464 protein-coding genes, 9 tRNA genes and 9 pseudogenes (2 of these 482 cut by a window edge) are annotated in these 447572 nt (G+C 59.6%); 231 read left to right on the top strand and 251 right to left on the bottom strand.

Going from position 1 to position 447572, the window contains the following annotated elements:
• The 5 genes from LIX15_RS13880 to LIX15_RS13900 form a co-directional block, all read left to right on the top strand.
• Positions 1–588, top strand: the 3' portion of a protein-coding gene (locus LIX15_RS13880) for a DUF2103 domain-containing protein (RefSeq protein ID WP_227773769.1). It extends 129 nt beyond the left edge of the window; 588 of the gene's 717 nt are visible here — the last part of the coding sequence; the start codon falls outside the window, past its left edge; the stop codon is at positions 586–588.
• 84 nt (positions 589–672) lie between these two features.
• The gene (locus LIX15_RS13885; RefSeq protein WP_227773770.1) at positions 673–828 is read left to right on the top strand and encodes a DUF8015 family protein; all 156 of its coding nucleotides are present in this window, start codon (positions 673–675) and stop codon (positions 826–828) included.
• Between the two features lie 42 nt (positions 829–870).
• Positions 871–1149 carry a 50S ribosomal protein L37ae gene (locus LIX15_RS13890; RefSeq protein WP_227773771.1) on the top strand — a complete coding sequence of 93 codons (279 nt, stop codon included), beginning with the start codon at positions 871–873 and terminating at the stop codon, positions 1147–1149.
• Positions 1149–1283, top strand: a complete 135-nt coding sequence (locus LIX15_RS13895) for a DNA-directed RNA polymerase subunit P (RefSeq protein WP_076427131.1) — start codon at positions 1149–1151, stop codon at positions 1281–1283. The genes LIX15_RS13890 and LIX15_RS13895 overlap by 1 nt, the downstream gene beginning before the upstream one ends.
• A gap of 5 nt (positions 1284–1288) precedes the next feature.
• Complete coding sequence (locus tag LIX15_RS13900; protein ID WP_227773772.1) at positions 1289–1558, top strand: KEOPS complex subunit Pcc1; 270 nt, start codon at positions 1289–1291, stop codon at positions 1556–1558.
• A gap of 35 nt (positions 1559–1593) precedes the next feature.
• On the opposite strand, the gene LIX15_RS13905 is transcribed toward LIX15_RS13900, so the two are convergent.
• On the bottom strand, positions 1594–2580 hold the full coding sequence (locus tag LIX15_RS13905) for an NAD-dependent epimerase/dehydratase family protein (protein ID WP_227773773.1): 987 nt from the start codon (positions 2578–2580) through the stop codon (positions 1594–1596).
• 221 nt (positions 2581–2801) lie between these two features.
• Here LIX15_RS13905 and LIX15_RS13910 point away from each other — a divergent pair, with 221 nt between their 5' ends.
• From LIX15_RS13910 to LIX15_RS13920, 3 genes are all read left to right on the top strand, one after another.
• Positions 2802–3311: a helix-turn-helix domain-containing protein gene (locus LIX15_RS13910; RefSeq protein ID WP_438267224.1), complete on the top strand. Its 510-nt coding sequence runs from the start codon at positions 2802–2804 to the stop codon at positions 3309–3311.
• Between the two features lie 78 nt (positions 3312–3389).
• Positions 3390–3782, top strand: coding sequence for a prefoldin subunit beta (locus tag LIX15_RS13915; RefSeq protein ID WP_227773775.1), 393 nt, complete (start codon positions 3390–3392; stop codon positions 3780–3782).
• Between the two features lie 3 nt (positions 3783–3785).
• Positions 3786–4031: a DUF3194 domain-containing protein gene (locus tag LIX15_RS13920; RefSeq protein ID WP_227773776.1), complete on the top strand. Its 246-nt coding sequence runs from the start codon at positions 3786–3788 to the stop codon at positions 4029–4031.
• Between the two features lie 590 nt (positions 4032–4621).
• Here LIX15_RS13920 and LIX15_RS13925 read toward each other — a convergent pair.
• The 5 genes from LIX15_RS13925 to LIX15_RS13945 form a co-directional block, all read right to left on the bottom strand.
• Positions 4622–6016, bottom strand: a complete 1395-nt coding sequence (locus LIX15_RS13925) for an FAD-binding oxidoreductase (protein ID WP_227773777.1) — start codon at positions 6014–6016, stop codon at positions 4622–4624.
• 66 nt (positions 6017–6082) lie between these two features.
• On the bottom strand, positions 6083–7936 hold the full coding sequence (locus tag LIX15_RS13930) for a DUF2070 family protein (RefSeq protein ID WP_227773778.1): 1854 nt from the start codon (positions 7934–7936) through the stop codon (positions 6083–6085).
• 36 nt (positions 7937–7972) lie between these two features.
• A complete protein-coding gene (locus LIX15_RS13935) occupies positions 7973–8521 on the bottom strand; it encodes a GMP synthase subunit A (protein ID WP_227773779.1) in 549 nt (182 codons plus the stop codon).
• A gap of 117 nt (positions 8522–8638) precedes the next feature.
• Positions 8639–9820 carry a PKD domain-containing protein gene (locus LIX15_RS13940; protein WP_227773780.1) on the bottom strand — a complete coding sequence of 394 codons (1182 nt, stop codon included), beginning with the start codon at positions 9818–9820 and terminating at the stop codon, positions 8639–8641.
• A gap of 355 nt (positions 9821–10175) precedes the next feature.
• Positions 10176–11048 carry a TIGR01548 family HAD-type hydrolase gene (locus LIX15_RS13945; protein ID WP_227773781.1) on the bottom strand — a complete coding sequence of 291 codons (873 nt, stop codon included), beginning with the start codon at positions 11046–11048 and terminating at the stop codon, positions 10176–10178.
• 71 nt (positions 11049–11119) lie between these two features.
• On the opposite strand from LIX15_RS13945, the gene LIX15_RS13950 reads away from it, so the two are divergent.
• Both LIX15_RS13950 and LIX15_RS13955 read left to right on the top strand, forming a co-directional pair.
• Entirely contained in the window at positions 11120–11731 is a 612-nt protein-coding gene (locus LIX15_RS13950; RefSeq protein ID WP_227773782.1) for a methyltransferase domain-containing protein, read from the top strand.
• Between the two features lie 166 nt (positions 11732–11897).
• Complete coding sequence (locus LIX15_RS13955; RefSeq protein WP_227773783.1) at positions 11898–12215, top strand: heavy-metal-associated domain-containing protein; 318 nt, start codon at positions 11898–11900, stop codon at positions 12213–12215.
• Between the two features lie 72 nt (positions 12216–12287).
• On the opposite strand, the gene LIX15_RS13960 is transcribed toward LIX15_RS13955, so the two are convergent.
• Positions 12288–12677 carry a UPF0146 family protein gene (locus LIX15_RS13960; RefSeq protein WP_227773784.1) on the bottom strand — a complete coding sequence of 130 codons (390 nt, stop codon included), beginning with the start codon at positions 12675–12677 and terminating at the stop codon, positions 12288–12290.
• A gap of 39 nt (positions 12678–12716) precedes the next feature.
• Between LIX15_RS13960 and LIX15_RS13965 the strand changes: the two genes are divergently transcribed.
• The gene (locus LIX15_RS13965) at positions 12717–13253 is read left to right on the top strand and encodes an archaemetzincin family Zn-dependent metalloprotease (protein ID WP_227773785.1); all 537 of its coding nucleotides are present in this window, start codon (positions 12717–12719) and stop codon (positions 13251–13253) included.
• Here LIX15_RS13965 and LIX15_RS13970 read toward each other — a convergent pair.
• On the bottom strand, positions 13241–13900 hold the full coding sequence (locus LIX15_RS13970; RefSeq protein WP_227773786.1) for a helix-turn-helix domain-containing protein: 660 nt from the start codon (positions 13898–13900) through the stop codon (positions 13241–13243). The two genes, LIX15_RS13965 and LIX15_RS13970, sit on opposite strands and share 13 nt — an antisense overlap.
• Before the next feature lie 81 nt (positions 13901–13981).
• Here LIX15_RS13970 and LIX15_RS13975 point away from each other — a divergent pair, with 81 nt between their 5' ends.
• Positions 13982–15340: a cytochrome P450 gene (locus tag LIX15_RS13975; RefSeq protein ID WP_227773787.1), complete on the top strand. Its 1359-nt coding sequence runs from the start codon at positions 13982–13984 to the stop codon at positions 15338–15340.
• On the opposite strand, the gene LIX15_RS13980 is transcribed toward LIX15_RS13975, so the two are convergent.
• The 5 genes from LIX15_RS13980 to LIX15_RS14000 all read right to left on the bottom strand — a co-directional run bounded on the left by LIX15_RS13980 (position 15337) and on the right by LIX15_RS14000 (position 21697).
• Entirely contained in the window at positions 15337–16608 is a 1272-nt protein-coding gene (locus LIX15_RS13980) for an NHL repeat-containing protein (protein ID WP_227773788.1), read from the bottom strand. The genes LIX15_RS13975 and LIX15_RS13980 overlap by 4 nt on opposite strands.
• A 119-nt stretch (positions 16609–16727) precedes the next feature.
• Positions 16728–18539 (bottom strand): ribosome biogenesis/translation initiation ATPase RLI, encoded by a 1812-nt coding sequence (locus LIX15_RS13985; protein WP_227773789.1) that lies wholly within the window; start codon positions 18537–18539, stop codon positions 16728–16730.
• 3 nt (positions 18540–18542) lie between these two features.
• Positions 18543–18854: an EMC6-like membrane protein gene (locus LIX15_RS13990; RefSeq protein ID WP_227773790.1), complete on the bottom strand. Its 312-nt coding sequence runs from the start codon at positions 18852–18854 to the stop codon at positions 18543–18545.
• 273 nt (positions 18855–19127) lie between these two features.
• The gene (locus LIX15_RS13995; protein WP_227773791.1) at positions 19128–20645 is read right to left on the bottom strand and encodes an LVIVD repeat-containing protein; all 1518 of its coding nucleotides are present in this window, start codon (positions 20643–20645) and stop codon (positions 19128–19130) included.
• Positions 20646–20719: 74 nt separating this feature from the next.
• Entirely contained in the window at positions 20720–21697 is a 978-nt protein-coding gene (locus tag LIX15_RS14000; protein ID WP_227773792.1) for an ROK family protein, read from the bottom strand.
• A 107-nt stretch (positions 21698–21804) separates the two neighbouring features.
• On the opposite strand from LIX15_RS14000, the gene LIX15_RS14005 reads away from it, so the two are divergent.
• On the top strand, positions 21805–22197 hold the full coding sequence (locus tag LIX15_RS14005; protein WP_227773793.1) for a hypothetical protein: 393 nt from the start codon (positions 21805–21807) through the stop codon (positions 22195–22197).
• Positions 22198–22217: 20 nt separating this feature from the next.
• Here LIX15_RS14005 and LIX15_RS14010 read toward each other — a convergent pair whose 3' ends face one another.
• Positions 22218–22667 (bottom strand): universal stress protein, encoded by a 450-nt coding sequence (locus tag LIX15_RS14010; RefSeq protein ID WP_227773794.1) that lies wholly within the window; start codon positions 22665–22667, stop codon positions 22218–22220.
• Between the two features lie 103 nt (positions 22668–22770).
• Here LIX15_RS14010 and LIX15_RS14015 point away from each other — a divergent pair, with 103 nt between their 5' ends.
• Positions 22771–23508 (top strand): SDR family NAD(P)-dependent oxidoreductase, encoded by a 738-nt coding sequence (locus LIX15_RS14015; RefSeq protein ID WP_227773795.1) that lies wholly within the window; start codon positions 22771–22773, stop codon positions 23506–23508.
• A 15-nt stretch (positions 23509–23523) separates the two neighbouring features.
• Here LIX15_RS14015 and LIX15_RS14020 read toward each other — a convergent pair whose 3' ends face one another.
• Positions 23524–24105, bottom strand: a complete 582-nt coding sequence (locus LIX15_RS14020; protein WP_227773796.1) for an LURP-one-related/scramblase family protein — start codon at positions 24103–24105, stop codon at positions 23524–23526.
• Between the two features lie 64 nt (positions 24106–24169).
• Entirely contained in the window at positions 24170–26071 is a 1902-nt protein-coding gene (locus LIX15_RS14025; protein ID WP_227773797.1) for an ABC transporter ATP-binding protein, read from the bottom strand.
• Positions 26072–26225: 154 nt separating this feature from the next.
• On the opposite strand from LIX15_RS14025, the gene LIX15_RS14030 reads away from it, so the two are divergent.
• The gene (locus tag LIX15_RS14030) at positions 26226–26375 is read left to right on the top strand and encodes a hypothetical protein (protein WP_227773798.1); all 150 of its coding nucleotides are present in this window, start codon (positions 26226–26228) and stop codon (positions 26373–26375) included.
• 240 nt (positions 26376–26615) lie between these two features.
• Here the strand turns inward: LIX15_RS14030 and LIX15_RS14035 are convergent, their stop codons facing one another.
• The gene (locus tag LIX15_RS14035) at positions 26616–26873 is read right to left on the bottom strand and encodes a hypothetical protein (protein WP_227773799.1); all 258 of its coding nucleotides are present in this window, start codon (positions 26871–26873) and stop codon (positions 26616–26618) included.
• A gap of 120 nt (positions 26874–26993) precedes the next feature.
• Complete coding sequence (locus LIX15_RS14040) at positions 26994–27761, bottom strand: hypothetical protein (protein WP_227773800.1); 768 nt, start codon at positions 27759–27761, stop codon at positions 26994–26996.
• 420 nt (positions 27762–28181) lie between these two features.
• Between LIX15_RS14040 and uvrA the strand changes: the two genes are divergently transcribed.
• The 3 genes from uvrA (at position 28182) to LIX15_RS14055 (ending at position 33055) form a co-directional block, all read left to right on the top strand.
• The gene (gene uvrA, locus LIX15_RS14045) at positions 28182–31124 is read left to right on the top strand and encodes an excinuclease ABC subunit UvrA (RefSeq protein WP_227773801.1); all 2943 of its coding nucleotides are present in this window, start codon (positions 28182–28184) and stop codon (positions 31122–31124) included.
• A gap of 205 nt (positions 31125–31329) precedes the next feature.
• The gene (locus tag LIX15_RS14050; protein WP_227773802.1) at positions 31330–31875 is read left to right on the top strand and encodes a DUF7344 domain-containing protein; all 546 of its coding nucleotides are present in this window, start codon (positions 31330–31332) and stop codon (positions 31873–31875) included.
• Between the two features lie 88 nt (positions 31876–31963).
• Entirely contained in the window at positions 31964–33055 is a 1092-nt protein-coding gene (locus LIX15_RS14055) for a geranylgeranyl reductase family protein (protein WP_227773803.1), read from the top strand.
• A gap of 21 nt (positions 33056–33076) precedes the next feature.
• Here LIX15_RS14055 and LIX15_RS14060 read toward each other — a convergent pair whose 3' ends face one another.
• From LIX15_RS14060 to LIX15_RS14080, 5 genes are all read right to left on the bottom strand, one after another.
• Complete coding sequence (locus tag LIX15_RS14060; protein ID WP_227773804.1) at positions 33077–34243, bottom strand: glycoside hydrolase family 18 protein; 1167 nt, start codon at positions 34241–34243, stop codon at positions 33077–33079.
• A gap of 152 nt (positions 34244–34395) precedes the next feature.
• Positions 34396–35907, bottom strand: coding sequence for a carboxypeptidase M32 (locus LIX15_RS14065; protein WP_227776893.1), 1512 nt, complete (start codon positions 35905–35907; stop codon positions 34396–34398).
• 54 nt (positions 35908–35961) lie between these two features.
• Positions 35962–37041: a M20 family metallopeptidase gene (locus LIX15_RS14070; RefSeq protein ID WP_227773805.1), complete on the bottom strand. Its 1080-nt coding sequence runs from the start codon at positions 37039–37041 to the stop codon at positions 35962–35964.
• A 68-nt stretch (positions 37042–37109) separates the two neighbouring features.
• Entirely contained in the window at positions 37110–37412 is a 303-nt protein-coding gene (locus tag LIX15_RS14075; protein WP_227773806.1) for a hypothetical protein, read from the bottom strand.
• 57 nt (positions 37413–37469) lie between these two features.
• Positions 37470–37631 (bottom strand): hypothetical protein, encoded by a 162-nt coding sequence (locus LIX15_RS14080; RefSeq protein WP_227773807.1) that lies wholly within the window; start codon positions 37629–37631, stop codon positions 37470–37472.
• A gap of 82 nt (positions 37632–37713) precedes the next feature.
• Between LIX15_RS14080 and LIX15_RS14085 the strand changes: the two genes are divergently transcribed.
• Positions 37714–39552, top strand: a complete 1839-nt coding sequence (locus LIX15_RS14085) for a PINc/VapC family ATPase (protein ID WP_227773808.1) — start codon at positions 37714–37716, stop codon at positions 39550–39552.
• 49 nt (positions 39553–39601) lie between these two features.
• Here the strand turns inward: LIX15_RS14085 and LIX15_RS14090 are convergent, their stop codons facing one another.
• On the bottom strand, positions 39602–39880 hold the full coding sequence (locus tag LIX15_RS14090; protein WP_227776894.1) for a MarR family transcriptional regulator: 279 nt from the start codon (positions 39878–39880) through the stop codon (positions 39602–39604).
• Positions 39881–40429: 549 nt separating this feature from the next.
• Here LIX15_RS14090 and LIX15_RS14095 point away from each other — a divergent pair.
• On the top strand, positions 40430–40810 hold the full coding sequence (locus tag LIX15_RS14095; RefSeq protein WP_227773809.1) for a NifU family protein: 381 nt from the start codon (positions 40430–40432) through the stop codon (positions 40808–40810).
• A 141-nt stretch (positions 40811–40951) separates the two neighbouring features.
• Here the strand turns inward: LIX15_RS14095 and LIX15_RS14100 are convergent, their stop codons facing one another.
• Genes LIX15_RS14100 through LIX15_RS14110 form a run of 3 tightly spaced genes read right to left on the bottom strand, consistent with a single transcriptional unit; the run spans position 40952 to position 42774 of the window.
• Positions 40952–42382: a ribonuclease FAU-1 family protein gene (locus tag LIX15_RS14100; protein ID WP_227773810.1), complete on the bottom strand. Its 1431-nt coding sequence runs from the start codon at positions 42380–42382 to the stop codon at positions 40952–40954.
• Complete coding sequence (locus LIX15_RS14105; RefSeq protein ID WP_227773811.1) at positions 42379–42594, bottom strand: hypothetical protein; 216 nt, start codon at positions 42592–42594, stop codon at positions 42379–42381. Before LIX15_RS14105 ends, LIX15_RS14100 begins: the two co-directional genes overlap by 4 nt.
• 24 nt (positions 42595–42618) lie before the next feature.
• Positions 42619–42774, bottom strand: a complete 156-nt coding sequence (locus tag LIX15_RS14110) for a hypothetical protein (RefSeq protein WP_227773812.1) — start codon at positions 42772–42774, stop codon at positions 42619–42621.
• 162 nt (positions 42775–42936) lie between these two features.
• Between LIX15_RS14110 and LIX15_RS14115 the strand changes: the two genes are divergently transcribed.
• Positions 42937–44160: a PrsW family intramembrane metalloprotease gene (locus LIX15_RS14115; protein ID WP_227773813.1), complete on the top strand. Its 1224-nt coding sequence runs from the start codon at positions 42937–42939 to the stop codon at positions 44158–44160.
• 12 nt (positions 44161–44172) lie between these two features.
• Here LIX15_RS14115 and LIX15_RS14120 read toward each other — a convergent pair whose 3' ends face one another.
• Positions 44173–44760, bottom strand: coding sequence for a riboflavin synthase (locus LIX15_RS14120; protein ID WP_227773814.1), 588 nt, complete (start codon positions 44758–44760; stop codon positions 44173–44175).
• A gap of 120 nt (positions 44761–44880) precedes the next feature.
• Here LIX15_RS14120 and LIX15_RS14125 point away from each other — a divergent pair, with 120 nt between their 5' ends.
• Complete coding sequence (locus tag LIX15_RS14125; protein ID WP_227773815.1) at positions 44881–45126, top strand: DUF7533 family protein; 246 nt, start codon at positions 44881–44883, stop codon at positions 45124–45126.
• A gap of 592 nt (positions 45127–45718) precedes the next feature.
• Here the strand turns inward: LIX15_RS14125 and LIX15_RS14130 are convergent.
• From LIX15_RS14130 to LIX15_RS33685, 3 genes are all read right to left on the bottom strand, one after another.
• Entirely contained in the window at positions 45719–47230 is a 1512-nt protein-coding gene (locus LIX15_RS14130; protein ID WP_227773816.1) for a carboxypeptidase M32, read from the bottom strand.
• Between the two features lie 88 nt (positions 47231–47318).
• Positions 47319–49163, bottom strand: coding sequence for a UvrD-helicase domain-containing protein (locus tag LIX15_RS14135; protein WP_390184284.1), 1845 nt, complete (start codon positions 49161–49163; stop codon positions 47319–47321).
• Between the two features lie 70 nt (positions 49164–49233).
• Positions 49234–49392 (bottom strand): DUF7563 family protein, encoded by a 159-nt coding sequence (locus tag LIX15_RS33685; RefSeq protein WP_425556791.1) that lies wholly within the window; start codon positions 49390–49392, stop codon positions 49234–49236.
• A 97-nt stretch (positions 49393–49489) separates the two neighbouring features.
• On the opposite strand from LIX15_RS33685, the gene LIX15_RS14140 reads away from it, so the two are divergent.
• The gene (locus LIX15_RS14140) at positions 49490–50386 is read left to right on the top strand and encodes an EamA family transporter (RefSeq protein ID WP_227773818.1); all 897 of its coding nucleotides are present in this window, start codon (positions 49490–49492) and stop codon (positions 50384–50386) included.
• Positions 50387–50420: 34 nt separating this feature from the next.
• Here LIX15_RS14140 and LIX15_RS14145 read toward each other — a convergent pair whose 3' ends face one another.
• From LIX15_RS14145 to cca, 3 genes are all read right to left on the bottom strand, one after another.
• Entirely contained in the window at positions 50421–50600 is a 180-nt protein-coding gene (locus LIX15_RS14145; RefSeq protein ID WP_227773819.1) for an HVO_0416 family zinc finger protein, read from the bottom strand.
• 71 nt (positions 50601–50671) lie between these two features.
• On the bottom strand, positions 50672–52852 hold the full coding sequence (locus LIX15_RS14150) for a PAS domain-containing protein (RefSeq protein ID WP_227773820.1): 2181 nt from the start codon (positions 52850–52852) through the stop codon (positions 50672–50674).
• An 87-nt stretch (positions 52853–52939) separates the two neighbouring features.
• A complete protein-coding gene (gene cca, locus LIX15_RS14155; RefSeq protein WP_227773821.1) occupies positions 52940–54289 on the bottom strand; it encodes a CCA tRNA nucleotidyltransferase in 1350 nt (449 codons plus the stop codon).
• 102 nt (positions 54290–54391) lie between these two features.
• Between cca and LIX15_RS14160 the strand changes: the two genes are divergently transcribed.
• Together LIX15_RS14160 and LIX15_RS14165 are read left to right on the top strand one after the other, a co-directional pair.
• A tRNA-Asn gene (locus LIX15_RS14160) sits at positions 54392–54464 on the top strand.
• Positions 54465–54572: 108 nt separating this feature from the next.
• Positions 54573–54647, top strand: a tRNA-Ile gene (locus LIX15_RS14165).
• 217 nt (positions 54648–54864) lie between these two features.
• Here LIX15_RS14165 and LIX15_RS14170 read toward each other — a convergent pair.
• Both LIX15_RS14170 and LIX15_RS14175 read right to left on the bottom strand, forming a co-directional pair.
• Positions 54865–56064 (bottom strand): ABC transporter substrate-binding protein, encoded by a 1200-nt coding sequence (locus tag LIX15_RS14170; RefSeq protein WP_227773822.1) that lies wholly within the window; start codon positions 56062–56064, stop codon positions 54865–54867.
• A gap of 66 nt (positions 56065–56130) precedes the next feature.
• Positions 56131–57147 carry a HEAT repeat domain-containing protein gene (locus LIX15_RS14175; protein ID WP_227773823.1) on the bottom strand — a complete coding sequence of 339 codons (1017 nt, stop codon included), beginning with the start codon at positions 57145–57147 and terminating at the stop codon, positions 56131–56133.
• A 179-nt stretch (positions 57148–57326) separates the two neighbouring features.
• Here LIX15_RS14175 and leuS point away from each other — a divergent pair, with 179 nt between their 5' ends.
• Together leuS and LIX15_RS14185 are read left to right on the top strand one after the other, a co-directional pair.
• A complete protein-coding gene (leuS, locus tag LIX15_RS14180) occupies positions 57327–59975 on the top strand; it encodes a leucine--tRNA ligase (protein ID WP_227773824.1) in 2649 nt (882 codons plus the stop codon).
• Between the two features lie 182 nt (positions 59976–60157).
• The gene (locus LIX15_RS14185; protein ID WP_227773825.1) at positions 60158–61111 is read left to right on the top strand and encodes a hypothetical protein; all 954 of its coding nucleotides are present in this window, start codon (positions 60158–60160) and stop codon (positions 61109–61111) included.
• Positions 61112–61142: 31 nt separating this feature from the next.
• Here the strand turns inward: LIX15_RS14185 and LIX15_RS14190 are convergent, their stop codons facing one another.
• From LIX15_RS14190 to LIX15_RS14230, 9 genes are all read right to left on the bottom strand, one after another.
• Complete coding sequence (locus tag LIX15_RS14190) at positions 61143–61610, bottom strand: FlaD/FlaE family flagellar protein (protein WP_227773826.1); 468 nt, start codon at positions 61608–61610, stop codon at positions 61143–61145.
• Positions 61611–61698: 88 nt separating this feature from the next.
• Positions 61699–62073, bottom strand: a complete 375-nt coding sequence (locus tag LIX15_RS14195) for a hypothetical protein (RefSeq protein WP_227773827.1) — start codon at positions 62071–62073, stop codon at positions 61699–61701.
• Positions 62074–62365: 292 nt separating this feature from the next.
• The gene (locus LIX15_RS14200; protein WP_227773828.1) at positions 62366–63832 is read right to left on the bottom strand and encodes an oligosaccharide flippase family protein; all 1467 of its coding nucleotides are present in this window, start codon (positions 63830–63832) and stop codon (positions 62366–62368) included.
• Complete coding sequence (locus LIX15_RS14205) at positions 63829–65166, bottom strand: sulfatase-like hydrolase/transferase (protein ID WP_345412349.1); 1338 nt, start codon at positions 65164–65166, stop codon at positions 63829–63831. Before LIX15_RS14205 ends, LIX15_RS14200 begins: the two co-directional genes overlap by 4 nt.
• Positions 65163–66068 (bottom strand): hypothetical protein, encoded by a 906-nt coding sequence (locus tag LIX15_RS14210; RefSeq protein WP_227773830.1) that lies wholly within the window; start codon positions 66066–66068, stop codon positions 65163–65165. The genes LIX15_RS14205 and LIX15_RS14210 overlap by 4 nt, the downstream gene beginning before the upstream one ends.
• Complete coding sequence (locus LIX15_RS14215) at positions 66065–66739, bottom strand: glycosyltransferase family 2 protein (protein ID WP_227773831.1); 675 nt, start codon at positions 66737–66739, stop codon at positions 66065–66067. Before LIX15_RS14215 ends, LIX15_RS14210 begins: the two co-directional genes overlap by 4 nt.
• Positions 66711–67892, bottom strand: a complete 1182-nt coding sequence (locus tag LIX15_RS14220) for a glycosyltransferase (protein WP_227773832.1) — start codon at positions 67890–67892, stop codon at positions 66711–66713. Before LIX15_RS14220 ends, LIX15_RS14215 begins: the two co-directional genes overlap by 29 nt.
• Positions 67893–68071: 179 nt before the next feature.
• Positions 68072–69088 carry a histone deacetylase family protein gene (locus LIX15_RS14225; protein WP_227773833.1) on the bottom strand — a complete coding sequence of 339 codons (1017 nt, stop codon included), beginning with the start codon at positions 69086–69088 and terminating at the stop codon, positions 68072–68074.
• A complete protein-coding gene (locus LIX15_RS14230; protein WP_227773834.1) occupies positions 69085–69516 on the bottom strand; it encodes a histone in 432 nt (143 codons plus the stop codon). Before LIX15_RS14230 ends, LIX15_RS14225 begins: the two co-directional genes overlap by 4 nt.
• A 148-nt stretch (positions 69517–69664) precedes the next feature.
• Here LIX15_RS14230 and LIX15_RS14235 point away from each other — a divergent pair, with 148 nt between their 5' ends.
• Positions 69665–69871: a hypothetical protein gene (locus tag LIX15_RS14235; RefSeq protein ID WP_227773835.1), complete on the top strand. Its 207-nt coding sequence runs from the start codon at positions 69665–69667 to the stop codon at positions 69869–69871.
• Here the strand turns inward: LIX15_RS14235 and LIX15_RS14240 are convergent.
• Together LIX15_RS14240 and LIX15_RS14245 are read right to left on the bottom strand one after the other, a co-directional pair.
• Complete coding sequence (locus LIX15_RS14240) at positions 69868–71292, bottom strand: single-stranded DNA binding protein (protein WP_227776895.1); 1425 nt, start codon at positions 71290–71292, stop codon at positions 69868–69870. The two genes, LIX15_RS14235 and LIX15_RS14240, sit on opposite strands and share 4 nt — an antisense overlap.
• 215 nt (positions 71293–71507) lie before the next feature.
• Positions 71508–72092, bottom strand: a complete 585-nt coding sequence (locus LIX15_RS14245) for a hypothetical protein (protein ID WP_227773836.1) — start codon at positions 72090–72092, stop codon at positions 71508–71510.
• Positions 72093–72255: 163 nt separating this feature from the next.
• Between LIX15_RS14245 and LIX15_RS14250 the strand changes: the two genes are divergently transcribed.
• Positions 72256–72328, top strand: a tRNA-Arg gene (locus LIX15_RS14250).
• Between the two features lie 41 nt (positions 72329–72369).
• On the opposite strand, the gene LIX15_RS14255 is transcribed toward LIX15_RS14250, so the two are convergent.
• Together LIX15_RS14255 and LIX15_RS14260 are read right to left on the bottom strand one after the other, a co-directional pair.
• Complete coding sequence (locus LIX15_RS14255; protein ID WP_227773837.1) at positions 72370–73113, bottom strand: class I SAM-dependent methyltransferase; 744 nt, start codon at positions 73111–73113, stop codon at positions 72370–72372.
• Between the two features lie 289 nt (positions 73114–73402).
• The gene (locus LIX15_RS14260; RefSeq protein ID WP_227773838.1) at positions 73403–73771 is read right to left on the bottom strand and encodes a DUF7344 domain-containing protein; all 369 of its coding nucleotides are present in this window, start codon (positions 73769–73771) and stop codon (positions 73403–73405) included.
• A gap of 97 nt (positions 73772–73868) precedes the next feature.
• Here LIX15_RS14260 and LIX15_RS14265 point away from each other — a divergent pair, with 97 nt between their 5' ends.
• Both LIX15_RS14265 and LIX15_RS14270 read left to right on the top strand, forming a co-directional pair.
• Entirely contained in the window at positions 73869–74486 is a 618-nt protein-coding gene (locus LIX15_RS14265; RefSeq protein WP_227773839.1) for a DUF309 domain-containing protein, read from the top strand.
• A gap of 77 nt (positions 74487–74563) precedes the next feature.
• Positions 74564–74797, top strand: a complete 234-nt coding sequence (locus LIX15_RS14270; protein WP_227773840.1) for a hypothetical protein — start codon at positions 74564–74566, stop codon at positions 74795–74797.
• Positions 74798–74930: 133 nt separating this feature from the next.
• Here LIX15_RS14270 and azf read toward each other — a convergent pair whose 3' ends face one another.
• Together azf and LIX15_RS14280 are read right to left on the bottom strand one after the other, a co-directional pair.
• A complete protein-coding gene (gene azf / locus LIX15_RS14275) occupies positions 74931–75677 on the bottom strand; it encodes an NAD-dependent glucose-6-phosphate dehydrogenase Azf (protein WP_227773841.1) in 747 nt (248 codons plus the stop codon).
• A gap of 86 nt (positions 75678–75763) precedes the next feature.
• Positions 75764–75982 (bottom strand): DUF8151 family protein, encoded by a 219-nt coding sequence (locus tag LIX15_RS14280; RefSeq protein WP_227773842.1) that lies wholly within the window; start codon positions 75980–75982, stop codon positions 75764–75766.
• Positions 75983–76067: 85 nt separating this feature from the next.
• On the opposite strand from LIX15_RS14280, the gene LIX15_RS14285 reads away from it, so the two are divergent.
• A complete protein-coding gene (locus LIX15_RS14285) occupies positions 76068–76295 on the top strand; it encodes a DUF7860 family protein (RefSeq protein ID WP_227773843.1) in 228 nt (75 codons plus the stop codon).
• A 48-nt stretch (positions 76296–76343) separates the two neighbouring features.
• Here LIX15_RS14285 and LIX15_RS14290 read toward each other — a convergent pair whose 3' ends face one another.
• On the bottom strand, positions 76344–76952 hold the full coding sequence (locus LIX15_RS14290) for a translation initiation factor IF-2 subunit beta (RefSeq protein WP_227773844.1): 609 nt from the start codon (positions 76950–76952) through the stop codon (positions 76344–76346).
• 84 nt (positions 76953–77036) lie between these two features.
• Here LIX15_RS14290 and LIX15_RS14295 point away from each other — a divergent pair, with 84 nt between their 5' ends.
• Positions 77037–77378 carry a dihydroneopterin aldolase family protein gene (locus LIX15_RS14295; RefSeq protein ID WP_227773845.1) on the top strand — a complete coding sequence of 114 codons (342 nt, stop codon included), beginning with the start codon at positions 77037–77039 and terminating at the stop codon, positions 77376–77378.
• A 27-nt stretch (positions 77379–77405) separates the two neighbouring features.
• Here the strand turns inward: LIX15_RS14295 and LIX15_RS14300 are convergent, their stop codons facing one another.
• Positions 77406–78062: a dihydrofolate reductase family protein gene (locus LIX15_RS14300; protein ID WP_227773846.1), complete on the bottom strand. Its 657-nt coding sequence runs from the start codon at positions 78060–78062 to the stop codon at positions 77406–77408.
• 313 nt (positions 78063–78375) lie between these two features.
• Here LIX15_RS14300 and LIX15_RS14305 point away from each other — a divergent pair, with 313 nt between their 5' ends.
• Complete coding sequence (locus tag LIX15_RS14305; protein ID WP_227773847.1) at positions 78376–78867, top strand: DUF5790 family protein; 492 nt, start codon at positions 78376–78378, stop codon at positions 78865–78867.
• A gap of 9 nt (positions 78868–78876) precedes the next feature.
• Here LIX15_RS14305 and LIX15_RS14310 read toward each other — a convergent pair whose 3' ends face one another.
• Entirely contained in the window at positions 78877–79614 is a 738-nt protein-coding gene (locus tag LIX15_RS14310; protein ID WP_227773848.1) for a creatininase family protein, read from the bottom strand.
• 123 nt (positions 79615–79737) lie between these two features.
• Between LIX15_RS14310 and LIX15_RS14315 the strand changes: the two genes are divergently transcribed.
• The 4 genes from LIX15_RS14315 to LIX15_RS14330 all read left to right on the top strand — a co-directional run bounded on the left by LIX15_RS14315 (position 79738) and on the right by LIX15_RS14330 (position 83355).
• Positions 79738–80052: a DUF5789 family protein gene (locus LIX15_RS14315; protein ID WP_227773849.1), complete on the top strand. Its 315-nt coding sequence runs from the start codon at positions 79738–79740 to the stop codon at positions 80050–80052.
• Positions 80053–80262: 210 nt separating this feature from the next.
• The gene (locus LIX15_RS14320) at positions 80263–81765 is read left to right on the top strand and encodes an alpha,alpha-trehalose-phosphate synthase (UDP-forming) (RefSeq protein WP_227773850.1); all 1503 of its coding nucleotides are present in this window, start codon (positions 80263–80265) and stop codon (positions 81763–81765) included.
• Positions 81762–82607 carry a trehalose-phosphatase gene (gene otsB / locus LIX15_RS14325; protein WP_227773851.1) on the top strand — a complete coding sequence of 282 codons (846 nt, stop codon included), beginning with the start codon at positions 81762–81764 and terminating at the stop codon, positions 82605–82607. The genes LIX15_RS14320 and otsB overlap by 4 nt, the downstream gene beginning before the upstream one ends.
• 145 nt (positions 82608–82752) lie before the next feature.
• Positions 82753–83355, top strand: a complete 603-nt coding sequence (locus LIX15_RS14330) for a hypothetical protein (protein WP_227773852.1) — start codon at positions 82753–82755, stop codon at positions 83353–83355.
• Positions 83356–83401: 46 nt separating this feature from the next.
• Here the strand turns inward: LIX15_RS14330 and LIX15_RS14335 are convergent, their stop codons facing one another.
• Together LIX15_RS14335 and LIX15_RS14340 are read right to left on the bottom strand one after the other, a co-directional pair.
• Positions 83402–85354, bottom strand: a complete 1953-nt coding sequence (locus tag LIX15_RS14335) for an ABC transporter ATP-binding protein (protein ID WP_227773853.1) — start codon at positions 85352–85354, stop codon at positions 83402–83404.
• Between the two features lie 133 nt (positions 85355–85487).
• Complete coding sequence (locus LIX15_RS14340) at positions 85488–85757, bottom strand: DUF7538 family protein (protein ID WP_227773854.1); 270 nt, start codon at positions 85755–85757, stop codon at positions 85488–85490.
• Positions 85758–85842: 85 nt separating this feature from the next.
• Between LIX15_RS14340 and LIX15_RS14345 the strand changes: the two genes are divergently transcribed.
• Positions 85843–85916: transfer RNA gene (locus tag LIX15_RS14345), tRNA-Val, on the top strand.
• A gap of 60 nt (positions 85917–85976) precedes the next feature.
• Here the strand turns inward: LIX15_RS14345 and LIX15_RS14350 are convergent.
• From LIX15_RS14350 to LIX15_RS33690, 5 genes are all read right to left on the bottom strand, one after another.
• Entirely contained in the window at positions 85977–87020 is a 1044-nt protein-coding gene (locus LIX15_RS14350; protein ID WP_227773855.1) for a hypothetical protein, read from the bottom strand.
• Positions 87021–87279: 259 nt separating this feature from the next.
• The gene (locus tag LIX15_RS14355) at positions 87280–87417 is read right to left on the bottom strand and encodes a hypothetical protein (protein WP_227773856.1); all 138 of its coding nucleotides are present in this window, start codon (positions 87415–87417) and stop codon (positions 87280–87282) included.
• Positions 87418–87537: 120 nt separating this feature from the next.
• Positions 87538–88494 carry an alpha/beta fold hydrolase gene (locus LIX15_RS14360; RefSeq protein ID WP_227773857.1) on the bottom strand — a complete coding sequence of 319 codons (957 nt, stop codon included), beginning with the start codon at positions 88492–88494 and terminating at the stop codon, positions 87538–87540.
• Position 88495: 1 nt separating this feature from the next.
• Positions 88496–88924, bottom strand: a complete 429-nt coding sequence (locus LIX15_RS14365; RefSeq protein ID WP_227773858.1) for a hypothetical protein — start codon at positions 88922–88924, stop codon at positions 88496–88498.
• Positions 88925–89014: 90 nt separating this feature from the next.
• On the bottom strand, positions 89015–89125 hold the full coding sequence (locus tag LIX15_RS33690) for a zinc-ribbon domain-containing protein (protein WP_390184274.1): 111 nt from the start codon (positions 89123–89125) through the stop codon (positions 89015–89017).
• Positions 89126–89260: 135 nt separating this feature from the next.
• Here LIX15_RS33690 and LIX15_RS14370 point away from each other — a divergent pair.
• The 5 genes from LIX15_RS14370 to LIX15_RS14390 all read left to right on the top strand — a co-directional run bounded on the left by LIX15_RS14370 (position 89261) and on the right by LIX15_RS14390 (position 92917).
• Positions 89261–89334 (top strand) — tRNA-Phe (locus LIX15_RS14370).
• A 382-nt stretch (positions 89335–89716) separates the two neighbouring features.
• On the top strand, positions 89717–91162 hold the full coding sequence (locus tag LIX15_RS14375) for an MATE family efflux transporter (RefSeq protein ID WP_227773859.1): 1446 nt from the start codon (positions 89717–89719) through the stop codon (positions 91160–91162).
• A gap of 226 nt (positions 91163–91388) precedes the next feature.
• Positions 91389–91583: a cold-shock protein gene (locus LIX15_RS14380; RefSeq protein WP_049971680.1), complete on the top strand. Its 195-nt coding sequence runs from the start codon at positions 91389–91391 to the stop codon at positions 91581–91583.
• A gap of 210 nt (positions 91584–91793) precedes the next feature.
• Positions 91794–91988, top strand: a complete 195-nt coding sequence (locus tag LIX15_RS14385; protein WP_049971678.1) for a cold-shock protein — start codon at positions 91794–91796, stop codon at positions 91986–91988.
• Positions 91989–92203: 215 nt separating this feature from the next.
• The gene (locus tag LIX15_RS14390; RefSeq protein ID WP_227773860.1) at positions 92204–92917 is read left to right on the top strand and encodes a DUF2270 domain-containing protein; all 714 of its coding nucleotides are present in this window, start codon (positions 92204–92206) and stop codon (positions 92915–92917) included.
• An 11-nt stretch (positions 92918–92928) separates the two neighbouring features.
• On the opposite strand, the gene LIX15_RS14395 is transcribed toward LIX15_RS14390, so the two are convergent.
• Entirely contained in the window at positions 92929–93132 is a 204-nt protein-coding gene (locus LIX15_RS14395) for a hypothetical protein (protein WP_227773861.1), read from the bottom strand.
• A gap of 51 nt (positions 93133–93183) precedes the next feature.
• Between LIX15_RS14395 and LIX15_RS14400 the strand changes: the two genes are divergently transcribed.
• From LIX15_RS14400 to LIX15_RS14410, 3 genes are all read left to right on the top strand, one after another.
• Complete coding sequence (locus tag LIX15_RS14400) at positions 93184–93795, top strand: metal-dependent hydrolase (protein WP_227773862.1); 612 nt, start codon at positions 93184–93186, stop codon at positions 93793–93795.
• A 63-nt stretch (positions 93796–93858) separates the two neighbouring features.
• Entirely contained in the window at positions 93859–94389 is a 531-nt protein-coding gene (locus tag LIX15_RS14405; protein WP_227773863.1) for a 50S ribosomal protein L16, read from the top strand.
• 339 nt (positions 94390–94728) lie between these two features.
• Positions 94729–95595 carry an ATP-grasp domain-containing protein gene (locus tag LIX15_RS14410; protein WP_227773864.1) on the top strand — a complete coding sequence of 289 codons (867 nt, stop codon included), beginning with the start codon at positions 94729–94731 and terminating at the stop codon, positions 95593–95595.
• Between the two features lie 12 nt (positions 95596–95607).
• Here LIX15_RS14410 and LIX15_RS14415 read toward each other — a convergent pair whose 3' ends face one another.
• From LIX15_RS14415 to LIX15_RS14425, 3 genes are all read right to left on the bottom strand, one after another.
• Positions 95608–96003, bottom strand: a complete 396-nt coding sequence (locus LIX15_RS14415; protein ID WP_227773865.1) for an Hsp20/alpha crystallin family protein — start codon at positions 96001–96003, stop codon at positions 95608–95610.
• 131 nt (positions 96004–96134) lie between these two features.
• The gene (locus LIX15_RS14420) at positions 96135–96524 is read right to left on the bottom strand and encodes a hypothetical protein (RefSeq protein ID WP_227773866.1); all 390 of its coding nucleotides are present in this window, start codon (positions 96522–96524) and stop codon (positions 96135–96137) included.
• Between the two features lie 356 nt (positions 96525–96880).
• Positions 96881–97894, bottom strand: a complete 1014-nt coding sequence (locus LIX15_RS14425; RefSeq protein WP_227773867.1) for a type II glyceraldehyde-3-phosphate dehydrogenase — start codon at positions 97892–97894, stop codon at positions 96881–96883.
• 132 nt (positions 97895–98026) lie between these two features.
• On the opposite strand from LIX15_RS14425, the gene LIX15_RS14430 reads away from it, so the two are divergent.
• The 7 genes from LIX15_RS14430 (at position 98027) to LIX15_RS14460 (ending at position 103034) form a co-directional block, all read left to right on the top strand.
• The gene (locus LIX15_RS14430; RefSeq protein WP_227773868.1) at positions 98027–98971 is read left to right on the top strand and encodes an aminopeptidase; all 945 of its coding nucleotides are present in this window, start codon (positions 98027–98029) and stop codon (positions 98969–98971) included.
• A gap of 15 nt (positions 98972–98986) precedes the next feature.
• Complete coding sequence (locus LIX15_RS14435) at positions 98987–99316, top strand: CHY zinc finger protein (RefSeq protein ID WP_227773869.1); 330 nt, start codon at positions 98987–98989, stop codon at positions 99314–99316.
• Between the two features lie 142 nt (positions 99317–99458).
• Positions 99459–99923, top strand: coding sequence for a hypothetical protein (locus tag LIX15_RS14440; protein ID WP_227773870.1), 465 nt, complete (start codon positions 99459–99461; stop codon positions 99921–99923).
• 61 nt (positions 99924–99984) lie between these two features.
• Positions 99985–100635, top strand: a complete 651-nt coding sequence (locus LIX15_RS14445) for an HVO_0476 family zinc finger protein (protein WP_227773871.1) — start codon at positions 99985–99987, stop codon at positions 100633–100635.
• Between the two features lies 1 nt (position 100636).
• On the top strand, positions 100637–101305 hold the full coding sequence (locus tag LIX15_RS14450) for a protein-L-isoaspartate(D-aspartate) O-methyltransferase (protein ID WP_227773872.1): 669 nt from the start codon (positions 100637–100639) through the stop codon (positions 101303–101305).
• A gap of 30 nt (positions 101306–101335) precedes the next feature.
• Positions 101336–102247: a methyltransferase gene (locus LIX15_RS14455; protein WP_227773873.1), complete on the top strand. Its 912-nt coding sequence runs from the start codon at positions 101336–101338 to the stop codon at positions 102245–102247.
• 25 nt (positions 102248–102272) lie between these two features.
• Complete coding sequence (locus LIX15_RS14460; RefSeq protein WP_227773874.1) at positions 102273–103034, top strand: protein-L-isoaspartate O-methyltransferase family protein; 762 nt, start codon at positions 102273–102275, stop codon at positions 103032–103034.
• 16 nt (positions 103035–103050) lie between these two features.
• Here the strand turns inward: LIX15_RS14460 and LIX15_RS14465 are convergent, their stop codons facing one another.
• A complete protein-coding gene (locus LIX15_RS14465) occupies positions 103051–103395 on the bottom strand; it encodes an Ig-like domain-containing protein (RefSeq protein ID WP_227773875.1) in 345 nt (114 codons plus the stop codon).
• Positions 103396–103458: 63 nt separating this feature from the next.
• Between LIX15_RS14465 and LIX15_RS14470 the strand changes: the two genes are divergently transcribed.
• The 4 genes from LIX15_RS14470 to LIX15_RS14485 all read left to right on the top strand — a co-directional run bounded on the left by LIX15_RS14470 (position 103459) and on the right by LIX15_RS14485 (position 108781).
• Positions 103459–103998 (top strand): hypothetical protein, encoded by a 540-nt coding sequence (locus LIX15_RS14470; RefSeq protein WP_227773876.1) that lies wholly within the window; start codon positions 103459–103461, stop codon positions 103996–103998.
• Complete coding sequence (locus tag LIX15_RS14475) at positions 103998–104981, top strand: tyrosine-type recombinase/integrase (protein WP_227773877.1); 984 nt, start codon at positions 103998–104000, stop codon at positions 104979–104981. The genes LIX15_RS14470 and LIX15_RS14475 overlap by 1 nt, the downstream gene beginning before the upstream one ends.
• Positions 104982–105917: 936 nt before the next feature.
• Positions 105918–107261 carry a hypothetical protein gene (locus LIX15_RS14480; protein WP_227773878.1) on the top strand — a complete coding sequence of 448 codons (1344 nt, stop codon included), beginning with the start codon at positions 105918–105920 and terminating at the stop codon, positions 107259–107261.
• Positions 107262–108157: 896 nt separating this feature from the next.
• Positions 108158–108781, top strand: a complete 624-nt coding sequence (locus LIX15_RS14485) for a lamin tail domain-containing protein (protein ID WP_227773879.1) — start codon at positions 108158–108160, stop codon at positions 108779–108781.
• Positions 108782–109014: 233 nt separating this feature from the next.
• Here the strand turns inward: LIX15_RS14485 and LIX15_RS14490 are convergent, their stop codons facing one another.
• Positions 109015–109254: a DUF7563 family protein gene (locus LIX15_RS14490; RefSeq protein WP_227773880.1), complete on the bottom strand. Its 240-nt coding sequence runs from the start codon at positions 109252–109254 to the stop codon at positions 109015–109017.
• Positions 109251–109940, bottom strand: coding sequence for a hypothetical protein (locus tag LIX15_RS14495; RefSeq protein ID WP_227773881.1), 690 nt, complete (start codon positions 109938–109940; stop codon positions 109251–109253). The genes LIX15_RS14490 and LIX15_RS14495 overlap by 4 nt, the downstream gene beginning before the upstream one ends.
• 519 nt (positions 109941–110459) lie before the next feature.
• On the opposite strand from LIX15_RS14495, the gene LIX15_RS14500 reads away from it, so the two are divergent.
• Positions 110460–110612, top strand: coding sequence for a hypothetical protein (locus tag LIX15_RS14500; RefSeq protein ID WP_227773882.1), 153 nt, complete (start codon positions 110460–110462; stop codon positions 110610–110612).
• A gap of 356 nt (positions 110613–110968) precedes the next feature.
• Positions 110969–111814 carry a DUF6414 family protein gene (locus tag LIX15_RS14505; protein ID WP_227773883.1) on the top strand — a complete coding sequence of 282 codons (846 nt, stop codon included), beginning with the start codon at positions 110969–110971 and terminating at the stop codon, positions 111812–111814.
• Positions 111815–111873: 59 nt separating this feature from the next.
• Here LIX15_RS14505 and LIX15_RS14510 read toward each other — a convergent pair.
• Positions 111874–111990 (bottom strand): annotated as a pseudogene (locus LIX15_RS14510) (carboxypeptidase regulatory-like domain-containing protein); the annotation flags it as partial.
• 76 nt (positions 111991–112066) lie between these two features.
• On the opposite strand from LIX15_RS14510, the pseudogene LIX15_RS14515 reads away from it, so the two are divergent.
• The 3 genes and pseudogenes from LIX15_RS14515 (at position 112067) to crcB (LIX15_RS14525) (ending at position 113959) form a co-directional block, all read left to right on the top strand.
• A pseudogene (locus tag LIX15_RS14515) lies at positions 112067–113121 on the top strand (ATP-binding protein).
• A 98-nt stretch (positions 113122–113219) separates the two neighbouring features.
• Complete coding sequence (gene crcB / locus LIX15_RS14520) at positions 113220–113609, top strand: fluoride efflux transporter CrcB (RefSeq protein ID WP_227776896.1); 390 nt, start codon at positions 113220–113222, stop codon at positions 113607–113609.
• Positions 113606–113959, top strand: coding sequence for a fluoride efflux transporter CrcB (crcB, locus tag LIX15_RS14525; RefSeq protein WP_227773884.1), 354 nt, complete (start codon positions 113606–113608; stop codon positions 113957–113959). The genes crcB (LIX15_RS14520) and crcB (LIX15_RS14525) overlap by 4 nt, the downstream gene beginning before the upstream one ends.
• On the opposite strand, the gene LIX15_RS14530 is transcribed toward crcB (LIX15_RS14525), so the two are convergent.
• The 5 genes from LIX15_RS14530 to LIX15_RS14550 all read right to left on the bottom strand — a co-directional run bounded on the left by LIX15_RS14530 (position 113934) and on the right by LIX15_RS14550 (position 119273).
• Positions 113934–116453, bottom strand: a complete 2520-nt coding sequence (locus tag LIX15_RS14530) for an efflux RND transporter permease subunit (RefSeq protein WP_227776897.1) — start codon at positions 116451–116453, stop codon at positions 113934–113936. The genes crcB (LIX15_RS14525) and LIX15_RS14530 overlap by 26 nt on opposite strands.
• Entirely contained in the window at positions 116446–118125 is a 1680-nt protein-coding gene (locus LIX15_RS14535; protein WP_227773885.1) for a COG1361 S-layer family protein, read from the bottom strand. Before LIX15_RS14535 ends, LIX15_RS14530 begins: the two co-directional genes overlap by 8 nt.
• A gap of 294 nt (positions 118126–118419) precedes the next feature.
• Positions 118420–118492: transfer RNA gene (locus tag LIX15_RS14540), tRNA-Asp, on the bottom strand.
• 102 nt (positions 118493–118594) lie between these two features.
• Entirely contained in the window at positions 118595–119002 is a 408-nt protein-coding gene (locus LIX15_RS14545) for a group I intron-associated PD-(D/E)XK endonuclease (protein ID WP_227773886.1), read from the bottom strand.
• A 198-nt stretch (positions 119003–119200) separates the two neighbouring features.
• Positions 119201–119273 (bottom strand) — tRNA-Asp (locus LIX15_RS14550).
• 279 nt (positions 119274–119552) lie between these two features.
• On the opposite strand from LIX15_RS14550, the gene LIX15_RS14555 reads away from it, so the two are divergent.
• From LIX15_RS14555 to LIX15_RS14580, 6 genes are read left to right on the top strand one after another with little or no spacing between them, the layout of a single operon-like run.
• The gene (locus tag LIX15_RS14555) at positions 119553–119780 is read left to right on the top strand and encodes a DNA-directed RNA polymerase subunit H (protein ID WP_227773887.1); all 228 of its coding nucleotides are present in this window, start codon (positions 119553–119555) and stop codon (positions 119778–119780) included.
• Positions 119780–121336 (top strand): DNA-directed RNA polymerase subunit B'', encoded by a 1557-nt coding sequence (locus LIX15_RS14560; RefSeq protein ID WP_227773888.1) that lies wholly within the window; start codon positions 119780–119782, stop codon positions 121334–121336. The genes LIX15_RS14555 and LIX15_RS14560 overlap by 1 nt, the downstream gene beginning before the upstream one ends.
• A gap of 3 nt (positions 121337–121339) precedes the next feature.
• Positions 121340–123166, top strand: coding sequence for a DNA-directed RNA polymerase subunit B (gene rpoB / locus LIX15_RS14565; protein ID WP_227773889.1), 1827 nt, complete (start codon positions 121340–121342; stop codon positions 123164–123166).
• 1 nt (position 123167) lies between these two features.
• Positions 123168–126098 carry a DNA-directed RNA polymerase subunit A' gene (locus LIX15_RS14570; protein ID WP_227773890.1) on the top strand — a complete coding sequence of 977 codons (2931 nt, stop codon included), beginning with the start codon at positions 123168–123170 and terminating at the stop codon, positions 126096–126098.
• Positions 126091–127275: a DNA-directed RNA polymerase subunit A'' gene (gene rpoA2, locus LIX15_RS14575; RefSeq protein ID WP_227773891.1), complete on the top strand. Its 1185-nt coding sequence runs from the start codon at positions 126091–126093 to the stop codon at positions 127273–127275. Before LIX15_RS14570 ends, rpoA2 begins: the two co-directional genes overlap by 8 nt.
• Positions 127275–127727 carry a NusA-like transcription termination signal-binding factor gene (locus tag LIX15_RS14580; RefSeq protein WP_227773892.1) on the top strand — a complete coding sequence of 151 codons (453 nt, stop codon included), beginning with the start codon at positions 127275–127277 and terminating at the stop codon, positions 127725–127727. The genes rpoA2 and LIX15_RS14580 overlap by 1 nt, the downstream gene beginning before the upstream one ends.
• Positions 127728–127768: 41 nt before the next feature.
• On the opposite strand, the gene LIX15_RS14585 is transcribed toward LIX15_RS14580, so the two are convergent.
• A complete protein-coding gene (locus LIX15_RS14585) occupies positions 127769–128182 on the bottom strand; it encodes a VOC family protein (RefSeq protein WP_227773893.1) in 414 nt (137 codons plus the stop codon).
• 134 nt (positions 128183–128316) lie between these two features.
• Between LIX15_RS14585 and LIX15_RS14590 the strand changes: the two genes are divergently transcribed.
• The 3 genes from LIX15_RS14590 to LIX15_RS14600 all read left to right on the top strand — a co-directional run bounded on the left by LIX15_RS14590 (position 128317) and on the right by LIX15_RS14600 (position 130182).
• Positions 128317–128949 carry a TetR/AcrR family transcriptional regulator gene (locus LIX15_RS14590; protein WP_227773894.1) on the top strand — a complete coding sequence of 211 codons (633 nt, stop codon included), beginning with the start codon at positions 128317–128319 and terminating at the stop codon, positions 128947–128949.
• A gap of 183 nt (positions 128950–129132) precedes the next feature.
• Positions 129133–129561: a 30S ribosomal protein S12 gene (locus LIX15_RS14595; protein WP_049971655.1), complete on the top strand. Its 429-nt coding sequence runs from the start codon at positions 129133–129135 to the stop codon at positions 129559–129561.
• A 3-nt stretch (positions 129562–129564) separates the two neighbouring features.
• Positions 129565–130182, top strand: coding sequence for a 30S ribosomal protein S7 (locus LIX15_RS14600; RefSeq protein WP_227773895.1), 618 nt, complete (start codon positions 129565–129567; stop codon positions 130180–130182).
• Positions 130183–130441: 259 nt separating this feature from the next.
• On the opposite strand, the gene LIX15_RS14605 is transcribed toward LIX15_RS14600, so the two are convergent.
• Positions 130442–131197 carry a DUF5781 family protein gene (locus tag LIX15_RS14605; protein WP_227773896.1) on the bottom strand — a complete coding sequence of 252 codons (756 nt, stop codon included), beginning with the start codon at positions 131195–131197 and terminating at the stop codon, positions 130442–130444.
• Positions 131198–131338: 141 nt separating this feature from the next.
• Between LIX15_RS14605 and LIX15_RS14610 the strand changes: the two genes are divergently transcribed.
• The 9 genes from LIX15_RS14610 to LIX15_RS14650 all read left to right on the top strand — a co-directional run bounded on the left by LIX15_RS14610 (position 131339) and on the right by LIX15_RS14650 (position 139587).
• Positions 131339–133528 carry an elongation factor EF-2 gene (locus tag LIX15_RS14610; protein WP_227773897.1) on the top strand — a complete coding sequence of 730 codons (2190 nt, stop codon included), beginning with the start codon at positions 131339–131341 and terminating at the stop codon, positions 133526–133528.
• A 463-nt stretch (positions 133529–133991) separates the two neighbouring features.
• Positions 133992–134528 carry an amino acid-binding protein gene (locus LIX15_RS14615; RefSeq protein WP_227773898.1) on the top strand — a complete coding sequence of 179 codons (537 nt, stop codon included), beginning with the start codon at positions 133992–133994 and terminating at the stop codon, positions 134526–134528.
• The gene (locus LIX15_RS14620) at positions 134525–135475 is read left to right on the top strand and encodes a homoserine dehydrogenase (RefSeq protein WP_227773899.1); all 951 of its coding nucleotides are present in this window, start codon (positions 134525–134527) and stop codon (positions 135473–135475) included. The genes LIX15_RS14615 and LIX15_RS14620 overlap by 4 nt, the downstream gene beginning before the upstream one ends.
• 153 nt (positions 135476–135628) lie before the next feature.
• Positions 135629–136894, top strand: a complete 1266-nt coding sequence (gene tuf / locus LIX15_RS14625) for a translation elongation factor EF-1 subunit alpha (protein ID WP_227773900.1) — start codon at positions 135629–135631, stop codon at positions 136892–136894.
• 3 nt (positions 136895–136897) lie between these two features.
• Positions 136898–137206 (top strand): 30S ribosomal protein S10, encoded by a 309-nt coding sequence (rpsJ, locus tag LIX15_RS14630; RefSeq protein ID WP_007979652.1) that lies wholly within the window; start codon positions 136898–136900, stop codon positions 137204–137206.
• Positions 137207–137311: 105 nt separating this feature from the next.
• Positions 137312–137929, top strand: coding sequence for a rhomboid family intramembrane serine protease (locus LIX15_RS14635; RefSeq protein ID WP_227773901.1), 618 nt, complete (start codon positions 137312–137314; stop codon positions 137927–137929).
• Positions 137930–137934: 5 nt separating this feature from the next.
• A tRNA-Ala gene (locus LIX15_RS14640) sits at positions 137935–138006 on the top strand.
• A 688-nt stretch (positions 138007–138694) separates the two neighbouring features.
• Positions 138695–139171, top strand: coding sequence for an Lrp/AsnC family transcriptional regulator (locus LIX15_RS14645; RefSeq protein WP_227773902.1), 477 nt, complete (start codon positions 138695–138697; stop codon positions 139169–139171).
• Between the two features lie 110 nt (positions 139172–139281).
• Positions 139282–139587 carry a HalOD1 output domain-containing protein gene (locus tag LIX15_RS14650; RefSeq protein ID WP_227773903.1) on the top strand — a complete coding sequence of 102 codons (306 nt, stop codon included), beginning with the start codon at positions 139282–139284 and terminating at the stop codon, positions 139585–139587.
• On the opposite strand, the gene LIX15_RS14655 is transcribed toward LIX15_RS14650, so the two are convergent.
• The 5 genes from LIX15_RS14655 to LIX15_RS14675 form a co-directional block, all read right to left on the bottom strand.
• Positions 139588–140202 carry a uracil-DNA glycosylase gene (locus LIX15_RS14655; RefSeq protein WP_227773904.1) on the bottom strand — a complete coding sequence of 205 codons (615 nt, stop codon included), beginning with the start codon at positions 140200–140202 and terminating at the stop codon, positions 139588–139590. It lies immediately after the preceding gene.
• 28 nt (positions 140203–140230) lie between these two features.
• Positions 140231–141514 (bottom strand): ribonuclease catalytic domain-containing protein, encoded by a 1284-nt coding sequence (locus LIX15_RS14660; RefSeq protein WP_227773905.1) that lies wholly within the window; start codon positions 141512–141514, stop codon positions 140231–140233.
• A gap of 42 nt (positions 141515–141556) precedes the next feature.
• Positions 141557–141856: a DUF7562 family protein gene (locus tag LIX15_RS14665; RefSeq protein ID WP_227773906.1), complete on the bottom strand. Its 300-nt coding sequence runs from the start codon at positions 141854–141856 to the stop codon at positions 141557–141559.
• 45 nt (positions 141857–141901) lie between these two features.
• The gene (locus LIX15_RS14670; RefSeq protein ID WP_227776898.1) at positions 141902–142381 is read right to left on the bottom strand and encodes an RNA-binding protein; all 480 of its coding nucleotides are present in this window, start codon (positions 142379–142381) and stop codon (positions 141902–141904) included.
• 144 nt (positions 142382–142525) lie between these two features.
• The gene (locus LIX15_RS14675; protein ID WP_227773907.1) at positions 142526–142846 is read right to left on the bottom strand and encodes a hypothetical protein; all 321 of its coding nucleotides are present in this window, start codon (positions 142844–142846) and stop codon (positions 142526–142528) included.
• A 221-nt stretch (positions 142847–143067) separates the two neighbouring features.
• Between LIX15_RS14675 and LIX15_RS14680 the strand changes: the two genes are divergently transcribed.
• Positions 143068–143427: a cell division protein SepF gene (locus tag LIX15_RS14680; protein WP_227773908.1), complete on the top strand. Its 360-nt coding sequence runs from the start codon at positions 143068–143070 to the stop codon at positions 143425–143427.
• Here LIX15_RS14680 and LIX15_RS14685 read toward each other — a convergent pair.
• Genes LIX15_RS14685 through LIX15_RS14695 form a run of 3 tightly spaced genes read right to left on the bottom strand, consistent with a single transcriptional unit; the run spans position 143424 to position 145465 of the window.
• Positions 143424–143816, bottom strand: a complete 393-nt coding sequence (locus tag LIX15_RS14685; RefSeq protein ID WP_227773909.1) for a DUF5611 family protein — start codon at positions 143814–143816, stop codon at positions 143424–143426. The genes LIX15_RS14680 and LIX15_RS14685 overlap by 4 nt on opposite strands.
• A 50-nt stretch (positions 143817–143866) precedes the next feature.
• Complete coding sequence (locus tag LIX15_RS14690) at positions 143867–144775, bottom strand: DUF7093 family protein (RefSeq protein WP_227773910.1); 909 nt, start codon at positions 144773–144775, stop codon at positions 143867–143869.
• A 51-nt stretch (positions 144776–144826) separates the two neighbouring features.
• Positions 144827–145465, bottom strand: coding sequence for an FAD-dependent oxidoreductase (locus LIX15_RS14695; RefSeq protein ID WP_227773911.1), 639 nt, complete (start codon positions 145463–145465; stop codon positions 144827–144829).
• Positions 145466–145556: 91 nt separating this feature from the next.
• On the opposite strand from LIX15_RS14695, the gene LIX15_RS14700 reads away from it, so the two are divergent.
• From LIX15_RS14700 to LIX15_RS14715, 4 genes are all read left to right on the top strand, one after another.
• Positions 145557–147314, top strand: a complete 1758-nt coding sequence (locus LIX15_RS14700) for a 2-oxoacid:acceptor oxidoreductase subunit alpha (protein ID WP_227773912.1) — start codon at positions 145557–145559, stop codon at positions 147312–147314.
• Entirely contained in the window at positions 147311–148174 is an 864-nt protein-coding gene (locus tag LIX15_RS14705; protein ID WP_227773913.1) for a 2-oxoacid:ferredoxin oxidoreductase subunit beta, read from the top strand. The genes LIX15_RS14700 and LIX15_RS14705 overlap by 4 nt, the downstream gene beginning before the upstream one ends.
• A gap of 371 nt (positions 148175–148545) precedes the next feature.
• On the top strand, positions 148546–149778 hold the full coding sequence (locus LIX15_RS14710) for a digeranylgeranylglycerophospholipid reductase (protein ID WP_227773914.1): 1233 nt from the start codon (positions 148546–148548) through the stop codon (positions 149776–149778).
• A gap of 97 nt (positions 149779–149875) precedes the next feature.
• Entirely contained in the window at positions 149876–150043 is a 168-nt protein-coding gene (locus LIX15_RS14715; protein WP_227773915.1) for a hypothetical protein, read from the top strand.
• Between the two features lie 60 nt (positions 150044–150103).
• On the opposite strand, the gene LIX15_RS14720 is transcribed toward LIX15_RS14715, so the two are convergent.
• From LIX15_RS14720 to LIX15_RS14760, 9 genes are all read right to left on the bottom strand, one after another.
• Positions 150104–150847: a 4-phosphopantoate--beta-alanine ligase gene (locus tag LIX15_RS14720; RefSeq protein WP_227773916.1), complete on the bottom strand. Its 744-nt coding sequence runs from the start codon at positions 150845–150847 to the stop codon at positions 150104–150106.
• Positions 150848–150978: 131 nt separating this feature from the next.
• The gene (locus LIX15_RS14725) at positions 150979–151128 is read right to left on the bottom strand and encodes a hypothetical protein (RefSeq protein ID WP_227773917.1); all 150 of its coding nucleotides are present in this window, start codon (positions 151126–151128) and stop codon (positions 150979–150981) included.
• Between the two features lie 97 nt (positions 151129–151225).
• Entirely contained in the window at positions 151226–152059 is an 834-nt protein-coding gene (locus LIX15_RS14730) for a pantoate kinase (protein WP_227773918.1), read from the bottom strand.
• A gap of 202 nt (positions 152060–152261) precedes the next feature.
• Positions 152262–153560, bottom strand: coding sequence for an aspartate--tRNA(Asn) ligase (gene aspS / locus LIX15_RS14735; RefSeq protein ID WP_227773919.1), 1299 nt, complete (start codon positions 153558–153560; stop codon positions 152262–152264).
• A gap of 77 nt (positions 153561–153637) precedes the next feature.
• Positions 153638–154249 (bottom strand): TetR/AcrR family transcriptional regulator, encoded by a 612-nt coding sequence (locus LIX15_RS14740; protein ID WP_227773920.1) that lies wholly within the window; start codon positions 154247–154249, stop codon positions 153638–153640.
• Complete coding sequence (locus tag LIX15_RS14745; protein WP_227773921.1) at positions 154246–155037, bottom strand: ABC transporter permease; 792 nt, start codon at positions 155035–155037, stop codon at positions 154246–154248. The genes LIX15_RS14740 and LIX15_RS14745 overlap by 4 nt, the downstream gene beginning before the upstream one ends.
• On the bottom strand, positions 155030–155914 hold the full coding sequence (locus LIX15_RS14750) for an ABC transporter ATP-binding protein (RefSeq protein WP_227773922.1): 885 nt from the start codon (positions 155912–155914) through the stop codon (positions 155030–155032). The genes LIX15_RS14745 and LIX15_RS14750 overlap by 8 nt, the downstream gene beginning before the upstream one ends.
• Before the next feature lie 179 nt (positions 155915–156093).
• Complete coding sequence (locus LIX15_RS14755; RefSeq protein ID WP_227773923.1) at positions 156094–156816, bottom strand: phosphoglycerol geranylgeranyltransferase; 723 nt, start codon at positions 156814–156816, stop codon at positions 156094–156096.
• Between the two features lie 353 nt (positions 156817–157169).
• Positions 157170–159653, bottom strand: a complete 2484-nt coding sequence (locus LIX15_RS14760) for a DNA topoisomerase I (RefSeq protein ID WP_227773924.1) — start codon at positions 159651–159653, stop codon at positions 157170–157172.
• 187 nt (positions 159654–159840) lie between these two features.
• On the opposite strand from LIX15_RS14760, the pseudogene LIX15_RS14765 reads away from it, so the two are divergent.
• The 4 genes and pseudogenes from LIX15_RS14765 to LIX15_RS14780 form a co-directional block, all read left to right on the top strand.
• A pseudogene (locus tag LIX15_RS14765) lies at positions 159841–160647 on the top strand (histidine kinase N-terminal 7TM domain-containing protein); the annotation flags it as partial.
• A 322-nt stretch (positions 160648–160969) separates the two neighbouring features.
• On the top strand, positions 160970–162103 hold the full coding sequence (locus LIX15_RS14770) for a sensor histidine kinase (RefSeq protein ID WP_227773925.1): 1134 nt from the start codon (positions 160970–160972) through the stop codon (positions 162101–162103).
• 86 nt (positions 162104–162189) lie between these two features.
• Complete coding sequence (locus LIX15_RS14775) at positions 162190–162762, top strand: response regulator (RefSeq protein ID WP_227773926.1); 573 nt, start codon at positions 162190–162192, stop codon at positions 162760–162762.
• A 126-nt stretch (positions 162763–162888) separates the two neighbouring features.
• Positions 162889–164316, top strand: a complete 1428-nt coding sequence (locus LIX15_RS14780; RefSeq protein WP_227773927.1) for an MATE family efflux transporter — start codon at positions 162889–162891, stop codon at positions 164314–164316.
• A gap of 50 nt (positions 164317–164366) precedes the next feature.
• On the opposite strand, the gene LIX15_RS14785 is transcribed toward LIX15_RS14780, so the two are convergent.
• A complete protein-coding gene (locus LIX15_RS14785; protein ID WP_227773928.1) occupies positions 164367–165083 on the bottom strand; it encodes a lytic transglycosylase domain-containing protein in 717 nt (238 codons plus the stop codon).
• 141 nt (positions 165084–165224) lie between these two features.
• Entirely contained in the window at positions 165225–165419 is a 195-nt protein-coding gene (locus LIX15_RS14790) for a hypothetical protein (RefSeq protein WP_227773929.1), read from the bottom strand.
• A 77-nt stretch (positions 165420–165496) separates the two neighbouring features.
• Between LIX15_RS14790 and LIX15_RS14795 the strand changes: the two genes are divergently transcribed.
• Positions 165497–165898 carry a DUF5518 domain-containing protein gene (locus tag LIX15_RS14795; RefSeq protein ID WP_227773930.1) on the top strand — a complete coding sequence of 134 codons (402 nt, stop codon included), beginning with the start codon at positions 165497–165499 and terminating at the stop codon, positions 165896–165898.
• 222 nt (positions 165899–166120) lie between these two features.
• Here the strand turns inward: LIX15_RS14795 and gatB are convergent, their stop codons facing one another.
• The 3 genes from gatB to LIX15_RS14810 form a co-directional block, all read right to left on the bottom strand.
• A complete protein-coding gene (gatB, locus tag LIX15_RS14800) occupies positions 166121–167638 on the bottom strand; it encodes an Asp-tRNA(Asn)/Glu-tRNA(Gln) amidotransferase subunit GatB (RefSeq protein WP_227773931.1) in 1518 nt (505 codons plus the stop codon).
• Positions 167639–167732: 94 nt separating this feature from the next.
• On the bottom strand, positions 167733–168260 hold the full coding sequence (locus LIX15_RS14805) for a hypothetical protein (RefSeq protein ID WP_227773932.1): 528 nt from the start codon (positions 168258–168260) through the stop codon (positions 167733–167735).
• Between the two features lie 112 nt (positions 168261–168372).
• Positions 168373–168627 carry a histidine phosphatase family protein gene (locus LIX15_RS14810; protein WP_265338375.1) on the bottom strand — a complete coding sequence of 85 codons (255 nt, stop codon included), beginning with the start codon at positions 168625–168627 and terminating at the stop codon, positions 168373–168375.
• Between the two features lie 237 nt (positions 168628–168864).
• On the opposite strand from LIX15_RS14810, the gene LIX15_RS14815 reads away from it, so the two are divergent.
• From LIX15_RS14815 to LIX15_RS14825, 3 genes are read left to right on the top strand one after another with little or no spacing between them, the layout of a single operon-like run.
• Positions 168865–169107 (top strand): DUF7518 family protein, encoded by a 243-nt coding sequence (locus LIX15_RS14815; RefSeq protein WP_227773934.1) that lies wholly within the window; start codon positions 168865–168867, stop codon positions 169105–169107.
• Between the two features lie 27 nt (positions 169108–169134).
• A complete protein-coding gene (gene smc, locus LIX15_RS14820; RefSeq protein WP_227773935.1) occupies positions 169135–172713 on the top strand; it encodes a chromosome segregation protein SMC in 3579 nt (1192 codons plus the stop codon).
• Entirely contained in the window at positions 172706–173587 is an 882-nt protein-coding gene (locus LIX15_RS14825) for a segregation/condensation protein A (protein WP_227773936.1), read from the top strand. The genes smc and LIX15_RS14825 overlap by 8 nt, the downstream gene beginning before the upstream one ends.
• Positions 173588–173597: 10 nt before the next feature.
• Here LIX15_RS14825 and LIX15_RS14830 read toward each other — a convergent pair whose 3' ends face one another.
• Both LIX15_RS14830 and mtnP read right to left on the bottom strand, forming a co-directional pair.
• Entirely contained in the window at positions 173598–174668 is a 1071-nt protein-coding gene (locus LIX15_RS14830; protein WP_227773937.1) for a pyridoxal-phosphate-dependent aminotransferase family protein, read from the bottom strand.
• Positions 174669–174885: 217 nt separating this feature from the next.
• Positions 174886–175737, bottom strand: coding sequence for an S-methyl-5'-thioadenosine phosphorylase (mtnP, locus tag LIX15_RS14835; RefSeq protein ID WP_227773938.1), 852 nt, complete (start codon positions 175735–175737; stop codon positions 174886–174888).
• 175 nt (positions 175738–175912) lie between these two features.
• Between mtnP and LIX15_RS14840 the strand changes: the two are divergent.
• Positions 175913–177326 (top strand): annotated as a pseudogene (locus LIX15_RS14840) (MATE family efflux transporter).
• Between the two features lie 28 nt (positions 177327–177354).
• Here LIX15_RS14840 and LIX15_RS14845 read toward each other — a convergent pair.
• Positions 177355–177948, bottom strand: coding sequence for an HD domain-containing protein (locus tag LIX15_RS14845; RefSeq protein ID WP_227773939.1), 594 nt, complete (start codon positions 177946–177948; stop codon positions 177355–177357).
• A gap of 13 nt (positions 177949–177961) precedes the next feature.
• Positions 177962–178672 (bottom strand): phosphoribosyltransferase, encoded by a 711-nt coding sequence (locus LIX15_RS14850; protein WP_227773940.1) that lies wholly within the window; start codon positions 178670–178672, stop codon positions 177962–177964.
• 200 nt (positions 178673–178872) lie between these two features.
• Here LIX15_RS14850 and LIX15_RS14855 point away from each other — a divergent pair, with 200 nt between their 5' ends.
• From LIX15_RS14855 to LIX15_RS14865, 3 genes and pseudogenes are all read left to right on the top strand, one after another.
• Positions 178873–180222: a chymotrypsin family serine protease gene (locus LIX15_RS14855; protein ID WP_227773941.1), complete on the top strand. Its 1350-nt coding sequence runs from the start codon at positions 178873–178875 to the stop codon at positions 180220–180222.
• 598 nt (positions 180223–180820) lie between these two features.
• A complete protein-coding gene (locus LIX15_RS14860) occupies positions 180821–181723 on the top strand; it encodes a PhzF family phenazine biosynthesis protein (protein ID WP_227773942.1) in 903 nt (300 codons plus the stop codon).
• A gap of 59 nt (positions 181724–181782) precedes the next feature.
• Positions 181783–181926: pseudogene (locus LIX15_RS14865) on the top strand (RNA-guided endonuclease TnpB family protein); the annotation flags it as partial.
• On the opposite strand, the gene LIX15_RS14870 reads toward LIX15_RS14865, so the two are convergent.
• On the bottom strand, positions 181909–182049 hold the full coding sequence (locus LIX15_RS14870) for a hypothetical protein (protein ID WP_227773943.1): 141 nt from the start codon (positions 182047–182049) through the stop codon (positions 181909–181911). The pseudogene LIX15_RS14865 and the gene LIX15_RS14870 overlap by 18 nt on opposite strands.
• Before the next feature lie 88 nt (positions 182050–182137).
• Here LIX15_RS14870 and ppsA point away from each other — a divergent pair, with 88 nt between their 5' ends.
• From ppsA to mfnA, 3 genes are all read left to right on the top strand, one after another.
• Positions 182138–184438, top strand: coding sequence for a pyruvate, water dikinase (gene ppsA / locus LIX15_RS14875; protein ID WP_227773944.1), 2301 nt, complete (start codon positions 182138–182140; stop codon positions 184436–184438).
• An 89-nt stretch (positions 184439–184527) separates the two neighbouring features.
• Positions 184528–185679 carry a hypothetical protein gene (locus tag LIX15_RS14880; protein WP_227773945.1) on the top strand — a complete coding sequence of 384 codons (1152 nt, stop codon included), beginning with the start codon at positions 184528–184530 and terminating at the stop codon, positions 185677–185679.
• 38 nt (positions 185680–185717) lie between these two features.
• Positions 185718–186770 (top strand): tyrosine decarboxylase MfnA, encoded by a 1053-nt coding sequence (gene mfnA / locus LIX15_RS14885; protein ID WP_227773946.1) that lies wholly within the window; start codon positions 185718–185720, stop codon positions 186768–186770.
• A 26-nt stretch (positions 186771–186796) separates the two neighbouring features.
• On the opposite strand, the gene LIX15_RS14890 is transcribed toward mfnA, so the two are convergent.
• Positions 186797–187339 carry an HVO_2922 family protein gene (locus tag LIX15_RS14890; RefSeq protein ID WP_227773947.1) on the bottom strand — a complete coding sequence of 181 codons (543 nt, stop codon included), beginning with the start codon at positions 187337–187339 and terminating at the stop codon, positions 186797–186799.
• Positions 187340–187502: 163 nt separating this feature from the next.
• On the opposite strand from LIX15_RS14890, the gene LIX15_RS14895 reads away from it, so the two are divergent.
• The 3 genes from LIX15_RS14895 to metG all read left to right on the top strand — a co-directional run bounded on the left by LIX15_RS14895 (position 187503) and on the right by metG (position 190631).
• On the top strand, positions 187503–188027 hold the full coding sequence (locus LIX15_RS14895; RefSeq protein WP_227776899.1) for a YqaA family protein: 525 nt from the start codon (positions 187503–187505) through the stop codon (positions 188025–188027).
• Between the two features lie 25 nt (positions 188028–188052).
• Positions 188053–188184 (top strand): hypothetical protein, encoded by a 132-nt coding sequence (locus LIX15_RS32840; protein ID WP_265338378.1) that lies wholly within the window; start codon positions 188053–188055, stop codon positions 188182–188184.
• Between the two features lie 368 nt (positions 188185–188552).
• Positions 188553–190631 carry a methionine--tRNA ligase gene (metG, locus tag LIX15_RS14900; protein WP_227773948.1) on the top strand — a complete coding sequence of 693 codons (2079 nt, stop codon included), beginning with the start codon at positions 188553–188555 and terminating at the stop codon, positions 190629–190631.
• 18 nt (positions 190632–190649) lie between these two features.
• Here metG and LIX15_RS14905 read toward each other — a convergent pair whose 3' ends face one another.
• The gene (locus LIX15_RS14905) at positions 190650–190934 is read right to left on the bottom strand and encodes a GYD domain-containing protein (protein WP_227773949.1); all 285 of its coding nucleotides are present in this window, start codon (positions 190932–190934) and stop codon (positions 190650–190652) included.
• 114 nt (positions 190935–191048) lie between these two features.
• Between LIX15_RS14905 and pyk the strand changes: the two genes are divergently transcribed.
• The 5 genes from pyk (at position 191049) to LIX15_RS14930 (ending at position 195548) form a co-directional block, all read left to right on the top strand.
• Positions 191049–192797 (top strand): pyruvate kinase, encoded by a 1749-nt coding sequence (gene pyk, locus LIX15_RS14910; RefSeq protein ID WP_227773950.1) that lies wholly within the window; start codon positions 191049–191051, stop codon positions 192795–192797.
• A 35-nt stretch (positions 192798–192832) separates the two neighbouring features.
• Positions 192833–193033 (top strand): DUF7312 domain-containing protein, encoded by a 201-nt coding sequence (locus LIX15_RS14915; protein ID WP_227773951.1) that lies wholly within the window; start codon positions 192833–192835, stop codon positions 193031–193033.
• Between the two features lie 38 nt (positions 193034–193071).
• The gene (locus tag LIX15_RS14920) at positions 193072–193605 is read left to right on the top strand and encodes an NfeD family protein (protein WP_227773952.1); all 534 of its coding nucleotides are present in this window, start codon (positions 193072–193074) and stop codon (positions 193603–193605) included.
• 91 nt (positions 193606–193696) lie between these two features.
• A complete protein-coding gene (locus LIX15_RS14925) occupies positions 193697–194842 on the top strand; it encodes an SPFH domain-containing protein (protein WP_227773953.1) in 1146 nt (381 codons plus the stop codon).
• A gap of 91 nt (positions 194843–194933) precedes the next feature.
• Positions 194934–195548, top strand: a complete 615-nt coding sequence (locus LIX15_RS14930) for a winged helix-turn-helix transcriptional regulator (protein WP_227773954.1) — start codon at positions 194934–194936, stop codon at positions 195546–195548.
• Positions 195549–195561: 13 nt separating this feature from the next.
• Here the strand turns inward: LIX15_RS14930 and LIX15_RS14935 are convergent, their stop codons facing one another.
• Both LIX15_RS14935 and LIX15_RS14940 read right to left on the bottom strand, forming a co-directional pair.
• Positions 195562–195825, bottom strand: a complete 264-nt coding sequence (locus LIX15_RS14935; protein WP_227773955.1) for a hypothetical protein — start codon at positions 195823–195825, stop codon at positions 195562–195564.
• Positions 195783–196022: a DUF7123 family protein gene (locus LIX15_RS14940; protein WP_227773956.1), complete on the bottom strand. Its 240-nt coding sequence runs from the start codon at positions 196020–196022 to the stop codon at positions 195783–195785. Before LIX15_RS14940 ends, LIX15_RS14935 begins: the two co-directional genes overlap by 43 nt.
• 196 nt (positions 196023–196218) lie before the next feature.
• Between LIX15_RS14940 and LIX15_RS14945 the strand changes: the two genes are divergently transcribed.
• A complete protein-coding gene (locus tag LIX15_RS14945; protein WP_227773957.1) occupies positions 196219–198045 on the top strand; it encodes a flippase-like domain-containing protein in 1827 nt (608 codons plus the stop codon).
• A gap of 25 nt (positions 198046–198070) precedes the next feature.
• Here LIX15_RS14945 and yjjX read toward each other — a convergent pair whose 3' ends face one another.
• Both yjjX and LIX15_RS14955 read right to left on the bottom strand, forming a co-directional pair.
• Positions 198071–198610, bottom strand: coding sequence for an inosine/xanthosine triphosphatase (yjjX, locus tag LIX15_RS14950; RefSeq protein ID WP_227773958.1), 540 nt, complete (start codon positions 198608–198610; stop codon positions 198071–198073).
• Between the two features lie 35 nt (positions 198611–198645).
• Positions 198646–199395 carry a cobalamin-binding protein gene (locus LIX15_RS14955; protein WP_227773959.1) on the bottom strand — a complete coding sequence of 250 codons (750 nt, stop codon included), beginning with the start codon at positions 199393–199395 and terminating at the stop codon, positions 198646–198648.
• Between the two features lie 255 nt (positions 199396–199650).
• Here LIX15_RS14955 and LIX15_RS14960 point away from each other — a divergent pair, with 255 nt between their 5' ends.
• The 4 genes from LIX15_RS14960 (at position 199651) to LIX15_RS14975 (ending at position 203230) form a co-directional block, all read left to right on the top strand.
• Positions 199651–200613, top strand: coding sequence for a transcription initiation factor IIB (locus LIX15_RS14960; protein ID WP_227773960.1), 963 nt, complete (start codon positions 199651–199653; stop codon positions 200611–200613).
• 65 nt (positions 200614–200678) lie between these two features.
• Positions 200679–201707, top strand: coding sequence for a DNA-methyltransferase (locus tag LIX15_RS14965; RefSeq protein ID WP_227773961.1), 1029 nt, complete (start codon positions 200679–200681; stop codon positions 201705–201707).
• A gap of 48 nt (positions 201708–201755) precedes the next feature.
• Positions 201756–202430 carry a type I 3-dehydroquinate dehydratase gene (locus tag LIX15_RS14970; RefSeq protein ID WP_227773962.1) on the top strand — a complete coding sequence of 225 codons (675 nt, stop codon included), beginning with the start codon at positions 201756–201758 and terminating at the stop codon, positions 202428–202430.
• A gap of 386 nt (positions 202431–202816) precedes the next feature.
• Entirely contained in the window at positions 202817–203230 is a 414-nt protein-coding gene (locus LIX15_RS14975) for a DUF7575 domain-containing protein (RefSeq protein ID WP_227773963.1), read from the top strand.
• Between the two features lie 25 nt (positions 203231–203255).
• Here LIX15_RS14975 and LIX15_RS14980 read toward each other — a convergent pair whose 3' ends face one another.
• The 5 genes from LIX15_RS14980 to trpC all read right to left on the bottom strand — a co-directional run bounded on the left by LIX15_RS14980 (position 203256) and on the right by trpC (position 208200).
• Positions 203256–204428, bottom strand: a complete 1173-nt coding sequence (locus LIX15_RS14980) for a 3-dehydroquinate synthase II (protein WP_227773964.1) — start codon at positions 204426–204428, stop codon at positions 203256–203258.
• A gap of 71 nt (positions 204429–204499) precedes the next feature.
• Complete coding sequence (locus LIX15_RS14985) at positions 204500–205294, bottom strand: 2-amino-3,7-dideoxy-D-threo-hept-6-ulosonate synthase (protein WP_227773965.1); 795 nt, start codon at positions 205292–205294, stop codon at positions 204500–204502.
• A gap of 31 nt (positions 205295–205325) precedes the next feature.
• Positions 205326–206144 (bottom strand): tryptophan synthase subunit alpha, encoded by an 819-nt coding sequence (trpA, locus tag LIX15_RS14990; RefSeq protein ID WP_227773966.1) that lies wholly within the window; start codon positions 206142–206144, stop codon positions 205326–205328.
• Positions 206141–207454 carry a tryptophan synthase subunit beta gene (trpB, locus tag LIX15_RS14995; RefSeq protein ID WP_227773967.1) on the bottom strand — a complete coding sequence of 438 codons (1314 nt, stop codon included), beginning with the start codon at positions 207452–207454 and terminating at the stop codon, positions 206141–206143. The genes trpA and trpB overlap by 4 nt, the downstream gene beginning before the upstream one ends.
• Entirely contained in the window at positions 207451–208200 is a 750-nt protein-coding gene (gene trpC, locus LIX15_RS15000; protein ID WP_227773968.1) for an indole-3-glycerol phosphate synthase, read from the bottom strand. The genes trpB and trpC overlap by 4 nt, the downstream gene beginning before the upstream one ends.
• Before the next feature lie 87 nt (positions 208201–208287).
• Between trpC and LIX15_RS15005 the strand changes: the two genes are divergently transcribed.
• Entirely contained in the window at positions 208288–208749 is a 462-nt protein-coding gene (locus tag LIX15_RS15005) for an MGMT family protein (protein ID WP_227773969.1), read from the top strand.
• A gap of 80 nt (positions 208750–208829) precedes the next feature.
• Positions 208830–209429: a GNAT family N-acetyltransferase gene (locus LIX15_RS15010; protein WP_227776900.1), complete on the top strand. Its 600-nt coding sequence runs from the start codon at positions 208830–208832 to the stop codon at positions 209427–209429.
• A 167-nt stretch (positions 209430–209596) separates the two neighbouring features.
• On the opposite strand, the gene LIX15_RS15015 is transcribed toward LIX15_RS15010, so the two are convergent.
• A complete protein-coding gene (locus LIX15_RS15015; RefSeq protein ID WP_227773970.1) occupies positions 209597–210544 on the bottom strand; it encodes an AIR synthase family protein in 948 nt (315 codons plus the stop codon).
• A gap of 161 nt (positions 210545–210705) precedes the next feature.
• On the opposite strand from LIX15_RS15015, the gene thsA reads away from it, so the two are divergent.
• On the top strand, positions 210706–212334 hold the full coding sequence (gene thsA / locus LIX15_RS15020) for a thermosome subunit alpha (RefSeq protein WP_227776901.1): 1629 nt from the start codon (positions 210706–210708) through the stop codon (positions 212332–212334).
• Between the two features lie 62 nt (positions 212335–212396).
• Positions 212397–212864: a hypothetical protein gene (locus LIX15_RS15025; protein WP_227773971.1), complete on the top strand. Its 468-nt coding sequence runs from the start codon at positions 212397–212399 to the stop codon at positions 212862–212864.
• Positions 212865–212901: 37 nt separating this feature from the next.
• On the opposite strand, the gene rbcL is transcribed toward LIX15_RS15025, so the two are convergent.
• Together rbcL and LIX15_RS15035 are read right to left on the bottom strand one after the other, a co-directional pair.
• Positions 212902–214149 (bottom strand): type III ribulose-bisphosphate carboxylase, encoded by a 1248-nt coding sequence (gene rbcL / locus LIX15_RS15030; protein ID WP_227773972.1) that lies wholly within the window; start codon positions 214147–214149, stop codon positions 212902–212904.
• Between the two features lie 147 nt (positions 214150–214296).
• Positions 214297–214473 (bottom strand): hypothetical protein, encoded by a 177-nt coding sequence (locus tag LIX15_RS15035; RefSeq protein ID WP_227773973.1) that lies wholly within the window; start codon positions 214471–214473, stop codon positions 214297–214299.
• Between the two features lie 74 nt (positions 214474–214547).
• Here LIX15_RS15035 and LIX15_RS15040 point away from each other — a divergent pair, with 74 nt between their 5' ends.
• Together LIX15_RS15040 and LIX15_RS15045 are read left to right on the top strand one after the other, a co-directional pair.
• On the top strand, positions 214548–215060 hold the full coding sequence (locus tag LIX15_RS15040; protein ID WP_227773974.1) for a gamma carbonic anhydrase family protein: 513 nt from the start codon (positions 214548–214550) through the stop codon (positions 215058–215060).
• 157 nt (positions 215061–215217) lie between these two features.
• Positions 215218–216708 (top strand): alpha,alpha-trehalose-phosphate synthase (UDP-forming), encoded by a 1491-nt coding sequence (locus LIX15_RS15045; RefSeq protein WP_227773975.1) that lies wholly within the window; start codon positions 215218–215220, stop codon positions 216706–216708.
• Between the two features lie 9 nt (positions 216709–216717).
• On the opposite strand, the gene LIX15_RS15050 is transcribed toward LIX15_RS15045, so the two are convergent.
• Positions 216718–218142 carry a nicotinate phosphoribosyltransferase gene (locus tag LIX15_RS15050; RefSeq protein ID WP_227773976.1) on the bottom strand — a complete coding sequence of 475 codons (1425 nt, stop codon included), beginning with the start codon at positions 218140–218142 and terminating at the stop codon, positions 216718–216720.
• A gap of 245 nt (positions 218143–218387) precedes the next feature.
• On the bottom strand, positions 218388–219677 hold the full coding sequence (locus tag LIX15_RS15055; RefSeq protein ID WP_227776902.1) for an MFS transporter: 1290 nt from the start codon (positions 219675–219677) through the stop codon (positions 218388–218390).
• A 637-nt stretch (positions 219678–220314) separates the two neighbouring features.
• Between LIX15_RS15055 and LIX15_RS15060 the strand changes: the two genes are divergently transcribed.
• Positions 220315–221562: an HAD family hydrolase gene (locus LIX15_RS15060; RefSeq protein WP_227773977.1), complete on the top strand. Its 1248-nt coding sequence runs from the start codon at positions 220315–220317 to the stop codon at positions 221560–221562.
• 52 nt (positions 221563–221614) lie between these two features.
• Positions 221615–221758: a hypothetical protein gene (locus LIX15_RS15065; RefSeq protein ID WP_227773978.1), complete on the top strand. Its 144-nt coding sequence runs from the start codon at positions 221615–221617 to the stop codon at positions 221756–221758.
• Positions 221759–221942: 184 nt separating this feature from the next.
• On the opposite strand, the gene LIX15_RS15070 is transcribed toward LIX15_RS15065, so the two are convergent.
• Entirely contained in the window at positions 221943–222215 is a 273-nt protein-coding gene (locus LIX15_RS15070) for a MoaD/ThiS family protein (protein WP_227773979.1), read from the bottom strand.
• A gap of 100 nt (positions 222216–222315) precedes the next feature.
• Between LIX15_RS15070 and LIX15_RS15075 the strand changes: the two genes are divergently transcribed.
• On the top strand, positions 222316–223230 hold the full coding sequence (locus LIX15_RS15075) for a dihydrodipicolinate synthase family protein (RefSeq protein WP_227773980.1): 915 nt from the start codon (positions 222316–222318) through the stop codon (positions 223228–223230).
• Between the two features lie 67 nt (positions 223231–223297).
• A complete protein-coding gene (locus LIX15_RS15080) occupies positions 223298–224191 on the top strand; it encodes a NosD domain-containing protein (protein WP_227773981.1) in 894 nt (297 codons plus the stop codon).
• A 61-nt stretch (positions 224192–224252) separates the two neighbouring features.
• On the opposite strand, the gene LIX15_RS15085 is transcribed toward LIX15_RS15080, so the two are convergent.
• A complete protein-coding gene (locus LIX15_RS15085) occupies positions 224253–225371 on the bottom strand; it encodes a cellulase family glycosylhydrolase (protein WP_227773982.1) in 1119 nt (372 codons plus the stop codon).
• Positions 225372–225823: 452 nt separating this feature from the next.
• Here LIX15_RS15085 and LIX15_RS32845 point away from each other — a divergent pair, with 452 nt between their 5' ends.
• From LIX15_RS32845 to LIX15_RS15095, 3 genes are all read left to right on the top strand, one after another.
• Complete coding sequence (locus LIX15_RS32845) at positions 225824–225949, top strand: hypothetical protein (RefSeq protein WP_265338379.1); 126 nt, start codon at positions 225824–225826, stop codon at positions 225947–225949.
• Positions 225950–225997: 48 nt separating this feature from the next.
• Positions 225998–227236 (top strand): mandelate racemase/muconate lactonizing enzyme family protein, encoded by a 1239-nt coding sequence (locus LIX15_RS15090; protein WP_227773983.1) that lies wholly within the window; start codon positions 225998–226000, stop codon positions 227234–227236.
• A 290-nt stretch (positions 227237–227526) separates the two neighbouring features.
• The gene (locus tag LIX15_RS15095; RefSeq protein WP_227773984.1) at positions 227527–229110 is read left to right on the top strand and encodes an outer membrane protein assembly factor BamB family protein; all 1584 of its coding nucleotides are present in this window, start codon (positions 227527–227529) and stop codon (positions 229108–229110) included.
• A gap of 30 nt (positions 229111–229140) precedes the next feature.
• Here LIX15_RS15095 and LIX15_RS15100 read toward each other — a convergent pair whose 3' ends face one another.
• Positions 229141–229503 (bottom strand): hypothetical protein, encoded by a 363-nt coding sequence (locus tag LIX15_RS15100; protein ID WP_227773985.1) that lies wholly within the window; start codon positions 229501–229503, stop codon positions 229141–229143.
• Positions 229504–229581: 78 nt separating this feature from the next.
• On the opposite strand from LIX15_RS15100, the gene LIX15_RS15105 reads away from it, so the two are divergent.
• Positions 229582–230106 (top strand): hypothetical protein, encoded by a 525-nt coding sequence (locus tag LIX15_RS15105; RefSeq protein WP_227773986.1) that lies wholly within the window; start codon positions 229582–229584, stop codon positions 230104–230106.
• Positions 230107–230133: 27 nt separating this feature from the next.
• Here the strand turns inward: LIX15_RS15105 and LIX15_RS15110 are convergent, their stop codons facing one another.
• Positions 230134–230748: a rubrerythrin family protein gene (locus LIX15_RS15110; protein WP_227773987.1), complete on the bottom strand. Its 615-nt coding sequence runs from the start codon at positions 230746–230748 to the stop codon at positions 230134–230136.
• A gap of 122 nt (positions 230749–230870) precedes the next feature.
• Here LIX15_RS15110 and LIX15_RS15115 point away from each other — a divergent pair, with 122 nt between their 5' ends.
• Positions 230871–232004 carry an MBL fold metallo-hydrolase gene (locus LIX15_RS15115; protein WP_227773988.1) on the top strand — a complete coding sequence of 378 codons (1134 nt, stop codon included), beginning with the start codon at positions 230871–230873 and terminating at the stop codon, positions 232002–232004.
• A gap of 15 nt (positions 232005–232019) precedes the next feature.
• Here LIX15_RS15115 and LIX15_RS15120 read toward each other — a convergent pair whose 3' ends face one another.
• Entirely contained in the window at positions 232020–232232 is a 213-nt protein-coding gene (locus tag LIX15_RS15120) for a hypothetical protein (protein WP_227773989.1), read from the bottom strand.
• Positions 232233–232300: 68 nt separating this feature from the next.
• A complete protein-coding gene (locus LIX15_RS15125; RefSeq protein ID WP_227773990.1) occupies positions 232301–233344 on the bottom strand; it encodes a YihY/virulence factor BrkB family protein in 1044 nt (347 codons plus the stop codon).
• On the opposite strand from LIX15_RS15125, the gene LIX15_RS15130 reads away from it, so the two are divergent.
• The gene (locus tag LIX15_RS15130; RefSeq protein WP_227773991.1) at positions 233343–233927 is read left to right on the top strand and encodes a flavin reductase family protein; all 585 of its coding nucleotides are present in this window, start codon (positions 233343–233345) and stop codon (positions 233925–233927) included. The genes LIX15_RS15125 and LIX15_RS15130 overlap by 2 nt on opposite strands.
• Complete coding sequence (locus LIX15_RS15135; RefSeq protein ID WP_227773992.1) at positions 233924–234733, top strand: AAC(3) family N-acetyltransferase; 810 nt, start codon at positions 233924–233926, stop codon at positions 234731–234733. Before LIX15_RS15130 ends, LIX15_RS15135 begins: the two co-directional genes overlap by 4 nt.
• Positions 234734–234741: 8 nt before the next feature.
• Here the strand turns inward: LIX15_RS15135 and LIX15_RS15140 are convergent, their stop codons facing one another.
• Positions 234742–235077, bottom strand: a complete 336-nt coding sequence (locus LIX15_RS15140; protein WP_227773993.1) for a 2Fe-2S iron-sulfur cluster-binding protein — start codon at positions 235075–235077, stop codon at positions 234742–234744.
• Between the two features lie 123 nt (positions 235078–235200).
• Between LIX15_RS15140 and LIX15_RS15145 the strand changes: the two genes are divergently transcribed.
• Positions 235201–236568, top strand: coding sequence for a geranylgeranyl reductase family protein (locus tag LIX15_RS15145; protein ID WP_227773994.1), 1368 nt, complete (start codon positions 235201–235203; stop codon positions 236566–236568).
• Between the two features lie 189 nt (positions 236569–236757).
• On the opposite strand, the gene LIX15_RS15150 is transcribed toward LIX15_RS15145, so the two are convergent.
• The 3 genes from LIX15_RS15150 to LIX15_RS15160 all read right to left on the bottom strand — a co-directional run bounded on the left by LIX15_RS15150 (position 236758) and on the right by LIX15_RS15160 (position 239526).
• On the bottom strand, positions 236758–237075 hold the full coding sequence (locus LIX15_RS15150) for a HalOD1 output domain-containing protein (protein WP_227773995.1): 318 nt from the start codon (positions 237073–237075) through the stop codon (positions 236758–236760).
• 128 nt (positions 237076–237203) lie between these two features.
• On the bottom strand, positions 237204–237656 hold the full coding sequence (locus LIX15_RS33695) for a plastocyanin/azurin family copper-binding protein (RefSeq protein ID WP_345411974.1): 453 nt from the start codon (positions 237654–237656) through the stop codon (positions 237204–237206).
• 586 nt (positions 237657–238242) lie between these two features.
• Positions 238243–239526, bottom strand: a complete 1284-nt coding sequence (locus LIX15_RS15160; RefSeq protein ID WP_227773996.1) for an amidohydrolase — start codon at positions 239524–239526, stop codon at positions 238243–238245.
• 136 nt (positions 239527–239662) lie between these two features.
• Here LIX15_RS15160 and LIX15_RS15165 point away from each other — a divergent pair, with 136 nt between their 5' ends.
• The 3 genes from LIX15_RS15165 to LIX15_RS15175 all read left to right on the top strand — a co-directional run bounded on the left by LIX15_RS15165 (position 239663) and on the right by LIX15_RS15175 (position 242152).
• Positions 239663–241237: a Na+/H+ antiporter NhaC family protein gene (locus LIX15_RS15165; RefSeq protein WP_390184259.1), complete on the top strand. Its 1575-nt coding sequence runs from the start codon at positions 239663–239665 to the stop codon at positions 241235–241237.
• Positions 241234–241500, top strand: coding sequence for a DUF7513 family protein (locus LIX15_RS15170; protein WP_227773997.1), 267 nt, complete (start codon positions 241234–241236; stop codon positions 241498–241500). The genes LIX15_RS15165 and LIX15_RS15170 overlap by 4 nt, the downstream gene beginning before the upstream one ends.
• A 145-nt stretch (positions 241501–241645) precedes the next feature.
• Positions 241646–242152, top strand: coding sequence for a hypothetical protein (locus LIX15_RS15175; protein WP_227773998.1), 507 nt, complete (start codon positions 241646–241648; stop codon positions 242150–242152).
• 51 nt (positions 242153–242203) lie between these two features.
• Here the strand turns inward: LIX15_RS15175 and LIX15_RS15180 are convergent, their stop codons facing one another.
• Positions 242204–242536 carry an uS10/mL48 family ribosomal protein gene (locus LIX15_RS15180; protein WP_227773999.1) on the bottom strand — a complete coding sequence of 111 codons (333 nt, stop codon included), beginning with the start codon at positions 242534–242536 and terminating at the stop codon, positions 242204–242206.
• A 193-nt stretch (positions 242537–242729) separates the two neighbouring features.
• Between LIX15_RS15180 and LIX15_RS15185 the strand changes: the two genes are divergently transcribed.
• A complete protein-coding gene (locus LIX15_RS15185; protein ID WP_227774000.1) occupies positions 242730–243158 on the top strand; it encodes a bis(5'-nucleosyl)-tetraphosphatase in 429 nt (142 codons plus the stop codon).
• A gap of 32 nt (positions 243159–243190) precedes the next feature.
• Here the strand turns inward: LIX15_RS15185 and LIX15_RS33700 are convergent, their stop codons facing one another.
• A complete protein-coding gene (locus LIX15_RS33700; RefSeq protein ID WP_227774001.1) occupies positions 243191–243346 on the bottom strand; it encodes a PGF-CTERM sorting domain-containing protein in 156 nt (51 codons plus the stop codon).
• A 143-nt stretch (positions 243347–243489) separates the two neighbouring features.
• Positions 243490–243684, bottom strand: coding sequence for a DUF7827 domain-containing protein (locus LIX15_RS33705; protein ID WP_438267219.1), 195 nt, complete (start codon positions 243682–243684; stop codon positions 243490–243492).
• 317 nt (positions 243685–244001) lie between these two features.
• On the opposite strand from LIX15_RS33705, the gene LIX15_RS15200 reads away from it, so the two are divergent.
• Positions 244002–245057 (top strand): DUF5787 family protein, encoded by a 1056-nt coding sequence (locus LIX15_RS15200; RefSeq protein ID WP_227774003.1) that lies wholly within the window; start codon positions 244002–244004, stop codon positions 245055–245057.
• Between the two features lie 18 nt (positions 245058–245075).
• Here the strand turns inward: LIX15_RS15200 and LIX15_RS15205 are convergent, their stop codons facing one another.
• Entirely contained in the window at positions 245076–245576 is a 501-nt protein-coding gene (locus tag LIX15_RS15205) for a DUF5797 family protein (protein ID WP_227774004.1), read from the bottom strand.
• Positions 245577–245655: 79 nt separating this feature from the next.
• Between LIX15_RS15205 and LIX15_RS15210 the strand changes: the two genes are divergently transcribed.
• The 4 genes from LIX15_RS15210 (at position 245656) to LIX15_RS15225 (ending at position 247387) form a co-directional block, all read left to right on the top strand.
• Positions 245656–245799, top strand: a complete 144-nt coding sequence (locus LIX15_RS15210; RefSeq protein WP_227774005.1) for a hypothetical protein — start codon at positions 245656–245658, stop codon at positions 245797–245799.
• Between the two features lie 113 nt (positions 245800–245912).
• The gene (locus tag LIX15_RS15215) at positions 245913–246689 is read left to right on the top strand and encodes an enoyl-CoA hydratase/isomerase family protein (RefSeq protein WP_227774006.1); all 777 of its coding nucleotides are present in this window, start codon (positions 245913–245915) and stop codon (positions 246687–246689) included.
• Positions 246690–246772: 83 nt separating this feature from the next.
• Complete coding sequence (locus LIX15_RS15220; RefSeq protein WP_227774007.1) at positions 246773–247030, top strand: DUF5789 family protein; 258 nt, start codon at positions 246773–246775, stop codon at positions 247028–247030.
• Between the two features lie 45 nt (positions 247031–247075).
• Entirely contained in the window at positions 247076–247387 is a 312-nt protein-coding gene (locus tag LIX15_RS15225) for a transcription factor S (RefSeq protein ID WP_227774008.1), read from the top strand.
• Here LIX15_RS15225 and LIX15_RS15230 read toward each other — a convergent pair.
• The 4 genes from LIX15_RS15230 to LIX15_RS15245 form a co-directional block, all read right to left on the bottom strand.
• Positions 247384–247581, bottom strand: coding sequence for a hypothetical protein (locus tag LIX15_RS15230; protein ID WP_227774009.1), 198 nt, complete (start codon positions 247579–247581; stop codon positions 247384–247386). The genes LIX15_RS15225 and LIX15_RS15230 overlap by 4 nt on opposite strands.
• Before the next feature lie 48 nt (positions 247582–247629).
• Complete coding sequence (locus tag LIX15_RS15235; protein WP_227774010.1) at positions 247630–248352, bottom strand: methyltransferase domain-containing protein; 723 nt, start codon at positions 248350–248352, stop codon at positions 247630–247632.
• Positions 248349–248741: a nascent polypeptide-associated complex protein gene (locus LIX15_RS15240; protein WP_227774011.1), complete on the bottom strand. Its 393-nt coding sequence runs from the start codon at positions 248739–248741 to the stop codon at positions 248349–248351. The genes LIX15_RS15235 and LIX15_RS15240 overlap by 4 nt, the downstream gene beginning before the upstream one ends.
• A 96-nt stretch (positions 248742–248837) precedes the next feature.
• On the bottom strand, positions 248838–249380 hold the full coding sequence (locus LIX15_RS15245) for a PUA domain-containing protein (RefSeq protein WP_227774012.1): 543 nt from the start codon (positions 249378–249380) through the stop codon (positions 248838–248840).
• A 140-nt stretch (positions 249381–249520) separates the two neighbouring features.
• Between LIX15_RS15245 and LIX15_RS15250 the strand changes: the two genes are divergently transcribed.
• Positions 249521–249697, top strand: coding sequence for a DUF8178 family membrane protein (locus tag LIX15_RS15250; protein ID WP_227774013.1), 177 nt, complete (start codon positions 249521–249523; stop codon positions 249695–249697).
• Here the strand turns inward: LIX15_RS15250 and LIX15_RS15255 are convergent.
• From LIX15_RS15255 to LIX15_RS15265, 3 genes are read right to left on the bottom strand one after another with little or no spacing between them, the layout of a single operon-like run.
• Complete coding sequence (locus LIX15_RS15255; protein WP_227774014.1) at positions 249694–250191, bottom strand: LabA-like NYN domain-containing protein; 498 nt, start codon at positions 250189–250191, stop codon at positions 249694–249696. The two genes, LIX15_RS15250 and LIX15_RS15255, sit on opposite strands and share 4 nt — an antisense overlap.
• 49 nt (positions 250192–250240) lie before the next feature.
• Complete coding sequence (locus tag LIX15_RS15260) at positions 250241–250882, bottom strand: metallophosphoesterase family protein (RefSeq protein ID WP_227774015.1); 642 nt, start codon at positions 250880–250882, stop codon at positions 250241–250243.
• Positions 250883–250928: 46 nt separating this feature from the next.
• The gene (locus LIX15_RS15265; RefSeq protein WP_227774016.1) at positions 250929–251261 is read right to left on the bottom strand and encodes a DUF8070 family membrane protein; all 333 of its coding nucleotides are present in this window, start codon (positions 251259–251261) and stop codon (positions 250929–250931) included.
• A 328-nt stretch (positions 251262–251589) separates the two neighbouring features.
• Between LIX15_RS15265 and dapA the strand changes: the two genes are divergently transcribed.
• The 6 genes from dapA to LIX15_RS15295 are packed head-to-tail and all read left to right on the top strand — an operon-like array spanning position 251590 to position 257248.
• Positions 251590–252474, top strand: coding sequence for a 4-hydroxy-tetrahydrodipicolinate synthase (gene dapA, locus LIX15_RS15270; RefSeq protein WP_227774017.1), 885 nt, complete (start codon positions 251590–251592; stop codon positions 252472–252474).
• Positions 252471–253265, top strand: a complete 795-nt coding sequence (gene dapB, locus LIX15_RS15275) for a 4-hydroxy-tetrahydrodipicolinate reductase (RefSeq protein ID WP_227774018.1) — start codon at positions 252471–252473, stop codon at positions 253263–253265. The genes dapA and dapB overlap by 4 nt, the downstream gene beginning before the upstream one ends.
• Entirely contained in the window at positions 253262–254086 is an 825-nt protein-coding gene (locus LIX15_RS15280; protein ID WP_227774019.1) for a 2,3,4,5-tetrahydropyridine-2,6-dicarboxylate N-succinyltransferase, read from the top strand. The genes dapB and LIX15_RS15280 overlap by 4 nt, the downstream gene beginning before the upstream one ends.
• Complete coding sequence (lysA, locus tag LIX15_RS15285; RefSeq protein ID WP_227774020.1) at positions 254083–255351, top strand: diaminopimelate decarboxylase; 1269 nt, start codon at positions 254083–254085, stop codon at positions 255349–255351. Before LIX15_RS15280 ends, lysA begins: the two co-directional genes overlap by 4 nt.
• Entirely contained in the window at positions 255348–256184 is an 837-nt protein-coding gene (dapF, locus tag LIX15_RS15290) for a diaminopimelate epimerase (RefSeq protein ID WP_227774021.1), read from the top strand. Before lysA ends, dapF begins: the two co-directional genes overlap by 4 nt.
• Entirely contained in the window at positions 256181–257248 is a 1068-nt protein-coding gene (locus LIX15_RS15295; protein ID WP_227774022.1) for a M20/M25/M40 family metallo-hydrolase, read from the top strand. Before dapF ends, LIX15_RS15295 begins: the two co-directional genes overlap by 4 nt.
• Before the next feature lie 10 nt (positions 257249–257258).
• Here LIX15_RS15295 and LIX15_RS15300 read toward each other — a convergent pair whose 3' ends face one another.
• Positions 257259–257603, bottom strand: coding sequence for a DUF5518 domain-containing protein (locus LIX15_RS15300; RefSeq protein WP_227774023.1), 345 nt, complete (start codon positions 257601–257603; stop codon positions 257259–257261).
• Between the two features lie 126 nt (positions 257604–257729).
• A complete protein-coding gene (locus LIX15_RS15305; protein WP_227774024.1) occupies positions 257730–257942 on the bottom strand; it encodes a zinc ribbon domain-containing protein in 213 nt (70 codons plus the stop codon).
• 86 nt (positions 257943–258028) lie between these two features.
• Here LIX15_RS15305 and LIX15_RS15310 point away from each other — a divergent pair, with 86 nt between their 5' ends.
• On the top strand, positions 258029–258394 hold the full coding sequence (locus tag LIX15_RS15310; RefSeq protein ID WP_227774025.1) for a hypothetical protein: 366 nt from the start codon (positions 258029–258031) through the stop codon (positions 258392–258394).
• Positions 258395–258467: 73 nt separating this feature from the next.
• On the opposite strand, the gene LIX15_RS15315 is transcribed toward LIX15_RS15310, so the two are convergent.
• Positions 258468–258614: a hypothetical protein gene (locus LIX15_RS15315; RefSeq protein ID WP_227774026.1), complete on the bottom strand. Its 147-nt coding sequence runs from the start codon at positions 258612–258614 to the stop codon at positions 258468–258470.
• A 126-nt stretch (positions 258615–258740) separates the two neighbouring features.
• Positions 258741–260120, bottom strand: coding sequence for an adenylosuccinate lyase (gene purB, locus LIX15_RS15320; protein WP_227774027.1), 1380 nt, complete (start codon positions 260118–260120; stop codon positions 258741–258743).
• Positions 260121–260287: 167 nt separating this feature from the next.
• Between purB and purH the strand changes: the two genes are divergently transcribed.
• Positions 260288–261904 (top strand): bifunctional phosphoribosylaminoimidazolecarboxamide formyltransferase/IMP cyclohydrolase, encoded by a 1617-nt coding sequence (gene purH, locus LIX15_RS15325; RefSeq protein ID WP_227774028.1) that lies wholly within the window; start codon positions 260288–260290, stop codon positions 261902–261904.
• Positions 261905–262127: 223 nt separating this feature from the next.
• Here purH and LIX15_RS15330 read toward each other — a convergent pair whose 3' ends face one another.
• Positions 262128–262928: an alpha/beta fold hydrolase gene (locus LIX15_RS15330; protein WP_227774029.1), complete on the bottom strand. Its 801-nt coding sequence runs from the start codon at positions 262926–262928 to the stop codon at positions 262128–262130.
• A gap of 94 nt (positions 262929–263022) precedes the next feature.
• Here LIX15_RS15330 and LIX15_RS15335 point away from each other — a divergent pair, with 94 nt between their 5' ends.
• Both LIX15_RS15335 and folP read left to right on the top strand, forming a co-directional pair.
• Positions 263023–263538, top strand: a complete 516-nt coding sequence (locus LIX15_RS15335; RefSeq protein WP_227774030.1) for an SHOCT domain-containing protein — start codon at positions 263023–263025, stop codon at positions 263536–263538.
• 79 nt (positions 263539–263617) lie between these two features.
• Positions 263618–266077: a dihydropteroate synthase gene (gene folP / locus LIX15_RS15340; protein WP_227774031.1), complete on the top strand. Its 2460-nt coding sequence runs from the start codon at positions 263618–263620 to the stop codon at positions 266075–266077.
• A 117-nt stretch (positions 266078–266194) separates the two neighbouring features.
• On the opposite strand, the gene LIX15_RS15345 is transcribed toward folP, so the two are convergent.
• From LIX15_RS15345 to LIX15_RS15365, 5 genes are all read right to left on the bottom strand, one after another.
• Positions 266195–266833: a glycosyltransferase gene (locus tag LIX15_RS15345; RefSeq protein WP_227774032.1), complete on the bottom strand. Its 639-nt coding sequence runs from the start codon at positions 266831–266833 to the stop codon at positions 266195–266197.
• Between the two features lie 51 nt (positions 266834–266884).
• Entirely contained in the window at positions 266885–267484 is a 600-nt protein-coding gene (locus LIX15_RS15350) for a DUF7344 domain-containing protein (RefSeq protein WP_227774033.1), read from the bottom strand.
• A gap of 255 nt (positions 267485–267739) precedes the next feature.
• Entirely contained in the window at positions 267740–268177 is a 438-nt protein-coding gene (locus LIX15_RS15355) for a hypothetical protein (protein WP_227774034.1), read from the bottom strand.
• 83 nt (positions 268178–268260) lie between these two features.
• Positions 268261–268476, bottom strand: a complete 216-nt coding sequence (locus LIX15_RS15360) for a hypothetical protein (protein ID WP_227774035.1) — start codon at positions 268474–268476, stop codon at positions 268261–268263.
• Complete coding sequence (locus tag LIX15_RS15365) at positions 268460–268792, bottom strand: HalOD1 output domain-containing protein (protein ID WP_227774036.1); 333 nt, start codon at positions 268790–268792, stop codon at positions 268460–268462. The genes LIX15_RS15360 and LIX15_RS15365 overlap by 17 nt, the downstream gene beginning before the upstream one ends.
• 202 nt (positions 268793–268994) lie before the next feature.
• On the opposite strand from LIX15_RS15365, the gene LIX15_RS15370 reads away from it, so the two are divergent.
• Positions 268995–270797 carry a S9 family peptidase gene (locus LIX15_RS15370; protein ID WP_227774037.1) on the top strand — a complete coding sequence of 601 codons (1803 nt, stop codon included), beginning with the start codon at positions 268995–268997 and terminating at the stop codon, positions 270795–270797.
• A gap of 191 nt (positions 270798–270988) precedes the next feature.
• On the opposite strand, the gene LIX15_RS15375 is transcribed toward LIX15_RS15370, so the two are convergent.
• Entirely contained in the window at positions 270989–271198 is a 210-nt protein-coding gene (locus tag LIX15_RS15375) for a hypothetical protein (protein WP_227774038.1), read from the bottom strand.
• A gap of 94 nt (positions 271199–271292) precedes the next feature.
• Positions 271293–271787 (bottom strand): GNAT family N-acetyltransferase, encoded by a 495-nt coding sequence (locus LIX15_RS15380; protein ID WP_227774039.1) that lies wholly within the window; start codon positions 271785–271787, stop codon positions 271293–271295.
• Between the two features lie 106 nt (positions 271788–271893).
• On the opposite strand from LIX15_RS15380, the gene LIX15_RS15385 reads away from it, so the two are divergent.
• The 3 genes and pseudogenes from LIX15_RS15385 to LIX15_RS15395 form a co-directional block, all read left to right on the top strand.
• On the top strand, positions 271894–272841 hold the full coding sequence (locus LIX15_RS15385) for an ABC transporter ATP-binding protein (RefSeq protein ID WP_227776904.1): 948 nt from the start codon (positions 271894–271896) through the stop codon (positions 272839–272841).
• On the top strand, positions 272838–273566 hold the full coding sequence (locus LIX15_RS15390; protein ID WP_227774040.1) for an ABC transporter permease: 729 nt from the start codon (positions 272838–272840) through the stop codon (positions 273564–273566). Before LIX15_RS15385 ends, LIX15_RS15390 begins: the two co-directional genes overlap by 4 nt.
• Positions 273554–273676: pseudogene (locus tag LIX15_RS15395) on the top strand (ABC transporter permease subunit); the annotation flags it as partial. The gene LIX15_RS15390 and the pseudogene LIX15_RS15395, both read left to right, overlap by 13 nt.
• Positions 273677–273887: 211 nt before the next feature.
• Here the strand turns inward: LIX15_RS15395 and LIX15_RS15400 are convergent.
• From LIX15_RS15400 to LIX15_RS15410, 3 genes are all read right to left on the bottom strand, one after another.
• A complete protein-coding gene (locus LIX15_RS15400; RefSeq protein WP_227774042.1) occupies positions 273888–274460 on the bottom strand; it encodes a response regulator in 573 nt (190 codons plus the stop codon).
• Between the two features lie 311 nt (positions 274461–274771).
• A complete protein-coding gene (locus LIX15_RS15405) occupies positions 274772–275422 on the bottom strand; it encodes a helix-turn-helix domain-containing protein (RefSeq protein WP_227774043.1) in 651 nt (216 codons plus the stop codon).
• A gap of 73 nt (positions 275423–275495) precedes the next feature.
• Complete coding sequence (locus LIX15_RS15410) at positions 275496–276545, bottom strand: NAD(P)-dependent glycerol-1-phosphate dehydrogenase (protein ID WP_227774044.1); 1050 nt, start codon at positions 276543–276545, stop codon at positions 275496–275498.
• A 160-nt stretch (positions 276546–276705) separates the two neighbouring features.
• Here LIX15_RS15410 and LIX15_RS15415 point away from each other — a divergent pair, with 160 nt between their 5' ends.
• Entirely contained in the window at positions 276706–277026 is a 321-nt protein-coding gene (locus tag LIX15_RS15415) for a hypothetical protein (RefSeq protein ID WP_227774045.1), read from the top strand.
• 231 nt (positions 277027–277257) lie between these two features.
• Here LIX15_RS15415 and LIX15_RS15420 read toward each other — a convergent pair whose 3' ends face one another.
• Positions 277258–278247: an NAD-dependent epimerase/dehydratase family protein gene (locus LIX15_RS15420; protein WP_227774046.1), complete on the bottom strand. Its 990-nt coding sequence runs from the start codon at positions 278245–278247 to the stop codon at positions 277258–277260.
• 133 nt (positions 278248–278380) lie between these two features.
• Between LIX15_RS15420 and LIX15_RS15425 the strand changes: the two genes are divergently transcribed.
• A complete protein-coding gene (locus LIX15_RS15425) occupies positions 278381–279115 on the top strand; it encodes a GNAT family N-acetyltransferase (RefSeq protein WP_227774047.1) in 735 nt (244 codons plus the stop codon).
• Between the two features lie 36 nt (positions 279116–279151).
• Here LIX15_RS15425 and gltB read toward each other — a convergent pair whose 3' ends face one another.
• The 5 genes from gltB to LIX15_RS15450 form a co-directional block, all read right to left on the bottom strand.
• Positions 279152–283684: a glutamate synthase large subunit gene (gene gltB, locus LIX15_RS15430; RefSeq protein WP_227774048.1), complete on the bottom strand. Its 4533-nt coding sequence runs from the start codon at positions 283682–283684 to the stop codon at positions 279152–279154.
• Between the two features lie 231 nt (positions 283685–283915).
• Positions 283916–284416: an Lrp/AsnC family transcriptional regulator gene (locus LIX15_RS15435; RefSeq protein WP_227774049.1), complete on the bottom strand. Its 501-nt coding sequence runs from the start codon at positions 284414–284416 to the stop codon at positions 283916–283918.
• Between the two features lie 445 nt (positions 284417–284861).
• Positions 284862–286316 (bottom strand): proline--tRNA ligase, encoded by a 1455-nt coding sequence (gene proS, locus LIX15_RS15440; RefSeq protein ID WP_227774050.1) that lies wholly within the window; start codon positions 286314–286316, stop codon positions 284862–284864.
• Between the two features lie 84 nt (positions 286317–286400).
• Complete coding sequence (locus LIX15_RS15445; protein ID WP_227774051.1) at positions 286401–288137, bottom strand: hypothetical protein; 1737 nt, start codon at positions 288135–288137, stop codon at positions 286401–286403.
• Positions 288138–288220: 83 nt separating this feature from the next.
• Complete coding sequence (locus LIX15_RS15450; protein WP_227774052.1) at positions 288221–288688, bottom strand: 8-oxo-dGTP diphosphatase; 468 nt, start codon at positions 288686–288688, stop codon at positions 288221–288223.
• 87 nt (positions 288689–288775) lie between these two features.
• Here LIX15_RS15450 and LIX15_RS15455 point away from each other — a divergent pair, with 87 nt between their 5' ends.
• Positions 288776–289168 (top strand): DUF7994 family protein, encoded by a 393-nt coding sequence (locus LIX15_RS15455; RefSeq protein ID WP_227774053.1) that lies wholly within the window; start codon positions 288776–288778, stop codon positions 289166–289168.
• A gap of 15 nt (positions 289169–289183) precedes the next feature.
• On the opposite strand, the gene LIX15_RS15460 is transcribed toward LIX15_RS15455, so the two are convergent.
• Complete coding sequence (locus tag LIX15_RS15460; RefSeq protein WP_227774054.1) at positions 289184–289660, bottom strand: DUF7984 family protein; 477 nt, start codon at positions 289658–289660, stop codon at positions 289184–289186.
• Positions 289661–290024: 364 nt separating this feature from the next.
• On the opposite strand from LIX15_RS15460, the gene LIX15_RS15465 reads away from it, so the two are divergent.
• Together LIX15_RS15465 and LIX15_RS15470 are read left to right on the top strand one after the other, a co-directional pair.
• On the top strand, positions 290025–291941 hold the full coding sequence (locus LIX15_RS15465; protein ID WP_227774055.1) for a beta-CASP ribonuclease aCPSF1: 1917 nt from the start codon (positions 290025–290027) through the stop codon (positions 291939–291941).
• Between the two features lie 149 nt (positions 291942–292090).
• Positions 292091–292642, top strand: a complete 552-nt coding sequence (locus tag LIX15_RS15470; RefSeq protein WP_227774056.1) for an NUDIX hydrolase — start codon at positions 292091–292093, stop codon at positions 292640–292642.
• A gap of 30 nt (positions 292643–292672) precedes the next feature.
• On the opposite strand, the gene mce is transcribed toward LIX15_RS15470, so the two are convergent.
• The 3 genes from mce to LIX15_RS15485 all read right to left on the bottom strand — a co-directional run bounded on the left by mce (position 292673) and on the right by LIX15_RS15485 (position 296190).
• A complete protein-coding gene (gene mce, locus LIX15_RS15475; RefSeq protein WP_227774057.1) occupies positions 292673–293056 on the bottom strand; it encodes a methylmalonyl-CoA epimerase in 384 nt (127 codons plus the stop codon).
• 60 nt (positions 293057–293116) lie between these two features.
• Positions 293117–294436: a beta propeller repeat protein gene (locus LIX15_RS15480; RefSeq protein ID WP_227774058.1), complete on the bottom strand. Its 1320-nt coding sequence runs from the start codon at positions 294434–294436 to the stop codon at positions 293117–293119.
• Between the two features lie 71 nt (positions 294437–294507).
• A complete protein-coding gene (locus LIX15_RS15485) occupies positions 294508–296190 on the bottom strand; it encodes an acyl-CoA mutase large subunit family protein (protein ID WP_227774059.1) in 1683 nt (560 codons plus the stop codon).
• A gap of 92 nt (positions 296191–296282) precedes the next feature.
• Between LIX15_RS15485 and LIX15_RS15490 the strand changes: the two genes are divergently transcribed.
• Complete coding sequence (locus tag LIX15_RS15490; protein ID WP_227774060.1) at positions 296283–296642, top strand: hypothetical protein; 360 nt, start codon at positions 296283–296285, stop codon at positions 296640–296642.
• Positions 296643–296861: 219 nt separating this feature from the next.
• A complete protein-coding gene (gene gfo6 / locus LIX15_RS15495) occupies positions 296862–297917 on the top strand; it encodes a D-xylose 1-dehydrogenase Gfo6 (RefSeq protein ID WP_227774061.1) in 1056 nt (351 codons plus the stop codon).
• Between the two features lie 10 nt (positions 297918–297927).
• Here gfo6 and LIX15_RS15500 read toward each other — a convergent pair.
• Positions 297928–298843: pseudogene (locus LIX15_RS15500) on the bottom strand (alcohol dehydrogenase catalytic domain-containing protein); the annotation flags it as partial.
• A 68-nt stretch (positions 298844–298911) separates the two neighbouring features.
• Between LIX15_RS15500 and LIX15_RS15505 the strand changes: the two are divergent.
• The 5 genes from LIX15_RS15505 (at position 298912) to LIX15_RS15525 (ending at position 303105) form a co-directional block, all read left to right on the top strand.
• Positions 298912–299976 (top strand): glucose 1-dehydrogenase, encoded by a 1065-nt coding sequence (locus LIX15_RS15505; protein ID WP_227774062.1) that lies wholly within the window; start codon positions 298912–298914, stop codon positions 299974–299976.
• Complete coding sequence (gene gfcR / locus LIX15_RS15510) at positions 299973–300599, top strand: transcriptional regulator GfcR (RefSeq protein WP_227774063.1); 627 nt, start codon at positions 299973–299975, stop codon at positions 300597–300599. The genes LIX15_RS15505 and gfcR overlap by 4 nt, the downstream gene beginning before the upstream one ends.
• Positions 300600–300940: 341 nt before the next feature.
• Positions 300941–301285: a glutaredoxin family protein gene (locus LIX15_RS15515; protein ID WP_227774064.1), complete on the top strand. Its 345-nt coding sequence runs from the start codon at positions 300941–300943 to the stop codon at positions 301283–301285.
• A gap of 105 nt (positions 301286–301390) precedes the next feature.
• Positions 301391–301969: a DUF7110 family protein gene (locus LIX15_RS15520; protein WP_227774065.1), complete on the top strand. Its 579-nt coding sequence runs from the start codon at positions 301391–301393 to the stop codon at positions 301967–301969.
• A gap of 164 nt (positions 301970–302133) precedes the next feature.
• A complete protein-coding gene (locus tag LIX15_RS15525; RefSeq protein WP_227774066.1) occupies positions 302134–303105 on the top strand; it encodes a phosphoadenosine phosphosulfate reductase family protein in 972 nt (323 codons plus the stop codon).
• 162 nt (positions 303106–303267) lie between these two features.
• Here LIX15_RS15525 and LIX15_RS15530 read toward each other — a convergent pair whose 3' ends face one another.
• The 4 genes from LIX15_RS15530 to mutL form a co-directional block, all read right to left on the bottom strand.
• A complete protein-coding gene (locus LIX15_RS15530) occupies positions 303268–303486 on the bottom strand; it encodes a hypothetical protein (protein WP_227774067.1) in 219 nt (72 codons plus the stop codon).
• 39 nt (positions 303487–303525) lie between these two features.
• The gene (locus LIX15_RS15535; RefSeq protein WP_227774068.1) at positions 303526–303711 is read right to left on the bottom strand and encodes a DUF7333 family protein; all 186 of its coding nucleotides are present in this window, start codon (positions 303709–303711) and stop codon (positions 303526–303528) included.
• 31 nt (positions 303712–303742) lie between these two features.
• The gene (locus LIX15_RS15540; RefSeq protein WP_227774069.1) at positions 303743–304486 is read right to left on the bottom strand and encodes a hypothetical protein; all 744 of its coding nucleotides are present in this window, start codon (positions 304484–304486) and stop codon (positions 303743–303745) included.
• A gap of 79 nt (positions 304487–304565) precedes the next feature.
• Positions 304566–306722, bottom strand: coding sequence for a DNA mismatch repair endonuclease MutL (mutL, locus tag LIX15_RS15545; RefSeq protein ID WP_227774070.1), 2157 nt, complete (start codon positions 306720–306722; stop codon positions 304566–304568).
• Between the two features lie 313 nt (positions 306723–307035).
• Between mutL and LIX15_RS15550 the strand changes: the two genes are divergently transcribed.
• Positions 307036–307323: a hypothetical protein gene (locus LIX15_RS15550; RefSeq protein WP_227774071.1), complete on the top strand. Its 288-nt coding sequence runs from the start codon at positions 307036–307038 to the stop codon at positions 307321–307323.
• Between the two features lie 53 nt (positions 307324–307376).
• On the opposite strand, the gene LIX15_RS15555 is transcribed toward LIX15_RS15550, so the two are convergent.
• From LIX15_RS15555 to LIX15_RS15570, 4 genes are all read right to left on the bottom strand, one after another.
• Positions 307377–307520, bottom strand: coding sequence for a hypothetical protein (locus tag LIX15_RS15555; protein WP_227774072.1), 144 nt, complete (start codon positions 307518–307520; stop codon positions 307377–307379).
• 71 nt (positions 307521–307591) lie between these two features.
• Positions 307592–307801 carry a DUF7576 family protein gene (locus tag LIX15_RS15560; protein WP_227774073.1) on the bottom strand — a complete coding sequence of 70 codons (210 nt, stop codon included), beginning with the start codon at positions 307799–307801 and terminating at the stop codon, positions 307592–307594.
• Positions 307798–308082 (bottom strand): HalOD1 output domain-containing protein, encoded by a 285-nt coding sequence (locus tag LIX15_RS15565; protein ID WP_227774074.1) that lies wholly within the window; start codon positions 308080–308082, stop codon positions 307798–307800. The genes LIX15_RS15560 and LIX15_RS15565 overlap by 4 nt, the downstream gene beginning before the upstream one ends.
• A gap of 78 nt (positions 308083–308160) precedes the next feature.
• A complete protein-coding gene (locus tag LIX15_RS15570) occupies positions 308161–312129 on the bottom strand; it encodes a PAS domain S-box protein (protein WP_227774075.1) in 3969 nt (1322 codons plus the stop codon).
• A gap of 156 nt (positions 312130–312285) precedes the next feature.
• Here LIX15_RS15570 and LIX15_RS15575 point away from each other — a divergent pair, with 156 nt between their 5' ends.
• Positions 312286–312933: a DUF7095 family protein gene (locus tag LIX15_RS15575; protein WP_227774076.1), complete on the top strand. Its 648-nt coding sequence runs from the start codon at positions 312286–312288 to the stop codon at positions 312931–312933.
• Between the two features lie 175 nt (positions 312934–313108).
• Here the strand turns inward: LIX15_RS15575 and LIX15_RS15580 are convergent, their stop codons facing one another.
• Positions 313109–314200 carry an aminopeptidase gene (locus LIX15_RS15580; protein ID WP_227774077.1) on the bottom strand — a complete coding sequence of 364 codons (1092 nt, stop codon included), beginning with the start codon at positions 314198–314200 and terminating at the stop codon, positions 313109–313111.
• Positions 314201–314286: 86 nt separating this feature from the next.
• A complete protein-coding gene (locus tag LIX15_RS15585) occupies positions 314287–315078 on the bottom strand; it encodes a class I SAM-dependent methyltransferase (RefSeq protein ID WP_227774078.1) in 792 nt (263 codons plus the stop codon).
• A 202-nt stretch (positions 315079–315280) separates the two neighbouring features.
• Here LIX15_RS15585 and LIX15_RS15590 point away from each other — a divergent pair, with 202 nt between their 5' ends.
• Both LIX15_RS15590 and LIX15_RS15595 read left to right on the top strand, forming a co-directional pair.
• The gene (locus LIX15_RS15590; protein ID WP_345411906.1) at positions 315281–315907 is read left to right on the top strand and encodes an AzlC family ABC transporter permease; all 627 of its coding nucleotides are present in this window, start codon (positions 315281–315283) and stop codon (positions 315905–315907) included.
• Positions 315908–316252 (top strand): AzlD domain-containing protein, encoded by a 345-nt coding sequence (locus LIX15_RS15595; protein ID WP_227774080.1) that lies wholly within the window; start codon positions 315908–315910, stop codon positions 316250–316252. It abuts the gene before it with no gap.
• A 21-nt stretch (positions 316253–316273) separates the two neighbouring features.
• Here LIX15_RS15595 and LIX15_RS15600 read toward each other — a convergent pair whose 3' ends face one another.
• The 4 genes from LIX15_RS15600 to LIX15_RS15615 all read right to left on the bottom strand — a co-directional run bounded on the left by LIX15_RS15600 (position 316274) and on the right by LIX15_RS15615 (position 318574).
• Complete coding sequence (locus LIX15_RS15600) at positions 316274–316459, bottom strand: hypothetical protein (RefSeq protein ID WP_227774081.1); 186 nt, start codon at positions 316457–316459, stop codon at positions 316274–316276.
• Between the two features lie 42 nt (positions 316460–316501).
• Complete coding sequence (locus tag LIX15_RS15605) at positions 316502–317371, bottom strand: deoxyribonuclease IV (protein WP_227774082.1); 870 nt, start codon at positions 317369–317371, stop codon at positions 316502–316504.
• Between the two features lie 199 nt (positions 317372–317570).
• Entirely contained in the window at positions 317571–317798 is a 228-nt protein-coding gene (locus LIX15_RS15610; RefSeq protein ID WP_227774083.1) for a hypothetical protein, read from the bottom strand.
• Entirely contained in the window at positions 317765–318574 is an 810-nt protein-coding gene (locus LIX15_RS15615) for a lipoate--protein ligase family protein (protein ID WP_227774084.1), read from the bottom strand. The genes LIX15_RS15610 and LIX15_RS15615 overlap by 34 nt, the downstream gene beginning before the upstream one ends.
• A 125-nt stretch (positions 318575–318699) precedes the next feature.
• Between LIX15_RS15615 and LIX15_RS15620 the strand changes: the two are divergent.
• Positions 318700–318879 (top strand): annotated as a pseudogene (locus LIX15_RS15620) (DUF389 domain-containing protein); the annotation flags it as partial.
• On the opposite strand, the gene LIX15_RS32850 reads toward LIX15_RS15620, so the two are convergent.
• Entirely contained in the window at positions 318796–318975 is a 180-nt protein-coding gene (locus LIX15_RS32850) for a hypothetical protein (protein ID WP_265338426.1), read from the bottom strand. The pseudogene LIX15_RS15620 and the gene LIX15_RS32850 overlap by 84 nt on opposite strands.
• On the opposite strand from LIX15_RS32850, the gene LIX15_RS15625 reads away from it, so the two are divergent.
• Entirely contained in the window at positions 318959–319441 is a 483-nt protein-coding gene (locus LIX15_RS15625) for a hypothetical protein (RefSeq protein WP_227776990.1), read from the top strand. The genes LIX15_RS32850 and LIX15_RS15625 overlap by 17 nt on opposite strands.
• Positions 319442–319496: 55 nt before the next feature.
• Positions 319497–319673, top strand: coding sequence for a VOC family protein (locus LIX15_RS15630; RefSeq protein ID WP_227774085.1), 177 nt, complete (start codon positions 319497–319499; stop codon positions 319671–319673).
• A 72-nt stretch (positions 319674–319745) separates the two neighbouring features.
• On the opposite strand, the gene LIX15_RS15635 is transcribed toward LIX15_RS15630, so the two are convergent.
• Complete coding sequence (locus tag LIX15_RS15635; RefSeq protein WP_227774086.1) at positions 319746–320429, bottom strand: helix-turn-helix domain-containing protein; 684 nt, start codon at positions 320427–320429, stop codon at positions 319746–319748.
• Between the two features lie 184 nt (positions 320430–320613).
• Between LIX15_RS15635 and LIX15_RS15640 the strand changes: the two genes are divergently transcribed.
• The 3 genes from LIX15_RS15640 to LIX15_RS15650 are packed head-to-tail and all read left to right on the top strand — an operon-like array spanning position 320614 to position 322789.
• A complete protein-coding gene (locus LIX15_RS15640; protein WP_227774087.1) occupies positions 320614–320844 on the top strand; it encodes a hypothetical protein in 231 nt (76 codons plus the stop codon).
• A 2-nt stretch (positions 320845–320846) separates the two neighbouring features.
• A complete protein-coding gene (locus LIX15_RS15645; RefSeq protein WP_227776905.1) occupies positions 320847–321890 on the top strand; it encodes an ABC transporter ATP-binding protein in 1044 nt (347 codons plus the stop codon).
• The gene (locus tag LIX15_RS15650) at positions 321887–322789 is read left to right on the top strand and encodes an ABC transporter permease (RefSeq protein ID WP_227774088.1); all 903 of its coding nucleotides are present in this window, start codon (positions 321887–321889) and stop codon (positions 322787–322789) included. The genes LIX15_RS15645 and LIX15_RS15650 overlap by 4 nt, the downstream gene beginning before the upstream one ends.
• A 462-nt stretch (positions 322790–323251) precedes the next feature.
• Here the strand turns inward: LIX15_RS15650 and LIX15_RS15655 are convergent, their stop codons facing one another.
• A complete protein-coding gene (locus LIX15_RS15655; protein WP_227774089.1) occupies positions 323252–324391 on the bottom strand; it encodes a pyridoxal phosphate-dependent aminotransferase in 1140 nt (379 codons plus the stop codon).
• Entirely contained in the window at positions 324388–324876 is a 489-nt protein-coding gene (locus LIX15_RS15660) for an Lrp/AsnC family transcriptional regulator (RefSeq protein ID WP_227774090.1), read from the bottom strand. Before LIX15_RS15660 ends, LIX15_RS15655 begins: the two co-directional genes overlap by 4 nt.
• Positions 324877–325058: 182 nt before the next feature.
• On the opposite strand from LIX15_RS15660, the gene LIX15_RS15665 reads away from it, so the two are divergent.
• The gene (locus tag LIX15_RS15665; protein WP_227774091.1) at positions 325059–325976 is read left to right on the top strand and encodes a serine/threonine-protein kinase RIO2; all 918 of its coding nucleotides are present in this window, start codon (positions 325059–325061) and stop codon (positions 325974–325976) included.
• A gap of 46 nt (positions 325977–326022) precedes the next feature.
• Here the strand turns inward: LIX15_RS15665 and LIX15_RS15670 are convergent, their stop codons facing one another.
• A complete protein-coding gene (locus tag LIX15_RS15670) occupies positions 326023–326169 on the bottom strand; it encodes a DUF1328 family protein (protein WP_345412340.1) in 147 nt (48 codons plus the stop codon).
• A 406-nt stretch (positions 326170–326575) separates the two neighbouring features.
• On the opposite strand from LIX15_RS15670, the gene LIX15_RS15675 reads away from it, so the two are divergent.
• The gene (locus LIX15_RS15675) at positions 326576–327166 is read left to right on the top strand and encodes a 50S ribosomal protein L15e (RefSeq protein WP_227774093.1); all 591 of its coding nucleotides are present in this window, start codon (positions 326576–326578) and stop codon (positions 327164–327166) included.
• 277 nt (positions 327167–327443) lie between these two features.
• Here LIX15_RS15675 and LIX15_RS15680 read toward each other — a convergent pair whose 3' ends face one another.
• Entirely contained in the window at positions 327444–328097 is a 654-nt protein-coding gene (locus LIX15_RS15680; RefSeq protein ID WP_227774094.1) for a helix-turn-helix domain-containing protein, read from the bottom strand.
• 102 nt (positions 328098–328199) lie between these two features.
• Here LIX15_RS15680 and LIX15_RS15685 point away from each other — a divergent pair, with 102 nt between their 5' ends.
• Positions 328200–329369 carry an ABC transporter substrate-binding protein gene (locus LIX15_RS15685; RefSeq protein WP_227774095.1) on the top strand — a complete coding sequence of 390 codons (1170 nt, stop codon included), beginning with the start codon at positions 328200–328202 and terminating at the stop codon, positions 329367–329369.
• Positions 329370–329497: 128 nt separating this feature from the next.
• Here LIX15_RS15685 and LIX15_RS15690 read toward each other — a convergent pair whose 3' ends face one another.
• The 4 genes from LIX15_RS15690 to LIX15_RS15705 all read right to left on the bottom strand — a co-directional run bounded on the left by LIX15_RS15690 (position 329498) and on the right by LIX15_RS15705 (position 332301).
• Positions 329498–329650 (bottom strand): hypothetical protein, encoded by a 153-nt coding sequence (locus LIX15_RS15690; protein ID WP_227774096.1) that lies wholly within the window; start codon positions 329648–329650, stop codon positions 329498–329500.
• 52 nt (positions 329651–329702) lie between these two features.
• Positions 329703–330209: a hypothetical protein gene (locus LIX15_RS15695; protein WP_227774097.1), complete on the bottom strand. Its 507-nt coding sequence runs from the start codon at positions 330207–330209 to the stop codon at positions 329703–329705.
• Between the two features lie 202 nt (positions 330210–330411).
• Positions 330412–331428: an NADP-dependent oxidoreductase gene (locus tag LIX15_RS15700; protein WP_227774098.1), complete on the bottom strand. Its 1017-nt coding sequence runs from the start codon at positions 331426–331428 to the stop codon at positions 330412–330414.
• A gap of 57 nt (positions 331429–331485) precedes the next feature.
• Positions 331486–332301: a CPBP family intramembrane glutamic endopeptidase gene (locus LIX15_RS15705; RefSeq protein ID WP_227774099.1), complete on the bottom strand. Its 816-nt coding sequence runs from the start codon at positions 332299–332301 to the stop codon at positions 331486–331488.
• Between the two features lie 152 nt (positions 332302–332453).
• Here LIX15_RS15705 and ubaA point away from each other — a divergent pair, with 152 nt between their 5' ends.
• Both ubaA and LIX15_RS15715 read left to right on the top strand, forming a co-directional pair.
• Positions 332454–333272 (top strand): SAMP-activating enzyme E1, encoded by an 819-nt coding sequence (gene ubaA / locus LIX15_RS15710; RefSeq protein ID WP_227774100.1) that lies wholly within the window; start codon positions 332454–332456, stop codon positions 333270–333272.
• A 64-nt stretch (positions 333273–333336) separates the two neighbouring features.
• A complete protein-coding gene (locus LIX15_RS15715; RefSeq protein WP_227774101.1) occupies positions 333337–333855 on the top strand; it encodes a DUF8215 family protein in 519 nt (172 codons plus the stop codon).
• Between the two features lie 74 nt (positions 333856–333929).
• Here LIX15_RS15715 and LIX15_RS15720 read toward each other — a convergent pair whose 3' ends face one another.
• Positions 333930–334271: a hypothetical protein gene (locus LIX15_RS15720; RefSeq protein ID WP_227774102.1), complete on the bottom strand. Its 342-nt coding sequence runs from the start codon at positions 334269–334271 to the stop codon at positions 333930–333932.
• A gap of 104 nt (positions 334272–334375) precedes the next feature.
• On the opposite strand from LIX15_RS15720, the gene LIX15_RS15725 reads away from it, so the two are divergent.
• Together LIX15_RS15725 and LIX15_RS15730 are read left to right on the top strand one after the other, a co-directional pair.
• Positions 334376–335059: a hypothetical protein gene (locus tag LIX15_RS15725; RefSeq protein ID WP_227774103.1), complete on the top strand. Its 684-nt coding sequence runs from the start codon at positions 334376–334378 to the stop codon at positions 335057–335059.
• 130 nt (positions 335060–335189) lie between these two features.
• Positions 335190–336347, top strand: coding sequence for an outer membrane protein assembly factor BamB family protein (locus LIX15_RS15730; RefSeq protein ID WP_227774104.1), 1158 nt, complete (start codon positions 335190–335192; stop codon positions 336345–336347).
• Between the two features lie 12 nt (positions 336348–336359).
• Here LIX15_RS15730 and LIX15_RS15735 read toward each other — a convergent pair whose 3' ends face one another.
• Both LIX15_RS15735 and LIX15_RS15740 read right to left on the bottom strand, forming a co-directional pair.
• Entirely contained in the window at positions 336360–336872 is a 513-nt protein-coding gene (locus LIX15_RS15735; protein WP_227774105.1) for a winged helix-turn-helix transcriptional regulator, read from the bottom strand.
• Between the two features lie 12 nt (positions 336873–336884).
• Positions 336885–337223: a DUF7471 family protein gene (locus tag LIX15_RS15740; protein WP_227774106.1), complete on the bottom strand. Its 339-nt coding sequence runs from the start codon at positions 337221–337223 to the stop codon at positions 336885–336887.
• Between the two features lie 131 nt (positions 337224–337354).
• On the opposite strand from LIX15_RS15740, the gene LIX15_RS15745 reads away from it, so the two are divergent.
• Positions 337355–337987, top strand: coding sequence for a DsbA family oxidoreductase (locus LIX15_RS15745; protein WP_227774107.1), 633 nt, complete (start codon positions 337355–337357; stop codon positions 337985–337987).
• Between the two features lie 25 nt (positions 337988–338012).
• Here the strand turns inward: LIX15_RS15745 and LIX15_RS15750 are convergent, their stop codons facing one another.
• A complete protein-coding gene (locus tag LIX15_RS15750) occupies positions 338013–339083 on the bottom strand; it encodes a guanosine monophosphate reductase (protein WP_227774108.1) in 1071 nt (356 codons plus the stop codon).
• Between the two features lie 118 nt (positions 339084–339201).
• Between LIX15_RS15750 and mutS (LIX15_RS15755) the strand changes: the two genes are divergently transcribed.
• The gene (mutS, locus tag LIX15_RS15755) at positions 339202–341868 is read left to right on the top strand and encodes a DNA mismatch repair protein MutS (protein ID WP_227774109.1); all 2667 of its coding nucleotides are present in this window, start codon (positions 339202–339204) and stop codon (positions 341866–341868) included.
• A gap of 22 nt (positions 341869–341890) precedes the next feature.
• Here the strand turns inward: mutS (LIX15_RS15755) and LIX15_RS15760 are convergent, their stop codons facing one another.
• The 6 genes from LIX15_RS15760 to LIX15_RS15785 form a co-directional block, all read right to left on the bottom strand.
• Positions 341891–342115, bottom strand: a complete 225-nt coding sequence (locus LIX15_RS15760) for a hypothetical protein (RefSeq protein ID WP_227774110.1) — start codon at positions 342113–342115, stop codon at positions 341891–341893.
• An 8-nt stretch (positions 342116–342123) separates the two neighbouring features.
• Positions 342124–342660, bottom strand: a complete 537-nt coding sequence (locus LIX15_RS15765) for a metallophosphoesterase family protein (RefSeq protein WP_227774111.1) — start codon at positions 342658–342660, stop codon at positions 342124–342126.
• Positions 342661–342815: 155 nt separating this feature from the next.
• Complete coding sequence (gene nucS, locus LIX15_RS15770; protein ID WP_227774112.1) at positions 342816–343595, bottom strand: endonuclease NucS; 780 nt, start codon at positions 343593–343595, stop codon at positions 342816–342818.
• Positions 343596–343663: 68 nt separating this feature from the next.
• Positions 343664–344209 (bottom strand): DUF6735 family protein, encoded by a 546-nt coding sequence (locus tag LIX15_RS15775; protein WP_227774113.1) that lies wholly within the window; start codon positions 344207–344209, stop codon positions 343664–343666.
• A gap of 45 nt (positions 344210–344254) precedes the next feature.
• The gene (locus LIX15_RS15780; RefSeq protein WP_227774114.1) at positions 344255–345958 is read right to left on the bottom strand and encodes an L-lactate permease; all 1704 of its coding nucleotides are present in this window, start codon (positions 345956–345958) and stop codon (positions 344255–344257) included.
• A gap of 228 nt (positions 345959–346186) precedes the next feature.
• Positions 346187–346957 carry an NAD-dependent epimerase/dehydratase family protein gene (locus LIX15_RS15785; RefSeq protein ID WP_227774115.1) on the bottom strand — a complete coding sequence of 257 codons (771 nt, stop codon included), beginning with the start codon at positions 346955–346957 and terminating at the stop codon, positions 346187–346189.
• A 114-nt stretch (positions 346958–347071) separates the two neighbouring features.
• Here LIX15_RS15785 and LIX15_RS15790 point away from each other — a divergent pair, with 114 nt between their 5' ends.
• From LIX15_RS15790 to thiD, 3 genes are all read left to right on the top strand, one after another.
• Positions 347072–348082: an AIR synthase family protein gene (locus LIX15_RS15790; RefSeq protein WP_227776906.1), complete on the top strand. Its 1011-nt coding sequence runs from the start codon at positions 347072–347074 to the stop codon at positions 348080–348082.
• Between the two features lie 62 nt (positions 348083–348144).
• Positions 348145–349164: an AIR synthase family protein gene (locus tag LIX15_RS15795; protein ID WP_227774116.1), complete on the top strand. Its 1020-nt coding sequence runs from the start codon at positions 348145–348147 to the stop codon at positions 349162–349164.
• A complete protein-coding gene (gene thiD, locus LIX15_RS15800; protein ID WP_227774117.1) occupies positions 349161–350525 on the top strand; it encodes a bifunctional hydroxymethylpyrimidine kinase/phosphomethylpyrimidine kinase in 1365 nt (454 codons plus the stop codon). Before LIX15_RS15795 ends, thiD begins: the two co-directional genes overlap by 4 nt.
• Before the next feature lie 208 nt (positions 350526–350733).
• Here thiD and LIX15_RS15805 read toward each other — a convergent pair whose 3' ends face one another.
• Positions 350734–351078, bottom strand: coding sequence for a four-helix bundle copper-binding protein (locus tag LIX15_RS15805; RefSeq protein ID WP_227774118.1), 345 nt, complete (start codon positions 351076–351078; stop codon positions 350734–350736).
• Positions 351079–351120: 42 nt separating this feature from the next.
• A complete protein-coding gene (locus tag LIX15_RS15810) occupies positions 351121–352317 on the bottom strand; it encodes an arylsulfotransferase family protein (RefSeq protein WP_390184542.1) in 1197 nt (398 codons plus the stop codon).
• Positions 352318–352500: 183 nt separating this feature from the next.
• Between LIX15_RS15810 and LIX15_RS15815 the strand changes: the two genes are divergently transcribed.
• The 4 genes from LIX15_RS15815 (at position 352501) to LIX15_RS15830 (ending at position 358475) form a co-directional block, all read left to right on the top strand.
• A complete protein-coding gene (locus tag LIX15_RS15815; protein ID WP_227774120.1) occupies positions 352501–352794 on the top strand; it encodes a hypothetical protein in 294 nt (97 codons plus the stop codon).
• A 105-nt stretch (positions 352795–352899) separates the two neighbouring features.
• A complete protein-coding gene (gene mutS, locus LIX15_RS15820) occupies positions 352900–355584 on the top strand; it encodes a DNA mismatch repair protein MutS (RefSeq protein ID WP_345411872.1) in 2685 nt (894 codons plus the stop codon).
• A gap of 85 nt (positions 355585–355669) precedes the next feature.
• Positions 355670–357163, top strand: a complete 1494-nt coding sequence (locus tag LIX15_RS15825; RefSeq protein ID WP_227774122.1) for a S8 family peptidase — start codon at positions 355670–355672, stop codon at positions 357161–357163.
• 133 nt (positions 357164–357296) lie between these two features.
• Complete coding sequence (locus LIX15_RS15830; protein WP_227774123.1) at positions 357297–358475, top strand: outer membrane protein assembly factor BamB family protein; 1179 nt, start codon at positions 357297–357299, stop codon at positions 358473–358475.
• Positions 358476–358492: 17 nt separating this feature from the next.
• Here the strand turns inward: LIX15_RS15830 and LIX15_RS15835 are convergent, their stop codons facing one another.
• The 3 genes from LIX15_RS15835 to LIX15_RS15845 form a co-directional block, all read right to left on the bottom strand.
• Entirely contained in the window at positions 358493–359677 is a 1185-nt protein-coding gene (locus LIX15_RS15835) for an outer membrane protein assembly factor BamB family protein (protein ID WP_227776907.1), read from the bottom strand.
• Positions 359678–359749: 72 nt separating this feature from the next.
• Positions 359750–360547, bottom strand: coding sequence for an outer membrane protein assembly factor BamB family protein (locus tag LIX15_RS15840; RefSeq protein ID WP_227774124.1), 798 nt, complete (start codon positions 360545–360547; stop codon positions 359750–359752).
• The gene (locus LIX15_RS15845) at positions 360469–360666 is read right to left on the bottom strand and encodes a twin-arginine translocation signal domain-containing protein (RefSeq protein WP_227774125.1); all 198 of its coding nucleotides are present in this window, start codon (positions 360664–360666) and stop codon (positions 360469–360471) included. The genes LIX15_RS15840 and LIX15_RS15845 overlap by 79 nt, the downstream gene beginning before the upstream one ends.
• A 376-nt stretch (positions 360667–361042) precedes the next feature.
• On the opposite strand from LIX15_RS15845, the gene ncsA reads away from it, so the two are divergent.
• Positions 361043–362065, top strand: coding sequence for a tRNA 2-thiolation protein NcsA (gene ncsA / locus LIX15_RS15850; protein WP_227774126.1), 1023 nt, complete (start codon positions 361043–361045; stop codon positions 362063–362065).
• Here the strand turns inward: ncsA and LIX15_RS15855 are convergent.
• Positions 362053–362508 carry a hypothetical protein gene (locus LIX15_RS15855; protein ID WP_227774127.1) on the bottom strand — a complete coding sequence of 152 codons (456 nt, stop codon included), beginning with the start codon at positions 362506–362508 and terminating at the stop codon, positions 362053–362055. The genes ncsA and LIX15_RS15855 overlap by 13 nt on opposite strands.
• 109 nt (positions 362509–362617) lie before the next feature.
• Here LIX15_RS15855 and LIX15_RS15860 point away from each other — a divergent pair, with 109 nt between their 5' ends.
• Entirely contained in the window at positions 362618–363799 is a 1182-nt protein-coding gene (locus LIX15_RS15860) for a PQQ-binding-like beta-propeller repeat protein (RefSeq protein WP_227774128.1), read from the top strand.
• A gap of 42 nt (positions 363800–363841) precedes the next feature.
• Here the strand turns inward: LIX15_RS15860 and ftsZ are convergent, their stop codons facing one another.
• The 3 genes from ftsZ to LIX15_RS15875 all read right to left on the bottom strand — a co-directional run bounded on the left by ftsZ (position 363842) and on the right by LIX15_RS15875 (position 365923).
• Positions 363842–365032 (bottom strand): cell division protein FtsZ, encoded by a 1191-nt coding sequence (gene ftsZ / locus LIX15_RS15865; RefSeq protein ID WP_227774129.1) that lies wholly within the window; start codon positions 365030–365032, stop codon positions 363842–363844.
• 3 nt (positions 365033–365035) lie between these two features.
• Positions 365036–365215, bottom strand: coding sequence for a transcriptional regulator CdrS (gene cdrS / locus LIX15_RS15870; RefSeq protein WP_227774130.1), 180 nt, complete (start codon positions 365213–365215; stop codon positions 365036–365038).
• A 183-nt stretch (positions 365216–365398) separates the two neighbouring features.
• Positions 365399–365923: a double zinc ribbon domain-containing protein gene (locus LIX15_RS15875; protein WP_227774131.1), complete on the bottom strand. Its 525-nt coding sequence runs from the start codon at positions 365921–365923 to the stop codon at positions 365399–365401.
• Positions 365924–366052: 129 nt separating this feature from the next.
• Here LIX15_RS15875 and LIX15_RS15880 point away from each other — a divergent pair.
• A tRNA-Tyr gene (locus tag LIX15_RS15880) sits at positions 366053–366126 on the top strand.
• Positions 366127–366218: 92 nt separating this feature from the next.
• Here LIX15_RS15880 and LIX15_RS15885 read toward each other — a convergent pair.
• Positions 366219–368078 carry an SLC13 family permease gene (locus LIX15_RS15885; RefSeq protein ID WP_345411863.1) on the bottom strand — a complete coding sequence of 620 codons (1860 nt, stop codon included), beginning with the start codon at positions 368076–368078 and terminating at the stop codon, positions 366219–366221.
• A gap of 156 nt (positions 368079–368234) precedes the next feature.
• Between LIX15_RS15885 and LIX15_RS15890 the strand changes: the two genes are divergently transcribed.
• A complete protein-coding gene (locus LIX15_RS15890) occupies positions 368235–369416 on the top strand; it encodes a M24 family metallopeptidase (RefSeq protein WP_227774132.1) in 1182 nt (393 codons plus the stop codon).
• 8 nt (positions 369417–369424) lie between these two features.
• Here the strand turns inward: LIX15_RS15890 and LIX15_RS15895 are convergent, their stop codons facing one another.
• Entirely contained in the window at positions 369425–369730 is a 306-nt protein-coding gene (locus tag LIX15_RS15895) for an ATP-binding cassette domain-containing protein (RefSeq protein ID WP_227774133.1), read from the bottom strand.
• An 88-nt stretch (positions 369731–369818) separates the two neighbouring features.
• Here LIX15_RS15895 and LIX15_RS15900 point away from each other — a divergent pair, with 88 nt between their 5' ends.
• Positions 369819–370502, top strand: a complete 684-nt coding sequence (locus LIX15_RS15900) for a DUF7504 family protein (RefSeq protein ID WP_227774134.1) — start codon at positions 369819–369821, stop codon at positions 370500–370502.
• Between the two features lie 20 nt (positions 370503–370522).
• A complete protein-coding gene (locus tag LIX15_RS15905; RefSeq protein WP_227774135.1) occupies positions 370523–372604 on the top strand; it encodes a CHAT domain-containing protein in 2082 nt (693 codons plus the stop codon).
• On the opposite strand, the gene LIX15_RS33710 is transcribed toward LIX15_RS15905, so the two are convergent.
• The 5 genes and pseudogenes from LIX15_RS33710 to LIX15_RS15925 all read right to left on the bottom strand — a co-directional run bounded on the left by LIX15_RS33710 (position 372605) and on the right by LIX15_RS15925 (position 376768).
• Entirely contained in the window at positions 372605–372736 is a 132-nt protein-coding gene (locus LIX15_RS33710) for a DUF7503 family protein (RefSeq protein WP_345411858.1), read from the bottom strand.
• A gap of 109 nt (positions 372737–372845) precedes the next feature.
• Positions 372846–373196 (bottom strand): helix-turn-helix domain-containing protein, encoded by a 351-nt coding sequence (locus tag LIX15_RS15910; protein WP_227774136.1) that lies wholly within the window; start codon positions 373194–373196, stop codon positions 372846–372848.
• Positions 373197–373795: 599 nt separating this feature from the next.
• Positions 373796–374460 (bottom strand): annotated as a pseudogene (locus tag LIX15_RS15915) (HD domain-containing protein).
• 146 nt (positions 374461–374606) lie between these two features.
• The gene (locus LIX15_RS15920) at positions 374607–375362 is read right to left on the bottom strand and encodes a creatininase family protein (protein ID WP_227774137.1); all 756 of its coding nucleotides are present in this window, start codon (positions 375360–375362) and stop codon (positions 374607–374609) included.
• Positions 375359–376768: a M28 family peptidase gene (locus tag LIX15_RS15925; RefSeq protein WP_227774138.1), complete on the bottom strand. Its 1410-nt coding sequence runs from the start codon at positions 376766–376768 to the stop codon at positions 375359–375361. Before LIX15_RS15925 ends, LIX15_RS15920 begins: the two co-directional genes overlap by 4 nt.
• A gap of 107 nt (positions 376769–376875) precedes the next feature.
• Here LIX15_RS15925 and LIX15_RS15930 point away from each other — a divergent pair, with 107 nt between their 5' ends.
• The 7 genes from LIX15_RS15930 to LIX15_RS15960 all read left to right on the top strand — a co-directional run bounded on the left by LIX15_RS15930 (position 376876) and on the right by LIX15_RS15960 (position 385342).
• Complete coding sequence (locus LIX15_RS15930; protein ID WP_227774139.1) at positions 376876–378399, top strand: metallopeptidase TldD-related protein; 1524 nt, start codon at positions 376876–376878, stop codon at positions 378397–378399.
• A gap of 243 nt (positions 378400–378642) precedes the next feature.
• On the top strand, positions 378643–380232 hold the full coding sequence (locus LIX15_RS15935; protein ID WP_227774140.1) for an ABC transporter substrate-binding protein: 1590 nt from the start codon (positions 378643–378645) through the stop codon (positions 380230–380232).
• 29 nt (positions 380233–380261) lie between these two features.
• Positions 380262–381239 carry an ABC transporter permease gene (locus tag LIX15_RS15940; RefSeq protein ID WP_227774141.1) on the top strand — a complete coding sequence of 326 codons (978 nt, stop codon included), beginning with the start codon at positions 380262–380264 and terminating at the stop codon, positions 381237–381239.
• Positions 381232–382218 (top strand): ABC transporter permease, encoded by a 987-nt coding sequence (locus tag LIX15_RS15945; protein ID WP_227774142.1) that lies wholly within the window; start codon positions 381232–381234, stop codon positions 382216–382218. Before LIX15_RS15940 ends, LIX15_RS15945 begins: the two co-directional genes overlap by 8 nt.
• A gap of 57 nt (positions 382219–382275) precedes the next feature.
• Positions 382276–383310 (top strand): ABC transporter ATP-binding protein, encoded by a 1035-nt coding sequence (locus LIX15_RS15950; protein ID WP_227774143.1) that lies wholly within the window; start codon positions 382276–382278, stop codon positions 383308–383310.
• Complete coding sequence (locus LIX15_RS15955; protein ID WP_227774144.1) at positions 383303–384685, top strand: ABC transporter ATP-binding protein; 1383 nt, start codon at positions 383303–383305, stop codon at positions 384683–384685. The genes LIX15_RS15950 and LIX15_RS15955 overlap by 8 nt, the downstream gene beginning before the upstream one ends.
• Positions 384686–384790: 105 nt before the next feature.
• The gene (locus tag LIX15_RS15960; RefSeq protein WP_227774145.1) at positions 384791–385342 is read left to right on the top strand and encodes a hypothetical protein; all 552 of its coding nucleotides are present in this window, start codon (positions 384791–384793) and stop codon (positions 385340–385342) included.
• Positions 385343–385380: 38 nt separating this feature from the next.
• Here the strand turns inward: LIX15_RS15960 and LIX15_RS15965 are convergent, their stop codons facing one another.
• From LIX15_RS15965 to LIX15_RS16005, 9 genes are all read right to left on the bottom strand, one after another.
• Positions 385381–385620 carry a hypothetical protein gene (locus tag LIX15_RS15965; RefSeq protein WP_227774146.1) on the bottom strand — a complete coding sequence of 80 codons (240 nt, stop codon included), beginning with the start codon at positions 385618–385620 and terminating at the stop codon, positions 385381–385383.
• Between the two features lie 69 nt (positions 385621–385689).
• Positions 385690–386766 (bottom strand): M42 family metallopeptidase, encoded by a 1077-nt coding sequence (locus LIX15_RS15970; protein ID WP_227774147.1) that lies wholly within the window; start codon positions 386764–386766, stop codon positions 385690–385692.
• A 99-nt stretch (positions 386767–386865) separates the two neighbouring features.
• Positions 386866–387102 (bottom strand): hypothetical protein, encoded by a 237-nt coding sequence (locus LIX15_RS15975; protein WP_227774148.1) that lies wholly within the window; start codon positions 387100–387102, stop codon positions 386866–386868.
• A gap of 194 nt (positions 387103–387296) precedes the next feature.
• A complete protein-coding gene (locus LIX15_RS15980) occupies positions 387297–388247 on the bottom strand; it encodes a DMT family transporter (RefSeq protein WP_227774149.1) in 951 nt (316 codons plus the stop codon).
• A 149-nt stretch (positions 388248–388396) separates the two neighbouring features.
• Positions 388397–388576 carry a DUF7556 family protein gene (locus tag LIX15_RS15985; RefSeq protein ID WP_227774150.1) on the bottom strand — a complete coding sequence of 60 codons (180 nt, stop codon included), beginning with the start codon at positions 388574–388576 and terminating at the stop codon, positions 388397–388399.
• Between the two features lie 104 nt (positions 388577–388680).
• Positions 388681–388875, bottom strand: a complete 195-nt coding sequence (locus tag LIX15_RS15990) for a hypothetical protein (RefSeq protein WP_227774151.1) — start codon at positions 388873–388875, stop codon at positions 388681–388683.
• 122 nt (positions 388876–388997) lie between these two features.
• Positions 388998–390428, bottom strand: a complete 1431-nt coding sequence (locus tag LIX15_RS15995; RefSeq protein WP_227774152.1) for an ATPase domain-containing protein — start codon at positions 390426–390428, stop codon at positions 388998–389000.
• Between the two features lie 114 nt (positions 390429–390542).
• Positions 390543–390929: a Zn-ribbon domain-containing OB-fold protein gene (locus LIX15_RS16000; RefSeq protein ID WP_227774153.1), complete on the bottom strand. Its 387-nt coding sequence runs from the start codon at positions 390927–390929 to the stop codon at positions 390543–390545.
• Positions 390926–392095 (bottom strand): thiolase domain-containing protein, encoded by a 1170-nt coding sequence (locus tag LIX15_RS16005; RefSeq protein ID WP_227774154.1) that lies wholly within the window; start codon positions 392093–392095, stop codon positions 390926–390928. Before LIX15_RS16005 ends, LIX15_RS16000 begins: the two co-directional genes overlap by 4 nt.
• A 445-nt stretch (positions 392096–392540) precedes the next feature.
• Between LIX15_RS16005 and LIX15_RS16010 the strand changes: the two genes are divergently transcribed.
• From LIX15_RS16010 to LIX15_RS16025, 4 genes are all read left to right on the top strand, one after another.
• A complete protein-coding gene (locus tag LIX15_RS16010; RefSeq protein WP_227774155.1) occupies positions 392541–393530 on the top strand; it encodes a TackOD1 domain-containing metal-binding protein in 990 nt (329 codons plus the stop codon).
• Between the two features lie 113 nt (positions 393531–393643).
• Positions 393644–393931 carry a hypothetical protein gene (locus tag LIX15_RS16015; protein ID WP_227774156.1) on the top strand — a complete coding sequence of 96 codons (288 nt, stop codon included), beginning with the start codon at positions 393644–393646 and terminating at the stop codon, positions 393929–393931.
• A 74-nt stretch (positions 393932–394005) separates the two neighbouring features.
• Positions 394006–394356, top strand: coding sequence for a hypothetical protein (locus LIX15_RS16020; protein ID WP_227774157.1), 351 nt, complete (start codon positions 394006–394008; stop codon positions 394354–394356).
• A 109-nt stretch (positions 394357–394465) separates the two neighbouring features.
• Positions 394466–394777, top strand: a complete 312-nt coding sequence (locus LIX15_RS16025) for a hypothetical protein (protein WP_227774158.1) — start codon at positions 394466–394468, stop codon at positions 394775–394777.
• Between the two features lie 25 nt (positions 394778–394802).
• Here LIX15_RS16025 and LIX15_RS16030 read toward each other — a convergent pair whose 3' ends face one another.
• Together LIX15_RS16030 and LIX15_RS16035 are read right to left on the bottom strand one after the other, a co-directional pair.
• Entirely contained in the window at positions 394803–395936 is a 1134-nt protein-coding gene (locus tag LIX15_RS16030) for a mechanosensitive ion channel family protein (RefSeq protein ID WP_227774159.1), read from the bottom strand.
• Between the two features lie 216 nt (positions 395937–396152).
• Positions 396153–396557 carry a hypothetical protein gene (locus LIX15_RS16035; protein WP_227774160.1) on the bottom strand — a complete coding sequence of 135 codons (405 nt, stop codon included), beginning with the start codon at positions 396555–396557 and terminating at the stop codon, positions 396153–396155.
• Positions 396558–396718: 161 nt separating this feature from the next.
• On the opposite strand from LIX15_RS16035, the gene LIX15_RS16040 reads away from it, so the two are divergent.
• The gene (locus LIX15_RS16040; protein ID WP_227774161.1) at positions 396719–397150 is read left to right on the top strand and encodes a hypothetical protein; all 432 of its coding nucleotides are present in this window, start codon (positions 396719–396721) and stop codon (positions 397148–397150) included.
• 137 nt (positions 397151–397287) lie between these two features.
• On the opposite strand, the gene LIX15_RS16045 is transcribed toward LIX15_RS16040, so the two are convergent.
• The 4 genes from LIX15_RS16045 to LIX15_RS16060 form a co-directional block, all read right to left on the bottom strand.
• Positions 397288–398982 (bottom strand): acetate--CoA ligase, encoded by a 1695-nt coding sequence (locus LIX15_RS16045; protein WP_227774162.1) that lies wholly within the window; start codon positions 398980–398982, stop codon positions 397288–397290.
• A 181-nt stretch (positions 398983–399163) separates the two neighbouring features.
• Positions 399164–399445 (bottom strand): hypothetical protein, encoded by a 282-nt coding sequence (locus LIX15_RS16050; RefSeq protein ID WP_227774163.1) that lies wholly within the window; start codon positions 399443–399445, stop codon positions 399164–399166.
• Positions 399446–399764: 319 nt separating this feature from the next.
• Positions 399765–400529: a DUF4397 domain-containing protein gene (locus tag LIX15_RS16055; RefSeq protein ID WP_227774164.1), complete on the bottom strand. Its 765-nt coding sequence runs from the start codon at positions 400527–400529 to the stop codon at positions 399765–399767.
• 72 nt (positions 400530–400601) lie between these two features.
• Positions 400602–402302, bottom strand: coding sequence for a right-handed parallel beta-helix repeat-containing protein (locus LIX15_RS16060; RefSeq protein ID WP_227774165.1), 1701 nt, complete (start codon positions 402300–402302; stop codon positions 400602–400604).
• A gap of 190 nt (positions 402303–402492) precedes the next feature.
• On the opposite strand from LIX15_RS16060, the gene LIX15_RS16065 reads away from it, so the two are divergent.
• Positions 402493–402768 (top strand): hypothetical protein, encoded by a 276-nt coding sequence (locus tag LIX15_RS16065; RefSeq protein ID WP_227774166.1) that lies wholly within the window; start codon positions 402493–402495, stop codon positions 402766–402768.
• Positions 402769–402794: 26 nt separating this feature from the next.
• Here the strand turns inward: LIX15_RS16065 and LIX15_RS16070 are convergent, their stop codons facing one another.
• Together LIX15_RS16070 and LIX15_RS16075 are read right to left on the bottom strand one after the other, a co-directional pair.
• A complete protein-coding gene (locus LIX15_RS16070) occupies positions 402795–403244 on the bottom strand; it encodes an ester cyclase (RefSeq protein WP_227774167.1) in 450 nt (149 codons plus the stop codon).
• Between the two features lie 100 nt (positions 403245–403344).
• The gene (locus LIX15_RS16075; protein ID WP_227774168.1) at positions 403345–404052 is read right to left on the bottom strand and encodes a hypothetical protein; all 708 of its coding nucleotides are present in this window, start codon (positions 404050–404052) and stop codon (positions 403345–403347) included.
• Positions 404053–404209: 157 nt separating this feature from the next.
• On the opposite strand from LIX15_RS16075, the gene LIX15_RS16080 reads away from it, so the two are divergent.
• The 11 genes from LIX15_RS16080 (at position 404210) to LIX15_RS16130 (ending at position 418969) form a co-directional block, all read left to right on the top strand.
• Positions 404210–405370, top strand: coding sequence for a glutathione-independent formaldehyde dehydrogenase (locus tag LIX15_RS16080; RefSeq protein ID WP_227776909.1), 1161 nt, complete (start codon positions 404210–404212; stop codon positions 405368–405370).
• A 117-nt stretch (positions 405371–405487) separates the two neighbouring features.
• Positions 405488–406723, top strand: a complete 1236-nt coding sequence (locus LIX15_RS16085) for an ornithine cyclodeaminase, nickel-pincer nucleotide-dependent (protein WP_227774169.1) — start codon at positions 405488–405490, stop codon at positions 406721–406723.
• A gap of 98 nt (positions 406724–406821) precedes the next feature.
• A complete protein-coding gene (locus tag LIX15_RS16090; protein ID WP_227774170.1) occupies positions 406822–409329 on the top strand; it encodes a PAS domain S-box protein in 2508 nt (835 codons plus the stop codon).
• Between the two features lie 81 nt (positions 409330–409410).
• A complete protein-coding gene (locus LIX15_RS16095; protein WP_227774171.1) occupies positions 409411–409779 on the top strand; it encodes a DUF7344 domain-containing protein in 369 nt (122 codons plus the stop codon).
• A 327-nt stretch (positions 409780–410106) separates the two neighbouring features.
• The gene (locus tag LIX15_RS16100; protein WP_227774172.1) at positions 410107–411462 is read left to right on the top strand and encodes a diaminobutyrate--2-oxoglutarate transaminase; all 1356 of its coding nucleotides are present in this window, start codon (positions 410107–410109) and stop codon (positions 411460–411462) included.
• A 131-nt stretch (positions 411463–411593) separates the two neighbouring features.
• Positions 411594–413012 (top strand): pyridoxal phosphate-dependent decarboxylase family protein, encoded by a 1419-nt coding sequence (locus LIX15_RS16105; protein ID WP_227776910.1) that lies wholly within the window; start codon positions 411594–411596, stop codon positions 413010–413012.
• A complete protein-coding gene (locus tag LIX15_RS16110; protein WP_227774173.1) occupies positions 413009–414793 on the top strand; it encodes an IucA/IucC family protein in 1785 nt (594 codons plus the stop codon). The genes LIX15_RS16105 and LIX15_RS16110 overlap by 4 nt, the downstream gene beginning before the upstream one ends.
• Positions 414790–415380 carry a GNAT family N-acetyltransferase gene (locus LIX15_RS16115; protein ID WP_227774174.1) on the top strand — a complete coding sequence of 197 codons (591 nt, stop codon included), beginning with the start codon at positions 414790–414792 and terminating at the stop codon, positions 415378–415380. The genes LIX15_RS16110 and LIX15_RS16115 overlap by 4 nt, the downstream gene beginning before the upstream one ends.
• Positions 415380–416780, top strand: a complete 1401-nt coding sequence (locus LIX15_RS16120; protein ID WP_227774175.1) for a lysine N(6)-hydroxylase/L-ornithine N(5)-oxygenase family protein — start codon at positions 415380–415382, stop codon at positions 416778–416780. The genes LIX15_RS16115 and LIX15_RS16120 overlap by 1 nt, the downstream gene beginning before the upstream one ends.
• 2 nt (positions 416781–416782) lie before the next feature.
• Positions 416783–418609, top strand: a complete 1827-nt coding sequence (locus LIX15_RS16125) for an IucA/IucC family protein (protein ID WP_227774176.1) — start codon at positions 416783–416785, stop codon at positions 418607–418609.
• 204 nt (positions 418610–418813) lie between these two features.
• Positions 418814–418969, top strand: coding sequence for a hypothetical protein (locus LIX15_RS16130; RefSeq protein WP_227774177.1), 156 nt, complete (start codon positions 418814–418816; stop codon positions 418967–418969).
• 46 nt (positions 418970–419015) lie between these two features.
• Here the strand turns inward: LIX15_RS16130 and LIX15_RS16135 are convergent, their stop codons facing one another.
• Both LIX15_RS16135 and LIX15_RS16140 read right to left on the bottom strand, forming a co-directional pair.
• Positions 419016–420002, bottom strand: coding sequence for a formyltransferase family protein (locus tag LIX15_RS16135; RefSeq protein ID WP_227774178.1), 987 nt, complete (start codon positions 420000–420002; stop codon positions 419016–419018).
• 230 nt (positions 420003–420232) lie between these two features.
• Positions 420233–421123 (bottom strand): universal stress protein, encoded by an 891-nt coding sequence (locus tag LIX15_RS16140; protein WP_227774179.1) that lies wholly within the window; start codon positions 421121–421123, stop codon positions 420233–420235.
• A gap of 138 nt (positions 421124–421261) precedes the next feature.
• Between LIX15_RS16140 and LIX15_RS16145 the strand changes: the two genes are divergently transcribed.
• The 4 genes from LIX15_RS16145 to LIX15_RS16160 all read left to right on the top strand — a co-directional run bounded on the left by LIX15_RS16145 (position 421262) and on the right by LIX15_RS16160 (position 425918).
• A complete protein-coding gene (locus LIX15_RS16145) occupies positions 421262–422596 on the top strand; it encodes a sodium/calcium exchanger protein (RefSeq protein ID WP_227774180.1) in 1335 nt (444 codons plus the stop codon).
• Positions 422597–422714: 118 nt separating this feature from the next.
• Positions 422715–423662: a LipP1 family hormone-sensitive lipase gene (gene lipP1 / locus LIX15_RS16150; RefSeq protein ID WP_227774181.1), complete on the top strand. Its 948-nt coding sequence runs from the start codon at positions 422715–422717 to the stop codon at positions 423660–423662.
• Between the two features lie 87 nt (positions 423663–423749).
• A complete protein-coding gene (locus LIX15_RS16155; RefSeq protein ID WP_227774182.1) occupies positions 423750–424616 on the top strand; it encodes an NmrA/HSCARG family protein in 867 nt (288 codons plus the stop codon).
• A 153-nt stretch (positions 424617–424769) separates the two neighbouring features.
• Entirely contained in the window at positions 424770–425918 is a 1149-nt protein-coding gene (locus LIX15_RS16160) for an MBL fold metallo-hydrolase (protein WP_227774183.1), read from the top strand.
• Between the two features lie 226 nt (positions 425919–426144).
• On the opposite strand, the gene LIX15_RS16165 is transcribed toward LIX15_RS16160, so the two are convergent.
• The 13 genes from LIX15_RS16165 to LIX15_RS16225 all read right to left on the bottom strand — a co-directional run bounded on the left by LIX15_RS16165 (position 426145) and on the right by LIX15_RS16225 (position 442955).
• A complete protein-coding gene (locus tag LIX15_RS16165) occupies positions 426145–427671 on the bottom strand; it encodes a formate/nitrite transporter family protein (RefSeq protein ID WP_227774184.1) in 1527 nt (508 codons plus the stop codon).
• A 269-nt stretch (positions 427672–427940) separates the two neighbouring features.
• Positions 427941–428468 carry a DUF7261 family protein gene (locus LIX15_RS16170; RefSeq protein ID WP_345411806.1) on the bottom strand — a complete coding sequence of 176 codons (528 nt, stop codon included), beginning with the start codon at positions 428466–428468 and terminating at the stop codon, positions 427941–427943.
• The gene (locus tag LIX15_RS16175) at positions 428456–428860 is read right to left on the bottom strand and encodes a DUF7262 family protein (RefSeq protein WP_227774185.1); all 405 of its coding nucleotides are present in this window, start codon (positions 428858–428860) and stop codon (positions 428456–428458) included. The genes LIX15_RS16170 and LIX15_RS16175 overlap by 13 nt, the downstream gene beginning before the upstream one ends.
• Positions 428853–429536: a DUF7263 family protein gene (locus tag LIX15_RS16180; RefSeq protein WP_227774186.1), complete on the bottom strand. Its 684-nt coding sequence runs from the start codon at positions 429534–429536 to the stop codon at positions 428853–428855. The genes LIX15_RS16175 and LIX15_RS16180 overlap by 8 nt, the downstream gene beginning before the upstream one ends.
• Entirely contained in the window at positions 429533–430057 is a 525-nt protein-coding gene (locus LIX15_RS16185; protein ID WP_227774187.1) for a DUF7266 family protein, read from the bottom strand. The genes LIX15_RS16180 and LIX15_RS16185 overlap by 4 nt, the downstream gene beginning before the upstream one ends.
• Complete coding sequence (locus LIX15_RS16190) at positions 430057–430767, bottom strand: DUF7289 family protein (RefSeq protein ID WP_227774188.1); 711 nt, start codon at positions 430765–430767, stop codon at positions 430057–430059. Before LIX15_RS16190 ends, LIX15_RS16185 begins: the two co-directional genes overlap by 1 nt.
• Entirely contained in the window at positions 430764–432707 is a 1944-nt protein-coding gene (locus LIX15_RS16195; protein WP_227774189.1) for a type II secretion system F family protein, read from the bottom strand. The genes LIX15_RS16190 and LIX15_RS16195 overlap by 4 nt, the downstream gene beginning before the upstream one ends.
• A 130-nt stretch (positions 432708–432837) precedes the next feature.
• Positions 432838–435846 (bottom strand): glycosyl hydrolase, encoded by a 3009-nt coding sequence (locus tag LIX15_RS16200; RefSeq protein WP_227774190.1) that lies wholly within the window; start codon positions 435844–435846, stop codon positions 432838–432840.
• A 138-nt stretch (positions 435847–435984) separates the two neighbouring features.
• A complete protein-coding gene (locus LIX15_RS16205; RefSeq protein ID WP_227774191.1) occupies positions 435985–436866 on the bottom strand; it encodes a glycoside hydrolase family 16 protein in 882 nt (293 codons plus the stop codon).
• Between the two features lie 208 nt (positions 436867–437074).
• Positions 437075–439282 carry a type II/IV secretion system ATPase subunit gene (locus tag LIX15_RS16210; RefSeq protein ID WP_227774192.1) on the bottom strand — a complete coding sequence of 736 codons (2208 nt, stop codon included), beginning with the start codon at positions 439280–439282 and terminating at the stop codon, positions 437075–437077.
• Positions 439283–439675: 393 nt separating this feature from the next.
• A complete protein-coding gene (locus tag LIX15_RS16215; protein ID WP_227774193.1) occupies positions 439676–440944 on the bottom strand; it encodes an amidohydrolase in 1269 nt (422 codons plus the stop codon).
• Positions 440945–441075: 131 nt separating this feature from the next.
• Complete coding sequence (locus LIX15_RS16220; protein ID WP_227774194.1) at positions 441076–441630, bottom strand: type 1 glutamine amidotransferase domain-containing protein; 555 nt, start codon at positions 441628–441630, stop codon at positions 441076–441078.
• Positions 441631–441725: 95 nt separating this feature from the next.
• Positions 441726–442955: an MFS transporter gene (locus LIX15_RS16225; RefSeq protein WP_227774195.1), complete on the bottom strand. Its 1230-nt coding sequence runs from the start codon at positions 442953–442955 to the stop codon at positions 441726–441728.
• A gap of 165 nt (positions 442956–443120) precedes the next feature.
• Here LIX15_RS16225 and LIX15_RS16230 point away from each other — a divergent pair, with 165 nt between their 5' ends.
• Both LIX15_RS16230 and LIX15_RS16235 read left to right on the top strand, forming a co-directional pair.
• Positions 443121–443714 carry a hypothetical protein gene (locus LIX15_RS16230; RefSeq protein WP_227774196.1) on the top strand — a complete coding sequence of 198 codons (594 nt, stop codon included), beginning with the start codon at positions 443121–443123 and terminating at the stop codon, positions 443712–443714.
• Positions 443715–443893: 179 nt separating this feature from the next.
• A complete protein-coding gene (locus tag LIX15_RS16235; protein ID WP_227774197.1) occupies positions 443894–445675 on the top strand; it encodes a hypothetical protein in 1782 nt (593 codons plus the stop codon).
• A gap of 37 nt (positions 445676–445712) precedes the next feature.
• On the opposite strand, the gene LIX15_RS16240 is transcribed toward LIX15_RS16235, so the two are convergent.
• Positions 445713–446345 (bottom strand): LysE family translocator, encoded by a 633-nt coding sequence (locus tag LIX15_RS16240; protein WP_227774198.1) that lies wholly within the window; start codon positions 446343–446345, stop codon positions 445713–445715.
• Between the two features lie 51 nt (positions 446346–446396).
• Positions 446397–446537, bottom strand: coding sequence for a hypothetical protein (locus tag LIX15_RS16245; RefSeq protein ID WP_227774199.1), 141 nt, complete (start codon positions 446535–446537; stop codon positions 446397–446399).
• Between the two features lie 160 nt (positions 446538–446697).
• Here LIX15_RS16245 and LIX15_RS16250 point away from each other — a divergent pair, with 160 nt between their 5' ends.
• Positions 446698–447165 carry a DUF7974 family protein gene (locus tag LIX15_RS16250; protein WP_227774200.1) on the top strand — a complete coding sequence of 156 codons (468 nt, stop codon included), beginning with the start codon at positions 446698–446700 and terminating at the stop codon, positions 447163–447165.
• Between the two features lie 23 nt (positions 447166–447188).
• On the opposite strand, the gene LIX15_RS33100 is transcribed toward LIX15_RS16250, so the two are convergent.
• On the bottom strand, positions 447189–447572 hold the end of the coding sequence (locus LIX15_RS33100) for an ABC transporter ATP-binding protein (RefSeq protein ID WP_303657532.1). Its footprint extends 921 nt past the window's final position; only the last 384 of its 1305 coding nucleotides appear in the window; its start codon lies beyond the right edge, outside the window; its stop codon occupies positions 447189–447191.

Below are 447572 nucleotides of genomic sequence, written 5' to 3' on the forward strand. Positions count from 1 at the left end.
GAGGAAACGGTCGTCGGAAAGACCGACGTGCGCACGACGCCCGAAGACGGCGACGCGGAGGTGGTCGAACTCAGAAACTTCGCAGGGCGAATCGCGGACGAGGTTCGGCGAAAACGCCCGGAAGAGGTGTTCGCGGCGGGCGACCGCGACGTGATTCGGGCGGTTCGCGCGCATTTGCACCACGATTTCTATCGGGTCGGAACGGAAGATCCAGTCGAGGACGTCCTCTCGCGCAGAGGCGACCGTTCGTTGGAGGTCGTGGAAACCGCTCCTGCCGACAAACTCGGCGGATCGCACACCACGCTCATCGGAAACCGAGACGGGATGCGCGTGATTCGGGAAATCGCGGGACACCCCCACGTCAAGAAAATTATTCCCGGCCCTATCAGCGCGGGTGGCGCGAGTTCGGACTCTGGAGTTCGGGCCAAAGCCACCCGCGCGGACGAAAACGGGAACGTCCGACTTCTACTCCGCGACGGCTCCAGCGTTCAAGAAAACCGTGTCGTCACAACCGCGATGGACAGGGAACTCGGTGAGCGAATCCGAGACGATTTGAACGAGGCGCTCGCGGAAACTGGGTTTCGGTAACTCGGTTTGGGATTTCCCGTTATTCCAGCCCCCACTTAGTGTCCGCCCCAGCGCTTTTGAGGATGGATAATTAGATGTAATTACATGGCCTCTCGCTACGACGCGGTGCTCGCGGCGATTCCGACGCTATCGGGCGGTGGATACGTGGCAGGGCAGTTTACGGCGTTTCCGCTGACGGTGCTCGGACTGCTCGGTGCACTGATTGTCATCGGGTACGCGCTAGCCCGACCGCCGGTCTGACTCAAAGGCTTTATCTGTCCTCTCGGGTAAATCTCCGGTACTATGGCCGAAGACTCTAAATCACGAACCGGTAGTGCCGGTCGGTTCGGCGCGCGATACGGTCGCGTCGCTCGTAAGCGCATTTCCGAAATCGAAGCGAACATGAACGAGAACCATACCTGCCCGGACTGCGGAAGCAACTCCGTCGACCGGAAAGGGACGGGCATCTGGGCGTGCGGTCGCTGTGACTACAAGTTCGCTGGCGGTACGTACCGCCCAGAGACGCCCGCGGGCGCGACTGTCAAACGTTCCATCCGCGCCGCGCTCGCCGACGAAGAATAATGAGTTACAAATGCTCGCGTTGTAAGCGAGACGTCGAACTGGACGAGTACGGCGGCGTCCGCTGTCCGTACTGCGGCCACCGCGTCTTGCTGAAAGAGCGGAGCAGGGACATAAAGGAAGTACACGTCCGATAGCGCCCGTGTCTCACGACGCGCTTTTCGAATTCGAGTACGAATCCGACGAGCGTGCACTGTTGATTTTTCGAAGCGTCGAACAAGAAATCGGAGAAATAAACGACGATCGATCGCAAACGACCGTCGAACGGGACGGAAACCGTGTCATCGTCCGTGTTTCCGCGGACGACCTCGTCGCACTTCGCGCCGCGATGAACACGTGGCAAACGTTAGTTGGGGTCGCGGAGCGGGTTTCCAAAATTGGTGACGACTCTTTGCCACCTACCAATCAGTGACAAAGTCGATTGTCGCAACCACATCTCTATCGACGTCAGTTTCCGCGCCATTCGTATCCTTCCGGGCGCTCAACGAGCGTTCCCTCGTCGCGCCACGTTTCGACTACATTCCGAAGGCCTTCCCGATAGGATGGATACTTCGGTTCCCAGTCGAACGTCTCTCGGAATCGCGCGTTCGAGGTCGGGGCCGAGTTCGTCAGCAGACGAACCGACGACTTCCCGACGATAGGTCGCACGAGCCACCCCGGAACTCGTCGCGGTTCGGGCGCATCAAGCTGGTCGGCAAAGTCCCGGAGAAGGGTCGAAAGCGTCACTAGTCGATTATCGGTCACGTGCCACAGTCCGGTTGCGTTCGATTCAGTTGCCGTCACGAACGCACGCGCCGCGTCCTCAACGTGGAGTATCGAGAGCGTCGCATCCCGTCTGCCGAGGAGACCGCCGCCGAGAACCGGGAATCGACCGTCCAGCAATCCTGCGCCCATCTGGCGAGTGTGGGCGGAATCGGGCGCGTAGAACCAGCCACAGCGAAGGATGCCGACTTCGAAGCCGTGTTCTTTGCCTCCTCGTCGGACGATTCGCTCTGCGTCCAGTGCAGACCGGGTCACCCGGTTGGGATTCGGCGGTGCGTCCTCGTCGAAGGGTGAACCATCAGGTCTGCGGGCGAGCCACGTGATACTCTGTTGAAGCAGGCATTCTGCACCGATTTCAGCCCCGACCGAGACGAGGTTTCGTGCCCCTTCGACGCGCACCTTGTCGTTCAGCACCCACTCTTGCTCCGTCGGTTTCCTGCTCGTCGGAATCGCGGTTGCGGCGTGAACGAGCACGTCACACCCATCCGCTGCGTCGGCGAGTGATTCACGGTCGAGGATGTCCCCACGACGGGGTTCACCGCCGCGCTCGGTGACGAGGTTGTCGCCTCGCGCATCGCGCGTGAGTCCGACGACGCGGTGATTACGTTCTGCGAGTTGCTCGACGAGTCCGCGTCCGAGGACGCCGGTTGCTCCCGCGACGAAGACGGTCATACCTGTCTATTTGGCCGGATTATCGATAGGTGTTCTGTCGCAGTTCTCTGGGCGATTTATAAGAATGTGGGAAATAGCAACCGTCGATGAAATACTGTTGGCTATCGATCGACCCCGGTCAAACGACGGTGCATCCGGTTTACGACGTTCTGACTCGGGGCGACTGTATCGACCGGGCACACGGCCTTCACGGAAACGTTTGAGACATCGCTACGCACCTCATTCACATCCGGGGTGACGTGGGGCGATTTACAACGATTCTCGACGGCGTCGAACAGGTGCTGGAATACGACGTAAAACGGCTCTCTGACGACGAGTTTTACTGCTACATTCACAACGAGACGACCGCCGTGGATGGCGCGCTGTTCGCCGCGTTCACGCGCGAAAGCGTGGTGCAAATCTCGCCTATCGAATATCACGACGACGGGCGAGCCACGTTTGCGGTCGTCGGCCCGTCCGCCGAACCTCAAGACCCGACAGCCGACGCACCGCCCGGAATCGACCTCCGTGTCGAACGAATCGGTGACGGCGCGTTCGGGCGCGCCGTCACCGCAGGACTAAGCGAGCGCCAGCGAGCGGCCGCGGTAATCGCGGTCGAACTGGGTTACTACGACGTGCCGCGACGAGCGAGTCACGAAGACGTAGCGGCGGCGTTGGACTGCGCGCCCAGCACCGCCGCGGAACATCTCCGAAAGGCGAAATTGAAGGTGTTCACGGCCTCCTTCTCGTGAAAATCAATCTGACTGTCGAGCGTCCTCTCACGAGTCGCAAAGCATGGCTTTTTCCGTCCCGACCACGACGTTCCCACTATGCAGGGCAATCTTCCACCAGAAGCACAGGAGAAACTCGAACAACTGCAAGACCTTCAGGACACGGCACAGCAGGTCGCCGTTCAGAAGAATCAGGCGGAAACGCAGTTGACCGAAGCGCAGAACGCGCTCGACGAACTAGAGAACATCGACGAGGACGCGACAATGTTTCGCGAAGTCGGCGAACTGTTCGTCAAAACGGGCTACGACGAGGCACAGTCCAACCTCGACGACAAAGTTGACACCCTCGAAATCCGCGTCGAGACGCTCGAAAAGCAAGAGAGCCGAGTGCAAGAGCAGTTCGAATCGCTCCAGACCGAACTCCAGAACATGCTCGGCGGCGGCGCGGGACCGTCCGGCCCGACCGGACCCGGCGGCGCTGGCGGCGCGTAAGCGATGGTCAGCGATGAAGAAGTCGTCCAGACTGCCGCGGAAGCGGCCGAGGACGTAATTTTCTCGCGCGTCAAGCAGTCGCAAGTGAAGGATTTCGACGTAACCGTCACGTTCGAGGAGGGCGTCCTCGACGTGGATGTGTACGTCAACGCCCCGAACTCGAATCGGGACGAGGAAAAAATCGCGAACGATGCGGCGCTGGCGGCCCGCGCGGCGGTGGACGAACTGTTCGCCGATTCCCCGACGTAGCGGTCGTCCGTCGTTTTTTTATCCTGTGCCTGAATTAGCAAGGCAAAATACTACATCTGCATACTCTGTTAAATTTATCCGTGACACGTCGCTGACCCGCTCGGCGAACGACCGTCGAACGGCGGACTCGGTGCGCCGCGAAACAGCGTCCGTCGGGCTGATCCGCCCGTCACCCATCGGCACAATCGATGGCGGGTTCATTTCCACGGCCGAACCAGAACGCACTGAGCGGTGAAACACCCTCCCACTGCGGAGAACGCGGAACCTGCACGCACTCACTGCGCACCGGAACAGTCGGAACGTGATGGTCCGAAAACCTCCGATGGAGACATCGGGGGAAGTCGGTTTGCGACTGGTCGCCACATCCGGGTCTGCTGGTCTGTCACAACTGGGTAAACGGTTTTCGGGGCGGTAGGATTTTGGATAGGTTCGGGGAGCGGGGTTTCCGGGGAGACAGGACGGTTCGAAATTCACGGCGTTTTCATTCTAAGACCGTACCGAGGGCGCAGTGTACGCCGAGAGCTACCTGTTTCGGTAGTCGCGTCCCTGCTTGCCTCTTTCGCACTGTCTTTACCTGCGTCGAGTGTCGTTCATTCCTCCGCTTTCAGATTTCCGTGTGCCCGGAACACGCCATCCGGGTCGTACTTGGCCTTCACTTTTGCGAGCCTCTCGGCATGGTCGCCGAACGGTACTTGCGATGGGTCTTCTTCGAGTCCGGGGAAGTTGACGTACTGGCCGCGTGCTTCCGGATGCTCGCGCATTTCGGCAACGCTTTCTCTCACCCACTCCACGGCGGCCTCGGTCTCTCTGGGGTTGTCCCAGTTCGCCTCGAAGTTGAGTCCGTAGGGAACGTCCCGGTACGGGAACGCCGTTTCCTCGGCATCGACGCGCGAAATCGCACCGCCGCCCTGCCAAACGTCCACGGTCGAAAGCGGCGCGGGACAGCGTTCCGAACAGGCGACGATGCTGTCGATGACCTCGTCGTTCAATTCGTCCAGATAGAGCGACTTCCAGTAGTAGTACCGCCCGTCCGGATAATCCTCGTCCAGCATCGACTGAAGTTCGACGTAGGGTATCGTGCCGCTCAAGTCGGCAACCGGGTCGGCGAATTCCCGAATCGGGCGCAATACTTCTTCCCCCTCCTTCGGGTCGCCCGAGTAGCATCCGAGGAACGCGATGGCCGAATCACCCCACGACGATTCGGGGAACTCCTCCAGTTCCGGCACCCACGCGTAGAACGGGAGAAGGCTCACCTCGTCCGGCGCGTCCTCCGTGTACTCCCTGAAGAATGTGAGAGCGTCGTGGGCTTTGTCTCCCTCGTGCCAGACGAAACACATGGCCACCTCCGGCCCGACCGGATGGCATTCGTACTCGAATGCGGTGACGATGCCGAAGTTGCCGCCGCCGCCGCGAAGCGCCCAGAACAGGTCTTCGTGGTCGTCCTCGCTGGCTCTGATGAACTCGCCGTCGGCGGTTACCACGTCCGCCGAAACGAGGTTGTCGCAGGACAGGCCGTACTTTCGGCGGACGTGTCCCATGCCACCGCCCAACGTTAATCCCGCGATGCCGGTCACGGAGACGACGCCGCCGGGAACCGCCAAACCGAACTGTTGTGTTTCGCGGTCTACGTCACCCCACGTCGCGCCCGCTCCGGCGCGGACGCGCCGAGATTCGGGGTCAACCTGCACCCAATGCATCGGTTCGAGGTCGATAACCACCCCGTCGTCCACCGTCGCTCGTCCCGCGACGCCGTGACCGCCGCCCCGCACCGCGACGGGAAGGTCGTGTTCTCGGGCGTATCTCAGCGCGGCCTGCACGTCCGTGACGCCCTCACATCGTGCGACCATCGCCGGTCGCCGGTTTATCATTCCGTTCCACACTCGGCGCGCCTCGTCGTATGCATCCTCGTCTTCCGGCGTGATGAGGTCGCCTTTCAGTTTGGATTTGAGCGCCTCAACCGTCGATTCGACCGTCTCTATTGCCATTTTCCCCACCACTCGTACCTTCGATTGGCACGTCAATAAACTGGTCTGTGAAATCGGCGGACAGGTTCAGGCGAGGAAAAAGATGAGGACGCTGATGGCCATCACGGCGAGAATGACCGCCCCCGCTAGTGCGCCACCCATCGCGATGACCGCGTTCGCGTGACTCGCCAGCATTTCGGTGCGGTCGTTGCCGAAGACGGTGACGTCGGCGTACTCGCTCGCCATACCTGCCTCGACTGGTTCGAGGTCGGCTGTCGCCTCTTCGACCAGTCGATTCACTAACGAGATGAGTTCCCCGTGGTCGATGGCTGCACCGACCTGATTCGAGGAATCGACCATGTTCACGATGTGCGTGTCGGTCGTCATCACCTCGACTTCGTCGGCATCGATAGCTGAGACGATTCTGTCTCGCAGTCCTGGTTCCATATTGTTCCCGTCCACGAGGACGTACGCCGTTCGCTGTCCCGCGACTTCGATGACGGACACCCGAATTCCGAGAGGGCCGATTCCTTCGGCTGGCGTCCACTCCGTTTCGTCCCACGCGACACCGAGTTTCGGCGTCCCCCGCTTCGCGGTTTCGAGTTCGGTCGCGACGGTCTTTGCGGCCTGAATCATCTGGAACGAGCGTTCGCTTCCGGGGTAGACGTGGCCGAGATCTTCGCCTTGGAGTCCGTTGTTGCAGTTGTGGGCGTCCACGAGCATCACGTCGTCCAGTCCGTTCGACCGGGCTTCCGCGGCGGCGGCGAGACCGACCGAATACTCCACGTCGTCGGCGAACTCGGGGGAGTAAGTCGCGGCGAGCAGTGCATCGTCGCCGAAACCCTGCCCGACAATTTTTGCGTCCCCGTTTTGCGCGCGAACGCTTTGGGTTGCGGTGTCGTCGTACTCGATTCGCTGGAAGGCCGTCTCCGCGGTTTCGAGGATGGTGTCCACTTCGCGCTCGGTGACGAGGTTGAAGTCGTGCCCGGCGGTCGCGTGCGGCGGGAACGCGAGCCCGTCGGCTTGACTCGCCACGCGCCGCGGGAGGTTGCCGCCGCCGATTTCACCCATCGGGCCGGGATGGATCATCGGCAGGACGAACCGCGCTTTTTCCGTATCTTCGTCGGTTCGAAACGAGAGGACGGTAACCGGAACGACCGCTTTCTGTCCCATCTTTTCGAAGAAATCCTCCAACTCGCGGGTACCCTCCGCGATGTGACCGATGAATCCGCGGACGAAATCAAGGACGCTGACGCCGAGGCTGCGCCGCCACGGACGGTCGATAATGACGAGAAAAACGTACACGCCGAGCGCGTACACCCCGCAGACGAGGGCGAGCAGGATGAAATCTCGAGGGGCGATGACGCCCAGTTCCGGCGGTGCCTTGTTCCCCCGCGCGAGGACGTTCTGCACGAGCGGCCCGCCGACTTCGAGCACGCGAATCGTCTCGCTGTAGATGAAAAACAGGAGTGCGGCCGTTCCGGTCTGGATGCCCGCGGAGACGGACGAGACGAAAAACGACGTGCGCGAAACAGCCATCACGACGAACAGGCGCAGAGCGAAGATGGCCGCGAGGCTGACGAGCAGCACGTCGAAGACGAACTGCTGGCCGATTCCCGTGAACGCGGCGAAGATTCCGGCAATCGTCATCACCGTGACGACGAGTATCTCGCACGTCAGCGCCAGCAGCGACGACCGGTTGTAAGTCAGTTGCCCGCCAAGACGGCGGTCAACCGGCGTCGTCAGTACGCTCGCCACGACCGTCGGAACCCCGATGAAAAACACACCCTCCCACGCGTCTTGAAGGATGTACTGGGAGTCGAACGCCCCGATACCCGCGAGGGCCGCGATGAGCAGCGCGAACATGACGCTCGCGTACCACCGCGGCGCGCGGAAGATGTAGCGGGACAGACTCGCCAGGTCACTCTGGGTCGCTGTCATTGCGAGAAAGGCTACGCCGTGGAGAGTTAAAGGATACTACTCACAGACGGAACGGAAGTTTTCGAACACTTCCTCGCCCTCCGCGGTGTGCGCTACTTCCGGATGCCATTGGACGCCGTATAGGTCGCGGTCGGTGTCGCTCATGGCTTCGATGCCGCACACGTCGCTCGTGCCAGTTCGCTCGAAGCCGGACGGAACCTGCTTCACTTCGTCGGCGTGGCTCGCCCACACGCGCGTTTCGGGCGCGAGCGAACCGATGAGCGGGTCGTCCTCTTCGGTGATTTCGACCGTCACGTCGGCGTAACCGCCGTATTCGCCGCCGCCGACTTCGCCGTCCAAAACGTGCGCCATCACCTGCATACCGAGACAGATGCCGAGAACCGGAACGTCGAGTTCGAGGTACTCCGCGCAGTTTCCGATGTCGTCCATCGACGGGCCGCCGGAAAGGACGAGTCCGTCGGCGTCGATGTCTTCTGGGGGCGTGTCGTTGTCGATGAGGTCGGTTTCAATGCCCATGTCTCGAAGCGCGCGGTGTTCGAGGTGGGTGAACTGGCCGTGGTTGTCCACGACGAGGATTTTCGTCATTGGCGGGCGATATGGAGGGCACGAATAAAAGCGCCTCGTCACCGCCGCGTTTTTGCCGCGGTGATTTGCGCCCGCCGCGTTTTTTCCACGCCACTTTCGCACCACAGTTTACTCACGTCAGCGCTTGGCAATGACTCCCCCCACGAGTAGTATGGCCGCGAGCGCCACAACGCCCAACCCGTACGTACCGAACGGCGCATTCGACCCCGGTAGCGCGTTCTCTTCGCCCGACTGCTGATTTCGTGTCGATTCGTCGCTCGACTCTCGGTCGAGCGACGAATCGTTCTCGCTATCTTCCGACGAAGCGATCACCTGCACCGTCGCAGTCGCAGCGTCGGTGGCGTTTTCGCTATCAACGACCGTCACGTTCACCGTCCGTTCTCCGGGGGTTTCGTAGGTGTGAGTCGCAGTCGGTTTTTCGGTCGCCTCATCGACGTTTCCATCCCCGTCGAAATCCCAGCGATATTCCGTGATGTCGTCGTCGGGGTCGCTCGTTTCGCTCGCGTCGAAGGTTACCTGCTGGCCCGTTTGTACCGAATCACTCGCGGTGAGGGTCGCCGCTGGCGGCGACCCGCAGCCGCCGGGGCGGACGGTCACGGACTGATTCATATCGAGTTGGGTTTCCACCGGGTCGCTCGCGTTCCCCGACAGGAACGCCCACGAGGTGACCGGTTCCGATTCGAACCGCGAATCGTGGAGGGTCGCATCCTCGTTCCAGGACGGGGTGACGGTTATTCCGTACTCGCCGGACAACCCGCGGAAAACGCCTCCATCGACTCGCGACCCGGTCCACGTCCAGTCGATTTGGTTGCGCGACCATTGATCGTCACGGCCATCGTAGGTGTCGTCCATCAGCACCCACTGCCCCGATTCTGGAAGGCCGTCGAAACCGAACGACGCGGCGCTCATCGGAAGTTCGTCTCCGGTTCGTTCCTTTCGCAGTTGGTCGTGAAGCACGACGAGGCTGACCACGCCGTTCGGCGCTTCGTACAAGAACATCGTACTTCCGTTCTCTCGGGTGACCGAATCGGGTGCGAACGAACTGTACGACCAGTCGCTCGGTTCGGTGTAGGGGTTCCGATAGTCGTAGAATTCGACGGCATTTTCGTCCCCCTGAATGGGGGCTACCGCGACGCAGGTGCCGCCTTGTTCGACGGCGTAGGTGTCGTGTTCCGACGCGGGCGCGTCGGGAAGCGTGTCACCGGGTAATCCGGGTGGCGGAAGTGCGACGGCGGTGCCAAACGTGGAAACGACGAGCGTGCCGAGGAGGAAGGCGGTCAGTGCAGTACGATTACTCATCGTTCTGCAACCGTTCGCCTGAACCTTTGTTATGCTCCGCCTGTGGTTCTCTGCCGTCTTTCAGGCGCCACCTGCTTCGAGTGCGCGGCCGGATTCACGAAAGTACGCGACCCACGCGACAATCGGGAGTGTGATTATAATCCACGCGAGACGAACGAGAAAGTCAACGTGCCCGCTGGTCAGCAGATTCGCTACCTGCGCCCCCCGAATACCACCACTCCCAAGCCGAAACCGAACGCCAGAACCGTCCCGTATTTGAGCGCCGAAACGGCGCGGCCTGTGGAGACCATGGCAGTTTTTCCCTCCGAAAAATATCACCGCTCCAAAGCTAATTCGCTCGATATCTCGTAAGCAATCAGTTTTCCGCGAGCAGCTTGGGCAGGTCGTTGATCGAGTCGATGACCGCCTCGGAACCGTTCTCCTCGTACTTTCGTCTGCCTTGTTCCCCGGTTAATCCCCCGGTCAGAACGCCGACGCCGAAGTAGTCGCGCGACGAATCGGCGTCCGCCGCGTTCGTTGCGGTTCGAACGTCGTCCAACGTATCACCGACGAAAACGATTCGTTCGGCGTCGAATCGCTCCGCGAGCGTCGTCAGCGCGTGCGGGTGCGGTTTGCCCTGTTCCCAGTCGTCCATGGTGAATCGGTGTTCGTCCGCAACGTCCAGTTCGACGCGGGAGAGCGCGATGTCGGCCTCCTCCGACGGCCTGCCGGTCACGACGCCGACTGGATACGCTTCGGTGAGTTCGACAATCGTCTCCGGTTCGACCAGCACGGGTTCGTCGTTGATGTACCCTCTCGCATCGAGGGTCGGTTCCGCGCCTTCGAGTTCGGCGTACAGTTCCGCCCCAAGGTAGAGTTGCTGGAACACCGCGTGCAGTTTCTCCTGGTCCCATTTTTCGAAGACGCGGGCGACGGCGTCCTCCGACAGGGCGGCGGCCACGACTTGCTCCGCGGCGTCGAGTCCGCCGCCCGCCTCGGCGATTCGGTCGGTGAACTCGGCGATTGAGCGGTCGAGTCCGGCGCGAGACGCGAGGACGTACAATGCGACGGCGTAGGTGAGTTCCCAATCGTTGTTGAACCCTCCCGCGTCTTTGAACGCCTGTATATCCTCTTTCGGGATCGTGTCGCCGTACACCCGCGAGACGGATTCGATGATCGCCCTGCGGTAGGAGTCCGCCACGTCCACGAGCACCCCGTCGATGTCCAGCACGACAGCGTCCGCATTCATGTTCTCGGCTTCGTTTCCGGAACCATGTGTCTACCGAATTGCCTATGGTCATCGCGCGTAATGATTGGTTCATGCAGCACGACGAACTCCAGCAACTCTACGGTCACGACGACTACTACTGGGGGACGGAACCGAACGGGCTGGCCGAGGTGGTTCTGGAGTTTGCGCCCGAGCGCACGGCTCCCGCTGCGGTCGATATCGGTGCCGGAGAGGGCCGGGATGCGGTCTACCTCGCCGAACACGGCTACGGCGTCCTCGCAGTCGATCCGATACCCAACGGACTCGAAAAAGCCGAGCGACTCGCCGAAGAACGCGATGTCGTCATCCAAACGCAGGAGGCGGACGTGAACGACCTCGATTTCCCGGCGATGGACGTGGTGTACTCCTGCGGCGTGCTTCAGTATCTTCGCCCGGAGAACCGAACCGAGCAGTTCGAGCAGTTCAAAACCTCGACGACCGACGGCGGTATTCACGTCCTGTTCGCTTTCGTGAACCATCCCGACATTCCTACCGCGCCCGATTGGGGCGACAACGAGTACTTCTACGAACAAGGCGAACTTCGGGGGTACTACGACGATTGGGAGGTCGTGGAGGAAAACGAGTTCATCTTCGACGACGATTCCGGGAGCGAACCGCACCAGCACGCGGCGGAAACGCTGGTCGCGCGGAAGCCGGAAACGTAGATTTTCGTTCGGTTTCTCCACGGTGTGGAACCATGCCAGCAGTCACGAGACGTGATTGCTGGCGAATTTTCCGTCTCAATCCGCCGAAAACGAATCAGATTGAAAGTCAAAAAATCCGTTCAATATTGTGGTATTAACTGAATAGCGACCCTCTATTCGAGCGCAGATGGAAGAATACACCGTCGAAGTGTCCGGCATGAGTTGTGAAAGCTGTGAAAGCATGGTCCGCGACGCGGTAACTTCTCTCCGTGGCGTCAGTAGCGTAACTCCCGATGCCTGCTCCGGCGAGGTCACCGTTCGAGGCGAATCCGGAACCGCCGACCGCGTCCGCCAAGCGATAACCGAACTCGGCTACGAGGCACAAAAACGGACGTTCGGCGAAACACCGAGGACACGAGCTTCACTCCTAACAGGCCTTTTTATCCTATCGACCGAAATTCACCGCGTGAAACGTCGAAACACGGCGTTATCTCGACGCTCGTAGAAGCACTTTCATCACGATGACGACGCCGAGGCTATCGAGAGTGTCACTGCTGTTTTTGACGAACGCAACTAATCACTCCCGTGCCCAAAACAGCGTTTCCCCTGAAACCGTCTCCCGGCGCACTGGAATCGAGGGCTGGTCGCCTCCCAAGGTGGTAAATACGAAGACGGAATCACATTCCTTTGCCACGGAGAGCGCGGGACGGTGGAGTTCCGGCGGAATGTTTAGTGCGTAAATCACGTCGCAATCTTCGTACACGCTGGCGTCCGGATTCGTCACGTCGTCCAGTACGAACCGGACGCCCGCGGGAACGCTTCGGGGCCGAATGTCAGTCGCGGTGACGACGCTTCCCGCATCGACGAGCGCACCCGCAACGTCGGGACGATTGCCGATTCCGATTTCGACAGCGCGCTGATAGTCGGCGAGTCGAGCAACCATTTCGTCGCGGGTTTCCGGGTTCACGGCGGGATGTTTATGGGTCGTCCCCCCATAGGGGTTGCTATGTTGATTGACATCGTCCCCGTGGGGGACGTGACGGGACGGGTCAAGCGAGAGGCTTCTTCGGCGCTTCGGCGGATTTACGACTGCGACGTGATGGTGCACGAGCGACAGGAAATCCCGTCAGGGTCACACGACCCGAACCGCGACCAGCACCGAGCGGAGGATTTCATCGAACTGGCGAGCCGCATCGGAACGGGGGAGAAAAACATCGCCATCACGCCCCAAGACCTCTTCTACCGCAGGCGCAACTACGTTTTCGGACTCGCCTACCTCGACGGCAGGGGAAGCGTCATCTCCACGTACCGACTACAACCCTCTTCTGACGGCTTTTCCTCCGACGGCGGCATCACGACGAAACCCGCGGACGAAGTATTTTCGGACCGCGTCAGAAAGGAAGTCGTCCACGAAATCGGACACACGATGGGTCTCGAACACTGCGACAACAGTCGGTGCGTGATGAATTTCTCGCCGACCGTTCGCGAGGTGGACGTGAAAGAAGAGAATCTCTGCGGTACCTGCCAACGTCAGGTGTTGTAAACGAGTTCGCGGACAATTTTCGATTCCGCATTTCGTAAATGCGTCGAGGCCGTACTCGCAGCGCAATCCAATTCTTCTGCCACGGCTTCCACGCCCGATTCTCGCGGTACGTCGTAGTAGCCGACTTCCACGGCGATTCCTAGTGCCTCCTGCTGGCGCTCCGTCAACTCCGACCAGAGTCTCGTCTGCGGCGTGTCGTACTCGCCGATTTGCTCGACCGCCATGTCGATGTCAGAGTCCAGTCCCTCCAGTACGACGTTCATGTCCTTTGCCTTACCGACGAGTTCCATCCGCATCGCGCCGTCGCTGGTGTAGGTGATGGGTGGCACCACGAGGATGCTCGTCCCCTCGAACGCGGTTCTGAACTCGTCGTCCACGTCCCGTTTCGCGTGTTCGATGTAGGCGTAGAACGAGGCGTCCGAAAGCGGCGTCAGTTCGTATGCGAGAATCAACGGCTCACCTTCGATCGCATCTTCGTACGCCTCCGTATCGCCGACGATTCGAAAGAGAACGTAGTCGCGGTCGGCGTGCGAGAGGTTCCAGTTCAGCAGCTCCGCACGCTCCATCGCATCGTGTTCCATGATGAACGACCGCATCGGATTCCGAAGTTCGGGCGGATGGCGAAGCGTCAGCCGAACGTATTTCATACGCGAGCATACGGCTCCGGTTATAAATGCCCTAGTGGATTCGACGGAACTGGCTTCGGATTCACGAGTCAATACTCAAACATGATCGTATCAGAAGCCACCGCGACTGACCGACCGGACGACCTCCCGCTTCCGCCGGGACCGAAATCGTATCCCGTCGTCGGAAATACACTCGGCTTTCTCCGCGACCCGTTCGAATTCTACGACGGTCTCGGCAAGTACGGCGACGTGGTGTCGTACTCCGTCGCAGGTGAGGAGTTCTGTACGCTTTTCCATCCCGCGCACGTCGAGCGAGTACTGGTCACGGAGGAATCCAGGTTCGGTAAGAGCGAGTTCGTTCAGGTCGCCGGTGAGAAATTCGTCGGCAACGGACTGTTCGCGAGCGAAGGCGAGTTCTGGCGACGCCAGCGAACGCTCATTCAGCCTGCATTCTACCGCGAACGAATCGCGGCTTACGCGGAACCGATGGTCGATTTCGCAGCGGGCGCCGCGAAATCGTGGAACGACGGCGAAACGATTCGAATGGACGAGGCGATGAAACGGCTCACGCTCCGAATCCTCTCGAAGGCACTGTTCGACCTCGACATTCGAAACCAACAGTCCGCGATTCGCGATGCCGTGCAGGCAATCAACGACAAGGGCGATGCGGGGTCGGTCGATGCATTTCTCCCCGACTGGATTCCGACCGCGACCAACCGACGATTTCGCCGCGCCACCGACCACTTCGACGACGTTATCGGAACCCTCATCGACGAACGACGTGGCGAACCGCCGGACGACGATTTCCTCTCGATTCTCCTCCACGCGACGGACGAAAACGGAGAAGAAATGTCGGACGAGGCGCTTCGCGACGAGATGGCCACGTTTCTGTTCGCGGGACACGAAACGACCTCGCTCGCGCTCACCTACTGCTGGCACTTGCTCTCGGAAAATCCGGATGTCCGGCGGAGACTGAACGACGAACTCGATTCCGTGCTGGACGGCGACACGCCGACGATGACCGACCTGCGAGAGTTGGAGTACACGGATAAGGTCGTCAGAGAATCCCTTCGTTTGTATCCGCCCGCCTACGTCGTCTTCCGTCAAACGAAGGAGGACGTGGAAATCGGGGGGTACAGAGTTCCCGCCGGAACCTCGCTGACGCTCCCGCAGTTCGTGATTCACACGGACGACCGCTGGTACGACGACCCCAAAGCGTTTCGACCGGAGCGATGGACGCCCGAGTTCGAGGAGTCGCTGCCCGATTACGCGTATTTCCCGTTCGGCGGCGGCCCGCGCCATTGCATCGGAATGCGGTTTGCCAACGCCGAAATCCGTCTCGTGCTGGCGACGATTGCGCGAGAAATCGAATTCGACTGCCACTCGTCCGACCTCGATTTGCGGATGGGAACGACGCTCGAACCGACGAACCCGATCGAAATGACGGTGAGAAAACGCTAACGTCGGCGCTCGATTCCCGCGCCGACCAGCGCGAGCAGACCGAATAGGAAGAAAAATGCCTGTTCCGCCAACCGCTCCGGTGCGACGTATTTCACCATAGAAATCGCCCACGATCCGCGTTCGCGGACGACCGAGGCGTTCTCTGTTTTGGATGGGATTCCCTTCTCGTCCGCCGTCGGGCCGTCGCTCCCCTCGCCCGGCAGTCGGTCCGCCTCGTAGGGAAGCGACCCGGTTTTTACCGACCAGACCAATTCGCCGTTCTCGTCTACCTCGACCACCCGGTCGTTGTACGAATCCGTGATGAGCGTGTGGCCGTTTTTGAGTCGATCCGCGTCTCGGGGCCAGTCGAACGTTGCGCTTCCGCCGTACTCCCAGACGATTTCGCCGTCCTCGATTTCCAGCACGCGGTCGTTCTCGCTGTCCGCCACGAGCAGGGTGTCGCCGAGCGTGTCGGGGTTGTGCTGTTCGTGGAGGATGTCGCCCCGTTCCGAGAACGAATCCGGCCCGACGACGGGTTCGACGCGAATCGAATCGTTGGCCCGGGACGACCCCTCCTTGACCCGCAAATCGATCACCGTATCGAAGTTACGGACGCTAACACGGAAAACGCCCGGATCGACCCTGTCCACGTCGTTCGCGTGCGTCCAGTCGCCCTCCGGTCCCATATCGTCCGGCCGTTCGTAGCGGTCGGTCGCGTTCCACTGCCAAACTACCTCCTTTTCGCGGTTCACGGTAAATACGCGGTCGTTGCCCATATCCACGAGTACCCAGCGGTCGCTCCCGTTTACGGTGTAGTGGTCGGCGTCGTGCAGTTCGTGCGCGTGGAGTTTCGCGTCGAACCACGAATACTCCCACAGCGTTCCGTTCGTCTTCTTGTCCACGATGCGGAGCGCGTTCCGAACGCAGTTTTCGTGCCCGTCGTCGCGGAATCGCGTCGGACATTCCCCATCCGGCACTTCGTCGGCCACCGCGATTTGAACCCGATTTTCTCCGAGCGCTTCCACGTCGAACACGTCGTGCGCTCGGTCGTACTCCCAAACCACGTCGCCTTCGGGATTCACCTCGATAACTCGCCCCTCGGATTCGTACCCCTGAAGCGCGATGAGCGTGTTGTTTTCGGGTCGTTCCGTCTCCACCGCCGAATGCGGCCGGTCGGGTGCGGTAAACGCGCCGACACCGGCAGTGGCGAATAGAGTAACTGCGAGGAGGGCGAACAGGTTCGCGCGATTATCGGAGCGGGAGAGCCACGCGGCGAGCGTCGAAATCACTATCCGGGGATTGGTCGGGTCGCAAAAAAGGTGATTCGGTTCTCGTTCCGCAACTGAATTTTTTCATTCGCTGACTGTCGTATGTGCCTTCCAACTGCCGGAAAAACGTCGATAGCCGATTAGCTGTAGTAGTATTCGCCTTCGCTTTTCTGTTTCCGGTCGAGTTGGCTGCCGGGTTTGTTGATGCGCGGGCGACCCACGTTCTCGTCTCGGCGGAAGGTGATGTCGAGGTTGGCGAGGAAATCGTTCATCCCCTCTCGCATTCCCTTCGGGCGTCCAGCGTGACCGTGTTCCGCGGGTTCGCCGTCGAACACCATCAGGCGGTCGGAGAGCAGGTCGATCATGTACGTGTCGTGGTCGATGACCAACACCGTCGCGTCCTGCATCTCGGCGTAGCGCCGAATCGCACGCGTTGCCCGAACGCGCTGTTCCACGTCGAGGTACGCCGAGGGTTCGTCCAGCAGGTAGAGGTCTGCGTCCTTCGACAGGCAGGCCGCGATGGCGACGCGCTGGCGCTCGCCGCCGGAGAGGTCGGTCAAGTTCTGCTCCATGATTCGTTCGAGCAGGAGCGGTTGGGCGATTTCGGTGTTCCAGTACGAGGAACCGAAATCGTCCGACAGCGACGAGAGGAACACGTCTACGCGCATCGGTTGGTCGATTTCGATGTACTGCGGTTTGTAGGAAATTTCGAGATTGAGGTCGACGTCGCCCTCGTCGGGTTGAAGTCGTCCGGCGAGCAGTTTGGCGAACGTCGATTTCCCGATTCCGTTCGGGCCGACGATACCGAGCACTTCGTTCTCGTAAATCGTGCCGCCCTCCACGTCGAGCGAGAATTCGCCATCGCCGTAGGATTTCGAGAGGCCGGGATACTCTACGAGTGCGTCCGCGGTCGTCGTCTCGCGCGGCGCGTGTTCGTCGAACTCGATGGCGTTCGGACGAATCCGCATGTTCTCGTTGTTGAGATACCCTGCGAGGTACTCGTTGATGCCGTTGCGAACCGATTTCGGTGTCGTGATGACACCGTACGCGCCGGGTTCGCCGTACGCGACGTGGAGGTTGTCCGCGACCAAGTCGAGAATCGCGAGGTCGTGTTCGACTACGAGCATGGAGCGACCCTGCTCGTTCGCCATCTCCTGAATCAGGCGTGCGACTTTGACGCGCTGGCTGATGTCGAGGTACGGCGTAATTTCGTCGAGGAAGTAGAAATCCGCGTCGCGGGCGAGCGCGGCCACCAGTGCGACGCGCTGGAGTTCCCCGCCGGAGAGGCTGTCGATGTCCTGTTCCATGACGTGTTCGATTTCGAGCCGTTCAAGCAGGTCGTCTAAAACGCCGCGCTCGTCGGTTCGGGAGAGGAGTTCTGCCGTACTGCCGTCGAAGCGGTCTGGAATCTTATCGACGTACTGCGGTTTTCGCGCGACCGTCACGTCGCCGTCCCGCACGTCCTCAAGGTAGTTCTGGAGTTCCGTCCCGCGGTAGCGGTCGAGAACCGCTTCCCATCCCGGTGGCTCTTCGAACTGGCCGAGGTTCGGCGCGAGTTCCCCCGCGAGAATCTTCACCGCGGTCGTTTTCCCGCTCCCGTTTGGGCCGAGAATGCCGGTCACCTGCCCTTCTTGAGGAACCGGTAGGCCGTACAGCGAGAACGCGTTTTCGCCGTACCGGTGGGTCGGGTCGTCCTGCAGCTCCTGTGGCAGGTTGATAATTTCGATTGCGTCGAAGGGACATTTCTCGACGCAGATACCGCACGTTTCGCCGAGACAGATTTCTTCGCTGATGTGAATCTGGTCGGGTTGTCCCTCCTCCGTGTCCTCGCCGCGAAGCGTGATGCACTCCTTGCCGGTTCGGTTCGGCGGACAGTAATTTTTACACTCATAGTTGCACCTGTCGGGCGAACAGCGCTCCAAATCCACGACGGCGATGCTGTCTTCTGCCATTGGTTACACCTGTACCTGGTTCGTGAGCAAAATTCCCCACGTGATGAACCAGAGCGAGAAGGTCATGAACGCCACGAAGAGGTGGTCTTTGACTCCATCGAGTTCATAGCCAATCAGCCGGAGCAGTGGCAGTTGTACCACTACGAATCCGAGCATGATGGCCAGTCCTAACTGGTCTGTCGCCGCCGCGCCATCCGTCCCTACCACTATAGCAGAGGCGAATCCGGCGGCAATTCCGGCCAGCGAAGCGAGCGCCGTGACGGTGATACTCCGTAGATGGGCCTCCCGCTGTTCCGTTGCCTGTTCAGTCGCCATGAGTGTCAATCGGGTACCCGGCCTCAAAAGGTGTTCGTTTGCGTGTATCTCGTTTCGCGTTTTGAGGGGTGGGTTCCTGGCGGGCGTTTCGTGTTCATACGTGTTGGTTTGAAACTAGGATGCGGTACGCTCAATCTTTGAGTAGGTGTCGTTGGCAACTCTTTTGATTGAGTGCCGTCGCACGTCACGACCCCCTAGCGCGACGACTGAACCATTTCTACCTCAAAAACTCCAATTCGCCGTCGCTAACAATATACAAACTACTCGAAAAACCTACTCTCGCTTCCGAAGGCGATTCCAAGCGGCCAATCCGAGCACCGAAACTCCGGTGGCGCCGAACCCGAATCCGGGTTGCTCCGAAGTCGTTCGCGATTCGTCTTTAGCCGTATCACCCCCGCCACCGGCGGTCAGTCGTGGCGGATTCTCCTGCTCCCCGGCGCGGTTCGGAAAGGTGTAGAGCGCCCCTTTCCCGTTGCCGTCCATTCCCATGCTTCCGCCGACGAAAAACTCGTCCGAGACGTGCTGGCTGGTCCAGAACGCGGTTCTTTCGGGGTCGCGCCACCAGACGAGTTCCTCGGGATTTTCGGGGTCGCTGATGTCGAACAGCTTCACGCCGCCCTGATACCACGATGTGTAGAGGCGGTCGCCGACCACGTCGAAGTTGTGTGACGTGGTCCACTGCCCCGAGATGGCACTGTCGCCGGTGCAATCGTGACACTTTCCGTGCGCCGAGGCGACCCCGACCGGAGAGAGGGCTGAGAATTGGTTCAGTACCGACTGGTGGAACAACGACGGCCCTTGCAAATCGTAGGTCGGGTCGGCCGATTTCGGTGCCGAAATTTCGGCTAACTGCGCCGGATTCTGCGGATCGGACACATCCCAGAGAACAATTCCGCCAGGGCCGTTGCCTCCCGAACTATCCTCGCTCGTCGCCCACGCTTCCTTGTTGACGACGACCAACGACCCGTCCTCGTTCGCCCTGACGTAATGGTCGTTTCCGGGGAGGCCGATGATGGCGTCGTTTTCCCCTTCGTCCGGAATCTTCGACAATTCGTCCAGCGGTTCCCCCCCGAAATGCGCGACGTGGGAGGGCTGTTTCGGGTTCGATACATCCACAACCCACGTTCCGGCGTCCCACTGCGCGAGGTACGCCGTGCCGTCCTGCACCCACACGTCGTGGAGCGACCGAACCCACGAATCGACGTTCGACCACGCGGAATCGTAATCGAGCATCGACCACCGTCCGACTTCCGTCGGTGAATCGTTCGACGTATCGACCATCACGAGCGGATTTCCGTTCCCGTCGTTGGCCGTGAGGTACGCGATTCCGTCCACGAACATCGCGTTGTGAATCGGGTAGTCGGTTTCGTGAAAAGCCACTCGTTCGGGATTCGACGGGTCGCTCACGTCGTAGAGCAGGAATCCCTGCACGACATCGCTGGAGACGGGGTTGGCCGGCCCAGCGACGAGCAGTCGGTCGCGGTCGATTTTCGCGTCCCAAATTTGAGATAGCGGGCCGCCGTCCCTGTCGGCGAGTAAACCGCGCCGCTCCGCCAGCACCGTTGGATTTTCGGGGTCGCTGATATCCACCGTGGCAAAGCCGTCCGTCGCGGCGACGAACGCGGTTTTTCCGTCGTTTCCGATGACGGCTTCTTTCGCCTGTTCGACGGCCACGGTGCCGAGCGGCCGGTACGGGTCTTGCGATTCTTGTGCAGTAACGCCCCCGGACGCGAGCAGAGTCGCGGTTCCGCCCCCCACGGCGGCAGTACGGAGAAACTCTCGCCGTCGCATATCCAACTCATCGGGTGCGGGAGGAATAAAAGCGCGGGTACGGAAACTGAATCGGGCGAACCGGACGAACTGGACTAGTTCGGCGCCAGCGACACGTCGCCGGTTCCCTCGGTCAGCGCGCTCGCAACCGCGCCTTTCAGCACGATTTCGTCGCCGAGGGTGGTCAACTGCACATCCGGAACGTTGTTGAGCAGGCCATCCTCGATTCGTTCCCGAATCGGGTCGAGAACCAATTCTTCGTTGTTGAGCGCTACTGCTCCGCCGAGATAGACGACGATGGGTGCGTACGCCTGCACGACGTTCGTAACGCCGACCGTGTTCCAATGGGCGACCTGCTCGATGACGTGGTCCGCGAAGGCGTCTAGTCCGGCGTTCTCGAACACGTCCTTGGCGGAGAAATCCGGGTCGTCGAGCGGGAGGGACGTTTCGACCCCGCCGTCCTCTTCGGCTAGCATCCGGGCGAATTCCGGAATGTTGTTCCCCGAGCAGTAAGCTTCCCAGTGGCCGTCGTGACCACAGCCACAGGTTCGTCTCCCCTGCGGGTCGACGACCATGTGTCCGACTTCGCCCGCGTTGCCGTCCCATCCCGTGAGGACGTTGCCGTCAACCGTGACTCCGGCACCGATACCGCTCGAAATCGTGATGTATACCATGTCGTCGGGGTTGCGGTCGCTGTAAAATCGCTGCCCGATGACGCCCGCGTTGGTGTCGTTGTGGAGGAACACCCGGTCGCTATGGATGAGATTACCGACCGGCCCGGTCAGCGGGATTCGGTCGATTGTGTCCGGTAGGTTGGCCGGGTTCGTCACGACGCCCTCAGCGAGGTCGAGCGGGCCGATACTGCCGATGCCCGCCGCACGAACTTCTGCCGGGTCGATGTCCGCGTCGGCACACGCTTCGCGCAAACATTCGAGTACCGCTTCCGTGACCGCGATGCCAGCTGAACCCCCTGGCGTGCCGCGGTCGTACGCGCTGATGACGTTACCGTCCCCGTCTGCGACCGCCGCTCTGACGTTCGTCGCCCCGAGGTCTACACCCGCGTAGTAGGCCATTCAGATGAACAGAAGTCGCCCGACCCATTTAACTACAGGCATTTACTCGCAGGCGAGTTTCATGCTACCGACTAAAGCTAACTCCGTGGAGGACGTTATCTGATAGCATGGCTGACGACCTTCCCCAACTTGGCGACGACGAAGAAACCGCCTTGCACGAACTCGAACTGGGAATCGAAGGACTCAGAAAGGCACACGGCTATCTCGTTCACTTTCATCACGCGACGGGCCGAGCGATGAACCACCTCCAAATCGCCGAGTCGAATCTACGCGAGGCGGGCCACGACGAGTTCGCCGATCACATTCGGGACGAAATCCTCCCGTGTGGCGTCCTCGGCGACGACAGGTGGACCTACGATATGCTCGAAACGTTCGAAGAAGAGTTTTTCCACGACGTGCTCGCGTTCGAACAAGCTATCCGCGAGGACATCGCCGCGGGGGAACGCCACGTCAAGGAGCGCCGACAGCAGCGCAGGTGGCGAGAACGCGCGAAGGACTAAGATTGGTCGTTCCGGCCGTCTCAGTCGTCTCGTACGAACGTCACGGGACACGGTGCCGACAGCATCACTTCCTGTGCGGTGCTTCCGAACACCGCTTTTCCGGTCGGCGAGCGTTTTCGTCCGCCGACGAAGATGCTGTCCGCATTGACGTCCTCCGCGAGTTTTACGATGGTTTCGCCGTGCTCGCCGATAGCACCGCGAACCGAGTAGCCGATGTCTTCCCTGTCCAGTGCGGACGAAAGCGATCGAATCGTCGCGTGACGCGCCGCAACCTCGTCCGAGTTCGGTTTCCCGGACGGGTCGTAATCGAGTTGGTCGATTACGTCGTCGAACTCGTCGTCGGTAAACACGTGTGCAAGTACGACCGTCGCACCAGTCGGCCCCGCCACGTCGGCCACGGCGGATGCGAGTTTATCTGTCCTGTCTGCGTCGCCCGGTCCCACGGCGAGCAGCATCGTCTCGATTGCCATGGTATTAGCTCTTCGTGCAGAAGCTTAAAACTGCGGGAGTTAACTCAGAATCGAAGAAACCAGGACGCCAACTTAGTTTATCCTGCTCCGTGAAGTGAGCAATATGATTGCGCCGGAATTAGACGGCAAGGTCGCACTGGTCACCGGAAGTTCAAAAGGCGTCGGAGAGGAACTCCTGCTGTCGATGGCCGACTGCGGAGCCGACGTGGCGGTTCACTATCGGTCGAGCGACGAAGCGGCACGCGAAGTCGCCGAGAAAGCCCGAAATCGCGGCGTCACCGCGATTTCGGTGCAGGGGGACGTTACCGAACCGGACAGCGTGGACGACTTCTTTTCGAGCATCGAGGACGAACTCGGTACGGTTGACGTACTGGTGAACAACGTCGGGCCGTTCGCGCCCGACCACTGGGAGAACATCTCGTTCGAAACGTGGAATGCGGTGCTCCACGGGAATATCAATGGAACCTACCTCTGTTCGAAGCGGGCGCTCCCCGCGATGCGCGAGGCGGAGTTCGGACGAATCGTCAACGTCGGATACGCCAGTTCGGAGAAGGGACTCGTCAATCCGGAAAACGCACCGTACTTCATCGCCAAGGCGGGCGTCCTGATGTTCACCCGGATGCTAGCGGGCGACACGCAGGACGACGGCATCACCGTCAATGCGGTTTCCCCCTACGTCGTGGAGAACTCGGACGTGTTTCCGGACGACCTCCCCCGTGGCCGGGCCGCGAAATTCGAGGATGTGGCCCAAGCAGTACACTTCTTCTTGGACGAGAACAGCGACTACCTGAGCGGCGTGAACGTGGAAGTTGACGGCGGTTGGTTGCCGGAAATCGTTTAATTCGGTCGCTCCTGCTTAATTCCCTTCTAGCGCGTCGATGGCGATTGCACCGACGACGAGCGCGGTTTTCGGCACCGACCCCGTGTCGTGAATTCGAATATCGTATCGATCGCGGAACGAGAAGTGTCCCTCTATTTCTCCGATCGGATCGCCATCGGGCGTCGTGATCGAATACTTGTGTGGAAGGAACGAGAGGAAGTCGATGAGGGACCGAAGTGCTTCGAGAATCGCGCTCCGCGAGGCAACCTCCGCAATTTCGGTTCCGTCGGGACTTTTTATCGTCCAGCGGTGGTGGAAGAATGTGAAGTTCTTGTTCAGTATCAAAACCGGTTCGTCGGAACCTTCCTCGGTTAGAACGTAATCGCCCGCCACGTCGAGGATGTTCTTCGCCTTCACGTGGAAGACGACGTTCCCATCCGAATCGAAAAACGGGAACTCCTCTTTCATCTTGAACATCTTCTGTTTCGACTTCAGGACGAGGTCTCCGGCGGGGTCGTACACATTGTACTTGTTCCGGAAATAACTCTGTTCGACCGTGTACTCGTCGTCGTCGAGGACGATGCCGCCGATGCTCTGTTCCCGTATGGGGTCTTCCATTGTCAATCGCTTGTAACTGTCTGCTATTTAAATTTGAGGTTGGACGGCCGATTTCAGTTCGCCGTCACTCGCCACCGTCCGCCTGTGCGTCCGCGTTTTCCGACCGTCCGCCCACTTCTTCGACCCCCTCGACTTGCGCCCGCCGCCGAATCGCGCGCTCGATGAAATCCCGCGGGAGCGATTCGATTTCCCCGGCTTGCACCCGCCAGAGGTTCGCGTAGAGCCCGTCCAGGGCGAGCAGGTCGTCGTGGGTTCCGCGTTCGACGATTCTGCCTTCGTCCAAGACCGCGATTTCGTCGGCTTCCTTGATGGTCGAAAGCCGGTGGGCGATGGCGAACGTCGTCTTTTCGCGAACCAGTCGGGCGAGGCTGCGTTGGATGAGCGCCTCGGTTTCGGTATCGACGTGGCTCGTCGCCTCGTCCAACACCAGGATGGCCGGGTTCTTGAGAATCGTCCGCGCGATGGAGAGTCGCTGACGCTGGCCGCCCGAGAGTTTCATCCCGCGCTCCCCGACCATCGTGTCGTAGCCGTCCGGCAGGTTGACGACGAACTCGTGTGCTTCCGCGGCTTTCGCGGCGGAGACGATTTCCTCCCCGCTCGCGTCGAAGGTTCCGTAGGCGATGTTCTCCTTCACCGACCCGTAGAACAGAAAGGGGTCTTGACTGACGTAGCCAATAGACCGGCGAAGGCTCCGAAGGTTCACGTCGCGGATGTCGGTGCCGTCGATTCGAATCGCACCTTCGTCTACGTCGTACATCCGAAGCAGGAGTTTCAAAACGGTCGATTTTCCCGCCCCGGTTGGCCCGACGAGCGCAATAGTATCGCCGCGTTCGGCCTGCAAATCGACGTTCGAGATGACCGTTTCTTCGCCGTAGCCGAAACTCACGTCGTCGTACTTGACCGTTCCGTCAGGCACGACTAAATCCGGCGCGCCCGCGCTCTCGTCCAGCGTGCCGCGCTCGTTCATCAGGTCGAAAACACGGACGCTCGACGCCTTCGCACGCTGGTAGATGTTGATGATCTGGCCGAACTGAGCCATCGGCCAGATGAACTGCTGGCTCAGCACGATGAAGGTGACGAACTCGCCGGGTTCGAGCGGTCCCGAAAACGGGCCGGGAGGTCCGGAGAGGAGCCAGAAGCCGCCGACCGCGAACGTGATCGCGAAGCCGATTCCGGTGAGGAGGCTCAGCCCGGGAAAGAACGTAATCCGCGTTCTGATGGCGTCCCAGTTGGCGTCGTAGTAGTCCTGCGACGCATCCTCGACGCGGTCGGATTCGTACTCCTCCGCCGTCTCGGTTTTGATGACGCGAACCCCGCCGAGGTTGTTCTCCAGTCGGGAGTTGAGCGCACCGACGCTGGCCCGCATCGCGGCGTATTTCGGCTGGATAATTCGGACGAACAAATAGGTGAACAGCGCGAGCAGCGGCACCGGCAGGAGCGCGACCAGCGCGAGCGCCGGATTCAGCCAGAACAGGAGCAGACCGATTCCGGCCACCATCACGACGATTCGGAGCGCCGAACTCATTCCGTCGTTAAGGAACGTCTCCAACTGGTTCACGTCGTTGTTCAGAATCGACATCAGCTCGCCAGTCTGCTTGTCATCGAAAAAGCCCATATCGAGCAGTTGCATCCTGTCGTAGGTGTCCACCCGAAGCGCGTGCTGAACGCCTTGGGCGAACCGATTCCAGCCCCATCCCTCCAACCACGAGAAGGTCGCCCCGACGAAAAAGGAGAGCGCGATGATGGCGATGGAGAGCCACAGCTGGCCGGTCGAAGTTTGCGGTATCCATTCTGCGGGGAACAGGGGAAGGTGAAACTCTCGCTGATTCAGGAATATCGCGTCGATGGCGAGGCCGAGGATGAACGGCGGGAGCAGTCCAGACAGGCGCGACAGCGTCGTGGCGACGATTCCCAGTGTGAACTCGGCGACGTGGCCCTTGCCGTACTCCGCGTACAGTCGCCACATTGGGTTGTCCGTGGTCAGTTCTGAGGAGTTAGGGAGTTTGTTGGAGAGGCTGAATAGTATCACCTAGGTCGGAGGGTTCTAGGTGTTCAGTGGGTTTGTGTGTTTCAGTGGATGCAATCGAAGTTTTCATGATTTTCTCGACCTCCTACCAGACATGGCTCGCATCAAACGCTTGCTGACCGTCCTGCTCGCACTCGTCGGCGTCTCGTTCGTTGTCCACTATGCCTTGTTCGAGTCGCTTCCACTCGGCAAACCGCAACTGATGGAGAAAAAATCGGACGAGGCTGAGGCGGCAGTTCAGTAGAACAGCTATTCGAGAGTCGTATTCTGTATGCAGAAGAAAGTATCAAAGGCTGGTTGACCAATTTTGTACTGTCGAGCAGAGTTGCTCGGCATTCGAAATCAAAATAATTGCAAGAAGTACGTCTGCAACATTCGTGTTCGATGGAGTCCTATCGTGACAGGGGGAAATTCTGGCAGTGAGTAGGGCGCTAAATACGACGGCCATGCCGAAACCAGATGCACGTGAAAATAGTTCCACTTGTTAATCGACTAATGCTAACGCGGCCAGTCCGACAGTACATACGATTAGCATAAACGCGACAGATGCGATGGTGCTGTAGAACTGATGCTGCTGGAAAAACGTGATTCCTTGATGTACTAGTTCGCTCTGGAGATAGATGCTCGCTACAGTACCGACAATGAGCAGAATTGCTGCCGCTATCTGCGCTCGTAACGGGTGATTCCACCCTGACCACGAAAAGCCAAAGCGAGAACGGACCTTTTCAGCTTGACTACTCATACTAGTAATAATCTATATACGCATTTATAAGTGTTGGTGACAATGGATTTCAAATGACCGTTTGAGAGCGCTCAAGCTGATTTGAGCGCGGGCAGTGCGACAGGTGTGTTCAGGATTGGATTAGAGATAGTCAACGATGGCCTCGCCAACTTCAATGTGTGGTCCACTAACTTTCTTACTGTGGACTGCCCAGCTAGGGGCGGCACCGGCGTGGTAACCAGGAAAGACTCCATACCGTACTGCTTCCTCGTTGAGCACGCCAACGTGGTCGTCCCACATGAGGAGCGTAATGTACCTCCCGGAAAGGTCAACGTGACTGAAGAACGCCGAGTTGATTCCAATCCCGAGCAGCCCACCAAGCGCTGCACCCCATACTCCGCCGACACGGGCACCGACAAGTGCTCCTATGAGACCAGAGAGTTCTCCCTGATGGGTGTTGAGGGACTCGCCGCTTTCGATCGCAAGCCCACCAACGAGATGATCGTTATATACGTATCCGCTGCAATTTCCGACATCATTAACAACAAACTCCCAATCCTCGACCCACGCCTCGTGAGTCTGTATTCCGACGCTGTTTTTGGAAGGAGCCGTTAGTCCCTGTTCACTGGCTGCTTTGTCGACCAAGGAGACAGTACGGTTCTCTTTGTCCACTTGGAAGAGATACACACCCTTCTCATTGGTTTCAGGGTCGTCCACGTTCGCGACCATCACAAGAGTAGACTGCTCGGTTTCTCTCACCACCTTCCATGTAATACCTTCGGTATTGTTTGTTTCATTACTAGCCGGTCCACTGGCAGCGACTGTGGACGATACGCCGCCGAGTAAGCCGATACTGGCACCCGTTATTTTAAGGATATTCCTCCGGTTTCGGAATTCATCAGTTATCATTCCAATTATTTGTATATGTCAATCAGTATTAGATGTTTTCATTATGATGAAAAAAGTTTGAATCATTTATCTTGATATTTATTTGGCTGTCATTCTCTCATCGAAAACTGGATGTGGTTTCTAATGGTTGCAGCAATGTAGAAACTGTTTAAACCTATTTGCGTCTCTCGTCCAACGAAACCTGAGGCGAATTTCGTCTACCTAATCATCTGCCGCAACTTCTTCTGTTTCTTTATTCGTGTTCTCGGAATTGTCACTCAGCGACGTATTGATGGCTTGAATCAGTTCCTCAAACCGATTCAGCGTTGATTCTTCGAATCGGCCTTCATCGAACTCTCCATCCCTCCCTAGTTTCACTTTCACTCCGCTTTCATCTGCAACCGACAGGCATACCCTCATTCAGTCGCTGTCTGTGGATAGATGAGCAAGGACTACATCGAAGTGCGGGGGGCCGAGGAGCACAACCTCAAGAACCTCGACGTGACGATTCCGCGCGAGGAGTTCAACGTCGTGACCGGCCTATCTGGGTCGGGCAAGTCCTCGCTCGCCTTCGAGACGGTGTACGCGGAAGGACAGCGACGGTACATCGAGAGCCTGTCGGCCTACGCCCGGAACTTCCTCGGGCAGATGGACAAACCGCAGGTCGAGAACGTCGAAGGCTTGTCGCCCGCCATTTCAATCGACCAGAAGAACGCGGCGAACAACCCACGTTCGACGGTCGGGACGGTGACCGAACTGCACGACTACCTGCGACTGCTCTACGCCCGCGTGGGGACACCACACTGTCCGCAGTGTGGGCAGGAAGTCGGTGAACAGAGCGCCCAGAACATGGTTCGGCGAGTGCTGGACTTGCCGGAAGGCACGAAAGCGAAAATCGCCGCGCCGGTCGTCCGCGACCAGAAGGGCGCGTTCGCGGACTTATTCGACGACCTCGTTTCGGACGGCTATTCCCGCGTCGAGGTGGACGGTGAGGAGTTCGATTTGACGCTCGACCGCCCGGAACTCGACAAGAACTACGACCACACCATCGACGTTATCGTAGACAGGGTGAAGGTCAGCGAGGAAGCGCGCTCGCGCATCACGGACAGCGTGGAAACCGCGCTGGAGGAGGCGGAGGGCATGATGAAACTCATCGTTCCTAACCCGCCGGAGGATGTTGATTTGGGTTCGGAGTCGCGCTCGACCGGCGATTTGGCCGGTGAGGGTGACGACCGACTCGCGGTGGAATTCTCCGAAGACCTCGCCTGCACGAACTGCGGCATCGACTTCCGCGAAATCGAGACGCGTAGTTTTTCGTTCAACAGTCCGCACGGCGCGTGTCCGGAGTGTGAGGGAATCGGCGAGACGAAGGAGGTTGACGAAGGCCTCGTCGTCCAAGATCCAAGCAAGCAGTTGAAACACGTCTTCGAACCGTGGGGCTACCAGCGAACGTACTATCGCCGACAGCTCGATTCCGTGGCTCGGCATTTCGACGTGGAGTTGACGACGCCGTTCGAGGAGTTGGATGAAGCCATTCAAGACGCCTTCCTCTACGGCACCGACGAGGACATGCTGTTCAAGTGGAACACGAAAAACGGCATTCGTCGGAAGGAAGAACCGTTTGAGGGCGTGATGAACAACCTCGAACGTCGCTACGTCGAAACCGACAGCGACCGGGCGCGAAAGCACATCGAGGACTACATGGCGGTGACAGAGTGTCCCGCCTGCGACGGCACGCGACTGCGACCGCAGAGTCGCTCGGTGTACGTCGATGGCACCTCGATTTCGGATGTCAACCGGATGTCCATCGGAGACGCGCTGGTTCACTTCGAAAACCTCGAAGCAAATCTGACCGACCGCCAGAATCGAATCGCCGAGGAGATTCTCAAAGAGATTCGCGCCCGCCTCGGCTTCATGGAGGAGGTTGGTTTACAGTACCTCACACTCGACCGTGAAGCCTCGACGCTCTCGGGCGGCGAAAGCCAGCGAATTCGGCTGGCGACGCAAATCGGGTCGGGTCTAGTCGGCGTGCTGTACGTGTTGGACGAACCCTCCATCGGTCTGCACCAGCGCGACAACGACCGTCTGCTGAACACGCTCTGCGAACTGCGCGATTTGGGCAACACCCTCATCGTCGTCGAACACGACGAGGAGACGATGCGCCGGGCGGACACCGTCATCGACATGGGTCCCGGCCCCGGCAGGCGCGGCGGCGAAGTCGTCGTGCAGGGCGACGTAGAAGAGGTGATGGCTCACGATGGAAGCATCACGGGAGACTATCTCGCCGGGCGCAAGGAAATCCCGGTTCCGGACGAGCGGCGGGAACACGACACTCATCTCACGGTTCGGGGCGCCCGCCAGCACAACCTGAAGAATCTCGATGTGGATATTCCAGTCGGGACGTTCACGGCCATCACGGGCGTCTCCGGGTCGGGCAAATCCACGCTGATGCACGACATTCTGTATAAAGGTTTAGCCCGCGAGATGAACGACAACACGTCCGTCGACCCCGGTGATCACGACGCAATCGACGGCATGGACGAAATCGAGAAGGTGCGGCTCATCGACCAGTCACCCATCGGTCGAACCCCGCGGTCGAACCCGGCGACGTACACCGGCGTCTTCGACTACGTCCGGGAAGCGTTCGCGGAGACGAAACTCGCCAAACAGCGCGGTTACGAGAAGGGCCGCTTCTCGTTCAACGTGAAGGGCGGACGGTGTGAGGAGTGTGGCGGACAGGGAACAGTCAAAATCGAGATGAACTTCCTGTCGGACGTGTACGTCCCGTGTGAAGAGTGCGAAGGCGCACGCTACAACGATGAAACGCTGGACGTGACCTACCGCGGTAAGACGATTGCCGAAGTCCTCGATATGTCCGTCGAGGACGCCCACGACTTCTTCGAACACGACTCTCGGGTTCGGCGCAGGCTGAAACTGCTGAAGGACGTTGGACTCGACTACATGAAACTCGGCCAACCGTCCACGACGCTGTCGGGCGGGGAAGCTCAGCGAATCAAACTCGCCGAGGAACTCGGCAAGAAATCCACGGGTGACACGCTCTACCTGCTGGACGAACCGACGACCGGCCTCCATCACGAGGACGAGCGCAAACTCATCTCGGTGCTTCAACGACTCACCGAGAAGGGGAACTCCATCGTCGTCATCGAACACGAGTTAGACCTCGTGAAGAACGCAGACCACGTCATCGACCTCGGACCGGAAGGCGGCGAAAAGGGCGGCGAAATCGTCGCTACGGGAACGCCCGAGGAAGTCGCGTGGAACGACGATTCGTACACCGGACGATATCTCCGCGATAAACTCCCCGGCGTCGAACTCGATGGTCCGCGTGCCGACAGACCTGCCCCTGCCGCGATGGACGATTAAGACCCATCAGAGAGACGTTCTCTCCGTCGGAATGGCGGGCTTACCGCGAAGAACCGCGCGCCTAAACACCGCTATGATACTTAATTTGAAAATTAACACCAGCTAAGCACTGGATAACAAAGTGTTGTCCGCGGTAATCTCGCATCCGTGTTACGTCCGGGTGGCAATGGCATAACGAAACAACGGATTGCGGGTCACTGGTGGCATGAGTTCGACTGATGGAACCCCACAAGAACTGTCCGAAGACCTCATCTTCGACGTTCTGAAAAATCGGCGGCGACGGTACACGCTTCACTACCTCAAACAGCAGGGCCGCCCGGTAGAACTGAGCGAACTCGCAGAGCAGGTGGCGGCGTGGGAGAACGACACGACGGTGGAAGGACTCTCCGCGAACGAACGAAAATCCGTCTACACCTCGCTCTATCAAACCCACCTTCCGAAACTCGCAGACGCGGGAATCGTGGAGTACAACCAAAACCGAGGTGTGGTCGAACTGTCGGCCAACGCCGCACAGTTGGAGGGATATCTGCGCCCGCAGGACGAATTTCCGTGGATTCGGTACTACCTCGGACTCGCCATCGTTAGCGCGGTTCTCGTCCTCGCCGACTTTCTCGGTATTCCGCCGTTTACCGCCATTCCGGACGAAATCTGGGGTGTCATCATCGTTGCCGCGTTCGCGCTCTCGGCATTGGTTCATTACCTGCGGCGACGGCAACTCAGCACCGGAGACCGCCCGCCGTCGGCGCGGTAGCGACCGACCACGCCGCTTTTTCTGCCCGCAACGTCTCCACTAAAACGAGAAAGAAGGTATTTGAATCGGCGGGCAGTAGGCGACGATAATGTACGATTTCGTGGTGGTCGGTGCAGGCCCCGCCGGGTCGCGGTTTGCGCGACAGGCGGTTCGTGCGGGGCGCGATGTCCTCGTCCTCGAACGAGGGCAGGTGGGGACGCCGCTCGCCTGTTCCGGCCACGTGAGCACCGATATCTGGGAGTTCACCCCGGACGGTGCGCGTGACCACCTCCTCCAGAACGAAATTTACGGTGCGCGATTCCACGTCGGTGGCCCCCGTTCTCCGGAGCATCCGTTTTACAAGGACGAGGTCATCTCGAACGTCATCGACCGGGTTGGACTCGACAAAGCGCTCGCTCGTGCTGCCCAGGATGCAGGGGCCGACCTGCGAGAAGACCACAGCGTCACCGACGTTAACGAACACGGGGAGTACGTGGACGTGACGGCGAACACGCCCGACGGCACCGAAACCTTCCGCGGAAAGATGGTCGTCGGCTGTGACGGTCCCGTTTCGCGCGTGCGTCGGGAACTCGGCCTGCCGGAACCGAAAGAAAAGCTACAGGGAGTTCTCGGATTCGCGCCGAAGGCTCACAGCGGCAATTTCGTGGACGTGCATCTCACCGCGCCGAAATTCTTCGCGTGGCGCATCCCTCGCGGCGATGCTGGCGTTGAGTTCGGACTGGCTGCACCGCCAGGCTCCCAACCGACCGCTCGCGCCTTGTTCGACCGTTTTACCGCCGAATACAGCGTCGAGACGAACGAGTTCTGCGCCGGGATGATTCCCATCGGACCACCGAAAAGCGTTACCGCCCACCGCGGGTTTCTCATCGGCGATGCCGCCGCACAGACGAAACCGTTCACCGGCGGGGGGATCCTTTATGGAATGACTTCTGCGGATCACGCGGTTCGGACTATCGACCCCGACGACCCCGGAACGCTGGCCGACTACGAGTTCGCGTGGCGCACGGAGCTGAAAAACGAGATTCGGCTGGGGCACTGGGTGCGGCGGGCGTACTCCCTCCCTGGACCGATGCAAACCGTCGGACTCAGGTCGATGGCCGGAGAAATCGGCGTTCATATGGATCGGCCGAGTTCCTTCTTCTCGACGGAGCATCTGACCAAGCTTCTGAAACGAACCTGATGGTTCGAGGGGTCGTTCGAATCAGGAGTGGAGCGCGGTGTGCATCTCTTCGATGAGGGTATTGCTGGGGTCTTGGGAGAGTTCCCAGCACATCGCCCCGCCGAAACCGTTCGTTCGAACGTAGTTCGCCTTGTTCGAGATGGAACGCACGTTGTCGTAGGAGATGAACGTGTTTTCGGCCGCAGAGTACAACCACGGAACCTGTGCGTCGGGATGCCAGTGGTACTCGTAGTCGGACTGGGGCTTGATGTTCTGGACGATGTCGTAGTACGTCTCCGACGTGGACGAACTGAACGAGTTGAACAGACCGTCGTTCGTGGACGACACGCCCGAGAAAGAGCGCCCGTAGAAGGGCATCCCCATGACGAGTTTATCCTTCGCTATCGGCCTGCTGGCCCACTGTTGCATATGGTTGCTGGTGTTCCAGCTCTGCGCGCTGGGGCCTTCCGGTGGTGAATCGAACGGCGCGTTGAAGTTGGTGACGTTGCTCCAGTCGCCGTGATAGTCGTAGGTCATCACGTTGACGTGGTCGAGGTAGTTGCTGATGGTTCCGACCTCGTAGGCGTCGTCCACGATGTTGGGGTTTGGCGACCCGGCCATCGTCAGATGAGTCCACGTTCCGACTCTCGAATCGAGTTCGTTGCGACACGCTTCCAGCAGGAGCGTGAAGTTGTGCGGGTCTTCGGCGCGAATCGTTCCGTCCGGATACTCCCAGTCCAAATCCAGTCCGTCGAAGTTGTACTTAAGCATGAGGTCGACGGCGGTCTTGGCGAACCGCTGGCGTCGCGTGGCGGTGGACGCGGCGTCCGAAAACTTGCCGGAGTACCATCCGGAACTGATGGAGAGGAGGAACACGGTACCCGTGTCGTCGTAGGTCGCTAGCTCGCTGAGCAGGCTGTCTTCCGACGAGCCGCCCGTGACCACCGTCCCGTCCGACTGTGGTTCAACGAAGGCGTAGTTCAGGTGCGTAAGTTTGTCGTAAGGTACGTCTGCCGGACTGTAATCCCTCGCCCACGAAGGATAGTACCCGACGACGCGATTGCCGTAGTCGCCGTGCGCCGTCACCTCGCACGCGCCGAGCGTCCCCACCGTCGCCAACGCCCCCGTCCCTAACAGGAACTTCCGCCGTGATGCTGAGGTTAAATTTCGCTCGGTACGATTGGGCGACGAATTATCTCCGTTCGACATGAGTACAGAATATAATAGTCACTATAAAAGATAAATTTTTTGAATAATATATGAAATAAAATGGCGGAGTTTCGGATTCGAGCATTTGGTCACGGAGCCGTTCGGGTCGTAACGACCAGAAAACGAGCGACTATTCGAGTCGAAATCCGAAACTACTCCAGATCGTACAGTTCGGAGTATTTCTCGTCCACGTAGTTTAAGAAGTAGTCGGCGGTGAACGCCTCGCCGGTCGCCTGTTTGATTAGTTCGTCAGTGGTGTACCGGCATCCGTGCTGGTGAACGTTCGTCGTGAGCCAGTCGTGGAAATCGTCGAACTCGCCGTTTCGAATCTGGTCTTCCAACTCCGGAATGTCCACTTCGGCTTTCGCGTACAGTTGGGCCGCGAGAACGCTTCCGAGCGAGTAAGTCGGGAAGTAGCCGAAACTGCCGTGGCTCCAGTGGATGTCCTGCAAACAGCCCTCCGAGTCGGTGTCGGGGCGGATGCCGAGGTACTCCTCGTACTTGTCGTTCCAGAGTTCCGGCACGTCTTCGACTTCGATTTCGCCGCGGATGAGCGCTTTTTCGATTTCGAAGCGCACCACGATGTGCATGTGGTAGGTGAGTTCGTCGGCCTCGACGCGAATCAGGTTGTCCTCGTACACGCGGTTGACCGCCTCGTAGATGTCCTCGACGGAGGCGTCTTCCACGTTCGGGAATCGCTCCTTAAGTGCGGGCAGGAATCGCTCCCAGAAGGCTCGCGACCGACCGACGTGATTTTCCCAGATTCGAGATTGGGACTCGTGGGCGGTTAGGTCGCGGGATTGGCCGAGTGGCGTTCCGTACTCCTCGTCCGGAAGCCCCTGCGTGTAGGTCGCGTGGCCGAACTCGTGGATGGTGCTCATTATCGCGCCGAGCGGGTCGCTCTCGTCGAATCGCGTCGTCACGCGGGCGTCGAACTGCGTGCCGCTGGAGAAGGGGTGCGGCGCGGTGTCGAGACGACCCCGGTTCCAGTCGTAGCCCAATGTGTCGAGGATGTCCCGCGAAAGCTGTTCCTGCGTGTTCGTGTCGTAGGTGCCGTCGAAGGGGGTAGCGAGTTCCACGTTGCTCTCCCGAATCGAGTCGATGAGCGGAACGAGTTCGTCGCGGAGGCGCGCCAGCGTCTCCTCCGCCGTCTCGATGCCGAGGTAGGGTTCGTACTCCGCGAAGAGAACCTCGTAGGGGTCTTTATCGGGGTCGATATGCTCCGCGTACTCGCGCTTTTGCTCGACCAACTTTTCCAACGTCGGAGCGAAAATCGAGAAATCGTCCTCCGCTCTCGCCTCTTTCCATTGCGGGAGGGCTTCGGACGTGGTACGGGAAATCTCCTCGACCAGTTCGCCGGGGACGCGGGTCGCCCGCTCGTACTCGCGCCGAATTTCGCGCACGACGGCGGCCTGTTCGTCGTCCAGTTCCTGCGATTCGAGTTCGAAAAGCAGTTCGCCCATCTCGTCGTCGGTGAGCAGTTCGTGAGCGATTGCGGACAGGGCTGAACGTTGTTGTGAACGGGCGGGCGTGCCGCCTTCGGGCATCACGACCTCTTGGTCCCAGCCGAGTATTCCCGCGGCGTTCTTGACGTTAGAAATTCGTTTTACGTTGTCGAGAAGCTCCTGATACGCGGCGTTTTCTGCGGCGACTTCGGTTGCCATCATCGATTGTTTGCTGTCACCGATTATCAATGAACGGGTTTCGGAACGAAATACTCAAAGTCGCTCCGCCGAATCCCGATAAATCCGATAACAGCGTTCCAGAACGTCGATTCCGACGCTCTCGTTTTTCGTGTGCGCCTCGCCGGGTTCGGAGGCCCCACAGACCACGCACGTAACGCCGGCCTGCGAGAGCCATCCGGCGTCGGTCGCGTGCGGTTTCGTGACGTGTTTCGGTTCGCCGTCCTGCGCATCGGTGGCCATGGCCAAAACCGCATCCGCGAAGTCGGGGTCGTTGCACTCCATCGGCGGCAAATCCTGTTCGACGGTCCACGTCACGCCCTCGATTTCTTCGACCGCTTCGAGGTCGGCGCGTTCGCCGGGGACGGTTCGCTCGTCTATCGTTATTTCACAGCCCGCAGGAATCACGTTCCACGCGCTTCCGCCCTCGATTTCGGTGGCGACGACGCTTCCCGAAATATCGTGATCGAGGACAGTGACGGTCGGCACCTCGCAGTCGCGAACGATATCCACCGCGTCGCAAGCGCGATAGATAGCGTTCTCGCCCGCCTCCGGTTCGCTGGCGTGGGCCGCGGAGCCGCGGGCCGTGATGGTACTCGCGCGTCGGCCTCTGTGCGCGATGACCACGTCCGTGACGCCGTCCTTCGAGTAGTTCGTGGAGCCTTCCGCGACGATGGCGAAATCCGGCGAAAAGCCGTTTTCGACGGCGTGGCGCGCGCCGTCTCCGCCCAGCTCTTCGGCGACGAAACTGGCGAAGACGAGTTCACAGGTCGGCTCCGCGTCGCGGAACGCGAGCATGGACGCCGCCACGGAGCCTTTCATGTCCGCGGTTCCGCGCCCGTACAGTCGGCCGTCGCGCTCTTCCACGACGTACCGGTCGTCTTCGACTTGCGATTCGTCCGGGGGAACGACGTCGTGGTGACCGACGAGCGCCAGTTCGGCGTCCGTTTCCGTTTTTGCGTTTCGGCGAGCGATGACGTTTCCGACCTCGTCCCGGGTTATCTCCGCGTCCGTCTCCGTGCGAAGCCACTCTTCGATAAAATCGCCAGCTTCCGTCTCGTCCTCGTGGCTTGAAATCGACACGAGGTCACGGGTTATCTCGACCAGTTCGTCCATACCCCTTCATTTCTCCCGGTGGTTTAGTACTCTCCGTCCTCGGCAATCGATTGGGCAGTTCCGATTCGCTACAACACCGGATCGTTCTCGAGACAGTGGTCGAGAATATCCTCAAAAAACGGGTGGTCACGGTAGCGTACCGTTTCGGTTCGTTCGTCGTATTCGATGAGTTTTGTCCCGTCGAGATGCGGGAGATGAATATGGCGAAGACGAACCTCATTACCGGCAAAGTCGTTGCCGAGAGTCGCGAGCTCGTCAACAGTCGCAGTCCCGTCCGATGTTTTCGTGAGATAATGTATCACGCGACGACGCTCGCTGTCCGAAAGGGCGTTGAACACTGCGTTGAGTCTCGTAGACTTCGATAGTTCCATTGACTCCTGCTTCTTTCGTTAACCTTCTAATAATGGCGCTTGCGATGGCAAGTTACATCATATTGAACAATCGTCTACGAATTCGTATCCCCCGTAGCGGGCGAGTTTTCGGTCGATGGCGTCCAGCAGCCATTCGTCGATGGTTTCGTCGGCGCAGTCCGCTTCGATTCGTTCGCGCGTTTCACTATCGATGGTGAGGACGAGATGGTTGTGTCGCATCGACCATGGTACGTCATGGAATGGCAAAAGCGTGCCTCCGGACGCTGAAACCCTTATGAGTCCCCCACACGAATTTGTAGGCATGAACGTAGTGCCGGATACGAGCGCCGTCGTCGATGGCCGCATCTCCGCGAAAGTCGATGACGGCGAGTTTGCTGGGGCGACGGTACTCATCCCCGAGGCCGTCGTCAGCGAACTGGAATCGCAGGCGAACAACGGCGAGGAAAACGGGTGGAACGGGCTGTCGGAACTCCAGCGACTCGCGGAACTCGCGGATTCCGACGCCATCGAACTCGATTACGTCGGGATTCGACCCGAACCCGAACAGCAGGGTTACGCCCACCGCGGTGAAATCGATGCGCTGATTCGGGAACTCGCGGACGAGCACGATGCCACCTTCGTCACCAGTGACCTCGTCCAGAGCGAGGTCGCGAAAGCGAAAGGGCTGGACGTCGAGTACATTTCGCCCAAAATTCGCGACGTGGGCCGGCTCGGTATCGAGGATTACTTCGACGAACAGACGATGAGCGTCCACCTGCGGGTCGATGTGCCGCCGATGGCGAAACGCGGGGAGGTCGGCGATATGCACTACCAGCAGATTCGTGACGACATCTCGACCGAGGACGACCTCAAGGAGTACACGCAGGAAATCGTCGAGAGCGCGAAACAGAGTACGGAAGGGTTCATCGAAATCGACGAACCCGGAATGACCATCGTCCAGTTCCGCGACTACCGAATCGCAATCGCGGAACCGCCGTTCGCCGACGCGTGGGAAATCACGGCGGTTCGTCCCATCGTCAAAACCTCGATGGAAGATTACGAACACGCCGACGAACTCAAGGGCCGACTGCTGGAACGCCAGCGCGGAGTCCTGATCTCCGGCGCACCCGGTGCCGGGAAATCGACGTTCGCGCAGGCCGTCGCGGAGTTCCTCGCCGACAACGATTTCGCCGTGAAGACGATGGAGAAACCGCGCGACTTGCAGGTCGGGCCGGAGATTACGCAGTACACCGAACTCGCCGGAGAGATGGAGAAAACGGCCGACTCCCTGCTGATGGTGCGTCCGGACTACACAATCTACGACGAGGTGCGCAAGACGAACGACTTCGAAGTCTTCGCGGACATGCGCCTCGCGGGTGTCGGCATGGTCGGCGTTGTTCACGCCACGCGGCCGATCGACGCACTCCAGCGACTCATCGGTCGCGTCGAACTCGGCATGATTCCGCAAATCGTGGACACCGTCGTCTACATCGAGGCCGGACAAATCGAGAAAGTCTACGACGTGACGACGAAGGTCAAGGTACCCGAGGGCATGATGGAAGAGGATCTCGCCCGTCCGGTTATCGTGGTCGAGGAGTTCGAAACCGGCACGCCGGAGTACGAAATCTACACCTTCAACCGACAGGTCGTCACCGTCCCATTGCAAGAAAACGACCACGACGAGGGCGGTGTCTCCCAACTCGCCAAGCAGGAAATCGAGCGCGAAATCCAATCCGTCACGCGCGGCCGAGTTGACGTGGAAATCCAAGGTCAGAACAACGCCGTCGTCTACGTGGACGAAAACGACATCTCCTACGTCATCGGCAAGGGCGGCGGCCGAATCGACGACATCGAGAACCGACTCGGGATGAGCATCGACGTGCGAACGCACGAGGACAAACCCTCATCGGTCGGAGACGGCGGGTCACAGGCCGCATCGTACGGCGAAGTTGTCGTCCCGGAAATCACATCGCGGCACGTCATCATCCCGCTGGACGGGCACGCCGGAGAGACGGTCGAAGTGCAGGCCGACGGCGAGTACCTGTTCACCGCGACGGTCGGACGTGGCGGCGACATTCAGGTTTCCCGCGGAAGCGCGATTGCGGAGGAGTTGGAGCGCGCAATCGACCGGGAGCGCCAGATTACGGTCGCGACTGCCTGACATTGGGAGAGAGAAAAAGGAAGAGAAGAACAGACGAAACGAAATTCGGTTATTCAGCGCACTGGGCGTCTGCGGACTGCTCCGTGTCCGTTTCGGTCGGGAAGTCGATGTCGTAGAGGTTCTGTCGGGCGTCTGCAAAGTAGATGTCTTCCGTCACCACGCCGATGTCTTCGAGTCGTTCGAGAGCGTAACGAACCGTTCGTGCGGACAGCATCGACTCATCGACGATCTGTTTCTGTGTGAGCGATCCCTGATATTCGAGAACCTTGAACACGAGTTTTGCACTCGGTGGTAGGTCGTCGATTTGCTCCCGTTCTGACTGGCTCATCATCGTTACGAATCGAAACACCCCATCAGCATAAAACTATTGAGACACGGTGACATGGGAGACGGTCGGTGGTGACTCACCGAACGCGATTGTAGGCGTTGCGTTCCGAGAACGACCCGTGCCGACCGTCCGCCAGCCAACCGTTTGTTGGCGACGTAGTTTACTGTTACCAAGGACCATGTAAATAGCACTCACCGTCTCTATTCGGTTAGCGCGATGGGACGAGAATGTGATATTTATCATCTGGGATTTGCCATTTTCTTCGGGATTGTAGCTGACTCCTATTCTCGTGAGCGAAGCGAGCGAGAGCACGGAAGAGCTCTGCCCTTCCGGGACGAGGGAGTCGGTTGGGAGGCGTGTGGGCCGATGCGGGACGGTGGCGGTCTCATTGGAGTCCGCAGTACCTAGCGGTACGTTTGAAAAACACCATCTGTTCACCCAACACACATCCCACGGAATTCACGAAAGAACGACGTACTTCCCTGAATCAACCCACACCCCGAATGAGAACCCCAACATTCCCATACCTCCAGCCCCTACGACTACTCAATGAGCAAGTCCAGCGAGACGGAAGCCACCGATTCGGACCTCAAATCGCGGGTCGAACGCTGGTTGACCGCCCAGATGCCCGTCATCCAGATGCACGGCGGAACGAGCGCGGTTCGAAAGGCCGACCCCGACGACGGCGAGGTCGTCATCGAACTCGGCGGGGCATGTAGCGGCTGTTCCATCACGCCTATCACGTCCCAAAACATCGAAGTCGAACTCCTGAAAGAGTTCGAGGAAGTCGAAGACGTGACGGTGCGCATCGCCGAGGATGGCACGAGCCAGTGGAAAACGGACCAATCCGAGAGCGTCATGGGAATCGACCGAAGCGAGGGCGGCCGAGGCGGAAAGCTAAACACGTCGTCCGACAACGAACACTTCTAGAAGCCACTTTTTCTGCGGCAGTCCTGTCTCTGGAAAAATACGGATCAAAAGCTGGCGCCCACTCGTCGCTGTCGCCCCTCATTCGTGGTGAGCATGCTGGTTCCCCGGTTATGTCGAATGCCGATTCTCGTGGCTGCTTCCCTATTTTTCCAGAACCCTCTCGACGCTCGCCGCCACGGTCCGCGCTTTCTCGGCCAGTTCCGCCGAAATGTGGCTCGCTTCGACCGCGGAATCCAGTTCGTCGTCGTCAACCCGCTTCACAGTTCCGTCGGGGCGCTTCACGACATCGACGTGCAAATCGACGTAGCGCACGGAGCGCGGGAACAGCTCGACCGGCGTGCAGACGTTGACGTAGGTTCCCTTCGATTCGTCGTCCTCGCTCCGGTAGGCCGTCGGGTACCACCAGCGACCCTCGCGGAACTTGGTGATGGCCACGTCGCCCGCTTCGCGGTCGGTACCGATGGCGTCGTAGGTTCCCGAACCCCGCATTTCCCGGCGGACAGTGTATTTTCCGGCTTCGGTGTCGCGCTCCACCACGTCGCCTTTACCGAGCGAGAAACAGCGTCCGTCGGGTTTCCCGTGGTCGATGAACACCTCGCCGTCCTCCTCCGGGCCGAACTGCCGAAGGGTTGCGCCGATGGGGACCTCGTCGCGCGGTTCGTAGAGGTCTTCCGCAAAATCGACCGCCCTGCTGGCGGAGTCGTCCGCGGCCTTGATTCGATGGTGGCCGGGCAGGGTCGTCGTGACTTCCCGACGGGCGTCGTCCAGTTCGAACCGGGATTCTCGACCGAACCAGAGCCACGCCGTCGCGTCTGGTTCCGCAATCGTCCGTGGCGCGTCCGCATCGCTCGCCGCGTTTGCCGCGTCATCGAGCGCACCGTCGATGGTCTCCGCGCGTTCAACCGCATCGGAGAGCGCGGAATCCATTTCGCCGATTTCGGCCTCGTTCGCGCCGTACTCCCAGCGAACGCCCCATTCGGTGGGCACGTCGGTCGGAAGCATCTCGGTCGTCCGCGCGAGTTCGCGCCTGCTGGCGTCGTCCGGCGCGCTGGCGACGACGCGGTTCACGCCCTTCGAGAGGCTAGTCACGCCGCCGAACACCTGCACGTCCGTTCCGAGGAAGGGCCGGTCGCGCGACCACGGCGGCTTCGGGGTGTGGACCTGCACCCGAACGTGGTCGCCCTCGTCGATTCTGCCGTCGATACTCCGGAACGGGAGAAAACCGTCTCGTTCGCCGAGGTCGACGACCGCACCGCTTCCGAGGGTTTCGCTGACGACGCCGTCGAACAAGGCGCCGCGGGGAGTCGGGTCGTCCCAGCGGAAGGTGTCGATGCCGATTTCCGCCAATCGCTCGCCGACCGCTCCGACGACGTCCCGTTCACCGAATAGGCCGACTCCCTGTCGGTCGTCGGTCGTTTCGACCGTCGCATCGTACTCACCGGTTTCGAAATCGCACTCGAACCGTCGCTGGATGGGCGGCGAGGCCTGCACTACGTCGAACTGTTCGCCCAGCAGATGCGTGAGCGCGGTGGTGTAGATGCCGCGAACCCGGATTCGACTCTCCACGCTCATCGGTGGCAAGCAGAAAAACGGGGGATGGTCGGTACACGGGCGGTCGGTGGTCGGCCGAACGGCGGTTGGTCGGTTGGGGCTTGAGTAGTCCGCGTTCGGCCGGTCGTCACGCTAAAACCGCGTGTCGAACGGGGGGCGAGCGTGTCGCGCTGGCTGGTCATACCTCCCGGTTGGTGTGCGGGGGTTTTCAGCGTGACGAGGTTGCGCGTCACGAGAACCGCCGTCGTCGGACTCGTTCAGTCGTCAGCGGGGACGGCACCCGTCCAGTTCGCGTCGGTGCCGGGTGTGATTTGTTCGTCGGCCCATTTGTCGTCGTCTTCTACCGCTACTGCGTCCGTATTCTCTTCTCGTGTGTCGTTTCGTGTTGCTCCTTTCGGCGGTGCCGAGTACATAATCCCTCGGCTGTGACTCGTGGGTGACATCGTGTATCACGAATCGTGAGTCCTCCCTAATAAGCGCGACCCTACATTTGTTTATGGTATTTATTTTCATATAAGGTGTTTAAGGTTCTCTTCGCCGAACGATTTACTCCACCTCCTTGCGAACGTCCGCCTATGGACGAGAATCGAGACCCGGTCGCGCGCGGAACCGACGAGTCGGTCGATTTGTACGACATTGCGACGTGGGAGGAACGGTCGCGTCTGGACTGGTTCGCCGCCAAATTTTACGGGATACTCGTGGTTTCGGCGCGGGCGTTCATCATCCTGCTCGCGATTGCGATTCTTCTCCTGCAGTTCGCGCTCGGCGGATTGGCGGCGATAACCGACCCGTGGGTCGGACTGTTCGTTCTTTTGTCGGTCGTCCCCGCGTTCGCTCTCGCGGCATACATTTGGCACGCGGACGTGACCATGTCCGAACCGCTTCCGCTCCTCGTCGGGACGTTTCTCCTCGGCGTGCTGTTCGCCGGATTCGCGGCGATTTTCAACTCCTACACGCAACCGCTGTTCTCGTGGATTCCGCTCGTCGGGTCGGCGCTGTTTTTCTACATCGTCGTCGGGCCGGTCGAGGAAACAGTGAAATTGCTCGCAGTGCGGTTGTACGCCTTCCGGAGCGACCGATTCGACGCCGTCATCGACGGTGCCGTCTACGGCGCGATGGCCGGGCTTGGCTTTGCAACTATCGAAAACGCCATCTACATCAGCCAAGAGGTGCTCAACGCCTCGGGCACCGACCCCCTCCTGCAAGCCGGACAGACCGCCGTTTTTCGGCTGTTTGCCGGACCGGGTCACGTCATCTACTCCGCCTTCGCGGGCTACTATCTCGGATTGGCGAAGTTCAATCGCGAAAACGCCGGGCCAATCGTCGTCAAAGGCCTGCTCATCGCGGCGGCTATCCACGCGACGTACAACACGCTGGTCGGGTTCGTTCCCGCATTGGCCTCGCTCGTGTACCCGTCGGTCACGCCCGCAATGGCTTACATCGTCTTCGTGTTCATCTACGACGGCTTTTTCGGCTACCTGCTCTACCGGAAAATCGACCGCTACCGCGACCTGTACGAGCGGACGGACCGCCACGAGTCGGTGACGTTCGGCGTCGGTGACAGCAGTCAAGTCGCCGAAACTGGACGAATGGGCGAAAAGAGAGGGATGCGCGACGCTGCGCAATTGGACGATACGGAACGATTCGGAGACGATGAACGACTGGCGAACAGCGGAAGCGAAGTCGCCGAGGTCGGTGACGCGGAGAACGACGATTCGGAACGCGACTCCGAGGTCGATGATTCGGACGAAACGGACTCGCTTTGGGACGACGACCCGTTCGGGTACGACTCGAAATAGCTTCTTTCTCTTCTACTCCGCCAACAGTTGCTCCGCGTACTTCGCCAGCACGTCCACCTCGATGTGAACCGGGTCGCCGGATTCTTTCGCCGAGAGGTTCGTCACGTCGCGCGTCGTCGGAATGATAGCCACCGTAAAGGTGTTCTCGCTTTTTTCGGCGACGGTGAGGCTGATGCCGTCCACAGCGACCGACCCTTTGTTTACGACGTACCGGCCGAAACCGTCCGGAATCGCGAACTCGTACTCCCAGTCCTCGCCGACCTGTCGAACGTCCACGACCTCGGTCGTCGTATCGACGTGGCCCTGTACGAAGTGGCCGTCCAGTCGCGCGTCCGCCCGAAGCGCGCGCTCCAAATTGACGACGTCTCCCTCTTTAACCTCCCCGAGGTAGGTTTTCGAAAGCGTCTCCTCGGCCAGAAACACCTCGAACGTCTCCGCGTCGAACTCCTCGACCGTCAAGCAGGCCCCGTTCACGCTGATGCTCGCGCCGCGTTCGACATCCGCGAGAGCTTTGTCGCCCGCAATCGTCAGTCGCCGTCCGCCATCCGCGTCCGCTACGCGACGAACCTCGCCAGCTTCCGCAACAATTCCGGTAAACATAACAAAACTGTGACGCCGGACGGTTGAAAACCGTTCCGGAACGCGGCGTCGCTGTCCCGGCTTCGCGTCGTTGCAACGTCGTGGCGTCGCACTTTTAATCGGTCGCCGGATAAGAGAGGTATGAACCTCGGTATTCTCGACACCGTGAGTCTGGCCGCGACGTTGGTGTTCGCGCTCCCCATCGGACTCCTCGGTATCGAACGCCTCATCGCCGGGCAGACGCTTTTCGGCGGGGCGTTCGTTGCCATCGCCGTGTTGATGGTGTTCCTCCGCGAGTGGCTGACGACCCCGGAAGATGTGCCCGCGAGTGCCGCAAAAAAGGTGGTCGGTGCAGTCGCCAAAACCGACGACGACAACGACGAATGAAGCGATTATTTTGAGGAAGTTGGCTTTCGGTTTGCTACGTCGGCTGTTGTTTTACGGCGAGTCGGAGACGGCGAATTTGAGACGCTAGTAATTGCAAATCACGCCTACAAATCGCCTTCACTCGTCGCTCGCTCCTTGCAGTCGCTCGTTCCTCGTTCGCCCGTACCCGCCTAACCCAATTTGGTAGCCGTTTTCTCGGAAACTCGTTCTACAGAATCCTGTGGCAAGCCAATCAATCGCTGGGCGGGCGAGTGCGATGCACTCGCCCGCCCTGCGTCCCTGGTGTCTTGAAAACGTCTTGCGTTTTCGATGGCTTGGAAGCGCTTGCTTTTCCAGCGCCAACGGGCGACCGAATTCTGGTTAGCGACGGCGGAGCGAACGAGAGCACGGAAGAGCCAAACTCTTCCGGTGGGAACGAGTGGCGAAGCCACGAGTGACTGACGGGGCGAGGACGTGGCTTGTAGACGTGCTCTGCAGTCCCCATCGACTCAACCGACATTTTAAGTTGGTGTTCGGCTGACGATCTCCGAGAGGTGATAACCGCATCTCCAAACTCCAACTCAAAAAATCGAACCACGTGGAGAACCGAGTCCTAGTCCAATTCGTATATCGCTTCGTACTTCTCGGTGACGTAGTCCAGGAAGTAGTCGGCGGTGAGGGGTTCGCCGGTCACCTCCTCGATGAGTTCGTCCGTCGTGTATCTCTGGCCCTGTTGGTGGATGTTTTCGGTCAACCAGTCGCGGATTGGGGCGAAGTCGCCTTCCCGGATGCGTTCCATCGGCTCGTCGAGTTCCTCTTCGATGGTCGCCCAGAGTTGGGCCGCAAAGACGCTTCCGACGGTGTAGTTCTGGAACCCGCCGAACCGACTCGTCCAGTGGATGTCCTGTAAGCAGCCCGCAGAATCCGTCCCGGGGACGACGCCAAGGTAGTCGTCCATGAGTTCGTTCCAGCGAGCTGGAATCTCTTCCACGTCCAACTCCCCGGCAACGAACTCCTTCTCGATTTCCGACCGGAGGATGATGTGCATGTGGTAGGTGAGTTCGTCGGCTTCCACGCGGATGGTATTGTCCGTGAACACCTGATTGATCGCCTTGTACGCCTCGTCCACCGTCACGTCGTCCGCCTGCGGGAATCGGTCTTTGAACGTCGGCAGGAACAACTCCCAAAATGCCTTCGTTCGCCCGACGTGATTCTCCCAGAACCGTGACTGGGATTCGTGGATGCCCGAACTCCGCGAATCTCCGAGCGGCGTTCCGTAGGCGTCGTCGCGCAGACCGAGTTGGTAGGTGGCGTGCCCGAACTCGTGAATCGTCGCGGTCAGCGAGTCGAGGGGGTCGTTCTCGTCGTACCGCGTCGTCACCCGAGCGTCGAACTGCGTCCCGGACATGAAGGGATGCGGGGCGGTGTCGAGTCGGCCTCGGTTCCAGTCGTAGCCGAGCACGTCGAGCGCGTCCCGCGCGACTTCCTCCTGCGTCTCGGTGTCGTAGATTCCGGCGAAGGCGTCGTCCGCGATGTCCGCGCCGTTCTCCTGAATGTCCTCGATGAGCGGAATCAGTCCATCGCGGAGTTCGTCGAAAATCCGCTCGACGGTGGAAAGCGGCAGATACGGCTCGCCGTCCTCGAACATGACCTCGTAGGGGTCTTTGTCGGGGTCGATTTGTTCGGCGCGCTCGATTTGGAGTTCGCGTAGTCGGTCGAGATACGGTTCGAACGTCTCGAACTCGTCTTCCGCCTTCGCCTCCTGCCACGCCGGTTGCGCCTCGCTACTCGTCTCCGCGAGTTCCGTGACGAGTTCGCTCGGAACGTCGATGGCTCGTTCGTACCACCGTCGAATTTCGCGGACGACCGCTGCCTGTTCGTCGTCCAATTCCCCGCTTTCGAGTTCAGAAAGCAGTTCGCCGGTTCGCTCCTCGGTCAGTAACTCGTGTTGAATCGACTGTAGCGCCGAAAGCTGTTTTGCGCGCGCCGGAGTCCCCCCTTCCGGCATCTTCGTCTGTTGATCCCAGTAAAGAACCCCGGTTGCGTTCCCGACGTTGGAAATTCGTTTGATTCTCGCTTCGAGTTCGTCGTAGGTGGAGCGAGATTCGTGTTCAGAAGTTGCCATGCGAATCTAATCCACCGTCAGACGGTATCAATGCACGGGTATCGGAAAGGACGAAACGACGGAAGCGAGAAACGCTCCTCCTCGCCGACTACTTCGCTTCCTGCGCTTCGAGTTCGTTGTCGAGGACGTCCCCGACCGATTTCTCGTTCAGTTCGTTGAACAACAGCACGTCCAGTCCGAGCGTCGGCGCGCCGCTGACGAGGTTCTCCATGAGTACGAGGCGCTCACGGGCACGACTCATACCGACGTAGAAAACGCGGCGCTCGTTGTCGGTGAGAACCGGAACCGGGTCGGTGCTCGCCGTAAATTCGTCCACACCGGGAAGATCGATACCCTCGTTTTCCACGGTCGCCGCCATCTGCTCGACAACCTTTTCGGTGAGATCGGTGGCGACGAAAACGTGGTCTGCTTCTCGACCTTTCGCACTGTGGATGGTACCGATTCGGATACGGTCGCGCTCCATCCCGTGGTACTTGCCCGTGAAGTAGGCGTCCATCGACCGCTTCTGATAGCTGGTTACCTTTCGAACCATATCGGACGCCGATTCCGGGCCGGGCATGAACGGCGCGAAGTCCCGGACGAAATCCCCGTCGAATTCCAGTTCGGTGAGGTCGTCCACGCCTTCTTCTTCCTTGCGCTCGTCGATGGCGTCGAACATCTCGTCGCGATCGTTCGTGCCGAACGTGGAATCCGCGAGCATATCCGCGAGTCTGCGGGCTTGCAGACCGTCGATCGGTTCGTCCTCGTCGATTTGCTCGACTGCATCGACGTACTGGCACAGTCGGTCGGTCCACATCCGTTGATCCGTGAGGGTGCGGAACGGCATCCCTTCGTCGATGAACTCGTCGATGAACCGGAACATCTGATAGCGGGCGCGGAACAGAACCATCGCGGTGCCGTCGAACTCGCTTATCGTGTACCTGACGTTCCGCACGAGGTCTAACATCGACGGACTCTCGACTGCCTCGACCGTACCGCCCTCCTTTCGTGGTTTGAGGTTCTTCTCTTGGCGCTCCTCGATGTGGTCTACTTCCTGTTGGACGACCTTGAGAACGCGGGAGGGAAGACGGTAGGAGGTGTCGAGAATAACGTCCTCGCCGCCCTCTTGAAGCAGTAGTTTCGGATCCGCGCCCTGCCACGCGTAGACGACCTGGTCGTCGTCGCCCGCGATGAGGACGTTTTCCATGTGCGGCTTCCACTCCTCGTAGATGTCGAACTGGAGCCGGGTGATGTCCTGAAACTCGTCGATAACGAGATAATCAACGCTGGGCAGAAGAGAACGCTGTTTGACGCGTTCGAGCATGTCGGCGAACCCGACGAGTCCTTCGTCGCCCTTGTACTTCCGCCAGCCTCGAATGGCCTCGGGAACGTCGAATCGGTCGTCGCTGCTCGGCCACGTCGGGGTGTATTTGTTCCCCTCCTGTGCGTTCGGGTCGATGTCCGGGGGCAGTCGAACCGTCTCGACGTCCCACTGGAACGGAACGTCGTACCAATCGGCGACGTCCCGGCGGGTTCGCTGAAGCCACTGGGAGGTTGCGATAATCTTGTTTCCGAGCGTCGTTGAACGGGCGGTTCGGCGACCTTTCCCGCTGTATTCGTCTTCGTACTCCAGCCCGAAATCCTCGCAAAACTCCTTTTTGTGTTTCTCGCCGACGACGTCACCGCGAGAGAGATTGAGAAGTTCGTAGGCTTTCGCGTGCATCGTACAGACGTTTCCTTGGAGCGAGCGTGGGTCGACATCGAGTCGTTCCGCGAGCCGCTCTCGAACTTCGTTTGCCGCCGCACGGGTGTAGGAGACGACGAGAAGGTCGTTCACCGTGACCCCATCCTGTGAGAGGATGTCCTCGACTCGGTCGAGCAACTCGGTGGTTTTACCGCTCCCCGGTCCACCGAACAACCGAGTTACTTTCGCGTCAGTCTCTGCCGTTGGCATAGTCATTACACCACCACAGGTGTTGGGGACGTATAAAACGACGTGAAATGGAGCGACGAATTTCGCCGTCTCAGGTGCTGCGCGGCGAACGCGCCGCGCATACCTCGGAACCGTCCCGAATCTTGTCCTCGCAGTTCGGGCAGACACGCGGATTTTCGACCCCCGATGGCGTGAACACGCGTGCATAAGTCGCCGTCACAAACGAATCGCAATTTTGACACTCCGGCATTTTTCTTTTCGTTTAGTAGTGCATTATATGATATTATATTTCTAACGACATCTGCTCGGGCGCGGAAGTTAAGCCGACAGGTGGAAACGCTTCTGTAATGACGATTCCCACCGAGGTGTACTTCCTTTCGCTCGTTCCTGCCCTCCTTTGGGGATTCGAACCCATCGTTTCCAAGCGAGCGATGGCCAAAGGCGGTGATTCCCTCCAAGCGTCGCTGGTCGTGGTCGTCGTAGACTCCGCCGTCTTTTGGGTCGCGCTCGTCGCGCTGGAGGGTGGAAATCTGCTCGCCGACCTCTCTCGATCGACCATCGGCATCTTCCTGTTCGCGGGATTCGTCGGAACCGCGGTTGGCCGACTGGCCGCCTTCGGCGGTATCCGGCGCGTCGGCGCGAGCGTCAACAACGCCGGGGTCAGTGCGCGACCGCTCTTTTCGGCGACGCTGGCGGTGTTCGCCCTCGACGAACCGCTTTCCCTCGCAACCGCTGTCGGGGTTCTCGTCCTCGTCGCCGGACTCGCGATTCTCGCGCTGGCGAAGGGCGGCGACCTCGGCGGGTGGGAACCCCGCGAATTGTCGTTTCCGCTCGTCGCCGCGGCGGCGTTCGCGGTCGGAAACGTGGTTCGACGATTCGGATTGGAAACGACGCCAGCAACCGCCCTCGAAGCGGTCGCGCTGAACGAAACGGCGGCGTTGGTCGCGCTTGCGGGCTACGCCCTCGCCCGAAATCACCGCGACGTGCTGTCCGCGCCGCGAAAGACGTATGGGCTGTTCGCGGTGAGCGGTCTTCTAACCGCGGTCGCACTGCTGTCGCTGTTTTCCGCGCTGGCGCTCCCTGAGGGTCGGGTCGCCATCGTTGACCCGCTAACCGGGACTGCACCGCTGTTCACGACGCTCTTTGCGTACTTTTTGTTGCGCGACGTAGAACGAGTCACCCGCGGAATCGTCGCGGGCGCGATGTTGGTCGTCGTCGGTGCTGGAATCATCACCGCGCTGTGAGCGCGGTCGCTATCGGGTTGCTATCGGTCGTTGATCACGGGTTCCATCCGCAAACTCCGCATTCAGTTGCGGCCATTTCGTGGAGTCCGCCGCACTCCGGGCACTGCTTTTTGTTATACTCCTGCTCCCAGTCTACTCGTTCTGTCTCGTGACCACGGTCGGTGAGAAACTGGTCGAACACGGACTCGTCGTTGCCGGTCGGTGCGGAAGCCATACGTGATATGCTAATGCACACCAACCATATAATCCTGATGGTCAGGCAGACCACGGAGTTCGTCTCGACGGTTACTCGTTGGCGTCGAGACCGGTAAATTCGAACCGAGCGCCGCCCTCCTCGCTTTCCGCGACGGTGTACGTCCAGCCGTACCCCTCCGCAATTTGGGCGATGAATGTGAGTCCGAGACCGATGCCGTCTTGCTGTGTCGTGTAGCCCGCCTCGAATACGGTTTCGCGCTTCGATTCGGGGACTCCCTGTCCGTCGTCGGCGACGTAGAACCCACAGGCGGAGTCGTCTGCGATGTCACCGACGTGGATGGTAACAGCATCCCCGTGTTCGATGGCGTTCCGAAAGAGATTCTCCAGAAGCTGTTTAATGCGAGTCGGCTCCGCCTGCACGACTCGGTCGGTTACTATCTCCACCGTCACCTCGTCGGTGGTTTCGCCGTCGATGGCGTCCCACGCCGCCGCCGCTGCATCGAAGAGAGCGACCGTCTCTCGGTTGGCAACCGGGGCACTCCCGCGGGCCATGAACAACAACATATCTATCATCTCCTCCATCCGGTCGTGCGCACGCTCGACCTCTTCGTAGGCTGACTCGGACTGTTCCTCCCACGCCCATCCCAGATACCCCTGCGCGATGCTCAGTGGATTGCGCAATTCGTGGGCGAGCATACTGGCGAAACTCTCCAATCGTTCGTTTTTCTTCCGAATCTCGCGTTCGCGTTCCCTTCGCTCGGTAACGTCGCGGACGACGCCTGCTCTCCCGTATTGTTCGTCGCCGAGGGGGAATAGCGAGACACGTGCCTCGATTGGAACTCGGTTTCCGTCGGCGGTTTCGAGCGTCGCCTCGACCGTGGTGACATCATCTCCGCCGTTCTCGAGGTTCGCCTGTACTCGTTCGAGTTCGTTGGCGGTATCTTCGCCGGTCACCATCGCCCCGTTCGACCCGAGCAGTTCCGCGCGGGAGTAGCCGGTCATGTCGATGTAGGTCTGATTCACCGCGACGAATCGCCCGTCGGTATCGAGTGCGTACACCCCATCACCCACGGTTTCGAGCATCGCTTCGTTACGTTTGAGTTCTTGCTCGCGCTCCTTTCGCTCGGTAACGTCGCGGAAGTAGACGGAGACGCCGCTTTCGGAGGGATACACGTGAACTTCGAACCACCTGGCGAGGGATGCCCAATGTTCCTCGTAGGTAACTCGCTCTTGGGTTTCGACCGCCCGGTGGAACGCATCGTATCCCATCGTCTCGCTGGTATCCGGAAAGACATCCCAGACGACGCGACCGAGCAACTCCGATTCGTCGCGTCCGAGGAGTTCCTCGGCCCGTTCGTTCACGTAGGTAAATTTCCACGCTTCGTCGAGCGCGTAGAATCCATCGTCAATACGGTCGAACACTTCGTCCAATTCTCGCTCCAAATCGTCGCGCTGGCGTTCGAGTTCGCGCTGGAAGCGTTTGACCTCGGTGATGTCCTTCCCCGCCGAAATGACTTGCGCCACCCTGCCGTCGGCGTACACCGGTTTCGCGTTGACGATGAACCAGCGTCGTTCACCGGCAGCCCCCTCGACGTAAAACTCGACATCGTACACGGCCTCGCCGGATTCGACCACGCGATTGAACGGAAATTCGGCTTCGGAGAGCAGTTCGCCGTCGGGAGCGTAAATTTGCGTCTCATTCGTCGCCTCGTCTGCGTCTCTGACGATTTCGACTAGCTCGCCTGCGCGTTCGTTCGTCTGGAGAATTTCACCGTCCGCCGATCGAATTGAGAGGGCAACCGGACTCGCGTCGAACACTTCGTCTAGGTGGTCGGTCTTCTCGTCCAAGCGATGTTCGATGCGCTTCCGATCGGAAATGTCGCGCATAACGCCGATGAACCGCTGACTGTCCGCTTCGGTTGATTCGTGGAACGACACGGAGAGCGGGACTTCCGTACCGTCGGCACAGCGGCCGAGGAGTTCGATCGCGTTCCACGGAATCGTCCGTTCGCCGGTTCGAACGTGTCGCGCGAATGCGGCCTGATGGCGTTGACGGAGACGTTCGGGAATGATTGCCGAGAGCTGACGTCCTTCTAACTCCCCTGGAGCGTAGCCGAACACGTCTTCCACGGATTGGTTTGCGAACAAGATTGTGCCGTCGTTCGCCGCGATAACGACGGCGTCCGTCGTTTGCTGCACGAGACGCCGAAACACCGCGTCCTCGACCGTCACCTCGTCGGAAGGCGCGCTATTTCGATCGGACGGCTTCATATCGCATCGATCACCAGTATAGATGAATGTTCTCGCCCTATGTATGTTGTTCTCCTCGTAGCTTATCAATCGAAGCTGATTCGCGGGTTACGGTTTCGGGTCGAAGTAGCGCGCGAGTTCGCGTCCGAACTCCGCGGCCAGCACGCCGATTTCGTCACCCGACAACACCTCGTAACCCTCCCGCATCGCTTGCTCGACGTGGACACCGAGTGCAGAGTCGAAGACAGTCTCGCTTTCGAGGAACCTCGTTGCCGTCGTGAACTCCCGTCTTCGCTCGACGACGTAGCGGTCGTTCTCGATGAACGGCCCGTACGAATCGTCGTCCGCGTACTTTTCGTAAAATCCGGCCGCGTGCGCGCGAACGTGAACCGGCGGGCCGTCGTGCCGTTCGATTGCTGGACGCTCGGAAACGGACAGTTCGAAAAACAGCACCGCGGTTTCGTCCGCGAACAGGTCGGCTCTGAGGACGTCGAATCCTCGTCGTGAGAGGGCGTCGGCGATTCCGGAAAGCGATTTCTGAAGCTGCGGATAAAGTTGGTCTTCTACCACGTCGGGAGCGTCGAATCGAATGGCGACGGGCGCGGTTCCTCTGTCAGCGATACGACCGTCCACGGCTTCGGGCGTAAGCGGGTTCGGGGAGTCGGGGAAAAAGAGCGATTCGCGCGGATTGTCGAGCAGGTCGCGGGCGTAATGTTGAACCCGAGCAAAATTCTCAGGGGTGAGAACGGCAGCGACGTTGCGCTCCGGGTCGGTCGGGTCGATAACCACTAGCGGGTCGCTGAACTTCTCCGTTCCGTGGTCTTCCGGGTCGAACCGAACTGGCGGGTGCCAGTCCGCGGCCGCTCCGAGTAGTGCTCGGAAACTGCCGTATTCGAGGACGAGCAGTTCCGACAGATAGCCCGAAAACCCCTCCGTGCGGAGGTCGCTTCCGTATGCGCCGATTCCCTTCAAAAACTGCTTGAACAGCAGGACTTCGCGTGCGAGGTCGTCGTCCAGCCGTGCTTCGAGGTACTGGGTGTGGAACGGCGTGCGGTCGACCGCCGACTGGATGTTCGTCGCAGATTCGACGCGGTAGCAGGGAACGAGATCCACGTCGAATCCGTCGAACTGGCCTTTGACGTAGGGGTGTTCCGCGAATTCTTCGTGACCGTCTGGAAGGACTTCGTGGCCGATTTTTAAGCCGTACGATTCCAGCGTTTCGCGGTCGAGCTCCGGCGGAAATCGGACGAACAGGTCGATGTCCCGGTCGCCGCTCGTCCACGTCCCGCGGGCGGTGCTTCCGACCTGTACCACGTCGGCCTCGACCGGCAGGTTCGTAATCGCATCTTCTGTTCGTTCGGCCAGCGACCGGGCGACCTGCTGAAGCCGTTCGCGTTCGTCGCTGTCAGGTTCGACCCGTTCGCGAACCCCCGCGACGACACCCTCGAAGCGTTCCATCGTTGGATGGTTTTCCACGAACGCGTGAAAGCGTATCGATGCTGCTGGCCGAAAACGAAAGCCCTATCAAAGGACTCCGTGTATGTGGAAATGCAGTCGGAAGCCGCCGTAGCTCAGTTGGTAGAGCACCTGGTTGTTACCCAGGTTGTCCCAGGTTCGAGCCCTGGCGGCGGCGTTTCTCTCGATTTATTCGTTGGTGGGTGAGTGCTGTGTCTTCGATTGGACGGTGTTCGCATAAAACCCGGTACGTTAAAGAGGTGTCACAGATTACCGATAGCCGACAGGGCCCTTAGCTCAGTCTGGTTAGAGCGCTCGGCTCATAACCGGGTGGTCATTGGTTCGAATCCGATAGGGCCCATTTCTGCCGAATTTCCCGCGAGTACCGCGAAGCGCGTGCGAGCGACCGCGTTCGGCAGAAATGGATTCCGGATTCGGGGTAGACCGGCGCACGGAACGTATTGTGAGTACGTCCGGGCGCGGTTCGAATCCGACAGGGCCCATCTGCTGATGCGAACTGTGTTCGTGAGCATCAGCAAGATGCCGCCCGGGGAGGATTCTTTCGGTTTCGGTCTTCGTCAGAACTCCCCGTTGACGATGTCTGCAACCCGTTGGCGGTCGAACAACTGGTTATCCTCCGTAACTTTCCCGAAGATGTCTGGATACAACTGCTTTGCTCCCCGTTCGGTCAAAAAGAGGTTGTGAATCGGCCCTTGGTAGAGATAGCCACCCCGGTAGACGCGTCCGTTTTTGACGGCCGTCAATCGGCTCGCAACCGGATGGCTCCGCATGAATTCGAGAACCGTTTCGCGGAACTCGGTCGGTGTTTTTCGCTCGTGAGCGCGCAACAGTATCACGTCGGGGTCGATTTCGAGCATCATCTCGTAATCGATTCGACCGCGGTCGGTAGTGCTAATCCCGTCGATACCGGTACTGCCGAGCGTGTCGCTGACGCCGAGGTCGCGCCACTGTTTTTTGCTCGTTCCCTTGTCGTTGAGCCGATACGGCGAGAACTTCACCGGTTCGTTGCTCCCCTCGTAGACGAGCAGTACGTTCGGACGCTCTTCAGCTGGCGGAAGCTGACGCTGAATGTCCGCAATGAGGTCGTCGTGAAGCGTTTCGAACGCTCGGTACCGTTCTTGTTCTCCGAAGAGTTGTGCGACTTTCTCGAAAGCCTCATAGAGCGTGTAATATCGGTAGTCGTGCCAATCGTCTTCCCGGCGAAAAATAAGATTCCCGACGAACGGGCCGACGTTCGTCGTGATTTCTTCGACGTCTTTTTGCTTCCATTCGAACCAGTTGACGAGCATCTGCGGGTCGATCACGTGAACGTCGTTGTCGAGTTCGTAGAATATCTCCTTGGACATGCCAGCTTCGCCCAAGTCGTTGTTTTCGAGCCGCTGGCGGTCAACGCTCACGCCGGGTAACTCGTCGTACACAGAAGTGTAGTAGCGGTCTGCTCCGCCGATACCGGTCATTCCATCCGCTTTGCCGAGTGCGACGCCCATGTCGGCGTAACCGCCGCCATACGCGACCCACCGCTCGGGAACCGAGTCGAAGGTGATGCGACCCACCGGTTCCATGGAAACCGCGTGGGACCTTTTCTCCGTTTTCGTTGATTGGTCGTTCGATGCCTCCGTGTCGGTCGTCGCGGGTGACGCCTTCGTCTCCGAGTCGCTCGCACACCCGGCAAGAAGGCTTCCACTGAGTATCGCACCGCCGTACTTGACGTAGTCTCTCCGTGTCGACGTATCGCGTTTCGAGGCATCCTTTGCCATGTGGTTTAGGCTTGCCTAAAATATAATAACCTCTTCTATTTTTAGGCGTCCCTAAAATCAATTCGTTCAGTGCGGCCCACCGCAACGTGGACACATCGGTGGCGATGTTTCTGGAAGTGCAAGCCCGCAGTGTGGACACTCGCCATCAGGAGAGGTGATTTCTGCGACGGCGTCGCCAGTCGTCGCACGAATCCCTTCGACCGTTCCTATTTCGGCTTCAACCTCGCTCGACCCTACCGCCCCGTTAACTGCACCAAGTGCGAACCGCTTTCGGCGTCGAAAAAACGATTCGCTGTCTACTTTCTGCTCTTTGAGATCGTCAAGAATCGATTCCCGAATCGAACTCTCCTCGGTAGTCGCAAGAATAAGCAAGCCGAGCGCTTCGGCGGCCCGTCTGCGGACGTGGGTGCTTTCGTCGTCCAACCGTGCCACGAGCGCACCGTCCGCATCTGTGAGCGTTTCGGGGGACTCGCAACCGACGACCGCGAGTACCGTACAGAGGTGATACCGAACGAGTTCGCTTTCGTCATCGAGGTGGGTCGCGAGCGTCGCTACCTGATGTTTCAGTCGTGTTGGGTCGCCCAGTGCGATGTGTTCGAGTGCTTTCGCCAGTTTCTCTTTTACCTCCGGTTCGTCGAACGACAGTCCGACCTGCAAATCCGCCACTACTTCCGGAGACGCAACCGTCCCGGGGTGGTCGCGTGCGACGTATCCGAGCGCCTCCGCGGAGCGTGCGCGAACGTAGTAAAACTCCTCGTCGTCGCCCAGTCGTTCGCCCAGTGCGGGCACCATTGGAACGACAGCGTCCGGGTCGGTTTCGGCGATGGCAACGAACAGTTTCGCCGTGGTCAGGCGTATCGACCGCTCGTCGTCGCCGAGAAATGCTGTCAGCGTCGAAACGAGTGGTTTCAGTGCGGACGGATCGTCGTTCGCGAGCGGACGGAGCGCGCGTACCGTCGCTTTTCGCTTTTCGGTCGATGCCGTTTCGACCCGTTCTAGATACTCCGTAGCCTCGTCGTGGCTATCCTGCTCGATGCATTCGATGAAATAATTGGCGGATAGGTGGTGAGTCGAGTCGTTCATGATACGCGAATCCGTTACGACCACTGTCGCGAAGCAACGTAAAAAACGCACGTCGTACTGCCCCCTCTCGACTGCGACATTCCGTAGAGGACGCCTTTCTACCGAATAGCGCCCGCTCGTCTGTGAGTCTGATAGCAACACTTAGAAGACGCTGAACGCTATATCGAGTAGACGAACACATGTCTGAGGAGGGATACGACCATGCGACTATCGAACAGCGCTGGCAAACGGCGTGGGGCGAGGAAAACGCGTATCGAACGCCGGACGACGCGGAAAGTCCCGCGTATATCTTGGGAATGTTTCCGTACCCGTCCGGGAAGCTCCACATGGGTCACGTTCGTAACTACACGATAACCGATTCTTACGCCCGGTACCGCCGAATGCGGGGGGACGACGTGCTACATCCGATGGGGTGGGATTCCTTCGGCCTTCCCGCCGAAAACGCCGCGAAGGAGCGCGACACGGATCCACGCGAGTGGACGATGGACTGCATCGACACGATGCGCGACCAGATGAAGTCGATGGGGTTCGGCTACGACTGGGAGCGCGAGGTGACGACCTGCAAGCCCGAATACTACCGGTGGAACCAATGGCTGTTCCAGCAGTTCCACGACGCGGGCCTCGTCGACCGACGCGGTGCCGAAGTTAACTGGTGTCCCTCCTGTGAAACCGTGTTGGCCGACGAGCAGGTCGAAGGGGAGGATGAACACTGTTGGCGCTGTGAGACGCTCGTCGAACAGCGTGAACTCGACCAGTGGACGCTCGCCATTACGGAGTACGCCGACGAACTGCTCGAAGCGATAGACGAGTTAGACGGCTGGCCGAACAGCGTTCGCCAGATGCAACGGAACTGGATCGGCAAGCAGGAGGGCGCTTCCTTGGAGTTCACCGTCGAGGGCCACGGCCCCGTGGAGGCGTTCACGACTCGCGTGGATACGATATTCGGTGCAGCGTTCTTCGCGCTGGCCCCCGACCACTCCATTTCGAAGGAGCTGGCCGAAGACGACGATACCGTTCGCCGCTTCATCGAGGAAGATGCAGACCCGGACGGCGACGAACCGAACGGCGTCGAAACCGACCTGACCGCGACGAATCCCGCGACGGGCGATGAACTGCCGGTGTTCGTCGCCGACTTCGTCCTCTCGGACGTCGGGACGGGCGCGCTGATGGGCGTCCCCGGACACGACGATCGCGACCACGTCTTCGCCTCGAAGATGGGCGTTGAAATTACACCTGTCGTCGCCCCCGAACCGGAGGAAGGCGAACCCGAAGCACCCGACGTGAGCGAGGGCGCCTACACCGAGGACGGCGTCTTGGTGAACAGCGACGAATATTCCGGACTGACCAGCGCGGAGGCCCGCGAATCGCTGACCGCGGACATCGACTCCGCGGAATCTCACACGCAGTATCGACTGCGCGACTGGCTCATCTCCCGACAGCGGTACTGGGGAACGCCGATTCCGGCGATTCACTGCGACGACTGCGGTCCGGTTATGGTTCCCGAAGAAAACCTCCCGGTCGAACTGCCGGAGTTCATCAACACGACGGGGAACCCGCTGGACGCCGCCGAGGAGTGGAAGCGAGTCGAGTGTCCCGAGTGTGGGGCGGACGCCGTCCGCGAGACTGATACGATGGACACTTTCGTCGACTCCTCGTGGTACTTCCTACGGTACATCTCGCCGGACTACGAGGACGCGCCGTTCGAGAGCGGGAAGGCGGACGACTGGATGCCGGTTGACCAGTACGTCGGCGGCATCGAACACGCCGTGATGCACCTGCTGTACGCCCGGTTCGTCACGAAAGCAATTGCCGATTTGGGGATGCTGGAACACCGTGAACCGTTCACGAACCTGCTGGCGCAGGGAATGGTGCAACTCGACGGCGAGAAGATGTCCAAATCGAAGGGGAACACGGTGTCTCCGCAGCTGATCTCCGAGGAGTACGGCGCGGACACGGCGCGGCTGTTCATGATGCAGGCCGCACAGCCGAAACGGGACTTCGACTGGTCGGAGGAGGGCGTTCGTTCCACGAACCGCTTCCTCGCTCGGTTCAAGGACGCGGTCGATACGTTCGCCTCCGAAACGGCGGACGGCGCGGACGACTCCGTCGCGGAGTACGTCCGCGACGAAATCGACGCCACGGTTGCCGTCGCAACCGAGCAGTACGACGCGCTGATGTTCAACATTGCTCTGCGCGAAGTACAAGATCTCGTGGATACCCTGCGTGCATACGCGGATTACACCGATGTTCACGCCCCGACCTTCGAACGCGGGTTGACGGTCGCGACTCGGCTTTTGGCTCCGGTCGCACCACACATCGCGGAAGAACTGTACGACGAACTCGGAAACGACGGGTTCGTCGTCGACGCGGACTGGCCGACTCTGGAGACGGAAACAGAGGATACGGTCGAACGCCGTCAACTGATTGAGAACACTCGGGAGGACGTGCGCAACATCATCGACGTCGCGGGAATCGAAGACCCGGAGCGAATCGACGTGGTGGTTACGCCGGAGTGGAAACACCGCGCCCTCGAACTGGCGATGGACAGCGACGCGGAGAACCTCATCTCCGAACTGATGCAGGTGCAGGAAATCCGCGAACAGGGCGACGCCGCGGCCTCGTATGGCCAAGACCTGCAAGCGACACGGGAGTCGCTGAATCCGACACTCACGCCAGAACGCGAGCACGAGGTGCTCCGGCAGACGGCATGGCTAATCGAACGCGAGTTCGACGCCCCGGTGAACGTCCTTTCGAGTTCGGACGCCGCCGCCGACACCGCCCGGAAAGCCGAACCCGGTCGTCCTGCCATCGACATTTTGGAACGGTAAATTCGTTTTTATTTTTCGCCGTTAAAGCCCAGAAAACGCCTGTATTGAACTTCTTGACCGGAGTAAAACGGTCGTAAACGGACAGTATATTATAAAATTATAACGTGACATCATCGTTGATTTTCAGTGTACGCGACCTTAGGGATGACATATATATTTGAGTAGAACTCAAAGACAGCAGTATGTCTATTTGGGAACGGTACTCTCTCCAGAACGCGCTCCGAGTTCTGGAAAACCCATCGCTCCTTCGAGGAGAAACGCGGCGACTCCGCAAGGACGCACTGAACGCAAACGCCTACGTTTCGCGGTTGTTGAACACCGACGAGCGTATGGACGTGATGGCGGAGGATTGGGACAATCTCGTCATCTTGGACGCCTGTCGATACGATATGTTCGCGGCGAGGGCGAACATCGGCGACCGAGTGACGAGCAAACTCTCGCCGGGAAGCGAGAGTTGGGAGTTCATGCAGGAGAGTTACGTCGGGAAGGAGTTCCACGACACGGTGTACGTCACGTCGAACCCTCACGCCTACAAACTTCCCGACGGAACCTTTCACGCCGTCGTCAACCTGCTGGACGACCATTGGGACGATACGTTTCGAACCGTCATGCCGGAAACGATGGTCGAACAGACAGTTTCCGCGTTCGAACAGTACCCCGACAAACGCATCATCACGCATTTCATGCAACCGCACTTCCCCTTTATCGGCGAGAAGGGTCGCAAGTTCGGCCACGCTGGTATCGAGATGCCATCAGATGACCACAGCGGCGAACCGCATCCGTGGAACGCCCTCCTCTACGGCGAGGCGGAGAACGAATCCGAGATAATCGAAGCCTACGTCGAAAATCTCACCGTGACCCTTCCACACGTCGAGGAACTGGTGGACGAATTCCCCGGAAAATCGGTTATCACGGCGGACCACGGTAACCTCATCGGCGAGCGAACGTATCCGATTCCGATTCGAACGTTCGGTCACCCCGGCGGATTACATAAACGCGAACTCATCGAAGTTCCGTGGGCGGAAATCGACTCGGAGGAACGCCGTGAAGTCACGGCAGAAGCACCGAAAGTCCGCGAAGAGATGACCGACGACGTAATCGAAGATCGGTTGCGGAACCTCGGTTACGCGGAGTAAACGAACGACGGGCGACATTCGGGCGAGCGAACTACAGGGTGGCGAGTCGGGCGATGTAAACCAAACTCAACACGTGATCGTTCGTGTCGAAGTCGGCGGGTCCATCCGGGCCGAATCGGTCTACCTCAGAAAAGCCGTACATATACGACTGAAGGGCTTCACAGGCCGGTTCGCTCAACCAACCGATTTCCTCGTAGTACGAGAGCGCGTTCGAACTGTTTTCGAATCCGGCCTTCTCGATGAGGAAATCGAGCCATTCGAAGACGATGACCTCCGCACCGTATCTGCTCGGAAGCAGGGTCAGGTAGGGCTTTTCCGGAAGCGACCCGGACGCGAGAAACTGCGTTTGCAGTTTCATCAGTTCTTCTCGCTGGCTCAGTCGAAAGATGTCTTCTGCAGTTTGGCCGTCGTCGCTCGCGGAGAGGTCGAGCGGCAGCTCGCCCTCGTCCGCCATCCTGCGAAGTTCCCGCAGGTCGTAGTCGGCGGGTTTGATAGTCATTCTGATATTTGGAATACAATCTACTAGGCCTATTTAACTCTTGATGCGACGCGATTCGCCAAATAAGCGTCAGAAAAACGTCTATTTTCTATTCGTCTACCGATCCGCCACGGACTTTTCGCGCGAGGGCGATGACGCCGAGGAGGCTGACCAGCACGCCGACGACGCCTGCGGCGCTTTTGCCGCGTCCGGATTCCGCGTTGAACTCGTCCGTTTCAAAATCGTCCGTTTCGAGCGACGCCGAGTCGTCCTCGGTTTCGTCGGACGGTGCGCGGAGTTTTCGAGCGAACAGTGCGACAGCGGCGACGACGAGAAGACCGACGAGCGGTTTTATCAGCGAGACGACCGACCGCTCCGACGATTCGGTCTTCGTGCGCGCACTCGCCGGTGCAGTGTCCTCATTGGGGTACACTCGTTCTTCGACGAGTGCAGGTTTTTCGATGTTGACTTCGAGGAGCGACATCACAGTCCTGTTCGTCCCCAATCACCGTTATACCTTCTGGCTTGTTCGCTCCCACCATGCTCCGGGTGACTATCACTATACATACCATTCAACACGCCAAATTTACCCGTCTGGCGAATTTTCCGAGTATGATGGTGGCCATCCGCGTCCTGCTGGTTGACGACGAACCTGACCTCGCGAACACGACGTCGGATTTCGTTCGTCCCATCCGAGGGGTGGGGTATCGGAGGCGGTGGAGACGCTCATCGCCGAAGGAAAGAACGTCGAGAAGCTAAAAGAGCGAGTCGAGGAATTAGAACGACGCGAACGACCCGCGAACCGCTTCTTCCAGAGTGTGTCTGACGCCCGGACTCACAGCTAAAAGGAGGCCGACGTAGACGCCGCCGCCGATCGAAACGAGTACCGCCAGATCAATCCACGAATCGACGGGAAACGAAGCGTGCACCGTCGAAACGACGGCAAACATGGTGAGGCCCGCACCGACCTGTTCGACCATCGGGCGCGAAATCGGAACGAGTCCCGAAACTGCTCGCCGGAGAAAGTGGAGGCCGCCGAGATAGACCAGCGTTTCCGCGACGATAGTCGCGATCACGACGCCGATTGGGCCGAGTCGGAGCGTCAGCAGAACGCCCAAAACGAGATTTGTCGCGACTGCAACCGCCGACAGTCGCATGGCCACGTCGGGCCTGTCGAGTCCGTTGACGGCCTGCACCAGCGGTCCGCTCTGGCTTCGGACGACTCGGTATCCGGCGAGCCCGACCAACAGGGGTGCGGCGTTTCGAAAGTCGGGGCCGTAGACGGTCACGACGAGTGGTTCGGAGAGCGCGAGCGATCCGAAGAGAATCGGAACCGCGAGTATTCCAGCGTAGGCGATGATGTTCGACACGTCGCGCCCGACGCCACTTCCGTTCTCACTGCCGTCCCCCCCGCGAGCGCGGCGAGCACTCACCGTCGACATCAATCCGCGTCCTGCAACGTCAGCGACGAACACCGCTGGAAGCGTGAGTTTCCATGCCACTTCGTAGAACCCAGCCGATGCCGACCCGAGCAGAAACCCGAGCAGAAGCACGTCGAGGCGGTCGTACGTCGTTCCCAGTATCGTCGTTGGAATGCTGTACCTGGCGTAATCGACCAGGCTTCGGAGGAACGCCCGGGACGGAATCGCGGGTCGCGCGGAGACGAAGAGTGCGATTATCGGAAGCGTGAGTGCCGATGCGGCGACGAGGCCGTACACCATCCCCGCCCCGGCGATTCCGGGGAGCGCGACGAACCAGAGTTGAAGAGGGAGGGTGAGCGCCGAGCGAAGGGTGTCGTTCCACGTCGCGGCGCTGATTCGCCCTCGGCCTTGGACGAGACTTTCGATTGTTTCGTACATCGACTCGGTCGCCAGCAAAAGAACGAGCAGAACGGGTGCGAGCGCGAGGCCGGTGTACGCTCGCAGAGCGTCACCGGCGACGAGAACGGCGACGACGGCGAGTGCGACCCAAAAGGCGTTGAACAACAACTGTGCTCCGAACGCGGGCGGACGAAGCGCGTCGGACTCGGAGAGGCGCTTTTTCGCCGCGAGCGACCAGCCGTTCATCGGTCTGTCCGCGATTTTCGTCACCGCGAACAGCAGGTAAACGCCGCCGAACGTTGCGGGGCCGAGCCATCGGGCGAAAATGACGGTTCCGGCGAAACCGACGGCCGCCATGGTGAACTGGGCGGCGGTTCCGCCGAGCGTCTCCCTGCTGAGGCTGATTCCGTCCGCTTCGCTCATGCGTAGCCCAAATCGTGGAGTTGGGCTTCGACCGCCTCCGAGACGGTCACGTCGTCTTCGGCGACTCTTCTATCGAGTTCGTTCACGAGGGATTCGATTCGCTCCCGTGGCTTCTCTTTTTCTCCCACTTCGTGAAAACCGTTCGGTGCTTCCCATCCGTAGTAGCCGGGGGCGATTAGTCCGTGCATCTCTCCGTCGAGCGGTTCGGTATCGAATCCATCCCGTGCGAGTGCAATTCGGTGCCGATTCGTCAAACCGTGGTACTCCGCCAGAAATTCTATTTCTCCGGCGTTTTCGGCGGTTTCTTCGAGCAAACTGCGCCCTCGCGATTCACCGTCGATGTTCGCCACGTCGAGTACCGTCCGGTGAACGTCGAGGAGGCTAACCGTCTCGTTTCGGGTAGTGTCGGTTTGATAGTCGCCCGGCTCGTCCTGCTTCCTCTCCCAGATACAGAGCGGAATCCGCGTCACCTCGGGATACAGTCCGCAGAGGTGTTCCCACGCGTCGTACTCGCCCAGAACCTCGCCGTGGTCGGACAGCGTGATGACGTAATCGAACTCCGCGCAGAGCTCCGCGAAGATGGCGCGATACATATCCGAGAGGTACCGAACGCTGTCGTCGTACGCTCGCAGAATCGTTTCGGGGTTCTCTTCCGGGCCTTCGAGCGTCGCCCGCAAACCGTTCAGTTCGGGCGGCTCGACGGTTCGGTACTCCTCCGGCGGGGCGTAGGGCGTGTGGGCCTCCATCAGGTTGACGAACAGAAATTCGTTCTCGCCGAAATCGGTTTCCCGGACGAATTGGAGCGCCTCCGTCGCACCGTCGTCGCGGGTCGCCTTGCCCCACCCTAAATCGCGGAGTTTTAACAGTGCGCCCCGCCTGAGCGAGGGAATCATGTCACAGTCACCGGTCAGCACCTCGTGCAGAGCATGAAGATAGCGTTCCGCGCCCTGTTCCCGTGTTTCGGCGATGAATCCGTCCCAGTCGAAGACGTTCTCAGAAAGGGCTTCGAGTCGCCAGCTGCCCTCAAACTGGTCGAATCCGCGGTGGAAATCGAACGGTCGGGAGACGTTGACGTTTGCGCTGAACGCCCGCGTGGCGTACCCTGCTTCCCCGAACGATTCCGCGAGAACCGGCTCCTCGCAGTCCAGCAGTTGCGCCCCGGCGTACACACCGAGTTCGCTCGCGTACTTTCCCGCGAACAGAGAGGCGTGGGCTGGGACGGTCCAGTGCGAGGTCGAATAGGCGTTTTCGAACCGTTGGCCCGGAAGCCAGTCGAAGTGCGCGTCGAAGGCGTCCTTTCGGAGGGTGTCGAGGACGACGAGCGCGACGTTCATCGGTACCCCAACGCCGAAAGACGGTTGGCGACCGACGTTTCGGTTGTCTCCATCCACGATTCCGGGTCGTGCGACCCGGAATCGTTCGCGGTGGTGACGACCCACGGAACCTCGCGCAGGACGCGAATCGGCACTCTGTCCGGATGGCCGTAGACGTACCATTCGCCGAACCCGTTGCCGTGGTCGGCGGTCAGCACGACCCGGTGCGCATCGAGGTTATTGAGGAGGACGTTCACGTCCGAGAGGACGTACCGGAGGTTTTTTCGGTAGGATTCCCAGACTCGATTCCGGGTGAGGTCGCCCCTGCGCAGGCGCTCCCAGACGCCGACCCGATCGCCGAACTCGTCCCGGCTCATGGCGTCGCCCGGAATCGGGTCGGGAACCGAGGGAAAGTGCGGTTGCATGTAGTGGACGACGAGTTTTTCCGGGTCGTGTTCGCGCCCCGCCGAAATCGCGCGGTCGGTGACGGCGCGGGCGGGAACCGTCCCGAGTTCGTCGTCCCAACCGTCGCGCCACACTTCGTCCAACAGGGCGAAATTTGCAGAATCGAGGTGCTCGTCGGAGTTCGGATTCGCTGTGACGTGAACCGTGTCTGCGCAGTCCCGTCCCGAAAAGTTTGCGCGCATCCATTCGTCGGAGCGCGTTCCCGCCGACTGGAATCGGTTGACTCGGTCGATGAACGGAAACTCCGGCGCGACCTCACGCATGCAATCGACCCGACAGCCGTCGAGGACGACGAGCGCGTCCCACGGGTGGTCGTATATCGACTCGCCGTAGTTTCGGCGGTCACCGACTCTCCGGAGAACGCCTTTGTACAATTCGTAGGCTGATTTGTCCACACCGCGCCAGCCGTCCTCACGAACTCGACTCCTGCTTTCCGCGATCCAGTCTCCGAGCGTCATCGCCTCCCTCCGACGTACCGAACCCTATCGACCGTGTTCCAGAACCCGCGCCGCCAAAGCCAGTCGTTGACTCGCCCGACGGTCGTGTGCGGGACGATTCGCTCGCGATAGCGAGCGGGATATTCGCGCCGAAGGCGCGCTTCCTTTTCGTCGTCGATGGTCGCTCGCGTCCTGTCGGGGTGGTACATCAGCAAATTCGGGTCGTAACGACAGGTTCCGTGCGATTCCATCCGCCATCCGAACTCCGTGTCGTCGCGCCATCCGGCGTACTCGCTGTCGAATCCGCCGACGGAAAGCGCCGTTTCGCGGTCGAACACGAGGTTACAGCCGACGTACAGTCCCTCGCCGTGATACGTTCGCCCTCCCTCTACGCTCCCTTCGATGCAAATCGCGTCCCCATCCGAAAGCGCCTCGTCGGCCTGTGCAACCCAGTCGTGCGGTGGTCGGCAATCGTCGTCGGTGAGGGCTATCGTGTCGGCCGTTGCGGCCTCGATACCGGCGTTTCGAGCCTCGCAGATGTCCAGCTTCGCATCGTCCACCACCACCACTTCGAACGCCGTCATCGTCTGATTGCGGAGGTCGGTCACCACCTGTTCGTGGTCGTTCGCCGGAAGCGTCGGAATCACGACCGACACGCGAGGCTCAGTGGATGTGTACGGTTTTCGTATCATCTGTGTTGACTGCGGAGCGCTTCGAGGCGGCTTCCGCGTGCGCTTTGTTGACGAGTTCGAGGAGGTCTTTTGCGAACGTCGCGCGGTCGTATCGTTCTGCGAACCGTCGGATTTCGTCGGCGTCGAAATCGTCGGGATCGAACCGCTCGACTGCGGCCCGCAGTGACGCCACGTTCGGTTCGAATCGGAGTCCGGTTACCCCGTCCACGACCTGTTGGCGGGTGTAGCCTTCGTTCACCCCGATGAGGGGTTTTCCCGCCGACAGCGCTTCCGCCCCGACGAGGCCGAAATCCTCGTCCTTGGGAGCGTAGACGACTGCGGTTGCACGAGCGACCACGTCCTCGACGTCGTCCACGTAGCCGAGCAGTTCGATGTTGTCGCAGTCGCGCGCCTTTCGTTCGAGCGTTTCGCGCTCCTCGCCGTCTCCGACGACGACGAGACGCTCGTCCAATCCCGCAAAGGCATCGACCACGAGGTCGATGCGCTTTTCGGGCGATAGGCGCGACCACGTCACGAAGTAGTCATCGTCGCCGCCGTCGTACCAGTCGCCGGTTACCGGTGGATAGAGGACGACGGCGTCCCTGTCGTAGTATCGCTGGATTCGGTCGCGCACCAGTTCGCTGTTGGCGACGAACTGGTCGACGTAGTCGTTCGCCTCCTTGTCCAGCGTGCGCCACCACTTCGCGTACGCCTTCAGCGCGAACCGGACGCCGGGATAGTCAAACCCGGACAGGCGCTCGCGGTAGAGGTCGTACAGCCACCGCGGCGGACTATGCGGATAGTGAAGCACCGTCTGCTCGATGGGGGGTACGTAGGACTTCGAGAGCGGCGCGCTCTCCACCAACACGTCGTAGTTCACCAGCTCGTCGTGTGCGTCCGTCAAATCGAGCGCGACCAACAGCGTTTCCAGCGGGTTCATCCCCTCATTTTTCCATTCGAGGAATCGGCCGGAGACGCCGCGAGTGTACTTCTTCTGTTGAATTGGGATGATAGTCACGTCCTCCGGGGGACTGACACCCTCCGCGACGTACGCGGTGTAAATCGGCGCATCGAGCACTCGCGCCGTCTCGATGGCGAACCGTTCTCCGCCCCCCATGCCGGGAAACCGGTCGTGCAACACCGCCGAAGTAACGCCCTGTCGTTCCTGCTTCATTGGCCCACCCCATCGGGTCTGGCAATGGTACACCGTAGTCGGATATAAATTGCATGCCAGATTTGAGACAGAGTGTCGTCGCTCGCGTCAGGATATTCTCTCGGAATGTCGTATCGATGAAGGTCGCGCTTTTCGGAACCTCGTGTTCGAGACGTCCGGCTTCCACCGTTTGAGAAACGCTACACCGAATCCAATAGGGGATGTGACGAACGAACTTCCGAAACGGATTCTAGCACGTCCTCGTCTGCTTCTTCCTCGGGGACGACTGGTTCCATCCCGTCGAACACTTCGTGGACGACTGCGACCCCATCGGAGAGCGTGTCCAGTCCGTAGCCACCCTCTAAAACGAATCCGAGCGCAGAATCGACTTCGTCCGTAACCTCGCGAACGTGCGCCGTGAGCATGCCGTACCCTTCCGTTGAGACGCGCATCCGAGAAATCGGGTCGTGACGATGGGCGTCGAACCCCGCGCTCACCAACAGCAGGTCGGGATCGAACGCCGTAACCGCGGGCGCGACGAGTTCGTCGAACGTCGTTCGATACTCCGGATCGCCCGACCCCGCCGGGAGCGGGACGTTGAGGGTCGTTCCTTCTCCGTCTCCTTCGCCGACCTCTTGAATTTCGCCCGTCCCCGGATACAAACCCTCTTCGTGAATTGATGCGTAAAAGACGTTCTCGTCGTCGTAGAAGATGTCCTGCGTTCCGTTTCCGTGGTGAACGTCCCAGTCGAAGATGGCGACGCGTTCCGCTTCGCCCTTGTCGATGACCGATTGGGCCGCGACTGCGGCGTTGTTGAAGAAACAAAATCCCATGGCGTCGTCGCCAACGGCATGGTGTCCCGGCGGTCGGCCGAGTGCGAACGGCGTGTTCCGCCCGTCGTCACCCGCCAACGCCTGCTCTGCCGACCAGCACGACAGTCCGGCACTTTGCAGTGCGGCGTCCCACGTTTCTTCGACTGCGACGGTGTCAGGATCCCAGTTTCCGCCGCCGCCTGCACAGAACTCCCGGAACTCCGCGACGTAGCCCGCGTCGTGAACCGCGGTCACCTCGGATTCCGTCGCCGGGGCGGGGTTGATATACTCGACACCGTGCTTGCGCGTGAGCGCCTGTCGAATCGCGCGCAGGCGGTCGGGCGTTTCGGGATGGCGCTTGCCGGTGTCGTGAGCTAAACAAGCCTCGCTGTAGCCGAATTTCATTCGAACAGCCTGAAGTAAGTCTCGATGTCCTCGGCCTTAACCGTTCGCCGATCCGCGTGATGCGCGAGAACCGACGCCGCGGACGCGACGTTGTCCGCGTAATCCTCGAGAATGTCGGCCAGTGCGACGCGCGCACCCATCGCGACACGATAATCGTTGTCAATATCGAGGCGAGCGATTCGGTCAACCGGAGCAACTGGCAGGGTGAGGTCGTCCTTATCGATGACTTGTTGAACGCCGAAATCGTCCGCCATCAACGTCTTCCGTCCGTCCTTCGTCGCCTGCTTTGCCGCGTCCGCCGCCAAATCCGCACCGTGCGTTTGAATCCGACGGGCGAGTTCTTCTGCCGCCCCCGCACTGACGCGGAGGGATCCCGCGTTTCGTCGGATTATCGTATCGACCGGCGCAAACGGAAGCTCAACGCTCATAATCCAACAGCGGGAGTGTGTCGTCCTTAATCTTTCCCTACGGCCGTTCGCGGCAAACCGGACGGGGTAATGGCGTCGGTGAGATAGCAGGTCGCCCAGCGAATCTGCCAGCACGAATAAGAACGATGACGTTGAACCATCGGTTACGATGAGCGACGATAACCCACGCGGACGCGACCGAAAGCTGGCCAAAGAGAAAGAAGAAGAAGCGGAAGGAAAGAAAGAGGCCGAACAAGCCCGCGAAGAGGAACTCGAAGACGAAACCGAAGTCGAACACGACGAAGCGCGCGAGGACGCCGCGGCTGACGAGCAGAACGTCGATAACCACCGCGACGAAAAACCGTTCGAGAGTTAAAATACGTCTTCCGCGTCGAGTTTCCCGTCGCGGAGTTCGCCTCGGGCGGTAACTTCCTGTCCGAGGTGAACGTCCGCGGTTGTTTCGACGCTCACCGTTTCTTCACCGTCGTCGAGAACGACTGGATTTCCGGCCTGAACGACCGTGCCGGTAAATTCGACTTGCTCGCCAGCAGTGCTGTCGGCCGTCTCGTTCGTACTCGTTGTATCCGTGCCGTCGGCATCCACTGAATCGGAATCGCCAGCATCGTCGTTGCCACTGAACGCGCCGAGGCCGGTCGTCTCGCCGTCGCTCGACTCGGTGGATTCCGTCGGCGAACCGCTGTCGAGGACGGTGATGGTGGACTGCCATCCCGCGGAGGCTTCGATGTCGTCGGCCCAGCCGTCTTTCACGTCAACGTCCGCGAACTGAGCTTTGTCGCCCGGCGCGAGTTCGTGGTCGGCTTTTTCGCCCCAGAGGGCGACGCGGATGTCGCCCGTTTCGTCCTGCACGCGGACGTTTTTGACCTGTCCTTCCGACCCGTCGTCGCGGTCGAACGTTCGTTTCGGGTCGGCGGAGCGAATCACGCCCGCGATGTCCACTGTGTCTCCGATTTGGAGTTCCGCGATTGGCGTGCTTTCGGGAACGTAGTCGATGTCCGCGTCGATGGTTTCGACCGCACCGCGGTTTCCGACGTGGAGTTCGAGGTTCCCGTTTCGTTCGCGCACGTAGCCATCGACCACTTCGACCGAGATACCGGGCGAGAGTTCTTCGGCGGTATTCGCTTGTTCGTCCCAAAGCGTGACGCGCAGGCGGCCCGTCTCGTCGCCGAGGGTCAAGTTCGCGACCCGTCCTTCGGAACCGTCGTCGCGGTCGAACGTTCGGACGGCGCTGGTGTCCAACAGCTTACCTTGCAAATTCACGTCGGAGAGACCGAGCGAGAGGTCGGAAATCGAGTAGGTGTCCTGCACTTGTACGTCGATTTCCGCGTCCTCGTCCTGTTCTGCTTGGTCGACGCTGACTTCAGTTCCGTTGTAGCCGTCCTTCGGACGACCCTTGATCCGGAGCACTTGTCCGGGTTCGAGTTCCTCCTTCGCGGCTTCCGCCTGCTCGTCCCAGAGAGAGATGCGAATCGACCCGGTTTCGTCCGCGACATCGGCGTTCAGGACGCGACCGTCCTCGTCGTCCCCGTCGCGGTCGAATGTTCGAACATCGCCGACGCTGGTGACTTTGGCGATGAACTTCACTTCGTCCATGCCGGGTTCGACGTCGGCGACCCCGTTCACTTCGTCCTCATCTAGTTCGTGGGCAATGAGCATCGCGGCGGTTTCCTCGTCCGCGAGCCCGCCCATCTGTTCGACTTTTTCCTCGACGGCGTCCCGGAACTCGTCCAGAGAGATGTCGGCGTCGAGGTCCCCATGTACCTCGTCTATAACGCCCATAATCGTACTCTGGTGCAGGGTTGGCCGTCGCTTAAGCGTTGTCTTTGTGTCGGGCAACCGACGCCGTCCGGCGATCGTCTCGCGGACGGTCGTCTCGTAGGCGGTTGTCTCGCGTTTTGACTCATGGAAGACAGTGGTTGCGTCCTCCAAAATAAACCTACGTCTCGCAGATGGTCGTAATGTTATTCGTTCTCATGCTGTGGTTGGCCAACCTCTCACGTTTCCTCGGTGGCCTCTCCGCTTCCGTGTCCCGCCGAGGTTATTTCCTTCGTTTCGCCTTGGCTCTCGTGGGAAACCGACACCGACGTCGGAACGCCGGAATCGAACGCGAACTCCGATTCGTATTCGATTGCGCCGATACACTGCTGGCACGCGCTGGCGCCCTCGGTTTCCTTTTTCTTCGCGCGGATGGTAATGTCCATCGTTCCCGATTCTCGGTCGTAGTTCACGTTCCCCAGTTTCGGGACGTAGCAGGGGTCGCTGGTTCGGATGGTACCCGTCACGACGACGGTCGATTCCGACTCGTTGAACTCGACCGACGCCCCCTCGGATTTTTCGTCCGCACATCCGGCGTTGACAATTTCGACCGAACGATTTTGGAGGGAGGGTTTGGATTCCGTCGTGGTGTCTTCAGTCGTCTCGTCGGTCGTGGTTTCAGTTGTCGTTTCTTCGGTCGGCGTGGATTTGTCCTTCGTGTCGTCCGGTGCTCCGCCGGGCGAACCGCCGTCGCTGAGGCACCCGGCCAGCGCGCCAACCGTCATCGCCGCACCCGCCTGCTTGAGGATGGTTCGTCGTTGCATATCAATAACCTCCGTGCCCATCGTAAAAGAAGTCCCGTAGGCGAAAATAGCGATTTGAGTTATCCGCATATTCCGCTCGCAGATATTCGAGAGACTGCGTGGCACACCCACAGTACACCCAGACCGTAACCCCTATTAAGGCAACCGCGAAAGGAATGAATGAGTCCTGGTAGGGTAGTGGACTATCCTCTTGGCTTGCGGAGCCAGGGACCGGAGTTCAAATCTCCGTCAGGACGGTTTTCGAAAACACGGTCCCGACGAGTGGAACGAGTCAGTGCTACTTCTCCGCCCGAATCAGCACTTTCTCGTTACTGAATCCGCGAACAGTTCCGTCTTCGATTGAAACGTCGTACACAGTCTCTGCTTCCGGCTTTCGCACGAGTTCGGCCAATTTTTCTCGTGATCTTTCGTCGGGATTCGTGCGCTCGACCCACGATTCGTACTCAAGTTCCTTGCGCATAGTGGCGACTTCGTCGATAGTGAACCCGGCCTCGCGGAACCATTCAAGCCACTGTGCGGCGGAATAGGCTTCGCCGTGCGTTGCGTCGCGGAGGCGTTCGAATCGGTTGTAGAAGTCGGTCAACTCGTCTTCGGGCGCGACGTTGTCCTCGAACGCGAAAACGCCGCCGGGGGAGAGGATACGGGCGCCTTCGTTCACGAAGGCGCGCGGATTCGGAAAGTGGTGGGCCGCGATTCGGCAGGTGACGGCGTCGAAACTGCCATCCGCGAACGGGAGGCGTTCCGCGTCGGCGACGGTTCCGGGGAGGGCGAACGCCTCGGTTGCGGTTTCGACCATTTCGGGAGTCGCATCGGCGGCGAGGACGGTTTTCGCGTTTTTCTGGAGTGCCGCGGCGGTGTGGCCCGCGCCGCAAGCGATGTCGAGTACCCGATTCGCGCCGTCGCACCACGACGCGAGGAGTTCCAAGTCCACGCCGGACTGGTGAACGTCGCTGTCGAGGTAGGAACCGGCAACGTTGCCGAAGGAGGTCGTCGTCGCCCGTTTGTGGTTGAGGTCGTTCATATCGATGCTACAACTGTTGGTGGTATGATGGTTGGTGTTCGGTCAATTTTGTCTGGACGAGGTGTGAGGATGTCGTGCAACGCGTGATATGGTTTCACAAGCCAAATATGCCTCTAACCGTGACACTTTTCAAGCCTGCCCAAGTATTTACTCGTGTATGAGTAAAATAGAAAACTACCGGCTGTTCGTACAGGATTTGAAGAAGTGGGCTGTGCAGAAGGCGGCTGCAAAGTAAATCGCTCTTTTTCCGCGCGACGAGGCGAACGACCAGTTCCGACTAGTATCTGATTCAGTTGCTGTTCTCGCTCAGCGGCCGCTCCACCCGCGCCGCGAGGAGTAAGAACAGACCGAACAGTCGACTCGGTTCCCGAAACCGCGCCATCTCTGTTCTCGAATCGTACTCTACGACGCCCGCATTCGCCAACTTAGGGAGGTCTACGTTCCGCAAACGCGCCATCGTCTGTTCGAGTTCCATTTCCGTCACGTCGTCGGTCGGTTTCTCGCGCCTCCACGCAGTGATTTGCAGAGCGATGTTTTCGAGTTCAGTAGCGGTGTCTACCTCGTGGAGATAGTAGAGTACGTACCGTCGCTGTTCGTTCGCCATCAGTCGGAAGATTTTGTTCAGTGACCCCTCGTCAGCAACAGTTCCCTGCGACATCGCCTCTCTGGAATACGCGACGGGCATGGATAATCATTGTGGGATGTTACCACTGACCAATCCAAAGCGATTTTCGGATTCATCCGGAATGTCCCGTATGGACGATTATCTTCGGGCTGGACTGGCGATTTTCAACGCAGGTGAATTCCACGCGGCCCACGACGCGTGGGAAGACCACTGGTTGAACCTCGACCGCGACACCGCGGACGAGCGATTTCTTCACGGCCTTATCCAGTTCACCGCCGTCGTGTACCACGCACAGGACGCGAATTGGGACGGGATTCGCGGATTGGCAGAAAGCTCCGTCTCCTACCTCGATGGACTTCCGGCGGACTACCGCGGAATCAACCTCGGTGCTGTTCGTTCGTACCTCGACGCAGTTCGCGACGACCCCGAACACGTCGAGCGAGCGCCCCCACCGCGCCTGACCCGCCACGGCGTCGTTCTTACTCCAGACGACCTCGGTTTCGAGGCTTCGGGGGTCGCGGCGCTCGTTCTCGCGGAGGAGTTCGGCTACGAGGAATGGGTAGTAGAGAAGGCCGTCGAGTTCGCGCGGGCTGACTTGGAATCCGGCGACGACGGAAGTTCGTTTATCACCCTCGTCATGGATTTCGTGCGGGATGCGGAGAATCGGGGCTTGATTTTCCAGCGACTTCGGAGCCACGTCGAACGGCGAGACTCCCGCGAGCGCGACGTTGACGGTTTGTTTGAGTGATTCCGAGGATATGTCTCTTGATTTTCCTCGTGGACACGTATCGAGATTCCCGTGCTACTAGGGAGTGCCGACCCCCGGTGAAAACCGCCTCCGCACCACAACTGCTGTGGCCACACGCCTTCCCCACCCGATTCGCTCATCCCTCGCGCTCGTTTCGCTCATCCCTCGCGCGACAATCTGTCGGCCTTCGGACGCAGTGCCCCGATGCCTCCCGACGCGCACGCGAGAGGGAAAACGATGCGAACGACGAAGGAATGAACGAGAGGACGAAGGGCTCTCTTCCGGAGCGGAACGGAACCGGTTGTGGATGATGTGGTCTGCGGTGGCGGTGCGGTTTCGTTGGAGTTGGGATTACCTAACGGAACGCTCGTCCAATGTTTCTAGTCGGCAGCGTCGTTTGAAAACGCAAACCGAGAATACAGTACAAAGCTAACCAAAGAACTGCTAGTCGAAGTGGGCGGAGTTGTCCTGTGGGTCGTAACCGAATACCTCGCGCGCTCGGTCGATGGAGTAGTATTTTCGGTTGTTGTCCGAGATACCGTAGATGATTTCGTAGTCGTAGTCCGCCTGCAAACAGCAGTCGAAGAGATGGGCGCAATCGCGGTAGGAAAGCCACATCGCCTGTCCGCGCTCGTAATCTTTCGGCGGGTGACCCTCGGTGAGGTTGCCGATTCGAACGTTAGCCACGCTCAGGCCGAACTCGTCGTGGTAGTAGCGGCCGAGGACTTCGCCCGTTGCTTTGCTCACGCCGTAAAGATTGCTCGGCCGTGGAAGTTCGTTGCCGTCGAGACGGAACCCGTCGTGGGGTCGGTAGAGTTCTGGCTTTCGCTCGTCGGTTTCGTAGTTGCCGACGGCGTGGTTCGAGGAGGCGAAAACGAACTTTTCGACACTTTCCGAATCGACCGCGGCCTGTAGAATGTTGTGCGTTCCGTCTATGTTGTTGCTCAAGACGCTGTTCCATGGTGCCTCGGGACGAGGGTCGCCCGCGAGGTGGATGATTGCGCCCGCCCCATCGACAGCCTCGTAGACGGCATCGTAATCGGTTATGTCGGCGACGAAAAAGTCGCTCGACGATTCTTCTGCCGGTGGTTCTCGGTCGAGGAGTCGCCAGTCGTATTTCGATTCGAGGTCGGCGAGAATCGCCGACCCGACCCGACCCTCAGCACCCGTGAGAAGAACGGGGTCGTCCATTCAGTCGGCTAGAGGCACAACGGTGATAAGAACCATGCGGTTTCGCTCAGGTCAACTCGCTACCAAAAATCGGGTTGTTCCAGAATTCAGGCCAGCACGCGCCCGAGAACCTTGTCACGCGCGAGCATGACACCGGCGATGAGTGCGACAGCACCCATGACGCCGAGCCAGATTGCGGTGATGCTGTCGCCCGACGCGGCGGTCTGGAAACCGTCGTATTCCGCGAACAACCCGAGGGCCGTTAGGAGTACAGACCCGAGGGCGTACAGTAAGACCGCGCCGATTTCAACCAGTAGTTCGTACATGCACCTCTATCGGAACGTGGCGTAAAAGAACGTTTCGTTGGCCTTCGGCGGAACGTTTTTCTGGGACTATCTCGGAACCGACAGTATGGGACGATACGGAGACTTGGATTATCCGAAACTTACGAAGACGGGGTTTTTCCTCGGCGTCGCACTGGTCGCAATCGGTGCAATCGGCGAAATCGCCGGAACTGCGCTCTACGGCCCGCTTCCGGCGTGGGAAAACGCGCTCTTCACCGACCTCGAAATCATCGGCATCCTGCTCGGACTGCTCTCGCCGTTCGTGTTCGGAATGTTCCTCCCGCTGACGGAATAACGCGAAAGAGCGGATTTTACCGGAGTAGAAACCGGAAACACAGAGTAGTTACGCGAGACGGGAGAACGCGAGATTGCCGCGAACGCTTTCGACGTAGATGGTGACGACATCTCCTTCTTGCGCGCCGGGAACGAAAATCGTGTACTTGCCGCGTTCCGCGACACCGTCGCCTTTGCGGCCTGTACCAGTAATTTTGACTTCGTAGGTTCGGCCTTCCTCGACCGCATCCTGTTGGTGGGTTCGACTCGACGTGCTTCGTTTCGTGACGGGGCGGAACGCACCGCAGGCGTCACAGCGAAGCATGAGGTTACGGTCTTCGCGGACGAGGCGGGTGTCCGGCAGGCCACACTCGGAACAGGTGACGAACTCCTCCACGTACTCGTCCAGTGCGGCGTCGAAATCGGATTCCGTGAACGACCCGCTGTAGCGGGCCTGTCCGTCTTCGAATTTCCCGCTGGTACCGAGTTCGCGCTGAAGCGCGCTGTGGACGTGCTCCGCGTCACGCGAGAGGGAATCTGCGATATCGCCGAGATTCGTCAGTCGCGTGAACGACCCGTCTTTCTGTACCGCCGGGTTCGGGAAACTAAACCGCTCGTCACTCGTTTCGAGGTCTGGAACCGCGTCCATGCCTCTGTCGAGGGCTGAATCGTAATCCATACTCGTGCCAGGTTTTGGACGCATAAAGGTTCTCCGTGTTCCGTGTCATCACGAACTTTAACCCTCGGATCCCTCACCTCCGTCATGGAGCCGACCACGCGAGACGAGGCCTGTTTCGAGGCGGGAATAAAATTCGGTGCGTTGTATCACCAATTCGCCGGAACTCCCGTCAGTCCCGACAGCGCGGCCAGTCTCGAAACCGCCATTGAGGAGAGCATCGAGAATCAGCCCTCCTGCGAATCGGTCGAAGTGGACATCCTGACCGACAAGTTGGCCGCGGAAATTGACCACGGATATACAGAACTGACTGGGAAGTTCATGGCAGTCGAAATCGTCGTGGAGCACGAGGGCACCGAAGTCGTGACGAGAATGGCGATGGAGGATGGGTATCCGCTGATGAAAATCGAGTCGGTGGGGGATGAGTAATTAGGACGCGAGCGCCAGCACGGTGAATTACTCCGTTACGTCATCCAATGCGAACGAGCCGAGTTCGATCTCTCCCGACCGCTCGTATCGAAGCATTTGTACCCCTGTACTCGATGTCTCCGCCGTTTTTAGCTCGAGGGCCGCAGGGATCGCCCCCTCCTCGAACAATCGCTTTCCGTTCCCAACCACCAATGGGAATATCCAGAGCCAGAACTCGTCGATAAGATCGTGAGGGAGCAGTGACTGAAGCAAATTCTGACTGCCCTGCACCACAATCACGTCATCTCGCTCTTTTTTAATCTCCGCAACGGCTTCTGCGATGTCTCCCGTAAGGAGCGATGAGTTGTTCCACTCCACACTGTCGAGCGTTCGGGAGGCAACGTACTTGGGCATGCTGTTCAGCTTTGCAGCCACCGGATCGTCGTCGGCGTCGACGTTGGGCCAGTGAGTAGAGAAAATTTCATACGTCTTCCGCCCGAGTAGCAGTGCGTCGCCCTCGGCCATCTGCTCGTCCATGATTTGACCCATCTGCTCGTCCCAGTAGTTCACCGACCAGCCACCCTGTTCGAACCCACTGTCACGATCTTCTTCGGGGCCACCCGGTGCCTGCATCACTCCATCGAGCGTCAAGAATGCCCCTACGACGAGTTTCCCAGTTGTTTCGTCCGTGTTCGTCTCGTTCATCGCAAGCAGTTAAATCGATGAGTTCGATAAAGACCGTTCTGGCTCATCACGTTGCTACTCGTCCGCCAACCCTCCGAGCGACGAGTGAAACGAGGTGCGATAGGCGATCGAATTCGCCGCAGAGAGCCGACAGCTCACCGCGAGCGAGGAACGAAAGTGACGAGCGAACTCGGCGCAGACTGAAAGGAGCACCGAGGTTTTGGTCCAGATTTTGCCAGTGAGCGCGGCAATGCCGCGCGAACGCAGCAAAAGGTGGGTTTTCACTTTCAGTTTCGGGTCACGTTTTAAATGCAATCCCGCCGAATCGACAGCTATGAGCCAATCTTCGTTCGATGAAGAACTGTTCGGCGAGGCGGCGAACGAGATGCGCGAGGATGTCGAAGAACACCTCGCCGCTGCGCGCGAGGAACTGCCCCCGGTCGAAGCGGTCTGGGAAACCGAGGCCGAAAACACGCTCGGGGCGCTCAACGCGCTTCGCTCCGCGCTCGACGTCGGGGACGCCGAAGATCACCTGCACGACGCGAAAAAGTGGTACGCGATGGGCGAGCGCGCCGACGCCTTCGAGGACGCGGACGATTTGGAAGCCGAAATCGAGACACTGGACTCGGCAATCGGCGACATTGAGGACGCCCGCGAGCAAGTCGGCGAACTGGCGAGTACGATTCCGAGTTTGAAAGGCGTGTTGGAGGACTTACACGCGGTAGACGATGGCGACGAATCCGAGGAAGAAGCGCCGGAGGCAGAGTCCGAGGCGGAAGCCGAGGAAGTTGAAGCCGAAGAAGAGGAGGAAGAAGCCGAAGAATAACCGGAATCGCTATCGGTGTTCGGGCCGCCGAACGTCCCGCGATTCCACCGCCGAGAGCAGTTTCACCAGCGACTGCGTCGCCAGTTCGAGCAGTTCTCCCCCTCGTTCTTCGCTTCCTTCCGTCGGGTCGCCGACGACGCCGTTTTCCGTGAACTCCGCGCTATCGTAGGCGAGGTTGGTGTAGGATACCCATTCGCCCCAGCCGTCGCTCGCGCCCTCTCTGGCCAGTTCGATTCTGTCCTCGCGGACGAGTTCACCGCGGGTGTGGCGCAGAAACGCCGTTTCCAACGGCCCGGCGTGACCCATGTCCGTGCGATGGTCGCCGACCGCTTCGAACCACGTGAACGGAACCGCGTAGGCTTCGTCGTGACGCGTAATTTTCCCCGTGACTTCGCGGAGTGCGGCGACGTTTCCGCCGTGGCCGTTGACGATGACGACGCGATTCCAGCCGTGTTCCGCGAGGCTTGCGACCGTCTCGCGAACGTACCGGCGGAACGTTTCTTCGCTGACCCACAGCGTCCCGGTGAACTGGCGGTGTTCCTCGCTCACGCCGACCGAAATCGGTGGGGCGACGACTACGTCGCCGTCGTATGCCTCGGCAGTCGCGTCCGCGATTGCTTCGGCGTTGAGCCAGTCCGTCCCGAGCGGTGCATGCGGGCCGTGCTGTTCCGTACTTCCTACGGGAAGGAGCGCGAGGTTCGTTTCGATGTCGTCCGCGTCAGTCCACGTCGCGCGCGAGAGATTCATATGTGATTCGTGTCGGGGAACGCTCTTGTACCCGCCGGACGCCGCTCGGTAAGTTTCATAATCGTTTGCAATTGTCTCCAATCTAGCCAGAAGTTCTTACTGTTCCACGGGTGTGATTCCTCCATGGCCGATAGAGATCGCGAAATGGGCGTGGAGTTGGGCGAACTGAGCGACGAACTTGACGAGCACGACTATCCCGCGTCGTCGGACGACCTCGTGGAGGAGTACGGCGACTACGAAATCGAATATCCGAACGGTTCCGAGCGGTTCGAGGAGGTAATCGGGCCGCTCAACGAAACGTACGAATCCGCGGACGACGTTCGACAGTCGATATTCAACATGGTTGACAGCGAGGCGGTCGGTCGCCAGCGATACACCGACCGCGGTGCCGGTGCCGCGGAGAATCCCGAGGAAGACCCCGACCAAGAGTCGTTCTAACGCTCCGGCGCCGGACGAAATTCCCCGTTTTTTCGAATAGCGTTTTGTAGGGACTCGTTACTCCGGCAGTAGGCTACCGTTACTACCGTTCACGGAGACGAACGGAGTTGAACGGACGACTCCTTTATTCCTCGCAGTCCCGCACGAATCGACACTTGATGAGAGGTGAGTACAGACTTGCAGGTCTCCACTGGGCCTGCAGACGAAGCCATGACTGATGAACACCCAACCGCCGAGACGGTATCGTCCCTCCTCGGCGACGACGAACTCGTCGTCGCCTCGAACCGCCAACCGTACAGCCACGAGCGCGAAGACGGGGAAATCGTTGTCAACCGACCCGCCGGCGGCCTCACGTCCGCACTCGACCCTGTCGTACAGTCAGCCGGAGGAACGTGGGTCGCGTGGGCGAGCGGCGACGCGGACCACGACGTCACCGACGCCGATGGACGGGTCGGCGTCCCGCCGGAAGACCCTGCCTACGACCTGCGACGCGTTTCGCTCTCCGACGAACAGGTCGAAGGGTACTACTACGGCTACAGCAACCAAGTTCTCTGGCCGATTTGCCACATCGACCCGTCGAAAATGAACGCCCGCGCGGATTTCTGGGAACACTACCGCGACGCGAATCGGGCCTTCGCAGACGCCATTGCGGACGAAACGAACGACAACTCCCTCGTTTGGTTGCAGGATTACCACCTCGCGTTGGCCCCGCGAATGATCCGCGAAACTAATTCGGACGTATTCTGCATGCAGTTCTGGCACATCACGTGGCCGTCGTGGGACGCCTTACAGACGTGTCCGCAGTACGAGCAGCTGCTGGATGGACTCCTCGCGAACGACCTCGTCGGCTTCCACACCCGCCAGTATTGCCAGAACTTCCTCGACTGCGCAGCTATGCTTCCCGACACCCGAGTTGACCGAGCAACTCGGAGCGTCGTCTACAAGGGACGACGAACCTTCGTTCGGCCCTTCCCGCTCGGCATCGATGCTACAAACAGGCGACACCTCGCGCTGTCGAGCGCCGACACCCGGTTCTGGAACGAGTTCCGTGACGAACACGATATCGGCGATACGGTCGCGCTCGGTGTCGAACGCCTCGACTACACTAAAGGGATTCCCGAGCGACTGGCGGCCCTGGAACATTTCTGGGAGACGCGACCCGAGTGGCAGGGCGAACTCACGTACGTCCAGAAGGCGAGCGAAAGTCGAACGCAGATTCCGGAGTATCAAGCGATACAGGACTTCGTTGAGTCGGAAATCGAGCGAATCAACGACCGATTCGGAACAGACGACTGGACGCCAATCGTCTACCTCAACGAGTACCTCTCGAAAGACGGTCTCGCGACCCTGTACCGTGAGGCTGACCTCGGCATCGTCAGTCCTCGACGAGACGGCATGAACCTCGTGGCGAAGGAGTTCGTCGCCTCGCAGGTGGACGACCCCGGCGTTCTCCTGCTGAGCGAGTTGACCGGCGCACACGACGAACTCGGCGACGAATCGATTTCGGTTCACCCACACGACACGCCGGGATTCGCGGACGCCATCGAAACCGCTCTAACGCTCCCCGAAACCGAGCGAGCGCGTCGGATGAACGACCTCGAACGTCTGGTTCACTCGAACGATGTATATGCGTGGATAACGAAGCAATTCCGGACGGTAGAATCGATTCAACACGGACGCGACGTTGCGAAAAAATCCATCCAACGACAATGACTGACCAGGTTCCGGAATCACTCCGAACAAATCTGTACGTGCTAGTGAATCGACTCCGCGATACGGACGGGTTGCTCGCGATGTTCGATTTTGACGGGTCGCTCGCACCAATCGAAAACCGACCGGAGGACGTAGAACTTCCGCCAGCGACCCGAACGGCGCTCGAAGAACTTCGCGGAACGGAGGACGTGGAAGTCGGCGTCGTCAGCGGCCGCGGTCTCAACGACCTTCGGGAGCGGGTCGGCATCGACGGCATCACGTACGCTGGCAATCACGGCTTGGAACTTTACACCGACGACGAACGAAAAGTACATCCGGTCGCCAAAGACTCTGAGGACGAAATCACCTCCCTCTCCGACGAACTCGAATCTGAACTCGCGGACGTTGACGGCGCGTTCGTGGAAAATAAAGGCGTCACGGCATCGGTTCACTACCGACTTGTCGAAGACGCAGAGGGGATTTCAGCCGTTCAAAAGGCCGTAGAGAACGCGGTGCGGGAGTCGGACGACATTCGCGTCACGTCGGGCAAGCAGGTGTTGGAACTGCGACCCGACGTGGAGTGGCACAAAGGGCGGGCGATTCGGTGGCTGTACGACCACCACGTTCCGAACGACGAGACGTGGCTTCCTCTCTACGTCGGCGACGATCGAACCGACGAGGACGCGTTCGAGACTCTGCCGAAATCCGGTCTCGGCGTCAAAGTCGGACGGCAACCGCCCACCGTCGCGGGCTACCACGTCACCAACCCGTCGTCGGTGCAAACGGTTCTCGCGTGGTTGGTCGAGTACGGCGTCGGGTTTCTCGGCGGCAAATCGCTTTCGACTGGAACCCGAAACCCATGACGAGGTTCCCGTAGCGTTCGACGGCTTTCGTTCGGCCGACGAAACCGCGCGTTTCTCGTCTCGAAAGCGCCTGTGGAAGTGACAGAACGGTCTGAACGGTCGCGCCGGTTTATTCTCCGCTTGCGAGTAGCACGCGCTAAAGACCATGCAAACAGACGACGATCCCCATACGTCCGATGACGAATCGAGCGACGAGGAACCCGGAAACGAACATCGAGAGCGACAGGTAGAACACGAGGAATCTGATGTGGGGCGAGGGCCACCAGAAGCAGGTAAACGACGCCCACCAGAACCCGAAGAACGGCATCCGCCGGAACCGGAAGGACGCCCGCCAGAGGGTGCGCCGGAACACCCCTCTCCGGGGGAGCCTCCCCAACAGTCTTCACCGCCGTCGCGTCCTCCTCGTCAACGACAAACCGAGGGACGACGAACCGACGAGAAATCGTACAGCGGCCGCTACGGCAGCAGGGTGCGCGAACGCGAAGCGGAGGGACAACCGCGCGAGACCGATGATAAATCGAAGGAACCACGTCCACGTCGGAGCGAAAATCAGCAAAATCAGCGCGAGTCGGAACCGAGCGAACTGAAAAAATACGGCGGCCCGCGCGACCCGGACTGGAAGCGACGACGGCAGTTACAGAAAGCCGAACGACGAGGAAACGAACGGACGATGGACGTTGCGTTCGGCCAGCGACGAGCAGGGCGACCGAAAAAACGGTATCAGCGCGGTCGGAGAAATTGGCGGTAGCCGGGATTGTCCTCTATTTCTGGTTCGGCGGTATTCGACGCAACCCTCAATCGCCCGTGTCGGTGCGGGCGGTTCTGTGGGCGGCGCGCTTGATGAACTCTTCCGGAAGTTCGTCTATTTCTCCGGCCTGAACGCCCCAGAGGTGCGCGTAGAGTCCGTCTTTTTGCAGGAGTTCCTCGTGCGGACCGCGCTCCACGATTTTGCCGCCTTCGAGAACGACGATTTTCTCGGCGTCCTTGATGGTCGAGAGGCGGTGTGCGATGGCGAACGTGGTGCGGTTTTCTGTGAGTTTGTCCAGACTGCGCTGGATAAGCATCTCCGTCTCGGTATCCACGTCGCTGGTCGCCTCGTCCAAAATGAGAATTTCCGGATCTTTCAGGATTGCGCGGGCAATCGAAACCCGCTGGCGCTGGCCGCCCGAAAGCTTGACGCCGCGTTCGCCGACCTTGGTGTCGTAGCCCTCCGGTAGATTGGTGATAAACTCGTGCGCTTCCGCGGCTTTCGCGGCTTCCTCGATATCCTCGTCGTTCGCGTCAAAGGTGCCGTATTCGATGTTCTCCTTTACCGTTCCATAGAACAGGAAGGTGTTCTGGCTGACGTAGCCGATGTTCTGGCGGATGCTCGGAAGGCTCACATCGCGGATGTCCGTGCCGTCGATTCGAATCGCACCCTCGTTCACGTCGTACATTCGAAGGAGGAGTTTCAGGACGGTGGATTTCCCGGCTCCAGTCGGCCCGACCAGGGCGAGGGTATCACCGCCTTCGACGGTGAACGAAATATCTTCCACAATGGTTTCGCTCTCGTCGTAGCCGAACGTCACGTCGTCGTAGACGACTTCACCCTCCTCGACCACGAGATGTTCCGCGTCTGGATCCTCCCGGATGCGACTCGGTTCGTCCATCAGGCCGAAGATGCGGGCGCTGGACGCGTACGCGCGTTGGTACATATTGATGATGGAACCGAATTGCGCCATCGGCCAGATAAATCGCTGGGTGAGGAGCATGAACGTGACGAACTCACCAGCTTCGAGGTTGCCCGTGAAGAACCACGGCCCTTCGCCGTTGAACACCCACAGGCCGCCGACGATGAACGTCAGCGCGAAGCCGAGCCCGGAGAGAATCTGGAGCGCTGGGAAGAACTTGATTCGCGTAACGATAGCGTCCCAGTTCGCGCCGAAGTATTCGTGTGAGACGTCGTCCACGCGGTCGGATTCGAACGACTCCGTGTTGCTCGTTTTGATGACCTGAATGCCGCCGAGGTTGTTCTCCAACCGGGAGTTCACCTTCCCGACGGAAGAGCGCACGTCGGCATATTTCGGTTGGATGATTTGGATGAACTTGTACGTGAACAGCGCGATGAGCGGCACCGGCACCAGTGCGACGAGGGCGAGTTGCCAGTTGATGGTGAGTAAGACGGCCGCGATGGCGACGACCATCACGCCCAGACGGAACGCGGAATTCATCCCGTCGTTCAAAAATCGCTCCAAGCGGTTCACGTCGTTCGAGAGGATGGACATCATCTCCCCGGTCTGTTTGTCCGAGAAGAACTCCATGTCCAATCTCTGCATCTTGTCGTAGGTGTCGGTACGAACCGAGTGCTGGATGTTCTGGGCGAACGAGTTCCACCCCCAATTTCGACTCCAGTGAAAGGCCGCACCCAATCCGAACGCGAATCCGATGACGACGACGGAGAACCAAAATTGGTCGCTTTGGGAGGCGGGGACGAATCCGGACGCCAGGCTCGTGGAGACGAGAGGGAGTTGGCCACTGAGAGCCTCAGTATACGGAATCGTATTATCGGCGAAGAACGCGTCGATAGCGACGCCGAGAATTATCGGCGGCAGGAGATTGAGAATACGAGCAAAGATACTGGAGACGACGCCGACGACGAAGGCGAACCGATTTTCCCCCCCGTATTCGAAGAACAGACGCCGCATCGGATTGTCGGCGTTTTCCCGTTGTTCTTCGAACGGGTCGTCTTCGTCCGTGTGTATGCTCATTATTCTCTCTCAAGGGACACTGGATTGATAAGAGTTTCCTACGAACCGAAACACCCTTCTGAAGAAGGACGGAAATCCGGTTTTCAACTGTGCAATTGCCGAGTGAATAAATGTTCTGGGCTGTTTCACTTCGTCAGAGGTCACGGGCTTCGACTTCGGGGTCGATTCCGACGGCATCCAAATCTTGTCGAACTCGTTCGCGGAGGGGTTGTGGAACCGTTCCCCTTCCGACCGGTACCGCCACGTCGCCGTCGCCTTTCACTTTCCAGTAGAGCACGCAGTGGCTCGGTTCGTAGTATTCGATGCTGTAGTAGTCGTCCGCGCCGCGGTAGTGAACGCGGGCGGCGAACTCATCAACCTTCCAGCCGTCTTGCTCGCCGAGCGCGGAGAGCGAGTCGTCCATACCTGCGATTTGCTACCGGGTGTGGTAGTCGTTACGGAAACCAGAAAGTAACAGTTATTCCCCCGGAGCGATTTTTCCCGGATACGGGTTCGTGGTCTAGTTGGTTATGACGCGGCCTTTACAAGGCCGAGGTCGGTGGTTCGAATCCGCCCGAACCCATGAAATTTTACGCGATGCACTGTGACGAGCGAAGCGAGTCACCTGCTGATCCGCCCAAATTCACTCCGTCGTAGCCTTGAAGAACTCCTGATACCCCACGGACGCGAGCAGGGCGAGGAACGGAAGCGGATAGAGCCAGTACGCACGATATGCGCGCACGACCAGCGGTGCCATCATAGAGAGCGCAAGGAGCGCGCTCGTCAGCACGGGGGCGTTCGTTGAGAGCGTCGGTCGTCGTGTGTCCCTATCTGAGAGCGCCAACTGGACGACAATCGTCGCGGGGACGATGAGGATGAGGTGTTTGAGGGCTTCGTGGTAGAGTGCGCTCATCCATCGGTTCGTGTCGCCGATGAGTGACGGGACGACCGGATTCGTCGTGTACTTCTCCGCCGCCCCGAACGACCAGTAAACCGCACCATGGAACGAGGCCTGCCCCCACACCGCGTACACGAACGCGAACGTGACGGCGACGACACCGATTCCGGCGAAACTGAACGACGCCAGCCATCGGATGCCCGAATCACGGTCGAGTTCGCGGAGGCGGTCGTATGCGAGTGCCGGTATGGCGAACACCGCGTGTTGGGAAAAGAGTCCCGCTACCGCGATGCTCGCGCCGCGCGCTATCGGGTCGTTAACCGAGAGCGAGAGGAGAATGGCCGCGATTGCGAACGAGCGAACGTTCACCACGGTTCCACCGGCGGCGGGGACGCTCGTCAGGAACAACAGTCCCGCCACTAAACCGACGCGAGAGGCATCGCGTTGTGCGCAAATCCGCCAGAGGAGGATTGCGATGGCCGCGTTTGCGAATCCGACCAAGACGAAAAACACGAGCAGATACTGACCGGTCGCGGCAACGGCGACATTGAGCAGTTCGAACAGCGGTGGCTTGTTGTCTACCGCCGGTCGGACGTAGATCGGTTTTCCGGCGAGTACCGCTTCAGCCAGTGGACGCCAGCAACACCGCACGTCAACGTGTGGCTGTTGTGCGCCGGAGTGTATCCGCATGTATCGATTCATCGTTTCGAAAATTCCAAGGAGGGGGAATGCCGGAACGATGAACGTGGAGGATTCGAGCGTCTCTCGTTTCGAGGAAAGTACGTGCATTGGAGTGAGAACAGCATCTGCCAGTTCGAGCTATCCGTACTGGATGTGCCGATGACTGTACTGCCGTCTGTACGTTCGAATCAATTGATTGGTTAAGTACTTTCTCTTATAAATTGTATAACCAATCGAGCAAAATACGAAAACGACATCTCATTTGGGAATTCTACTTGACTGAGTCAAAACTGTCTCGGGGTGTCCGGCGCTCTCTCCGCATCCCCTAACTAATCGCCGCTGCATCTAATCGGGGTCCCAAAAGCGTCTATACTTCCCACGAGAGTTCGATACCGGCGTCGGACCAAATCCACGCCTCTTCGTTTTCAGGGTTGTAGAACTCGACACCGCCGTCGATTTCGCGTTCCAAACAATCGCCCCATTCTTCGGTGTTTTCTTGCACCATCGGGTATATCGGGAGTGCAGAACCGTGAAGATATAAGCTTTCCCCCGGTCGCGGTATTCACCGCTTACCGGTCAATTGATAGACGTTCGAGAAAGGAAAGGTATCGTGGTATTCCGCCGACTACTCCGCTGATTTTTCCCGCGCTGGTGCGGGCGGCTGGAGTTCGATTCCGACGTCGTCAGGCGTGAGAACGCTCGGAAGGTCGCCCTCCCTATCGCCGGTAATGTCGCCGAGAATTTCCTTTAGGTAGGCGTTGAACAGTTCGGGATGCTCGCTCATCGGGAAGTGACCTATTTGGGCCATCTCGACTGCAACCGCACCGTCACCGATGCCCTCCGCCGTCTCCCTGCCATCCTCAGGCGTCGTGAGGTAATCGTACTCGCCGTTGACGATGTACAGCGGACATTCGTCGGCCTTCACCTGGTCGAGTTTGTCCCGGTAGTCGTGGTCGACCGAGTAGTAGTACAGGTCGCCTTTGAACACGCCCGTTGCCCCTTGTTCGTAGAGGTACATCGTCTCCCGACGGGTTTCTTCCGGACTCTGCGGTGCCATCAGCCCCCAGCAGGAGTAAGCGTTCACCTCGGTCGTGTTGATGTGCGGGTGGTCTAACCAGTCGATGTAGAATCCCGGACTGTGGGCACCGCACTCCAATCCGATGAGGGCTTGGAACCGGTCGGGATACCAGTCGGCCAGTTCCAGCGTGATGTTGCCACCCATCGACGACCCCATGTAAATCGGGTCTTCGAGCTCGAGCGCGTCGGCGAGGGCGACCAGCGTTTCCGTGAACTGCTTGCCGGTCATCTTGTAATCTTCCTCCCACCACGATTGGCTCGTCGGTGGAACCGACTTCCCGTGGTACGGTAAGTCGTGCGCGATGATGCGATACTCATCGGTTATCTCCTCGTCGGTGAGGAGGTGTCGCCACTCCTGACAGTTGTTGCCCGCGGTGTGCTGGCAGAGAATCGGCGTCCCGTCCTCCGGGCCGTTCTCCTCGAAGTAGATTCGGTGGTCTACCCCGCCGATTTCGACGTGGACGTACTTGCCCGTAATCGGTTCGATAGTTCCTGACTCGGCCATGTTAGCTCCCTCCGTTGTTGTTAGCCACGCGCATCAAATCGAGCGCGCGCTGGAACGGTCGCAGGTTCTGGAAGATTTTCTTGTTGTCTCCCCGCATCATCAGATGGCCGTCCTCGTTTCTGACCGCGCTCCGATAGTGCGAGGCGACGATTTCGTGGTTGAACGCCGGTGGCGTCTCCTGTATGAACTCCTCCCACGCTTCGCGGTCACCTTCCACGCCGAACGACCAGCGGTTGTTCAGCGCCGGGTTCGGCAGTATTTCACGAACCGTCCCCTCTTGCATCTTGATGAGGAATCGCTCGTCGCCGATTTCGACGTAGAAGTTGTCGCTGAATTTGTCGTGACCCCGGACTTGCATTTCCGGGTCGCTGTTCACTGTCTCCTTGTAGTTTTCCCACCATTCGTGGCTGGCAAACTCTGTATCGGTCATTGCTCCCCAAAACGCGGAGACAACAGCGACCGTGATAAAAAATAGCATAAGTAATCCGTTGCGTCCCGGTCGGAACAAGAACGGCGGAAACTACTCGTCGCCGACCAGCGACGCTCCGCAGTCGGGGCACTCTTCGTCCACCGTCGTCACCTGCGCATCGCACGCGGGACAGAACTCTAAATAGCAAGCGCGCTCTCCCATGGGTGTTATTGGCACGATGAGGAATAAATGGCTTTCGACCGCATTCTGGGACGTTGTCGGTATGGTTTCGCGTTCCGATCGCCCTCCGGCGCATTTCGAAATCCTTTTTTGTCCCATCCGCCTCCGTCCAAACGCGCCGCCTTAGCTCAGACTGGGAGAGCACTCGACTGAAGATCGAGCTGTCCCCGGTTCAAATCCGGGAGGCGGCACTTGCTCCGCTCACGAAGTAGTCGCGGAGCAATTGGAATCCGAGCGGATTTTAATTAGACCGAGATTCTGCGCGGAGCGCAGGTTCTCGGGCGTTGTTCAAATTCGGGAGGCGGCATTTTTGTGACTCTGACCTGCGGGCGAACGCGAGTCACGGCAGAATCATGAATATAACTGTGGTTTGAGAAATCGATTTTTCGCACGCTTCCATACCGATCACCCGAATCATCAAATAAAATCAATAGCTGATTGCGAAAACGAAGCAACTCCGTGCGAAATCCCCCGACAGAAATGAGCGAATCGATCGAAGCTCGCCGAAACCCCACCCTCGTTTACCGCATATGAAACAAACTTTACTTTCGATTCGAAATACCACACACAGCCGTGCCCCGTTTCCCGAACCCCGTCCGGTTAACCATCCTTGCAATCGGCCTCGCCCTCGCCCGCCTCGGTCTCGCCAATCCCAAACGCGTTCGCAGGACGACGGACTTGGCGTGGCCGCGTATCGTTACGGGGCTCGCCCGTATGTCGAAAAACGCCGTGGACGTGGCGTTCGTTGGGATTGCGGTCGGCCCGTTGGCGATTGCTGGAGTCGGGTTCGCCGCGCCGTACTGGGGTATCGCGTTTTCGCTCGGCGGTGGATTCGCCGGGGGAACCATCGCGCTCGTGTCGCAACGCTACGGCGCGGAAGCGTTCGACGAGCTCGGGCAGGCTATTCGGTCGAGCGTCGCGCTTGTTCTCGCGGTGACGCTCCCGGTCGCCTGCTTCTTCTGGCTGTTCCCGACGGAACTCATCTCGTTGATGACTAACAACGAAACGACGGTCGAAATGGGGGCAACCTACCTGCAAATTCTCGCCATTGGAGTGCCGTTTGCGGGACTCAACCTCATCGGGAGTCGCATCTACATCGGTATGGACGATTCGTGGACGCCGATGCTGGTTCGTTCGGGCGGTGCAATTTCGAACATCGTGTTGAGCGGTCTGCTCGTCTTTTCCCTTGAGTGGGGCGTCGCCGGTGCGGCGTGGGGTACCGTGCTGGCGAACGTCGTCGTCACCGCAACGTTCGCGCTCGGACTGGTCGCCGGCCGACTCCCGATTGCCGGTGAACTGTCGGTACAGGTGAACCCCGCCGCCAAGTACGTTGACGGCGATACGATTCGGCAGCTGGTTCACATCGGTCTGCCGGTCGTCGGCCGCAACATGGTGTGGACCGTCGCCAAGTTCCCGATGCTGGCCATCGTCGCGCTGTTCGGCCAAAACGTCGTCGCCGCATACGTCATCAGCCGACGCATCTGGGGCTTGATGAACACGCCCGGGTGGGGATTTGGACTAGCATCGAGTAGTCTCGTCGGACAGGAACTCGGCGGCGGTGACGAAATCGCCGCGGAGGAGTACGCACGAGATGTGATTCTCTTTGCGGTGGCAACCTACGCCGTTGCGGCGGTCATCGTCTTCGCACTTGCTGAACCCATCGTCGTTTCGTTCGTCGGAGATTCGACGGACCCATCGGTGCCGTACGCGGTGTCGCTCGTCTACGCGGCCTGTGTCGCGGTCATGGCACAAGGCGTCAAAGGTGCCGCCGCGGGGCCACTCGACGCGAGCGGCGACACCCGCTGGCCGTTTTACAGCCAGATAATGGGGATGTTTGGCTGTGCAATTCCCATCGCCTACCTCGGTGCCACGACATCGCTCGGTCTTATGGGATTGTACCTGTCGTTCGTAGCGGAGACGACGGTGCCAGCGGCCATCAACTACTATCGATTTTCGACCGGAAAGTGGAAGGCAATCAGCCGAGGATTCCGCCCTGGCGTCTCCGCCTCCGACGATTGAACGGTTTTCTTGGGTTGGTCGGTTCTGCGTACCAAAATGGAACTGCCGATGGCGGTAGTTCTCACTCTAATTGCCGACCGATTCGATGGTAAACTGCGTTTAAAAATCACATGGTGGCCATATGCTGGGAATATTGGATTCTTTCGAAAAATCGTCAACTGAAATCCGAAACGAGCACAACGATTTCCCAAGCCTTATCCGGTACAAGGCATTTTGTTCAGAAGCAATGGCAAAAGGTAACGTTGATTTCTTCAACGACACAGGCGGCTACGGTTTCATTTCGACTGAGGACGCGGACGACGACGTTTTCTTCCACATGGAAGACGTTGGCGGCGAGGACCTCGAAGAGGGAACGGAAATCGAATTCGACATCGAACAGGCACCAAAAGGACCACGCGCGACGAACGTCACGCGCCTGTAATTTTCGGAATACGTGTCCGCTAACGCGGATAATACAGCGTATCGAAATTTTACTGCCGAATATTTTGCGCTCGAATAGCGGTGTTGCTGCGTCTCGCTTGCGTAGGGTTACTGTGAAAGTATTCTGCGTGGATAATCCGTGTTGTGAGCCGTCCATGGTATACCCTCTCTCGGAAGTATTATCCGTGGGGAACCAGTTTATCCAAAAGCAATGGCGAAAGGCAAAGTTGATTTCTTCAACGACACAGGCGGCTACGGTTTCATCTCGACTGAGGACGCGGACGAGGACGTTTTCTTCCACATGGAAGACGTTGGCGGCGAGGACCTCGAAGAGGGAACGGAAATCGAATTCGACATCGAACAGGCACCAAAAGGACCGCGCGCGACGAACGTCACGCGCCTGTAAATCGGTTACTGCTGCTTAGCGAGTAGTACCACACTTTCTTCGACGAGCAATTGGACGCGGAGCAGTGCGACCGCTACCAGTCTCTGACATACAAATTGCCACACGGGTTCGGACACCACTCGACACACCGAGGTAACTTATCGAATCGCCACGGTTTTCACCATACAGCACAATACTATTGTCACGAACAGAGGGTACGAATCCCTGGAATTGCTATGAGCGACCGGAAAAACCCAAATTCATCGGAAATGTGTGACCCGGAGGTCGGAGCGGGATTGCTCGAAACGAACATGGGTCCGAGCTCGGCGTTGGCCCACCTCTACCGTGGCGAGATTCATCGCATGAAGTTTTGGCGGGAGCGACTCGACAGAACGAGCAACTGGGCGATTACGTTGATGGCGGCCATTCTGACGTGGGCGTTTTCGAGTCGGAGCAACCCCCATTACATCGTTCTGCTCCCCATCGTCACGGTCAGTATCTTTCTCTTCATCGAGGCTCGCCGATACCGAGCATACGATATCTGGCGGTCGCGGGTTCGCATGCTTCAGCAGAACGTGTTTGCGTTGGGACTCGACGACTCGGCGGGGGTCGTGGACGAAGGCTGGCGACAGAAACTAAGCGAGGATTATCGTCTTCCGAAGGTGAAAGTGTCGCTGGAAGAGGCGCTTGCGCACCGTCTGCGCCGCGTGTATGTGCCGCTCTTTTTGGTTCTGCTCGCGGCGTGGGTGTTCCATCTGACCGCCTACACTTCGGGCGGGCAGTGGCCCAGCAGTGCGGCAATCGCGTGGGTTCCCGGCGGTATCGTCCTCGCTACCGTCGTTGCCTTCTACATCGGTATCCTCGTCGTCGCCTATCGACCGCGAGAATGGAACATCAACGGAGAAATCCTCCCCAGCGACGTAACCGGATGGGATTATTCTCACGAGTAATCGAACAATCGTCACTTCTCACTTTTCGACAATCGCACTACGAGGGTCTCTATCGCCCTCGAAAGCGCGCTGTTTCCGAAGCGGACGACGACGCTGACGATGGCTAGCTGCGTCGCTCGGAAGAGTTCCCGCTGATGCGTGCCAGCCTCCATTTCCATCCCGAAGGAGGGACGGCTCGCACGAAGTAACGCGATACCATCCCTGCCGAGTGCCAACAGCGAACTCCCCGATAGGTGTTTACGTGAACCTCGCCTACGGGGGTCACGATGATGGCAACGACGCACGCCCTTATCGGCGTGCTTCTCGCAAGTATTACCCTTCTCGTCGCGCCGGAGTTCGCTCCGGTTGCGGTCTTCGCGGGGTTTTTCGGCGGGCTATTTCCGGATTTCGACCTCTACTCCGGTCACCGGAAGACGCTCCACTTTCCGGTGTACTTCTCGGTTGCTGGACTGGTGGCGGTTGCGATTGCCGTAGTCGTCCCGACCGGTTGGACCGTGGCTGTCGCCGTCTTCCTCCTTTCCGCCGCGATCCACTCCGTTTCTGACGCCTTCGGCGGCGGATTGGAGCTAAAACCGTGGCTCGGCGAGTCCGAGCGCGCAGTGTACGACCACTTCCACGGACGGTGGATTTCCCCTCGCCGCTGGATTCGGTACGACGGCGCGCCCGAGGATTTCGCGTTGGGTGTCTTCGCCGCGCTTCCAAGTCTCGTCCTCTACGACGGGACGATTCAGACGCTGGTCATCGCCGCAGTCCTCGTCTCGGGCATTTACGCCCTGCTTCGAAAGCAAATGGTGATTGCGGCGGAGTGGCTTGTCGGGCGGATTCCGGCGTCGATGTTGGCCTACATTCCCGACCGGTTCGTTCGGGATTTCGTATAGTGAGCGTCGAACTCGCTTCGAAGGGTTTATTCACGGCCTGACCATCAGACTTCAGTAGTAACTATGTCCGACAAACCTGCCTCAATGTACCGGGAGATTCGAAAGCCCCCGTACACGCGACGCGAATACATCACGGGTATCCCGGGTTCGAAGATTGCACAGCACAAGATGGGCGACGTTGGTGCGGACGAGGACAACTATCCCGTCCAAATTTCCCTCGTCCTCGAAGAGGAGTGCCAGATTCGCCACGGCGCACTGGAGGCCGCCCGCCTTTCGGCTAACCGCTTCCTGCTGAAGAACATCGGCGAAACCGGTTACAAGATGATTCTGCGCAAGTTCCCACACCACGTCCTGCGCGAGAACAAACAGGCGACCGGTGCGGGCGCAGACCGTGTTTCCGACGGAATGCGACAGGCGTTCGGGAAACCGGTCGGCACCGCGGCCCGAATCCAGAACGGCGAGCGTCTCTTCACCGCATGGTGCGAAGTCGAGGACGCGGACGCCGTCAAAGACGCCTTCCGCCGCGCGTACAACAAGGTCTCCCCGCCGTGCCGTATCGTCGTCGAGCGTGGTGAGAAAGAACTCATTAGCTAAACAAACACTCGACATTTTTCGCCGTGCTGGTTTCGTCCTGAGCGATTGGTTTCTCTAAAATTGTCGGATTTGAGTGCTTTTCTTTGGTAGTGTCGTCTCCGATGAAACCGCACCTGAAAATAGGTCTGCACACTCTCTCCTGTTGGATGGCTGTCGTTGGCGAGCCGTGACTTCCTCACGCAATTTATGATCCATCTTTCACTGAAGTTCCATCTACAATTTGCTTTCAACTGTCCGTCTCACACCGGAGTATCACTCTGAATCTGATTTTCACTACTCCGACCCCACACCGAGAAACGAGAGCAGTCTTTTTTAACCCCAAACCAGAACCTCCACTAAATGCTCGATTTAGCGGTCGCGTACCGAAAACGGACGTTCGAACGAATGCGCGAACCGTTCTCGGAGCGTGGCATCCGCGTCCGTCACGTTCCGAACGAGGCGCGGACGTTCGACCTCGCTGACCCGCCGTGGTCGGCGGACGAGTTCGACGCGGGATTCATCTACCCCTCCCGGATGATGGAGGGCGGCGTGGTCGATGCACTGCTCTCGGTTCCGTGGGTGAACGGACGCGAAGCGGTGCTGACCTCGCGGAACAAAGCCGAGGTCATCGCCCGACTCGGGAAGGCGGGAGTTCCGGTTCCGAAGACCGCGATGGTTTCGAATCCTGTCGAAGAGCGCGACCTCCGCGAGATTTTCGCGCGATTCGACTCCCCCGTCGTCATCAAACCCAACTCGACCACGCGCGGAACTGGCATCGCAAAAGTGGGCGACGTAGACTCCTTCCTCGGCGTCGTGGACTACCTGAACCTCGTCCACGACTACCGCGCGACTGGCGACAAATCGTTTCTCGTGCAGGAGTATCTCCCAGGCGCGACCGATTACCGCGCGATGGTGGTCGACGGCGACTACGTCGGCGCGGTCGAACGGCGATTGCCGGACGACGCGCTGGCCGAGGGTCGTTGGAAACACAACGTTCATCGCGGAGCAGCGGCGTGCGGAATCTCGCTTCCGGACGAGCACAGAAAAATCGCGGAGCGAACGGCGAAAGTACTCGACATTCCGTTCTGCGGCGTCGATATTCTCGACACGGGCGACCGAATCGTCGTAAACGAGACGAACGCCCGTCCGACTATCGACGCGGAGACGAAGTACGAAGACGGGTTTTACGACCGTCTTGCCGGACTCGTTCGGGCGACTCGCCGGTAATATTTCGTCGGATTATTCGACGCTGATGTTCGCCGATTCGTCGGTCTTTTCGAGGGTGACTTCGAGGACGCCGTTGTTGTACGTCGCGTTGGCTGAGCGTTCGTCAACGCGCGCGGGGAGCGAAATTCGCTCGTCGTATTCGCGGTGGTCGCTGACGGCGCTGATGGTCATCGTCTCGCCGTCGCATTTGAGGTTGATGTCTTCCTTTTCGACGCCGGGGAGGTCTGCGATGACGCGGACGTGTTCGTCGTCCTCGTGAATATCGACGTGCGTGTCCGCCCCGAATCCGGGTCCGGTCGTGCTGGTATCGACCTGCATATCGACGTTTCCGCCCATCATATCGTTCATCATGCGCTCGATTTCGCGGAAGAGGTCGTCGAAGGGGTCGTCGCGGTCGTCTCGTCGCATGCAGGACAATAAGCCCCTCCCGGGCAAAAGGTTTTGGACGCCCGCTGGATACACCGCGTTTCGATTCCGTGTATTAAAGGCTCCTCGTCCGATGTCCGAAAAAATAACTACACGTCGGTTATATCTGGTAATTAATACCAGCGGTTTTGCTCGGCTTCGTTTTCGGCGTTAGCGATGCCGACCTGCGCGTTGTTGTTCGTTTGGTCGCTGTACTGGACAGCATACGCGTCACCGGATTCAGCGTCGCCGCCGTTCCATCCAACCGCCGCCGAGATTGCCGTGTTGTCGTCCTGGACGTTTACGTTGGTCTGCTCAACGTCCTGTTCCTGCTCGACTTCTGCTTCGGCTTCTTGTTCGGTATCTGCCATCGCGGTTCCGGCCAGTCCGCCAACGAGGACGCTGGCAACCAGCGCAATCGCGAGCGAGATTCGAAGTGCTTTTTTCATGGTTGTATCTCTCCGGGCGGGAGAGATCGCGTATCGAACCCCGCGGACTTCTTCCGCGGTGCCCGTCCCACCCATCTCGCTCCATCTACCGAGGTGTAAATGAACGGCGGGTATCGTTGAATTCGTTCGCCCGTTTTTACGAACGGCCAAATCGCTCGCCGAACGGGAGTAACGTGGAAAACTCCCGTATAGAGCCGATACCGTCCGTGAATCTAACGACTATCGACGCCCGTTTTCGCGGCGCTATTCTCTCCCATTTTGAACGACTGAATTCTCGACTAACGAGTTATAACCAACAATCCGCATGCCGCATGCTACCTCGAAACACGATTATACGGAACCGTTTCGAAACCTAAGTCGGGATTGTTCTCGTATCCGATATCGGGTGTGTGTTCGGTTAACCGCGACAAAAAGAGACTAATAAACCCAGTTCAGAACCCGATTTCGAGCGCCTCGTTCGTCGTCTCGATGCTCTCGCGGGCGTCCGCGCTGTTCGTCACCGCTCGAATCGCATCGACGTTTTCCGGAACCACGTCGCTCTCTTGGTGAATCGCTTGGAAGAGGTAGAGGTCGTTTCCTTCCATCGAAACCGACTCGCCCCAGAGGCAGTTCTCCCAGAGGTCGGCCCGCGGCCGACCTCTGTCCATGGCGTACTCCTTAAGTTTGCCAGCGCCGTCGATGTCCATCCGTTCCGGAACGACGAAGATGCGCGATTGACTTTCGAGCAGGTCGCGAACCTCCTCCGCGTCTGGTTCGGATTCGAGCGAGACGTTGACGCTGTGCATGTGCATCAGCGTCGCCGGAACCTTCAACCCGAGCGTGTCGATCGACAGGTCGGGGAAGATGGTTTTCACGTCCGGGCCGTGGTGCGACGGCAGTTTCACCGGGTTCGGCACGATGTCGTTGATGGGGCCGCGACCGGTCTGGGCCGGGTCGCCGCCGCGCCGGACGAGCGTCGCGCGAACCTTTTCCACGCCGTACTCCTCGCGGAGCGGCGCGATGAGGCGCGACAGTCCGGTCGTGTTGCACGAGACGACGCGGACGTGCTGTGCGTCGATAGCTTCCTCGTAGTTAGCGCGCGCGTTGAAACTCACGTCGGCAACGTCCGCATCCTCGCCGCCCTGGTACAACGCGGGCGTGTCGTACTCCTCGTACAGCGATTTGTTGTCCGCGCCGATTCCGGAGGGGCAGGCGTCTACGACGACGTCGACCTTCTCGACCAGGTCCTCGACCATTCCCGCGAGTTCGATTCCCGCCTCGTCGAACAGTTCCGCGCGCTCCTCGATTGCGGCGTAGAGCGAAAACCCCTTCTCGACTGCTCCTTCGGCTTCGAAGTTGGGTCGGGTTTTTGCGACCCCTGTGACCTCCATGTCCGGTTGCGCCCGGACAGCGTCAGCGACCCGTTTCCCGATAGTCCCGTACCCGTTGATGCCGACCTGTAGCATGTACGTCCGCAGGTCCAACGTCCGCCATTAAAACCGTTTCGAGCCATTCTTCCCGGGAACTAACTCACACGCGAGTAAGATGGAACGGACGGAAGGGGAACATCTAACCACTCCGAAAGCAATCCACGAAACATGAGTTTAGACGACGCGGCGAAGACCGCCGTGGAGCAGTGTATGGCGCTTCAGCCGGACGAGAGTTGTGCGGTCATCACCGACGACAAACGTTGGGACATCGGCAAGGCGCTGTACGACGCGGCCCGCGAAATCACGGACGACGTGGTCATCGCGCGCTACCCGGTCGGCAATCAGCACGGCGAGGAACCGCCGGAACCCGTCGCCGCGGCGATGGCCGGTGCGGACGTGGTTCTCGCGCCAACCACCAAAAGTCTGAGCCACACTCGCGCCCGCGGCAAGGCGAACGACGCGGGAGCGCGAGCGGCGACCCTCCCCGGAATCACCGAGGAAGTGATGGTCATCGGCCTCTCAGCCGATTACGAGACCATCGACCAGCACTGTCAGGAGGTTCTCGCGCAGGTTGAAGGCGCACAGGAAATCCGCGTGACGACCGAGAAAGGCACCGACATCACCTTCGAACCCGGTGACCGTGAGTGGTACGACGACACCGGCCTCTGTCACGACCCCGGCGATTTCACCAATCTCCCCGCGGGTGAAGTCTTCGTCAGTCCCGAAGACGTGAACGGACGCTACGTCGTGGACGGAACGATGCGCCCGTACGGACTGCTCGAAGACGGCCAGACGCTCGAATTCGAGGTCGAAGACGGCTACGTCACGGAAATCAGCGACGACGAAATCCGCGCGCAGGTCGAAACCGGGGCCGAGGAAGTCGGGCGGGACGCCTACAACCTCGCCGAACTCGGCATCGGAACGAACGTCGCGGTCACCGAACTCGTCGGTTCCGTCCTCTTGGACGAGAAGGCGGGCGGCACGGTTCACATCGCAATCGGCGACGACGCGGGAATCGGCGGCGACACGGACGCCCCGCTTCACTTGGACGGCATCATCCGCGACCCGACCGTCTACGCGGACGGGGAGGAAGTCGAACTGCCGCGACCCTGAACTGAACACAGAATCATGTTCGTCCACGGAACTGAAGTTCGCGGCGTCAAAGTTGACGCGGAGACGCGATGCTCGCATTACGACACGGAACGAGACGTGATTGCGATTCGGTTTCCGTGCTGTAACGAATACTACCCTTGTTTTCGGTGCCACGACGAAGTGGCAGGCCATTCGCGCGAAACGTGGCCCGAAAACCGGCGTGATGCGGAGGCGGTGCTGTGCGGGGCTTGCGGTTCCGAACTGACGATTGCCGAGTATTTGGGTTGTGAATCGCAGTGTCCCGACTGCGGCACAGCATTTAACCCGGGGTGTGCGAACCACTATCATCTGTACTTCGAGGGCTGAGTACGAGTGGTCGCACTCAACACAATGAACACTCGACTCGAAAGGTACAGCGGTCGTTTCACCTATCACAAAAGCATTAATTTACGACGGTAATGTGGCTGATATGAATCGCCGCGCTCTTCTCGTCTGACTCGCTGTTCCGTTGGTCGGCGGCACTGCTGTCGTCGGCCAGCGACTCGACTATCGTTGGGACAAGGAATTTTCCATCCACATTTCGCCACCGATTACGGGACACGACTTCGAACCGCTTGATGCCCAAGACCGATTTGACGACGGGAGCTACGACCCCGACGAGCGATTTGCGCACCGCGCTATGGTCGAATTTGATACGGTTGGAAAGCACGTTCGTGTACTCGGGTGGCTCAAAAGCGGCAGTCGGTCGTGCAAGGAGACGAAAATCGAGGCGATTCGTTACGACGAATCGCCGGACACACTTACGGTCGTCGTTTTCGACGATTACATCCATCATGATTTCTGCACGCTTGAATTGGCCGTTGTTCCGTACACCGTCTCCGTGGACTTCGAATCGAACCTCCTATCACGCGTCGTCGTCAGGCACGTCAAGGACGGCGACGGCGTCGCCTACGAAGAGACGTTCCACAAGTAGCGCCCTACCAATCGTTCCCGAACTCCACGCACTTTTACGGCCCGAGTCCCTATACCGGAATATGAGCGAAACTGCGGAACGTGTGGCAGTGGTTTGCCCATCCTGTTCCCCCGATGTCGAAACCGTCCACGAGGTGCTGAAACCAGGTGGCCAAGCCACGGTTCGCTGTACCGAGTGCAGCCACGTCCACAAGACGAAAATCGAGCGCGTCCAGACCGAGGAAATCGACGTTATCGTCTCCCAAGAGGGAGAGTCGTTCTCCGCAAAAGCGGACGTCCCGGTCGAGGAAACGCTGGCCGTCGGCGAGGAGTTCGTCCTCGAAACCGACGAGGCCATCTTTGTCGTCCGAATCACGAGCCTCGAACAGGACGAAAACCGCCGCGTCGAGGAATCCGTCGCCGAAGACGTCGAAACCATCTGGACACGCGCCGTGGACAACGTCTCGGTCAACGTGACGATTCACCCGAACGACGGCCGCAGGGACAACTCCCGAGGAATCAAGGTGAACATCCCGGGCGACTACGAGTTCGTCGTCGGCGAAATCGAGGAACTCGCGGACGAGGAGTTCACCATCGACGGCATCCTCGTCGCGGACGATGCGACCGGCTACAACCACGACCGACTCGATTTCGACGGCGACACCGTCGTCGCCAAGGACGTAAAGCGCATCTACGCCGAGGACGAGGGTTCGACCGCTTGGTCGGCGTGGTAGCGTGTTCGACCGCGGCAACGACGGGTTCGAAGACGAGCGAGAATCGCTCGTGGCCCAACTCGCCGACCGCGACCGAATTCGCCACGAGACGACGCTGAACGCCCTCCGTTCTGTTCCCCGCCACGAGTTCGTCCCACGGCAGCGACGGCGGGAGGCGTACGACGATCGCCCGCTTCCCATCGGCGAAAATCAAACCATCAGCGCCCCGCACATGGTCGCCGTTATGACCGATTTGTTGGAACTGTCGCGGGGCGACCGAATACTCGAAATCGGAACCGGCTGTGGCTATCACGCCGCCGTGACCGCCGAAATCGTCGGGTCGAAAAACGTCTTCAGCGTCGAGTACCACGAGTCGCTGGCGGAGGCGACGCGCGACCGATTTCGACGGCTTGCGCAATCCGACCGTTTCGACTACGACGACATCTCGATTCGCGTCGGCGACGGAAACGGCGGCTGGCCCGAAAATTCGCCCTACGACGCCCTCTACCTGACCTGCGCCGCACCGGATTTCCCGCCTGCTGTCGTCGAACAGGTTCGCCCCGATGGCCGTCTCCTCGCGCCACTCGGAGACGACCCGCAGGAACTCGTTCTCGCGGAAAAGCGAGATGACGGCTCACTCTCCCGCGAATCGCACGGATTCGTCCGGTTCGTCCCGATGCAGAGGACGTAGCTTTTTTCGGCTCCCGGGCGAGCGGTCGGTATGGACTACCGCGAACTCTGTCTGCTGTGGGCGGCCCGCGAAACCGGAATCATCGAGACAGTCATGTTCGACGCGGGGACGATAGAAGAGATCGCAGAGCAAACCGGCGTCACCGAGCGCGCCGCCCGAATTACGCTCGAAGCGATGGTCGAGATGGGCTTTCTCGAACGGTTGGATGAGGAATACGAAGCGACCAACCGCGCGCTCGGCTTATTCGCCAAGACGGACGTTCGCTCGATTGGGAGCGTTCCGCACCAGATGGACTGTCTCGTCCGGTGGTTCGAACTGCCGGAAACCATGCGAACCGGTTCACCGCCCGAGACGCCGGAAAATTGGACGAGTAATTACATGGGCGCGATGGCCACCGTGGACGAATCGACGATTCGGTCGTGCGTCACCGAGGCGGTGCACGAACATCCCGACGCGGAGCGCGTCCTCGACGTCGGCGGCGGCCCCGGCGTCTTCGCCAAGGAGTTCGCGCGACGAGGATTCGAGGTGACGCTGCTTGACAAACCCGACGTTATCGACATCGCCAGCCGGTTCCTCGAACGCGAACCAATCGAACTCGTTTCCGAGGACGTAATCGACGCTCTCCCCACAGGATACGACCTTCTGTTCTGCTCCCGGGTCGCCCACGCGCTCGGTCCGAACGAAAACCGAACCCTTATCGAAAACTCCTTCGACGCGCTCGAACCCGGTGGAGCCGCCGTCCTCATCGACCGGATTCGGGGCCGTTCGGAGGGGGCCGCGGTGATGGGTGCGCACATGCTCGCCCAAACCGACAACGGCGACACCTACACCGCAAATCAGTTCGAAGACTGGTTCGCGAGAGCGGGATTCGCGAACGTCGAAATCAGAGGCGTTCCGGGCACGAATCAGCAAGCGATCGTCGGTCACAGGCCGCGCAATTGAAGAGCGTTCGAACCCAACGCGGCGTATGGAACCGGCGGTGCTGCGCGACGATATGGTCGCCAGTTTGGAACACGAAATGAAAGGGTTGGTTCGAAGCGACCACGTCGGTCTGGCGCTTCGAACCGTGCCCCGCCACGAGTTCGTGCCCATAGACGTCGACGAGGGCGCGTACTCCGACCAGTCGTTCGACCACCGTGGAACGCGAATCCTCGCCCCGAGTATCGTCGCCCGACTTCTCGAAGCACTCGACGTGCAGGAAAACGATTCCGTCCTCGTGGTCGGTGCCGGCGTCGGCTACACCTCCGCTGTGCTGGCGGAAATCGTCGACGAACGCAACGTTCACGCCATCGATATCACGCGAACCATCGTTTACGAAGCTCGGGAAAACCTCGAATCCGCGGGCTACGGCGGCGTCTTCGTCGATTGCGGTGACGGTGCCGACGGTCTGCCCGAATACGCGCCGTTCGACCGAATCCTCGTGGAAGCCGCGGCCATCGAACCGCCGAGAACGCTCGTCTCGCAACTCGCCGACGACGGCAGACTCGTCATTCCGCTCGGAAGCGGAACCCAGCGACTCGCCGCCGTCGAAGCGTCCGATTCCGGCGCGCCCGAAACCGTCGAGGAGTTCGGAAAGACCGCCTTCGCGCCGCTTCTCGTGGAGGGCGAACAGTCCGATACCATCGAGCGAAACCGAACCAACCGCGAAGATCGCGAGTTCGCGGAGCGCCACGCCCAAACTCGGCGCGGGTGGGAACACGAGTGGATAGATTGGGACGGCTACGGGTAGACCGTTTTCGTCCTTCTCACTCGCTGACGACCAGTATTCGTGTGTTTTCACGCTTGTCCGCGAACTCGCTTCCGGAAGGTGGTTTGATGTCTATTTCGAGCGTCCCGTCGTCCTGATTCGGTCCGAGTCCGGGGTTTATCGAGAGGCGCGCTTGCCCGTCGCTTCCCGTCGTCGCAGTTTCGATACTCCCCAATCTCGCCGAATCGCTTTTCACCACGACGGTCGCATCCGCTACGGGATTCCCGTCCGCGTCGATGACGCCGATTTCGACCGTCTGCTGTTCTGCCCCGATAACTTCGGGGTCGGGTTTCGCGTCGAGTTCGCTCACGGCCAAGCCGTTGAGTCCGGACAGCATGTTCATAGCACATTTTTGGTACATAATTCTTATAGACTTCGGGCTCGAACTTGTTAATGGAGTAATTGGATGAGCGAGAATAGGCAAATCAACTTGGTAATCGATGGAGAGCAGAAAGCGGAGTGGGAAGACTACGCAGAAGAACATCCGGAAGTAAGTAGTCTCTCGCATCTGATTCGCTTGTCCGTCCAGAAAGAAATTCTCGGAGCACACGAACCACAAGCGCCAGAGAGCGGCACAAGCGACTCTCGGATCAATGAGGTCCTTGAGGTGGTTCAAGGGATCGATACACGACTCGAAGAGCTAGAGACGAGGACGAGAGCCATAGAGCGGGAAGTCGAACATCGCCCCGAGATTCATGAATTGACGAAGGACGTTTTCGAGGTCCTGCCCAATGTTGAGATAGGAACTCGCAAACAGGAGGCCAACGCATCAACGTGGTCTCCGGATCAAGCGACTGTTTGGACGGGAGACCCACAGGATATTGGGTTCAAACTGAATGAGTCGCGACGAAACATCGAGAAGGCTTTGGAACGCTTGATGGAGGATTCAAATCTCGTTAAAAGCAAAAATATCAACGGAAATGAACTCTATTGGAGGCTGGACTAATGGTCGACCTCATAGAGCGGTTTCTACGAAAAGAGCGAATCAAGAAATCGGAGCGAACCACCCAACATCGAAAGTCAAACCTCACTCAATTCGAGCAATGGTTACAGGAGGAGAGTCACGGGGACCTCACGCAAGTCACGTCCTTCGACATTGAGGATCATCTTCTATCCCTATCGGAAAGTGGGAGAGCGCCCAAGACTGTCAGAGGACGATATGACGCGCTCTGTCGATTTTATGGTGTATTATCGGATGATCCTCGTTTCGAGGAGATTGACGAAGATCCTACCGAAGATTTCGATGCAAGCGAATTGAAGAACATCATGTCGGGGACGAAGAAGGCAGAAGCTCTCAAGCAAGATATTTTCTATGTGACTCCCGAACAAAAGGAACTGCTCACCGAAAATGTCCCGAATCCCAAGTTACGAAATGCACTCATATGCAGATTGCTTTGGCAGACGGGTATTCGCCAGGGTGAGTTGACTGAAATCAAGCTATCCGATATCAACCGGGACGAGAGAAGTATCCGTATCAGGGCTGAAAAGACGTATTCAAATCGTATGGTCTACTATCAATCCTCTCTCGATTTCCTGATGAATCAGTGGATCGATGGGGGATATCGTTCCTCTCATATTACTGCTAGCGATAGCCCTTATCTTTTCTTGACCTACAAAGCTCCCAGCATAAAAAAGAACTACGTAAACGACATCGTTAAAGACGCTGCAAGGAAGGCTGGAATCCAAGAGACAATGTATAAGGATGCCTCCGGAAACTCTCGCCACAAGATAACGAGCCATGCTCTTCGTCATGGGTTCGCTGTGCAATCTCTCAAGAACAGAATGGATATCCGGACGCTTTCGAGCGTTTTAGGACATTCAAACTTGGAAACCACGAAAAAATACCTCCGATTAAACGACGACGACGTGAGAGATGCTGTTCGCAAATTTGGAGCTGGAACTGAATCGGTCGAATCCGAAACAAGGTAGGGTCCACACGAAGCCATGGGCTCTATAGGAAACAGTCGAACAATCGCTTAGTGGGTTATATTAAAATAAGCCTGACAACAATGCCAGGCGCGCTAAAACGGTGGTGATCAGCATGGGAGGATTGATACCTATTGAGTCTCCCATATCGGGCTGATGAATTATGGACTTAACCTATCGCCCAACAGATGGTGATTGGTGTTCTCGCTAGTAGTTATTCGGGGTTACGATATTTGTGAAACGTGGAGAGTTAGTGGGTTCGTCCGTAAGTAGGACGTTCACGTTTCATCGGGCTCGTAACGGTGTTAGCGAGATACAAGGCCCGACATTATTTATCACGACATGCGGTGGCATGATTTTTCGGGTAGTGGCAGTAATTGATACAAGATACGGACGAAATGGTGTATCTTTGCTTACCCACAACTAATATACAAAACTAACTCTGTATACAATAGGCTCCAGATAGAGCAATTCGAGCGGGACGACCCGAGACTTGCCTGGGTAGTATAGGACGATTCAGGACATATGATCACATGAGATTGCCGATTTCGTAGGATTATCGATTTTAAACCCCGAAAGATTATTGCTTTCGAATTGACAGTGTGCGTAAACACCTATCTCAATTTTGAGATTCACATCAATTTTGAAAAAATCGGAACTTATATATAATACTTGACTCATAGTAGTATTTAGGTCTTTCCGCATATTTCATATATCTCCCATTACATTATATTACTAACGGAATGAGGGATCAGGTGTTAGAGCACCTGAAGGAAAGGATGCGGATTTGACTCACTCAAGTGATTGAAATGAGTTCGAATCAGCCAAATGCATATAACCGTTCGCACCGAAGATATATAAATTTTATTCCAAATACGGTAAATATTTTAAACTGAATAGGAATGATTCCCTCATATTCTTCGATACTGGGGTGAGACGATGAGCATCTCGACATCGACTCTGGTATCACACGTCGAGGCTGGGAATCTCAAACAGCAGTTCATCGAATTGCTTCGGGATGCGGGCATACCCACTAATAGGTGCGTTCGGGTGGGTTCGGATTCGAAGGGAGCCTATGATACAGGTTGGAATCAGACGACGAATCAACGCGAGCCGGAGGAGATATCCGGCAATTACGGAGTTACGGCAGGTAATGGACTGCTGAATATCGACATTGACGACTATGGCGGCAGTCCAAGTGTTCCTGACGACATTCAGGCCTTTTTCGATAAGCATCCCACAACAGGGGGAACAACTCCTCACGGCGGAGGACGCCTTTTCTACGGGGTCCCTGTAGGGACTGAAGAACGATTTCGAGAAGCGTTTAACAACCGTTCGAAAATCACGATCGACCCAGTTGAGGTTGAATGGGCTACGACACAACAAGTCGTGGCACCTGGTTCCGAACTCACAGGCTGTTCTAAGGACTGGCACGACTGTGGGGAGGCGGGGGAGGGACGGTATAGTCTAATAATCCCCACACCCATCTGCCGACTCGCTGAGGACGACGTGGACGGCCTTATCGAGCTTATCGAGAAGTATGACAACTCACCCGAACCGGTCGAGAATGTCGAGATCGAAACGCGAGAGTTGAACGTCGATGAGCAGGATTGGCTGGATAAAGGTCGGGAGATGGACGGGAAATTCGACCGACTATGCACCTTTGCCGAGAAAGGTGGTTATCCGAGGGATCATGACCTTGAATTTGGCAAAGACCGGTCGAAGGCCGAAACAGCCCTGGCACAAAAGCTGATGTGGATCTTTGGTAGTTTTCCTAACCCTGAAGATACAGTTCAGCAAGTAATGAACCAACTGAGTCCTCCGAGATGGTCTACCTCTGGCGACTTTTACCGTGACTCGGTTCTTACTGCTGCGATGAAATATACTCTCGATATTGGGGAATGCTACAAGGGAGGACAAAACGACAAATCAACCCGGGGAGTCGTCCAGAAACAAGCTGCCTTCATCATATGGGTCGCCGATAAAGCGTTTGACGACAAGTTTCGGACGAAAGAGATTGTGAATCATGGCTTAGTTGGTGTGAAGAGGGATCAAGTTGTGAAGGTGCTCCGAGATCTTGAGAAAGTGGGTATATTGAAACACCAACGACAGGGGCAATATGAATACTGGATCAAGCAAACAGATATCCCGACCAGTGGATCGATCCATGAAATGTTTCTGGAGAATTACATAACTGAAGGAGAATTAAAGAAGCAACGTGCTGATTATCTTAGTAAGATGGAGGAAGAAGAGGTACAGTATACTAGTACTACTGTAATATAGTATAATATGCGGTATACTAAGGAAGGATAGTTTCTATACTTACGTCAACCCAGACAAAGCTCCCCTCTTGCGATTCTTTATATACCTTTCCTAATTTTGGATAAGATGATTTGACGATGGATTTCGATAAGATATCTCATCAATCCTATTGCAATCCGAAATAACCTATCTAGCGCTCTCGCTGTCGAATCCTCTTAGAGTGTTATTGGCCACAAAAACAAGGAATCGCTATATGAGTCTGCTGTGGCTTCTGTGAGGAGATGGGTCAGACCTAATTAGGCTAGTATGGACATTAGATACGATTCACTTCCACTCCAGACTGATTACCTTTTTAAAGTAACAATTCGAATCAAAAGTATGAACTGCCTTATTTGTGGCAAGAATCGAACTTTCGAGGGCTCACTCGTTCGCAGAGAACAACCAGCAGAAGGAGTAGGAGTCATCTGTCAGCGTTGTTTTAGCAAGCTGAAGCAAAATCGCCCGGATGCATTTGGATGTGGGTATAACACGTCAGATAATCCATGCTCAAATGAGGGTGTTTACACAACCAGAAAAACGGAGGAAATGCGTGATCTGGAACCGGAACCATCCGAAATGACTCCTCTCCCTGATGAACCTCTTTTGTGCGAAGATCATTTTAAAAGTGTGGAAGAGGGGCAGAGACCGCCCTGGTTCCGGTAAGAGGCTGATGCAAGTTGAGCAGATGAATACTAATATATCACGGCTTAGCAGGCCACAGTAGAGTCTAGAAAAGAAATTATCCTTGAGGGAAGGTTTAAGCCCTTCGAGATCTAGCGTCATAGTCCAAATCGGATTCGAACAAGTATGGATGAACACAGATAAGCAAATTTATTAGCAAAGGTTTATTATAGTTAAATTGAATAATTCATCTGGTTATGAAAACAACCCGAAGAAAGATATTAGGATCAATGGCAGCAGTGGCAGCGGTTGGAGTCGGCGCAACTCAAGTTATGGGTGCTGATGGAGAAGAAATATCTATCATTATTAGTGAAATTAACGCTGAAGATGAATACATTGTCCTCAAGAATGACGGAGATAGCAATGTCGACATTGGGGGGTACACCCTTGCCTTCGAATATTCGAATAAACAATACAACCAACGACGTAAGTTGCCCGAGGGGACGACAATTCCAGCGGATGAGACATTGACTGTCGCCACGGGTGCGAAAGAAGTCAGTGGCGCGGTAGTAGTCGAACGTCCATATGAAGGTGAAGTACTCAACAACGAACGTGAAGACGTGATTGCGCTTCTCGATACGGATGGGAACGTCGTTGCCACGTCTGAAGAAACTCCAGAGGAAACTACGACCACAGAGGAGACCACCACTGAAGAAAGTGGAAACGACGACTCGGAAGATACCACTTCGGACGAGACTACAACTGATGGATCTGACGATGGTGATTCGAATGGTGGATCCTCCGACGATAGTAGCGAAGAAACGGAGTCCACGGGATCGGAAGAATCGTCGTCCGAAAGCGATTCGGAAGATGACTGCTAAGCCGAACCACCACTCTACTGACTACGTTTTTGTGAGCATTCACGGCGACAGTTGCACTGCAAGACGACGATATTCGGCGTCTTTTGCTAAATCACAAAAGCTTCGGTAAAAATGCGATCGAATGTCCCCTCGATAAAGTTGGTTAGTCTTGCAGATTTATCCTTGATGTTCTGTTTGATAGTTTGCAAGATGTCGCCTTTAGTTTGTGGCATAACTGGCATGGTTCACGGAGATCAGCGATAACTCCGCATGACCTTTTGACGCTCCGAGAGCGACGAGCAGGCGCGACACGCGAATACCTCGTTGTCGTTGTCCCCGAAGACTCGGGCGAACTGGAGGCTAACCTCCTCGCTACAGGCACATCGAGGCTCAGCCTCATGATCACTGTTGTCTTCACCCAACCACTCCCGATAACACTCGGGAGGACTCTCGTCCACCGACCAATCCTCAAAAATAGATTGAGATGCACTCATTCCCGGGCCTCACGGTCCTGTCGTAGTGCCTCGACCAGTCGCTCCTTAGCGGACATTTCGTCATCGTCGCCTTTCCCGTCCACCTGCTCAATTCCTCCTGACAATTCCTCGGTCTCCCCAGTGGATCGATGTGCCTCGGCGAGGGGCGACTTGCTCATATCTTCCGTTTTGTTGTCGTGGATGTCTCTCCGGAGAGCGGCATCGAGTTTTTCACGAGGAGTCATCTCATCCTCGCTGTCGTCCTCCTGGGGCGCCTCCTGGCGGCTCTGTGCCATTGCTTTCGGGGATGGGTCTGATAGCTCCTCGACCTCTCTGTCCTCGTCATCGAGGGAGGCAAGCTCCTCCTCGACTCGATCCGCAGCAGTGGACCAAGCACCAGATCGATCGCCTCGATAGTGACGCAATCTCCGTTCGAGGATTTCTCTCTCGGTCATTTCCTCTTCGTCGTCTTCCTCGTCATCCTCCTTATTCTCGAAGTGATCCCTAATGAGCTTGAGAGCGGCCTTACGACTGTCGCCACTCGATAGCTCCTCCGTTTCACCCTCGATCTCCCCTCGAAGTTCCTCGTTCTCCTTTTGAAGCTTCTTAAGGGCAGTCTTTTTGACGACAATCAATTCCGAAGGATCCACGTCATGCTTATTGATCTCTTCGACAAGATGCTCGACCATTTGCCGATCGACGCTCATTCGCCGTCACTCCCAGCAACCACATGCTTGACAGACCTGTTCTCCGCATTTAGATTAGATTCCAATCTCCTCATTCGAAACTCTATTATAATATAAGTATTACTCGTATATAATACTTTCGAAAGAGTTATATATGATGTGGTGCGAAAGTATAAGCACGGGGATTATCCCCCGTGAAAATCGAAGGTAAGTCGCTTCCGGCGATTTCTTCCATAATAGTAGAAATTTTGGAGGCCTAACCAAGTCATCTCTTGGAGGGTCCTGTTCAACCCTCTTCTTCTTCATTCGTGGCGATTTCGGCTATCTTTTGACGATATATTTTTTGTGCAATATTTTTCGCAGAGCTTTTTCGATATCGACTTTCGAAATGGCGACTAGCTGGACGCATTTTTGCATCAATACGAGGACCTACCAGTTCGTAGCTGTATTTTTGACACTTTTTTGCTCGCAATTCGATCTGCAATATCTTAGCTCACAAATTAAGTGACTGGCGCACAATATATAATTTGTAAGTCAAAAATGAGAGAAATCGGTGGTAGCATGATCCTCGTCGCGGTTGGTATCTCAATCTTCGTCCTCGTGGGGATGGCAATTATTGGGAGATGGGAGAAGTGGGCGGTGTTCGGGGCGATTATGATGTTCGTGACGGCGATGCTTGCGCTTTTAGCTTAGAGATTATTTATCGTCTTCAAGAAGTCGCCAGATAACATCCTCGTACGATTCACCGCCCTTCTTTCGGTCTTATAATTCGTCGGCGAGTTCATCAGATACCTGGATGGATGTTTTACCCATATTTTACAATAGATCACTTCGTGTTATTGTACCCTCGAACTATAGAACCATAGCTTTTTGATGAATTCATTGAATATCAACTAAGTATGAAATCCCGTGTAGAATATGAGTGCCGTTCAGGGAATCGTTGGTATTAAGCCGGTTAATACACCTAAGTTCAAGTTTGAGCGAAAATTCAATAATTGGTAATATGGGCATGGGAAACATTTATATTGGATAAATATAAATATATTTACATGACATCCTTATCAGATGTACCCGAGATTGTGTATACAAACGATCAATTGATAAATAGATTGTATGATTACTTCAACGAAGGCGAAATTCAAGAAGTGGTTGATCGATCTTTGGAATCCGAATCTACAACGAAAGGGGCAGGATTGAAGAAGATCATAAGTATGCAGTTTAATCGTACTTCCGGAGAAGAGGAGGAATCAGAACGCATTCGTCAAATGAATATCATCGGAAAATTTGCTATACTTCATAGTATTCTCAAAGATGAAGATGACATAATATACCTTGATACCATAACTAATGCAGAACGAGATGATTTAAACAATGGAGACTTTGTTCAAGTGAAAGGTCGAATCACTTCATCGCCAATAAACGAACTGCAAGGGAAAATTGAGCAATTCTGGCCATACATAGAGATGTTTGGCATGGAAGACGAGCAAATTGATAGTGATGAGGAAATGTCATTAAGCCAAGTGATGGAGTTCATTGATGAACTTGCTTCTGGAGAGGATATTTATCGAGTAAGCAAATCATCAGATTCCCTTGATTCTGATTTGGTATTCTATCTGAACTCAGATGAATTAGGGGAATCGCTCTCCAGATACACAGAATATCAAGTTCTTGGACGGATAGAACACGTATTCGAAGAAGGAGAAGAAGAATGGCTATTAGATCTGGCTGAAATGATGCCAGGAAATGACCGTGAAGCCAGAACAGAACGGAGAAAAGCGATAAAAGGACTGGCAGATGCTTTCTCGGACATGCTTGAGCGAGATGTCCGAGATTCGGATTTCAAGATTGGGTATCCCGATATCCAAATCAGACCGATGGCGATCTACATTCATTGAATTACAATCATTTTTTCACTGGCGCAAAAATATAGGATTCTCATGTATTAATCGTATCTTATCATGTTCATCATGACCGAGAGACTGGCGACGCCGACGACGAGTGCGATGACCAGTCGAATCGGCAGGCCTTCGATTGCGCGGTCGTCCGACCGAAACCGCTGACGTGTGGACATGGTTCGGACTGGTTCCGGTTTTGAATATAAACATTCGTGCGAGCCTTTATCCGAAAAGACGGAACCACTCCCTGCCATGACGGAGGTTTTGGGGCGAACCGACGACCGCGGAATTTCGGGATTGCTCGGCCACTACCGCGCCAGACGGTAGTACAGGTGCATCGGTACAAATCGACCTCGACGGTCCGCATGTCGCGCTGGTGGTCGGCAAACGAGGCTACGGGAAATCGTACACGCTCGGCGTACTGGTGGAGGAACTCGCCGATGCGGAGAGAATTGCGCCGGTCGTCGCCGACCCGATGGGTGCGTTCACGACATTTGCCGAAGTTTCGGGATTCGAGGTCATTTCTGAGCCGTGCGTTTCCGCCGCCGCGCTTTCGCCGCGCGCGTGGTGTGAGTTGCTCGGCCTCGACCGCGAAAGTCCGACCGGGTCGTTGGTGTGGCGGGCGGTCGGCGAATCGAGGACGCTCGCGGAAATGAACGACTACGTTGAGAACACCGACGCAAACCGGGCGACCCGTCGCGCCGCACGAAATCACCTCGCGCTCGCGGAGTCGTGGAATACTTTCTCGCCGGACGGTCTCACCGCGGAGCGATGCGTCGAACCGGAGTTGGGTGTCGTTCTCGACTGTTCGGGTTACGACAGCGCGCCGATGAACGCCGTAATTCGGGCGGTTGCGGAGGAGTTGTACCGCGCCCGGATCGCCGAATCGATTGGAAAACTACCGTGGTTGGTGGTGGACGAAGCACACACCTTCTTCGGCGGTATCGCCGACTCCGCGCTCAGAACCATCATTACCCGAGGGCGACACCCCGGTGTTAGTTTAGTCGCTGCGACGCAGCGTCCCGCCGTGCTTCCCGAGGTTGCGATTTCGCAGTCCGACCTGCTCGTGATCCCATCGGCTAACCTCGCGTCACGACCGAGATGCGCTCGCGCACGCTCGTCCGACCTACATGCGAGAGTCGTTTTCCGACCGAATGCCGGAAACTCCCGGTTCTGCCGTCGTCGTGGACGATGCGACCGAAAGCGTTCACGCGGTGCGGATTCGGAAGCGGCGGGTCGAGCACGGCGGTGGAAGTCCGAGTGCGAGTGAACGTAGTTCCGATGAAAACGAACTCCGAAAAAGATAGGTTGCGCTGTCGATTGCAGTCGAACACGAGCGATGAACCTCGCTTACCGGCGACACGTCGGGAACTGCCTCCGGGCTGATGGGTTCTACGATGACACGATGTCGGTACACAACTCACGTGCGCTGAAGCGCCTCGAACCGGTTTTTCTCATCGCAGCCGGCGGCTTCGTCGGCGCTGCTCTGCGGTACGCGGTGAGCGGTGCGCTTCCCGGAGGATTTCCGTGGGGGACGCTCGCGGTCAACGTCGCCGGGAGTTTCGCGCTCGGCGTGCTGTTGTACGAAGCGCATCTGGCCGATAGGCTGTCGCCCGAAACCCGACTGATCGTCGGCACCGGCTTTCTCTCTTCGTTCACCACCTACAGCACCTTCGCGGTGCAAACCGCGGGATTGTCGCCGATGTTCGCGGTGCTCAACGTGGGGGCGAACTACGTCCTCGGGTTTCTGGCCGTGCTTCTTGGTCGGCGAGTCGTCGGGGGTGTCGTCTCGTGAATCCCGTCGTTCTCGTCGGCGTTGGCGGAGTGTTCGGCGCGCTGAGTCGCCATCTCGTCGGGCAGAAATTGTCAGGCCAAGCTCACGGAACCTTCGCGGTGAACGTCCTCGGAAGTTTCGTTCTCGGCGCACTGACCGCTTGCTTGATGACCGACCCGGCACTGCTCACGCTGTTCGGAACCGGATTTTGTGGTGCCTTTACCACGTTCTCCAGTTTCGCGTTCGAAACGGTTCGATTGTACGAGCGGGGGAAACGCAGAGAAGCGGTCGCCAATGCGACACTCAACCTCGTCGGCGCATTGGCGGCGGTCGCAGTGGGCAATCTCACCGCCACCGTGATTTCGCTCTGATTGTCGGATTCTGCCGCGCATATCGATTCCACAGGACGATAGCGGAGGGCGTCAGGAAGATGGCGGTGAGATAGGAGTAGAAGATGCTCAGGGCGGTTACGAGGCCGAACTGGCCGAGAACCGGCGTGATTGCGAGAACGAGGATTCCGGTTCCCGAAATCGTGGTGAGCATGCTCCCCGTCAGCGCGCCGCCCGTGCCGCGGACGGTTCGGGTGAGTGCGGCGAACACGTCTTCGTTCGATTCCCCATCAGTCTGTGCATTCGCCTTTTCATCGTACTCGTCGGTGAATCGGTGGACGACGTGGGCCGAATAGTCCACGCCCAACCCCAGTGCGATTGCGAGAACGGTCGCGGTCAGAGCGTTGAACGGAATCCCGAGCAGTCGCATCGTCCCCGCGAGCAGGGACACCGCGACGACGATTGGGAAGAGGTTGATAACGCCGAATGCGACGCGTCCAACGAGGATACGATAGAGAACCACGAGGAAAATCGCCGTCGCGGCAAGCGCCGTCGCCAAACTTCGAATCGCGGAGGTGAAGATGGTCGCCGCGATGGACTGGAAGACGACTATCTCGCCGGTCGCAACCGCGTCGAATCGATAACGGTCGGCGACGAGGCGGGCATCCCGCGTAATCGCGTCCTGCGAAGCGCCGCTTTTCGTGGAGTAGATGACCTGCGCGCTCCGGCGGTCTTCCGAGATGAATTCGAGCGCTTGCTCCCGGGCGGGAGAGTCGAGCAGTCGGTCGTAAATCAACGCCAAATTATCGTCCGGCACGCCGTCACCGTTGATATCGTTTCGTTCGACCAGTCGCCGAAACTCCGCGGACTGTTCGCTGTAGCCCTGAATAACCGTGATGATACTTTCCGAATCGGCCTGTCGGCCGGATGAGAGGAACGAATCCGGCGGATTTCGGTTGGCGTGTTGAATCGATTCGAGGGCGTAATCCTCCCGTAACGGCCCCTCGACGTAAATCGTCACGGTGTCGTCCTCGGCGGAGGCGAACTTCTCCTCCAAGAAGTTCGTGAGTTCCGTTACGGTGTACGTTTCCGGCGCGAACGGTTCCGGAAGTGCTTCGAGGTACGCGGGCGTCTCCTCCGGCGGGAGGAAGTCATCGTTCGAAAACGTCGTGTCGATTCCGGTTGCGTAGATGCCCGAAACGACGGTGAGGACGACTGCAATCGCGACGACGACGGCGGCACCCCGGCGAGCGAGTACAACGCTGCTCGATAAGGTTCGACCCAACAGCGAGCCCTCTTCCCCCAGCGGTCGCTCGCCGAACGTCGGCAGATGGAATCGAATGCGAAGGTCGTCAGTGACGACCTTCGCGGCCGGAAGGAAGATGCCGAAGATGAGGAAGGTAAAGACGATGCCGATGGCCGCGACCACCCCGAACTCCTGAATCGGTTGGAGGCGACTCGTTACGTTCGACGCGAACCCGAGAACCGTGGTTCCGGTGACGATGAAAAACGCGACGAGCAGCTGATCCGTCGCGCGGCGCATCGACGGTTTCACGCCCGCTCCGGTGACCCGCTCCTCGCGGTAGCGGTTGATGGTGTGGATTCCGTAGTCGATTCCTACGGCGAGCAGGAGCGGCGGCACGGCGACCAACAGCTGCGTGAAGGGGATGCCGACGATTCCCATGAATCCAAGCGTCCAGACGATGGTCATCACCAGCGAGACGACGCCTAAAACGAGGTCTACCGGGTCGCGGTAGGCGAACAGCAGAAAGATGAAAATCAGTATTCCGGCGGCGGGGATGACGATGATGAGCGAATCGAACGTGACGCTCGACAACTCGTCCGTGAGAATGCCGCTTCCGAACAGTCGAATGTCGCTATCGACGGAACCGACGACGGACTGCGAGCGAATCTGAATCGCGGCGAGCGGATCGGTTTCCGGCGACGCTTCCGCGCCCGCTTCTTGCGACACGCCGCGCGGAATCGCGTGTTCGACGATGCCGATAGTCGCCGAGGCGGATGCCGACCGGCGATTGAAATCCTTGCTCAACAGCGCCCGAAATCCGGGATTGGTTGCGGCTTGGCGAACCGCGATTTCGATTTCGGTCGACGTCGCCCGATTCAGAACGCGAATCTGGTCTTCGAGCGTCGTCGCGTTCGGGTCGAGCGTTTGGGCGACGATTCCCGCGGCGCTCGCCGTGGACGCGACGCGAAGTTCCTCCCGTTGTTCGAGTCGGTACTGCGCCGTCAGCATCGCCACCAGCTCGGGTTTCGACAGCACGTTGCGACCGCTTTGGATGAGTTGCGTGCTTCCGTTTTCGGCCTCGAACGGTTGCGTAAATTCCTCGTTTACGTTCTCGAACGCTTCCAGCGCGGGACTGTCCTCGGTGAACTGACTCGTCCCGGCCTCGGTCGAAACGCGGGTGAGTCCGACGCCGAACACGGCGGTCAGGACGAGAAACGCCAGCAGGACGGTTTTCGAGCGACCGACGATCCACTCGTCGGCCCAGTCGATGACTGCTTGGTAGTCAACCACCACGCCCACCCCGCCCACCCCGCCACCTCCGGAGTGCGACGAATCCGCCGACACCCACGAGGACGACTCCGAGGACGAGAATCAGGGGAAGTAAAATTCCGCCGCTCAGGAACGAAAGGAGGTCGTTCCCTTCCGATTCGGTCACCCGCACCGGAACTTCGTAGGTGTCCGAAAGCTGGCTCTCCCCGTCGGGCCGCTCGTACTGGAAGTCGATCGACATGGGATACGTTCCGGCCAGCGCTCCCCCCTCCGCGCTCAGGCTGAACGCAATCGTTGCCGATTCGTTCGGTTCCAATCGCGCGATGAACGCTTGGTCTTCTTCGAGCGTGAGCGGACTATCGACGAACGCCCGGGCGTCGATATTGCGGAGCGTTCTGTCGTCGTTGTTCGTGACGACGAGCGAGACGGTCGAACTCGACCCCTGTTCGACCGACTCGGTTCGCGGTTCGACGACGAACTCGTCTCGCTGGGGTGCGACTCGCACCATGGTTTCGAGCGGTTTGCTCTGGCGCGAATCCCCGTCCTGGTTCTGATAGCGCACGACGAACGAGAACTGCCGCGGCCCGCGGTCGGTGTCGTCGCTCACATCTACTCGATAGCGAATCGGTTCCGATTCGCCGGATTCGAGCGTTCCGAGGGCGTACTCCGTCTCCCGCGGAAAGACGTTCTCGCCCTGCGACCGAAGGACGAGTACCGCGTTCTCCGCGACTTGCGGCCCTTCGTTGGTGACGCTTCCGGTGACGACTCCTTCGTCGCCGACGCGGAGCGTGCTGTTCACGTCGGTGAGCGAAAACGATTGCTCCGGAGCCGGGATGACGCCGATGAGTTGCGATTCGGTTTGATTCCGCGAGCCGTCTTCCCCGTAGGATACGGAGATGCTGAAGGGGTAACTGCCGCCGACGGTGTCGTTGCTCGCCGTCACCTGATATTCGACCCGCACGTCCTCGCCCGTCGCCCATTCGCTGACGAACTGGCTGGCGTTCCCCGACTCCCCGAGTCGAAGTTGGTCGCTTTGTGACTGCAAAGAGACGACGGCGTCGCTAACGTCGCGTCCCGTGTTTTCAAGTGTGAGCGAGATGGTTCCCGTATCACCCGCCTGCACGTTCGAGGAGATGTCCATCACCTCGAACCGCTCCAACCGTATCGGCTCCGTGGGTTGAACGTCGAACGTGTACGGCCCTGTTCGCTCCCGCGAACCGTTGGCGGTCGTGTACGAAATAAAAGCCTGAAACGGATAGTTCCGTATCTCCGCGAACTCCTCCGCGAGCAGTCTGTACGTAACCGTTCGTCGTTCCCCGGTAGACCAGTTGCCGCCCGACTGGTTCGCGTTCTGTGCCTCGCCGAACCGAACGCTTTCGTTCGGCGACTGGACGGCGATTCGTGCGTTCGAGATGTCTTTCCCGGTGTTTTCGAACGTGAGCGAGAGGTTGCCGCTTCCGTCTACCGGAACGTTCGACGCGACGGAGACGAGTTCGAAATCCGCGGTTGCCTCCGCGTCCGCCGGTTGCGTCTGCTGTTCGATATCCGCGTTGGAGTGGGTTCCTTCCGTAGCGATCCCACCCGCGACGACCGAACCCTGCGTAACGAGCAGCATTGCGACGAAAATCGGAACGAGCGACTCGCGATTCATCTTCGATAGGTCACCCGTCGCTTCGGTTGCTCCACTCCCCACCTGCTGTTCGACGTGAGAAGGAAGCGTTTCCGTACGCTCCGTTCCCTATCTGGCGTCATTTGTCCCCCTTCCCCCTCTCCTGTCACGTCGCGGTGATTCCTATAGGTTTGCCTCCCGTTCGATATTTCTCCGGTCGTTCGTGTCGTCCAGATGCTCATTTCGGACGAGAAGCATTTCGTACGATTGACCCCAAGCGTCGTATTTTCGAGGAGAGATAGCCGTGGCGAGCGTAACGAGTTTGTTCGAACGGTACTCGACGCAAACGCCTCGCTCAAGAGTTGAAATTTGAAAAAGCGCCCGAGGCGGGATTTGAACCCGCGTCACAACCGTGACAGGGTTGTATGATGGGCCACTACACCACCCGGGCCTTTAACGCAGTTATCTCTTTTTCGCGCCATTATTAAGGGGTGTCGATTTACTTCTCCTTTGTCAATCTATCACATCAATGTGATACAAGCCATCGCTCTGACTATATTCTGCCATCAAACTCGTAATCCGCTGCCCAATTAATCGAAGGGTGGTTTATTTTGGCGTTGAATCGGAGTTCCATCTTTTGTTCAGTCGCCTCCTCGATCTGTATCCAACAGAGTTCTTCATTTTCCGGGTATCGAACCAGGAACGCATCTACTTCTCCGTGATGCGTATTTTCGTGATATTTTCTTTCTTTCGTAATTTGAGTATGTGTATTAAATTGCATTGTCCCTTCTTTGTTAGTCCATGCCGTTTTGCACTGAACTCGATAGAGTGACCCATTGTCGTCTACTATAATGTCGTATTTATCGTTGTCTCCAATCGGAATTGAAACGCTGTATCCGTGAGAAATTAGTGCATGAATTATTTTTGCTTCTGTTTCGTCATCTTTGTCTTTCGTGTTCACTGTGAACACTTTCCCCTGTGAAATTACTATGGATTGATGATTGTAAATATAGTCGTTAACGACAAAATAGACGATAATAGTCATATACCCTCTACTAGTAATACGCTACTTCTGAGAAGTTGCTTTCTATGAATATATCTGGAAGCAATTGAGTACTCACCAAACAAGTCACTTCTCAATCGTAACTTCGTTAGAAAACGCCCGAGGCGGGATTTGAACCCGCGTCACAACCGTGACAGGGTTGTATGATGGGCCACTACACCACCCGGGCATGTGACGCAGTTCATCCTTTCTGGCTTGTACGCTTAAGGCTTTCCAAACAAAGGCAGCGTGTCGGAGCGAACCGTGATACGAGACGACTCCCCCCATGCCAAAATAATTTATACCAGAACGAAGTAGATAATGGCGTTAGAGAACTGCCCGCATGGTGTGGGGTGCGATAGCCGGGCGTGTGCGCGCTACTTAGCAAGCCTTAAATGAGTGCCGCCAGTAATACCCTGTAGTATCTCGTGATAGCCATTTCTCCCGCTGGTCAGAAAATCGCGCACACATGGTAGACGTAAGCCAACACAAGATGGTTCCGGAGCACTCCATCGTCGATGAGGGCGAACTCGATGAAGTGCTCGAGGAATACGAAATCAAGAGTACAGACTTGCCAAAAATCAAGCGGACGGACCCTGCGTTGCCTGACGACGCGGAAATCGGCGACGTTATCAAAATCGTTCGTGACTCTCGGACGACTGACAGGGCAGTCGTATACCGACTCGTGGTGGAATAATGCAACAGGAAGACCGACGCGCACTATCGAGACAGTATTTCTCGAAAGAACGACTCGCAGAGCATCACTACCGCTCGTTTAACTCCTTCCTGACTCGCGGCATGCAGGAAGTTGTGACCGAGAAAGGCACTATCGACACGGACATCGGCGACAAGGAGGGCGAAGAACCGGTGTTCGTGGAACTCGGCGACGTTCGAGTCGTCACTCCGCGCGTGCGTGAGGCGGACGGGAGCGAAGAGCTTCTCTACCCGCAGGAAGCACGCCTCCGCAACATCACTTACGCCGCGCCGGTGTTCATGGAGATGACCATCGTCAAAGGCGAAGGCGACGACAAGCGAGTCGTCGATACGACCGAAACGAAGGTCGGCCGGATGCCGATTATGGTCGGCTCCGAGAAATGTAACATCGCCAACTTCGAAGAGGAGGATTTGGTCGAAATCGGTGAAGACCCGGCGGATCCGGGCGGCTACTTCATCGTCAACGGCTCCGAGCGTGTGCTGATGACCTCGGAAGACCTCGCGCCGAACAAGATTCTCGCCGAGTACGACACGAAGTACGGCGACGAGATTCAGGTCGCGAAAACGTTTAGCCAGCGCCGCGGATACCGCGCGCTGGTGCTTGTAGAGCGAACCCGTGACGGCCTGCTCGAAGTGTCGTTCCCGTCTGTTTCGGGAAGCGTCAACTTCGTCACGCTCGTTCGCGCACTGGGGTTGGAGTCGGACGAGGAAATCGTCCACCGCGTCTCCGACGACCCAGAAATCGTGAAGTTCATGCTGGAAAATCTGGAGGCTGCGGAAGTCCAGACCCAAGAGGAAGCAATCGAATCGCTCGGAAAGCGAGTCGCCTCCGGACAGGGCAAAAACTACCAGCTGAAACGGGCGAACTACGTCATCGACCGCTACCTTCTGCCGCACCTCCACGAAGACGGTGTCGAGGAAGAGGAAGTGCGCATCAACAAGGCGTACTACCTCGCTCGGATGGCCGAGGCGTGTTTCGAACTCGCGCTGGGCCGACGCGATTCGGACGACAAAGACCACTACGCCAACAAGCGACTGAAGGTGTCCGGCGACCTGATGAAAGATCTGTTCCGCACGGCGCTGAACAAGTTGGCGCGTGACGTGAAGTACCAGCTCGAACGCGCGAACATGCGTAATCGTCAGCTGTCGGTGAACACCGTCGTTCGTTCCGACGTGCTGACCGAGCGACTCGAACATCCGATTGCGACCGGGAACTGGGTCGGTGGTCGCTCCGGCGTGTCCCAGTTGGTCGACCGTACAGACTTCATGGGCGTGCTGTCGCACCTTCGCCGTCTGCGCAGTCCGCTTTCGCGGAGCCAACCGCACTTCGAGGCGCGCGACCTGCACGCGACCCAGTGGGGTCGCATTTGTCCCTCCGAAACGCCGGAAGGGCCGAACTGTGGGCTGGTGAAGAACTTCGCGCAAGCGATGGAGCTCAGCCAGAACATCGAGGACGAACAGGAACTGAAACAGGAACTCTCGTCGATGGGCGTCGAGGGCATTCCAGGAATCGAGAGCATCGAAGGGAGCGCAGACTAAATCATGAGTCAGGGACGAGAAGCAAAAGTGTACGTCAACGGGAGCTTGGTCGGGACACACCCCGACCCGGAACAGCTTGCAAACCAAGTACGGGAGGCGCGCCGCCGCGGCGACGTGAGCGAGATGGTGAACGTTTCGGTCAAAGACCGTACCCGCGAAGTCATCATCAACGCCGACGCGGGGCGTGCCCGCCGACCGCTCCTCGTCATCGAGGACGGCGAGCCGCTCATCACGGAAGAGGAAATCGAGGCCGTCAAAGGGGGCAATTTCTCGTTCGAGGAGCTCGTCGAGCGCGGCAAAATCGAGTTCATCGACGCCGAGGAAGAAGAGGACATCTACGTCGCGGTTGACGAGGGTGACCTCAACGAAGACCACACGCACCTCGAAATCGACCCGCAGCTCATCTTCGGCATCGGTGCCGGGATGATTCCGTACCCCGAGCACAACGCCAGTCCGCGCATTACGATGGGATCGGGGATGATGAAGCAGTCGCTCGGTCTGCCCGCGGCGAACTATCGAATTCGACCGGACACGCGCCAGCACCTCTTTCACTATCCGCAGCTGTCGATGGTGAAGACGCAGACGACGGAGCAAATCGGCTTCGACGACCGTCCCGCGGCGCAGAATTTCACCGTCGCCGTGATGAGCTACGAGGGGTTCAACATCGAGGACGCGCTCGTCCTCAACAGCGGTTCGGTCGACCGCGCGCTCGCGCGGTCGCACTTCTTCCGCACCTACGAGGGCGAGGAACGCCGTTACCCCGGCGGTCAGGAAGACCGATTCGAAATTCCGAGCGACGACGTTCGCGGCGCCCGCGGCGAGGACGCGTACACGCATCTGGACGAGGACGGGTTGGTCAACCCCGAGACGCGCGTCGACGAAAACAGCGTTCTGCTCGGCAAGACGAGTCCGCCGCGATTCCTCGAAGAGCCGGACGATATGGGCGGTCTGTCGCCGCAGAAACGCCGCGAAACGAGCGTGACGATGCGCTCGGGCGAATCCGGCGTCGTTGACACGGTCACGCTGATGGAGGGCGAAGACGGTTCGAAGCTCTCCAAGGTGTCCGTTCGTGACGAGCGAATCCCGGAACTCGGGGATAAATTCGCATCGCGGCACGGACAGAAAGGCGTCGTCGGTCACATCGCGCCCCAAGAGGACATGCCCTTCACGCAGGAGGGTGTCGTCCCCGACCTTATCGTCAACCCGCACGCGCTCCCGTCGCGCATGACGGTCGGGCACGTTTTGGAGATGATCGGTGGCAAAGTCGGTGCGCTCGAAGGACGTCGCGTGGACGGAACGGCGTTCACCGGCGAAGACAAAGAAGAACTCCGCTCGGCGCTCGAAGAGCGCGGGTACAAATCCTCGGGAAAGGAAATCATGTACTCCGGCGTGACGGGCGAGAAGATCGAGGCGGAAATCTTCGTCGGCACCATTCTGTACCACAAGCTGTACCACATGGTATCGAACAAGCTCCACGCCCGGTCGCGCGGACCGGTGCAGGTGCTGACCCGCCAACCGACCGAAGGGCGCGCCCGCGAGGGTGGCCTTCGTGTCGGAGAGATGGAGCGCGAGGTGCTCATCGGACACGGTGCGGCGCTGGCGCTCAAAGAACGACTTCTCGACTCTTCCGACCGCGAGTGGATTTACGTCTGCGGTCAGTGTGGAATGAGCGCAGTCGAGAACATCGACCAGAACCGCGTGTACTGTCCGAATTGCGAGGAGGAGACGGACATCCACGAAATCGAGATGAGCTACGCGTTCAAGCTCCTACTCGACGAGATGAAGGCGCTCGGAATCGCGCCGCGACTCGAACTGGAGGACGCAGTCTAACATGGCAACAAATCAAACTCCCAAAGAAATCGGCTCCATCAGCTTCGGCTTGATGGATCCGGAGGAGTACCGCGAGATGTCGGCGACGAAAATCATCACCGCCGACACCTACGACGACGACGGGTTTCCAATCGACATGGGACTCATGGATCCCCGACTGGGCGTCATCGACCCCGGTCTGGAATGTAAGACCTGCGGGCAACACTCCGGGTCGTGCAACGGTCACTTCGGTCACATCGAACTCGCCGCACCGGTCATCCACGTCGGCTTCACGAAACTCATCCGAAGACTCCTTCGCGGCACCTGCCGCGACTGTTCTCGACTTCTCCTAACCGAGGAGGAACAAGAAAAGTATCACGGGATGCTCACGCGGACGAAGGAACTCGGCAATGACATCACCGACGTGACGAAGGCGGCGATTCGAGAGGCTCGAAAGAAAGACCGCTGTCCGCACTGTGGCGAAGTCCAGTACGACATCAACCACGAGAAACCGACGACCTACTACGAGGTTCAACAGGTTCTCACGAGCGAGTATTCGGAGCGCATCGCAACAGCGATGCAGGGTCGAAATGAGGAAGGCGAGGAGGACGAAGACCGCGACCCAATCGCCCCGCCGGAACTCGCAGAAGAGACGGGCATCGACCTCTCGCGCATCAACCAAATCGTCTCGGGAGAATTCCGTCCGCGGGAGGAAGACCGCAAGGCCATCGAGAAAGCACTGGACATCGACCTCACCACCGAGGACATGAACAAGCTGATGCCCTCGGACATCCGCGATTGGTTCGAGGACATCCCAGACAGCGACATCGAAGCGCTCGGTATCGACTCCGACCGCTCGCGGCCCGAGTGGATGATTCTCACCGTCCTCCCGGTGCCGCCGGTCACTGCTCGGCCGTCGATTACGCTGGACAACGGTCAGCGTTCCGAGGACGACCTCACCCACAAGCTGGTGGACATCATCCGTATCAACCAGCGGTTCATGGAGAACCGCGAGGCGGGTGCCCCGCAACTGATTATCGAGGACTTGTGGGAACTGCTCCAGTACCACGTCACGACGTTCATGGACAACGAGATTTCGGGCACGCCGCCAGCCCGTCACCGCTCCGGGCGTCCGCTGAAGACGCTTAGTCAGCGGTTGAAAGGGAAGGAAGGTCGCTTCCGTGGTTCGCTGTCCGGAAAGCGCGTGAACTTCTCGGCGCGAACCGTCATCTCACCCGACCCGACGCTCTCGCTAAACGAAGTCGGCGTGCCACAACGCGTCGCCCGCGAGATGACCCAGACGATGAACGTGACGCCGCGCAACATCGAGGAAGCCCAGCGCTACGTTCGAAACGGACCCGAGGGTCACCCCGGCGCGAACTACGTCAAACGACCGGACGGACGACGTCTCAAAGTGACTGAGAAAAACTGCGAGGAACTGTCGGAAAAGGTCGAACCTGGATGGGAAGTCAACCGTCACTTGGTCGACGGCGACATCGTCATCTTCAACCGGCAGCCGTCCCTGCACCGGATGTCCATCATGGCGCACGAAGTCGTCGTGATGCCGTACAAGACGTTCCGACTGAACACCGTCGTTTGTCCGCCGTACAACGCGGACTTCGACGGGGACGAGATGAACATGCACGCCCTCCAAAACGAGGAGGCACGCGCGGAGGCGCGCGTGCTCATGCGCGTGCAGGAACAAATCCTATCCCCGCGCTTCGGTGAGAACATCATCGGCGCGATTCAAGACCACATCTCTGGAACGTATCTGCTCACGCACGAGAATCCACAGTTCAACGAGACGCAGGCGCTCGACCTGCTCCGCGCGACTCGAATCGACGAACTGCCGAAACCGGACGGGGAGGAAGACGACGGAACGCCGTACTGGACCGGTCGGACGCTTTTCTCGGAACTCCTTCCCGACGGACTCGAACTCGAATTTACGAGTTCGGCTGGCGACACCGTCGTCATCGAGAACGGCCAACTCGTCAGCGGAACGATTGACGAGGACGCGGTCGGTGCCTTCGGCGGGGAAATCGTCGACACTATCTGTAAGGTGTACGGCGAAACCCGCGCGCGCCACTTCATCAACGAAGTCGCGACGCTGGCGATGCGCGCCATCATGCACTTTGGTTTCTCCATCGCTATCGACGACGAGACGATTCCGACGGCGGCCCAAGAGCAAATCGACGAGGCGATCGACAACGCCTACGATCGCGTCCAAAACCTCATCACGACGTACGAGAACGGCGAACTCGAATCCCTACCGGGCCGAACGGTGGACGAGACACTCGAAATGAAAATCATGCAGACGCTCGGCAAGGCCCGTGACTCGGCCGGTGACATCGCGGAAGATCACTTCGCGGACGATAACCCGGCGGTCATCATGGCCGAATCCGGTGCGCGTGGGTCGCTTTTGAACCTGACCCAGATGGCCGGCTGTGTCGGCCAGCAGGCAGTTCGGGGCGAGCGAATCAACCGCGGATACGAAGACCGAACGCTCAGCCACTTCCAAGCGGACGACCTGTCCGCGGACGCTCACGGCTTCGTGGAAAACTCCTACACCGGCGGCTTGAGTCCGCTTGAGTTCTTCTTCCACGCGATGGGTGGCCGAGAGGGACTCGTGGACACGGCGGTTCGTACCTCCAAGTCCGGCTACCTCCAGCGCCGTCTCATCAACGCGCTGTCCGAACTCGAAACGCAGTACGACGGCACAGTGCGCGACACCAGCGACACCATCGTCCAGTTCGAGTTCGGTGAGGACGGAACCTCGCCGGTTCGGGTGTCCTCCGACGAGGAGAATCCGATAGACGTGGAAGGCATCGCGGACAGAATCATAGACGAAGAGTTCGACAGCGAGAACCGCAAGCTCGAATTCCTCGGGGAACGGCAACCGCCGACGAACCTCTCCGAACACGCCGACGCACGGCAGGTGGAATCAGATGACTGAAGTTACGGACGATATGGAGGCAATCGTAGAGGACACGGAGCTTCCGCGACGCCTCAAAGACGAAGTGTACGAGACCATCGAATCGCGTGATTCGGTCTCCATTGAACAGGCAGACGAAATCGCACGCGCCGTCGAAACTCGCTACTTCAACACGCGGGTCGATCCGCTCGACCCCGTCGGAACGGTGAGCGCCCAGTCCATCGGGGAACCGGGAACGCAGATGACGATGAACACGTTCCACTACGCCGGTGTGGCGGAAATCGACGTGACCCAAGGGCTTCCGCGACTCATCGAACTCGTGGACGCCCGGAAGACGCCGGACACGCCGATGATGACGGTGTTCTTGGACGATGAGTACGCCGACAACCGCGAACGCGCCCACGAAGTCGTCTGGGAAATCGAGGCGACGAAAATCCTGGCGCTCGGCGACATATCGACCAACGTCGCCGACATGATCGTCTCCATCAACTTAAACGAGGATACGCTCGAAGAGCGGATGATTTCCCCCGACGAGGTCGCGGGCATTATCGAAGACAGCCTCGGCGTCGAAACGAACCAACAGGGCACGGTCATCGAGTTCGGTCCCGACCAGCCGAGTTACCGCAAACTCCTCCAGTTGGTCGAAGAACTCCGCGAAATCGTCTTCAAGGGTATCGAGGACATCACGCGCGTCGTCATCCGCAAGGAGAAAACGGACGAGGATGGCGAGGAGTTCGTCCTCTACACCGAAGGGTCTGCGTTCGGCGATGTTATCGAAATCGACGGCGTTGACGCCTCGCGAACCACGTCGAACAACATCCACGAGATTTACCGCAATCTCGGCGTCGAAGCGGCCCGCGAGGCCATCATCGAGGAGACGATGGACACGCTGGAAGAGCAGGGTCTCGACGACGTGAACGTTCGACACCTGATGCTCGTTTCGGACATCATGACCAACCGGGGGACCATCGAATCCATCGGTCGCCACGGTATTTCCGGAAGCAAGGAATCCGTCCTCGCGCGTGCGGCGTTCGAGGTGACGGTGAACCACCTGCTCGATGCCGCCATCCACGGCGAAATCGACGACCTGAACGGCGTCATCGAGAACGTCATCGTCGGCAAACCGATTAAACTCGGCACGGGTGACGTCGACCTCCGAATGGGTTCGGTCAGTCGCGGTGCAGAGCCTTCGGACTGATGACGATCACGCTCAGCGATACGGCACGCCAGTACATCGCCCTCTTCGAGGACGAGACGGGCGCGACGGCCCGTGACTGCGTCGTGTTGACCGAGGGGGACGAAACAACCGATGGTGATGATGCAACTCGCATCATCTTCGTCGTCAAGCCGGGCGAAATGGCGCAAGCCATCGGCCCCGGCGGCGCGAGCGTGCAGGCGGTCGAAGATCGCCTCGACGCGGACGTGGAACTGGTGGAAGACGCTGACAGCGCGGCGACGTTCGTCGCAAACGCGCTCGCTCCGGCGGAAGTCCATCACGTCACCATCAGCGAAAACGACGATACGGTGGCCTACGCCGAAGTTGAGCAGGCCGACACCGGGGTCGCCATCGGTGCGGGCGGTCGCAACATCGAGGCGGCGAAACTGCTGTCGGAACGTCACTTCGACGTGGACGACATCCAGTTGACGTAACCGGTTCGGTTTTTTTTGCGGTTGAGAACTGCGATTTTTCGCTACAACTCGCTCCTGCTGGCACGAGGCGGTTCTTGGATGACGATTTCGTTCCCGTCTGAGTCGGTCGCGACTGCTTGGACACCCCAGTCCATCTCTTCTGGTTCGTTGCGGAAATCGACGCCGCGTTCGTGAAGTTCTTCGTACGTCTCTCGACAGTCGTCTACTTCGTAAATTAAGCCGAAATCCGATCCGATTAGAGTACGCATCCGCTCTGCATCGTCGTCGTCGAATCCGTCAGGCGACATTAGAACGAGTTCGGCGTTCTCGTCTCGTTCTGGCGCAACTGCAACGAATCGTCCGTGTGGGCCTGGGTGGTCTCTCGTGATCTTGAATCCCAACTTTTCGGTGTAGAACGCGACTGCTTCGTCTTGGTCTTCGACGATACGGGTTACCATCGATAATTTCTCGAACATTGTGGTTTTCCTCGGACTTGGCCAATTTAGCCGCCTGGCTAATTTCCTGTAAAACACGCTATCGTATAAGCGTTTCTAGGGATTCGGGGACGAAGCCGAGTATTTGACTTTCCGCGAGCACGTACCGATTCGATATGCCTGACCCCGGAGACGAATTTTGGGACGAGTTCGACACTCACGAGATGATTATGGAAGCAACAGTCTGGGTGCTAGCAGAGGGGGGATACAGTGGGTTGACACTCCGAAAAATCGCGGAACGAGCAGGTAAAAACCGGGGATTGGTTCACTACTACTTCGATTCGAAGGATGACTTGCTTCAATCTCTGCTCGACCACATTTTTGACGGAATGCAACGGTTGATGGGTCTCGATGAGACGGACGAACCACTCGAACGACTGTGGACTGCGCTGAGGTTCTTCGCATACGGGCCGGGGGGCGTTGACGAGAACGGTCGCCATTACTATTTGGCGATCCTCCAACTGAAAGCCTTAGCGCCACACGATGCCGAAATTCGCCAGCGACTCACCCGGAACTATCGCTACACGGTTGATTTGATACAAGCCACCATCGAGGAGGGAATCGAACGCGACACCTTCCATTCGGTTGACCCGGAAGCAACTGCCACCTTTTTCGTCGCGGCTATTGACGGGGCACGAAGCACGGATCTTACTCTCGATACTACTACAGTGCGTGAGACGACGATGGACGGAATCGAACACGTCGTATCGGAGCTCCTCGTCGCGTCGGCAGATTCCGGTGGCTGTTGAATCGAAGTACCGACTCGAGGAGCATACACCACTTTCGGTACGCCGAACGAACCCGTTGACTCGGCTTAGACTCACTGAAACGTGTTCAAATTGCTTTATCGTACCCTTTCGAGCAACCTGCGGGCGTAACGCCAATCACAAAAGACACTGTTTAAGTAGCTCCATCAAATAGTTCACAGCATAATGGCGAACGGTAAGTACGCGGCTCGGAAGCTGAAGAAAGACCGCCAGAACCACCGGTGGTCTGACTCCGATTACGCCCGACGAGAGCGCGGTCTCGGTGAAAAATCCGATCCTCTCGAAGGTGCGCCGCAAGGCCGAGGTATCGTGCTGGAGAAAGTGGGAATCGAAGCGAAACAGCCCAACTCCGCGATTCGAAAGTGCGTCCGTGTCCAGCTTATCAAAAACGGTAAGCAGGTGACGGCGTTTTGTCCCGGCGACGGTGCAATCTCGTTCATCGACGAACACGACGAGGTCACCATTGCGGGTATCGGCGGTGCGAAGGGTCGCGCGATGGGCGACCTTTCCGGCGTCAACTACAAAGTGGAGAAAGTCAACGGCGTGAGCATGGAAGAACTTGTTCGCGGCAATGCGGAAAAACCGGTGCGATAAATCATGAGCGCAGACGAAGAACAACCGGAACCCGACGCACACGTCGGAACGGAAGGCGAAGGTGCCGCCGCGGAACTGTTCGGCACGTGGGACGTGACGAACATCGAGTTCAACGACCCGAGCACGGAACGCTACATCTCGGTGACGCCCGTCGCGCACACGATGGGTCGCCACGCCGGGAAGCAGTTCCAGAAGAGCGAAGTCAGCATCGTCGAGCGCCTCATCAACCGTCTCATGCAGACGGAAGAGAACACGGGCAAGAAACAGCAGACGATGAAAATCGTCCGTAACGCGTTCGACATCGTCCACGAGCGCACCGAGGAGAACCCAGTGCAGGTACTCGTCCGCGCGGTCGAAAACGCCGCCCCGCGTGAGGAAACCGTCCGCCTGAAGTACGGTGGCATCTCCGTCCCGAAAGCAGTCGACGTCGCGCCCCAGCGCCGCGTTGACCAGTCGCTCAAATTCATCGCGGAAGGTGCCCACGGTGCCTCGTTCAAGACCGCGACTGACGCCGAGGAGGCGCTGGCACAGCAGCTCATCGGTGCCGCGGATTACGACGTCCAGACCTACGCGATTAACCAGAAAGAAGAGAAAGAGCGCGTCGCTGCTGCGGCACGTTAAATTTCGCTACTCTCTTTGGACTCGATTTTCCCTTGTTTTCGCTCTTTCAGCGACGGCGCTTTCGGATGCAAGGGGATGTCCGAACTCGACAGTGATTCGAGTTTGCTGGTACCATCCGAAATGTTGTTTGATTGCCAGTAGCAGCTCACGAAGATCTCGTACGCTGTCAGTACAGGCCTTCGGAAGTGAATTCCTCAGCCCTGTACCGGCACGCGCCACCGTGGTTTGTGTCGAGAGCTGCTATCTTCGAATCGGATCTTCAGTCCGCGGCTTGCCCGCTATCATTACTTCCGAGGACGTACTCTTCGGCGGCGTCCACGAGCGCCTTCCGGTATTCGCTCTCGTCGGGGTCGTCGTCGAGTGAGAGGAATCGGTATTTGAACCCCTGCACGTTCACGGTCGGGGCGTCGCGGGAGGCGGTGCGGGCGAGGTCGTAGAGGCGGTGGTCGCGGGGGACGAGGTCGTGGCGTTCGACCAGTGCGAGCGCGAAGGCGGCGTTCACGGCGGTCATTTCGGGGTCGGTGGTGGCGGTCATCCTCCTGCCCCGCGGGTGTGTTGGACGGTCTGCAACCGCTGTGGCGAGCTCGGACTCGAGGAATGCGACGAGTTTGTCGCTCGGGCCGACCTGAAGGGTGATATCGTCGGCGTAGATGTCCTTCATGTGGTTCGCAATCTGGTAGCAGTGGGTGAGCTTTCGACGCTCGACCGACTTCCCCGCGAACGCGAGAAACAGGGCCTCCGCGGTCGATTGGGTGTGCGAGGGATGGGACTGCTCGTTGCGGGCCATGTGTGAGTACTCGTGGAGTGCGAGTTCGCGGGCCATCGCGCTGCTCGCGGCGTGCCGCGAAATGTTGAGAACGTGGTGGTCTCCGGGGTGGGACGTCCACGTCCGCTCGTCCGGGTCGTCACGAACGCGGACGTGAACCGGCCTGTCGAGGTCGTGCTCGGTTTCGAATAGGTCGGAGGCGCTAAGAAACGGGGTCGGGGGTGTAGAACCGTGTACTCGTATATCCATGCGTGTTGTTGACACGCCCTGGTCGGCTATTACTCTTGTGCCGTATGAGACTGTTTGGCAGGGAAATGGGCCATTTCCGGCCGTTGGCCGGGCGCGAAAACACTACGCTTTTCAACCTCGTACAGGTAGGGATACCCATATATGGGTAGACGAAAGAAAATCGTCGAAAAGTGCGAGCGGCTCATGGACAAACCGGAGCAGATCCGGAACATTGCGATTGCCGCCCACATCGACCACGGTAAAACGACGCTAACGGACAACCTCCTCGCTGGCGCAGGGATGATTTCGCAGGAAGGTGCGGGTCACCAGCGCGCGATGGACACGGAAGAGGACGAGCAGGAACGCGGTATCACCATCGACGCAGCGAACGTTTCGATGACCCACGAGTACGAGGATACCGACTACCTCATCAACCTCATCGACACCCCCGGCCACGTGGACTTCGGTGGGGACGTCACCCGTGCAATGCGTGCCGTCGACGGTGCTCTCGTGGTGGTCGACGCAGTCGAGGGAACGATGCCCCAGACGGAAACCGTTCTGCGACAGGCGCTCCGCGAGGGCGTTAAGCCAACCCTGTTCATCAACAAGGTCGACCGCCTCATCAACGAGCTTCAGGAAGGCCCGGAGGAGATGCAGGAGCGTCTCCAGACGGTCATCCGCGAGGTTAACGAACTCGTCCGCGGAATGGACGAGGAGAAGTACGAAGAAGGCTGGAAGGTGTCCGTCGAGGACGGCACCGTCGCGTTCGGTTCCGCCCTTTACAACTGGGCGGTGAGCCTTCCGTCGATGCAGGAAACCGGCATCAACTTCGGCGACATTATCGAACTCAACCGAGAGGGAGAGGAAGGTATCGCGGAGCTTCGAGAGCGCTCCCCGCTCTCGAACGTTGTGCTCGACATGGTTGCGGAGCACTTCCCGAACCCGCTCAACGCACAGCCGGAACGTGTTCCTACCGTCTGGCGTGGTGACGATGAGACACAACTCGCGGAGGACATGCGTCTCGTGAACAAAGACGGCGAAGTCGTCTTCATGGTCACGGACATCGGTATGGACCCACACGCGGGCGAAATCGCCACGGGTCGTCTGTTCTCCGGGACCCTCGAAAAGGGTCAGGAACTGTACGTCTCCGGGACGGCAGGCAAAAACCGAATCCAGAACGTCGGTATCTTCATGGGCGGCGAGCGTGAGGACGTAGAGCGCGTCCCCGCAGGGAACATCGCGTCCGTCACCGGTCTCAAAGACGCCATCGCCGGTTCCACGGTTTCCTCCGTCGAGATGACGCCGTTCGAGTCCATTGAACACATCTCGGAACCCGTCATCACGAAGTCCGTCGAGGCGAAGAACATGGACGACCTGCCGAAACTCATCGAGACGCTTCGTCAGGTGTCCAAAGAAGACCCGACCATCCAGATTACCATCAACGAGGACACAGGTGAACACCTCATCAGCGGGCAGGGCGAACTCCACCTCGAAGTCATCACCCAGCGTATCGAGCGCAATCAGGGTATCCCGGTGACGACTGGTGAGCCTATCGTCGTGTACCGCGAACAGGTGCAGGGCGGCACGGAGACCGTCGAGGGTATTTCGCCGAACCGCCACAACCGATTCTACCTGACGGTCGAGCCGCTCAACGACGAAATCGTCGAGAAAGTCAAACTCGGCGACGTGTCGATGGACATGCCGGAGCAGGAACGCCGCGAAGCCTTGCAAGAGGCGGGTATGAACAAAGACACCAGCCAGAACGTCGAACACATCCACGGGACGAACATCCTCATCGACGACACGAAGGGTATCCAGCACCTGAACGAGACGATGGAACTCGTCATCGAGGGTCTGGAAGAAGCGCTCGACGACGGGCCGCTCGCGGCGGAGCCCGTACAGGGTACGCTCATCCGTCTCAACGACGCTCGACTCCACGAGGATACCATCCACCGCGGTCCCGCACAGGTCATCCCTGCGGTTCGACAGGCGGTTCACAACGCGCTCATTCACGGGCACGTCAAGCTCCTCGAACCGATTCAGAACGTGCGCATCGACGTGCCGAACGAGCACATGGGTGCCGCGTCCGGTGAGATTCAAGGCCGACGTGGTCGCGTAGACGACATGTACCAAGAGGGTGACCTCATGGTCGTCGAGGGTATCGCGCCCGTTGACGAGATGATCGGATTCGCCAGCGACATCCGCTCCGCGACCGAAGGTCGCGCATCGTGGAACACGGAGAACGCCGGGTTCAAAGTCATGGCGGACAACTTGCAGGACGAGAAAATCATGGAAATCCGCGAGCGCAAAGGCATGAAACTGGAACTGCCGCAGGCCGTCGATTACTTCTAAACGACGGTTCTTGTTTCGCCGATTCTTTTTCGACCGTTTGTACCGAGAGCGTTCGCTCTGGGGGACTTTCCATCATTGCGGTCAACCTCCCTCGAAAAGTGAACCAATGGCACTGCCGACGATGGCGATATTATCGTTCCCCTCTGTGCACGATTTCGGCATCGCACACGGGGCACATCCGGTCGCGGCTGTCGAACGCCGTCTGACAGAATGCACAGACGTGGTCTTTTGCTATACTGTCATTGCTTGCACCAACTGCATCTGTGAATCGCATCGTCTATCACCAGTCTCCCCCTTTTCCTTCCAGGGGTATTACTACGCGCTCGTTAACGAGTCGCATAGGGGTTGGTTAATTCGGGTTGCAAACCGTTTTGCATCCGTTTCATTCCGTTGTTGTCTCCGTATTGGAGAATTTTGCGACCGCCTGAAGGTTTATTGCTGACTACGCCCCAACCCTGCTACCATGGCCGACCACGATGGGCACGTGCAAGCGTACACGGTTCGGTTGGAACTCGCCGACGAACCGGGCGAACTGCTTCACGCGCTCGAACCGATAGCCGAACACGGTGGTAACTTGCTGAGCGTCTTTCACGAACGCGGCTCGCTCACGCCGCGGGGACACATTCCGGTCGAAGTCGATTTGGAATGTCCTCCCGACCGGTTCGACACCATCGTCTCCGCATTGCGCGAAGCAAGTGTGAACGTCATCCGGGCCGGGGCGGAGCGATACGACGAAGAAATTACCGTCGTCTTCACGGGGCACATCATCGACACCGATATTTCGGACACGCTTTCACGGATTACGACCGAATCGAACACCTCCGTTGTCGATATTTCGCTCTCCGCGCCCGAGGGAACCAGCGACGTGTCCAGCGCGCGACTGCGCCTTGCAACCGATTCCGCGGACACGGTTGACGTTCTCGACACGGTAACGACTATCGCGGACGAAAAGGAACTGCGCGTCATCGCTCCGCTGACGGAGCGGGAGGCATCCGCATGAAACTCGCAGTGCTCGGCGCGGGTGCCGTGGGGCGCTCGGTTGTGGAACTGGCGGGGGAGTACGGTCACACCGTGACCGCGCTGGCCGATTCGACCAGTGCCGTGGTTGATGCGGACGGAATCGACGTAGAAGCCGCCTCGGCCCGGAAAGACGACGATGAAACAGTTGGAACGGTCGCGCCCGACGCCGTTTTCGAGAGCGAGTACGACGTGTTGGTGGAAGCGACGCCGACGACGCTCGGCGACGCACAACCGGGATTCGACCACGCTCGCACGGCGCTCGAATCCGACCGCCACGTCGTTCTGGCGAACAAAGGGCCGGTGGCCGAGCGATACGCCGAACTGCGACAATTGGAGGCGGAAAGCGATGGCCGCGTGCTGTTCGAGGCGACGGTCGGTGGCGCGATACCCGTCCTCTCGACCATCGCGGATATTGGGCCCGATAACGTCACGGCGGTTCGCGGCGTGCTGAACGGAACCGCGAACTTCATCCTCTCGCGGATGGCCGCGGAGGGACTGAGTTACGAACACGTTCTCGCGGAGGCACAAGACCTCGGTGTCGCGGAAGCCGATCCGTCGTTCGACGTGGATGGCACCGACGCCGCGCTGAAATGCGTCATCCTCGCGAACGTGCTGTTTGGCGAGCGGTACACTATCGCCGATGCGGAGGTTGCGGGCATCCGCGATTTGCCCGGGAGCGCGCTCGAACTGGCGAGCGAAGACGGATGGACGATTCGACTCGTCGGCGAAGTCGCGCGCGACGGTATTCGGGTTGGACCGCGACTCGTGCCGGAAAACGGAACTCTCGCCGTTTCCGGCACGCGCAACATCGTTCAGTTCGAAACGAGACACGCAGGACGACTCAATATCAGCGGACGCGGCGCGGGTGGTCCCGAGACTGCATCAGCGGTGTTGTCGGACGTGACGACGCTGTCCCGGGAGGAGTGAACGAAACGGTCTGATATGTTTCATTGCTCGTCCGTGTCAATTGTTCCCACTAACCGCCAGACGGCGGGCAGATGCCCTGCAAGACGTATCGAAATGGTTTTAACCGCTTCTGCCAAATAAATCCGACAGAGCGCGTCTTCGCGTGAGATAACAATGAGCGACAAACCACACCAGAACTTGGCCATTATCGGCCACGTTGACCACGGTAAGAGCACGCTGGTCGGGCGACTCCTCTACGAGACGGGGAGCGTACCCGAGCACGTCATCGAACAGCACAAAGAAGAAGCCGAAGAGAAAGGCAAAGGTGGATTCGAATTCGCCTACGTGATGGACAACCTCGCAGAAGAGCGAGAACGTGGTGTCACAATCGACATCGCCCACCAAGAGTTCGACACCGACGATTACTACTTCACCATCGTCGACTGTCCGGGTCACCGTGACTTCGTGAAGAACATGATCACGGGTGCCTCGCAGGCGGACAACGCGGTTCTCGTCGTCGCGGCAGACGACGGTGTCGCGCCGCAGACCCAGGAGCACGTCTTCCTCGCACGCACGCTGGGTATCGACGAGCTCATCATCGCCATCAACAAGATGGACGTCGTCGACTACTCGGAAGACTCCTACAAGGAAGTCGTCTCCGAAGTCAAAGACCTGCTCAAGCAGGTTCGATTCAACACCGACGACGCCGAGTTCATTCCGATTTCGGCGTTCGAAGGCGACAACATCGCAGAAACGAGCGACAACACGTCGTGGTACGACGGCGAAATCCTGCTCGAGGCCCTCAACAACCTCGAAGCACCGGAACCGCCAACGGATGCCGACCTCCGTCTGCCGATTCAGGACGTCTACACGATTTCCGGCATCGGTACGGTGCCAGTCGGACGTATCGAGACGGGTGTGCTGAACACGGGCGATAACGTTTCGTTCCAGCCAAGCGACGTCGGCGGCGAAGTCAAGACCGTCGAGATGCACCACGAAGAGGTGCCAAAGGCTGAACCCGGCGACAACGTCGGTTTCAACGTGCGCGGCATCGGCAAGGACGACATCCGTCGCGGTGACGTGTGTGGCCCGGCCGACAACCCGCCAAAGGTCGCAGAGACGTTCAAGGCCCAGCTCGTCGTGATGCAGCACCCGTCCGTCATCACGGCTGGTTACACGCCGGTCTTCCACGCCCACACGGCACAGGTCGCCTGTACCGTCGAGGAAATCAACCACAAGCTCGACCCTAAAACGGGCGAGGTCGCCGAGGAGAACCCTGACTTCATCAAGTCCGGTGACGCTGCAGTCGTGACGGTTCGACCGCAGAAGCCACTCAGCATCGAGCCGTCCGGCGAAATTCCGGAACTCGGTTCCTTCGCTGTCCGTGACATGGGTCAGACCATCGCGGCCGGTAAAGTCCTCGAAGTCAACGAGAAATAAACGATGCAACAGGCACGAGTCCGACTCGCAGGAGCTAACCCCTCGGACCTCGACGACATCTGCGACGATGTCCGCGAGATTGCCGAGAAAACCGGCGTCTCTCTGAGCGGCCCGATTCCGCTCCCGACGAAGACGCTGGAAATCCCCACCCGCAAGTCCCCCGACGGAGAGGGAACCGCGACGTGGGAACACTGGGAGATGCGCGTCCACAAGCGCCTCATCGACCTCGACGCCGATGAACGCGCGCTTCGACAGCTGATGCGCATTCAAGTTCCGAACGACGTGAGCATCGAAATCGTTCTCGAAGACTAAGCGACACCGATCGCTTCTTCGACCTAAATTCTCCACTTTCACACGCCGACCAGCGATAGCGCCGTGGGGATTCGATTTTTGTAGTTTGCGTCGTAAGTGTACGATATGCGACTCTCGCGTTCCCCGACGATGCAGACGCTCGTCGTCTTTTGCGTCGTCTTCGCCCTCCAGTCGGTAATTCGGTTCATTAGTCCGGCGCTGATGGTGAACCTGTTCGCGCTCGCACCGCCGGTGGCGGTTCGTCCGTGGACGCTCCCGTTGAGCGTCTACGCACACGCCAATCTCGGACATCTACTCTCGAACGCCGTCGCCCTGCTGTTCGCCGGTCTGTTGATAGAGCGCGTGACGACGAGGTTTCGATTCCACGCTTACTTCCTGACGGTCGGCATCGTGGCGGGCATGGCGCAGATTTGGGTTGGCGGGTTGTTCTCCGTGAACACTCCCGCTGTCCTCGGGGCCAGCGGCGCGGTGTTCGGGCTGTTCGGCTACCTCATCGCCGGAAATCCGGTGACAGATGCGGTTCTCGGTCGGCTACACCTTTCGCACCGAGCGCAAATCGCGGTCGTGTTCGTCCTTGCCATGCTCGCGACACTGATGACCGCCTCGCCTGGCGTGGCACTCATCGCTCATTTCACCGGTTTCGCGGTCGGTTTAGTCGCGGGACGGCTTCACATCCTTCGCGCCGAAACACAAGCTACAAGTAACGACCGGGCGGTACAATAGTTCGAGGGCTCGTAGATCAGTGGCAGATCGCTTCCTTCGCAAGGAAGAGGCCCCGGGTTCAAATCCCGGCGAGTCCACTTTCCTTCGCTTCGTTTCACTTCGCTCAGTCAGTGAACTCGCCGACCTTCGCAAACAGACCGCCGTTTGCTCAGTCCCGACGAGTCCATGACTACCACTTTTTACGACGGCCATCGCTCTTGTGGCCTCCCTGTAAAAGCTGAACCAAAAGTATCCCTTCTTCATCTCGTTTCAGTAGAATCACACTGTGAGTCTACCGAACTCCACTCATTCGTCGGCCGCTCACTCCGTTCGCGGAGAGTGATAGTGTCGTCTTGCAGTTGATTGATTTGTCTATCGCTCACTGCGTTCGATAGTATTCCAATTCTCCCCCCATGAAACCACCCTGCTATTTTCTAATCTCGACCACCGTTTCACATCGAATATCCCTCCAAAAACCCACCCAAATGCCCGATTCCACCAGAATGGTCTGCTCTAATATATCTAACCGTTTCACACCGTTCGGACGGATGCCGTCCGCGTTATTCGGAATATAATGAAGGGGGTAGCGGTACTCGTATGAAATACGCCCGGAGCCCGGGTGTGACGGATACGGCACGTGTTCGACGACGCCGGAGGCGCTGGTGGCGAGCTGGCCTCTCGCCATGTTTCGGCCATGCCTCCCACGAAAGTTTGTCATCTCGAACTCATGCCGGCTTTTTCGGACAGCAACGAACCAAGAGCGACGATTTCAATACACCCACCAACATGAGCAACGATACACTCGACGACGTCGACCGCGGTATTTTGCACCTGCTTCAAAAAGACGCCCGTAGCATGACTACGACGGAGATGGGTGAAGCGGTCGGCGTCTCGGCCAGCACGGTCGGTAACCGTCTCCAGCGGCTCGAAAACGAGAATATCATCAAGGGGTATCATCCGCAAATCGACTATCACAATGCGGAGTTCCCACTTCGCGTCCTCTTCATCTGTACCGCGGCGATACCCCGCCGCGAGGAACTCGCGGAACGCGCGCTCGCAGCGGAGAACGTGGTAAACGTCAAAGAAATAATGGCCGGTGTCGAGAACGTCCACGTCGAAGCAGTCGCCCCGACCCGCGAGGAAGTCACTGGTGTCGGAAAAGCACTCGACGAAATCGGATTGGACGTGATGAACGAAGTACTCGTGAAAGACGAATATGTACAACCGTTCGACCATTTCGGACAAGATGAAGTCTCCGAGTAGTTGACTGCTAAATTATTTCGAATTTGAGGAGATACTATGTTTAGAATTGGATTTGGACAGATTCATCCGTCATACTTATCTGCTGACGAATCGTCCTCAGTAGCACCGGAATGGATCGAACTTCCTACCGCTTGGAGGACGATGACCGCCCAAGCATTGCCGTCATCAACGCGATTGCAGACCACGAAGGTTCGTCGCCGGACGAAATCCGTCCGCAACTGTACGACGCTGTGGACCCAGACGCGCTAGATTCGCTGTTCCAACCGTGCGTCGATGGTAAGCTCAGACGCGGCGGAAGGGCCGTCTTCACGTACCGGGGCTATCGAGTCACTTACGAGAGTGACGGGTGGATACACGTAAACGACAATCAGAACGCCGCTTCGGGAACCTCAGAACACACTCCAGCCGACGAATAGTTAGCGGAGTTCCGCGAGTACGTCGCCGATGGCAGCGACGTACTCCGCTCGGTCGTATCCGAGTCGCCCGATCCAGATATTGTCGTACGATGGGTGCAGCAGTGGCACCACCGTCACACCGAGTCGTTCGCATTCGACAGGAGCGAGGACGCAGTCGAGGAAGCCGTCCATTCGAACGGATTCGAAATCGAACAGGGCCTTCGTGGCGTGTTTCCCCGTCGGGACGACGACGTCGGGATTCACCTGCTCGATTTCCGTTCGCAGGTGGAAAAAACAGTTTTCGAGTTCGCTTTCGCGCGGTTCTCGATTCGAACCGGCCTCTCCTTCGGGAAAGCATTTCACGGCATTCGTGAAGTAGGGTTCGTAGCCGAGTTCGGCGAACAGCGAGCGAATTTTCCCGCCCGAGGTGCGCGTCGTGTACGCCATCCCCGTCCAGTTGCCGCCTTGCCACCGCTCCGCGTCGGGGTTTCCGTAACCGGGCGCTTCCCCGACGACCATCACGTCGGCGTCGAGCGTCCCGGTTCCCCACGAAATTCGGTTTCTACACGAGGCGAGCTCGGAACAGCGCGAGCAGTTCGGGGTGAGAACGTTTCGTGAGTCGGGAAAGGGCGGCATTCGATCCTCGTTAGTTGTCCTTCGAGGGTCAGTCGTCTTCCTCGACCACTTCGATACCGCGGTTGTTGACCGCGTTAGGGTCGAGTCCGACTTCCTCCAAATATTGTTTGTACTCGCGTTCGCAGGCCTCGGCGTCGGCCTGTTTGTCGCTGGCCCGGTCGCACAGCGCGACGAGGTCTTCCGGAACGTCGTTCGAGTACACGATCCAGTGGTTGATGAGGTCGGAGAGACGTCGAATCGGACTGGTGAAGTGGCCGTAAATCTCAAAATTGAGCGCGTGGTGGCCCCCGAACGGATCGCTCATGTATCGCGCTCGCGGCATCACCTTCATCACGGCCCACTGAATCTTGTCGAGCTGCCGTCGCGGCGATTCTTCGAGCGTGGCGTTGACCGCCTTTCGCGGGTCGTCCCACGTACTGCCCGGAATCGAGACGCCGTCCAAATCCTGTATCTCCCGAAGCGCCTTGCTCCACTCGTCCGGCGTCGGCTGTGGGTGGACGCGGTACATCGCTTCGACGCCGCGACCCCACATCAGTTCGTGCGTGACCGCTTTGTTCGCCTTGAGCATCGACTCCTCGATGAGCGTGTGTGCGCGGTCACGACGCGGATTGAGGACGAGACTGCCGTCTTCCTTCCGCTGTTCGTGCATCTGGTCTGCGAGGTCGAACGCCAGTTTGCACTCCTGGTGAAGCGGGGCATCTTCGTCGTCGATGCGCTCTTCTGCCTGCGCGTAGGTGAGTCGCTCGTCGCTCTGGATGATCGATTTGTAGATGTCGATGGTTTCGTAGGAGAGATGTTCTTTGTCGAGGTGCATCTCCACCGTGTGCGCGAGTCGGTCTTCGTTCGGCACCAGCGAACAGACCGTCTCCGCCAGCATCGGCGGAAGCATGTGAATCGTGTAGGACGGCAGATACACCGTGTTGCCTCGTTTAACCGCTTCCTCCCACATGTTCGTTTCCGGGTTGACGTAGTGGGTTACGTCGGCGATGTGCACCCAGAGGACGTACTCGTCGTCGCGCTCCTCGACGGAAATCGCGTCGTCGAAGTCCTGCGCGTCGATTGGGTCGGTCGTCCACGTCGTCATGTCGCGCAGGTCTTTGCGCTCTTCCGCTTCGTCCTGTATCTCCTGTTGGATGCCCTCGGTTCGCTTTTCGGCCTCGGTCATCACGGCCTGCGGAAACTTATCCCGGATTTCGAACTTTTCGAACAGCTTTTCCCGCTTGTCTTCGAGTCGCTCGGCGAGTTCCGGCGAAATCTCGACCGGTCCCTGCCCTTCGGCGGTTCCCGCCTCGGCCTGCGCGTCGCTTGTCATGGCTGAGTCTAGGAGAGTCGGGCAGTTAGTCGTATCGACTGGTCAGCCCTCTCGCTCTTCCAGCGGTCCGTAGCGGTCTCGAACAGCGGTTTCGTACCGGGCGAAAAACGCCTCCCGTTCGACGACTCCGGCGTCGATTTCGACGAGAAGGGCCTCCAGTTCGTCCCGCGGTTGGTGACAAAGGTCGCGGTGACACGCTTTACAGAGGTGCTCGAACGACTTTCCGTTTCGCTCCCAGCGGTTTCCCTCCTTATCGTATTCGCGGGCCGCTGTACGACGGACGGCATCACCACACGCGATACAGACGACGGTTTTCTCCCGATTCCGCCGGGAACCCCACATATTTCTGCGTTCGCCGCGCTCCCACTTCCCCTTTTTGTCAAAATATCAAACTGAAAACTCGAAGAGGTCGTCGCCGACGTGATGAACCGATTCGACGACTTTCCCGGAGTCACCGACCATGTCGTCGCCGGTCGTCTTAGCGCGTCCGATGGCGAGCACTTTGCCGTGCGTCTCCTCCGCGATAGCGACGAGGTCACCCGATTCGATGTCTCCGTCCGCTTCGACGATTCCCGGACGCATCACGTCCGCACCGCTACTGACGAACGATACGGCACCGGCATCCACCGTGACGACCGCGTCCGTCGGCGGATACGCGTTTGCACCCTGCACCGTCAGGAACGGCTCGTCACCGACGTACACGACGACCGGTTCGCCGTCCACGAGGACGAGGTCGAACTCGGTACCTTCCAACTCCACCAGTTCGTAGGTGTCCGCGTCGAGTTCGACGCCGACCGTGGTTTCGAGTGCCGTTTCGATTTCTCTGACCTCGTCGCTTCGAAGGTGATGACGAGATTTGACCTGCATATCCGCAAATGGGTCGCTTTCCGGCATAAACCCACCCGTTTGTCCTGCAAGGAGCGGCGTGAGTTGCTGGTGAATTCCGCTCCCCTCCTCGAAGTGCACGTCCGCTATTGACCCCGCCCACCGCGTCGCCACAAAAAATGACTGTCAGTTCCGTGGGGAGAGACTAACCGTCCGTGTCGCTCCCTCGGACTTTGCGTAATCGTTCACGAGGACGGCACGGTATTCGTAGGTCACGCCGCTCTGCTCTCCGATCGGATTTCCGGTGAACGTTTCGTACGGGTCAACTCGACGGAGCTCCGTGTAGTCCGAAAATCCGGCACCCTGTTCTCCCCATTCGAACCAGGCGTCTCCTCCATCCGAGTTCGACCATCCATGTACCCCCACCTCTCTGTTGGAGACGATGTAGCGCCCCGTTTTTGGAGGTGACGGAAGACGCCGCTTCCACCTCCACCGCCGGGATCGCATTCATAGCACGGAACGTCCGCGCTTGCGTTCCCCATCTGTGAAAAGATAATCCGTCCCACCGAGGAGATTGACTCCGGGACCCGAATCGCGGGTCGCTCGCCGGAACGGCTCTCCAACCGTACAGCGGATCGTTTCCGGGGATTCCGAATCCGGTAGCTAGTTGCGGGGTTCTCGCGTCGTCTGACGTAAGAACTATACTCGTTCGCTTGCCCCATCATGCTATGGGATTCATGAATAAGATTCTCGGCGAGGGTCCGTCCGGAAGCACCGAGGATTACGTCGAACTCGATTTGGACGATTTCGAAACCGCGCCCGACGAAACGCGAGTAAGCGTTCACATCGCCGAAATCGGCGGTCAACAGGACGTTATCGCCATCAAGGACGCCGTCTACGACGGCGACATCGTCATCGCCGATATCACCCGCCTTCGAACCGAAGACACCACTGTTGAGCGAATAACCGATGAACTTCAACAGGTCGCTCGCGAAGTCAACGGCGACATCGTGCAGAAAGGCGACGACCAACTCATCGTGACGCCGACGGGCGTCAACATCAGTCGGAAGAAACTCGGGCGTAATTAGACGTTGTCCGGCGTATCCGCTTTGTCTTCGACGGTGCGCTTTAGCGAATCACGGCGCGCTTTCGCGTCGCGGCCGGTCGCTTTGAGAAGGAACTCGTTTTTCTTACTAACCGCGTCGGCGGCGGCGTCCGCGTTCCCCTCCGCGATAACATCCTCTGCGGGGCGCTCTTGGAAGTCAACTGCGAGTTTGTCTTTCTTGCCGCTGTACGACGCCGCACCGGCGATGATGCGCTCGAACACCGGGTTATCGGGTTCCTCGACCACATAGAGTTCGTGTCCGTTGAACTCGTCCGTCCCCGTGACCGGGCCGAAGTAGTCCTCGATGCTGGCCTTTAGGTCGGGCATTCGGTCTTCGAGATGCTCACCGCGTCGCATTTTGTATTCTTTCATGGGTTGATTCCTGATTGGGTGGGTGGATGTTTACTCTTTTCGCGTCGCGCTTACTCTTGTTCGCTTAGGTATCCTCGCCGACATTCGGGGCAGATATCCCCTGCGCGGAGCGACGACCCGGCTGCCGCACCGCCGAGTTCGCCACATTCGGGACAGACGAGGTTCGCGTTCGGATTCGACTCCGAGGCTTGGTCGGGTTTCGGCGCCTCATGTGCGCGGGTGAAGCCCGTTTCTGTCTGTGGTTCCGGTCGTGTCGTTCTGACGAAGCCGGTATCTTCACGCGGTTCAGCCTCTACGACCTCCGTGTCGTCGTCCGCTTCCGGCGCACTTTCCGGCGTCAGTCCGCCGCCGAAGTTCAAGTCTGTGCGACCACCGTCGCCGACTTCGGCGCTGAAGCCTTCGTCCTCCATTCCCGTGTTCGGCCATTCCGTCGTTCCGACGCCCGCATCATCGACATTCGTGTCTTCAGGGTCGGGCCACTCGCCGTGGCCGCGTTCCGTGTCTTGCTCGTCTTCTTCCTCGTCGTCATCGAGAATGACACCGTCGTCCTCCTCCGCGCTCTGCGGCGGTTCGAAATCGTCGTCGTTGAATCGACCCGGTTCCGGCGTCGGTTCTGATTCAGCTGGCGCTTCCGTCTCGGAAACGATTTCCGCTCCGATGTCTCCCGATTCGGACATACTCACCGATTCCGACTGCCCTTTCGGTTCGGGCTGCCGTTCCGGTTCAAACTGCTCTCCCGACTCCGCTTGTTCCCGACTCGCTATCGGTTCCGGCGTCGGTTCCGGTTCCTCGATCGCGGTTACTTCCTTGTTCTCGCTGACGACCTGCTGGTCGCCACAGCGAGCGCACTCTTGGAACTCTCTGACTGTCACTACCACTTCGTTGCCTTGTTCTTCTCGCTCGCGCTCGATTTCGGACTCGCCGTAATCGTGCCCCAGCAGCGAACACCTGAGACCCATTAGGTGTGGGTTATTTTCACGCCGTAATAAAAGGGTACTGCTTTCTTCGATTTAGCCGAAATTTTCACTCTTACTGTCATCCGAGTCGTGACCGGTCGACATCAGCGCCTCGTTCGCCGCCTCTATGAAGTCCGCGAAGCCGTAGACGAACACTTGCCCCTCCGCCCTCGAAAGCGCGTCCGTTACCGCATCGTTGTCGGTCAGCGGTTCGTTCGTTATCACGACCGTCGCGCCCGCGGTTTCGAGTTCTCGAAGGCGGCCTTCGTGGGCCGGTTCGTCGTCGCGATAGATGACCATCGCTTCGCCGCCGTCGGCTATCGCGCGCTCCGCGATGCCAACGGCTGGCCCGACGCCCGGCCCGCCCGCGAGGACGACGACGCTTTCTTCTCCTTCGTAGTACGACCGACCGAACGGGCCATCGACTTCGACGATGTCTCCCGATTCCAGTTCCGCGAGCCACGGACTCAAATCTCCCTCAGGGTCGACGCCGACCGTGATTTCGAACGTTCCGTCGGTATCCGGCGACGACAGCGTGTAGTGGCGCGTGATCTTCTCACCGTCGAGTTCGCCGCGAACCTGCACGAACTGCCCCGGTTGAGCCTCGAACTTCGGCGGCGATTCCAGTTCGAGCGCAATCGTCTTCTCGCCGACAGTTCGAACCGACCGAACAGCGATTTCGGTGCTCTCCATAGCCGATCGTTTGTCCCTTTCGGCCAAAGTGTTTCGCGTGCTCGCGGGTCTGCTTCAGAAGGTTTTTGATTTGTCACCGGGTAGCGTAGCAGTGATGCAAGACCTGAACTGGGCCATCGGCGGCGAAGCCGGCGATGGAATCGATTCGACCGGGAAAATTTTCGCGCAGGCACTCTCCCGCGCGGGGCGTCACGTCTTTACGTCGAAGGACTTCGCCTCACGCATCCGAGGGGGATACACCGCGTACAAAATCCGGTCGTCTACGGACCAAGTCGAGAGCGTCGTCGATAGATTGGACATCCTCGTGGCGCTCACCCAGCGGACAATAGACGAAAACTTAGACGAACTGCACGAAGACAGCGTCATCATCTACGACGGGGAGCGAACGGAGATGGAAGACGTGGATATCCCCGGCGAGATGATCGGGCTGTCCGTTCCGCTTCGCCGACTCGCCGAAGAGGCTGGCGGTGCCATCATGCAGAACACCGTCGCGCTCGGCGCGGCCTGCGAAGTGGCGCAGTTCCCAATCGAAAATCTCGACAGCGCGCTGGACAAGAAGTTCGGCGCAAAAGGTGAGGCCATCGTCGAGAACAACAAGGAAGCCGCCCGTCTCGGCGAGGAGTACGTTCAGGAGGAGTACGACCACGACTTCACCTACGACATTGAGACGACGGACAACGACTACGTTCTCCTCAACGGCGACGAGGCAATCGGCATGGGGGCTCTCGCCGCAGGCTGTCGGTTCTACTCCGGCTACCCCATCACCCCCGCGACCAACGTGATGGAGTATCTGATGGGTAGAATCCAGCACTTCGGGGGCACCGTGGTGCAGGCCGAGGACGAACTGTCCGCCATCAACATGGCGCTCGGTGCGGCGCGCGCCGGTGCACGTTCGATGACGGCAACCTCCGGCCCGGGTATCGACCTGATGACCGAGACGTTCGGCCTCGTCGCGCAGAGCGAGACGCCGCTCGTCATCGTCGACGTGATGCGCTCCGGCCCATCGACCGGGATGCCGACCAAGCAGGAGCAGGGCGACCTGAACATGACGCTGTACGGCGGTCACGGCGAGATTCCACGGTTCGTCGTCGCACCGACGACCGTCTCGGAGTGCTTCCAGAAGACCGTCGAAGCGTTCAACTTCGCGGAGAAGTACCAGACGCCGGTCTTCCTGCTGGCCGACCTCGCGATGGCGGTCACCGAACAGACGTTCTCCCCCGAGGAGTTCGATATGGATGCCGTCGAAATCGACCGCGGCAAAATCGTGGACGAGAACGATATCGAGGCGTGGACGGACGAGCAGGGTCGCTTCCAACCGCACTTCCCGACCGCGGACGGCGTCAGCCCGCGCGCGTTCCCCGGAACGACCGGCGGCGCGCACATGTCCACCGGTCTCGAACACAACTCGCTCGGTCGCCGTACCGAGGACACGGAAACCCGCGTCGAGCAGGTTGACAAGCGAAACCGCAAGGTCGAGACGGCACGGGAAGAAGAAGACCTGAACCCCCGCGAGTTCGGCGACTCGGATTCGGACACGCTCGTCATCTCGTGGGGGTCGAACGAAGGGCCGATGCGCGAAGCCCTCGACTTCCTCGAAGCGGACGGCGTCAGCGTTCGATTCCTCTCGGTGCCGTACATCTTCCCCCGCCCCGACCTCACCGAGGACATCGAAGCGGCGGATGAAGTTATCGTGGTCGAGTGTAACGCGACCGGGCAGTTCGCGAACGTCATCGAACACGACACCCTTACCCGCGTCGAGCGAATTAACAAGTACAACGGAATCCGGTTCAAGGCGGACGAACTGGCCGACGAAATCAAGGCGAAACTCGGAGAGGAGATAAAAGCATGAGCTCAGACGTTCGATTCACCGACTTCAAGTCGGACAAGCAACCCACGTGGTGCCCCGGTTGCGGGGACTTCGGCACGATGAACGGGATGATGAAAGCGCTCGCCGAAACCGGCAATGACCCGGACAACACGTTCGTGGTCGCCGGTATCGGCTGTTCCGGAAAAATCGGGACGTTCATGCACTCCTACGCCATCCACGGCGTTCACGGACGTGCGCTTCCCGTCGGAACGGGCGTCAAACTCGCCAACCCCGACCTCGAAGTGATGGTCGCGGGCGGCGATGGTGACGGCTACTCTATCGGCGCCGGTCACTTCATCCACGCGGTTCGCCGGAACGTGGATATGTCCTACGTCGTCATGGACAACCGCATCTACGGACTGACGAAGGGACAGGCCTCGCCGACCAGCCGCGAGGACTTCGAGACGAGCACGACGCCGGAAGGCCCGAAACAGCCGCCGGTAAATCCGCTCGCCCTCGCGCTCTCGGCGGGTGCCACGTTCATCGCACAGTCGTTCTCGACCGACGCGCGTCGCCACGCCGAAATCGTGCAGAAGGCGATCGAACACGACGGCTTCGGCTTCGTGAACGTCTTCTCGCCCTGCGTCACGTTCAACGACGTGGACACCTACGACTACTTCCGCGACGCCATCGTCGACCTCGCGGACGAAGACCACGACTCGTCGGATTACGACGCCGCAAAAGACAAAATCCTCGACGCGGACAAGGAGTATCAGGGCGTCATCTATCAGGACGAGGACAGCGTTCCGTACAGCGAACTCCACGGCATCGAAGGCAACATGTCCGAGATTCCAGACGGCGCACCCGAGGACGCGATGGATCTCGTGCGCGAGTTTTACTGAACGACGCGAACGCGGTAGCTTACATTTCGTTTTGTTTCGTCTGCGCAGTTCGTCCCAGTCACGGTGATTCGCCGGTCATCACCACGAACCTTCTCACCAACTTTTATTCGGATCTCGTCCGGTCGATTTCAGCATTTCCGACCGGTTTCCGACCTCCTCCATGCGACTCATTCGCTCATTCTCGGGCGCGTTTGCGTCTGTTTTTTATGATATGGACAGTAACACCGTGTCAAGATGACTGCGGAAACATGCGACATCGCTGTCGGTGGCGTGGGGTACCGTCTTCTCGGGTCGGTCGATCCCGACTTGCCGGGGCGAGCTCCCAGAATAGAACGGAAAACGTCGTATTTCTGTGACTCCGAGGTACGTCTATGACCGAACATTTCGACGTCGTCGTCGCCGGTGCCGGTCCCGCCGGTGCGCAGTGCGCGCGGGACTTAGCCCAGCGGGGTCACGACGTAGTCGTTCTCGAGGTCGAGAATGAGGACGAGTTCCCAAAACAGAGCAACAAATCCACGGCGGGAACCTTCTCCTCGATGATGGCCGCGTTCGGAATTCCGGACGACGTGGTGATGAACTACACCGACAACGTCGTCCTCGAATCGCCGAACGAACATTTCGTTCAGGAACAACCCGGTGCCGTCCTCGAATTCGCCGACTTCAAGCGATTTTTAGTCGAAGATAGCCGCGAAGAAGGGGCCGAATACTGGTTCAACTCGCGCGTCTCGAAGCCCATCATGGAGGGCAACGAAATCGTCGGCGTCCGACACAGCGGCAATCAGGAGGTGTACGGCGACATCATCGTCGACGCGACCGGACCGAGCGCGCCGCTGGCGAAGAGCCTCGGCGTAAGCAACCTCAAGCGAGAGAATCAGGCCATCGGCATCGAGTACGAACTGGAGGGCGTCGATGTGGACTGCGACGGCTACGCGGATCTCACCGACGCGATGATGCTCAGACTCGATCACGAACTCGCGCCGGGAGGCTACTCGTGGATTTTCCACACCGGAGAAGACACCGTGAAGGTCGGCCTCTGTTACATCCAGAACGAGAGCCACCACGACTACGCGAAGGAGGGCATGGGCATCGACGATTACATGCAGTACTGGCTCGACAACGACCCGCGATTCGAGAGCGCCGAGCGAATCCCCGGCAAACAGCACCGCGGCTCCGCGCACATCCAGATGCCGGGCGGCCTGAGCACGGACAACTTCATGGCAATTGGGGATACGGTTCCGACCATCGATCCGCTCTGGGGCGAGGGCATCCACACCGGCATGAAATCCGCGCGCGCCGCCGCGATAACCGCCGACCGGTGTTTCATGACTGGCGAATCCGACACCTCCGCGGACAAGATGTCCATCTACAACAAACTCTGGCACGGCGATGTCGCCCCGCAGATGCGAACTCGCCTGCTGATGACCCAACTACTCTACCTCGCCGAAAACGAACGCTACGACACCTTGGTGCGCGACCTCAAGCGAATCGGCGACGACGTGCGCAGCAGCGCGAACGCAGGAAAGATTCGCGGCATCGCGGAACTCCTTCATTGGGAGGACGTTCCGCTACTGAAGCGATTCGTCAAGGAACAACTCCCTGTGTAGGTTGATTCGGTGGCTTTCGGGTTTTCGGTCGCTGTAAATGCAACTGCTAAGCGTGAACTATTCCGTGCCGGAACGGTGGTCGTTTTGATAACGTGTCGTGCAGCTACCGACTCCAAGACACGTCCTCGACCCTCCGGCGGCCTGGATAACGGGCGAAGGGAAGAACAAGCGACTGCAAGAAGTGATGAGCGAGGGCGTGGCAAAAAGCCGTGACTTCTGCGGTCGCAATCTCCAGTTTTCGGGGTCGCACCGTTCACTGAATTAATTCCGAACTAACTCACCCCACTTCGTCGAAACCATCCCATAAAAATCGCTGTCCTCGTCGCTAAATGTCCCGAATTACGTTTTCCGCCTCTGAAAGCGCCGTCTCACGGTCGAATTCGGCAACGATGGCTTCCAGTTCCTCGGAAGACGCCCCGGCGAGGTCGCGCGCGTGGGAGGTCATGTTCGGTATCGCCCGGATGATGTTGTCGATAATCGGAATCGCGGCCGTCCGCGGCGAGCGCGAGAGTGGATTCAGGTCGATGACGAGTTCGGTCTTCCCCATTTCGGCGAGCGCCTCCGCGCGGTCGCCGTCCTCCAGCGGAACCAGTACCACGTCCGCGCTGTAGATCCCGTCCTCGTCAACCTTCCCGCGTTCGTGTTCCAAGCCGGCGATTCGAGCGTCCGCGGTGAGTCCCTTCACGTCTTCGGCACCGTGGTCGCGCAGGTGGTCGGCGATGGCCTGCATTCGCTCGTCCGTGCGATTGAACAGGTTTACCTCGATGTCCGCGCGGGTCACCTCGGCGAGTTCCACGATTTCGCCGGGAACCAGCGCCGCGACATTTCCGTTGACGGAGAGCACCGCCTGTTCCGCGAGAAGCAGTCGGGCCGCCGCTGCACGTTCTGCTTCGTCCGCGCTCGGAAGCGTTTCCTCGCCGAGCAGGTAGTCGAAGGACTCGCCGCGGCCCTCCGCGATGAGCCCCTGTTTGCTCGTGATTCCTTTCTCGACACCCTCCTCGATTCGATGGCGTGTGAGAAGCGATTGGTAGCGGGGGTGGTCTTCGGGAATTTCCACCTCGTCGGTCATGGTCAGTTCTCCGAAGTGGAAGACAAAAATAGACGTGATTTGATATCCGCTCCGTCTATGAGGATGTCGTTGCTCAGAGAATGGGCTTTTGTGAAGATATTGCTATTTGAGGATGTCTTAATAGAATGTTGCTAGCTACTGCCGACTCCAATCATACCGCAAACCGCCACCGCACCGCGACAGCCACACGCCTCTCCAACCGATTGCGCTTCTCGCTTCACTGCGATGTCTGCGGGCCACGGCCGTAGGTCAGCAAGACGCGTCGCGTCTTGAAGCCTCATCCCTCGCGCGGCTTCAGCACAGGCCTGAGGACGACCACTGCCCTCAGCCTGTGCCAGCGCGCGCCACGTGGAAAAGTCGGATTTTGCGTAAAACTGTTCAGTCGAGCAGTGTCGCTCCGGCGTGGTGCGTCTCGCACGCTGTGGCGTCGTATCCGGCGTCACTGAGTCCGCTATCGAGAGCGAACACGGTTTCTCCGAGCATGGCCATCGAAGCCTGTCCCCCGGCGTCGTGAACGTCCTCGATCACCTCGCGCATTTCGTCGGTGAGGAGGCCGGTTTCCTCGGCGAAAATCCGCGATTGGCGCATAAACGTGTCCAGCGTCGGTTCGTTCACCAGCGCGACGAGCGATTCGACGCCAGCTTGCGAGAGTTGGTCGGTACTTCCCGATAACACTTCCGCGGTCGAAAGTTCGCCGAGCGAGCAGTATTCGATTCCCGTTCGCATGGGGATTCCGTCGAGGCGATTGTACTCTGGCGCGCCGGGTTCGAGGCGGATGGGGATGCCCCCGCGAACCTGCGCCACCACGTCCCCGAGTCCGGTGCCTGCCTCGACCTCCGCGCCGTGCGCGAGCGTCACGAGTTCGTTTTCCGACCGTCCGCGGTCGAACGCGTCGTTCACGGCGAACGCTGTCCCGAGTGCGAATGCGCCGGAAACGCCGAATCCTGCGCCGAGCGGAAGGTCGGTTTGCGCCGAAACTCGCGCGGTAACGTCCAGTTCGTCGAGAACGCGCCGACCGGATTCGACCGCCGCAAACTCCCCGTTCAACTCGATGCTCGATTCCTCCGCGGGTTCGACGGTCACAGTCACGCCCGTAGAAAGCGTCAGTCCTGCCCCGCGCGACCCAGCCTGTTTGGGATCGTCGGCCTCGTGGATGCTGAAAAATCCCGTGACGTGTCCGGGCACGAACGCGCGACCTGCCTCGTCGCTCATACGCTCGTTTTCGGGCGACAGCGTATAACGCTTAAAATTCGCGCTCGTCAGGCGATGCTGCGCTTGCTCGCTTGAACTCGCAAAAATCGCTGTCGCACCGACCGCGATTTCGTCTCTGGGCTCAATCGCTGTCGATCCCGCGGGAACACGGTCGTTTCACGTTGCTCTACTCTCTGCTTCCACTCGTCGGCAGAAACTTCGTCTACGGACTCAGTCTCTGTCGGTCTCGCGGGAACAACACCGCTTCGCGGATGTTGTCCAATCCGAGCATCGTCATGATGAGACGCTCGCCGCCGAGTCCCCATCCGGCGTGGGGCGGCATCCCGTACTTGAACATCTTCGTGTAGTAGTCGAACGCTTCGGGGTCGAGTCCCTGTTGTTCGAAGCCGTCCACGAGTCGTTCGTAGCGGTGTTCACGCTGACCGCCGGAGACGAGTTCCATTCGCGGGTGCATCATGTCGAACCCGGTCGAGAGCTCCTCGTCGTCGTCGTGGTCTTTGATGTAGAACGGCTTGATTTCGCTCGGCCAATCCGTGATGAAGTAGTGCGTTCCGACGTCCTCGCCGAGCGCTTTCTCGCCCTCGGTCGGCAGGTCGTCGCCCCAGACGAGCATCTCGTCCAGTTCGCCCGTCGCGTTGATTCGCTCGATAGCCTCCTCGTAGGTGAGACGCGGGAAGTCGCCCTCCGGCACTTCGAAGTCAACGCCGAGCGCGTCGAGTTCGTCCTGACAGTTCTGGGCGACGCCTTCGTAGGCCGCTTTGACGACCGATTCGCAGGCGTCCATCGCTTCGGTGTGGTCGTAGAACGCGCTCTCAAAGTCGATACTGGTCGCCTCGTTCAGGTGCCGGGGCGTGTTGTGTTCTTCCGCGCGGAAGATGGGTCCGATTTCGAACACGCGCTCCAGTCCGCTGCCGACCATCAGCTGTTTGAACAGCTGCGGCGACTGGTTCATGAACGCCTCTTCGCCGAAGTAGGTGATGGGGAACAGTTCCGTTCCACCCTCGGTTCCCGTCGCGACGATTTTCGGCGTGTTGATTTCCGAACAGCCGAGTTCGCGGAACTGCTCGCGCACCGAGCGAAGCACCTCACCGCGAATCTTGAAGACGGCTTCCACGTCCTCTTTTCGCGCGTCGAGGGTTCGGTTGTCGAGTCGCGTCGAGAGGTCAGCATCGACCTTTCCGCTGGGGTCGAGCGGGAGTTCGGGTTCCGCGGCCGCGACGACTTCGACTTCCGTCGGGACGATTTCCACGTCCGTCGGGGCGCGCGGTTCCTCTTTCACGTCGCCCGTGATTTCGACGACACTCTCGCGGTTGACGCCGAGTCCGGTTTCCACGAGGTCGTCGTCCATCTCGTCCTTCTCGAACTTGACCTGAATCTTGCCGGTCGTGTCGCGGACGATGATGAAGGCGATTCCACCGAGGTCGCGGATTTCGTGTACCCAGCCGGCCACGGTGACCGTGTCGCCGGGTTCGGCATCCGCGGTGTAGGTTCGGTTCTGCATACGCCGCTTTTCTTTCGGGGCGGCCTTAAACACGTTCGTTTCGCTCCGCCAGCGGCGTCAATCCATGAGGCTCTGTGCTACTCCCGTCTCGTCAACCCCGCTGCGATGGTGTCGATGAGCATGTCGCGAATGATGGGGTAATACTCCTCGCCGATCTGCTCGCGGTAGGGGACGAGAAATTTCACAGACCCCATTGCGCCAACGATGGCGACCGGGTCGCCGTCGCGAAGTTTCCCTTCCTCCTGCCACTGTTCGATATACGGCAGTACGTGAGCGAACGATTCGGCGCGCCGCGCGTCCATTTCCTCCTTCGAAACCTCGTCCACCGTCCGCATCATTTTGTCCCACCCGTCGCCGACCATCAACCGTTGGAACAGCGGATTGTTTTCCATCGTCTCGACCAGTGCAGTGAGGAACGTCCGAATCGCGCGCTCCGGGTCGTCTTCGGCACCGAGTGAATTTGCGATTATTTCCTCGGCGACCTTGTGGCCTTCTTGTTGAACGACCTCGAAGTACAGCATCTCCTTCGAGTCGAAAAACTGGTAGAACGTCCCGTTGGCGATGCCGACGGCGTCCGTGAGGTCGGCAATCGTGGTCTTTTGCAGACCATACCGGCTGAACAGGTCGCGACCCGCTTCGATTAACTCGTTGCGGATTCGTTCCCGCTGATTTTCGTCGAATCCCCTCATCGTACGTCTCTCCGCTTGAAGGCAACGGCGCTGACGGCTACGAGCGCCACAGTTGCGGCGAGCAGAACGATTGCACCCATCCAGTCGTATTCCCCGCTTACGAGAATCGCCGTCGGGTCGTAGTAGTGCGTCGGACTGAGTCCGCCGACCCACCCCATCCCCGCCGCCTCGGTAATCGAATCGAGTAGGAACAGACCGAACACCGCGCCTAATCCACCGCGCTGTGCGAGGTCTGCCTTTCCGGCGACGACCGACAGGAGGAGTCCGATTGCGGCACAGGCGAGCAGATACGGAATCGACAGCAGGTGCACCATCGCCAGATTGGCCAGGTCGATGGATTCGCCGACCAGTACAACTCCCACGAAGACAGCGAGTGGGACGGCGATGTTCACCACGACAATCGGCGTGATGAGCGAACAGAACTTCTCAACGACGACGCTTACCCGCGAGACAGGTGCAGCGAGAAGCACGTCCATCCGGTCGCGTTCCTCGTCCGCCGCGATGAGCGCGCCCGCGACGTAGGCGACGTAGACGCCGAGGAGCAGGAGCCAGAAGAACTGGTAAATCTCGATGGCCAGAAAACCCTCTATCGTCGTCAAGGAAGCCTCGCCGAACGCCGCCTGAAGCGCGGGCGGCATGCTTTCCATGTAGGCGTCCAAATCAACGCCGGAACTCGTCACCGAGGGGAAAAAGCCGATGAACGCGAGCGACATCACGGCGAGCAGGCCGCCCAGCACCAGCGACCCCTTCACCCGTTTTCTTCCCTCGTAGCGGGCGATTTCAAGCATGAGCCTCACCCCCGTAGAACCGCATGAACACCTCGTCGAGCGGCGCTTCCTCCACGTCCAAATCGACCAAATTGTATCGGTCGAGATGGTCGATAAGCGTGTCGTAATCTCCGGTGAATGTAAACCGAACCTCGCCGTCCACACTCAAGTCGTGGACGCCCGCAAAGTCGAAATCACTCGGTTCCACGCTGTTTTCGGTGCGCACTCTGACGCGCTTTCCGCTCCTGTCGAGCAGCGTTTCGACGTCCTCGGTCGTGACGAGTCGTCCGTCGCGGATGATGCCAACCCTATCACACACCTTGCGAACTTCGCTGAGGATGTGACTGGAGAAGAACACAGTTTTTCCCCGCTCCCGTTCCGATTGGACGAAATCGTAGAATCGGTCCTGCATCAGGGGGTCGAGTCCGGAGGTCGGTTCGTCCATGATGACGAGGTCGGGGTCGTGCATGAACGCAGAAATGATTGAGAGTTTCTGCTTGTTCCCGCGCGAATATTCCTCTATTTTCCGCTCGACGGGTGGGTCGAACAGTTCGACCAATTCGTCGCGTCGCTCATCACCCTTCAGCGACGCTTGATAGTCGAGAAATCTCGTTCCGGTCGTCCCCTCGTCGAATCCGGGGTCGCTCGGCAGGCAGCCGATGTGATGCTTGGCTTCGATGAGTTCCCGTTCGTCGCAGGCGTTACGACCGAGCACGCTCGCGGTTCCCTCCGTGGGGGAGATGAATCCGAGCAGTGTTCGAATCGTCGTCGTCTTCCCGGCCCCGTTCGGGCCGAGGAAGCCGAACACCTCACCCTCTTCCACCGCGAGGTCGAGGTCTTCGATACCTCGCGTCTCGCCGTAGTACTTCGTCAGGCCGCTTGTTTCGAGTACGCACATGTATTTTTCCGTATGTATCTTGGTCTCATGAACATATGAATATTCCGTTCATGTATTTTTGATCCGGTTAGACACGCTTCTCAAGCAACCTGACTGTTACTTTGTCCAGTTGTCGGGAAAGAAATCACTACAGGTCGGAGCACTTGCACGCGCACCAAACTGCGTTAGAAACGTTTCCTTTATGCTGATTCCGCGTGCGCCTTCTTCGCGTCTTTCGCGCCTTCGACCGTCTCGCGGACGGCCTCCACACCTTCGTCGTGAACGAGATTACCGACGACGATTGTGTCCGCGTGCGTCGCCATCGTGTGCGCCGAGTCGTAATCGTGGATACCGCCGCCGTAGAACAGCGTCGCCTCGTCCAACTTCTCCTGTGCCGCTTCCACGACCTCCGGGTCGCCGAACGTGCCCGAGTACTCGATGTAAACGATTTCTTGGCCGTACATCTGTTCCGCGATTTCGGCGTAAGCGGCCACGTCCTCCGCCGACTGGTCGCAATCGGCGTCGGTAAGTTCCGCAACGCTCGCGTCCGGATTCATGACGATGTACGCTTCGGTGGTCGTCTTCCCCCAATCGACATTGCTCATCTTCACCCACTCCTTGTGGAACCCGGTCATCCACGCGATGTCGCCCGCGTTGAGGACGATCGGAACGAGATAACCGTCGAGCGAATCGTCGTCAACGACAACCGCCGGATTGCTCGGCTCCTGGTACAGCGACACGTCGTACTTCGCGCAGGCGTCGATGACGTCTTGCATCTTTTCGCGCGTCATGTCGAGCGTGCCGCCGATTTCGATGGCGTCCGTACCGGTGCTACAGACGTCCTCGAAGGTGTCGTCGCCCGCGAGGGTCTTGTCCGGGTCGAGTTTGATGATGTGGTTCCAGTCGTCCCAAGGCGCAGTCATAGCGTTTCCTTCAAAACTGTCGGCTAAAACTGCTTCGGAACGCACCACCAGCTTTTGTTTCAGTCGAGGGCAGAGGCCAGCGTCATCGTGACGCTGGCCTCCGTTGGTCTCCCAGCAAACGCTGGACCTAAAGCACTCCTCCCTCGCTTCGCATTGCTCCGCTCAGTCGTCGGCCCACTCGCTCGTCGCTTTCTCCTCGCTCGCGGTGAGTTGCTGGCTCCTTCCGGTTGTGTCGATTGCGGATTCCCGACGGTTGTGTCGTGGGCCTCTCTCCCTCGGAAACGCTTCGCGCCTCCTCGGTCGCTATCGAATCACGCTCGTCGCAACAAAAACCAAAACCCTCGCTTCGCTCCTCAGTCCGCTTTCGCCTGCCAACCGCGGAGTCGGTCTTCGCTCACGCCGTTGACCTCCTCCGCCACGGATTCGACCTCGGCGTTTTTCAGGTCGTTCACGTTCTCGATGCCGACATCGGCGAGCTTCTCGGCGGTTTTCGCGCCGATGCCGTCGATAACTTCGAGGCCACTCTTTTCCTCGCGCTGTTTGAACTCCTCGTAGTTGCAGATGGGACAGCCGAGTTCCCACGGTTCGTCGCCGTTGTGAACCACGAGTTCCGGGAGATCGTGTTCGTCACATCGCTCGTCCGTCACCTCGATGTCGCCCCGTCGCGGGAGCGGAAGGGAGTAATCGCAGTCCGGATAGCGCGTACAGCCGACGAGTCGGGAACCCGTTTGGAGCTGTTTGATGGCCAGTTCGCCGCCGTATTCCTCTCCGCAGTCCGGACAGTCGCCGATAACGCGGTCTTCGGCCTCTTCCGCCTCTTCGGCCTTGCACAGCGGACAGCCGTGAACGAAGGTTCCCCGCCCGGCGAGTATCTTCACCTCGCGCAGGTCGTGGTCGTCACACGTCTCCTCCAAGATGAGCGGTTTGCCCTTGTTCGGCAGGGGAAGCGTGTACGTGCAGTCGGGATAGCCGTCACATCCGACGAAGTGCGACCCTCTGCGACTCTGGCGCACGAGCAGGTCTTCGCCGCAGTCGGGGCACGGCCCGAGGGTTTTGTCCGCCTTCAACGACTGCTGAAGCTGCTTGCCGATTTCCTCGCGCGATTCTTCTAACTCTTCGAACACCCGCGAAAGGATTTCGCGGGAGGAGTCCGCCACGTCGTCCAAATCCGCCTTCCCATCGGCGATTGCGGTCATGTCCTCTTCCAGTTCGCGGGTCATGCTCTCGCTCACGACGAGGTCGGCGTAATCCTCCGCGGCGGAGACGACCGACTGCGCGAGACGCGTCGGTCGCGGCGGGTCGTTTTCGAGGTAGCCGCGGTCGTACAGCTTCTGGATCGTGTTGTGGCGGGTCGATTTCGTCCCGATACCCATCTTTTCCATCTTCTCGATGAGCCGAGATTGGCCGTACCGGCGCGGCGGTTGCGTCTGTTTGTCCTCGATTCGGGTGTCGGTCACGTCGAGAACTTCGCCCTCTTCGACGTTCGGCACGAAGTTCTCGCTGGTGTTGAAGTAGGGATACACCGCGTGGTAGCCCTCTTCGAGCAGTCGTTTTCCGTTCGACTTGAGCGACAACTTGGAGACCGCCGCAACCACCTTGAGGTGTTCCCACTTCGCGCTTTCCGCGACCGTCGCGAAGAAGCGCCGGACGACGAGTTCGTAGATGTCCCATTCGTCGTCGCTCAGTTCTCCCTTGGTCGGGATGTCCTCGGTCGGATGAATCGGCGGGTGGTCGGTGGTTTCCTCGTCGCCTTCCGTCGGTTCGATGTCGTCCCGCTCCAGTAGGCTGTCGGCATCGTCGCCGAAGTGGTAGTTGCCGACGAACTCGTCCAGCAGTTCCTCGGGGTCTAAATCGTCCGGGTAGACCGTGTTGTCGGTACGCGGATAGGTGATGTATCCGGCGGTGTAGAGGTCTTCCGCGATGCTCATTGCACGCTGGGCCGAGTGGCCGAGACTGCCCGCAGCGCGGATGAACTGCGTCGTGTTGAACGGCGCTGGCGGGTCGTCGGTTCGCGTCCGCCGCGAGACGCGCTCGACGGTCGCTTGCGTCGCCTCTCGAAGCGTTTCGTACGCTTTTTCCGCCGTCTCCTCGTCCCACACTCGTTCGGCCTCGTTGCCGTCCTCGTCGCGGTAGAAGTACTGGGCTTCGAACTCCTCTTTCGCTTTCTTGAGGTCGGCGAACAGTTCCCAGTAGTCCTCCGGGTCGAACGCTTCTATCTCGCGTTCACGGTCGACGATGAGCTTCAGCGTCGGACTCTGAACCCGTCCCACGCTGATGAAATCGTTGCCGAGTTGGCGAGAGGAAAGCGAGAGGAAGCGAGTGAGCGCGGCACCCCAGATAAGGTCGATTATCTGGCGCGCCTCGCCCGCTGCGGCGAGGTCGAAGTCGAGTTCGTCCGGATTCTCGAAAGCAGAGGTGACCTCGTTTTCCGTAATCGAGGAGAATCGAACCCGATTGATCGGGACGTCCTCGTTCACTTCGCGGACGAGTTCCCAGGCTTCTTTTCCGATGAGTTCGCCCTCGCGGTCGTAGTCCGTCGCAATCGTCACGCGACTAGCGTCGCGCGCCAGCAGTCGAAGTGTGCGAACGATGTTCTCCTTGGTCGGTTGTTTTTCGATGTCGGCGTCGATGAGTTCGACCGGTTCCACGTCGCGCCAGTCGTTGTACTCAGGCGGAAAATCGACCCCGACGACGTGACCCGACAGGCCGATACAGCGTTTGCCGCCCCATTTGTAGACGTTGACGCCGTTTTGCCGGTCGGCGTCGGCGCTCTCACCGGACAGGATGTCGGCGATTCTGCGTGCGGCGTTGTCCTTCTCTGTGATGATGAGCTCCACTCACACACCACCCCGTTTCGCATCGGTCATCGCCCTCGGCTACGGTCATCGCGCTGGTAAACGTTTCGCCAGACGAAAATCGCGCACAAAGTGCGATTTCGGGCCGCGTCGTCGCTTCCCGATTATCCCGCCTGATAATGGAAGAAACGGCTATGTGTCTGACGTTCGTACACGAGTGTGATCTGTCATGTTCGGGTCGATTACTCTCTTCGGCGGCGTCGTACTCATCGGGACGGCAGTCGGTGGAGCAATCGGCCTTCTTCTCGCCCGACACGCGTGGTCGAACCGAGATGTACCGGGTGCGATTTCGTTTGCGTCGCTCATGCTTGCTGTCACGGGTTGGTGTTTCTTTTCTCTCCCTTTTCTCACCAGTTCGACGCGCTCGCAGGCTGCTCTTTGGGCGTCCTTTATCGGCGTCTGTGCGACGGCGGTTCCGGTTCTCTGGTTGTTCTTCGCGCTCGAATACACCGGGCGAAACGACTGGTTGACGACCGCCACGATACCACTTATCTGGTTGGAACCCACGGTGTTCCTCGTTTTCTCACTCGTGAGTCCAGCCCACGGCTTCACGAACGAGACCGCCAGCATCGTGTCGATGAGTGGCCTGACGACGCTTTCGGTTTCATACACACAGCCGTTTTACTTCCACGTCATTTACCTGCTCGTCGTCGTTCTCACCGGGTTCGCCTTCCTGACCGCGTTTCTCGTGCAGGCGGACAGACTGTACCGAAAGCAGACGGTCGCCGTCGTTCTTGCTGGACTCTTTCCGCTGCTTGGAACGGGCATTTCCGCACTGCTCATTCCAAACGCGACCCTCAATCTGACGCAGGTCTTCTTCAGCGGCGGCGGCGTGTTTATCGCCCTCGCGCTGTTTCGATACGATTTCCTCGACGTGACACCCCTCGCCACCGAAGTCGTGCTCTCGGAGATGGAAGATCCAGTCATCGTCGTCACGGACGGACGAATCGCCGAACACAACCCGGCGGCGGTGGAACTGTTCGGTTCGAAAAACGCGGTCGGCGAACCGATAGAATCCGTCCTCCCCGGTCTGCTCAACGCTGTTTGGACTGACAAATCGTTTTCCCCGTCGCGTGCACGGGCAGACCGCGGAGCGGTCAACGATGATGGCTCCGCCGGAGATTCCAGCACTGGCAACAGTGACGTCGTAGAAACTGTCGTCTACGACCCGCGGTTGACCCCGATATACGACCACCATGGGATTCGCCGCGGCGATATCCTCGTCCTTCGGGAGATAACCGGCACAAAAACGTCGCGAGGAAACACTCCGCGCCCTCCAGTCGGCGACTCGGCGATTCATGGATGCGGAACAGGGCGAGGAAATCGCACGAATTGCGGTCGAAACGGCGGAGGAGGTGTTAGACCATCCGTACTCGGCGGTCGTCTTCCCCGACGACGATGGAACCGAACTTCGGGCCGTCGCCGTGACAGACGCGTTGGCGGACGGCACCGACGCCGAGATGGTTTTCCGCCCGTCGGACAGCGCCGTTTGGGACGTGTTCGAATCCGGTGAGTCCGCAATTTACGAACCCTCTTCTATCCTTTCTTCGGCGTGGTACCGACATTTCCCCATCTGGCACGCGCTGTTGTTCCCGCTTGGTAAACACGGCGTCTTAGGCATCGGATACGATGTAGAAAAACGTGCTTTCACCGACCACGACCGGCGATTCGCCCAAATACTTGCGACAACGACCGAAGCCGCGCTCAACCGAGCGCAGCGCGAGACGGAACTGCGCGAAAGTCAGGCGATGGTCGAGGAGCGAACCGACCAAATCGAGTTTTTCAACGGCGTCCTGCGTCACGATATTCTAAACGGAATCACGGCCATCAGCGGCAACCTTGAACTGCTCGACGAACACGTCCCCGAATCGGGGCGTTCGCATCTCGAAACCGTCCAACAGTGGAGCGAGGACATCGGTCAGTTGACGCAGAAAGTGCGCTCTGCCAGCCAAATGGTGACGAACGCCGAGTCGATGCCGTTGGGGTCTCATCCCCTCTCCGACACGCTGTCGCATAAGGTGACCAAGATTCGGAACACGTACCCGAACGTCAGCGTAGAAGCGAGCGTCGAAGACGGCCTGTGCGTTTCGGGTAACGAACTCCTCGGTGAGGTGCTGGAAAACGTTCTGTTGAACGCTATCGAGCACAACGATCGGTCTTTCCCGTCGCTCGCGGTGCGGGCCCAACGCGACGAGGATGTGGTGCGCGTCGAAATTGAGGACGACGGCCCGGGCATTCCGGACGAGATGAAGTCGGAGGTGTTCGACCGAAACGTCACTTCCGAGTCGTCGGGGTCCGTCGGATTCGGTCTCTACTTCGTCCACATGATGATGACTCAGTACGGCGGAAACATCCGGTTCGAGGACGCCGAAAACCGTGGGGCAGTCGCCGTTCTTACGTTCTCATCCGCCACGAACGTTTCTCTCACATAATTCTATAGTATAGTTCCAAAAACAATATCTCTAACAAAATTTATATATTTCATCGAAAGAGTATCATCGAGAAGAGTGTCTAAAATATGATCACCGAAGAGGAAGTCGGCGTGCTCATCGTGGACGACGAAACCGAGGTCACTGACCTGTACGAAGGGTGGCTTTCCGCGTATCGAACCTACACTGTTCACGACGGAGAGGAAGCGATTACCTTTCTCGACCGCAACGCCGACCGAATCGATGTCGTGCTTCTGGATCGCAAGATGCCGGGACTAAACGGCGAGGCCGTCCTCGAAGCGATTCGTGACCACGGACACGACTGCCCCGTCGCCATGATAACCGCCGTTGCACCCGACTACGACATCATCGACATGGCGTTCGACGAGTACGTCACGAAACCCGTCGACGGGGAGCGACTTCGAACCACAGTGAAAGAACTTCTCTCCCGAACGCAGTACGCGGACGGCCTCACGCACTATTTTTCGCTCGTTTCGACGCACGCGAGCCTCGTCGCCGAACATCCGCACGACGAACTTCGAGGAAACGAGGAGTTCGTTGCACTCGAAGCCGAACTGGACACGGTTCGCGACACGATCGACAACGCCGTCGATTTCGGCGACCATCGCGAATTTCAGCATCTCCTCCGCGAAATCGAATAACTGTGTAACTGTTCCGTGACGTTCCGCGACCGTTTTCGAAAGGAAAGTACGACTTTTCACAATCCGGCAGAGGACGGGCCGAACACGTGTGTTTAAGGGTCATTCGACCAATGTGACGACGCACGCATGTCCCGACGAACGCAGAGTCGCGTCGATATGACCACCGGTTCTATTTCGCCGAAACTGGCGAGTTTGGCGTGGCCGCTGGTCGTCGGGAATCTCCTCCAGACGTTCTACAACCTCGCGGATATGTTCTGGGTCGGTCGAGTCAGCACCGCCGCTGTCGCCGCCGTCTCGCTCATGTTTCCGACCTCGTGGCTGTTCGTCTCGCTCGCCATGGGACTCACCGCCGGTTCCGTCGCCCTCGTCTCGCAGCACGTCGGGGCCGGTAACGACCGCGCCGCGGACAACGTCGTCGCGCAGACGACGCTTCTGACGGTACTTCTCGGAACCGTCCTCGCGGCGTTAGGCTACGTTTTCCGTCGGCCGCTGCTCACGCTCGTCGGCGCGGAGGGACAGGTGTACGTCGAGTCCCTTCAGTACATCGAGGTGCTGTTTTTCTCCATTCCGTTCACGTTCCTCTTTTTCGTCTTCCGGGCCGTGCTTCGTGGGGCCGGTGACACCCGAACCGCGATGTGGCTGATGGTGCTCTCGGCGGGGATGAACGTGATTCTCGACCCGATTTTAATCCTCGGCTGGGGGCCGATCGACGGAATGGGAACGCGCGGTGCGGCGGTCGCCACGCTCATCGCCCGCGTGTTCGCGGCCATCGTCGGGGTCTACGTCCTTCTCCGAGGTGACTGGGGGATTCGGCTTCGCCTCGAAGACCTTTCGCCGGACTGGCCGGTGTTGAAGCGACTCGTCACCATCGGCTATCCCGCGACCATCGACGGCGCGGCCCGCAGTTTCGCCGCCGTAGCGATGGCCGCGCTGGTCGCCCGGTTCGGTGCGGTGCCCACCGCCGCCTACGGCGTCGGCGTCCGGATGATGTCCGTTTCGTGGACGGTTTCCGGTGCGGTCGGACAGGCCACCGCGACCGGCGTCGGACAGAATCTCGGCGCGGAAACCCCCGACAGAGCTGCGGAGGTGACGTGGAAGGCCACCATCGGAACGTTGGCCGTCCTCTCCGTCGCAGGTGGGTTGATGGTTGCGTTTCCCGGCGTCGCCATGCGGGTGTTCACGGACGACCCTGCGGTGGTCGCGGAGGGCATCAATTTCCTCCACATCATCGGGCTGTTCCTCTCTTTCTTCGGCGGGCTAATGGTAATACAAGGTGGATTCCGGGGGGCGGGCGACACCCGCGTTGCGATGGCCCTCTCGTTCCTCTCGCGTTGGGTGCTCCGCCTCCCCATCGCGGCCATCCTCGCCTACGGATGGACGTTCCAACTCGGTCCGCTCACCCTTTCGGGGCTGGCGTGGGGCGTCGATGGACTCTGGTGGGCGTGGTCGATTTCGGCCATCGGGTCGTTCGTCGTAGGTATCCTCTGGTTTAGCCTCGGCCATTGGCGTCACGGCGTGCTGGACGAAGAGAAAAAACCGGCTACCGCGGACTAAGCCGATGCCGAAATTTAGCTTTATTCTGTCAAAAACGGTGAAGTGAGCGTCTACGCGTCGGTGAGGTACTGCTCGACGGACCAGCCCCACACGTTGCGGTCGAGCCAGTGGACGCCCCACCACGTGTAGCCGTTTTTGTCGGTCGGGCCGTTCATGATTTCGCCGACTTCGCCCGGCGAAATCGTGGCGACGATTGGCTGGCTGGTACCGGGTTGTTCGCGCGTGTTCAGGTTGGCGGTCGGCGTGACGCGGTCGCCGTCCACGAATCCGCCACCGCCGCCCCCGCCGCCACCGTAGGCGTCACGGTAGTACGCGGCGGCGTCTTTCACGTCGTTGACGTAGCTCCAACTGTGGTTGTAGGCGTATAGCGCGCTGTCCCAGTCCTCCGGCGCGCCCGAATCCGTGAGGTAGTAGGCGGCGGAAGGAATCGCATCCCGATAGTCGCAGATGTTCGCGTCGCCGTCACCGTTCCCGTCGAGGCCGTAGTAGTCCCACGTCGAGGGCATGAACTGCATCGGCCCGCGTGCCCCCGCCGAGGAGGTGGCACACCCATCCGTGTACTGGCCGTGGTGGGTCTCTATCCACCCGACGCCCGCGAGGTACGTCCAGTCGATGCCGTAGTTGGCTCCAGTCGCCTGATACTGATTGAGGTAGTGGGACGGAATGGAACCGGGAGCGGCCGATGCGGATCCGGTCAGTCCCGTGACCGTCACCGCTGCTGTTCCTGCCGTGCCGAACGTTTTGAGTACGTCTCGTCTTGATGGCATGGTACATTTATTCCACTCGTATAGACGGTGATATATATTTTTGAAGCATAAAATTATAAATTATGAAACCTCTTCGAAACTTGAACTAGTTCGAAATCACGTTTAACGATGTTACCTCGTTTTGGGGTAGTTCGCCGAAATTCACTCTTTCCCGGGCGAAACTGTCCAAACGTACTCGTTTCGGCACGGTGCACAGAGCGAATAGGAAGTACATCCCTTCGCCGGGTTAGCGATGCACGACCAAAACGTTGCGAGTCCGTCTTCGTGACCACAAACTGGTGCGTCGTGGTCGCGGCGGAGAGTCTGTACGTTTTCCGCCGTTGGGTCGGAAATCACGACCAATCCCCGCAACGCCACCACCGCCTGACCTACGAAAATTATATTATTTTTCACAAATAATTTCTGAAATGAATATGATGCTACCTCTCCGCGTCCGCACCCTCTCCACAGCATGGGGATTCGCTCTCATCGGCGCGTTAGCCTCGCTACCCGTCGCTGCGGTTATAAACTGGCTACCGAACTCGGAGGCGACCATCGGTGGTGGCACCATGACAATTGGAGCGTTCATCGCGGGAGTCATCGCCGTAATCCGCTCGGCAGACCCGGATGCTGCCGGACTCCGTGCTGGTTTCCTGGACGGCGTCCTCGCAGTGCTCACGTTCATTGTGACAGTAGGTACGGCGGTGGCATGGCCGCTGTCCAGAGTCGTGTTCTTCGTCTTCGCCAGTGGACTGATTCTGTGCGTCGCCCCCATATTCGGTCTGGGATTCGGTCGTGTCGGTGGTTGGGTGGCAAACACCGTTGCCTCACGATGAACGACCGGCGCTAACGCTCCATAATAATCTATGACTGTTAGACATCTTTCCTGTACTAGCCGAAGGAAGCAAGCTCGACATTCCTCATTGCGGCTTCCAAAACGAGTTCAGAGACGGGAGGACACACTGCTCAGCGCTGGCTTTGAAATAGGTTCGTTTGCCGAAGTGAATCATTCTCTCTGACATCTAAACAAAGCCCGACCACTGTAACCGCAATTCCTACTATTCGTCCAATCGCTCGCGAAGCATCCCGTTAACGGAACCGGGGTCAGCACTGCCGCCGGTTTTCTGCATGACCTGCCCGACGAGGAAGTTGATGGCACCGCCCTCCCCGGCGTGGTAGTCCTCTACCGTGTCCGGGTTCTCCTCGATTGCTTGCTCAACCGCCTGCTCGACTTCGCCGGAATCGGCCTTGCCGAGTCCCTCGCGGTCGATGACTGTTTCGGGGTCGTCACCCTCGTCCAGCATCTCGCGGAGGACGGTCTCCTCCGCGTTTTTCGCCGTAATCTCGTCCTCGGCGACGAGGCGGATGAGCGTCTTGAACTCGCCCAGTCGCCCCTCGACGTCCGTGATTTCCATGTCGCGGTAGTTGAGTTCGCCGAGCAGGCTGTCGGCGACCCACGCCGCGGCGAGGTCGGGGTCGAACTCCTCGGCCACGTCCTCGTAAAAGTCCGCCACCTGCTTGCTGGAAGTGAGTTTGCTCGCGGCTTCCTTGCTCAGGCCGTACTCCTCGCGGAATCGCTCCCGACGGGCGTCGGGGAGTTCCGGAATTTCGAGTCGCTCCTTCCAGTCGCTCACCTGCAGTGGTGGAAGGTCGGCTTCGGCGAAGTACCGGTAATCTTTCTCTTCCTCCTTCGAGCGCATCGAGACGGTTGAACCGTGCGTTTCGTTGAAGTGGCGCGTTTCCTGCTCGACCGCCTTTCCACGTCGGATGAGGTTCCGCTGGCGACTCTCCTCGTAGGCGAGCGCGCTTTCCGCGCCGTTGTGACTGGAGATGTTCTTCACTTCGGTTCGGTTCGCGTCCGCTAGCACCTCGTCCGAAATCGAACCGTCACCGTTCACATCCTCCGCAGGGACGAGCGAGAGGTTCGCGTCGACTCGCAGGCTGCCGTCCCGGGTCGAATCGAAGATGCCGAGATATTCGAGCACTTCTTCCAGTTTTTCGAGGAAGGCGACCGCCTCGCCCGGCTTGCGGAAGTCCGGGTCGGTGACGATTTCCATCAGGGGTGTCCCGGCGCGGTTGTAGTTGACCAGCGTGTAATCCGCCCGGTCGATGCCGGTGGTTCGGGTGTCGATGTTTCCGCTCCCGTCGCGGACGTGCCGGAGGCTGCCGGGGTCTTCTTCGAGGTGCGCGCGGTGGATGCCGACGGTTCGGGTTTCGCCTTTGTGCTGGAATTCGAGTGCACCATTTTGACAGATCGGTGCGTCGTACTGCGTAATCTGGAACCCCTTCGGAAGGTCGGGATAGAAGTAGTTTTTCCGGTGAAAGCGCGTCTCCTCGGGAATATCGGCGTCGATGGCTTTTCCGACCTTCACGGCGAATTCGACAGCCGATTCGTTCAGCACCGGGAGCGCGCCCGGAAGACCGAGACAGACCGGACAGGTGTAGGTGTTCGGTTCCGGGTCGTCTTGGTTCGTCGAACAGCCGCAGAAAATCTTCGTGTCCGTCTCCAGTTGGACGTGGATTTCGAGGCCGATAACGGCCACGTGTTCGCCCTCTTGGACAACCTGAGCAGTCATTGCTAACTGGTTGGTTCGGTACAAGTTAAAAACCTACGGGATGGGTCGTCTCGCGGGTATCAGTCGAACGGTCGGCGTTCAGTGATGCGGACGTTCAGTGGGCGTTCGTTCCCCAACGGATGTTGTCCGCGGACATGATGACCGCCGAAATCGCGTGGACGTCGTGACTGCTCTTGACTGTGAATTTCTTCGTTACCGTCGCGCCGCCCTGCACCGAGACGCTGATTTCGTACTCCACCGAACCCTGACTCGGAACGGCCAACGCGTCCTCGAACGTCACCGCGTCGTTTATCGGAAGCGTGACCGTTTCGTCCAGCACCGACGATCCCCCTTTCGTCGCCATCGCCGTGACCGTGTGGTCGCTGTTCGCGTAACTGCTGATTGCAAGTTTTACCGGATGCGTATCGGACGAACCTACTGCGTTTTCGGTGGTCGATTTTTCCGCTTCGTCCGAATCTCCTGTCTCGTCGGAAGTCGTTTCCGTCGTCCCTGTCTTGTCATCCGGGTTCCCGTTTTCCCCGACTTGCTGGTCGCTCTCCCCGCCGATACAGCCGCCGAGCGCGATGATGCCCAAACCGCAGTACTGGAGGGCTGAGCGTCGTGTCCAGTTGTCTCTCCCCATCTTGTTCGTTTCCACTCGTCCACGATAATATGTTTTGTGTATCTGTTCTCGAAGTTCGGTAGTTCGGGAGAAAATTGCAGGAAATTTGGCTCAATTCAAACCCATCTCAAATTCACTCCGGACTCGAATACAGTCGCTCTATTTCGACCATGCCCCTCCCATCGAACCGCGCTTCGTAGATGTCTGGCATCGTCAGCTTCCCGTTCCAGAAATCGAAGTCGAATCGGTCGTCGTAGTGGTTCAAAATGAGCGTCATGAGGTTGCCGTGGCCGCCGATTACGACTGATTCGTCCTCGTACTTTGCCAGCACTCGTTCGAGGGCCGAGACGCCGCGCTTCTGTGCCGTGAGATTCGATTCGCCGTCCAAAAAGCGTGAAATCTGAGATAGTTTTACAAGGTGAACGTCATTCTTCAAAGTATCTTGTATATGTTACCAGATCTGTCACTAAACAACAGTAGTGCATATACTCAACATTAATAGCATAACTATATTATATTATAGTACAACTTTTAATTAATCAATCCAATGGTAATTGTCATATATCGCCCGTGTCTGCCGCACGTCTGACGCACCTTTATGAGGAAACCGTGACGCATACGTGATATGACTAGCCAGCGCGACCGAATCGCCAATCTAGAATCGCGGGTCGAAGAACTCGACGCGACGATTCGCGGACTGACAGAAGAACTCGTGGACGCCAATCAGCGAATTCGCGAGTTGGAGGCCGAACAGGAATCGAACGAATCGAACGAGGTCGAAGAGGCTAAAACCGAGGAGTCCAAGGACGAAACAGACGATAGCGACGAGGGTACGTCCGGACTGGGCGACGACATCATCGTGGCGTAGGGGGCTACCCTCTCCTACGAGCAACCCATGCACATCAAAAAGCTCGTCCTCGACAAGTTCAAGAGCTTCGGCCGGAAGACCGAAATCCCGTTCTACGAGGATTTCACCGTGGTCACGGGGCCGAACGGTTCCGGAAAGAGCAACATCATCGACAGCGTCCTTTTCGCGCTCGGACTGGCCAGAACGAGAGGTATCCGGGCCGAGAAACTCACCGACCTGATTTACAACCCCGGCTACGACGAGGGTGAGGGTACGAAAAACGGCCCGCTCGAAGCGTCGGTCGAGGTCGTTCTGGACAACTCCGACGGAACGCTCGACCGAACGCAGGTCGTCAACGCCGCCGGAACGGACAGCGTCGGTGACGTGGACGAAATCACCATTAAGCGCCGGGTGAAACAGACCGAGGACAACTACTACTCGTACTACTACCTGAACGGCCGGTCGGTTAACCTCTCGGACATCCAGGATTTGCTCGCACAGGCGGGCGTGACCCCGGAAGGGTACAACGTCGTCATGCAGGGAGACGTGACCGGCATCATCAACATGACGCCGTACGAGCGCCGCGAAATCATCGACGAAATCGCGGGCGTCGCGGAGTTCGACGCGAAAAAGGACGCCGCGCTCGAAGAACTCGAAGTGGTCAAAGACCGCGTCGAGGAGGCCGAACTCCGCATCGAGGAGAAGGACGACCGACTCGACCAACTGCGCGACGAGCGCGAAACCGCGCTCGAATACAAGGGTCTTCGCGAGGAAAAAGCGGAGTACGAAGGCTACCTCAAAGCCGCGGAACTCGAAGAGAAGCGGGCCGATCTCGAAAACACCCGCGACGACATCGAGAGCAGAAAAGACGAACTCGCCTCCCTCCAGCGCGAACTGGACGAGCGACAGGGCAAAGTCGTTCGCCTCGAAGACCAACTGGAAGAACTCAACGCGGAAATCGAGCGCAAGGGCGAGGACGAACAACTCGCCCTCAAGAGCGAAATCGAGGAGGTCAAAGGCGAGATTTCGCGTCTCGAAGACAAAATCGAATCCGCGGAAGAGAAGATTCAGGACGCGGAAAACCGCAGGCGGCAGGCGTTCGTCGAAATCGACCGCAAGCAGGAGACGGTGGACGAATTGGACGGCGACATCCGCGACATCAAAATCGAGAAAGCCTCCGTCAAGGGCGAAATCGGCACGAAGGAAGCCAAACTCGCCGAAATCGAGGCGGAAATCGACAACGTCGATACGGAATACGACGAGGTGAAAGCCGACCTCGCGGAAAAGAAGGACGCGCTCGAAGACGAAAAGAGCACGAAAAACGAGCGCCAGCGCGAGAAAGACCGTCTGCTCGACGAGGCTCGGCGGCGCTCCGACGCGGTCAACCAGAAGCAAAACGAACTCGACTCGGCCCGCGATCGGATTCCGGATATCGAAACCGAACTGGACGACCTCGCGGACGAACTGCTGAAAGCCGAGCGAAACGCGGAACAAATCGGCGACGTCGTAGACGACCTGAAAGCCGAAAAGCGGGAACTGCAGTCCGACCTCGATTCGGTCGAAAACGAACTCCAGTCGAAACAGCAAAAGTACGCCGAACTCGAAGCTCGCGCGGAAGAGAGCGGCGATTCCTCGTACGGTCGCGCCGTTTCCACGATTCTGAACGGCGATTTGGACGGCGTCCACGGCACAATTGCGCAACTCGGAAGCGTCGGCCAGCAGTACGCCACCGCCTGTGAAACCGCGGCAGGCGGCCGTATGTCGCAGGTCGTCGTAGACGACGACGGCGTCGGCCAGCGCTGTATCGAGTACTTAAAGCGCAGAAACGCTGGTCGCGCGACCTTTCTCCCGATTACGAAGATGCACGACCGCCGACTGCCGTCGGTTCCCGACATGCCCGGCGTGGTCGATTTTGCCTACAATCTCATCGACTTCGATTCGGAATATTCGGGCGTTTTCTCCTACGTCGTCGGCGACACGCTGGTCGTTGAGGACATGGAAACCGCCCGCGAACTGATGGGCGACTTCCGCCTCGTAACCCTGTCGGGCGAGCTGGTCGAAAAGAGCGGCGCGATGACCGGCGGTTCGACCGGCGGGTCGCGCTATTCGTTTTCGGCGTCCGGCAAAGGACAGTTGGAGCGCGTCGCCCGGCAAATCAACGAGTTGGAGGAAGAACGCCAGTCGGTTCGAGAGTCCATCCGCGGCGTCGAAGACCGGTTGGATGACGCGCGCGACCGCCAGACCGATGCGACCGACCAAGTCCGCGCGATAGAGAGCGACATCGAGCGAAAGGAGGAGGAAATCGTATCCATCGAGGAAACCATCGAGTCGCTCGAAGCCGAAATCGAGGACGTACAGGAAGAACGCGAGTCGGTCAACGACCGGATGCAGGAACTCGAAGCGGAGATTTCGGCCTACGAGGAGGAAATTGCCGAGATCGAGAACGACATCGCCGAACTCGAAGCCGAACTCGCCGACTCGAAGATTCCCGAACTGTCGAGCGAGGCCGACGAAATCCGGGACGAAATCGGCGAGTTGGAAGACCGGATGGACGAGTTGGACGGCAAACTGAACGAACTGCAACTCGAAAAGCAGTACGCAGAAGACGCCATCGACGGCCTGCACGACGACATCGAATCCGCGCAGAACCGCAAAGCCGAGCAGGAAGAACGCATTGAGGAACTCGAAGAGGAAATTGAGGATGGCGAGGAAACCCTCGAATCGAAGCGGGAAGCGGTCGAGGAACTCGAATCCGAACTCGCGGAACGCAAAGAGGAGCGCGCCGAACTGAAAGCGGAACTCGGCGAAGCGAAGGAGAAACGCGACGAACAGCATTCGCAGGTCGAGGCGGTCGAAAACCGCCTCGAAAGCCTCAAACGGAGCGCGAATCGCCTCGAAGAGGACGTGGCCGAACTCCGAGAGGAGGTCGGGGAGTACGACCCCGATGACGTTCCCGACCACGACGAGGTTCGGGACAATATCGACCGCCTCGAACGCCAGATGGAGGCGCTCGAACCCGTCAACATGCTCGCCATCGACGAATACGACGAGGTCGAAAGCGACTTAGACGATTTGAAGGAGCGCAAAGCGACGCTCGTGGAGGAGCGGGACGGTATCCGGGAGCGAATCGACTCCTACGAATCGCAGAAAAAGGAGACGTTCATGGAGGCGTTCGACGCCATCGACTCCCAGTTTCGGGACATCTTCACGCGCCTCTCGGCAGGGTCGGGCGAACTGTTCCTCGAAAACGAGGACGACCCGTTCGACGGCGGCCTGACGATGAAGGCCCAACCCGGCGATAAGCCGGTTCAGCGACTCGACGCGATGAGCGGAGGCGAGAAATCGCTCACCGCCCTCGCCTTCATCTTCGCCATCCAGCGGTACAACCCCGCGCCGTTCTACGCGTTGGACGAGGTGGACGCCTTCCTCGACGCCGTCAACGCGGAGCGAGTGGGTGAGATGGTGGACGAACTCGCGGGCGACGCCCAGTTCGTCGTCGTCTCGCACCGCTCCGCGATGCTCGAACGCTCCGAGCGCGCAATCGGGGTGACGATGCAGGGCAACAACGTGAGCAGCGTCACCGGCATCAGACTGGACGGAGAACACGAGGTGCCCGCGGATGATTGACGGAGTCGCGTCCGAACATCGCCCCGACGAACACACCGCGGACGACGAAGTCGAACCCGTCGAACTGCTCGTCCAACTCGCTGAGGACGGCGAAATCGAACCGTGGGACATCGACATCGTGGAGGTGACGGACAAGTTCCTCGCCCGATTGGACGAGGCCGACCTCCGAACGTCCGGGCGGGCGCTGTTTTACGCCAGCGTCCTCCTCCGGATGAAGAGCGACGCGCTCCTCGCGGACGACGAACCCGAAGAAGAGGAACTCGAACCGTGGGAAGCGCCGATGGCGATGGATGGCGCGATGGACGACGGCGGATTCGATCCCGTGGATTCGCTCGAAGACGAGATGGAGCGCAGACTCGACCGCAAGCACGCCCGCGGTAATCCGGAAACGCTGGACGAACTCGTCCGCGACCTGCGCGAACGCGAGCGCGGGTCGTGGTGGAAAGAGTCGCGAACCTACGACACCAGCGACTCGCCGCAGGGGTTCCGCCGAGGGACGCAAACCTTGGACTACCACTCGGGTGACGACATGCGGTTCGACGACGAACCGACCGAGTCGGAGGTGACCGGCACGACCCACGACGAGGACATCGAATCGGTCATCGACGACGTTCAAACGGCCCTCGTCTCCCAGTACGAAGCGGGACGAACCGAGGTTTTGTACGCCGAAATCGACGGTGTCGGCCCGTCACGGGTCGAAACCTATCTCGCGCTGCTGTTCCTCGCCCATCGCAGTTTTCTCACGCTCGAACAGGACGACCTGTTCGGCGACCTCTGGGTGCAGGACGCTCGCGGTTCTGAAGGAGACGTGGATGGTGACGAGAATCGAGAAACTGACAAGGACGAAGAAGCGGCGGAACTGCTTGCGGACTGAACGTTCCGAATCAATCGAGAATCGATTCGAGGGCGTCCATCGTCGTTTCGACGCGTGATTTTTGCGCGTTGTAGCCCATGTGTCCGATGCGGAGGATGTCGTCCGCCATCTCGCCGAGTCCCGTCGCCACGAGAACATCGTGGCTGTCGTGGAGCCGTCGCTGAATTTCTTTTGCTCGGCCTTCGATTTCAAACGCTGTGACGGTCGGCGAACACAGCGATTCCGTCCCGGGAAACGGTTCCAGGCCCAGTTCTCGGCCTCGCTTTCGACACAGTTGCGCCGTCTCTTCGTGGCGGGCGAACACCGACTTCAAACCTTCGTCCAGAATCCGGTCTAACGATGCGTCCAGCGCGTACAGATTCGACACTAGGTGCGTGTAGGGAAGGAAGGAGAAATCCGGGTCGTGCCACGGTTCCAAACTGGTGTAGAACGAATCCTGTTCGGTGTTCTCGACTTTCTCCCACGCCGAATCGCTGACCGACACGGTGGTCAGACCGGGCGGCGAACTGAAACATTTCTGCGACCCGCCGAGACAGACGTCGATGTGTTCGACCGGAACCGGAGTCCCACCGAGGGAGGAAACCGCGTCAACGACGGTGAGGATCCCTGCGTCTCGTAGTATCGTCAGAATTTCCTCGAAATCGTTCAGCAGTCCGGTCGGCGTCTCGCAGTGAACCATCGTCGCGGCGGTGAAGTCATTCCCCTCGACCAACGAGGCGATTTCGTCGGCGTCGAATCCGTCGGTGTAGTCGATGCTGTGCGAAACCGGATTCCCGCCGGCCATCTCCACGAAGTCCGAAAATCCGTCGCCGTACAGTCCGTTGCCGAGGCACAGTACGTCCTCGTCGGAGGCGACCAGCGAGGTGACCGCGGCTTCGAGACCGAGAATTCCTTCGCCACCCAAAATGACCATCTCGTCGTTCGTGTCGTACACTCGCGCCAGTTTGTCGAGCAGGGTTTCGTAGTACGACGCGAATTCGGGGTCAACGTCGGGGTTCATCGCCGATCGGGCCATCGCGTTTCGGACATCCACGGGAATCGCGGTCGGTCCCGGCGTCATCACGAGCGTTTCGTCGTTCATGAGTAGTGGTACTCCTGATTTGGGTTAAAACTGCGTGGTAGGTCGATTCAGAAGCTGACTATCGATGCGGATCCCCACGAGCCGTGAATTTCGGCGTATCCGGTTTTCGACCGGTTGCAACAGCTCGACACGCGTCGGAGAGAACGAGATCGGTTTTCCGATATTCGGATTTCGGACAAAAAATCGGTTGGTCGCTCGTCCGTCGGTGCCCCGAACCTCAGTCGAGATACTGTCCGGCGAGCAGTTCGACTTCTTCCCGCTTTTCTGCCGGGATCGCTTTCGTCGGGGTGTTGATGGTGCCTTCCAGGGCGTGCCCGCAGTCACAGTCGCGTTCTTCGGGCAAATTCAGAATCGCGTGTTCCACGACCTGCTTGATAGCGTCCTCGTTTTCCGCGGCGTTTTCCAGCACTTCCTCCAAGGTGACTTCGCTGTCTTCCTTCCACACGTCGTAGTCGGTGACGCCCGCCACGGTCGCGTAGCACATCTCGGCTTCGCGGGCGAGTTTGGCCTCCGGAATCGCCGTCATGCCGATGATTTCGAAGCCCTGCTGGCGGTAGAAATCGCTTTCGGCGCGCGTCGAGTACTGCGGCCCCTCGATGCAGACGTAGGTGCCGCCCCGGTGGTGGTTCGCGTCGGTGGCTTCGTCGCTCGATTCCGAGAGGTGTTCTACCATGTGCGGGCAGTACGGGTCGGCGAAGGGCATGTGGACGACCATTCCGCTTCCGAAGAACGTCGGCGTTCGGTGTTTCGTCTGGTCGAAAATCTGGTCGGGAATCACGAGCGTCTGCGGCGGCAGTTCCTCGCGCAGGCTTCCGACCGCGTTGCTGGCCAGAATTCGCTCCACGCCGAGTTCCTTCAGCGCGTAGATATTCGCCCGGTACGGCGCTTCCGTGGGCGTTCGCTGATGTTTCGGACCGTGTCGGGGTAGGAACGCGACTTCTTTCCCCGCTATTTCGCCGATGGTGACGGGCGCGCTCGGTTCGCCGAACGGCGTCGTCACTTCTTCCTCCCGGGTGTTTTCGAGTGGCAGTGCCTCGTAGATGCCGCTTCCGCCGATGAAGCCGATCATGGGTGACGTTGGTTTCGGCAGTCACCTAAACGACACGGGTTCGTATCGAACCGGTTCGTCCCGGATTGGTTCGTCTCCGGACAGATCCGACTTCGTTTCGCCGTTCTCCCACCTTATGCTACGTGCCAACACACGGTACGAGAGTTGAAGTAGTATTACTGATTCATTACGTCTCATGCCCTCTACGCGCCCTACTAACGGACTCACCGAGGGGTCGCTCGTCGGCCCGATGGTGAGGCTCGCGTGGCCCATCGTCGTTATTCAGCTGCTACAGGTCACGTACAACATCGCCGATACGTTCTGGCTGGGCGCGCTTTCTTCCGACGCGGTTGGTGCGCTGTCGCTGGCGTTTCCGCTCATCTTCTTTCTCATCTCGGTCGGCGGCGGATTCACCACCGCCGGAAGCATCCTCGTTGCACAACACACGGGGGCGGGCGGCGACGAGGAAGCCAACGCAATCGCAGGCCAAACGCTCTCGTTTGTTTCAATCATGGCGGTCGGTATCGCCGTCGTCGGCTACTTTCTCGTCGACCCGATGCTCGGTCTGTTGCCCGCGGACGAGCGAACCGCCACGCACATCGTGCCGATGGCCGCCGATTACATGCGCGTTTTCTTCCTCGGCTCGCCGTTTCTCTTCGGCTTCTTCGTCTTTTCCGCACTCATGCAGGGGTACGGCGAGACGCAACCGCCCATGCGAATCATGGCGGTCAGCGTCCTCGTGAACGTGGTTCTCGACCCGCTGTTCATCTTCGGCTGGGGATCGATTGAGGGAATGGGTATCGAGGGTGCCGCGATAGCGACCGTTCTCTCTCGGGGGCTTGCGACGATTTTGGGTCTGTACGTCATATTCGGTACCGATATCGGACCGCAGGTGGAACTGCACCACCTCAGGCCGAACGTCGACCGAATCCGAGAAATTGTCACACTCGGCGTGCCAACCGCGGCGGAGCAGTCCACGAGTTCGATGGCGATGGTCGTCCTCACGGGAATGGTTGCGACGTTTCCACCAGCGGTCGTCGCGGCCTACGGACTGGGTAATCGACTGTCCTCGCTCGTTTTCCTCCCCGCGATGGGACTCGGACAGGCGACCAACACGATGGTCGGCCAGAATCTCGGCGCGAAGCGAGCTGACCGCGCGGAGCGCGCAGTGCGACTCGCCGGAGGGCTGGTTGCGGGCGTGATGTTCGCGGTGGCGCTCGTCGCCTTCTTCGTCCCCGAGCCGCTCGTTTCGGTGTTCCTGTCCGCCGACGAACCCCGGGTCACGGAAACAATCAAACACGGGAGCGACTATCTCCGCAATCATGGCACCCATGTTCGTCTTCATGGGCGTGTTGCAGGTCATCCTCGGTGCGTTCCGCGGCGCGGGTAACACCAGAACCGCGTTGGTGTTTTCGATGGTGACGCTGTGGGTCGTCCGGGTTCCCGCGACATACTACCTCGTCTTCGTGGAAGGCTGGGGACCGAACGGAATATGGGTCGCTGTCGCACTCGGTGACATCGTCGGCGCAATCGCCGCAGTCGCGTGGTTCCTTCGTGGAACGTGGAAAAAGGCGGTCGTGACGGAAGCGGAGCCGACACCCGCGGATTAGTTACTCACTGGCGCCGTTCGCGGTCGTGCTATCCGTGTTTCGCGTCACGAACGGTTTCATAGCGCATCTTGATTTCCTCGAAGAGGCGATTGCCGACCGTCGTTCGAAGTCGCGGCTCCGCCGTTGCGAAGAACTCGTCTAAATCCTCGTACTCCTTGAAATGTTCACTTTCGCCGTCATATCGTCCCTCACGCTCATACACGAGCGCCTGCAGACACATGTCTACCAAGTCCATATCTTTGACGAACGTCGATTCGGGCGTCTCCCGGGCTTCGTACTCCTCCCACAGGTTGCGCACGTCGGGAACGAGTGGTTCGGCGAGACTGTTCATCGCGTTTCGTTCCTCGCGGTGTTTCACATCAGACGGAACGCGCTGGTCGGCGTCACTCACACGGGTGGCGACATCGCCTGTTTTCGCCTCGGCCACGTCGTGGACGATTGCCATGCGGAGCGCTCTGTCGGTATCGATGCCCGCTTCCGCTCCGAACTGTAAGCAGAGCAACGCAACCCCCCACGTGTGTCCGGCGACCGACTCGGGGTCGGCGATTCCCCGAAGTTGCCATCCGGTCCGTCGTTCGTCTTTCAACGCGAACGCTTGGGAGAGAGCTTCGATGGTGTCCATCTTCCTCGTCGCGTTACTGCCCGCCGGTCGCCTTCTCTAACAGTCGCCATTCGCCGTCTTTGCGTGACAGCAGGCCGCGGCGAACCATTTCGGTGAGAACCTCGTCCAGTCGGTCGGGTTGCGCGATTTCCATCTGGATGCGCTCGACGTCGTGGTACTCGTTCAGATAGTGACGAACGTCGTCGTTCGTGAACACCTCTTGGTCTGCTCTGTCCAGTGCGCCGCTGGTGATGTCTATCATGTCCTCGATGAAATTCCACGGGTACACTATCCACGCCCACTCTTCGAGTTGCTCGCCGACGTAGTCGGGGTCGAACTCACTGGTTTGGAGCAGTTGGAGCGTCGCCGTCCTAACCTCACCGGCCTCTCGCTCGGTGACGTACTCCTCGGCATGTTTGATGGAGCCGCCCGTGTCCGCGATGTCGTCGATGATGAGAACGTCCTTGCCTTCGACGCTCCCCTCCGGCATCGGGTAGCGAACCTCGGGTTCCCCCGATTTCTGGGCGGTTCCGACGTAATGTTCCATCTTGAGGCTCGTCAGGTCGTCCAGTCCGAGGAAGTCACAGATACATCGCCCGGCGAACCAGCCGCCACGTGCGAGCGCGACGATGACGTCGGGTTCGAAGTCGGAGACTTTCACCTGCTCGCTCACGCCGCGGCAGAGACCGTAGATGTAGTCCCAATTGGTAATCGTGCATTTGAAATCGTCCGGCAGGTCGCTCATGCTACCGGAGAGTCGCGGCGCGTGCCACTTAACGGTTTACAGGTTGGGTTTTGACTTCCTGCTCGTCATGTCCTCCGTGAGGTGCTGCGGAACGATATGGCTGGCAGATGGCAAAAATACCATACTGAGATATGCTAATTTAAATTAACAATTACGGGAATAGAGCTTTGGAAATCGACACCGAACTACCACACACATCCATGACCCACACCGAAGACTTCGAAGACCTGCTCGACTGCAAGAACGTTCTCGGCGTCGAGTACGACGAGGAGACGAACACGCTCACGGTGTTCGTCTCCCAGAAACTTCCGGACAGCGAACTCGCCGACGAGGATAACGTGAAACTGCGCGTCTCCGACGTCACCCTCGAAGTCGAGGACGCGGGATTCGACGAGGAGCGCGATGGATTCGACGCGCTCTCGCGCGTCGAATCCGTGCCGGAGGCGCAGGCGGACCGACAGGAGCGACACCGGCCGGTCGTCGGCGGCGTCAGCGAAATCAACGCGAAAGCGTCGGCGGCCACCGCCGGGCCGTATCCCGCCCGCGTGGCGGATACCTCGACGGCGAAATGGAGCGACGCGGTTTCAGAGGGCGACCTCGTCCGTCTCTCGAACAATCACGTCTACGCGCGCATCAACGAGGCCGAGTTCGGCGAACCCATCGTCCAACCGTCGTCGACCGACGGCGGAAGCCTTCCGGACGACAAAACCGGCGAACTGCTGGGCTACGTCACCGTCGAAGACGGCGCGGTGGTTGACGTGGCGGCGCGGTCGGTTGACCCCGAGCAGGATTCCGCGGAGTATCACGAACTGGACGATTCGTGGCCGACTACCGTCCGACGCGAGGAGTATCGTTCGATGAAGGGCAAGACGGTCACGAAAACCGGCCGAACCACCGGCGTCACCAAAAGTCAGGTCAAAGCGACCAGCGCGAGCGTTCGGGTTCGGTTCGGTGACGCCGGAACGCTCACCCTCCGCGACCAGTGCATCGCGGGCGCGATGTCCGAGGGCGGCGACAGCGGGTCGCCCGTTTTCCTCGATTCGTCCGGCGAACTCGTCGGCCTGCTGTTCGCCGGTTCGGCGCGCCAGACGATTTTCAACAAAATCAGCAACGTGGAGTCCGAGTTGGGCGTCGAGTTGTTGACCGATGAACCCGGCGAAGGAGGGGATGGCGGAAACGGGGACGGTGGCGGCGGAGATGACGACACTGGCGGCGATGGGGACAACGACGACCCGGCTACCTACCGCGAGACGCTTTCGGAATCCGTCTCCGTCGCGGTCGGAACGCCCCAACTCTCGCTGGTGTCGTTCTCGGTGTTGGGGTCTCCCTCGCCCGGCGAACATGTGTCGGCGACTGCGCGAGTGTCCGGCAGTGCCAAAGGTACCGCGTGGCTCGCCGTCGATGGCGACCGAACCACGTTTACTTTGGGTGAGGAACACGTCCGCGGCAATCGGTACCTCAAGGACGTTTCGCTCTCGTTCACGGTTCCCGACTCTGCTGGCGAGTCGTTCGACGTGGACGTTGACGGCGGTTACGTTCTGGACGAGTAGTCGGTTTGAATGGAGCGTTTCCGTCGTCGTTGATTTGCTTTCACTGAGGTCGTTTCTGCGCGGCTTGCTTGAATGACTTGCTTGGTGAGAGCTGGTTGTTTTCGAGTTAGCTGTTGCCGACTCCACTGAAACCGCACCGCAACCGCGGGCCGCACACCTCCCCAACCGACTGCGCTTCTCACTCCCTGCGGTCGTTGCGATGCTTATCCCTCGCACGACTTCAGCGAGCCTTCTCGGACGATGCGTCCTCGAAGGCTCACCAGCGCGCGCCATGCGGAACGTTTGATTGCCGAAACCTCCGCAAAAATCCAGCGGCGCGTGTGTCGGGAGGCCTGCGGGATACCCGTAGGCCATCTGAATATCACGTGAGGGATGAGCGACCGAGCGTCAGCGAGGAGCGAATCAGTTGGGGGGCATGTGGCTGATTGCGGTGGTGGTCATGTGTTGTCGTGACGTGCTACCGACGAATCTCCACCACTCTCACTTTCGTATTGCTGATTTCGTCTTAGTATTCGCGCGTCACCAGCATCTATCCACGTTCTCAAACCACGAAACAGTAAACCGAGCGTTAAACCCGGCGGAAAACAACGACTCCAATATGCGAACAGTCAGAACCCTCCTCGTGGATGCGTTCACCGACGAACCGCTGACCGGAAACGCGGCGGGCGTCGTCCCCTACGCGGACGACCTAACGGACGACCAAATGCAGGCCGTCGCCCGTGAACTTGCGGTCAGCGAGACGGCCTTCTTCTCGGAAAGCGAGGAGGCGGATCGCAGCGTTCGGTTCTTTACCCCGACGACGGAAATCGACCTCTGTGGCCACGCGACCATCGCCTCGCACGTTCACCTGCTTGAAGACGGAGAAATCTCGCCGGGGATGCACACCCTCGAAACGGCGGTCGGCGTGCTGAACATCGAGGTGACGGAAAATCACACCGTTTGGATGACCCAGAACGACCCGGAAATCGAGACGGTCGAACTGGAGTACGATCGGGTCGGTTCCACCCTCGGTATCGACCCGGCGGCGCTTCGGGACGTTGGCGCGGACGTTCCGATGGCGGTGGCTTCGACCGGACTGCCGTGCCTCGTGATTCCGGTTAACTTCCTCGAACACGTCGGCGGCGCGGAACCGGACATGGCGAAAGTCGAAGCACTGTGCGAGGAGGTCGGCGCGGTCGGAATCTACGCCTTCACCTTCGACGCCATCGACGCCGAATCGACGCTCCACGGGCGGATGTTCGCCCCACTGGCGGGGATTCCAGAAGACCCGGTTACCGGAACCGCCAGCGGCGCCGTCGGTGCCTATCTACGCGAAACGGACGCCTTCGACGAGTTCCCCGAAGAACTGCGACTGGAGCAGGGACATTTCCTCGACCGTCCAGGCTACGTCCGCGTACATGCGACTGAAGATGGCGCGAAAGTCGGCGGTCGAGCGACGACCGCGCTCGATGGGCAGTTGGTCGTTCCCGAACCGGAAGAGGACGGGATTATCGAATGTTGACGGCCAGCGGAAACGAATCCGTCGGCTTTTAGATTCGTTGGCTATCGAATCAGTTCATAATCGCACGTGTAGGAGTGGGACGCTCCGAACCAACGCCTGCGGAGACTGCGTCCCCTGTGGATATGCCTGTATCTGCAAAGCGCGTCGTCGAAACAGGAAGCTCCACCCTCGGGGAGCGAACGGCGTCAGCCGCGAGCGAGTAGGGCAGGGTAGTTCACAGTGTCTTCGGTACGATACGGAACGAGGAGCGTCAGTGCGCGCGCACTGACGAATTCATCAACCGTTAGACAAATAATCGACGGCGTGGCGGCTATTTCTGCTACCATTCTAAAGTATATTCACTTCCGAGTTACTTTTCTTGACAACGCTGGTCGGAACATTCTTTATGTGTCTGCTTGTCTCCACCCATACGCAATGGTTGTACTCTGGCTGGACGAAATCAGCGCAAACGACCTCGAGCTCGTCGGTGGCAAAGGTGCGTCGCTCGGTGAACTCACCGGGGCGGATCTTCCTGTCCCACCGGGATTCGTCGTGACTGCCGGAACCTACCGGGAGTTCATCGAGGAAACCGGCATCGCGGACGAGTTGTTCGAGGTCGTGGACGTTGATACCGAAGATTCTGCGGCACTGGCGGACGCCGAGGCGCGCGCGGAAGAACTCATTCTCGGCACCGAGATTCCTGAGGATATGCGACAGGGAATCCTCGACGCGTACGATGATCTGGACGACGGAAAGGCGTTCGTTGCTGTTCGCTCCTCCGCGACGGCGGAAGACCTTCCCGACGCCTCGTTTGCCGGACAACAGGAGACGTTCCTCAACATCACCCGCGACGACCTCGTCGAACGCGTGAAACAGTGCTGGGCGTCGCTGTTCACTCAGCGAGCGATTTACTACCGACAGGAGAAGGGCTTCGACCACGAAATCGTAGATATCGCCGTGGTCGTTCAGCGGATGGTGGACGCCGAAAAGAGCGGCGTCATGTTTACGAGCCACCCCTCGACCGGTGACAAGAAAATCATCATCGAGGCCGCGTGGGGACTCGGCGAGGCGGTCGTCTCGGGGTCGGTTTCCCCGGACAACTACGTCGTCGACCGCGCCTCGAACGCGACGGAGGACATCACCATCGCCGACAAGAAGATGATGCACACGAAGGACGCGGAGACCGGTGAAACGGTCGAACGGGAGGTTCCCGACGACAAACGGAACGCGCGTGTCCTCTCAGAAGAAGACATCAATCGCCTCGTGGAACTCGGCGAAGAAGTCGAAAATCACTACGAAACCCCGCAGGACGTGGAGTGGGCAACCGTCGGCGACGACGTGTTCATGCTCCAATCGCGGCCGATCACGACGATTAGTGACAGCGGTTCCATCGAAGCGGACACGAACGAGGGCGTCGCCGACGGAAGCGGTGGGGTTCAGACCGAAATGGGTAGCGGTCACGAAGTTATCGTGAACGGCTTGGGCGCGAGCCCCGGCATCGCAAGCGGTCCCGCACGAACCGTGACGAAGCTCGACCAATTGGACAAGGTGGGCGACGGCGATATCATCGTCACGGAGATGACGACCCCCGACATGGTTCCCGCGATGAAACGCGCCGCAGGTATCATCACGGACGAAGGTGGCATGACCAGCCACGCCGCCATCGTCTCGCGCGAACTCGGCGTCCCCGCGGTCGTCGGTTCCAGCAACGCGACGGACACGCTCGAAGACGGCCAAGTCATCACGCTCGACGGCGACAAGGGAACCGTCCGCGAGGGCAAACCCGAAAAGGAACAAGGACAGGAGCGCGAGCCGATCGAGGACGCCCGCCCGAAAACGCCCGTCAAACCGATGACGGCGACGGAGGTTAAAGTGAACGTCTCCATTCCGGAGGCGGCGGAACGCGCCGCCGCGACCGGTGCCGATGGCGTGGGCCTGCTCCGCATGGAGCACATGATTCTCTCGACCAACAAGACGCCCGCGAAGTACATCGAAGACCACGGTGTCGATGCCTACACCGAGGAAATCGTGGAGGGTATCCGCGGCGTCGCCGAGGAGTTCTACCCGCGTCCAGTTCGCGTTCGAACCCTCGACGCGCCGACCGACGAGTTCCGGCAACTGCAAGGTGGCGAGGACGAACCGGACGAACACAACCCGATGCTCGGCTGGCGCGGTATCCGCCGAAGCCTCGACAAACCGGACGTGTTCCAGCACGAACTGGACGCCTTCCGCGAACTGTACGAGATGGGCTACGACAACGTCGAACTCATGCTCCCGCTCGTCAACGACGCGGAGGACGTGCTTCGCGCTCGGCGACTTATCGCCGAAACCGGAATCGACCCCGACAAGCGCACGTGGGGCGTGATGATTGAGACGCCCGCCAGCGCGCTCCAAATCGAAGACATGGCCGAGGCCGGTATCGACTTCGCCAGTTTCGGGACGAACGACCTCACCCAGTACACGCTCGCCGTTGACCGAAACAACGAGAACGTTGCGGGGCGGTTCGATGAACTCCATCCCGCCGTGCTCGAACTCATCGGACAAACCATCGACTGCTGTCGCGACCACGACATCAACACGAGCATCTGCGGACAGGCGGGTTCGAAACCGGAGATGGTTCGCTTCCTCGTCAACCGCGGCGTTTCGTCCATCTCGGCGAACATCGACGCGGTGCGCGACGTACAACACGAAGTGAAGCGCGTCGAGCAGAAGCTGATGCTCGATTCGGTTCGCTAACCAGGCTTTCGACTTTCGTTTTTCTAAGCGCAGGTACCGAACTGGCGGCGTAAATTTATATATTCAGACGGACAAAACATACTGTAGACATGAATCTCCGCCCCGCCTTCGCCCTCCTCACAGCGATGCTCCTCGTCGCAGGTTGTGTCGGCGGCCCCGCTAACGACGCGGGAACGCCGACAGCAGCGACGGAAACCGGGACGCCAACGGCGACACTAACGACCGAAACCACCACACCAACGACGCCGCTGGAGCCTTCCTTGCCAACCGGAATCTCCGACGACGGTTCCGTCAATGCGAGTCGGCTCATCTCGGCCCACGAATCGGCGCTCGAAGAGACCGGCTACGAGTTTGAGTACCGGAGCGTCACCGAAGCTGGCGGCGAGGCGAATACGACCACCCACTGGGGAACCGTCGCCGAGGGCCGAACCTCGTTCGTGAAACACGCCGAGTACACGACCGATTCGTCATCAGAACAATACGGAATGCACCTGTGGGCGAACGGTTCCGTTTTGCTCACGAAACAGGTTGTAGACGGGCAAACGAACTACAACGAGCGAGCGCAAGACGACCATCTCCGCCAACAACTCGCGTCCGTCGCAACCATGACGGAGACGCTCGACGACCTCTTGGCTTCCGGCGAGTTCGAAGTGACGAAAACCGACCGCTCCAGCGGGCAGTCGTTCGTCACGCTCAGTGCGACCGAACCCACCGACGATTCGCAGTTCGAGAACGCGACCGAGTTCGATGCGACGCTCGTCGTGGACTCGTCCGGGCGCGTTCACGAGTTCCATCGGACGGTGACGACCGACCGAGTGCGTCTCGAACAGAACTTCGAACTCTCGTTCGTTGACACCACGTCAGTCGAACGCCCCCAGTGGGCCGATGACGCGCGTGCTGTCCTGACGGCGAACGTCGAAGTGAGTACGTCGAAGAACGCCATCGAACTCGAACACGAGAGCGGCGATACACTCGCCGCCGATTCGACGGTACGAATCGAACACGGCGGCGAGACGCACGTTCTCGAATTCGGGGGCACGTTCAAATCGGGCGAGCGCGTCTTCATCTACTATCCCGCCGACGGTGATGCCCCCGTCCTCGTCGCCGACGAACCAACAGACGTGAACGCCGAACGCATCGAGGGCGAGTACTCGCTGACCGTTCTCGGCCCGAACGGGAACACCGTCACTGCGATGGGGTTCGGCGTCGGTTACAGCGACGAGAGTTCGCATTCGTCGTAGAACGGAACGAATAAACCCGACGCGCCGAATTTTCGGGTATGCAGGTGGCCGCGCCCCAATCATTTCGCCGGGTGCTTTCTTCGATGTGTACCGAACCCCATCCGGCGGCCCGCGACGCCGCGGAACGATTTTTGGCGGCGAATCCGGGCGACCCGACGACGTATCCGACTATTTCCGCGCTGGAAGACGAGGCGGTGGAGGCGCTGGGCGAGATGACCGGACTCGAAAATCCGCACGGATACATCGCCAGCGGCGGCACCGAGGCCAACATTCAGGCGGTTCGGGCGGCGCGGAATCTCGCGGAGGTAGAGGCGCCGAACGTCGTCGCACCGATAAGCGCGCATTTCAGTTTTCAGAAAGCGGCGGACGTGCTCGGCGTCGAACTGCGCCTCGCCGAGGTCGATTCGAATCGGCGAGCAGACCCGGACGCGGTTAACGAACTGATCGATGACGACACGGTGCTGGTCGTCGGCATCGCTGGAACGACCGAATACGGCCGAGTTGACCCGATTCCGACGTTGTCGGAAATCGCGCACGACGCCGGGGCATTGCTCCACGTGGACGCGGCGTGGGGCGGATTCGTGCTTCCGTTCACCGATTACGAGTGGAACTTCGACCACGCCGCGGTGGATACGATGGGTATCGACCCGCACAAAATGGGGCAGGCGGCGGTTCCAGCGGGCGGGTTTTTAGCCCGCGAAAAGCGCGTACTCGATGCGCTGGCCGTCGAAACGCCGTATCTCGAATCGACTTCGCAGGCGACGCTGACGGGAACCCGGAGCGGTGCGGGTGTTGCGAGCGCGTGGGCCGCGATGGACGAACTCTGGCCCGCGGGCTACCGCGAGCAGTACGAACGCTCGCAAGCAAACGCGGAGTGGATCGCCGACGCCTTCGAATCCTGTGGCTACGACGTGGTTGACCCGGTTCTCCCGTTGGTCGCGGCGGACGTTCCGCGGAAAACGGTGGAATCACTCCAATCCCGTGGCTGGCGCGTGTCACCGACCGGGTCGGGAGAACTCAGAATCGTCTGCATGCCGCACGTCACTCGGTCGATGTTGGAGTCGTTCGCCGCCGACCTCGAATCGCTCTAGTCGCTGTTCCTCTCGAATCGCTGCAACTACCCTTCTTCCACGGGTGCGCCGAGCGCGTTTCGTTTGACGCTCTCGATTCCCTTTTTCGCGGCCTGCTTCGAGGAGTATCCCTCGCCGCTGTCGGCGATGATGTTTCCGTTCCGGTGGACGAGTCGCCAGCGCCACTCGTCCGCGTGGTCTCGGTACAGTTCGAACGAGGCTTGCGTCGGCGGGCGAAGTGCCTCCACGACGGAGCCGTCTTCCTGCGTGGCCGAGATAGGCCACGATTCCGATTCCGCGGGTCGGGCCGGTGTTTTCGCTCGCTCGGTGAGACGACGCGCGACCTTCGAGAGGGTCGCTCCGTAGCGTTCGAGAAGTTCGACCGAAACGTCCTGTTCCAGGAGCGGTTCGCCGTCCCGCGTGATGGTAAACCGTTGTCCGCGGCGTTCTATGGTACCGTCCGATTCCTCCCAATCCCCGTCGCGTCGGTACTCCACGGTGAGCGTACCCTCGGAGTAGTCTGCGGTGTACTCTACCCGAACTCGGAGGTTCGGATGGAGGCCGACGCGATACTCTTTGTCCGATTGCACAGTTCCTTTTTTCGTGCCGACTCCGTATGAGTCTGTTCGCCAATGGTAACGTGCGTGGACAGATTCACCGATGTTAAAGTTTACATCGGTCGGTTACCGAGTGTGTCGTGTGTTAGGGAGTACCGCTTTGCTCACCGACCTATTGTCCAGTGGCAACATACTCATGTCGTTCGGTTGGTTGGAAAGTGCCGTCGAACACGCGACTGGGTGGGTTGGACTCATCGTTATTGCCATCTACTCGTTTCTCATCTCGTTTATCCTTCCGCTTCCGAGCGAAGTCGTCCTCCTCGCCCCCCTCGACCTCGGATTAGGGGACGCTGGCCGTCTTACTCTCATCATACTCGTCAGCGGCCTCGGTAAAGCCGCGGGAAGCATTTTCGCCTTCCACATCGGACAGGAGGCAAAGCAGTCCGGCCCGGTCATTAAGGCCCTCCGTCGGTCGAGAATCGACATCGTGGAGTGGTCGGAACGAAAGACCGTCGAACTCGCCCGAAAATGGGGGTACCTCGGATTGGCGATGGCCCTCTGTGTTCCCTTTTTCCCCGATACGATTTCGATTTACGCCTTCTCGATCCTGGAGGAGGATTACACGAAGTTCGCTGCCGCGTCGTTCGTCGGGAGCGTCGGACGACTGTTGGTGACCCTCGGACTAGGCGCTGGCGTCATCGCGTTGAATATTCCCTTCTGACGATGCCGATTGTGGAATGGCGTCGGTGCCGCTGGTAGGCGAAAGCTCGACGCACGCTCCACTCGCAGACGCTTCGCGTCTGCTCGATTCGCTCGTTCGCGGCCATCCCGGGAGCGGACAGGCCGTCGGCCTGTCCGCCCGCGGCGACGCTCGTTAGCCGTGTTTCATCGGACGCGTCTCTCGTCGCTACTCGCCCAAAAGGAAAAAACAATACGTCTGATTCCACGTTCGCAAACCCCTACACGTCTCTCATACACGATTTAGCCGTAGGTTTATATACTGTCAGGAACCAACGAGTAGCCATGCAACGGACGGCCCGCGCCGACGCCCTGTCTATGCGAACCCAGCGATAGCGTCGGGTGAATCCTTCTGGCCCGGATGCGGTCGGTTTTTCGGGGGTGAAACCCGGCAGTTCGAGTAGCGTTCCGGAGCCGCTGCGTCGTTCCGCGAACCGACCACCCGAAAAAGTCATGACGAGACACCGAAACCGGCGGGTTTTACACCCGCAGAGAAGGAGATGAGAGTATGAGCCACGACGACTATCCGACGGACAATCCCGCGGTGGTGACCTGCGGGCTTCCCTACGCGAACGGGGATCTCCACATCGGCCACCTGCGAACCTACGTCAGCGGTGACGTACTGTCGCGCGCGTTGAAGCAACTCGGCCAGCAGACGGCCTTCGTTTCCGGGTCGGATATGCACGGAACTCCCGTCGCCGTCAACGCCGAGAAGGAGGGCGTCTCGCCCCGCGAATTCGCGCTTCGCCACCACGAACAGTACGAAGCGACATTCCCGAAGTTCAACATCGAGTTCGACAACTACGGTCACACCGACGACGAGACGAACACCGAACTCACCCGCGAAATCGTCCGGAAACTGGACGAAGAGGGGTACATCTACGAGAAGGAAATCAAGGTCGCGTGGGACCCCGTCGAGGACGACCCGCTCCCCGACCGCTACGTCGAGGGAACCTGCCCTTACTGCGGCGAACACGCCCGCGGTGACGAGTGTGACGAGGGATGTGGTCGGCACCTCGAACCCGGCGAAATCGAAGATCCGACGAGCACCCTGACGGGCAACCCAGCGGAGTACCGCGAGCGGGAGCACAAGTTCTTCCGCGTCTCCGACCTACAGGAGTACTTGCAGGGGTTCATCGACCGCCTCGAAGGGACGAGCAACGCGCAAAATCAGCCCCGCGAGTGGATAGAGGGCGAACTCCAAGACTGGTGTATCTCCCGCGATATGGACTGGGGAATCGACTATCCTGGGAACGAAGACGACGAAAACGCCGATGACCTCGTTCTCTACGTTTGGGTGGACGCCCCGATAGAGTACATCGCCAGCACGAAACAGTACACCGAACGTGTGGGTGCGGACACCTACGATTGGGAGGAGGTTTGGAAAGACAGTGGCGAGATTATCCACATCATCGGACGCGACATCATCCAGCACCACACCGTCTTCTGGCCCGCGATGCTCCGCGTCGCCGACTACAACGAACCCCGCGCCGTCATGGCGAGCGGCTTCGTCAACCTGAACGACAAAGGGTTTTCGACCAGTCGCAATCGGGCGGTTTGGGCCGACGACTATCTGGACGAAGGCTTCGACCCCGATCTCCTTCGGTACTACCTCAGCACGACCGGCGGGTTCGAACGCGACGTGAACTTCTCGTGGGAGCAGTTCCAAGAGCGCGTCAACGGCGAACTCGTCGGTACGTTCGGCAATTTCGTTTACCGGAGTCTACTCTTTGCGGCGCGGAATTACGACGGCGCGCCGGACGCCGAAGCCAGCGACGAAGTCCGCCACCGAATCGAGTCGGCCGTTGACGACTTCGCGGAAGCTGTCAACGGCTACTCACTCAAGGATATCGGCGACGCGGCCACCGCGCTCGCCGCGTTCGGCAACGAGTACATCCAGCGCAACGAACCGTGGAAGCTGACCGACGACGACCCCGAGAAGGCAGAACAGGTCATCTACGACTGCGTCCAGTTGTCGAAAGCACTCGCGGTGCTGTACGCACCGCTCCTGCCCGGCAAGGCGGACGCTCTCTGGTCGCAGTTGGGCGAGGACGGCTCGGTTCACGATGCGACGATAGACGACGCCCTCGCCGCTCCCCGCGGCGATTTCGGCGAACCCGACGAACTGTTCGGGAAAATCGAAGACGAGCGGGTCGAGGAACTGAACGAGAAACTGCAAGCCAGCATCGCCGCGGCGACTGACGACGAAGAAAACAGCGAAACTATGACCGACGAAGAGTCCACGACGGAGGACGAATTGACCTCGAACGACCGAATCAGCTTCGACGAGTTCCAAAGTCTCGACCTGCGCGTCGGTCGAATCGAATCCGCGGAGCCAATCGAGGGCGCGGACGCCCTCCTGCGATTGGAAGCCGATATCGGCAGCGAGACGCGCCAAATCGTCGCGGGACTGAAACAGCTTCACGACGTGGACGACCTCGAAGGGAAGAAAATCGTCGTGGTGGCAAACCTCGAAAAGGCCGAACTGTTCGGCGTCGAGAGCGACGGCATGGTGCTCGCGGCGGGCGAAGAAGCAGACCTGCTGACGACGCACGGCGACGCAGAACCCGGCACGAAAATCAAGTAAGTAGCCCAGCGACGGTTTTTACAGATCGTTCACCAGATTTGCGAACTCCTCCATCGGAATGATCTCCATCGTCTGCATGTCGAGTCCGTATCGTTCGATGCAGAGCGACGCCTGGTACGCAGAGTTCCTGTCCTCCGCATCGATGATGAGGAGGAAATCGTACTCCCCGAGGATAGCGTAGGTCTCTTCCAGCGTCGCCGCGTGAGTTTCCAGTTCGTTTCGCACGTCTCCCCAGATGGACGCGAGTTCCTGTACGTTCTGATAGTTCTGCTCGACGTTGACGAGTGACGCGTATTTGGACATATTTTCCCGTTTCGAATGCGATACAAATAGCGATTGTGGCTAGGTACCTTCGTTCACGACTCACGTCCGAGTTGACTGCGGGGTTTTTTGGCGGGCACCCACCAATCGTGGCGTATGAGAAATGCGAAAATCGTCTGTACCCTCGGCCCTGCGTCGGACTCGCAGAGTACGGTCCGAGAGCTGGCAGACGCCGGAATGACGGTCGCTCGGGTCAACGCAAGCCACGGGTCGCGTGACGACCGAGCGGATATCATCGACACGGTTCGTCGGGTCGACGAGGCGACCGAAAATCCCCTCGCGGCGATGGTAGACCTCCAGGGGCCTGAAATCCGAACCGCCGAAGTCGAGGAACCGATTACGCTCGAAACCGGTTCGACGGTTCGGTTCGTAGAAGGAACGAACGCGACGCCGGAGGAAGTCGGCCTGTCGTTCGCCATCACGAACGCCGAACCCGGCGATTCGGTTCTCTTGGACGACGGTCGAATCGATACGACGGTGGAGGAAGTCAAAGACGGTGCCGTCATCGCGCACGTCGAAAGCGGCGGCAAACTCAGCAGTCGAAAAGGTGTTAACGTTCCCGGCGTCGAACTCGATTTGGATGTCGTTACCGAAAAAGACCGGGGCGACCTCCAACTGGCCGCAGAGGCGAACGTCGATTTCGTCGCGGCGAGTTTCGTTCGCGATGCCGACGACGTGTTCGAGGTCAGCAAAGTGCTCGAAGACAACGGCGCGGACATTCCGATTATCGCAAAAATCGAGCGTCGCGGTGCGGTCGAGAATCTGGAGGAAATCGTAGACGCGGCTTACGGCGTGATGGTCGCCCGCGGCGACCTCGGCGTCGAGTGTCCGATGGAGGACGTGCCGATGATTCAAAAACGCATCATCCGAATCTGCCAGCGGGCGGGAGTTCCCGTCATCACCGCCACGGAGATGCTCGATTCGATGGTTCACTCGCGGAGGCCGACGCGCGCGGAGGCTTCCGACGTGGCGAACGCGGTGCTCGACGGGACGGACGCCGTCATGCTTTCCGGCGAGACGGCAATCGGCGACCATCCGGTTCGCGTCGTCGAGACGATGGACAGCATCATCCGCGAAGTCGAGGAGAGCGGCGAGTACGACGAAACGCTCGAACAGCGCGTTCCGACGAGCGACGACACCAGAACCGACGCCATCGCTCGCTCGGCACGGTATCTCGCCCGCGACATCGGCGCGAGTGCCGTGGTCGCCGCCAGCGAATCCGGCTACACCGCGCTGAAGGTGGCAAAGTTCCGCCCGGGCGTTCCCGTCGTGGCGACCACGCCGAACGACCGCGTCCGCCGAAAACTCGCGCTTTCGTGGGGCGTCAACGCCCAGTACACCGACCTCCGCCATAGCGTCGAAACCATCATCGAGGACAGCGTGCAGGCGGCCCTCGACGCCGAAATCGCGGAGAGCGGCGACACCGTGGTCGTCCTTTCCGGCATGATGAGCGAACTCGAAGGCTCCGATACGGCCAACATGCTCAAAGTCCACGTCGCCGCGGAAACCGTCGCAACCGGTCGCGGCGTCGTTCGGGGGCAGGTTGCCGGACCGATTCTACGTAGCTCGACGGGCGACCTCACCGACGTTCCGGAGGGAACGATACTCGTCCTCGAACCGGAGTTCGACGGGGAGTTTACCGGAGATACGTCGAGCCTTGCGGGTATCGTTGATGCCCGTCCGGGAATGACCGGCTATCCGGCGCTGGTCGCGCGCGAACTCGACATTCCAATGGTTAGCGGGGCACCGCTCGGCCCCGAAGTCGAAAGCGGCGACGAAGTGACCATCGACGCGGAACGCGGTGTCGTCTACCACGGCGACGTTCGGTCACACGACCGCCCGTAGCCAGCCTTTTGTTCGCCTATCCCGTATCGTGGTGTATGTCCGACTGGAAGTACGATATTGAGGATGTTGGGGACGACGGGGACGACGGGGGAACCGGTGACGACGACACCTCGCAGATGTATCCCGTGGACGAACCCCTCGAACCAGGTTCCCCCTCGGCGGAAAACATCCTGTTCGTCGTCCTCGGCGCGCTCACGATGTTGTTCGTTTTCCTTCGGCTAACCGGACTGGCGTAACCCACAAACCCTTAATCGTTCGACACCAACCCCCAATCATGGCATCGCCCCTCGATTCGCTCCCGCTTTTGCTCGTCCTCGCGGGTGCTGGGCTCGCGCTCGCGGAGGCACTCATCCCCGGAGCGCATTTCATCGTCCTCGGAGTTGCGCTCCTGCTCGCCGGATTGGCGGCGCTCGCGTTCCCGCCGCTCGCAACGCCGTTCGTATTGGCTTTCCTCGTCCTCGCGTTTGGCGGTCTTTCGCTGTACGCCTACCGCGAACTCGACCTGTACGGTGGTAAGGGAACCGGACGGACGAAAGACTCCGACTCGCTCAAAGGAACGACCGGACGAGTTACCGAGCGCGTCACTCCCTCCGAGGGACAAGTGAAACTGTCCGGCGGCGGATTCAACCCCCACTACGCCGCGCGGTCGATGGACGGCGAAATTCCGGAAGGGACGGAAGTGATGGTCATCGACCCCGGCGGCGGCAACGTCGTCACCGTCGAACCGCTCGGCCACATCGAAGACAGCATCGACCGCGAACTGGCCAGAGAACGCTCGAAACGAGAGAAAGAGACGGAAGACCTCTAAGTCGTTCGGCGTCACCGGATATTTTCTCATTAATTCACAGCGTATAAAGTAGCAAAATACTTAACAGGTAGCTATCCCAACATTCGGACGTATGCTGCCCCTAATACCTCTACAATCCGTCGCCGCTGGCGGACTCATAACGATAGTTGCATTGTTATTTCTGGTTCTCGCCGTGGTTACCGTCTGGTCGGCAGTCGAAATCGTGCAAGCCACCGAGAAGCGCGCACTGACCGTCTTCGGTGAGTATCGGAAACTCCTCGAACCGGGTATCAACTTCGTGCCGCCGTTCGTCAGCAAAACGTACCGCTTCGATATGCGGACACAGACGCTCGACGTGCCGCGACAGGAAGCCATCACGCGCGACAACTCGCCCGTGACCGCGGACGCCGTCGTCTACATCAAAGTGATGAACGCGAAGAAGGCGTTCCTTGAGGTCGAGGATTACAAGCGCGCCGTCTCGAACCTCGCCCAGACGACGCTCCGCGCCGTCCTCGGTGACATGGAACTCGACGACACGCTCAACAAGCGCCAAGAAATCAACGCGAAAATCCGTCGCGAACTGGACGAACCCACGGACGAGTGGGGTATTCGCGTTGAAAGCGTCGAAGTCCGCGAGGTCAACCCATCCAAAGACGTTCAGCAGGCGATGGAACAGCAGACCTCCGCGGAACGTAAACGCCGTGCCATGATTCTCGAAGCGCAGGGTGAACGCCGCAGCGCAATCGAGACGGCGGAGGGTGACAAACAGTCTAACATCATCCGCGCCCAAGGTGAAAAGCAGAGCCAGATTCTCGAAGCGCAAGGTGACGCAGTTTCGACCGTCCTCCGCGCGAAATCGGCCGAATCGATGGGCGAGCGCGCCGTCATCGAGAAGGGTATGGAGACGCTTGAAAGCATCGGACAGGGCGAATCCACGACGTTCGTCCTGCCGCAGGAGCTCTCGTCGCTCGTCGGTCGGTACGGCAAGCACCTGACCGGAAGCGACGTGAAAGCGGACAACCAGCAGTTGAACAGTCTCGATTTCGACGAAGAGACCCGCGAACTGCTCGGACTGGACGACATCGACGAAATTCTCGGCCAAATCGACGAGGAAGCCGAGATGGACGTAGAAGCGATGGAAAAGGAAGCGCAGGCCATCAAGGAAGGCGAAGATAAAGCGAAAATCAAGAGCGCCGACGAAGTCATCGAGGAGATGGACGAGGACGTCGAAGCCGAGATGGAAACCGAAGTCGAATAAGCGCTCACCTCCCGTTTCGTTTTTCGTTTTTCGTTTGGAACAGTCTACCAAGCGAAGCTATTTTACGTCCCCCTCGCTTACTGATGTGTAGATGGTTGAACCCGGTAACGTGGATGAAAATAAGCGTGCAACCCTCCGTAGGTTTGCGGTTTTGGGGGCCGCCACGCCGCTGGCGAAATTCGCAGACGCAGACCGGTCGGGCGAGCGAAGCGAGGCCCGAGATGCGATTGCCGGATACGTCACTACCACGCCGGGTGCTCATTTTTCGAAGATACGCGACGACCTGCAGCTCGGAACCGGCGAGACGCAACACCACCTCCGACAGCTCGTGGAGGTCAGCGTTGTCGAGAGTCACCGGGACGGCGACTACCGACGATTTTTCCCCGCTGGACAGTTCTCCGCATTCGAACAGGTTGCACTGAGCTATCTCCGCCGAGAGACGCCGCGCGGGATGCTCATCGAACTGCTCCGAAATCCGGACGCGACCGGAAGCGACCTTGCGAGCGCGCTCGACGTTTCCCGCCCGACCGTGAGCAAATACGCCGCAGATTTGGACGAGAAAGGGTTGCTTTCCCGCGAAAACGGCTACGACACCCGGCATCCAGAGACGCTCATCACCCTGCTCGTTCGCTACGCCGACTCGTTCGACGCGAACGCAGAGCAGTTCGCGAGCGAGGCGGCCGGTCTGATTTCGTTCGACCCGTGAGTCGTCTCTCGTTTTAGTCTTTCAGTTCATACTCGCCGAATGGTGCAATCAGTGAATTTGAAATATCTGTTTTGATACAACATTCCGATTCGACGCCCGGAGAAACGACTCGTTCCCCACCTTTCGCGTCGAGGGTGAGATACACAAAACGTGATTCTGCGAACAACCGCCGCGAACACAGCGAAACGACTGGAACGACGTACTCGCCGGTCCACTGTAACGAACTGTCCGGATTCAGGCGCTGACTTTCCACGTCGTCGAGGAGGAGTACCCCCATTTCTCGACTTCCACGTCGAAATTGCCGTCGGCGATGGCGGTCATGTTCGTCCCCACCTCTTTCGCGGTCAAACCGAGTTCGCTTCCGATGAGACGCGATTTGAAATACGTCTTCGTCTCGCCGTTCTCTCGGAGGTAGCGAAGGATGCGCTGTTGTTTGTCGGTGAGGCTGGTCGTGCCAGCAGTGGTGGTGCTCATATCTACGTAGAAGTTGGAATCGACCTTAGTGGGTTTGGTACGAGTAGTTAACGCCACGCGGCCTTGTGATTTCGAATGCGTTTTGTATGAATATAACCTCCCCCGCGGGGTGGGTTGGTACGGTTGGTTAACGACTCGTTTCGTGACAACCGTGGCCCAGAAGCTACTTACGCCGAGAGGATGACTTGAGTGAATAATGAGCGGTGGTTCCGTAGAGGTGAGTGTCGTCCTTCCAGCGTACAACGAAGAGGCGACCATAGAGAACACCGTCGAGACGACCCTCGACACGCTTGCATCGTTTTTACCCTCCGACAGCTTCGAGGTCATCGTCGCGGAAGACGGCTGTGACGACCGAACGCCGGAAATCGCAGACAGGATGGCAGAACAGGACAGCCGAGTTCGCCACTTCCACAGCGACGAACGACTGGGGCGCGGGGGCGCGCTGAATCACGCATTCGAAGCCGCACACGGCGAGACGCTGGTCTACTTCGACACGGACTTGGCGACGGATATGTCGCATTTAGAAGAACTGGTCGAAAGCGTTCGTTCCGGCGACTACGCCTTCGCGACCGGATCGCGGTGGATGCCGGAAAACGTGGCCGACCGCCCGGCGAAACGCGACCTCGCGAGCAGAGGATTCAACGGCCTGACACGGCTGTTCCTGCGCTCCGACCTGCGCGACCATCAATGCGGATTCAAGGCGTTCGACAGAACCGCGCTGTTCGACGTGCTGTCGAACGTCGAGGACAAACACTGGTTTTGGGACACCGAGCTTCTCGTGCGCGCCCAGCGCAAAGGCTATCGAATCAAGGAGTTCTCGGTGGACTGGACGCCGAAGGGCGACACGAAAGTCGACCTCGTCCGTGACGTGTTCGGCATGGGAAGCCAAATCGGGCGCTGTTGGTGGGAGTTCTCCGTCGAACCGCGAATCACTCGCCGCGTGTCGATGGCCGTGGGCGTCCTGATGACCGTCGTCGCGGTCCTTCTGATGGGCAAGTACCTCCCGATGGAGAGCGTCTTGACTCAGATGAGTAAGGCGAATCCCGTCCTCGTCGGGATTGCGGCGCTCGTCTACATCGTCTCGTGGCCACTGCGCGGTGTCCGGTATAAAGACATTCTCGAAGAACTCGGATTCACGGAGACGACGCAGTTCCTCACCGGGGCGATATTCATCAGCCAAACCGGAAACCTCGTGTTTCCCGCCCGCGCCGGTGACGCCGTGCGTGCCTACGTCGTGAAGGCACGCCGCGGAATTCCGTACCCCTCGGGATTCGCGTCGCTGGCCATCGAGCGCGTCTTCGACCTGCTCACGATTACCGTGCTGGCCGGGACGGTTCTGCTCGGTCTGACCGTCACCGGACAGGCCGCGGACATCGTTCAAGCGATTACGGGAGCGGAACAGCGAGAGGCCGCTCGGACGGCGGTGTTCGTCGCGGCGGGCGTCGGCGGAGCCGCAATCGCTGCGGTCGGCGTCATCGTCGCCAGCGCGCGCTCCGACCGGAACTTCGTCCGCGAAGTCGTCACGAAAGTTAGCTCCGACTCCTACGCCGACTACGTTGCCAGCCTCATCGAACGGTTCACCGGCGACGTACAGACTGTCGCGAGTGACAAGGAGGCGTTCGTCCGCGTCGGCGCGAGCAGTCTGGCCATCTGGTCGCTCGACGTGCTGACGGCCATCCTCGTGCTGATCGCCTTCCCCGGCGTCTCGCTCGACCCCGTGACGCTGGTCGCGGTCGGCTTCTTCGCAGTGAGCGTGGGCAACCTCGCGAAGGTGCTTCCGCTCTCGCCCGGCGGTGTCGGCCTGTACGAAGCGGCGTTCACCGTCTTTGTCGCCGGCCTGACGTCGATTTCGTGGCCGGTAGCACTCGGCGCGGCGATTCTCGACCACGCGGTGAAGAACATCGTCACCCTCATCGGCGGCGTCGCGTCGATGTTCTCGCTCAACGTCTCGCTCACGCAGGCCGTCGAAGAAGGAAGCGAGATGTCGGTCGAATCCGAAACCCCGTCGTCGCTGGACGACTGAACCGGGCTGATCTCGATTTTGACGGTTAGTAAAAACCGGTGACGAACGGGGCAAGTGCCCCCGCAACCGCGTGTTCCAGTGCTTCCTGTCGGTCGATGATTCCCGCCGTGAGCGCGCCTGCCGCACCTTGCTTTTTCGCCACGTCCGACTCGCCGAGCACGTCGTCCATGACCGGACCGAGCTCTTCTCCGTCCCGAATCCGTCGAGCGACGGAATCCGGTAGTTGTAGGCGCGGCCCTGCTCCGCGTCCGACCGTTTCGCCGTCGGTGACGACTGCCCACATGATAAGGAAGAGTCCGTCAGAGCCGGGAACCTCCGCAACGCCGCCTTCCAGACCGACTCCGAGTTCGTATCCGGAATCGTCACTTCGACTACTGTGGACGCGACGAGCACGGTTCTCCGCACCCGCAATCGTTTCCGCCTCGCCGAACGGTTGTTCAGGAACGCCCGGTTCGACGGCTACCGATTCGACGCCGACTTCTTCCGGATCTTTATCGAGGTCGCCGAATACGGCTTCTACCGCCGAGATTTTCGCTGGATTTCGACTGCCAACTCCGACTCGCATATCTTTAATCTGTTGTCCCCCGAATTTGGGCGTTTCTACTCCACTGTTTCGGGATGTAGCGTTGCGGCCATCTTTTCGATCCCCTCGATGAGCTGGGGACTCGGCTGGTTCAACAGCGAATCGTCCAGCACGTGAACCGCGCCGCGCTGTGTCGCTGGAATCGACCAATCGCGGTTCAACACGACTTCCGGATCGCTTCGCTCGCCGTGGCCGCAGACGTGGAGAAACACGTGTTCCGGCTCGGCGCTTTCAATTTGCGAGCGTTCGACCGCGGTCGAACGCTCGCCCGGCGACGAAAAAGGATAACGTCCACCCGCGGCGCGAACCGCGTCTGGAACCCAGTTTCCGGCGGCGGTCGGCGGGTCTGACCACTCCTCGCAGTAGACGACCGGTCGCGGATTTTCCGCGACCAGTCGCCGAACGCGCTCGATTCGACTTCGTGCACGCCACGCGAGGTCGTGGCCCTCGCGTGGTCGTCCGATTGCCTGCCCGAGCGTGGCGAACGATTCGATCACGTCGCCGAGCGTTCGCGGTTCCAGGTGGACGACTCGATAGTCGCGGTCACGAAGCTCGTCGCACACGTCGGTCTGTAGCGCGTCGGCGGTGAGGACGAGGTCGGGGTCGCACGCCTCGACCGCGTCGAAATCCGGGTTCAGCCAACCGCCGATTGCGGGAACATCGACCGTGCAATGGTGCGTGACGCCGACGAGGCGATCCGTTGCGTCGAGTTCCCGGAGCGTTTCCGTCGCACTCGGTGCGAGCGAGACGATGCGGTCTTCTGCCATCGGTTCGATATCGATTCGAACGGGAGTAAACGTTCCCTTACCCGATGGAAATGAGAGCTTAAATATTTCGCTCGTCCGACGCCGGACGGCTATTTCACGGCGTGTGTGACTGTTTCACGAACGAACGACGGGTCAAAAACGAATCCTTTAAGTATGTTTCGTCCTAACGACGAGTTAAGAGTAGCGGCGTCCGGGTTTTCCAGGCTATTCCCTGCCCGGTAGCCGACGCTCCCTCCCCCCGGAGGGATGTTTCACATGCCAAAAACGTCAATCCGAACGAGAACCGGCGAAACCGAAGTGGAAGAGCAACGAAACGAAGGCCAGAGCTGCCCCGAATGCGGCGGTAAACTCGTCGCCGACTCGGGCCACGGCGAAACTCTCTGTGAGGACTGCGGACTGGTCGTGGACGAGGACAACGTCGACCGCGGGCCGGAATGGCGCGCGTTCGACGCCAAAGAGAAAAACGAAAAGTCCCGCGTCGGCGCGCCGACGACGAACACGATGCACGACAAGGGACTCTCGACCAACATCGACTGGCGAAACAAGGACGCCTACGGCAACTCGCTCGGGTCGCGCCAGCGCGAGAAGATGCAACGCCTTCGCAAGTGGAACGAGCGATTCCGCACGCGCGACAGTAAGGAACGAAATCTCAAACAGGCGCTCGGCGAAATTGACCGCATGGCCAGCGCCCTCGGCCTGCCGAACAACGTCCGCGAGATGGCCAGCGTCATCTACCGACGGGCGCTGAACGAAGACCTCCTGCCGGGTCGCTCCATCGAGGGCGTCTCGACGGCCTGCGTCTACGCCGCGGCGCGACAGGCCGGCGTCCCGCGCAGCCTGGACGAAATCACGGACGTGAGTCGAGTCGAGAAAAGCGAAGTGGCGCGCACCTACCGCTACGTCGTCCGCGAACTCAAATTGGAAGTCCGTCCCGCCGACCCCGAAAGCTACGTTCCACGATTCGCGTCCGGCCTCAACCTTTCGGACGAAGCGGAACACCGCGCTCGCGAACTCCTGAAGAACGCGAAAGAACAGGGCGTCCACAGCGGGAAATCGCCTGTCGGACTCGCCGCCGCGGCGGTGTACGCCGCCGCCCTTCTCACTAACGAGAAGACGACGCAGGCGGAAGTGAGCGAAGTCGCCGACATCAGCGAAGTCACTATTCGCAACCGCTATCACGAACTACTGGAAGCCGAAGAAGGAACCGTCGCACTGTAATTTCTCTCCGATCGGTTTGAAAAGATGTTTTTGCGGTGCGCCGATAGGTTCACACAGCAACTGCAATGGAAACCGAACACGAGATTCACGTCGGGGACGCGAGCGACTGTTCGCTCCCCGACGATTCGATAGACCTCGTCGTCACCTCGCCGCCGTACCCGATGATAGAGATGTGGGACGACCTGTTCTCCGGGCTGAATTCGGATATCAGCGCTGCGCTGGAACGCGAGGACGGGGACACCGCCTTCGAGTTGATGCACGACGAACTCGACGGAGTGTGGTCGGAACTCGCCCGCGTGCTGAAACCGGGCGGCATTGCAGTGATAAACGTCGGCGATGCGACCCGAAAAGTAGACGGAACGTTTCAACTGTTTCCGAATCACTCGCAGATTCTCCAGCAACTGCGAAATCAGGGACTTCGTCCCCTGCCGGACATCCTCTGGCGAAAGCCCTCGAATCGCCTGACGAAGTTCATGGGGTCGGGGATGCTCCCGCCGAACGCCTACACCGCCCTCGAACACGAATACCTGCTCGTCTTCCGAAACGGGGATTCGCGGCGGTTCGAACCCGGCGCCGACCGACGGTACGAGGCGGCGTATTTCTGGGAGGAACGAAACGACTGGTTTTCCGACCTCTGGACAGCGGTTCGCGGCGAAATGCAGGAACTCGACCACGGCGACCTGCGCGAACGCTCCGCGGCGTTTCCGTTCGAACTCCCCTACCGTCTCATCTCGATGTTTTCCGTCTACGGCGACACCGTCCTCGATCCGTTCTGGGGAACCGGAACGACATCGCTCGCGGCGATGGTCGCGGGCAGAAATTCGGTCGGCTACGAACTCGAATCCGACTTTACGGGCGTGTTCGAGGAGCGCGTCGAACAGGTCGATGACCTCTCGCGCGATGTCATCCGACGGCGACTCGACGACCACCGCGAGTTCGTCGCCGAACACGAGGGGACGCTCGCTTACGACTCCGCCCACTACGAGTTCCCGGTCAAAACGGCCCAGGAACGGGAATTACAGTTTTACGAAGTGACCGACGTGACCCGCGATGGAAATCGATTTTTCGCCACACACGAACCATATTCGGAGTAGTCGTTTCGTTCTGAGTAGCCTTTTGTCCCGCCGGAACGACATCCCGGTATGGCCTTCGACTCGTTCACGCTCGCGGCAAGCACGGCGGTTCTCGCGGACGAACCTCACGCCCGTGACCACGCCGACATGGTGGAGTTTCGCATGGATTTAGCGAGCGACCCGCTCGCCCAATTGGCCGACTACGACGGTGAACTCCCGATTCTCGCCACGAACCGTGTTGCGTGGGAGGGCGGCGAAGCCGACGATGACGACGCGCGATTGGACGCCCTCGAAACCGCCGTGGAGTACGACACTGTCGCCGCAATCGACCTCGAACTGGAGTGTCTACTGTCGGGGGCGGGACGCCGGACTGCGGAACACGCCCGCGAACGCGACGTTGCAGTCGTCGCTTCGATTCACGATTTCGAGGCAACACCCAGCGAAGTCCGAATGCGCGAACTGCTGGAACAGGCCACCGACCGCGCCGACGTGGGGAAACTCGCGGTCACCGCCACCTCGCGCTCGGACGTTCTCGATTTGCTCTCGGTGACGAATCTACTGACCGAGCGCGGCCGAACCGTCGCGACCATGGCGATGGGCGAAATGGGCCGCCATTCTCGAGCGGTCGCCCCGATTTACGGATCGAAAATCGGCTACGGGCCGCTGGATTCGGCGGACGCCACTGCACCGGGACAGTACGATTTAGCGACGCTTTCGCGTCTGGTGCGGGAACTACGGGGATAGGGCCGATTTTCATCCGGATGAATCGGTTCCCGACACCGCCACCAGAAACTGCGGGCGGGCGACTGCGCCGCAGTCGCCCGCCCCACGCTCTTACCGTCGGTTCCGGCAGGACGGATCTCCGTCACGAATCGGCCGGTTGGCTTCGAATTGGGCGGGCAGGCCGGTGACCTGCCCGCCCTGCCGTCTTCGGAGGCAACTGCGACCAATTCCTTGTCCTTCTCCGCTCTGTCTCGTTCTATCGATGCGGCATTCGTAACCGGAGAAGCGTCACAATCGTACGGCCTCCGAAATATTAAATTTCTATTATTTTTGCGTTTTCAAGGACGTCGTCGCCGCAAAAACCGTATTGCAAGGATTTAACACCGCCCGCCAACAACCCACGAAAAATGACACGAAAGCGCCCGTGGCTGGCGGCGGTCTTGGCCCTCGTCTACCCCGGGTTGGGTCACACCTACCTGCGTCAGTGGCTTCGCGCGCTTCTTTGGTTCGGGTTCGCCCTCGTAACCGTTATGGTGTTCATCCCGGAGGAGACGTTTCAAGCGGTCGAAAGCGGCGGTTTCTCCGTGTACTACGAGCAAATACGCTCCCTCCCCTTCGAAACCACGCTTCCGATTCTCGTCGTCCAGTTGTGCAACGTGCTTGATGCCTACTGGTCCGCCCTACGGAGTAACCGCGCTTCGGCGACGGCCGACGGCGAGGGCGGAACGCGCTGCCCGCACTGTCGCCGGAACGTGGACGACGATCTCGACTTCTGTCACTGGTGTACGAACCCAATCGACCGCGAAACGGCGGCACAGTAAAACGAGTTGAAACTCGCCTTCCGGGCTACTGCTCGATGATACTCTCTTCGACGCTCTCGCCGAAGTGGCGCGCACCGCCTTCCAGGTAGAGTTTCATCTCGTCACCGACTTCGAGTTCGGTCACCGCTTTTCTGCCGTCTTGCGTGGCGACTTTGATCGTTTCAGCGTTCTGGAGCAGCGTCTCGACTCGATCGCCGTCCGCGGTTTCGACTTCGACGCGGAACATCGGGCGCTTCTCGATTTTTACCCGTCCGACGACCGCCTCGCGGGTGTTGCCCTCGGTATCCACGAGTTGCACTTCGTCGCCACTCTGGAGTTCTGCGAGGTATTTCGTCCCGCCGTCCGGCACCCGGACGTAGGCGTGGACTGCGCCGGCGTTCACTCGGAAGGGTCGCGAGGCGACGTAGGGCGATTCGGCGGTTTCTGCGTGGACGAAAAAGAGGCCCCGAGACATCGACCCGACGAGCATGCCCTCGTCGTGTTCCATCAACGACCCGGTATCGACGCAGACGCGATCCGCGCTTCCGGTTTGCTCGATTGTCAGCACCTCGCCCCACTCCAACTCCAGCGTTTCGCGTTCCGCGGCGTCCCGAACGTCCACCGTCGCGCGAATTTCGTCCGGACTGTCGCTGTCGAGCAGAACCGCGTCGGCACCGAGTTCCAGCGTCTCGAACGCGGTTCGGGCTTCCTCGGCGCTCGTGACGCCTGCCACCAAATCCGTCTCCTCGCCGATTCGGGCGATGAGGTTTTCGAGCGGGATGATCGTCCAATCCTCGCCGACGACGATGGTGTAATCTGCCTCTTCTGCCGCCGCTTCGGCGAACGATTCGTACTCCTCGCTCAGGATTCTGACGAATGCACCCTCCGCTTCGTCCTCGCGCCGGAGCGTCGAGAGGTCGGCGGAGCCGGAGAAATCGGAGGGAAGGTCGACCGTGCCGTCACCCTCGCCGTCCTTGCCGACGATTCTAGCGTCCGATTCGGGCACTTCCTCGTTCGCTTCCACGTCGAACACGTGAACGTCGCTGTCGGCGCGAAACGCCGCGACGTTGACCTCGCCGAGTTTCCGCACGCGCTCTACGTCGCGTTCGTCAACCAGCACCCAGTCCACACCGGCTTCCAACCCGGCGGTGATTCGTTTGCGACGGTCGTCCCAGTCGCCGACGTCGGAGTCGGCTTTCAGCCACACGGAGCGTGTCATGTTTTCACGGTCGAATCGGGGTGGCTTCAACGTGGCGAATACGGCGACGTTTCTTTGGAAAATTACAAGAACTACGCGTTGGCCAGCAGGCCGACCTCATCTAGCGCCTCCTCGGCGGACAAATCGTCGTGAACGACGCCGGACACCGCCCGGGCAATCGCTTCCGGGCTGTCGTGCTGGAAGACGGAACGACCGATTGAGACTCCTGCACCGCCCGCGTCCATCGCGCCGCGAACAGCGGCGAGGGTCGCCTCGTCGCCCTCCGGCGCGCCGCCCGCGATGACCACGGGTAGGCGCGTCGATTCGACGACGTGTTCGAAACTGTCAGCATCGCCGCTGTATGCCGTTTTAACGACATCTGCGCCGACCTCTTCCGCGAGCCGAACCGCGTGGCCGAGGCTTTCCGCGTCGCGTTCGTCTACGTCCGGCCCGCGGGCGTAGGACATGGCGATAACGGGCATGCCGAACGTATCGGCCTTGCTGCAGACTTCCGCGAGGTCGGTGATCTGTTTCGGCTCGTAGTTGCTCCCGACGTTGATGTGAAAAGAGACGGCGTCGGCCCCGGCCCGAATCGCTTCCTCGACGGTGCCGGTCATTCGTTTGTCGTTCGCGTCCGGGCCGATTGTCGTGGAGGCGTTCAGGTGGACGATGTAGCCCGCGTCGTTTTTGTTCGGATGCACCCGCGGGGCGATTCCTTTCTGTGTGAGAACGGCGTCCGCACCCCCCCGTGTCACCGCGTCGATTGTGGCTTCGATGTTTTTCAGGCCGCGTACTGCGCCCAGTGTGATACCGTGATCCATCGGAACGATGACGAAGCGTCCGTCGCGTCCGATGCGGTCGAGTCGTGCCGAAATTCCGGTGTTCATTGTGTGAATCTGTGGCAAGCTAGTGTGAAATTCATTCCGGTTGCGGTACTTCCTGTCGGCCGTCGCGCGCCCCGGTTTTGAGTTCCGCGGCCTTCGATTCGAGTCGCTCAGCGACGCTCTCGTCGGACGCGATGATGTCCACGAGGGCGCTTCCGACGACCACGCCGTCGGCGCCCGCCGAGACGATCTCCTTCGCGTGTTCGGCCTCGCTCACGCCGAAACCGACCGCCTTCGGCAGGTTGGTTTCGGCGAGTCTGGAGAGACTATCGTGGGTCGCACCGCTCACGTTCGCCTGCGCCCCGGTGGTTCCCATTCGGGCCTGCACGTAGACGAATCCCGACGCTTGCGAGAGAATTTTCGCTTCGCGCTCGTCCGTCGTCGTCGGTGCGACGATGAACACGAGGTCGAGGCCGTGTTCGTCGCAGGCCGCTCGGAGGGGGTCGCTCTCTTCGACCGGAAGGTCGGGGACGATGAGTCCCGAAATTCCGGCGTCCTCGGCGGCGGTGACGAACGATTCGACGCCTTCCGAATCGCCGTACTGGTAGATGAGGTTGTAGTAGGTCATGCAGACGATAGGTACGTCCACGTCCAGTTCGGCGACGAGGTCGAAATATTTGTTCGGCGTCATCCCGCCATCCAGCGCGCGCTGGATGGCGTTCTGAATCGTCGGGCCGTCCGCAATCGGTTCGGAAAACGGAAGACCGAGTTCGATAACGTCTGCCCCGCCCCGCGCGAGCGCGCGGACGTACTCCTTCGTGGCCTTCGGGTTCGGGTCGCCAGCGACGACGTAGGGAATCAAAGCCGGTTCGTCGGAAAAGGCGGATCCGAGGGTCGATTGCGGATTGTTCATTTAAATACCTCCATGCTCGGCGCAGTGTCGATGCCGCGCTTTTCGCTCTCCTCGATGACTGTATCGAGGTCTTTGTCCCCTCGTCCGGAGACGTTGACGACGACGAGGTCGCCCAACTCGTCGCCCCTGTCCTGATTTTCTGCCTCTTCTAGATAGGCAATCGCGTGGCTCGACTCCAGCGCGGGGATGATTCCCTCCAGTTTCGAGAGACGGTGGAACGCTTCGAGTGCAGGGTCGTCGCCAACGCTTACTGGTGTTACTCGACCGATTTCCACGAGGTGCGCTAGCTCCGGCCCGACGCCGGAGTAGTCCAGTCCTGCGCTCACGCTGTGGGATTCGAGAATCTGTCCATCCCCGCTCTGGAGCAGTTTGGTTCGTGCGCCGTGAAGAACGCCGTCTTCGCCCGTCGAGAGCGAGGCGGAGTGCGGTGCGAGACCCTCGTCCTCGTCGATACGCAGTCCGGATCCGCCCGCTTCGACCGCGAACAGGGACACGCCTTCGTCGTCTTCTCGCGGGTCGTGCCCGCTCGAATGGTTCGTGGAACGGAGTTCCGCGCTACCGACGAACTCGTGGAACGCGCCCATCGTGTTCGACCCGCCGCCCGCACAGGCGACGACGCTATCGGGGAGTCTCCCTGCTTGCTCCTGAATCTGTTCTCTCGCTTCCTCGCTGATGACCGCCTGAAAATCGCGCACCATCCGCGGGAAGGGGTGGGGGCCGACGACGCTCCCGATGACGTAGTGAGTGTCCTCCACGTTGGTCGCCCAGTCGCGCATCGTCTCGTTGATGGCCTCCTTGAGGGTGCCGGAACCAACGTCCACGGGATTTACTTTCGCATCGTGGGTTCGCATCCGAAAGACGTTCGGGCGCTGGCGGTTGATGTCAGTTCGACCCATGTACACCTCGCAGTCGATGCCGAGGTAGGTCGCGGCCATCGCGGTCGCGGTTCCGTGCTGGCCCGCGCCGGTCTCCGCGACGATTCGGTCTTTGCCCATGTACTTCGCCAGCAATACCTGCCCGAGCGCGTTGTTCAGTTTGTGCGCTCCACCGTGAACCAAGTCCTCTCGTTTGAGATACACGTCGCGGTCGTATCGTTCGCTCAAGGCGTCGGCGCGCTGGAGCGGCGTCGGTCGTCCGCCGAAATCCCGAAGGTGCCTACGGAACTCGTCCATGAAGCCGTCCTCGTTTTCCAACACGTAGCGTTCGTAGGCCGACTGGAGTTCCTCGATGGCGGGCATGAGGACTTCCGGGACGTACTGGCCGCCGTACTCGCCGAACTTACCGTCCTTTTCGAACTCGGTTTTACTCATGCGGAAACCAACCTCCGCGTGTTTTCCGCGACGTCGCCGTCCATAATCGCACTTCCGACCAGCAGGGCGTCCGCACCCGCCTCGCGCATTCGCCGGGCGTCGTCCGGCGTCGCGATTCCGCTCTCCGCGACGAGGGTTACGTTGTCCGGCACTTCGGGCGCGACTGACTCGAACGTGTCGAGGCTCACTTCCAGTTTGCCGAGGTCGCGGTTGTTCACGCCGACGATTTTCGCGCCCGAATCCAGTGCTGTTTCCAGTTCGTCGAGCGTGTGAACTTCGACGAGCACCTGAAAGCCGCGCTCTCTGGCTGACGCGACGAGTTTTGAAAGGTCGCCCACGAATCGCGCGATGAGCAGAACGAGGTCGGCCTCCACCGCGTCCAGTTGCGCCTCCTCCAGAATGAAATCCTTGCGAAGCACCGGCACGGAGACAGCCTCGCGAATCCGGCGCAGGTTCTCGGGCGATCCACCGAAATGCTCCGGTTCGGTTAGCACCGACAGCGCGGCCGCCCCGCCCTCGACCATCTTTTTCGCCAGTTCGACCGGGTCGTCGGTTCGGTTTCCATCCGTCGTCGGACTCGTTGGCTTTACCTCGGCGACGACCGGAACTCCGTTCGACTCCGTGCGCGCAATCGCATCGGAAAACGAGCGCGCGTCCACGGACACACGCTCGTCGGGCGTCGTTCGACTTCTCACGTCCCGAAGTATCGACTGCACCGCGGGTGCGAGTTCGCCTTCTGCGTTCATTATCGTACATCAATGGACTAGTTTATACATAAGACTTGCGTCCGTGAGACGCCAATGTTGAAGGTTCGGACGTGCGTTTTCTTCCCTATGGACGAGAATGCCGGAATTTACGCGCAGGAATCGGCCTATTTGGATCGGTTCGTGCAAATCGGGGTGGCGAGCGGTCGCGTTCTGCGCGTCACGTTCCCCCGCGAAGCTGATGCCGACGCCGAGGAAAATCACGCGGTTCTCGACAGAATCATCGCCTACCTGGAAGGCGTCGAGGACGATTTCGAGGACGTGCAGGTCGCGCTGACGCTTCCGACCGACCAGCGGAGCGTCCTCGAAGCGGTGCGAAAAGTTCCTTACGGCGAGCAGGTGAACGTCGAAACCCTGACCCGGATGACCTCCGGACTCGACCACACCGAGGAGTCGGACTTGGAGTTAGCCCGAACCGCGCTCGATGCGAATCCCGCGCCCCTGCTGGTTCCCGACCACAGGATTCGTGACGGGCCGAGTGCGGCACCGCCGGACGTGGAGCAGAAACTGCGGTCGCTGGAAGGGTTGTAATCGGTTTTCTCCGTACCGTTTCGGAATCGCTTGCCAGTGCGGTGGGTGACTTTTTGATGACTGCGAACGTATCTCCTCCCATGTACGTCCGGGATGCCAAAAACAGAGAGGAGGTCTGGCTGCTCGACAATATCGAAGCGATGGGGTTGGACGACACCGCCTTCCGCTCCCGTGACTATGTCATCGCCATCGACGAGGATTCGGGAGCGAAGGCCGGATTCGGTCGAATTCGAATCCACAAACCCGAGGACGCCCCCGAAATCTGCGAGTTGACCAGCATCGGCGTCGTCCCCGCGTGGCGCGAACAGGGCGTCGGCGCGCACGTTATCGAGCGACTCATCGACAAGGCCGGAGACGACGATTTCGAGGACGTGTACGCCCTCGTCGGCGTTCCCGACTACCTCGCGCAGTTCGGATTCGAGCCCATCGACACCGCTGACCTCCCCACGAAACTCCAGGATCGACTTGATTCGAAGCGCGAGCACATCGAACCGGATGCCATCCCGATGGTGCTTTCGGTGGGCGAGTTCGAGATGCCCGACCGTCTCCGCGAACGGTTTAAAGAGGCGCGGGAGCGGACGGTTTCGGACTCGACGGCGGACGACACCGAAGCGATGGCCGAGGAGTTCGGCATCGACCCAGACGAGGCGACCTACAAATACGACACCGGTCGTCACTAGGTCGGTGATTCAGCGTTTTTCCGGAACGGTAGTCGCGCCATCGGTGACTGATTCTCTTATTTTGGCTCCCGTATTGTTGTCGGAATAGCTAGTCACGCCATCGCGACCGTTCCGATGGTTCGACAGCCAGTAGAAACCCGAACAACTAGATGAAACCCGTTCCCAGACTATTCCCAGAGGTGGTACAAATCGTCCCGCGGCGGTTCCGAAATCGTTTCATCGTCCAACAGGAGTTCGCCATCCCCCGCGACAACGCGACCAACCTCGTTCGCCGAAATTCCCGCTTCACGAAGGTTCGAAAGCACGCCGTCGACTGTTTCTTCCGGAACCGCGGCGAGTAGCGCTCCCGACCCGAAAATCCGCAGTGGGTCGACGCCCATCGTTTCGCAGAATTTCCGGGTTACGTCCCGAACCGGCACGTCCTCACGCAGAACGTCCAGACGAACGCCGGAGGCGTCGGCCATCTCCAGCAGTCCGGTGACCACCCCACCCTCGGTCGGGTCGTGCATGGCCGTGGCGTATTCACGGCAAATCCGGGCGTCTTCGACCACGCTGATTTCCTCGAAAAAGGATTCGCCCCGTTCAGCATTCGGGCCGACCTCGTCGCTGAAATCGGTGGCGAGGATGGCGGTTCCCTCGATTCCGGCTCCTTTGGTCAGAATCAGTCTGTCGCCCGGTTCCGCCCCACCGGTCGGAACGAACTCGTCGGTGAGTCCCATGCAGGTCATGGTGACCATCGGGCGCGAGAGGTCGGGTGCGTATTCGGAGTGGCCGCCGACGATGGCGACACCCAACTCGCGGGCCGAATCGTCTATCTGCCGGGTCACCACGTCCAGCGTTTCGGGGTCGTCGTCCGGCAAGAACACGACGTTCGTCAACCAGCGCGGGTCTGCCCCGGAGGCGGCCACGTCGTTGCACGCGACGTTGACGGCCAAGGTTCCGAGTCGTTCGCGGGCCAAGGAAAGCGGGTCGGAACTGACGACGAGGGATTGGTCGCCGACCCGTATTGCCGCGGCGTCCTCGCCGTACCCCGGCCCGACCTGCACGTCGTCGTCTCGCGCACCCGTGCGCGAGACGACCAGCGCAAGGTCGTCGGGGTCGAGTTTGCCTATCATCGCCCGGAAATTCTCGCGGCGGGGGGATGTGCGTTTCGCCACGAGAACCCGACCGGGTCGGACTCGACTGGACGAGGTTCGGTTGCCTGCCCGACTTTCCGCCGGGATAGTTCTTTTGTGGATGCCCTCGTACCTCGGTCGGGGGTACCATGGCAGATAGAATGCAAACGGGTCCGGTTTTAATACTCGGAGAGGACGCACAACGAACCAGCGGGCGGGACGCCCGAGAGATGAACGTCACGGCGGCGAAAGCGGTCGCCGAGGCTATCCGAACCACGCTCGGCCCGCGAGGGATGGACAAGATGCTCGTCGATTCGATGGGCGACGTGGTCATCACGAACGACGGCGTCACCATCCTCAAAGAGATGGATATCGAGCATCCGGCGGCGACGATGGTGGTCGAAGTCGCGGAAACGCAGGAGGACGAAACCGGCGACGGAACGACCTCCGCGGTCATCCTCGCTGGCGAACTGTTGAAACGCGCCGAAGACCTACTCGAGCAAGGCGTCCATCCAACGGTCGTCGCGCGCGGCTACCGACTGGCCAGCGAGGAGGCATGGAACGTCCTCGAATCGAAATCCTATCCGGTCGAGGAGGCGGGATTGCTGACCGAAATCGCACAAACCGCGATGACCGGAAAGGGGGCGGAAGCCGCGAAGGAGGCGCTTTCGGAACTCGTCGTCACGGCGGTGCGAGCGGTTAAGGACGAAGAGGAAATCGACCTGTCGAACGTCACCGTGGAGGCGGTCGTCGGGGGCGGAATTTCGGACTCCGAACTGGTGGAGGGCGTCGTCGTGGACAAAGAGCGCGCGGACGACAACATGCCGTGGCAGGTCGAGGACGCGAACATCGCGCTCATCGACACGCCGATAGAGGTGCGCGAAACGGAGACGGACACCTCGGTCAGCGTCACCGACCCCGACCAACTGACGACGTTCGTCGAACGCGAGGAAACGCAACTCCGCGAGATGGTCGAGAGAATTACGGACAGCGGCGCGAACGTCGTCTTCTGCCAGAAAGGTATCGACGATATGGCCCAGCACTTGCTCGCCGAAAGGGGCATCCTCGCCGTCCGTAGGACGAAGGCGAGCGACATGAAACACCTCGCCCGCGCGACGGGCGGGAGAGTCGCCTCCAGTTTGGACGACATCGACCCGACGGATCTCGGCGAGGCGGGAATCGTCGGGGAACGCGACGTGGCGGGTGACACCATGATTTTCGTGGAAGAGTGTGACAACCCGAAAAGCGTCACCCTGCTACTCCGCGGCGGAACCGAGCACGTCGTGGAGGAAGTCGAGCGGGCGGTTCACGACGGTCTCGGCGTGGTTCGGGTAACCTTACTGGACGGGCAGGTGCTTCCGGGCGGCGGTGCGCCCGAAACGGCGTTGGCCCTCGCTATCCGCGATTACGCCGACAGCGTTGGCGGTCGGGAACAACTCGCCGTCGAGGCCTTCGCCGACGCGATGGAAGCCATCCCGCGAACGCTCGCGGAGAACGCGGGTGTCGGGCCAATCGACGCCCTGACCGACCTTCGGAGCCAGCACGACGCCGAGGAGGAGAACGCGGGGCTCGACGCCGAAACCGGCGAGGTGACCGACATGCTCGACGCGGGCGTTGTCGAACCCCTCCGCGTGAAAACCCAAGCCATCCAGAGCGCGACGGACGCCGCGGAACTCCTGCTTCGAATAGATGACGTGATTTCGGCGGGTGACCTCGGCAAGAGCGGCGGCGATGAGGAACCCGGAATGGGAGATATGGGTGGAATGGGAGGTATGGGCGGCCCGATGTAGAATGAAAGGAGGTTCTCTGTAGCCTACAGAAAATATTCATCGGCAGAATTTGATTTTGAGGTATGAAACGCCGTGCCCTCCTCGCCGCGACCGCTCTGACGCTCTCCGAAGGTTGTCTTACCTCCCTCACCAGTACGCCGAACGGGTCTCGACCCGTCGCCGACCGCAAGTTTACCATTTACGAGTTGGACAGCGACGCTTCCGAGAGGTCGCCCGGACCGACCGAGAAGCCAACCGTTTCGTTCGGGTTGGCATCGAAGCAGGTCATCGTTCTCGGGTCGCTCTACGTCGGGTTGAGTCAGTGTAACAAGGCCGAACTGAAGGATGTCTCCTGCGACGCCGATTCGGAGACGCTCACCGTGCGGGTCGGAAATGGCGACAAATCCCACTCCGGAAACAGTTGTACCGCCGACGAGAGTGCCGACGCATACCGATTGGTGGTCACGATGAAAGAGCAACTACCAAAAACGGTTCGCGTCGAGCAAGTTGGCGACCCGTCCGCGAAATCGGTGACGGTTCAGCGGTCCTAGTCGCTGTTTTCGGAGCAAAACCGCGTCGCGGTTTTGCTCACCGCGGCGTCTCGGTTCCCCACTTGTCGAGCGCAGTTTGCAGTTCGGGGTGGTCGTCCGCGTACTCCTCGATTGGCGTGCCAGCCACCGAGGCATCGACTGCTTGCCGGAGCGCCGCCGCACCCGCGCGGGTGCCGTCCGGGTGGCCGTGGACGCCACCGCCCGCTTGAATGGCGATGTTCGTTCCTTCGCGCTCGATGAGTTCGGGGACGAGTCCGGGATGGAGACCGCCGGAGGCGACGGGCAGCACGTCAGTCATGCCGTACAGGTCGGAGTAGAGCCACTCGTTGATACCCACCGTGTCCTCGTTCGCGAGTTTGCCGAGATCTGCGGTTCCGGTGTGGAGTTGGTCGGTGCCGCAGAGGCGGGTGACTTGCGCCAGGACGCGCATCGAGACGCCGTGGTCTTCGAGTCGGTCGAAGGCGGCGTGCATCGCGCGATGGGCGTGGATGGCGAGGCCGAGTTCCTCACAGCGCTCTCGCACCGCCTGCACCGCGGCCCACCCGGTCGTGACCACGTCAACCATGACGTACTCACAGCCCTGTTCTGCCACCACGTCGGCGCGTTCGAGCATGGTGTTGGCGTCGGCGGTGATGTTGATGAGGTAGCTCTTTTTCTCGCCCGTCTCGTCCTGTGCGTCGTCGCGGTAGGAGAGGCTCTCCGTGAGGCGGTCGTGGAAGGGGTTGAACGCTTGGTCGGTCAAATTCTCGTCGTCCTTGAGGAGGTCGAGACCACCCAGCCACGCCTCGTAGCCGATTTTCGCGTGCTGGTCGGTCGAGAGGCCGACCTTCGGTTTCGGCACCGTCGCCGTAATCGGGCGGTCGCCCGCGTCGAAAATCTCGTTTCGAACGTCGCTTCCGAACTGCGGACCGGGGAAGGAAGTCGTGAGCGATTCCGGCCACTCACAGTCGAGGAGGCGAATGTGGTCGACCGCTTTCATGCCCATGATGTTGCCCGCGATGCACGAGAGCACCTGCGCCATGTTGCCGTCCTCGAACAGCTCGTCGGGGTAGGCGACCCGAATCGTGTTGCCGTCGATGTCGAACGTCGTGGCGCTCAGGTCGGTGATGCCGCCTTCGACCTGTAGCTCCGCCCACGTGCCGTTGGAACTCTCGCTGGCGACGCGCGACGCCGCAGCCTCCATGTCCATGTCTGCCGCGGGGTCGATGTGGAAGGTGCAGACGAGTTCAGAGTCAGCGGGCGTGTAGTCTAAATTCAGGAAGTCTTCGTACGTGATTCCCGGCATAACCTGATGGTTCATCGTCATCGGTTAAAAAACCGACCGCCGATTTCAGCTGGAAAGAGGCTGCGAACCATAGCACCATGCATTGTTTTTATTGTAATTCGACTGCGCGAACCTCTGTCGGGCGAAAATGAGCAGACACCGAGACCTCTACCAGAGCGTTCGTCCGGCGTCGTCCACGCGCCCGACCCAGAGCAGGTGCGTGAACGGGACGAACGCGAGGAGGTCGCCGTCCTCGTCGAACAGTCTGACGCCGACTTCTTCGATTTCGTAGTCGTCGCACTCTATCTGTTCGCCGTCGGAAATCTGTGCTTTGAACGTCGTCATGGAGACAGACACGACGTTCGGTCAGTAAAAGCTACCCCCGGTAGAGCTTTGCCGGAGAACGTCGTGTCGGATTTATGGCTCGAATCTACGGGTTCGAAGGGACGGAGCCGTCGATACACGAGGATGCCCACGTTAGTCGGGAGACGACGTTGGTGGGGAATGTAAAAATCGACGCCGACGCGAGCGTCTGGCCCGGTGTGGTTTGCAGGGGGGACGTGTCGCCGGTTCGAATCGGTCGAAAGTCGCACGTCGGGGATAACGCCGTTCTCCACGCCTCAATCGTCGGCGAACGAGTGATGGTCGGTCACGGCGCGGTGCTGAACGACGCGGAAGTCGAAGATGGTGCACTCGTCGGCTTCAATACGACGATAAACAGCGACGTGCGAGTCGGCGAACGGAGCATCGTCGCAGCGGGAACCGTGACGCCCGAAGCGTTCGAAATTCCGCCCGAGTCGTTCGTCCGGGGGGTTCCGGCGCAGGTAACGCCGCTTTCCGAGACGGCTATCGACCCAGAGGAAATCTTCGAGACGTACTCCTCGGGGGCGTACACCGACCTCGTGGAGCGACACGAGGAACTGTTCGAATGAGTCCTTTCGGAGGGGACGAAAGCAAGTTGTTGCACTCCGGCGATTTCTTCTGTTCGGGAGTCAAATTCGGATAAAAGAACTTGCGAATGCAACCCATGCTGTGAACTGGTTGTCTACGCAGTCACTATGTAGGCAAACGAAACCAATGAACGACACCATGGGAGCCACATCAGAGCGGAACGAGAGCGCATCCTCGACCGCGCACGCGTTCGAAAATCGGGAACTAGTGTTAGTGTCGAACCGGGAGCCATACACGCACGAACGAGACGATGGGGAGATTCAGGTCGTCCGACCGGCGGGTGGACTCACGTCCGCCCTAGATCCGATGATGGCGAGTATCGGTGGAACGTGGGTAGCGTGGGGAAGCGGTGACGGGGACGGTGACGTTACCGACGAAGACGACTGCGTTCGCGTGCCGCCCGAGTCGCCGTCCTACGATTTGAAGCGTGTCTTCCTCAGCGACGAACAGGTGACTAACTACTACTACGGCTACAGCAACAAAGTGCTCTGGCCCCTGTGTCACTCGGACACTTCCAAGATGACGCCGAACGCGACGTACTGGCGGCATTATCAGGATACCAACTGGCAGTTTGCGGACGCGATTTTAGAGCAGGTTGACCCGGAGAAGGCGGTCATCTGGTTTCAGGATTATCACTTCGCGCTTGCACCGAGGTACGTGCGCGAGCAGGCACCGGATACGTTCTGTATGCAATTTTGGCACATTCCATGGCCGTCGTGGGAAGTGCTCCACACGTGTCCGCAGTACCGCGAACTGCTCGACGGACTGTTGGCGAACGACCTGCTCGGCTTCCACACCGAACGCTACTGTGAGAACTTCCTCGAGTGCGTCTCGCACGCACTCGACGCTGACATCGACCGGGAACGCGGCCACATTCACTACGATGGGCGAACGATTCGCGTCGCGGCGTTCCCCCTCGGCATCGATGCCGAGGAGCGACGAACTCTCGCCGCCTCCGACGAGGCGGACGAAGAGTGGGCGTCACTGCGCGAACAGTACCACCTCCCCGACGACGGACTACTGGCCGTCGGCGTCGATAGACTCGACTACACGAAGGGCATCGAACAGCGACTCGACGCGCTCGAACATCTCTGGGAGTGGTATCCCGAATACCGCGAGAAGCTGACGTTCGTCCAGAAGGCGAGCGAAAGCCGGGGGGAAATCGAGGAGTACCAGCAACTACAGCAGAACGTCGAGGCGGAGATAGCGCGAATCAACGACCGCTTCGGAACCGACGATTGGACGCCGATCGTCTACATCGACGACCACCTCTCGCTGGCGGCGCTGGCGGCCCTCTACCGAGAAGGGGACATCTGCCTCGTCAGTTCGCTTCGGGACGGCATGAACCTCGTGGCGAAGGAATTCGTCGCCTCGCAGGTGGACGACCCCGGTGTGTTGGTTCTTAGCGAACTCGTCGGCGCGCACGAAGAACTCGGAGATATCGCGCTGACGGTGCATCCGAACGACACCGAGGCGTTCGCGGCCACCATCGAAAAAGCGGGAGAGATGCAACCGACGGAGCGGTCGAACAGAATGTCTCGTCTGCAAGAGCAGGTCGAAGCGAACGATATCGGGCAGTGGAAACGGAACGTGCTAGGGGAAGCGAGCGTACTTCTGGAACAGCGGTAAGACGATTCGCTACGTTTTCTCCAGTTCAGCCTGCAATTCGTTCGTCAGTTCTCGAAGCCCATCGCTGATTTCGACGGGATACTTCGCAGGGTCGCGAAGCGACCGGCACTCGGGAGGCAGTTTTCGGCGGCGCTCTCTCGCGCGGTGTGCAATCGCGTCAAGACGCGGCGGGTCGTACACCCTGCTCCCGTTTTCGAACACGGTGACGAGCTGCTCTTCTCCCGCTAAATTGTCCCCGTCACTGACGTACTCGCCCCGCAGAGCGAGTACGTCCGTTTCGTACCGTTCTCCGTTCGCGTCACTGTCTCCCTCTTCTTCCCGCTTTTTGCGCCGGACGCTTTTCGCGCCGGGATAGGTTACTTTGCCGGAGGAGAGTTTCATGCTCGGCACCATCTCGCCGTCGCGCTCGATTTCTGTGAGTTTGTAGACGAGGTCGAGCGAAGGCGCATCCTCGCTCGTCGTGAGCGCGGTTCCGGGACCGAATCCGGTTGCGACGCCGCCGCGTTCGAGAAAATCGGTTATCTTGTACTCATCCATTCCGGAGGTGACGAAGATTGGTGAATCGCCGACGATTTCCGAAACGTCCTTCGAGAGCGCGACGAGGTCGCCCGAATCGAGGCGCACGCCGACCTCGGCGTCGTGTTCGTCGGCCACGTCCCCCGCGATTCGCGCCCCTTCGACGGTGTCGTAGGTATCGACCAGCAACACCGAGTCGTCGCCGTACTGCTCGGTGAACGTGGAAAACGACTCGCGCTCGTCCGCGAAACTCTGCACCCAAGAGTGGGCCATCGTTCCGTAAACGGGAATATCGAAGGTCTCCCCCGCCGAGACGAGCGACGTTCCGTCGAACCCACCGATGACGGCGGCGCGGGCGGCTTTCATCCCGGCGTCGGTGCCGTGGGCCCGTCGGGAGCCGAAATCGACGAGCGACTGGTCGTTTCCGCCGCGTTCGACCGCTTCTCGCATCCGCACCGCCTTCGTCGCTACGAGGCTCTCGAAGCCGACTTGGTTCAGCAGGAGCGTCTCTAACAGTTGCCCCTCGAAAATCGGCGCGGTCACCTCCAGAATCGGCTCGTTCGGAAACACCGGGGTTCCCTCCGGAAGCGCCCGCACTTCCCCCGTGAACTCGAAGCTCGCGAGTCTGTCGAGGAAGTCGTTCTTGAACCCCCGTTTTCGAAGATACGAGAGGGTTCGCTCACCGAAGGACAGCGTTTCGATGACGGCGATTACCTGCTCCAACCCCGCTGTGAGAACGTAGCCCCTGTCCGGCGGCAGTTCACGAAAAAACAGGCTGAAGGTGGCTCGTGGGTTGTGATTTGCGCCGTGATACCCCTGCAACATCGTCAACTCGTAGAGGTCGGTAAACAATCCCAGATTCTCGGGCGTCACGTATCCGAAGTTCGGCTCTCCGTTTTCTCCCTCGTTCCCCACCATAGCCACGGAGACGACGGGAAATCAGTAATAGCTGTGGGCGCGGGTGATGTGTTAATTCTTCGCGCGTGGCGTGAGGCGTTTATTCGCTCGCTCCCTACGGGTGGTATGAACTTAGAATCACTGAAACCCGACTTCCTCACGCCGAACTGGAAATGCAACGCGTGCGGAAAGAAATACTGGCGCAACCGACGACAGTGTCGGAACTGTCAGAACACGGTTTTCGACCGCGTGCGATAGTTTGATAATTAGCGTCCGGAGGCGTCGTCCCCTGGAGAGACGTGAATCTCCCCGTCCGCGTCTCGCCGTACCTGTTCGTAGGCAATCGACTTTTCCAGCGAGTAGCCACCCTCCGCGGTCGGCCCGCAAAAGGCGTCGTACGTCTGCCCACAGGCGAGTTCACCCGGCGTGTCGGCAGTCAGTTGGTCGGTTCGTTCCACCCCGGGACGAACGTCGATTTGGGCCGTCTCCGGTAGATACCGCCAGACGAGGACGACGATGAGAATCATCGCGCCCGCGGCGATCGCCGTGGTTCCGTCGTACCCGACCGCGACGTAGGCACCCCCGGCGAGCGCGCCGCCGATGCCGGAACCGACCTGTCCGATGCCGACCGTGAGGCTCATCAGCGACCCGCGCTGGTCGCCCGAAACCAGTTCCGTTAGCATCGTCTGAAAGGGTGTCGCGCGCGAGGCGAACAATCCCATCACGACGAAAAACAGCGCGTATACCGCGAAAACCCCGACCGCGAGAAACGGCATGGCGAACATGACGACCGCGATTCCGATTGATGCCGCGACGATGACGCGCTTGCGACCCACGCGGTCGGAGAGGGTTCCGGCCTGCGGGCCCGCGAGAACGTTCGCGATGCCGCCGACGAAGAACATCGCGCCGATTGCCGTCCCGCTCATACCGAGGGTGGATTCGAGCCACGTCGGGAGGTAGGTCGTGTACAGTGCGTTGCCCATGAACATCACGATGAACACCACCGTCGCGGCGGCGATTTCGGGTCGCCGGAGGAGGGTCGCGTAGGCATCGATAGCCGACCCGAAGGAGAGTTTCCCGGCCGCCAGCTGCACGTCGGGTTTCGGCACCGTCGTCCAAACGAGGACGAAGGTCACGGCCATCAGTACGGCGAAGAGGAGAAACGGAATTCGGAATCCCAACTGCTCGGCGAGAATCGCGCCGAGCGGAATCCCCGCTATTTGCCCGGCGGCGAAGCCGCTGAACACCCACCCGTTCGCCCAGCCGCGCTGTTCGCGCGGGAAGTAGTCGCCGACGTAGGCGACCGCCGCGCCGTTCAGGACGCCGCCCGCGATTCCGGCCAGTCCCCTGACTGCCAGCAGGGAGGCGAAATCCCACGCTAATCCGTGCGCCGCGAGCGAAACCGTGAGGAGGGCGGTGCCGACCAGCAGAATCTGGTGGCGCCCGACGTGGTCGGAAATCGGGCCGACGACGAGAGAGAAGGCGCCGACCGCCACCGCGTAGGAGGTAATGAGCGTTCCCAGCACCGCTTCCGGGGCCGAAAGCTGTTCCGCGATTCATGGGAGAATGGGTGCGATGATAAGGGCTTGGCTGGCGACGACGAACACCAACAGCCACAGGACGAAGATGACGATGTAATCTCGCTTTCGTTGGTCATTCATTTCGTTCGCCTCTGCTGGTCGGTGGTAGTTTTATTGGCACTCGGTTTCCCCCTCTACTCGCAGGAAAGGACGGGTCGAACGGACAAAAGGCCATCTAGATGTGATGAAACGGAGTGTTACAGGGGTCTGAATGAGTGAATGAATGCTTCCGACTTCAATGAAACTACCACTGTCGGGAATCTACTGCGAATCTCTGCGGTTTGTTTTGAGATGGTGTTTACGAGGTTTGTTTTGAGATGATGTTTGCAAGTCACGACTCTAATGAAACCGCCCCCGCACCGCCTTAGCCACGAACCTCCCCAACCGATTCCTTCACTCGCTAACGCTCGTTCACTCATCCCTCGCGCGCGCTTTCAGCCGTTTTCTTGTAATTCCAATGCTAGAAAATGCTTTCACGGTGAGCTCCCTCCGGCTAATTCACCATCTCGCCGTGTCAGCCCGCAGAGTAACGGACTAAGCCATTTTTCAAAACCAAAGCCTGCCCGTCGTCCCTGCCCCGAACTTTATCTCCCGTGAAAAGCCATACATCAGCATGGAACGCTACGACGCCCTCTACCGCCTGTACGACGAGTTCGACGCGAAAACCCTCAGAGCGTATCAAGACTTCGTCGACCTGTTTCCACCCGTAGATTCTCGCGTCGCGCTGGAACACTGGCAGTCCGCGAGCGAGGAACTGGAGGAACGAAAGGACGAAATTCGCGGAGCGTTCGACGCGGGCGAAACCTACGCCACCATCGCCGCGCACGCCACGCGTGACCAAGCGTTCGCCGGGCTCGACCTCTACTCGAAGTACGAGCGGGCGGTAAACGCGCTGGTGCTCGACGTGGACGAAACCCTGCGCTCGGCGGGCGGAACGGACAACGAGATTCCGCGGGAGACGCTCCATCTGTTGACCGAATTTCACGAGAATGGGATGCCAATCGTCGTCTGCACTGGGCAGACGCTGGAGAACGTGAAGGGGTTCGCCATTCAGGGCCTCGGCAACGAAATCGTTCACTCGGGCGACCTGAGCATCGTCTACGAGGCCGGAACGGGCGTTTTCACGCCGGGCCACGGCGCGGAGACGAAACGCCTGCTGTACGAGGAGTTGGACGAGGAAATTCGAACCATCTTCGACGCGGTTCGTTCACAGGTGCTGTCATCGGCACCCGACGAACTCCGGCGGTGCACTCACCTGCAGGGCAACGAGTTCAACGTCACGATGAAGCCGAACTTCGAAACCGGCAGTTCGCGGGCGGTCGAAATCATCGACGACGCGCTGGTCTACCTGCTCGATCTGCTCGGCGAGACGGTAGTAGAGAGTGGAAGGGGAGATGCGGAGGGAACCGGGAACGACTGGGCGCGGGCGTACTACGCCGACAGCGACCCGGAAATCCGCGGCGTATTGGAAGAACAGGGCGAAACGCCCGAAGCCGACGTGGCGACGATTCCGGAGGACGTGCGGGATACCTTCGACCGAATCGACGTCGCCTACTACGAGGGCGACGCCGCCGAAATCGGCAGTCGGGAGTTGAACAAGGTCGTCGGCGTGAAAGGCGCGCTGGACGTACTCGGCGTGGACGACCCCTTCACGCTCGTCATGGGCGACAGCAAGAGCGACCTCCGCGTCATGCAGTGGGTGAACGAACACGACTCTGGCATCGCCGCCGCGCCGGAACACTCCTCGCGCGACGTGTTAGACCACGTCGCCAAAACCGACGAACTCATCTACGACCAAGGGAAGGCGGGCGACGTACTTCGAACCGTCTACATGATGAATCGGTTGGCCCGATTAGGATAGACTTGCGAGTACAGGCAAAGCGCGTTTTCAGTCGGCTTTCGAAAGGACTCGTATGAACGAATGCCCCGTTTGTGGAACGGAACTGTACGAGAATCGAGACACCGAGTTCGTCAGTCATCACCTCGGCGAGCAGTATCGGTTCTGCTCGGCGGAGCATCGGGATCAGTTCGAAACATCGCCGGGCGAGTACGTCTGAGGTCAGTTGTATCGATTGCGATACCCGACGAGTCGCCGATTCGCTGCAATCGCCACTGACGGAACCACACATCGCGAAATAGAATACATCGATTATGTTTTACTGCACTATATGAATAATATTGCCAGAAATGGACGGAAATGAATAACACCGAGAAACCGAGGTAAAGGAGCCGAAAGGTGGCTCAGGCGTTCACTTGAACGCGCACCGTGTCGCCCGCTTCGACGGGACTGTGGGCCGAGAGGGGTTCGGCGTCGCGTCCCGACTCGCGGAGGACGCGGGTGTCGGAGCGGAGGCCGAGGCCGTCCACGATTCCGGCGCGGACTTGCTGGCCGTACTGCTCGCCGAGTCGCTCCACCACATCCTCGACGGTTGCCTCCTCCGGCACTGCGACGCGGGCGTCGCGGGTTCCGGTTCGCGCGACCATCGGGCCGGTAAGTTTAACTGTGACGTTCATACTCACACTGTTGTTCCCCTGCAACAAAAAGTTTACTCATACTCGAAAAAGTCCTACCGAGACGAAACCGCTTATGGGGCCGGGCGATGACCAACCAGGTATGTCGCACGCACCTGACCCGGGGTCGGACGACCCGCTCTCCCTGCACGGCGTCGTTCCACCCACGATTACGGCGTTTCACGAGGACGAATCGGTCGATTACGAAGCGACGGCGGCTCACGCCGAGTTCGTCGAGGACGGCGGCGCGCACGGCGTTTTCCCGCTCGGAACAAACGGCGAGTTTCCGCTCCTGACAGGCGAAGAAAAGCGCGGCGTAGTCGAAGCGGTCGTGGACGCCGTGGACGACGTGCCAGTCATCGCGGGTGTCGGCGCGCCGAGTACATACGAAACCGTGTCGCACGCGGAACACGCGGAATCGGTCGGTGCGGACGGCCTCGTCGTCGTCACGCCGTACTACTTCCCGCTCGACCACGAGGCGGCGGTTTCGCACTACCGTCGCGTATGCGAGGCAGTCGATGTGCCGGTGTACGTCTACCACATCCCGAGCAAAACCGGCAATTCACTGTCGCTCGACACGGTTGCCGACCTCGCCGAAATCCCGAATCTCGCTGGGCTCAAAGATTCGAGCAAGGACGTGCCGTGGTTAGGGCAAGCCATCGACGCACATCCGGAGCTTACCTTCCTCGCGGGCTCCGACTCCCTGCTCTTCCCCGGCCTCGAAATCGGCTGTTCGGGCATGGTTAGCGCGGTCGCCAACGCATTCCCGGAACTTGTCGTCTCCCTTTACGACGCCTACGACGACGGCGACGAAGCTCGTGCTCGTGAACTCCAGAGCACGGTCTATGCGGTTCGAGACGCCCTGAAGGGCGGGTCGTACATGGCCGGTGTGAAGACGGCGCTCGACGTTCGGAATCTCGATTTCTCGCCCGGGCCGCTCCGGAGTCCGCTCCGGAAGATGGACGACTCGGATAGGGCGGAGCTCGAATCCGACCTCCGCGCGTTGGAGTTACTCTGAGGTTTCTCGCGAGTAGGCCGTTCTTTCGGGGAGTGGCTATAACACGGAGGGGGTCGTTCGGAAGTCTATGGCTTCCTCGCGCGTCCTCGCAGTCGGACTGGTCGCTTTGTGTTTACTCGGTGGTGTCGCCGACGCTCGACCGCTCGTTTCGTCTCTCGAACCGTCTTCGACCGATAGCTCTCCGACTGACGTTTCTTTAACCGAATTCTCACTGGCTGACGCATCTCTCGACAGAACGCAACCGTCCCGTATCGGTTCGTGCACGAAAATCACGGAGTCCGGACATTACGTTCTCGGGCAGGACATCAAAAACGGCAAGACGCGCATCTCCACCGGTTGCATCGACATCCGGGCAGATCACGTCGTTCTCGACGGCCGCGGCCACCTCCTCGATGGTTTTGGGGTTAGCGACACCAGCGGCGTGCTGGTTGACGATGCTTCGAACGTGACCGTCAGAAACCTCCACGTTAAGGACTGGAATCGGGGTATCACCGTCAGAAACGCGGAGAACGTGGCGGTTCGTAACGTGACCGCTTCGAACAACGCGATCGGCATCGACGTAACCGATTCCGACGCTCGACTGGTCGAAAACACCGTTCACGGCGATTTGAAGGGTCTCGTTCTCACCGACCCCTGGGACGACGAACTCGAACGGAACGACATCAGCGATAACCACGTCGTGAACGTCTACGCGCCCCTTGCAGTCGTGGACGTTTTCGGCGTCCGACTCACGCTCGGCCCGCCGCTCGACCCCGACCGAGACGGGCAGTACGAGGACGTGACTGGAAGTGGCGATACGGGCGTCTGGGACATCGTGGCGCTTCCCGCCGTCGTCGTCGCCGACGCGATCGGCCTCGCAAACGTTCAGGCGGAACAGCGAAACGCTCTCGATTTCGACGGGGATGGAAATTTAGACCACGGCGATTTGCTAGCGTACGCTGGACTCACGCCGCCAGCGTGAGTCCGACCGCACCGTAACGTCGGTAATCGGTTTATCGGAAATTCGCCGCTCGCTACGTCAGTCACGAACCTCCCGAATTTGCCCGCTCCGGTACCTCTTTCGCCCACTCCGGCCATTCCATTCTCTGTTCTCCCGAAAAGGAGTCGTCGCCCGACATCGATTTGATAGCCCGGGCGTCCTTCTCGCTCCAGACCGCGCCGTCCTCGTGGAAGACGCCGTTCAGAATCCCGCGTTTGCGCTGGCTCAACATGTAGGCCGGTTTGAGCATGAGCGACCAGAAGAAGTTGCCGACGCCGGAATCGCGGATGGGAGGAACGATCGACGCATAGCGCGGCCCGCGCTTGGTTGGCGGGACGTCTTTCTGTCCCCAACCGAAGTTGGCGATTCGTTGCCACTCCGTGAGCCACACCGGCATCCCGGCGCTTCGCTGAAGTTTGTTCGCCTGCTCGAGAACTTCACGATAGATCTCTTGCGTATTCGGGTAGTTGTAATGGAACTGCATCACATCGACTCCCCAATCGTAGTAGTCGGTGACGTTCGCCAAACTCGTCGCACCGACCGTCAACGGAACGTCGCCACGCTCCTTGCGAATCACGCGGAACATTTCTCGGGCGAATCGCTTCTTCCACGGACGCCATCCGGGTTCGTTCATCACTTCGATGGCAAGGACGCGCTCGTCGTCGCGGTAGCGGTTCATCACCCATTCAGCGAATCGGGTTGCCCCCCCCCATCTGTCCGGGTTCCTCATCACTTGCTTTCCCGGCGACCAGACCGAGGTTCCCGTCCACGGATCCGTATCGTAGAGGTTTTTCGGAACCGGCGGGCGTCCGACTCCCTCGAAAATCCCGAGGATGATCCGTATCCCGTGCGATTCCGCGGTTCGAAGGAAGTGGTCTACCGCCCTACCGAACGACTCTCTATCCTTGTGCCACGCTTCGTAACTCAACCACGTCCGAAGGGCGTTCAAGTCGAGTCGGGCGGCGAACCCCATGTCCCGCTCCGTGACACCGCGTTCGTATGTGTGCCACATCTGGAAGGTGTTCATCGCTCGTGCCGGAATATACATCGCACCGCGAACATCGACTGGTGGTTCCTGGGCATCGGCTACGCATCCCGCGAGTGAGACCGCAGACGCGACGCCGGTAGCGAGGAACCCCCGTCTCGTACACCGACGAGTCATACAGTCGCGGACAACCCCACCCTACCTGAAAGTGATGGTTTGTTTACTGATACTACGCCAAAACGTGACCTCGATTTGCCGTCCGAGTATAGTTTTCCGGTGACTAGTGAAATCGACGGATATTGCTCTCTGACGGGTTGAAATAGTACGCGACGTCTCCGCTGACTTACGACGGCGCAGACCCTCCCACGTTCGACCGAGTGAAGCGAAGTCGAGCCAGCGAACCGTAATTTGCGGTTCGCTCGGTTATTCACACAAATAGGGATATCTCGACAGTTCCTCGAACTGACTTTCACTTAGAGACTTCTTAACCGACAGCACAACCGACGACGAAACTGATTTCGTAGAGTCGCTGTTTTTCCACCAACGGACGGGAACGGTCGGCCTATCCGTCCGCGTCATTGGTTAACTGGTCAATAGTAAGGACGACGCAAGTAGAAGGGACAAACGAGATGCCAGAACAGCAGACCGCCCCACGGGTCGTCGGCTACTATCGCCGCGGTCGGTACGAACTCCGAACGGAGGATTCTGTCCACGCGTGGATAAGCGCCGAAAAACCGGTCGACGTACGACAGTGAGCGACCGATACCATTCAAACTTTTACTCTGGACTGAGTACGCGGCGGTATGGGACGCGACTATTCCACGCTTCACGACCCGAACGCGGAGTACACCATGCGAAACCTCTCCGCCGAGACGATGGGTGCGACGGCCAATCGAAGCGGCGCACGCGACGTAGAGATTACCGACGTGCAGACGACGATGGTGGACGGAAATTTCCCGTGGACGCTCGTTCGTGTCTACACCGACGCCGGAATCGTCGGCACGGGCGAAGCCTACTGGGGCGCGGGCGTCCCCGAACTTATCGAGCGGATGAAACCGTTCGTCGTCGGCGAAAATCCGCTCGACATCGACCGACTGTTCGAACACCTCATCCAAAAGATGTCCGGCGAAGGGTCCGTCGAGGGCGTCACGGTAACCGCGATTTCCGGCATCGAAATCGCGCTTCACGACCTCGCGGGCAAGATTCTCGATATTCCTGCCTACCAACTTCTCGGCGGGAAGTACCGCGACGAGATTCGCGTCTACTGTGACTGTCACACCGCCGACGAAGCCGACCCCGAGGCCTGTGCCGACGAGGCGGAGCGGGTCGTCTCCGAACTGGGCTACGACGCCCTGAAATTCGACTTAGACGTTCCGTCCGGACTTGAAAAAGACCGTGCGAACCGTCACCTCCGTCCCGGAGAAATCCGGCACAAGGCCGAAATCGTGGAGCGAGTCACAGAACGCGTCAAAGACCGCGCGGACGTGGCGTTCGACTGTCACTGGACGTTCTCCGCGGGGAGCGCAAAACGCCTCGCGAAATCAATCGAGGACTACGACGTGTGGTGGCTTGAAGACCCCGTCCCGCCGGAGAATCTCGAAGTTCAGGAAGAGGTTACGAAATCCACTTCCACGCCGATTACGGTCGGCGAAAACCGCTATCGCGTCACCGAGGAACGTCGCCTCATCGAGAATCTCGCCGTGGACATCATCGCGCCCGACCTGCCCAAAGTCGGCGGTATGCGAGAAACTCGAAAAATTGCCGACGTTGCTAACCAGTACTACGTTCCGGTCGCCATGCACAACGTCTCCTCGCCCGTGGCGACGATGGCCAGCGCCCACGTCGGCACCGCAATTCCGAACTCGCTGGCGGTGGAGTACCACTCCTATCAACTCGGCTGGTGGGAAGACCTCGTGCAGGAAGACGTCATCGAGGACGGCTATATCGAGATTCCGGAGAAGCCTGGACTCGGCGTAACGCTCGATATGGACGTCGTTGCGGAGAAAATGGTCGAAGGCGAAACGCTGTTTGATGAGGCGTAGCCTGATCAAGCAAGCGAAGCAGAGCTTCGCGCTGTTCGACGAAGCTACGCTTCGTCGCCCCGGCGACTATGTAACTAAAAACGGGCTGGTTCGTGCGCGAGGAATAGAGTACCAGATTCCGGGAGTAAGGCTTCGACGTGAGACAAAGTCGTTCGTTCTCGCCGTACGAGCGGATTTTTACAACTTAAAATAATACTTTTTATATATTTAATTAGTGGCTGTTTCCGCAACGTATTTTTAGAACATTCCGGACACAAAACTTATTTTATAACGATTCCTTTGAATTGCCTATGACTGAAACACACCGGCGAGGATTCCTCAAATCGGCAGGCGTCCTCGGTGCGATGATCGCGGTTGGAGGGACAGGGTTCGCGTCGAGTGTGACGAGCACCGGCGAATCCGGCGGTTCGTGGTCGACATACCGCGGAAATGCCGGTCGAACCGGGGCGACTGCTGACAGCGGGCCGGATTCGAGCGTAACGACCGACGGGTCGTTCGATTTGGAAGGAGGAATGCACGCAGTTGAACCCGTCGTTGTGGACGGAACGCTGTACTTGGCTGTCGCAACTGCGCACACGCCATCGACCAGCGAAGGGTATCTCGCCGCGTACGACACGACGACGCGCGAGGAACTGTGGCGTCGCGACGACATCTCGAGGCCGGAAACTCCCACCGTCGGCGACGGCACGGTCTATTTCGACACCACGGGAACCGAAGACACGTCTGGGACGGGATTTTTCGCGCTCGACAGCGACACCGGCGAGACGAAATGGCACAAATCGGGTGCGGAGAAGCCGGACATTTCGGTCTTCGCGGACGGTCGGTTGTTCTGTAACACCGGTGGTACCGCGTGCGAACTCGACGCCGAAACCGGCGACGTCTGCTACGCCGACGGAACCCTCTTTTACGGCGACGGCGCGGCGCTCTCCGCCGAGGACGGCGCCGTATTGTGGGATGCATCCGATGACGGCGACGCGCTTCGGACGGTCGCCGACGGGCTTGTGTACGGAGTCGTCGCCGAGTACGATGCCGAAAATGTCATCCGAGCGCGCTCAACCGACGACGGGTCGATTCGATGGTCGTATTCGCTCGGAAAGAGGGATTACTGGTCGTCCAATCGGCTCGTGGTCGCCAACGGATACATCCTCTTTACCGACGGAAATACGATACGGGCGCTCGACGCGAAGACGGGCGACGAAGCGTGGACTCACGAAACTGATGCCGAACTCAGCGGGCCTCCGACAGTCGGCGGAGATACCCTTTACGCGAGTGGCCGGACGACGCCGGAACCGGACGTTGGAGACGCGGTGGTTATCGCCATCGATGTGGCGTCCGGCGAACGCGAGTGGGAGCACTCGTTCGGTAGCTGGGATTTCGACGAGTACGGACCTGCCGCGCGCGGAACTGCAGTAGCCGACGGACGGCTGTACACCGCCACGTTCCCGATGGGATCGACTATCGACTGGATGTACACGAAGTACGCCGATTTCCACGTCCTCGCGTCGGATGCGTCCACCGGAACGACCGAGACGACCGAACCCACCGAGACGACGAATGAAGGGACTACGACGGACGACGGAACAACCGACGGGACGACCACGACAACCGCCGAGACAACAAGCGACGGAACGACGAGTGAAACGCCCACGGAAACCACGACGAGCGGACAAACAGTTACCGAGACGACGACGCAAAGTACCCGAACGACCGCGACGCAAGCGTCGGAAACGACCTCGTCGGAACTGTCGGGCGGCGAGGTAGAAACCACCACGACTACGACGGACGGACAACCCGGATTCGGAATCGTCACCGCAATCGGCGGAGTCGCGGGTGTCGGGGCGTATCTCCGAAGGCGCATCGAACGGGAGGAGTGACCCCCGAACGAAGGAGTCGGCAATCCGGTTTCAGAATTGCAACTGCTCTCTCACCGTATTCTTGAACGCGACCACCACTGCACCGACCGCGAATAACCACACGAATACGACTTCCGCGGCGGCAGCGTCTCCTGCGGTTAGTCCGGTTCCGGTGATAACGTGAACCCCAATCGAGAGCAGGAAGACGAGAAATCCGAAGTGCCAGACGCCGTCGACGTACAACTCCGCGTTGTACGAGAGAAAGGCGAATCCGAGCGCGAGCGACACGCCGACGGCGCCCACCGACCACTGCCAACCCGTCACGTCGAGCGCATCCGCCAGCGGACCGACGAGCGTAACGAAAGCTAAATTTAGCGCAAGAGTAACGCTCACGAGACGGAATCCGGAAACCATGGAGTAGTTTGGTAGCTGCGTCCGATAAGTGTAACTAAGTGAGGATATTTATACCATGACGAGCAAATCGAGAAACGAATGATCGAACTGCGGTTCCGCGAAGCACAGCGATTCCGGCAGGGATGGCTCTGGGCGCTTCTAATCTTTTCGACCATTCCAGTCGGTCTGCTGGTGTTCGTCGTGACGATAAACGAAGCGGACGGTTTCACCCGCGATGCACTCACGACGTTGGCGACGGTGACAGTCGCACTCATCGCGCCGCTGATCCTCTTTCACCGGGCGGAACTCGTCACCGAAGTTCGCGAAGACGGTCTGTATTGCAAGTTCTTCCCCTTCCACCTTCGATTCCGCCGGATTCCGTTTTCCGAAATAACGAGATTCGAACGAGTCAGTTACAGTCCCATGCGCGACTACGGCGGGTGGGGAATCAGGTTCGGTCTCTCGCTGTCCCTCCGCGGAATTTCGTGGGACGAGAAGGGAGCGGCCTACATCGTCAGCGGAAATGAAGGCGTCAGAATCGAGCGGAAGGGAGAACGGCCACTGCTCGTCGGGTCGCAAAGAGCGGACGAACTGCGCCGGGCGATTGCGGACGCCCGGCGCTAACCGAAAACAGCGTCCGAACCGAACCAATTAGCAAATCGGTTTGGGGTCGAGTCCCATCTCGGTTAGGGTGTCGGCGTAGTCGTCGTAGGCGATTTGGACGATTTCCGCCGCGGTTTCCCGTGCGTAGTTCCAGTCTGCCTCGCCGTCACAGCAGTCTGCAAGCAGGGAGACACCGTCTCCGACGTTTTGTTTGGTGTCCGCGCGCAGGTCGCGAAAGAGGCCCGCTCGGCGCTCGTCCGCCTTGTTGACGAAGAAGTTCACCACTTGGAGGAGGGTTTTGTCGCCGACGAGCGACCGTCCGACGAGGCCGCCCGCCCGCGAAACGTCGTCGTTCAGTTCGCGGAGCCGTTCGTGCATGGAGTCAACTCCGCCGGGGTCGAACGCGTCCAGCTCCGCGATGACGCGCTCGTAGTGGTCGCGTTCCTGTTCGTGCAGTCGGGCAAACAGTTCCTGTTCGGACACCTCGGCCCACTCCGCGAACGTTTCGGCGGCGGTGTGTTCGCTTCCCGCGACCGCCGTGAGAACCACCTCCGGTTCGAGGTCGGCACCCGTAAGCGCGACGAGCAGTTGTTGGGAGCCGAGACGGTCGAGTTCGGTCGATTTGGCGTCCCGAACCGAGTCGGCGAAATTGTTTCCGTTCATACCAGCGACACGACGAGACGGAGCATAACGTTTGGGCAGCGATGGAGGTGGGCGAATCTGACGGACAAGTAGCATCGACTGAACGGGCGACCGTTTTTGCCTTCGAACCGCGTAACTTGCGTATGGAAGACGCTCTCTCCGCTCGGGAGCTGTACGACCGACTTCGGCGCGGCGAGTCGCTCACGGTTCTCGACGTTCGCAACCGCGACGAATACGAAACGTGGCACATCGACGCGCCACGGGTAGTACAGACGCCCTACGCCGAGTTCATGAGCGCGAAGGTAAAAAACGAGCTTCCCGACTTCGCTGATTCACTCGACCTCGAAGAACCGGTCGTCGCGGTCTGTCCCCGAGGCGAAGCGAGCGAGCAGGTCGCGGCAATGCTCCGCGAGACCGGCACGGACGCGGGAAATCTGGCCGACGGGATGGACGGCTGGGCGCGCGTGTACGTCGCCCGCGAAATCCGCGCGGAAAGCGACGAAGCCCTCATCCAGTACGAACGCCCGTCCAGCGGTTGTCTGTCGTATCTCGTGGTTTCGGGTGACGAGGCCACGGTTATCGACCCGCTTCAAGCGTTCGCCGACCGATACGTCGAGGATGCGCAGAAGTCGGGTGCTGAACTGAAATACGCCATCGACACGCACGTCCACGCAGACCACATCAGCGGTCTCCGCGAGGTCGCGGACGCGACCGACGCGGAGGCTGTTCTGCCCGCGGGTGCGCGAACCCGTGGTCTCGCGTTCGAGGCGAAATTCGTCGAAAACGGGGACGAACTCGCGGTCGGAAAGACGACGCTGACCGCCGTCCACGCGCCGGGGCACACCAGCGAGATGACGCTCTTTCGCGTTGGAAAGACGCTGTTCAGCGCGGATACGCTGTTTTTGGACGGGATTGGAAGACCGGACCTCGAAGCTGGTTCCGAGGGCGAGACTGAACTGGCGGACGACCTCTACGAAACGCTCCACGAGCGCGTTCTGACGCTTCCGGACGGAACACTCGTCGCTCCGGGGCACATCCATGCGGAAACGCCGCGTGGAAAAGACGAATCGTTCACCGCTCGGCTAGCCGCGGTTCGTGAGTCGGTTCCGCTCCTCTCGCTCGACCGCGAGGCCTTTGTCGCGCGAATCGCGGACGACCTTCCGCCACGTCCTGCCAACTACGAGGACATCGTGGCGATAAATCTCGGCGAAAAATCCGTCGAGGAAGAAACCGCGTTCGAACTCGAACTCGGGCCGAATAACTGCGCGGTGCAGTAGGATTTCGTTCGTAGATTACGCCCGGTCGGTTTCTTCGTCGACCTCGACGTGGCGTTCGTCCATCCGTTCGTCGTCCGCATCGTCGTCGTCCTCCGGTAGCCCCTCCGCATCCGACTGTTTCTGCTCCGCCGAATCCATCTCCTCGTCAACGCGGTCGAGTTCCTCTTCGACTTCTCGCTTTCGTTCGCGTTGCATCTCTCGCTCTCGATCGCGGTTATCTTCGGCCATCGGTTCGACGAATACGCCGAACCGCTACTTTTGTGTGGTGGCCGTCGCCGTGTGATTATTTACGGTTATCACCGCACCGTCGCCGCGCTGCGCCCGGCGACGACGACGTTCACCGCCGCGCCGACGAGCAGGAGGATGCCCGCGAAATAGAGCCACGTGAGAAACAGGATCACCCCGGCGAGCGCTCCATAGACGGGTGCTTTGCTCGCGGCCCCAGCGTAGGCTTGGAAGCCGGCCTGAAGGATAATCCACCCGAACGCGGCGACGAGCGTGCCCGGAATGGCTTCTCGAACCGTCATGCTCACCGGGGGAAGTACGTAGTATAGCGGCAGGAAGACGAGAACGAGACCGAGGAGGAGGGTGAGGGTTCCTGCAAAATCGATGAACGGAATCGCCTCGAACGCGGACGACCGGATCACGGCCCCGACGGCAATCATCAGAGCGATTCCGACCGCGACGGCGATTAGCGTCACGAATCCTTTCTTTAGCTGTTCGACGATGCTCGCGTCGGGTTCTCGCTGGTACACCTCCTCGAACGCGAGCAAAAGCCCCCGGAACAGTTTGAGCGCGCTCCAGAGCAGGACGACGACGCTCAGAAGGGAGGCGCCGGTTCGTGCCGAGGAGTTCTGCACCGCCTGTTCGAGGAAAGACGCGCCTTGTTCGGAGAGCAAGCCCTGCGCCTGCTGGACGAGCGCGTTTGCGAACTCCTGTCCGCCGATGAGTGTCCCAACAGTGAGTGCGAGGAGGGCGAGCGGGAACACCGACACGAAGGCGTAGTACGCGAAACTCGCTGCGAGGAACGTGATGTTGCGCTCCTGCACGACATCGATGACCGACCGGGCCGTCGCGGTTACGCTCATAGGCGAAAAATGGTCGTCCCTCCTAATGTTTGGTTCGGCTGTCTGAATGACGTATTCGAAGTCGTTCGCGAAGAAAAAGGAACTGCGGTCGAATTGGCGATCTACTCGGTGCAGATGCACGCTCGGTTCTCGTGCTACTACCCCCGTGCTGCCCGCGACAATTGAACAGATGACATCGTACCGCTGATCGTACTCCGATAGAATCGACTGCACCCGGAACTGGCTTGCCATTCCGTTTCCATCATTCTGCATGGAAATCGACCCGGACGAGGTGCAGTCGCTTTATCGAACGTTAGCGGGCGCGGTCGTTCCCCGGCCGATTGCGTGGGTCGGCACTCGAAGTCAGGACGGCGTGGATAATCTCGCCCCGTACAGCTTTTTCAACGTCGTGAGCGTCGCGCCACCGGTCGTGATGTTCGCCCCCGTGGACGGACAGGACGGATTGAAAGACACTCCCGCGAACGTCCGCGAAACCGAGGAGTTCGTCGTCAACGTCGTCACCGAACCGCTGGCCGAGGCGATGAATCGGACGAGCGCGACGCTCCCCCACGGAGAGAGCGAGTTCGACCACGCCGGACTCGACCGCGCGGAATCGACGACTGTCGACGCTCCGCGCGTCGCGGAAACGCCGGTCGCGTTCGAATGTTCGCTGTACGAGATGGTGGACATCGGCGCGTCCACGATGGTTCTCGGCGAAGTCGAATGGGTGCACGTCGACGATTCGGTGACGACCGACGGTAAACTCGACGTGGAGAAAATCGATGCTGTCGGTCGACTTTCAGGAAATTTATATGCGACGACGCGAGAGCGATTTTCGTTGGAGCGTCCTCCGTGAGCGAACGAGACATCATCGAGCAGAGCGACGAACCGATTACGGGCGAACGAATCGCAGACGACCTTCGAAACCTCGGAATAACGGCGGGTGACACCCTCCTCGTCCACTCGTCGCTTTCCGCCCTCGGCTGGGTCAGCGGCGGCGCACCAGCGGTCGTGGACGCATTGCGTTCCGTCGTCGGTGATGACGGAACGCTCGCGATGCCGACCCACACGGGCCTCTCCGACCCGGAGGGTTGGCAGAATCCACCCGTCCCCGACGACTGGAAGGACGAAATTCGGGCGACGATGTCGCCCTACCGCCCGGAAATAACGCCGACGCGCGGCATGGGCGCGATTCCGGAGACGTTCCGAAGTTATCCAGACGTCGCTCGAAGTCGGCACCCACACCACTCCTTTGCGGCGTGGGGGACGGATGCGGCATCCGTCGTCGCCGATCACGAGTACGATTTTGGACTCGGTGAGAACTCACCGCTCGCCGACGTGTCCGATAGGGATGGAACGGTTCTCTACCTTGGGACGAGTTACGAGACGAGCACCTCGCTCCACCTCGCTGAACATCGCGGCGAGTTCGAGAAAGAGACCGTCACGGACGGCGCGCCGGTGGTGGAAGATGGCGAGCGCGAATGGATTCAGCTGACGGGGCTCGATTGCGAAGACGGTGATTTCGAGCAGGTCGGCGAAGCCTTCGAAGAAGCGCGTCCCGAAACGGTTGCTCGTGGAACCGTCGGCAACGCCGATTCGGTCGCTATGAGTCAGCGAGAATTGGTCGATTTCGCCAGCGAGTGGTTCAGCGAAAATCGGTAGCTGTCGCGCTAGTCGTCGTCCGCGGTTGCGGCGTCGGAATCCATCGCTTCAGCGTCCGCTTCGATGCTCGGCGGATACTTTCCTCGGTCGAGTTTCAGGTCGCTCTGCGGGCGGGCCATGCAGGTGAGCGCGTACGTTTCGGCTTCTTCTTCGGTCAGACCGCGGGCCGCAGGTTGCGTCACCTTTCCCTCCACGATTTCGGCGGAGCACGCGAGACACATGCCGACCCTGCAGGAGTACTCCTGTGCGATTCCCTCCTCGATGCACGCCTTGAGGATGGTCTGCTTGTCGGAAACAGCGATTTCCTCCCCGGTTCCGACGAACTCGACGGTGAATTCGGTCATACTTCGGAGGTACGAAACTACTTGACAAAACTCTTTATCCACGCCGTCCGCATTCAGAGTCGCTTTTGAAACGACACATTAGGGGATAAAGAGTTTTCTCGCTTCCCTCTCGTAGCGAAACGCATGACCAAGCAGTACGATATGGTCGTCGTCGGCGCAGGAACCTCGGGGTGTTACGCCGCGGCGACTGTCGCACGCGAGGGCTACGACGTCGTCATCGTGGAGCGAAAGAGCGAGGAAGAAGCGGGACACATCGCCTGCGGAGACGCATTGAAAGGCGCGGACGCCTTTCCGGAGGCGATTCCGAAGGAGAAGATTCAACCCGCGTTCACCAACACCGACGTAGACCACGGCCGGTTCGAGATTCCGAGGGAGGACACCGTCCTCGAAATTCCGGTGCCGGGTGAACTCGCCGTTATCGACCGCTGGGAGTACGGACGGCTAATCATCGAGGGTGCGAAGGATGCGGGTGCGGAGTTCCACTACGACACCGTCGTTCAAGACGTGACGCAGGACGACGACGGGCGCGTCACGGGCGTCCGCGGCAAACACAAGGGCGAAGTCGTGGAGTACGAATCCGAACTGCTCATCGACGCCGCCGGGGCGCTCTCGCTTCTGCAGGACAAAACGGACTTTTCGAACGCGACGTTCGACACGAACGTCACCTACTCGCAGTTCTGTTCTGCCTACCGCGAAGTACTTCACGTCGATGAACCCGTAGAATGGGACGACGCGCTCGTGTTCAAACCGACCGACCGTGCCGCGGGCTATCTCTGGTACTTCCCGCGCACCAGCACGGAAATCAACGCCGGACTCGGCTTCCAGATGAACGAAGAGCCGATGAAGTTGGTCGAAGACCTCAAACACGACCTTCGCAACCGACCCGAATTGAAGGATGCAACCGTCGAGGACAAACTCGGTGCGGCCCTGCCGACCCGCCGACCCTACGACTCCGCCGTTGCATCCGGATTCATCGCGGTCGGAGACGCCGCGGGCCACGTTAACCCGACGACCGGCGGCGGCATCGCGGGCGCTGCTTACGCCGGAAAATACGCGGGCGAGCAGGCCATCGAGGCCTTCGAATCCGGCGACGTGAGCGAGCAAACACTGTGGCGGTACAATCAGCGCGTCATGGATCACTTCGGCGCGCGCTACGCGGGACTCGACATCTACAACATCTTCACGACCGCCGTGGAAGTGGATGACCTGATGGGGATGCTCGGCGCGCTTCCGACGGAAAAGCTCTCCGAAGCGCTCTACTCCGGTAGTGCGAACATCGGCTGGAAACTCAAACTCCAGACCGCCATCGACGCCCGCGACCACTGGAAACTCATCTACGACCTCTATCGGACGAAAAAGCTGGCCGACGACATCATCGACCACTACGACCACTACCCGACCGACCCGCGAGGGCTTCCAGCGTGGCGGGAGGTTCGTGACGACCTGATGGATAGAGTGTACGAGACGACCGGCGCGCCGCCGAAATACTGATTCCGACACATCTGCTCTCTTTCGTCCATCGCTGTTCGATCTTGTACCACTCCTTACAGTTGCATCGTACTACGGATTTGTCGTCGCACTTTCTTTGATGTGGATTAACTTAACACATCATTCGTCGGGAAAAAACCGAGAAGCAGCGTAGCTACAAAAGTCAGTGTGAACCAACCGCTCGAAAGCGTGTCAATCGATATCTTTCACGACGATTTGACCGTAACTGTGTACCTTCACTTGATAGTCGAGAATGTCGAAGACGACCTTTCCCCCCATTCGGGGTGTGCCGTCGTGTTTGTCGCTAAACAGGTTGTCGAGCGCGTCCGGGTCGATAACGTCGTACAGCGGGACGCCGATTTCTGCGGGGTCGTTCCCCGTCACTTCCGCGAGTGCCATCACCACTGCGGTACTGAGTTTTTCCTCTTCCGCGTAACAAATATACTGGTTGTTCGGTGCCGTGCTTGTGATAATGCCGCCGTCGTCACTGTGGTTAACGTTCTCGTTCATGCTGTTGACCTCTGAAACTGCAATACTGTTCGGTCTATACAGAGCCTTGAGACAGAGGCTAATAAAAATTGCCGTCTTTAATTGAAACAGTTATTCTCTCAACATATGCTCTCGGAGACGTTCGTGGCTCAGTCCAGTCCGTAGCCATCCCCGTACTTCAGGAAGAAGTAGGCTAAAAGCAGCACCGTGACCATCGCGGAAATCGTCGCAATTCCCATCGTCATCGCGCTGTTCGGCACCAACGGAAGAGCACCCGCCACTACCCTCGACGCCATCCGCACCGACTTCGACGATTCCGACCATCCCGCTGACTCGTGCGGAATGCAGAAATACTCGTAGTTGCCTTCCACGTCGAAAGTGTGTTCGTACTGTTCGCCCCCGCCGATGTCGCCCTCGGGATAGGCGTCTCGCGCCGCCTGTTCGCTGTCGAAGTCGCCGCTCGCGACGTACTCCGCATCTTCCGGAATTTCGTCCTCGTAGGCCGTGATGGAGTGGCCAACAGACCCCACGTTGTCCCAAACGACCGTCGTCCCCGGCGCAACCGTCACCGACTCCGGTTCGAAGACCAGTCTGTCGGTCATCTCGACCGTCTGTTGCTTCTGCGCGGAAGCCGCTCCCGCCGCGGACGCAACCGTCGTTTCCCCTGTGAGTCCCCGAAGGACCCCTCGTCGCGTCGTTTCGGTTCCCCCATAGCTGACTAGGCGGGGATTATCGGTGAAGGCAAATACGCCCGCGAGGTATTCGGGGCGGGTGTTCCGAGGAGAACCTGATTTCGGTGGGATTGTCGTTGTTGGTTACTCCGGGTTCGGGTTACTCGGCAGTGAAGTCACATTCGAGTAGCCGCTTTTTAGAAATTCGTCTTCCGAACCACCACGGCTAGCTACTCAGTCATTCGAGGGATGGGTGCGTCGCACTCGGCCCTCTCGCGGTCTGGCGTCTCAAAATCGCTCTGCGATTTTGAGGGCAGAGGAGAAATTGCTTCTTCCCGTGACAACGGGTGAGGGAACGAGTGGCGAAGCCCCGAGTGACGGCGGGAGCGAGTGATGAACGAGGGCGTGGCTTGCGCCCATTAATTAACGATCCAGAAGACTCCGGCACCACCTTTTTGATTCGCTTCAATTCATCTCGCTTACGAACTCACAACACTATTCTTCGCCCGGAATACCATCAGGGACGCTTGCTAGCGATTTCTCGAATCGAGGAGGACAACAAATCGACCGCGATTGGAAGGCTATCTTCGTCCACATCGAACGTCGAGGTGTGGTGGCCGCCGGGGTGATCGGTGCCGACGCCGACGTAGACCGCTAGACCGCCGTTTTGTTGGACCTCCTGCATGAGATACGTCGCGTCCTCGCTACCGCCGAGGGTGTCGCGGCGAATCGGATTCTCGACGCCGCGGGTTTCCGTCGAAACATCGTGGATGATTTCGACCAATCCTTCGTCGCTTTCCGCGCTCGGGGCTTCACCTTCCGTGCTCTGTTCAACCGAGCAGCCGTGCATCGCCGCGGCGTGTTCGAGGACGCGGTTCGCGCGCTCCTGCATGTAATCTTTGAGGTGGGTCGTCTCGCCGCGAACTTCGCCCTCGATATAGGCGTGTTCGGGGATGATGTTCGTGGCCGACCCGCCGCCGACATCTCCGGCGTTGATTCGCGTCGCGCCGTCCTCGTGGCGCGGGATGGCGTAGAGGTTCTGAATCGCGGTTGCCATCGCCTGCACTGCGTTTTCCCCGGCGTTCGGTTTCCCGCCCGCGTGGGCCGGTTCGCCAGTGAACTCGGCCAAGAAATGGCTCACCGCGAGGAAGCCATCGACGCCCGCGACGACTTCGCCGGTCGGGTGGTCGAGACCGATGTGAACGGCGAGCAGGTAGTCCACGTCGTCCACGTGGCCGCTCTTTGCCATCGGCTTCCCTCCGGCGACCATCTCCTCGCCGGGTTGGAACAGCACCTTCAGCGTTCCCTCGAAGTTGCTGTCCTTGATCGCTTCCAGCACGCCAATTCCGATCGTCGCGTGGGCGTCGTGCCCGCACGCGTGCATCGCGCCCGCGTGCTCGGAGCGGAAGCCCTCTGTCGCCGGGACGTGGTCGCTGTTGGTGGATTCCTCGCGGAGTAAGCCGTCGATGTCCACGCGGAGTGCAACCGTCGGCCCCTCGCCGCGGTCGATGACGGCGATTGCGCCGGTTCTCCCGCCCTCCAACCGTTCGAGGATGTCCTCGCGGGCACCCTCCTGTCGAGCCTGTTCGTACCAGCGACCCAGTTCGTCGTCGTCGGGAACCGACATTCGTTCTTCCTCCGCGAGGACTTCGGAACCGACGTACAGTTCGTCCACGCCGATGGTTTCCAATTCGTCCACGATTCGGCTGGTAGTGTAGAACTCACGCCACGCCGGTTCCGGATACCGGTGTAACTCCCGTCGCAGTTCGACCAGTCGGTCGCGGTGGGTCTGTTGACTCATGACGGGGCTGACGGCCGGTGCGGGCTTAAACCCTCACGAGTGGGCAGGCGTTGCATCTTCCCCGACTTATCATTCCGTATTAACTATAATTTATAATACCGGGCCGTCTTGCCACAGAACGACAGAGGTGAGTTAGATGGGTTCTTCAGACGATAGACAGGACGAACCGGGAGATGAAGTAGAAGAAGAACTAATGCAAGCGGAGCAGGCGCGGAGCGAACCGCAAATCGAGTTCTACGGCGGGAAGTGGATGAGCACGATACCAATCGCGCTGTTCATCGTTTGGGCGGTGTTCCAGAGCGGACTCCTCGGAATCGGTGATACGACGGGATTGGTTATCGGCATGCTCGTCGCGCTCATCGTCGGGATGTTGTTCGCCAAGGGTGATTGGAAATCCTACGCGAACACCATCTTCGAAGGGATGACGCAGCGCGTGGCCGCGACGGCCATCGTCGCCTGGCTCTGGGCGGGTATGTTCGCGCAGGTGCTCCAGGACGGCGGCTTCGTCGAGGGTCTCGTCTGGGCCGCGGACGCTTTGAGCATCGGCGCGGCGCTGTTTCCCGCGGCGACGTTCATCCTCGCCGCGCTGCTCGCGACCGGTATCGGAACCGGCTACGGGACGACGATTGCATTTACGGGACTGTTCTTCCCGGCGGGCGTTCTCATCGGCGCGAGTCCGGTGTTGATGTTCGGTGCAATCCTCTCGGGCGCTGTCTTCGGTGACAATCTCGCGCCGGTCAGCGACACGACCATCGTGAGCGCGGTGACGCAGGATTCCGATATCGGCGGCGTCGTCGCGTCGCGATTTAAGTATGCCATCTTCGCGGCGGTGTTCGCACTCGTCGGCTACGTCATCGCAGGGTCGATGATGGACGGCATCGCCGTCTCCGGCGAGACCGTCCTTGAAGGCAATCCGATCGGCCTCATCCATCTCGTTTCGATGCTGATAGTCATCGTCACGGCGATTTCGGGGCGGCACATCGTCGAAGCGATCTCGTGGGGCCTCATCTTCGCAATTGGTGCTAACTTGGCGTTCGGTCTCGCCAAGCTACAGCAGATGCTGGTCTTTTACGCGCCACGAAACGGGCCGTTCGCGCAGGATTTAGCCTTTCTTCCGGTGGTTCAGGTCGTTGCACCGGACGCCGAGACCGCAGGAACGGTGAGTGGAAGCCTGTACAACGGTGCGCTGGGCTTTTTCCCGCTCATCGTGCTGACCCTACTCATCGTCGCGGGCGCACAAATCATGATCCGCGGCGGCGGCTTCGAAGCGCTTCAGAACTGGTTGCTGAACAGCGTGGCGACGAACGTCCGCCGCGCGGAGACGACGATGGTGATGGGCACGGCGGGCGTCAACGCCATGATTACCATCAACACCGCCGCGGAAATTGCCATCGCGCCATATGTCGCCCGTATCGGCCAGAAGTTCAACATCAACGGCTACCGCCGTGCGAACATCCTCGACGCGAACTCCTCCGCGATGGGGTACATCTTCCCGTGGGGCGGCGGCGTGCTGGTCGGCTACGCGACGATGGTCGGACTGGTTGAACAGTTCGACTGGTTCACGCAGTCGATGGTGGTCAACCCCGCACAAGTGTGGCCATTCGTCTTCCACGGATGGTTCCTGTTCGGCGTGTTCCTCCTCTCCGCGCTAACCGGGTTCGGACTCGAATACGTTTCCGACCGCAAGGCCGAGGAGGTGGCGCGAGTATGAGCCTTTTGGACAAATATCTCGCGGGCTGGTCGTTCCGGACGAACAAACCGGAATTCGACGTCGGCCAAGAAATCGACGTGTATCTCACGGATTACAGCAACGGCACCGCGCTCGCCCGCGTCGGTGACACTCTCATCCACGTCGAAGACGCGCCACCGGATGCCCTCGACACTCGCGTCCGACTCCGCGTCGATGAGTTCGACACGAACGACTACGTCGGGGAAGCGACGTTCGTCGAAGCGATAGACGGCACGACGTTCTGAGCGCGTCGAATCCAATACCTTTTTTCGAAATCGGACGTACCGACAGCAATCGGTATGAATTAGTAACTCGGTAACCGGTCGCTCAGGGCATAGTTATTGATACTGCCCTCGTCGGTCCACACGGTGTACCCGGGGGGTATCACCAATGGAGTTAGAACGAAGCGACACTTGGAAACGAACGGACGAGACGGGCACAACGGACGAGACGGGAAAACGAACATGTATTCAACCGAGCGACTCTCGGCGAGATTTCATGCGGAAGGGGGCGTTGACTGCGGGACTACTCACAGTCGGTCTTACGGCGACGGGAACCGCTACGGCACAGGATAGCAGTGACGAAGTGTTGGTGTTCACCGACGACTACATCGCGCGAACACCGTTCCGTGTCATCTCGCAACTACCACAGTCTATCACGATTCGACTGCTTCAGCTTCCGAACGGAAACGACGTTCCCGAACTCTCACAACCCGACGACTACAACGGCTATAGCATTCGATACGGCAGCGGCGGCAGCGTCATCGCGGCCAGTTACGTGTTCACACAACAAACGCTTCGGGAAGGAAATCGATTCCGCTTCTCGTCGGATGCGAACATCTTCAGCGGGCGACTCAACCTCGTCAGTGCAACGGTCAATCGCGTCGGCAACAACTAGGTTCGAGCGCTCGTTTTTACCGAAACTCGGTCGAAGAGAGAAGAAACGACGCTATGCTTTTCCCATTCCCTGTACCTGTTCGAGTTCGACCTCGACGCGGATTCCGGGCGGAAAATTCATCTCGGCGACCCGCCGGGAGACGCCGTTGTGGCCGACGATTTCTATCTTTCGCGTGTAAACCGTGTAATCCCAATTCCTGAACTGCTGCCCTTCGTCTCCGGACAGCGTTTTATACTGTGGTACCCGAATCCGTTTCGGCGGTTCGGAGTGCGGTCCGCGCAGGTCCGCTCCCTTTCGCTCCGCAGTCGAGCGAATTTCGGACACGACTTTGTCCAGTACGGGCCGGTTCCCGCTCTGGAGAAGTATTTTTGTGATGAAGGTCATGGCTGGCTCTGTGAAGTATAGAGATTCACAGTACGTAAAATTCCTGCTTCTGGTTCGCGGCGAGTATAGTTATTCGTTCTGTCTGTTCACCAACCTCACGTATCGTTCCGTTCGAAGTACCGAACGGGAAATGGCCGAAAACGACTGTGTTGGTTCGACATTCCTTTAATGGCTAACCGCATACGAGGACACAATGGCAGTCAAAGCTACGAGCGCGGGTGCCATCCTGTTTCGGGATACCCGTGGTCGAAGGGAATACCTCCTCCTCAAAAGCCGTCCCGGCGATTGGGAGTTCCCCAAAGGCGGCGTGGAGGGCGACGAAGAGCTACAGCAAACGGCAATACGAGAAGTGGAAGAGGAGGCGGGGATCGAAGATTTTCGACTCCTCGACGGCTTTCGCGACGATTACAGCTACGTCTTCGAAGCGAACGGAACCACGATTCACAAGACGGTACATCTGTTCATCGCCAAATCGTACGAGGCCAGCGCGGAACTCTCGAACGAACACCGCGACTTGCAGTGGCGTGATTACGAACAGGCGATAAACACCATCACACAGGACGGGCCGCGGGACATCCTCCGGGATGCACACGAGTTCCTCAAGGACAACGAGGACAGCTAAGAAAAACGAAAGCGAAACCGGTTTTTCGGAAGTTATCGACGCCGCACCAGCAGTGCGACTCCTGCGAGAGCGGTCAGTGCGAGACCGATGCCGAAGCCGGGTTGACCGTCGGATTCGGTGTCTTCGGTCGTCCCGTTTTCCGTCGTGGTTTCGCCGGACGAATCTCCGTCTTCGGTGTTCTCGGTCATCTCGTCACCTTGGACGTTGACGCCGCCGTAAGCAACCGCCGAGGCGTTCTCGTCAGTCCGGTGTATACCGTGATGCCGTACATCGACGGTTTCAGTGAGTCCGTCTCCGTCTCGTTTTTCACGGAGAGGTTGTCGGCGTCGGACTATGTGGTCAGCGTCGCTCCGTCGCTGCTTCCTGCCGCCGCCGTGTCGAACAGCAGTGTGACTTGTCCATCGCCGTCGCCGTCGGTAACGGTCGCGTTCAGTTTGTAGTCGGCTTCGCCGCCGCCGAGTTGAACGGTTGTTCCGTCGAGACCGCTCAGGCTGAAGTTCATCGCGGTGGTTTCGCCCTGTTGCACCTTGTAGATGGATCGGTTAAGCGAGACTGTTCCGTTACCGTCTCCTTCCTGTTGGAGGGAAAGAGGGGACTGCGGACTTCTGTTCGGTGTTCGTTGCGGTTCCGGCAGTGCCTGCGACGGTAGTTCCTGCGAGGAGCGAAACGACCACCACGAAGGTCAGAGCGTGTCGTATGTTCATAGCTATCGGAGTAGTCTGCAGTAAAACCGCGTTTACCCGTCGCGTGACGAGTGATATTTGATATTTCTCATCGTGCAACAAATATTTTCCGTAACGGGTCGGTCGAATCGCTTACCAGCACAGGGATCGATGAGTGAGTATGGCCGAACCGGAGTTCACGTTCGAACTGCGAATCTGTCGCTGGGCGGAGCGATGCTGGCCGCCGGAAGGTCGTGAACGCCCGGTGCTCGTCGCCCGGCAACTCGGCACGAAACGCAGGCGATGGGATACGGTGGTCGTGGAAGTGGACGCTGACGCGTTCGCCCGGCGTGCGCAGTTCGGACGAAAACGACTCGACGGAAACCTCCTGCACGTCGTTCGAAACGCGCCGAATGAGTGGGCGTGGTATCAGGACATCCTTCCCGACCCCGGCTATCCATGGCGGTACGTCAGAGAGACGATTCACAAGGCGGACGACAGAGGAATTCTGGACGTTCGAAAGCGAGGGCGAAAACTCGAAATTAAACGACGATGGGAGTATCCAGACTGGATTCGACGCATCGTCGCCATCGAAAACAAACCCGACTTGGACGCCAGCGCGGCGCGAAATTTGCGCCCACAAATAGAGCGAGATGTCGCCCTCGCGCTGGCCGACGAGGTGTGGGTCGCGACACGCGCGACGGGCGATCGAGTCGAACCCGCACTGCTCGAATCCCTGCCGGTCGAGGCGGGGATTCTAACCGTCTCCGGGAACGAAAACGCCGACTACGGAGGATTCGACGAACACCAGACGAACGTGGCGTGGTTCCCGCAAAGGCTCAACGTTGACGTGCCCGGAACCCGAATTCTGGAGCGTCCGAGCGGCGGGAAGTACGACCAGTCGGCGGCCCGATTCGAGTACGTCGAACCGGGACGAAAACGACAAAAGCGACTGGAAATTGCGGAGCGGGCCTACGAACGCGGTTGGCGGTCGTACACCCGAACCATGCGGCCCGACTGTCGATACTTCGAACTTCGCCACGAAAACCGGATGATGCTTCCGCACTGCTCGGCGAAATCGTGTTCGCAAACCGCGAGCCAGTGTTCCGGACGCTGTTCCGCGTTCGAACCCGAACCCCCTGCGTGGCGGCAGAAAGTGTGGCCGGTTGAGGGTGGCCCCGGGAAGGCGATTCGGCGACTGCTTAAATCCCGTCAGGAGCGATTTCGACCGGAGTAACCCGCGTTTTGGCAGTACTCATCCGGACGCTTCGACGGTAATGTCCTCGCGCGCGACGGCGAGTTTGAACGTCGGGACGGTTCGGTAGACGACTTCGACGACGCCTTTCCGTTTCAGGCTTTGGAGGGCAGAGCGCACCTCGTCTGCGTCCGGGTCGATGTCGAACTCCTCGCGGAGCTTGTGAAGCACAGAGACGACACTCTCTGAACGGTCATCCGGACCTGCAAGAACAGAAAAAGTCTGCTGTTGAAGTTTCGGGACGCGGACGACGCTGGGCGTATCCCCGTCCTCGTCGGCGACCATTCCGGGCTCCACGTCCACGAGGTCGTTCGCCTCGGTCGTCGCGCAGATGTAACTGTTCTCGTCGCGGTAGTAGTACTCCTTCAGTTCGTTTTCTAGATACTGGTGGACTTCGCTCCCGCTTTCTAACTCCCACCTGTCCTGTAACTCACTGTTTTTCGTCGGTTGCAGTTCGACCAGGTCGGCGAGTCGCTCGCGGGCCTCCTCGGTCAGCGTCATTGTGGGGTGGATATGCGGGCGTGTTATTTCCCAGTTCCGGAGCAGTTTCGGCGATGACGAGGGCGTAGGTGAGTTGCAGATGGTTGGTTTTGGAAACATTCAGATTATTCGGGAGATGGAACTGCGCCTCGTGGCGCGACGTTTGCAGTTGCTAGGCGCAGATGACGCCCTCACACGTCGCTCGCCCGTTGCCTTCGCCCAGCAGACTCCGTCACGGAAGTAACGTTAACCTGCCTTTACTCTCAACCAGTTCAACTCTCGAAGCACTCAGACCGCGTTCTCGTCAAACTCTTCGTCTCCGCAATGATTAACCGAGTTCCGCGAGACATCCCACGCATGTCCGAATGGGATACGGTACGACTCGACTTCGACGACGACGCGGCGACGCTGACGGTTGACCGACCCGACCGACTCAACGCCCTGAACGTCGAGACACTGCACGCGCTCCGCGAGGCGATTTCGGAAGCAGAATCCGAGGGGGCCCGCGTGCTCGTTCTCACGGGCGCCGGCGAGAAGGCGTTCATCGCCGGGGCCGACATCAGTCACATGCAAGACCTTTCCGTGACCGAAGCACAGGAGTACGCGGAACTGGGCCACGAAATCGCGGATATGCTGGAGTCGTTCCCCGCCCCCGTCATCGCGGCGATGAACGGCTACACCTTCGGCGGCGGCTGCGAATTTGCACTGGCCTGTGATTTTCGCGTTGCCAGCGAGGACGCCGTCATCGGCCAGACCGAAATCGACCTCGGCATCATACCGGGGTGGGGCGGTACCCAGCGCCTTTCGCGTTTGGTCGGCGACGAATTGGCCCGCCGCCTCATCTACTTCGGCGAGCGAATCGACGCGCAGGATGCCCACGAGATAGGACTGGTGGGCGAAGTCGTCGCCCACGACCAAATCGAATCCCACGTCGCGGAGATGGCGGCAGACCTCGTGGAACGCCCGGCCTTCGCCCTCCAAGCCGCGAAAGAGGCGCTGAATCAGGCGCACGAGGGAACTCAATCGGCGGGACTGCGCTACGAGCGCCGCCTCTGGAGTTCGCTGTTCGGCACGCACGATCAGCGAGAGGGGATGGCGGCGTTCTTGGACGACCGGGAACCGGAGTTCGAGTAAAGACGTTCTGTGGTGGAACTCCAAAACGGTCGCGGCGGCGGGCGTGACAACAGCTAAGATGCTTCATGTTGTTCCATGTTCCCATGGGACGTACTGTCCGGTTCAGCCATCTGGAATCCGAACTTCAGCGGCTGTCCTATCCGATATCACGTAACGCCGCCGCAACCGAGTTCGACGACGTGACGGTTCTCTTCACGAAAGGGGAAAAGAACCTTGGCCAGCTCGTTTCGCAAACCGAGCAGGAGGAATACGAATCCGTAGAAGATCTCGATGCGGAAATCAACAACGTCCTCCCGCGGGAGGCGGTGGGCGAACCGTATCAGTCTGAGGGCGAGGGGTAAGAAGCACGCCGTTTAAATGGGCGCGTCGGCTATCCCGGGACAACAATGGAGTTTTGTGACGAGTGCGGTTCCATGATGAAAGCCGACGACGGCCTCTGGGTTTGCGGAAGCTGTGGCTACGAGAAACCCAAAGGCGACGCCAGCGACTACACTATCACCGAAGACCAAGAGGCCAGCGAGATAATCGAAAGCGGCGGCGGCACCAACGGTCTGCCGACCACCAGCGCGCAGTGTCCGAACTGTGACAACGACGAAGCCTACTGGTACATGCAACAGATTCGCTCCGCCGACGAGAGCGAAACCCGATTCTTCGTCTGCACCGAGTGCGAACACAAGTGGCGCGAAGACGATCATTAACCGCGAGCTTTTACGACGGTCGAGAGCCAGCGCGGTTCGCGCTGACTCTGTCCGTCTCCCTGTAAAAGCTCGACCAAAAGCACAGCGTCACCTCCTCGGGCGCTCCTTGCAGTCGCACCTCGAAGGTTCCATGGCCTGCTCACTTCGTTCGCGGGAGTGTGTTCTAGCGGTTGTGTCGCCTGCCTCTCGCTCACTGCGCTCGCTAACTGAAAGATCACAAAAAGAAAGTCGAAAACGCGGCGTTACAACTTTCGCGCGAACGTCAGATAGCCGGTGTGGCCGACTCCCGTCGTCGTGGGGCGCGTCCCTCGGTCGTCGAAATCCATCTCGCGTTGAATGGTTTCCATCGTCCGGATGTTGTCGAGAGTGGCCTCGCGCGCGGCCATCTCGACATCGCGCGCGCTCTCCACGAACGGGGCGTACACGCCGAGCGACCCGCCGTCAGCGAGCAGTTCGGGCGTGTGCGCGACGACGACCGCCGCGTCCGGCGTGTCGAGCGTGAGCACGTCGAACTCGCCGAGGTCGTCCACCTCGTCGGTTATGTCGCCGGTTCTGATATCGACTCGGTCGGCGACATCCGCCATCTCGATGTTCTCGCGCGCGACCTCCGCAAAGTCGGCTTTGCGTTCGAACGTGACGACGTCCGCGCCGATTCGACCGAGATACCCCGCCAGAACGCCGGTTCCGGTTCCTGCGTCCAGCACGCGGTCGCCAGCCGAAACGCCCGTTTCTCCGACGACGAGTCCGATGTCCCGCGGGAGCATCGGCGCGCCGGTTCGCTCGAAATGGTGAAACAGGTCGGGTCCGCGAAGTCGGCGGACCGTAAACTCCTCGTCGAGATGCGTTGACAGGACGTCGCCCGGTTGCACGTCTTCGGGAACGGTGAGGACGCCGAGGTCGGTCTGGAGTTCCTCACCGGGGTCGCGCAGATACTCCCGGTCGCCGTGCGTGAGCAGAACCGTCACTCCAGTCGCTCGACCGCCGCCGCGAGGTCGCCATCGACCGCTTCGAGCGCCTCGCGGGCTTTGTCCTCGCTCGCGCCCGTTCGCTGGGCGACGATTTCCACGTCGGCGTCCGGAATCGCGCTCGCGGACGCATCTGCATCGCCCGCCTCGACCGCACCGCTTGCGCCGCCGGTCGATTCGCGCGTTTCGGCGTCGCCGACGATTTGATAGGTTTGTTGACCGCGGGCGTCCATCCGGGTGACCTCGGGATCGCTGAAGACGAGTTCCTCGCCGTCAGCGGTGCGGATGACCACTTCTTCGGCATCGACGTCGTCCACGTCGATACCCATTTGCTTCATCATCTGTTGCATCTTTCGGGGGTTGAGTCCGCCGCCGCCTCCTCCAAACATACCCGAATCGTCGGAACGGAGGGCAAAAAACGTGACGCAAACGCGGCGCGTTATCGACCGTCTGCCTCGCGCTGGCGAACGTATCTCGAGAGTTCACTACTCACCCGCGCCGTCCCGCACTTTGACCGCCATTCCGGTCGTAAAATCGAGGATGGCGTCCGCGTCGAGTTCGGCGCGCCCGACCGCGAGCAGGTCGCCGTTTTCGTGGGTGACGAGCACTTCGTCGCCGGCGCGAATGTCGCCGTCGGCCTCGTCCACGAACTTCGCGAAGACGTTCTTTCCGTCGCGGACGAACGGTTCGCTCTCGTCGCCGACGATGACCCTGCCCGCCGGGGAGTCGAGGGCGTTCGCGAGTCGGGAACCCCCGGCGAGTCCGAGGGTAAATCGACCGTCGGTCGCGTAGGTGACCAGTCTGGTCCCGTCCGCGTGAACCTGCTGTGGGCGTCCGGAGGACGACCGGCGGATTTCCAACTTCTCGTCCCGCGGGAATAGGGCGGAGCCGGCGCCCGCTCCGAACTGGTAATCCGCCGTGATGCGGAGGGAGGGTAAGTCGTCGGCCTCCGTGCTCTCGTTTTCCTCCGCAGTTTCGCCGGCGGCTGTATTCTCGATTTCCGCGCTCTCGGGGTCGGCTTCGGTCATTGACCTGGCTTCGTCGGGGCGGGCTGAAAGCCCTTCGACATCATTGATTGTTATGCTATACCATATCATTGCCATTTGGAACCGTGACCCAGTCTATCGGTTTGAGAGTGATTTATTAGGAGTGAGACCGAAAGTCGGGTATGAACTCGAAAGAACTACTCGGAATCGCGCTTCTCATCGTCGGGAGCGTCGTGATTTTCGCCATTACGTCGATGGCCGGGTCGCTCGTGGGGAACGTCCTCGCTGGCGTCGCTACGGTCGCGCTCGCGGCGGGCGCACTGATGTACGGAACGGCAGAAGACGGACGTCCGGTTTAAAGCAGAAACGTCTCGGTTCGTTCGCTCAAATCGACGAACGTGTCGGCGGCGTCGATGAGTTCTTCCGCTGACGATTCTTTGAAACCCATCACTTCCACGCGCACCCCCTCGTGGCGAAGATGGGTTGCGAGTCGAGCGAAATCCCCATCTCCGGTGCAGAGGACGACGGTGTCCACTTTCGGCGCGAGCGTAATCGCGTCGAGACAGATGCCGACGTCCCAGTCGGCCTTCTTCGAACCGTCGCCGAACGTTTTTATCGCCTTTATCTTCGTCTCGAAGCCGATGTCGGTGAGGGCATCGAAAAAGCGGTCTTCGTCGGGGCTATCGGCCTGAATGACGTAGGCGATGGCGCGCGTCAAATCGCGTTCCTGCGTCGCCTTCGAGAGGAGGGATGAGTAGTCGATGTTCCGGCTGTAAACACTTTGAGCCGTGTGGTAGAGATTTTGCGCGTCGGCCAACACCGTCACGCGCTGGGCCGGATGAATCTCGGTCATACCTTGGTGTGATAACTACTCGCATAAAGAGGTTCCTGCTTTGCCTCCATCAGCTTTCTGGGGTTTCGTGCCACGTCAGCGAGAGGGTATCGGGGTCGAGTATGTAATATCGCTCCCACGTCGGTGCCACACTGACGACGCGAGTGCCGCTAATCGTCGTCTCCGTGTGCTCGTGATGGTGACCGATGAGACAGAGATCCGGGTCGAGTGCGGCGAGTAAATCGTCGATGTGCGAACAGCCGACTTCGTACTCCTCCGAGACGGGCAATCCGTGCGGCGCTTCGTGCGTCATCAGCACGTCGATCGATTCGAGCGACAGCGCACGCTCGATGTCTTCGTGCGTGAAATGTCTTCTGCGCTCGCCGACGAGGTTCGCGCGCGGGCGGTCGTACTGCGTCGGCGCGTAATTTCCCGACAGTCCGGCGATTCGAAGGCCGTCCAGTTTGACCACAGTGCTAGCCAGCAGGGTGGCGTTTCGAACGTCCGAATTTGAAACCAGTCCGTTCCGGAGCGCAGAAATCGTATCGAAATCCTCGTTGTTTCCCGCGATGAACCACGTCGGTTTCGGCAAATCGTAGTACATCAGGTCGCCGAGTTGTAGAGTGACGTCTTGGTTCGCTTCGCGGTAGGCCGCAAAGAGCGCGCGCCGTTTTTCCAGGGCGGCGGCGTGAGCATCTCCGAGGACGAGCATCGACCGTGATTATTTCCGGAGACGTGATAATACCGCCGGATTCGCTTCACCCGAAAAGAACGAGCGCGACGGCGGCGAATACGAGCAGCCCAATTCCGTAAAAGAGGACTTTGATGTCGCTATCCATTCGTTTTGCCTGCATATCGGCCGGATCGACGATCGTACTCGCGATCCCCATCGAATCCGCATTGGTCGTCGCGGTTCCCATCCGGACGGTTCCAGTTCCGCCGAGCGCGAACAACAGCGCTACCAACCCGAGTCCGAACAGACAGAGGAGAACTATTCCGGATCGGGTAACGGCGTAGGTGAGGGCGACGGTAAGACCGGCGTAAACGAGGGTGTACCGAACACCACACCGCCCGATGAGGCTCCAATCCATAATCATGTAAATGTGTAATAGGTGATAAAATTAATCATAGATCATGGGTTTCGTAACGCTCGAAAACACTTCGAAAGCGGCGGTACACGTGTTTCTGGCAACCGCCCCAAACTCTGCCTGCGGCGTAAGGCATAAGTCCCCACGGAAACAGCCTGTTGTATATGCCATGTGCAGTCGCTCACTCCCTGTTTGCGTTTGGGACAAGCGACGGCACAGTCGGAAAACGCAAAAAACGCGCGAAATAAACGGTTTGTGGCGGGATTGGCACTCCCGTCGCGGGCCACCTTCGTTTTGCACCGCGCGACCACCGATTTCCGACTCAAAACCAATGACGAACACACCGTTCCGCGGGGTCTACCCCGCGATGACCACGCCCTTCGAGGGCGACAGCATCGATTACGACCAACTCCGCAGCGACGCCCAGCGTCTCGAACGCGCCGGCGTACACGGCCTCGTTCCCGTCGGTTCGACCGGCGAGAGCGCGACCCTAACCCACGACGAGCACGCGGAAGTCGTGGAAGCAGTGGTCGAAGTCGTAGACGTTCCAGTTATCGCCGGAACCGGAAGCAACGCCACGCACGAAGCGCTCGAACTCTCCCGGCGGGCCGAAGCCGCCGGGGCCGATGCACTCCTTCTCATCTCGCCGTACTACAACAAGCCCGAACCGGCGGGAATGGAGCGACATTTCCGAACCGTCGCCGACGAAGTTGACCTGCCGCAAATCGTCTACAACGTCCCGTCCCGGACGGGTCGGAACATCGACGTGGAGACGACGGTTTCGCTGGCGAGTCACGAGAACATCGCGGGCTACAAGGCCGCGAGCGGCGACCTCGGACAGATCGGTGAAATCATCGAGCGAACCAGAAGCGAGGAATTCGCGGTGCTGTCGGGCGACGACGCCCTGACGCTTCCGATGCTGTCGCTCGGCGCGACCGGCACAATCAGCGTGTCGGCGAACGTCGAACCGGAGCGAACCTGCGAACTGGTCGAATCGGCGCTCGATGGCGATTACGACAGAGCGCAGGAACTCCAGCACGAACTGGGGCCGCTGTTCCGCGCGCTGTTCTCCGAGACGAACCCGATTCCGGTGAAGACGGCGATGGAAATCAGGGAGTACGGCCCGGGCGAACTTCGCCCGCCGCTGTCGTCCCTCTCCAAGGAGAACCGCGAGGAACTGGCAGGGGTTCTGGATAGCTTGGAGGGGTTCGCGTGACGCGGGAGCCGTCCTCTGCGCGCGTCCTCGTCTCCGGAGCGACCGGACGAATGGGACGCCGAGTTATCGAGGAAGCGGCCGCCCGCGACGACGCGCGCGTCGTCGCGGGCGTGAGCCGCGACCTGTCGGGTAAAATCGACGACATCCCCGTCGAACCGGCGGACGAGTTCGAAGTCGTACTCCGCGAGTACGACCCCGACGTTCTCGTGGACTTTTCGGTTCCCGAGGCGAGTCGGGAGTTCGTCGCCGACTGCGCGGAGGCGAACGTCGCCTGCGTCGTGGGGACGACCGGTTTCACGGAGGACGAGTTCGCGGAGGGCGGCCTCGCCGCCCTCCGCGAAGCGAGCGAGCGCGTTCCCGTCCTCCACGCGAGCAACTTCTCACGTGGAGTTCAGGCACTGCTTCGAGCGGTCGAAGGCGCGGTAAGCGATTTGCCGGGTTACGACGTGGAAGTCACGGAATCCCATCACCGACACAAGCGCGATGCCCCGAGCGGAACCGCGAACGCGATTCTCGACCGAATCGAATCCGTCGGGGAGTTCGATGGACGAATACACGGCCGCGAGGGAGATGCCCTGCGCGAACCGGGCGAAATCGGCGTCCACGCGCGACGGGCGGGGGGAATCAGGGGCGAACACGAAATCCTGCTGGCGAACGAACACGAGGAACTGCGACTGACCCATCGTGCGGGAAATCGGTCGGCGTTCGCCGACGGGGCACTCGACGCGGCGGGGTGGCTGGCCGGACGAAATCCGGGTTGGTACGATTTTAGCGAGGTAGTAGCAGAATGAGAAACGACATCCAAGCGTTGTGGCAGCGATACGAATCGGACGAATTGAATGCGGAGAACGCCGGAAACAGGGAGTACGAGATCCTCGATTCCTTCCTCGACGCGTTGGAAGCGGGCGAAATCCGCGCCGCCGAAAAGCGAGACGGCGCGTGGGAAGCGAACGAGTGGGTGAAACAGGGTATCCTGCTCAACTTCGGCCTCCGAAATACGGAGGGCCGGGAGTACGGCGACGTGACCTACTACGACGTACTTCCGCTTCAGGAGACGGACGACCTTCCCGACCGCGGAACCCGCAACACGCCCGACGGAACCGTCCTTCGACGAGGGGCGCACATCGGGTCGACCTGCATCATGATGAGTCCGAGCTTCGTCAACATCGGCGCGTCGGTCGGCGACGGAACGCTCGTGGACTCCTGCAACACGGTCGGTTCGTGCGCCCAAATCGGCGCGAACGTGAAGTTGGGCGCGAACACGCTCATCGGCGGCGTCCTCGAACCGGTCGAAGGCACCCCCGTCATCGTGGAGGACGACGTAACCCTCGGCGCTGGCTGTCGCGTCACCTCCGGGTTCGTCGTCGGCGAGGGGAGTATCGTCGGCGAAAACACGCTTCTCACGCCCCGAATTCCCGTCTACGACCTCGTTGACGAGGAGATTCTGTACGGCCATCTTCCACCGAATCGGCGTGCGTTCACCCGTTTCGTGGAGTCGGGAATCGGCGACCACGAACTGTTCGACGGCGGGGCGTTCAAGCCCGCCGTCGTCGCTCTCGACGTGGAAGACGATACGCTGGAACAGGTCGAACGGGAGGAGGCCCTGCGATGAGCGAGACGAGCGCTCCGAGCGACGAGGCACACGAAAACGACAACCCCGACGTACGACGGCTCGCGGATTGGTCGGGAGAACGCCTCGAATCGCTCGCCGAGGAACACGGGACGCCGCTGTACGTCACCGACCTCGGGCGCGTGCGCGAGAATTACCGGCGATTCGCGTCGGCATTCCCGAACGCCGACGTTCATTACGCGGCGAAGGCGAACACCTCGCGGGCGGTTCTCGAAACGCTGGAATCCGAGGGGTCGAGCGTCGAATGCGCCTCCGCCGGGGAAACCGAGCGCGCGTTCGCCGCCGGATTCGACGGCGAACGCGTCCACTATACCGCCGTCAACCCGCCCGCGGAAGACCTCGATAGGGCGGTGGAACTCGCGGACGAGAATTCGTGTCTGACGATCACGGTCGGTGCGCAGGACACCATCGACCGACTGGCGGAGCGCGGCTACGACGGACGGCTCTGCCTCCGTGTCAACCCCGGCGTCGGTGCCGGACACCACGAGAAGGTGCGAACCGGCGCGGACGCGAAGTTCGGCGTTCCGTACGACCGCGCCGCCGAACTTCTCGAATCCGCCGCGGACGATTTCGACGTTGTCGGTATCCACGCCCACGCGGGAAGCGGAATTTCGGGCGACGACTTGAGCAACCATCGGGAACTCGTCTCGCGGATGGGCGAATTGGCGCGGAGCATCGACTTGCCACTCGAATTCGTCGACGTCGGCGGCGGATTCGGCGTCCCGTACCGCCCCGACGAATCGCCGCTCGACCTCGATTCGGTTGCGGCGGCGACCCACGATGCTCTCGGCGACCTCGACGCGACGCTCGTCGTGGAACCGGGACGCTACCTCGTCGCGGACGCTGGCGTCCTCCTGACCGGCGTAAACACGGTCAAAGAAACGCCGGAAATCACGGTTCTCGGCGTCGATGCCGGAATGACGACACTCGCCCGCCCCGCGCTGTACGACGCTTACCACCACGTCCGGAATCTTTCTTCGGACGGCCCCGAAATCGAGACGACCATCGCTGGACCGATTTGCGAGAGTTCGGACACCTTCGGCGAACACCGAATCGCCGACCCGCAACGCGGGAATCTACTGGCAATCGGCAACGCGGGGGCTTACGGCTACGAGATGGCCAGTCAGTACAATTCGCGTCCGCGGCCCGCGGTCGTCGTGGTTCATGGCGAGCGCAGCGCGGTCGCACATCGACGCGAAACGCTGGCCGACGTGACCGCGGCCGAGGAGGAGGTGAATTGGCGATGAACGTCTCCTTCGAGAAGTTCCACGGAACCGGCAACGATTTCGTCATCGTGGACGCGAGCGTCTGCGTTCCCGACCGCGCAGGCTTCGCGCGCGAAGCCTGCGACCGCGCCGACGGAATCGGCGCGGACGGCGTCCTGTTCCTCGCCCTCGAACCGAACTACCGCCCGCCGAGGGTCATCATGACGCTCGTCCAGCCCGACGGAAGTACGGCAGAGATGTGCGGTAACGGCGCGCGCTGTGCCGCGATGTGGGCCGCGAAACGGGCGGACGCGGACGAGGTCATGATAGACACCCTCGCCGGAACGCGATACGCCAGCGTTCGGGACGACGGGGCGACCATCGAGATGGGCGCGCCCGACTTCTCGCCGGACGGGGTTCCGCTCGCGCAAAATGAGCCGCTCGTCCAGGAGGAAATCGGCGGCTACGAAGTGACGGCGGTGAACACGGGCGTCCCCCACGCTGTCATCTTCGTGGACGACATGGATTCGGTCGATATCGACCGGGACGCGCCGCCGATTCGAAACGCCGAGCAGTTACCCGACGGGGCGAACGTTACCTTCGCATCACCCCGTGAGGACGGATTCGACCAGCGGACGTTCGAGCGCGGCGTCGAAGGCGAAACTCAATCCTGCGGAACCGGGGCGGTCGCAATCGCGGCGGTCGCCCGGCGACTCGGGCTGACTGAGGAGCGAGAAATCTCGGTGTCACCGCCCGGCGGCGACCTCGAAGTCGCGCTCGGCGAGCGATACGCCACGCTGTCCGGTCCGGTCGAAACCGAGTTCGAGGGTCGGGTGCGAATCTCCACTGCGGGCCGACTCGACTTGGAAGCATGACCGGCTTCGACCCTCTCGAATTTCTGGAACGAGCCGTAAAGACCCCCTCACACGAATCGGTCGCGGAAATGCGCGGCCTGCTCGTAGAAACGCTCGAATCGGCGGACGTGGAAGCCTCGGTGGACGACGCCGGAAACGTCCTCGCGGAGCGAGCAAGCGAGAAAGACGGCCCGCACGTCGTGTTGAACACGCACATCGACACGGTTCCGCCGCACGTTCCGTTTTCCCGCGGCGGCGACAGAATCCGAGGGCGCGGTTCCTGCGACGCGAAGGGCCCGCTCGCGGCCCTTCTCGTGGCCTTTCTCGCCGCGGAACCCGCCCGGGGAAAACTAACCCTCGCAATTACGCCGGACGAAGAAACCGACTCCGCGGGTGCGGCGGCGTTGGACGTCGAGGCGGACGCCGTCATCGTCGGCGAACCGACCGGCCTCGACGTGTGCAACGCGGGAAGAGGGCGGTTTCAGGGAACGGTAACGCTTCGCGGGGAAAACGCCCACGCCGCACACCCCGAATCGGGCGTCAACGCCATCGCCAGTCTGCCGCCCGTTTTGGCCGCGTTGGAGTCGTTCGACACTCGCGATCCGCACGCGGAACTCGGCTCGCCGACGCTCACCCCGACGACGATAGAGGGGGGGACGGCGACGAACCAGATTCCCGCAAAATCATCGTTCGTCATCGACCGGCGGAGCGTCCCGCCGGAGGGTGCAGAAGAGTTCCGGGAGTCGCTCGAAGCGCATCTTCAGGACTCTGCCCCCGAGGGAGTTACGGTGGACGTTTCGCTCGCCGCGCGGGACACGCCGTTTCTGGAGGCGTTCGAAACCCCTGCGGATTCGAAACTCGTGAAGACGCTACGGCAGGTCAGCGGCGGCGAAGTGCGACCGTTCGGCGCGGCGACGGAGGCGTCCTATTTCGCGCAGGTTGCGCCAACCGTCGTGTTCGGGCCGGGCGTCCTCTCGGACGACGAGGGCGCAGTCGCACACGGCCCTCGGGAGTACGTAGATGCGGAAGAGGTCGAATCAGCGGCGGACGCTGTCACGGAAACGCTGCGCGAACTGCTCGGGTAGCGTTCGATTTTCAGAACTCGTGAAATACGCGCCGAGGTAGCCGCCAAGCGCGCTCAATCCGGCGGTGTAGAGCAGAGCCAACACGCCCAGCAGCAGCAGGAACACCACGAAACCGCCCGGTGCGCTCCCGAAGAAGAGGAAAGAGGATGCTCGTGACGAAGAATCCGAACGCCGCCATTGGAACCGTCGCAATCGCGCCCGAGACGAATCCGATTCTGACGCCGGAATCGGCGTCCGCATCGCTTAGGTAAGCCGCGACGGCACCGCCGAGAATCGGCGAAAACGGGATGAAGGAGGTGACGAGGGTTACGACTGCGCCGATGAGCGCGTTGACCATCGTATTATCAGTTCTCATACCGTATCTGTTGGGTGGCAGAGGAGATAAACACCGCTGAAAGTGACTACTTGTGATCAGGTCTGGCGGTTGCGGTCGCGACCGCAACCGCCCGAGGTAAAAACGCGCACCGACGGTATTTCGGCATCATCCCAAGAACACGTCAACGACGTCGCTTCCGCGATTCCGAACGTCTTTGTACAGTTCGGAGTAGCCGCAGTTCTCGCATGAGACGACGGTAAATTTCTTAGTTTGGATGTCGAACATCTTGCTCAATCCGCCATCGGTCGTCGAAATAGAATCCGTGGAGGCTTCCGTGTGGCTGCATTTCGGACAGCCGGAGGAGTCATCGGGGTTCATGTTGTCGATGTGTGCAGTGCAGCGATAAATAATTCGTGGTCGACATGTGGGCGAGATTTATTACGGTTCGCTTCGCAGTGGTCGATATGGGAACCTCCCACTCGTACGGACGAACGCAGTCCGCCCCGCTCGGCATCAAAATCCTCTGCATACTCGGTGCGATTTCGGGGATTTTTGGCATCTTCGGCGGTCTCGGAACGTTGTTTTCGTCGCCGTTCGGTATCGTCGTCGGCACCCTCGCCATCGCTTTCTCGCTCGCCAAACTCGTCGTCGTTTGGGGGCTCTGGACGCTTCAGTCGTGGGCGTGGATGCTCACCGTCGTCGTGTACGGAATCGGTCTCTTGCTCGACGTTCTTAACCTGATGACCGGGAATCTCTTCGCCATCTTTAGCATCATCGTCGGCGGTCTCCTACTGGCGTACGTTTACAGCAAGCACGACTACTACCGCTGAAAACCCCGATTTCATTTTCGCGAAGACGATTGTTCGGCCCGTTCTTTGACCCCCAAGAGCATCTTGCGCTCCATCACGAGGCGTTGTGAATACCTGCACCAACGAGGTTCTCCAGCCAGTCGTAGCTGTAGAACCCGCCGCGTCCCTGCCCGAGTTGCACCACCCACGGCCACAGGTCCTCGACCGGCGCGTCGATGGTAATGGCGCGAGTAGCCTGCACTCGGGGCGAACGAGAAACCAGTACGCGAGTGCGGCATCCACCACGACGGTCGAAATCGCTCGGCGACGAGCGTCCTTCAGCGTGGAAACGAGAACGCCACAAAGCGACTTAAGGATGAGTGCAGGCTCAGTCGAGGTCGTCAACGAGTTCGTCAGCGATGCCGGTGTAGCCCGCTGGCGTCAGTGTGTGCAGTTCCTCGCGAACGTCATCGTCCACGTCCAAATCGTCGAAGAGGTCGCGGAAATCGGCCAGAGTGACGCGTTTTCCGCGGGTAAGGGATTTAACTCGCTCGTATGCGTCCTCGTGACCCTCTCGGCGGAGAATCGTTTGTACCGCCTCGCCGACGACTTCCGGCGTCGATTCCAGTTCCTCGCGCATGACCTCCTCGTTGGGGACGATTTTGTCGAGACCGTCCTGTGCTTTCATGTAGCCGAGCAAGCAGTAGGAGAACGCGGCCCCGATGTTTCGCTTGACAGTCGAATCGGAGAGGTCGCGCTGGAGGCGCGACGTGGTGATGTAATCGCCCACGAACGTGAGGTCGGAGTTCGCCTTCGAGAGGTTTCCCTCGCTGTTTTCGAAGTCGATGGGGTTCACCTTGTGCGGCATGGTCGAACTGCCGGTTTCCCCTTCGGCTGCGACCTGACCCAAATACCGGTCGCTGACGTAGAGCCACGCGTCGCGGTCTAAATCGAGCAAGACGTTGTTCGCCCCGCGAAGCGCGTCGAATAGTTCCGCGAGGTCGTCGCAGGGGTTGATCTGCGTGGCGAGCGCGGTGTGTTCGAGTCCGAGAGCTTCCACGAACTCCCGTGAGAACGTGCGCCAGTCAACGTCGGGATACGCGGAGACGTGGGCGGCGTAGGTACCGCTCGCGCCCGCGAGTTTACCCGAGATCGATTCGGCGGCTCCTTCGATTCGTCCCATCGCACGACCGAGGCGGGCGGCGTAAACGGCCATCTCCTTGCCGAACGTGGTGGGTGTGGCTGGCTGTCCGTGCGTTCGGGCGAGCATCGGCACGTTCCGATGGTCGTGCGCCATCTCCGCGAGCTCGTCGCGAACCGCGGCCAGTTCCGGAAGCAGAACATCCTCGACGGCGGGTTTGACCAGCAGTCGGTGGGCGAGATTGTTCACGTCCTCGCTCGTCAGTGCGAAGTGAATCCACGAAGAGAGAGTTTCGAGATGATCGGGGAGCGAGTGGCGGACGAAGTATTCGACCGCCTTCACGTCGTGGTTCGTCGCGGAGTATCCCGCGTAGCCCTCGGTTTCGAGGGCCTTGATGACGTTTGCGTCCTCCTCGTCGAACTCCTCGTACAGGTCGCGGAGGAAATCGCGGTCGTCGTCCGCGATTTCGAACGGCGTCGCGTCGAGGTCGGCTAGCGCGAGGAGGTATTCGACTTCGACTCGCACGCGGGTGCGCATGAGCGCGGCCTCGCTCGCGTACTCGCGGAGCGGCGCGGTTCGTCCGGCGTATCGCCCGTCCAGCGGCGAGACGGCGTAAAGGGAATCCATACCTGTGCCTGCCGGGGCGTTCGGCAAAAGCGTGTCGGTACGATGACGCACGGACGTGCATATAAAGCGTGAAAATAGCATCTTCAAATCTCCAAATATCCACGAACTCGCATATATTTTGGCGAAAGACCGCAACTACTTTGCCCACGCCGGTCGCTCTTCCGACCATGACAGGGATTGCGGGTATGGCCGGGAACCGTGGTCGAAACCTCATGCACATCGCCGACCTCGCGCCGGGCGGAGCCGAACTGGCGGTCGTGCTGACGAACAGCGCGGACGCGCCGGTTTTGGAGGAAGCCCAGAAACGCGATATTCCGACCGAAGTCGTCGAACAGGGCGACGACGAGTCCCGCGAAGCGCACGAGCGGAGGGTGCTCGACGCGTTGACCGACTACGAGTTCGACCTCGTCTGTCTCGACGGCTACATGCGAATTTTGACCGGCGAGTTTTTAGACGAGGCGCCGACGACGCTGAACGTCCACCCGTCCTTGCTCCCCTCCTTCCCCGGCATGGACGCGTGGGGCGATGCGCTCGACGCGGGCGCGAGCCTCACGGGATGCACGGTCCACGTCGTCACTGAGGCGACGGACGAAGACGGGAAGGTAGACCCGAAACGCGTCGATAGCGGTCCAATCGTCACGCAGGAACCGATTCCGGTCTACGAGGGCGACACGAAAAAGAGCCTCAAAGAACGCGTCCTCTATCAGGGCGAGTTCAAGGCCTACCCCCGAGTAGTGCGCTGGTTCGCCGAGGGACGGGTCGAGGTCGATTACGGCGCGAACGCGGTTCGCGTCGAGGGTGACGAGAACGCCGCGCTCCCGGCCCGGCGCGTCGAAACCGCAGACCGTACCGCAAACCTGCGGTACGGAGAAAACCCGCACCAGGACGCCGCGCTATATGCAGATGCGACCTGCGAAGAGGCCAGCGTCGTCCACGCGAATCAGTTGAACGAGGGCGCGAAGGCGCTGTCGTACAACAACTACAACGATGCAGACGGCGCGCTGAACCTGATAAAGGAGTTCGACCGCCCCGCCTGCGCGGTCATCAAACACACTAACCCGGCCGGATGCGCCACCGCCGACTCGCTCGCGGAGGCCTACGACCGCGCACTTCGAACTGACGCGAAAAGCGCCTTCGGTGGTATCGTCGCCCTCAACCGGGAGTGCGACGACGCGACCGCGGAGCAAATCGTGGACTCATTCAAGGAAGTCGTCGTCGCGCCGGGATACACCGACGACGCGCTGGAAATCCTCTGCGAAAAGAAAAATCTGCGAGTCCTCGAAGTCGGTGACCTCGGGGAAATCACCGAAACCCACACCGAAAAAGATCTGGTCGGCGGGCGACTCGTGCAGGAGCGCGACACGCAGGCCCCGACCCGTGACGACCTCGAAATCGTTACCGCCCGCGAACCCACGGACGAGCAACTCGATTCCATGCAGTTCGCGTGGCAGACCATCAAACACGTCAAATCCAACGCCATCCTGTTCGCCAAGGGCACCGAAACGGTCGGCGTCGGCGCGGGACAGGTCAGTCGCGTGGACGCGGTCGAAATTGCGAGGATGAAAGCCGAACGCGACGCCGAAGGCAAGGACGCCGAGGGCGCGGTGATGGCGAGCGACGCTTTCTTCCCGTTCCCGGACGCCATCGAGGAGGCCGCGGACGCCGGAATCGAGGCCGTCATCCAACCCGGCGGGTCGGTCAACGACGACGACGTAATCGAGGCCGCGAACGAACACGACATGGCGATGGTGTTCACGGGGAGTCGGTGCTTCAGACATGACTGAACGATAGTGGAGGAATGTTGGAAGCTCGGAAGGCAAGCGAAGCGAGTCTTCCGGTGCTTTAGACACGCCCTCCTTCCAATCAGTCGTGTCTAAAGCCAGCAAGCGCAGCGCCGAAGGGCGACCGTCTTGCGTGCTTCCGCCACTCCTTCACTAGCGTTCAATCGTGGTGGAAGTACGTCGTGGAGCGTAGCGGAACGAGCGTGTAAAGCTCGGAAAAATTGCTTTACAGTTCCGCCACGAACGTCGCGACCGCGCGATTAAACTCGTCCGGTTCCTCCAACGTCGGAACGTGACCGCTCTCCTCGAACAGTTCGAACTCGGCGTTCGGAATGCGGTCTGCCACGTCCTCCACGGCGGCGACGGTTCGCCACGTTTCGTCCGCGCCAGCGCAGACGAGCGTCGGGACGTTGACGTCGGGAAGCACGGTTCGGTAGTCGCGCACCGCGTAATCGAACAGAATCGCGCTCTTGACCGGCGGGGGCGAGCGCGAAACTTCGTCGAAAACCAACCGTCGAACCTCCTTCGAAGGCGGTTCCTTGAACGTCTGCTGGATGAGGCCGTCGACCAGCGCCAAGTGGTCGGTCTGCACCAGTTCCAGCGTTTGGGTGAGTCGGTCAAAGTCGGTGTTGCCGTGTTCGAAATCGTCCCACTGAAACGGCGAGGCGGACATATCCACTGCCACGAGTCCGTGAATGCCGTCCGTCCCAAACTGGTCGATGTACTCCCACGCGACGAGCGCACCCATCGACCAGCCGACGAGAACCACGTCATCCAGTTCGCGCTGGTCGAGAAACGCCCGCAAATCGCGGGCGTACTGCGGCACCGTGTGTCCAGTTTCCGTTTTTTCCGACCGTCCGTGACCTCGGTAGTCGAGCGCAATCGTTCGAAAGTCGTCCGAGAGGTCGGCCAACTGCGGCGTGAAAAATCGAATTCCAGTTGTCACCCCCGGCAGAAAGACGATTGGCGTCCCTTCCCCCCGTTCCTCGAAGTAGAGCGTTGCTCCGTTGCACTGTTCGTCAGGCATCGTATGTGGTATTGATTCGCATAGTCAAAGTGGTCGCGGTCCTTCGCCGGACGGGAGAACGGGTTAAAGTACGTTCCCGACCAACGCCTCGTTAATGGGACTGCTCGGAGACTCCAAAGTCAAGGCCCTGCTTGCCGGATTCGTTCTCTCGGTAGTCTTGCTCGTCGGCATCGCCGCGCTCGGTCTGCTGGCCGCGCTGTCGGCGCTCGGCAATCCGGAGTACGCCAACACGCCCCTGCTCGTCGTCTTCCTCGACGCCGCCGCCGTGTACATCGTGGCGTTTCTGCTTGACGCGCTGGTCGCGGGACTGTTGTTCTTCGGGTTGGTCGTCGCCGCCGCCCGACGTGTGTCGATGCCGCGGAACGACCGCCTCGCGGGACTCGTCCGACGGGCGGAGCGACTGCACCCACACGTCGGTTCGCTCGGTCTGTCGGAGCGCGTCGAACCGACGACCCAAGACCGGATGGACGAGTTGAAAGAACGGTACGTAGCGGGAGAAATCGGCGAAGCCGAGTTCGAGCGCCGAATGAAACGCCTCGTGGACGACGACGTGACCGACGAACAGGTGCGGCGGGAGCGCAGGCGAACCGAACGCGAGTACGAGCACTGACCGGACGGAAACCGTTCTTCGGGAATGCCGGTTTTCCGACTTCGACAATCTAAAGCGGACTGCTTCTGTCGTCTCAGATATGGACTACCACGAGGCGGCGAACTTCCTTCTCAACCTGCGGCGATTCCGTCCCAAACCGGGGACGGACTCCACCGCGGACCTTCTCGCACACCTCGGCGACCCCCACGACGGCGTGCAGTTCGTGCAGGTAGCGGGGTCGAACGGAAAGGGAAGTACGGCCCGAATGACGGAACAAGTGCTCCGCGAATCGGGGTTGACCGTCGGTCTCTACACGTCGCCGCATTTCGACGACGTGCGCGAGCGAATCACGGTTGACGGTCGAAAAATCACGAAAGCCGCGATGGGTGAGTTCGTGGAGGACGCACGCGAGTACATCACCGACCGGGCGGTGGACGGCGAATCGCCGACGTTTTTCGAGGGAATGACCGCGATGGCGCTCTGGTACTTCGGCCGCGAGGACGTCGATGTTGCAATCCTCGAAGTCGGTATCGGCGGGCGATACGATGCGACGAGCGTGGTTGACCCGATTGCCGCGGCAGTGACGAGCGTAACGCTCGAACACACGGGCATCATCGGCGAGACGGTCGAGGAAATCGCCCGCGACAAAGCGCACGTCGCGCCCGACGACGCTCCGTTGGCCACTGGTGCGACGGAGGACGCCCTCGACGCGATTCGGAAGCAAGCGGGCAACGTCGTCGTGGTCGGACAAGGAACGGACAGCGAGGACGACGGCCCGGACGTGCGGGCGACCTACGACGGCCGGACGAACCACACCGAAGCCGCGATTTCCCTCTCCGGTTCGGACTGGGAGGTCGAAACCGCGATTCCACTGCTCGGCGAACACCAGGCCCAAAACGCCGGAATCGCGGCGGTGTTGGCCCGGCAGATCGCCGACGTGAGCGAGGAAGAACTGGCCCGCGGCCTCCGAAAGGGGTTCTGGCCCGGTCGGTTCGAAGTGATGGGAACCGACCCCCTCGTCGTCCTCGACGGGGCGCACAACCCTGGTGCCTGCGACGCACTTGCAAAAACCATCTCCGAGTTCGACTACGACGAGTTCCACCTCGTTTTCGGCGCGATGCACGACAAGGATATTCAGTCGATGGCGGACGCGCTTCCGACGCCCGACCGCGCCGTCGCCTGCCACCCCAACATCGACCGTGCAGAGGACGTGGAAGTCATCGCACGCGCTTTCGAGGAGCAGGGTGCCGGTGAGGTCGTGCGAGTAAGCTCGGTCGAGAGCGCGTTGGAAAACGCATTCGATACAGCAGGGGAAGACGATTTGATTCTGGTCACCGGGTCGCTGTTCGCGGTGGCGGAAGCGCGTACTCGATGGACGCGGGCCGAGATTCCGAAGCGAATCGGAAATTTGGAAGAGGCACGCGAAGCGCTGGAAGGAACCCACGTCACGAAACCCGGTGTGTGGAGAATGCGAGGAAAAGCTGTTCATCACGTGCTGAAAACGCGCGTGCAGGTTCGGCAAGCCCAGTACATCAAAGAGGAGATGTTGAGTCTCGGCGGCGAATGCGCCCAGTCGGGGCTGAACGACCGCGACGACGAGAACATCGACGTGCTTCTCATGGGAACCCTAGCGCAGTATAAGCGACTCGCTGAAAAGTTGGACGGGCAACCCTACGGCCTGTCGGTGTTCGCGGACGAACTCCGCGACACGCTCGGAATCCAGCGAGGGGAGCGCGAACACGGTTACCCGTGGGAAGGGAGAACCGCGGTGATGGGCATCCTCAACGTCACGCCGGACAGCTTCCACGACGGCGGACAGTACGAAGCCCGCGAGGACGCGGTCGAACGCGCCCAGGAGATGGTCGAATCGGGCGCGGACATCATCGACATCGGCGGTGAAAGCACCAGACCGGGGGCGGACGAAATCTCGAACGAGGAGGAAATCGAGCGAATCGTCCCGGTTATCGAAGAAATTAGCGATTTGGATGCGATGGTTTCGGTGGACACGCGCAAGGCGGACGTTGCCCGCGCCGCGCTGGAAGCGGGTGCGGATATCGTGAACGACGTGTCCGGATTGGCGGACCCCGAAATGCGGTTCGTCGCCGCGGAGTACGACGCGCCGCTCGTGGTCATGCACAGCCTCGACGCGCCCGTGGTGCCGGATCACGTCGTCGAGTACGACGATGTGGTCGAGGACGTTATCGCGGAACTGGAAGAGCGCGTCCTGCTCGCCGAAAAGGCCGGACTGGACAGAAGTAAAATAATCGTCGACCCGGGACTCGGCTTCGGCAAACGCGCCGCGGAGAACTTCGAACTCCTCGGCCGGACGGGGGAGTTTCACGGCCTCGACTGCCCGGTTCTCATCGGCCATTCGCACAAATCGATGTTCGGCCTCATCGGAAGCGAGGCGGGCGACCGTGGCCCGGCAACCGTCGCCGGAACGACCATCGCCGCGGAACGCGGGGCCGACATCGTCCGCGTTCACGACGTGAAGGCGAACGTCGCCGCGGTTCGCGTCGCCGAAGCCGTGGAAGCACCGAAAACGCTGGACGACTCGTAGCGATTCGACTCGTGGATTTGCGCGATACGGACTCCGACCGCAAAAAGCGGAAATCAATCGTAAAATGCAGGAGTTTGAACCGCTTGCAAGACCTCGTCGCTGGATTGCTGACTTCCGTTAGTTGCCGATGTCGACGAGCGCCTGCCACGTGTTCGGGCCGGCCATGCCGTCGACCGTGAGTCCGGCGCTGGATTGGAAACTCTCGATGGCTCCCTCGGTTTCCGGGCCGTAGTAACCGTCCACGGAGATGCTGTTCGGAACGACGCGCACGTCGTCGCCGTTCGCACCGAGTTCCCGAACGCGCGTTTTGACCGTTTCGGAAGGCGTGAGCACCTCGTCCGGCGCACGAGCGGCCATCCGGAGCGATTTCGAGGCGGTTCCCGTCCCGGCGGGCGGCGCTTCGTACCAGTCCACGACGAGCGGTGCGCGCGCGAATTTGCTCGCCGTTTTCGCGGCCAAAACGTGCTTCGGAACCGAGGCCGCGTGAATCACGTCCGGTTTCGCCCGTCGGAGCGCGCCGGGGAGCGAGAGCGCGAACCGACGGGACGGTGCTTCTCCGGGCGGTTCGGTCGTCACGGCACGATAGGTCACGTTCTCCTGTTCGAACGACTCGTGGTCTCCGTCCCACCACTGGGCGCAAAAAACGGTTATTTCGTGACCGCGGCTAGCGAGGAGTTCCGCGGTGCGACGAAGTCGGCGGGTTGCGCCAGTTTCCTCGTGTTGGGCCGTCACTTCAGCGACGAACGCGACTCGCATACCTGCGGCCACGAAACGAGAAAGTAAAAGTCTTCTTTCATTGGAACCCGTTCACTGGAACCAACTGCTGTCGTCGAACTCCAGCGCGAGATCCGGTGTCGCGCCCTGAAATCGCCGCTGCCAGACGTGTCGGTCGTAAAAGTGTGCGACGGCAGTTATCCCGAACAGCAACAGCACGAGCGCCGCGAGTTGAAAGCCGGAAAACGAAACGAAACCGACCCAGCCGAAAACGACGAGTACGGTCCCGATCCCCGAAAGGGAGACGTAGAGTTTGTGCCACGGAACCGTCGTCTGCGAATCGGTCGCCAGATACAGTTCGAAATTCTGCGCGCCGTCAGTGAACGATACTCGCTTGGATTCGCGGTCGTAGGTAACGATTCCGATAGTTTCCAGTTTCGGAAGATGGGTTTGATACAGCGCGCTGTACACCGATTTTCGTTGTTCGGGAGAAACGGCCTCCACGTCGAGGTTGTTCTCCCACGCCGCGATTTGTTCCGCGAGTTCCCCCAATTCGACCGGTTTTTGCTCCCGATTGAGATAGTACAGTACGTATCTCCGACGAAGATTTTTTACTGCGTTGTACACCTCCTGCTTTGAGAACGCGGGCGACCGTGTCCGGTCAACGCGCTCTCGGGTTCGTGTCGTAGTCATACCTCCCCCGTGGTACTATCCACACGCCAACGACCCGCATAAACCAGCGACTCCGTTCAGTTCGTATCCTGCGATGTCTATTTTGCGTGAACGATTCCGTAACCGGCAAATCCTGAATTACATCCTCAGCGTGAGGACACGACGCGGACACGATAGGATGACCCCGCGCTGGCGATTCAACCACCAGTTACTATTTCCGTCGCGACGAAAAACGTCTGCGTTACCTCCGACCGTAACCGTTCAAACCGGTCGAAATCAGTCACTCGCGTTGTTCGGGCCGATACGTTCCTGACAGGTGGTTGCGGCGGGATGCTGACGATTCAAAACCGGCGTGGCACGCTTGTCGTCGTACACCGCGACGTAGGCGACCGCCGTTCCGGTTTCGCCCTGGTTCGGCGGCGCAACGAGCGTCGTTCCGTTGACCGGACCGTACTCGAAGTACGAAGTCGCGACGCCGTCCGGGGCGTACCACGTCGTCCCGACGGTGACGCGCTCGGCCGATCCGTTGACTCGGACGGCGGAGCAGTTGACGAACTCGACGTGCAGGTCGGTCGTCGCAGTATCGGCGGTTACGGAACCGTCGCTGGCGTTGCTCGCGTCGGTTCGTGCGCCGGTACCGACGCCGCTTCCGGTAACGAGTAAACAGACGAGTGCGACAACAACTGCTCGCTGCGCGTATTTTGTGGCATGCATGGCGACTGGCCGTCACACGCAGGGGTTTTTGTTATGTGCCGGATACGACCCGGTAACGACGCGATAGAGTCCGAATGCTGCCGTTACCGTTTCTCGAAGTTCCCATCGCCCTTCCGTAAACGAGTGATTTCGACTATCACGTCCGGAACGTCGTCCTCCGGTCTACGGAACGTCCACGAGCGGTCGAACCCGATTCCATTTCGGGCGCTCACCTCGACCAGTTGCCCCAACTGCTGTTCAAACTCGTCCAACGAGAGCGGTTCCACGTCGCCAGTCACTCGGCTAGCACCCGGAGTCATCGGGGGAAAATCGCGGTCCTTCGTCGTACACCTGTACCGTCCCCGTGGTGTCGATTCGAACCGTGCAGTCGTGGAACGGGAACTGTACCTGCCCGACGCCGGGGGCGTTTTCGACGTCGAATGATTTGAAGACAACTTCGAGCGCGTCGCAATCTATCGTTTCCTGAAGAGGTGGCATCTCCTCGATGGGCGTGTCGGTAACCTGAGAGACCGCCTTACTAACGGCGACGACGATACTATCAGTTTCGTCTTCGTCGAACGAAAATTGATGTATCAAGTCCGTGTTATTGCCTGTGTCCGTAGATGTCGCCTCCATATTATATCACATATCGTATATCAAATCAAGCTATCGATTCTACAAAACCTGTGCCTTTGTATCTCCATTCTTTAAGTAGAATGAGAGGTAATGAATTTGATTGGTGCTTCGGATATAATCTCTTGGGCGAGTAACGGCTCCCGTCCGACGATGATTACCGTTTGCCAAACTACTTTGTTACCCGTATCGAAACAAAACGCCAATGATTACGTACGATTTCGAGCGGTATCTGAACGTTCGAAGCGCGCACGGCGCGTCCTTCGGCCCGGACGGCGAGCGACTGAGCTTTCTGCTGAACACGACGGGCGTTCCGCAAGTCTGGCGGATGGATAAATCGGGGACGTGGCCCGACCAGCTCACGTTTTACGACGAGCGAATCTCGTTCGCCTCGTGGTCGCCGGAGCGCGACGAACTCATCTTCGGCATGGACGACGGCGGAAACGAGCGCGAGCAGTTGTTTCGACTCGACGGAACCGGCGAAACCATCACCCCGCTCACGAACATGCCGGACGCAAAACACCGCTGGGGCGGGTGGAACTCGGATGGTTCGCAGTTCGCGTTCACGTCGAACCGACGCGAAAACGGCGTTTTCGACGTGTACGTTCAAGACCGCGATGCGGTCGGCGAGGGCGCGAAAATGGTGTACGAAGGCGACGGCTGGCTTTCGCTCGCCGGGTGGAGCCCCGACGACCGACTCGTCGTGGTCGAAGCCCACTCCTCGTTCGATCAAGACCTCCACGTCCTCGACATCGAATCCGGAGAACTGGAACACGTAACGCCGCACGAGGGGCACGTCCGCTATCAAAGTGTCTGCTGGGGGCCGGGCGGCGACGCGCTCTACCTCGTCACGGACGAGGGCAGCGACACGATGTATCTCGCGCGTCTCGACCTCGGTGCGATCGAACTCGAAGTCGTGGAAGAGGGCGGCGACTGGAACGTCGATGGCGTCGCCCTCGATGAGGATTCGGGCCGACTCGTCTACTCGCGCAACGAGGACGGTTACACCGAACTCACGGTCGGCACGCTGAAGGGCGAGACGACCATCCGCGAATTCCCGACGCCGAACCTTCCCCGGGGAGTCGCTGGCGGCGTCAGTTTCGACCCCGACGCGGAGCGGTTCGCCATCACCGTTACCGGAAGCACGAACAACACGAACGTTTACGTGGTCGAAACCGAGACGGGCGTGGCGGAACGCTGGACCGAGGCATCGACCGCCGGAATCCCGCCGGAGACGTTCGTCCCGCCGAAAGTCGTCCACTTCGAGAGCTTCGATGGAAAGAAGATTCCGGCCTTCTTCTCGGTTCCCGAGGATGCGAAAGCCGGCGAAACCCCTGTCATCGTGGACATCCACGGCGGTCCGGAGTCCCAGCGACGGCCCTCGTTCAGTCCGACCAAGCAGTACTTCCTGAATCGCGGCTACGCCTACCTCGAACCGAACGTCCGCGGTTCGTCGGGTTACGGCAAGGAGTACACGCACCTGGACGACGTGGAACGGCGGATGGATTCCGTCGCGGATATCGAAGCCGGCGTCGAGTGGTTGCACGACCAGCGCGTCGTCGATCCCGACCGAATCGTCGCCATGGGCGGCTCCTACGGCGGATTTATGGTTCTCGCCGCACTGACCGAGTACCCCGACCTCTGGGCCGCCGGGGTCGACATCGTCGGCATCGCAAACTTCGTTACGTTCCTCGAAAACACGGGTGACTGGCGGCGCGAACTTCGGGAGGCCGAATACGGGTCGCTCGAAAACGACCGGCAGTTTTTGGAATCCATCAGTCCAATCAACAACATCCAAAACATCGAAGCGCCGCTGTTGGTTCTTCACGGCGCGAACGACCCGCGCGTGCCCGTCGGCGAAGCCGAACAAATCGCAGAGGAGGCGAAAGCGCAGGGCGTTCCCGTCGAGAAACTGATTTTCTCCGACGAAGGCCACGGCTTCTCGAAATTGGAAAATCGAATCGAGGCGTACACGAAGACGGCCACGTTTTTGGAAAAATACGTTTGAACAGGGGATAGAACCATAGAAGTTTTTTAATTTTATGATAAAATAAATAGTGGAAAATTAACAGAGGTGGAGATACACCGTCAGCAAGTCACGACTACAATCAAGCCCGCCACCGCCTCGCAACCGCACCGCAAGAGTCACACCCGCCCCAGCCGATTGTGTTTCTCGGTCACTCCGTTCCCTGCGATACTTCATCCCTCGCGCGGGCGACTCCCGTCGCCTTCGCGCGCCACATATAAAATTGGATTTCGTGCGTTTTCAATCACTCTGGCGCGTGCGTCGGCAGACCCGAGGTGTTTACCGCCGAGGGTCTGTCTGGGTTCGCGCGAGGGACGACCGAAACGAGCGTTAGCGAGTTGATGGAGTCGGTTGGGGAGGATGTGGCCTGCGGAGGCGGTCATGTGTTGGCGTGACTTGCTGACAGAACTCAATTAAAGAAAGAACTCACACAAAACAGTCCGTGTTTTGTCCCAATTTATCACAACCGAACCCTCACTACAATTCCTTTTCGTAGACGTACTCCCAGACACCGAACCCATCCGCTTCACGCTCCTCGATGCGGTCGAAATCGCGCGCTTCGTAGAATCCGACACCGACCCCGTTATCCGCCAAAACGCTCAATCGAACTCGCTCGCCGCCACGCTCGCGCAGTCGCCCCTCCACACGATTGAGCAATCGGCTTCCCAACCCCGACCCCCATTCGTCAGAAACGACGTAAATCCGGAGTAACTGAAAAACGGCCTCCGCGTCCGGATGCGGCGCGGCGTGGACGAAACCAATAATCTCCTCGTGCTCCGCAACGAAAACCTCGTGGTCTGTGCGGGTCGCGCTCTCGCGGAGGCGTTCGGTGTCGTACCACTCGTCGATGGTTTCGTCCACGGTACTGGCCCCGATGATATCGTCGTAGGCCGAGTGCCACGACTCCCGGGCGACGCACCGGATGGCAGTTGCGTCGCCCGGTTCCGCGGGACGAACGGTTGGATTCGTCATACACAGCTCTCGTCATGAGCTGTCAAAAGTATTGCTCGAATCGTCCCATTGTCACGACGTGTCAATGATCAGAAAGCACATGTGGGTCGCCTGTGAAACCCTCTCCATGGCCGCCATCAGAACGCAGTCTCTCACGAAGCGATTCGGCGACGTTGTCGCGGTTCGCGACGTGAATCTCACGGTCGAAGAGGGCGAAATCTTCGGCTTCCTCGGGCCGAACGGCGCGGGGAAATCCACGACCATCAACATGCTGTTGGATTTCATGCGCCCGAGCGAGGGAACAGCGGAGGTTCTCGGACACGACGCACAGAAAGAACCGCGAGCAATCCGAAATCGAATCGGCATCCTCCCGGGGGGCTACGACCTGTACGACCGACTCACGGCGCGCGAACATCTCGAATTCGCCATCGACGCGAAAAACGCCGATGCAGACCCGTCGGAACTCATCGACAGGGTCGGACTCTCCCAAGAGGACGCCGACCGAAAGGTCGGGGGCTACTCGAAGGGGATGGCCCAGCGCCTCGTGTTGGCCTCCGCACTGGTGGGCGACCCCGATCTGCTCATTTTAGACGAGCCCTCCTCGGGACTCGACCCGCACGGCATCCGCGAAATGCGCGAACTCATTCGCGGCGAGGCAGACCGCGGCACGGCCGTGTTCTTCTCCAGCCACATCCTCTCGGAAGTCGAAGCGGCTTGTGACCGGGTCGGCATCATGAACAACGGGCGACTCGTCGCCGAGAATACGGTCGAAGGTCTTCGCGAACTGACCGGTGCGAGTTCGCAGTTGATTCTGAAAGTCGGTCGCGTCCCAACAGAACTCGACTTGACGAGCATCGAGGGCGTCTCCGGCGTCTCCGTCGATGACTCCGCACTTCGCGTGTCCTTTTCCGATCCCGGCAAAAAAGCGCAGGTGGTTAAGCGCGTGGATGCCGCGACGCGAATTACGGACATCAAGTCCGAACAGGCGTCGCTCGAAGAGCTGTTCGACAGTTACACCAGAGGCGAGGAACCGACCGGCAGAAAACCCGAATCGCCAGCGGAGGTGTCGGCATGAGCTGGCTCTCGGTGGCGAAAAAGGACTTCATCGACTCCCGTCGCTCGAAAGGGCTGTTGGGTCTCATCTCTCTGTACGTTCTGCTGTTGGCGCTCATCGTCTACTTCGCGGGCGATAGCCCGCAAAGCGCGATGACGGACGTGCTCGCGCTGGTGTCGCTCATCGGTATCTTCATCATTCTCAGCGCGCTCATCGTCGCCTATCTCTCCATCGCTGGCGAGCGCGAATCGGGGAGCATCAAATATCTGCTCGGACTGCCGAACACGCGATTCGACCTCGTGGTCGGGAAGTTCGCCGGTCGCTCCATGGTTATCACGGTCGGTTTGCTGTTGGCGTTCGGCGTCGCTGGCGCGCTGGGGGTCGTTCTGCTCGACAGTGTCGACTTCGTCGTGTTCGCGAAGTTCTTCCTGCTGATGCTGTTTTTCACCCTGACGTACATCGGCATCGCGGTCGGTTTGTCGGCGCTCTGCGCCTCGCGTTCGCGCGCGATGGCGAGTTCCGTCGGCGTGTTCTTCGTGTTTAACGTCCTCTGGACGGTTCCGACGATTTCACCGGCAGCAATGCTTCGGTACGTTGCCGAAGATAAGCTCGGAATGGTCTTCGGCCCTGAAATCTACGAACTCGTCTTCCTCATCAGTCCGCCCTACGCGTTTCAGCGCGCCGCCGGACTCGTCTTCACCGAACAGAGCATCTACTTCCCTCGGTACTTCTCCCCCCCCAGATGAACATCCCGTTCTATCTGGAGGAGTGGTTCATGCTCGTCATCCTCGGCGCGTGGCTCGTCGTCCCGCTGACGATCGGCTACCTCTCGTTCGAGCGCGCCGACTTGGGATAATCGTCACTGCTATTTTCACACTCAAGCGATTTTTTGCGCGTTTCCAGTAATAGATACCACAGCGAACCGGTCACTCGCTTTGCCTGACGAACAGCGAACTGAGTTCTCCACGAAACGACGCAACAACCGGTCGTGCCCGCCACGCTGTGTTCGTTTGATTTCGGAGCGTAAACTGCTGCTAACCGATTTCCGCGAAACGCAGTATTCCAAATTATTCCGAAGCGACGTAGTTTTCCGCCAGTTCTCCTTGCAGGTCGTCGTTGCCCAATCCCTCCAACGTGTCCGAAAGTGACGCTTTCAGCGACTGAATCTCGGTGACGAGTTCTCGATACTCATCGCGACCGTTGAGTTCTTCCAAACTCATTCGCGTTTCGAGCGTCGCTCGTTTCGAAGACAACGTGAGTAGTTGCTGAACGTCGGTGGAGTATGTCGCGCGCTGTGCCAGCGTCGTAACGATGTCGTGTAACTGATTTGGGGAACGAATTGGTTTGACGACGTAATCGTCGTAGCCGAGTTCGAGCACGTCGAAGTCGGGTTCCGACGCGGTAATCATCCCGACCCGACAGTCCAACTGTCGTTCACGGATTGCTTCGAGAACGTCGTCGCCATTCACCCGTGGCATATCCCTGTCGAGGAGTGCGATGTCGATGGTGTCGTCCGCGTACTCCATCGCTTCGGCACCGTCGTATGCGGTGTACACTTCGTACTCCTCGTCGAGCCACCGGGTGTACAAGTCTGCAATCGAACGTTCGTCGTCGGCGACGAGAACGGTGTGGCTGCTCATAGCGCCATGCTCCGACCATCCGGTTGTCGCCGGGCGGCCTTCGGTTCGAATTCATGCGAGCGATACCCTCGCTGAGTCGTTTGTGTATCCATCGGTCTGAGTCGTCTGGTTTGGCGGATCGGGAACGCAATCCACAAGCGGAGACGAGGCGTTCAGTCACACCGGAGAGACAGAATTCACTATCAAAGAAGGTGAAACGCGCACATCTCCGTTTGGGGGAATCACGACGGAATATACAGAGCGAAATCAGTTGAGACCACATGTTTCCCACGAAACATGCTTAAGTACTGTTCCCGTTCGTATTTATACGATTACTCTTCTAACGAACGAAATGACCCGGCGATGAGGTTCGAGTAGCCGCGACGCAAACGACCGCCGACCGCCTGCGGCGATATCTTCAGTTCGTCGGCCAACACCTCCAGCGTGATATCTCGCGGCCGTTCGAAATAGCCTTCCTCGTAGGCCGTGACGAGCGTTTCCTGCTGTGCAGGCGTCAGCGTTCTCAACTGCTGTGTCGTCATCTCCTGTAAAGAGTAGACGCGATGGACTTCCACCGTAATTCCCTCCCGTCGGCAAAAGGATTGGAACGAGGACATCTGTTCCTGTGCCGGAAATCGGAGGTGGAACGTCCATCCGTCCGCCGTGCCGTTTGCCTCCATCACCGTTGCATTAGCCTCTTCGATTCCTCGCACGAATCCGGTAATTTCTTCGTTCCAAACCGCTCGGAACAGCGTCCCATCAGAAAAGGAATCGAGCCTCGTGAGGTCTTGTATCGCGGGCTCGTCGCGCACCGCGGTTTCGAACTGACCAATCGTATCTCCCCACGCCCAGAAAAAGGGAAACACGGCGGTTCCCGTCGGAACGATGCGCTCGAGTTCTATTTGCAACTGCGAATCCGATTGTAGTGCGCGGCCGAGCGCGAACTCGTCGGCGGGTATCGAAATCTCCACGATGGTACTCATATAATCAGCGCCACGTCTGGACACTTTCACGGGAGTGTCTTGAAAGTTATTGCCGCTGTAAACTCGCTCTATATTATATAACGTTCGTCGTCGTCGCCGCTTCGATGGCCGCGGCTTCGTTCATCCCGTTGCCGAGTATCGTGTATCTATCGCGGATTTCGTGGGCCGTGGTGAGTGCTTCGACGACCGTTTTGCCGTCGATTTCGAGGCCGTCTGCAGTTGTCGGCGCGCCGATAGTCGCCAATGCGTCTCGGATTCCCTGCCAGTTTCCGCCGTGGAGATATTCGGTGATGATGGAACCGACGCCGACTTGGTGGCCGTGGAGGGCCGCCCCGGGCGCGATGCGGTCGAGTTGGTGCGAAAAGAGATGTTCCGCCCCGCTGGCCGGACGCGACGACCCCGCGATGCTCATCGCCACGCCGGAGGAGACGAGCGCTTTGGTGACGACCCACGCCGACTCCTCCAAGCCGGGTTTGATGGACTCCGCGTTATCGACCAGCATCTCCGCGGTCATCTCCGCGAGCGCGGCCGAGTAGCCCGAATATTCGACGTTTTGGAGACGGTTTGCGAGCCGCCAATCCTTGACCGCGGTGTAGTTGCTGATGATGTCCGCACACCCCGCCGTCGTGAGCCGCCACGGCGCGTCCGCGAGTATTTCCGTATCCGCGACGACCGCCAATGGCGGTTCCGCGGCGACGCTGTGCCGAGTGTTCTTTTCCGGCACCGACCCCCGACCGCTGACGATTCCGTCGTGACTCGCCGCCGTCGGGATCGAGACGAATCCGCGTTTGATTTCGTCGCTCGCCATTTTGGCGATGTCGATGGCTTTTCCGCCGCCGACGCCGACGAGGTAGCCCGCATCGACTTCGCGCGCGACTTCGATAACGCGTTGGACGGACGCGAAACTCGCCTCCTTGATGACCACCGTTTCGACGGCGATTCCTTCCTCCTCGAACTGCGCGACGACTCGTTTGCCCGCCACGTCGTTCGGCGTCGGACTCGTGACGACGAGCGGAACGCCGTGGAGATGTAGTTCCGAGATGGCGTCCACCGTCTCGGAGAGGACGCCGTGGCCCACCACCACGTTTCGAGGCAGGCGAATCCAGGTAGATTTATCGAACATACCTCTCATTCGTGATGGGTCCGTGAAACAGTTTACCCTCTCTCGGAACGTGGACGCGGATGCAGAAGGGACGTTATCGAATGTATCTCAATCGAAACGAGAAAGCAGGACTGCACACTCTCGGATTTTGGATGAATGTCGTCGGCAAATCCGGATTTCAATGGAATCGAAACGAGGAAAGCAGGACTGCACACCCTCAAATGTCGGGAGGATGTCGTCGGCAAATCACGACTCCAATCAAACCGCAACCGCCTCCGCAGGCCACATCCTCCCCAACCGACTCCATCAACTCGCTAACGCTCGTTTCGGTCGTCCCTCGCGCGCTAGTCAGCAGGCCTTCGGAACGTCCTCAGGCCTGCCGACGCACGCGCCACTGTGGTTTGTGAAAATTCACGAAATCCGAATTTTGCCATCTGGCGCGCGCTGGCACACCCCTGGACTTCACGTCCGAAAGGGTGTGCTAAAGTCGCGCGAGGGATGACTGAGTGACGAAGGAATCGGTTGGGGAGGCATGTGGGCGGATACAGTGCGGTGGCGGTCACGTGTTGTCGTGACTCGCTAGCAACAAATTCAAATTGACCGACTTTATACCAATTAGAATAACATTCTGCCAGTTCTGTCGTGATACCTCTACGCTGTCGAAAACAGTCTTCGAGGAACAAACACACGAAAACCACACTCACCCAGTCAAATCAAAACCACGTCTCAGCTCTTATATCGTATCCAGAACGCCCAGCACTCTTTCCTCGCTTTCTCGGCCGGGGTCGTGCTCGCTTCCGTCGCGCTCACTTTCCAGATGCTCCGCAACCGTCCTCTCCATCGCCTCCGCTACTGGTGTCGATTCCCAACCGAGACTCGCAAGCTTGCTCGTGTCGAGGACGTGCGGATAGTCCCGATAGAGGATGTAGTCGTCCACCGAGAGGCCCGCCGTCGAGAGTTCGCGGTCGCTGGCGTGGACGAGTTCCACGTCGGTCTCAAAGGCGTCCGCGATAAGCCCCAGCATCTCGTCCATCGTGACGAGTTGCCGGTCGCCGACGTTGTACGACTCTCCCGGTTCGCCCTCCTCGGCGACGATTCGGAGGGCGCTTGCCACGTCCTCCACGTAGGCGCGGTGCCAGAGGTTCTGGCCGTCGCTGGGCACGAGCAGTCGGTCGTACTCGTTCACCCGGTCGAGCCAGAAGTCGAGGCGTTCGGTGTAATCGTGCGGGCCGTAGACGATGCAGGGCCGGACGCTCATCGCGTTCACGCCGCGCTCTGCGGCCTCGAAGATGGCGCGGTCGCCCTCTGCTTTTCGCGGGCCGTAGGAGTCGTGCGAATCGTCGGTGGCCTGTTCGGGCGTGCAATCGCAGAGTTCCGTCTCGTTTTCGCGCTTGGGGATGACTTCCGTCGCGTAAGCGCTTCCGCTAGAGATGTAGACGTAGCCGTCCACGTCCGCGAATATTTCCGTCGCAGCGCGAACCTCGTGGGGTTCGTACGCCACGCAGTCGATGACGATGTCCGGGCTGACTTCCGATTTCGCCGCTTCCAGCGCGGAATCGTTCGTTCGGTCGCCCTCGAAGTGGGTGACTCCCTCGGTATCCGCAAAGGGATTGTCGTGGTTGCCGCGATTGAAGATGGTCACGTCGTAATCGTTGCCGAGCAAATCGTTCACGAGGTGACGACCGATGAATCGGGTGCCACCGATGACGAGTGCGCTGTCCATGCCGGGGTGATTTCGGGTGGTGGCGCAAAACGCTACCGAAGGCGGAGATGCGAGTTAATTATCGTCGGTTCGTCGGTCAAGAAATTGCGTTGGCCGGTAGAATGTTTATCTCCCGTGCCACAGTAGTCCAAGTATGCAGGTACGCGAAGCGAGAACGGAGGATATCGCCGGAATGCAAACGGTCGCCGAGCGGTCGCTCTCGGCCACCTATTCGCACTTTGTGGACGAAGAGGTAATCGAACACGCGGTTTCGGAGTGGTACTCCGACGAAAATCTCGAATCCGAGTTCCAGAGTCGCGGCATGCTGTTCCTCGTCGCGCTCGAAGGCGGCGACGTGGTCGGCTTCTCACAAAGCGACATGCTCCCCGACGTTCCCGAGGGGAACATCCTCTGGTTGCACGTGGACCCCGACTATCGCGGCGAAGGCGTCGGTACGACGCTCCTCGGCAGAACGCAAGAGGAACTCAGAGAGAAGGGTGTCGAAACCCTGATGGGGTTGGTTCTCGCCGACAACGAGGAAGGGAACCAGTTCTACGAAGACAACGGATTCACCAAGGTCAGCGAACGCACCGCCGAAATCGGCGACCAGACGTACACCGAGAACGTGTACGCCGAAACCGAGACGGCGGTGTTGGAACCCCGTCAGTACGAAAACGAGACGCTCTACATCAACCGCGCCGAAAGCAGTCGCGGGTCGAAAGCGCCGTTCTTCGCGGTGTTCACGGGCGAGGACGCAAAAACCCGCTACGGCTACTTCTGCTCGAACTGCGAATCCTTCGACAACTCGATGGATAGCATGGAGCGAATCCAGTGCAACGACTGTGAGAACAAGCGAAAGGCGGCGCGGTGGGACTCGGCGTATCTCTGAGAGTACACCGATTCGATTCCGGATTCGACCCCACGGTCAGTCGTCGGAAACGATTTCCACGCGCGACGACTGCTCGGGTGTCGGAACCGCGCCGGGCGGGGTCGTCCGAACGTCTTCCTGTCCCGCCTCGATAGCCTGCTGGTAGGCGTCGGGCATGACCTTCACGAAGTTTTCTTTTGCCGATTCCCACCGTTCGAGCAGCGCGCGCGCCGCGTCGCTTTCGGTCGCGGTGGCGTGGTTTTCGATCAAGCGACGAAGCACCGCTTCGTCGCGAGCCTCCAGTTCGGTCGAAAGGGATACGGTTTCGCCGTTGACGCGTTCGACAATCCCGTTTTCTTCGGACATCTCGCCCCCCTCGTACACGTAGGCCACGCCGCCGGTCATTCCGGCGGCGAAGTTTTCGCCCACGTCGCCCAGCACCGCTACGACGCCGCCGGTCATGTACTCACAGCCGTGGTCGCCGACGCCTTCGACGACGGCTTTCGCGCCGCTGTTCCGAACGCCGAATCGTTCGCCAGCGACGCCGTTGACGTAGGCTTCCCCCGCCGTCGCGCCGTAGAGCGCGACGTTTCCGACGACGACGTTTTCGGCGTCGTACCCAGCATCCTCGGGGGTTCGCACGGCGATTCGACCGCCCGAAAGTCCCTTGCCGAGGTAGTCGTTCGCGGCACCGGTCAGGAACAGGTCAACACCCGACTGGGCGAACGCACCGAAACTCTGTCCGGCGGTGCCGTCGAACTTGCACGTAACTGTTCCATCCGGCAGCCCGGATTCGTCGTGAACCGCCGAAATCCGACCTGAGAGCATCGCGCCGACGGCTCGGTCTTGGTTCGAAATCGCCCCCTCGATTTCGACCGAATCGTCGCCCTCGATTGCCGGTTGCGCGGCGGTCAGCAGGACGCGATCGAGGTGATCGTCGAGTTCGTGGTCTTGTTCTCTGGTTTTCGTTCGGTTGTCGTCGCCCGCCCCGCCATCGACCGGTTCGGCCAGCACGGACGAGAGGTCGAGGCGGCGGGCTTTCGGATGCGTCGTCTCGCGTTGCTGGAGCAGTTCCACGCGCCCGACCATTTCCTCCACGCTGCGAACGCCGAGTTCGGCCATGATTTCGCGCAGTTCCGCGGCGATGAACGTCATGTAGTTGATGACGTGGTCCGGTTCGCCGGGGAATCGCGCACGCAGGTCTTCGTCCTGCGTGGCGATGCCGACCGGACAGGTGTTTTTGTGACACTGCCGGGCCATCACACAGCCGCTGGTGACGAGGCTTGCAGTCCCGAAGGAAAACTCCTCCGCACCCAGCAGGGCCGCGACTGCAACGTCTCTGCCCGTCTTCATCCCGCCATCGACGGTGACTTTGATGCGCGAGCGAAGCCCGGTCTGGCGGAGCATCTGGTTCGCCTCGGCCAGTCCGAGTTCCCACGGTAGTCCGGCGTTTTTGATTGACGTTCGCGGACTCGCGCCGGTTCCGCCGGAGTGCCCGGAGATGTGAACCACGTCGGCGTTCGCCTTGGCGACGCCCGCGGCGATGGTTCCGATTCCGGCTTCCGACACCAGTTTCACGTTGATGTCCGACCCGTCGCTCGCCGCCTTCAGGTCGTAGATGAGCTGTTTCAAATCCTCGATGCTGTAGATGTCGTGCTGTGGCGCGGGCGAGATGAGGCCGACGCCCGGCGTCGCGTGGCGAACGTGCGCTATCGCTTCGTTCACTTTACCACCGGGAAGGTGGCCGCCCTCACCGGGTTTCGACCCCTGTGCCATCTTGATTTGAAGCTCGTCGGCGGACTGGAGGTACCGACTCGTGACGCCGAACCGACCGCTCGCGACCTGCTTGATGGAGCATTCGCGCTCGGTATCAAATCGCTCCGGCGGTTCGCCGCCCTCGCCCGTGTTCGATTTGCCGTCGATTCGGTTCATCGCAATCGCGTTGTTCTCGTGCGCTTCGGGTGACAGCGACCCGAGGCTCATCGCGGCGGTGGAAAACCGCCTCACGATTTCCGAAACGGATTCGACCTCTTCGATTGGAATCGACTCGCGCCCGTCGGCGTCGAAATCGAGCAGGCCACGGAGCGTCTGGAGTCGTTCGTTCTGGTCGTTGATTTCGGCGGCGAACGTTTGGTACTCCTCCTCGTCTCCTTGCCTGACGGCCCGCTGAAGCGCGCCGACCGTTTGCGGGTTCCACTGGTGGTGAATCCCGTTCGAGCGATGTTCGTACTCGCCCTGTCGGGCGAGCTTCTGGTCGTCGCTCCCATCGAACGCCGTCTCGTGACGGTCCAACAGGTCGGCCTCGATTTCCTCGATGCCGATTCCCTCCGTTCGATTCTCGGTTCCCGTGAAATACTCGTCCACGACTTCGGCGTTCAATCCCACCGCATCGAAAATCTGGGCGCCGCGGTAGCTCTCGACGGTCGATATTCCCATCTTCGCCATCGTCTTCAACAGTCCCGTTTCAAGTGCGGAGACGTAGGCGTCGATGGCCTCGGATTCGTCTGCACCATCCGACCCGGCCACCAAATCCGCGATAGTCTCGTAGGCGAGGTAGGGGTTGACCGCGCCCGCGCCGTACCCGACGAGCGTCGCGAGGTGGTGAACCGTTCTAGAGTCGCCGGATTCGACCACGAGTCCGGTTCGGGTTCGAAGTCCCTCGCGAACGAGGTGGTGGTGGACCGCGCCAGTCGCCAACAGGGACGGCACCGGAACCCGCTTTTCGTCGGTGTTCCGGTCGGAGAGGACGAGAATTTCGACACCCGATTCGACCGCGTTCTGAGCCTCCGAACGCACGCGCTCGATGGCGTTTCGGAGGCCGGTGTCCGGTGTGAAGGTGATGTCGATGACCTCGGTTTCGAGGTCGGTTTCCGTCGCCGCCGACAGTTCCGCATCGGTCAGGACGGGTGAATCGAGCACGAGTTGCCGAGCGTGGTCTGCCGACTCGCCGAGGAGGTTTCGCTGGCGACCGAGGCGGGTTTCCAAACTCGTCACCAGTTCCTCGCGGATATAATCTATCGGCGGGTTCGTCACCTGCGCGAACAGCTGCTTGAAGTACGAGAACAGGGGACGGTCGAAGTTCGAAAGTACCGAGAGCGGCGTGTCGTCACCCATCGACCCGACCGGGTCTTTCCCCTGTCGAACCATCGGTTCGATGAGTTCGGTGAGTTCGTCGTCGGTGTAACCCCAGACCGCCTGCCGAGTGCGGAGCGGTGCGGCGGTGCCCGTCCTCTCCCCCGCCCCGGCGGAAGCCGACTCCGCGGAGTCGGCTTCCGCAAGTCGTATCTGCTCTTCTTCGACCCACTCTCCGTATTTTTCGTCGGTTAGTTCCGCGAAGACCTCCTCGTCGGAGACGACGCCGCCAGCCTCCGGGTCGGCGAGGAACAACTGTCCGGGTTGGAGGCGGCCGCGCTCCACGATTTCCCCTTCGGGCGTGTCCAGCGCGCCCGCCTCGCTGGCCATGACGAGACGGTCGCCTTCGGTCACGTCGTACCGGCAGGGGCGCAGTCCGTTCCGGTCGAGCACCGCGCCGACTCGCTCCCCGTCGGTCGCGGCGACGAGCGCGGGACCGTCCCACGGTTCGACTAACGAAGCGTGGAAATCGTACCACGCCTGTCGGCGGCCGTCGGTTCTCGACCGCCATGCCTCCGGAACGAGCATCCGGAGCGCGTGCGGTAGACTTCGTCCATCCTGCAAGAGCAGTTCGAGGACGTTGTCGAGGCTGGCCGTGTCGCTCTGGTCGGCTCGGGTGACGGGCACGATTCGGGACACGTCCTCGCCGAGTCGCTCGCTTTCGAGGTCGGTTTCGCGAGCGGTCATCCAGTTGACGTTGCCTCGGATGGTGTTGATTTCGCCGTTGTGGATGGTGCGGCGGTACGGGTGCGCGAGGTGCCACGCACCGAGCGTGTTAGTCGAAAAGCGCGCGTGAACCAACGCGACGGACGATTTGAATCGGTCGTCGGAGAGGTCGGGGTAGTAGATAGAAAGCTGCTCGCCGGTCAGCAAACCCTTGTAGACGAGCGTTTTGCGGTCGAGCGAGCAGACGTAAAATCGCTCCCCGCTATCGGTTTTCGGACTCCCGATTTCCCGTTCGAGGACGCGTCGGGCGACGTAGAGGGTGCGGTCGAACTCCGTGCGTGATTGGTCAGCAGCCGGTTCCACGAAACACTGGACGATGGCGGGTTCCGAGTCGAGCGCGGTTTTGCCGAGGTCGCCGTTATCCGTGGGAACCGTACGCCAGTGAAACACCGACAACCCTTCCGATTCGAGGATGGTTTCGATTCGTTCCGTGAGGGCGTGGCGAGCATCCTCGTTTTGGGGAAGGAACAGCTGACCGACTGCGTACGTTTCGGGAAGTTCGTAGTCCAGTTCCGAAGCGAAAAAGTCGTCCGGTCGTTGGACGAGGATTCCGGCACCGTCTCCCGTGTTCGGTTCCGCACCCGTCGTCCCGCGATGTTCGAGATTTCCGAGGAGCGAAAGCCCGTCGGAGACAATTTCGTGGTCGGCGGTGGTGTCCGCGTCGAGGTTCAGTACGACCCCGACACCGCAGTTCGACCGTTGAGCGGTTGGGTCGGCGAGGTGCGTCGTCATATGCGACCGCATGGCAAAGACGCATAAGAGGTTTCTCCTGAAGGACTAAGGGTGCCTCATTGTCAATATATGTTCCTTATATTGTGGTCGGTTGGTGAGTATGTGCGAATATAGTCCGATAATAATGGATAATATGGGGCAAATATACAACGAAATTCCCGAATTAGCGAAAAAATGCGAACGAACGGCCACTCGATATCGTTCGTTCGATGCAGTCGATAGCTACCTTCGCTACTCGCCTTCGATGAGCTCCTGTAAATCGTCGTCGTCGTAGTTTATCAGCAGCCTCGACTCGTCCTTGAACGTCTCCAGAACGACCTGCGTCGAGGAGTGTTCGACCCCTTCCGTGTGGATGATGTCGTCAATGTAATCCTGCAGATGGTCGTGGTCGCGCAGATGAGCGATTATCGTGAACGACTTATCACCCAGCATGAAGTAAACGGTCTGAACCCCGGAGATGTCGCGGAGGTCGTTGCCGATTTCCTCGTACCCCGGACCGTAATCGCTTCGAATTTGCGTTATCGCGGTGAGTTCGAGCCCGAGCTTTTTAGCGTCGAGTTTTGAGACGGTTCCCGAGAGAATACCTTGCTTTCGATACTTGTCGAGTCGGTAGTAGACGGTGGAGGTACTGATTCCGAGTTCGTCGCTTACCTCGTCCACGTCGATGTCACCCTCCCTGTCGAGCCAGCGAAGGATTTTGAAGTCCTTTTCGTCGAGATTAACGTCGGCCATATCTAACCAATCGTAGTCGGGTTTCTAAAACTTTGCTAAGGATTCGTGGCTTGGATAAATCTACACTCGATAGATTTCAACACCTGTTGGGGGAATCGATTGTTCGAAACTGTCCGTAAATACGTTCGAAAATTATACACTGCGTGTCTTATATCTTTATTTCCAAGTCTATCGGGAAAACAATCCCCGTACGATTCGGGACACCGTCCGACTATTCGTCAATCAAGCGCCGGGCGCGTTCCGTGACGTTCGGTGCGTGCTCCGCGGTTCCTCGTTTCCGGATGTTCGCTGGTGATAGCTCCCGTCCGCGTTCACCTACCGACACTTTCGGTCGTCCCGTATCGCATCTACAGTATCGTACCGGGCTGTTTCGGCGGAATACGTCGCACACGTGGCCCAAATACCTGGTGTCGGTCGATGCCGTTTCGTTCAGCCATCGCTTCGCTCAGTACGATTTAGCGAAGTACGCCGTCTCCTCCGCTTCGTCGCCACAAATCGCACAGTCGTCCCCGCACGGTTCCTCGTCGCGGTCTAAGGGTACCATCACGATTTCCGCCGAAATCGGCTCCTTGATTTCTTCCTCACAGTCTTCGTCGCCGCACCACGGCGCTTTCACGTAGCCGCCGTGCTGGCCGATGGTGCCGAGGATTTCCTCGCGCGAATCCGCACTGCGGATGTTGTTTTCGAGGGTTTCAGCCGCCGCCTCGTACATCTTGTCGTACACCACGTCAAAGTGGTCGTCAACCGACTCTGCGATTCCTGCGCGGTCTTCCACGACCGACTCACCGTCGGGTCGGTGGACGACCGTGATTTCGTCGTCCTCGACCTCGTGGGGGCCGATTTCGAACCGAACGGGGACGCCTTTGAGTTCCCACTCGTTGAATTTGAAGCCGGGGTTGCGCTCGTCGCGGTCGTCCAGTTCGACGCGGACGCCCTCGGCTTCGAGGTCGTTCGCGATGCCTTCGGCGTACGAGAGAACTTCCTCGCGGTTTTCCTCCTGCCAGATGGGGACGATGACGACCTGCTCGGGTGCGAGGGCGGGTGGGCAGACGAATCCCTGCTCGTCGCTGTGGGTCATGATGAGCGCGCCGAGTGCGCGCCACGAGAGTCCCCACGAGGTGGTGTGGGCCACGCGCTCGTCCTCGTTCTCGTCGGTGAAATAGAGGTCGTAGGCCTCCGCGAAGCCCTGTCCGAGGTAGTGACTCGTGCCACCTTGTACCGATTTTCCGTCGGGCATCAGCGCTTCGACGGTCGTCGTGGTGTGCGCGCCGGGGAACTTATCGTGTTCGGGTTTTCGACCGCGCATGACCGGAATCCCCAGCACGTCCTCGTACAGTCGTTCGTACTGCCCGAGTCGGGTCATCGTCTCGTCCCACGCTTCCTCTTCGGTTTCGTGGGCAGTGTGACCCTCCTGCCAGAGGAACTCCTTGGTGCGGAAGAACGGCTTCGTGTCGGTCGCCTCCCACCGAATCACGCTACACCACTGATTGAGTCGCAGGGGCAGGTCGCGGTGGCTCCGCACCCACTGGCTCATGAACGGCGTGATGATACTCTCGCTGGTCGGGCGGAACGCGAGTCGCTCTTCGAGTTCGTCGTGCCCGCCGTGGGTTACCCACGCTACTTCCGGGTCGAACCCTTCCACGATGTCGCTCTCGCGTTCGAGGTAGCTCTCGGGAATGAGCGCGGGGAAGTAGGCGTTCTGCGCACCCGTGTCCTTGAACCACGAGTCGAGATGATTCTGGAGACCTTCCCAGAGGGCGTAGCCGCGGGGACGGGTGACGATGAATCCGCCCATGGGAGCGTAATCCGCGAGCCCTGCCTTCAGAACTACTTCGGCGTACCAGTCGCCGGGACTGTGAGACTTCGACTCGGTGATGCCGAGTTCCTGGTCGTTGCTCATACTCGGAGGTCAGCCACGAGAATAATAAACCCGCGGTGTTCGTCTTCTCACCCCGATTCGGGTCAAGCGTTCGTGTGCGCCGCGTTACGGCGTAAACGTGGTCGTTTCGGTTCCCGACGCACCGTCCGCGTCACGGTACCACGAGACGGAAATTTCCAGCGTTTCACCGACCATGTCCACGGGTGTGCCGTCGTCTTCGAACTGGTAAAGGTAGACCCACGCGTCCGACCCCGAAGACATAATCGCCCACCGCTGGTCGCTGTTGCTGTGGCCGTCGTTCGTCAGATGGAGCGACCCCGGCAACGACAGTCCGTTAACGTCACACGCGCTGTCCTGTACGTCCGCGCCGATGTAGAGTTCGCTGACCCATCTTCCCGCGTCGTAGGAGTGGTCTACCAGCTCGTTTATCGACGAGTTCGACGGCGAAATCGACACCTCCGAGAGCGTCAACGTTTCGTCAAAGTTGTTCGTAAGACGGAATTTCACTCCGGAACGTTCCCCGTTCGAATCCACGTCCGGGTCAACCGCCGTCGTGCCGCTGGAATACTCCAATCCGTTCGGGTTGCTTCCGTCGCCGGTGCGCGGTGCCCCGATGTCCGACGACGGCTCCTCGGGCCCGAATGCGTTGTTCGACTCGTACATGTTCGTCCACGAGGAGACGCTCGTTTGGGTGTACGCGTAATCGTCGCCGCCGGTGGTTCCCGATGGTGGTTTCTCCTTCTGTTGGAACCAGTTGTTATCCATGTCACACCGGTTGTCGGGTGTGCCGCGAATTTTGATGTACTCTTGCGGGCTGCCGTCGCGAAACTCGTCTGAATCGCCTTGCACCTCGTTGTCGTACCGGAACGTGTTGTGGTGGATGTTGATAGTACTCCCTGCCACGTCGCGGTCGCCGTTGTTTGACTCCCAGTTGTGCATGTCGAAGGCGTGACTCACCGTCCGGTCGTCCACGATGTTGTACCGGGCTTCGTAGCCGTTATCCGGGTTACCGAAGCCGTCGATGCAGTGGCGGTTGAGGTCGAAGTAACAGTACTCGATGAGGTGTTCGTCGCCGTTCAGGAGGTCGATACCGTACCCCAGATGTTCCATCGCGTTGGTGTGAATGGAGCAGTGATGAACGTGCGTTCCGGTCGGATAACTCGTCCCACCGTTCGCGTTCGCGCCGACGCGAACCGCACCGACCGTCCAGCCCCAGAGGTGACAGTTGTCGATTTCGACGTTTCTGGCCGATTCGGTGTTGTAAACCTGAATCCCGGTGGACATCTTTTCGACGAAGCCAGGGTCGTAAGGGTCTGCATCCGGGTCGAAATAGCCGCCCGGGAACGGGCCGCGGAGCTGTAGCCCGGTGACGCGAACACCCTTCTCGTACACGCTTTTGAATAGGGCTTCGCTTTCCATTCCGCTGTCCACGTGGAAGAGCGCCCCCTGCGAGCCGTTGATGCCGCGTCCGCTTGCCAGCGTCACGCCGGAGGGAATTTCGATGTTCGCTTCTCCGGTCATGTCGATGGATGCGGAACTTTCGACCCACACTACGTCGCCCGAACCCGCATTGCTCAGCGCGCTTTTCAGCCCGGATTTCGTGCTAACCGTCGTGGTCGCGTCGCTCCGCGTTACGTCGTTGTCGTACTCGGAGCCACCGCCGACTTCCGAGTTCGACGGGGAGGGGTCGGTGGTCGAAACGGCCGCCGCTTTGCCGACAAATTCGTCCATCGAAGCGAGCGCGGCGACGCCGACGGTCGCCGTCGCACTCGCTTTCAGGTAGTCGCGCCGATTCAGAAACCCATTTTCACGTTTTCGCTTGCCACTGATTTCTTCAGACATTAAATCTCGATATAACTATTAGTATAAAAAATTTTTCATAGATATATTCCGGAGAGGTGCGGCAATCGTATGTGTATGCTTTTCTATGTTCTACAGTCGATATCGGTTTCTAGTTCGTGCTCCAGCAGCTCGTCACCTTCAGCGTCGAACCGAAAGCGCCCCGAAAACGTCTCGCCCGAAAAGAGGTGCGGCATCCAAAGGCGGTCGTCCTCCCACATCTCGTCGTAGGGCACGTTCTCGAAGTCGAACCACCGCGGGTTGGCCTCCACCGTTTCTCGTGGCTCTCCCGAAAACGTCTCGGCGCGGAAGACGTGGACGAACATCTTCGGTTCATCTCCGAACACGAACTCGAACTCGCCGACTTTTGACGGGTCGTTCACGGCGACGCAAATCTCCTCTTCGACTTCCCGAACGGCCGCCTCGATGGGCGTTTCTCCGTCCTCTACCTTTCCACCGGGCCCGACGAACTTCCCCTTCCCGAGGCCACGCTTTTTTCGAATGAGCAGGACGCGCTCGTTTCGTAGTAGGTAGCAAAGCGTCGCAGGTTGCATATCGATTCGCTGTTGTCGGTGTAATATCAAGTTTCGGAAAACCGAAACGGGACAAACTATTTATGTTCAGTTCGACAACATATTTCTATGAAAGCGGCGATCATCTCGGCACCCACCGGCGGGATGGGCCACCGAGGTCTCCGATTGCTCGGTACGTTCATCCTCCTCATCAATCTCGGCCTCCTGTTCGTCTTCGGTTTCGACGTGCTGACCGACTTAAGTCGGCTCGTGCAGGTCGCCCTCGGCATTCTCGGCGGCCTACTTTTCATCGGTGCGACCATTGACCTCTCGTGGAACGTCGAAGGACACCGACTGGCGGGAATTGGGTATCTCTGTCTCGCGTCGTCGTACCTGTTCGCCAACCTGCCCGTTTTCGATAACATTTGGTGGGCAGTCATCACGGTCGTCAGCGCGCTCTCGCTGGCGTTCATCAGTTTCGACGTCGCGCGCGGCGGGCGTCACTTCAACATCAACGCCTGATTCGGTTTCCGAAACTCACTCCACCGAAAACGGACTCTCCGTTTCTTTCCACTTCCATCCCGGCAATCGCGTCTGGAATCCGGCGGCGAGCGCGGCCTCCAAGTCGTCCACTCCCGCTGCTTCGTCGTCTTCGTGGTGCATCACGTCCGCGTAGTGGAAGGTCGCTTCGCCGAGCAGCCGAAGCGGTTGATTTCCCGCGATCATTCCGGCGAGTTCCCTGCCGAGGAGTTCATCAATCACGAACCCTGGATAGTCGCCGTCCACGTCCAACTCGCGGAGAATGGCAACCAATCCCGCGACGTTCACCGCGAGGTTGCCGTTCGCGAAGACGGCGTCCACCTCGTTTCGGTACTCCGATTCCGTGACTTCGGCGACGGTCGTCTCGAAGGCGTCGCCGAGTTCGTCGCGGACGCGGTTGATGAGCGTCACGACGCCAGTTCGGTCGCGCACCCATTCGTATTCGTCGGCGACGCGGGACGGGGAAAGATGCATGCAGATAGCTTGCCGAGGAGCGATTTAGTTGTACCGCCGGGTGTGTAATTCTCCTTCGAGCGGACCGCTGGAGGGGGAAACGCGGCTGGTTCGCGAATATTGAGAAGGCTTTTATAACCCCATGGATTACTATGTGATAAGCGGGTTTTCCTGTGTCCCCCATGAGCAGTTGGCTTTCGGAGACCGGGACCACACTATGCGCAGTAGTGCGCGACATTACAATCCCGCAAAAAATAAGCGAGACAATCTATGCTGTGCTGTCTAAGTCGTAGTGATTACGGTGTTCGTGCCGTTTGCGACATCATTCGAGACATCGGACAAACAGCACTCGCTCTCTCGACGGACGAAGCAGACTGTTTTCACCATGAGTAAAGTAGAGCAACAACTCGAAGACCTCAAAGCAACGATTACGAGCGAACTGCCGAGCGACATTTCGGTGTCTGACGTCAAGTACGAAGGCCCCGAACTCGTCGTCTACACGCGTGACCCGAAAAAGTTCGCGAAGAACGGCGACCTCATTCGGAAACTAGCGAGCCAACTTCGGAAACGAATCACGGTTCGTCCCGACCCGGACGTGCTTTCGCGGCCGGATAGGGCAAGAAAGGACATCCTCGAAGTGATTCCGGACGAGGCGGGCGTCACTGACCTCGATTTCCACGTCGATACTGGGGAAGTCGTCATCCAAGCCGAAAAGCCGGGAATGGTTATCGGCAAACACGGGAGTACTCTCCGTCAAATTACACAGGAAGTGGGCTGGACGCCGGAAGTCGTTCGCACGCCACCGATCGAATCCTCCACGGTGTCGAACGTTCGGAACTTCCTGAAACAGGAGCGCGAAGATAGACGCGATATTTTAGAAAAGGTCGGTCGGCAGATTCACCGTGAGGAGATGAGCAACGAAGAGTGGGTTCGCATCACCACACTCGGCTGTTGCCGCGAAGTCGGTCGGGCGAGTTTCATCCTCGCGACGCCGGAAACCCGAATCCTCATCGACTGCGGCGACAAGCCCGGTTCCGACGACGTGCCGTACCTCCAAGTCGAGGAGGCGCTCGGCGCAGGTGCGAGCACCATCGACGCGGTGGTGCTCACTCACGCTCACCTCGACCACAGCGCGCTCGTTCCACTCCTGTTCAAATACGGCTACGACGGCCCGATTTACACGACGGAACCGAGCAGAGATTTGATGGGGTTACTCCAACTCGACTACCTCGATGTTGCCGCGAAAGAAGGCCGCGTCCCGCCGTACGAGAGCGAGATGGTCCGAGAAGCCATCAAACACACTATTCCGCTCGAATACGGCGACGTGACCGACATCGCGCCCGACGTGAAACTCACGTTCCACAACGCAGGGCACATCCTCGGTTCCTCCGTCTCACACTTCCACATCGGCGACGGCCTCTACAACGTCGCGTTCTCGGGCGACATTCACTACGAGGACACCCGCCTGTTCAACGGCGCGGTCAACGACTTCCCGCGCGTGGAGACGCTCGTCCTCGAATCCACCTACGGCGGTCGAAACGACTACCAGACCGACCAAGCCGATTCGGAGGAGCGACTCAAAGAGGTCATCAACGAGACGTACGACAAGGGTGGTAAAGTCGTCATCCCCGCGTTCGCAGTGGGTCGTTCACAGGAGATGATGCTCGTGATCGAGGAGGCGATGCGAAACGGCGACATTCCGACCATGCCGGTGCATCTGGATGGAATGATTTGGGAGGCAACGGCCATCCACACCACGTATCCCGAATACCTCCGCGACGACCTCCGCGACCGCATCTTCCACGAAGACGAGAACCCGTTCCTCGCGCCGCAGTTCAACCATATCGACGGCGGCGAGGACGAACGACAGGACGTGGCCGACGGCGACCCGGCGATCATCCTCTCGACTTCCGGGATGGTCACCGGCGGCCCAATTATGTCGTGGCTCGAACATCTCGGGAGCGACCCGGACAACACGATGGTCTTCGTCGGCTATCAGGCGCAGGGAACGCTCGGTCGGCGCATCCAGACGGGGTGGGACGAAATCCCGCTCAACGGACGCGGCAACCGGAGCAAGACGCTCAGCCTAAAGATGGACGTCGAGACAGTCGATGGCTTCTCCGGCCACGCCGACCGCGCCGGACTGATGAACTTCGTCAAGACGATGAACCCCCGCCCCGAGAAAGTGCTCTGCGTCCACGGCGACGAGAGTTCGACTCAAGACCTCTCCTCGTCGCTCTACCACGAGTTCAACATCCGTACCTTCGCGCCGAAGAACTTGGAGACGTTCCGGTTCAAGTGAACGCGCTCGTTCGGTGCTAACACACCTCGCTCGCCCGTTTCGTGTTTATCGAGGGAGAGTTGTTCCACTGCTTCAATTCGTCTTTTACCGGGAGCAAGGAGAAATTCGAGCGATACGCTGATGTCGATGCGGCTTTTCGGTACGATTCCATGTCACTCGCCGAGCAGATGCGCGCGGAGATAGACGACCGGGTTGAGCGGTTACGAGACGAGTACGGACACTTTCCGGTCTGCGAAATGACCGTTGAGAACGACCCCGAGTTTTTCGCACACGGTCGTGAACTCGTCGAAAGTGGCTGGCTCGGCGATGCAAGCGCGTTCGTAATCGATACCGACGGACGAGCGCTGTTCATACGCCATCTCGATGCACCTGAAGCGTGGGGAGTACCCGGAGGCGGCCACGAACCGGGCGAGAGCCACGCGGAAACCGCACGCCGCGAAGTTCGAGAAGAGACCGGCATCGAATGCGAGATAACCGGCGTCTGGTGTGCTCGGCGAAAAACCATCATGCTGGAGACGAACCGCGATAAGCGGTTGTACGCACTAACCGTCCACTTCGACGCTCGGATGACGGGCAGTGGGAGAGCGTCGGCGACCACCGACGAGGAAGTGCTGGAGGCGAAATGGTTCACAAACCCGCCCAAATCTGTATTCGATTTTCTCGAACCGAGGGTGGAGGCATGGGTTAACAGCGACGAGTAGGATTTCCGTGTCCTGTCTGATTCGGGGAAATCAGTGCTCTACGAACTCGACGAGCACGCCGCCGGTCGATTTCGGATGCAAAAAGGCCACATCGTGGCCCCACGCGCCGAGGCGCGGGTCCTCGTCGATGAGTTCGACGCCGTGGTCGCGGGCAGTCGCCAGCGCTCCTTCGATGTCGTCGGTTCGGAGCGCGACGTGATGGATGCCTGGCCCTCGACTGTCGAGATAGCGGGAGATAGTTCCCTCTTCGATTGGCTCCAGCAGTTCGAAGTAGCTATCGCCGAATTCGACGAAGACGACCCGGAGACCGTCGAACTCCTCTTCGTGTGCGATAGGTGCGTCGAAGAGCGTCCCGTACAACTCCGCCAGTTCGCTCGCGTCGTCAGTTGCGATGCCGAGGTGGTCGATGTGCATGGTAGCGGTTCGTCGGTGGTCGGTTTAATGCCAATGAATCGAGCGTCCGAATGCGATCGACTATCCTTCTCTCGGACGAACGACGACCGTTCCACCCTCGCCAACGGCAATCGCCCGGTCGGAATCGACGGCGACCCCGCGAAGCCCATCAGCGATCGTCCTAATCTGTTCCCAATCGGTCGTCGCGTCGACGCGCTCGTGAACGATTCCACCATCTCCGCAGGCGACGGAGAACTCGCCCCACGCGAGTGCCCGGAGGGGGTCGTCTCCGAGGCGCTTCGGCGTCCAGTTACCGTCGTCGTATCGGTGGAGAACTCCTGCGTCGTCGATGGCGGCGCAATCGCCGCGCGCGGTTGCGCCGATGGCGGTGAGGGTTCCATCCACCGACTCGATACCGATTCGCTCGAACGTTTCGCCGCCATCGGTCGTCTCAAACACGGAGTCGTTCGTATCGCAGCAGTAGCCGACGCCGTTGGCGAGCGTGACGGCGCAGAGACTCGACCCACTTCCCGGTTTTTCCGGGTCGCCCCACGCGAGGTTGCCGTCACGATACCGACCGCGTAGCACCTGCCCCGAGCCGTTGACGAGGAGGATCGTCGCGTCGTCGCCCGTTCCCGAGACGGCGATGTCCGTCCAGTTGTCGGTGATTCTGGAGGGTGCGGAGTAGTCGGTGTGTCTGCCCGTCTCCGGGTCGAGGCAACCGAGGGAACCGCCGTCCCCGGCGAACCAGACCGCACCGTCGTCGCTCGCGTCCGCACTGCGGAGGTCGAATCCGTCCGCCCCCGGTCCGTCGTCGAGGACGACGCGCCACTCGGCGTCCGTCCCATCGGCGGCGAGCACGACGCCACCCTCGCCGAGGGCGAACGCGCGAGCGTCCGTGACGACCACGTCGGACAGCACCGCCTCCGTCGGCGTTTCGGCGGTCGTCCAGCGCGGTTTTTCCGGGGCGTCTGCGTCCGTATCGTCCGCGTCGTCGGAATCGCTCGAAGCGAGTTCGGCGTCGGAGCGTCGGTTCGACTCGCCGTTTGCCGGTTCACTGCCGGTTTCGACACTCGGAATCGTTCCAGTCTCCGAGCTCCGGCCGACAGCTGAATTCCTACTGGCTGTCGAATCCGCGCCAGTCGTAAGTTCGTTGTCGGTAATCGTTGGTTCCGTCTCCTCGACGGTCGATTCGACATCACGACCGTCCGCTTCGCGGAGATACAGCACGATTGGCGGGATAACGTAGGTGGTGACCGCGACGATGGCGAACCCGCGGTGGACGAAGGTCAACATCCCGAACGCGGTCAGCGACGCGGTTGCGAGCGCGTGGAGCCACGTCTTCGTATATCGCCGATAGAACGCGACGAATCCGCGGCGAGAAGTGGCGGGAGATTCCATTACGTACCCATTGGACTCGAAACGGGTGAGACTTTCCGCCGGGGACGAAACCGTTTTCGGTCGAAATGCACTTACACCGCAGTTCCGGGGCGATACTCGCCGAACACGTCCCGAAGCACGTTGCAAATTTCGCCGACCGTGGCGTAGGCTTTCACCGCGTCGATGATATACGGCATCAGGTTGTCGTCACCCTCCGCGGCGTCGCGGAGTGCGGACAGCGTCTCCTCGACTCGCTCGTCGTCGCGCTCCTCCCGAACCTCGTTCAGGCTCTCTATTTGCCTGCGTTCGTCCTCCTCGGTGACCTCTTGGATGTCCATCTCAGGTTCCTCGTCCACCTCGAACTCGTTGACGCCGACGATGATTCGCTCGCCCGCCTCGACCTCCTGCTGGCGGTCGTAGGCCACGTCCTGTATCTGGCGCTGCACCCACTGGCTCTCGATTGCAGAGGGCATTCCACCCTTCTCGTCGATAGTGTCGAGGAGGTCGAAGGCTTCCTCCTCCAAATCGTCCGTGAGTGCCTCGACGTAGTAACTGCCCGCGAGGGGGTCGATGGTGTCCGCGGCCCCGCTTTCGTGCGCGAGGATTTGCTGGGTTCGGAGCGCGGTTCGGACGCTCTTTTCGGTCGGAAGCGCGAGCGCCTCGTCCTTCCCGTTGGTGTGAAGGCTTTGGGTTCCGCCGAGAACCGCCGCGAGGGCCTGATACGCGACCCGAACCACGTTGTTGTCGATTTGCTGGGCCGTTAGGGTCGAACCTGCGGTCTGCGTGTGGAACTTGAGCTGTTTCGATTTCGGGTTCTCGGCGCCGAACCGCTCCTCCATGATAGTGGCCCACATTCGCCGGGCCGCGCGGAATTTGGCGACTTCCTCCAAGATATCGTTGTGCGCGTTGAAGAAGAAAGAGAGCTGAGGCGCGAACTCGTCTACGTCCAATCCAGCGTCGAGCGCGGCCTCGACGTAGGCGATTCCGTCGCCGAGCGTAAAGGCGAGTTCCTGCGCCGCAGTCGCACCCGCCTCGCGGACGTGATACCCCGAAATCGAGATGGTGTTAAATTTCGGCGTCTCCTCTGCGCAGAATTCGAAAATGTCAGTGATGACCCGCATCGACGGCTCTGGCGGGTAGATGTACGTGTTTCGCGCGATGTACTCCTTCAGCAGGTCGTTCTGGATGGTTCCCCGAAGTTGCTCGCGCGGAACGCCCTGCTCGTCGCCGACCGCTATGTACATCGCCAACAGCACCGACGCGGGCGCGTTGATGGTCATCGACGTGCTCACCTCGTCCAGCGGAATCCCGTCGAAGACGGTTTCCATGTCGGCCAGCGTGTCGATGGCCACGCCCGACTTGCCGACTTCGCCCGCCGACATCTCGTCGTCGGAGGTGTAGCCCATCTGGGTCGGCAGGTCGAACGCCATCGATAGACCGCTCTGGCCGTTGTCGAGCAGGTAGTGATAGCGTTCGTTCGTCTCGTCCGCCGTCCCGAACCCGGCGTACTGGCGCATGGTCCACAGTCGCCCGCGGTACATCGTGGGATACACCCCGCGCGTGTAGGGGTCTTCGCCCGGGAAACCGAGGTTGTCCTCGTAGTCCATGTCGGCTACGTCGTTCGGCGTGTAGAGCCGATCTATCGACTGCCCGTCCGTGTCGGTCGTGAACTCCTCCTTTCGCTCGCCGAATCGGTCGAGCGTCGGGGAGAGCGTTGCTTCTTCCCAGTCGTTTTTCCCCCGGCGGATTTCTTCGAGGTCGTCCGCGTCGAACATTGTGTGAACAGTCGCGGGGGCGACTCTTAAGAGTTGACGGACGAGGTCGGAAAACGCGGTTTCGAAGTGGAATTGTTGGACGTGAGTGCCGATTGCGAGGAAAACCAGTTTCCGGTATCGAAACGACGGTTTTCGGTGTTTTGATTGGTATTCCCGACTCCAAACGAAGCTCTCGCTTCGCTCACGAGAACTCCGTTCACGAGGACGCCGAGGAACCGCCAGTCTCCCCACTCCTCCCCGCCAGCGCGGACTTGCACCCGGTGTCCGCTGACGCTCACGACTCACGGCTTCGCCGTTCTCTGACGAGGCGACGCAGCTGCGTCGCCTCGTTCCTCTCGTGCGAACGCGCTGGCGCAACCATACGGCAGGTCAGTCAAGCGATGTGGCGCGCGCTGGCGAGCCTTCGAGAAGTTCACCTTCGAGGAGGCGAGCCAAAGCCGCGCGAGGGATGAGCGAACGAGCGCCAGTGAGTGAGTAAATCGGTTGGGGAGGCATGTGGGCGGATGCGGTTGCGGTCATGTGTTGTCGTGATTTGCTACCACCATTTCTACACCAATTCTGACAGTGACCACTTCTACACCAATTTTGGCGGAGACTTACTTCCACATCACCAAATTCCCCCGTACTTGAAGCCCGAAATCATAACCGAATCCCCATCATCGACGATACAAATGCAACTCGCAGAACACCTCGCCGAGTTCACCCGGCGCGACTGGCAAACCGTCTCCGACCCGGCCGAACGAATCCGATTCGCCCTCATCGGACTCGGTTGGTTCACGGAGGGGAGAGTAATCCCGGCTATTGCCGAAAGCGACTTCTGCGAGGTCAGCACGGTCGTCAGCGGCAGTTCGAAAAAAGCGAACCGAGTCGGGAACGAGGCCGGGGCGGAGTACCGACTCACCTACGACGAGTTCCACGCTGGCGAGGCCAACGAACGCTACGACGCGGTATACATCGCCACACCGAACGCGACGCACCTCGATTTCGCGGAGAGCGCCGTCGATTTCGGCAAAGCGATTCTCTGCGAAAAACCGATGGAGGCGACGACGGCGCGCGCAGAAAAAGTCGTCAAAGCATGCGAAAACGCAGGTGCGACGCTGATGGTCGGCTACCGGATGCACACCAATCCGGCGGTTCGGCGGATGCGCGAACTCGTCCGCGAGGGGTTCGTCGGCGACCCCGCGCTGGTCGAAGGGACGATGTGCCAGAACGTATTCGAGACGATTTCGCCCGACCCGAACCAGTGGCGACTCGACGCCGACCTGGCGGGCGGGTCGGCGCTCATCGACCTCGGTATCTACCCGCTCAACACCGCCCGGTTCGTGTTGGATACAGACCCCGTGAGCGCGCAGGGGACGACGAACAGTCCGCACGAACACTTCTCGGAGGTTGACCAACACGTTGCCTTCGAGGTCGAATTCGAAAACGGCGTCACCTCGGCCTGCGTCGCTAGCCAGTACGCCGCCCAGCGAAGCCAATTCACGGTCGTCGGAACGGAAGGCCGACTGAGCCTCGAACCAGCGTTTTTCGGCGAATCGCAGTTGACGGCGGATTTCTCGGTCGAACCGGTGGACGAAGTCGCCGAGGAGTTCGACTACTTCGCGGATTGTCTGCTTTCAGGGCGCGATCCGGAACCGGACGGTCACCACGCGCTAGTGGATATGCGAACTATCGAGGCGATTTACGAATCGGCGGAGCGCGGAAACCGGGTATCGGTTCGGATGTAGGGAGTGCCGATTACGGTGTGATGACGCCCCGGTCTTCGATTTTGCCGCGTTCCAGCTTATCGGCGACGTCGTTGATTTCGTCCAAATCGTACCGCGAGGTTCGTAGCTCCACGTCGCCCCGAGCGACGAGCGCCATGAGTTCCTGTAGTTCGGGATCGGTTTCGACGAGGGTTCCCCGGTAGTCGAAACCGCCGTTCACGAGCGCTTGGGCCGGTTCGTGGACGTGGCCGCCGTAGCCGACGACGTGGTGGTCTCCGCCGCCCGCGAGTAAAGAGGGCGCGTAGCCGAGTGTTTCGTCCCCGCCTACGAAGTCGAGAATTTGGCGGACTCCGTCACCGTCCGTAATCGCGTCCATCTCTTTTACGACATCCTCCTTCCGAGAGTTGACGGTGTAGTTCGCGCCCAAATCGGCGGCCAGGGAGAGCGCCTCGTCTTTCACCTCGACGGCGATTATCTCCGCCGCGCTCGTGGTTCGCAATGCTTGCAGTCCGATGTGACCCAATCCGCCGCCGCCAACCACGACCCCGTGGTCGCCAGGGTTCAGTTCGCGAACCCCCCTTTTTCACCGCGTGGTAGGCCGTGATACTGGCGTCCGCGTGGGGTGCGATTCGGTCGGATCGACACACTCGGGAAGCGGAATCACCGCGCGCTCGCTCGTCAGCAGGTATTCTGCAAAACCGCCGTCCGCGGAAGACGAGGTTCTCGCAGTGTATATCCTGTCCGAGTCGGCGGGTGCGACAGATGCCGCAGGTTCGCGCAGGATGACAGACGACGGCGTCGCCCTCCGAGACGAGAGTCACGTTTTTCCCCACCTCGGCGACGATTCCGGCGTTTTCGTGCCTCAGCGTCATGGGAAGCGTCTGGCCCATCTGCTCTTCCCACATACCTTCGACGACGTGGTTGTCGGTCTGACACCAGCCAGCGCCCAGCTGGCTCAGACAAATTTACTCGCCAAAGAATAAATCTTTTGAGCGAGTGCGTACAATAGCGGGATATGCACGCAGTCGCACTCCGACGCGGGGAACACAGCCCCGAAATCATCGAGAAACCACGACCGGAACCCGAACCGGGTGAGGCGCTGGTGCGAACCCTCACGGTCGGCGTAGACGGCACCGACCACGAAATCCTCGCCGGTCACCACGGCGCGTTCCCCGAGGACGACGACCACCTCGTCCTCGGCCACGAAGCGGTCGGCGTCGTAGATGACCCGAACGGAACCGCGTTCGAGGAGGGCGACGTGGTCGTCCCGACCGTCCGCAGACCGCTTCCGGACGGCCCGACGGAGTATTTCGAACGAGGTGAACCCGATATGGCCCCACCGGACGAAACGACGGAACGCGGGATTTCGGGCGAACACGGCTTCATGAGTGAGTACTTCACTAGCCCCGCAGAGGCCCTCGTTTCGGTGCCAGACGAACTGGCCGAGTGGGGCTTCTTGGTCGAACCAATCAGCATCTCCGAGAAGGCGATCGAACACGCGCGTGCCTCGCGCTCTGCGTTCGACTGGCAGCCGGAGAGCGGGCTCGTTCTCGGTAACGGGAGTCTCGGCCTTCTCACCGTCGCGATGCTCGATTCCGATTTCGACCGAGTCTACTGCCTCGGTAGGCGCGACAGGCCCGACCCGACCATCGACGTCATCGAGAAGTTGGGCGCAACATACGTTGATTCACGCGCGACGTCCGTATCCGAAATTTCCGTCGCGCACGAACCGATGGACTTCGTTTACGAGGCAACCGGCTACGCGAAGCACGCGTTCGAATCCATCGAGGCGCTCGCCCCGAACGGCGTGGCGGCACTGCTCGGCGTGCCGGATTCGTGGTCGTTCGAAATCGACGGCGGGAACCTCCACCGCGAACTCGTGATGAACAACAAGGCGCTCGTCGGAAGCGTCAACTCCAACTATCGCCATTTCGAATCCGCAGTCGAAACGCTCGCGGAGATGCCGGAGTGGCTGTTGGACGACCTCGTGACAGGTATTTACGACGTATCGAACGTCGAGTCAGCCTTTGCGGACGACGAAACGACAATAAAGACGGCCGTTAAATTCCACACCCAATGAAGAACGTAGACGACTTGATAGAGAGTGCAGCGGAACTGGCGGAGCGAGGCCTATCGAAGGGCGAAATCGCCGACGAACTGAACGTGTCGCGCGAGACGGCCAGTTGGCTGGTCGAACGCAGCGGAAGGACGCCGAGCCCCGAACCGAAGGGCGGCACGCAGGACATCCACGTCGATTGGAGCGCCATCGGACGCGACAGCGCTCGACTCACGCACATCGGCGCGGCGATGGCCGATTTGCTGTCGAAACACGGCGAGGAAGTCGATTTGACCATCGGTATCGAGAAGGCTGGCGCGCCGCTCGCGACCGTGGTCGCGCGCGAACTCGACACTGACCTCGGCACCTACGCTCCCCGCAAACACCAGTGGGAGGAAGGCGACATCGACGAACACGGCGGCAGTTTCTCGCGCAACTTCGCGCAGATTCGCAACCGCGAGTGTTACATCGTAGACGACACCATCACCAGCGGGACGACGATGGGAGAAACCATCGAGGCCATCGAAGACCGCGGCGGTGAACCGGTCGCTTGTATCGTCCTCGCGGACAAGCAGGGAATCGAGGAACTGAACGGCGTTCCGGTCTACTCGCTCGTACAGGTCATCGGCGTCGGAAGCGACGAATAGCTATAAACAATCCTTCCACGGAAAAATATTCATTCTGACCGATATTTTCGAAGGCACGAGTGGTAACCGGGTTCTCATCGGAATCCTCCTCGTCAGATTCGAGTCCCGACCGCGCCGCATCCGCGAAGAGGAAACCCCGCCTGCCGATTGCCAACCGGGAAGAACTATCGACGCCGGAATCACGGTCCCGCGCGATTACGACACGGTAACCGTCGTCGTGGATGGTGAAATGGTGACCACCATCGAGGGCTACGACGGGTCGTTTGCCCGGTACGGAACGATACAGACGACCGGATGACTCGGTCGCAACTTCTTTGCGCCGGGGGTGCCTACGCAAGCGTATGACGTTCACACCCGGAGAACAGCTTTCCGCCGAAGAGGTGGAAGAACGGGTCAATTCCACGCTCGAAAACGAGGAGGTCGTCCTGTTCATGAAAGGAACGCGGATGATGCCCCAGTGCGGTTTCTCACAGCGCGCGCTCGAACTTATCGGGAAACACCGCGACGAGTTCGAGACGGTAGACGTTCTCGACAATTTGGACGTCTACCGAGAGGAACTGTCCGAACACAGCGGTTGGGAGACGATTCCACAGACGTTCGTCGATGGCGAGTTCATCGGCGGAAGCGACATCCTCGCGGAGATGGAAGAACGGGACGAACTCGGCGAAACGCTTCGAACCAACTAATGTCATTTCGATGGTTGCACACGCAACCGAAAGGGTAGCCCCTATAAGTTCGGGGCACGTAGTAACGAACGTACAGCCGACGGGAGATGGAACTCACGACCACAAATGAGCCAGGTATACCGACTACATTCGACGCTCGAACTGCCGCTTGAAACTGTCTACGACCACTTTGAAAGCGAACCCCCACTACCGGATGGAATCGACAGCGTCGATATTACCCGCCGGAACAACACGCTTATCATCAGCGCTGTCTCGACGGACGAATCCATCAGCAAATACACGCCGACGGCGCAACTGAAAGCCAGCGTCTCGGAGACACGGGTTTTCACCGAAGAGGAGGAGGCGCGGCGCAACGCTCCGCGATGGGGTGCGGACGCCGAGGACGAAGAAGAAGAAGAACCGACCGGCGAACTCATCGAGATGGCCGCGTTCAAAGGCGACCGGGAGACGGTGCTTCAGAACAGCGCGCTTCAGTATCCGATGTTCGAGGTGCTCTGTACCCTCGCTCGCCAAGCCGAGAAGGGGACGCTTACCGCGATTGCGGAAGTAGACGGCGATTTGGAAGCGACTCGCATCGTGGACGGCGACGACCGACCGGCCTCCATCGAAGTGGTGGAGGGGCCGCGAAATGAAAACTCCTCGTCCAGCGGCGTGAACTGGCGCGACAACAAATTCATTTCGTAATCTCGCGCTCTGGGTTCGTATCCGGACAAAAGCGGTGAGCCACTGCGCGCCGTGATTTATCCTTTCTATCGTAAAATTCGAATCCAGCACCGTACTAACCTAAACGGTTCTTCATGCGGAGCCGAAAAGCACTTTAGCGAGGTAATTATATCTAATTACGAGTCATGGCAGACGAGTTTCCAGACTATCTCAACGTAGACTACAGCGATGGTGAAGGCGAAAACCCCGAGGATTACCCCTCGCTCGAACACAAAGTAGAGAAAGCCATCGAGGTCACGAAGAAAGGTCTCGAAGAGTACGACAACCCCGCCGTGATGTGGACGGGTGGCAAAGACTCCACGCTCACGCTCTACTTCATCAAGGAAGTGGCGGAGCGCTACGATTTGGAGGTTCCACCGGCGGTCTTCATCGACCACTTCCAGCACTTCCAAGAGATTCACGACTTCGTCGAGCACTGGGCCGACGAATGGGATTTGGAAGTCATCTACGCCCGCAACGAGGACGTTGGCGACTACGTTGACGAACACGGCCTCGAACCGGGCGACGACATCGAAATCGGTGAACTCTCCGAACACAACCAGCACCACGTCCGCGACCTCCTCGAATACGAGGAGGACACCTTCCCGTTCCTGCTCGACACTTACGTCGGCAACCACCTGCTGAAAACCGTCGCACTGAACGACGCGCTCGAAGAGTACGACGTGGACGGCGTCATCTCCGGCGTGCGCTGGGACGAACAGGAAGCCCGCGCCGACGAGACGTTCTTCAGCCCGCGCCACGACCCCGAAATCTACCCGCCGCACGACCGCATTCAGCCCATCCTCCACTTCGACGAACCGGCCGTTTGGGACGCGTTCTGGTACTTCGTCGTGCCGGACACCGTCGAGGAGTACCCCGACGACGGCTACGTCCCACAGGGATTCGACGACCTGCCGGACGGCGTGACGCAAGACGACATCCCCGTCTCGCCGAAGTACTTCGAAGGGTTCCGCTCGCTCGGCAGCGAAGTCAGCACGCAGAAAAGCGACCAGGAACCGGCATGGTTGCAGGACATGGAGAACACGACCGAGCGTGCAGGACGCGCCCAGGACAAAGAAGACCTGATGGAGCGTCTGCGCGACCTCGGTTACATGTAAAGACCGCCTTTTAACTACACCTTTACGACGGTCGCAGGAAAGCACGGCGGTGACCGCCATCGCCGTGCTTGCTGGCTTCTTCACGGGCGTCGCCCGTGAAGGAACGAGATTGCTTCGCTCTCTCGCATTTCCTGTAAAAGCTGAACCAAAATCTCCTTCGCTTCACTCCGTTCCGCTCAGCCGTCGGCCCGTTCGTTCGTCACTGTGTTCCTCACTCGCGGAGAGCGAACTGGCGGTTGACGGATGTGGAGGTTGCAGACCCTTGGCGACTGTGTCGCGTGCTGACTGCTGACGGTTGTGAAAATCGTCGATTTCACCTGTCAGTGAAAATACGCGGAAATCCGGCGGTTGTGTCGATTGCTTACCACGCCCTCGTTTCACTCGGTCGCTGGTCAGTCGGGTCGAGTAAATCGTTCGTGCTTATCGCATCGCGCGGTACTCACCGTGTTTCACGCCGAGGAAGAGCGTCAGCATGCCGAAGACGGCCAGTCCGCCGAGAACCATCATCACGGTGCTAGTGATCATCGGACTCATGAACGTGCCGACTGCGATGATACCGAACAGTACCAGAAAGACGAGTACAGTTTTCGTGGTGTCGAACTCCATATCGGACAGTTAGGCGACCGAACAAAAAGCGTTACTCCGATTTCGGCCGCATGAGATTCGCCAGCGTCACTAAGAATCCAAGTATCCAACCCAGCGGCACCGCGATGCCGAACCACATGCCGACGAAGGCCAACCCTTCGAGGTCGAATTGCGCGCGGAGAATCTCGTTAATTCCGCGGTAGTCGAGGACGTTGTCCAGCAACCACACCGCCAGCGTTTCGCTGTTCGGGAAGACGACTTCCGAGAGCGTCGGCGAGTACAGCGCGGCGACCATGGGGGGCAAGAACAGGGCGGTCATGCCGAAGGGGTAGGCGAACAACACGGTGGTAATCCGGCCCCCGTAGCGACTGGTGAGGTACGCAAGCACTGCGGCGATGGTAGCAACGCCCCCGGCGGCGGTGACGGCGTAGAATCCTTCGGTGGAAAAGCGGACTCGGGCCAGCGCTGCCAGTCCGCCCCAGATGAGCACCGAGAGCAGGATGACGCCCAGAACGCCGAGGCTCGCCGCCGTGCGGTCGATGCGGCTCGTGTAGTACCGCGTCGCAAAACCGAACAGGACGAACGGGTAGAGCAGAGCGACGACGAGCGTGCTGACCACGCCCCACGCACGATAGGCTACTTTCCCTGCCGTACTCTGTGGCGTCCACTGCCCGAGCACCGAGTGGGTCTGCTGTCGCTGTCGTGGAAAGAATAGCGACATCCATTCGGTGTGTAACTGCTGTAAAGCGTATCGTATCGCATCGAGGAGACCTCCCTGACTCGTCCCGCGTGACATACTGAAATTTGATTCGGCCAGCCGATATGAAGGTTCTCCTTACTGGTTGCAAAAATAGTCAGAAATAGAACTGGAGTACTCACTCCGGTCGCCGGCCGGAATGGCCCGGATAGTCGCGTTCGAACCGGTTTTCTATTTCCTGCTCGCCGAATTCGATGATGACTGGTCGTCCGTGCGGACAGGCGTAGGGATTGTCACAATTGTCCAGTGCGGACAGCAGACTCACCACATCCCCCTCACGAAGCGAGGTGTTTCCGGTAATCGAGGGATAACACGCCAAATCGGAGATGAGGGTGTCGGCGACCGCCGCCGCCGAATTTCGGTCGCGTTCGTCCGAGTCGGTCGAGACGAACTCGCCGAGAACGTCACGCAGGAGTTCCGACGACAGCGTTTCGCTGAGAACGGCGGGAACCGTCGTCACTTCGACTGTTCGCTCGCCGGTGAGCGCCGCGTGGAAACCCAATCGCGCCAGCGCCTCTTCGTACTCGTCGAACAGCGCGGCCTCCGCCGCCGTCAGTTCGAATTCGACCGACGAGGCGAGCACCTGCGTCGTCGTGTCGCCCTCGAACTTCTCGCGCAGTCGCTCGTAGTTCACGCGCTCGTCGGCGGCGTGCTGGTCGATGAGTACCAATCCGTCCGGCGTTTCGGCGGCGACGTACGTGTCGTGCAGTTGTCCGAGAACGCGCATCGGCGGCAGTCGTTCGAACTCCCCTTCCGCCGGTTCGGACGATTGAAACGCGTCGGTCAGCGTATCCGTTTCGGTCGCCGCGCGGAATTTTCGTTCGGGTTTTCTAGCGGATTGGGGCCGTGATTCTCGACGGTTCGGATTTCGGTTTGCGGTGTTTGGGATTTCACCCGCGGTTGACTGGGTTGCGCTCGCGGTTGTCGTCTGCTGGTCGATACCCGAGGACTCTGCATCCGTGGCGCGCGATTTCGCGTTCGAGATTTCAGGTGACGTATTCGATTCACGACGCTCACCGCGATTTTCGCCCGCGGAATCGCTCAACCGCGATTCCTGCCCGTTTGCGACTCCCGAATCGGTCCCGTTTTTTTCGGGGTGTGGCGGCCGTGATGACCGGTCTGTCAGTTCGTCCCCGTCTGCGCTCAAATTCCCGTCGTCAGCGGCGGTATCGAGTTCCGACTGTACCTCGGGTACCACGTCGGTTTCGTCCGGTGCTGAACGTCCTCGGGGTGCGGACGACCGAATCAATCCGTCGTCGAGAAGCGCGTTCGCTATCGAATCGCGAACCGTCTCCCGAACGCTCGCTTCGTCGCCGAACCGAACCTCCATCTTTCGCGGGTGGACGTTCACGTCCACGGAATCGCCCGGAACGGACAGAAAGAGGACGGCGAACGGATAGCGATCGGGCGCAAGCTGATTTCCGTAGGCGGCGAGGACGGCCTCCCGAACGACCGACGAGCGCACGTAGCGCCCGTTGACGTAGGTGGCGACGTACTCCCGCGTGCTTCGGGTGGTTTCTGGATGGCTGACGTAGCCCGAAACGGTGAGGCCATCACCGTCTTCGTCTCCCTCGCTTCGCTCGTTCCCCACGGCAATCATCGCGGTGGCGACTTCGCGTCCGTAGACGGACAGAATCGCGGACTGAAGGTCGCCCTGTCCGGTCGTCGAAAATATCTCCCGGCCGTCGTGGTCCAGTGAAAACGCCACGTTCGGATTCGCCAGCGCGTACTGCGTGACGACTCGGTTGACGTGCGAGAACTCGGTCGAATCGGTTTTCAGGTACTTCTCGCGCGCCGGGGTGTTGAAAAACAGGTCGGTAACCTCCACTGTCGTCCCCGCCGGTCTGCCCGCCGGTTTGATTTCCTCTGCTTTTCCTCCCGCGAGCCGGAGTTCTGTCCCCGCTTCGCCGCCCCTCGGTTTCGTTCGAATGGTGAGTCGGGAAACCGCGCCGATGGTGTAGAGGGCCTCCCCACGAAATCCGAGGGTCGCGACCCCTGATTCCAAATCGTCTATGTCCCGTATCTTGCTCGTCGTGTGTTCCTCCACGGCGAGTTGCACGTCTTCCTCACTCATGCCGATGCCGTCGTCCTCGATGGCGATTCGTTCCGTGCCGCTGCCGTCGATTCGCACCGAAATTCGCGAGGCGTTCGCGTCGAGGCTGTTTTCGACCAATTCTTTCACCACGGAGGCGGGCCGCTCGACGACCTCTCCCGCCGCGATTCGCTGAACCGTTTGCTCGTCCAGCGACCGAATGGTTTGCTCCCCGTCGCTCATTTATACAATCGTTTCATCCCGGCGTCTTCAAGGTTGAGGTGTTCGTCGGATGGAATTTGAAGCGCGAAAATCGGCGGGATTCGAACGACCGTGTGGCGCGGGTACGATTGTGGGTTTTTGAGTCAGCAGTTGTTAGCGACTGCTCCGAACCGGGTAACAGAATCGCACTGTTCCGTTACGGTGGGGGTCTTTGGATACGACAATACCAAAAACGCGCTCAAAATCACCGTTCCACACTTCTCGGGAATCTCCTCCGATCACTCCCCGAAAAGCCGTAACGCTTACTCAGGTTCGCAACGTGTTACTAATTAACATGCAGACGTTCACCGAAGTGTTAGAAATCGTCGCCCTCGGGAATCACGTTCGCATCGAACTCACAGACGGAACCACCTACGAGGGGCCTGCGAGTCCCATCGACTATATGCCCGACGACCGCTTTCGACTCGAAATTGAGCCGCGCCACGGGGGAATCCGGCGGTGTGAGGTCAGTTCGGTGTGTATCGATGGGAAATGGGAAACTCCCGAGGTTCGTCACTATAGCCTCGGTGACGACGACTGGGTCGTTGCGGGGGAAGCCGACGGTATCGAAATCACGCGGTAGCTATCGTCGCCGCGGCGATGCTTCAAAACGCGCTCACGAACTTGGTTCGCAGGTTACGGCTCGACCGGATAGGTTACGCAGGAGCGAATCCACGCATCCGAGTTGTCGGGGTCGTACACCATGATGATTCGGTCTGCGCCGTTGGTGTATTCGGTCTGTTGAACGTCTTCTGTTGGTCTATCTTGCTCGGTTGACATTTGGAATGGATTGATTCGGTGGTTCTGTAGTGGGGTTAGGCGGTTACTCACCGGTCGTTTCTTTACCGGTTCTATGATTGCTCTCGGTTCCACGCTTCTTGGCACGTTTCATCGCAGAACGAATGGAGGACGACGGATCCGTTTTCAGTGGTTTCCGTGACGATGGGAAACCAATCCGTCGTCTCGATGGGCGACCCACAGTGAGAACAGATCGGTGTTCCCATCGGGGACGCGGCAGTGGTACGGTCATCCGATTTTCTGTCGTCCGTCTCTTCGTTCATGTATCGACTGGCGACAAACGCTTCGCGGCCACGACTCGATTATCGGTGATGGTCACCTCGCATCCCGCGACAGTGAAACTGACGCTCGATTTGATGTCTCGCGCGGCCGTCGGCGTCGGTTGAAACAGTCGGTCGAGTGCATCCGGGTCGATGGTGTCGTACAGCGGAGAATCGAGTTCGAGGGGGTCGACACCGTTTACCCGCGAGATGGCGTGTATGACCGCCTCGCTGACGCGACCATCCGTAATCGGCGTCTCGACGGTGTTTGCTCGTTCGTTCATGCGTTCTACGACGTGACCCACGTGCAGTATCGGCAAAGCGATTCCAGCTAGCTATGCAGTAGCAAGGGACACCCCCGGCTAGCTATCTAGCACGTTAGTTTCGTAGAGTTGGTCGAACAGTTTTCTCTGTGCCGACCTGAGGTGGTTGATGAACGTCGGTTGTGTGATGTCGAGGGAGGCCGCGACTTCCTGTCCCGTCGTACTTCGGGGCGAATCGAAGAAACCGCTCAGATACGCGGTTTCTAACACCTGTCGCTGGCGGTCGGTCAGTCGCTCCTCAAACGCGGCGCGGCACGTTTGAACCGTTTGTACCGGTCGTTCTCTGTTCCTTCGCGCGGCGAGTCCGAGATCCGGATAGCGCGCTCGTAACGTTTCGACGAACTCCCTGACTTCCGTCGTGTGCGGCACGTTAACAACTGCTCGAATTGACTGTTCGGTCGCCGTAATCGACTCCGGCACGGCCCCTCGTTCGACCAATGCCGAGGCAAACAGCGGTTCGGTGACGGTCACCTCGAACAGTGATTCCTCGTCGCGTTCGCTGACGAGCCGACTGTTCGTCACCCCGACTACGTCGCCGAGATATGACTGCACTGCTTCGACATCCGTCTCGGAAATCGTGATGAACAGATGGTCGGCGTCCTCGTCTCCTGCTACCACACCCTCATACGTGACGCGGCAGTCGAAACTGGCCGCAAGCCGCTGGAGCAAATCGTCTGAGTCGTGGACGCGCAAATCGAGTTCGACGGTTCGATCGGTCAACAGTCCCCGTTTCGTTTCGATGGCGTTGATGGCGTAGGCGATGGTTTCGCCCAGTTCGGAAAACACCGCCCGCGACAGCGCGTCGAAGGCATCGGGTCGGTTGGCGTATACTGCCAACACGCCGTAGGAGTAGTCCCGATAGACGAGCGGGATGCCGACGACGGACTGGTAGCCGCGCATGAGCGACTCGGGTCGCCAGCCATCGCTTTGAAATCCTGCGGTGGCACCTGCTACGTCCGCCACGTTTTCGATTACGGTCAGGGCGTCACTTTGTACTGTCGTCACGGCGGGCTCTCCTCTATTTTCCATCGCCGAATCGTCGTCCAGCGCGAGCGAGACGCTGTCCAAATATCCGCGTTCGGTTCCCGCCCACGCCTCCGGGATTACCTGTGATGCGGTTTCGTCGGGCCGCCCGACCCACGCCATCGCGAATCGGTCGGTTTCGACGAGACGTTCACACACCTCGTTGACCACGTTGGAACGCGAGTCCGCGAGGACGAGCAGATGCTCGATGTCGCGAAGCAGTTCCGTCGTTTCGTGAAGCCGTTCGAGCCGCTTCGTCTGCTGTTCGAGTTCCTGCTCCCGTTCGCGGAGGGCGGATTCCCGACTCACGCGGTCGAGTGCGGCCTGCGTCGTCGCGGCGAAAATCGTCGCCAGTTCGATGGCGTCTGCTTCGAAAGTTGCCGTTCGGTCATCAACAGAGATGAACACGCCGTGGTTTCCGAGCGGGACGTACAAGCCACTCCTGAGGCGCGTATCCTGATTGTAGACGTGTTCCGATTCGCGCACGTCGTCGAACACTCGGGTCTCTCCCGTGACGAACACCTGCCACGCGATGCTCTCGCCCGCCTCGAACGGCGTCGGTTCACCGACGAGTTTCGGTACGTCGTCGGAATGCGCCACCGGCCTCAGCGCGTTCGTCTCCTCGTCGAATAGGTAGACGGCTACGCCGGGAAGTCCGAGAACCGATGCACCGACCTCCGCGGCGATTTGCGCGACTGTTTCCGTTGACTCGGCATCGAGCATCTCCTGTGTCGCCGTGTGGAGCGCCGTGAGCACCTGCTCGTGACGTATGCGTGCAGTGACATCCATCGAAACGCCGATGACGCCAGTCACCTCGTCGTCATCCCGAATCGGCTGATACCACGTTTCGAAATACGCGTCGTGCATCTCGTGAATCGTATCGAACGACTCGCCCAACAGCGCCCGCTCGATGTCGGCAATGGCCGCGGGATAGTCGGACAACCAGTCGAAAATCGAGTCACCCACGGCATCCCCTGCGTCTGCATCGAACGCCGACAGCCCTCGCCCTTCGGATAGCGTGAACGTTCCGTCGGCATCGACGGCGAACAGAACGACCGGAACGTTCTCGACCACGGTTCTGAGCCGCTCTTCGTTCTCGCGGAGCGTGCGCTCGCGCTCGACTCGTTCTGTGATGTCGCGGACGACGCCGACGGTTTTCCCCCCCCGTGACTCGTCGTCCGTCGGAAGCGGTTTGAAGCGGAGTTCCACCGGAATTTCGTCGCCATTCGCGGAACGAAGGTTTATCGTCGTCGCTTCCGTTTCTGCCTCACCGGACAGTATCCGCCTGCGCAAACGTGTCGTTTTCGCAAGCGTCTCTTCGCTCGTTATTAGTTCCGGCGTGCTCCCCAGTAGTTCGTCACGACCGTAGCCGGTCATCGAAACGAGCGCGTCGTTGGCGGACGTAAACCGGAACTGCTCGTCGGTCGTATAGATGCCATCGCTGACCGTTTCCACGATGGTTTCGTAGCGCTCGAGTTCCCGTTCGCGCTCTTTTCGCTCGGTAATATCCGTATACACGCCATACGACCGCTCGCCCGACTCACCCGGCCGAATCGGAATCGACCGCAGGAAGAAATCGCGAACGCCGTTGGTTGTTTTACGCCTCACTTCCCGCTCTATGTACTCCCCCGTTTTCGTCCGCTGGTTGATGTCGCTCGCCTCCGCCGCGAGCTCCGATGGGACGACTACGTTGTCGATTGGCTGACCGACCATTTCCTCGGAGACGCCGAAGCACTCTTCGAATGCGGCGTTCACTGCCCGAATCATCGGCGTCTCACCGTCATACTCACAGTATGCGATGGCATCACCCGAATTTTCGAACATCGCCGTCACTCGGTCGCGTTCGATTTGGAGTCGTCTGTCGCGTTCGACCCGTTCGGAAATGTCGCGCATGACGCCGACCGTCCCCTTGAAATTCCCGTCTTCGACCGGCAATGCGGTGAATCGAACTTCGACAGGAACTTCTTTATCGTCGGTAGTTCTAATGGGAATTTCGTACCTCCCAACGTCGATTTCACCGGCGAGAAGGCGTTCTCGCTGTCGAGTCGCTTTTGCGACCGTTTTTTCGTCCGCGATAAGAGATCCATGTGCTCCGACGAGTTCGTCCCGACTGTATCCCGTCAGTTCTTCCATCGCCTCGTTGACCGAGAGGAACCGAAGCGAATCGTCCAAGGCGTAGATTCCGTCGCCGACCGTTTCCACGATGGTTTTGTAGCGTTCGAGTTCCTGCTGTCGATTCTTTTCCTCGGTGATATCCCTCGAAAACACCGTTACGCCATCCGAGGACGGATAGAGCCGCGTCACCATCCACGTCTCCGTTTCCGGAAGGTACTCTTCGAACGTTTTCGATTGCTGTGTTTTCAGTGCAACGTCGATTTCGTCGTGCAGTTGGGTTTTGGCGGCCTTCGGAAACTGCGTCCAGATGTGTTTTCCGAGTACCGAACTTCCGTCGTGGCCCCATTCGGCCGCAGAGGCGTACCACTGCTCGTTTACGTAAACGTAGCGCAGTTCGGTATCGAGCGCGTAGATTATCGTATCGACGCGATCCAATGTTTCTCGATGCTTTTCGGATACGCTCGCTTCCGTGACGACCGCGAAGAGAAGGTCGGTTTCCGGAAGACGAACGATTCGACAGTCACCGAGCCGAGCGTGGTTCTCTTCCGTGTCGAACGCTGCAACGAAGGATGCTTCGCCCTCATCGAGGGCAGTCTGTACGCCGGTTTCGAACCGCGCCCGGTCGGATGCGACGACGAGGTCTTTCGCACGCCGTTCGACCAGGTCGGAATCGGATCGCCCGGTCAGGTCGGTCATGCGGCGTGACCACCACGTGAGCGGTTCGTCGCGTTTGAATGCGAAAGTACACAGTGCCTCGTCTATCGCTGAGAACAGCAGAGAAGACGAACCCTCTTCGTCACATAACCACGACGCGACAGCACCGAATCCGCCGCCATCGAGCGATGTCTGTTTGTCGGGAAACGAAATCATGTCGGTTTGTGCTCCTCGCCATCATCAGAAGCTACGCGCAGAGAGGGTCGGCACGGTCATGAATCCGTTGCCGACCGCAACGCGAAGTTGGACTGTTGTCAAAATCCGTCCGTCGTTCCAGCGGACTTATCCACATCAAACCCGAATCGAAGATCGATGGAGCGAAGCGCGGCAATCGAGCGCGTCGAGGAACTCGTCGAGACGGTCGAGAACGAAACCATGCCCGTCCCCGTCCGGGAAATTTGGGTGTATGGTGATGTGGCGCTCGGTCTCGACCCTATCGACCGACTCGACGTGTACGTGACGAAGGACATTCTGCTCCGAAACGACGACGCCGACCGCGAAAGAGAGTTCGTTGACACTCACGGCCTGAAAGGTATCGGGAAGACGGTTCGTGCGGAGTGGGCCGACGACCATCCCGACCTCATTCGGGCGAACGACAATGGCTACGCCGCTCCGGAGAAATGTCTAGCGGCGCATCTACTGCCCGAAAACGAACCGGTTCACCTCGAAGTCTGCAATTCGAGTTTCGAGGACAACGTCACCCAACGATTGCGAGGTGCGATGGCCCGCGACGCCTACGAGCAAATCCTCGACCCAAGAGGGGTCTGTCTCTGGGTCGATGGTCATCGAAGTACGGAGGCACTTCGGAAATTGCGGGAAAGCGAGTTCGCCTTTCCGACGCTCCCGGCCGCGTTGGAGATGCTCGGGATGAACGAAGAGAAAACCGATGCGGCCGCGGAAGCGGTCGAATCATATCGACGGCGACAGGACGGCACGACCGTTCGCGGTGACGTGGTGTAACCGACAGAATCGGCTCTCGAACTTCGGCTCTGTAATCGATTGGCGAACAGACGGCACTTTTCGTTCGCGTGGGGGGCGTGCCGCACAACGTCCTCGACCACCAACGCGACCGGTTTCAGGTCACGTCGGGATTGGTCGCGGTTTCGTATTTAAGTCCTCGGCGGATTGTACGGTCTTAGCCTTCGAATCCATCCTCGAACCGGAACGTTCCATTTCGCTGGACTACCTCCCCATCGACTTCGATGAACGAATCTTCGCTCATATCGACAATCATATCGAGATGAGTCGCGCTCCCGTTGTACGGTTGTCCCTCCGGAACCGTCTGCCGAATGGCCTTCCCGATTGCGAGGTGGATGGTGTCGCCCATCTTCTCGTCGAAGAGCATGTTGTAGGTGAATCGGCCGATATCGCGGTTCATGCCGACGCCGAGTTCGCCGAGTCGGCGCGCGCCCTCGTCCGTGTCGAGAACGCCCGCGAGCACCGCCTCGTTCTTTTCGGCGCTGAAATCGACGACCTCTCCCTCCTCGAATTTCAGCCACACGTCTTCGATTTCCCGACCCTGATGAATGAGCGGTTTCTCGAACAGCACTTCGCCCTCGACGGAATCGGGCACTGGTGCCGTGAACACCTCGCCACCGGGGAGGTTTTTCTCGCCGTAATCGTTGATGGTCTTCATCCCTTTGACGCTCATTTGCAGGTCGGTGGCGTCGCCGGAGATAATCCGAACCTCGTCCCCGGCGTCGAGGATTTCGACCATCTCCTGCTGGAACTTGCGCTGTTCGTCCCAGTCTTTGTTCACCGCGCCGTAGACGAACTCCTCGTAAGAATCGGTGCTCATCTCGGCTAGTTGCGCCTCGCCGGGCGCGGGAAACTGTGTTCCAACCCATCGCTTACCCATTCGTTCCTGTTGAACAGGCGCGGTAGCAGTTCTGTAGGCCGCGATCTTCTCGGACGGAACGTCGCTCATCTCCGCCGCGTTCTCCGATCCCTTGATGATGATGACGGCATCTGTTTTCTCCATCTCCGCGAGCGACTGCTTCGGCAGTTCGAAATCGTCCTCGTCACACGCCCGATGAAATGCTCGGTCGGCCCGCGAACTCCGCATTGCGAGCGAGGGTTTCGCGCCACGCTCGCCGAGTTTTTTGTAGAGAGCGACGGCGAGGTCCTCCGCCACAGTTGGGGCGGCGACTCGGACAGCATCCCCCTTTTCGATGCTCACCGAATGATCGACGATAATCTCGGCATGCTCGTGGATTCGTGGATCCATATCTCAGCGTGAACCATCGCCGTGATAACGGTTTTCGAATCGAACTCGCCTGTCCGACTCGTACCCATTCCGCCAGCTGTCTGGACTCACACCCGCCCGGTCGTGACGTAAAACGGAACGACCTCTGCTCGCCGATACTCGTTCGCCTGCATCTGTTCGATGGCAGACCGCCCCATTTCGCGCCACTCCGCGCGCAGCCGTTCGTATTCACCGGACGAAAGTGGCTTGGTTATCGTCTCCCGTCGCTCGTCCAGCGCATCCGCGGCCGCTTTCTTTTCCGCGGCTTCGAGGTCGCGCGCCGAGTACGGCGGCGCGACCGTCTTGGCGTGATGGTGTGTTCGGGTCGAAACGTCGGTGAGACCGACTTTCTCGAACGCTTCTCGCGTTCCTTCGCCGCCGAGCGCAACGTCCGTGTCCACGCCCTTCACGTATGCTGCGCGGGCGCGGCGCGACAGGTCACCCTCCGCGGGAACGGTCGATTCGACCGACACGGCCGAGTTGTCCGGTTCGATTGCGGCCACGAGGTCGGACGAAATGCGGGCGAACTCTCGAACGGCACGTCTCGGGTCGGGGAGATTGATGAGCAGTGCTTGACAGACGACGAGGTCGAAACTGTCGTCCGGAAACGGCAGTCGGTGGGCGTCGCCCGTAACGACCGAGACGTGCTCCTGTGCAACCGACAACAGCCGCGGGTCTGCGTCCGTGCCGACCACTTTACCCGGCGTTTCCTCGGCGAGAACTCGGGAGAGTTCGCCCGTTCCACAGCCGACGTCCAGCACGCGTTTTCGGGAGTCTAGTTCGAGGGCGGAAAGCGTCTCGCGGGACTCCCACATCCCCTCTCGCGTTCGTTCCAGATAGTCGGCGGAGAATTCTCGCATGAACGATTTCTTATTCGGGTTTTGAACGGGGACGGCAAAAACGGGACGGTCTCTCGCCACCCGGGCGATGATTGTCACCGGACGATTGCCATCGGATGTTTACCGACATACTAAGGTTGATACGCGAACGCCGACCTACGGTGAAGTAGTGTCGTCATCACGCACCGATTTCCTCTCCGGAGTTCGAGTTTCTTTGCCGATCATGCTCGGCATCATCCCGTTCGGGATGGTCGCCGGTGTCGCCGCGGTGAACGCCGGTATGCCCGCGCCGCAGGCGCTCGCCATGTCCGTCTTCGTCTTCGCCGGGGCGTCGCAACTCGCCGCGGCGGACCTCATCGGACGGAGCGCGCCTGCGGCCGTGGTCGTGCTAACCGTGCTTATCATCAATCTCAGGATGATGATGTACAGCGCGTCAATCGCGCCGTATTTCAAACGGCAATCGGCGCGCTGGAAGGCGGGGCTGTCGTACTTCCTTACCGACCAAGCCTACGCGGTTTCGTTGATGAAGTTCGAACAGAACGAGGAGACGAATCGGCGCTGGTACTACCTCGGCGTCGGCGCTACGCTCTGGGTAACGTGGCAAATCGCCACCGTCGCCGGAATCGTTCTCGGCGCGAGCGTCCCGTCCGAGTGGCACCTCGATTTCGCGGTGCCGCTCGTCTTCCTCGCGGTGCTCGTGCCGAGCGTCACCGGCCGTGCGACCGTGGTCGCGGCGGTCGTCGGCGGCGGAACCGCCGTCGCCGCAAACGGACTGCCGTTCAACCTCGGCCTCGTGACCGCCGCGGTCGTCGGCATCGTCGCGGGACTGCTGACCGAGGAGGTGGCCTGAATGCCGCAGACGAACTTCGGGTCGGAGATGTTGTGGCTCATCATCGTCGCGGCGGGTCTCGGAACGTACCTGATTCGGCTGTCGTTTATCGCCTTTTTCGGGCGATTGGACGACATTCCGGAGCGCGTCGAGCAGGCGCTCAGGTTCGTCCCCGCGGCGGTGCTTTCCGCGTTGGTCGTCCCGCAGTTCGTCTACGCCGATGGCGCAATCGCGCTCTCAGCGGACAATCTGCGACTGTTCGCGGGCGGATTGGCGATTCTCGTCGCGTGGAAAACGGAGGACATTCTGGCTACGTTGGTCGCCGGAATGGGCGCGCTGTGGCTGTTGAGTTTCCTGTTCGGCTAAAAATCGAATCCGGGTCTCTCTCTACTGGCTTTGCAGCGACCGGCGAATCGTCACGACGATTGCGACGACGACACAGACGACAGCGACCGCCGTGATGATGGGATCTCCCGTCGAGTCGAATCGCCATCCGAAGACGGTGTAGCCGACGAGTCCGACGACGAACGCCAGCAAACCGACGAGTTGGAGGGCTTTAGACTGGGAACGCATAGTCGATAGTTGTTCGTGTGGCTACAAAAATGTTGGTCGCGTTTACTTTTCGCGCAGTTCCTTCACGCGTTCGATGTTCCACGCGAAGCCCTTCCCGTTCTCGGTCGGCGTTTCGAGGACGAGCGGCACGTCTTCGAGCTCCGGATAGTTGATGAGCGTCTCCATCCCTTCATCACCGATGAGACCTTTGCCGATGTGGGCGTGTTCGTCCTTGTTCGTGCCGCACTCGTGTTTCGAGTCGTTCAGGTGGATACATTTGAGGCGTTCCAATCCGACGACTTCGTCGAACTCCTCGATGGTTTCCTCGACGCGCTCGGAGGTGGAGAGATCGTAGCCCGCCGCGAAGGCGTGGGCCGTGTCGATACAGACGTCGAGATCTTGTTCCGAGGCGGAGAGCACCTGTGCGAGGTGTTCGAAATCGCCGCCGAGTTTCGTCCCGCTCCCGGCGTCGCTTTCGATGAGCACGGTGACGTCGTCCGGGATATCTAGCTCGTCGAGCGCGCTGGCGGCGTTTTCGAGTCCGCCTTCGACGCCCGCTCCGGTGTGCGCGCCGAGGTGGACGTTCACGTACTCGACGCCGAGCTTGTCCGCGGCATCGACTTCCTTCTGCATGCTGTCGATCGCCTTCTCGCGGAGATCGTCTTTCGGCGTGCAGAGGTTGACGAGGTACGAGGAGTGGATGACCCACGGGCCGTCGAGTTTTTCGGCCGTTTCTCGCCTAAATAGCTCCGCCTCTTCGTCGCTGATGTCCGGGTCTTTCCACACTTGTGGAGATGTCGTGAATATCTGCCCGCAGTTGCCCCCGAAGGTGACCTGCCGGGTAACCGCGTTGGCGATGTTGTCGTGCGGCGGCTTCGAATCGTCGCTCGAAACCTTCGAACTCGAAATGGACACGTGTGCTCCGACTCGCATATTCGCTGACTAGTAATCCGGGGGTCAAATGCACTTCGAAGCGCCTCCGACCCGTAAATCGACTGCACGAAACGCTGGCGTGTGTCCGATTCCGATGACCCGCCGGTCGCGGATGCGGCACCCGATTTTAGCGCGCCGTTCGTCACCGACGACAGAGGCGTCGAAGAAACGTCGTTCGCTCCTCGCAGACAGACCGATATTATCGCCGTTTTACACGAACGATTTCACCTTCGACCGTATCGACGAATGGCGTTCGTTCCGCGAGTCGAAGACGAGCGGATCGGCCTTCATCGGACTGCCCCGACTGCGGAACACGAACCGAGGCCGAAATCTCATCGGAGGGCGAACACATTGCGGCCCGCTGTGCCAACTGCAGTGGCGAAACGGGCCGATTTACGCGGTAGGGTCGTCGCGGCGTTTCGTCCACGATTCGCTCTCGAATTTGATTCGTGCGTGCTCGCGTCCGCGAACCAACTCGCCGTCCGTCCACTCACCCTCATCCGCTTCGGCCCACTCCTGTAACGCGGATTCGACGGCGGTGACAGCGTCCTCGCGGTCGATACTCACTCGTTCGTTTATCGTCGTCACGCGCTCGTGGAACGTCTCGGGCGTCGTTTCAGGATTCGAAAACGTCGAAAGGTGGCGTTCGGCGTCGAGGGCGAACTTCAGCGACCCGTGCTGAATGACTGCGTCTTTTCGTCGGTACTGTGCGTTGCCGCTGATTTTTCGGCCCCCTGCCACCACGTCGTGCGCTGGATGGAGTTCGCGGAGATAACACGCCGGTTGATGGATGACCGGCAACTTTTCCTCGGTGAATTCCGCGTTCACGTCCATGCGTTCGAAGGCGTCGAAGATGGGCTCACAGAGTAGCTCGTAAGTTTCCATCAGACTCCCCGGCAGTTCTTCGGCGGGCGCGATGATGGAGTAGGAGATGTCGCCGTAGTTGTCGTGATAGATGCCGCCGCCGCCGGTCGGTCGTCGCGTGACAGTAATTCCCTCGTTCTCACAAAACTCCCAATCGACCGTTTCGGGTTCCTGTCGGTACCCCAGCGACAGCGTGCTCGGCTCCCAGCGATACACGCGTAGGGTTCGCGGGCCGCCCGTCGCCGCGGTTTCCGCCGCGATTTCGTCCAGCGCCATATTCAGCGGGCCGTCCCGCGGCTCCTCTCGAATCAACCGCCAGTCCCTCTCCGCCAGCGTCATGGCTCGGAGTTAGGAGGGGGCGGGCAAAGCGATTGCGGACGATTCTCTTCATTCACCGTCGGCCGTCGTCTGGAATCAGTACAATCATCTAATTATTCTCTTTGCGTAACAATTCTATCCGCCTCGTGCAGGTACTCGTTCCCAGCGGCAAACGGGATGCCGTCCTCGACATTCGGACGATTCCGGCGATTACGGAACGATTTACGCCGAACTTCCTGTCGCTACTGCTGGCGCTCGGTGCGGGTGCCGCGGGCGTTCTCAGTCTCATGCGTGGCGCAGGGTCGGTGCTGGTCGGCGTGATGATTGCCGTCGCGCTCGTCCCCCCCGCGGCGACTGTCGGACTCGGTGTCGCGTGGGGAGAGTTCTGTCGTACTCGGAGCGAGCGTGAACGTACTCGTCAATCTCCTTTCGATCAACCTCACCGCACTGGCACTCTTGTGGGTGGCGGGCTATCGCCCCGAAATGTTGCGGTCTGCGGGGACGGCCCGCTCGAAAACCCTTTCGCGCATCGCGGTCATCGTCGTCGCCATCGTGGTGCTTTCGGCCGGTCTCGGTCTCGACACCTACGCGACCAACCAGACCGCCGTTTACAACCAGCAGGCAACGGGCGAGGTCAGAGAACTGTTCGTCGGCCCGCAGGCCGAGTTCGGAAATTCCGAACTCATCGAGACGAGGGTCACGTACCGTCCGCTGGATTTCTACCGCGACAATCCGGCACAATTGCGGGTCGTTGTCGACCCAACAGGTACACCGCCACCCGACCTCGCACAGCAAATAGACGACCGAGTTTCCGAACGAACCGGAAAAGAAACCGCCGTCGAAGTGGTTTTCGTCCAATCGCAGGAGTCCTCGAAATGGACCGAATAATCCACAAGTCCCCCTGATTTAACAATAATTTGTCAATCCGTCGCCGACCTTGGCCGTGACTCCCGATTCACGATCCGGACTGCTCCACTACGTCGAACTGTACGCCGCTGATTTCGAACCATCGGCCTCTTTCTGGGGATGGTTGTTCGGTGAACTCGGCTACTCCATCTATCAGGTCTGGAACGGCGGTCAGTCGTGGCAGAAGTCGGCTAGGTGGATTCATCGTACATAGCTCTCCGCGAAATTTAGGCTGCCGAGATTGATTTCGCCATCCGTCGCTCATGAGAAACATCCATACCTAAATTCAGACAATCACGAACTGGATAATTTTCGCTTCTGCCCGCCGAAGATGTTCTCCGATTGTCCCCTGTGACAGTCCGAGCTCGGCCGCCAAGTCCTGTTGCGTTGCACGCCGCGGGATGTCGTAGTATCCCGCCACGATCGCTGCCCGCACGATCTCTTTTTGCCGGTCGGTGAGTTGTGCCGCTGGGTCATCCGTGTCTGGCTGATACTCTCCTGCCCGTTCGAGACGTACGTCTATTTTATCAGGGACGCTAGCAATCATCTGCTGAAGAGCTGCATCCTCACCGAAGAGGGTGACTTGCACCCCGTCAGCAGTATCTCTCACCGGCCAGTCGATACTGATCGCTTCGGTATCGACCAGTTCGTAAAGGGTTCTTTCGACCTCGTCAGGCTCGTACTGGAGATACGCCAGCCACGCCTCACCACCTGTCACGGTACAAGAGATGATCTCTGGAGTTTCGTCTGCTATCGTTGCAACCTGATCGGCATCTCCTCGGAACTGCACGATTGCAACGGCGGTCCCATCATCGAGAAGATTGGCATACTCTATCGCTTCCTGGGTCGCGACGAGTGTGTCATCGATCCGTATCTCACTCAAACCGGTACCATCTTCCAGCATCTGTTGGTGGCCGCTCGATCGAAGGTATTCATCGGTTGGGGCGAGGACGACGGTTATGTATCTCATTATAGTCGAGTTTCACGTACTCTATCGTACTATTCGTTCTCTCTCGAATCGTGTCTCTGAATGAGAAGCTATTGACCGTCTCATACAAGTGACTGATAGCGCGGCCAGTTATAAAGCTACCAATTATAATCGGGGTAACACACGAGGACAAACGGCGTCTTTCTTTCTCTACGTGATGCAAAGGATGCAGAAGCAAGAAATCAACACAGGATGCACCGACGCTCCGAATGGAGTCACTCCACGACCAACAGACGATACGGCTGTGATCGGCGGCGGTTCAGCCGAATTGAGCGAGGGCGAAGAGCACCGAATCACTCATCTCCTGTCGTGGAAACCGACTCCGACTGACTTCCTCACGGTCGGTGGGAACGAGATCCAAGACGCGGTTCCGGAAGAAGCGAAGGAGGGAGTATGACCATGTCTACCGGAACGACCGAGACACAGAAGGCTTCCTCAAATGCGATCACGGCGAGAAACGTCGAACTCACGTACTCGGATGGCACCCGAGCGGTACGCGGTATCGACCTCAACATCCCTCAGGGTGAGTTCTTCGGGTTCCTCGGGCCAAACGGCGCCGGGAAGACTACCGCGATCAAGACGTTCGTGACGTTGCTACAGCCCACTGCCGGGTCGGTGACCGTAAACGGCTTCGACGTCACTGACGAATCCCGCGCTGTCCGCTCGTCCATCGGCTACATGGCCCAGGAAACGAGTGTCGACGAGGAACTCACCGCACGCGAAAACATCCAGTATGCGTGTGAGATGTACGGCGTTCCGCGCAGCGAGCGCGGCGACCGCATAGACGACCTATTAGATCTCGTCGATCTCGCGGATGTCGCCGACAAGCAGCCCAGGGAATTCTCCGGCGGGATGAAAAAGCGCCTCGACGTCGCGACGGCACTGGTTCATGATCCACCGCTCGTGTTCCTCGACGAGCCGACGACTGGGTTAGACCCGAGGGCGAGACTTCGCCTGTGGGAATACTTCCGTGAGATCAACGAGCAAGGGACGACGATGTTTCTCACGACCCAATACCTAGAAGAGGCCGACGAACTCTGCGACCGTCTTTCGGTGATTCAAAATGGGCGACTCATCGCCACTGATTCACCGAACGCGCTCAAATCGCAGGTCGGCGGCGACGTCCTCGATATTACGCTCGAAGATCCGACTGCCGAGACGCGTAACCGAGCCCAGCGAGTGGCACGTAACTCGGGGCTGGTCGAGAACGACACCATCGAACGCACCGACGAGGGCATCGCTATCACGTCCGAACACGCGCGTCAGGCCGGGACCGACCTCCTCGTCGCACTGCGGGACGCTGGCTTCACGGTCACGGGATTCGACGTTCGGTCGACGACCCTCGACGATGTCTTCCTCGCCATCACTGGCGAAACAGCGAGCGAAGAGACGGCCGACGAAGACGGGCCGGATGGCACCGTCCAGACGGAGGTGGGTCGATGAGTACGACCGAACCGGAGCAGGTGGCCGAACACCAAGCGGCCGGCAACAGTTTTCCTGCTGATGTGTGGGTCACGCTCAAACGCTGGCTCCGGAAAACCGTCCGTAACTCGTCTGTGGTGTTCGAGGCACTGTTAACGCCGTTCATCTTCCTGATATTATTCACGCAGGTGTTCGGACAGATTGCCGAAGGGCCGATCCAGGAGATGATTGGAGCCGACGTTACCTACATCACCTTTCTCACGCCGGGTCTCGTCATCCTCTCAGCCATGGTCATAGCCATCCACTCTGGAATGGGGTTCATCGACGACATGGAGAGTGGCATGTTCGAAAAAATACTCGTCTCACCGACCCACCGGGGGGCGATGTTCCTCGGAAAAGCCCTCGCAGATGTGATTCGAGTCATTGTTGAAACGGCGATGATTCTCGTGCTCGGATACATTATCTTGTGGATCGATTCCGGTGGCTCGGTCGGGACGTACATCCAAACGGGACTGGGTGGCGTACTCGGGATTTTCGCCATCGCCATCGTGTTTTCGCTGTGGTTTATGGCCTTCTCAAACATCGCTGCGCTGGTGACGAAGAATGCTACATCGACCGCTATGTGGGCGTATATGTTGCAGTTTCCCTTGCTGTTCGCTTCGAGTGCATTCGTCCCGATCAGCGCCCTGCCGGAGTGGATGCAGATGGTGGCGACGGCCAATCCGGTCACGTACGGTGTCGATGCCGTCCGTGCGATGATGCTCGGTCAGGACGTTCTCACGGTGATCGATGTGACGGCGTTCTCCGGCATCTGGAACACCATCGTGCCAGCGGTAGTAGTGCTCGGCGTGTTCGACCTCGTGTTTGGTGGAATCGTCGTCCTCTTGTTGCGACGCGTGGCGAACTCACGAGTCAGCTGATTCACTAAATGGCACTCGTTAGACCGTCTCCCGTTTGCTCGCTCTCGATCAGAGGGAGCAGGTGATACCCTCGACGGATTCGTCTCTGTTGTCACGACTATCGCCCGATCGTGGTGTGAGCGCGCTCACACCACGCCGATATCGAGGCACTGATCTGTTCCCTCCCGATTGACCAGCGCACGTTCACTGCACACGTCGTGCAGGCTGATGAAGGCTATCTGGACGAACCGTACCATCGTTGTCGTCCGGGACTGAACCACCTCGCGTTTCACGCCGACTCCCGCAAACACGTTGACGAACTAACCGCAAAACTCCGAGAGCGCAACGTACCGATTCTGTACGAGGACGACCACTCGTTCACAGGCGGTGACGACCACTACGCGGTGTATTTCGAAAATCCAGAACGGATAACGGTCGAACCCGTCCGCCGAAAAATCGGTAATCCGAAAAGATCACCGTCGCTTACCGCTCCCGGACGAACGTTTCGATTCTGTTCATGGCCTCCCGGAGGTCGGCCATTCCGGTCGCGTAGGAAACGCGGAGGTGCCCCTCGCCACCCTCGCCGAAGACACTCCCCGGGACGACGGCGACCCCTTGTTCTCGGAGAAGGGTTTCGGCAAACGCTTCATCGTCGCCGCCACAAGCCGGAAACGCGTAGAACGCGCCGCTGGCGTCGAAGCAATCCAACCCCATCTCGTCGAACCGCGAGAGGACGAATCTCCGGCGACGATTGTACTCGTCGCGCATCTCGACCACTTCGTCCTCGCAGGTTCTGAGCGCTTCTAGCGCGGCGTACTGGGCGGTTATCGGCGCGGAGAGCATCGAATACTGGTGAATTCGGTTCATGGCGTTGATGGCCTCTTCCGGCCCGAGGGCGTAGCCCAGCCGCAACCCGGTCATCGCGTAGGCTTTCGAAAAGCCGTTGAACACGACGGTTCGCTCGCGCATCTCGGGAAGGGTCGCGATAGACGTGTGTTCGCCGTCGTAGGTCAGCGCGGCGTAAATCTCGTCCGAGAGGACGAACAGGTCGTTTTCGCGGACGAACGCCGCCACGTCCGCGAGTTCGTCGCGGCTCATCGTCGCCCCCGTAGGGTTGTTCGGATAGCAGAGGACGAGCGCTTCGGCATCCCCCGCACCTGCCGCTTCGAGCGCGTCGCGGGTCAGCACGAACTCGTCGTCCGCTGTGGTCGGCACCGGAACCGGTTCACCGCCCGCGAAGGTGACGCCGGGAACGTAGGAGATGTACGACGGTTGCGGAACTGCGACCCCGTCGCCGGGATTCACCAGCGCCCGCATCGCGAGGTCGATGGCCTCGCTGGCCCCTGCAGTCACCAGAATTTCGGTCTCCGGGTCGTACTTCAGATCGTACCGCCGGGCGTGATTTGAAATCGCTTTCCGCAAATCATTCCGCCCTCGGTTGGCCGTGTAGGACGTTTTTCCGCGTTCCAGCGCGTCGATTGCCGCGGTGAGCGCCGACCACGGTGCCGAAAAGTCCGGTTCTCCGACGCCCAGCGAGATGATATCGTCACGTTCCTCCGCGAGTTCGAAAAACCGACGGATGCCCGACGGTGGAACCCGTTCGACGCGGTCTGCCGGTTTCATGGTGAGACGGAAAGGCGGTCGTCCTCGTCGCGGTCGTCGAACTCGATGCCGCGTTTTTTGTACGTCTCCATCACGAAATGGGTGACCGTCTGGGTTACCTCCGGAATCGGTGCGATTTGCTCTGCGACGAAGTTCGACACGTCGTGCATCGACTCCCCTTCCACGTCGAGGGCGAAATCGTAGTTCCCGCTGACCAACCGCAGCGATGCGACCTCCGGAAATTTCGCTATTCGGCGGGCGATTTGCTCGTAGCCGGTTTCGCGGTCGAGTTCGACATTGAGTTCCACCTTCGCCTCCACGTGTTCACTGGTGATATTGTTCCAGTCCACGACCGCCTGATAACCTCGGATGACGCCCTCGGTTTCGAGGTCGGCGACGAGCGATTGGACTTCCGATTCCGAGAGTCCGGTCTGGCGCGCGAGGTCGGCGGTGTCCTCGCGGGCGTTCGACAGCAGGAGCGACAGTAGTTCCCGTTTCGCGTCCATGACTGTTCTGTGGGTGGGAGGTACAAGAATCTGGCCGCACCTGACAGTCGGCTGTCGAAGTTGTCCGATTTAATATTGCGACATTTAATTTATGCACTAAAAAAGCGCTGATTACCCAACCCGATCACGAACCGAACGCCGTGGCGCAAGCCCCTTACGCTCCCGCCGAGTAGACGAAGTCGATGGTTCGGAACGTCGCGCCAGAGATGGCCGAGTTGGAGCAAGCTGACTTCTACTTGCTCTCCGGCGTCGAGCAGGGGATGCGCTTCAGCGAGTGGGTTCAGAAGAAGAAAATCCCGAACTTCTCGCAATTGACCGCCGAGGAAGTGGACTACCGAATCGACCGCTGTCTCGACCGCGAACTGCTCCAGCGCAAAACGATTCAGTACGAGGGATATACACTCACGTTCGAGGGATACGACGCGCTGGCGCTCCGGACGTTTTCACAGCGGGATACGATTCAAGGCGTCGGCTCGCCGCTCGGCGTCGGCAAGGAAAGCGACGTGTACGAAGTGCAGTCGTTTCGCCCGCTCGCGCTGAAATACCACCGCGAGGGGTACACGAACTTCCGCGAGGTGATGAAAGAGCGCGACTACACCTCCGACCGAGAACACGTCTCGTGGCTCTACACGGCGCGGAAAGCCGCCGAGCGAGAGCACGGCATCCTCGAAGCGCTCTATCCGGACGTGAGCGTCCCTCGGCCAATCGACCACAATCGGCACGCAATCGTGATGGAGAAAGTCGATGGCGTTGAACTCGCACGCGCGAAATTCGAAGACCAGCAGGTCGTTCCGGTGTTAGACCTCGTGCTGGGCGAAATGGACGAAGCCTATGCCCGCGGGTACGTCCACGCGGACATGAGCGAGTACAACGTGTTCGTTAACAGCGAGGGTATCACGGTGTTCGACTGGCCGCAGGCTGTGCCGACCGACCACCAGAACGCGGCGGAGTTCTTGGAGCGCGACGTGCGAAACGTCGTCGGTTATTTCAAGCGGAAGTATCCCCAGCTCGTCGGCGACGTGGACGTTCCTGGGGTTGTCGGAGCAGTTACCGAGGGAGAGTTCGAATCGGTGCGTGACCATTCGGACGACGAACGGTAGCGTCGTCACTGCTGGGCGCTTTGCGCGCGAAAAAACGGAGTGTTGGTCAGAGGACGAACGAAATTATCGCCAGTACGAGGAAGACGATAACCAACCATTTTGCGATGTCCATCGACAATCCGGCGACTCCGCCCGCGCCCATTACCCCCGCGATGATTGCGAGGACGAAAAAGGCGATTGCGAGTTCGAGAATTGCCATCAGTACGCCACCCCGCGGGATTCGTATCGGAGCACGAAGCTCATGAACCTACATAGTCCGCCGAGAGACTTTCCGGTGTGGGCTGAACTAGCAAGGTACGGATACGGCTTTCGGCCGTACCCGGATTTTATCCGAGGCTTCCCGGAACGCATACAGTTCCTTACGTCGAAATAACTGCCGACAGTCGTTTCTCTTCTGCTACACTCTACGCAATTTGGTAAAACCGTACTGGGCGTGACAGACCGAAGACGAAGGCCTTAAACCCGCGAATAGGGAATCTTCGATAACTCGCTGGTCAACGGGCACCAGTGGGCACCTGCAATCGCAGGACGGAATGTGGCGTGCGCGGTTCGGAGAACCGTTCTCACGCTGAACCACTCAACGCCCGTGGTGATAGACCATGACAAAAAGTTTCTATTCCCACATTCGGGACGCGTGGAAAGACCCGGACGACGGCAAACTTGCCGAACTCCAGTGGCAGCGAAAACAGGATTGGCGCAAGCAGGGCGCAATCGAGCGAATCGAACGCCCGACGCGACTCGACCGCGCCCGATCGCTCGGCTACAAAGCCAAGCAGGGTATCGTCGTCGTGCGCGCAAGCGTCCGCAAGGGTGGTGCGCGCAAACAGCGTCACAAGGCTGGCCGCCGTTCCAAGCGGCAGGGTGTCAACCGCCTCGGTCGGCGCAAGAACATCCAGCGCATCGCCGAGGAGCGCGTGAGCAAGAAGTACCCGAACCTTCGCGTGCTCAACTCCTACTGGGTCGGCGAAGACGGGAGCCAGAAGTGGCACGAAGTGATTCTCGTAGACCCCGAACACCCCGCCATCCAGAACGACGACGACCTCAACTGGATTTGCGACGATTCGCACCGTGGCCGCGCCCAGCGTGGTCTCACGAGCGCGGGCCAGAGCAACCGTGGTCTGCAACAGCGCGGAAAGGGTACTGAACACACCCGTCCGAGCAACTCGAAAGGCAAAGGCCGCGGTAAGTAACGCCGTTCGCAGTCACCAATCGATTTTTATTTGTACCGATTCGATAGCGACTGATTTTCGAAAAATGTGGGAGACGACCGTTTTGGCGTCTCTGGAGAGTACATAGCGGCTTTCTCTGTGCGTGTGTTGTGATTGCGGTTTCTACTCTATAAATCACATTCTGCGATATAAAATAACCAGTTCCACTGGAAAGTGGATTACAGAATAGGAATCATTCGCCTCGGGGAGTCGGTCGTACCGTCTGGTTAGTTTCGAAGATGTGTCTGGTGCGGGTCGCTCATTGTATTTCCGTCATTTTAGCTCCTCTCGGGTCACCGAGAGAATCCTTGATGATTTCTCCCTCTGCACAGTGGAAAACCCCGCTTATTACCGATTTGTTCACGTTGAGTTCGTCGGCGAGGGACGTAAGCGAGCATGTCCGCGGATTGTCGTAGTATCCGTGTTCGATAGCGCCGTGAGAATTTCTCGCTGACGAGTGGTGAGTAATCGGTGACATCGTATCCGTCTGTAATGGACTGGACTTGGTACTCGACGTTCCGTTCGTCGAGTGATTCCCACATTGCCGCCATCTTCGACTCCGGCATGCCGAGGAGTCCGACAAACACGCCGCGATGAAACCGTGCAGTATCGCGGTGTCGGAATCGACCCGGCGGACGACCACCGAAACCACGGCGGTTAGCAAAATCGTCGTGACCGGGAAAATCTGCGTGGCAATGACCGTGTTGAACTGTTGTAACGACCCGGAGTCGGGTTCGCCGCCGGTTCCGAACGCGACGAGAACCGTGTACCCGATGATTGCCGCGATTATTCCCACGACCGAAATCGCGTGCGGTGCGATTCCCCTGCGATGATTCGTTTCCACTGTAGGTCTGGCGATGCTGTCATCGGTTGAATGGGGTTCGCGTAGACGAATCAGGGTTGACGTGTACATGTTCATCTACACGCGAGAGTACAACGTGTGATGTCGAACTGCCGAATTTTAGGCTGGCCAAAAAATCGAAACGACTTTACCGTTTTAGGCGAGCCTAAATTCATGGTAGGAGACACAGACGGCCTGCAGGCACCGACTCGACGGGATTACGTGAAGTACGGCGGTGCAATCGTCGGTGGCGGACTGCTCGCCGGTTGTACCGACGATAGCTCCGCTTCCAAGGATACGACGGGGGACCCCTCCACGAGTAGCGGCACTGATTCTGGGACGAGCGAAACCGGGTCGTATTCGGTGACGATGGAACCGGTGGGAACCGTCGAGTTCGACGAAGTTCCTCGGACGTGGGTTCCCTACACGGGCGACTACGCCGACATGGGCGTCGCGCTCGGCCAAAGCGACGGACTTTCGGCTATCGGTGTTCGCGCCCGTTTCGGCTCACACCTGTACGAAGAACTGCCGGATGTCTCCGTCGATAAAAGCGAGCTCACGGAGCTGTGGCAGGATGGAACCGGCAAAGAACTGTTCTACGAACTCAATGCGGACGTTCACGTTATCGACCCCAACTTCATGATACACCGCCTCCAGTGGAGCGAAAGCGATGTCGATGAAATCGGGAACAACGTCGGCCCATTTTTCGGCAACACAATTTTCACGAGGGTCTACGACTGGCACGAGTACGCCGACTACTCGATGTACGAAGCGTTCGAGAAGATGGCTGAGTTGTTTCAGGAACGCCCGCGCTACGAGGCGTTCAAGCAGTACCACGACGAGATTCTCGCGGACGTTCAGTCGCGGCTTCCCGACGAAACGCCGAACGTCGCAGTTCTGTACCCCGGCGACATTCCTCCGGAATCGTTCTATCCGTACCTCATCGGTTCCGGAGCACAGTCGAAACATTGGACGGATTTGAACGTCGAGGACGCACTGGCCCAGAACGGCGTTTCGGACGCGCAAGCGGGCGGCGGTACCATCGATTACGAATCACTGCTGGAAATCGACCCCGAAGTCATCGCGATTCGATTGCAGGGCGAGATTACGCAGGAGTACATCGACCGAAAAATCACCACGCATCTGAAAAGCCACAACGTCGCAAGCAGGCTTCAAGCGGTTCAAAACGACCGCATCATCTACGGCGGTTTGACGTACCAAGGTCCGATCATCTACCTGTTCCAGCTCGAACGAACCGCTCGGGGCCTCTATCCCGACGAGTTCGGCGACGAACAACTGTTCGACCGTCAGAAAGTGAGCGACATCGTCAACGGGAAGCTTTGAGTACGGTTGGAAAGTCGTTCCGACTCTGACAACGCTATCGTCGGTGACGGCCGTCTTTGACGTCCTTTCGGAGTAACCTTCTTATAGAACGATTGGTTGGAATGCTCAGGAAATTAGCCGGGGAAATTCTACTCTGATTTCAGTTCTAATTCGACCTCCACGTCGCCCCCCAGTTCGATTTCGACCTCGAACGGCCCCCATTCGAATTCGAACTCGGCTACCTCCGCATCGATTCGCCATTCCAATTCGTTTACCTCTTTTTCCCCCACTTGTACTTTCATACCGAAAAATGGGTACGCTGTCAACGTAGAAATTTCTTCGTGCCGAACGACGCTACGCGGAATCCTCGTCGGTGATGTTCGGGAGACACCACAACACGGTTCCGTCGGCCGCCTCCCTTGGAACAACGTGTTCCCAATTCGTTGACTCGACGCGACCGACAAATCGGTCGTTCACGAGATAACTGGTTTTCACCGCCCCGTCGGCGTGAACGGTCGCTTCGCCGTCTTCATTCTCATCGGTTCCGTATCCAAACTCCGCGACGAGGTACACGACGAACCCCGTCTCGGTGTGTTTCGAATCGGTGATAGAGATGGACATGATGTCGATATAGACGAGATTTCGCTCTCGTTCGAGAATTCGGTTCCACAGGTACGCCTGTTCCGTCTCCTCAACGAACGAAGTGACTGTCTGACTCGTGAGTTCCCCGGGAACCGTCGGATACGGTTTCTGATCGACGTTTCCGTCGTGAGAGGCAGCAGTCGGCGTCCGTCGTTCCTCACACCGTCGCCAGTTGGGCGTGGTCGTAGTCGAAGTCGGTTCGGTGGAATCGATCGTCATCGTGGTTGAGGTGGTTCCAGTTGCGGGAGCCGACTCAGGATGATTCTCTGAGAGGCATCCAGCAATTGCGACGAACGTTCCCGAGACGAGAGAACGAAGGACAGTTCGACGAGACAGGGACGCAAAAATATAAAATTTTTTACTTCCTTGAGATATATGCTTTCTGCCGTCTTCGAAACTACAACTGACTCAGTATGTTTGATTACTCGCTTCGTTCGCCGACTTTCACCAACTGCTTGCCGATGTTCTCTCCTTCGAACAGTCCTAAGAAGGCGTCAGGGGCGTTCTCCAACCCCTCGGTCACCGTCTCGCGGTAGGCGAGTTCGTCCGCCGCAACCCACTCCGCCAACTGCTTGGTCGCCTGTTCGAATCGCGGCGAAAAGTCGCCGACGAGGAAGCCCTGCACCCGGGCACGACTCTCGATGAGTTTGCCGAGTTTGCGCGGTCCCATCGGAACCGATTCCTCGTTGTAGAGCGCGATTTGACCACAAACCGCGACTCGCGCATCCACGTTCAGTTTCGAGAAGACGGCGTCGGTAATCTCGCCGCCGACGTTGTCGAAGTAGACGTCCACGCCGTCTGGTGCGGCGCTGTCGAGCGCCGCGCCGTAGTCGTCGGTTGCTTTGTAGTTGATACCGACATCGAAGCCGCATTCCGATTCGAGGAATTCGACTTTCTCGTCGGAACCGGCGAAGCCGACTACGCGAGCGCCGGATTTCTTTGCAATCTGACCGGCGACGGAACCGACCGCTCCCGCCGCGCCGGAGACGACGAACGTGTCGCCCGCCTTTGGTTCAGCTACTTCTCTGGTGCCGAAGTAGGCGGTACGACCCGGCATTCCGAGAGCGCCGAGAGCCGTCGAAATCGGGGCGTGGTCGGGATTCACTGGTTGGAGCACACTGCCGGGTGCGGTCGCGTAATCGGCCCACTCCAAGTTTCCGACGACGAGTCGGCCGTTCTCGAATTCCGTGCCGTTGGATTCGACGACTTCGCCGACAACGGCGGCCCGAAGCGGGTCGCCGACGTCCCACGGTTCGGCGTAGGATTCCGCATCGCGCATCCGACCGCGCATGTACGGGTCAACCGAGAGGTACAGGGTTTTGACGAGCGCCTCGCCCGGCCCGGGTTCCGGAACGTCTTCTTCGACCAATTCGAACGTTTCGCGGTCTGGTGTGCCGTCCGGCCGTTGTGAAAGGAGGTACTTACGGTTGGTTGCCATGGTCGAACGAAGAAGGAGAAGACAAAACAATACTTCGGCAGAAGCCGCCTTTGCCGCTTACGCGACGAGAACCAATGAGACGATAACGAGAACCACGTGGAACGAGGCGTGGCCGACCATCGCCGTTTCGAGGCTCTGTCGCCAGTAGAGCCAGCCGAATCCGACTCCGGCAATTGTGTTGAGCAGAACCGTTCGGACGACCACGACGGCGGTCAAGGGAGCGTTTAGCGACATCGCAGGGAGGTGAACCAAACCGAAAACGACGGCGGAGACGAAAATTGCGACCCACATCAGCCGGTCTGACGGGCGTTCGCTCCCCGTCAGTTTCCAGATGCCCCATACGACGAGCGTCATGAACCCGTATCGAAGAAGCAATTCTTCGGTGATACCGCCGTATAGAAACCGAACCGGAATCTCCGCGAGAACGCCGAAAATGGAGTTGTTTGCACCTGTAGCGATAGTGGTCAGGAGGTCGACCGGGAAGAGCAACGTGAACCCGAAATCCAGCGTGAGTGTGAGGAGCGACGCCGCAATGCCGACACCGACTCCGATTGGTACCTCCTCGGCGAACAGACTCGGCGGTTGAATCCGGCCGGTGAGTCGGGCCAACAACCTCGACTGTAGATTGACACGCGGGGCAAGAGCGGTTCCGACGAGACAGGCGACCGCGAGTAGGACGAGCGGTTGACTGATTCCCACGAAAAACAGCGTCACTGCTGGGAGGTCGGCGAGTTCCGGAAGTTGCCGAAGCGTTTCTATCGAGGAGATTCCGACCGCTGCAATTCCCGGAACGCCGAGCAAGAACATCGCGACCACCCCTTTCAAAAACGAACGCCTCCCGGTTCGTTTTTCCGTAGACGTGGCGGTTTGCATATCGCAGTGCGCGCAGTGGAGGGCGAAAAACTATTCCCATTGGCTTTTGTGGTGTGCCGATCTCACACGGAACCTCACGACGCGGCCGAGGAAGTTCGGTTCGGATGTCGGCGAACCGCGGGTTTATACGCCGATACGACCAATCCGGAACCATGAGCGGCCTTTCGCTCGATGCGACACAACTCGACCGTTACTCCCGGCACATCATCATGGACGAAGTGGGGCCGGAGGGCCAACAAGCCCTCCTCGACGCCGCCGTCCTCGTTGTCGGCGCAGGCGGCCTCGGCGCGCCCGTCGTCGAATACCTCGCCGCCGCGGGCGTCGGAACACTCGGCATCGCGGACGACGACGTGGTGGAGCGAAGCAACCTCCAACGACAGGTCGTCCACGGAGACGACGACGTGGGACGCCCGAAAGTCGAGAGCGCCGCGGATTTCGTCGCGAACCTGAATCCCGACGTAACCGTCGAAACGCACGAGATTCGTGTCGAACCCGAAAATGCGAGGGAACTCGTCGCGGGCTACGATTTCGTCGTCGATGCGACCGACAACTTCCGGACGCGTTACCTCGTCAACGACGTGTGCACGCTCGCGGAAATCCCCTTTTCGCACGGTGCGATTTACAAGTTCGAGGGACAAGTGACGACGTTCACGGCCGACGGCCCCTGCTATCGCTGCCTGTTCCCCGAAGCGCCGCCGGACGGCATGGTGGCTGACTGCGCGACGACGGGCGTCCTCGGCGTGCTTCCCGGTACCGTCGGCTGTATTCAGGCCACCGAGACGGTAAAACAGCTCACCGGAATCGGCGAACTGCTGGTCGGTCGAATGGTGTTCTACGACGCTATGGACATGACATTCGAGGAGGTCGAGTACCGCAGAAACCCGGACTGTCCAGTGTGCGGCGACGAGGGTATCGACTCAATAGGCGAGGTGGAGTACACCGACGAATCCTGTGCTGTTCAGGCCGACTGAGCCACTTTTCGACTCGATAGATTCCCAAATGACTATTTGGCTGTAGGAAGTAGCCTATTCTATCATGTCCCGACACCCCGCGAGGGACACGAAGAAGGCCCGGAACAGTCGGCGCGGCACATGGTACGGACACGGCCAGACGACGACCGTCGAGAAGGACGGCGTCGGTCGATTCATCGACGACGTCGTCTACACCTTCGCGGATGTCTCGCTCGTCAGCATGCCGCTTCTCGTCTTCGTGGCCATAAGCGCGAACACGACCCATTTCGGCGTGAAAAACTCCGCGATGATCGCGTGGGTAACGATGGTCGTCGGTGCCGCGATGATTCGCGGCGGGTGGGTGATGCCACTTGGAACGGACGTTCCGGGATGGGTGTCGCTCTCGCCTTCGCTGGTACTGTTGCGCCTCTGTTATTACAACCTCGCGCTGGCGCTCGCCGCATACGGCGGCGGAGCGATAGCCGAGACGCTTTCGCTTCCGTTGATATCCGTTCTATTTACGTTCCTGTTCGCAGCCATCGCTATCGGTGTGTTTCCACGAGTCGCCGACGAGTTCTACAGACACGTGTCCGACTCGACCTGACCACCTTCTCCTTGACGCACCTGTCTCCATTATTTTCAAGGAATAAATCCGTTGCATACATGACACCGTAACTGCTAGCCTCCAGTATGGACTCGAACGTGGAGGCGTGGGGTGGTCGAGCACTCGTCGCGCTGACCGCCCTCGGTACGCTTCCGGTCGCTTCCGCACACGGGAGCGAACACGCACCAGCGTATCCGCAGTGGCTCGCACTGGTCGTCCTGTTCGCAGGCGTCGGCATCGTCGCCACGAGCGTTTTCCTCGGGCGTACCGCCTGGAACAACCAGCGGACGCTCGCGCTCTGGGGCGTCTTCGCCGGACTGTTCGTCGCCGCCGCCGGAGCGGTCGGACTGGTACAGTTGTCGCCGATTGAAACGCTTCGTGCGTCGCAAGCGCCGCTCGCGCAGGAGTGGTATCACCCGTTGACACTGGCCGCCGGGACGATTATCGCGGTCGGGAGCGTCGTCGCAGGGCGAATCGAATGGCCTGACCGACCGCGCTACGCCGGACTCCTGTTCGGCGCGTGGGTCGCCTACCCTGCGGTGACGGGTGCGTTCGGAACACGAACGCACCCGTCACCGCAGGGTACACGCTCGTCTTCGCGCTTCCGGTTGCCCTCGGCTACATTCTCTGGCGCGACGCGCGCGAGTCCCTCTCGTGGGTTCTCCGCGACCGACCCGCTCGCTTGTTCGGCGTCGGCAGTGGTGTCCTCGCGGGACTGTTTTTCGCCTTCTCGATGGGGATGCTCACCTTCGTTCCGGAGCACGGAATCGGGGTTCCGGACGGAGCGTTCGTCACGACGGTTCCGGTCGCCAACCCGCTGGTGTACTGGACGGCCGTGGAGTTCAACTTCCCGTCTATCCCCCTCTCGGGCGTGTTTTCGCTCGGAATGCTGATTCAAATCGGGACGGTTGCCGCCCTCGTCGGTTTGAACGCCGCGGTCATCGCGTTCCAGTGGCAGGGCGCGACGAAAACCGGGACGAGGGAGGTCACCTCCGGCACCGCGGCGGTTGCGGCCCCCAACGCCTGCTGTTGCTGTGGCCCCATAATCTCGGAACTCGCCGTGGTGTCGGTCGGCCCGTCCGCGGCCGCGCCGCTTTACTGGCTGTTCGTCAACCTCGCTTCGCCGGTCGGCGCGCTGTTTTTCGTCTTCAGCGTCGGCCTGCTGGCCGGAAATCTGGCGTATTTCGGCATGCTGAACGAGTAGCAACTGCGTTTGGTCTTGCGTAGTTGTTTTCGATAAGGTGGCTAGAATTCATACTCTATCCGAGATCCAGTCGTCCGAAAACGCACTTGACAGTAAAATTACTTAAACTACCGAACACGTGGGGATTGTAATGCAGAGACGAAAATTCACGCAGAGTATTGCCGCCCTGACTCCGCTCGTACTCGGTAGCGGTTGCTCGGCATTCGACACCGCATCCGCAAACCCGCCATCCGAAATCTCCTACGTCGGCAGTGGAAACTGGCCGACGGTTTTCGCCAACCCACAAAACACGGGACACACAGAACACCGAATCGACTGGAAGACTGCGAAAATGCATCCGACGATTCGCTCCGCACAAATCGACCAGCACAGCCTCTCTCCGATAGTTGTGGCGGATCAGTCCCTTGCGGCAGTCGGTAGCACCACCGTTCTGTTGTGTAATCTGAAAAACGACGAGACCGAGTGGCGGTACGAAACGGAACAGAAAATCATGTCCGGGCCTGCAATCGCCAACGAAACCGTCTATTTTTCGACAACGGAAAAGGTGCTTGCACTCGACCTCTCGTCTGGAGATATTCGGTGGACGGTCGAAACGACATCGCTCGATTTGCCGCTTCTCCCGTCTCAAGGCCGATTGATTGTCGAAGATAAAACGCGCTCCAAGCTTCTCGGACTCGATTCGATTTCGGGCGAACAGTCGTGGACTCAATCAATCGCCAATTCTCCGCAAGGAATCGCACTCGCTGACACCACTGCCTTCGTCACCCAACGCGGAAATACGTCTGGAAGCGTCACAGCCTTCGACACGAAAATCGGTGACCAACAGTGGCAGAGAACGTTCGATCCGATTTCGATAGCGCCCACAGTTGCCGGTGATCACGTCCTCGTCGGAACGAAAGGAGGTACGGTGTACGCGCTGAACCGCACCGACGGAACGACGGCTTGGAAAAAATCGGTCGTTGACGCGCGAGAGGGTATTTTTACCCCTCTCTCCGTTGACGAAGACTTCGTTTACATTGCTCCGAACAACGGCGACAGGACTGTTGCACTCGCCCTCCGTGATGGGTCAAAACGTTGGAGTGCGGACTCTTCAATGAGTACGATGGGCATTGCATCGACTGCTGATAGCGTACTGGTTCCCCACCGAGATTCGCTCGTCGTTCGGAAGAAATCGGATGAAACGGTGGTTCGGGAAGTCGAGTTCGGGACTGTAATTGCATCGTTCTGTCCGACAGGGGAGGGCGTTTTCGTTGCCTCCGGTGACGAAGTGTACCGTCTCGGCGGTTGATGTAAATCGCTCTTATTCCGCCAACAAATCGTCCACGAGGCGCGTGAATCTGTCCACCATCCGTTCGGGAAACGACGGCGTGACGGTCGCCAGCAGTTTCCCCGTCTCTTCTGGCCGCGCCGAAACGAGCGTCACCCGGTTTCTCGCGTCGCGTCGCTTCTCGACCAAATTTTGCTCGACGAGATGGTTGACGTGCCATTCGAGGGTGCTTCGGGCGATTCCGAGGTCGTCCGCGAGCGTCGCGGGTTGGGCCGTCTCTCGTTCGAGAAGGGTGATGAGTACGTCGCGGGCCGTCTCCCGGCGGAGGAGGGCGAGCGCGGAACGCTCCCATTCGTCGTACTCCGGGGGGTAGTAGTGCGTCTTGCCGTACAACTGCTCGCTGGTGAGTTGCTCTTTCCCGAGCAACTCGCGGAGATGGTACTGCACCTGTCCGGGCGCGAGTCCCGACCGCCGGACGAGGTCGTTGAAGTGGACGCCGGGACGGGATTCGACGTATCGTGCAATCTGCGTTCGTGTTTCAGTCATTGCGTGTTTCTGTCACCGTTGGTTCGATTGTTTCGTTTCCACCGACCGCGCGTAGTACACCGCACCGACGAGCAGAACGATGATTACCACGTCGAGGATGTGTTCCACGAGGTGGTGCGTCCCCCCTGCCACGTAGTTGACGGTCGTGAGACCACCCATAAGCGTCTGCCCCGCGAGCGCGCCGAACGCCAGCGCCACCAGCAGATAGGGGAGCGTCCGTCGCTGGCGAAACGCGACCAGTGCCAGCGCGAGAACGAACACTGACCCCACTGCTGAGAGCGCGAGGACAGTCGGAAGCATCAGTTCGCCGCTTCCGGCGAGCGAGTGAAGCGGGTGGAACGCGGAAACCATTCGGCTCTATTTAGGAGTGGAGCTACGTCAGGTGTTCGGTTTTGAACGGTTCGTTTTGACGACTCGCGACACATCCGGCAATTCCCTCCCGATTCCTCCCTCTTTACAGGCCGAGTCCACAACGGTTCGGCATGGCCGAATCGAAGACCGATGACCGACTCACGGTGTACTCCGATTACGTCTGTCCGTTCTGCTACCTCGGACGCAAATCGCTCGAACGCTACGAGGAAAACAGGGACGAGGAAATCGCCCTCGACTGGCATCCGTTCGACCTCAGAAGCGGAAAGCGAAACTCCGACGGCAGTATCGACCACGGCGCTGACGACGGCAAGGACGACGCCTACTACGAACAGGCGAGGGAGAACGTCCGACGCTTGCAAGAAAAGTACGACGTGGAGATGCAACAGGAAATCGCCACGGACATCGATTCCTTGAACGCGCAGGTCGCTTCCTTCTACGTCAAAGAAACGTATCCAGAACAGTGGCGGACCTTCGACGAGGCGATTTTGGATGCGCTTTGGCGAGAAGGCAAAGACATCGGTGACCCTGTCGTGCTGGCGGAAATCGCGGAAAACGAGGGGCTCGACGGCGACGAAATCCGACAGACAATCGAGGACGACAATCTGCGAGAGCGAGTTCACGAGAACTTCGCGGAAGCACAACAGCAGGGAATCACGGGCGTTCCGACGTTCACCTACGAGGGATATGCGGCTCGCGGTGCGGTTCCGCCGGAGCAGTTGGAGCGATTAGTCGAAGGAGTGTAGCCGGAAAAACGGCCATCGAAGCGGCTTACTGCAGTGGAGCTAACTCTTTTTCGGTTTCCGGTTCGACGCCCACAAACACCGAGTGAGCGCCCTCGCGCTCACGGGCGCTCGGGGCGACCTGAATGAACTCGGCGCTTTCGCGAGCGGCCTCGATATCGTGACCCCCGCAGTAACTCAGCCCGGAGCGAATTCCGGCGAGGAACGGTTCGACTTCGTCCGCGAGCGAGCCTTTGTACTCGGTCAGCCCCGCGATGCCCTCGTCCGCGTCGGGGGTGAGTTCCTTGTCGGTGCGGTTTTCGTTCGCGGCGGTGGAGGCCATTCCGCGGGAGCGTTTGAACGTCTGCCCGTCAATGGTGACCGTCTCGCTGGGCGCTTCCTCGGTTCCGGCGAAGAAACTACCCATCATGACGGTGTCCGCCCCGGCCATCAGCGCCTTGACCGCGTCGCCGGAGGTTCGGATGCCGCCGTCCGCGACGATGTGAATGCCGAGGTCGTGGGCCGCCTCCGAACAGTCATCGACCGCGGTCAACTGCGGGGAACCCGCGCCGGTAACTTCACGGGTCGTGCAGTGCGAACCGGGACCGACACCTACTTTCACGCCGTCCGCGCCCGCCGAGTAGAGGTCCGAAACTGCCTCGGGTGTGACGACGTTGCCCGCGACGAGTTCCGCGTCGGGAAACTCTGCGTCGATGCGCGAAACCGCGTCCAGACAGCGTTCCATGTGGCCGTGTGCGACGTCGACCATGATGCAGTCCACGCCCGCTTCGAGCGTGGCTTCGACACGGTCTTCGAATTCTTCGTTGATGCCGACCGCGGCGGCGACGAGTTCGCCGGCGTCCTTGACCGCGCGAACCTGTTGGGCTTGTTCTTCGATGCTCATGAATCGGTGAAGCGTACCGAGTCCGCCTACCTCCGACAGCGCGATTGCGGCCTCCGCCTCCGTGACGGTGTCCATGGCCGCGCTCACGAGCGGCGCGTCGAGTTCGAGATTCGGCGTGAGATTCGTGGAAAGGGAGACGTCGCTCCGGCTATCGACCGGGGAGCGTTGCGGAAGCAGTAGCACATCGCCGTACGAAAGTCCAGTCCTGATATCCATCGGTAACCTTCACTTCCGACTTTTCGACCGTACTTAATTCTACTGAAACCGTTTTTTCCTATACAAAATTCCGCTCGATTCCGGATGCTTATCTGCCTGCAGGCACTGGGTTTCTCGCATGGACGCGGCGCTGGGACCACCGGAAAAGATGGCCGAACACAGCGAGGAACTGACGCCGATGATGCGCCAGTACTTCGACCTGTGTCGGCAGTACGAGGATTCGCTGGTGTTGTTTCAGGTTGGCGACTTCTACGAAACGTTCTGCGAGGCCGCGGAACGAAGCGCCCGGATACTCGAAATCACGCTCACGCAACGCGAGGACAGCACGGGAACGTATCCGATGGCGGGCATCCCCATCGACAACGCCGAGTCGTACATCGAGACGCTTCTCGACGCGGGCTATCGCGTCGCCGTTGCCGATCAAGTGCAAGATCCGGCGGACGCTTCCGGCGTGGTCGAACGGGCCGTTACGCGGGTCGTCACGCCAGGAACGCTGACCGAAGACGAACTGCTCCACACGGACGACAACAATTTCGTCGCGTGTCTTACTCACGATGGAGACGGAGAGAACGGAGACGGCGATTACCCGGATGGTGAGTACGGATTGGCAGTCCTCGACGTTTCGACGGGCGATTTCTACGCGACGACGATCGAAACCGAAACGGAGGCGATAGATGAAATCAGTCGGTTCGCGCCCGCGGAGGCAATCGTCGCCCCCGAAGCACCCGAAACGCCGTTCGACGCCGACTGCATGGTAACGGAGTACGAGGAATCCGCCTTCGTTATCGAATCGGCGAGCGAACTCGTCGCGGAATACTTCGGCCCGCCGGAACGACTGTTGGCGACCGACGCCGAAGTCCGCGCCTGTGGCGCGCTCCTCGCCTACGCCGAGTACGTTCGTGGAGGCGAAAACGCGGACGTGGATGAGGAAAGCGAAGAGACGGTCGGAGACGAATCCCTCCATCTCGATTATTTGAATCACCTCACGCGGTACGACCCGCGATCGTACATGCTCGTGGACGCAGTCGCGCTTTCGAGCCTCGAACTGTTCGAATCGCGCGCGGTTCACGGACAGGCCGATGCGACGCTCGTCGGCATCCTGGACGAAACCGCCTGCTCGCTCGGGAGTCGGCGATTGAAGGATTGGCTCCGTAGGCCGCTCCTCGACCGAGAACGAATCGAAAAACGACTCGACGCGGTCGAGGAGTTAACCACGCGAGTGCAACAGCGCGAGGAGGTTCACGACCTCCTCCGGGACGTGTACGACATCGAACGACTCATCTCCCGGGTCGCTCGCGGGCGTGCCAACGCCCGCGATCTGCGCTCGTTGAAGTCCACTCTAGACGTAGTGCCGAAAGTAGCGGACACGATAGCAGATGTCGAGTCCAAAAAGCTGCGAACCCTGCACGGAAATTTGGACGAGATGGCCGACGTGCGCGACCGAATCGGTCGCGCCATCACCGAGGAACCACCCATCGAAATCACGGAGGGCGGCGTCATTAAATCGGACTACGACGACGAACTCGACGAACTACGGGAGACCGAACGGTCGGGGAAAGCGTGGATAGACGACCTCGAAGAAACCGAACGCGAACGAACGGGCATCGGTTCGCTCAAAGTCGGATTCAATCAGGTTCACGGCTACTACATCGAGGTGACGAACCCCAACCTCGACAAGGTGCCAGACGACTACAACCGCCGACAAACACTGAAAAACTCGGAGCGATTCTACACGCCGGAACTCAAGGAGCGCGAGGACGAAATCGTCCGTGCCGAAGGACGCGCCGACGATTTGGAGTACGACCTGTTCCGCGAGGTTCGCAGCACGATTGCGGAGGAGTCCGAACGAGTGCAGGCGCTAGCCGACACGTTAGCCGAACTGGACGTGCTCGTCTCGCTCGCGGAAGTGGCCGCGAAACACGGCTACTCCCGACCCAAAATCGGCGGCGAGGGAATCGAGATTCGAAACGGTCGCCACCCCGTCGTCGAGCGAACCGAAACTTCGTTCATCCCGAACGATACGGATATCGACCGCGATACCCTCGCTATCATCACCGGACCGAACATGTCCGGAAAATCGACGTACATGCGCCAAGTCGCGCTGATTACCCTCCTCGCGCAGGTCGGGAGTTTCGTCCCCGCGGACGAGGCCCGCCTCGAACTGGTAGACCGAATCTTCACCCGCGTCGGCGCGAGCGACGACATCGCGGGCGGACGCTCGACGTTCATGGTCGAGATGACCGAAGTCGCGGACATCCTCCAGAACGCGACGCCGAAATCGCTTATCCTGTTGGACGAGGTAGGCCGCGGCACCAGTACGACCGACGGGTTCGCTATCGCGCGGTCGGTGACGGAGCACATCCACGACGAAATCGGCGCGAAAACGCTGTTTGCGACCCATCACCACGACCTCACCGCCGTCGCGGATGAACTACCGAACGCCGCCAACCTCCATTTCGGTGCGACGGAACACAATGGCGAAGTCGTCTTCGAACACGACATCTCGCCGGGTGCGACGATGGCGTCCTACGGCATCGAAGTCGCGCAGGTCGCGGGCGTTCCAGATTCGGTTATTGGGCGGTCGAAGGAACTGCTTGAGAACGATGTCGATTGTGGAGGGAGGGAGGTAAAGAAAGCGGACGAAAAGGAAGCGAATGAGCAATCTTCGCCGGTCGATACCGTTTCCGAAGACGTGCTCGCGGAACTCAAGCGGACGAACATCGCGGATACGACGCCGCTGGAAGCACTGCAACTGCTGGACAGACTGAAAGGGCAGTTGGACTGATGTGGTGATTTCCTTAGGTAAATCACTCCGTCAGCCGGAGTACAGCGATTATCGGTACGAGGACGACGAGTACGGACGCGAAAGTGGCAAGCGCGACTGCGAGACGCGAAGGGGATTTTGCCACACCCGATGGAATCGCGCCTAGTATCAATCCGGCGTACAACAGTAGTTCCCCGAGGTTGAACAGCAACGTTACTCCGACGACCGGCAAGGAAATCAACAGACAAACAAGGATTTTGCTCCGCATTTTCTCTCTCACGCCGTATTGACAGTCACATCAACGTCACCGTCAGCGACCTCGACAGTCATCATCGTCGTACTGACGCCATCACCGACTCCAGTAGCCGTTCCCGGATTCAACAATCGAACGCCATCGTGAACCGTGTCCTCGACTTCGTGCGTGTGACCGCCGATTCCGACCATCGGTTCATCGACTCTCGACCGAGTCGTGTCGGCGATGGCGTCCAACCAATCCTCGCGGTTCATCACAACGCCCTCCGAACTGAACACTGCCCGCTTGACGCGGTTGACGATTCCGTGGACGACGACGAAGGTTACGCCGCCAACCACAACGGAAGCAACAGGCGGAAGGTCGATATTGTCAGGGTCTGCGTTTCCGTACACCGCAGTCAGGTTTGTGGTAAGTGCCTGCACGTCGGCGAGCGCATCGTTCGAACCGAAGTCTCCGGCGTGGATAACGTGGTCAGCATTTCGAATATGCTCTCGAAACGAATCGGGTATCTCTCGTTTCTGGTCGGGGATGTGCGTGTCGGAGAGGATTGCGACGTCCATAATGCATACATATTAATCAAACATCTAATATTTTAGGAAAGGGCCAGATATGTGATTAAAATTGGTAAGGATAGTTCGGATAGCGGCCTGCGTCGGAACTGTCTGCTTTCAGCGTTGCCACTAATTACAGTCGACTGCAATGCCGACCGACTGCATCAGGGTTCCAGCGAGACGAACTCCAACCCGCTTTCTGCGAGCATACTGCGAGCGCGTTCCGTGACCGACGGTGCGACTAACACCCCCCTAACTTCTGCTCCGGCGTGGAGGTCGCGTCGGAGCGCGTTGATGTACCGGCGAAGTTGTCCGACCGCGTCCGGGCCGACGCGTCGGCGCTTGAGTTCGACGACCATCGTGGTTCCGTCCGCGTCTTTTCCGTAAATGTCGATGGCTCCGGCGGCAGTCTGTCGCTCTGTCGCCAGCGGCGTGAAACCCTTCTCCACGAGGTCGGGGTCGGCCAGGATGCGTTGTCGGAGGTCTTCTTCGCTTCCGGCGAGCGAGATTTCTTTCGCGTCGGTCACGTCGAATGCCGACAGTTGGGTGACGTACTCGAAGTGAACCGCGAGCGTTTCGTCCGGATCGGGTCGTCTGCTTCTAACCAGTAGTCGCTCGTCGGCTAGTTCGGATTCGAACGTCCCGCCCGGCGGTTGCCAGTTAACCGGTTTTTGCCCTTCTTCCGTGTGGACGAGCGCGGTGCCGTCTGGTTTGAGGACGATGAGTCGGTCGCCGGAGCCGAGATAGCTCTCGGCACGCCCGTCGTACTCGACGGTACAGCACCCGAACAGGGTGAGGAGGTTACCCCGCTCGATTGCCGATTTGACCTGCGCCAGCGCCTCGTGATGCGTCGGTGTCCGTACCGTTCTGGGTTCGCCACTCCGCTCGCCCTCGGTTGTCACTGCTCGGAAGTAGACGACGGTCGGATAAAAACCGACCGCCATCGTCTCACCGCAGTCATCTTCGTTAGCCCATTGCAGTCATCTCGGTTGGCTCACCGTAACTATCCCGGTTAGCTCATCGGTATTACCTTTCGACGGTCGCCCCCCCACTCGACCGTTCGGTTGGCGAGATAGTTCGTCGCCTCGCGCTCTCCGAGCGCTCCCCGACGAACCATGTCCCGGACGACCGCCCGCGTCGCCCGAAACCACTCTCGAACGTGGACGGCGTCGTGGTCGTCACAGACCGCCACGAGCGCGCCGACGGTCGGGTCGGCGCGCCCTGTGGGGCCGAACCAGAGCGGGATGTACGTCGTGACATCCCACGCGAGCGAAACGACGTAGAAGGCCTCTATCTGGTGATAATCGAAGTTTGTCGCGTCCTTGCACGAAAGCGCGGTGGCTTGGGGAGCCGGTTCGATGGCGGGTTTCCATCTGCTTTTGGAACTGATACTGCCTGTTCCGGAACGGACTGTTGTTGTTTCGGTGGTTTCCCCTGCGAACGGCGTTTTCGCCGTTATTTTGTGCCGGAGCGCGAAGGAGGTGGCTCCCCAGTGCGCGTAGTGGCGGTCGTATCTGCCGTCTGGTCGCTCGTAGGCGACGAGTGCTCGGTGTCCCACGGGTAGCCCGCAGTGGTCGCGTCATCGAATAAAAAGTTCGTGGAGTCAAAAGACGCCCGGGAATATCACGAAGACGAACAGCATCGTTAGCAGTCCGGTCGCGACTGCGTAGTAGGCGAGCGGGATGAGTTCGAGCCGGATAACCCGGCCTTCCTCGCCGACGAGACCGACGACCGCGAGCGCGGCGACAACGTTGTGAACGGCGATGAGGTTCCCGATGGCACCGCCGACGGCCTGCGATCCAACGAGGATGGTTCGCGAGACGCCGAGATTCTGGGCGACGTTGTACTGGAACGTGCCGAAGAGGATGTCGCTGACGGTGTTCGACCCGGCGAGGAACGCGCCGAACGCCCCGACGAGCGCCGCGAAGAACGGATAAACGCCGCCGGCGAAGTTGGCTGTGGCGTCAGAGAGGATGGTGAGCATGCTGTCGATACCCGCCGCCTTCCCCGACTGAATCATTATCTGAACGGTCGCTACGGCGAACAACAACGCGATGACGGCCGGCATGACCTTCTCTCCCGTCTCGACCCACGCATCCTTGATTTCACCGGGTTTCATATCCTGAAGCGGAATCGTCAGGAGGTGAACGAAGACGAACGCCGCGCCGGGGAGATACAGCAGGGAGAGATCGTTGTCCAGTCCCGTACCGAGGATGTCGTCCCACGCGAGGACGAGGGTGCTCGTGAGGAAATCGGTGAGAGGCGTCCAAACGCGCGTCAGGACGAGCAACGCGGCCAGCAGTACGTACGGCATCCACGCTTTCCAGAGCGGCATGCGTTCGGTGACGACGCCGCCGTCGGCCGCGATAGTTCCCTCTCGGGGGGATGTTTCTCCTGGTTTGATGTCGCCCACCCAGTGGGTCGGCCACGTCTCTTGCGGGGCGAAGTCCCAGTCGTCGTCGGGGTGGAAGAATCCGGCCTTGAGCGCGCCGACCGTGAACACCATGCCCGACATCGAACCGATGAGTCCCGGGAACACCGGACCGATGAAGTACGCGGTGAGCCAGTATGGGACGGCGAAGGTGAACCACGCGAACAGGGTGAGCGGCAGTACTTCGAGCGCGGGCTTTATCGACCGCTCCTCGCCGAAGAAGCGAGTCATCATAGCGACGCCGATGAACGGAAGGAGTACGCCGATGGTGACGTGGAACGTCGCCGCCCAGACGCCGATTTGGGCGACCCACTCGGGCACGCTCGTCCCGGCGGGTGTGGCGATGTCTGTCGTCTCGAACACGTCCTGGAGACCGATGATGAGCGGCGTCCCGACCGCACCGAAGGTGATGGCCATCAGGTTTCCGGTGAGAGCGACCACGACGGCGGCGAGCGGCGGGAATCCGAGACCGACCAGAAGCGGTCCGACGACGGCCGCGGGAGTGCCGAATCCGGCCGCCGCTTCGATGAACGAGCCCAGCAAAAATACGAGCAGCACCACCTGTACGCGTCGATCTTCGCTGACGGACGCGAAACCAGCGTTGATCGCGTCGAAAGCGCCGGTCTGTTTCAGCGTGTACAATAGCAGGATGGCACCGAAGACGATCCAGAGAATACTCGCTGCCGTGATGAAGCCGTTGATCGTCGCGGCGGCGATCCAGCGCGGCGTCATCTGCCAGCCGACGACGCCCACTCCGACGGCCGTCACCCACGCCACCGGCATCGCGCGCGTGGCTGGCCAGTACTGAATCACCATGAGGTACGCGATGGCTATCAGCGGAAGTACCGCGAGCAGGATTTCAGTCGGGCTAGCCATCGCGATGCACCACCGAACTCCGCACCCCGGTTAGGCGAAGACGATTCGTTCGGGAATTCGGACGAACTCTGTCACCCGTTACCATGAATACAGAGTATAGGATACAATATTTATAATTAACTATTGTAGAAATATTGATGGGTAGTGGTAACAATTTTTCAGAACGTATGACAATTGACTCGGGAACGACGGACCAAATGGGAGGTAGCGGCGAGGGTTACTCGACCGCTACCGACCCTCCAACGTCTCGCTCGCGTTGTCGCGGGGGCGGTAGCCGAGCGAACGCTCGCTTTCCAGAAGTGAGAGAAATCGGTCGTCGTTGCGCGACGTGACGTGGGCCGTCACGGTCGATTCGGGGAGTTCCGAGCTGACCGAGGCGTGCATCGCGTTCCGGCAGTCGCGGGAGCTAAGCCACATCGCGCGCGAGAATCGGGCGTGTTCGTCCGATTCGGTTTGCGTCTCTCTCAGTTCGTCTTCCGAGAGAAGCCACCCGATTCGGAGGTTGACCACTTCGATGCCGTACCGGTCGGCGAAGTACGTTCCGAGGGCCTCCCCGGTCACCTTGCTCACGCCGTAGTAGGAGTCCGGACGCGCCGGGTCGTCGGGGTAGACGGGGCGGGCGTGGCCGGTAACCATCGTCTCGGTTTCCGCCGGGTCGTCCGCGTTGTACATTCCGACGGCGTGGTTCGAGGAGGCGAAGACGACGCGGTCGATGTCGTGTTCCCGGGCGGCCTCGAAGACGTTGCGGGTTCCCTCGATGTTCACGTCCACGGTGCTCCGCCAGTCCGCCTCCGGGGAGGGGTTCGCGGCGAGGTGGACGACCACGTCGTGGCCAGCGAGGATTTCCGACAGGGCCGCTGGTTCGGTCACGTCGCAGACCTCGCCGTCGATGTCGTCGTGTTCGCTGTGGGTGATGGGAGTTACGTCGTACTCTTCGAGGGCGGCGAGCGTTTCCCGCCCGACGTTGCCCGCCGCACCCGTCACTGCGATTCGTGTCATGTGGGCGGGATGGGAGCGATGCGACGTATAGCTCCCCGCCGGTTGAATGCCGGGACGTATCACCTCGTCCCGTCGAATCACCACCGATTTGTGCCACCGGGAGATATTCCCGGTATGACCGACCTCGGGAAGATAGACCGCGATTTCTTCGACGAACACGTCTATCCCTATCTCGGCGCGGAGCGCGACGACGAACTGCTCGGGCCGAAACACGGCGTGGACTTCGGGGTGATCGACGTTGGGGAGCGAGTGGTCGCACTCGCAACCGACCCGCTCTCGATTCTCCCCGAACTCGGATTCGAGCGCGCGGCGTGGTTCGCCTTTCACGTCGTCGTGAGCGACGTAGCGGTGAGCGGTCTCTCGCCGACCCACCTCGCGGTTGATTTCAATCTGCCGCCGGAAATTACGGACGAAGAGTTCGCTACCGTCTGGCGAACCTTCGACCGGGAAGCCAAAAAGTTAGAGGTTAGCGTCGTCACCGGGCACACGGCTCGATATTCCGGCTGCCGGTATCCGTGGGTCGGCGGAGCGACGACGTTGGCGGTCGGCGAAAAGGAGACTCTCGTGCGACCGGACGGGGCAGAACCGGGGGATAGCGTCCTCGTTACGAAAGGACCGGGCGTGGAGACGGCGGGCTTTCTGGTCACGCTGTTCGAAGACCACATCGACCTTCCGCGGGAAACCATCGAGGATGCGAAAGAGCGTTATTACGACATGAGTCCGGTGGAGGACGCCTTAGTTGCGGCGAACGCGGGGAACGTCACCGCGATGCACGACGCGACGGAGTGCGGAATTCACGGCGCGCTGGTCGAGATGGCTCGGGCGGCGAACGTTCGATTCGACGTGACTCACGACGATGTACCGATTCTACCTGGCGTGCTGGAAGCGTGCGAGTTCTTCGAGATAAATCCGTGGGAGTCCACGACCGAGGGAACCCTCGTTCTAACCGCGTCGCCCGAAAGCATAGATGACGTGCTTTCGGCGCTCTCGGACGCGGGAATTCCGGCGGCCGAAATGGGTACGGTGTGCGAGGGTGATGGGGTGTACGTCGATGGCAGTCGAATCGAGCATCCCGACGTAGACCCCTCGTGGCAGGTGTTTGCCGAGTACGCAGACCGGGACTGAACACCACAGCGGACAGCCAGTAAGCATCACTGGTAAATACCACCTAGTAATAACATCTGCGTATGGACAACCTTGGCAAAGTAGACCGAGAATTTTTCGAGGAGTACATCTACCCGCATCTCGGCGCGGAGCGCGACGACGTGACGCTGTCACCGCAGCACGGCGTGGATTTCGGCGTCTTCGAGGTCGGTGGAGAAGCGGTCGCAACCGCGACCGACCCGATTTTCATCATGCCCTCGCTCGGGTTCGAGCGCGCGGCGTGGTTCGCCTTTCACATACTCATGAGCGACGTAGCGGTGAGCGGTCTCTCGCCGACCCACCTCGCGGTTGATTTCAACCTGCCGCCGGAAATTACCGACGAGGAGTTCGAGACGATTTGGAAGACGTTCGACCGGGAAGCCGAGGAACTTGGCGTCAGCGTCGTCACGGGACACACCGCTCGGTACGCCGGATGCAACTATCCGATGGTCGGCGGCGCGAACGCCATGGCGGTCGGCGACCCGAACGACATCGTTCGCCCGAACGGAGCGCGTCCGGGCGACCGCGTCCTGCTCACGAAAGGTCCGGCGGTGGAAGCGACAGGTCTGCTCTCCATCCGGTTCGAGGACCTGATGAGGGAAGAACTGCCCGAAGGACCCGTCGAAAAGGCGAAAGACCGATTTTACGACATGAGTCCCGTCGAGGATGCATTAGTCGCGGCCGGGACGGGAAACGTCACCGCGATGCACGACGCGACCGAGGGCGGCGTCCACGGCGCGCTGGTCGAGATGGCCCGCGCCAGCGGGGTTCATCTCGACGTATCGCAGGATTCGATTCCCGTCCTGCCGGGCGTGCTGGAAGCGTGCGAGTTCTTCGACATCGACCCGTGGAAATCGATTAGCGAAGGCACGCTTTTGCTTTCGGTTGCGGCCGAGGACGCCGAAAGCGTCCTCTCCGCGCTGGACGACGCCGAAATCCTCGCCGCCGAAATCGGCGACGTTCGCGAAGGGGAGGGCGTCGAGATAGACGGTGAGCGTATCGAACACCCGGAGGTTGACCCGTTCTGGGGGGCCTTCGAGGAGTTCATGGAGCGATCTCCATGACCCGGATTCCGGCACCGGTCGAACCCCCAGTCGCGGTGACAATCGCCGGAAGCGACTCCGGCGGCGGTGCGGGGATTCAGGCCGATTTGAAGACGATGGAGGCCCACGGCGTGTTCGGTACCAGCGTCGTCACGAGCGTCACGGCCCAGAACACGCGAGGCGTCGAGGGGGCGTTTACGCTCCCGGTCGAAGCAATCGAGGAGCAGTGTTCTGCCGTTCTCTCTGATTTCGATGTTCGGGCGGTAAAAACCGGTATGCTCGCGGAAGCCCCGGTCGTGCGGAGCGTCGCGGAGCAAGTGGAAAAACTAGAAATCCCGGTTGTCGTTGACCCCGTGATGGTCGCCACCTCGGGCGACCGACTGCTCGATTCCGACGGCGAAGCGGCCTACGAGGAACTCATCGAACACGCAACGCTCGTGACGCCGAACGCGGACGAGGCCGCGGTGCTGACCGGCGTGAAACCCGAGGACGACGAAAGCGCGAATTCGGCGGGCGAGGAACTGCTCGAACTGGGTGCGGACGCGGCGCTCGTCAAGGGAGGGCACGTTCCGGGAGAGCAAGTTCGGGACGTGCTGGTGAGCGAGGACGGGGTCGAAATTTTCGCTCACGACAGAATCGAGACGGACGCGACTCACGGCTCCGGCTGTACGCTCGCCAGCGCCGTCGCCGCAGGACTCGCGCAGGGAGATGCCCTGCGCGAGTCCGTCGCGCAAGCCACCGCGTTCATGGAACGTGCCGTACGCTACCATCTGAACGTCGGAAAGGGGCCGGGGTCGGTCCACCACCTGGTCGAACTGCGGAACGAAGCGGCGCGCGATTCAACTGCGGAAACGGTCGAGCGCGTCGTCCAGTCGTTCGTCGAACGTGACGTGAGCAGACTGGTTCCGGAAGTCGGCATGAACGTCGTCGGTGCGACACCCTACGCCGAGGCGGTCGGCGAAACCGCCGCCGTCGAGGGGAGAATCACCCGAACCATGTCCGGCGTAAAGCCGAATCGCGGCGTGCGATTCGGCGCGTCGAGTCACGTTGCCCGATTCCTGCTCTCGGCCCGCGAGTTCGACCCCGACCTTCGATTTGCGGTCAACTGCCGATTCGATGACGATGTGGAGTCCGCACTTGCAACGCTCAGCGGCGAAGTCGCCGAGTTCGACCGTTCGGCGGAACCGACGGACGTAAAAGAACGCGAAGGGAGTACGATGGGGTGGGGTGCGAGACGGGCGTTCGAGTCGGCGGACGAGACGCCCGTCGCCATCATCGACCGTGGCGAAGTTGGGAAAGAGGCAATCGTGAAACTACTCGCGGCGGAGACGGAAGAACTGCAACGGCGGACGTTTGCGGTGCTTTCGGCGCTGGAGACGTGAACGAGTTTCTCCCTCACTCCTCGCCCATCCGGTTGTAACACCGAAACGTTTCTCGGCGGTCCGCGTGCTCGCCATCCGTCGTGTTCTACGTCGTTTCCGTCGTCGATGTCTCCCGCAGTACCTCGCGCTCGTCGGTCATAATGTAGTGATGCATCGCCCTGTCGAGAATCAGAAGCGGAATTCGAGACGGTTGCCGATTTCGACCGCCTTACGCCATCATCGCGCGACAGCTTTCCGCGCACTCCTCCAACACGTCGGCACAGACCTGACAGTGGTCGTGGTCGTGCTGGGAACACTCCTCGGCGCACTCCTCGCACGCACCGGCGCAGGCCTCCGCGAGTTGCTCGCTGTAGTTAGAGTTGCGCGCCATGAATCGGGCGTGCTGAGTGGTAAGATCGGCCACGTCACGGCAGAGACGGATACACCGCGCCATCCCTTCGCCTTCGCCCGCACACTCGTCGGCACACCACTCGCATGCTTGGGCGGCCTCGAAGCAGTTGTCGATGCAGTTCCGCTGCTCGTCGCTCAGGTGGTCGATTTCACTGAGTGCCATGGTGGGATGGTCGGGTGCGTTCGAAGAGGGAACTGTGGTTGCTCATGCAACCGTCTTTTCCGACTCTCGAACGAACAGCCAGAGTCCGATGAGAAACGTGAGAGATGCCACGACACCAACCGCGAGATGCCACCCTGCCAGCCAGTACGGAAGGGAGACGACGTGCCGGGCGCTGTCGAGCAGATAGCTGAAAACGGGCAGTTTGGTCGTTCCGCTTCCCACGATACCGTTCGAATCGGACGGGTCACCCGCGGGGTATTCGCCGGGGTCACGGTCCGCCTCGTAGGGAACCGTCGGCACCCGCGCGCTCCACACCATCGCTCCGGATTCGTTCAGTTCCACGACGCGGTTGTTCCGACTGTCGGTGACGAGCGTGTTGCCGTTCGGCAGGCGGTCGGCGTCGCGGGGCCAATCGAAGTTGATTCCGCCTGCGCCGCGTGCCTGCCACGCGGTTTTCCATCGCCCCGTCGATTCGTTTCGGTGGAGTTCGACCACACGGTCGTTTTCCGAATCGGCGACGAGAACCGCGTCATTGGAGAGCCACTGCGGGTTGTGTTGGTAGTTTAGCACGCTCGTATCGCCGTTCTCGTTTATCACTTCGACGACTCCTTTTCCGCGTTCGATGACGAGCAGTTGGTGCGCGTTGCGAACCGAGACGAGGTACCTGTTCTCCCCGATTCTGTCCACGTCGTTGATGTGGAGCCAATCGGTTCTGGTCGGGTCTGGTGGCGGGTCGTAGAAGTCGCTCGCGTTCCACTGCCACGTTTTCGTCCCGTTCGGTGCGAGCGTGAACACGCGTTCTCTGTCCATATCCGCGATTAGCAATTCGCCGGAGGGGAGAAACTCGGCATCGTGAACTTCGCTGTCCCCGCTGGTTCGCACCGGAAACGACCATTCGAAGACGACGTGTGGGTCGGGGTCTGGGTCGATGATTCTAACTCCTGTTCGGGCACAGGGAGAGTCGTAGGGGCCACAGTCGTCGTCGCCGCGCGCCATGAACGATGCGAGAACCGAACCGTTCGGGAGGCGAGATACGTCGTGATAGCTGTCCGCCCGTCCGAAATCCCAAACCGGCTCGCCTTCTGCGTCGAGAACAGCGATTCGACCGTCCGTGGTCGTCGATTGCACGCCGACGACGGTTTTCTCGGAACTGTTCGTCGTCGGAGCCTTCGAAATCGGCGGTGCAACCACAGCACTCACGACTAAAACGAGAACAAAACCGACGACGGCGACGGCCATCAGTCCGGCACCGAGTCGGCGACCCGACCGGGGAATCACGGAGACCACGCGAGTACTAGTTTGATGCCGCGACACAATAAAATCGTGCTGGCCTTCGACCGGTTGGCAAAAATATCGCGCCTTTGATCTACTGTATTAATTGTGAAGTAAAACTTTAGCCGGTGTGCATCCCTTTGGGCATCAGTGCTCGAATCCCTCCAAGACGAAGTCGAAATTACGACGCGAACCGTCGAAATTCTTCTCCTCATCCGGAACGAAGAACCGGTCGGTCTTCGGCACGCGTCCACGGTCGCCGACCTTCCGGAACACCGAGTTAGAACGTCGTTTCAGATGCTCGAAAAAGAAGGTCTCATACAGCCGACCGACGACGGTGCGGTTACGACCGACCGAACCGGACCGTTTCTCGATACGTTCGACGACGAGATCGAAGCCGTGCGGGCGAGCGTCGAACGACTCGGTGCCGGGATGGCCGATTGAGACCGCCGAATCATCAGACCCGACTCATTTCTGTCGGGGAATCCACATCGTTTTATTCACGCCGCGACTCACTCCGGACATGATTTCGACTGCTCGTTTCCGGAGGTGTCCGCCGTGAGCGAAGGCGGCATCGTCGGGGAGTTTTTCTCGCTGAAAGAGGAGTCCGACGCGGACGTGTTGACGATACAGGTCGGCGACTTCTACGAGTTCTTCGCCGACGACGCGGAACTGGTGGGAGACGTGCTGGATTTGAACGTCTCCCAGAAGTCGAGCCACGGAAGCAGATACCCGATGGCCGGCGTCCCGCTTTCAGAGCTCACGCCGTACATGAAACAACTGGTCGAACGCGGCTACCGGGTCGCAATCGCCGACCAGTACGAGACGGAAAACGGTCACGCCCGCGAAATCTCGCGGGTCGTGACGCCGGGGACGCTGCTCGAAACGACCTCCGCCGACGCCCAGTACCTCGCCGGAATCGTCCGCGTAGACGACGGTTACGGCTTGGCCTTCGCGGACGTGACGACCGGTCGATTTCTGGTCAGTTCCGTCTCCGGTTCGGACGCCGACTCGAAGGCGCTAACGGAACTGTACCGGTTCGATCCCGCGGAAGTGCTTCCCGGCCCCGAGATTCGCAACGACGATTCGTTCCTCGAAGCGGTGCGCGAACGAACCGACGCTTCCCTCTCGCTCCACGACGCGAACGCCTTCGCGCCCGGAAAGGCTCGACACGTCACCCGCGAGCAGTTCGGCGCGGAAACGCTTTCCAGTCTCGGCTTGGATTCGGACGGCGGAAACGCGCCGACCGCGGAAGTTCTGGCCGCGGGGGCCGTCCTCTCCTACGTCGAAGAGACGGGGGCAGGCGTCCTCGGGTCGATAACGCGTCTCCAGTCGTACCACTCAGACGACCACGTCGAACTGGATGCGACGACCCAGCGCAACCTCGAACTCACGGAAACCATGCACGGCGACCGGAAGGGGTCGTTGTTCGACACGGTAGACCACACGAAAACCAGTGCGGGTCGCCGCCTGTTAAAGGAGTGGCTTCAACGACCTCGTCGTTCGCTCGATTTACTCCGCGAACGACAGTCGAACGTTTCGGCCTTCGCGGAGTCCGCCCTAGCCCGCGAGGAGATTCGGGAAACGCTCGGAGACGCCTACGACCTCGAACGATTGGCGAGCAAATCCGTCTCGGGGAGCGCGGACGCGAACGATTTGCTCCGGATTCGGGACAGCCTCGCAGTCCTTCCGACCGTCACGGATTCGATTGCAAACGCGCCGTCCTTATCGAATTCGCCGCTCGCGGAACTCGCGGCTCGTCCCGACCGAGCGCAGGCGGAACGCCTGCGCGAGGAGTTGGGAGAGGCGTTGGCCGACGACCCGCCGAAAACCGTCACGCAGGGCGGTCTGTTCCGTCGGGGCTACGACGACGAACTGGACGAAATCATCGATCAGCACGAGGAGAATCTGGAGTGGTTCGACACCCTCGCGAGTCGGGAAAAATCCAGAACCGGCATCAGCCATCTGCAGGTAGACCGCAACAAGACGGACGGCTACTACCTCCAAGTCGGCAAGTCCGACACCGGAAAGGTTCCCGAGGAGTACGAAGCAGTCAAGACGCTGAAGAACTCGGAGCGGTACGTCACCGACGAACTTCGGGAACGGGAGCGAGAAATCTTGCGCCTCGAAGAACGACGCGGTGAACTGGAGTACGACCTGTTTCAGCAACTGAGGGCACGAATCGCAGACAACGCGGAACTCATGCAGGACGTGGGACGCACGCTGGCCGAACTCGATACGCTCGCGAGCTTGGCGGTTCACGCCGTCGAAAACGGGTGGGTGCGCCCGGAACTCGCAGATTCCGGATTCGACATCCGACAGGGTCGCCACCCCGTCGTGGAACAAACCACGGAGTTCGTCCCCAACGACCTACGGATGGACGACGCGCGCGAGTTCCTCATCGTCACCGGACCGAACATGTCCGGAAAATCGACGTACATGCGCCAAGTCGCGCTGATTACCCTCCTCGCGCAGGTCGGGAGTTTCGTCCCTGCGCGCGAGGCGTCCGTGGGATTGGTCGATGGTATCTTCACCCGGGTCGGTGCGCTGGACGAGTTAGCCCAAGGACGCTCGACGTTCATGGTCGAAATGCAGGAGTTGAGCAACATCCTCCATTCCGCGAGCGAGGATTCGCTCGTCATTCTGGACGAAGTGGGACGCGGAACCGCGACCTACGACGGCATCTCGATAGCGTGGGCCGCGACGGAATACCTGCACAACGAAGTTCGCGCGAAAACGCTCTTTGCCACCCATTACCACGAACTGACGACGCTGGCCGACCACCTGCCTCGCGTGTCGAACGTTCATGTGGCCGCGGACGAGCGCGACGGCGACGTGACCTTCCTCAGAACCGTCCGCGACGGCCCGACGAACCGCAGTTACGGGATTCACGTCGCAGACCTCGCTGGCGTGCCGGTTCCGGTGGTCGAACGTTCCCGCAACGTGCTCGACAAACTGCGCCAAGAGAAGGCAATCGAGGCGAAAGGCGGCGCGTCGAGCGAACCGGTGCAGGCCGTTTTTGACCTTGGAAGCGGCGAGTTCCAGCGGGGAGAAAACGATTCGAGCGGTGGCGAAAGCGGAGACGAATCGAGCGGAATCGAGAGCGACGAACCGGCAATCGACCCCGAAACGGAAGCGGTGTTGTCCGAACTTTCGGGTGTCGAAGTCGCCGACGTGTCGCCGATTGATTTGATGTCGAAAGTGCAGGAGTGGCAAAAGCGACTGGAAGAATAACGCCGATTCGGTCGTGATAACTCGATCTTTATAGTCGAATTTTATGAATAAATTATATATCGGTTGAAACTGTGGTCAGCATGCCATGGGAAAACTTAATAGAAGAAATTTCGTAAAAAGCGTCGGTGTCGGAGCTGCCGCATTGGCTACGATGGGCGTCACGACTGCGGCAGACGGCCGTTCACAGTTCGTCGTCACTGTCGGGGGTAAGGGCGGTCGAAAGCGACTGGAACGGTCGGGCATCGATGTTCAGGCGAGCGTTGCTGACGGCCGCGTTCTGCTCGTCGCCGCCGAGTCGAAAGCCTCGATTCAGGGAGTGAACGGCGTCAAGCACGTCGAACCGAACATCGGCTATCGAGCGGTCGGGCCGAAACTCCAATCGACCGAGGAGTCGCTCGACGAGCAGTACGCGGACGTTCAGTGGGACAAGCAGGCAGACACGACCGGCGCGTTCGAGGCGCACGACAGTTCGACGGGCGACGGCCGAACCGTCGCCATCATCGACACCGGAATCGACACGTTCCACCCCGACCTGCGAAACCGAGTCGAACAGGGTCGACTCTTCCGCGCCGATGGAGTGTCGAGTCCCGACGGAACTCCGACCGTCGATGGCGATACGACTATCGATGCGAGATTGCCGCCGGGTGGCGAGGAAATCGAAGCGTACACCTATCTCGGTGCTCCGGCAACGCGCTCGCAGATGGCCGCGGACGACGTTGACTCTCACGGTACTCACTGTGCCGGTATCGCGACGGCGAAACACGACGACACGGTTCCGGACGAAGACTTCGGTATCGCAGGGGTGGCCCCGGATGCGGACGTGGTTCCACTGCGCGTGTTCTACTGGAAGCGACTGGACGATTATCAGTACGACGTGGACGACGACGGCGAGGACGAGAGCGTCTCCGTGACGACGCTCTGGACGACCGATTTCGACATTTTGAGCGCAATCAACTACGCGGCCGAAATCGGTGCAGATTCCGCAAACATGAGTCTCGGCGGCGGCGTCATCAAAGGCGTCGCACACAAAAACGGCGAACACGTCGCCTACCAGACGGTCATCCAATCCGCCGTCCAGCGCGGAACCGTCGTGACGACCAGCGCCGGAAACGCCAGTTCGGATCTCCAGCACGAGGGTTACTACACCCTTCCGAACAGCGTTCCGGGTTCCATCAGCGTCTCCGCGACGGGACCGGACAACGGACTCGCGTTCTACTCGAACTACGGCACCAGCGACATCGATGTCGGCGCGCCCGGCGGGGGCTACGAAACGCTCGAAAAGACGCTCGCAACCGATACCGAGTGGCCGTACCCGCTCAATCTGGTCTACTCGACCGTTCCGGCGGACTTGAACGACGGCACCGCATACGCGTGGTATGCGGGAACGTCGATGGCGGCCCCGCAGGTCGCCGGTCTCGTTGCACTCATCCGCGAGGTCAACCCGGACCTGAACGCGAAACAGGTTCAAAGCATCATCGAGAACACTGCCCGGTACAGTAACGGTAAGGGCGATACCGACATCGGCGCGGGAATTATCAACGCGCCCGACGCCGTCGCGGAAGCGGAACGTCGCAACTGATTACCGACTCCCCACCGACCACATTTTCGATTCACGGCGCGACCCGACGGGGAGTATTTGAATTTGTCCTCGTCCGGCCAGCGTTCGCAACAATATAAAAATATTCTTGTCGAGAAAAGAACGAGAGTATCTCATGCCTCGAACGACGCGCCGCCGCGCTCTCCTGGCGGCGGGAGCCGCCGGTTTCACAACGCTTTCAGGTTGTGGTTTTCTCTCGGGTCGCCGATGTCCGACTCGGGACGACCCGCAGTGGACGATAGACGGACGATACTGGTCGCCGCCAATACTACACGAGCGTAAAATTCTCGCCGCCGAACATTACACCGGTACGAGCGACGGGATTCTTTCCCGAATCATCTGCGCGGATCAATACGACGGACAGGAGCAGTGGGTCTACACCGTCGAAGGCTCCGGTGCGGGGATTCCACTCGTCCACGACGACACCGTCTACGTCGGCACGGGAACCGACCACGTGTACGCCTTCGATTTCGAAACCGGTCATCGAAAATGGGACTACGATGCGGGAGGCGTCGAACAGTACGGGGGTGGTGCGTGGGGACAACCCACCCTTATCGACGACTCGGTTTTCGTCGGCATTTCTCATTCCGAACATTTCAGCTCGAATTCGACGGACAGCAGTGCGTACACCTACCGCGCCGTGGCCCTGAACGCGAACGATGGAACCGAGCGGTGGGCAAATCGGGTCGAGGGCATGCCGTTTGCCGGTCTTGCCCGACTCGGAAAATCAGTCGTCGCAGGTACCGAAACCGGCCACGTTTATCGGGTCGATGCCACGACGGGTGAATCGCTCTGGACCGCTTCTGTTGCCGGTGAGATTCGAACCACGCCCATCGTCGGAGATGGTCTCGTGTACGTAGCTACGCTGGACGGCGCAGTCGTTTCGCTCGACGCCGAATCCGCTGAAGAAGGATGGCAGTTCGATGCGCCGGGGAACATCGTGGATTTCGCCGATAGCGGAGGTTCACTGGTGATTGGCGACCGAACAGGGTCAGTTGCCGCGGTTTCCAAATCGAATGGAACCGAACGGTGGCAGTACACTGCGGAGGTAGCGGTTGCGGCCGTGGACGTTACTCCCGACGCCGTGTGGGTTCTCGACCAACGCGGAACGGTTCATCGTCTCGACGCGGCAACCGGAGAATCGATACACCGGTACTACGTCGCCGACAATCACTACAAAGACCAGTGTGGGTGGTCGCCTCGCTCTAACCTCGGGTCGGGGATTGTCGCCGATGAAAACAATATCTACGTCACTGACCCGTGGGTCGGACGAGTGTCTTCGAGAATCGAATAGCAATACAACGCTGTCAGCTATTCGAACGCGTACACCGAATCGCTGGCAGCGTACACCCTGTCGTCTTCGCCGTTCGTATCGATCCCAACACTTCGAACTTCATCGCCGGTTTCGAACCGATGAAGTTCGGTTCCGTTCGTCGCCGACAGAGCGTACACCCGGCGGTCGCTGGCACCGACGTACACCGTTTCGCCCGCGACGACCGGTTCGCAGAGCGACCCGAACGGGAGGTATTTCGGGTGGAACGCCCATCGCTCTTCGCCATCCGAAAGCGCGGCGAGCCACTCCCGGCGGTCGGTTCCCGTACTCGTCACGGCGGTCGTGACGGCGTAGACGCCATCTGCGGGAGTTTCGCCACCGACGAGGTGACTGACGGAATCGCCGTTCTCCGGAGTCGCTCGCCACTGTTCGTTGCCGTCGAAATCGTACGCAATGACTTCGTTGCCGTCGATTCCGGCGTACACCGCACCGCCCGCACTGCCCGAGTCACCTGCATCACCCGAATCGTCCGACCCACTCGCACCGCTCGCGGTGAGAATGCTTGCGTTTTCGCCAGCAGACCACTGTTCCCCGTGGGAGTCAAGGGCGGTGATTCGACCGTCCGCGACGACGAACGCTCTGTTTTCGAGTGCGGTGAGACGTTCGACCGAACCGAGGTCGCCACAGTCGCCGTCGTACGTCCAACGAGTTCCCCCGTCCTGCGCGTCGAAGGCACCGACCCAACCATTTCCGCCGACGAACACCGTCTCTTCCGTGACCACGGGTTCGGTGGCGATTTCCCCGTCACATTCGGCGCGCCATCGCTCGTTTCCATCCGCGGTGTACGCGACGACGTTCTCATCGTCGGTGACGTACAGCAGTTCGTTTTCCGCGTTTGGTTCGTTTCTGTCGTCCGCCGACCACCGTATTTCACTGTTTTCGGCATCGAGCGCGATCAGATCGTTGTTCGAAACGTAGACGTTCTCGCCGACTTCGAGCGTTCCGGTTCGGTCTGCACGCCAATCGAGTTCCGCCGAGTCGCGTATCGTGTAGAGGAACCCCTCGCGGTCGGTGACGTAGATGTCGTCGCCCACGGTGGCCGGAAGCCACGAACTGCCGAGGTTTCGAATCGGGACGCGCCAGCGTTGCTCGCCAGTTTCGGCGTCGAGCGCAACCAGTCCGTCGTCGCCGGAGACGGGGATGTAGACGGTTCCGTCGGCGATCGTCGGAGTTCCGGCGGAACCATCTCCGTCTTCGAACGACTACTGTTTCGCCCCGTCCTCGCAGTGAAGCGACTACGCACGCGCTTTCCGACCGTCCGTGACGATGACGGAATCGGCCATAACCGCGGGGGATTGAGCGAGACGCGTCGAATCTGCAACGCTCGTTGTCCACTCCGTGTTTCCATCGTCCGCCGAGAGGGCGAACACTTGCTCCCCGCAGACGTAGACCGTCCCGTTAGCGACCGTCGGTGCGTGGTTGATGGTTCCGTCCACGCTGGTTCGCCATCGCGGATTTCCGGTCGCCGCCTCGAAGGCGTACACGTCCTCTTTATCGACGAAGTACGCGACGCCATCCACGACCGCCGGCGGGACGTTTTCGGCGCTCGGAATCTCGCCCTCCTTGCCGCTCGGAATGCCGATGCGCCAGCGTTCCGTTCCCGCATCTGCGTTTACCGCCCAGCAGACTCCCTGCCCGTTTGCGTCGCTGGTTTTGAAAAAGAGCGTCCCGTCGGCGGTCGTTATCGGAGAACTCTCCGTGACGCCGATTTCGAACCGCCACCGCTCGCTTCCGTCGTTCGCCGATAGCGCGAGTACGTCGGTTCCCGCTACGTAGACAGTGTCGCCGATGACCGTCGGCGCGTAATCCAGTCCGCGGACGTTCGTCGTCCATCGCATTTTCCGCGTTTCCGTGTCGAATGCCATGAGCACCCCCGAGGTGTCCGCGACGTAGGCCGTGCCATCGACGATGGTTGGAGCGAACAGTCGTCGGTCGCAAATCCGTTCGCTCCACGCTATCCACGCCCGGAACCCGGGTCGCCTCCGATGGGGTTGTATCCGGTATTTCCGGCGTCGTACTGGAACATCGGCCAATCCTGTTGAGACGAACTGTGCGCGTCGGACATGACTGTCCCCGAAAGTCCAGCCGTGCCGAGCGCGACGCCGGTCAGTTTGAGAAAATTCCGTCGTGTTTCATCGGAGGGTCGAACCATGAAATCAACGAACGGGAAGTACGACGTTTATTATTCGTCCCTTAAACCGGTCGCAATTGCCGTCTACTGCCAGCTCGATGGCAGTTCCCTCGTGTCGTAATCGAAATCAGTTTCAGCGGTAAAAACCTGTCCCGACCCGTATCCGGTCAATAACGACGGCGAGTCGCAGTCAACTTCCTTATCGAGGTCGGCCGGATCGCTACTCAGAGATATATATCGAACTATGGTATTAAACGTCGGAAGACACGAAATCGAAAAGAATATTCCATAAATATTCTAATAAAGATTTAAATTTTTATCTAAGTATTTAATATAGCGATATTCGATTTACTTCGGAGCGAAACCGTGAAACGCCCCGCGACGAAAACGACACGTAATGGACTGCGATAAGTGCGACCGCGAGGCGGTGATGCACGCGGCCTACTCGGGGCTTCACCTGTGCGAAGACCATTTCTGTCGGTCGGTCGAAAAACGCCTTCGGCGACGGGTTCGCGACGACAATCTTCTCCCCGCATCCGCCACGCCGGACGACCCGCAAACGTGGCTCATCGGCCTCTCCGGGGGGAAAGACAGCGTCGTTCTCACGCAGATTCTCCACGATACGTTCGCCAACGACCCGCGCGTCGAACTCGTCGCGCTGACGATTCACGAGGGTATCGAGGGCTACCGCGACAAAAGTTTGGACGCCTGCCTCGAACTCACCGACGACCTCGACATTCGCCACGAAGTCGTCACTTACGAGGAGGAGTTCGACGTTCGAATGGACGATGTGGTCGAAAAAGACCCGGAAAGTATGGCGGCCTGCGCTTACTGCGGCGTGTTCCGAAGAGACCTCCTTTCGAAGTACGCCGAGGAGTACGAGGCCGACAAACTGCTCACGGGGCACAATCTGGACGACGAAGCGGAAACCGCGCTGATGAACTTCCTCGAAGGCGACGTCTCTCAAATCGCCAAACATTTCGACGCCAGTCTCGGGAAGTTCGCGAAAGAGACGCCTCGTGGCGTCTCTTCCCCGGAGAACGACGAAGACGACCCGCGAACCAGAAACGACCAAAATTCGTTCGTCCCCCGAGCGAAACCGCTTCGGGACGTTCCGGAAAAGGAGGTCGCACTGTACGCCCACCTCGAAAATCTCCCGGCGCACATTACCGAATGTCCACATTCAAGCGAGGCGTACCGAGCGGAAATCCAGCAGTTGATGCTCTCGCTCGAAGAGAATCACCCCGGAACGCGCCACTCGATTATGGCAGGATACGAGGAACTCGCCGCGGTCGCCGCGGACGAATTTGGCGTCGGTGAAGGCAAGCGCGAAATTAACGAATGCGAGCGGTGCGGTGCGTCCACGACGGGTGACGTTTGCCGGAAGTGCGCGCTGGTGGAGTCGATTCACGCGGTGTAACCGAATTTCCGAAGTCTCGCTTTCGATTCCTCGCCGAAGTTTCGCCACTTGAGCGGAATATCGTCCTCTCGGAGCCAGTATTTGACCACGGCGAAGTGGGTACCGGTTCGTATCGCAATCGCCCACATCGTCTGATTCTCGTCCCAAGACCACGTCCGCAGCGTTTCCTCGTCTGGTCGGCGGTCGAGGAGTGACCTGTCTCCGGGGACGGTCGCTATTTCGTCCAGTTCGGCAAGGTATGCGAGGAGATAGGTCGCACCTTGGTCGGGGTCGCCATCGCGTTTGTACTCCGTCTTCCACTTGTCGTACGCGCGCTTGATACCGGGCCACCAGCCGTCTTCGAACTCGTCGCGGTGAGTTTCGAATGCCTCGGGACAATCGTAGAACGTTCGGTCGCAGGCGCGGTCGATGTCGTCCCACTGCACTGGGCTGAAGTCGTCCATACAACGATCTCTGGTGTCAAAAGCAAGTACGTTCCCCCGCCGATAGCGATTCCCGTAATCTGTCCGACGACCGAGAAAACTTATTATCCTGAACCACAACGCCGCAGGTATGCCCTCTCGACGACGATTTCTCGCGCTCGGTGCGGCCACAGCGTTCGCCGGGTGTACGACGGTGGCGGACGACCCGCCGAAATCGGGGACGAACCAATCGACGAACCCCGACAGGCACATCTACGGAGCCGACGGCGAGTGGTCGAGTTTCGGCTGTAACGCGAGCAACACCCGTTCGGTCGGCGACGGGAAAGTACCCGTAAATGGCGTGGAAGAACAGTGGCGAGTCGAGGTTCCACATACCACGTATCACGAGCCGCTCGTCGTGGATAGGCGCGTGTATCAGCCGACTCCCACGGAGCTTCGCGTATACGACGCGAGAGATGGTTCCAAACTGTGGACGAAGGCAAACGTAGAGACGACGCCATTCATCCGTGGCAAAACGATATACGTGGGCATCAGTAACCGACTGCTCGCGCTCGATTCGAAAACCGGCGAGACAAAGTGGAAACGGACGTTCGGCGAGAACGCTCTCGTTCGGTCGCCCTCGATGTACGATTCGCAGTGGCTCTACGTCCCCGCAGGGGAAACCATCCACCGAGTCAGTTCGTCTACTGGTGAGGTTGAGTGGTCACGCCGACTGTTCGGCGATATTCTCGGCTCGTCATCGATTTACAGTGGGTATTACGTCGTACTTGCCACGGAGGCCGGAAAGCTGTATCTCCTTGACCCGGATGGAATTGGGGAGGGCGAGTGGAACCTTCCGTCGAAACCGCAGGCCCCGCCGACCGCGGACACCGACGGCGTCTACGTCAACTGTCTCGACGGGAAGACGTACGGAATCACGCTCGAAAACCAACCGCGTCTGAACATCGACTGGAAGGTGCAAACTGGGTGGGCAAATGGCGGGCTGGCCGTCAAAAAACACGTTTACGCGGCAGGAACACGGGGACTGCACGCTATCGACCCCGACGACGGCGAGCGAGTGTGGAAGCACGACACCGGCGACTGGCGATGGACTGCGCCGGTACTGGGCCGTGATACGCTGTTCGTCGGTGGCGATAAGTTGTACGCCTTCGACCCGACTCCCTCGTTTCGCGTGCCGGGAACCGGCCCGGCACGCAGATTCACGAAATCGTTTCACGGCCGCGTCGGCCCCGGTCCGGTTCTGAACGACGGAACGCTCTACGTCGTCGCACAGACCGCCAAACGGAAATTCCACCTGCTCGCGCTCGAATAGGGATTCACTGTTTACGAAAGAGAAAGAAGAGAATTCAGCGAGTTACCGGATAACGTCGAGACCGTTGTTCTTCTCGACTTCGTCCCTGCCGCCGTCGCTCTGCGTGCCGAAGGTACCGGCTCGAGATTTTTCGACGTTGTTGCTGGCATCGTAAGACTGTGCGTCCACGTCGCGCATCTTCTGGCGGGAGCGGTCGGCTTGCTTTTGCGTCGATGGACCGAGCACTTGTGCGCTCTTAACGCCCGTCATGATTGCCATGACTCGGACTTTGCTCTTGTAGTTCTCCTGAATGCGAGCACCCCAGATGACGTTGGCGCTCGCTTCGAGGCGTTCGGTGATGTTGGCCGCGATTCCTTCCGCCTCTTTGAGCGTGAGGTCCGGTCCGCCAGTGATGTGGACGAGTCCGCCGGACGCCCCGCGGTAGTCCACGTCGAGGAGAGGATGGTTCATCGCATCGCGCACCACTTCCTCTGTTTTGTTCTTGTCCTGGGTCTCGCCGACGAGCATCACCGCGACGCCGCCCTGATTCATGATTGACGTCATGTCGGCGTAGTCGAGGTTGATGAGGCTCGGCTGGGTGATGGTTTCCGAGATACCCTTCACCGTTTCGGCGATGATTTGGTCCATCACCGAGAACGCCTTGCCAATCGGGAGGTTCGGGACGTAATCGAGCAGGCGGTTGTTGTCGAGGACGATGATGGAGTCGGCTTCGTTACGAAGCTTTTCCAGTCCTTCCTCGGCTTTCACCGTGCGAGCGCGTTCGACGTTGAACGGCGTCGAAACCATACCGACGACGATTGCGCCCTGCTCTTTGGCGATTTTGGAGACGACGGGTGCGGCACCGGTTCCGGTTCCGCCACCCATCCCCGCGGTTACGAAGACGAGGTCGGCGTCGCCGAGAACCTCTTTGACCGTGCCCTGTGCCATCTCGGTGGCGCGCTCGCCCATCGAAGGGTCGCCGCCAGCACCGAGGCCGGACGTAAGGGATTTGCCGACGAGAATTTTCGTGTCGGCTTCGATCATCTTCAGGTGCTGTTTGTCCGTGTTGATGGCGACGGTGTCCGCGCCGTCGACGCCGATGTTATACAGGCGGTTGATGGTGTTGTTTCCGGCACCACCACAGCCGACGATGACGATTCGGGGGTCACCGAACTCGTCGTCCGTCGTGGCGGCGTCCATCTCGCGCTGTTCGCTCTCGGCGTTCTCCAACGCTTCTTGAACGATATCCTGCATCGTTCACACCTTCGCCCAGGTGCGCTTGTTCGTGGTCTCAGTTCCGTTTTCGTCGTGCTCGTTGAGCATGTCGCGAACCGCAGCCCGAATCGCTTCGCTTCGGTTCGGGAACTCGCCAGTTTCGACCATCTGTTCAACTTCTTCGATTTGCTGTTTTGGTATTCGTAGTGTCACGCGCTCCATAGTGGATTCCCCTTGTTTGGTAAGACGACACGCGGTATACTTCCAAGACCTGTCTTACGCCGTATTAGAGCCCAACACGCGATATTTTGGACGATCCGAAGTTGGCGTAAGACAATCGTCTTACGTGGAAGTATCCACAAAGGCACAGTATATATAATTAACGGCGATTGTAAAACAATCGTTTTACGACGAATCCAAAACGTCCGCCGATGGTGTTCTTCGGCCACATCCGGGGCAGAACGCCCAGTCCGATCGAAGCTCATCGCCGCAGTCACAGAACACGCGGTGCGTCGCCTTTTCGCCGCAGTTCGGACAGTAAACGTGACCCGAGTCCAGCGATTCCCCGCACTGGCCGCAGGAGTTCTCCGTTCGCCGTGTGTCGTCGGCTGTCAGACGCGGACTGTTTGCTTTCTCGCTCGGGGTTGGGGCTTGTTCTGTCGCCTGAATCTCGCCAGCGCCCTCGACGGTGACGTTTACGTTGATGTCCTGCGCGCTCTTGCCTCCGGGGGGGCCGAGTCGTTGGTCGATGAGGTCGTCCACGCGCTCCGCGACAACCGAATCGAGGCTTCCGTCCGTTTGCTCCGCTGACTCGTTGTGGCCGTCGAGATAGTCGCGAAGCGCCTCGCGCATGACTTCGCTCTTCGAGGCGTCGAGCGATTCGAGTCCCTTCACGAGGTCGTCATCCGCGCGGAATGTAATTTTGCTCATATCGACCACCTTATTTTGTCTCTACTCCGATACACACAATCTATCATACTTGAACCTTTCCGTGTGTCCACTACGTCGTCTCGAATAATAATTCTTAAGTCCGGTACGGGATTAGGTGAAAGTGCGTACCCGCCCTTAGCTCAGACTGGTAGAGCAGTCGACTGTAGATCGACTTGTCCCCCGTTCAAATCGGGGAGGGCGGACTATTCCTTTCGGTGTATTATGAACGAGCGAAGCGAGAACGGTTGTTTATCGATTTGCGAATCACTCCCCGTACTCTGCTCGTATTACGACTTCAGACGCCCCAGATAGCTGCGATTCCGAGGACGGTTGCGATCGACAACACCAACTGGAGCGGTGCCCCGACGCGGAAGTAGTCCGTGAACTTGTAGCCCCCCGGACCGTAGACGAGGAGGTTCGTCTGGTAGCCAATCGGCGTCATGAAGTCCGCACTGGAAGCGAACGTCACCGCGAGGACGAATGCGAACGGATCGCCGCCGACACGAGTCGCCGCCTCGACGGCGACAGGAATCATCAGGATGACGCTCGCGCTGTTGCTGACGACTGCTGTGACGAGCGTCGTGATGATGTAAAACACCCAGAGAACGCCGATTGCGGGGAGGAAATCGGCGCTCGTGGCGACCACAGCACCGACCAGATTCGCCGCGCCGGTTCGTTCGAACGCGATACCGAGGGGGATGAGTCCGGCGAGGAGGAAGATAACGTCCCACTCGACCGAGTCGTACAGTTCGTTCGGTTTCACGATTCCGGTCAGAATCATCGCTACGACGCCCGCGAGCGCGGTGGTGAGAATGTCGAAGATTCCCACCGCGGCCAGTCCGACGACGCCGAGAATGATGGCAACGGCGAGCGGAATTTTCGACCGACGGTAGTCCGGTTCGGTCGGCATCTGTGCGAGAATAAAATTCCTATCCATCGCCAGTCGATTGATGCTGTTCTGCGTCGCCTGCACGAGTAGGGTGTCGCCTCGCCGAATCTGCGTTTGATCCATTCGTTCGCGCACGAGTTCCGCTCCGCGTCGGATGGCGAGCACGTTCGCGTCGTAGCGTTCGCGGAACGTCGTACTTTCGAGCGTTTCGGTGACGAGCGACGACCACGAGGGGATGACGAGTTCGACGAGGTTCTGGCCTTCCTGTTCCGGGCCGAGTTCTTCCTCGGTGACTTGCGAAAATGCGACGAGCGATAACCCTTCGGTCAACATGAGTTCGCGGAGCGTGCTGAAATCGGCGCGAACCACGAGAACGTCGCCCGGTCGAATCCGATTTCCTGCGAGGGGTTCCATGAACTTTCCTTCCTCTCGCACCAGCTGGACGACGTCCACATCGAGGTCGGTTTCGTTCAGAGCCTCCTCCACCGTCCGACTCACGAACGCTGAATCCGCATCCACGACGACTTCCGTCAGATACGGCGTCAACTCGTAATCTTCGAGGATGTCCTCCTCGGGGCTGAGTCGCTCCGGAATGAGTCGCCGTCCAATTGTCATGATGTAGACAGTGCCGACGACGAAGACGATAAACCCGAGTTGCGTGAATTCGAACATCGAAAACCGATGGAGCGATGGGTACTCTCCCGCGAGTCGTGCGGTGACGCTGCTGGCGATGAGGTTGGTCGAAGTGCCGATGAGCGTGAGCATTCCGCCGACCATCGAAGCGTAAGACAGCGGGATGAGCAGTTTCGAGGGGGACGTGTTTCCCCGGTTTGCGAGGTCCGAAACGACCGGGATGAGCATGGCAACGATTGGCGTGTTGTTGATAATGCCCGACGGTATTCCGGCGAAGGCCAACGTCGCCGCGAGCTGTTTCCGCTCATCAGTGCCTGCGAACGACGCCATTCGTTCGCCGAGCTGCTGCACCGCGCCGGTCTGGCTGACGCCCGCGCTCAAGACGAGCATCGCCAGCACGGTAATCGTCGCGTCGTTTGAGAACCCCGAAATGCCCTCTTCGGGTGAGATTCCCGTCCACGGGCCGAGAATGATGAGGACGACCATGACGATGAAGGCGGTGATGTCCGGCGGAAAGGCTTCCGTGGCGAACAGCGCGAAGGTTGCCACCGCGATGGCGAACACGATGACCATCCCCATCGTTAGTTCCGGAATCGCCGACCCGGTTTGCATCATGAGGTCGGGAGCACGCATTTGAACGAAAGACACCACCCGAACAGTAAAGAGTACGCTCCGAAACGCGAGTAGCCTCGCCATTCTCGGGGAGCAACGACGACTTTCGGTGGCGTTCGGTTTGGGACAGCTTTCCGCCACGTGAAGATTTTAGGTCGTACCGGTGAACCCTACGGCATGGCTACACGTCTTCCGGATTCGGAGTTCGACCGCCGTCTCGACAAGGTGCGCGAGAAGATACGCGGACAGGGCGCCGACGCGGGTGTTTGGTTCGGCGCGACGAGCATCGAATATCTCACCGGATTCGACCACATTCAAACCGAACGACCGGTCGTTCTCGCGGTCACTGACGAACGAATCGAAATTACCGTACCGCGACTCGAAGTCGAGCGCGTCGAACCGAATCCGCGAATCGACGCCGTGCACCACTACTTCGACTATCCCGGCGGCAAACCGATTCGCGTCGCCGCGGAAATGCTCTCGGAACTCGGCGCCGAAACTGTCGCCGCGGATATCGACGGTGCGCCGGGCGTGATGGGATACAATGGCCCCGCCCTCTCGGAGTTCGTCGAAGTCGAATCGCAAGGGTGGGTGAGCAGGATGCGCTGGGCGAAAACCGACACCGAAATCGACCTCATCCGCGAATCGGTCAAATGGGGGAATCTCGCGCACCGGTATCTCGCCGATTACACGGAACCCGGCGCGCACCCGGCGACCGTCAGCCAGCGGGCTTCGACGGACGCCTCTCGCGCGATGCTCGATACGCTCGGCGGCGAGTACGTCCCACGCACACGAGGGGACGGCCCTGCTTTCGCAGGCTACATCACGGGACCGCAGACCGCCCTTCCGCACGGCCACACCGCGAACCGCAGAATCGAGGAGGGTGACGTGCTAATCACGGGTGCCGCGGCGAACGTCGATGGCTACCACTCCGAACTGGAGCGGACGATGTTCGTCGGCGAACCGACGGACGAACAGGAACACTACTTCGAGTTGATGCTGGAATCCCAAACCATCGCAATCGACGCACTCGGGCCGGACGTTCCTCTGTCTTACGTCGACCAACAAGTGTGGGACTACTTCGAAGAGCAGGGCGTCACCGACCTCGCACGGCACCACGTCGGTCACAACATCGGCATGGGTGGCCACGAACCGCCGTACATCGACCGCGGGTGGGGAGACCACGCGGACGACGATGACGCGAAAATGGAACCCGGTCACGTTTACACCATTGAACCGGGACTCTACACTGACACCGACGGTTATCGCCACTCCGACACGGTCGTCATCACGGAAAACGGCACGGAAATACTGACCTACTTCCCGCGCGATTTGGAGAGCAACGTCATCACGTGGTAAGCCACGGTTCATAACGCGGTAGGTTTCCGTTTCTGCAGGTGATTCACCGCCATCCATTTGGCGGGTAGCATCGTACCGAAGCGATGCTCGTTCTTTCGTTCAGTGGCCGGATGACCGAGTACCCACGCTCTTCCGTCTGTCGATTTTAACAGGCCGAGTAGAATCCGTATCGCAGTCGATTTTCCCGCGCCCTTCAGCCGGAGAAAATCGAACACTCCACCCCGCTCAACCGTGAACGTCAGGTTCTCTATCCCACGAACCTCGCCGTAGTATTTCGCTAGACGCTTGACGGCAATCGGTTCCGTCGGAGACACCGACAGAGGAACGTCCTCGAACGACTTCTACCGTTCGTCAGAATTTTTTCCCGAACCCTTATTTTTGCGTGGAACGTTCGTCTCACTAATGAGTTCTCGTCTCGAATTTCGAAGCGTGTCGGGCGAGGGTTCGGCGCAGGACGTGCAGTTTACCGAGTGGCTTGCGGGGCTGAAAACGAGCGGCAGCAATCTCCTCGTCACCGGCGACGTGCCGAAAGAGACGAGCGCCACGTTCAGTCGGACGCTCTTCGGACAGGAACAGCGGACGCGCGTTCTCGCGCTCACGAACCCCACTGCATCCGATGCTAACTCGCACCTCCCGGTCGAACCAGACTCCTCGGACACCAGCATCATCGACCGACGAACCGAATATCGGGCGACGAAGAGCAACGGAAAAACCGACTCCGCGCCGGGCGTCTCACGGGAATCCCTTCGTTCCGAGTTGATTTCCGCAATCAGCCAGTACGATGACCAAAACGGTGGATTCTCGCCCGCCGAACTTCGACTCGGTATCGACTCGATTGAGGTGCTGTCCGAAGGGGATGACATCGTCTCCCTCTCCCAGTTCCTTCGCGGCCTGACAGCCATCGTCCGCGGTGTCCGCGGCATGGCGCATTATCATCTTCGAGTGGCGGATGACGACCCCCTCGTCGAAGAGTTGTCTCCACTGTTCGATGCGCGTATCGAACTCCGCAAGCGTCCCGGCCTAGCAGAACAGCGGTGGCACGTTCCCGATCTCCGTGAGACGACCCACTGGGTAAAACTATCATAACTGACTCACACACCTTTGCTATGGAGTTTCGGCGGCATCCTGACCGCGACGGTCTCGACGTTTACGACCCTATCGAGAACGTTCGCTTCGCGCTCTACACTTCCGGTTCCGTTCAGCCGGCGGCAGTCTCGACCGAGACGTTTTACTTCCCGGTCGATGCGGCAGTCGCCGTCGAAACGGGGACGCTCTACGTGCCGAAACTGCTCCCCGTCACGATTCGAACGCAGGACGGAGAGATGGTGGCCGAAACTTCCGACGGAGACAATCGGAGCGTCCAACCCGGCGCCTATCTCATCGAACTCAGTACGGCTCCGATGAAGCTGTATCTCGCCGTCGAAAGCGCGTTTCGCCTCGAACAGCGCGACGGCGGGGTCGTTCTCGATTTCGGAGCCGAAACGACCGTCCGCGTGGGTGCGCGCTCCTATCACGACCGACCGGCGGAAACGATAACCGTCACCGACGACGTAGGGGACGTGATGCGCGCGCTCTCGGTAAACGGGTCGGCGCTCAAAACGACGAGTCCGGAACGCTCGTTTCCGACCCTGCGGGGACATCCGCCGCTCATCAAGCGGGGAGATACATTCGACGCACCGGATGGACTGGTTCGCCCCGACACGGGGGTCAAACTAGTCGTCCCGCCCGACAGAGAACACGTCTTTCCGCTGGCTTCGCTCGCGTACTATCACGGGGCGAAAGTCGTGTCGGGAACTCGCCCGCGGCTCGTCGCGGGCGAGTTCGAGCACGAACTCACGGGTGCCGACAGCTACGAAGAAGCGGTCAACCGAACCCTTCGCCAGACGTTTTTCCTCGACTGTCTCACCCGGACGGAGGGATACTACCAAGTTGACCTGCACGAACGCGAACAGGTCGAACCGCTCGTCGACCTCGATTTTTCCGCACTGTACGACGCTCCGCTTACGGAACGTCTCGCCGCGTATCTGTCGGTGCCGTTCGAAACGCTCGAACCGCACATCCCGAACTGGCGACTCGGCGTTGACCTGACGCCGACGGTCGAAAACGCAGAATATCTTCCGTACCTCGCGGACAGTCTCGCCCTCGTTCGGATTCCCGACAGTCCGAATCCGAACTCGGTCAAACCCATGTCGGATGCACAGAGCGAGTTCTTCCGCGCGCCGCCGTCCGGCGTGTTGGTTCGCGGGTCGAACGGGTGGGACGCGGTGAACGACCGGGACGTGTTTCAGGTGGATTCGATGCCGAACGTCATCGAGCAGGCGTGGGCGGGGCCGGGATTCCCCCTCAAGGTGAACAAGCTCGATTTATCCGCGCTCCAGCGGCGGGTCGACCGAGTCCCCACGTCCGACACCATCGACATCCACGTCGTCTGCAACGACGAGAAAATGCTGGACGAGGACGTGGTACAGGAGTTGTACGGCATTCGGGAGTTCCTCGATTTCGACGTGACCGCTCACTACGACCTCGCGCAGGACGAACTCAGGGAACTGCTCGCCCAACAGTCGGATTTCGTCCACTACATCGGCCACATCGACGAGCGCGGGTTTCTCTGCTCCGACGGGTCCCTGGACGCGCGCTCCCTTTCGGAGGTCAACGTCACCGCGTTTCTTCTCAACGCCTGCGAATCCTACCGGCAGGGGTACGAACTGGTCAAAAAGGGAAGTCGCGGCGGCGTCGCCACGCTCTCGCCAATCGGCAATCCGTCGGCGACGAAATTGGGCAAAATACTGGCGCGACTGTTGAATTATGGGTTTCCACTCCGTGCTGCGTTGTCGATTGCGCGCCGTCACTCGCTGTATGGGTATCAGTACACTGTCATCGGAGATGGTGGGTTGTCACTTGTTCACAGTGAAACTGGTGTGCCACTTCATCTCGAAGTCGATCGAATTGGAGACGACCGCTTTATAGTGAAAGCAAGTACATATCCAAATGATCTGCACGGCTTTGGTACATTTGTGCATCTTCATCAGCAGTGGTCTGAAAAGAAACACATATCCTCTGCACCAATGGCAAAGCTAAATTTAACTTCTGAAGAACTAAATTACGGCCTTTCAAAGGAAGTTACACCTGTTGTAATTGATGACACTCTCTATTGGAGCGATGAACTACGTGCGTCTGACATCAAGTAGTTATGGCCCAGGTTCCGAACTGGTTGCTATCACACTTCCTACCTGCAGTAGCAGAGTGCTGAGTGCGAACAGGACGCCGAGTAGTCGTGGATGCTGTGCAACGAATTCCCCAATCGCGTTTTTTGTTGCCATTGCAACTAAGACATGTGGCTCTCTTTTCTTATAATTTTTTTAATAATACGTAACTAAAATTAATTGTAGTAAGTAATAAATAAATAGTATCAATTCGTATTCGGCCGTCTCACTGGGCGAAACCGCCGATCGCGTCCGAAACCGGGTCGTTGAGTTCGTAGAGGACGGCGTCGAGGTCCTCGGACAGTTGGCGGAGGAGCTGTGCGTGGGCCGTCGGAGCGAGCGAATACTCGGAATAGGCTCCCTCGGTGTCGATTTCGTCCACCAGTTCGAGTTCGAGGAGGTCGTCCCGGTGGCTCGTCCACGTGCTAGCGGCGGTTCCGGCGTGCTCCGCCAGTTCGGTCGCGCTAAAACTCTCGTTCGGATTGTCCGCAAGCACCGCGAGGAATTTAACGCGCGCGGGATAGACGAACACCTGCGCGAGGGGAGGAGTAGCGAGGTCGCCTTCTGGAGGACTCATGTGGTATGCTACTACATGTTTGCTTCAAAACTGTATCGGAATTTATCTCGATACAAAGAAATTTAACATACGTACAGTAAGAGAATAAATTTTTAGATATGGGGGATCGTAGAAGAAGTTGGGATGTACGAGAAACGCACAAACGACCGATTCCAACGCACGACTCCACAACTGGTCACCGCCACTCAACCAGTGTAGGAGTATCTCGATGCACTCTGCGGCACCCCACTCACGTCGCCGTCGGTCGCTTCTCCGTGCATCCCGATCATATCGTTTACAACAGCAGTACCGCCGCCCCGAATTCTCTCCGCTGACAATCGGTGTGTCACCTGCGGATTCCGGTACGGTCGATACACTACCGGCCCTCCTGCATATCGGCTTTGGACACTTTACGTTGAGAAAGAACGAGTTTTCCGCCGCCAAAGTGGATGATTTTTTAACGGATGACGACCGAAGTATGGAACAATGGTCGAGGCGTTCGCGGTACAGCTATCCTACACCGATTCCGGAGCTGAACAGGTCGTCCGGTGGAACATGGAGTAGTCGTTACGGACGCGATTCGTTTTTTGAACAGTAACGTCGAATTCGATTCGTTCGTGCTATTTTTCCCCGTCAACGCCCATCTCGCCACCAAACTGCGTGAAGAAATTATCCATGAATCTCCACCGGGACTTTCCGAGACGACGTCCGGGTGGCGTGTACAACCTTTCCAGACGTTCCTTTGCCCACTCTCGAAGTAAACTGATGTCCGGAAGGTTCGATGTGGTCAGTTCTGAACCGGATGCGATATCGATTATCGCGTATTTTTCGCCTGCTTTTCCGGATCTCTCGCCGACGATACAGGCCAGACGAATGAGTCCCCGTGCTCCGGCGGCGTCCAACTTATCCGCATCAAAGAGTAGTTTCGCTTCAAGAGTCTCTGGCTCTGGGGAGCTAGACCGAATGCTGTGTGTTCGAATACAGTGATTGACGGCATCGATTCTCACAGTCGTCACTTCTTCGGTTTCGAGCAGTTCCGCCGCTTTTATTTCGCCCATCTGTCGTGATCGTCGATTTTACCCACTCGTTCCAGTGGACGACCGATGTCGTGTAACCACGCTGATGCGGAAAGAACATTTCTATCGACTGTTTCACCGCACTTATCTGCCAAACGAATCGACAAATATCGGACTAGATTGGCATGAAAACTATCGTGTGCCGGGAGGGTATCCTCGTAATACGGCAAGGACAGTTTTCGAGCGAGGGAACCTAATTCCTGCGTCATGAAGGTTGTGAAAATCCATCGTTGGGGAGGATATAGTAATTTTGGAACATTTTCACGGCAGTACGAAACGAGCGCTATTCGGTCGAATGGTTGTATTCATTGACTTCCACCGTATTTCGACAAAGCCGTTATCAGCGCTCTTCGTTCTACCCTTCTTGTTCCATATCCGCTTGCAGCGCAGAGAGGATTTTCTCGGTCGTCTCCGCCACGATTTCCTCCAAGAACTCGGCGTCCGACGCCGTCGGGTCGCCGAGTCCGCCCTGCTCCGTGATATCGTCGAAGTATGTGTACTGGCGGGCCTCGAACCGCGCCTTTCGGGTCTGCGGTTCCTTTTTGTCGGTTTTCACGAGGTCGGGACAGAACAGTTCGATGACACTGGTTTCGTGGTCGCCCGCGTGGCCCCACTCTTCGCCGAACCGCTCTTTTAACCTGTCGCGGGCGAAATCAGTCCAGTGGACGAAAAACACTTTCACGCCGTGGTCGCGCTGGATTCGGTCACCGGCGAGTTTCAGCGGGGAGCGATTCCCGCCGTGACAATTGAGCAGGACGAGTCGCTTCGCGCCGTGCTCCGCCATCGACTGCGCGATTTCCACGATGACGCGCTGGTACGTCTCTCCCGATAGGGTGATCGTCCCGGCGTAGTTCATGTGATGCTCCGAGTAGCCGTAGGGGAGCGTCGGCAGTCGAACCATCGACAGGTCGCATTCCGGCGCGGCCTCGATCAGTTCGCGCGAGAGGGTTTCGGCCCGGAGCGTATCGACCGTCACCGGCAGGTGGACGGAGTGTTGTTCCACACTACCAGTCGGCAGAACGAGGAAGTCGGCGTCCGGAATGGCCTCTTCCGCGTCTTCCCACGTCATCCCACCGAGGTCGAACGAGTCGTAATCGAGCCGAACCGTCATCGGTCGCCCTCCGCGGTCGTTTCCGCGCTCGCGTCGGTTTTCTCATCCGCGTCGATTTCTCCATCTTCGAACGGCCAACTGCCGGAGTTGCGCATTCCTTCCTCGAATCCCTGCTCGACGGTCGCCTCGCGGATTTCGGCGACCGACTTCGGTTCGATTTTGCGGTCTTCCTCCGCGAGTTTGACGACTCCGGCGGTGAACACCACGGCGAGGTCGCGGAGGTCGCGGCGGTCGAGTTTGTCGAGCGTGTCGCCGTGGGTGTGTCCCCATCCGCGCCCGCTGTCATCGGCGATGGAACGGGCCTGTGCACCCGCGACGCCCTTCTGGACGAACGGCCAGTGGTCGCTGTGCGGGCGAATTCCGGTGTTGATTTCGACCGGCACGCCGAGTTCATCTCGCACTTCCTCGAACGCCTCGCCGATCGCCCCGAATCCGTGGGTGTGTACGTCCGCGGTTCGGGAGTAGCCTGCGCCGTCCATGTTGAAGATGCACTTCACCGAACCCGTGTCGCGGGTTTCGGCCCAGTGGTACGCGCCGTACAGGCCGACCTCTTCCGCGCCGAAGACGAGACAGCGAACCATCGTCTCCAGTTCGTCTTCCATCTCCGCGAGCAGTCGCCCGATTTCGGCGACGAGAACTGTACCGACTCCGTTGTCGTTCGCACCCTCGCCCACGTCGTGGGCATCGACGTGGGCGGTGACGAGCACTTCCTCGTCCGTGTCCGGGCCGATTACCGCCTCGATGTTTCGGGAGTTCGTCGGCTCGTTTCGACAGTCCACGGTCAGTCGGGCGGTCGTTTCGCCGTCTTCGCAGTATCGAACCAGTCGGTGTCCGACTTCCCTCGAGACGCCGACCGCGGGGATGTCGCCCGGCCCGTTTTCGTTGCCGATGCTCCCTGTCGGCGGGAGGTTGCCGTCGAGGTGGTTCCGGAACAGGAATCCGACCGCGCCGCCGCGAACCGCCGCGCCGTACTTCTCCGCGCGGTGTATCCAGCGACCGTAGTCGTCCGGCGTGAGGCTGGAGGCCATCACGAGTTTGCCCTCCACGTCGCGTTCCTCGAAATCCGCGGGCAGTCCGTCGCCGACATCGACCAGTTCGGCTGTCACGTCGCCGCTCGGCGTTCCCGGTAGGGCGACCGTTTCATGCTGTGCGTCGAACTCGTGGGTTCGGTCGTGTTCGACGGTCAGCGAACTCGAGCCGCGCCACCAACCGGGGATTTCGAACTCGGTTATCGAGGCGTTCCGAAGACCGTGTTTCTCGAACGCTTCTCCGACTAACTCCGCGCCTTCGACTTCGCCCTGCTGTCCGGCCATCCGGTTGTCCAAATCGACGAGATTGCAGAGGAGATTCCAGTGGTGAGAACTCGTGTAGGCATCGCCAACGACTGTCGTGGGTAGTGTGTTCATTGTCCGTGGTAGGAAATACAGATGGAGGCGGCCGCAATGTAGGTTTGGATGGGAGAAATCCGTGCAAATGTGGAACAAATTTTACTACTCCCGAACGAACGAACACCATGGAGCAACTGACGCAGGGAATCGACGCCGCGGAGTGGGTGTTGTCACGACTCGAATCCGAGGAAAGCGTCGCTTACGCGGAGGTGGGATGTGTCGGCAAGGAAAGCACCGACGGGTCGGTAACGGCGGAAACAGTTCGGTCGGCGACCGACCTATCGCAGGTCGGCGTCTGGTGGCGACTGTTCGCAGAGGGGAGCGCCGACTACCGATTCGCGACCTCGTTGGAAACCGACCATCTGGACGACCTCATCGAGCGGTCGATTCGGTCGGCGACCGTCCTCGACCAGCAACTTCCGGCGAGTTACGACCGCGGCACGGTTCATCAGGCGGTTCATCCCGGATGGGCGGTCGGCGGGTCGCTGTCCGACTTCGACGCCGACGGAAAACTCGAACTGGTGAAAACCGCGCTCTCGGATGCGGTCGGTGGACTGTCGCTCGACCGCGCGATCGCGTCCTACCGCGACAACCGAATCCACGCGGTCGTCCTGACGACGACGGGAACGACGGTTCGAACGACCCTCGAACGGGCGTTCGTGGATGTATTCTTTGACCCGAGAGACGCACCGAAACGCCAGCGACACTTCGGAAGCACCGCCGGTGCGTCGTTTCTGGACTCGCTTCCCGGTCGATTCGACGGATTTGCGACCGACGTTCGGGAGGTTGCCGAATGGCGGGCGCGCACGGGAGCGGACGAGTCGGGAGCGGACGAGTCGGCCGTGGCCGACTCGTTCGCGGATTTCGGCGACGAGACTGAAATCGTGTTGGGATCGCGGGCGTCCGCCGAACTGTTCCACCACCTCGCACATTATCTCGAAATCGACTGCGCTTACTTCGGGTCGAGTCCGTTTTCGGTCGGTGACCGAATCGGCCCGGACGCCCTCACCGTCGAAGATACGGTTCGCGCCGGGTCGTGGGCGGGACTCGCCTACGACGTGGAGGGTCGCCCCACGACGCCGATTACGCTGGTTTCGGACGGCGTCGTCCGAAACCGGCTTCACGACATGGTGTCCGCCATCGAGGAGGGAGCGACCCCCGCGGGGTCGGTCGTTCCGAGCATCGGGTACGAACGCCCGCCTCGGATTCACAGCCGTCACCTCGACGTTGCGGCGGGCGATGAAGCTGGGTCGTCACTTCGGAACGGTGCCGATTTGTTCGTCGAAGCGGTCGAACCGCCGCGAATCGAAAACGAGGCGACCAGAACGAAACGCGCGAGTTCGATGCCGCCCAGCGTCCTGTACGCAAAGGACATCGCGGACGCGACGCCGCGGGAGTTCGAGAACGAGGCGGCGGAACAGGTTCTCGCGTTCCCGATTCGAATCGGATATACGATGTCGGGTGGCGAGCGAAAACGCATGATTACCGACGGAACGGTCTTCGTCTCCCTCGCCGATATTCGGTCGATTTCCGGCATCGGCGTCGAACGCGAGACGGTGACCGGAACCTGTCCCAAACATCGCTCGATGCTCCCCTACGCGGTCACCGCCCCTGCGATTCGGTTCACGGCCCGCGTTCACACCGACTGACGAGCGCACAAGTGAAACCACGGCGGACAGTTAGGAAACTGGTAAAAATCGTAATCAAAATCCATGTTTCCGATTAGTGTATTCTGACTCACTTGTCTAAATTCCCATACAATCCTATAAAATCTGTTAAATTTTGCTTATATAGTAGACCTCCCTGTTCACTAATGGCAAATGGTAAACGATAACAAGGATGTCGGTCGCCGTGACTTTCTAAAATATTCAACTATCGCTGGAGTCGGCGGTATGACTGCGCTTGCTGGATGTAGCGGTTCCGACGGAGACAATAACGGCGGTTCGGGCAATGGGAACGAACTCCCGCAGTACTCGTATTTGAACAACCCTGCGAACTACAATCCCGCTCGCCACGACGCGATAAACCTCATCGGTGACCAACTCAACAACCTCGGACTCAACACGAACGTCCAAGTGTTCGAGTGGGGTACTCTGTACACTAAAATCACCGAGGAGTTCGACTACTCTTTCGCGACGTGGTCGCGCGGACTCGGCATCGACCCCGGGCGCAGAATGGCAGAACAGTTCCACTCGTCGAACACGGGCAAAGGCGGCGGGAACTTCACCGGGTATTCCAACAAAGACCTCGATCCGACGCTGATGAAGCAGTTGCAGGAAGCGGACGAGCAGAAGCGAATCGACATGCTCCACGAGATTCAAGCGACCATCAACGAGGACGTTCCGATGCACCCTATCGTTCAGATGCCCAACATCGTGGCGTTCAACAACCAACAGGTCAGCGGGTGGACCGACCACCTCGTCGGCTACTACCACATGGAGCCGATGACCAACGTCGAGGTGAATAACAGCAAGAACGAGCTTCGCGGCGCCTGGGCCGAAACGCTGGGAACGCTTAGCGTCCTCGGCTACAACAACGAGACGAAGCTCATCCACCAGTTCGAGATGCTGTACGACAAACTCGTGCGCATCAACTCCGATCTGGAAGCCGACTCCGAACTCAGTCTGGCGACGGAATGGGAGCGTCCGGACGACACGACCGTTCGGTACAAGCTTCGCGAGGGCCACAAGTGGCACGACGGCGAAGACTTGACACCCGAGGACGTGAAGTTCACGCTCGAATACATCAAAGAGAACAAAATCCCGCTCTACTCGACCCAGTGGGAGATGTACGATTCCGTGTCCGTGGACGGACAGTGGATTACGGTGAACTTCACCGACCCGGTCGGCCCGGTTCACAAAGTGTTCTCGAACCAGATTCCAATCGTCCCCCGACACAAGTGGGAGAGTCGAAGCAACCCGGCACAGGCGTCGGTCAACGAACCGGTCGGAAGCGGCCCGCTTCAGTTCGACTACTGGGACAAAGGGAGTGAACTGAGCCTCACAAAGTACGAAGACCACTGGCGTCCCGTCAAATTCGACCGGAGAATCTGGCGCATCATCCCGGAAAGCTCGACGGTCTGGTCGCTGTTAAAGAAAGGCGACCTGAACTACTTGCCGTACACCCGCATCGGCAAGCAACTCAACGACAACCAAGACCAAGGCAACATCGGCGTGAAATCCTCGCCCGGCGACGGCTGGTGGCACTTTAGCCAGAACACCCGAAAGAAGGGGTTGGACGACAAGGCCGTCCGACAGGCCGCCGTTCACGCGCTTCCAAAGCAAGCCATCAATCAGCAGATCATGTACGGTTTTGCGGAGGAAGGCTGGAACCTCATCGGCGAATCCTTCGGGAAGTTCAGCAACCCGGACGTGAAGAAGTACCAAGAAAAAGATGGCATCGCTGCCGGTCAGAAGGTGCTCGAAGACGCCGGGTACTCCATCGAAAACGGCAAGGTTCAGGCGAAGGGGTCATCAGAGTAGCGGGAACATAACATACTTCAGTAAATTCAATGGGAAAATTAGATTTCTTCGTCAGACGCACCCTCCAATTGGGGATAACGCTGTGGGCGGTCGCAACCGCGCTGTTCATGCTGTTTCGACTCATGCCGGGCAACCCAACCTCCTACATCATCTCGCCGGGGATGACGCCGGAGGTTCGTCAGCGACTCATCGACAGCTACGGCCTGAACGACCCGTTGTGGGTGCAGTACATTCGATACATCGAAAATTTGGCCACGCTCGACCTCGGGCGCTCGTTCAAGACGAACGAGCGCGTCGTGGACGTACTCGTGACGTACCTCCCGAACACGCTCGTCCTGATGCTGACGGCGTTCGTCGTCGCGTACATCATCGGAATTTCGCTCGGCGTCCTCACCGGTTGGTACCGCGGAAGCAGGTTCGAGAAAACCGCCGTGGTTACTGCGCTCGTCGGGCGGAGCATTCCGAGTTTCTGGATGGGTATTCTCGTCCTCTGGATATTCGGCGCGCAGTTAAACCTGATTCCGATGAGCGGCATGACGAGCCTCGGCTCCGGCCCGGAGAGTTTCTGGGGGATGGTATTCTCGCTGGACTTCCTGAAACACCTCGTCGCGCCGGTCGCCGTGCTCGCGTTCTACTACATGGGCTATCCCCTGCTCATCATGCGCAACAGCATGCTCGAAACGCTCTCGGAGGATTTCATCGACCTCTGCCGGGCGAAGGGGCTGACGGAACGAACGATAATGTTCAAACACGCCGCCAGAAACGCCTTGCTCCCGGTGCTGACCGCGGCGGCCATCGCGGTCGGCTACGCGGTCGGCGGGAGCGTCCTCATCGAAACGGTGTTCGGTTGGCCGGGAATCGGCCGCGAAATGATTCGGGCCGTGCTCAGGCGCGACTTCCCCGTCGCGCAGGGGACGTTCCTCGTCCTCGCGCTGTCGGTTATCGTGATGAACTTCGTCGCCGACCTGCTGTACGGCGTTCTCGACCCGCGGGTGACGTATGACTGAATCAATGAGCCAAGAACACGAACGGTCGATATTCGAAGACATAGAACCGGACGAAGACGAGGGATTCAGCGCGTGGCAACGGAACCTCCGACTCTGGAAGGAGACACTCTCGGAGCAGTTCCGGATGTTGATACAAGACCCGATGGTCGTCCTCGCAATGCTGACGCTGGCATTTTTCGGTCTCATCGCCGTCATCGCGCCGTGGATTGCGCAGTATCCGCCGACCGAGCGGGTGTTCACCAGCGGTGCGCTCATCGCCAAATGGATCAGGCCGTCGTTCCTCGGCGGTGAAGGTGGATTCATTCTCGGCACGACCGCGCAGGGCTACGACATCTTTAGCCAACTCGTCTACGGCGCGCGTCCGGCCCTGATGGTCGGACTGGTCGCCGCGTTTATGACGGTCGGACTCGGCACGTTCGTCGGCCTGACCGCCGGATATTACGGCGGCTACGTGGACGACGTGCTGATGCGTCTCGTGGACTTCGTCTATGGACTTCCGCTCCTCCCGACGGTCATCGTCCTCGTGACGGTGCTCGGGCCAGGACTGGAGAACATCATCCTCGCGTTCGTTCTGCTTCAGTGGCGAACCTCGGCGCGTGTCATTCGCGCACTCGTCCTGTCGCTCCGCGAACGCTCGTTCGTCAAGGCGGCGAAGGTGTCCGGCGCGAGCAACTGGCGAATCATCTCCCGCCACATCGCGCCGAACGTCCTCCCGATGGCGTTCCTCTACGGCGCGTTCGCCATCGCGTGGGCAATCCTCACCGAGGCAGGGGTGTCGTTCCTCGGCCTCGGCGATCCGGAAAGCGTCTCGTGGGGCGTGATGCTCCAGAGCGCGCGCGTTTACAGCGCCATGACTGAAGGTGCATGGTGGTGGTTCGTGCCGCCGGGGGTCTGTATCGCTCTCGTGGTCATCAGCGGCTTCCTCATCGGCCGCGGCTACGAAGAAATCGTCAATCCGGAACTACAGGTCGAACGATGAATCTACGTATCCAACTCCAATCGAATCGCACGCTCGCAATCGAGGAGGGCCACTGATATGGCCCTCCTCGAAGTGGAAGATCTCGAAGTGTACTACGACAGTGAAGACGGCCCCGTGAAAGCGGTTGACGGCGTCAGCTTCGAAATCGAAGCGGGGGAGACCATCGGTATCGTCGGCGAATCCGGCTGTGGTAAATCGACGCTCGCAAAGGCGCTCATTGGCATCCTCCCGAAGAACGGCTACATCAACGGCGGGAGCATCCGGTTCAAAGGCGAAGACCTGACCGAGATGCCCGAAAAGCGGCGTCGGGAACTCCGCTGGGACGAGATATCGCTCATCGCGCAGTCTGCGATGAACGCGCTCGACCCCGTTTACACCATTCGAGAGCAAATTCTGGAGGCAATCGACGCCCACTACCCGAAGATGGGACGCACCGAAGCCCAAGAGATAATCGACGAGTCGTTCGACCTCGTCGGTCTCGATCGCGACCGCCAGACGGACTATCCCCACCAGTTCTCCGGCGGAATGCGTCAGCGCGCCATGATTGCCATGTCGCTCGTGCTTCAACCGTCGCTCATCCTCGCGGACGAACCGACGACGGCGCTCGACGTCATCATGCAAGACCAGATTCTCAAACGAATCAATGGGATTCAGCGCGAGAGCGACACCGCGATGATGGTCATCACGCACGACGTGGCGGTCGTCGCGGAAACCTGCGACCGCGTCGTCGTCATGTACGCTGGGGAAGTCGCGGAGGAAGGCCCCGCCGAGTTCATCTTCGGCCAACCGTATCACCCCTACACACTCGGGCTGAAAAGCGCGTTTCCGGACATCCGACAATCGAGTCAGGACCTCGTGAGTATCGGGGGCCATCCGCCGGATTTGAGCAATCCACCGAGCGGATGTCGATTCGCGGAACGCTGTCCGCTGGCAACGGAGAAATGTACCAGCGAAGACCCGCCCGAAGTGATTCACGGCGACCTGCGGTCGTACTGCCACCATGCGGACAAAATCGACACGCAGTTGCGCCCGGTTGCGAATCGCGCGAAAACGTGGGAGAACGAAGCATCCATGGGGGTGAGCGATGACTGACCCGACAGCAAACAGTGCGACGAACGGCGCGACGGACAATCCGAACGACGCGGACGACACGCTCGTCCGCGTCGAAGGGCTGGAAAAGCACTTCCCGGTCGGAACTGGCCTCGTGAGCAGTTTTATGAAATCCGTCCGCGGCGAGGAACCGGACGCGGTTCACGCCATCGACGGCATCGACTTCGACCTCCGCGAGGGCGAGACGTTCGGCATCGCGGGCGAGTCTGGCTGTGGGAAAACCACCACCGGGATGTGCTTGACGAAGCTGTACGACCCGACGGGCGGAAGCATCTACTACGACGGCGAGGATATCGCGGACAAGAGCGGTGCCGCCCTTTCGAACTTCCGGCAGAACGCACAGATGATATTCCAAGACCCGTTCGAGAGCCTGAATCCCCGGATGACGGTGTACGACACGGTGGTCGAACCGCTCCGCATTCACGACGTTCCGAACCAGCGCTCGCGGGTGCGGCGGGCGCTCGAATTCGCCGAACTCGAACCGGCGGAGGCGTACTTCGACCGCTATCCGCACGAACTGTCGGGCGGCCAGCGTCAACGCCTCGCCATCGCTCGGGCGTTGGTCATCGACCCGGATTTCATCGTCGCCGACGAGCCGGTGTCGATGCTGGACGTGAGCCTTCGAGCCGGCGTCCTCTCCCTGCTGGAACGGATGACCGACGAGTTCGGACTTTCCGTTGTTTACATCAGTCACGACTTATCTCTCCTGCGCCACATGTGCGACCGACTCGCCATCATGTACATGGGGAAAATCGTGGAACAGGGACCGACGGAAGAGATAATCACGAACCCGAAACATCCCTACACGCGGGCGCTCATCGACGCGGTTCCGGTTCCCGACCCGACGGCGGGTCGGGAACGGGTCGAACTGGAGGGCGAAGTCGGGGATGCAGTCAACGTTCCGAGCGGGTGTCGGTTCCGGAAGCGGTGTCCGAAACTCATCCAGCCGTCGGAGTACGACTTCTCCACCGACGAATGGACTGCCGTCAGAACCTTCATGCGGTCGGTTCAGTTGCGTAACATCGAAAGCCGCGACGAGTCGAATATTCGAGAAGAATTCTTCGCCGATACCTCCCTCAACGGTGAAGCGGGCAATATCGTGGACGAGGTGATTTCGCTGGTTGCCTCGGGAGAATTCGATGAGGCTGACGACCTACTTACCGGTCGGTTCGAAGAGGAGAGCGTCTGTGCCAATGCACTGCCGCCGCTCCACGAACGAACGGACATAGAAGGCGAACGGGAAGTAGCCTGCCACCTCTACGAGAGCACGGAGGGATACGACCCGTACGCCGAAATAGAGGAAACGAAGCCGGACGACCACGGTGCTGCGGCGGAGTCGTCCGCGGACGCCGACTGAACGGTTATATTCCCTTTTTTGGTGCTGGTATCGCGTTCGGCCGAAGAGTACAGTAGCATCGCTGTCGTGCCGAATAGGGTCGGAGACGTCCCCGACTGATGCAGTATGTTCGGCAAAAATGACGTTCGGGTGATTCCTGATGGCGGGAACAACGGCGAAAGAGGGGCGGATGATGGTACCGAAGCCACCGGGAGTGGAGACACAGACTATACTACGGGGGACGGCTATCGCTTTCGTCTCGGCGGCCTGTCGCTTGACCTTTCCGGCGTCGAAGCAGACATTGATGGACTGACGCTCGGCTTGGATGCGATAGAACTCCGAATTCCCAAGACCGGCAAATCGAACGCCGATGGACCCAGCTCTCAGCTCCGAGGCGTACAAAAATTGACCCCGAGAAACGACCGCTCCGGAGGTTTCGGAGCGCGGGTGGGCGCGTTCGTCGGTCGTGTCGTTGGCGGTCTGGTCAAACGCTTTGCCGATTACGGACTTCGACTGTTGTTGAACGAAATTCGTTCCCATCTGAGCAAATTCGAGCGGGAAGACGAATCGACGACAGAACCGAGCGCAGAGGATGAATTCGGTGGAGCGACGACCGATTCGAAGAGTTCAGTGGAAGACCTGATAGAGCAATTGGAACGGGCGATGGAAGACGAGTAATCCGGGTGTGGTAATTCCTGACGACTCCCGTCAATCGGCTACCCTTGTCGCTTTCGCCGGTTTTCTCCGGCCTCGGATTCCAGTCGCTCGGCGCGAATTTCGTCCTTCCGCTTTCGTCGCCACTCCCAGATTCCGGCGACGATGACGAGCACTCCGCCTGCCGCGCCGCGAAACGGTTGGCCCGTGAGCGAGAATGCGACGAAAACGACGACTGCGAAGAGGATCGAAACGCCGAGCGTAATTTTCGCCCACCCGCGCTGTGGCCCTCGAAGACGCATGTTCGGTGGTTGGAGAGCAGGGACGTGAACGTTACGGGAACCTGTGTCGATTGCTGGTAAATTCAGGCTTCAGCGCGGTCTGCGAATCTCGTCCCGACTCGGGAACTCTCGGCTCAATGCCGACAACAGTACGTCAGCAGTTTCCTCCGCGTCCGCCATCGAGAGCGTTTCGACCGGCGAGTGGGAGTATCGACAGGGAACCGCGATTGCCCCGGCGTGACGGCCGCCGCGAACCTGCTGGAGTTCGGTCGCGTCGGTCGAACCGGTCAGCATCAGGTCGTGTTGAATTTCCACGTCCGCCGCTTTTGCGGCCTCCTGTAGCCACGTTCTCGTCTGTCGGTCAACGATGATGCCGCCGAAGAGGTATTCCGACGTACCGTCGGCGAATTCCACGACCGGGCCGCCGTCCACGGTCGCTTTCGCGCCGTCGGTTCTCCCGGCGGGGTAGTCGTCCACCGGGAAAATTTCGAGGGCGATGCCGACATCGGGGTCGAGGTTGTATCCCGCCGCGCGCGCGCCGCGGAGTCCGACTTCCTCCTGGACGGTGGCGACGTAGTGAACCGTCGCGTCAACGTCCTCCTCGCGGGCGAGTGCGAGGAGGATTGCCAGTGCGATTCGGTCGTCGAGCGCTCGTCCCGCGATTCTGTCGTTTCCGAGTCGGGTGACGCCGCAATCCCACGTCGCGTAGTCGCCGGGTTCGACGCCGAGTTCGATCGCGTCTTCGGGCGAGGTTGCCCCGATGTCGATGCGAAGGTTTTCCGGCAGCGATTCCTTTTCTTTGTCACTCATGTAGTGGCGACAGCGCGGGCCGATGACGCCAGGAACGTCGTCGGGTCCGACCCGAACTCGTTGGCCGGATAGATTACCCTTGTAGTGACCGCCCACCATTCGGAACGTGAGAAAACCGTTTTCGTCCACCCGGTCGATGAGGAATCCCAGCTCGTCGGTGTGAGCCGCGAGCATGATTTCGAAGTCGCTGTCCTCGCTTCCTTCGCTCGTCGCCGTGACGTTGCCCATCGCGTCGAACGAAACGCGGTCTACGTGCGGTTCTATCAGTTCAGCAAACCGGTCGGCGACGGCGTACTCGTTTCCGGATGCGCCGGGCGTCTCGACCAGCGCTTCGAGGTCTTCGAACGAAACGTCCATGCGTGAATCGCGGACGAATAGGGGTTAATCGTTCGGGTCGATGCAATCCGGTCGCTACCGAATCGCTGCGAAAAAGAATACGAAATGTGAGAGGAGTATCTATTCTGCGCCGAAACCGAGTTCGGAAAGCGTGTCCTCCGAGACGCCAATATCGAGCATTCGTCGGCGGAAATCCCGGCGCTCCGTTTTCGATAGGTCAATCGCCGTTTCACCCTCGTCGCGGCCGTTGCCCGAACGACGACCGCACTGTGCCGTCTCGTACGCATCGCGGATGAGTTCGGCTTCTAGTTTGGGGATCGATTGGGGAATCTCAGGAGATTTTCTGATTCCAGACATCGTTTCCCGCCACTCACAGGAGGGTGTTAAAGTTATTTCAAGCTAACATATTTGTCTTTTTCCTGTTGTACAGTTCTCTTTCGTGATATGTGCGACTTTGTAAGGGTTGTCCCGTTTCCTGTGACAAATTAGGTCACACAGACGTTGATATAGCGGTGAGTCGATTCCGAACCTAAACGCAGTCTCCGTGTTCGTCATTGCGTTTCCGCTGATTCGGGAGTTCGCCGGACGCGTCCGATAGCTGTTTTTACGGCCTCGAAATTCAACAGGAGGAAGCCGACGAAAATAACCAAATAGCCGAAAAGCGCCTCGGGCGGCAGTCGCTCGCTCAGTACGAGCCACCCGGTAACCGATGCGACGACAGGGATGAGATACTGAACGAAACTGGCTCGAACAGCGCCGACGTCCTCAATGAGCATGAAGTACGTACTATATCCGACCGCGGTCATGAACACACCGACGTACAGGAGGATGATGAGAGCGGTCAGCGTCGGTTCGACTGACGCGATGGATTCGCCGACACCGACGCTCACGACGTGCATCGCAGGGGCGGCGACGACCATCGACCACGCGGTCACCGCTAGCTCTCCGAGTTCGTGGTTCGACCAGCGAATGAGAACCCCCCCGATGGCGAGGGTCACGACGCCGAGGAGGACGTACTCCTCCCCCAGCAAATTTCCGGAGACGAAGTGACTGGGATTCGGTTGGACGACGATGCCGACGCCGACCAGCGCGACGAGAACGCCGAGCAGACCGAGCAGGGAGAGTCGTTCGTCCGCGAGGAGGAACGACGCGAGCGCAATCGTCAACACCGGGTCTAAACTGTAAATTATCGCCGCCACGCCGCTGGTCGTTCCCTGTAATCCGATGAAGAGGAACGCCAGGCTGCCGAAGGTGAAGAACACGCCGCCCGCCAATATCGCGATTACGTCTTGTCGAGTACGGGGCCGCCAGTCGCCCGTCCGCAGGATCACGTAGGCCAGCAGTAACATCGCCGCGATATCGATTCTAAACGCCGCAAACAGCAGCGGCGGAATGTACGATAGTCCGACCTTCATGGCGACGAAACCGAGTCCGATTAACACTGCGGTTACTAAAAAGAGCAATCGCGCGCGGTTTAGCGTCGCTGTTCGTTCCCCACCCATGGTCAATGGTAACACGCTATCCGTCCTAACCGTTGTGGTGCGACCTGTAAGTCGTGAATACGATATCTCCGTGACTGGCGTCAGAGAACTCGGAAGCGCATGTGAATCCGATCACCCGAGAAAATCGCTGCCGACCGTTTGTATCCCGGCTATCGCCACTCTTCCAGCATCAGGGCATCCGGCAAGTCTACCGCAAGCCACACGTCGTCCTGTGTAATGTCCGCGATAATAGCCCGGTCGGGACATCGCTCGTCAGGCGTTTCGTCGATTGCGAAGACGACTTCCCGCTTGTCGTCGCCGGTTCGTTCGTCGAGTGCTGAGTTTGTCATAGCGTCAGTTGCCGTTGGTTCCGCCGGGATGTTCGTCCGGTCGTTTCAGATTCGGATTTGGATGGGAGTGTAAAACCGGTTGTGCCCGACAGTGCAAGCACGCATTATTCGAAATCGTCCGGGTCGAACCGGTATTCGGTGTCGTGAGGCGTCGGAACTGGCCGTCTGACCGAAAAGTCGGCCATGAACATCCTGATGACGACGAGAATTCCGATGGCGGTTGGAAGTACCGAAAAAAACGGTACTGTTGCCCCGAGCCAACGAACGGTTTCCCAAAACGGTGACAGTGTGAGTATCATTCCCATGCTCCGGTTGGATGAGAGCTGACACTGGTAACATATAACAATGCCGGTTGCAGTTCGCAGCTCTTTCCTTTTTCTGTATATTTTTCGGCGCTCAGCGCGTCTACTCCCTATGTGATTTATTCGGACTCACCGCCGATTTGGGGCATTCCCGTGAGCATTCCTCGGAGGTTATTCATCGGCTTTCCGACCTTGATTCCGTTTTCCGTAATGCTAAACTTCCGAAGGAAGCGTTCGTAGTCGCTGGTTCGTTTTTTGAGGACGCCGATTGCCTTGCGCAGTTCGCCTTCTAGTTCGAGGTGTTGGAGGATGATGATGTTGTCCGCGAGATAACTGATTCCCTCACCGGTCGCCTTGACTTGTCCAGTCATCGAATCGTGTTCGGTGATGAGAATAACAGTCACGCCCATGTTTTTGAGATATCGACAGAGTGCTTGCATCGTCTCAACGAGGTTCAGTCGGTCGTCGCGGATCGAGACGTTGTACCCCTCGATACCATCTATCATCACGATATCCGTTTCGTGGGCTTCGACTTCGCGCCGAACCATGTTCGCAAATTCGACCGAAGATCGCTTGACGGGTTCTATCTCCACTAGTTGGAGCGAATCGGATTCGACCATTTGTTTCACCGGAACGTTGATGGACTCGCTGCGTTCGCGGAACGTTTCGATCGATTCTTCGAACATGTAGATGACCGAGCGTTCGCCCCGACCCGCGGCCTCTTTCATGAACTGCGTTCCGAACGTCGTTTTCCCGACGCCGGTTGCCCCGCTGATTACGGTCGTAGTTCCGCGCTCGATACCTCCGTTGAGCAGCTGGTCCACTTGCGGAATGCCCGAAGAGAGACTTTCGGGCTGGAAGTCCCGTTCGTGCACTTCGGGGTCGAGTGCGGGGAAGACTGCGATGCCATCGTCGGAGATACGCATCCCGTGTGACCCTTCTCGGGCGTTTTTCGGTGCTTTCGGAACGGTGAGGGTTCGAGCGCGCTCGTTTCGACGAAGTTCGAGTCGCCCGTCGTCGACGAACGACAGTTCCTCATCGTATCGGTCGGTACGACACGCGAACACGACCGTCGCGCCGCGCTCTTTGAGGTGTCGCGCTAAACCGACGACTTCCTCCCGATACCGCTCGGAATTCGAAAAGCGGTGACGAAGCCTCGTCACCGGATCGACGACGACGCGGTCTGGGTCAAGCGAAGAAATACGTTCGGCGATGCGGCCGACGAGTTCGGCGTCTGAAACGTTCGTAGCGAACGTTTCACGCGGCTCGTCGACGGGTTGCGTTTCGGCACGCGCGTCCAGAAACGAGATGTCCTCGGTATCGATACCGACCGAGTCGGCTTTCTCTCGGAGTTCGTCCAGTGTTTGAGAGCAGTGAACGAACAGGGACGTTTCGTCTCGTTCGACGCCTGCTTCGAGAAATCGAAGTCCGATGAGCGTCTTTCCCGCACCGGCGTCGCCGCGAAGGACGTACGACCGTTCTGCGGTGAGTCCACCGTTCAAAACGGTGTCGAGACCGCGAATTCCAGTCGATAGTTGTTCGGCAGACATTGGTATAATCGCAGATCGCTGCCGTAAAATTGTTGTGGATAGTTCAGATACTCGTCACCCATCTGTCAACAATACGAATATTTTAGCGCGCGGAAACCGCCGGGGGTGAACCGCTCAGTCGAGCGGTTCGAACACCGGGGCGGGCATCCCCTCGATTTCGATTGTTCCGGTGAACTCCACGCCGTCGCCGATTTCGACGCCCCCTTCCATACGCCCGAGGAGGTTCGCATCACCCAAATCGACGATTGCGACCTGGTAGGGGCCTTCGACTCCCACCGGGGGAACCGTAATCGTGGTTTCGCTGCGAACCTCGCCCGTTTGAGGAAGGTCGCGACGGTCAAACACTCGACCGCCACACTCGCCGCACGCGCGTTTCGGCGTGGCGGTGACGTGACCGCACGAGGAACACTCGAGGCCGACGAGATTACCCGCTTCGAGGTGTTCTCGCCAATCCGCGTAGGTCATGCTGATTTCCGCACCGACTCCGTCGTCCGAACTCATGCTCGTTCCTCCATGACGGTGACGACGGTCGTTCCGGCGTCGCCGCCGAGGTTGTGCGCGATACCCGTCATCGCGTCCTCCACTTGGCGCTCGTCGGCGGTTCCGCGGAGTTGCTCCGTCAATTCCACGATTTGTGCGGTTCCGGTCGCGCCGATTGGGTGTCCCTTGGATTTGAGACCCCCGCTCGGATTCACGGGCAGTTCTCCGCCGATGTAGGTTCGGCCGTCCGCGGTAGCCTGTCCGCCTGCACCGTCTTCGAACAGCCCGAGCGCTTCGATTGCCAGAATCTCCGCGCCCGTGAAACAGTCGTGGACTTCGGCGAAATCGACATCTTCTGCTCGGATTTCGGCCTGGTCGTACGCTTCCCGTGCGGCATCACGGGCGGACTGTGTCGCGGAGAGTGACGCTTTGTCTGCCAGTGGAACCGCGTCGGTGCGGTGGCCGACGCCGGTAACATCGACCGGCTCGCCCGAGAAGTTCTCCGCGAAGTCGGCCGAGACGACGACCACCGCGGACGCGCCGTCCGAGAACGGACAACAGTCCATCAGATGAAACGGATCCGCGACGATAGGACTGTCGAGAACCGACCCTACGGAGGTGTCGCGGCCGAAATGCGCGTTCGGGTTGAACTGCCCGTGGTGGTGGTTTTTCACGGCGACCTCGGCGAGTTGCGCCTCGGTCGTGCCGTACTCGTGCATGTGGCGCTTGGTGAGTAGCGCGAACACGCCGGGGAAGGTCAGTCCCGTGGGTTGCTCGTACTGTCGATGAGCCGCGCTCGCGAAGATTTTCGTCATCTCGCCGGTTCCGAGTCCGGTTTCGGGCGTACAGCGTTCCGCGCCACCGACCAAGGCGACGTCGTGAACGCCCGCTTCGACGGCCTGCACCGCGTGCTTGAACGCGTTCGAGGAGGTTGCACAGGCGTCTTCGAATCGCTGACAGGGGATTCCTTGCAGGCCGATGTGGGTCGCCAGTTTCGGCGCGAGGTGGGTGTCGGATTCGGCCTGGCCGCCCAGCGCGTTGCCGAAATAGAAGGCGTCGATTTCGTCGAGCGAGACGCCAGCGTCGTCTATCGACAGGAAGGCGGCGTCCGCGAACAGTTCCTCTATCGGTTGGTCGTGGGGACCGAAATCCGTCATTCCCGCCCCGACGACGACAGCTCGTGGCACATGGTTACTTCGATTAGCAGAGGCAAGAAACTACGGAAGCGAATACATCGGTTGGGTGAGGATAATTGGGTTTGTAGAATAGGGTCGAATCTGGTTCCGCGTGGCACCGATTCGTTTCTTTGCGATTTTGTGGTTCTGACTTTTGTTCACGAGTCGCTAGTAATTTCCGATTCCCCTCATGCGATAACCACACGGCAAAAGATTCGAACCAGCATCACGAAACCACGAGACGATTCAGGCATCGATTGGAACACCCTGCGACACGCGTAATCACCACCTGTGAATCGACAGCACGGCCTGTTCGAACCCCAATCACGACGAAACGCCGACAAAAACCCACAAGAGACCCCCTCGCGCGAACGACGCCAATACACGAGCGACAGTTCGAACGCCTCGACGAGTAGCCGAATCATTACTAAATAGTCACTTCCCGTCACGTGAAAGCATGGCTTCGCCGGGAACGGTACGGCTGTTGACCGCCCTCTGGGAGGGTTCGCTGGACGAAGTTCGACCGACGCTGGACGTCGATACGGGGGAAGTAACCTATCCTGACGCGACACAGCAGTTGGACGACCGCGACGGGGAGACGTTCGACGTGTTGGAAACGCTCGCAGAGCGTGACTTGCTCTACCGCGAGTTTCAGGAAAAACAGTACATCTGTCCGCGCTGTGAGGCGAAGGGGATGCAGTACACTACTGCCTGTCCGGCGTGCGAATCGCCGCAGACGATTCGCACCGACCGCTACCGGCATCCCGACTGTGGCTACGACGGACTGCGCGAGCAGTTCGTCGGCGAGAATGGCGTTACCTGCCCGAATTGTGACACGACGATGGAATCGCTGAACCACCTCGAATCCGAGGCGGTTCACATCTGCGAGGATTGCGAAGAGGCGTTCGAAACGCCCGCACACCGACTTCGCTGTCGGGAATGTCACCTCGTCTCCCAACCGTTGCAAACCATCGAGCGAATCCTCTATCGCTACTACATCAGCGAGGAAGGCGCTCACTGGGTGGAAGAGCAGTTGACCGCGCGACAACTACTGGTCGAGATTCTGGAGGCGCGGACGCTCGAAACGGAAATCGACACGACGGTCGAGAATCGGGCGGGGGAGGAGGTTCCGGTTCACGTCTCCGCGCACGACGACCTGCTGGACGACCGCGTTATCGGCGCCGTCCACGAACGGCCGGACGAAGCGGACGTTCGTGAACTGCAATCGGTGGCGGCCGACGCGAACGCGCGCGCGACGCTCGTCACCACGTCCGGGGAAATCGTCGGCAGCGACGTGTCCGAGGCCGTTGTCGAGGAGGGGATGTCGGTTCTCCGATTGACGAGCAACGATACGCTCCGGCGCGAGTACGAAATCGTGGAGGAGGTCGACACGCGGAACTCGTTCGTCGGACGAATCGCTAATATTTTCAAACCGCAGCACGGATAATACATCCCGTGAGTTCGGAACGGCTTTCGTGTGATACGTCTCGACCTACACCGACGGATTAGTGTTCGACCAGCACATACTCGCACTGCTGTGTACGCGAACTCACGGTAACCATGCTCAATCGACTCAACCCGTTCAGCCGAAGCAAAGAGAAGCAAATCTCGGAGACGGAGGGCGACCACAACATCAAGATTCGGTGTCCCGAGACGATGGAGCTACTGGCGACCGAGGAGACCGACCCCGACGAATGGGACTCGAACGTGGACGACGGCGAGGGTATCGCAACCTACGACTGTTCGCACTGCGGCAGCCAACATCGGTATCTTTGGGGGCCGCCGGTTCCCCTCATCCTTGACGAACAGGACACCGACAGCGAACCCGTGTTGTTCGGCGACGAGTAAGCTTTCCCCGACCGCTGGCGCACCGCTTATACCGACTCGTTCCTGAGATGATGTATGAACGGAGAGATGGAACTATGCAACGGATGAGGCCCGGCGGCGGGCGGATTTTCCGAATATTTATCCTCCTGATAATTCTTTCGCTCGGACGGCGATTGTTCTTCGGCGACCAACGGGGCGGGCTGCTCGGCGGAACCGGGATCGATAGCGCGATTCTCGTCGGTCTCGGAGTCGGCGTCTTCGTCATCGGTGGCGTTCTCGCGTATCGGGCGGGCATGTTTTCGCGGAACGCGTCGTCGTCCGAGACGACTACCGAACCACCCGAGGGTGGGTACGTGTGTCGGTACTGCGGCACGAATTTGGAGCGGTTCCGAAACCGCTGTCCGTACTGTGAAACGCGGAATCCGGTGACGAACCCGGACGAGTAGCGGCACGACTTCGGACGAATTTGGATAAACAACGAAATAGTGATGATGACGCGTCTCCTGTCTGACACTCAGTTCAATTGTTAAGGTGATTGGGTTGGTATGACATACCGTGAAATCCGAGACTATCTTCCGAGTGCTCGTCGCCGGAGTGCTCACCGTTGCGCCGACGTTGTTGTTCCTCGGATTGTGGCGAGGGCTGATGGCCCTCCGTGACGACGACCTTGTCAACCGTACGATGAACGGGGAGTTCGGCCCGGTTCCGAATTCGTTGCTCCGCTCCGGCCTCCCCGGTTCCTCGAAAATCGGTCGTGACCCAACGACCGCGAACCGCGCCGGAACGTCGCTTCGGTGTCGAATCTGCGACGCGGAAAATCCCAGGTACGCCGACTACTGCGGCAACTGCTTGAAAAAAATCGGGTGAGGAGTCCGAGTGCTCGGTTCCCTTCTCACTCGATTCGTCGTTCGCGTTCTCTGTCCTGCCCGTCTACGACGCGAAATCCGGTTTCCTCGCGCGTGGAGAGCGCTCGCTGCGGGAAGGGAATCTCGATTCCCTCTCGGTCGTAGGCGATTTTCACGTCGGCGACGACCGCAGTGATTGCGCGCCACTTCCGACGACTGCTCGGTCGGTCTATCCAAAAGCGGAGTTCGAGGCGGACGGCGGAGTCGCCGAACCCCGTCAAAACTGCACGGGGTCGTGGAACCTCCAAGATGTCGGAGACCTCCGTCATCGTCCGCTCGGCGACCGAAATCGCCCGATAAGGATCCGCCGAGTAGTCGATGCCGACTTCGACTTCGATTCTCAATCGCCCCTTTCGCCCGTAGTTCGTGATGGTGTTCGACCCCACCACGTCGTTCGGGATGACGACGTACTCTCCCGAAAACGTCTCGATTCGCGTCGTAAACAGCGTGATGTCCGTGACGATGCCTTCGTCGTCCTCGTTCCCCTCTATCGGTATCCGTATCCAGTCGCCGATTTCGAACGGGCGCGAAAACATGAGCGTGAATCCGGCAATCAGCGCGCTCAGCGTTTCGTTCGCCGCCAATCCGATGATGATGCCGAGGAATCCCGCCCCGATGAGGAAGGCGCGGACGTCGACCCGCCACACGCCCAACAAGAGCAGTCCGGCGAGGAGATAGATGCAGACCTCGCCGATTCGGGCGATGACTTCCCCTTGGTGACCGGTTATCTGTCCACTTCTCGTAACGAACCGGTCGATGACACGGACGAGCATTCCCGCCCCGACGTACGCCGCGGCGAGGACGCCGAAGGTAATCGCGAGACGAACGCCAACCGACGTGAGTTGGGAGAACACATCGACTTCCGGAGCGGGTGCGGCGTCGTCCGTCCAGAGCGCGAGGCTGTACTGCCCGATGAGAACCGCGACGACTCCGCTCGTGGTGAGCAAAAGAACGTCCACGAGACGGGGATTGATTCGGCGTTTCAGTCGCGGCGCGACCTTCCAGAGAATCCACGTGACGAAGACGAAAACGACGAGCAGAAACGTCGATAGCAGTACCCGAACGTCGGGAATCGGGATTTGCTGGATAACCGTGGAAAGGTAGCGTAGCGAGTTCGGCATGGGGATCGGCTCCGAGGACTGTGTGGCGCGTTCGATGGTGTGACGCGATTAGTATGGAATACTTTGTCTGCAATCGCCGGAACGACGCATCCCTTCCACACCCACGTTTAGTTGGTATGCACCGCAATATGCTTGTAAATGTTGGAATTTCCGCAAAAGTGTGACAGTATCATCGTGTTTTGAAAATTGAATTGGTAAATTGAAGCGGCGCCGTACTTATCGGTTTTCCCGCAGCTGCACGTTCCAATCGTCGGCTTCCCGCAGATAGGCCGGTATTACCGTGGGTTCGGCCGTTTCGTGGAGGTAAATCGTGCCGTCATCGACCGCGCCGCGTCCGAGGTCGGTGAACAGTCGTTCCAATCCACTACGCCAGCCCTCGTCGACCAACTGCCGCCAACAGGCCTCGAAGGCGTCCTCCTCGCTCGCCGTCGGACCGCCGCTCTCGCGGGCGAGTTCGAGACAACAGTCGGGACAGTTGCGAACCGACACCGGCTCCTTGAGTGCGTGAACGTGGCCATCGAAGGTAACGACCGGTGTTTTCGGTTTCATCGCGCCGTGACGCTCACAGACCGCGTCGTCGGTGTCGGTGCCGATGTAGATGGGACGTCGATTCGGTGACATGGTCGGAAATGAGAACTAACCAACAATCGATTCGGCTATCAAACTACCGGCGATGCAAACGGTAGCTATTCGAAGGGAACCTTGCATCTGAAGGCTCCGAAAGTACATACATAATTCGACGGCAAATAGTTATTTCCGTCTACTGACGAAACGAACTTCCTATGAGTAACACCGACCTCAAGCAGGCGGTGCTCGACTCGAACCCGAACGACTGGCGGACGGACGACGCGCCGGATTCGTTCGCATATCCGACCCGCGGCATCACGGTGGAGCGAATCGGCGAGTGGTCGCCAGCATCTGCCCCGTGGAACGAGCGGTCTGCTGATGACACCCTCCGGCGGGCGAAGTACCGCCTGTTCCACGACGACGTCCCGTTCGACCAAGTAGACCTTCTCGACCTCGGCGATGGGACGCTGCTTCCGATGCCGGATTTCGGTCCCCCCGCAGGGAGCTCGGATGTCACGCCCGGCGATTTCGTCTTCTCCGTGAATCGGTACGAGTCGACACTCGGGACGATTGCGTCCACGAGCGACTTCGACGCCGCGCGCAAACAGGTCGGCGTCGAAGTTCGCGACGAGACGTTTCGGAAGTAGAGGGGTACGGTAGTTTTCCCGCCGTTGCGGGGCGGGGTTCGTTTAGAGCGAGCAGCAAGTGATGAGTGCCACCTCGTAGTGAGTGCTGTCGTCAGGCGCGGGTCGCGTTCGAATGCGTCAAAGAATCGGATTCCCGGCTATTCGTCGGTTCGGTCGCGCAGTTCGGTTCGGCGAATCTTCCCGGTTACCGTCTTCGGCAGTTCGTCCGTGAACTCGACTTCGCGGGGATATTCGTGCGCGGACAGTTCCTCCTTGACGTGCCGTTTGATATCCTCGGCGAGGTCTGAACTGGGGTCGGTGCCCTCGCTTAGGACGACGTAGGCTTTCACGATGTTGCCGCGCTCACGGTGGGACTTCGGCACGACGGCGGATTCTGCGACGGCGGGGTGTTCGCCGAGCGAGCTTTCGACCTCGAACGGGCCGATTCGGTACCCTGCGCTGATGATAACGTCGTCCGCGCGGCCTTCGAACCAGAAGTAGCCGTCCTCGTCCAGATGGCCCAAATCCCCGGAGAGATACCAGTTATTGACGAAACAGCCCTCAGTCTTTTCGGGCTTGTTCCAGTACTCCGCGAAGAAACAAGGATAGTTCCCTCGCTGGGCGATTTCGCCCGTCTCGCCCGGTTCAAGCGGTTCGCCGGTTTCGGGGTCTACCACCGCGGCTTCGATGCCCGGCAGCGGTTTTCCCATGCTCCCGGGACGGATTTCCATCGTCGGGTAGTTGTTGATAATCATGTTCCCCGTTTCGGTCTGGCCGTAGGTGTCGTGGATGGTGACGCCGAGGGTGTCTTCGCCCCACTCCACTACGCCCGCGGAGAGCGGTTCCCCGATGGAGAGCGCGTGTCGCAGGTCGAGATTTTTATCTTCCAACACACCCGCGTTCTCGCGAAGCATCCGATAGGCTGTTGGGACGCTGAACAGCACCGAAATCGGGAACTCGTCGAGCAGGTCGGCCCACGCTTCCGGGTCGAATTCACCCTCGTAGGTGAACAAGCTCGTGCCCCAGAACCACGCCCCGAGCGTGTTGATGGGTCCCGTCAACCAGCCGAGGTCGCCCGTGGACCAGTACAAATCACCGGGTTGCAGATCCACCGCGAATCGCTGGGTCGCGGCGACGCCAGTGACCCAGCGATGTTTGTGGAGGACGCCTTTCGCCAATCCCGTCGTCCCGCTGGTGTAGTACAGCAGGGCGTTGTCCTCGCCGCTCGTTTCGGCCGTTTCGAACTCAGTACTCGCGTTCTTCATCGCGGAGTGATAGTTGATGTCGTCGCGCTGAACACCCCCGCCGTCTCCGGAATTCGTCCGACTGGTAGTCGAGCCGTCCTCGACAACGTCCTCACTCACGACGATGACGTGTTCGACCGAGGGCGCGTCGTCCAGCGCGTCCTCGACGGTTGTCCGGTTTTGCGGCGTGGTGATAACGACTTTGGCGTCGCAGTCGTCCAACCGATACGCGATTCCGTCGGGGCCGAACCGTTCGTTCACGCCGCCCCAGACGCCGCCAGCTTTGAGCGTCCCGATGAGTGCGACGTAGTGTTCCGGAATCCGCGGCATGTAGGAGAAAACGCGGTCGCCAGAGTCCATGCAGTCGGAGAGGACGTTCGCAAACCGGTTCGACCGCTCGGCGAGTTCCCAGAAGGTGAGCGTTTCGCGCTCGCCGTTCTTTCCGGCGTAGTAGAGCGCGACCTTCCCTCGGTCGGTCGCGTGTCGGTCACAAACTTCGTGGGCGATGTTCAGTTTTTCCGGCGCGTCCCAGTCCGCTTCGCCGAAAATCTCGTCCCACTCGAACGCTTCGCGTTTTTCGTCGTAGTCGTGTAGATTGTGAACAGACATCACTCGCATCATCGGGGAGGGCAAATAAAATCGTTATCACAGTAGAGTTAGATATTTCGCCGGTTCGATGCTCGTTTATATTTCGTTGTGAGCGATTCGTTTTGCTCGCTATCGAGTTTTTACAATCAGAAGTACGTCGTCGCTCGGGATCGGTAACTGTCATCTGCGGATTCGGAGTCGGTCATGGTCCGCCTGCAGTCGTCTGTCGTCCGCGCTCCTCCTTCGTTTGCGCGACGAAGTTCCAACGCCCGTCCTGGGAGAGCGCGTCGAGAATCGGGTCGAACTCGGCCTTCGACACTTCGCGATACTTCTCCCGACCGACGGCGGTTCGGAGGCGGACGAGATACGTGTTGCCGTCGGGATCGTACACCGAAAGCGTTCGGTTCGACCGTGAATCGGCCAGTTTCGAGGCGAGCGGGACGGTGTCGAGTCGCCGAATGCGGTCACCGAGTTGCCAACTCAACCGGCACCCGTGTCGGTGAATCGGTGACCGTGACTCACTATTCGATGGGCGTGAATCCTCACCGGTTTTCAACGACTCTGTTTGACACTCCCCATGGCTTTCCATGGCACATCGAACATCGACCCGGAACTTAAATCATGTTCATTCCACCCTCGAGTTTTCGTAGTTGCACGAACTGGTCGCTGATTTAGCCATCACCGCGACATCCGGCTTCCACGGCTCGAACGGACTAAACCGAAGCGAAAACAGGTGTGTTATCGGTGCGGTCAGCACCAGTTTGCTCAGCTCCCCGGAACTGTTCTATTTGTTAGGTCGCCGTTTATCCCGTCGTCATCGTTTCGGAGGTCGCTGTTTCCGTCGTCATTCCTTCGTCGCCCGAATCCACTGCGGTCACGAGGTCGAGCGACTGGGCTTGATTGTCGGTTTCCAACAACCCGACGGCGAACGCGGAGATGACCACGCCCCCTTTCAGTGTCACGTCGGTCGTCGCGACTGCCTGGTCTTCCCCCGCAGGGCGAACTTCGATGGTGTACGACCCAGCAGGAAGGTCAACGTACTCGCTGGCAGTGCCATATTCGAGTCCCTCAACGAGCAAGTCACCGTTTGTTGCAATATCGACGGCAGGCGCGTCCGGTGAGAGGTGAACCCCTCGAATACTAACTCGGTTGCCAGACGGAATTTCGCTCACGTCCATGAATAGGAACGCCTCAGGACTGTCTTGCGTTCCACCCGCGGCAATGGTATAATCCCTGTTCGGTTCGAGGGTTGCTTGCTGTTCGATAATCGCATTTTCCTGTCCCTCACCCGCGGGTGCGACTTGAAGGGTGTGCTGTCCGGGTTCGAGTTCGAGGTAATCGCTCACGTCCTTGTAGGCGACATTTTGTAGCGCTCGGTTCCCGTCAACGAACACGTCCACGTTCGGCGCGCCCGGAACTGCGTGGACGATTCGCGCGCGGGCGGCCTCTCTGCCTCCGCCGTTTCCACCGTTCGTCGTGGTCGTGTCCTGTGCGCTCGAAACCCTACCGAGAGCCGTCAGTCCGCTCGCGCCGACGAGTCGGAGCACTCGCCGTCGTGTCTGTCTCATTTTCATTTCCCCCGGACCGCTTCTCGGTCGGTTAGTTGAAAGAATTTTTCCCCAACCAGTTTGACGGTCGTTTCACACGGCTTCAACGAACACGTCGATTGCCTCTCCCGACTCCCTGACCGCGAGCCTTGCCCCGTCGAACGCGCCGTTCGTCTTCGTGTACGAAACCGACTCGACGCCGCCGGCGATTCGGCCGAAGGTCAGTTTCGGCCGTCGGGCATAGGGTTTGTCGAACTGAACGCTGACGTTCCCGGATTCGTCCGCCGCAAGGCCGCGATGCACGCCGAACGCCGGAACGTGATTCCTGACGAACGAGGTCGGACTTTCTATTTTCCACGAGTCCTTTCCGTTCGCCCAATTTTGGCTGTAGCAGTTGTCGCCGCCGCCGTCCGCCTCGACGATTGCGAGGCCGCCACCGCTCTGGTAGATTCGGTTGTCGAAAACCACGTTCCGTTTACTTCGGAGCAAAATACCTTGGAAGTAGCCGTCTGATTTCCCGTACTCCCGAACGCGATTGTCGGTTATCTCGTGGTGTGTCCGTTTCCGACCGCGGGAGACGATTCCTGTCCGCCGGGTTCCCCGGATGTGGTTGCGCTCGACCGCGACGAACTCCGCACCGTCGAGGAGTATTCCCGCCCGTCCGGCGTTGGAAACCGTGTTTCGAGCGACGACGCCGTCGTTCGCGCCCGCGATTCGAATTCCGTCGCTTCCGGCGTCGTAGAGGTTGTTTCCGGCGACGACGAAATCCGAAATCCCTCGCTCGACGTTCACTCCCGGGCCGCCGTAGTCGTACAGGTCGTTGTTAACCACCGTAACGTTGCTCGCCTGCTCGATGTTGAGAGACACTCCCGCGAAGTCGTCGGATCGGGTCGATTCTTCCTTGACGCTCACGTTGCCGTCGATTCGGACGTTTCGTGCCCTGCCGTCGAATCCGATGTGGCAGAAGGATTTGTGGTGGCCGAATCCGACGTTGTTCGAGACGAGGATGTACCCCCCCGCTTGCAGGTCGTTGCCACCGATTCCCGTCAGGCTCCCCTCAATGTTGTCTCCCAGCACGTTCCCCACGACGACGACGTTTCGCGCCTGCTGATGGTCGTAACCGCGCCATACGTCGCAGGAAATCGACCGGTCGAGGCCGTCCGTGACGATGTTGCCGGAGACGACGACCTGCGCGCCGCCGACCTGAATCCCCCTGTCGCCGATATCGTGAATTCGGTTGCCGAGAATGCGGACGTTTTTGGCCTCGCCTTCCACGCTGATGCCGCTTCCACCGGTGTTGTGTTCGTGGTACGGATGGGTTCGCGTCAGGTAGTTTCCGGACAGAGTGACGTTTTCTGCGTCCTGCACGACGATTCCGTGACACCGCTTCGCGCTCCGATTTTGATTTTCGGGATTGCCGTCGAACCCTACGCCGCGAATCGTGACGTTTTCGCAGTGGTCGTTGTGGCCGATTCGAAACCCGCCGACGTTCGCCCCGTTTTCGGGTTTAATGAGCGCCGGAACGTCCGGGCCGATGACGGTGACGCCGTCCACGTCGATGTCGAGCCAGCGCGTCGTCCGGTAGGGGTCGTTCTCGCCCGTGATGACGACCGTTTCGCCCGCCGACAGGTCGGCGAACGTCGATTCGAGCGCCGACGCCGACGAGACGACGGCGTCCGCGAGACGACTCGGTCCGGCGTTCCCGTCGGCGTCTTGAAAAGCGTCGCGCCCTGCGAACGCCAGTGCGAGTCCGGCGGTTCCCCGAAGCACCCCTCGCCGTGGTATCTCTCCCATTCCATCCGACTGACGACAGGGAGCAAACAGTGCTTTGCGGCCAAATGGTCGAAAACGTGAACGAACGCCGTTCGATTAGTTCGAAGGCTCGACCCGAGTGTTCAAGTCACTCGCCTTCATTAGGTATGTTATCACATCCGGTAGTCGTAGTCCGACACGGTGCGCACGACAGAAATCACAGTAGTGACCCATGGCCGAAGTTCTCGAACATTACCGTCCGACGGACGATACACGCCCTCCCGGCGTCTACCGCGTCGTCGGAGCAACGGACGAAATAACGTTGCTTCGTGTTACCGACGCCGACGGACGACGAGTCGCAACTGGTGAGATACACTACGTTTCCCCGCACATCCTCGACAGCGAGTTCGTGCGCACAACTAACCCCGACGTAGGTTTCTCCCCCGCCTCCGCCGTTCGAAACGCACTTTCGGGACTGTACTGGTCAGTGCGGCGGTTTGTCAGCTAGTTCCTTTTTTTATCCCGCTAAACCAGCTACTCCGCCATTTCCGTCAGCTCGTCCGGTAGTGGTACGATACCGAGTTGCTGGAGCATTCCCAGCATATCCCAGTTCGCCCACGTCTCCTTGATAAGGCCGTCCTCGACGCGGTGCATCGCGAGACCGGTGATTTCGAACGTTTCTCCCGTCGGTTCGTGGCCCATGAACTCCCCTTCGTGCGTGCCGCGCTCTTTCCCGCGAAAGACGACCAAATCGCCTTCCGAGATCATCTCCTCGATGTGAACGTCGCCGTCCGGAAACGCCGTTCCGAACATGTCTATCATCGCTTTGAACTCGTCCGCCTCCTGTACGCCACCCGGAGCATCCGGGTCGTAACGGACGTAATTCGGGGCGAGCAGTTCGTTGGCGACCGATTCGTCTCCTTCGTTGACGAACTCGTCGATGAATCTACGAACGACAGCTTTGGTATCTTCTGTTTGCCCCATTTCCTTTCCCCCATGCAAAGACGGCCTCCGAGTACAAAGCTATTGTCTGGCTATCACGTCTCACTTGTTTGGTGACGGCTCTGTAATCTAAACAGAGCCGTCACCGAACGCTGTGCATCAGCTGAAGGAGTTCTTGCCGATACGCGTCGCTGTCCCGGTTCAACACCGCTTGCAGTAGCTCGTCCGTCGGACGGATTCCCGTCGCGATGAGAAGCGACTGTTCGGAACGCGATACGTCGAAGTAAAGAACCGTCTTCACCCGATTACCTCGCTGGATTCCCGGAAATCTGGCTGCCTCCGGTGTTGGTGTATCGGTGTACCGTCCGATACTGTAGTACCCATCGTATTCGGCTGTCGCTTGCTCTCGCGTCGTTTCTCGCTCCGCGGAATGCCGCTCGTGCAACTCGGAAAATCCGTGGCGTCGCGCCGTTCGTTCGAACTCCTGTTTGGCGAACTCCGCGACGAGTGCGGGTTGTGCGAACGTCGAGAGCGGTGATTCGAACGTGACGCGGGTCACGATGAGTGCGCCGACGATGCCGTTAAACTCGCGGCGGAGACGCTCGGCGAGCGTCTCCGTGAGTCGAGTATCTTTGTAAAGCAGCGTCGTCGTAAAGGCATCTCCCAAATCGACACCTTGCGGACGGAACGGTGTCCGATTCGTTTCCCGTGCTTCGACTTCCCACTGTTGAATGAGAGGTGCAGTAACCCGGGGATTTCTGTAGTGTCCATTGCCCTGTTGCGCGCTCACGATGCCGCTTCCCGCGAAGGCGATTCCACCCACTCGTTCGATGAATGACCTTCTATCCACGACAGGTGGACGCTTTGCAGGTCTATATTCCTCACGGCCTCGAACCGCCTCGTTGGTTCAACCCGCGCCGACTGACGAACACCTACTATTTTGAGACAAAAACATCATGGTCGTCACTGTTGTAGCCGTGTAGTTGCAGGGGTGGGAACGAATGTCAATGGACGCGGTCGTTTACCAAGGACCGCACGACGTAGCAGTGGAATCGGTCGATGAACCCGGAATCGAACATCCGAACGACGTGGTCATCGAAATCACGACCTCGGCGATCTGTGGCTCGGACCTCCACATGTACGAGGGCCGAACCGATGCCGACCCCGGAATCGTCTTCGGTCACGAGAACATGGGAATCGTGCAGGAAGTCGGCGACGGAGTGGAGACGCTGGAGGAGGGAGACAGAATCGTCCTCCCGTTCAACGTCGCCTGTGGCTTCTGTAAGAACTGCGAAAACGGCTACACGGGATTCTGTACCAACGTGAATCCCGGTTTTGCCGGAGGCGCGTACGGATACGTTGCGATGGGACCGTACAAGGGCGGCCAAGCGGAGCGACTTCGAGTTCCCTTCGCGGATTTCAACGCGCTGAAACTGCCGGAGGGGAACGAACACGAGGATTCGTTCATCTTACTCGCGGACATCTTCCCGACGGGATGGCACGGAACGGAACTGGCTAACCTTCAACCCGGCGAATCGGTCGCCATCTTCGGTGCGGGCCCGGTCGGACTGATGGCCGCCTACAGCGCGAAAATTAAGGGTGCGTCGGAAATCTACGTGGTCGATAGGGTGCCGAGCAGGTTGGAACTCGCGGAACAGCACTGTGACGCGAAGGCGATCAACTTCGAGGAGAGCGACCCGGTCGAACAAATCAAAGACGCCCACGGCGGCGGTGTCGATAAGGGCGTCGATGCGGTCGGCTATCAAGCCATCGACCCGGACACCGACGTGAGCGACGACGCCTACGACCCGGCGCGGGAGAACCCGGCGGTAGTGCTCAACCAACTGATTCAGACTGTTCGCCCGACTGGACAGTTGGGCGTCCCCGGACTGTACGTGCCGTCCGACCCCGGCGCGCCGGACGAGATGGCCGCACAGGGTCGCCTCGGCATCGACTTCGGGAAATTCTTCGAAAAGGGACTCAAGGTCGGAACCGGGCAGTGCAACGTCAAGGAGTACAACCGTGAACTGCGCGACCTGATAATCGAAGGTCGCGCGGATCCGAGTTTCGTCGTCTCACATCGTGTGGGGCTCGACCAAGCTCCCGAGATGTACGAGCGATTCGATAACCGCGAAGAGGGCGTCACGAAAGTTCTGCTCGAACCCTGAGCAGGAACGCTGATTTTTGGCCGAAGTGAACCGCGTAATATCGATTAGCCTCCCGATACTTCCCGGGCGTTGGCGACCGACACAACGCTGATACTGACGTCCCGCATTCACTCGCGTATGGTACGTTCCCGCACGGTCGAGTTAGAGGGCCACATCATCGACTCGGGCATGATGCAGCGATGCTTCGGCGTGGTGATGGACTTGGACGGCGAGTTCGAAGTCGAAGAGTTTCGGGTCGGTAAACACAAAGACGAGGAATCATACGCTAGAATGACCGTCTCGGCGGACGACGAGGAGACGGTTCGCTCCATCCTGCACGAACTGCACCAGAACGGCGCGCACGTTCCGAACCCCTCGGACGTGGCGCTGAAACCCGCTCCGGAAGACCAAGTCGTCCCGCACGGCTTTTACTCCACGACGAACCACCCGACGCAGGTTCGGTACGACGGCGAATGGCTTCCTGTCGAGAACATCGAGATGGACTGTGCGGTCGTCATCGACCCCGACGAACGACGGGCCGCGACGAAGGTACTCAACGCCATCGAGGAGGGAGACCTCGTCGTGACGGACGAATCCGGCGTTCGCGTCGCTCCGCCGGAACGACCACGCGGCGGGGGCGGTCCGTTCGGATTCATGCAGGGCGGCGTGTCGAGCGAACGTCCTTCCGAATCGCTCATCCGCGAAATAGGGGAAACCATCGCGGAGACGAAAGAGAATGGTGGAAAGGTACTCGCCGTTGTCGGCCCGGCGCTCATCCACTCGGGCGCCGGCGACGACCTCGCACGACTCGTCCGGGAAGGCTACATCGACATGCTCAGCGCGGGCAACGGATTCGCGGTTCACGACATCGAGCGCGGTCGGTACGGCACCTCTCTGGGGATGGACATCGAAACGCTGGAACATCCGCGAAAGGGACACAAACACCACATCTACACCATCAGCGAGGTAATCCGGGCGGGCGGTATCGCGGCGGCGGTCGAAGACGGACTCATCGAAGACGGCGTGATGTACGAGTGCGTGGAAAACGACGTGCCGTACGTCCTCGCGGGGTCGATTCGTGACGACGGCCCACTGCCGGACACCATCACAGACGCGGTAGAGGCCCAAAATGCCGTTCGGGAACAAGCTCACGAGGCCGACCTCGTGTTGATGCTTTCGACGCTTCTCCACTCGGTCGCGGTGGGCAACTGCTTACCATCGACCACCCGCGTCGTCTGCGTGGACATCAATCCCGCGACGGTCACCCAACTGCTCGACAGGGGAAGCGCGCAGGCTATCGGCATGGTCACGGACGTTGGGACGTTCGTCCCGACGCTCGCCGAAACCGTACTGGAGCGTGCGTCGTCCAACTGACGACGCACCCCCACGTACTCCAAGATCCTCATGAACGATACATGTCAACCCGAATTAACGAAAGTCTATTTTCGATCCTCCCCCTGTATCTCACAACCATGTCCGAATCTTCTCCTCCGGACGATGCGACCACCTGTTCGCTCAGAAAAGCGAAATCGGCCGAGGAAGCCGCCTTTTTCAAAAGCATCGTCAAGGATTCGCTCGACGGAGTCATCACGATAGACGAGGACGCGACCATCGTCTTTGCGAACGAAGCGGCGGCGTCCCTCTTCGGATACGACGTAGACGATCTTCTCGGGCATTCGATACGGACGCTTTTTCCGGAGCGATATCGCGAAGTCTCCGACTTTTACCAGTACGTGGACGACCCGGAATCGGCGGTCGAATGCACGAGTATCGAGCGAATCGGACGACACCGAACCGGTGATGAACTTCCGCTCTCCTTTTCCCTTCGCGAACACGCCTATCGCGGACAGCGGTTATTCACGGTGATGCTCCGAGACGTTTCCGAACAGCAGCAGCAACAAGACGAACTCGAAGCGGCAACCGAAAAGTATCGGACGCTCGTCGAAACCGCTCCGGACGCCATTTTCGTGGCCGATGCCGAAACCGGTGTAATACAGGAAACTAACCGAGCGGCGGCCGAGTTGCTCGAACGACCGGTAGACGAGATCGAAGGAATGCATCAGACGGAGTTACACCCGTCCGAGGAAACCGAGCGGTACGAGCGGATGTTTCGGGGGCATCAGAAACGCGGCGGTCCGTTCGAAGAGAGTCAGGATCTAACGGTAATCACCGCGAACGGAAACCGAGTTCCCGTCGAAATAAACTCGAACGTAACCGATCTGAACGGCCAACAGGTCGTTCAAGGCATCTTTCGTGACATCAGCGAGAGGAAACATCGTGAAGATGCACTCGACGCGTTACACGAGACGACACAGCGAATGTCCGAGACTGCGTCGTCCCAAACGATTTGCGCGCACGCGGTGACGACTGCGGCGGAGGTTCTCGATTTCCCGATTAGCGGAATTCATTTCGAATCGGCGGATGGCGAATCGCTCGAACCCGTCGCAACGACCGACGAGGTTGCCGGTGCACTCGGGGGGTCGGTTCCGACGTTCACGCCCGAAGACCCGTTCGTCTGGGACGCCTTCGAGGCGGGCGAGCCATCCGTCATCCCCGACTTGCAAGCGACGGAGGAAGGGGCGGCCCGGGATACGCCGATTCGAAGCAGTATTATCGTCCCGCTGGACGAACACGGCGTGTTCATTACGTCCTCGGAATCGGTTCGTGAGTTCGACCAAATCGACTTCGACTTGGTACGAGTGTTGGCCGCAAACACGGAGGCCGCTTTGGCGCGAGCGGAGCGCGAACGCGCGATTGCTCGTCAGCGGGATGAGTTGACGACTTTAAACCGGATCAATGCCATCGTCAGGGACATCAACCAGGCCTTAGTTGCCTCCCCGACCCGCGAGGAGATCGAGCGAACGGTGTGCGAACGATTCGCGGCGTCGGACGTCTACCACGGAGCGCTCGTCGGTACCTTGTCCGCGGCGGAGCAAGGACTCTCGGTCCAAACGGCGGCCGGAATCGACGATACGTACCTCGAAATCGTCGCTAACGAGGGCATCGAGACGGAATCCGGTGCCGCGGCGACGGCGATACGAACCGGCACGGTTCAAGTCGTCGAAGACGTTCAGACCGACCCGGCGTTTCCGGAATCGATAAAAATGGCGGCGCGCGCGCGAAACTACCGTTCCGCCGCCTGTATCCCGTTCGGACACGGAGAAACGATGTACGGGGTTTTGGTCGTGTACGCGGCTCGACCAACGGTCATCGGGGAGCGTGAGCAAGCCGTATTCGCCGAACTGGGCGAGATGATCGGTCACGCGATAAACGCCGTCGAGAGCAAACAGCTCCTCTACAGCGAGCGTATCCTCGAACTCGAATTTTTACTCACCGGAACGGACTCTTTTTTCGTTACTACCTCTGCGGAGCTTGAATGTTCGTTCACGCTCGATGGTGTGGTACCAGCACCGAACGAGACCTACATATTCTACGTGACGAGTTCCGGAGTCTCACCGGAAGACGTTATCGAGCGAGCAAACGCGTCGCCCAGCATCGAGCGCGTTCGGCAGATACAGAGCGGTGAAAGCGATAACACGTTCGAAATAAAGATTCAGGGGACAAAAACCACCGCGCAAGCGCTCATCGAACGCGGTGCGTACGTCCGCAGCGGGACGATTACTCGGGGCGAAGGAACGCTCATCGCAGAAGTTCCAGCGAACACCGAAATTCGACCGTTCGTCGAAGCGGTTCAGGCCGTGTATCCGAGCGCCGCGCTCCTCGCGAAACGAAATCGAGAACATCCCCACCATCCGGAACCCGACCTCAATCACGAGTTAGAGGAGATGTTGACCGCGCGGCAGTTGGAGATACTACTGTCCGCGTATCTTGCGGGATACTTCGACTACCCGCGGGCGAGCACAGGTGCGGAACTCGCCGAAACGTTCGACATTACCTCGCCGACGTTTCATCAACACTTGCAGGCTGCACATCAGAAGGTGCTCACGCTCCTATTCAGCAATCGCAACGAGGGAGACTGACCCGTCCCGCGTTCGACTTCGATGGAGATACCTCAATAGTGAGGCAGAGGATTCGTGGCCCGAGACTCGTTCCATCAGGTAATGAGCGATTCCGAGAAACGAGTCGACAACATCGAAACTGTGCGGAATCACCCCGAGGAAGCGTACGAGTCGAAACTGTCGTCCGAAACTATCGCACGGGTTCTGAAGAATCGACGGCGGAGAGCTATCTGCCGGGTTCTCGCGAACGGTTCCAATGTCACGACGCTGGATGAACTCGTTGACGCGCTCATGGAGCAGGAAGCGAACGCGACGGGGACGGAAACCGAACGCGACCGTGAGTTACTATCCATCCGACTCCACCACGTCCACCTCCCGCTCTTGGAAGATATTGGTCTCATCGCGTACGAACACCGATGCGGAACCGTTCGTTACTGGGGACATTCGGAAATAGAGAATTTTCTCAACTAGCTCCGTTCCTCTTGTGAACGCGCTGGAAAACGCGAGTTGCTCTCAGCGTAGCGAAAGAGAATGACCGCCGACCGAACGTCCACTGAACAAAAAACTGGACGACTTTCTTTTCTGTCGAGGGTCGTACGATTCGAGGCTTTCATCGCATTTTAGCTAACGGTTACTGATCTCTCCATTGGAATGTACGACCTCGTGATATTTAGGCCTCCCTAAAAACCGCAGGGTTTACATGGTTTTAGGCAAGCCTAAAACCTGTAATGCGTCGATATAAGCCGCGGAACGTACGAACAGCAACAGCTATCCCGATTATTTCGATCAGGGGGCGCAATGACCCGTAGCGAGAACGCGCGCTTGCTATCCCAGCAAGCGCGCCGTGAGTCGAACGCGCGGACGTATCCCCGCCACCTTCCGATTGCTATCCGGCGAGCGAACGGCGTCGAAATCGAGGATGCGGACGGCAACGTCTACTACGACTGTCTGGCGGGCGCGGGAACTCTCACTCTCGGGCACAACCATCCCGTCGTCGTGCAGGCAATCGAACAATTGCTTGACGCGGAAGCGCCGCTTCACACGCTCGACATCACGACGCCGACGAAAGAGCGTTTCGTGGACGCGCTGTTCGATAGCCTTCCGGACGAGCTTTCCGAGTCGGCGCGGGTGCAGTTCTGTAGCCCCGCCGGAACCGACGCCATCGAAGCGGCGCTGAAGCTCGTCAAAACTGCCACCAGGAATCGCTCCCTTCTCGCATTTCAGGGCGGCTATCACGGGATGACGCACGGTGCGCTCTCCCTGATGGGTAACACCGACCCGAAGGAATCTGTTCCGGGCACGATGCCCGACGTGCATCACCTTCCGTTCCCCTCGGACTACCGCTGTCCGTTCGGCATCGGTGGCGAATCCGGCCATCGAACGGCGAGCCGGTACGTCGAACACGTCCTCTCCGACCCGGAAAGCGGTATCGTCGACCCGGCGGGAATGGTGCTCGAACTCGTGCAAGGCGAAGGCGGCGCGATTCCCGCACCCGACGACTGGACGCGAGAAATTCGGCGGATGACCCGCGAACGCGACATTCCGCTCGTCGTGGATGAAATCCAGACCGGACTCGGCCGCACGGGCGAACTGTACGCCTTCGAACACGCCGACATCGTCCCCGACGTGGTGACGCTCTCGAAGGCGGTCGGCGGCGGATTGCCGCTTTCGGTGGTCGTCTACAAGGAAGAGTTGGACGTGTGGGAACCCGGTGCCCACGCCGGAACGTTCCGCGGCGACCAACTGGCGATGGCGGCGGGACGGGCGACCATCGAGTACGTCCTCGAAAACGACCTCGCGTCCCACGCCGAAACGATGGGCGACAGGCTCAGGAATCATCTCGAAGAAACCCAAGCGACGTTCGACTGCGTCGGCGACGTTCGCGGACGGGGCCTGATGCTCGGCGCGGAAATCGTCGATACCTCGGCCGAGCCGGACGACCTCGGGAACCATCCGACCCACGCCGACCTCGCCTCGGAAATCCGCGCCGAATGTTTCGAGCGCGGACTCATCGTGGAACTGGGCGGGCGCGACAGCAGTACCGTCCGATTCCTGCCACCGCTCATCGTCACGAAGGACGACGTGGACGCCATCGCCGACCGTTTCTACGACGCGGTCGGCACCGCGGTTCGACGGGAGGCGACTGCCGCATGAACGAACCGCCGGAACACTGTTCGAAATCGCCTTCAGAATCGACCGAATCCGCGGACGACGCAGGCTCCGACGAAACCACGGAATCGCTGTTTTTAGGCGGTGAAGGCGGCGAAAATGCGTATCGAACCGCGATGGAGCGAACGACGGACGCGGTTCTCGATGCGTTCGTGGAGAACGCAGACCCCTATTCGGGCGCCAGTCCGGAAGCGCTCCGCGAGGAGTTCTCCGAGATGGAGATGATTCCGGAAACGGGCGAAGGATTGGCGTCGGCGCTTGAATCCGCCGAACCGGTTCTCCGAAATTCGGTCGGCGTTTCGAATCCACGGTGTCTCGCGCACCTACACTGCCCGCCGATGGTTTCGGGACTCGCCGCGGAGGCGATGCTGTCCGCGACGAATCAGTCGATGGATTCGTGGGACCAGAGTCCGGCGGCGACGCTGCTCGAAATCCGGATGGTCGAGGAACTCTGCGACCTGTTCGGTTACGACGATTCCGGTGACGGCGTGTTCACCTCCGGCGGCACGCAGTCGAACTTCATGGGTCTGCTGTTGGCCCGCGAACGCTTCGCCACGGAGCGATTCGGCACCGACGTAACGCAGTCTGGATTGCCACACCGCGCGAAAGCCATGCGAATCCTCTGCTCGGAGGAAGCCCACTTCACTGCCGAACAGGCCGCCGCCCACCTCGGATTGGGCGAGAACGCGGTCGTCACCGTCGAATCGAACGACGACCGGGAGATGTGTCTCGACGCGCTCGACCGAACCCTGGCCGAGTTGGACGAGCGCGAACTGCTCCCGTTCGCGCTCGTCGGTACCGCGGGGACGACCGATTTCGGAAGCATCGACCCTCTCGACGAACTCGCGGAGCGGGCCGAGGAGCACAACCTGTGGTTCCACGTCGATGCGGCCTACGGCGGCGCGCTGGCGCTGTCAGACCGCCACCGGGAACTGCTGTCGGGCATCGAGCGAGCAGACTCCCTGGCGGTCGATTTCCACAAGCTGTTCTACCAGCCGATTAGCTGCGGCGCGTTCCTCCTGCGCGACGGCTCGCAGTACGAGCACATCGCGCGAAACGCCTCGTACCTCAATCCGAAGGGTGCCTCCGCGCCGAACCTCGTCGCCAAATCAGTGCAGACGACGCGGCGGTTCAACGCGCTGAAACCGTTCGTCTCCTTCCGCGCGCTGGGTCGGGACGGATTCGGCGCGCTGGTCGATGCCACGATTGCTCTCGCGGACGACGTTGCGGAACTGCTCGCCGCCAATTCGTCGTTCGAATTGGTCGCCGAACCGACGATAAACGCGGTCGTGTTCCGGTATCGTCCCCACAGAATGAGCGACGAGCGACTGAGCTGGTTGAACGAGGCGATACGCGAATCGCTCCTGCGGGAGGGCGACGCCGTGGTCGCCCGAACCGAGGTGGACGGCGTCACCGCGCTGAAGTTCACCCTGCTCAACCCGCGTACGACGCTCGCAGATGTCGCCGACATCCTCGACGCAATCCAACGACGCGGCGGTTCTCTCAGTACGGTTTTCCCGGAGGTGTCGCGATGACGGCACCGGAGACGAAGGCGCAGTCGGACGCCGCCGCCGAATCGGCGACGATTCACGCCTTCCTGAACTGTTATCTCCGAGAAACCGGCGCGTACGACGTGGTTTCGGACGAAGCCGCCGAGGCTGGCGAGGCGATTCTGTTCGAACTGCCGATTCTCGGAATCGCCATTCGGGCACCGCTGTCGTACCGCTCCCCCACCGGACGACATCTGTTCGACCTTCCGGTTCGATTCCAAGCGAGCGAGGGATGGCTCGACCTCGATTACGCCACGCTCGCCGGTCTCGTAATCAAGGAACTGTTCCTCGCGCGAGGCGGCGACCACGTCGGAGACGAGCTGCTCTCCCGCGTGTTGTCGAGCAAGAACAGAATCGAGCGATTCGTCTCGGCGCGCGAAAACGACCGCGACCGACTGTACGGCACCGACTTCGAATTCCTGCACGCGGAGCAGTCGTTGATTTTCGGCCACCTGCTCCACCCGACGCCGAAAAGCCGAGAAGGAATCGCGGAGCGAAATGCGGAAACCTACGCGCCGGAACTGCGAGGGTCGTTTTCGCTCCATTACTTCCGGGGCGACCCCGACATCGTGGCGCAGGACTCCGCTAGCGACGAGCGCGCCGACGAGTGGGTGAAAGCCGAACTGCGGAACGATTCCGCGATCGCGGAATCGTTCCGCGAGAAGCACGTCGAAAGCGACGACGTGCTGATTCCGGTGCATCCGTGGCAGGCGAAACACTTGCTCGACCAACCGCACGTCGAATCCCTGCTGGCGGACGGCCGTCTTCAGCACCTCGGAAGCCGCGGGAAACCGTACTTCCCCACGTCGTCTGTTCGAACGCTCTACAGTCCGGAATCGTCGTTCATGGTGAAGGGGTCGCTCGCGGTGAACATCACAAACTCGGAGCGCACGAACAAGCGACCGGAACTGGAGCGCGGCGTGGCCATCACCGAACTGCTGAACACGGAACTCGGGTCGGAACTCCGGTCGCGTTTCCCGGACTTCGGCGTGGTGCGCGACCCGGCCTATCTGACGGTCGATGCGGGGCCGGGATCAGAATCCGGATTCGAGGTCGTCCTGCGTGAAAATCCGTTCCGCGGCGAGGACGCGAAGGGTGCCACGCCGGTCGTCGGCCTCTGTCAAGACCACATGTTCGGCGGCGATTCGCGTCTCGCAAACGTCGTTTCGAAAATCGCGGAGCGGGAAGGCCGCCCCACTGGCGAGGTGAGCGAGGATTGGTTCCGACAGTATCTCGCCATCTCGCTCAGACCGGTGCTGTGGCTCTACCTGAACTACGGCGTCGGCTTGGAGGCCCACCAGCAAAACAGCGTCCTGACGCTCCGTGACGGCTATCCTGGACGATTCCACTACCGGGACAATCAGGGCTACTACTTCACGGAATCGGGTCACGACGAAGTCGATTCCCTGCTTCCGGGGGTCGCGGAGCGCGCGGACACGCTGGTTTCCGACGCGTTGGCGGACGAGCGAATCCGATACTACGTCGTCCTGAACAACGTGCTCGGCGTCGTGAACGCCTTCGGCGCGGCGGGACTCGTGGACGAGTCCCGCCTGCTATCGGTTCTGCGTACGGAACTCGAATCGCTGACCGAGCACGACCACGAAGCATCATCTTTGCTGACGAGCCTGCTCACACAGCGACAGTTAGCCTGCAAAGCGAACCTGTTGACGCGGTTTCGTGGCATGGACGAACTGACCGGAACGCTCGAAAATCAGTCCGTTTACACCGAAGTTCCGAACCCCATCACTACGGAGGTAAACCGATGACCGGCCCCGCCGCAATCGTCGCGTCCCAGTACGACTTCCAGACGCACGATTCGACTATCGAGAAGACGATTTCGTTCCGGCAGGCCGCGATGGAGCGCGACCTCGGTCGCCTCCATCGCTGGCTGAACGAACCCCACGTCCTGCCGTACTGGCAGTGGAACGACCCGCTTCCCGAATTCCGCGTGACACTCGCGGAAAAGCTGGAAGACCCCCACCAGACGCTCTACGTCGGTCACCTCGACCACGTCCCGATGAGCTACTGGGAGTCCTACTGGGCCGCTGACGACGACCTCGCGAACCACTACGACGCGAAACCGACAGACCAAGGAATTCACCTGCTCATCGGCGTGCCGGAGTTTCTGGGGCACGGGTACGCGGAGCCACTGCTGCGGTCGATGACCGACTTCCAGTTCCGTCACGACGAAACCGACCGAATCGTAACCGAACCGGACGTTCGCAACGAGAAAGTCATCCACGTCTTCGAGAACTGCGGCTTCGAACCCCAGCGCGAGATTGCGATGGACGAGAAAGACGCCCTGCTGATGATTTGTGAGCGCGAGCGATTCGAACGGGAGGTGCTCGGTTGATGACGGCGGCGGACGAGATGGAAGCGAGCGACGAAGGCGCGTACGATGTCCTCGGCATCGGACTCGGCCCGTTCAATCTCGGCCTCGCGGCCCTGCTATCGGATACAGACTGCGATGCGCTGTTCCTCGAACAGAAACCCGAGTTCGAATGGCACGGCGGGATGCTCATCGAGGATGCAACCCTCGAAGTACCCTTTATGGCCGACCTCGTCACGCTCGCCGACCCGACCAGCGACTACAGCTATCTGAACTACCTTCGTCGGCACAACCGTCTCTACGAGTTCTACTTCTACGAGACGTTCCAGGTGCCGCGCCGGGAGTACGACGACTACTGTCGTTGGGTCGCCGAAAACCTCGGAAACACGCGCTTCAGTCGCCGCGTGACGAACGTGCGCTACGACGAGTCGGCGAGGGAGTTCCGCGCCACTGCTCGGAACCCCGAAAACGGGAAGACGGGTGAGACGAGCGAACCCGTCGAGTATCGGGCAAAAGACATCGTCCTCGGCGTCGGAAGCGTTCCGTTCGTGCCGGAATCCTTGCGCGGACATCCCGAGGAAGACGTGTTCCACTCGGCGTCGTATTTGAACCGGCGGGAACGCTGTTTGGACGCAAATTCGATTACGGTCGTCGGGTCGGGCCAGAGCGCCGCCGAGATATTTCTCGACCTCCTTCGCCAGCAACCGGAGGCCGACTTCCGCCTCGACTGGTTTACTCGTTCGGACGGCTTCTTCCCGATGGAGTACTCGAAGCTGGGGCTTCAGCACTTCACGCCCGAGTATACTCAGTACTTCCACGGTCTGTCGCAGGAGACGAAAGACGACCTCCTGCCGGAACAGGGGTTGCTGTACAAGGGCATCGACGAGAACACCAGCGAGGAGATTTACGATCTGCTGTACGAACGGTCGGTCGGCGGCGACGACCCGAACGTTGGCATGCTGGCCACGACGGAAGTGGAGGATATCTCGCAGGTTGGCGATGGTTATCGTCTGATCTGCAAGCAGTGGCAGGTTGGCGAGCGGTTCGCCCACGGGAGCGAGGTCGTGATTTTAGGGACGGGCTACCATCGCCCAACGCCGTCCTTCCTCGCCGGAATCGAGGGGCGAATCGACCGCGACGCGAAGGGTCGCCTTCGCGTCGAATCCGACTTCGAAATCGGATTCGACGCCCCCGGCAGAATCTTCGTCCAGAACGCCGGGATGCACGCCCACGGCGTCGGCACCCCCGACCTCGGACTCGGCTGTTATCGAAACGCACGGATTATCGAATCGCTGGTCGGAGACGAGGTGTACCCCGTCGATTCCGACACCGTCTTTCAGGATTTCTCGGTCGAGCGGTTCGTCTCGAAATCACCCAACAGCGAGCGATTGCACGGCAAACGGACACCACTTCAGGAGGACTAACGATGCAGGAACTCACGACAGATACGAACGGACGAATCGAACACGAAGAGCTACGGGACGCACTCTCGACCGACGTTTGGGAGTCGGTCGGTCGCAAACTGCTGGCGAAGATGCTGGCGGAGTTCTGCTACGAGGAACTCGTTTCACCGGAGCGAACCGACGACGGACGCTACCATCTCGGCCTAACCGAGGGCGTCGAATACCGGTTCGACGCCGAGGAGCGAAAATTCGATTGGATGCACGTCGAACCGGAGTCGCTCGAACGCAGAGGCGCTGGCGACTGGGAACCTGCAACCGACCCAGTTCGGTTCCTGCTCGACGCGCAGGACACCATCGGCGTCTCGGACATGACGGCGGGTCATCTGGTTCGAGAGTATCGAAACACGATGCTCGCGGATGCGCACATCGAAGCCGAAGAGAGCGAAATCGACCCCGCGAATCTCGATTACGCCGAACTGGAGGGCGAGATGTCCGGCCATCCGTGGATAACGTACAACAAAGGTCGCCTCGGCTTCGGCTACGACGATTACCTCGATTACGCGCCGGAGCGAAAACAGGAAACGGCGCTCTCGTGGGTCGCGGCGTCGCGCGAGCGGGCGACGTTCGAGTCGGTTTCCGGACTCGACCACGATTCGTTGATCGATGGCGAACTCGGTGAAGTCCGCGAGGATTTCGACCGAAAACTCGAATCGGAAGGGTACGACCCCGAGGAGTACTTCTACCTCCCGATCCACGAGTGGCAGTGGGAGAACAGCGTCGTCCAACTGTTCGCGGACGAAATCGCGTCGGGGAATATCGTTCCCCTCGGCGATGGCCCGGACGAGTACCTGCCACAGCAGTCGGTTCGCACCTTCGTCAACGTTGATGAGAAGGAGCGCCACCACGTCAAACTCCCGCTCCGTATCCTCAACACGCTCGTTTACCGCGGTCTCCCCGGCGAACGAACCGAGGCCGCGCCGATCGTCACGGAGTACATCAAAGGAATCTACGAGGACGACGAGTTCCTGCGCGAGGAGTGCGACCTGATTCTCCCCGGCGAAATCGCGGGGCTAAACTACGACCATCCGGATTTCTCCCAGCTCGATGGTTCAGCGTACCAGTACGACGAACTGCTCGGCTGCGTCTGGCGGGAGAGCATCTACACCTTCCTCGAAGACGACGAACGGGCCGTCACCCTCTCGGCGCTGATGCACGAAGAAGACGGCACACCGTTCCTCGAATCGCTCGTCGAAGAGTCGGGTCTGACGATGGAAGAATGGCTCGACGAACTGTTCGCCACCGTCCTGCCGCCGCTTCTCCACTACCTCTATCGCTACGGGACGGTGTTCTCTCCGCACGGTCAGAATACCATCCTCGTGTTGAAGGACGGGAAACCGCACCGTCTCGCCGTGAAGGATTTCGTGGACGACGTGAACGTCAGCGACCAACCGCTTCCGGAACTCGAAACACTGCCGGACGACCTCTCGGCGGTGCTTCGCTCCGAACCGCCGGAAGGTCTCTGTCAGTTCATCTTCTCGGGATTGTTCGTCTGCGTCTTCCGGTACGTTTCGGATTCGCTGGCGACGCATTCGGACTACTCGGAGGAGAAATTCTGGACGGGCGTTCGGGAGGCGGTTCTCGATTACCAATCGCAGTTCCCCGAACTGGAAGACCGGTTCGAACTGTTTGACCTGCTCCGTCCCGAGTTCACGAAACTCTGTTTGAATCGAAATCGGCTGTTGGACTACGGTTACGAGGACGCAGATGGTCGTCCACACGCCTCCGAACAAGGGACGGTTCCGAACCCGCTTTTCGAAGTTGCAGAGGAATCACGACCCGCCGAGAAATAGCGAACTGAACCGCTCTCGAATGATATAATATTTATCTATTTTTAAATAAATACTCCCATATCGGGTTTTCAGGGCGTCTGGTGGCTATTTATCTGGTGTGTCAATGAAGAAAATATGATGGTATAGAGGGAAGAGTTAAACGGTCCGATCAAGGACACTGATCGCTCCCGTCCAGTTCTCAACTCCCAGGGCAATTGTCTTCGATTGACCGTTCCTGCCTACCAGCTCAGCGACGATGGGCTGGGCCTGGGAGAGAGCGAAACGGCGGAAGTGACGATTACGACGCAGTACAGTTCGACCACGGTTTATCAGGTATCCGTCCCGCAGTCGCTCTCACAGCAGAGTGCAGTCACGGTTTGACGACTGCCACGCGAATATTTCATTTTTACACTGTCGTTTCGAATCCTTACGTAACGTCACGTTCGCCATGATTCTGACCGCCGTCCCTCGTTCTGGTCTGCCTATCCCTGCAGAGCTTCCCGAGAGCAGTTTTACAGACGTACCGAGCGACATTCACCCCCGTCGGCATCGTGTAGAGGGTACCGAGCGAGTCAGGCGTGGTCGGTTCGAACGTCGAATCTCGAAGTCGGCGGACGCCGACCGCGAGCAGTTGCTCGCAGACGGCGATTTGCCGACGCTCCACCTCACGCCACGTCCGGGCATCGGCAATATCGACCGTTCGCTCGGCGATTATCTCTCCACCGTCCAGCGTCTCGCTGATTCGCTGGAGCGTGACGCCCGCGGTCGGTTCGTCGTTCAAAAACTCCCACAATCCTCCCGGTTGTCCGCGGTAGGATTCCAAATCGCCGCGGTGGAAGCTCAACACGCCGTGAGTCGGCATGGTCAGAAACTCGCCTTTCAGTACGCCGAAACCGAATCGGACGACGACGTCCGTGTTCGTGCCGACTTCCTCGGCCACTTCCTCAGGAAGCAGGTTTCCGAACCCGGACGCGGGAACCGGTTGACAATACAGCCGCTTCGCGCCGGAAAATCCTGCGACGGAATCGATAGATCTGGGCTCATGATAGTCGGGCGTTTCAGCGAACTGTCGCGCGACACCGGTCAGCGACCAGAGCAGATGGGCGCGCAGTCGCTCGATACTACACGAAATGTACTCCAGTACGCCACCGGGAAACGACCCCGCAAGATAATCGCTTAAGTCGTCGGGATCTGCGTCGTCGTTGATGACGAGATGCGTAATCTCGACGTTCGTCTCCGCGACCGTGCGCTCGATGGCGCGTTCCATCCACGCGGGAACCGTCTCCCCTGGGAGGAGGATCCCGACTCGAAGCGGTCGTTCCTCCGCCGGTGACTCCGGAGTCGAATGCACCCCCCTCGTCGTCGGTTCCGTTCTCCGCTCGCTGTCGGACGAGTTTTCGGTCGTCGGAGACATGGTGTTCCCGCGTTCCGGACGTACTATATTCGTTATACACCTCCTGTTTTCCGTAAATACCGCGTTTTCTCGTCGCCCCCTCGTCATTTGATTTGGGTTAACTACAAGATGTCGCGACATCGGTTCCATTCCGAACGAATCGCTGCATGCCGACCTCAAAATTCGCCGACTCCCGGCGCTCCCTCGTCGTTTCAGCTTCGGATATCACCGACAAGCAGAATATGAGTTTCTCACGCCGTCTGTACGGTTTTCGTCACGACGAGTACCGGCACGTCCACGACGCTTAGAACCGTATCCGTGACGCTTCCGAGCAGTTGTCCACGTAGATTCGCTTCGCCTCGGGATGCCATGACTACGAGGTCGATGTCCTCGTCGTTAACATAGTCTTGAATACCCGCCGTCGGCGTTTCACGAACGATTGCGGTTTCGAGGTCGATTTCGGAATCTATTCCGCGGGCGCGCTCTGCGACTCGTTCGACCGTTTCAGTTCCCCGCTCTTCCAATCGCTCGATGAACTTCTTCGAGACGCCGCCCGCGCTGAACAGTCCGCCCTCCATCTGCACGTCCACGACGTTGAGGACGTGGAGCGTCGCATCGTACTGCTGTGCGATGTTAACGCCGTACGGAGTCGCGTTTTCGGCGTTCTCGCTTCCGTCCGTCGGGAGGAGAATCCGACTGTACGTCGTTCCCGTTTCGTCGGAGATGTCGCCGTTTGGAACCGCACAGACGGGGATCGTGACGGTTCGAAGCACGCGGTCGGTCACGCTTCCGAGAATTTGGCTTCCCAGTCGTGACCTCCCGCGACGACCCATGACGACGAGGTTCGCGTCGATTTCGGTCGCGTACTCCGCGATTACTTCGTGCGGTTTTCCCTCCGAAAGGGTGGTATCCACGGAAACGCCGACTTTGTCGGCCATCGCTTCGATTTCGGCGAGGTCATCGGCACCTTGCTCTTTTCGTTCGTCCTGCGTCTCCGCATCGATCCGCCGGAATCGGCTCTGTTCGAGGACGGAAAGCACGGCTATCGTCGAACCGTAGGATTTCCCGAGTTCGAGACCGTACTTTGCGGCCCGCTTCGCGCAGTCGCTCCCATCGATGGGAATGAGGATTCGGTCGTACATGGCACATGCCATGTACGACGGAGACCAGCATAAATCGTCGTCCGTGAAAACCCGGCGGTCGGTTCGAGGGATCGTCGTTGATCGGTGCCCGGCTAGCCGACGGAATCGTTACCTTGCACACCGTGGTTCACCAAGAGCATGAGTTCTTTGCTACGACATCCACTCGCCGCCGTCGTCGGAGCGGTGTTCCTAACCCTCGCGTGGGTGGTGGTTTGGGCGACGAACGTCCAACACGCGCTCGGAACGCTGGCCGTCGTCGGCGTGAGCGGACTCGCCATCCTCGGCGCGTCGTTCCTCCTCGCGTGGGGAGCGGAAACCGCCGAAAAGGACGTTCCGCGGGCCTTTGCGCTCGCCGTGCTCGCCGTGCTCGCCGTCGCCCCGGAGTACGCGGTGGACGCCTACTTCGCGTGGACCGCCGGAGCGAACGCCGGAACCGAGGCGGGACGGGAAGCCGCGAATCTCGCCGTTGCGAACATGACCGGCGCGAACCGCATCCTCATCGGATTGGGGTGGTCGGGCATCGCACTCTTTTCGATTCACAAGGCCCGCCAGCGCGACGACGTGCGACTCATCGAGCGAAACTCCCCGCTCGGGGATGCGATTCCGCTCGACCGGGACATCGCGACCGAGATTTTGTTCCTGTTCTGTGCGACCGTCTACGCCTTTCTCATCCCGTTCAACGGCGGCATCGACGCCATCGATTCTATCGTATTGGTCAGTCTCTACGCGATTTACATCGCCATCATCATTCAGGGAGAGGTCAGCGCCGAAGAACACGTCGGCGTTCCGGCGTACTTCCAGCGCCGCTCCCGTCTGATTCGAATCCTCATCGTCCTCACGCTATTTTGTTACTCCGGGTTTCTCATCTTTACTGCCGTCGAACCGTTCGCACACGGCCTCGAAAATCTCGGCCTCCAGTTCGGGATTCCGCCGTTTTTCATGCTTCAGTGGGTTGCTCCCCTCGCCAGCGAGAGTCCGGAACTCATCGTGACGGCGTATCTGGTCAACAAGGCGCGCTCGACGGCGGCGTTCAACGCGCTCATCTCCTCGAAACTCAATCAGTGGACGCTCCTCATCGGCACGCTCGTGGTTGTTTACAGCCTCGCACTCGGTCAGTACGGCGTTCTGCCGTTCGACAGCAAACAGGCGGCGGAAATCTGGTTGACCGCGGCACAGAGCCTCTTCGCCATCTCGGTGCTCATCAACTTCCGAATCAGCGTCCGCGAGGCGGTTACGATTCTCGTTCTGTTTAGCTCCCAAGTGCTCGCGGAGTTCGTCCTCTTACAGACGCTTCCGTCCGCACAATCTGCGACGTATTCGTACTGGTTACTCATCGCGTACTCGGTACTCTACGTGCTGTTGGCCCTCGTTTTGTTCTCGAAGCGATACGCTTCCCTGCGAGAGGTGCTTCGACTGACGGCGGCAAAAGTGCGTCGCGCACGCGTGCACGGCGCCGAAGAGTCGCAGGACTGACGCTGTCACACTGGATTGATACTGTCACGAGGATACCTTTCGCGCGTTAGATTCTCTCGAAAAAACGGCGTTAAAATGACAAATACGGGTATGCTCTCTGCCGTCGTGTACTGTTCTCATGACCACGTCAGAGCCGCACCCGGATGTGCAGAGGATACTCCGCGGACGCGAAAACCGAGGAATTCCCCCGCTCAGTTCGCTCTCGGTCGATGGGGCGCGAAAACTCCTCGAAGAACTGTGGGTTCCACCCGACGAGCCCGAACCCGTCGCGATGGTGCGGGACGTTACGATTGACGGCCCGGATGGCGGCGTTCCGATTCGGATTTACACGCCGGACGGATCGGCTCCGTTCCCGATTTTCGCGTACTTTCACGGCGGCGGCTGGTCGCTGGGAAGCGTCGACGTTGACGACAGCATCTGTCGCGCCTTCGCAAACGAAGGCGAGTGCGTGGTCGTCTCGGTTGGGTATCGCCTCGCACCCGAACACCCGTTTCCGGCCGCCCTCGAAGACTGCTACGCGGCAACGAACTGGGTCGCGACGAATTTCGAGGCGATTCACGGCGACCCCGACCGTCTCGCCGTCGGCGGCGAAAGCGCGGGAGGAAATCTGGCCGCCGCGGTGGCACAGGTCGCCCGTGACCGGGACGGCCCGTCTATCGCGCATCAGATTCTCGTCACGCCAGCGACGGACTACTCGCTCGACACGGAATCGTACGACCTGAATCCCGATTTCGTCGTCGTCGATAAGACGGATATGGAGTGGGCGTGGGAGACGTACCTCGAAAGCCACCTCGACGGACAGAACCCGTATGCGTCACCACTGCAGGCGCGTACCGTGGCGGACCTTCCGCCCGCGACGGTGCTGACCTGCGAGTTCGACGTCCTCCGCGAGGATGGAATCGCCTACGCCGAGCGCCTCTCGGCGGCCGACGTTCTGGTTACGCACCGACACTACGACGACATGATTCATGGGTTTATCGGATATCTCGACGACCCGAAACTCGCTCGCGCACGGGAGGCGATTGCCGACATCGGGCGCGACCTGCAAACGTCGTTCGCACGGTAGGACGAAATCGGCTGCGCGTTTCTCCGTTTGAGATACAAAACCGCCGTGGCATACACTTACGGAAATGGGTGCCGTCCACGTCACACTATGTCACAATCAACTTCGACCAGCATCCTCGTCGTCGGTGCGACCGGAACGCAGGGCGGTGCCGTCGTGGATGCCCTGCTCGATTCCGACGACGAGTTCGACGTGCACGGACTGACGCGGCATCCGAGGAGCGACGCCGCAGAGCAGTTGGCCGACCGCGGCGTCACGGTAGACGAGGGAAACCTAGAAGCAAAAGACTCACTCGAGCCCATCGTGGACGATGTGGACGCAGTTTTCGGCGTCACCAATTTCTACGAGGCGGGGTACGAGGGCGAAGTGAGAGAGGGAACGAACCTCGCGGAGGTGGCCGCCGACGTCGGCGTCGATCAGTACGTGTTCAGTTCGGTCGGCGGAGCGGAACGCGGCACGGGAATTCCGCATTTTGATTCCAAGTACGAAATCGAAGAGCGGATTCGAGAACTCGACCTTCCGGCGACCGTCGTTCGTCCGGTGTTCTTCATGCAGAACTTTGACGCCCAACGCGAATCGATAGAAAACGGAACGCTCTCGCTGGCGCTCAAAGAAGGCGTTTCGCTGCAGATGGTGGACGTCGATTCTATCGGCGCGTTCGTCGCGCGGGCGTTCGAAAACCCAGACCGCTATCGAGGAGAAGCGTTCGAACTCGCGAGCGACGAACACACGTTGGAGATTGCGGCGGCGGTGTTTTCGGCGGTTCTCGACCGCGATGTCGAAGCTAATCACCTCTCTATCGAAGACGTCCGGGAGCAGATGGGCGAGGAGTCTGCCACGATGTTCGAGTGGTTCAACGACCACGGCTACGAGGCCGACATCGACGACCTTCGGGGGAGCCACGACGTCGATTTCACGCAACTGGACGCGTACCTTCGCAGAGAGAACTGGGGATAATCTCGAATACTCACGACGACGAATACTCACGACGACACCTCGCCCGGGCGAGGTGTCGTCGTTTCGTGTCACCATGTCGTTTTGTCGCTACCGTGGGATACCTGGCGACAACTGCTAACCGTCTTCGGGTTCCAATACACTGTAGGTGATTTCATGGTGAACCAAATCACTGCGGAGGAGTTGGCCGACCGATTCGACGACGGGGAGTCGATGACGCTCATCGACACCCGTCCCGAGGATAGCTTCGAAGCGTGGCACCTGCCCGAGGCGGAGAACGTCCCGTTCGACCCGCGGGAGGGAGTGGGAGACGACCAACTCGACCGAGTGGCCGACATCGACGACGAGGAACCGCTCGTCACCATCTGCGGAAAAGGCTTGACATCGACGCCCTTCGCTTTCGAACTCGAGGCACAGGGATACGACGACGTGACCGTCGTCAAAGGCGGCATGGAAGACTGGAGCAAGGTGTACGATATCGTCCCGATAGCGAGAGATGACGAAGAACTCGTCGTCCGCCAGATTCAGCGTCGCGGGAAGGGTTGTCTCGGATACGTCGTCGGTTCCACAGAGTCTGGCGAGGCGGCGGTCGTGGACCCGACCCGACAAATCGACGTGTTCGAAGTCGCCGCCGAAGAAGCCGGATTGACTATCTCGTGTGTTTTCGACACGCACATCCACGCGGATCACATCTCGGGCGGTTCACGACTCGCCGAAACCCTCGACGTTTCGTACTACCTCGGGAACGCGGCGAGCGAGCGCGACGTCGAGTACGATTACGACCCAGTCGAAGACGGAACGACCGTCGAACTCGGAGACGTGGAGATAACGGCCCTGCACGCACCCGGCCACACGACCGAGATGATGAACTACCGAATCGACGGTGCGTATATCCTCACGGGCGATACGCTGTTCGTCGATTCGGTGGGTCGAACCGAACTCCAGTTCGGCGAGGAGGATGCATCCGAAGGTGCCGAACTGCTGTACGACACACTGCACGAAACGATTCTCGACCTGCCGGACGACACCCGAATCCTCCCCGGACACGTTGCCGTCACGAGCGACGGGCAGTACGAGGGCGGCGAACCGGGCGAACCCATTCACGCCCGCCTCGGTGATCTCCGCGACGACCTCGACCTGCTTCAATTGGACGAAGAGGTGTTCGTGAACCGACTGGCCGAAAACGCCCCGGAAAAGCCGCCGAACTACGAGACGGTCATCGCCATCAATACGGGCGAAGAATCACCGGACAGCGAGGAGGAGGCGACGGAACTCGAAGTTGGGCCGAACAACTGCGCGGCGTGAACTGGAACTATCTCGAATCGGTTAGGGTTGTACCTACGCTGACGCTCTGGGTAACAGTCAAAGCCACCAGTGGTAGTAGATGGTAGTACCCGATTGCTCCGAACGTCGTTTAACCGAGACGAGTATCAGAGTCTGTTCCAAGTGAGGGCTGCGTTGAACACGCCGTCAGTCAGATTGCGTCAGACGCGGTCGCGGTCGTGACTGTAACGCGACAAACCGACGCGTGCTAATCCTGCCGCTCGGTCGAACTCGTTTCGGTTTGTTCCTCGGACAAATCGGCTCGTTCCCGGAAATACTCGCGTACGCGGGGCCCTAACAGCCACTCGAACCAAGACAGCTCGAATCGGCGTCGGTTGTACTCCGGAAAGCGCCGATTTTCGGTCATACTGAAGTTCACGAGCGCGACGAACACGATTCCTCCGATGGTGTTTCCGAGTACGACCGGAACGAAGAAGTCCGCGAAAACGGATCCGACGCTCGCGCTTCCGATGAAGACCAAAAAGAGTACTTCGCACGCGCCGACCACGCAGTGAAAGAGGTCGGCGATGGGTATGATGATCATGATCGAGTAGACGATTAGGAGCCGCGAAATCGTCTCTCGCGCCGCGTGAACCAACCACACCATCGTCGCGACGAGGCCACCAGCGAAGGTGCCCTTGTAGAAGAGCGCGGACCATGACGTACTCATCGCGTGTTCGCCGAATCGGTAGGCCGTTTCCGCCACTTCGGGTTCGAAAATGCCGGTTCGTGCGAGAAGATAGGCGCTGATTCCCGCTCCGATGACGTTTGCGGCGAGAACGACGGTCCACAGGCGGAGGAGTTGTGGCAGACTGGCGAGTCGCGTCAAGACGAGGGTTACCGGCGTCAGCGTGTTCTCCGTGAACAACTGATAGCTCCCGATGACGATAATGACGAAGCCGATGGGATACAGGAGATTTCCCATCGCAACGTTTTCGGGATATGCGGTTGTCATCGCGGCGCGCGCGAGGAACGTCGCGCCGACGCTCAACCCTGCGGCAAGCCCGCTGAAAAACAACAGTCGCGTACTTCGTCCGATTTCCTCGTCCGCGGTCGCGGTCACTCGCTGAAAAATTTCGTCCGCCGAAAACCGATCCCGAACGGCTTCGCCTGCGGCGGGTGCCCCACGGCGAGAGCGGTCTATCGTCTCCCGAAGTTCGCGGTTCTCGGCCTGCAGCGACCGTTTTACGTCGGTGAGATCTCCCGCATCCGCAATCACGGCGAGCATCGGTTCGAACTCGTGTGGGCCGTCGTACCGTTCGCCGTTGATGTAAAACGTCGGTGTCCCGTTCACACCGCTCCGGAGACCGCTCTGATAATCCTCTCGCACTCGCTCTTCGTGGATGCCTCTGTCGAATTCGTCCGTGAATCGACCGACGTTCAAATCCAGCTCCGCTGCGTTGCGCACGAAGTCTTCCCGCGCGAGCGCATCCTGCCGTTGATAGAGCAGGTCGTACATCTCCCAAAATTGTCCCTGCGCGCCAGCGGCCTCCGCCGCTTCGGCGGCTTTCTGCGCACGCGGATGCTGTTGTGTGAGCGGGAAATGGCGAAAGACGAATCGAATCTTCGTTCCGATTCGGTTCAAAATTCGACGGATAATCGGATAGAAATCGCCGCAGTAAGGGCATTCGAAATCACCGTACTCCACGAGCGTTACCGGGGCATCGTCCGGCCCACGAATGTGATCTCGCTCAGTTACCGGTTCCGCAAGCGTGTTAGTTTCGGTTTGACTCATGTGAACGCCCCCTCGACCCGACTCCTCCCGGTTTCAATGCGATCATTCGAACTCGACGCGAGTACGCGGATGCCGGTTCCACAGTCCTTCGTTCCGATTTCGGTTCACGATTCCCCCCGGAAATCGCTGTAACAGGCGATGGTACAGTTGTTGGCCGAGCGGAATAACGCTGTCGCAGACGCATTCGTCGTGTATCGGTTAATTCAACGCTTACGAGGGCACCATCGGTGGCGAAATTTTGAGGATGATGTTCGACCGACGGATTCGACTCACGCGGTCGTTCGTACCGGTATCGTCACCTCGTACCACCCACGCTCCGTCGTCACGCGCACGTCGAAGGCCACGCCGAGAACGTGCGTTTCACCGCCTCGGTTTTGGACGACGACGCCTCGTTCCGCGACGCAATCTCCGAACTGCCGATTCGGACCGCTCGGACAGGTCGCCTGCGCCCATTCCTCTGTCGCCGACCGATTGTACTCGACTTGGTACACCGTTCCCGATTCGACTCTGGACGACCGTAGCGTCTCCAAATCCGATTCGAGGTCGGAGCGCACCGCCGAAATCGCGGCGTCTCGATTATCCCACCGATATTCCGCGGGAACGTCGCGGGCGGTGTCCTGCACCCCCCGCGAGAGAACGCCCTCCGCGTTCTCGACCGGCGCATCGTAATCGTTGCTCGCGGTTACGTCGTCGCTGTAGCCCAGTTGCAGATACGCGAAGACGACGGGTGCGAGTGCGACGGCCACGATTGCCGCCGCGGCCAGCACGAGTTGTGCGCGGTCTCTCACACGTACCACACCCAAATCGTCACGTCGCCGTTCGTCGTCGTTACCGTCGAAACGCCGACCGACACGCTCGCCGGTTTTCGGTAGCCGACTCCGCCATACGGCGTTTCGACCCGGAACATGAGGTTGTCCGGAAGGATTCTGTCCACACGGCGTTCCAGGGAGTCCTGCTCCCGCTCGAACGTTTGTGGCGAGTCGATGATTTCGGCCAAACGGGTCGTACCCTGATGTCGGGGCGGTTCGCTCGCGAGCACGGTTCCCGCGTCTTCGGCGTACAGTTCGAGTTGTGCGCCACGAGTGTCGGGGGCCGGGACGCCCAACGCGAACCCCATCGCAACGCCGAGGATGAATATGATGCCGATTCCCGCCTCCACAACTGACAGCGACAGTTGTGCCCTAGGCATCGACCGTCACCGCCAGCACCGCTTTTCGGGTGGCCGTCGGGTAGTACGTGGCTCGAACGCTTCCCGTCGGGAGCGCCCCCTCTGCTTCCGTTTCGAACGCGAACTGAACGGTTTCGAAGCGCGAAAGGGACATCGAAAACGTTCCATCGAGACCGGATTCGTTTCGCAGAACGATCCGGTCGTTCGCTCGAACCGCAGTCACCGCTGTCTCGTCCGGTGGTCGTATCGTGAGCGTCGCGTTCGTCGTGCGCCGCGGAAACGTAAATCGCGGGTCGGACGCCGAAAGTTGCGGTGTTCGTGTCACTTCGTCGCGGCGCTCGACCAGTACGATACGGCGAATCGTTGCCCCACCCGTCGGATTTCCGCGCTCGGCGAGCACGTCCTCATCGAGTTTGATGCGAATGTTGCGGCTTCCGACGACCGGAAATTGTCGCTGTACCCGGTCTGCATCGAGGGTTTCGAGTTCGGTCGAGTTGATGACGTTCGGTCGAACCGTCACCGGACTCCCTTCGCTTATCAATCGTTCGCTTACCGCAACGCCGACCTGCCGGGACGTGGCGTCCCGTTCTGCACCGAGGAACGCCCTGTCCGCCATCCCGATACTCAGTCCGGTTACCATCGTCAGAATGAGCAGTGCAACCGCCATCGCGGGGAGATTCATCTGCCCCCGCGTCATGGCGCTCGCTCCCGTTGTCCTCGTTCCAGTTCGACCACGAGACCCGTCCGTTCGGTTCCCTCGCTTCGAACGACGACGAATGCCGGTTCCGTACTCGACCAATTTCCTCGTACCGTATCGACGTGTTCGGGAATGGCTAGACGAGTTGTTCCGCTCACTTCCTTGTTCGAATGGACGAGCGTGAGCTTTCGGCTCTCAGCGCGAATTTCGTACTCCATCCCGCGAATCGTTCGCGGGAGTGTCACGCGCATTCGACCGCGAACGGTACGTCCGTTCGCGGGAACCGCCTGCTGGATTCGCTCCGCGGTTTTCGACAACACGCGGTCGCCGACCTCGTCTCCGACTGCCGTTCGATAATCCGGAACGACCCCACCGTACAGCGTCGTCGTAATCAGTCCGATGTACAGCACGACTAATCCCGCTTCGAGCACCTTCCCGATGACCGGGCTAACTCCCCGTTCGTCCAACACTCCTCGTCCTTCCGTCACGTTTCGATCCTCCGTCATTCTTCGTCCCGTCATCACCGAACCTCCATTCGCATGTCGTGGACGACGAGGTATGCGAACCGTCGTCCGGGATATTTCGCGACGACACTCGGAATCCCGTCCCCGTCGAAATCGCGGATCGTCGTCGTCGCATTTTGGCGCTCGAAGTGCCGACGCCACGCCCCGGTCGCTTCCGTCTCGATGGCGACTCTGTATGTTCCGTTACCAAGCGTCGTCCGAGCGTGGGTGACGTTCGTCCAGACGTGCGCTGACGTGCCGGTTTTCGAGGTGACGACACGCTCCGATGCGTTGAGCTTCGCGGCACCGACCACCAACACGCCGCCATCCCTGGAGGTCGTAATCGGTGGTTGGGAGTACATCCGTGCGGAACCGTTCGTGCCGCGGACTATGCCTCCGGCGACGTATGTGACTCGTCTACTGCCACTTTTGAAGCACAGTGAATCGACTCGAACGGTTCGCACGACGCCCGATTCGTCCAGTATTCGGAGCTCCCGCTCCGCGGTCTCCAGCGTCCCTTCCGAAAACGAAATCCGACCGCGATGGACGCCGGTCGATTCGACGGGCGAAAGAGCGCGTTCCATGTCCGTCGAAACGCGCGTTGCGTCCGCAGTCGCGGTGTTGCTATCAACGACGAGGCCCACGCTCGCCGTTAGACCGGCCAGAGAGAGCATGACCGTCCCGAGGAGGAGCGCAACGCTGACGACGTTCGATTGGGCACGTCTCATATCATTCCCGCCCCTGCGAAAATGAAGTACGCAACCGCGACGAGCGCGGCCGAGTGGAGCAGTGCCTCGTAGAATCCTCGACTCGCGTATCCGGCGAACCAACCGCACGCGAGCATCGTCGTCTGCGTGACGACGTAGAATCGGTGTCTGTCGCGCGCCGGTTGTACCGCGTTCGGGTCGAGAGCCAACCCCGCGTTCGAGTTGGAGACCGCGGATAGCTGCGAAAAGCTGTCGAGCACGTAGGCATTTACGGCAATCATGATGCCGATGATGAGAAGCGCGGTCGTCCAGCCGACCACCACGTAAACCAGCATGTTCGACCGAAGCGCCTTTTTCTGGTGGTACAATCTACCGATCTCGACCTGTAGGGTGTCGAAAACCGTCTCGGTGTCGCCGCCGACGTCTAACGTCCCAGTGACGAGACCGATAGTCTGGTCTGCCAGCGGTGTTCCGACGTTCTCGACAAATCGGGTCAGCGCATCCCGGCGCAAATCCCCGTTGCGAGTCGTGAGATTCGCGTTGAACGCGAGGTCGGTAACGTCCGACTGAAGCGCGCCTAAATCGACATCGCGTGCAACCCGGTGAACCGCCTTCGAAAACGGGCGACCTAAGCCGACGTGGGCCGACACGGCGTGAACGAAATCCTTGATTTCGCGGTCTTTCGCGTCATCAATCCGCGATCGACGGACGGAGACGAGACCGACTGGAAGCGCGAACGCGACGTAAGAGAGCAATATCGTATCCACAAGCGCGTAATCCAGCATCCAGAGTAATCCACCGACACAGAAAATCAGTGGAACCGCCAGCACCGCGGTGTTCGCCGGATTGACCAGTATCGTTTTGAGTAACTCACTGACCTGGGTCGAGCGGGGGTGTCTTGGAGCCGATTGGTCGGCGGGTCGCAGCGAGGACATTACGGCCGCCGCGCCAGCACCGACGACGAGGATGAACGCGCCACTGCTGTAGATGATGAGCGCCCGAACGGACAGCCAACCGAACGGTGGCGGTGCCGCAGTCGCCAACCCCGGCGAGAGGACGCTCATGACCGTTAACACGATGACCAAGAGCGCCGGGATAACCAGCAGAACGATGAACATCTCGGCAATCAGTTCGAGGAATCCTTGCGCCTGTTGACGGGTTCGGGACTGTCGATTGCTCAGCATTCGGCTCTCCATTTGAAGGTACTGTTCTAGCGCATCCGGTCCCTGTTCAGCGTGCTCTCGGAATTTGAGCAAAAATGGCGCGAGCACGTCACGTGACGGCGTATCGCGGGCGACGATTCGCAAGCCGTCCTCCACGCTTCCGGTCAGTGCGGCCTTGTTCAGCACCTTCCGGAATGCGACGGCGGTGTCGCCGTAGGACTCCTCACGATCGGCGACTTTCCGAAGCATGGCTATTTTGTCGTCGCTCCCGGACGAGAGCGCCCGAAGATATCGAACCGCACCCGGCAGTGTTCGCTCGATGTTCGACCGACGTGCGCTGGCCGACCAGCCGAGATACAGTCCGCCGAACCACACTGTCGTGCGTTTTCCGAGGGTCGCACAGACCACAGCGAGGCCGGTTGCGGCGTGTGTCCGTGGAACGTTCGGTACCCGAATCCTGTCCAGCACTGGTAGTCCGTCGTGGAAAAACGACGCCATCCCCGCGAGAACCGACTCCGGAACCGCGACCGTCACCAGAAACGCCCAGCAGAACGTGGCGAGAAAAACCGCCCACGAAAGGCCGTAGGTCCGGGAGAGAAACACGTCGAAACTGGCGTTCACGTCGGTTGCACGGTAGCGTTTCCGGTCGCGGTCGTGGCGCGTGTGGTCGGCGTGGCGCGAGAACAGCGCGTACAGTGCGCGGTCGAGAATGCCGAGGGCGTTCTTTCCAGAGTGGTCGCCGCTGGCCGGTGACTTCTGCCCCGTTTTCGTGCGCTTCGTATCGGAGGTCGGATTCATTCGTCCCACCGTGCGACGATACCAATCATGCTGATATATTCGAAACGTTATATGATTTAAAATCTATGGATGTGAATCAAGCAGATAGCTGATTGTGCGCTGGAGTGGGCGGGACAAGCAGTGAGGCGGCTCAGTACGTCAGACTAAACCACCCTGTGTCGCTCGCCGTGCCGTCGTGTTGGTAGGTGAAGTAGTAATCGATCAGATCGCCCGAGGCGAAGTCGCCGACGACGTGGTCCGGCGTCGTTTCGAGCGTGTGGGTGTCGCCGCTCGGATTGTTCATCCGGTAGTTGTACTGCGTCCCGCCGTTGACCGTGTAGTGGATGTCCACCCAGTCCGACCCCACGTTCGAGACGAACTCGAAGCGGAGTTCGTCGGTTGCGGTGTCGCTGTCGGAGCCATCGATTCGGGTGGCGCTCTGGCTGTAATCGCCGCCGCCGGACGAGTCGGTGGTGACGCTGACCGCGTTGGACGCGCTTGACTCGTTGCCCGCGCCGTCCACGGCGGTCACGGTGAAGTCGTAGCTCGTCCCGCTGGCGAAGCCGGAGACGGTCGCGGACGTGGTACCCGCCGAAACCTGCCGGTTCTCCGCGCCATCGACGTAGACGACGTAGTGACTCACGCCGGAATCGCCGTCGCTCGCGGCGTCCCACGCGAGGTCGACCGACGAACCGGTGTGTCCCGGCGATCGGAGGTTCGACGGTGCAGTCGGTGGCGTCGTATCGGACGAGCCGCCGTCGCCCGTGCTCGCTTCCATCGAGTTGGCGGGAACGCTCAGCGTGGTGCCATCCGAGAAGGTCACGGTAATCGCCGAATCCTCGCCGTTGTAGGCGACGTAGGTCCTCTCGCTTCCGTCGTCGAAGGCGGCGGCGAGTGGATAGCCCGCCGTCACCGACGGGTCGGGGTTCCCCATGGCATCGATGTTGTAAATCCAGTGGTAGGTGTGGGCTTTCGTCTCACCGGCCTCCGGCGTGTAGGTGCTTTTCGCGGCTTGGAACATGTTCTTGGCGTCGGTCACGTCCGAGAACGCTCGGTAGTTCCACATGATGTCCGCCCAGTAGTCCCAGTCGCCGCCGTTGTTGTCGTTCGCCACCGCTTCGCTGTAGTTGCGCTCGGCCAACTGGGAGTCCCAGCCGAGGTACAGCGAATGACCGCCGAACGGGAGGTAGTTGATGCCGTGAATCGCCTCGGCGTCCGCCGAGAACCACGTCGCGTAGGCGTACTTGATACCCCACACGATGCCCGCGGTGTCGTGGCTCCACCCGTCCGGATGATTCTGGTCGTCCACGTCGAACCAGTACTCCCGGGCGGAACACACTTCGTGCGTGTAGAGGTACGCCGCCCAGTTCAGCATCTCGTCGTTACCCGTGAAGACCGCCCACTGCACCATCGCGCCGTAGGCGTGAATCGCCTCCGAAGACGACTCTTGGTCGTTCCCGCCCGCGAACTCCGCGGTACCGGCAGCCCACGAGTGACCGCCGAACGGGCTGAAGTTCCGCAGGAAGGGGAACGAATCGGCGGGATTGTCGGCGGGTTCCCGCGTATTCGCTCGGTTCGGTCGCTCCCAGTTCGCGTAGTCGCGGATGAGCAGGTCTATCATGCCGCCCCAGTTGCCGTCACCGGCCCACGACTCGTCGTTGCGCGCCAGTTCGGCGGCCCCGCGAACGAAGTAGCCGTAGTGGAAGTGGTGGTCGTTGAGTTCACCCGCCGCGCCGTAGGAGTCCGGATAGCCGATGAGCGTTCCCCACTGGTCGTTGTAGTAGAAGAGGTCTTGACTCTCGCCGCTGTCGGCGGTCAGCCAGTTCTCCAGTTCCGACCGGATGGCCCCGTGCAGGGCGTCTCGTTTGCTCGTGTTGCCGACCTGGTCGGCGATGGGTGCCGCCTCGGCCATCCGCCCGTAATCCTTGCCCGTCCAGTAGGTGCCGCTCCCCTGCCCGTTGTCGTAGCCCGCCGACACGTCGCTGACGTAACTCGACAGTTCCGACCGATTGTAGGTGCCTTGGTCGGGCAAAAACGGAAGCACGCCGCGGAAGGGGTGCGTCGTGGTGAACGACGACCCGCTCACCGTCCGCATCGTTCCGCGCGGACACTCGTAGGTGTAACCCAGCGTCGAACGGGAGAGGTACTTGTGCTGGTGGGGATACAGGCCCGTGAGAGTGCCGCCAGTCGCGCTCTCCGGTTTGTTGTCCGTGTTGAACGAGTAAGTCGTGCGCACCTCGCCAGCGGCTTGGTCGTAGGTCGGACTGACGCGGGTCGCGTCGCCAGCGCCCGTGTCAGTGATGAAGTTGTACGCGTACGTCTCGAACGTATCGAGCGTCGAGGACGTGCCGTCGGGGAGGACTGCAATCGTCACGTAGCCGCCGGAGAGACCGTTGGTCAGCGTGGCCGACCCGACGCCCGACCAGTCATCGCCCGACGGCGCGAACAGTCCGTAGTGGTTATCCTCGTGGGTCAGTCCGAGGACGTTCCTCCGGTCGTCCCAGACGGTCGGTGCCGTCTGGAATCCGAGTTCGGCACCGCCGCCCTCGAACTCGCAGAAGATGTACGGCGAGCCTTTCGTCAGCGACGCTGTGAGTGTCGTCGCGGTTCCAGCACCCCACTTCAGCGTCACCGACCAGTCGCTGTGCCCATCGACTCGCGTGTCCGCGAACGTGGTCGCGGTGTGGCCGAGCGTGAAGTCGCGCTCGACGTTCATCTTCGCGTCCTCGTTGGGATAGTTCCACGTCGTCGGATGGCCGACCCGAAGACCGGTGTCGTTCGCCAGCGCGAAGCCGGGGTGGAAAAACAGATTCTCCGAGTAGACGGTCACGAGCGCCGACGACCACCAGTCGTTGGACGGGATCGGCGCTCGGACGTTGCTCGTCGTGTACAGCGTCGCTGGCGGTTCGCCCTCGCCCGAGGGTTTCTCGTGGGTGTAGCTCCCGTTGCCGACGCCGTGGACTCCGCTCGCCGCCGCGGTCGGTTCCGGAATCGACGCGAGGCCTACCAATCCCGCCGCACCGAACGCCCCGAAATAAGAGCGCCGCGACAGCGATAGCGCGTCGGACGATCCGGGTGATTCCTGTGACTCGTGCGGTTCGTCTGAGTTGCTCGCTCGATTTTGCGGGTTGGTACCGGCTCCGTCAGTGTGTTCAGCCATGATTACAACCTCGTAATATTATTCCATTATTTAAGAGTATAAAATTTACTACTAGAATAATAAATGTATATTTGCCTTCGGATGGGGACGGAACTCCTCGCGCACGGTGGGAGGAGTCGAGCGAAGTCGGTGCTCGACTTACACCCAGTCGTACACTCTGATGTAGTCCACCTCCATCCGTTGTGGGAACTGCGTGCTGGCGTCCGGGTAACCGGGCCAGTCACCACCAACGGCGACGTTCAGCAGGAAGAAGAACGGGCCGTCATCGAATACCCAATCGTAGCCGGATGCCTGCACGTCGTACAGGGTGATGGTGAAGTAGTGTTGGCCGTCTACGAAGAATTTCACGGCGTCGGGGTACCACGTGAGTTGGAAGAGATGGTACGTGTCAGAGAACGACCCGTTGAGGCTGTAGGAACCACTGAAACTGTTCCCACCGGAGTAGCCGGGACCGTGGACAGTTCCGTGGACGGTGCTGGGGTCGCTCCCAATGAGTTCCATGATGTCGATTTCACCGCAGTCAGGCCAGTCGACCGACCCGATGTCGGCACCGAGCATCCAAATGGCGGGCCAGATGCCCTGCCCTTGAGGAAGTCGGGCGCGAACGTCCACGCGACCGTACTGCTTTTCGTACTTCCCTTGGGTGGTCATGCGCGCGGAGGTGTAATCATACCCTGCGACCTGTTCTTCGCGGGCCTCGATGACGAGATGGTTGTTCTCGAGCCACGCATTGTCCCGCTGGTAGTATTGGCTTTCGTTGTTGCCCCATCCACCGTTGTTGCCGATTTCGAAGTTCCATGTGGACTCGTCAATGTAGCCCGCGTCGAACTCCTCTCGCCAACTGAGTGTCCAATCGTTCCCGTCGAACGCCGTGGTGTGAATCGGTGCCGAGTCGGCGCTCACAGTGGCGCTGGCGAGCGAGCCGCCAAGCGTGACTCCTGTAGCACTCAGAAAATGTCTGCGATTGATTCGTTTATCGGTCGGAACCTCGTTCGTCTGTTCGAGTGAATCGTCGGTCATTGGTTTATACTCCGTCGGAGCCATCGGTTGTCCCGTTCTCCATCGGGGGAACTCCGTGATGGTTGCCGACAGAACCAACAACTATACAAGAAAATTTAATTTTTACTTCTAGCGTAATTAATATATCCTACGAAACAACGTCACCATCGCAATCGGATGGTTCTCACGTTGAACGACATCACATCTGGGATTCTCGGCTGAACGAAGTTTAGCCCCGTACCTTCCGCGAAACCCGCTCCACCGTCGCCGCCTCGTTGTTCTGTAAGTCGGCGAGGAACGAGAACAGTTCCTCGAAATTCGTCATTCCCTTGCGTTCCAAATACTGTATGTAGCCGTGTTTGCGGTGGAAATCGCCCTCGACTTCCTCGACACTTCTGTCCGTACGGTCGGCGAGACGGTGGAAAAATCGGAAGCCGATTTTGCGTTCGTCGTCGCCGAGTTGCGGATGGTCGTAATCAGTCTGGAATGTGCCGTCGTGGTCGCGCCACGCGACCGTATTCCAGTGAATCGTCGTCCCGTCCTTGCGAATCGTGCCACAGCGACCGTCCAACTCGGCGAACTCGGTTTTGCTTACCAACTCCACGATTTCACCGACATACCGGTTGCCATCGACGTATCGCGGAAAGACGACAAGGTCGATTTCGCGGAGGAGATAGGCCGGAAGGCCCTGTTCCACGACGCGGTTGACCAGTTTTTCGATGTTTTCGGCGTGCGTCGTGCCGATCAGGCCGTGGCCCGTGTTTAACGATTCTGCAAACGTCTGGAACGATGCAGGCGTGTTGATTTCCGCAATGACCTCCACGTCCGGATTGAGGTAGTTACATTCGGTCATCAAATCGGCCATCGTCACGCGCTTATATTCGCTCTCGTGGTCGCGGGTCGTGAGCGAGATGCCGGTTTCGTGTGGTAGTCGAACCTCGCGCGACCCCTCGTCGATGCTGATTGGGCGGTCGCGGTATGGGATGAACGGCATGTGTGCGTTCATCAGCGTCGTCTTCCCGACGCCAGTCTGCCCCGAAAACAGCGCGACGCCGTGGTGTTCGTACAACTGCCAGAGCAGGGTGACGATTTCGGTGGAGATGCTTCCACTGTCGAGTAAATCGACAGGTGTCATCGTGTCCGGGGCCTGCTTTCGAATCGAGATATGCGGGCCACCTTCCGAAATAACCGGGAGGGCAACCGCACAGCGAATCGTTTCCTCGTCGGCCACGCCGTCGGGAGAGAGGTTCACCTTCGCGCTCGGACTGCTGGCGTTGAGTTCGACGCCGTCCGAGGCGGCCATCTGGGTGACGACGTTGACGAACGCCGATTCGTCTTCGAACGCGAGATTGGTCGGAATGCGCTCGCCGTGGCCGATTGCGCGACTGCGTGGAACCACCTTGATGCGCTCGCCGACGCGATTAGCTTCGATGTCCTCCAGCAATCCGTCTCGAATAGGTATCGTCAACTTGCCGTGGCCGACGTAGTCCCGCAGGACGTAGTACACCAAATCCGAGAGTCTATCGTCGGAAAACCGGTGGTCAACCGGCGGAATGGCGAGGTCGTACTCCGCCAGCGCGGTTCGCACGCGATACCGAACCGCGTCGAGCCATGCCCGCGTGTTTCTGGCCGTGAGACGCCGGGAGAGAAACTGTCGCGCGCGTTCACGGACAAACGAAGCACGGTCGTCCACCACGCCGCCGACGTTCGTCTCCCAAATTCGCTCTTTGCACTCCTCGATGAGTCGGTCGTCGCCCGGCAGGAGATTCGGTTCGAGGACGGCGTACTTCGTCGCGAAGGAGTCGGTGCCGAGCAGATGTTCCTGATAGACGACGACCGGAATTCGAAATTCGCCGAATGCGACGGTGTGCGTCTCCACGCGCTCGCTGGCGAATCGATCGAGATAGTCGGCGTTCGCCGAGAGGTCGGTGTCCGCGGGCGCGTAGTTTTCGGTGTGGACGACGAGGTGGTCGCTCGCGGCGTCGGCGACTTCGATGTGGTCGTCCAGCGCGAGGGGGGTCAATTTTCCGAGGCAGAGCAGTTCGGCCAGCGCGTGGTACTCGACGCGCCGCCGACCGGCCCCCGAGAGGTCGGTCAGTCGGTCGATAGCCCGCCGGTATTTCGGGTCGAACCCCCGCTCGACGCACTCGATTGCGCCTTCGCGCGTCAGCGGCCTGCGGAGGTTCGCGGTGGCGAAATGCTCCCGAATCTTGACGAGCGCGCGTTCGTCGTTCGCGCCGAGTTCGGGGCTTCGAACGTCGTAGCGAAAGCCATCGTCGGTTTCCCGAATCGTGGCGACGACGCCGGGATGGAGTTCGCGCTGGTCACGCACGTCGGGGGCGTACCATGCGTCGGAGTCGTCTGGTGGAATCGGCGGTGGAACTGCTTCTGGGGTGTCGCAGTCGGTAGTAGTGTGAAGCGAACGCGCATCGGCCATGAACAAATCTGGTTCGCTTTTCTAATTTAAACCTTTACAAATAAGTTATATTATATGATTTTGTATGGGGGTATGTGGATATACTCAAAACACCCGACAATGCAATCGCACAGCGAATCGTCTTCTTTCGGCCATGCTGTCGCCTGAATGGGCCTTTTATCTCCCATTCTTCATGAATAATGATATCTTAAGAGAATTATAACGTATTTCTATGAGACGGTATTTTCGATTATTATGACATGCCGCCGGGCAGGAGTTATTGCAGGTGTCCTAGTCCTAACAGTTGGATCCAATATCACGCGAACATCTACCGATGGTCAATGGCTGACGGAAACACCGATACCAATTAGGAAGCACTAATTCTGTATCTTTGGAGTAGAGAGACGTATCCCGCTACACCCGCCGAACAGTTTCCGCAACCACACCAACTCCAATCGGAAGCGACTCTTCCTCGATGTCGAATCGAGCGGTGTGATGTCCGTAGGGATTGCTCGCGCCGATGCCGACGTAGGTCGCCTGTCCGCCGTTTTCCTGCACCCGACGAATGAGGTAGGACGCGTCTTCGCTTCCGCCTATGTCGTCGCACGCGATTACCTCTTCGACGCCTTCGACGGCGTTGGCCGCGTCCACGACGATTTCGGCGATGTTCGTGTCGGCGGTGAACGTCGTCGTTTTTCCGTACAGGCCCGTTTCCACACCGACTTCGTGCATGTTGGCCGCCGCCGAAACGATTCGTCGCGCTCTCCCGAGCATGTACTCGTTCAAGTCGGCGTCACCGCCGCGAACTTCGACGCGCATTTCGACTTCCTCCGGAATGATGTTCTGGGGGTTCCCAGACCGCACCTGTCCGATGTTGATTCGCGTAACGCCGTCGCTGTGGCGCGGGATGGCGTAGAGGTTTTGTATGGCGGTTGCGGCGGCTTGGAGCGCGTTTCGTCCTTTTTCGGGAGCATTGCCCGCGTGGCTCGGTTCGCCGTCGAACGTCACGTCCAACTTCGCGTTCGAGAGCGGATGTTCGAACGCCGCGACGACGGTTCCCGTCTCGATGCCCAACCCGAGGTGGATGGCGACGAAGCGATCGATATCGTCCAGATGACCGGATTTGCTCATCGGGAGGCCGCCGCGCCCGCCCTCCTCGGCAGGTTGGAAAAACAGCTTCAGCGTTCCGTCGAAACCGCCGTTTTGGTCGAGTTCGCGCGCGACGCCGACGCCGATGGCGGTGTGACCGTCGTGGCCGCAGGCGTGCATCTCGTTGGGATGGGTGCTGACGAAGCCATCTTTCGCTGGTCGGTGGTCGTCGTCCTGCGCTTCAGTTCGTTCGAGGGCGTCCATATCGACCCGGACGCCGACAGTCGGCCCGGTGCCGTCGCCGTAGGTTTTCTCGGCGACGAGGCCGGTGACGCCGTCCATCCGGTCGAGATACTCCTCGGGTGCGTCTTCCCGTCGCGCTCGTTCGAGGGCGGCGAGCAATTCGTCCTCGGGTGGGACGCCGAGTCGTTCCTCCTCGGCGACCGCATTGCGTCCGAGATGGAGCGTAAAATCGCGCTCCGCGAGTTCGTCGGCGACGAGTGCGGTCGTTCGGAACTCCTTCCACCCGGCCTCCGGATGGGCGTGGAGGTCGCGGCGAAAATCGACTATCGACGCTCTGTGACTGTCAGACATGGACTGCTAACGACGGAGGACGGACAAAATTCTATGGATTGCGGTAACGGGAACTGGACGAATGTGCTCGATGTGGGGACTGAATCCTCGAAGAGACGAATATCGGCACGTCTCGCGGGATATCCGTTCCGTTAGTGACGGCCTTCTTCGAACTCTTCGACGACTTTGTCGCAGAACGCGGGCAAATCGTCCGGATTCCTGCTGGTTACCAACCCTTGATCGACGACGACCTCCTCGTCCACCCATTCGCCGCCCGCGTTACGGATGTCGGTTTGTAGGCTGGGATAGGAGGTGAGCGTCCGGCCTTCGATCACGTCCGCCTCGACCAGCGTCCACGGGCCGTGGCAGATGACGCCGATTGGCTTGCCCGCCTCGGCGAACTTCCGAACCAGACCGACTGCATCCTCGTCGGCGCGGAGTTTGTCGGCACCGACGGCACCGCCCGGAATGAGCAGTGCGTCGTACTCGTCCGAGGAAATCTCGGAAAACGTTCGTTCGACTTCGAACGAGTCGCCCGGTTCGAGGTCGTTGTTGACCGCCTGCACCTCCCCGGTTTCGGCGCTGACGACATCGACGCTCGCTCCGGCATTTTCGACCGCTTCTTTCGGTTCGGTGAACTCGACTTGCTCCGTTCCCTCCGGCGCGATGAAAATCGCTACCGTCGTATCGGTGAGTGTATCTGCCATCGTGATTCTCCCACGAAGTTCGGACTTTACAACGTTTCTTAACTATTGTGGCAATCGTTTTCGCCTCGACTGGGAGACCTCTGCTTGACCGAGGGTTACTCCGCGGATGTCGTCTTCGTCTCCTCACCTTGTTTTACCTGTTCGACGCGACCGCCGAGTCGGTAGACGGCGCGGAACGCGAGCAACGCGATGCCGATTTCGAGTAGTCCCGTGACCGTGAACGCCGTCGCGAATCCGAGTCTGTCGGCGAGTCCGCCGCCGACGAGGAACCCGGTAAGGAATCCGAGACTCCCGAAGGCGTTGAATCCGGCCATCGCGACCCCTCGGTCGTGGTCTGGTGCCACGTCGCTGACGAGCGCCATCGTCGCGGGCGAGACGAACGCGCCGCAGACGCCGACGGCGACCATCGTGGCACCCGCGAGGGCAACCGTCGGTGCGAATCCGACGGCGATGACCGTGATGCCGTAGCAGATGGAACCGGCGACGACCGGGATGAATCGTCCGATTCGGTCTGACAGCCGCCCCATCGGATACTGAAGCAGGGCGAACGGCGCGAAAAAGAGCGTGAGCATGAGCCCCGTCGCGCCCGCATCCAAGCCGAACTCGGTCTGAAAGTAGAGCGTGCCGACGAGCGCGAAAAAGCCTGCCGTGAGCCGGTCGATGAAGCCGAAGGCGTAGGGTATCGTCAGTTCGGGTCTGTCGCGAAGTCGCGCCAAGGCGGTTGCGACGGTCGCGCGCGACTCCGAAGGGACGCGGTCGGGGGTCGGAATCGCCAGCAGGGCGGTTCCGACCATGAGGACGCTCGCGGCGACGAGCGGCGTGGTCGGATGAATCTCGGCGAGTTGGCCGCCGATTGGCGCGCCCATCGCGGTTCCGAGGCCGATAGCGATTCCTGCCGCACCCATGTTTCTGCCGTGGCCGCCACGGAGATCCATCAGCATCGTCATCGAAAGCGAAAACGCGGCGATGGTCGCGGCACCCTGCACGACCCGGAGGGCTAGCACCGCGCCGAACGAGAGGCCGAGCGTCGGGGCCGCGGCGAGCGCGCCGTATCCGATCGCCCCGCCGAGCGCACCGGCGACGACGAGCGGGACGCGTTTTCCGAGACGGTCGCTCAGGTAGCCCCAGATTCCGGCGCAGATTACGAACGCGGCGAACTCCGCGACGAGGAACCACGTGCCGCCGTCGAGTTGTTCGCTCGCGCCGAGATGTACGACGAGGTCGGGAACGCCCGGATAGAGGAGTACCTGTGCGAGCAGTACCGACCATATCACGGCGGCGAGGCGGACGCGCTCGCCGCGGACGCCGGGAAGCATCCGACCCATCACCCGTAGTTGGTACTGCGGTCGGAAAATGCTGTCTACATTCCCGTGTAATCGTTCGTTCTTCTCGCCAGAGCGCCGGTTTGGAATCGATCAGAATGCTACACCAAATCGTTTAGTGAAAAATTTTAATATAATATAAAAAATAATAAAAACGGAATTGAAAGAATGATTGATAAAAACGACGCGGATGGGCTGAACCGACGAACCCTGATGAAGAAAGCCGCCACGACCGCCGTGGTCGGAACCGCCGTCGCAAGCGGTAGCGCGAGTGCCGAACCGACGCTGGAAGAGCGGTACGCAGACCCGATTCGAACCGAGTCCCTGTTCGCGAAGCACGCAGGCGACCTCATGGCGATGCTATCGGCCGACGGCCTCGTCGGCACTGCCGACGTGAATTCGGAACTCCACACCCGGAAAACGGTCGGTTTCGGCGATATCGCCAAGAAAAACGAGGGAACGGCGTACTTGAAGGGTCTCTCCGGGCGGGCCGACGAAGTCGTCAGCGTTCGAAAGGTTGACGACGGCGTCGTGAGCATCACCGTCGAACCGGAAACCGGTCGCGCGTACGCATTCCACGAACCCGAAAGCACCGACAAAACGTACCTCTACAATCCGGACATCGGAACGCGGGCGGTGGACACGCAAGCGTGTGATTCAAACTGCGTCTGTTCGTCGGTTATCTGTGATAACACTCGCTCGGCTGAGTGTGAAGTCTGCTGTGACGGCGATTGTCAGACGAACTACTTCTGTAACTGCTAACCGTCGCGCTTCGATTTTTGCGTTCCGTTCGATTGTCGATTCGCCCGAAAATAGGATCGTTCAAAGAATGTAGGGATAGCTTTCCAACTTCGAATCAAGGTAAACGTTCGAATCTGTACGAATTCTTATTAATACTATTAGTAATTAAATACAATAGTATTGAACTATATTTTTGTAGTATGGCAGAGAAAAAAGAAAATCTCGATTCGGGACGAAAATCGGACGAGGGAGCGAGTGTAACTCGGCGACAAGCGTTGCAACTCGCCGGCGTTGGCGTCGGCAGTTTGGCGGTATCCGGACTGAGTTCGGTCGACGTTCGGGCCGCGTCCAATTGCGCGAACGGCCCGTTCGAGCGAACCTACTCCGGCGCGACCGTGAACATCGCGCGTTTGGAATCGAGAACGAGTGGCGGTTCCGCGCAAGATGTCGGCGCAAAATCCCCTGCGAGCGAGCAGGAAATCGAGTCGTTGCGAGGTGTTCGGATTGATGCCCCCGGCCGGACATCGAACCACACCCAGAGCGCGGCCGAAACGGGCGACGACCTGTCAATCCGAACCGAATACGACGGCGTCGGTGCCGAAGGAACGCGAGGGGGCGTCCCGTCCGATTCGCAGGTCGCGGCTGGCAACGGGAAAATCGTCCACGCCCTCAACCAACAGGTCGCCATCTTCAACAAGCGGTCGGGAAACCGGCAACTCAAAGTCGAACTCGAAGACCTCTTCGAGCCGGTTATCGACGAACCGGAAGGAGGATTCGCCTACGGCTACCCGTTCGTTTTCGACCCTCGTGCGCGGTACGACCGTAACGCGGATCGATACGTCATCGCCGCAGTGCAGTACGAACCCGGGATTACCGAAGACGGGGAGATCGTGGACAGGGATGATCAAGAGGAAGGGAAAGAACCGGGAGAGGAAGAAGAGAACGAGTCAGAACCGCTCCAACGACCCCCGAAAGGCTGGTGGTGTATCGCCGTCTCCGACAACAGCAATCCGAACGGGAAATGGCACGTGTACCGCATCCCGCCCATCGACAACGAGGGACTCGTCGATTACCCGACGCTCGGACTCGACCGAGACGCCATCTACCTGGCGCAGAACTTCTTCGGCGAGCAGTTGGAGGTGACGATGGTGACCCTCGACAAGGAGGCGATGTACGACGGACGGGACGTGACGGCGAACCATTTTACGGCCCTCGACAATCCCGAGGTCGAAAACATCGACTTCACGGTGCAACCGGCGCTACAACCGTTTTCGGGCGGCGACGACGGAACGTTCTACCTCGTCGATAGCGTCTTCCCGTCGCCGACTGCGAGCGCGCTCACGCTTTGGGAGGTGACGAATCCGGTGGACGACCCGTCGCTCGAATGCTTCACCGTCGATGTCGAGGAGTTCGCCTACCCGCCGACGGCGCGGCAACCGGACTCGGACAAGCGCATCGACACCCTCGGAACGCGACTCATGAACGCCGATTACAACGACGGGTCGCTCTGGACTGCTCACACGATTCAGTACGACTGGAACGGCGATGGCGCTCCGGTCGCCGCCATCAAATGGTACGAAATCGACACGGACACCCGTGAAGTCGTTCAGAGCGGCGTTTACGGCGAACCGGACAGATCCTACTTCATCCCGACGGTCGGGTCGGACGGCGACTCAACGGTCATCACGCACAACGTGAGCGGGCCGGACACCTTCCCGCGGATGGACGTGGCGGGGCGAACGGCCGACTACACGCCGAACGGCTTGGAGGATTCGCTGGTCGTACAGGACGGCGAATCCAGATACGATTACGGCGAGGGCGAGGAAGTCATGCGGTGGGGCGATTACAACGGCGTCTCGGTCGATCCGACGACGGGACGGTTCTGGACCGTGAGCCAGTACTCGCCGGATATCGACATCGACCCGGATGCAGAAGAACGCGACCCGTATCACACGCGCATCGCCGAGATTTCGTTCGATTGAGCGATCGAGGGTTGAGCGGGTCGAACGCGGTTACTTTTTAAACGGCCGATCGTTCCTCGAACGCGAGTTTGACGCCGAAGCCGACGAGGACGCTGGCGCTCGCGTAGCGAAGCGCGTTCGAAACGCGCTTGTGCTCTGTTATCGCCCGGCGCGCCTTGCTGGAGAAGACGGCGAGAAGCGACTGATAGCAAAAACCGAGCGTTCCGAACAGGACGCCGAGCGCGAAGATTTGAGCGGCGAAACTGCCGCCGGGTTGGACAAACTGCGGGAGGAACGCGAGGAAGAAGACGGCGACTTTCGGATTGAGGACGTTGATGGCGAACGCCTGCCGGAACGACTCGCCGTGCGTTTGGCTGTTCGTCTCAGGCGTAAGTTCAAACTCATCGCGGTTGCGGAGTGTTCCGATACCGAGATAGACGAGGTACGCCGCGCCGACGATTTTGACGGCGGTGAACGCGAGCGCGGACGCTTTCAGCACCGCCGACAGGCCAAGGACGGCGGCGGTGGTGTGCACGAGGCACCCGGTTGACGTTCCCGCGGCGGCGGCCACGCCGGCGGCTCGGCCGTCGCTGACGCTTCGTTTCAACGTGTAGATGCTGTCCGGTCCGGGCGCGACGTTCAACGCGAGCGCGGCTGGAACGAAGGCGAACAAAACGCTCGGTTCTATCATACGTGATGAATGGCGAGGCTCGATATAAACGTGGGGTTGGTTTCGAGCGGTCTACTCTTCTGTTTCGTCTGATTCATCCTCCGGTTCGTCGTTCGAGGCACTGGACTCCCCCTCGTCCGTACCACCGAACAGTCCGAGATGAACGTAGGCCCACGCCTCAGCCCGTTTTTTCCGCGTCATTTTCGATTTCATGGTTTCTCCCGTCCGTCGCTCCGATATCTGTTCGTTTTAGGCTAACCTAAAACTTTGGTTGGGAGACCGGTCGAAACGGAATCCGCTGCTTCGCTTTCGTTCGACACCGAGCCACAAAAGACACCATCCCGCACGGATTGGTCTAACACGAAAACAGCCAATGTCAGGCACGGAGGAACAATTGGGATTCGACCAAAACGTCGATTATCTTGGCCGCGCGATACGCGCCCTCGTTCCGCAGTGGGTCGCGCGACGGAGTATCACGGCACGCGTGACGACCGACGAATCCCGGTACGAAGTCGGCGACGAGATACGAATTACGATCATGTTCGAGAATCGACTGCCGATTCCGATAGTCGTCGAAACCCCGAGACAGCGACTCTGGGGGTGGGACGTCAACGGCGAACTCGAAGCCAGCGACGAGGCCTACTACCTCCGCGACCAACCGAATGTGTTCTACTTCCGCGCACGCGAGAAAAAGCGAACGCAGGTGCGGTGGGACGGCCGATTCGACCGTCGTGACGAATCGTCCCGCATGCCCGCCGACCCCGGCGAGTACACGATTGGTGCGTATCTCGCGACCGAGGAAAGGAAACCCCGCGACGAGACGACAGTCGTTCTACGGTAGCGGGTCGAAACCAGACCCCCCGATTACTGCATCTGTCGACCCTCGACAACGTCGTCGCGGTGGCGGTGACACGCGGCGGCGTGCGGTCCGGTTCCGTACTCCGCGGGAACTTCGTAGTCCGGAATCTGCTTCGCACAGATGCTTTTTTCGGCGAACGACTCGGTCAGTCGCTCCTTCGCGACGTCCCAGTCGTCGGCCAAGATTTGGTCGATTGCGGACGTGATGATGCGTCCCGCTTCGCCGTCGGGTACCCTCCCGTCGAAGAACTCGACCGCGATTTCGGATTCGCCCGCCGGTTCGAACGACCGGCGCTGTACCGCCCGGAGGAAGTTGCGAGTTTGTTCCCACTCCTCGGGCGAAAGCTCGTACTCGGCGGGCGCGATGAGCTTCGGGCACCGCGTTCGGAA

It is taken from the genome of Haladaptatus pallidirubidus (genome assembly GCF_020700235.1).
Classification (GTDB): domain Archaea; phylum Halobacteriota; class Halobacteria; order Halobacteriales; family Haladaptataceae; genus Haladaptatus; species Haladaptatus pallidirubidus.

Coding starts and splice junctions, on each gene's coding strand:
- LIX15_RS15640 (WP_227774087.1), top strand. CDS start 320,614: ATGCAGAAGCAAGAAATCAACACAGGATGCACCGACGCTCCGAATGGA.
- LIX15_RS14245 (WP_227773836.1), bottom strand. CDS start 72,092: ATGCAACGACGAACCATCCTCAAGCAGGCGGGTGCGGCGATGACGGTT.
- LIX15_RS14215 (WP_227773831.1), bottom strand. CDS start 66,739: ATGATACGAAAACCGTACACATCCACTGAGCCTCGCGTGTCGGTCGTG.
- LIX15_RS15985 (WP_227774150.1), bottom strand. CDS start 388,576: ATGACAAACTCAGCACTCGACGAACGAACCGGCGACGACAAGCGGGAA.
- mutL (WP_227774070.1), bottom strand. CDS start 306,722: ATGAGCGACGGGGAGCAAACCATTCGGTCGCTGGACGAGCAAACGGTT.
- LIX15_RS15590 (WP_345411906.1), top strand. CDS start 315,281: ATGCTCGGCATCATCCCGTTCGGGATGGTCGCCGGTGTCGCCGCGGTG.
- LIX15_RS15295 (WP_227774022.1), top strand. CDS start 256,181: ATGACCGGCTTCGACCCTCTCGAATTTCTGGAACGAGCCGTAAAGACC.
- LIX15_RS14020 (WP_227773796.1), bottom strand. CDS start 24,105: ATGGAAGACCCCATACGGGAACAGAGCATCGGCGGCATCGTCCTCGAC.
- LIX15_RS14295 (WP_227773845.1), top strand. CDS start 77,037: ATGGAGCCGACCACGCGAGACGAGGCCTGTTTCGAGGCGGGAATAAAA.
- LIX15_RS16155 (WP_227774182.1), top strand. CDS start 423,750: ATGTCACAATCAACTTCGACCAGCATCCTCGTCGTCGGTGCGACCGGA.
- LIX15_RS15360 (WP_227774035.1), bottom strand. CDS start 268,476: ATGACTCCGGGTGCTAGCCGAGTGACTGGCGACGTGGAACCGCTCTCG.
- LIX15_RS14205 (WP_345412349.1), bottom strand. CDS start 65,166: ATGAACGTCGCGCTCGTCGTCCTCGACACCCTCCGAAAGGACGCCTTC.
- LIX15_RS14030 (WP_227773798.1), top strand. CDS start 26,226: ATGGCTCGCATCAAACGCTTGCTGACCGTCCTGCTCGCACTCGTCGGC.
- LIX15_RS15825 (WP_227774122.1), top strand. CDS start 355,670: ATGGGAAAACTTAATAGAAGAAATTTCGTAAAAAGCGTCGGTGTCGGA.
- LIX15_RS15570 (WP_227774075.1), bottom strand. CDS start 312,129: ATGATTTCGTTTCCCGACAAACAGACATCGCTCGATGGCGGCGGATTC.
- LIX15_RS14590 (WP_227773894.1), top strand. CDS start 128,317: ATGCCTGACCCCGGAGACGAATTTTGGGACGAGTTCGACACTCACGAG.
- LIX15_RS15705 (WP_227774099.1), bottom strand. CDS start 332,301: ATGCAAACCGCCACGTCTACGGAAAAACGAACCGGGAGGCGTTCGTTT.
- LIX15_RS14580 (WP_227773892.1), top strand. CDS start 127,275: ATGACGATCACGCTCAGCGATACGGCACGCCAGTACATCGCCCTCTTC.
- uvrA (WP_227773801.1), top strand. CDS start 28,182: ATGAGCAAGGACTACATCGAAGTGCGGGGGGCCGAGGAGCACAACCTC.
- LIX15_RS15400 (WP_227774042.1), bottom strand. CDS start 274,460: ATGAGCAGCCACACCGTTCTCGTCGCCGACGACGAACGTTCGATTGCA.
- LIX15_RS15310 (WP_227774025.1), top strand. CDS start 258,029: ATGGGAACCTCCCACTCGTACGGACGAACGCAGTCCGCCCCGCTCGGC.
- LIX15_RS16060 (WP_227774165.1), bottom strand. CDS start 402,302: ATGGGAGAGATACCACGGCGAGGGGTGCTTCGGGGAACCGCCGGACTC.
- LIX15_RS15355 (WP_227774034.1), bottom strand. CDS start 268,177: ATGCATGCCACAAAATACGCGCAGCGAGCAGTTGTTGTCGCACTCGTC.
- mtnP (WP_227773938.1), bottom strand. CDS start 175,737: ATGATCGGCTTCATCGGCGGAAGCGGCATCTACGAGGCACTGCCACTC.
- LIX15_RS15245 (WP_227774012.1), bottom strand. CDS start 249,380: ATGACCGAAGCCGACCCCGAGAGCGCGGAAATCGAGAATACAGCCGCC.
- LIX15_RS15690 (WP_227774096.1), bottom strand. CDS start 329,650: ATGAAAGTACAAGTGGGGGAAAAAGAGGTAAACGAATTGGAATGGCGA.
- LIX15_RS15750 (WP_227774108.1), bottom strand. CDS start 339,083: ATGGATATCAGGACTGGACTTTCGTACGGCGATGTGCTACTGCTTCCG.
- LIX15_RS14075 (WP_227773806.1), bottom strand. CDS start 37,412: ATGGAACTATCGAAGTCTACGAGACTCAACGCAGTGTTCAACGCCCTT.
- LIX15_RS15255 (WP_227774014.1), bottom strand. CDS start 250,191: ATGACCGAGATTCATCCGGCCCAGCGCGTGACGGTGTTGGCCGACGCG.
- LIX15_RS15920 (WP_227774137.1), bottom strand. CDS start 375,362: ATGACGGTTCGGCTCGATTACGACTCGTTCGACCTCGGTGGGATGACG.
- LIX15_RS15970 (WP_227774147.1), bottom strand. CDS start 386,766: ATGGACGTTTCGTTCGAAGACCTCGAAGCGCTGGTCGAGACGCCCGGC.
- LIX15_RS14330 (WP_227773852.1), top strand. CDS start 82,753: ATGCAAACAGACGACGATCCCCATACGTCCGATGACGAATCGAGCGAC.
- LIX15_RS15600 (WP_227774081.1), bottom strand. CDS start 316,459: ATGCGTTCCCAGTCTAAAGCCCTCCAACTCGTCGGTTTGCTGGCGTTC.
- LIX15_RS13970 (WP_227773786.1), bottom strand. CDS start 13,900: ATGAAATACGTTCGGCTGACGCTTCGCCATCCGCCCGAACTTCGGAAT.
- LIX15_RS15015 (WP_227773970.1), bottom strand. CDS start 210,544: ATGATAGGCAAACTCGACCCCGACGACCTTGCGCTGGTCGTCTCGCGC.
- LIX15_RS16160 (WP_227774183.1), top strand. CDS start 424,770: ATGGTGAACCAAATCACTGCGGAGGAGTTGGCCGACCGATTCGACGAC.
- LIX15_RS14065 (WP_227776893.1), bottom strand. CDS start 35,907: ATGGCAACCGAAGTCGCCGCAGAAAACGCCGCGTATCAGGAGCTTCTC.
- LIX15_RS15375 (WP_227774038.1), bottom strand. CDS start 271,198: ATGACCGCCTCCGCAGGCCACATCCTCCCCAACCGACTCCATCAACTC.
- LIX15_RS14005 (WP_227773793.1), top strand. CDS start 21,805: ATGGCTGACGACCTTCCCCAACTTGGCGACGACGAAGAAACCGCCTTG.
- LIX15_RS14185 (WP_227773825.1), top strand. CDS start 60,158: ATGTCTATTTGGGAACGGTACTCTCTCCAGAACGCGCTCCGAGTTCTG.
- LIX15_RS15990 (WP_227774151.1), bottom strand. CDS start 388,875: ATGATACTCACACTGTCACCGTTTTGGGAAACCGTTCGTTGGCTCGGG.
- LIX15_RS14015 (WP_227773795.1), top strand. CDS start 22,771: ATGATTGCGCCGGAATTAGACGGCAAGGTCGCACTGGTCACCGGAAGT.
- LIX15_RS16205 (WP_227774191.1), bottom strand. CDS start 436,866: ATGACCGACGATTCACTCGAACAGACGAACGAGGTTCCGACCGATAAA.
- LIX15_RS14085 (WP_227773808.1), top strand. CDS start 37,714: ATGAACGTAGTGCCGGATACGAGCGCCGTCGTCGATGGCCGCATCTCC.
- LIX15_RS15380 (WP_227774039.1), bottom strand. CDS start 271,787: ATGACGAATCCAACCGTTCGTCCCGCGGAACCGGGCGACGCAACTGCC.
- LIX15_RS15560 (WP_227774073.1), bottom strand. CDS start 307,801: ATGAACGAAGAGACGGACGACAGAAAATCGGATGACCGTACCACTGCC.
- LIX15_RS15555 (WP_227774072.1), bottom strand. CDS start 307,520: ATGTCAACCGAGCAAGATAGACCAACAGAAGACGTTCAACAGACCGAA.
- LIX15_RS33690 (WP_390184274.1), bottom strand. CDS start 89,125: ATGGGAGAGCGCGCTTGCTATTTAGAGTTCTGTCCCGCGTGCGATGCG.
- rpoB (WP_227773889.1), top strand. CDS start 121,340: ATGAGTCAGGGACGAGAAGCAAAAGTGTACGTCAACGGGAGCTTGGTC.
- LIX15_RS15910 (WP_227774136.1), bottom strand. CDS start 373,196: ATGAGTCCTCCAGAAGGCGACCTCGCTACTCCTCCCCTCGCGCAGGTG.
- LIX15_RS14920 (WP_227773952.1), top strand. CDS start 193,072: ATGGCATCGCCCCTCGATTCGCTCCCGCTTTTGCTCGTCCTCGCGGGT.
- LIX15_RS14725 (WP_227773917.1), bottom strand. CDS start 151,128: ATGAGGCTTCAAGACGCGACGCGTCTTGCTGACCTACGGCCGTGGCCC.
- LIX15_RS15875 (WP_227774131.1), bottom strand. CDS start 365,923: ATGAGCAAAATTACATTCCGCGCGGATGACGACCTCGTGAAGGGACTC.
- rpoA2 (WP_227773891.1), top strand. CDS start 126,091: ATGACTGAAGTTACGGACGATATGGAGGCAATCGTAGAGGACACGGAG.
- LIX15_RS15085 (WP_227773982.1), bottom strand. CDS start 225,371: ATGACTCGTCGGTGTACGAGACGGGGGTTCCTCGCTACCGGCGTCGCG.
- LIX15_RS14285 (WP_227773843.1), top strand. CDS start 76,068: ATGGGACGATACGGAGACTTGGATTATCCGAAACTTACGAAGACGGGG.
- LIX15_RS14610 (WP_227773897.1), top strand. CDS start 131,339: ATGGGTAGACGAAAGAAAATCGTCGAAAAGTGCGAGCGGCTCATGGAC.
- LIX15_RS15700 (WP_227774098.1), bottom strand. CDS start 331,428: ATGGCAACCAACCGTAAGTACCTCCTTTCACAACGGCCGGACGGCACA.
- ubaA (WP_227774100.1), top strand. CDS start 332,454: ATGAGCGGCCTTTCGCTCGATGCGACACAACTCGACCGTTACTCCCGG.
- LIX15_RS14480 (WP_227773878.1), top strand. CDS start 105,918: ATGAGCATCTCGACATCGACTCTGGTATCACACGTCGAGGCTGGGAAT.
- LIX15_RS14135 (WP_390184284.1), bottom strand. CDS start 49,163: ATGCCAACGGCAGAGACTGACGCGAAAGTAACTCGGTTGTTCGGTGGA.
- LIX15_RS16000 (WP_227774153.1), bottom strand. CDS start 390,929: ATGAGTTCGGACGACGGAGTCGGTGCGGAAATCAGCATGACCTACGCG.
- cdrS (WP_227774130.1), bottom strand. CDS start 365,215: ATGGAGCGCGTGACACTACGAATACCAAAACAGCAAATCGAAGAAGTT.
- LIX15_RS15410 (WP_227774044.1), bottom strand. CDS start 276,545: ATGTTCGATAAATCTACCTGGATTCGCCTGCCTCGAAACGTGGTGGTG.
- LIX15_RS15940 (WP_227774141.1), top strand. CDS start 380,262: ATGGGAAAATTAGATTTCTTCGTCAGACGCACCCTCCAATTGGGGATA.
- LIX15_RS13925 (WP_227773777.1), bottom strand. CDS start 6,016: ATGGCAATAGAGACGGTCGAATCGACGGTTGAGGCGCTCAAATCCAAA.
- LIX15_RS14860 (WP_227773942.1), top strand. CDS start 180,821: ATGCGAACAGTCAGAACCCTCCTCGTGGATGCGTTCACCGACGAACCG.
- LIX15_RS14095 (WP_227773809.1), top strand. CDS start 40,430: ATGAGCAAGTCCAGCGAGACGGAAGCCACCGATTCGGACCTCAAATCG.
- LIX15_RS15900 (WP_227774134.1), top strand. CDS start 369,819: ATGAGTTCTCGTCTCGAATTTCGAAGCGTGTCGGGCGAGGGTTCGGCG.
- LIX15_RS14475 (WP_227773877.1), top strand. CDS start 103,998: ATGGTCGACCTCATAGAGCGGTTTCTACGAAAAGAGCGAATCAAGAAA.
- nucS (WP_227774112.1), bottom strand. CDS start 343,595: ATGGCGGTCGGTTTTTATCCGACCGTCGTCTACTTCCGAGCAGTGACA.
- LIX15_RS14380 (WP_049971680.1), top strand. CDS start 91,389: ATGGCAAAAGGTAACGTTGATTTCTTCAACGACACAGGCGGCTACGGT.
- LIX15_RS13890 (WP_227773771.1), top strand. CDS start 871: ATGGCCGAAGACTCTAAATCACGAACCGGTAGTGCCGGTCGGTTCGGC.
- LIX15_RS14310 (WP_227773848.1), bottom strand. CDS start 79,614: ATGAATCTCTCGCGCGCGACGTGGACTGACGCGGACGACATCGAAACG.
- LIX15_RS14555 (WP_227773887.1), top strand. CDS start 119,553: ATGGTAGACGTAAGCCAACACAAGATGGTTCCGGAGCACTCCATCGTC.
- LIX15_RS14675 (WP_227773907.1), bottom strand. CDS start 142,846: ATGCGATCCCGGCGGTGGAGGTGGAAGCGGCGTCTTCCGTCACCTCCA.
- LIX15_RS14255 (WP_227773837.1), bottom strand. CDS start 73,113: ATGAACGACCTCAACCACAAACGGGCGACGACGACCTCCTTCGGCAAC.
- LIX15_RS15465 (WP_227774055.1), top strand. CDS start 290,025: ATGAGTAAAGTAGAGCAACAACTCGAAGACCTCAAAGCAACGATTACG.
- tuf (WP_227773900.1), top strand. CDS start 135,629: ATGAGCGACAAACCACACCAGAACTTGGCCATTATCGGCCACGTTGAC.
- LIX15_RS32845 (WP_265338379.1), top strand. CDS start 225,824: ATGCCAGAACAGCAGACCGCCCCACGGGTCGTCGGCTACTATCGCCGC.
- LIX15_RS14350 (WP_227773855.1), bottom strand. CDS start 87,020: ATGCACGTACTTTCCTCGAAACGAGAGACGCTCGAATCCTCCACGTTC.
- LIX15_RS16085 (WP_227774169.1), top strand. CDS start 405,488: ATGGTACGTTCCCGCACGGTCGAGTTAGAGGGCCACATCATCGACTCG.
- LIX15_RS14500 (WP_227773882.1), top strand. CDS start 110,460: ATGAGAGAAATCGGTGGTAGCATGATCCTCGTCGCGGTTGGTATCTCA.
- LIX15_RS13985 (WP_227773789.1), bottom strand. CDS start 18,539: ATGGCAGAAGACAGCATCGCCGTCGTGGATTTGGAGCGCTGTTCGCCC.
- LIX15_RS15765 (WP_227774111.1), bottom strand. CDS start 342,660: ATGGACGTCGCAATCCTCTCCGACACGCACATCCCCGACCAGAAACGA.
- LIX15_RS14235 (WP_227773835.1), top strand. CDS start 69,665: ATGAGCGACGATAACCCACGCGGACGCGACCGAAAGCTGGCCAAAGAG.
- LIX15_RS15005 (WP_227773969.1), top strand. CDS start 208,288: ATGGACGAGAATGCCGGAATTTACGCGCAGGAATCGGCCTATTTGGAT.
- LIX15_RS13950 (WP_227773782.1), top strand. CDS start 11,120: ATGCAGCACGACGAACTCCAGCAACTCTACGGTCACGACGACTACTAC.
- LIX15_RS15260 (WP_227774015.1), bottom strand. CDS start 250,882: ATGCTCGTCCTCGGAGATGCTCACGCCGCCGCCCTGGAAAAACGGCGC.
- LIX15_RS14955 (WP_227773959.1), bottom strand. CDS start 199,395: ATGGCAGAAGACCGCATCGTCTCGCTCGCACCGAGTGCGACGGAAACG.
- LIX15_RS14775 (WP_227773926.1), top strand. CDS start 162,190: ATGATCACCGAAGAGGAAGTCGGCGTGCTCATCGTGGACGACGAAACC.
- LIX15_RS15520 (WP_227774065.1), top strand. CDS start 301,391: ATGAGCCAGGTATACCGACTACATTCGACGCTCGAACTGCCGCTTGAA.
- LIX15_RS14010 (WP_227773794.1), bottom strand. CDS start 22,667: ATGGCAATCGAGACGATGCTGCTCGCCGTGGGACCGGGCGACGCAGAC.
- LIX15_RS15105 (WP_227773986.1), top strand. CDS start 229,582: ATGATCGAACTGCGGTTCCGCGAAGCACAGCGATTCCGGCAGGGATGG.
- LIX15_RS14280 (WP_227773842.1), bottom strand. CDS start 75,982: ATGTACGAACTACTGGTTGAAATCGGCGCGGTCTTACTGTACGCCCTC.
- smc (WP_227773935.1), top strand. CDS start 169,135: ATGCACATCAAAAAGCTCGTCCTCGACAAGTTCAAGAGCTTCGGCCGG.
- mutS (WP_227774109.1), top strand. CDS start 339,202: ATGGACGCGGCGCTGGGACCACCGGAAAAGATGGCCGAACACAGCGAG.
- LIX15_RS15075 (WP_227773980.1), top strand. CDS start 222,316: ATGTCGCACGCACCTGACCCGGGGTCGGACGACCCGCTCTCCCTGCAC.
- LIX15_RS14190 (WP_227773826.1), bottom strand. CDS start 61,610: ATGACTATCAAACCCGCCGACTACGACCTGCGGGAACTTCGCAGGATG.
- lipP1 (WP_227774181.1), top strand. CDS start 422,715: ATGACCACGTCAGAGCCGCACCCGGATGTGCAGAGGATACTCCGCGGA.
- LIX15_RS16230 (WP_227774196.1), top strand. CDS start 443,121: ATGATTGATAAAAACGACGCGGATGGGCTGAACCGACGAACCCTGATG.
- LIX15_RS14470 (WP_227773876.1), top strand. CDS start 103,459: ATGAGCGAGAATAGGCAAATCAACTTGGTAATCGATGGAGAGCAGAAA.
- LIX15_RS15455 (WP_227774053.1), top strand. CDS start 288,776: ATGAAAGCGGCGATCATCTCGGCACCCACCGGCGGGATGGGCCACCGA.
- LIX15_RS14140 (WP_227773818.1), top strand. CDS start 49,490: ATGACGATTCCCACCGAGGTGTACTTCCTTTCGCTCGTTCCTGCCCTC.
- LIX15_RS14120 (WP_227773814.1), bottom strand. CDS start 44,760: ATGTTTACCGGAATTGTTGCGGAAGCTGGCGAGGTTCGTCGCGTAGCG.
- LIX15_RS15205 (WP_227774004.1), bottom strand. CDS start 245,576: ATGACGCTGACCGAGGAGGCCCGCGAGCGACTCGCCGACCTGGTCGAA.
- LIX15_RS14935 (WP_227773955.1), bottom strand. CDS start 195,825: ATGGGGGTACTCCTCCTCGACGACGTGGAAAGTCAGCGCCTGAATCCG.
- LIX15_RS14200 (WP_227773828.1), bottom strand. CDS start 63,832: ATGAGCGAAGCGGACGGAATCAGCCTCAGCAGGGAGACGCTCGGCGGA.
- LIX15_RS14145 (WP_227773819.1), bottom strand. CDS start 50,600: ATGGCTTCCGCACCGACCGGCAACGACGAGTCCGTGTTCGACCAGTTT.
- LIX15_RS14125 (WP_227773815.1), top strand. CDS start 44,881: ATGAACCTCGGTATTCTCGACACCGTGAGTCTGGCCGCGACGTTGGTG.
- LIX15_RS15305 (WP_227774024.1), bottom strand. CDS start 257,942: ATGAACCCCGATGACTCCTCCGGCTGTCCGAAATGCAGCCACACGGAA.
- LIX15_RS33710 (WP_345411858.1), bottom strand. CDS start 372,736: ATGGCAACAAAAAACGCGATTGGGGAATTCGTTGCACAGCATCCACGA.
- LIX15_RS15890 (WP_227774132.1), top strand. CDS start 368,235: ATGGCTACACGTCTTCCGGATTCGGAGTTCGACCGCCGTCTCGACAAG.
- thsA (WP_227776901.1), top strand. CDS start 210,706: ATGCAAACGGGTCCGGTTTTAATACTCGGAGAGGACGCACAACGAACC.
- LIX15_RS16030 (WP_227774159.1), bottom strand. CDS start 395,936: ATGCCGAACTCGCTACGCTACCTTTCCACGGTTATCCAGCAAATCCCG.
- gfo6 (WP_227774061.1), top strand. CDS start 296,862: ATGCAACTCGCAGAACACCTCGCCGAGTTCACCCGGCGCGACTGGCAA.
- mfnA (WP_227773946.1), top strand. CDS start 185,718: ATGCAGGTGGCCGCGCCCCAATCATTTCGCCGGGTGCTTTCTTCGATG.
- LIX15_RS15115 (WP_227773988.1), top strand. CDS start 230,871: ATGGAAGACGCTCTCTCCGCTCGGGAGCTGTACGACCGACTTCGGCGC.
- LIX15_RS14930 (WP_227773954.1), top strand. CDS start 194,934: ATGGTTGAACCCGGTAACGTGGATGAAAATAAGCGTGCAACCCTCCGT.
- LIX15_RS14040 (WP_227773800.1), bottom strand. CDS start 27,761: ATGATAACTGATGAATTCCGAAACCGGAGGAATATCCTTAAAATAACG.
- LIX15_RS15845 (WP_227774125.1), bottom strand. CDS start 360,666: ATGGTTCGACCCTCCGATGAAACACGACGGAATTTTCTCAAACTGACC.
- LIX15_RS14435 (WP_227773869.1), top strand. CDS start 98,987: ATGTTCGTCCACGGAACTGAAGTTCGCGGCGTCAAAGTTGACGCGGAG.
- LIX15_RS15265 (WP_227774016.1), bottom strand. CDS start 251,261: ATGGATTGGAGCCTCATCGGGCGGTGTGGTGTTCGGTACACCCTCGTT.
- LIX15_RS14175 (WP_227773823.1), bottom strand. CDS start 57,147: ATGAACGACTCGACTCACCACCTATCCGCCAATTATTTCATCGAATGC.
- LIX15_RS14685 (WP_227773909.1), bottom strand. CDS start 143,816: ATGAAAGAATACAAAATGCGACGCGGTGAGCATCTCGAAGACCGAATG.
- LIX15_RS13915 (WP_227773775.1), top strand. CDS start 3,390: ATGCAGGGCAATCTTCCACCAGAAGCACAGGAGAAACTCGAACAACTG.
- LIX15_RS15525 (WP_227774066.1), top strand. CDS start 302,134: ATGGCAGACGAGTTTCCAGACTATCTCAACGTAGACTACAGCGATGGT.
- LIX15_RS15130 (WP_227773991.1), top strand. CDS start 233,343: ATGGAAATCGACCCGGACGAGGTGCAGTCGCTTTATCGAACGTTAGCG.
- LIX15_RS15605 (WP_227774082.1), bottom strand. CDS start 317,371: ATGCGAGTCGGAGCACACGTGTCCATTTCGAGTTCGAAGGTTTCGAGC.
- LIX15_RS14150 (WP_227773820.1), bottom strand. CDS start 52,852: ATGAAGCCGTCCGATCGAAATAGCGCGCCTTCCGACGAGGTGACGGTC.
- LIX15_RS15485 (WP_227774059.1), bottom strand. CDS start 296,190: ATGTTCGACGCGGACGACCTCGAAGAAATCCGCCGGGGGAAAAACGAC.
- LIX15_RS16235 (WP_227774197.1), top strand. CDS start 443,894: ATGGCAGAGAAAAAAGAAAATCTCGATTCGGGACGAAAATCGGACGAG.
- LIX15_RS15905 (WP_227774135.1), top strand. CDS start 370,523: ATGGAGTTTCGGCGGCATCCTGACCGCGACGGTCTCGACGTTTACGAC.
- LIX15_RS15730 (WP_227774104.1), top strand. CDS start 335,190: ATGCAGAGACGAAAATTCACGCAGAGTATTGCCGCCCTGACTCCGCTC.
- LIX15_RS14490 (WP_227773880.1), bottom strand. CDS start 109,254: ATGAGTGCATCTCAATCTATTTTTGAGGATTGGTCGGTGGACGAGAGT.
- LIX15_RS15185 (WP_227774000.1), top strand. CDS start 242,730: ATGGCAGTCAAAGCTACGAGCGCGGGTGCCATCCTGTTTCGGGATACC.
- LIX15_RS16015 (WP_227774156.1), top strand. CDS start 393,644: ATGCTCAATCGACTCAACCCGTTCAGCCGAAGCAAAGAGAAGCAAATC.
- trpA (WP_227773966.1), bottom strand. CDS start 206,144: ATGAACAATCCGCAATCGACCCTCGGATCCGCCTTTTCCGACGAACCG.
- LIX15_RS15180 (WP_227773999.1), bottom strand. CDS start 242,536: ATGACCTTCATCACAAAAATACTTCTCCAGAGCGGGAACCGGCCCGTA.
- LIX15_RS14050 (WP_227773802.1), top strand. CDS start 31,330: ATGAGTTCGACTGATGGAACCCCACAAGAACTGTCCGAAGACCTCATC.
- LIX15_RS14090 (WP_227776894.1), bottom strand. CDS start 39,880: ATGAGCCAGTCAGAACGGGAGCAAATCGACGACCTACCACCGAGTGCA.
- LIX15_RS15120 (WP_227773989.1), bottom strand. CDS start 232,232: ATGGCCGAAGATAACCGCGATCGAGAGCGAGAGATGCAACGCGAACGA.
- LIX15_RS15175 (WP_227773998.1), top strand. CDS start 241,646: ATGGAGTTAGAACGAAGCGACACTTGGAAACGAACGGACGAGACGGGC.
- LIX15_RS15365 (WP_227774036.1), bottom strand. CDS start 268,792: ATGGAGGCGACATCTACGGACACAGGCAATAACACGGACTTGATACAT.
- LIX15_RS14035 (WP_227773799.1), bottom strand. CDS start 26,873: ATGAGTAGTCAAGCTGAAAAGGTCCGTTCTCGCTTTGGCTTTTCGTGG.
- LIX15_RS16115 (WP_227774174.1), top strand. CDS start 414,790: ATGACCGGCCCCGCCGCAATCGTCGCGTCCCAGTACGACTTCCAGACG.
- LIX15_RS14320 (WP_227773850.1), top strand. CDS start 80,263: ATGACTGATGAACACCCAACCGCCGAGACGGTATCGTCCCTCCTCGGC.
- LIX15_RS15660 (WP_227774090.1), bottom strand. CDS start 324,876: ATGGACGCGAAACGGGAACTACTGTCGCTCCTGCTGTCGAACGCCCGC.
- LIX15_RS14660 (WP_227773905.1), bottom strand. CDS start 141,514: ATGACAAGCGACGCGCAGGCCGAGGCGGGAACCGCCGAAGGGCAGGGA.
- LIX15_RS15095 (WP_227773984.1), top strand. CDS start 227,527: ATGACTGAAACACACCGGCGAGGATTCCTCAAATCGGCAGGCGTCCTC.
- LIX15_RS15435 (WP_227774049.1), bottom strand. CDS start 284,416: ATGGCCGACGTTAATCTCGACGAAAAGGACTTCAAAATCCTTCGCTGG.
- LIX15_RS14670 (WP_227776898.1), bottom strand. CDS start 142,381: ATGCAGGTCAAATCTCGTCATCACCTTCGAAGCGACGAGGTCAGAGAA.
- LIX15_RS15160 (WP_227773996.1), bottom strand. CDS start 239,526: ATGAGTCAACAGACCCACCGCGACCGACTGGTCGAACTGCGACGGGAG.
- LIX15_RS16140 (WP_227774179.1), bottom strand. CDS start 421,123: ATGTACGACCGAATCCTCATTCCCATCGATGGGAGCGACTGCGCGAAG.
- LIX15_RS16145 (WP_227774180.1), top strand. CDS start 421,262: ATGAGTTCTTTGCTACGACATCCACTCGCCGCCGTCGTCGGAGCGGTG.
- LIX15_RS15675 (WP_227774093.1), top strand. CDS start 326,576: ATGACAAAAAGTTTCTATTCCCACATTCGGGACGCGTGGAAAGACCCG.
- LIX15_RS15300 (WP_227774023.1), bottom strand. CDS start 257,603: ATGAGAACTGATAATACGATGGTCAACGCGCTCATCGGCGCAGTCGTA.
- proS (WP_227774050.1), bottom strand. CDS start 286,316: ATGAGCAACGACCAGGAACTCGGCATCACCGAGTCGAAGTCTCACAGT.
- LIX15_RS14980 (WP_227773964.1), bottom strand. CDS start 204,428: ATGACACGCTCCGTGTGGCTGAAAGCCGACTCCGACGTCGGCGACTGG.
- LIX15_RS15330 (WP_227774029.1), bottom strand. CDS start 262,928: ATGCCTGACGAACAGTGCAACGGAGCAACGCTCTACTTCGAGGAACGG.
- LIX15_RS14410 (WP_227773864.1), top strand. CDS start 94,729: ATGCTCGATTTAGCGGTCGCGTACCGAAAACGGACGTTCGAACGAATG.
- LIX15_RS15585 (WP_227774078.1), bottom strand. CDS start 315,078: ATGCGAGAATTCTCCGCCGACTATCTGGAACGAACGCGAGAGGGGATG.
- LIX15_RS14940 (WP_227773956.1), bottom strand. CDS start 196,022: ATGAGCACCACCACTGCTGGCACGACCAGCCTCACCGACAAACAACAG.
- LIX15_RS14965 (WP_227773961.1), top strand. CDS start 200,679: ATGGAAACCGAACACGAGATTCACGTCGGGGACGCGAGCGACTGTTCG.
- LIX15_RS16185 (WP_227774187.1), bottom strand. CDS start 430,057: ATGACGGGACGAAGAATGACGGAGGATCGAAACGTGACGGAAGGACGA.
- LIX15_RS14335 (WP_227773853.1), bottom strand. CDS start 85,354: ATGAGCATACACACGGACGAAGACGACCCGTTCGAAGAACAACGGGAA.
- LIX15_RS16080 (WP_227776909.1), top strand. CDS start 404,210: ATGGACGCGGTCGTTTACCAAGGACCGCACGACGTAGCAGTGGAATCG.
- LIX15_RS14755 (WP_227773923.1), bottom strand. CDS start 156,816: ATGACTGCGCCTTGGGACGACTGGAACCACATCATCAAACTCGACCCG.
- LIX15_RS16070 (WP_227774167.1), bottom strand. CDS start 403,244: ATGGGGCAAACAGAAGATACCAAAGCTGTCGTTCGTAGATTCATCGAC.
- LIX15_RS15170 (WP_227773997.1), top strand. CDS start 241,234: ATGAGCCTTTTGGACAAATATCTCGCGGGCTGGTCGTTCCGGACGAAC.
- gltB (WP_227774048.1), bottom strand. CDS start 283,684: ATGACGACGCACCTCGCCGACCCAACCGCTCAACGGTCGAACTGCGGT.
- LIX15_RS33700 (WP_227774001.1), bottom strand. CDS start 243,346: ATGACCGAGAACACCGAAGACGGAGATTCGTCCGGCGAAACCACGACG.
- LIX15_RS16250 (WP_227774200.1), top strand. CDS start 446,698: ATGTCAGGCACGGAGGAACAATTGGGATTCGACCAAAACGTCGATTAT.
- LIX15_RS14070 (WP_227773805.1), bottom strand. CDS start 37,041: ATGGACGAACTGGTCGAGATAACCCGTGACCTCGTGTCGATTTCAAGC.
- LIX15_RS14915 (WP_227773951.1), top strand. CDS start 192,833: ATGTCCGACTGGAAGTACGATATTGAGGATGTTGGGGACGACGGGGAC.
- LIX15_RS14400 (WP_227773862.1), top strand. CDS start 93,184: ATGATGGCAACGACGCACGCCCTTATCGGCGTGCTTCTCGCAAGTATT.
- LIX15_RS15390 (WP_227774040.1), top strand. CDS start 272,838: ATGAGCTGGCTCTCGGTGGCGAAAAAGGACTTCATCGACTCCCGTCGC.
- LIX15_RS14220 (WP_227773832.1), bottom strand. CDS start 67,892: ATGAAGCAGGAACGACAGGGCGTTACTTCGGCGGTGTTGCACGACCGG.
- LIX15_RS15125 (WP_227773990.1), bottom strand. CDS start 233,344: ATGCAGAATGATGGAAACGGAATGGCAAGCCAGTTCCGGGTGCAGTCG.
- LIX15_RS14615 (WP_227773898.1), top strand. CDS start 133,992: ATGGCCGACCACGATGGGCACGTGCAAGCGTACACGGTTCGGTTGGAA.
- LIX15_RS14100 (WP_227773810.1), bottom strand. CDS start 42,382: ATGAGCGTGGAGAGTCGAATCCGGGTTCGCGGCATCTACACCACCGCG.
- LIX15_RS16095 (WP_227774171.1), top strand. CDS start 409,411: ATGAGCGATTCCGAGAAACGAGTCGACAACATCGAAACTGTGCGGAAT.
- trpC (WP_227773968.1), bottom strand. CDS start 208,200: ATGAACGCAGAAGGCGAACTCGCACCCGCGGTGCAGTCGATACTTCGG.
- LIX15_RS14495 (WP_227773881.1), bottom strand. CDS start 109,940: ATGAGCGTCGATCGGCAAATGGTCGAGCATCTTGTCGAAGAGATCAAT.
- LIX15_RS15140 (WP_227773993.1), bottom strand. CDS start 235,077: ATGACCGAATTCACCGTCGAGTTCGTCGGAACCGGGGAGGAAATCGCT.
- LIX15_RS16020 (WP_227774157.1), top strand. CDS start 394,006: ATGCAACGGATGAGGCCCGGCGGCGGGCGGATTTTCCGAATATTTATC.
- LIX15_RS15450 (WP_227774052.1), bottom strand. CDS start 288,688: ATGCAACCTGCGACGCTTTGCTACCTACTACGAAACGAGCGCGTCCTG.
- LIX15_RS14585 (WP_227773893.1), bottom strand. CDS start 128,182: ATGTTCGAGAAATTATCGATGGTAACCCGTATCGTCGAAGACCAAGAC.
- LIX15_RS14115 (WP_227773813.1), top strand. CDS start 42,937: ATGGACGAGAATCGAGACCCGGTCGCGCGCGGAACCGACGAGTCGGTC.
- trpB (WP_227773967.1), bottom strand. CDS start 207,454: ATGAGTAAAACCGAGTTCGAAAAGGACGGTAAGTTCGGCGAGTACGGC.
- LIX15_RS15650 (WP_227774088.1), top strand. CDS start 321,887: ATGAGTACGACCGAACCGGAGCAGGTGGCCGAACACCAAGCGGCCGGC.
- LIX15_RS15445 (WP_227774051.1), bottom strand. CDS start 288,137: ATGTCTGAAGAAATCAGTGGCAAGCGAAAACGTGAAAATGGGTTTCTG.
- LIX15_RS14855 (WP_227773941.1), top strand. CDS start 178,873: ATGACCCACACCGAAGACTTCGAAGACCTGCTCGACTGCAAGAACGTT.
- LIX15_RS13955 (WP_227773783.1), top strand. CDS start 11,898: ATGGAAGAATACACCGTCGAAGTGTCCGGCATGAGTTGTGAAAGCTGT.
- LIX15_RS16195 (WP_227774189.1), bottom strand. CDS start 432,707: ATGAATCCGACCTCCGATACGAAGCGCACGAAAACGGGGCAGAAGTCA.
- pyk (WP_227773950.1), top strand. CDS start 191,049: ATGAGAAATGCGAAAATCGTCTGTACCCTCGGCCCTGCGTCGGACTCG.
- LIX15_RS16055 (WP_227774164.1), bottom strand. CDS start 400,529: ATGAGACAGACACGACGGCGAGTGCTCCGACTCGTCGGCGCGAGCGGA.
- azf (WP_227773841.1), bottom strand. CDS start 75,677: ATGGACGACCCCGTTCTTCTCACGGGTGCTGAGGGTCGGGTCGGGTCG.
- LIX15_RS14080 (WP_227773807.1), bottom strand. CDS start 37,631: ATGCGACACAACCATCTCGTCCTCACCATCGATAGTGAAACGCGCGAA.
- LIX15_RS14985 (WP_227773965.1), bottom strand. CDS start 205,294: ATGAACACCGGAATTTCGGCACGACTCGACCGCATCGGACGCGACGGA.
- LIX15_RS14845 (WP_227773939.1), bottom strand. CDS start 177,948: ATGGACACCATCGAAGCTCTCTCCCAAGCGTTCGCGTTGAAAGACGAA.
- LIX15_RS15225 (WP_227774008.1), top strand. CDS start 247,076: ATGGAGTTTTGTGACGAGTGCGGTTCCATGATGAAAGCCGACGACGGC.
- LIX15_RS14385 (WP_049971678.1), top strand. CDS start 91,794: ATGGCGAAAGGCAAAGTTGATTTCTTCAACGACACAGGCGGCTACGGT.
- LIX15_RS15980 (WP_227774149.1), bottom strand. CDS start 388,247: ATGGGTGGGGAACGAACAGCGACGCTAAACCGCGCGCGATTGCTCTTT.
- LIX15_RS14905 (WP_227773949.1), bottom strand. CDS start 190,934: ATGTCCAAATACGCGTCACTCGTCAACGTCGAGCAGAACTATCAGAAC.
- LIX15_RS15420 (WP_227774046.1), bottom strand. CDS start 278,247: ATGGACAGCGCACTCGTCATCGGTGGCACCCGATTCATCGGTCGTCAC.
- LIX15_RS15760 (WP_227774110.1), bottom strand. CDS start 342,115: ATGCGGAGCAAAATCCTTGTTTGTCTGTTGATTTCCTTGCCGGTCGTC.
- LIX15_RS14455 (WP_227773873.1), top strand. CDS start 101,336: ATGGACTACCGCGAACTCTGTCTGCTGTGGGCGGCCCGCGAAACCGGA.
- LIX15_RS15790 (WP_227776906.1), top strand. CDS start 347,072: ATGACCGACCTCGGGAAGATAGACCGCGATTTCTTCGACGAACACGTC.
- LIX15_RS14170 (WP_227773822.1), bottom strand. CDS start 56,064: ATGGCAAAGGATGCCTCGAAACGCGATACGTCGACACGGAGAGACTAC.
- LIX15_RS16210 (WP_227774192.1), bottom strand. CDS start 439,282: ATGGCCGATGCGCGTTCGCTTCACACTACTACCGACTGCGACACCCCA.
- LIX15_RS16035 (WP_227774160.1), bottom strand. CDS start 396,557: ATGTCACCGAATCGACGTCCCATCTACATCGGCACCGACACCGACGAC.
- LIX15_RS14795 (WP_227773930.1), top strand. CDS start 165,497: ATGATGCTACCTCTCCGCGTCCGCACCCTCTCCACAGCATGGGGATTC.
- LIX15_RS15035 (WP_227773973.1), bottom strand. CDS start 214,473: ATGACGACGTTCAAAGCACAGATTTCCGACGGCGAACAGATAGAGTGC.
- purB (WP_227774027.1), bottom strand. CDS start 260,120: ATGGATTCCCTTTACGCCGTCTCGCCGCTGGACGGGCGATACGCCGGA.
- LIX15_RS14360 (WP_227773857.1), bottom strand. CDS start 88,494: ATGGCCGAGTCAGGAACTATCGAACCGATTACGGGCAAGTACGTCCAC.
- LIX15_RS14780 (WP_227773927.1), top strand. CDS start 162,889: ATGTCCCGACGAACGCAGAGTCGCGTCGATATGACCACCGGTTCTATT.
- LIX15_RS14645 (WP_227773902.1), top strand. CDS start 138,695: ATGAGCAACGATACACTCGACGACGTCGACCGCGGTATTTTGCACCTG.
- LIX15_RS15680 (WP_227774094.1), bottom strand. CDS start 328,097: ATGTACACGTCAACCCTGATTCGTCTACGCGAACCCCATTCAACCGAT.
- LIX15_RS33685 (WP_425556791.1), bottom strand. CDS start 49,392: ATGCCGGAGTGTCAAAATTGCGATTCGTTTGTGACGGCGACTTATGCA.
- LIX15_RS16040 (WP_227774161.1), top strand. CDS start 396,719: ATGAGTAACACCGACCTCAAGCAGGCGGTGCTCGACTCGAACCCGAAC.
- LIX15_RS14650 (WP_227773903.1), top strand. CDS start 139,282: ATGGATCGAACTTCCTACCGCTTGGAGGACGATGACCGCCCAAGCATT.
- LIX15_RS15250 (WP_227774013.1), top strand. CDS start 249,521: ATGAACTCGAAAGAACTACTCGGAATCGCGCTTCTCATCGTCGGGAGC.
- LIX15_RS16120 (WP_227774175.1), top strand. CDS start 415,380: ATGACGGCGGCGGACGAGATGGAAGCGAGCGACGAAGGCGCGTACGAT.
- LIX15_RS15595 (WP_227774080.1), top strand. CDS start 315,908: ATGCCGCAGACGAACTTCGGGTCGGAGATGTTGTGGCTCATCATCGTC.
- LIX15_RS14730 (WP_227773918.1), bottom strand. CDS start 152,059: ATGAGCGACGAGGCAGGTCGCGCGTTCGTGCCCGGACACGTCACGGGA.
- LIX15_RS14635 (WP_227773901.1), top strand. CDS start 137,312: ATGCGACTCTCGCGTTCCCCGACGATGCAGACGCTCGTCGTCTTTTGC.
- LIX15_RS16045 (WP_227774162.1), bottom strand. CDS start 398,982: ATGTCTGTTCACAATCTACACGACTACGACGAAAAACGCGAAGCGTTC.
- gatB (WP_227773931.1), bottom strand. CDS start 167,638: ATGACTGCTCAGGTTGTCCAAGAGGGCGAACACGTGGCCGTTATCGGC.
- LIX15_RS15080 (WP_227773981.1), top strand. CDS start 223,298: ATGGCTTCCTCGCGCGTCCTCGCAGTCGGACTGGTCGCTTTGTGTTTA.
- ftsZ (WP_227774129.1), bottom strand. CDS start 365,032: ATGCAGGATATCGTTCAAGAAGCGTTGGAGAACGCCGAGAGCGAACAG.
- LIX15_RS15240 (WP_227774011.1), bottom strand. CDS start 248,741: ATGTTTGGAGGAGGCGGCGGCGGACTCAACCCCCGAAAGATGCAACAG.
- LIX15_RS15370 (WP_227774037.1), top strand. CDS start 268,995: ATGATTACGTACGATTTCGAGCGGTATCTGAACGTTCGAAGCGCGCAC.
- LIX15_RS15090 (WP_227773983.1), top strand. CDS start 225,998: ATGGGACGCGACTATTCCACGCTTCACGACCCGAACGCGGAGTACACC.
- LIX15_RS14770 (WP_227773925.1), top strand. CDS start 160,970: ATGGATGCGGAACAGGGCGAGGAAATCGCACGAATTGCGGTCGAAACG.
- LIX15_RS16125 (WP_227774176.1), top strand. CDS start 416,783: ATGCAGGAACTCACGACAGATACGAACGGACGAATCGAACACGAAGAG.
- LIX15_RS15470 (WP_227774056.1), top strand. CDS start 292,091: ATGTCACTCGCCGAGCAGATGCGCGCGGAGATAGACGACCGGGTTGAG.
- LIX15_RS15580 (WP_227774077.1), bottom strand. CDS start 314,200: ATGGATCCACGAATCCACGAGCATGCCGAGATTATCGTCGATCATTCG.
- gfcR (WP_227774063.1), top strand. CDS start 299,973: ATGAAGAACGTAGACGACTTGATAGAGAGTGCAGCGGAACTGGCGGAG.
- aspS (WP_227773919.1), bottom strand. CDS start 153,560: ATGCAGAACCGAACCTACACCGCGGATGCCGAACCCGGCGACACGGTC.
- LIX15_RS14300 (WP_227773846.1), bottom strand. CDS start 78,062: ATGAACGAGACGAACACGGACGAAACAACTGGGAAACTCGTCGTAGGG.
- LIX15_RS14695 (WP_227773911.1), bottom strand. CDS start 145,465: ATGGAGAGCACCGAAATCGCTGTTCGGTCGGTTCGAACTGTCGGCGAG.
- LIX15_RS16010 (WP_227774155.1), top strand. CDS start 392,541: ATGGCTTCGCCGGGAACGGTACGGCTGTTGACCGCCCTCTGGGAGGGT.
- LIX15_RS15535 (WP_227774068.1), bottom strand. CDS start 303,711: ATGGAGTTCGACACCACGAAAACTGTACTCGTCTTTCTGGTACTGTTC.
- LIX15_RS14970 (WP_227773962.1), top strand. CDS start 201,756: ATGGCCTTCGACTCGTTCACGCTCGCGGCAAGCACGGCGGTTCTCGCG.
- LIX15_RS15540 (WP_227774069.1), bottom strand. CDS start 304,486: ATGTCACGCGGGACGAGTCAGGGAGGTCTCCTCGATGCGATACGATAC.
- LIX15_RS15220 (WP_227774007.1), top strand. CDS start 246,773: ATGGGACGTACTGTCCGGTTCAGCCATCTGGAATCCGAACTTCAGCGG.
- ncsA (WP_227774126.1), top strand. CDS start 361,043: ATGGACTGCGATAAGTGCGACCGCGAGGCGGTGATGCACGCGGCCTAC.
- LIX15_RS14505 (WP_227773883.1), top strand. CDS start 110,969: ATGACATCCTTATCAGATGTACCCGAGATTGTGTATACAAACGATCAA.
- LIX15_RS14460 (WP_227773874.1), top strand. CDS start 102,273: ATGGAACCGGCGGTGCTGCGCGACGATATGGTCGCCAGTTTGGAACAC.
- LIX15_RS14390 (WP_227773860.1), top strand. CDS start 92,204: ATGAGCGACCGGAAAAACCCAAATTCATCGGAAATGTGTGACCCGGAG.
- LIX15_RS14465 (WP_227773875.1), bottom strand. CDS start 103,395: ATGAACATGCTGTCCGGACTCAACGGCTTGGCCGTGAGCGAACTCGAC.
- LIX15_RS14265 (WP_227773839.1), top strand. CDS start 73,869: ATGGACGATTATCTTCGGGCTGGACTGGCGATTTTCAACGCAGGTGAA.
- LIX15_RS14425 (WP_227773867.1), bottom strand. CDS start 97,894: ATGCTACAGGTCGGCATCAACGGGTACGGGACTATCGGGAAACGGGTC.
- LIX15_RS15060 (WP_227773977.1), top strand. CDS start 220,315: ATGGAACGCTACGACGCCCTCTACCGCCTGTACGACGAGTTCGACGCG.
- LIX15_RS14000 (WP_227773792.1), bottom strand. CDS start 21,697: ATGGCCTACTACGCGGGTGTAGACCTCGGGGCGACGAACGTCAGAGCG.
- LIX15_RS15945 (WP_227774142.1), top strand. CDS start 381,232: ATGACTGAATCAATGAGCCAAGAACACGAACGGTCGATATTCGAAGAC.
- LIX15_RS16200 (WP_227774190.1), bottom strand. CDS start 435,846: ATGGCTGAACACACTGACGGAGCCGGTACCAACCCGCAAAATCGAGCG.
- LIX15_RS14415 (WP_227773865.1), bottom strand. CDS start 96,003: ATGCGACGAGACGACCGCGACGACCCCTTCGACGACCTCTTCCGCGAA.
- crcB (WP_227776896.1), top strand. CDS start 113,220: ATGTCGGTACACAACTCACGTGCGCTGAAGCGCCTCGAACCGGTTTTT.
- LIX15_RS15745 (WP_227774107.1), top strand. CDS start 337,355: ATGGCCGAATCGAAGACCGATGACCGACTCACGGTGTACTCCGATTAC.
- LIX15_RS14665 (WP_227773906.1), bottom strand. CDS start 141,856: ATGTGGGGTTCCCGGCGGAATCGGGAGAAAACCGTCGTCTGTATCGCG.
- rpsJ (WP_007979652.1), top strand. CDS start 136,898: ATGCAACAGGCACGAGTCCGACTCGCAGGAGCTAACCCCTCGGACCTC.
- LIX15_RS14485 (WP_227773879.1), top strand. CDS start 108,158: ATGAAAACAACCCGAAGAAAGATATTAGGATCAATGGCAGCAGTGGCA.
- LIX15_RS16165 (WP_227774184.1), bottom strand. CDS start 427,671: ATGAGTCAAACCGAAACTAACACGCTTGCGGAACCGGTAACTGAGCGA.
- LIX15_RS15040 (WP_227773974.1), top strand. CDS start 214,548: ATGGCTCGAATCTACGGGTTCGAAGGGACGGAGCCGTCGATACACGAG.
- LIX15_RS16180 (WP_227774186.1), bottom strand. CDS start 429,536: ATGACGCGGGGGCAGATGAATCTCCCCGCGATGGCGGTTGCACTGCTC.
- LIX15_RS14975 (WP_227773963.1), top strand. CDS start 202,817: ATGACACGAAAGCGCCCGTGGCTGGCGGCGGTCTTGGCCCTCGTCTAC.
- LIX15_RS15460 (WP_227774054.1), bottom strand. CDS start 289,660: ATGCATCTTTCCCCGTCCCGCGTCGCCGACGAATACGAATGGGTGCGC.
- LIX15_RS13945 (WP_227773781.1), bottom strand. CDS start 11,048: ATGAATGCGGACGCTGTCGTGCTGGACATCGACGGGGTGCTCGTGGAC.
- LIX15_RS16240 (WP_227774198.1), bottom strand. CDS start 446,345: ATGATAGAACCGAGCGTTTTGTTCGCCTTCGTTCCAGCCGCGCTCGCG.
- LIX15_RS13920 (WP_227773776.1), top strand. CDS start 3,786: ATGGTCAGCGATGAAGAAGTCGTCCAGACTGCCGCGGAAGCGGCCGAG.
- rbcL (WP_227773972.1), bottom strand. CDS start 214,149: ATGCCGGGAATCACGTACGAAGACTTCCTGAATTTAGACTACACGCCC.
- LIX15_RS14195 (WP_227773827.1), bottom strand. CDS start 62,073: ATGTCGCTCCTCGAAGTCAACATCGAAAAACCTGCACTCGTCGAAGAA.
- otsB (WP_227773851.1), top strand. CDS start 81,762: ATGACTGACCAGGTTCCGGAATCACTCCGAACAAATCTGTACGTGCTA.
- LIX15_RS14315 (WP_227773849.1), top strand. CDS start 79,738: ATGGCCGATAGAGATCGCGAAATGGGCGTGGAGTTGGGCGAACTGAGC.
- LIX15_RS15200 (WP_227774003.1), top strand. CDS start 244,002: ATGGCCGAACCGGAGTTCACGTTCGAACTGCGAATCTGTCGCTGGGCG.
- LIX15_RS15635 (WP_227774086.1), bottom strand. CDS start 320,429: ATGAGATACATAACCGTCGTCCTCGCCCCAACCGATGAATACCTTCGA.
- LIX15_RS15050 (WP_227773976.1), bottom strand. CDS start 218,142: ATGGTGGGGAACGAGGGAGAAAACGGAGAGCCGAACTTCGGATACGTG.
- LIX15_RS14945 (WP_227773957.1), top strand. CDS start 196,219: ATGAGCGGTGGTTCCGTAGAGGTGAGTGTCGTCCTTCCAGCGTACAAC.
- LIX15_RS14595 (WP_049971655.1), top strand. CDS start 129,133: ATGGCGAACGGTAAGTACGCGGCTCGGAAGCTGAAGAAAGACCGCCAG.
- LIX15_RS13995 (WP_227773791.1), bottom strand. CDS start 20,645: ATGCGACGGCGAGAGTTTCTCCGTACTGCCGCCGTGGGGGGCGGAACC.
- LIX15_RS14210 (WP_227773830.1), bottom strand. CDS start 66,068: ATGACGCTCGGAGACTGGATCGCGGAAAGCAGGAGTCGAGTTCGTGAG.
- LIX15_RS15480 (WP_227774058.1), bottom strand. CDS start 294,436: ATGGAATCTCCCGCCACTTCTCGCCGCGGATTCGTCGCGTTCTATCGG.
- LIX15_RS16110 (WP_227774173.1), top strand. CDS start 413,009: ATGACGGCACCGGAGACGAAGGCGCAGTCGGACGCCGCCGCCGAATCG.
- LIX15_RS15565 (WP_227774074.1), bottom strand. CDS start 308,082: ATGAACGAACGAGCAAACACCGTCGAGACGCCGATTACGGATGGTCGC.
- LIX15_RS14445 (WP_227773871.1), top strand. CDS start 99,985: ATGAGCGAAACTGCGGAACGTGTGGCAGTGGTTTGCCCATCCTGTTCC.
- LIX15_RS15165 (WP_390184259.1), top strand. CDS start 239,663: ATGGGTTCTTCAGACGATAGACAGGACGAACCGGGAGATGAAGTAGAA.
- LIX15_RS15025 (WP_227773971.1), top strand. CDS start 212,397: ATGAAACGCCGTGCCCTCCTCGCCGCGACCGCTCTGACGCTCTCCGAA.
- LIX15_RS15735 (WP_227774105.1), bottom strand. CDS start 336,872: ATGACTGAAACACGAACGCAGATTGCACGATACGTCGAATCCCGTCCC.
- LIX15_RS16090 (WP_227774170.1), top strand. CDS start 406,822: ATGTCCGAATCTTCTCCTCCGGACGATGCGACCACCTGTTCGCTCAGA.
- LIX15_RS15780 (WP_227774114.1), bottom strand. CDS start 345,958: ATGGCTAGCCCGACTGAAATCCTGCTCGCGGTACTTCCGCTGATAGCC.
- LIX15_RS15740 (WP_227774106.1), bottom strand. CDS start 337,223: ATGGTTTCCGCGTTCCACCCGCTTCACTCGCTCGCCGGAAGCGGCGAA.
- LIX15_RS13895 (WP_076427131.1), top strand. CDS start 1,149: ATGAGTTACAAATGCTCGCGTTGTAAGCGAGACGTCGAACTGGACGAG.
- LIX15_RS14420 (WP_227773866.1), bottom strand. CDS start 96,524: ATGGGTGGGACGGGCACCGCGGAAGAAGTCCGCGGGGTTCGATACGCG.
- LIX15_RS14605 (WP_227773896.1), bottom strand. CDS start 131,197: ATGGATATACGAGTACACGGTTCTACACCCCCGACCCCGTTTCTTAGC.
- LIX15_RS15615 (WP_227774084.1), bottom strand. CDS start 318,574: ATGACGCTGGCGGAGAGGGACTGGCGGTTGATTCGAGAGGAGCCGCGG.
- LIX15_RS14680 (WP_227773908.1), top strand. CDS start 143,068: ATGGGATTCATGAATAAGATTCTCGGCGAGGGTCCGTCCGGAAGCACC.
- LIX15_RS16100 (WP_227774172.1), top strand. CDS start 410,107: ATGACCCGTAGCGAGAACGCGCGCTTGCTATCCCAGCAAGCGCGCCGT.
- LIX15_RS16065 (WP_227774166.1), top strand. CDS start 402,493: ATGGCCGAAGTTCTCGAACATTACCGTCCGACGGACGATACACGCCCT.
- LIX15_RS15215 (WP_227774006.1), top strand. CDS start 245,913: ATGTCCGAATGGGATACGGTACGACTCGACTTCGACGACGACGCGGCG.
- LIX15_RS16245 (WP_227774199.1), bottom strand. CDS start 446,537: ATGAAATCGAAAATGACGCGGAAAAAACGGGCTGAGGCGTGGGCCTAC.
- thiD (WP_227774117.1), top strand. CDS start 349,161: ATGACCCGGATTCCGGCACCGGTCGAACCCCCAGTCGCGGTGACAATC.
- LIX15_RS15805 (WP_227774118.1), bottom strand. CDS start 351,078: ATGGCACTCAGTGAAATCGACCACCTGAGCGACGAGCAGCGGAACTGC.
- LIX15_RS14830 (WP_227773937.1), bottom strand. CDS start 174,668: ATGAACGACGAAACGCTCGTGATGACGCCGGGACCGACCGCGATTCCC.
- LIX15_RS14405 (WP_227773863.1), top strand. CDS start 93,859: ATGTCCGACAAACCTGCCTCAATGTACCGGGAGATTCGAAAGCCCCCG.
- LIX15_RS15210 (WP_227774005.1), top strand. CDS start 245,656: ATGGTTGGTTTTGGAAACATTCAGATTATTCGGGAGATGGAACTGCGC.
- LIX15_RS15335 (WP_227774030.1), top strand. CDS start 263,023: ATGGGACTGCTCGGAGACTCCAAAGTCAAGGCCCTGCTTGCCGGATTC.
- LIX15_RS14130 (WP_227773816.1), bottom strand. CDS start 47,230: ATGGCAACTTCTGAACACGAATCTCGCTCCACCTACGACGAACTCGAA.
- LIX15_RS15785 (WP_227774115.1), bottom strand. CDS start 346,957: ATGACACGAATCGCAGTGACGGGTGCGGCGGGCAACGTCGGGCGGGAA.
- mce (WP_227774057.1), bottom strand. CDS start 293,056: ATGCACATCGACCACCTCGGCATCGCAACTGACGACGCGAGCGAACTG.
- LIX15_RS33695 (WP_345411974.1), bottom strand. CDS start 237,656: ATGACCGACAGACTGGTCTTCGAACCGGAGTCGGTGACGGTTGCGCCG.
- LIX15_RS15960 (WP_227774145.1), top strand. CDS start 384,791: ATGTTCGGCAAAAATGACGTTCGGGTGATTCCTGATGGCGGGAACAAC.
- LIX15_RS15795 (WP_227774116.1), top strand. CDS start 348,145: ATGGACAACCTTGGCAAAGTAGACCGAGAATTTTTCGAGGAGTACATC.
- LIX15_RS15110 (WP_227773987.1), bottom strand. CDS start 230,748: ATGAACGGAAACAATTTCGCCGACTCGGTTCGGGACGCCAAATCGACC.
- LIX15_RS16225 (WP_227774195.1), bottom strand. CDS start 442,955: ATGGGTCGGATGCTTCCCGGCGTCCGCGGCGAGCGCGTCCGCCTCGCC.
- LIX15_RS14025 (WP_227773797.1), bottom strand. CDS start 26,071: ATGTGGCGACTGTACGCGGAGTACGGCAAGGGCCACGTCGCCGAGTTC.
- LIX15_RS14690 (WP_227773910.1), bottom strand. CDS start 144,775: ATGGGTCTCAGGTGTTCGCTGCTGGGGCACGATTACGGCGAGTCCGAA.
- LIX15_RS14740 (WP_227773920.1), bottom strand. CDS start 154,249: ATGAGGGGATTCGACGAAAATCAGCGGGAACGAATCCGCAACGAGTTA.
- LIX15_RS14230 (WP_227773834.1), bottom strand. CDS start 69,516: ATGAGCGTTGAGCTTCCGTTTGCGCCGGTCGATACGATAATCCGACGA.
- LIX15_RS14340 (WP_227773854.1), bottom strand. CDS start 85,757: ATGGACGACTCGCTCTCCGCGCTCGGCGAGCAAGACGGCTGGAAGGTT.
- LIX15_RS15145 (WP_227773994.1), top strand. CDS start 235,201: ATGACCAAGCAGTACGATATGGTCGTCGTCGGCGCAGGAACCTCGGGG.
- LIX15_RS15150 (WP_227773995.1), bottom strand. CDS start 237,075: ATGAACGAGAACGTTAACCACAGTGACGACGGCGGCATTATCACAAGC.
- LIX15_RS16105 (WP_227776910.1), top strand. CDS start 411,594: ATGGAGCGAACGACGGACGCGGTTCTCGATGCGTTCGTGGAGAACGCA.
- LIX15_RS15405 (WP_227774043.1), bottom strand. CDS start 275,422: ATGAGTACCATCGTGGAGATTTCGATACCCGCCGACGAGTTCGCGCTC.
- LIX15_RS15975 (WP_227774148.1), bottom strand. CDS start 387,102: ATGTCTGGAATCAGAAAATCTCCTGAGATTCCCCAATCGATCCCCAAA.
- LIX15_RS15885 (WP_345411863.1), bottom strand. CDS start 368,078: ATGCGTGCTCCCGACCTCATGATGCAAACCGGGTCGGCGATTCCGGAA.
- LIX15_RS15515 (WP_227774064.1), top strand. CDS start 300,941: ATGACGTTCACACCCGGAGAACAGCTTTCCGCCGAAGAGGTGGAAGAA.
- LIX15_RS14055 (WP_227773803.1), top strand. CDS start 31,964: ATGTACGATTTCGTGGTGGTCGGTGCAGGCCCCGCCGGGTCGCGGTTT.
- LIX15_RS15550 (WP_227774071.1), top strand. CDS start 307,036: ATGCAGACGTTCACCGAAGTGTTAGAAATCGTCGCCCTCGGGAATCAC.
- cca (WP_227773821.1), bottom strand. CDS start 54,289: ATGGAACGCTTCGAGGGTGTCGTCGCGGGGGTTCGCGAACGGGTCGAA.
- LIX15_RS13940 (WP_227773780.1), bottom strand. CDS start 9,820: ATGAGTAATCGTACTGCACTGACCGCCTTCCTCCTCGGCACGCTCGTC.
- LIX15_RS15345 (WP_227774032.1), bottom strand. CDS start 266,833: ATGCGAGTCGCGTTCGTCGCTGAAGTGACGGCCCAACACGAGGAAACT.
- folP (WP_227774031.1), top strand. CDS start 263,618: ATGGACTACCACGAGGCGGCGAACTTCCTTCTCAACCTGCGGCGATTC.
- LIX15_RS14225 (WP_227773833.1), bottom strand. CDS start 69,088: ATGAAATTCGGCTACAGCGAGGCTTGTTTAGCTCACGACACCGGCAAG.
- LIX15_RS15010 (WP_227776900.1), top strand. CDS start 208,830: ATGTACGTCCGGGATGCCAAAAACAGAGAGGAGGTCTGGCTGCTCGAC.
- yjjX (WP_227773958.1), bottom strand. CDS start 198,610: ATGCGAGTCGGAGTTGGCAGTCGAAATCCAGCGAAAATCTCGGCGGTA.
- LIX15_RS15995 (WP_227774152.1), bottom strand. CDS start 390,428: ATGTCTGCCGAACAACTATCGACTGGAATTCGCGGTCTCGACACCGTT.
- LIX15_RS14850 (WP_227773940.1), bottom strand. CDS start 178,672: ATGAGCGACCTGCCGGACGATTTCAAATGCACGATTACCAATTGGGAC.
- LIX15_RS14960 (WP_227773960.1), top strand. CDS start 199,651: ATGCCAAAAACGTCAATCCGAACGAGAACCGGCGAAACCGAAGTGGAA.
- LIX15_RS16215 (WP_227774193.1), bottom strand. CDS start 440,944: ATGTCTGACAGTCACAGAGCGTCGATAGTCGATTTTCGCCGCGACCTC.
- ppsA (WP_227773944.1), top strand. CDS start 182,138: ATGGTTGTACTCTGGCTGGACGAAATCAGCGCAAACGACCTCGAGCTC.
- LIX15_RS14240 (WP_227776895.1), bottom strand. CDS start 71,292: ATGGGCGTTATAGACGAGGTACATGGGGACCTCGACGCCGACATCTCT.
- LIX15_RS13975 (WP_227773787.1), top strand. CDS start 13,982: ATGATCGTATCAGAAGCCACCGCGACTGACCGACCGGACGACCTCCCG.
- LIX15_RS14110 (WP_227773812.1), bottom strand. CDS start 42,774: ATGTACTCGGCACCGCCGAAAGGAGCAACACGAAACGACACACGAGAA.
- LIX15_RS15665 (WP_227774091.1), top strand. CDS start 325,059: ATGGTTCGGAACGTCGCGCCAGAGATGGCCGAGTTGGAGCAAGCTGAC.
- LIX15_RS15415 (WP_227774045.1), top strand. CDS start 276,706: ATGGAATCGAAACGAGGAAAGCAGGACTGCACACCCTCAAATGTCGGG.
- LIX15_RS15100 (WP_227773985.1), bottom strand. CDS start 229,503: ATGGTTTCCGGATTCCGTCTCGTGAGCGTTACTCTTGCGCTAAATTTA.
- LIX15_RS15070 (WP_227773979.1), bottom strand. CDS start 222,215: ATGAACGTCACAGTTAAACTTACCGGCCCGATGGTCGCGCGAACCGGA.
- LIX15_RS14880 (WP_227773945.1), top strand. CDS start 184,528: ATGAATCTCCGCCCCGCCTTCGCCCTCCTCACAGCGATGCTCCTCGTC.
- LIX15_RS15950 (WP_227774143.1), top strand. CDS start 382,276: ATGGCCCTCCTCGAAGTGGAAGATCTCGAAGTGTACTACGACAGTGAA.
- LIX15_RS13930 (WP_227773778.1), bottom strand. CDS start 7,936: ATGACAGCGACCCAGAGTGACCTGGCGAGTCTGTCCCGCTACATCTTC.
- LIX15_RS15830 (WP_227774123.1), top strand. CDS start 357,297: ATGCCTCGAACGACGCGCCGCCGCGCTCTCCTGGCGGCGGGAGCCGCC.
- LIX15_RS14355 (WP_227773856.1), bottom strand. CDS start 87,417: ATGGTGCAAGAAAACACCGAAGAATGGGGCGATTGTTTGGAACGCGAA.
- LIX15_RS15505 (WP_227774062.1), top strand. CDS start 298,912: ATGCACGCAGTCGCACTCCGACGCGGGGAACACAGCCCCGAAATCATC.
- LIX15_RS14060 (WP_227773804.1), bottom strand. CDS start 34,243: ATGTCGAACGGAGATAATTCGTCGCCCAATCGTACCGAGCGAAATTTA.
- LIX15_RS15695 (WP_227774097.1), bottom strand. CDS start 330,209: ATGACGATCGATTCCACCGAACCGACTTCGACTACGACCACGCCCAAC.
- LIX15_RS14430 (WP_227773868.1), top strand. CDS start 98,027: ATGAGTTTAGACGACGCGGCGAAGACCGCCGTGGAGCAGTGTATGGCG.
- LIX15_RS15860 (WP_227774128.1), top strand. CDS start 362,618: ATGCCCTCTCGACGACGATTTCTCGCGCTCGGTGCGGCCACAGCGTTC.
- LIX15_RS13935 (WP_227773779.1), bottom strand. CDS start 8,521: ATGACGAAAATCCTCGTCGTGGACAACCACGGCCAGTTCACCCACCTC.
- metG (WP_227773948.1), top strand. CDS start 188,553: ATGAGCCACGACGACTATCCGACGGACAATCCCGCGGTGGTGACCTGC.
- LIX15_RS15955 (WP_227774144.1), top strand. CDS start 383,303: ATGACTGACCCGACAGCAAACAGTGCGACGAACGGCGCGACGGACAAT.
- LIX15_RS15385 (WP_227776904.1), top strand. CDS start 271,894: ATGGCCGCCATCAGAACGCAGTCTCTCACGAAGCGATTCGGCGACGTT.
- LIX15_RS15935 (WP_227774140.1), top strand. CDS start 378,643: ATGACTGCGCTTGCTGGATGTAGCGGTTCCGACGGAGACAATAACGGC.
- LIX15_RS14805 (WP_227773932.1), bottom strand. CDS start 168,260: ATGGGGAGAGACAACTGGACACGACGCTCAGCCCTCCAGTACTGCGGT.
- lysA (WP_227774020.1), top strand. CDS start 254,083: ATGAGCGAGACGAGCGCTCCGAGCGACGAGGCACACGAAAACGACAAC.
- LIX15_RS15810 (WP_390184542.1), bottom strand. CDS start 352,317: ATGGCCGTCGCCGTCGTCGGTTTTGTTCTCGTTTTAGTCGTGAGTGCT.
- LIX15_RS14710 (WP_227773914.1), top strand. CDS start 148,546: ATGACCGAACATTTCGACGTCGTCGTCGCCGGTGCCGGTCCCGCCGGT.
- LIX15_RS14815 (WP_227773934.1), top strand. CDS start 168,865: ATGACTAGCCAGCGCGACCGAATCGCCAATCTAGAATCGCGGGTCGAA.
- LIX15_RS14720 (WP_227773916.1), bottom strand. CDS start 150,847: ATGACCGACGAGGTGGAAATTCCCGAAGACCACCCCCGCTACCAATCG.
- LIX15_RS15965 (WP_227774146.1), bottom strand. CDS start 385,620: ATGCGTCTTCGAGGGCCACAGCGCGGGTGGGCGAAAATTACGCTCGGC.
- LIX15_RS15425 (WP_227774047.1), top strand. CDS start 278,381: ATGCAGGTACGCGAAGCGAGAACGGAGGATATCGCCGGAATGCAAACG.
- LIX15_RS14260 (WP_227773838.1), bottom strand. CDS start 73,771: ATGTCGCAGGGAACTGTTGCTGACGAGGGGTCACTGAACAAAATCTTC.
- LIX15_RS14305 (WP_227773847.1), top strand. CDS start 78,376: ATGAGCCAATCTTCGTTCGATGAAGAACTGTTCGGCGAGGCGGCGAAC.
- leuS (WP_227773824.1), top strand. CDS start 57,327: ATGTCTGAGGAGGGATACGACCATGCGACTATCGAACAGCGCTGGCAA.
- LIX15_RS14895 (WP_227776899.1), top strand. CDS start 187,503: ATGTCGTTCGGTTGGTTGGAAAGTGCCGTCGAACACGCGACTGGGTGG.
- dapA (WP_227774017.1), top strand. CDS start 251,590: ATGACGAACACACCGTTCCGCGGGGTCTACCCCGCGATGACCACGCCC.
- LIX15_RS15065 (WP_227773978.1), top strand. CDS start 221,615: ATGAACGAATGCCCCGTTTGTGGAACGGAACTGTACGAGAATCGAGAC.
- LIX15_RS14785 (WP_227773928.1), bottom strand. CDS start 165,083: ATGCCATCAAGACGAGACGTACTCAAAACGTTCGGCACGGCAGGAACA.
- LIX15_RS14750 (WP_227773922.1), bottom strand. CDS start 155,914: ATGTGCGTACTCGAAACAAGCGGCCTGACGAAGTACTACGGCGAGACG.
- LIX15_RS15655 (WP_227774089.1), bottom strand. CDS start 324,391: ATGAAACCGGCAGACCGCGTCGAACGGGTTCCACCGTCGGGCATCCGT.
- LIX15_RS14290 (WP_227773844.1), bottom strand. CDS start 76,952: ATGGATTACGATTCAGCCCTCGACAGAGGCATGGACGCGGTTCCAGAC.
- LIX15_RS14365 (WP_227773858.1), bottom strand. CDS start 88,924: ATGACCGATACAGAGTTTGCCAGCCACGAATGGTGGGAAAACTACAAG.
- LIX15_RS14570 (WP_227773890.1), top strand. CDS start 123,168: ATGGCAACAAATCAAACTCCCAAAGAAATCGGCTCCATCAGCTTCGGC.
- LIX15_RS14870 (WP_227773943.1), bottom strand. CDS start 182,049: ATGGTAGCAGAAATAGCCGCCACGCCGTCGATTATTTGTCTAACGGTT.
- LIX15_RS15685 (WP_227774095.1), top strand. CDS start 328,200: ATGGTAGGAGACACAGACGGCCTGCAGGCACCGACTCGACGGGATTAC.
- LIX15_RS15925 (WP_227774138.1), bottom strand. CDS start 376,768: ATGAACACACTACCCACGACAGTCGTTGGCGATGCCTACACGAGTTCT.
- LIX15_RS15575 (WP_227774076.1), top strand. CDS start 312,286: ATGGAGCGAAGCGCGGCAATCGAGCGCGTCGAGGAACTCGTCGAGACG.
- LIX15_RS16220 (WP_227774194.1), bottom strand. CDS start 441,630: ATGGCAGATACACTCACCGATACGACGGTAGCGATTTTCATCGCGCCG.
- LIX15_RS16135 (WP_227774178.1), bottom strand. CDS start 420,002: ATGTCTCCGACGACCGAAAACTCGTCCGACAGCGAGCGGAGAACGGAA.
- purH (WP_227774028.1), top strand. CDS start 260,288: ATGACAGGGATTGCGGGTATGGCCGGGAACCGTGGTCGAAACCTCATG.
- LIX15_RS15280 (WP_227774019.1), top strand. CDS start 253,262: ATGAGAAACGACATCCAAGCGTTGTGGCAGCGATACGAATCGGACGAA.
- LIX15_RS14655 (WP_227773904.1), bottom strand. CDS start 140,202: ATGCCGCCCTTTCCCGACTCACGAAACGTTCTCACCCCGAACTGCTCG.
- LIX15_RS14745 (WP_227773921.1), bottom strand. CDS start 155,037: ATGCTTGAAATCGCCCGCTACGAGGGAAGAAAACGGGTGAAGGGGTCG.
- LIX15_RS16175 (WP_227774185.1), bottom strand. CDS start 428,860: ATGCCTAGGGCACAACTGTCGCTGTCAGTTGTGGAGGCGGGAATCGGC.
- LIX15_RS13885 (WP_227773770.1), top strand. CDS start 673: ATGGCCTCTCGCTACGACGCGGTGCTCGCGGCGATTCCGACGCTATCG.
- LIX15_RS15930 (WP_227774139.1), top strand. CDS start 376,876: ATGGAGCAACTGACGCAGGGAATCGACGCCGCGGAGTGGGTGTTGTCA.
- LIX15_RS14600 (WP_227773895.1), top strand. CDS start 129,565: ATGAGCGCAGACGAAGAACAACCGGAACCCGACGCACACGTCGGAACG.
- LIX15_RS15855 (WP_227774127.1), bottom strand. CDS start 362,508: ATGGACGACTTCAGCCCAGTGCAGTGGGACGACATCGACCGCGCCTGC.
- LIX15_RS15350 (WP_227774033.1), bottom strand. CDS start 267,484: ATGACTACGACACGAACCCGAGAGCGCGTTGACCGGACACGGTCGCCC.
- LIX15_RS15645 (WP_227776905.1), top strand. CDS start 320,847: ATGTCTACCGGAACGACCGAGACACAGAAGGCTTCCTCAAATGCGATC.
- LIX15_RS14925 (WP_227773953.1), top strand. CDS start 193,697: ATGCTGCCCCTAATACCTCTACAATCCGTCGCCGCTGGCGGACTCATA.
- LIX15_RS13905 (WP_227773773.1), bottom strand. CDS start 2,580: ATGACCGTCTTCGTCGCGGGAGCAACCGGCGTCCTCGGACGCGGACTC.
- LIX15_RS14560 (WP_227773888.1), top strand. CDS start 119,780: ATGCAACAGGAAGACCGACGCGCACTATCGAGACAGTATTTCTCGAAA.
- LIX15_RS16190 (WP_227774188.1), bottom strand. CDS start 430,767: ATGAGACGTGCCCAATCGAACGTCGTCAGCGTTGCGCTCCTCCTCGGG.
- LIX15_RS15715 (WP_227774101.1), top strand. CDS start 333,337: ATGTCCCGACACCCCGCGAGGGACACGAAGAAGGCCCGGAACAGTCGG.
- LIX15_RS13990 (WP_227773790.1), bottom strand. CDS start 18,854: ATGGCGACTGAACAGGCAACGGAACAGCGGGAGGCCCATCTACGGAGT.
- dapF (WP_227774021.1), top strand. CDS start 255,348: ATGAACGTCTCCTTCGAGAAGTTCCACGGAACCGGCAACGATTTCGTC.
- LIX15_RS14825 (WP_227773936.1), top strand. CDS start 172,706: ATGATTGACGGAGTCGCGTCCGAACATCGCCCCGACGAACACACCGCG.
- LIX15_RS14705 (WP_227773913.1), top strand. CDS start 147,311: ATGAGCTCAGACGTTCGATTCACCGACTTCAAGTCGGACAAGCAACCC.
- LIX15_RS13965 (WP_227773785.1), top strand. CDS start 12,717: ATGTTGATTGACATCGTCCCCGTGGGGGACGTGACGGGACGGGTCAAG.
- LIX15_RS14620 (WP_227773899.1), top strand. CDS start 134,525: ATGAAACTCGCAGTGCTCGGCGCGGGTGCCGTGGGGCGCTCGGTTGTG.
- LIX15_RS15045 (WP_227773975.1), top strand. CDS start 215,218: ATGGGAGCCACATCAGAGCGGAACGAGAGCGCATCCTCGACCGCGCAC.